The organism is Saliniradius amylolyticus, assembly GCF_003143555.1.
Classification (GTDB): Bacteria; Pseudomonadota; Gammaproteobacteria; order Enterobacterales; family Alteromonadaceae; genus Saliniradius; species Saliniradius amylolyticus.
In genome coordinates this window covers 1,663,949-2,125,321 of sequence record NZ_CP029347.1, presented here as the reverse complement: position 1 = coordinate 2,125,321, position 461,373 = coordinate 1,663,949, and the positions used below count along the sequence as shown (strand labels likewise).

At 52.6% G+C, this 461,373-nt stretch carries 411 protein-coding genes, 4 tRNA genes, 1 other RNA gene and 1 pseudogene (2 of these 417 only partly in view); 258 read left to right on the top strand and 159 right to left on the bottom strand.

Annotated features, from left to right (window positions below):
* A protein-coding gene (locus HMF8227_RS09880) for a flagellar protein MotY (protein WP_109340025.1) crosses the window boundary here: on the top strand, positions 1 to 264 show its end. The gene continues 600 nt to the left of window position 1, outside the view; 264 of the gene's 864 nt are visible here — the last part of the coding sequence; its start codon lies off the left edge, out of view; the stop codon is at positions 262 to 264.
* A 69-nt stretch (positions 265 to 333) separates the two neighbouring features.
* On the opposite strand, the gene dxs is transcribed toward HMF8227_RS09880, so the two are convergent.
* Genes dxs through xseB form a run of 3 tightly spaced genes read right to left on the bottom strand, consistent with a single transcriptional unit; the run spans position 334 to position 3,351 of the window.
* Positions 334 to 2,205: a 1-deoxy-D-xylulose-5-phosphate synthase gene (gene dxs, locus HMF8227_RS09875; RefSeq protein WP_109340024.1), complete on the bottom strand. Its 1,872-nt coding sequence runs from the start codon at positions 2,203 to 2,205 to the stop codon at positions 334 to 336.
* 8 nt (positions 2,206 to 2,213) lie between these two features.
* Positions 2,214 to 3,107, bottom strand: a complete 894-nt coding sequence (gene ispA / locus HMF8227_RS09870; RefSeq protein WP_109340023.1) for a (2E,6E)-farnesyl diphosphate synthase — start codon at positions 3,105 to 3,107, stop codon at positions 2,214 to 2,216.
* A gap of 1 nt (position 3,108) precedes the next feature.
* Entirely contained in the window at positions 3,109 to 3,351 is a 243-nt protein-coding gene (gene xseB / locus HMF8227_RS09865; RefSeq protein ID WP_109340022.1) for an exodeoxyribonuclease VII small subunit, read from the bottom strand.
* A 283-nt stretch (positions 3,352 to 3,634) separates the two neighbouring features.
* On the opposite strand from xseB, the gene pomA reads away from it, so the two are divergent.
* The 3 genes from pomA to thiI all read left to right on the top strand — a co-directional run bounded on the left by pomA (position 3,635) and on the right by thiI (position 6,860).
* Entirely contained in the window at positions 3,635 to 4,396 is a 762-nt protein-coding gene (pomA, locus tag HMF8227_RS09860) for a flagellar motor protein PomA (RefSeq protein ID WP_109340021.1), read from the top strand.
* A 3-nt stretch (positions 4,397 to 4,399) separates the two neighbouring features.
* Complete coding sequence (locus tag HMF8227_RS09855; RefSeq protein ID WP_109340020.1) at positions 4,400 to 5,335, top strand: flagellar motor protein MotB; 936 nt, start codon at positions 4,400 to 4,402, stop codon at positions 5,333 to 5,335.
* Between the two features lie 67 nt (positions 5,336 to 5,402).
* Positions 5,403 to 6,860, top strand: coding sequence for a tRNA uracil 4-sulfurtransferase ThiI (gene thiI, locus HMF8227_RS09850; RefSeq protein ID WP_109340019.1), 1,458 nt, complete (start codon positions 5,403 to 5,405; stop codon positions 6,858 to 6,860).
* On the opposite strand, the gene HMF8227_RS09845 is transcribed toward thiI, so the two are convergent.
* From HMF8227_RS09845 to HMF8227_RS09835, 3 genes are read right to left on the bottom strand one after another with little or no spacing between them, the layout of a single operon-like run.
* Complete coding sequence (locus tag HMF8227_RS09845) at positions 6,853 to 7,734, bottom strand: ketopantoate reductase family protein (RefSeq protein ID WP_109340018.1); 882 nt, start codon at positions 7,732 to 7,734, stop codon at positions 6,853 to 6,855. The genes thiI and HMF8227_RS09845 overlap by 8 nt on opposite strands.
* Positions 7,722 to 8,087, bottom strand: a complete 366-nt coding sequence (locus tag HMF8227_RS15195; protein ID WP_239421256.1) for a VanZ family protein — start codon at positions 8,085 to 8,087, stop codon at positions 7,722 to 7,724. The genes HMF8227_RS09845 and HMF8227_RS15195 overlap by 13 nt, the downstream gene beginning before the upstream one ends.
* An 8-nt stretch (positions 8,088 to 8,095) precedes the next feature.
* A complete protein-coding gene (locus HMF8227_RS09835) occupies positions 8,096 to 8,809 on the bottom strand; it encodes a TIGR01621 family pseudouridine synthase (RefSeq protein WP_109341072.1) in 714 nt (237 codons plus the stop codon).
* 125 nt (positions 8,810 to 8,934) lie between these two features.
* Here HMF8227_RS09835 and HMF8227_RS09830 point away from each other — a divergent pair, with 125 nt between their 5' ends.
* The 6 genes from HMF8227_RS09830 (at position 8,935) to HMF8227_RS09805 (ending at position 17,094) form a co-directional block, all read left to right on the top strand.
* Positions 8,935 to 11,781 carry a M16 family metallopeptidase gene (locus tag HMF8227_RS09830; RefSeq protein ID WP_109340017.1) on the top strand — a complete coding sequence of 949 codons (2,847 nt, stop codon included), beginning with the start codon at positions 8,935 to 8,937 and terminating at the stop codon, positions 11,779 to 11,781.
* Positions 11,782 to 11,906: 125 nt separating this feature from the next.
* Complete coding sequence (gene gshA, locus HMF8227_RS09825) at positions 11,907 to 13,502, top strand: glutamate--cysteine ligase (RefSeq protein ID WP_109340016.1); 1,596 nt, start codon at positions 11,907 to 11,909, stop codon at positions 13,500 to 13,502.
* A gap of 106 nt (positions 13,503 to 13,608) precedes the next feature.
* Entirely contained in the window at positions 13,609 to 14,235 is a 627-nt protein-coding gene (locus HMF8227_RS09820; RefSeq protein ID WP_239421254.1) for a transglycosylase SLT domain-containing protein, read from the top strand.
* Position 14,236: 1 nt separating this feature from the next.
* A complete protein-coding gene (locus tag HMF8227_RS09815; RefSeq protein WP_239421351.1) occupies positions 14,237 to 14,707 on the top strand; it encodes a GNAT family N-acetyltransferase in 471 nt (156 codons plus the stop codon).
* A 47-nt stretch (positions 14,708 to 14,754) separates the two neighbouring features.
* A complete protein-coding gene (locus tag HMF8227_RS09810) occupies positions 14,755 to 15,369 on the top strand; it encodes a YigZ family protein (RefSeq protein ID WP_109340015.1) in 615 nt (204 codons plus the stop codon).
* Between the two features lie 201 nt (positions 15,370 to 15,570).
* Positions 15,571 to 17,094: a serine hydrolase gene (locus HMF8227_RS09805; protein ID WP_162558568.1), complete on the top strand. Its 1,524-nt coding sequence runs from the start codon at positions 15,571 to 15,573 to the stop codon at positions 17,092 to 17,094.
* 100 nt (positions 17,095 to 17,194) lie between these two features.
* On the opposite strand, the gene smrB is transcribed toward HMF8227_RS09805, so the two are convergent.
* Positions 17,195 to 17,752, bottom strand: coding sequence for an endonuclease SmrB (gene smrB, locus HMF8227_RS09800; RefSeq protein WP_109340013.1), 558 nt, complete (start codon positions 17,750 to 17,752; stop codon positions 17,195 to 17,197).
* Positions 17,753 to 17,820: 68 nt separating this feature from the next.
* Here smrB and prmB point away from each other — a divergent pair, with 68 nt between their 5' ends.
* From prmB to HMF8227_RS09755, 9 genes are all read left to right on the top strand, one after another.
* The gene (gene prmB, locus HMF8227_RS09795; RefSeq protein ID WP_109340012.1) at positions 17,821 to 18,744 is read left to right on the top strand and encodes a 50S ribosomal protein L3 N(5)-glutamine methyltransferase; all 924 of its coding nucleotides are present in this window, start codon (positions 17,821 to 17,823) and stop codon (positions 18,742 to 18,744) included.
* A gap of 8 nt (positions 18,745 to 18,752) precedes the next feature.
* Positions 18,753 to 19,853 (top strand): chorismate synthase, encoded by a 1,101-nt coding sequence (gene aroC / locus HMF8227_RS09790; RefSeq protein ID WP_109340011.1) that lies wholly within the window; start codon positions 18,753 to 18,755, stop codon positions 19,851 to 19,853.
* A 9-nt stretch (positions 19,854 to 19,862) separates the two neighbouring features.
* Positions 19,863 to 21,023 (top strand): MFS transporter, encoded by a 1,161-nt coding sequence (locus HMF8227_RS09785; RefSeq protein WP_109340010.1) that lies wholly within the window; start codon positions 19,863 to 19,865, stop codon positions 21,021 to 21,023.
* Between the two features lie 66 nt (positions 21,024 to 21,089).
* Entirely contained in the window at positions 21,090 to 21,632 is a 543-nt protein-coding gene (locus HMF8227_RS09780; RefSeq protein ID WP_204101089.1) for an elongation factor P hydroxylase, read from the top strand.
* On the top strand, positions 21,619 to 22,746 hold the full coding sequence (locus tag HMF8227_RS09775; RefSeq protein WP_109340009.1) for an ATP-NAD kinase family protein: 1,128 nt from the start codon (positions 21,619 to 21,621) through the stop codon (positions 22,744 to 22,746). Before HMF8227_RS09780 ends, HMF8227_RS09775 begins: the two co-directional genes overlap by 14 nt.
* Before the next feature lie 14 nt (positions 22,747 to 22,760).
* Positions 22,761 to 23,045, top strand: a complete 285-nt coding sequence (locus HMF8227_RS09770) for a YfcL family protein (RefSeq protein WP_162558567.1) — start codon at positions 22,761 to 22,763, stop codon at positions 23,043 to 23,045.
* Between the two features lie 75 nt (positions 23,046 to 23,120).
* Positions 23,121 to 23,747: a FlgO family outer membrane protein gene (locus tag HMF8227_RS09765; protein ID WP_109340007.1), complete on the top strand. Its 627-nt coding sequence runs from the start codon at positions 23,121 to 23,123 to the stop codon at positions 23,745 to 23,747.
* Positions 23,748 to 23,750: 3 nt separating this feature from the next.
* Positions 23,751 to 24,542 (top strand): FlgO family outer membrane protein, encoded by a 792-nt coding sequence (locus HMF8227_RS15065; protein WP_239421252.1) that lies wholly within the window; start codon positions 23,751 to 23,753, stop codon positions 24,540 to 24,542.
* A gap of 1 nt (position 24,543) precedes the next feature.
* Positions 24,544 to 25,143: a FlgO family outer membrane protein gene (locus HMF8227_RS09755; protein ID WP_109340006.1), complete on the top strand. Its 600-nt coding sequence runs from the start codon at positions 24,544 to 24,546 to the stop codon at positions 25,141 to 25,143.
* On the opposite strand, the gene mnmC is transcribed toward HMF8227_RS09755, so the two are convergent.
* Positions 25,140 to 27,125, bottom strand: coding sequence for a bifunctional tRNA (5-methylaminomethyl-2-thiouridine)(34)-methyltransferase MnmC2/FAD-dependent 5-carboxymethylaminomethyl-2-thiouridine(34) oxidoreductase MnmC1 (gene mnmC / locus HMF8227_RS09750; RefSeq protein WP_109340005.1), 1,986 nt, complete (start codon positions 27,123 to 27,125; stop codon positions 25,140 to 25,142). The two genes, HMF8227_RS09755 and mnmC, sit on opposite strands and share 4 nt — an antisense overlap.
* Positions 27,126 to 27,297: 172 nt before the next feature.
* Here mnmC and fabB point away from each other — a divergent pair, with 172 nt between their 5' ends.
* From fabB to purF, 11 genes are all read left to right on the top strand, one after another.
* On the top strand, positions 27,298 to 28,512 hold the full coding sequence (gene fabB, locus HMF8227_RS09745; RefSeq protein ID WP_109340004.1) for a beta-ketoacyl-ACP synthase I: 1,215 nt from the start codon (positions 27,298 to 27,300) through the stop codon (positions 28,510 to 28,512).
* A 101-nt stretch (positions 28,513 to 28,613) separates the two neighbouring features.
* On the top strand, positions 28,614 to 29,411 hold the full coding sequence (locus HMF8227_RS09740) for a substrate-binding periplasmic protein (protein WP_109340003.1): 798 nt from the start codon (positions 28,614 to 28,616) through the stop codon (positions 29,409 to 29,411).
* Positions 29,412 to 29,458: 47 nt separating this feature from the next.
* Positions 29,459 to 30,583 (top strand): 4-phosphoerythronate dehydrogenase, encoded by a 1,125-nt coding sequence (locus HMF8227_RS09735; protein ID WP_109340002.1) that lies wholly within the window; start codon positions 29,459 to 29,461, stop codon positions 30,581 to 30,583.
* A gap of 14 nt (positions 30,584 to 30,597) precedes the next feature.
* On the top strand, positions 30,598 to 31,614 hold the full coding sequence (locus tag HMF8227_RS09730; RefSeq protein ID WP_109340001.1) for an aspartate-semialdehyde dehydrogenase: 1,017 nt from the start codon (positions 30,598 to 30,600) through the stop codon (positions 31,612 to 31,614).
* A 256-nt stretch (positions 31,615 to 31,870) separates the two neighbouring features.
* On the top strand, positions 31,871 to 34,960 hold the full coding sequence (locus tag HMF8227_RS09725) for a FimV/HubP family polar landmark protein (protein ID WP_109340000.1): 3,090 nt from the start codon (positions 31,871 to 31,873) through the stop codon (positions 34,958 to 34,960).
* Positions 34,961 to 35,032: 72 nt separating this feature from the next.
* Positions 35,033 to 35,827: a tRNA pseudouridine(38-40) synthase TruA gene (gene truA / locus HMF8227_RS09720; protein WP_109339999.1), complete on the top strand. Its 795-nt coding sequence runs from the start codon at positions 35,033 to 35,035 to the stop codon at positions 35,825 to 35,827.
* Positions 35,828 to 35,962: 135 nt separating this feature from the next.
* Positions 35,963 to 36,808: an acetyl-CoA carboxylase, carboxyltransferase subunit beta gene (gene accD / locus HMF8227_RS09715; protein ID WP_109339998.1), complete on the top strand. Its 846-nt coding sequence runs from the start codon at positions 35,963 to 35,965 to the stop codon at positions 36,806 to 36,808.
* Entirely contained in the window at positions 36,808 to 38,070 is a 1,263-nt protein-coding gene (gene folC, locus HMF8227_RS09710; protein WP_109339997.1) for a bifunctional tetrahydrofolate synthase/dihydrofolate synthase, read from the top strand. Before accD ends, folC begins: the two co-directional genes overlap by 1 nt.
* A gap of 10 nt (positions 38,071 to 38,080) precedes the next feature.
* Positions 38,081 to 38,701: an SPOR domain-containing protein gene (locus tag HMF8227_RS09705; protein ID WP_109339996.1), complete on the top strand. Its 621-nt coding sequence runs from the start codon at positions 38,081 to 38,083 to the stop codon at positions 38,699 to 38,701.
* A gap of 50 nt (positions 38,702 to 38,751) precedes the next feature.
* Positions 38,752 to 39,246 (top strand): CvpA family protein, encoded by a 495-nt coding sequence (locus HMF8227_RS09700; protein ID WP_109339995.1) that lies wholly within the window; start codon positions 38,752 to 38,754, stop codon positions 39,244 to 39,246.
* 9 nt (positions 39,247 to 39,255) lie between these two features.
* Entirely contained in the window at positions 39,256 to 40,767 is a 1,512-nt protein-coding gene (gene purF, locus HMF8227_RS09695) for an amidophosphoribosyltransferase (protein WP_109339994.1), read from the top strand.
* Between the two features lie 51 nt (positions 40,768 to 40,818).
* Here the strand turns inward: purF and HMF8227_RS09690 are convergent, their stop codons facing one another.
* The gene (locus HMF8227_RS09690; protein ID WP_109339993.1) at positions 40,819 to 41,421 is read right to left on the bottom strand and encodes a Yip1 family protein; all 603 of its coding nucleotides are present in this window, start codon (positions 41,419 to 41,421) and stop codon (positions 40,819 to 40,821) included.
* Positions 41,422 to 41,645: 224 nt separating this feature from the next.
* On the opposite strand from HMF8227_RS09690, the gene miaE reads away from it, so the two are divergent.
* Positions 41,646 to 42,410: a tRNA isopentenyl-2-thiomethyl-A-37 hydroxylase MiaE gene (miaE, locus tag HMF8227_RS09685; protein ID WP_109339992.1), complete on the top strand. Its 765-nt coding sequence runs from the start codon at positions 41,646 to 41,648 to the stop codon at positions 42,408 to 42,410.
* A gap of 100 nt (positions 42,411 to 42,510) precedes the next feature.
* On the top strand, positions 42,511 to 44,031 hold the full coding sequence (locus HMF8227_RS09680; RefSeq protein ID WP_109339991.1) for a methyl-accepting chemotaxis protein: 1,521 nt from the start codon (positions 42,511 to 42,513) through the stop codon (positions 44,029 to 44,031).
* Here HMF8227_RS09680 and lpxH read toward each other — a convergent pair.
* Positions 44,015 to 44,755, bottom strand: a complete 741-nt coding sequence (gene lpxH, locus HMF8227_RS09675) for a UDP-2,3-diacylglucosamine diphosphatase (protein WP_109339990.1) — start codon at positions 44,753 to 44,755, stop codon at positions 44,015 to 44,017. The genes HMF8227_RS09680 and lpxH overlap by 17 nt on opposite strands.
* 4 nt (positions 44,756 to 44,759) lie before the next feature.
* On the bottom strand, positions 44,760 to 45,257 hold the full coding sequence (locus HMF8227_RS09670; protein ID WP_109339989.1) for a peptidylprolyl isomerase: 498 nt from the start codon (positions 45,255 to 45,257) through the stop codon (positions 44,760 to 44,762).
* A gap of 142 nt (positions 45,258 to 45,399) precedes the next feature.
* Here HMF8227_RS09670 and cysS point away from each other — a divergent pair, with 142 nt between their 5' ends.
* Positions 45,400 to 46,782, top strand: coding sequence for a cysteine--tRNA ligase (gene cysS, locus HMF8227_RS09665; RefSeq protein ID WP_109339988.1), 1,383 nt, complete (start codon positions 45,400 to 45,402; stop codon positions 46,780 to 46,782).
* Between the two features lie 34 nt (positions 46,783 to 46,816).
* Here the strand turns inward: cysS and HMF8227_RS09660 are convergent, their stop codons facing one another.
* The 7 genes from HMF8227_RS09660 to putP form a co-directional block, all read right to left on the bottom strand.
* Complete coding sequence (locus HMF8227_RS09660; RefSeq protein WP_109339987.1) at positions 46,817 to 48,544, bottom strand: SLC13 family permease; 1,728 nt, start codon at positions 48,542 to 48,544, stop codon at positions 46,817 to 46,819.
* Between the two features lie 9 nt (positions 48,545 to 48,553).
* Positions 48,554 to 49,963 (bottom strand): sulfate adenylyltransferase subunit CysN, encoded by a 1,410-nt coding sequence (gene cysN, locus HMF8227_RS09655; RefSeq protein ID WP_109339986.1) that lies wholly within the window; start codon positions 49,961 to 49,963, stop codon positions 48,554 to 48,556.
* A 3-nt stretch (positions 49,964 to 49,966) separates the two neighbouring features.
* Positions 49,967 to 50,752, bottom strand: a complete 786-nt coding sequence (cysQ, locus tag HMF8227_RS09650; protein ID WP_109339985.1) for a 3'(2'),5'-bisphosphate nucleotidase CysQ — start codon at positions 50,750 to 50,752, stop codon at positions 49,967 to 49,969.
* Positions 50,749 to 51,345: an adenylyl-sulfate kinase gene (gene cysC / locus HMF8227_RS09645; RefSeq protein WP_109339984.1), complete on the bottom strand. Its 597-nt coding sequence runs from the start codon at positions 51,343 to 51,345 to the stop codon at positions 50,749 to 50,751. Before cysC ends, cysQ begins: the two co-directional genes overlap by 4 nt.
* Positions 51,345 to 52,259, bottom strand: coding sequence for a sulfate adenylyltransferase subunit CysD (cysD, locus tag HMF8227_RS09640; protein WP_109339983.1), 915 nt, complete (start codon positions 52,257 to 52,259; stop codon positions 51,345 to 51,347). Before cysD ends, cysC begins: the two co-directional genes overlap by 1 nt.
* A 154-nt stretch (positions 52,260 to 52,413) precedes the next feature.
* Complete coding sequence (locus HMF8227_RS09635) at positions 52,414 to 53,628, bottom strand: EAL and HDOD domain-containing protein (protein ID WP_109339982.1); 1,215 nt, start codon at positions 53,626 to 53,628, stop codon at positions 52,414 to 52,416.
* Between the two features lie 120 nt (positions 53,629 to 53,748).
* Entirely contained in the window at positions 53,749 to 55,215 is a 1,467-nt protein-coding gene (putP, locus tag HMF8227_RS09630) for a sodium/proline symporter PutP (protein WP_204101088.1), read from the bottom strand.
* Between the two features lie 181 nt (positions 55,216 to 55,396).
* On the opposite strand from putP, the gene HMF8227_RS09625 reads away from it, so the two are divergent.
* On the top strand, positions 55,397 to 55,855 hold the full coding sequence (locus tag HMF8227_RS09625) for a GNAT family N-acetyltransferase (RefSeq protein WP_109339980.1): 459 nt from the start codon (positions 55,397 to 55,399) through the stop codon (positions 55,853 to 55,855).
* A 32-nt stretch (positions 55,856 to 55,887) separates the two neighbouring features.
* On the opposite strand, the gene HMF8227_RS09620 is transcribed toward HMF8227_RS09625, so the two are convergent.
* Together HMF8227_RS09620 and HMF8227_RS09615 are read right to left on the bottom strand one after the other, a co-directional pair.
* Positions 55,888 to 56,595: a DUF3379 family protein gene (locus tag HMF8227_RS09620; protein WP_162558566.1), complete on the bottom strand. Its 708-nt coding sequence runs from the start codon at positions 56,593 to 56,595 to the stop codon at positions 55,888 to 55,890.
* On the bottom strand, positions 56,588 to 57,142 hold the full coding sequence (locus HMF8227_RS09615; RefSeq protein WP_109339978.1) for a sigma-70 family RNA polymerase sigma factor: 555 nt from the start codon (positions 57,140 to 57,142) through the stop codon (positions 56,588 to 56,590). The genes HMF8227_RS09620 and HMF8227_RS09615 overlap by 8 nt, the downstream gene beginning before the upstream one ends.
* Positions 57,143 to 57,283: 141 nt before the next feature.
* Between HMF8227_RS09615 and HMF8227_RS09610 the strand changes: the two genes are divergently transcribed.
* Positions 57,284 to 57,514: a DUF2789 domain-containing protein gene (locus tag HMF8227_RS09610; RefSeq protein WP_109341068.1), complete on the top strand. Its 231-nt coding sequence runs from the start codon at positions 57,284 to 57,286 to the stop codon at positions 57,512 to 57,514.
* Positions 57,515 to 57,574: 60 nt separating this feature from the next.
* Here HMF8227_RS09610 and HMF8227_RS09605 read toward each other — a convergent pair whose 3' ends face one another.
* Genes HMF8227_RS09605 through HMF8227_RS09575 form a run of 7 tightly spaced genes read right to left on the bottom strand, consistent with a single transcriptional unit; the run spans position 57,575 to position 66,409 of the window.
* Positions 57,575 to 59,431, bottom strand: coding sequence for a DUF885 domain-containing protein (locus tag HMF8227_RS09605; protein WP_109339977.1), 1,857 nt, complete (start codon positions 59,429 to 59,431; stop codon positions 57,575 to 57,577).
* An 8-nt stretch (positions 59,432 to 59,439) separates the two neighbouring features.
* Positions 59,440 to 61,128 carry a BatD family protein gene (locus tag HMF8227_RS09600; protein WP_109339976.1) on the bottom strand — a complete coding sequence of 563 codons (1,689 nt, stop codon included), beginning with the start codon at positions 61,126 to 61,128 and terminating at the stop codon, positions 59,440 to 59,442.
* Entirely contained in the window at positions 61,128 to 63,035 is a 1,908-nt protein-coding gene (locus HMF8227_RS09595; protein WP_109339975.1) for a vWA domain-containing protein, read from the bottom strand. Before HMF8227_RS09595 ends, HMF8227_RS09600 begins: the two co-directional genes overlap by 1 nt.
* A complete protein-coding gene (locus HMF8227_RS09590; RefSeq protein WP_109339974.1) occupies positions 63,035 to 64,033 on the bottom strand; it encodes a vWA domain-containing protein in 999 nt (332 codons plus the stop codon). The genes HMF8227_RS09595 and HMF8227_RS09590 overlap by 1 nt, the downstream gene beginning before the upstream one ends.
* The gene (locus HMF8227_RS09585) at positions 64,026 to 64,508 is read right to left on the bottom strand and encodes a DUF4381 domain-containing protein (RefSeq protein ID WP_109339973.1); all 483 of its coding nucleotides are present in this window, start codon (positions 64,506 to 64,508) and stop codon (positions 64,026 to 64,028) included. The genes HMF8227_RS09590 and HMF8227_RS09585 overlap by 8 nt, the downstream gene beginning before the upstream one ends.
* Positions 64,508 to 65,443 carry a DUF58 domain-containing protein gene (locus HMF8227_RS09580; protein WP_109339972.1) on the bottom strand — a complete coding sequence of 312 codons (936 nt, stop codon included), beginning with the start codon at positions 65,441 to 65,443 and terminating at the stop codon, positions 64,508 to 64,510. The genes HMF8227_RS09585 and HMF8227_RS09580 overlap by 1 nt, the downstream gene beginning before the upstream one ends.
* A gap of 9 nt (positions 65,444 to 65,452) precedes the next feature.
* Complete coding sequence (locus HMF8227_RS09575) at positions 65,453 to 66,409, bottom strand: AAA family ATPase (RefSeq protein ID WP_109339971.1); 957 nt, start codon at positions 66,407 to 66,409, stop codon at positions 65,453 to 65,455.
* A 133-nt stretch (positions 66,410 to 66,542) separates the two neighbouring features.
* Between HMF8227_RS09575 and HMF8227_RS09570 the strand changes: the two genes are divergently transcribed.
* The gene (locus HMF8227_RS09570; protein WP_109339970.1) at positions 66,543 to 66,860 is read left to right on the top strand and encodes a DUF4156 domain-containing protein; all 318 of its coding nucleotides are present in this window, start codon (positions 66,543 to 66,545) and stop codon (positions 66,858 to 66,860) included.
* A gap of 168 nt (positions 66,861 to 67,028) precedes the next feature.
* On the top strand, positions 67,029 to 68,231 hold the full coding sequence (locus tag HMF8227_RS09565; RefSeq protein WP_109339969.1) for an anhydro-N-acetylmuramic acid kinase: 1,203 nt from the start codon (positions 67,029 to 67,031) through the stop codon (positions 68,229 to 68,231).
* A 15-nt stretch (positions 68,232 to 68,246) separates the two neighbouring features.
* On the opposite strand, the gene HMF8227_RS09560 is transcribed toward HMF8227_RS09565, so the two are convergent.
* The 6 genes from HMF8227_RS09560 to HMF8227_RS09535 all read right to left on the bottom strand — a co-directional run bounded on the left by HMF8227_RS09560 (position 68,247) and on the right by HMF8227_RS09535 (position 77,095).
* Positions 68,247 to 69,455 carry a hypothetical protein gene (locus HMF8227_RS09560; protein ID WP_162558564.1) on the bottom strand — a complete coding sequence of 403 codons (1,209 nt, stop codon included), beginning with the start codon at positions 69,453 to 69,455 and terminating at the stop codon, positions 68,247 to 68,249.
* A gap of 160 nt (positions 69,456 to 69,615) precedes the next feature.
* Positions 69,616 to 71,118, bottom strand: coding sequence for an N-acyl-D-amino-acid deacylase family protein (locus HMF8227_RS09555; RefSeq protein ID WP_109339967.1), 1,503 nt, complete (start codon positions 71,116 to 71,118; stop codon positions 69,616 to 69,618).
* A 120-nt stretch (positions 71,119 to 71,238) separates the two neighbouring features.
* Positions 71,239 to 72,774 (bottom strand): AbgT family transporter, encoded by a 1,536-nt coding sequence (locus HMF8227_RS09550; RefSeq protein ID WP_239421250.1) that lies wholly within the window; start codon positions 72,772 to 72,774, stop codon positions 71,239 to 71,241.
* Between the two features lie 313 nt (positions 72,775 to 73,087).
* Entirely contained in the window at positions 73,088 to 73,762 is a 675-nt protein-coding gene (locus tag HMF8227_RS09545; protein WP_109339965.1) for a substrate-binding periplasmic protein, read from the bottom strand.
* Positions 73,763 to 74,044: 282 nt separating this feature from the next.
* Positions 74,045 to 76,093 carry a S9 family peptidase gene (locus HMF8227_RS09540; protein WP_109339964.1) on the bottom strand — a complete coding sequence of 683 codons (2,049 nt, stop codon included), beginning with the start codon at positions 76,091 to 76,093 and terminating at the stop codon, positions 74,045 to 74,047.
* A gap of 90 nt (positions 76,094 to 76,183) precedes the next feature.
* Positions 76,184 to 77,095 carry a LysR family transcriptional regulator gene (locus tag HMF8227_RS09535; protein ID WP_109339963.1) on the bottom strand — a complete coding sequence of 304 codons (912 nt, stop codon included), beginning with the start codon at positions 77,093 to 77,095 and terminating at the stop codon, positions 76,184 to 76,186.
* A 102-nt stretch (positions 77,096 to 77,197) separates the two neighbouring features.
* Between HMF8227_RS09535 and HMF8227_RS09530 the strand changes: the two genes are divergently transcribed.
* The 8 genes from HMF8227_RS09530 to fadJ all read left to right on the top strand — a co-directional run bounded on the left by HMF8227_RS09530 (position 77,198) and on the right by fadJ (position 86,924).
* The gene (locus HMF8227_RS09530; protein ID WP_109339962.1) at positions 77,198 to 78,424 is read left to right on the top strand and encodes an acyl-CoA dehydrogenase family protein; all 1,227 of its coding nucleotides are present in this window, start codon (positions 77,198 to 77,200) and stop codon (positions 78,422 to 78,424) included.
* On the top strand, positions 78,424 to 79,491 hold the full coding sequence (locus tag HMF8227_RS09525; protein WP_109339961.1) for a phosphotransferase family protein: 1,068 nt from the start codon (positions 78,424 to 78,426) through the stop codon (positions 79,489 to 79,491). Before HMF8227_RS09530 ends, HMF8227_RS09525 begins: the two co-directional genes overlap by 1 nt.
* On the top strand, positions 79,491 to 80,177 hold the full coding sequence (locus tag HMF8227_RS09520; protein WP_109339960.1) for a histidine phosphatase family protein: 687 nt from the start codon (positions 79,491 to 79,493) through the stop codon (positions 80,175 to 80,177). The genes HMF8227_RS09525 and HMF8227_RS09520 overlap by 1 nt, the downstream gene beginning before the upstream one ends.
* A gap of 11 nt (positions 80,178 to 80,188) precedes the next feature.
* Positions 80,189 to 80,941 (top strand): SDR family oxidoreductase, encoded by a 753-nt coding sequence (locus HMF8227_RS09515; protein WP_109339959.1) that lies wholly within the window; start codon positions 80,189 to 80,191, stop codon positions 80,939 to 80,941.
* Between the two features lie 8 nt (positions 80,942 to 80,949).
* Entirely contained in the window at positions 80,950 to 81,753 is an 804-nt protein-coding gene (locus HMF8227_RS09510) for an SDR family oxidoreductase (RefSeq protein ID WP_109339958.1), read from the top strand.
* A gap of 21 nt (positions 81,754 to 81,774) precedes the next feature.
* Positions 81,775 to 83,385, top strand: a complete 1,611-nt coding sequence (locus HMF8227_RS09505; RefSeq protein ID WP_109339957.1) for a GMC family oxidoreductase — start codon at positions 81,775 to 81,777, stop codon at positions 83,383 to 83,385.
* 82 nt (positions 83,386 to 83,467) lie between these two features.
* Entirely contained in the window at positions 83,468 to 84,793 is a 1,326-nt protein-coding gene (gene fadI, locus HMF8227_RS09500) for an acetyl-CoA C-acyltransferase FadI (protein WP_109339956.1), read from the top strand.
* 10 nt (positions 84,794 to 84,803) lie between these two features.
* Positions 84,804 to 86,924: a fatty acid oxidation complex subunit alpha FadJ gene (fadJ, locus tag HMF8227_RS09495; RefSeq protein WP_109339955.1), complete on the top strand. Its 2,121-nt coding sequence runs from the start codon at positions 84,804 to 84,806 to the stop codon at positions 86,922 to 86,924.
* Positions 86,925 to 87,046: 122 nt separating this feature from the next.
* Here fadJ and HMF8227_RS09490 read toward each other — a convergent pair whose 3' ends face one another.
* Positions 87,047 to 87,457, bottom strand: coding sequence for a hypothetical protein (locus tag HMF8227_RS09490; RefSeq protein WP_162558563.1), 411 nt, complete (start codon positions 87,455 to 87,457; stop codon positions 87,047 to 87,049).
* Positions 87,458 to 88,271: 814 nt separating this feature from the next.
* On the opposite strand from HMF8227_RS09490, the gene HMF8227_RS09485 reads away from it, so the two are divergent.
* Both HMF8227_RS09485 and HMF8227_RS09480 read left to right on the top strand, forming a co-directional pair.
* Positions 88,272 to 89,105, top strand: coding sequence for a BRCT domain-containing protein (locus HMF8227_RS09485; protein ID WP_109339953.1), 834 nt, complete (start codon positions 88,272 to 88,274; stop codon positions 89,103 to 89,105).
* 72 nt (positions 89,106 to 89,177) lie between these two features.
* Positions 89,178 to 89,408 (top strand): hypothetical protein, encoded by a 231-nt coding sequence (locus HMF8227_RS09480; RefSeq protein ID WP_239421248.1) that lies wholly within the window; start codon positions 89,178 to 89,180, stop codon positions 89,406 to 89,408.
* Between the two features lie 18 nt (positions 89,409 to 89,426).
* On the opposite strand, the gene HMF8227_RS09475 is transcribed toward HMF8227_RS09480, so the two are convergent.
* Positions 89,427 to 92,192, bottom strand: coding sequence for an insulinase family protein (locus HMF8227_RS09475; protein WP_109339951.1), 2,766 nt, complete (start codon positions 92,190 to 92,192; stop codon positions 89,427 to 89,429).
* Positions 92,193 to 92,305: 113 nt separating this feature from the next.
* Between HMF8227_RS09475 and sixA the strand changes: the two genes are divergently transcribed.
* Positions 92,306 to 92,770: a phosphohistidine phosphatase SixA gene (sixA, locus tag HMF8227_RS09470; RefSeq protein ID WP_109339950.1), complete on the top strand. Its 465-nt coding sequence runs from the start codon at positions 92,306 to 92,308 to the stop codon at positions 92,768 to 92,770.
* 68 nt (positions 92,771 to 92,838) lie between these two features.
* Positions 92,839 to 93,021 carry a hypothetical protein gene (locus tag HMF8227_RS09465; RefSeq protein ID WP_109339949.1) on the top strand — a complete coding sequence of 61 codons (183 nt, stop codon included), beginning with the start codon at positions 92,839 to 92,841 and terminating at the stop codon, positions 93,019 to 93,021.
* A 10-nt stretch (positions 93,022 to 93,031) separates the two neighbouring features.
* Here HMF8227_RS09465 and HMF8227_RS09460 read toward each other — a convergent pair whose 3' ends face one another.
* Together HMF8227_RS09460 and HMF8227_RS09455 are read right to left on the bottom strand one after the other, a co-directional pair.
* Positions 93,032 to 94,336, bottom strand: coding sequence for an HlyC/CorC family transporter (locus tag HMF8227_RS09460; protein WP_109339948.1), 1,305 nt, complete (start codon positions 94,334 to 94,336; stop codon positions 93,032 to 93,034).
* 79 nt (positions 94,337 to 94,415) lie between these two features.
* A complete protein-coding gene (locus HMF8227_RS09455) occupies positions 94,416 to 95,204 on the bottom strand; it encodes a cytochrome C assembly family protein (protein WP_239421246.1) in 789 nt (262 codons plus the stop codon).
* A gap of 147 nt (positions 95,205 to 95,351) precedes the next feature.
* Between HMF8227_RS09455 and ffh the strand changes: the two genes are divergently transcribed.
* Positions 95,352 to 96,749 carry a signal recognition particle protein gene (ffh, locus tag HMF8227_RS09450; RefSeq protein ID WP_109339947.1) on the top strand — a complete coding sequence of 466 codons (1,398 nt, stop codon included), beginning with the start codon at positions 95,352 to 95,354 and terminating at the stop codon, positions 96,747 to 96,749.
* A gap of 88 nt (positions 96,750 to 96,837) precedes the next feature.
* Here ffh and HMF8227_RS09445 read toward each other — a convergent pair whose 3' ends face one another.
* From HMF8227_RS09445 to HMF8227_RS09420, 6 genes are all read right to left on the bottom strand, one after another.
* A complete protein-coding gene (locus HMF8227_RS09445; RefSeq protein WP_109339946.1) occupies positions 96,838 to 97,314 on the bottom strand; it encodes a LabA-like NYN domain-containing protein in 477 nt (158 codons plus the stop codon).
* A complete protein-coding gene (locus tag HMF8227_RS09440; RefSeq protein WP_109339945.1) occupies positions 97,311 to 97,799 on the bottom strand; it encodes a P-loop NTPase family protein in 489 nt (162 codons plus the stop codon). The genes HMF8227_RS09445 and HMF8227_RS09440 overlap by 4 nt, the downstream gene beginning before the upstream one ends.
* A 111-nt stretch (positions 97,800 to 97,910) precedes the next feature.
* Positions 97,911 to 98,447, bottom strand: coding sequence for a DUF924 family protein (locus tag HMF8227_RS09435; RefSeq protein WP_109339944.1), 537 nt, complete (start codon positions 98,445 to 98,447; stop codon positions 97,911 to 97,913).
* 34 nt (positions 98,448 to 98,481) lie between these two features.
* Entirely contained in the window at positions 98,482 to 98,697 is a 216-nt protein-coding gene (locus tag HMF8227_RS09430; protein ID WP_109339943.1) for a type II toxin-antitoxin system antitoxin, read from the bottom strand.
* A gap of 10 nt (positions 98,698 to 98,707) precedes the next feature.
* Positions 98,708 to 98,905: a DUF4177 domain-containing protein gene (locus HMF8227_RS09425; RefSeq protein WP_109339942.1), complete on the bottom strand. Its 198-nt coding sequence runs from the start codon at positions 98,903 to 98,905 to the stop codon at positions 98,708 to 98,710.
* Complete coding sequence (locus tag HMF8227_RS09420) at positions 98,905 to 99,756, bottom strand: SPFH domain-containing protein (RefSeq protein WP_109339941.1); 852 nt, start codon at positions 99,754 to 99,756, stop codon at positions 98,905 to 98,907. The genes HMF8227_RS09425 and HMF8227_RS09420 overlap by 1 nt, the downstream gene beginning before the upstream one ends.
* A 135-nt stretch (positions 99,757 to 99,891) precedes the next feature.
* Here HMF8227_RS09420 and HMF8227_RS09415 point away from each other — a divergent pair, with 135 nt between their 5' ends.
* The gene (locus HMF8227_RS09415; protein WP_109339940.1) at positions 99,892 to 100,803 is read left to right on the top strand and encodes an AEC family transporter; all 912 of its coding nucleotides are present in this window, start codon (positions 99,892 to 99,894) and stop codon (positions 100,801 to 100,803) included.
* Here the strand turns inward: HMF8227_RS09415 and HMF8227_RS09410 are convergent.
* Entirely contained in the window at positions 100,787 to 101,746 is a 960-nt protein-coding gene (locus HMF8227_RS09410) for a D-2-hydroxyacid dehydrogenase (protein WP_109339939.1), read from the bottom strand. The two genes, HMF8227_RS09415 and HMF8227_RS09410, sit on opposite strands and share 17 nt — an antisense overlap.
* Before the next feature lie 210 nt (positions 101,747 to 101,956).
* Between HMF8227_RS09410 and rpsP the strand changes: the two genes are divergently transcribed.
* The 5 genes from rpsP (at position 101,957) to HMF8227_RS09385 (ending at position 105,091) form a co-directional block, all read left to right on the top strand.
* Positions 101,957 to 102,205 carry a 30S ribosomal protein S16 gene (gene rpsP, locus HMF8227_RS09405; RefSeq protein ID WP_109339938.1) on the top strand — a complete coding sequence of 83 codons (249 nt, stop codon included), beginning with the start codon at positions 101,957 to 101,959 and terminating at the stop codon, positions 102,203 to 102,205.
* A gap of 26 nt (positions 102,206 to 102,231) precedes the next feature.
* Positions 102,232 to 102,762: a ribosome maturation factor RimM gene (rimM, locus tag HMF8227_RS09400; RefSeq protein ID WP_109339937.1), complete on the top strand. Its 531-nt coding sequence runs from the start codon at positions 102,232 to 102,234 to the stop codon at positions 102,760 to 102,762.
* Positions 102,762 to 103,520, top strand: coding sequence for a tRNA (guanosine(37)-N1)-methyltransferase TrmD (trmD, locus tag HMF8227_RS09395; protein ID WP_109339936.1), 759 nt, complete (start codon positions 102,762 to 102,764; stop codon positions 103,518 to 103,520). Before rimM ends, trmD begins: the two co-directional genes overlap by 1 nt.
* 20 nt (positions 103,521 to 103,540) lie before the next feature.
* Positions 103,541 to 103,909, top strand: coding sequence for a 50S ribosomal protein L19 (gene rplS, locus HMF8227_RS09390; RefSeq protein WP_109341066.1), 369 nt, complete (start codon positions 103,541 to 103,543; stop codon positions 103,907 to 103,909).
* A gap of 159 nt (positions 103,910 to 104,068) precedes the next feature.
* On the top strand, positions 104,069 to 105,091 hold the full coding sequence (locus HMF8227_RS09385) for a tetratricopeptide repeat protein (RefSeq protein WP_162558562.1): 1,023 nt from the start codon (positions 104,069 to 104,071) through the stop codon (positions 105,089 to 105,091).
* Between the two features lies 1 nt (position 105,092).
* Here the strand turns inward: HMF8227_RS09385 and HMF8227_RS09380 are convergent, their stop codons facing one another.
* On the bottom strand, positions 105,093 to 105,545 hold the full coding sequence (locus HMF8227_RS09380) for a YaiI/YqxD family protein (RefSeq protein ID WP_109339934.1): 453 nt from the start codon (positions 105,543 to 105,545) through the stop codon (positions 105,093 to 105,095).
* Between the two features lie 105 nt (positions 105,546 to 105,650).
* On the opposite strand from HMF8227_RS09380, the gene HMF8227_RS09375 reads away from it, so the two are divergent.
* The 5 genes from HMF8227_RS09375 to HMF8227_RS09355 all read left to right on the top strand — a co-directional run bounded on the left by HMF8227_RS09375 (position 105,651) and on the right by HMF8227_RS09355 (position 110,879).
* On the top strand, positions 105,651 to 106,235 hold the full coding sequence (locus tag HMF8227_RS09375; protein ID WP_109339933.1) for a DNA-J related domain-containing protein: 585 nt from the start codon (positions 105,651 to 105,653) through the stop codon (positions 106,233 to 106,235).
* 230 nt (positions 106,236 to 106,465) lie between these two features.
* Entirely contained in the window at positions 106,466 to 107,557 is a 1,092-nt protein-coding gene (locus HMF8227_RS09370) for a 3-deoxy-7-phosphoheptulonate synthase (protein ID WP_109339932.1), read from the top strand.
* A 3-nt stretch (positions 107,558 to 107,560) separates the two neighbouring features.
* Positions 107,561 to 108,688 carry a bifunctional chorismate mutase/prephenate dehydrogenase gene (gene tyrA / locus HMF8227_RS09365; protein WP_109339931.1) on the top strand — a complete coding sequence of 376 codons (1,128 nt, stop codon included), beginning with the start codon at positions 107,561 to 107,563 and terminating at the stop codon, positions 108,686 to 108,688.
* A gap of 607 nt (positions 108,689 to 109,295) precedes the next feature.
* Positions 109,296 to 110,075 (top strand): hypothetical protein, encoded by a 780-nt coding sequence (locus HMF8227_RS09360; RefSeq protein WP_109339930.1) that lies wholly within the window; start codon positions 109,296 to 109,298, stop codon positions 110,073 to 110,075.
* Between the two features lie 87 nt (positions 110,076 to 110,162).
* Positions 110,163 to 110,879, top strand: coding sequence for a hypothetical protein (locus HMF8227_RS09355; protein ID WP_109339929.1), 717 nt, complete (start codon positions 110,163 to 110,165; stop codon positions 110,877 to 110,879).
* Positions 110,880 to 111,213: 334 nt separating this feature from the next.
* Here the strand turns inward: HMF8227_RS09355 and pheA are convergent, their stop codons facing one another.
* The 4 genes from pheA to yciH all read right to left on the bottom strand — a co-directional run bounded on the left by pheA (position 111,214) and on the right by yciH (position 116,182).
* Positions 111,214 to 112,401: a prephenate dehydratase gene (pheA, locus tag HMF8227_RS09350; RefSeq protein ID WP_109339928.1), complete on the bottom strand. Its 1,188-nt coding sequence runs from the start codon at positions 112,399 to 112,401 to the stop codon at positions 111,214 to 111,216.
* Between the two features lie 206 nt (positions 112,402 to 112,607).
* Positions 112,608 to 114,989, bottom strand: a complete 2,382-nt coding sequence (locus tag HMF8227_RS09345; protein WP_109339927.1) for a penicillin acylase family protein — start codon at positions 114,987 to 114,989, stop codon at positions 112,608 to 112,610.
* Between the two features lie 51 nt (positions 114,990 to 115,040).
* On the bottom strand, positions 115,041 to 115,844 hold the full coding sequence (locus tag HMF8227_RS09340) for a response regulator (protein ID WP_109339926.1): 804 nt from the start codon (positions 115,842 to 115,844) through the stop codon (positions 115,041 to 115,043).
* 17 nt (positions 115,845 to 115,861) lie between these two features.
* Positions 115,862 to 116,182, bottom strand: coding sequence for a stress response translation initiation inhibitor YciH (gene yciH, locus HMF8227_RS09335; RefSeq protein ID WP_109341065.1), 321 nt, complete (start codon positions 116,180 to 116,182; stop codon positions 115,862 to 115,864).
* A 119-nt stretch (positions 116,183 to 116,301) separates the two neighbouring features.
* On the opposite strand from yciH, the gene HMF8227_RS09330 reads away from it, so the two are divergent.
* The 11 genes from HMF8227_RS09330 to HMF8227_RS09280 all read left to right on the top strand — a co-directional run bounded on the left by HMF8227_RS09330 (position 116,302) and on the right by HMF8227_RS09280 (position 129,253).
* Positions 116,302 to 116,745, top strand: coding sequence for a GNAT family N-acetyltransferase (locus HMF8227_RS09330; RefSeq protein ID WP_420820556.1), 444 nt, complete (start codon positions 116,302 to 116,304; stop codon positions 116,743 to 116,745).
* A gap of 117 nt (positions 116,746 to 116,862) precedes the next feature.
* Complete coding sequence (locus tag HMF8227_RS09325; protein WP_109339924.1) at positions 116,863 to 117,879, top strand: Fe(3+) ABC transporter substrate-binding protein; 1,017 nt, start codon at positions 116,863 to 116,865, stop codon at positions 117,877 to 117,879.
* Between the two features lie 10 nt (positions 117,880 to 117,889).
* The gene (locus tag HMF8227_RS09320; protein WP_239421245.1) at positions 117,890 to 119,551 is read left to right on the top strand and encodes an ABC transporter permease; all 1,662 of its coding nucleotides are present in this window, start codon (positions 117,890 to 117,892) and stop codon (positions 119,549 to 119,551) included.
* Positions 119,551 to 120,570: an ABC transporter ATP-binding protein gene (locus HMF8227_RS09315; protein ID WP_109339923.1), complete on the top strand. Its 1,020-nt coding sequence runs from the start codon at positions 119,551 to 119,553 to the stop codon at positions 120,568 to 120,570. The genes HMF8227_RS09320 and HMF8227_RS09315 overlap by 1 nt, the downstream gene beginning before the upstream one ends.
* 143 nt (positions 120,571 to 120,713) lie before the next feature.
* Positions 120,714 to 122,435 carry a DUF4856 domain-containing protein gene (locus tag HMF8227_RS09310; RefSeq protein WP_109339922.1) on the top strand — a complete coding sequence of 574 codons (1,722 nt, stop codon included), beginning with the start codon at positions 120,714 to 120,716 and terminating at the stop codon, positions 122,433 to 122,435.
* A gap of 68 nt (positions 122,436 to 122,503) precedes the next feature.
* Complete coding sequence (locus HMF8227_RS09305; RefSeq protein WP_109339921.1) at positions 122,504 to 123,715, top strand: imelysin family protein; 1,212 nt, start codon at positions 122,504 to 122,506, stop codon at positions 123,713 to 123,715.
* On the top strand, positions 123,715 to 125,928 hold the full coding sequence (locus tag HMF8227_RS09300) for a TonB-dependent receptor family protein (protein ID WP_109339920.1): 2,214 nt from the start codon (positions 123,715 to 123,717) through the stop codon (positions 125,926 to 125,928). Before HMF8227_RS09305 ends, HMF8227_RS09300 begins: the two co-directional genes overlap by 1 nt.
* 11 nt (positions 125,929 to 125,939) lie before the next feature.
* Positions 125,940 to 126,935, top strand: a complete 996-nt coding sequence (locus tag HMF8227_RS09295; protein WP_239421243.1) for a sterol desaturase family protein — start codon at positions 125,940 to 125,942, stop codon at positions 126,933 to 126,935.
* 56 nt (positions 126,936 to 126,991) lie between these two features.
* A complete protein-coding gene (locus HMF8227_RS09290; RefSeq protein WP_109339919.1) occupies positions 126,992 to 127,954 on the top strand; it encodes an NAD(P)/FAD-dependent oxidoreductase in 963 nt (320 codons plus the stop codon).
* Between the two features lie 49 nt (positions 127,955 to 128,003).
* Positions 128,004 to 128,798, top strand: coding sequence for an EAL domain-containing protein (locus tag HMF8227_RS09285; RefSeq protein WP_109341062.1), 795 nt, complete (start codon positions 128,004 to 128,006; stop codon positions 128,796 to 128,798).
* A gap of 2 nt (positions 128,799 to 128,800) precedes the next feature.
* On the top strand, positions 128,801 to 129,253 hold the full coding sequence (locus HMF8227_RS09280) for a tellurite resistance TerB family protein (protein WP_162558560.1): 453 nt from the start codon (positions 128,801 to 128,803) through the stop codon (positions 129,251 to 129,253).
* 42 nt (positions 129,254 to 129,295) lie between these two features.
* Here the strand turns inward: HMF8227_RS09280 and HMF8227_RS09275 are convergent, their stop codons facing one another.
* Together HMF8227_RS09275 and HMF8227_RS09270 are read right to left on the bottom strand one after the other, a co-directional pair.
* Positions 129,296 to 130,585, bottom strand: coding sequence for an MFS transporter (locus HMF8227_RS09275; RefSeq protein WP_109339917.1), 1,290 nt, complete (start codon positions 130,583 to 130,585; stop codon positions 129,296 to 129,298).
* 16 nt (positions 130,586 to 130,601) lie between these two features.
* A complete protein-coding gene (locus HMF8227_RS09270; RefSeq protein ID WP_162558559.1) occupies positions 130,602 to 131,468 on the bottom strand; it encodes a DUF72 domain-containing protein in 867 nt (288 codons plus the stop codon).
* A gap of 216 nt (positions 131,469 to 131,684) precedes the next feature.
* Here HMF8227_RS09270 and aspS point away from each other — a divergent pair, with 216 nt between their 5' ends.
* From aspS to HMF8227_RS09185, 17 genes are all read left to right on the top strand, one after another.
* Positions 131,685 to 133,451: an aspartate--tRNA ligase gene (aspS, locus tag HMF8227_RS09265; protein WP_109339915.1), complete on the top strand. Its 1,767-nt coding sequence runs from the start codon at positions 131,685 to 131,687 to the stop codon at positions 133,449 to 133,451.
* Positions 133,441 to 133,917 (top strand): dihydroneopterin triphosphate diphosphatase, encoded by a 477-nt coding sequence (nudB, locus tag HMF8227_RS09260; RefSeq protein WP_109339914.1) that lies wholly within the window; start codon positions 133,441 to 133,443, stop codon positions 133,915 to 133,917. The genes aspS and nudB overlap by 11 nt, the downstream gene beginning before the upstream one ends.
* Positions 133,901 to 134,650 (top strand): YebC/PmpR family DNA-binding transcriptional regulator, encoded by a 750-nt coding sequence (locus HMF8227_RS09255; protein WP_109339913.1) that lies wholly within the window; start codon positions 133,901 to 133,903, stop codon positions 134,648 to 134,650. Before nudB ends, HMF8227_RS09255 begins: the two co-directional genes overlap by 17 nt.
* 11 nt (positions 134,651 to 134,661) lie before the next feature.
* Positions 134,662 to 135,186 (top strand): crossover junction endodeoxyribonuclease RuvC, encoded by a 525-nt coding sequence (gene ruvC, locus HMF8227_RS09250; protein ID WP_109339912.1) that lies wholly within the window; start codon positions 134,662 to 134,664, stop codon positions 135,184 to 135,186.
* 21 nt (positions 135,187 to 135,207) lie between these two features.
* Complete coding sequence (gene ruvA / locus HMF8227_RS09245; RefSeq protein ID WP_109339911.1) at positions 135,208 to 135,828, top strand: Holliday junction branch migration protein RuvA; 621 nt, start codon at positions 135,208 to 135,210, stop codon at positions 135,826 to 135,828.
* On the top strand, positions 135,828 to 136,835 hold the full coding sequence (ruvB, locus tag HMF8227_RS09240; protein ID WP_109339910.1) for a Holliday junction branch migration DNA helicase RuvB: 1,008 nt from the start codon (positions 135,828 to 135,830) through the stop codon (positions 136,833 to 136,835). Before ruvA ends, ruvB begins: the two co-directional genes overlap by 1 nt.
* An 855-nt stretch (positions 136,836 to 137,690) precedes the next feature.
* Complete coding sequence (gene ybgC, locus HMF8227_RS09235) at positions 137,691 to 138,104, top strand: tol-pal system-associated acyl-CoA thioesterase (RefSeq protein WP_109339909.1); 414 nt, start codon at positions 137,691 to 137,693, stop codon at positions 138,102 to 138,104.
* Positions 138,094 to 138,780, top strand: a complete 687-nt coding sequence (tolQ, locus tag HMF8227_RS09230) for a protein TolQ (protein ID WP_109339908.1) — start codon at positions 138,094 to 138,096, stop codon at positions 138,778 to 138,780. Before ybgC ends, tolQ begins: the two co-directional genes overlap by 11 nt.
* A gap of 3 nt (positions 138,781 to 138,783) precedes the next feature.
* A complete protein-coding gene (tolR, locus tag HMF8227_RS09225; RefSeq protein WP_109339907.1) occupies positions 138,784 to 139,206 on the top strand; it encodes a protein TolR in 423 nt (140 codons plus the stop codon).
* Positions 139,206 to 140,012, top strand: a complete 807-nt coding sequence (gene tolA / locus HMF8227_RS09220) for a cell envelope integrity protein TolA (RefSeq protein ID WP_109339906.1) — start codon at positions 139,206 to 139,208, stop codon at positions 140,010 to 140,012. Before tolR ends, tolA begins: the two co-directional genes overlap by 1 nt.
* On the top strand, positions 140,012 to 141,370 hold the full coding sequence (gene tolB / locus HMF8227_RS09215; protein ID WP_109339905.1) for a Tol-Pal system beta propeller repeat protein TolB: 1,359 nt from the start codon (positions 140,012 to 140,014) through the stop codon (positions 141,368 to 141,370). Before tolA ends, tolB begins: the two co-directional genes overlap by 1 nt.
* A gap of 39 nt (positions 141,371 to 141,409) precedes the next feature.
* Positions 141,410 to 141,949: a peptidoglycan-associated lipoprotein Pal gene (gene pal, locus HMF8227_RS09210; RefSeq protein WP_109339904.1), complete on the top strand. Its 540-nt coding sequence runs from the start codon at positions 141,410 to 141,412 to the stop codon at positions 141,947 to 141,949.
* A gap of 19 nt (positions 141,950 to 141,968) precedes the next feature.
* Complete coding sequence (gene ybgF, locus HMF8227_RS09205; protein ID WP_109339903.1) at positions 141,969 to 142,715, top strand: tol-pal system protein YbgF; 747 nt, start codon at positions 141,969 to 141,971, stop codon at positions 142,713 to 142,715.
* Positions 142,716 to 142,850: 135 nt separating this feature from the next.
* A tRNA-Lys gene (locus HMF8227_RS09200) sits at positions 142,851 to 142,926 on the top strand.
* 35 nt (positions 142,927 to 142,961) lie between these two features.
* Positions 142,962 to 143,037, top strand: a tRNA-Lys gene (locus tag HMF8227_RS09195).
* 614 nt (positions 143,038 to 143,651) lie between these two features.
* Positions 143,652 to 144,701, top strand: coding sequence for a quinolinate synthase NadA (gene nadA, locus HMF8227_RS09190; protein WP_109339902.1), 1,050 nt, complete (start codon positions 143,652 to 143,654; stop codon positions 144,699 to 144,701).
* Positions 144,702 to 144,990: 289 nt separating this feature from the next.
* Positions 144,991 to 145,081 (top strand) — tRNA-Ser (locus HMF8227_RS09185).
* Between the two features lie 309 nt (positions 145,082 to 145,390).
* Here HMF8227_RS09185 and HMF8227_RS09180 read toward each other — a convergent pair.
* From HMF8227_RS09180 to HMF8227_RS09170, 3 genes are all read right to left on the bottom strand, one after another.
* Positions 145,391 to 146,398 (bottom strand): cupin-like domain-containing protein, encoded by a 1,008-nt coding sequence (locus tag HMF8227_RS09180; RefSeq protein WP_109339901.1) that lies wholly within the window; start codon positions 146,396 to 146,398, stop codon positions 145,391 to 145,393.
* Positions 146,399 to 146,621: 223 nt separating this feature from the next.
* Complete coding sequence (locus HMF8227_RS09175; protein WP_109339900.1) at positions 146,622 to 147,101, bottom strand: hypothetical protein; 480 nt, start codon at positions 147,099 to 147,101, stop codon at positions 146,622 to 146,624.
* A 102-nt stretch (positions 147,102 to 147,203) separates the two neighbouring features.
* Positions 147,204 to 148,082 carry a LysR substrate-binding domain-containing protein gene (locus tag HMF8227_RS09170; RefSeq protein WP_109339899.1) on the bottom strand — a complete coding sequence of 293 codons (879 nt, stop codon included), beginning with the start codon at positions 148,080 to 148,082 and terminating at the stop codon, positions 147,204 to 147,206.
* Between the two features lie 236 nt (positions 148,083 to 148,318).
* Between HMF8227_RS09170 and HMF8227_RS09165 the strand changes: the two genes are divergently transcribed.
* The 23 genes from HMF8227_RS09165 (at position 148,319) to HMF8227_RS09055 (ending at position 172,496) form a co-directional block, all read left to right on the top strand.
* Positions 148,319 to 148,660 (top strand): hypothetical protein, encoded by a 342-nt coding sequence (locus HMF8227_RS09165; RefSeq protein WP_109339898.1) that lies wholly within the window; start codon positions 148,319 to 148,321, stop codon positions 148,658 to 148,660.
* Between the two features lie 96 nt (positions 148,661 to 148,756).
* Positions 148,757 to 150,049 carry a TolC family protein gene (locus HMF8227_RS09160; RefSeq protein ID WP_109339897.1) on the top strand — a complete coding sequence of 431 codons (1,293 nt, stop codon included), beginning with the start codon at positions 148,757 to 148,759 and terminating at the stop codon, positions 150,047 to 150,049.
* Positions 150,046 to 151,785, top strand: coding sequence for an efflux RND transporter periplasmic adaptor subunit (locus HMF8227_RS09155; protein ID WP_109339896.1), 1,740 nt, complete (start codon positions 150,046 to 150,048; stop codon positions 151,783 to 151,785). Before HMF8227_RS09160 ends, HMF8227_RS09155 begins: the two co-directional genes overlap by 4 nt.
* The gene (locus tag HMF8227_RS09150; protein ID WP_109339895.1) at positions 151,782 to 154,922 is read left to right on the top strand and encodes an efflux RND transporter permease subunit; all 3,141 of its coding nucleotides are present in this window, start codon (positions 151,782 to 151,784) and stop codon (positions 154,920 to 154,922) included. The genes HMF8227_RS09155 and HMF8227_RS09150 overlap by 4 nt, the downstream gene beginning before the upstream one ends.
* Positions 154,919 to 155,623 (top strand): hypothetical protein, encoded by a 705-nt coding sequence (locus tag HMF8227_RS09145; protein ID WP_109339894.1) that lies wholly within the window; start codon positions 154,919 to 154,921, stop codon positions 155,621 to 155,623. The genes HMF8227_RS09150 and HMF8227_RS09145 overlap by 4 nt, the downstream gene beginning before the upstream one ends.
* Positions 155,620 to 157,446, top strand: a complete 1,827-nt coding sequence (locus tag HMF8227_RS09140; RefSeq protein ID WP_109339893.1) for a PepSY domain-containing protein — start codon at positions 155,620 to 155,622, stop codon at positions 157,444 to 157,446. The genes HMF8227_RS09145 and HMF8227_RS09140 overlap by 4 nt, the downstream gene beginning before the upstream one ends.
* Positions 157,439 to 157,801, top strand: coding sequence for a copper resistance CopC family protein (locus tag HMF8227_RS09135; RefSeq protein WP_162558558.1), 363 nt, complete (start codon positions 157,439 to 157,441; stop codon positions 157,799 to 157,801). Before HMF8227_RS09140 ends, HMF8227_RS09135 begins: the two co-directional genes overlap by 8 nt.
* On the top strand, positions 157,798 to 158,691 hold the full coding sequence (locus HMF8227_RS09130) for a copper resistance D family protein (RefSeq protein WP_109339891.1): 894 nt from the start codon (positions 157,798 to 157,800) through the stop codon (positions 158,689 to 158,691). The genes HMF8227_RS09135 and HMF8227_RS09130 overlap by 4 nt, the downstream gene beginning before the upstream one ends.
* Positions 158,692 to 158,711: 20 nt before the next feature.
* Positions 158,712 to 159,185 carry a YybH family protein gene (locus HMF8227_RS09125; protein ID WP_239421241.1) on the top strand — a complete coding sequence of 158 codons (474 nt, stop codon included), beginning with the start codon at positions 158,712 to 158,714 and terminating at the stop codon, positions 159,183 to 159,185.
* Positions 159,186 to 159,264: 79 nt separating this feature from the next.
* Entirely contained in the window at positions 159,265 to 159,723 is a 459-nt protein-coding gene (locus HMF8227_RS09120) for an ATPase (RefSeq protein ID WP_109339890.1), read from the top strand.
* 45 nt (positions 159,724 to 159,768) lie between these two features.
* The gene (locus tag HMF8227_RS09115) at positions 159,769 to 160,512 is read left to right on the top strand and encodes a MauE/DoxX family redox-associated membrane protein (protein ID WP_109339889.1); all 744 of its coding nucleotides are present in this window, start codon (positions 159,769 to 159,771) and stop codon (positions 160,510 to 160,512) included.
* 162 nt (positions 160,513 to 160,674) lie between these two features.
* On the top strand, positions 160,675 to 162,192 hold the full coding sequence (locus HMF8227_RS09110) for a peptide MFS transporter (RefSeq protein ID WP_420820525.1): 1,518 nt from the start codon (positions 160,675 to 160,677) through the stop codon (positions 162,190 to 162,192).
* Positions 162,193 to 162,300: 108 nt separating this feature from the next.
* Complete coding sequence (locus HMF8227_RS09105; protein ID WP_109339888.1) at positions 162,301 to 164,235, top strand: DNA repair helicase YoaA; 1,935 nt, start codon at positions 162,301 to 162,303, stop codon at positions 164,233 to 164,235.
* Positions 164,232 to 164,918 (top strand): tRNA (adenosine(37)-N6)-threonylcarbamoyltransferase complex dimerization subunit type 1 TsaB, encoded by a 687-nt coding sequence (gene tsaB, locus HMF8227_RS09100; protein ID WP_109339887.1) that lies wholly within the window; start codon positions 164,232 to 164,234, stop codon positions 164,916 to 164,918. The genes HMF8227_RS09105 and tsaB overlap by 4 nt, the downstream gene beginning before the upstream one ends.
* A 76-nt stretch (positions 164,919 to 164,994) precedes the next feature.
* Positions 164,995 to 165,309: a hypothetical protein gene (locus HMF8227_RS09095; protein ID WP_109339886.1), complete on the top strand. Its 315-nt coding sequence runs from the start codon at positions 164,995 to 164,997 to the stop codon at positions 165,307 to 165,309.
* Between the two features lie 78 nt (positions 165,310 to 165,387).
* The gene (locus tag HMF8227_RS09090) at positions 165,388 to 166,065 is read left to right on the top strand and encodes a Slp family lipoprotein (RefSeq protein ID WP_109339885.1); all 678 of its coding nucleotides are present in this window, start codon (positions 165,388 to 165,390) and stop codon (positions 166,063 to 166,065) included.
* 113 nt (positions 166,066 to 166,178) lie between these two features.
* A complete protein-coding gene (locus tag HMF8227_RS09085) occupies positions 166,179 to 167,033 on the top strand; it encodes an alpha/beta fold hydrolase (RefSeq protein ID WP_109339884.1) in 855 nt (284 codons plus the stop codon).
* Positions 167,034 to 167,169: 136 nt separating this feature from the next.
* Entirely contained in the window at positions 167,170 to 168,822 is a 1,653-nt protein-coding gene (fadD, locus tag HMF8227_RS09080; protein ID WP_109341059.1) for a long-chain-fatty-acid--CoA ligase FadD, read from the top strand.
* An 81-nt stretch (positions 168,823 to 168,903) separates the two neighbouring features.
* Positions 168,904 to 170,052, top strand: coding sequence for a ribonuclease D (rnd, locus tag HMF8227_RS09075; protein ID WP_109339883.1), 1,149 nt, complete (start codon positions 168,904 to 168,906; stop codon positions 170,050 to 170,052).
* 34 nt (positions 170,053 to 170,086) lie between these two features.
* Complete coding sequence (locus tag HMF8227_RS09070; RefSeq protein WP_109339882.1) at positions 170,087 to 170,374, top strand: YcgL domain-containing protein; 288 nt, start codon at positions 170,087 to 170,089, stop codon at positions 170,372 to 170,374.
* A complete protein-coding gene (locus tag HMF8227_RS09065; RefSeq protein ID WP_109339881.1) occupies positions 170,371 to 171,360 on the top strand; it encodes a lytic murein transglycosylase in 990 nt (329 codons plus the stop codon). Before HMF8227_RS09070 ends, HMF8227_RS09065 begins: the two co-directional genes overlap by 4 nt.
* Positions 171,344 to 172,012, top strand: a complete 669-nt coding sequence (locus HMF8227_RS09060; protein WP_109339880.1) for a fumarylacetoacetate hydrolase family protein — start codon at positions 171,344 to 171,346, stop codon at positions 172,010 to 172,012. Before HMF8227_RS09065 ends, HMF8227_RS09060 begins: the two co-directional genes overlap by 17 nt.
* Positions 172,005 to 172,496, top strand: a complete 492-nt coding sequence (locus HMF8227_RS09055) for a YcgN family cysteine cluster protein (protein ID WP_109339879.1) — start codon at positions 172,005 to 172,007, stop codon at positions 172,494 to 172,496. Before HMF8227_RS09060 ends, HMF8227_RS09055 begins: the two co-directional genes overlap by 8 nt.
* Here HMF8227_RS09055 and HMF8227_RS09050 read toward each other — a convergent pair.
* The 4 genes from HMF8227_RS09050 to smpB all read right to left on the bottom strand — a co-directional run bounded on the left by HMF8227_RS09050 (position 172,460) and on the right by smpB (position 177,510).
* Entirely contained in the window at positions 172,460 to 173,524 is a 1,065-nt protein-coding gene (locus HMF8227_RS09050) for a sulfite exporter TauE/SafE family protein (protein ID WP_109341058.1), read from the bottom strand. The two genes, HMF8227_RS09055 and HMF8227_RS09050, sit on opposite strands and share 37 nt — an antisense overlap.
* Positions 173,525 to 173,546: 22 nt before the next feature.
* Positions 173,547 to 176,381 (bottom strand): ligand-binding sensor domain-containing diguanylate cyclase, encoded by a 2,835-nt coding sequence (locus HMF8227_RS09045; RefSeq protein ID WP_109339878.1) that lies wholly within the window; start codon positions 176,379 to 176,381, stop codon positions 173,547 to 173,549.
* 211 nt (positions 176,382 to 176,592) lie between these two features.
* Positions 176,593 to 176,952, bottom strand: a transfer-messenger RNA (tmRNA) gene (gene ssrA, locus HMF8227_RS09040).
* Between the two features lie 78 nt (positions 176,953 to 177,030).
* Positions 177,031 to 177,510, bottom strand: a complete 480-nt coding sequence (gene smpB, locus HMF8227_RS09035) for an SsrA-binding protein SmpB (protein ID WP_109339877.1) — start codon at positions 177,508 to 177,510, stop codon at positions 177,031 to 177,033.
* Positions 177,511 to 177,603: 93 nt separating this feature from the next.
* Between smpB and HMF8227_RS09030 the strand changes: the two genes are divergently transcribed.
* Together HMF8227_RS09030 and HMF8227_RS09025 are read left to right on the top strand one after the other, a co-directional pair.
* Positions 177,604 to 178,035 carry a type II toxin-antitoxin system RatA family toxin gene (locus tag HMF8227_RS09030; RefSeq protein ID WP_109339876.1) on the top strand — a complete coding sequence of 144 codons (432 nt, stop codon included), beginning with the start codon at positions 177,604 to 177,606 and terminating at the stop codon, positions 178,033 to 178,035.
* Positions 178,032 to 178,394, top strand: a complete 363-nt coding sequence (locus tag HMF8227_RS09025; RefSeq protein WP_109339875.1) for an RnfH family protein — start codon at positions 178,032 to 178,034, stop codon at positions 178,392 to 178,394. Before HMF8227_RS09030 ends, HMF8227_RS09025 begins: the two co-directional genes overlap by 4 nt.
* 49 nt (positions 178,395 to 178,443) lie before the next feature.
* Here the strand turns inward: HMF8227_RS09025 and HMF8227_RS09020 are convergent, their stop codons facing one another.
* The 3 genes from HMF8227_RS09020 to nadK form a co-directional block, all read right to left on the bottom strand.
* Positions 178,444 to 178,791 carry an outer membrane protein assembly factor BamE gene (locus HMF8227_RS09020; protein ID WP_109341057.1) on the bottom strand — a complete coding sequence of 116 codons (348 nt, stop codon included), beginning with the start codon at positions 178,789 to 178,791 and terminating at the stop codon, positions 178,444 to 178,446.
* Between the two features lie 134 nt (positions 178,792 to 178,925).
* Positions 178,926 to 180,605, bottom strand: coding sequence for a DNA repair protein RecN (gene recN / locus HMF8227_RS09015; RefSeq protein WP_109339874.1), 1,680 nt, complete (start codon positions 180,603 to 180,605; stop codon positions 178,926 to 178,928).
* 58 nt (positions 180,606 to 180,663) lie between these two features.
* The gene (nadK, locus tag HMF8227_RS09010; RefSeq protein WP_109339873.1) at positions 180,664 to 181,545 is read right to left on the bottom strand and encodes an NAD(+) kinase; all 882 of its coding nucleotides are present in this window, start codon (positions 181,543 to 181,545) and stop codon (positions 180,664 to 180,666) included.
* 155 nt (positions 181,546 to 181,700) lie between these two features.
* Here nadK and grpE point away from each other — a divergent pair, with 155 nt between their 5' ends.
* The 8 genes from grpE to greA all read left to right on the top strand — a co-directional run bounded on the left by grpE (position 181,701) and on the right by greA (position 192,533).
* The gene (gene grpE, locus HMF8227_RS09005; RefSeq protein ID WP_109339872.1) at positions 181,701 to 182,348 is read left to right on the top strand and encodes a nucleotide exchange factor GrpE; all 648 of its coding nucleotides are present in this window, start codon (positions 181,701 to 181,703) and stop codon (positions 182,346 to 182,348) included.
* A 117-nt stretch (positions 182,349 to 182,465) separates the two neighbouring features.
* Positions 182,466 to 184,391, top strand: coding sequence for a molecular chaperone DnaK (gene dnaK, locus HMF8227_RS09000; RefSeq protein WP_109339871.1), 1,926 nt, complete (start codon positions 182,466 to 182,468; stop codon positions 184,389 to 184,391).
* Positions 184,392 to 184,511: 120 nt separating this feature from the next.
* Complete coding sequence (dnaJ, locus tag HMF8227_RS08995; protein ID WP_109339870.1) at positions 184,512 to 185,639, top strand: molecular chaperone DnaJ; 1,128 nt, start codon at positions 184,512 to 184,514, stop codon at positions 185,637 to 185,639.
* A 127-nt stretch (positions 185,640 to 185,766) separates the two neighbouring features.
* On the top strand, positions 185,767 to 186,495 hold the full coding sequence (locus HMF8227_RS08990; RefSeq protein WP_162558557.1) for a substrate-binding periplasmic protein: 729 nt from the start codon (positions 185,767 to 185,769) through the stop codon (positions 186,493 to 186,495).
* A 95-nt stretch (positions 186,496 to 186,590) separates the two neighbouring features.
* On the top strand, positions 186,591 to 187,391 hold the full coding sequence (dapB, locus tag HMF8227_RS08985) for a 4-hydroxy-tetrahydrodipicolinate reductase (protein WP_109339868.1): 801 nt from the start codon (positions 186,591 to 186,593) through the stop codon (positions 187,389 to 187,391).
* 293 nt (positions 187,392 to 187,684) lie between these two features.
* Positions 187,685 to 188,818 carry a glutamine-hydrolyzing carbamoyl-phosphate synthase small subunit gene (carA, locus tag HMF8227_RS08980; protein WP_109339867.1) on the top strand — a complete coding sequence of 378 codons (1,134 nt, stop codon included), beginning with the start codon at positions 187,685 to 187,687 and terminating at the stop codon, positions 188,816 to 188,818.
* Between the two features lie 12 nt (positions 188,819 to 188,830).
* Positions 188,831 to 192,052 carry a carbamoyl-phosphate synthase large subunit gene (carB, locus tag HMF8227_RS08975; protein ID WP_109339866.1) on the top strand — a complete coding sequence of 1,074 codons (3,222 nt, stop codon included), beginning with the start codon at positions 188,831 to 188,833 and terminating at the stop codon, positions 192,050 to 192,052.
* A gap of 1 nt (position 192,053) precedes the next feature.
* Complete coding sequence (greA, locus tag HMF8227_RS08970; protein WP_109339865.1) at positions 192,054 to 192,533, top strand: transcription elongation factor GreA; 480 nt, start codon at positions 192,054 to 192,056, stop codon at positions 192,531 to 192,533.
* A gap of 32 nt (positions 192,534 to 192,565) precedes the next feature.
* On the opposite strand, the gene HMF8227_RS08965 is transcribed toward greA, so the two are convergent.
* Both HMF8227_RS08965 and HMF8227_RS08960 read right to left on the bottom strand, forming a co-directional pair.
* Complete coding sequence (locus HMF8227_RS08965) at positions 192,566 to 193,564, bottom strand: GGDEF domain-containing protein (RefSeq protein WP_109339864.1); 999 nt, start codon at positions 193,562 to 193,564, stop codon at positions 192,566 to 192,568.
* Between the two features lie 138 nt (positions 193,565 to 193,702).
* Positions 193,703 to 195,349, bottom strand: a complete 1,647-nt coding sequence (locus tag HMF8227_RS08960; protein ID WP_109339863.1) for an electron transfer flavoprotein-ubiquinone oxidoreductase — start codon at positions 195,347 to 195,349, stop codon at positions 193,703 to 193,705.
* Positions 195,350 to 195,527: 178 nt separating this feature from the next.
* Here HMF8227_RS08960 and HMF8227_RS08955 point away from each other — a divergent pair, with 178 nt between their 5' ends.
* The 3 genes from HMF8227_RS08955 (at position 195,528) to HMF8227_RS08945 (ending at position 198,830) form a co-directional block, all read left to right on the top strand.
* Positions 195,528 to 196,277 (top strand): electron transfer flavoprotein subunit beta/FixA family protein, encoded by a 750-nt coding sequence (locus HMF8227_RS08955; protein ID WP_109339862.1) that lies wholly within the window; start codon positions 195,528 to 195,530, stop codon positions 196,275 to 196,277.
* Positions 196,278 to 197,204, top strand: a complete 927-nt coding sequence (locus tag HMF8227_RS08950) for an electron transfer flavoprotein subunit alpha/FixB family protein (protein WP_109339861.1) — start codon at positions 196,278 to 196,280, stop codon at positions 197,202 to 197,204.
* A 1,068-nt stretch (positions 197,205 to 198,272) separates the two neighbouring features.
* Complete coding sequence (locus tag HMF8227_RS08945) at positions 198,273 to 198,830, top strand: hypothetical protein (RefSeq protein WP_109339860.1); 558 nt, start codon at positions 198,273 to 198,275, stop codon at positions 198,828 to 198,830.
* 300 nt (positions 198,831 to 199,130) lie between these two features.
* On the opposite strand, the gene HMF8227_RS08940 is transcribed toward HMF8227_RS08945, so the two are convergent.
* From HMF8227_RS08940 to HMF8227_RS08930, 3 genes are all read right to left on the bottom strand, one after another.
* On the bottom strand, positions 199,131 to 200,468 hold the full coding sequence (locus HMF8227_RS08940; RefSeq protein ID WP_109339859.1) for a DEAD/DEAH box helicase: 1,338 nt from the start codon (positions 200,466 to 200,468) through the stop codon (positions 199,131 to 199,133).
* Positions 200,469 to 200,692: 224 nt separating this feature from the next.
* Complete coding sequence (locus HMF8227_RS08935) at positions 200,693 to 201,349, bottom strand: 3-oxoacid CoA-transferase subunit B (RefSeq protein WP_109339858.1); 657 nt, start codon at positions 201,347 to 201,349, stop codon at positions 200,693 to 200,695.
* A gap of 12 nt (positions 201,350 to 201,361) precedes the next feature.
* Positions 201,362 to 202,063 carry a CoA transferase subunit A gene (locus HMF8227_RS08930; protein WP_109339857.1) on the bottom strand — a complete coding sequence of 234 codons (702 nt, stop codon included), beginning with the start codon at positions 202,061 to 202,063 and terminating at the stop codon, positions 201,362 to 201,364.
* A 108-nt stretch (positions 202,064 to 202,171) separates the two neighbouring features.
* Here HMF8227_RS08930 and HMF8227_RS08925 point away from each other — a divergent pair, with 108 nt between their 5' ends.
* Positions 202,172 to 203,086 (top strand): LysR family transcriptional regulator, encoded by a 915-nt coding sequence (locus HMF8227_RS08925; RefSeq protein ID WP_109339856.1) that lies wholly within the window; start codon positions 202,172 to 202,174, stop codon positions 203,084 to 203,086.
* Here the strand turns inward: HMF8227_RS08925 and HMF8227_RS08920 are convergent.
* Both HMF8227_RS08920 and HMF8227_RS08915 read right to left on the bottom strand, forming a co-directional pair.
* The gene (locus HMF8227_RS08920; protein ID WP_109339855.1) at positions 203,070 to 203,834 is read right to left on the bottom strand and encodes a hypothetical protein; all 765 of its coding nucleotides are present in this window, start codon (positions 203,832 to 203,834) and stop codon (positions 203,070 to 203,072) included. The genes HMF8227_RS08925 and HMF8227_RS08920 overlap by 17 nt on opposite strands.
* A 45-nt stretch (positions 203,835 to 203,879) precedes the next feature.
* The gene (locus tag HMF8227_RS08915; protein WP_109339854.1) at positions 203,880 to 204,575 is read right to left on the bottom strand and encodes a sensor histidine kinase; all 696 of its coding nucleotides are present in this window, start codon (positions 204,573 to 204,575) and stop codon (positions 203,880 to 203,882) included.
* Between the two features lie 185 nt (positions 204,576 to 204,760).
* On the opposite strand from HMF8227_RS08915, the gene cysB reads away from it, so the two are divergent.
* A complete protein-coding gene (gene cysB / locus HMF8227_RS08910) occupies positions 204,761 to 205,735 on the top strand; it encodes an HTH-type transcriptional regulator CysB (protein ID WP_109339853.1) in 975 nt (324 codons plus the stop codon).
* Between the two features lie 35 nt (positions 205,736 to 205,770).
* Here cysB and HMF8227_RS08905 read toward each other — a convergent pair whose 3' ends face one another.
* The 5 genes from HMF8227_RS08905 to pabB all read right to left on the bottom strand — a co-directional run bounded on the left by HMF8227_RS08905 (position 205,771) and on the right by pabB (position 212,410).
* Entirely contained in the window at positions 205,771 to 206,721 is a 951-nt protein-coding gene (locus HMF8227_RS08905) for a universal stress protein (RefSeq protein WP_109339852.1), read from the bottom strand.
* A gap of 13 nt (positions 206,722 to 206,734) precedes the next feature.
* On the bottom strand, positions 206,735 to 208,411 hold the full coding sequence (locus HMF8227_RS08900; protein ID WP_109339851.1) for a cation:proton antiporter: 1,677 nt from the start codon (positions 208,409 to 208,411) through the stop codon (positions 206,735 to 206,737).
* Positions 208,412 to 208,964: 553 nt separating this feature from the next.
* Positions 208,965 to 210,338, bottom strand: a complete 1,374-nt coding sequence (locus HMF8227_RS08890; protein WP_109339849.1) for an L-serine ammonia-lyase — start codon at positions 210,336 to 210,338, stop codon at positions 208,965 to 208,967.
* Between the two features lie 118 nt (positions 210,339 to 210,456).
* Complete coding sequence (locus HMF8227_RS08885) at positions 210,457 to 211,026, bottom strand: CoA pyrophosphatase (protein ID WP_109339848.1); 570 nt, start codon at positions 211,024 to 211,026, stop codon at positions 210,457 to 210,459.
* Entirely contained in the window at positions 211,019 to 212,410 is a 1,392-nt protein-coding gene (pabB, locus tag HMF8227_RS08880; protein ID WP_239421238.1) for an aminodeoxychorismate synthase component I, read from the bottom strand. The genes HMF8227_RS08885 and pabB overlap by 8 nt, the downstream gene beginning before the upstream one ends.
* A gap of 142 nt (positions 212,411 to 212,552) precedes the next feature.
* Here pabB and HMF8227_RS08875 point away from each other — a divergent pair, with 142 nt between their 5' ends.
* From HMF8227_RS08875 to HMF8227_RS08855, 5 genes are all read left to right on the top strand, one after another.
* Positions 212,553 to 214,082 (top strand): fumarate hydratase, encoded by a 1,530-nt coding sequence (locus HMF8227_RS08875; protein WP_109339847.1) that lies wholly within the window; start codon positions 212,553 to 212,555, stop codon positions 214,080 to 214,082.
* Between the two features lie 98 nt (positions 214,083 to 214,180).
* Positions 214,181 to 215,626, top strand: coding sequence for a DNA recombination protein RmuC (gene rmuC / locus HMF8227_RS08870; protein ID WP_109339846.1), 1,446 nt, complete (start codon positions 214,181 to 214,183; stop codon positions 215,624 to 215,626).
* A gap of 24 nt (positions 215,627 to 215,650) precedes the next feature.
* Complete coding sequence (locus HMF8227_RS08865; RefSeq protein WP_162558556.1) at positions 215,651 to 216,085, top strand: cyclic nucleotide-binding domain-containing protein; 435 nt, start codon at positions 215,651 to 215,653, stop codon at positions 216,083 to 216,085.
* 155 nt (positions 216,086 to 216,240) lie between these two features.
* Complete coding sequence (locus tag HMF8227_RS08860) at positions 216,241 to 216,600, top strand: VOC family protein (RefSeq protein ID WP_109339844.1); 360 nt, start codon at positions 216,241 to 216,243, stop codon at positions 216,598 to 216,600.
* 69 nt (positions 216,601 to 216,669) lie between these two features.
* Positions 216,670 to 218,088: a diguanylate cyclase gene (locus HMF8227_RS08855; RefSeq protein ID WP_204101047.1), complete on the top strand. Its 1,419-nt coding sequence runs from the start codon at positions 216,670 to 216,672 to the stop codon at positions 218,086 to 218,088.
* 46 nt (positions 218,089 to 218,134) lie between these two features.
* Here the strand turns inward: HMF8227_RS08855 and rimO are convergent, their stop codons facing one another.
* The 3 genes from rimO to HMF8227_RS08840 all read right to left on the bottom strand — a co-directional run bounded on the left by rimO (position 218,135) and on the right by HMF8227_RS08840 (position 222,352).
* Positions 218,135 to 219,538 carry a 30S ribosomal protein S12 methylthiotransferase RimO gene (gene rimO, locus HMF8227_RS08850; protein WP_109339842.1) on the bottom strand — a complete coding sequence of 468 codons (1,404 nt, stop codon included), beginning with the start codon at positions 219,536 to 219,538 and terminating at the stop codon, positions 218,135 to 218,137.
* 79 nt (positions 219,539 to 219,617) lie between these two features.
* Positions 219,618 to 220,457 (bottom strand): sulfurtransferase, encoded by an 840-nt coding sequence (locus HMF8227_RS08845; RefSeq protein ID WP_109339841.1) that lies wholly within the window; start codon positions 220,455 to 220,457, stop codon positions 219,618 to 219,620.
* Positions 220,458 to 220,567: 110 nt separating this feature from the next.
* Complete coding sequence (locus HMF8227_RS08840) at positions 220,568 to 222,352, bottom strand: cyanophycinase (RefSeq protein ID WP_109339840.1); 1,785 nt, start codon at positions 222,350 to 222,352, stop codon at positions 220,568 to 220,570.
* Between the two features lie 380 nt (positions 222,353 to 222,732).
* Here HMF8227_RS08840 and HMF8227_RS08835 point away from each other — a divergent pair, with 380 nt between their 5' ends.
* The 3 genes from HMF8227_RS08835 (at position 222,733) to iadA (ending at position 228,615) form a co-directional block, all read left to right on the top strand.
* On the top strand, positions 222,733 to 225,723 hold the full coding sequence (locus HMF8227_RS08835) for a TonB-dependent receptor domain-containing protein (protein ID WP_109339839.1): 2,991 nt from the start codon (positions 222,733 to 222,735) through the stop codon (positions 225,721 to 225,723).
* 196 nt (positions 225,724 to 225,919) lie between these two features.
* Positions 225,920 to 227,428, top strand: a complete 1,509-nt coding sequence (yfcC, locus tag HMF8227_RS08830) for a putative basic amino acid antiporter YfcC (protein ID WP_109339838.1) — start codon at positions 225,920 to 225,922, stop codon at positions 227,426 to 227,428.
* 5 nt (positions 227,429 to 227,433) lie between these two features.
* Positions 227,434 to 228,615, top strand: a complete 1,182-nt coding sequence (iadA, locus tag HMF8227_RS08825) for a beta-aspartyl-peptidase (protein WP_109341055.1) — start codon at positions 227,434 to 227,436, stop codon at positions 228,613 to 228,615.
* Between the two features lie 60 nt (positions 228,616 to 228,675).
* Here iadA and HMF8227_RS08820 read toward each other — a convergent pair whose 3' ends face one another.
* Both HMF8227_RS08820 and cysK read right to left on the bottom strand, forming a co-directional pair.
* A complete protein-coding gene (locus HMF8227_RS08820; RefSeq protein WP_109339837.1) occupies positions 228,676 to 229,134 on the bottom strand; it encodes a hypothetical protein in 459 nt (152 codons plus the stop codon).
* A gap of 93 nt (positions 229,135 to 229,227) precedes the next feature.
* Entirely contained in the window at positions 229,228 to 230,193 is a 966-nt protein-coding gene (gene cysK / locus HMF8227_RS08815; protein WP_109341054.1) for a cysteine synthase A, read from the bottom strand.
* A 143-nt stretch (positions 230,194 to 230,336) separates the two neighbouring features.
* On the opposite strand from cysK, the gene HMF8227_RS08810 reads away from it, so the two are divergent.
* Together HMF8227_RS08810 and HMF8227_RS08805 are read left to right on the top strand one after the other, a co-directional pair.
* Positions 230,337 to 231,173: an AAA family ATPase gene (locus HMF8227_RS08810; protein WP_109339836.1), complete on the top strand. Its 837-nt coding sequence runs from the start codon at positions 230,337 to 230,339 to the stop codon at positions 231,171 to 231,173.
* Positions 231,174 to 232,346, top strand: coding sequence for a vWA domain-containing protein (locus tag HMF8227_RS08805; protein WP_109339835.1), 1,173 nt, complete (start codon positions 231,174 to 231,176; stop codon positions 232,344 to 232,346).
* On the opposite strand, the gene HMF8227_RS08800 is transcribed toward HMF8227_RS08805, so the two are convergent.
* Positions 232,343 to 233,146 (bottom strand): substrate-binding periplasmic protein, encoded by an 804-nt coding sequence (locus HMF8227_RS08800; RefSeq protein WP_109339834.1) that lies wholly within the window; start codon positions 233,144 to 233,146, stop codon positions 232,343 to 232,345. The genes HMF8227_RS08805 and HMF8227_RS08800 overlap by 4 nt on opposite strands.
* 284 nt (positions 233,147 to 233,430) lie before the next feature.
* Between HMF8227_RS08800 and HMF8227_RS08795 the strand changes: the two genes are divergently transcribed.
* The gene (locus tag HMF8227_RS08795) at positions 233,431 to 234,546 is read left to right on the top strand and encodes an RDD family protein (RefSeq protein WP_162558555.1); all 1,116 of its coding nucleotides are present in this window, start codon (positions 233,431 to 233,433) and stop codon (positions 234,544 to 234,546) included.
* Here HMF8227_RS08795 and HMF8227_RS08790 read toward each other — a convergent pair.
* The 6 genes from HMF8227_RS08790 to HMF8227_RS08765 all read right to left on the bottom strand — a co-directional run bounded on the left by HMF8227_RS08790 (position 234,522) and on the right by HMF8227_RS08765 (position 240,608).
* Positions 234,522 to 235,394, bottom strand: coding sequence for a type 2 periplasmic-binding domain-containing protein (locus HMF8227_RS08790; protein ID WP_109339832.1), 873 nt, complete (start codon positions 235,392 to 235,394; stop codon positions 234,522 to 234,524). The two genes, HMF8227_RS08795 and HMF8227_RS08790, sit on opposite strands and share 25 nt — an antisense overlap.
* Positions 235,395 to 235,450: 56 nt before the next feature.
* Positions 235,451 to 236,164 carry an SDR family oxidoreductase gene (locus HMF8227_RS08785; RefSeq protein WP_109339831.1) on the bottom strand — a complete coding sequence of 238 codons (714 nt, stop codon included), beginning with the start codon at positions 236,162 to 236,164 and terminating at the stop codon, positions 235,451 to 235,453.
* Between the two features lie 3 nt (positions 236,165 to 236,167).
* Positions 236,168 to 236,959 (bottom strand): substrate-binding periplasmic protein, encoded by a 792-nt coding sequence (locus tag HMF8227_RS08780; RefSeq protein WP_162558554.1) that lies wholly within the window; start codon positions 236,957 to 236,959, stop codon positions 236,168 to 236,170.
* A complete protein-coding gene (locus tag HMF8227_RS08775; RefSeq protein ID WP_109339829.1) occupies positions 236,949 to 237,386 on the bottom strand; it encodes a nucleoside deaminase in 438 nt (145 codons plus the stop codon). The genes HMF8227_RS08780 and HMF8227_RS08775 overlap by 11 nt, the downstream gene beginning before the upstream one ends.
* 137 nt (positions 237,387 to 237,523) lie before the next feature.
* On the bottom strand, positions 237,524 to 240,139 hold the full coding sequence (ppc, locus tag HMF8227_RS08770; RefSeq protein WP_109339828.1) for a phosphoenolpyruvate carboxylase: 2,616 nt from the start codon (positions 240,137 to 240,139) through the stop codon (positions 237,524 to 237,526).
* A 160-nt stretch (positions 240,140 to 240,299) separates the two neighbouring features.
* Positions 240,300 to 240,608: an isoamylase early set domain-containing protein gene (locus HMF8227_RS08765; RefSeq protein ID WP_109339827.1), complete on the bottom strand. Its 309-nt coding sequence runs from the start codon at positions 240,606 to 240,608 to the stop codon at positions 240,300 to 240,302.
* Between the two features lie 306 nt (positions 240,609 to 240,914).
* Here HMF8227_RS08765 and HMF8227_RS08760 point away from each other — a divergent pair, with 306 nt between their 5' ends.
* The 5 genes from HMF8227_RS08760 (at position 240,915) to HMF8227_RS08740 (ending at position 248,428) form a co-directional block, all read left to right on the top strand.
* Complete coding sequence (locus HMF8227_RS08760) at positions 240,915 to 242,126, top strand: efflux RND transporter periplasmic adaptor subunit (protein WP_109339826.1); 1,212 nt, start codon at positions 240,915 to 240,917, stop codon at positions 242,124 to 242,126.
* Positions 242,123 to 245,281 carry an efflux RND transporter permease subunit gene (locus HMF8227_RS08755; RefSeq protein WP_109339825.1) on the top strand — a complete coding sequence of 1,053 codons (3,159 nt, stop codon included), beginning with the start codon at positions 242,123 to 242,125 and terminating at the stop codon, positions 245,279 to 245,281. Before HMF8227_RS08760 ends, HMF8227_RS08755 begins: the two co-directional genes overlap by 4 nt.
* Before the next feature lie 233 nt (positions 245,282 to 245,514).
* Complete coding sequence (locus tag HMF8227_RS08750) at positions 245,515 to 246,072, top strand: GbsR/MarR family transcriptional regulator (RefSeq protein ID WP_109339824.1); 558 nt, start codon at positions 245,515 to 245,517, stop codon at positions 246,070 to 246,072.
* 8 nt (positions 246,073 to 246,080) lie between these two features.
* Complete coding sequence (locus HMF8227_RS08745) at positions 246,081 to 247,436, top strand: cytochrome ubiquinol oxidase subunit I (protein WP_109341053.1); 1,356 nt, start codon at positions 246,081 to 246,083, stop codon at positions 247,434 to 247,436.
* Positions 247,436 to 248,428 carry a cytochrome d ubiquinol oxidase subunit II gene (locus HMF8227_RS08740; RefSeq protein WP_109339823.1) on the top strand — a complete coding sequence of 331 codons (993 nt, stop codon included), beginning with the start codon at positions 247,436 to 247,438 and terminating at the stop codon, positions 248,426 to 248,428. Before HMF8227_RS08745 ends, HMF8227_RS08740 begins: the two co-directional genes overlap by 1 nt.
* Here the strand turns inward: HMF8227_RS08740 and HMF8227_RS08735 are convergent.
* Positions 248,422 to 249,051 (bottom strand): glutathione S-transferase family protein, encoded by a 630-nt coding sequence (locus HMF8227_RS08735; protein WP_109339822.1) that lies wholly within the window; start codon positions 249,049 to 249,051, stop codon positions 248,422 to 248,424. The two genes, HMF8227_RS08740 and HMF8227_RS08735, sit on opposite strands and share 7 nt — an antisense overlap.
* Positions 249,052 to 249,202: 151 nt before the next feature.
* Here HMF8227_RS08735 and HMF8227_RS08730 point away from each other — a divergent pair, with 151 nt between their 5' ends.
* The 9 genes from HMF8227_RS08730 to HMF8227_RS08695 all read left to right on the top strand — a co-directional run bounded on the left by HMF8227_RS08730 (position 249,203) and on the right by HMF8227_RS08695 (position 256,682).
* Positions 249,203 to 251,362, top strand: coding sequence for a S46 family peptidase (locus tag HMF8227_RS08730; protein ID WP_109339821.1), 2,160 nt, complete (start codon positions 249,203 to 249,205; stop codon positions 251,360 to 251,362).
* Between the two features lie 1,168 nt (positions 251,363 to 252,530).
* The gene (locus tag HMF8227_RS08725; RefSeq protein WP_109339820.1) at positions 252,531 to 252,905 is read left to right on the top strand and encodes a hypothetical protein; all 375 of its coding nucleotides are present in this window, start codon (positions 252,531 to 252,533) and stop codon (positions 252,903 to 252,905) included.
* A 118-nt stretch (positions 252,906 to 253,023) separates the two neighbouring features.
* Positions 253,024 to 253,350, top strand: coding sequence for a hypothetical protein (locus tag HMF8227_RS08720; RefSeq protein WP_109339819.1), 327 nt, complete (start codon positions 253,024 to 253,026; stop codon positions 253,348 to 253,350).
* Between the two features lie 114 nt (positions 253,351 to 253,464).
* Positions 253,465 to 253,719: a hypothetical protein gene (locus HMF8227_RS15060; RefSeq protein WP_162558553.1), complete on the top strand. Its 255-nt coding sequence runs from the start codon at positions 253,465 to 253,467 to the stop codon at positions 253,717 to 253,719.
* A 26-nt stretch (positions 253,720 to 253,745) separates the two neighbouring features.
* On the top strand, positions 253,746 to 253,862 hold the full coding sequence (locus tag HMF8227_RS15310; RefSeq protein ID WP_109339818.1) for a DUF1737 domain-containing protein: 117 nt from the start codon (positions 253,746 to 253,748) through the stop codon (positions 253,860 to 253,862).
* Between the two features lie 157 nt (positions 253,863 to 254,019).
* A complete protein-coding gene (locus tag HMF8227_RS08710) occupies positions 254,020 to 254,265 on the top strand; it encodes a hypothetical protein (protein ID WP_162558552.1) in 246 nt (81 codons plus the stop codon).
* A 175-nt stretch (positions 254,266 to 254,440) separates the two neighbouring features.
* A complete protein-coding gene (locus HMF8227_RS08705; protein ID WP_162558551.1) occupies positions 254,441 to 255,037 on the top strand; it encodes a hypothetical protein in 597 nt (198 codons plus the stop codon).
* Between the two features lie 108 nt (positions 255,038 to 255,145).
* Positions 255,146 to 256,165 (top strand): sodium:calcium antiporter, encoded by a 1,020-nt coding sequence (locus HMF8227_RS08700; RefSeq protein WP_109339815.1) that lies wholly within the window; start codon positions 255,146 to 255,148, stop codon positions 256,163 to 256,165.
* Between the two features lie 88 nt (positions 256,166 to 256,253).
* On the top strand, positions 256,254 to 256,682 hold the full coding sequence (locus HMF8227_RS08695; protein ID WP_109339814.1) for a hypothetical protein: 429 nt from the start codon (positions 256,254 to 256,256) through the stop codon (positions 256,680 to 256,682).
* Positions 256,683 to 256,757: 75 nt separating this feature from the next.
* On the opposite strand, the gene cysZ is transcribed toward HMF8227_RS08695, so the two are convergent.
* Positions 256,758 to 257,501 (bottom strand): sulfate transporter CysZ, encoded by a 744-nt coding sequence (gene cysZ, locus HMF8227_RS08690; protein WP_109339813.1) that lies wholly within the window; start codon positions 257,499 to 257,501, stop codon positions 256,758 to 256,760.
* Positions 257,502 to 257,644: 143 nt separating this feature from the next.
* On the opposite strand from cysZ, the gene smc reads away from it, so the two are divergent.
* From smc to HMF8227_RS08630, 12 genes are all read left to right on the top strand, one after another.
* Positions 257,645 to 261,112: a chromosome segregation protein SMC gene (gene smc, locus HMF8227_RS08685; protein WP_109339812.1), complete on the top strand. Its 3,468-nt coding sequence runs from the start codon at positions 257,645 to 257,647 to the stop codon at positions 261,110 to 261,112.
* A gap of 9 nt (positions 261,113 to 261,121) precedes the next feature.
* Positions 261,122 to 262,435 (top strand): cell division protein ZipA, encoded by a 1,314-nt coding sequence (zipA, locus tag HMF8227_RS08680; RefSeq protein ID WP_109339811.1) that lies wholly within the window; start codon positions 261,122 to 261,124, stop codon positions 262,433 to 262,435.
* A 45-nt stretch (positions 262,436 to 262,480) separates the two neighbouring features.
* A complete protein-coding gene (gene ligA / locus HMF8227_RS08675) occupies positions 262,481 to 264,514 on the top strand; it encodes an NAD-dependent DNA ligase LigA (protein ID WP_109339810.1) in 2,034 nt (677 codons plus the stop codon).
* Positions 264,511 to 264,834, top strand: coding sequence for a DUF3392 domain-containing protein (locus HMF8227_RS08670; RefSeq protein WP_109339809.1), 324 nt, complete (start codon positions 264,511 to 264,513; stop codon positions 264,832 to 264,834). Before ligA ends, HMF8227_RS08670 begins: the two co-directional genes overlap by 4 nt.
* Positions 264,834 to 265,331 (top strand): DUF2919 family protein, encoded by a 498-nt coding sequence (locus tag HMF8227_RS08665; RefSeq protein WP_109339808.1) that lies wholly within the window; start codon positions 264,834 to 264,836, stop codon positions 265,329 to 265,331. The genes HMF8227_RS08670 and HMF8227_RS08665 overlap by 1 nt, the downstream gene beginning before the upstream one ends.
* Positions 265,332 to 266,298: 967 nt before the next feature.
* On the top strand, positions 266,299 to 266,889 hold the full coding sequence (gene betI / locus HMF8227_RS08660; RefSeq protein ID WP_109339807.1) for a transcriptional regulator BetI: 591 nt from the start codon (positions 266,299 to 266,301) through the stop codon (positions 266,887 to 266,889).
* A 2-nt stretch (positions 266,890 to 266,891) separates the two neighbouring features.
* Positions 266,892 to 268,355 (top strand): betaine-aldehyde dehydrogenase, encoded by a 1,464-nt coding sequence (gene betB / locus HMF8227_RS08655; RefSeq protein WP_109339806.1) that lies wholly within the window; start codon positions 266,892 to 266,894, stop codon positions 268,353 to 268,355.
* 8 nt (positions 268,356 to 268,363) lie between these two features.
* Positions 268,364 to 270,049 carry a choline dehydrogenase gene (betA, locus tag HMF8227_RS08650; protein ID WP_109339805.1) on the top strand — a complete coding sequence of 562 codons (1,686 nt, stop codon included), beginning with the start codon at positions 268,364 to 268,366 and terminating at the stop codon, positions 270,047 to 270,049.
* 171 nt (positions 270,050 to 270,220) lie between these two features.
* Entirely contained in the window at positions 270,221 to 271,438 is a 1,218-nt protein-coding gene (locus HMF8227_RS08645; protein WP_109339804.1) for a BCCT family transporter, read from the top strand.
* Between the two features lie 11 nt (positions 271,439 to 271,449).
* Positions 271,450 to 272,139 (top strand): TorF family putative porin, encoded by a 690-nt coding sequence (locus HMF8227_RS08640; RefSeq protein ID WP_109339803.1) that lies wholly within the window; start codon positions 271,450 to 271,452, stop codon positions 272,137 to 272,139.
* Positions 272,140 to 272,355: 216 nt separating this feature from the next.
* Entirely contained in the window at positions 272,356 to 273,360 is a 1,005-nt protein-coding gene (gene ylqF / locus HMF8227_RS08635) for a ribosome biogenesis GTPase YlqF (RefSeq protein ID WP_109339802.1), read from the top strand.
* A 450-nt stretch (positions 273,361 to 273,810) separates the two neighbouring features.
* Entirely contained in the window at positions 273,811 to 274,725 is a 915-nt protein-coding gene (locus tag HMF8227_RS08630; protein WP_109339801.1) for a tetratricopeptide repeat protein, read from the top strand.
* 427 nt (positions 274,726 to 275,152) lie between these two features.
* Here the strand turns inward: HMF8227_RS08630 and rlmE are convergent, their stop codons facing one another.
* Positions 275,153 to 275,773 (bottom strand): 23S rRNA (uridine(2552)-2'-O)-methyltransferase RlmE, encoded by a 621-nt coding sequence (rlmE, locus tag HMF8227_RS08625; protein ID WP_109339800.1) that lies wholly within the window; start codon positions 275,771 to 275,773, stop codon positions 275,153 to 275,155.
* Between the two features lie 93 nt (positions 275,774 to 275,866).
* On the opposite strand from rlmE, the gene HMF8227_RS08620 reads away from it, so the two are divergent.
* Positions 275,867 to 276,610, top strand: coding sequence for a TrmH family RNA methyltransferase (locus HMF8227_RS08620; RefSeq protein ID WP_109339799.1), 744 nt, complete (start codon positions 275,867 to 275,869; stop codon positions 276,608 to 276,610).
* A gap of 13 nt (positions 276,611 to 276,623) precedes the next feature.
* Here HMF8227_RS08620 and HMF8227_RS08615 read toward each other — a convergent pair whose 3' ends face one another.
* From HMF8227_RS08615 to HMF8227_RS08600, 4 genes are all read right to left on the bottom strand, one after another.
* Positions 276,624 to 278,222 carry an ABC-F family ATPase gene (locus tag HMF8227_RS08615; protein WP_109339798.1) on the bottom strand — a complete coding sequence of 533 codons (1,599 nt, stop codon included), beginning with the start codon at positions 278,220 to 278,222 and terminating at the stop codon, positions 276,624 to 276,626.
* A 105-nt stretch (positions 278,223 to 278,327) separates the two neighbouring features.
* A complete protein-coding gene (gene rluF / locus HMF8227_RS08610; RefSeq protein WP_109339797.1) occupies positions 278,328 to 279,065 on the bottom strand; it encodes a 23S rRNA pseudouridine(2604) synthase RluF in 738 nt (245 codons plus the stop codon).
* A gap of 219 nt (positions 279,066 to 279,284) precedes the next feature.
* The gene (locus HMF8227_RS08605) at positions 279,285 to 279,704 is read right to left on the bottom strand and encodes a hypothetical protein (RefSeq protein ID WP_109339796.1); all 420 of its coding nucleotides are present in this window, start codon (positions 279,702 to 279,704) and stop codon (positions 279,285 to 279,287) included.
* On the bottom strand, positions 279,679 to 280,635 hold the full coding sequence (locus HMF8227_RS08600; protein WP_109339795.1) for a LysR family transcriptional regulator: 957 nt from the start codon (positions 280,633 to 280,635) through the stop codon (positions 279,679 to 279,681). Before HMF8227_RS08600 ends, HMF8227_RS08605 begins: the two co-directional genes overlap by 26 nt.
* Positions 280,636 to 280,829: 194 nt before the next feature.
* On the opposite strand from HMF8227_RS08600, the gene ahpC reads away from it, so the two are divergent.
* From ahpC to HMF8227_RS08585, 3 genes are all read left to right on the top strand, one after another.
* Positions 280,830 to 281,399 carry an alkyl hydroperoxide reductase subunit C gene (ahpC, locus tag HMF8227_RS08595; RefSeq protein ID WP_109339794.1) on the top strand — a complete coding sequence of 190 codons (570 nt, stop codon included), beginning with the start codon at positions 280,830 to 280,832 and terminating at the stop codon, positions 281,397 to 281,399.
* 133 nt (positions 281,400 to 281,532) lie between these two features.
* Entirely contained in the window at positions 281,533 to 283,119 is a 1,587-nt protein-coding gene (ahpF, locus tag HMF8227_RS08590; RefSeq protein WP_109339793.1) for an alkyl hydroperoxide reductase subunit F, read from the top strand.
* Positions 283,120 to 283,237: 118 nt separating this feature from the next.
* Positions 283,238 to 283,801 carry a PhnA domain-containing protein gene (locus tag HMF8227_RS08585; protein WP_109339792.1) on the top strand — a complete coding sequence of 188 codons (564 nt, stop codon included), beginning with the start codon at positions 283,238 to 283,240 and terminating at the stop codon, positions 283,799 to 283,801.
* Between the two features lie 68 nt (positions 283,802 to 283,869).
* Here HMF8227_RS08585 and HMF8227_RS08580 read toward each other — a convergent pair whose 3' ends face one another.
* The 4 genes from HMF8227_RS08580 to HMF8227_RS08565 all read right to left on the bottom strand — a co-directional run bounded on the left by HMF8227_RS08580 (position 283,870) and on the right by HMF8227_RS08565 (position 289,794).
* The gene (locus tag HMF8227_RS08580) at positions 283,870 to 284,925 is read right to left on the bottom strand and encodes an HDOD domain-containing protein (RefSeq protein WP_109339791.1); all 1,056 of its coding nucleotides are present in this window, start codon (positions 284,923 to 284,925) and stop codon (positions 283,870 to 283,872) included.
* Between the two features lie 75 nt (positions 284,926 to 285,000).
* Positions 285,001 to 286,578 carry a bifunctional UDP-sugar hydrolase/5'-nucleotidase UshA gene (ushA, locus tag HMF8227_RS08575; RefSeq protein WP_109339790.1) on the bottom strand — a complete coding sequence of 526 codons (1,578 nt, stop codon included), beginning with the start codon at positions 286,576 to 286,578 and terminating at the stop codon, positions 285,001 to 285,003.
* A 54-nt stretch (positions 286,579 to 286,632) separates the two neighbouring features.
* Complete coding sequence (locus HMF8227_RS08570; protein ID WP_109339789.1) at positions 286,633 to 288,213, bottom strand: response regulator; 1,581 nt, start codon at positions 288,211 to 288,213, stop codon at positions 286,633 to 286,635.
* Between the two features lie 24 nt (positions 288,214 to 288,237).
* The gene (locus tag HMF8227_RS08565) at positions 288,238 to 289,794 is read right to left on the bottom strand and encodes an amidohydrolase family protein (protein WP_109339788.1); all 1,557 of its coding nucleotides are present in this window, start codon (positions 289,792 to 289,794) and stop codon (positions 288,238 to 288,240) included.
* Positions 289,795 to 289,949: 155 nt separating this feature from the next.
* Here HMF8227_RS08565 and HMF8227_RS08560 point away from each other — a divergent pair, with 155 nt between their 5' ends.
* Both HMF8227_RS08560 and HMF8227_RS08555 read left to right on the top strand, forming a co-directional pair.
* The gene (locus HMF8227_RS08560; protein ID WP_109339787.1) at positions 289,950 to 290,480 is read left to right on the top strand and encodes an SRPBCC family protein; all 531 of its coding nucleotides are present in this window, start codon (positions 289,950 to 289,952) and stop codon (positions 290,478 to 290,480) included.
* 118 nt (positions 290,481 to 290,598) lie between these two features.
* Positions 290,599 to 291,273 carry a rhomboid family intramembrane serine protease gene (locus HMF8227_RS08555; RefSeq protein ID WP_239421236.1) on the top strand — a complete coding sequence of 225 codons (675 nt, stop codon included), beginning with the start codon at positions 290,599 to 290,601 and terminating at the stop codon, positions 291,271 to 291,273.
* Positions 291,274 to 291,288: 15 nt separating this feature from the next.
* On the opposite strand, the gene HMF8227_RS08550 is transcribed toward HMF8227_RS08555, so the two are convergent.
* Positions 291,289 to 291,843 carry a cytochrome b gene (locus HMF8227_RS08550; RefSeq protein WP_239421234.1) on the bottom strand — a complete coding sequence of 185 codons (555 nt, stop codon included), beginning with the start codon at positions 291,841 to 291,843 and terminating at the stop codon, positions 291,289 to 291,291.
* A gap of 192 nt (positions 291,844 to 292,035) precedes the next feature.
* Here HMF8227_RS08550 and HMF8227_RS08545 point away from each other — a divergent pair, with 192 nt between their 5' ends.
* Positions 292,036 to 292,272 (top strand): hypothetical protein, encoded by a 237-nt coding sequence (locus HMF8227_RS08545; protein WP_109339786.1) that lies wholly within the window; start codon positions 292,036 to 292,038, stop codon positions 292,270 to 292,272.
* Positions 292,273 to 292,365: 93 nt separating this feature from the next.
* Here the strand turns inward: HMF8227_RS08545 and HMF8227_RS08540 are convergent, their stop codons facing one another.
* Positions 292,366 to 294,204, bottom strand: a complete 1,839-nt coding sequence (locus tag HMF8227_RS08540) for a M2 family metallopeptidase (protein ID WP_109339785.1) — start codon at positions 294,202 to 294,204, stop codon at positions 292,366 to 292,368.
* Positions 294,205 to 294,849: 645 nt separating this feature from the next.
* Between HMF8227_RS08540 and psrA the strand changes: the two genes are divergently transcribed.
* From psrA to HMF8227_RS08525, 3 genes are all read left to right on the top strand, one after another.
* The gene (gene psrA, locus HMF8227_RS08535; protein WP_109339784.1) at positions 294,850 to 295,518 is read left to right on the top strand and encodes a TetR family transcriptional repressor PsrA; all 669 of its coding nucleotides are present in this window, start codon (positions 294,850 to 294,852) and stop codon (positions 295,516 to 295,518) included.
* A gap of 12 nt (positions 295,519 to 295,530) precedes the next feature.
* The gene (locus tag HMF8227_RS08530) at positions 295,531 to 297,858 is read left to right on the top strand and encodes an acyl-CoA dehydrogenase (protein ID WP_109339783.1); all 2,328 of its coding nucleotides are present in this window, start codon (positions 295,531 to 295,533) and stop codon (positions 297,856 to 297,858) included.
* Between the two features lie 181 nt (positions 297,859 to 298,039).
* On the top strand, positions 298,040 to 299,050 hold the full coding sequence (locus tag HMF8227_RS08525; protein WP_162558550.1) for a 2-dehydropantoate 2-reductase: 1,011 nt from the start codon (positions 298,040 to 298,042) through the stop codon (positions 299,048 to 299,050).
* Between the two features lie 37 nt (positions 299,051 to 299,087).
* Here HMF8227_RS08525 and gloA read toward each other — a convergent pair whose 3' ends face one another.
* From gloA to HMF8227_RS08510, 3 genes are read right to left on the bottom strand one after another with little or no spacing between them, the layout of a single operon-like run.
* Positions 299,088 to 299,642, bottom strand: coding sequence for a lactoylglutathione lyase (gene gloA, locus HMF8227_RS08520; RefSeq protein WP_109339781.1), 555 nt, complete (start codon positions 299,640 to 299,642; stop codon positions 299,088 to 299,090).
* Between the two features lie 15 nt (positions 299,643 to 299,657).
* On the bottom strand, positions 299,658 to 300,476 hold the full coding sequence (locus tag HMF8227_RS08515) for a type 2 periplasmic-binding domain-containing protein (RefSeq protein WP_109339780.1): 819 nt from the start codon (positions 300,474 to 300,476) through the stop codon (positions 299,658 to 299,660).
* Positions 300,473 to 301,447 (bottom strand): AraC family transcriptional regulator, encoded by a 975-nt coding sequence (locus HMF8227_RS08510; RefSeq protein WP_109339779.1) that lies wholly within the window; start codon positions 301,445 to 301,447, stop codon positions 300,473 to 300,475. The genes HMF8227_RS08515 and HMF8227_RS08510 overlap by 4 nt, the downstream gene beginning before the upstream one ends.
* Before the next feature lie 133 nt (positions 301,448 to 301,580).
* Here HMF8227_RS08510 and HMF8227_RS08505 point away from each other — a divergent pair, with 133 nt between their 5' ends.
* Genes HMF8227_RS08505 through HMF8227_RS08490 form a run of 4 tightly spaced genes read left to right on the top strand, consistent with a single transcriptional unit; the run spans position 301,581 to position 305,479 of the window.
* Entirely contained in the window at positions 301,581 to 302,876 is a 1,296-nt protein-coding gene (locus HMF8227_RS08505) for a flavin-containing monooxygenase (RefSeq protein ID WP_109339778.1), read from the top strand.
* A gap of 1 nt (position 302,877) precedes the next feature.
* A complete protein-coding gene (locus HMF8227_RS08500; RefSeq protein WP_109339777.1) occupies positions 302,878 to 303,771 on the top strand; it encodes a bile acid:sodium symporter family protein in 894 nt (297 codons plus the stop codon).
* On the top strand, positions 303,768 to 304,697 hold the full coding sequence (locus HMF8227_RS08495; protein ID WP_109339776.1) for an SDR family oxidoreductase: 930 nt from the start codon (positions 303,768 to 303,770) through the stop codon (positions 304,695 to 304,697). Before HMF8227_RS08500 ends, HMF8227_RS08495 begins: the two co-directional genes overlap by 4 nt.
* Positions 304,694 to 305,479 carry an SDR family NAD(P)-dependent oxidoreductase gene (locus HMF8227_RS08490; protein ID WP_109339775.1) on the top strand — a complete coding sequence of 262 codons (786 nt, stop codon included), beginning with the start codon at positions 304,694 to 304,696 and terminating at the stop codon, positions 305,477 to 305,479. Before HMF8227_RS08495 ends, HMF8227_RS08490 begins: the two co-directional genes overlap by 4 nt.
* Here HMF8227_RS08490 and HMF8227_RS08485 read toward each other — a convergent pair.
* Entirely contained in the window at positions 305,468 to 306,823 is a 1,356-nt protein-coding gene (locus HMF8227_RS08485; protein WP_109339774.1) for a response regulator, read from the bottom strand. The two genes, HMF8227_RS08490 and HMF8227_RS08485, sit on opposite strands and share 12 nt — an antisense overlap.
* Positions 306,801 to 307,187, bottom strand: a complete 387-nt coding sequence (locus HMF8227_RS08480; RefSeq protein WP_109339773.1) for an Hpt domain-containing protein — start codon at positions 307,185 to 307,187, stop codon at positions 306,801 to 306,803. The genes HMF8227_RS08485 and HMF8227_RS08480 overlap by 23 nt, the downstream gene beginning before the upstream one ends.
* Before the next feature lie 95 nt (positions 307,188 to 307,282).
* Between HMF8227_RS08480 and HMF8227_RS08475 the strand changes: the two genes are divergently transcribed.
* Positions 307,283 to 310,168 carry a PAS domain-containing hybrid sensor histidine kinase/response regulator gene (locus HMF8227_RS08475; protein ID WP_162558549.1) on the top strand — a complete coding sequence of 962 codons (2,886 nt, stop codon included), beginning with the start codon at positions 307,283 to 307,285 and terminating at the stop codon, positions 310,166 to 310,168.
* Complete coding sequence (locus HMF8227_RS08470; RefSeq protein WP_162558548.1) at positions 310,137 to 312,284, top strand: EAL domain-containing response regulator; 2,148 nt, start codon at positions 310,137 to 310,139, stop codon at positions 312,282 to 312,284. Before HMF8227_RS08475 ends, HMF8227_RS08470 begins: the two co-directional genes overlap by 32 nt.
* Before the next feature lie 208 nt (positions 312,285 to 312,492).
* Here the strand turns inward: HMF8227_RS08470 and HMF8227_RS08465 are convergent, their stop codons facing one another.
* Positions 312,493 to 314,706 carry a TonB-dependent receptor gene (locus tag HMF8227_RS08465; RefSeq protein ID WP_109341050.1) on the bottom strand — a complete coding sequence of 738 codons (2,214 nt, stop codon included), beginning with the start codon at positions 314,704 to 314,706 and terminating at the stop codon, positions 312,493 to 312,495.
* A 337-nt stretch (positions 314,707 to 315,043) separates the two neighbouring features.
* On the opposite strand from HMF8227_RS08465, the gene HMF8227_RS08460 reads away from it, so the two are divergent.
* On the top strand, positions 315,044 to 315,253 hold the full coding sequence (locus HMF8227_RS08460; RefSeq protein ID WP_109339770.1) for a DUF2061 domain-containing protein: 210 nt from the start codon (positions 315,044 to 315,046) through the stop codon (positions 315,251 to 315,253).
* Here HMF8227_RS08460 and HMF8227_RS08455 read toward each other — a convergent pair.
* On the bottom strand, positions 315,215 to 318,625 hold the full coding sequence (locus HMF8227_RS08455; protein WP_420820524.1) for a PAS domain-containing hybrid sensor histidine kinase/response regulator: 3,411 nt from the start codon (positions 318,623 to 318,625) through the stop codon (positions 315,215 to 315,217). The two genes, HMF8227_RS08460 and HMF8227_RS08455, sit on opposite strands and share 39 nt — an antisense overlap.
* A gap of 171 nt (positions 318,626 to 318,796) precedes the next feature.
* Between HMF8227_RS08455 and HMF8227_RS08450 the strand changes: the two genes are divergently transcribed.
* The 6 genes from HMF8227_RS08450 to HMF8227_RS08425 all read left to right on the top strand — a co-directional run bounded on the left by HMF8227_RS08450 (position 318,797) and on the right by HMF8227_RS08425 (position 325,590).
* On the top strand, positions 318,797 to 319,063 hold the full coding sequence (locus HMF8227_RS08450; RefSeq protein WP_109339769.1) for a DUF4212 domain-containing protein: 267 nt from the start codon (positions 318,797 to 318,799) through the stop codon (positions 319,061 to 319,063).
* Positions 319,064 to 319,072: 9 nt separating this feature from the next.
* The gene (locus tag HMF8227_RS08445) at positions 319,073 to 320,773 is read left to right on the top strand and encodes a sodium:solute symporter family protein (protein WP_109339768.1); all 1,701 of its coding nucleotides are present in this window, start codon (positions 319,073 to 319,075) and stop codon (positions 320,771 to 320,773) included.
* A 143-nt stretch (positions 320,774 to 320,916) separates the two neighbouring features.
* A complete protein-coding gene (locus tag HMF8227_RS08440) occupies positions 320,917 to 322,743 on the top strand; it encodes a DUF294 nucleotidyltransferase-like domain-containing protein (RefSeq protein WP_109339767.1) in 1,827 nt (608 codons plus the stop codon).
* Positions 322,743 to 323,369 (top strand): 3'-5' exonuclease, encoded by a 627-nt coding sequence (locus HMF8227_RS08435; protein ID WP_109339766.1) that lies wholly within the window; start codon positions 322,743 to 322,745, stop codon positions 323,367 to 323,369. Before HMF8227_RS08440 ends, HMF8227_RS08435 begins: the two co-directional genes overlap by 1 nt.
* A 223-nt stretch (positions 323,370 to 323,592) precedes the next feature.
* On the top strand, positions 323,593 to 324,639 hold the full coding sequence (locus HMF8227_RS08430) for a cysteine synthase A (RefSeq protein WP_109339765.1): 1,047 nt from the start codon (positions 323,593 to 323,595) through the stop codon (positions 324,637 to 324,639).
* Between the two features lie 93 nt (positions 324,640 to 324,732).
* A complete protein-coding gene (locus HMF8227_RS08425; RefSeq protein WP_109339764.1) occupies positions 324,733 to 325,590 on the top strand; it encodes a D-amino acid aminotransferase in 858 nt (285 codons plus the stop codon).
* 73 nt (positions 325,591 to 325,663) lie between these two features.
* Here the strand turns inward: HMF8227_RS08425 and HMF8227_RS08420 are convergent, their stop codons facing one another.
* Together HMF8227_RS08420 and gap are read right to left on the bottom strand one after the other, a co-directional pair.
* The gene (locus tag HMF8227_RS08420; protein ID WP_109339763.1) at positions 325,664 to 326,512 is read right to left on the bottom strand and encodes a D-hexose-6-phosphate mutarotase; all 849 of its coding nucleotides are present in this window, start codon (positions 326,510 to 326,512) and stop codon (positions 325,664 to 325,666) included.
* 94 nt (positions 326,513 to 326,606) lie between these two features.
* Entirely contained in the window at positions 326,607 to 327,614 is a 1,008-nt protein-coding gene (gap, locus tag HMF8227_RS08415) for a type I glyceraldehyde-3-phosphate dehydrogenase (protein ID WP_109339762.1), read from the bottom strand.
* A gap of 234 nt (positions 327,615 to 327,848) precedes the next feature.
* Here gap and malQ point away from each other — a divergent pair, with 234 nt between their 5' ends.
* The 16 genes from malQ to HMF8227_RS08335 all read left to right on the top strand — a co-directional run bounded on the left by malQ (position 327,849) and on the right by HMF8227_RS08335 (position 349,896).
* Positions 327,849 to 330,050: a 4-alpha-glucanotransferase gene (malQ, locus tag HMF8227_RS08410; protein ID WP_109339761.1), complete on the top strand. Its 2,202-nt coding sequence runs from the start codon at positions 327,849 to 327,851 to the stop codon at positions 330,048 to 330,050.
* A 53-nt stretch (positions 330,051 to 330,103) separates the two neighbouring features.
* A complete protein-coding gene (glgB, locus tag HMF8227_RS08405) occupies positions 330,104 to 332,293 on the top strand; it encodes a 1,4-alpha-glucan branching protein GlgB (RefSeq protein ID WP_109339760.1) in 2,190 nt (729 codons plus the stop codon).
* Complete coding sequence (gene glgX / locus HMF8227_RS08400; RefSeq protein WP_109339759.1) at positions 332,286 to 334,340, top strand: glycogen debranching protein GlgX; 2,055 nt, start codon at positions 332,286 to 332,288, stop codon at positions 334,338 to 334,340. Before glgB ends, glgX begins: the two co-directional genes overlap by 8 nt.
* Positions 334,341 to 334,448: 108 nt before the next feature.
* Complete coding sequence (gene gndA, locus HMF8227_RS08395; protein ID WP_109341048.1) at positions 334,449 to 335,981, top strand: NADP-dependent phosphogluconate dehydrogenase; 1,533 nt, start codon at positions 334,449 to 334,451, stop codon at positions 335,979 to 335,981.
* 76 nt (positions 335,982 to 336,057) lie between these two features.
* Positions 336,058 to 336,453, top strand: coding sequence for a peptide-methionine (R)-S-oxide reductase MsrB (msrB, locus tag HMF8227_RS08390; RefSeq protein WP_109341047.1), 396 nt, complete (start codon positions 336,058 to 336,060; stop codon positions 336,451 to 336,453).
* Between the two features lie 279 nt (positions 336,454 to 336,732).
* On the top strand, positions 336,733 to 338,193 hold the full coding sequence (locus HMF8227_RS08385) for a glyceraldehyde-3-phosphate dehydrogenase (protein WP_109339758.1): 1,461 nt from the start codon (positions 336,733 to 336,735) through the stop codon (positions 338,191 to 338,193).
* A gap of 119 nt (positions 338,194 to 338,312) precedes the next feature.
* Positions 338,313 to 341,267 (top strand): hypothetical protein, encoded by a 2,955-nt coding sequence (locus HMF8227_RS08380; RefSeq protein ID WP_109339757.1) that lies wholly within the window; start codon positions 338,313 to 338,315, stop codon positions 341,265 to 341,267.
* A gap of 22 nt (positions 341,268 to 341,289) precedes the next feature.
* Positions 341,290 to 342,015 carry a cysteine hydrolase family protein gene (locus HMF8227_RS08375; protein ID WP_109339756.1) on the top strand — a complete coding sequence of 242 codons (726 nt, stop codon included), beginning with the start codon at positions 341,290 to 341,292 and terminating at the stop codon, positions 342,013 to 342,015.
* A 21-nt stretch (positions 342,016 to 342,036) separates the two neighbouring features.
* A complete protein-coding gene (locus HMF8227_RS08370) occupies positions 342,037 to 342,549 on the top strand; it encodes a redoxin domain-containing protein (protein ID WP_109339755.1) in 513 nt (170 codons plus the stop codon).
* A 95-nt stretch (positions 342,550 to 342,644) separates the two neighbouring features.
* On the top strand, positions 342,645 to 343,772 hold the full coding sequence (locus tag HMF8227_RS08365; RefSeq protein WP_109339754.1) for a M14 family metallopeptidase: 1,128 nt from the start codon (positions 342,645 to 342,647) through the stop codon (positions 343,770 to 343,772).
* A 71-nt stretch (positions 343,773 to 343,843) separates the two neighbouring features.
* Complete coding sequence (locus HMF8227_RS08360) at positions 343,844 to 345,520, top strand: alanine/glycine:cation symporter family protein (protein ID WP_109339753.1); 1,677 nt, start codon at positions 343,844 to 343,846, stop codon at positions 345,518 to 345,520.
* A gap of 86 nt (positions 345,521 to 345,606) precedes the next feature.
* Positions 345,607 to 345,936, top strand: a complete 330-nt coding sequence (locus HMF8227_RS08355; RefSeq protein ID WP_109339752.1) for a zinc ribbon domain-containing protein — start codon at positions 345,607 to 345,609, stop codon at positions 345,934 to 345,936.
* Positions 345,936 to 346,241 carry a YeaC family protein gene (locus HMF8227_RS08350; RefSeq protein ID WP_109339751.1) on the top strand — a complete coding sequence of 102 codons (306 nt, stop codon included), beginning with the start codon at positions 345,936 to 345,938 and terminating at the stop codon, positions 346,239 to 346,241. Before HMF8227_RS08355 ends, HMF8227_RS08350 begins: the two co-directional genes overlap by 1 nt.
* A gap of 109 nt (positions 346,242 to 346,350) precedes the next feature.
* Entirely contained in the window at positions 346,351 to 347,874 is a 1,524-nt protein-coding gene (locus HMF8227_RS08345) for a carbon-nitrogen hydrolase family protein (protein ID WP_109339750.1), read from the top strand.
* Between the two features lie 70 nt (positions 347,875 to 347,944).
* Positions 347,945 to 348,793 (top strand): 23S rRNA pseudouridine(2605) synthase RluB, encoded by an 849-nt coding sequence (rluB, locus tag HMF8227_RS08340; protein WP_109339749.1) that lies wholly within the window; start codon positions 347,945 to 347,947, stop codon positions 348,791 to 348,793.
* Positions 348,794 to 348,972: 179 nt separating this feature from the next.
* Positions 348,973 to 349,896 carry a DMT family transporter gene (locus tag HMF8227_RS08335; RefSeq protein WP_109339748.1) on the top strand — a complete coding sequence of 308 codons (924 nt, stop codon included), beginning with the start codon at positions 348,973 to 348,975 and terminating at the stop codon, positions 349,894 to 349,896.
* Here the strand turns inward: HMF8227_RS08335 and HMF8227_RS08330 are convergent.
* From HMF8227_RS08330 to HMF8227_RS08310, 5 genes are all read right to left on the bottom strand, one after another.
* Positions 349,893 to 350,471, bottom strand: a complete 579-nt coding sequence (locus tag HMF8227_RS08330) for a PqiC family protein (RefSeq protein WP_109339747.1) — start codon at positions 350,469 to 350,471, stop codon at positions 349,893 to 349,895. The two genes, HMF8227_RS08335 and HMF8227_RS08330, sit on opposite strands and share 4 nt — an antisense overlap.
* Positions 350,468 to 352,126: an intermembrane transport protein PqiB gene (pqiB, locus tag HMF8227_RS08325; RefSeq protein WP_109339746.1), complete on the bottom strand. Its 1,659-nt coding sequence runs from the start codon at positions 352,124 to 352,126 to the stop codon at positions 350,468 to 350,470. The genes HMF8227_RS08330 and pqiB overlap by 4 nt, the downstream gene beginning before the upstream one ends.
* On the bottom strand, positions 352,110 to 353,267 hold the full coding sequence (locus HMF8227_RS08320) for a paraquat-inducible protein A (protein WP_109339745.1): 1,158 nt from the start codon (positions 353,265 to 353,267) through the stop codon (positions 352,110 to 352,112). Before HMF8227_RS08320 ends, pqiB begins: the two co-directional genes overlap by 17 nt.
* Before the next feature lie 114 nt (positions 353,268 to 353,381).
* Positions 353,382 to 354,818 (bottom strand): pyruvate kinase, encoded by a 1,437-nt coding sequence (gene pyk / locus HMF8227_RS08315; protein WP_109339744.1) that lies wholly within the window; start codon positions 354,816 to 354,818, stop codon positions 353,382 to 353,384.
* Between the two features lie 168 nt (positions 354,819 to 354,986).
* Positions 354,987 to 355,832: a MurR/RpiR family transcriptional regulator gene (locus tag HMF8227_RS08310; RefSeq protein WP_109339743.1), complete on the bottom strand. Its 846-nt coding sequence runs from the start codon at positions 355,830 to 355,832 to the stop codon at positions 354,987 to 354,989.
* Positions 355,833 to 356,080: 248 nt separating this feature from the next.
* Here HMF8227_RS08310 and zwf point away from each other — a divergent pair, with 248 nt between their 5' ends.
* From zwf to HMF8227_RS08285, 5 genes are read left to right on the top strand one after another with little or no spacing between them, the layout of a single operon-like run.
* The gene (gene zwf, locus HMF8227_RS08305; RefSeq protein WP_109339742.1) at positions 356,081 to 357,574 is read left to right on the top strand and encodes a glucose-6-phosphate dehydrogenase; all 1,494 of its coding nucleotides are present in this window, start codon (positions 356,081 to 356,083) and stop codon (positions 357,572 to 357,574) included.
* A gap of 10 nt (positions 357,575 to 357,584) precedes the next feature.
* Positions 357,585 to 358,271 carry a 6-phosphogluconolactonase gene (gene pgl / locus HMF8227_RS08300; protein ID WP_109339741.1) on the top strand — a complete coding sequence of 229 codons (687 nt, stop codon included), beginning with the start codon at positions 357,585 to 357,587 and terminating at the stop codon, positions 358,269 to 358,271.
* 12 nt (positions 358,272 to 358,283) lie between these two features.
* Entirely contained in the window at positions 358,284 to 360,113 is a 1,830-nt protein-coding gene (edd, locus tag HMF8227_RS08295; protein WP_109339740.1) for a phosphogluconate dehydratase, read from the top strand.
* On the top strand, positions 360,110 to 361,069 hold the full coding sequence (locus HMF8227_RS08290; RefSeq protein ID WP_109339739.1) for a glucokinase: 960 nt from the start codon (positions 360,110 to 360,112) through the stop codon (positions 361,067 to 361,069). Before edd ends, HMF8227_RS08290 begins: the two co-directional genes overlap by 4 nt.
* Positions 361,066 to 361,722, top strand: a complete 657-nt coding sequence (locus HMF8227_RS08285; protein WP_109339738.1) for a bifunctional 4-hydroxy-2-oxoglutarate aldolase/2-dehydro-3-deoxy-phosphogluconate aldolase — start codon at positions 361,066 to 361,068, stop codon at positions 361,720 to 361,722. Before HMF8227_RS08290 ends, HMF8227_RS08285 begins: the two co-directional genes overlap by 4 nt.
* A 68-nt stretch (positions 361,723 to 361,790) precedes the next feature.
* Here HMF8227_RS08285 and fur read toward each other — a convergent pair whose 3' ends face one another.
* Entirely contained in the window at positions 361,791 to 362,219 is a 429-nt protein-coding gene (gene fur / locus HMF8227_RS08280) for a ferric iron uptake transcriptional regulator (RefSeq protein ID WP_109339737.1), read from the bottom strand.
* A gap of 186 nt (positions 362,220 to 362,405) precedes the next feature.
* Here fur and HMF8227_RS08275 point away from each other — a divergent pair, with 186 nt between their 5' ends.
* From HMF8227_RS08275 to HMF8227_RS15295, 4 genes are all read left to right on the top strand, one after another.
* The gene (locus tag HMF8227_RS08275) at positions 362,406 to 364,430 is read left to right on the top strand and encodes a methyl-accepting chemotaxis protein (protein WP_109339736.1); all 2,025 of its coding nucleotides are present in this window, start codon (positions 362,406 to 362,408) and stop codon (positions 364,428 to 364,430) included.
* 38 nt (positions 364,431 to 364,468) lie between these two features.
* Positions 364,469 to 364,654 carry a hypothetical protein gene (locus tag HMF8227_RS08270; protein WP_109339735.1) on the top strand — a complete coding sequence of 62 codons (186 nt, stop codon included), beginning with the start codon at positions 364,469 to 364,471 and terminating at the stop codon, positions 364,652 to 364,654.
* A 1,347-nt stretch (positions 364,655 to 366,001) separates the two neighbouring features.
* Positions 366,002 to 367,720, top strand: coding sequence for an AIPR family protein (locus HMF8227_RS08265; protein ID WP_109339734.1), 1,719 nt, complete (start codon positions 366,002 to 366,004; stop codon positions 367,718 to 367,720).
* 152 nt (positions 367,721 to 367,872) lie between these two features.
* Positions 367,873 to 368,121, top strand: coding sequence for a DUF6693 family protein (locus HMF8227_RS15295; protein ID WP_338056564.1), 249 nt, complete (start codon positions 367,873 to 367,875; stop codon positions 368,119 to 368,121).
* A gap of 95 nt (positions 368,122 to 368,216) precedes the next feature.
* Here HMF8227_RS15295 and fldA read toward each other — a convergent pair whose 3' ends face one another.
* From fldA to HMF8227_RS08245, 3 genes are all read right to left on the bottom strand, one after another.
* A complete protein-coding gene (gene fldA, locus HMF8227_RS08255; RefSeq protein WP_109339733.1) occupies positions 368,217 to 368,741 on the bottom strand; it encodes a flavodoxin FldA in 525 nt (174 codons plus the stop codon).
* A gap of 21 nt (positions 368,742 to 368,762) precedes the next feature.
* Complete coding sequence (locus HMF8227_RS08250; RefSeq protein ID WP_109339732.1) at positions 368,763 to 368,984, bottom strand: DUF2788 domain-containing protein; 222 nt, start codon at positions 368,982 to 368,984, stop codon at positions 368,763 to 368,765.
* A gap of 113 nt (positions 368,985 to 369,097) precedes the next feature.
* On the bottom strand, positions 369,098 to 369,859 hold the full coding sequence (locus HMF8227_RS08245; protein ID WP_109339731.1) for an alpha/beta fold hydrolase: 762 nt from the start codon (positions 369,857 to 369,859) through the stop codon (positions 369,098 to 369,100).
* Between the two features lie 129 nt (positions 369,860 to 369,988).
* Between HMF8227_RS08245 and HMF8227_RS08240 the strand changes: the two genes are divergently transcribed.
* From HMF8227_RS08240 to astE, 5 genes are all read left to right on the top strand, one after another.
* On the top strand, positions 369,989 to 370,540 hold the full coding sequence (locus HMF8227_RS08240; protein ID WP_109339730.1) for a replication initiation regulator SeqA: 552 nt from the start codon (positions 369,989 to 369,991) through the stop codon (positions 370,538 to 370,540).
* Positions 370,541 to 370,552: 12 nt separating this feature from the next.
* Positions 370,553 to 372,202, top strand: coding sequence for a phosphoglucomutase (alpha-D-glucose-1,6-bisphosphate-dependent) (gene pgm / locus HMF8227_RS08235; protein ID WP_109339729.1), 1,650 nt, complete (start codon positions 370,553 to 370,555; stop codon positions 372,200 to 372,202).
* Between the two features lie 213 nt (positions 372,203 to 372,415).
* On the top strand, positions 372,416 to 374,902 hold the full coding sequence (locus HMF8227_RS08230; protein ID WP_109339728.1) for a glycogen/starch/alpha-glucan phosphorylase: 2,487 nt from the start codon (positions 372,416 to 372,418) through the stop codon (positions 374,900 to 374,902).
* 149 nt (positions 374,903 to 375,051) lie between these two features.
* On the top strand, positions 375,052 to 376,365 hold the full coding sequence (locus HMF8227_RS08225; RefSeq protein WP_109339727.1) for a putative bifunctional diguanylate cyclase/phosphodiesterase: 1,314 nt from the start codon (positions 375,052 to 375,054) through the stop codon (positions 376,363 to 376,365).
* 54 nt (positions 376,366 to 376,419) lie between these two features.
* The gene (gene astE, locus HMF8227_RS08220) at positions 376,420 to 377,457 is read left to right on the top strand and encodes a succinylglutamate desuccinylase (protein WP_109339726.1); all 1,038 of its coding nucleotides are present in this window, start codon (positions 376,420 to 376,422) and stop codon (positions 377,455 to 377,457) included.
* Here the strand turns inward: astE and HMF8227_RS08215 are convergent.
* A complete protein-coding gene (locus tag HMF8227_RS08215) occupies positions 377,432 to 378,226 on the bottom strand; it encodes a substrate-binding periplasmic protein (RefSeq protein WP_109339725.1) in 795 nt (264 codons plus the stop codon). The genes astE and HMF8227_RS08215 overlap by 26 nt on opposite strands.
* Before the next feature lie 43 nt (positions 378,227 to 378,269).
* On the opposite strand from HMF8227_RS08215, the gene HMF8227_RS08210 reads away from it, so the two are divergent.
* On the top strand, positions 378,270 to 378,689 hold the full coding sequence (locus HMF8227_RS08210) for an HIT domain-containing protein (RefSeq protein ID WP_109339724.1): 420 nt from the start codon (positions 378,270 to 378,272) through the stop codon (positions 378,687 to 378,689).
* A 304-nt stretch (positions 378,690 to 378,993) separates the two neighbouring features.
* Positions 378,994 to 379,281: pseudogene (locus HMF8227_RS08205) on the top strand (heavy metal-binding domain-containing protein); the annotation flags it as partial.
* Here HMF8227_RS08205 and HMF8227_RS08200 read toward each other — a convergent pair.
* The 5 genes from HMF8227_RS08200 to HMF8227_RS08180 form a co-directional block, all read right to left on the bottom strand.
* Positions 379,266 to 379,439 carry a DUF2897 family protein gene (locus HMF8227_RS08200; RefSeq protein WP_109339723.1) on the bottom strand — a complete coding sequence of 58 codons (174 nt, stop codon included), beginning with the start codon at positions 379,437 to 379,439 and terminating at the stop codon, positions 379,266 to 379,268. The pseudogene HMF8227_RS08205 and the gene HMF8227_RS08200 sit on opposite strands and share 16 nt — an antisense overlap.
* 22 nt (positions 379,440 to 379,461) lie before the next feature.
* Positions 379,462 to 380,592: a succinyl-diaminopimelate desuccinylase gene (gene dapE / locus HMF8227_RS08195; RefSeq protein WP_109339722.1), complete on the bottom strand. Its 1,131-nt coding sequence runs from the start codon at positions 380,590 to 380,592 to the stop codon at positions 379,462 to 379,464.
* A complete protein-coding gene (locus HMF8227_RS08190; RefSeq protein WP_109339721.1) occupies positions 380,582 to 380,932 on the bottom strand; it encodes an ArsC family reductase in 351 nt (116 codons plus the stop codon). Before HMF8227_RS08190 ends, dapE begins: the two co-directional genes overlap by 11 nt.
* Before the next feature lie 357 nt (positions 380,933 to 381,289).
* Complete coding sequence (locus tag HMF8227_RS08185) at positions 381,290 to 381,787, bottom strand: PTS glucose transporter subunit IIA (protein ID WP_109339720.1); 498 nt, start codon at positions 381,785 to 381,787, stop codon at positions 381,290 to 381,292.
* Positions 381,787 to 382,170: an ACT domain-containing protein gene (locus HMF8227_RS08180; RefSeq protein ID WP_109339719.1), complete on the bottom strand. Its 384-nt coding sequence runs from the start codon at positions 382,168 to 382,170 to the stop codon at positions 381,787 to 381,789. The genes HMF8227_RS08185 and HMF8227_RS08180 overlap by 1 nt, the downstream gene beginning before the upstream one ends.
* A 406-nt stretch (positions 382,171 to 382,576) precedes the next feature.
* On the opposite strand from HMF8227_RS08180, the gene HMF8227_RS08175 reads away from it, so the two are divergent.
* The gene (locus HMF8227_RS08175; protein ID WP_109339718.1) at positions 382,577 to 383,653 is read left to right on the top strand and encodes a patatin-like phospholipase domain-containing protein; all 1,077 of its coding nucleotides are present in this window, start codon (positions 382,577 to 382,579) and stop codon (positions 383,651 to 383,653) included.
* Here HMF8227_RS08175 and HMF8227_RS08170 read toward each other — a convergent pair.
* Positions 383,640 to 384,530: a cation diffusion facilitator family transporter gene (locus HMF8227_RS08170; protein WP_109339717.1), complete on the bottom strand. Its 891-nt coding sequence runs from the start codon at positions 384,528 to 384,530 to the stop codon at positions 383,640 to 383,642. The two genes, HMF8227_RS08175 and HMF8227_RS08170, sit on opposite strands and share 14 nt — an antisense overlap.
* A gap of 72 nt (positions 384,531 to 384,602) precedes the next feature.
* On the opposite strand from HMF8227_RS08170, the gene HMF8227_RS08165 reads away from it, so the two are divergent.
* Positions 384,603 to 384,893: a hypothetical protein gene (locus tag HMF8227_RS08165; RefSeq protein ID WP_109339716.1), complete on the top strand. Its 291-nt coding sequence runs from the start codon at positions 384,603 to 384,605 to the stop codon at positions 384,891 to 384,893.
* On the opposite strand, the gene HMF8227_RS08160 is transcribed toward HMF8227_RS08165, so the two are convergent.
* Positions 384,885 to 386,048: a response regulator gene (locus HMF8227_RS08160; protein WP_109339715.1), complete on the bottom strand. Its 1,164-nt coding sequence runs from the start codon at positions 386,046 to 386,048 to the stop codon at positions 384,885 to 384,887. The genes HMF8227_RS08165 and HMF8227_RS08160 overlap by 9 nt on opposite strands.
* 5 nt (positions 386,049 to 386,053) lie before the next feature.
* Positions 386,054 to 389,890, bottom strand: a complete 3,837-nt coding sequence (locus HMF8227_RS08155; RefSeq protein ID WP_109339714.1) for a PAS domain S-box protein — start codon at positions 389,888 to 389,890, stop codon at positions 386,054 to 386,056.
* 210 nt (positions 389,891 to 390,100) lie between these two features.
* Here HMF8227_RS08155 and HMF8227_RS08150 point away from each other — a divergent pair, with 210 nt between their 5' ends.
* Genes HMF8227_RS08150 through HMF8227_RS08105 form a run of 10 tightly spaced genes read left to right on the top strand, consistent with a single transcriptional unit; the run spans position 390,101 to position 400,560 of the window.
* Positions 390,101 to 391,279, top strand: coding sequence for a methyl-accepting chemotaxis protein (locus HMF8227_RS08150; RefSeq protein WP_109339713.1), 1,179 nt, complete (start codon positions 390,101 to 390,103; stop codon positions 391,277 to 391,279).
* Positions 391,280 to 391,292: 13 nt separating this feature from the next.
* Entirely contained in the window at positions 391,293 to 391,583 is a 291-nt protein-coding gene (locus HMF8227_RS08145) for an STAS domain-containing protein (protein WP_109339712.1), read from the top strand.
* Complete coding sequence (locus HMF8227_RS08140) at positions 391,567 to 393,252, top strand: ATP-binding SpoIIE family protein phosphatase (protein WP_109339711.1); 1,686 nt, start codon at positions 391,567 to 391,569, stop codon at positions 393,250 to 393,252. Before HMF8227_RS08145 ends, HMF8227_RS08140 begins: the two co-directional genes overlap by 17 nt.
* Complete coding sequence (locus HMF8227_RS08135) at positions 393,245 to 393,610, top strand: response regulator (protein WP_109339710.1); 366 nt, start codon at positions 393,245 to 393,247, stop codon at positions 393,608 to 393,610. Before HMF8227_RS08140 ends, HMF8227_RS08135 begins: the two co-directional genes overlap by 8 nt.
* A gap of 25 nt (positions 393,611 to 393,635) precedes the next feature.
* Positions 393,636 to 395,540: a chemotaxis protein CheA gene (locus HMF8227_RS08130; RefSeq protein WP_109339709.1), complete on the top strand. Its 1,905-nt coding sequence runs from the start codon at positions 393,636 to 393,638 to the stop codon at positions 395,538 to 395,540.
* Positions 395,537 to 396,034, top strand: a complete 498-nt coding sequence (locus HMF8227_RS08125) for a chemotaxis protein CheW (protein WP_109339708.1) — start codon at positions 395,537 to 395,539, stop codon at positions 396,032 to 396,034. Before HMF8227_RS08130 ends, HMF8227_RS08125 begins: the two co-directional genes overlap by 4 nt.
* 56 nt (positions 396,035 to 396,090) lie before the next feature.
* On the top strand, positions 396,091 to 398,064 hold the full coding sequence (locus tag HMF8227_RS15255; RefSeq protein ID WP_109339707.1) for a methyl-accepting chemotaxis protein: 1,974 nt from the start codon (positions 396,091 to 396,093) through the stop codon (positions 398,062 to 398,064).
* A 3-nt stretch (positions 398,065 to 398,067) separates the two neighbouring features.
* On the top strand, positions 398,068 to 398,898 hold the full coding sequence (locus tag HMF8227_RS08115; RefSeq protein WP_109339706.1) for a CheR family methyltransferase: 831 nt from the start codon (positions 398,068 to 398,070) through the stop codon (positions 398,896 to 398,898).
* Complete coding sequence (cheD, locus tag HMF8227_RS08110; protein WP_109339705.1) at positions 398,895 to 399,506, top strand: chemoreceptor glutamine deamidase CheD; 612 nt, start codon at positions 398,895 to 398,897, stop codon at positions 399,504 to 399,506. Before HMF8227_RS08115 ends, cheD begins: the two co-directional genes overlap by 4 nt.
* Before the next feature lie 7 nt (positions 399,507 to 399,513).
* Entirely contained in the window at positions 399,514 to 400,560 is a 1,047-nt protein-coding gene (locus HMF8227_RS08105; protein WP_109339704.1) for a protein-glutamate methylesterase/protein-glutamine glutaminase, read from the top strand.
* 653 nt (positions 400,561 to 401,213) lie between these two features.
* Here the strand turns inward: HMF8227_RS08105 and HMF8227_RS08100 are convergent.
* Positions 401,214 to 401,290 (bottom strand) — tRNA-Val (locus tag HMF8227_RS08100).
* 142 nt (positions 401,291 to 401,432) lie between these two features.
* On the bottom strand, positions 401,433 to 401,657 hold the full coding sequence (locus HMF8227_RS08095; RefSeq protein WP_109339703.1) for a tellurium resistance protein TerC: 225 nt from the start codon (positions 401,655 to 401,657) through the stop codon (positions 401,433 to 401,435).
* A 145-nt stretch (positions 401,658 to 401,802) separates the two neighbouring features.
* Here HMF8227_RS08095 and ydiJ point away from each other — a divergent pair, with 145 nt between their 5' ends.
* Both ydiJ and HMF8227_RS08085 read left to right on the top strand, forming a co-directional pair.
* Positions 401,803 to 404,847: a D-2-hydroxyglutarate dehydrogenase YdiJ gene (ydiJ, locus tag HMF8227_RS08090; RefSeq protein WP_109339702.1), complete on the top strand. Its 3,045-nt coding sequence runs from the start codon at positions 401,803 to 401,805 to the stop codon at positions 404,845 to 404,847.
* Positions 404,825 to 405,241 (top strand): DUF4826 family protein, encoded by a 417-nt coding sequence (locus HMF8227_RS08085; RefSeq protein WP_109339701.1) that lies wholly within the window; start codon positions 404,825 to 404,827, stop codon positions 405,239 to 405,241. The genes ydiJ and HMF8227_RS08085 overlap by 23 nt, the downstream gene beginning before the upstream one ends.
* On the opposite strand, the gene HMF8227_RS08080 is transcribed toward HMF8227_RS08085, so the two are convergent.
* The 6 genes from HMF8227_RS08080 to HMF8227_RS08055 all read right to left on the bottom strand — a co-directional run bounded on the left by HMF8227_RS08080 (position 405,199) and on the right by HMF8227_RS08055 (position 410,872).
* Positions 405,199 to 406,434: an adenylate/guanylate cyclase domain-containing protein gene (locus HMF8227_RS08080; RefSeq protein WP_109339700.1), complete on the bottom strand. Its 1,236-nt coding sequence runs from the start codon at positions 406,432 to 406,434 to the stop codon at positions 405,199 to 405,201. The two genes, HMF8227_RS08085 and HMF8227_RS08080, sit on opposite strands and share 43 nt — an antisense overlap.
* A 74-nt stretch (positions 406,435 to 406,508) precedes the next feature.
* Entirely contained in the window at positions 406,509 to 407,882 is a 1,374-nt protein-coding gene (gene purB / locus HMF8227_RS08075) for an adenylosuccinate lyase (RefSeq protein WP_109339699.1), read from the bottom strand.
* 10 nt (positions 407,883 to 407,892) lie between these two features.
* On the bottom strand, positions 407,893 to 408,531 hold the full coding sequence (hflD, locus tag HMF8227_RS08070) for a high frequency lysogenization protein HflD (RefSeq protein ID WP_109339698.1): 639 nt from the start codon (positions 408,529 to 408,531) through the stop codon (positions 407,893 to 407,895).
* Complete coding sequence (mnmA, locus tag HMF8227_RS08065) at positions 408,524 to 409,633, bottom strand: tRNA 2-thiouridine(34) synthase MnmA (RefSeq protein WP_109339697.1); 1,110 nt, start codon at positions 409,631 to 409,633, stop codon at positions 408,524 to 408,526. Before mnmA ends, hflD begins: the two co-directional genes overlap by 8 nt.
* A 102-nt stretch (positions 409,634 to 409,735) precedes the next feature.
* Positions 409,736 to 410,206: an NUDIX hydrolase gene (locus HMF8227_RS08060; protein ID WP_109339696.1), complete on the bottom strand. Its 471-nt coding sequence runs from the start codon at positions 410,204 to 410,206 to the stop codon at positions 409,736 to 409,738.
* Between the two features lie 24 nt (positions 410,207 to 410,230).
* Entirely contained in the window at positions 410,231 to 410,872 is a 642-nt protein-coding gene (locus HMF8227_RS08055; RefSeq protein WP_109339695.1) for a pseudouridine synthase, read from the bottom strand.
* 152 nt (positions 410,873 to 411,024) lie between these two features.
* Between HMF8227_RS08055 and HMF8227_RS08050 the strand changes: the two genes are divergently transcribed.
* Positions 411,025 to 413,247, top strand: coding sequence for an NADP-dependent isocitrate dehydrogenase (locus HMF8227_RS08050; RefSeq protein WP_109341045.1), 2,223 nt, complete (start codon positions 411,025 to 411,027; stop codon positions 413,245 to 413,247).
* A 100-nt stretch (positions 413,248 to 413,347) separates the two neighbouring features.
* Here HMF8227_RS08050 and cspD read toward each other — a convergent pair whose 3' ends face one another.
* Positions 413,348 to 413,566, bottom strand: coding sequence for a cold shock domain-containing protein CspD (gene cspD, locus HMF8227_RS08045; RefSeq protein WP_109339694.1), 219 nt, complete (start codon positions 413,564 to 413,566; stop codon positions 413,348 to 413,350).
* Between the two features lie 194 nt (positions 413,567 to 413,760).
* Between cspD and clpS the strand changes: the two genes are divergently transcribed.
* Both clpS and clpA read left to right on the top strand, forming a co-directional pair.
* Complete coding sequence (gene clpS, locus HMF8227_RS08040; protein ID WP_109339693.1) at positions 413,761 to 414,078, top strand: ATP-dependent Clp protease adapter ClpS; 318 nt, start codon at positions 413,761 to 413,763, stop codon at positions 414,076 to 414,078.
* A gap of 33 nt (positions 414,079 to 414,111) precedes the next feature.
* Positions 414,112 to 416,379 carry an ATP-dependent Clp protease ATP-binding subunit ClpA gene (clpA, locus tag HMF8227_RS08035; RefSeq protein ID WP_109339692.1) on the top strand — a complete coding sequence of 756 codons (2,268 nt, stop codon included), beginning with the start codon at positions 414,112 to 414,114 and terminating at the stop codon, positions 416,377 to 416,379.
* Positions 416,380 to 416,461: 82 nt separating this feature from the next.
* Here clpA and infA read toward each other — a convergent pair whose 3' ends face one another.
* The 4 genes from infA to trxB all read right to left on the bottom strand — a co-directional run bounded on the left by infA (position 416,462) and on the right by trxB (position 419,152).
* Positions 416,462 to 416,680 (bottom strand): translation initiation factor IF-1, encoded by a 219-nt coding sequence (infA, locus tag HMF8227_RS08030; protein ID WP_109339691.1) that lies wholly within the window; start codon positions 416,678 to 416,680, stop codon positions 416,462 to 416,464.
* A 79-nt stretch (positions 416,681 to 416,759) separates the two neighbouring features.
* Positions 416,760 to 417,452 carry an arginyltransferase gene (locus HMF8227_RS08025; protein ID WP_109339690.1) on the bottom strand — a complete coding sequence of 231 codons (693 nt, stop codon included), beginning with the start codon at positions 417,450 to 417,452 and terminating at the stop codon, positions 416,760 to 416,762.
* Positions 417,424 to 418,155: a leucyl/phenylalanyl-tRNA--protein transferase gene (aat, locus tag HMF8227_RS08020; protein WP_109339689.1), complete on the bottom strand. Its 732-nt coding sequence runs from the start codon at positions 418,153 to 418,155 to the stop codon at positions 417,424 to 417,426. Before aat ends, HMF8227_RS08025 begins: the two co-directional genes overlap by 29 nt.
* A gap of 40 nt (positions 418,156 to 418,195) precedes the next feature.
* Positions 418,196 to 419,152: a thioredoxin-disulfide reductase gene (gene trxB, locus HMF8227_RS08015; protein ID WP_109339688.1), complete on the bottom strand. Its 957-nt coding sequence runs from the start codon at positions 419,150 to 419,152 to the stop codon at positions 418,196 to 418,198.
* Between the two features lie 322 nt (positions 419,153 to 419,474).
* Between trxB and yfbV the strand changes: the two genes are divergently transcribed.
* From yfbV to HMF8227_RS07995, 4 genes are all read left to right on the top strand, one after another.
* The gene (yfbV, locus tag HMF8227_RS08010) at positions 419,475 to 419,918 is read left to right on the top strand and encodes a terminus macrodomain insulation protein YfbV (protein WP_275425502.1); all 444 of its coding nucleotides are present in this window, start codon (positions 419,475 to 419,477) and stop codon (positions 419,916 to 419,918) included.
* A 77-nt stretch (positions 419,919 to 419,995) separates the two neighbouring features.
* Positions 419,996 to 422,029: an alpha/beta hydrolase family protein gene (locus tag HMF8227_RS08005; RefSeq protein WP_109339687.1), complete on the top strand. Its 2,034-nt coding sequence runs from the start codon at positions 419,996 to 419,998 to the stop codon at positions 422,027 to 422,029.
* Positions 422,030 to 422,035: 6 nt separating this feature from the next.
* Positions 422,036 to 423,082: a CNNM domain-containing protein gene (locus HMF8227_RS08000; RefSeq protein WP_109339686.1), complete on the top strand. Its 1,047-nt coding sequence runs from the start codon at positions 422,036 to 422,038 to the stop codon at positions 423,080 to 423,082.
* Between the two features lie 165 nt (positions 423,083 to 423,247).
* Positions 423,248 to 423,496 (top strand): hypothetical protein, encoded by a 249-nt coding sequence (locus tag HMF8227_RS07995; RefSeq protein WP_109339685.1) that lies wholly within the window; start codon positions 423,248 to 423,250, stop codon positions 423,494 to 423,496.
* 82 nt (positions 423,497 to 423,578) lie between these two features.
* On the opposite strand, the gene HMF8227_RS07990 is transcribed toward HMF8227_RS07995, so the two are convergent.
* On the bottom strand, positions 423,579 to 424,490 hold the full coding sequence (locus HMF8227_RS07990; RefSeq protein ID WP_109339684.1) for a LysR family transcriptional regulator: 912 nt from the start codon (positions 424,488 to 424,490) through the stop codon (positions 423,579 to 423,581).
* Between the two features lie 106 nt (positions 424,491 to 424,596).
* On the opposite strand from HMF8227_RS07990, the gene HMF8227_RS15055 reads away from it, so the two are divergent.
* Positions 424,597 to 424,764 (top strand): hypothetical protein, encoded by a 168-nt coding sequence (locus tag HMF8227_RS15055; protein ID WP_162558547.1) that lies wholly within the window; start codon positions 424,597 to 424,599, stop codon positions 424,762 to 424,764.
* A gap of 4 nt (positions 424,765 to 424,768) precedes the next feature.
* On the opposite strand, the gene HMF8227_RS07985 is transcribed toward HMF8227_RS15055, so the two are convergent.
* Complete coding sequence (locus HMF8227_RS07985) at positions 424,769 to 425,563, bottom strand: acyl-CoA thioesterase (protein ID WP_109339683.1); 795 nt, start codon at positions 425,561 to 425,563, stop codon at positions 424,769 to 424,771.
* Positions 425,564 to 425,639: 76 nt separating this feature from the next.
* Positions 425,640 to 427,283 (bottom strand): response regulator, encoded by a 1,644-nt coding sequence (locus tag HMF8227_RS07980; protein ID WP_109339682.1) that lies wholly within the window; start codon positions 427,281 to 427,283, stop codon positions 425,640 to 425,642.
* A 234-nt stretch (positions 427,284 to 427,517) separates the two neighbouring features.
* Between HMF8227_RS07980 and HMF8227_RS07975 the strand changes: the two genes are divergently transcribed.
* The 6 genes from HMF8227_RS07975 to gmhB are packed head-to-tail and all read left to right on the top strand — an operon-like array spanning position 427,518 to position 433,509.
* On the top strand, positions 427,518 to 429,008 hold the full coding sequence (locus tag HMF8227_RS07975) for a CoA-acylating methylmalonate-semialdehyde dehydrogenase (RefSeq protein ID WP_109339681.1): 1,491 nt from the start codon (positions 427,518 to 427,520) through the stop codon (positions 429,006 to 429,008).
* Between the two features lie 12 nt (positions 429,009 to 429,020).
* On the top strand, positions 429,021 to 430,178 hold the full coding sequence (locus HMF8227_RS07970; protein WP_109339680.1) for an acyl-CoA dehydrogenase family protein: 1,158 nt from the start codon (positions 429,021 to 429,023) through the stop codon (positions 430,176 to 430,178).
* Between the two features lie 8 nt (positions 430,179 to 430,186).
* Positions 430,187 to 431,317 (top strand): enoyl-CoA hydratase/isomerase family protein, encoded by a 1,131-nt coding sequence (locus HMF8227_RS07965; protein ID WP_109339679.1) that lies wholly within the window; start codon positions 430,187 to 430,189, stop codon positions 431,315 to 431,317.
* A 3-nt stretch (positions 431,318 to 431,320) separates the two neighbouring features.
* The gene (mmsB, locus tag HMF8227_RS07960) at positions 431,321 to 432,214 is read left to right on the top strand and encodes a 3-hydroxyisobutyrate dehydrogenase (protein ID WP_109339678.1); all 894 of its coding nucleotides are present in this window, start codon (positions 431,321 to 431,323) and stop codon (positions 432,212 to 432,214) included.
* Complete coding sequence (locus tag HMF8227_RS07955; RefSeq protein WP_109339677.1) at positions 432,214 to 432,975, top strand: SDR family oxidoreductase; 762 nt, start codon at positions 432,214 to 432,216, stop codon at positions 432,973 to 432,975. Before mmsB ends, HMF8227_RS07955 begins: the two co-directional genes overlap by 1 nt.
* Positions 432,976 to 433,509: a D-glycero-beta-D-manno-heptose 1,7-bisphosphate 7-phosphatase gene (gmhB, locus tag HMF8227_RS07950; protein WP_109339676.1), complete on the top strand. Its 534-nt coding sequence runs from the start codon at positions 432,976 to 432,978 to the stop codon at positions 433,507 to 433,509. It begins immediately after the preceding gene.
* Between the two features lie 20 nt (positions 433,510 to 433,529).
* On the opposite strand, the gene HMF8227_RS07945 is transcribed toward gmhB, so the two are convergent.
* Together HMF8227_RS07945 and HMF8227_RS07940 are read right to left on the bottom strand one after the other, a co-directional pair.
* Entirely contained in the window at positions 433,530 to 435,059 is a 1,530-nt protein-coding gene (locus HMF8227_RS07945) for a DUF3413 domain-containing protein (RefSeq protein ID WP_109339675.1), read from the bottom strand.
* Between the two features lie 6 nt (positions 435,060 to 435,065).
* The gene (locus HMF8227_RS07940; protein WP_109339674.1) at positions 435,066 to 435,305 is read right to left on the bottom strand and encodes a YejL family protein; all 240 of its coding nucleotides are present in this window, start codon (positions 435,303 to 435,305) and stop codon (positions 435,066 to 435,068) included.
* A 95-nt stretch (positions 435,306 to 435,400) separates the two neighbouring features.
* Here HMF8227_RS07940 and yejK point away from each other — a divergent pair, with 95 nt between their 5' ends.
* Together yejK and HMF8227_RS07930 are read left to right on the top strand one after the other, a co-directional pair.
* On the top strand, positions 435,401 to 436,408 hold the full coding sequence (gene yejK, locus HMF8227_RS07935; RefSeq protein WP_109339673.1) for a nucleoid-associated protein YejK: 1,008 nt from the start codon (positions 435,401 to 435,403) through the stop codon (positions 436,406 to 436,408).
* Positions 436,409 to 436,620: 212 nt separating this feature from the next.
* Entirely contained in the window at positions 436,621 to 437,502 is an 882-nt protein-coding gene (locus HMF8227_RS07930; protein WP_109339672.1) for a 6-carboxytetrahydropterin synthase, read from the top strand.
* 117 nt (positions 437,503 to 437,619) lie between these two features.
* Here HMF8227_RS07930 and HMF8227_RS07925 read toward each other — a convergent pair whose 3' ends face one another.
* Together HMF8227_RS07925 and HMF8227_RS07920 are read right to left on the bottom strand one after the other, a co-directional pair.
* Complete coding sequence (locus tag HMF8227_RS07925) at positions 437,620 to 438,045, bottom strand: hypothetical protein (RefSeq protein ID WP_109339671.1); 426 nt, start codon at positions 438,043 to 438,045, stop codon at positions 437,620 to 437,622.
* Between the two features lie 219 nt (positions 438,046 to 438,264).
* Positions 438,265 to 440,064 (bottom strand): M61 family metallopeptidase, encoded by a 1,800-nt coding sequence (locus HMF8227_RS07920; RefSeq protein ID WP_109339670.1) that lies wholly within the window; start codon positions 440,062 to 440,064, stop codon positions 438,265 to 438,267.
* Positions 440,065 to 440,139: 75 nt separating this feature from the next.
* Between HMF8227_RS07920 and HMF8227_RS07915 the strand changes: the two genes are divergently transcribed.
* The 4 genes from HMF8227_RS07915 to HMF8227_RS07900 all read left to right on the top strand — a co-directional run bounded on the left by HMF8227_RS07915 (position 440,140) and on the right by HMF8227_RS07900 (position 443,320).
* Complete coding sequence (locus HMF8227_RS07915) at positions 440,140 to 440,829, top strand: PilZ domain-containing protein (protein WP_109339669.1); 690 nt, start codon at positions 440,140 to 440,142, stop codon at positions 440,827 to 440,829.
* 30 nt (positions 440,830 to 440,859) lie between these two features.
* A complete protein-coding gene (locus HMF8227_RS07910) occupies positions 440,860 to 441,321 on the top strand; it encodes an Mpo1 family 2-hydroxy fatty acid dioxygenase (protein ID WP_109339668.1) in 462 nt (153 codons plus the stop codon).
* A 111-nt stretch (positions 441,322 to 441,432) separates the two neighbouring features.
* Positions 441,433 to 442,512 (top strand): sensor histidine kinase, encoded by a 1,080-nt coding sequence (locus HMF8227_RS07905; protein WP_109339667.1) that lies wholly within the window; start codon positions 441,433 to 441,435, stop codon positions 442,510 to 442,512.
* Positions 442,502 to 443,320: a LytR/AlgR family response regulator transcription factor gene (locus HMF8227_RS07900; protein ID WP_109339666.1), complete on the top strand. Its 819-nt coding sequence runs from the start codon at positions 442,502 to 442,504 to the stop codon at positions 443,318 to 443,320. Before HMF8227_RS07905 ends, HMF8227_RS07900 begins: the two co-directional genes overlap by 11 nt.
* A 5-nt stretch (positions 443,321 to 443,325) precedes the next feature.
* Here HMF8227_RS07900 and HMF8227_RS07895 read toward each other — a convergent pair whose 3' ends face one another.
* On the bottom strand, positions 443,326 to 444,333 hold the full coding sequence (locus tag HMF8227_RS07895; RefSeq protein WP_109339665.1) for a 6-phosphofructokinase: 1,008 nt from the start codon (positions 444,331 to 444,333) through the stop codon (positions 443,326 to 443,328).
* Positions 444,334 to 444,411: 78 nt separating this feature from the next.
* Here HMF8227_RS07895 and HMF8227_RS07890 point away from each other — a divergent pair, with 78 nt between their 5' ends.
* The 3 genes from HMF8227_RS07890 to HMF8227_RS07880 all read left to right on the top strand — a co-directional run bounded on the left by HMF8227_RS07890 (position 444,412) and on the right by HMF8227_RS07880 (position 447,536).
* Positions 444,412 to 445,269: a DUF6279 family lipoprotein gene (locus tag HMF8227_RS07890; RefSeq protein ID WP_109339664.1), complete on the top strand. Its 858-nt coding sequence runs from the start codon at positions 444,412 to 444,414 to the stop codon at positions 445,267 to 445,269.
* A 4-nt stretch (positions 445,270 to 445,273) separates the two neighbouring features.
* Complete coding sequence (gene lhgO / locus HMF8227_RS07885; RefSeq protein ID WP_109339663.1) at positions 445,274 to 446,485, top strand: L-2-hydroxyglutarate oxidase; 1,212 nt, start codon at positions 445,274 to 445,276, stop codon at positions 446,483 to 446,485.
* A 91-nt stretch (positions 446,486 to 446,576) separates the two neighbouring features.
* The gene (locus tag HMF8227_RS07880) at positions 446,577 to 447,536 is read left to right on the top strand and encodes a glutathione S-transferase family protein (RefSeq protein ID WP_109339662.1); all 960 of its coding nucleotides are present in this window, start codon (positions 446,577 to 446,579) and stop codon (positions 447,534 to 447,536) included.
* Here HMF8227_RS07880 and HMF8227_RS07875 read toward each other — a convergent pair.
* Positions 447,533 to 449,194 carry a response regulator gene (locus tag HMF8227_RS07875; protein ID WP_109339661.1) on the bottom strand — a complete coding sequence of 554 codons (1,662 nt, stop codon included), beginning with the start codon at positions 449,192 to 449,194 and terminating at the stop codon, positions 447,533 to 447,535. The two genes, HMF8227_RS07880 and HMF8227_RS07875, sit on opposite strands and share 4 nt — an antisense overlap.
* A gap of 148 nt (positions 449,195 to 449,342) precedes the next feature.
* Between HMF8227_RS07875 and HMF8227_RS07870 the strand changes: the two genes are divergently transcribed.
* Positions 449,343 to 449,831: a VC2046/SO_2500 family protein gene (locus HMF8227_RS07870; RefSeq protein ID WP_109339660.1), complete on the top strand. Its 489-nt coding sequence runs from the start codon at positions 449,343 to 449,345 to the stop codon at positions 449,829 to 449,831.
* A 17-nt stretch (positions 449,832 to 449,848) separates the two neighbouring features.
* Here HMF8227_RS07870 and HMF8227_RS07865 read toward each other — a convergent pair whose 3' ends face one another.
* The 5 genes from HMF8227_RS07865 to HMF8227_RS07845 all read right to left on the bottom strand — a co-directional run bounded on the left by HMF8227_RS07865 (position 449,849) and on the right by HMF8227_RS07845 (position 454,028).
* Positions 449,849 to 450,319 carry a YchJ family protein gene (locus HMF8227_RS07865; RefSeq protein ID WP_162558546.1) on the bottom strand — a complete coding sequence of 157 codons (471 nt, stop codon included), beginning with the start codon at positions 450,317 to 450,319 and terminating at the stop codon, positions 449,849 to 449,851.
* 28 nt (positions 450,320 to 450,347) lie between these two features.
* Positions 450,348 to 450,725, bottom strand: a complete 378-nt coding sequence (locus HMF8227_RS07860; RefSeq protein WP_109339658.1) for a hypothetical protein — start codon at positions 450,723 to 450,725, stop codon at positions 450,348 to 450,350.
* A 185-nt stretch (positions 450,726 to 450,910) separates the two neighbouring features.
* Entirely contained in the window at positions 450,911 to 452,209 is a 1,299-nt protein-coding gene (locus HMF8227_RS07855; protein WP_109339657.1) for an anti-phage deoxyguanosine triphosphatase, read from the bottom strand.
* Between the two features lie 2 nt (positions 452,210 to 452,211).
* A complete protein-coding gene (gene yfbR / locus HMF8227_RS07850; protein WP_109339656.1) occupies positions 452,212 to 452,808 on the bottom strand; it encodes a 5'-deoxynucleotidase in 597 nt (198 codons plus the stop codon).
* A 2-nt stretch (positions 452,809 to 452,810) separates the two neighbouring features.
* Entirely contained in the window at positions 452,811 to 454,028 is a 1,218-nt protein-coding gene (locus HMF8227_RS07845) for a pyridoxal phosphate-dependent aminotransferase (protein ID WP_109341043.1), read from the bottom strand.
* A 166-nt stretch (positions 454,029 to 454,194) separates the two neighbouring features.
* Between HMF8227_RS07845 and HMF8227_RS07840 the strand changes: the two genes are divergently transcribed.
* Positions 454,195 to 454,695, top strand: a complete 501-nt coding sequence (locus tag HMF8227_RS07840) for a lecithin retinol acyltransferase family protein (RefSeq protein WP_109339655.1) — start codon at positions 454,195 to 454,197, stop codon at positions 454,693 to 454,695.
* On the opposite strand, the gene HMF8227_RS07835 is transcribed toward HMF8227_RS07840, so the two are convergent.
* The 7 genes from HMF8227_RS07835 to ubiG form a co-directional block, all read right to left on the bottom strand.
* Positions 454,692 to 455,708 (bottom strand): GGDEF domain-containing protein, encoded by a 1,017-nt coding sequence (locus HMF8227_RS07835; protein WP_338056561.1) that lies wholly within the window; start codon positions 455,706 to 455,708, stop codon positions 454,692 to 454,694. The genes HMF8227_RS07840 and HMF8227_RS07835 overlap by 4 nt on opposite strands.
* Before the next feature lie 144 nt (positions 455,709 to 455,852).
* Positions 455,853 to 456,182: a hypothetical protein gene (locus HMF8227_RS07830; RefSeq protein WP_109339653.1), complete on the bottom strand. Its 330-nt coding sequence runs from the start codon at positions 456,180 to 456,182 to the stop codon at positions 455,853 to 455,855.
* Positions 456,183 to 456,312: 130 nt separating this feature from the next.
* Positions 456,313 to 456,585: a class I ribonucleotide reductase maintenance protein YfaE gene (gene yfaE, locus HMF8227_RS07825; protein ID WP_109339652.1), complete on the bottom strand. Its 273-nt coding sequence runs from the start codon at positions 456,583 to 456,585 to the stop codon at positions 456,313 to 456,315.
* A gap of 5 nt (positions 456,586 to 456,590) precedes the next feature.
* Entirely contained in the window at positions 456,591 to 457,721 is a 1,131-nt protein-coding gene (nrdB, locus tag HMF8227_RS07820; protein WP_109339651.1) for a class Ia ribonucleoside-diphosphate reductase subunit beta, read from the bottom strand.
* Between the two features lie 59 nt (positions 457,722 to 457,780).
* Positions 457,781 to 460,105, bottom strand: coding sequence for a class 1a ribonucleoside-diphosphate reductase subunit alpha (gene nrdA / locus HMF8227_RS07815; RefSeq protein ID WP_109339650.1), 2,325 nt, complete (start codon positions 460,103 to 460,105; stop codon positions 457,781 to 457,783).
* 383 nt (positions 460,106 to 460,488) lie between these two features.
* Positions 460,489 to 461,163: an HAD family hydrolase gene (locus tag HMF8227_RS07810; RefSeq protein WP_109339649.1), complete on the bottom strand. Its 675-nt coding sequence runs from the start codon at positions 461,161 to 461,163 to the stop codon at positions 460,489 to 460,491.
* Positions 461,164 to 461,166: 3 nt separating this feature from the next.
* A protein-coding gene (ubiG, locus tag HMF8227_RS07805) for a bifunctional 2-polyprenyl-6-hydroxyphenol methylase/3-demethylubiquinol 3-O-methyltransferase UbiG (RefSeq protein ID WP_109339648.1) crosses the window boundary here: on the bottom strand, positions 461,167 to 461,373 show its 3' end. 507 nt of this gene lie beyond the right edge of the window; only the last 207 of its 714 coding nucleotides appear in the window; the start codon falls outside the window, past its right edge; the stop codon is at positions 461,167 to 461,169.

Below are 461,373 nucleotides of genomic sequence, written 5' to 3'. Positions count from 1 at the left end.
ATCGCCCAGTACCTGAGAGAAGATCCCGGCATTGAATTGGTGCTCGTGGATGCTTACACCGACAGTTGGGGAGGCAGTTGGCATAACCGTGAGCTGTCAAAGCAGCGTGCCCAGCGTGTGAAACGCTTCTTTGAGGAAAACGGTATCGACAGTGATCGCATCGAGACAACGGCCCATGGCGAGCGGCGTCATATCGCCGATAATGCACGGGAAGTAACCCGGGCCAAAAACCGTCGGGTTGTGATTCGGATGGCAAAGTCCTGATAACCCGCTGGCTGTGACTTAAACAAACGCCCTCATCAGTAGTGAGGGCGTTTGTTTAGGAGCAATAGGTTAACGGGCGTATTCGTTAAAGGCCTGAACTTGAGCCTGAATACCTGGTGCATCCAGTTTGAGTTCGGCGTACATTTCTTGTTGAGAACCCTGCATAATAAACTCATCAGGAATCCCCAGTCGCAGCACCCGGCAGGCGAGTTGTTTATCCATTACGGTTTCTGCTACCGCACTGCCGGCGCCGCCCATGATGACGCCATCTTCCAGGGTCACCAGTAGCTCGTGCTCCTCAGCCAACTTCGCGATCAGATCGTTATCCAGGGGCTTAACAAACTTCATGTCAGCCAGTGTGGCATCCATCTTTTCAGCCGCTTCTTTTGCGCCGGGTAGCAGGGTGCCGAAATTTAAAATGGCCACGTTTTTCCCCTGACGCAGGATTTCGCCTTTGCCAATCGGTAGAGCCTGCATCTTGGCTTCAATGACGGCACCGCAACCCTGGCCCCGAGGGTATCGCACTGCGGCAGGCTGGTTGAGTTTGTGGCCGGTGTAAAGCATTTGTCGGCATTGGTTTTCGTCGGAAGGCGTCATTATCACCATATTGGGAATGCAGCGCAGATAGGCCAGATCATAAGCCCCCTGGTGTGTCGGTCCGTCAGCGCCTACGATACCGGCCCGGTCGATGGCAAACAGCACGGGCAGATTTTGTAAGGCCACATCGTGGATCAGCTGATCGTAGGCCCGTTGTAAAAAGGTGGAATAGATGGCCACAATGGCGTTTAAACCATCCTTAGCCATTCCCGCGGCCAAGGTCACCGAATGCTGCTCGGCAATGGCGACGTCCGAATACTGCTTGGGGTACTCTTGCGAAAAACGCACCATTCCTGAGCCTTCACGCATGGCGGGTGTAATGGCCATCAATTTTGGGTCATCGGCGGCCATATCGCACAGCCAGTCGCCAAACACCGCTGAGAAGCTCGGTCCTGCGCTTTTAGTCTTGGGGAGTTGGCTGTCGGCCGGGTTGAATTTGGGCACCGCGTGCCATTTGATGGGATCTTTTTCCGCCATCTCATAGCCTTTGCCTTTACGGGTGACCACATGCAGTATTTGCGGGCCTTTGAGGCTGCGCATGTTGCGCAGTGTATCTACCAGGCCATTGACGTCATGACCGTCGATGGGGCCGATGTAGTTAAAACCCAGCTCTTCGAAGATGGTGCCGGGCACGACCATGCCTTTAAGGTGTTCTTCGGCGCGACTGGCAAACTCTTTGATGGGCGGCATACTGCTAAGCAACTTCTTGCCACCGTCACGAATGCTGTTGAAAAAATTCCCAGTCAGCAGGCGTGCCAGGTGGCTGTTGAGTGCGCCCACGTTTTCGGAGATAGACATCTCATTATCATTGAGCACCACCACCATATCTTTGCCGATATCTCCCGCATGGTTCATCGCTTCGAAGGCCATGCCAGCGGTCATGGCACCATCGCCGATTACCGATACAACCTTGCGGTTTTTGCCTTCTTTTTCTGCCGCCATGGCCATACCCAGGGCGGCGGATATGGAAGTCGAAGAATGGCCCACGGCAAAGGTGTCGTAGGGGCTTTCTGGCGGCCAGGGGAACGGGTGTAAGCCGCCTTTTTGGCGAATTGTCGTCATGCGTTCACGACGGTCAGTCAGGATCTTATGGGGGTAAGCCTGGTGGCCCACATCCCAGATAAGGCGATCGAAAGGGGTTTGATACACGTAATGCAGGGCCACGGTCAGTTCAACAGTGCCGAGCCCTGAGGCGAAGTGTCCACTACTCTGGCTGACACTGGCCAGCAGATATTGCCGCAGTTCATTGGCTAATTGCCGGAGTTTATCTTTCGGTAATTCGCGCAGCTGCTCCGGGGTATTTGCCAGTGCCAACACCGGGTAGTGTTCAAGGTCCAGGGTCATGGGGGTATCTAGTAATCTCGGTTAATAATAAAGTCACTAAAGGACTGTAGTAATTCGGTATTGTAAGGTAAAGCGCCGAGCGCTTGTACTGCTTGCTGATGCAATTGCTGGCACAGATTCTTGGCACCTTGCAGACCGAGCAGGGAAGGGTAGGTACTCTTATTGCCCTGATCATCAGAGCCTTGGGGTTTGCCCAGTATCTGAGTGTCGGCGGTGATGTCCAGAATATCGTCCTGCACCTGAAACGCCAAACCAATGTTACGACCAAATTCATTCAGTGACGCTTGTTGCTGTTCTGGCAACTCCGCCAATTGTGCGGGCATTATCAAGGCGGCCCGAATGAGGGCGCCGGTTTTGGCCAGATGCAATTGTTCCAGCTGCTCCAGGGTAACGGGCGTATTCGTGGCGGCCAGATCCTGAGCCTGTCCGCCACACATCCCCTGGTAGCCAGCGGCGCCGGTCAGGGTCTGCAATAGGGGCAGGCGTGCTGATTCAACCGAGACGCTCAGGGGTTCGTGGCAAAGCAGCTCAAAGGCTAATGTCTGTAAGGCATCACCGGCTAATATGGCAGTGGCTTCGTCGAAACGAACATGGCAAGTGGGCTGACCGCGACGTAAATCGTCGTCGTCCATGGCAGGCAGGTCGTCATGGATCAATGAGTAAGCATGAATGCACTCCAGAGCCATAGCGGGTGGATCTAAGTCTGCCTGTGTCAGGCCCAGCATATCACCTGTGGCATAAACCAGTGCTGGGCGAACGCGTTTACCGCCGAGCAACAGAGCGTGTTGCATGGCTTGCTTCAATCGGGGAGCGGTATCGGGCAGAGCGTCGAGACGCTCGGTCAACAGACCATTGATGCGCTGCTGATAATCTGCAAGAGCGATTTGCCAACTCACGGCCATCTTACTGTTCCGGCTCAAAGTCGACCAGGTTTTCTTGTCCCTGCTCGGCGAGCAGCATTTTCACTTTCTGCTCAGCCTGTTGCAGCTTTTGTTGGCCCTGCTGGGTCAATGCGATGCCGCGTTCGAAGCGCTGCAACGCCTCTTCTAATGGGAGTTCGCCTGCTTCCATCTGTTCGACAATGGTTTCCAGCTCTTGCATGGCTTGCTCAAAGGATAAGGTTTCAGATGGCTTGCTATTACTCATAAGATAAGATTACGACATCGAGGTTTAGAGAGGCCTGCATCGGCAGGCGGGACGCATTACTGGCGAACCTTACCCGAGGGTTATTAAGGGGTCAATGGCCTTTTTCTTTACCAAAGCTTTAGAATATTCTTAAGGTGTCGATAAATTGGTGAAGCAAGTCAATCAGTTAGCCGGTCTATGCCGAATGTTACTATTGATGCAAATTGGGGATTCCCTATCACTGCGGCTCTAGTATCATAAAGGCATAGTAGTCAGACCCAACCTGGGTGAAGTGGAGGATAGTGTGGATTTAGCAACCCTGATAGGCATGTTAGGTGCGATCGGTTTTATCGTGATGGCGATGATCCTAAACGGCAGTATTGAGATGTACCTGAACATCCCCTCCGTGCTGATCGTATTCGGCGGTACCCTGTTTGTGGCACTTAGCTCCTATACACTGGGCCAGTTTTTCAATACTGGCAAGGTTGTGGTCAAGGCATTTATGTTCAAGCTACAGCAGCCTGAAGAATTGATCATGAAGATCGTCGAAATGGCCGACGCGGCTCGTAAAGGTGGTTTCCTGGCGCTCGAAGAGGCTGAAATAGAAAACGACTTTATGCAAAAGGGCGTGGACATGCTGGTGGACGGGCATGATGTGGATGTGGTGCGGGCAACACTGTATAAAGATATTTCTCTGACCAGCGAACGACATGAGTTTGGTGCCTCGGTGTTTAAATCCATCGGTGAAGTGGCCCCGGCAATGGGGATGATTGGTACGCTGATAGGTCTTGTGGCTATGCTGTCGAACATGGACGACCCCAAATCCATCGGTCCGGCAATGGCCGTAGCGCTGCTGACCACCCTCTATGGTGCCTTTTTTGCCAATGTTATTGCCTTGCCATTAGCCAGTAAGCTGGAAAACCGCGCCGAACAGGAAAAGTTAAACCAGACCTTAATTTTGGATGGCATCGTCGGCATTGCCGATGGTCAGAACCCCAGGGTCATCGAAGGCCTGTTGAAAAACTACCTGGCGGCTGGCAAACGCATCGAAGAAGCAGAAGAGTAATTTATGTCCGATCCGCAAGAGAAGGAATGTCCCAAATGCCCCCCTCCCGGCTTGCCGGCGTGGATGGCAACCTTTGCCGATCTGATGTCGCTGTTGATGTGTTTCTTTGTGTTGTTGCTGGCGTTTTCAGAGATGGATGTGCTCAAGTTTAAGCAGATTGCCGGCTCCATGAAGTTTGCTTTCGGGGTACAAAACAAAATCGAAGTAAAAGACATTCCCAAGGGCACCAGTGTGATTGCTCAGGAGTTTCAGCCTGGCCGGCCAGAGCCCACTCCCATTGAGAATATTCAACAGGTCACCATGGAAGTGACGGAGCAGTCGCTGCGTTTTCAGGCCGGGGATGAAGATTCATCGGGAGGTCGTCAGAAACAGCGCGGTGAACAGCGGGGCGGGCAGTCGCAGCAAACGGCCAGTCAGCGAGCCTCGGCGTCTACTTCTGGTGCACAGCAACAGATGAACGAACAATTGAAGAAAGTGGCTCAGCAGCTGGAAGAGCAGATTGTGGATGGTGCAATTGAAGTGGAATCGCTGGGACAACAACTGGTGATCCGCATTCGCGAAAATGGCGCTTTCTCCGCCGGTTCAGCCTTCTTGCAACCGCAGTTTATTCCTGTGGTTCGCAAAATTGGGGGCTTGCTGGCCGATGTGCCGGGGCGCCTTGAAGTGTCCGGCCACAGCGACAATCAAAACATCTCTAATGAGCTCTATCGCTCCAACTGGGATCTGTCTGCTCAGCGGGCGGTGGCGGTAGCTGAAGAGCTGGCCCGCTCGGAGGGCTTCGACGAATCGCGCATGGAAGTGGTCGGCATGGCCGATAATAAACCTTTGGCGCCCAATGACACTCCTGAAGGCCGCAGCAGAAACCGTCGGGTAGAGATTGCTATCAGTCAGGGTGAACCCATGGAGTCAGAGCCAGTGTCGGTGCTGGAGCGACAGTAATGGTGCTTTAGGCGGGCGTTTGGCTCTGCTATACTCCGCCGCTTCTTTGGCAACCCCCTCCGGCACTATGAAACTGATCATCAAGCTGCATCCCGAGATCACCATTAAGAGTGACGATGTCCGTCGTCGTTTTACTCGTTTGCTCGAATCCAATGTACGTAATGTATTTAAGCCCTATGAGTTTAAGGTAGCGGTGCACAACCGTTGGGATAAGCTCGAGTTGGTGGCGGCGGCAGATACCCCTGAGCAACAGCAGCAGGTCCGAGCGCAGCTAAAGTGCATTCCGGGCATTGAGCAGTGCCTGCTGGTCAAGGAAAGCGACTACCAGGATCTGGATGATATCTATCAGCAGGTGAAACAGGTTTGGGGCGATAAGCTGGCTGGAAAGACCTTTGCCGTGCGCGCCAAGCGCCGTGGCAAGCACGAGTTTTCTTCTATGGAAGTCGCCCGCTATGTGGGGGGCGGTCTCAACCAGAACTGTAATACCGCTGGTGTTAAACTCAAAAATCCCGATGTCACTATCGAGCTGGAAGTGAACAAGGACAAGCTGCTGATCATCCACGAACGTTTTAAGTGTCTGGGTGGTATGCCCTTGCCGACGCAAGAGGATGTGGTGTCGCTGATCTCCGGCGGTTTCGACTCCAGTGTGGCGAGTTTCCAGATGATCCGTCGTGGGGCCCGTACCCATTTTTGTTTTTTCAATCTGGGCGGCCGCGAGCATGAAATTGGCGTTAAGCAGGTATGTAAGTACCTGTGGCAGCGTTACTCAGCCTCTCATCGGGTGAAGTTTATCGGCGTGGACTTTGAGCCCGTGGTGGCCGAGATCCTGGAAAAAGTCGACAACGGCCTGATGGGGGTGGTGCTTAAGCGTATGATGATGCGTGCCGCTGCACTGGTCGCCGACAAGCTGGCCACATCCACTATCGTCACCGGCGAGTGTATGGGGCAGGTGTCCAGTCAGACCCTGGCGAATTTGGATGTGATCAATAAAGCCACTGATAAACTGGTGCTGCGCCCGCTTATCGCCATGGATAAATCGGAAATTATCCGTCAGGCGCGGGAGATTGGCGTGGAAGACCTGGCTGCAGGAATCCCCGAATATTGTGGTGTTATTTCCAAGAAGCCAACGGTGAAAGCAATACTGGAGCGGGTAGAGGAAGAGGAAGCCAAACTATCAGCGGATCTGATCGAGCGAGTGGTCTATGCCGCCGATATGCAGGATATCCGGCGTATCGTTAAGGAAGCCGAGCATCAGGTAAGTAGCGCCGAAACCAGCAGCACCCTGCCTGAAGCGGCAGTAGTGGTGGATATTCGAAGCCAGGATGAGGTGGACGATAAACCGCTGAGCCTGGATGGTATAGCAATCGAGCACATTCCATTTTTCAAGCTGGCCACTCAGTTTGCCGAGCTGCCTCAGGACAGGGAGTATTATCTGTACTGTGATCGCGGGGTGATGAGCCAGATGCAGGCACTGCTGCTTAAAGAGCAGGGCTATAGCAATGTAAGGGTTTACCGGCCTAAGTAGCGGCTTGCTGGGCGTGGATAGCCTCAAGCACTGCCTGGTGCTCTGGGGTGGCAATGCCCAGCCTTTGCCCTTCCTGGCACAGGTAACCATTGATGTAGTCAATCTCCGTGGGCCGCTGCTGCATCAGATCCTGATACATGGATGAGTAATTATCCGAAGTTTGCTCGATCACCTCGGCCACCGCCCTTTCGAGGTCTTCATGTCCGCGAATGCCAAGTCCCTGCATTAACGCTCGGGCTTCATCGATCAGTGTTTGAATCTGAGCCTGATATTGGGGCTGACTTAGCTGACCATTGCGTACTTGGTGCAGGGCCGTCAGGGGATTGATCACACTATTGACGACTAATTTACGCCACAGGGCTTCACTGAGATCCTGATGCCAGTATACCGGACTTAATAACTCCTCCAGCACCGCATGCACCTTTTGCTCGCGGGACTGATTGACTTCGCTGACCCAGCTAAGATGAGTGTCGCCCTGAGCCGTCTGGGTTACTCTATGCTGCTGTTTATAAGCTGCTAGTCGAGTGATTCCCTGAATAAAAGAACATTCTGGCGCAAGGTGCCGGGCCTTCTCCAGAACACCCAGGCCATTGTGCAGTAAGACCAGAGTCTGAGTGCTGAGATATGGACTAACTTGCTCCAGCATCGACTGGACCTGATAGGCTTTCAGTGGCAATAGCAGTAATTCATCGCCCCGCAAGCTGGCGGGGTTTTGTTGAGCCGAGGGTAAGCGCAGGCAGGCGGCGTCCAAAGGTTGGAATTCGATGGACTGCTTTTGTCTGCGGGGTAAGACCCGATAATCCAGGCCATGCAGCTCGCAGCGGTAGGCCAGTACGGAGCCAATGGCTCCTTGCCCCGCAATCAGGACCCGCATAGCTTGCGACGCTTGATAAAGTAAACACTAAAAATCATCCCGTAACCTAAGGCAATACCCAGGCTATCGGCTAATAGGTCGCCCCAACTGGCACTGCGGTAGGGGAGGCTATACTGGCTCAGTTCCGACAGTACGGCGATGGAAAACAGTAGACCCACGAGCCACTGATCTTTGAGGCGCAAGCTGAGCTTCATGAGTACACAAAGACCCATAAAGTAAAGTCCGTGATGAAGCTTGTCATTACCACCCCTGACCGGCAGGTTGTCTGCTGGAGCCCAGAGAAGGGCGAACAGCAGTACCAGAGCTGCGATCAGCAATGCAAAAAAACCTTGATGTCGAATATAGCGGCGCACGGGCATAGTCAGTTGTTTTTAGATGTGGAAGTGACAGCGCCTATTTTGGGCCAGTGTTGTTGCCAGGGCAAGCGGTAACCGAGTGAATCAAGCTGCTGATTGAGTAAGTCAAAGTGTTCACCCGTCCTGGCTGGTTGGTAAAACTCATAGTCATGCTGTTGATAACGAAATCTCAGCGCATAGGCGTGCAGATAAGTACGATCGGCTTTGTGGCCACCGTATAAGTCATCGCCCAGGATTGGGCTGGACAGGCTTTTCATTGCGACCCTGAGTTGGTGGGTTTTGCCGGTGTGTGGCTTAAGCAAAAAGGCGCGCACACCGGGAGCCAGGCTTTGACTGAAAAACTGGGTAACCGCCGGAGCCTGACGTGACGCGGTCAACTTCCATTGGCCACGGCGAGCCTTTTCCATATCACCGATAATTCGCCCCTGCTTTTTATGTGGTTTCTGAGCGCTTAAGGCCAGGTAATACTTTTCGATTTGACGCTCGGCAAAAAGCTGGGCCAGTTCGGCGGCGGCCTCAGAATGCCGGGCAACTAGTAATAAACCCGAGGTCACCTTATCCAGCCGGTGCACCAAAAACCAGTCCGATTCGCCGGTTAACTCCGCCAATTCACAGACTAGCCCTGGGTTGCCATGCTGGCGGTGCATACCTAAGCCAGCAGGCTTGTTCAGCACAACAAAGTCCGGATGCTGAAAGATAAGATCGTTTTGACTGAGCACGGCCAAACAGGATGGTTAGCTGAAAACACCATTATGCCTTATCTGCTGGAATGACGGTATCCCCTTGCGTCGGAACGGGTTTTCTGGCTTATTAAAGCTACAGAATTTGTTTATTAAGGATCGATATGAAGTCTCGTTATCTTATCTTGATGGCGGCAATGGGGGCATGCTTGCTGGCCGGATGCTCACAATGGAACGAGGACACGGATTTACCGGCTGGCATGACGCTGGTCAAGCAGCATACCCCAGAGAATAAGGTGGGTATCGCCTACAATGAATACCAACTGGAAAACGGCCTGACAGTGGTTTTACACGAGGATCATTCCGATCCCTTAGTGCATGTGGATGTGACCTATCATGTGGGTTCAGCCCGGGAAGAGCCGGGCCGTTCGGGCTTTGCGCACTTCTTTGAACACATGATGTTCCAAGGCTCGCAGAATGTCGAGGACGAGCAGCACTTTGAGCTTATCACCGAGGCCGGCGGGTCGATGAATGGCACCACCAACAGCGATCGCACCAATTATTATCAGACGGTGCCCGCCAATCAGTTGGAAAAGGTCCTTTGGTTGGAAGCGGATCGCATGGGCTATTTGCTGGATGCGGTTACCCAGAAAAAGTTTGAGGTGCAACGGGAAACGGTCAAAAATGAGCGGGGCCAGCGTTATGACAATCGCCCTTATGGCTTGCGCTCGGAGACTGTCGCCGAGGCGCTGTATCCTCAAGGACACCCTTATTCCTGGCCGACCATTGGTTACACCGAGGACCTGGACCGGGTCAACGTGAACGACCTAAAACGCTTCTTCCTGCGTTGGTATGGTCCCAATAATGCGGTGCTTACCATCGGCGGCGATATTGACCGGGCTCAGACGTTAGCCTGGGTCGAAAAATACTTTGGCCCCATTGCCAAGGGGCCAGCGGTCGACCCCGCCCCCAAAGAGCCGGTGCAGTTGGAGCAGGACCGTTATGTCACTTTAGAAGACAATGTCCACCTGCCGCTGTTACAAATTACTTTGCCCACGGTACACCACCGCCACCCGGATGAGGCGCCTTTGGATGTACTGGCGGATATTCTCGGTGGCGGCAAGACTTCGCTGTTTTACAAGAACCTTGTGAAAACAGGCCTGACGGTGCAAGCAGCGGTGGGCCATCCCTGCCGGGAACTGGCCTGCGAGTTTCAGTTATTTGCCCTGGCTAACCCTCAGGCCTCGAAAAACCTGACCCAACTGCAGGAGGTGGTTTCAAAGACCCTGAGTGAGTTCGAACAACGCGGGGTGAACGCCGACGATCTGGCCCGAACCAAGGCCAGTATTAAGTCATCCACTATCTATGGCTTGCAGAGCGTTGCCGGCAAGGTGTCGGAGCTGGCGGCGAATAAAACCTTTGACGGGGAAGCCGATCTGGTGAAATACGATGTGGAGCGCTATGAAGCGGTAACCGCTGAGGATGTGATGCGTGTCTACCAGAAGTACGTTAAAGACCAGCCAGCGGTGGTGTTAAGCATTGTGCCCGAGGGGCAGACTCAACTGGCAGTGGCAGAGTCCAACTACACGCCGCCTGAACGTCCGAAAACTGAGCCAACTAAAACAGCGGGAGTTAACTGGCAGGCCCCTAATGATGACTTCGACCGCAGTCAAATTCCCAAGATCGGGCCTGCGCCGACCATCTCAGTGCCAGAGTACTGGAAGCAGAAAATGGACAACGGCCTGCAGATCAGTGGTCATTACAGCGATGAGACGCCCACTATTTTATTAAGCCTGACTATGGAAGGGGGACCTTTACTGGAGTCCCGCGAGCAAGCGGGACTGGCATCGCTCACCGCGCGGATGATGGAAGAGGGCACGCAAGACTCGTCGGCTGAAACCATTGCCAATCAGCTGGCGAAGCTTGGCAGCAGCATTCACTTTAGTGCCAGTGGTCGTTATACCCAGGTTGAGGTGTCGGCACTGACCGAAAACTTAACACCGACGCTGAATATCTTGGAGGAGATGCTGTTTGAGCCTGCGTTTAACGAGCAGGATCTGGCACGCATCAAGCAGCAACGGATGCAGTCAATGCACCAGATGATCAAAGAGCCGACAGAGTTGGCCAGTCGCGGACAATCCCTGCTGCTGTACGGCAAGGATAACCGGATCTCGCTGCCAGACACCGGCACCCTGGACAGCCTGGCGAGCCTGACAGTTGAAGACGTGCGCCGCTTCTACAAGCAATATTACAGTCCGGCTAAGGCTCAGCTGGTGGCAGTGGGGAATCTGTCTCAGCAGGAATTGTTAAGCCACATCGACTTTTTAAGCCAGTGGCAGGGGGATGATTATGCACTCCCCGCCTATCAGCCTTTTCCGCCGCTGGATACCGATAAAGTCTTTGTGATCAACAAGCCTCAGGCGGCTCAGTCGCTGATTCGTTTGTTCAAGCCTGCGCCGCCCTATGACGCTACCGGCACTCAGTTTCAGTTGAAGCTGATGAACTTTCCTCTTGGGGGCATGTTTAACAGCCGTTTAAATCTGAAACTGCGTGAGGATAAAGGCTGGACCTATGGGGCCTCCAGTCGCTTCAGTGGCGGCAAAACGCTGGGACAATTTGTGGCCGGGGCCAATATTAAGCAGGCCCATACCACCGAGGCCATCGAGGTGTTTTTCGATGAAATCGGGCAATACCAGCAACACGGCATGAGCGACGAAGAGTTGGAAATGATGCGTCGGTCCTATCTGCAAAGTCAGGCCCTGGACTATGAGACCCCGTCACAGAAGGCAGGTTTTTTGCGGAAGTTACAGAGCTATGGGCTGGATCGCAGTGTGGTGAAAAAGCAAAACCAGTTGATCAAAACGCTGCCACGCCGTGCCTTGAACGAGTTGGCCCGAGAGCACCTTAAGCCGGAGTCACTGGCGCTGCTGGTGGTGGGCGATAAGGCAAAACTGGAAGCGCAACTGGCCGAGCTGGAAAGGGAAATCCAGCTGATCACCGTACCATTGTAACGATCGGTTATCGCCTTATTGGGAAACGGCCCCTGATTAATTCCTTAGTCAGGGGCCTTGCATCCCTTGAAATTCTATTTATGCTCCCCACTCATGGGGTTTGCTTTATCTAACCGGGATCGATTTTGTCAGCGAATACATTACCCTTTTCCGAGCGCCTGGCGGCGTTGCAACAACCGCAGGTTATTCAGGCGTTAGCGGGTATCCAGCACGGTATTGAGCGTGAGGCGTTAAGGATAAACCCTGATGGCACATTGGCACAGACGCCCCATGGCAAGGCTCTGGGTTCAGCCTTGTGTCACCCCTCTATTACCACCGACTTCTCCGAAGCGTTGCTGGAATTTATCACCGATCCCCATGAAGAGCCGCGCCGGGTTCTGGCCCAGCTTGGCGATATTCAGCGCTTTGTGCAGGATAACATTGGCGAAGAGCGACTGTGGCCAGTGAGTATGCCCTGTTACATCGACAGCGAAGAAAACATCCCCATCGCCAATTTTGGCAAATCCAATGCGGCACGTATGAAAAGCCTGTATCGGGTAGGGTTAAAAAATCGCTACGGCAGTATGATGCAGGCCATCGCCGGGGTGCATTATAACTTTTCCCTGCCTCCGGCTTTCTGGCAAGCCTTTCAGGCGCAGGTGCAGGAAGGTCAGGGCGATCAGGACAGTATTTCAGCCGGATACTTCCAACTGATCCGCAATTATCGCCAACTGTGCTGGTTGATCCCTTATTTGTATGGCGCGTCACCAGCCATGTGCGGATCATTTTTGGATGAACAGAGCAAGGCTGAGTTTTCCCGCTTTGGCAAAGGTTCTTATTATCTGCCCTATGCGACGTCACTGAGAATGAGCGACCTGGGTTATACCAACAATGCTCAGTCAGGGCTGAATATTTGCTATAACTCGCTGGAAGCCTATATCGCGTCTTTGCGCGATGCCATTCGCACCCCCTCAAATGACTATGCTCGCTTCTCGGGGAAAAAGGACGGCGAGTACCAGCAACTCAACAGCAATGTGCTGCAAATCGAAAACGAGCTGTATTCGCCCATCCGACCTAAGCAGCCGACTCAGTCGCTGGAAAAACCCACCGACGCTCTGGAGCGCCGTGGCGTCAGTTACATCGAAGTGCGAGCATTGGATGTAAACCCCTTCACCGCCCTCGGCGTGAGCCTGGAACAGTTCCACTTCCTGGATGTGTTTTTGCTCTACTGTGCCGTGCGCGCCAACCCCGGAATGACGCCTGAGCAATATCAGGAAACCGAAGACAATATGAAGGTGGTAGTGAAAGAAGGGCGCCGCCCCGGTGTGCAGTTAACCCGGAATGGGCAGCGGCAGGCGTTAACGTCATGGGCCGAACAGCTATTTAATGACCTTGCAGAAGTGGCTAAGGTGCTGGACAGGGTACATGGCGGTGACGACTACTCGCGTGCCGTGCACTTTGAAAAACAAAAGATTCATAATCCCGATCTCACCCCCTCGGCACGTATGCTCCATGAGATGCGCCATCACGCAGGTGGAACGGGGCAGTATGCGCTCAACCTGGCTGAGAATTACCGTCAACATATTGCCCGGCAGCCTTATCACTACTATCAGCCGACGGATCTGGTTTCTCTGGCACAGCGGTCGCTTCAAGAGCAACAGGCTCAGGAAGACGCTGATTCAATGGACTTCGATGCCTTCTTGCAGGATTATTTTAAGGTGCCGGATAAAAGCTGTGCCTGAATGACGCATAAAAAAAAAGCCCGGTCAGGGACCGGGCGAGTAGTGTTGTTCAGGGAAACACATCAAACACAGTAATTATGAGTGTCTAATTGGGAAGAAGTTCAGGGTGATTGTAAAAAAGATTCGATTAATTTTACTGTCAGTAACGATAGTAACCCTGGGAGGCTGTGCCACGGCCCCTCCCGAAAATGCCAGCAACCTCTGTGAAATCTTTTTTGAAAAACGTGACTGGTACGATGCCGCCGCTGATATGAACGAGAAGTGGGGGGTGCCCATTCATGTACCCATGGCCATGATGTACCAGGAAAGCTCGTTCCGCTCCGATGCACTGCCTCCAAGAGATTACGTCTTCTTTGGCCTTATCCCTTGGGGAAGAGTCAGCTCGGCCTATGGTTACTCTCAAGCCAAGACTCCCACTTGGGAGGATTACAAGCGCGAGACAGGCAACGGCTGGGCCTCGCGCACCGATTTTGATGACGCCATCGACTTTATGGGCTGGTTTATCACCAAAACCCATCAGATTAACGGCGTATCTAAGTGGGATGCTCACGGCCAGTACCTGAACTACCATGAAGGCTGGGGCGGCTATCAGCGTAAAACCTATAATCGTAAACGCTGGCTGAAAAACGTCGCCTGGAAGGTCAAACAACGTTCACTGCGTTATGCGACTCAGTTAAAAGGCTGCCAGGAAGAATTGGACAGCAGCTGGTTATGGCGGCTGCTGTTTGGCTGATATGTCTTCCTTAATGCTGTTCCCAGCCACTCCTGAGCACTTGATTACCATGATGCCGTGGTTCAAAACCGAGGCCGAGTTGAAGCAATGGGCGGGGCCCAGGTTTCGTTACCCCTTTGATCACCGTTCGTTTATTGAAGACACTAAGCTGGATAGGCTCAACTCACAGGCACTGATGCAAGGTGATGCTTTAGTAGGCTTTGGGCAGTTTTACGAACGGGCAGGGCGTTGTCACCTGGGGCGTTTAGTGATTAACCCTGATTGCCGCGGGCAGGGGCATATCCATACGCTGGTGGAGCTGATGATTCAAAAGGCACAATCTGCCTTATCCTTGCCGGATGTGTCTTTGTTTGTGTTGCCTGACAACACAACCGCTATCCGGGCCTACCAGAAACAAGGCTTTAGGTTTGCCGATTACCCCGGAAATGACCCGGTAGAGGGGATGGTGTATATGGTCAAAACCGCTGCTTGAGCCTGTCCTCTGTGGCATAATGCTGGCGCTATTCATACCGAGGTTTTATGTCGACTAAGTCTTACCGTATCCCCGCCGCCGAACAGCTCTATGAGCTGGAAATTAAACGCAGCAAGCATATTGCCTATGCGACTCGAGCCAGTAGTAAAGATGAGGCGGAAGCCTACATCCGGGAAATACGCGAGCAGCATCCTCAGGCCAATCATGTGTGCTGGGCCTATATCGCCGGAGCGCCCGGTACCACGGTCACCTCAATGAGTGATGATGGCGAGCCGAGCGGCACAGCTGGTATGCCCATGCTCAAGGTCTTGCAGTATTCGGGTCTGGGCGAGATTGTGGTGGCGGTAGTGCGTTACTTTGGCGGCATCAAGCTGGGGACCGGAGGTCTGCAGCGGGCTTACTCCGACTCGGTGACCGGTGTGCTGGCTCTTTTACCGACCCGGGAGTTTGTTTCTCGCACTGAACTTAGCCTGACTTACGACTACGCCCAGGACGGCGCCATCAGCCAACTACTGCAAAGCTTTAACATCGACAATCTGGAAAGCGACTATGGTGAACAAATCACCGTCACGCTGGCAGTGGCAGATGATCAGATGGAAAGTTTAAAGGCCCAGTTGACCAACATTTGCTCCGGACAGATCCGCATAGACAAAAGTAAGTAACCCTCTATTCCTGCTTCCTGAGAGTCAAGTATATATTCTCACAGTTTATTTTTTATGTAATAAAATATTTACAAAAATGTTAACAAGGGAATATTTTATTGCTATGGTCTTTGCGGGTGGCAAAAACCAGACGGTTTCATAGGAATGCATTGTAGCTTTAAGGACGCCGCCTATAACAATAACCAAAGAGAGGGCATTCCTATGAAGAATAAATACTTACTGGCCTGTGGCATCCTTGCTTCGGGCTTTTTCCACCAGGCAGCATTGGCCGACTTCCAGCAGGGATTGCAAGATACCCTGACCACGGCTTTCAATAACACCAGTGACATTCCCGGCGTTGCTGTGGCGGTTGCGACTCCTGATCAGGGTGTTGTTTTTACTGGCGTTGGTATTGGAAATACCGAGACCGGAGAGGTCGTTAATATTAACCAGCGTTTTCGTTTAGCCAGTGTCAGTAAGGCTTACACCGGGGCGTTGATCATGAAGTTGCAGGAAGCCGGCTATCTCAACGTCGATGACAAGTTGAGCGATCATCTTTACATTTCGGGATTGCCCAATGCCGATACCATCACGCTAAGGCAATTGTTGGATCATTCCGCTGGGGTTTACGACCATATCAATGGTAGTAATGACTTCTGGAGTATCGCGCTTGACCCCTATAAAGTTTGGACGTCGTCGGAGATCGTTCAGTATCCGATCGATTATGGCTCCACGCATCAACCGGGTACCGCTTATAGCTATTCCAATACCGGTACGTATATTCTGGGAATGGTCATTGAGACGGTGACGGGCCTTACCCTTGCGGATGCATTTGATCAGTGGTTAATTCAGCCCTTGTCTTTGACCGATACCTTCCTGGACGACTGGAGTACTCCTTCCAACACGATCACTGACTTAGCCGCTAACAGTCGGGCTTATGAGTTTCATAAAACAGGAATTGGCGCTGCTGGAGCGGTGGTAGCAACACCCTCTGATGCTGCCGTTCTTGCCCGAGAGGTATACGGTGCCCGTTATATCAGTGCGGCATCGGTCACTGAAATGACCACCCCCTCCGCCAATAACAGCAGTTATGGACTGTCTACACGCTTATGGCCTGCTTCTACCCATCGGTATCAGCACGTGGGACATACTGGCAGTCTGTCGGGTTATAACGCCGTAGTGAAATACATTCCGGAGTTTGATGTTAGCATCATGGTGTCGGCGAATGGCTACGCCAAGAAAAGTTCCAATTGGTACTCATTGGTCAATGATGTGCTTTACTACGTTGGCGACTGGTATGCGAACAATACGGCACCCACTTGCCCGGCGCCTGCGGTCGACGAAGTGACCATTGATAATGATGGGGCTATGGTTAACGGCAGTTGGGTAACCAACACCAAAGGCTCAAAACATTACGGCAATAGCTACCTGTCAGATAACGACAGTCAAAAGGGCAGTCTTGATGTGGCTTATGCATTTACTGGCCTGGCTGAAGGTGTCTGGGAAGTGCTGGAGTACCACCCGGAAGCGAAACATGGCAGTACCAGTAGCCCGGTAATGATTAATACCAGCGGTGCATCCTATGCGGCCAGCATCAATCATGCTGGCAACGGCAGTCAGTGGAATTCACTGGGCGAGTATACCGTGGACAGTGCGGGACAATTAGATGTGACTCTGAGTAACACGAATACCTCGGGAGAAGTTCTTGCCGATGCCATCAGAGTGCGCTTTAAAGACTGCTTGTAGTGTTGAGCCTTTAGTGTTAGGCCTGAAAATTGGCGCTAATGCCTGAAGCGTGAAACTGTGGCCTTCCTATTTTGGAAGGCCAATATTCCAGAAAAATCCGTTACTTTCTCATTCCCTCCGGTACCTCAATCAACACTAACAACGCGCCCTTACCGCCCCATTCCAGTGGGGCTTCGTGAAAGGCCTGGACTTTAGGGTGTTGCACCAGCCAGTTGGGTACGGCACTTTTTAAGATATTGCCGCCGATGCCGTGGACGATGCAGACACAGTGCACATGTTGTTTTTCGGCGCTGTGGATCAGCGCGGCGATCTCTTCCTTGGCGGTGTCACGCTTCATGCCATGAAGATCCAGAATCAACTCGGGGGCATAGTCACCACGGCGTAGGCATTTTAACTGGTAGCTCTGGTCTTTATCGCGGCTGTATTTCACCGGCTGGTTAGGGTCAAACCAGGCCTGGAAACCGTCGGAAAACTCAAAGCTGGCCGCCACCTGTTTGCGCTCGGCATTGGCGCGCCGTTCGGTATGTTTTATTCCAGTTTGGTGCTTGCCTGACGGGCGTTGAGGCGGTATTTTGTCTTGCTCTAACGGCCGGGTTCCGCCAATGGCGCTGCGAAATAGCGCAATTTCGTCGTCATTCAATTTGTGTTTTTTCGACATAACAAGGCGGCGGTGGTGAAAAGGCCGCTATCATAACAAATTTCTTTCTGTGCAGGTAAATCAGCGCCATGACGACATCCCCAATTATTGAGCCCGCCGTTAACGAACTTTCCACCCTGCTGGATATGCTGCGCTGGACGGTCAGTCGTTTTAACAGCGAAGAGGTATACTTCGGACATGGTACCGATAATGCTTGGGATGAGGCACGCTCGCTGGTCACTCAGGCGGTGCATTTACCCTTTGATATTGATGATCGCCTGCTGGATGCGCGCCTGACTGCTGCTGAGCGCCAGACCATCGCCGAGTTGGTGCAGGCCCGTATCGAACAGCGAGTGCCGCTGGCGTATTTGACCAATCAGGCCTGGTTCTGTGGCCTGCCGTTTTATGTGGACGAGCGGGTACTGGTGCCCCGTTCGCCTTTTGCCGAACTGATTCAAAACCGCTTCGCGCCCTTTGTAAACAGTGAGCCCGAGCACATTCTGGATATGTGTACCGGCAGCGGCTGTATCGCCATTGCCCTGGCGTATGAGTACCCTGAGGCTCAGGTGGATGCGGTGGATATCAGCCCGGACGCGCTGGCGGTGGCGGAGATCAACATCGAGCAGCATGGTCTGAACGATCGGGTATTCCCCATCTACTCCGACGGTTTCAGCGGTGTGGGTGGGCAAAAGTACGATCTGATTGTCGCCAACCCCCCTTATGTGGATGCCGAGGATATGGCCGACCTGCCCGATGAATTTCGCCATGAGCCGGAGCTGGGACTGGCCTCCGGCGAGGATGGGTTGGAGCTTACCGATGAATTGCTCGCCAGGGCGCCCGAGCATCTGACCGATGAGGGCTGGCTGCTGGTGGAAATCGGCAATTCCATGGTGCACTTTGAGCAGCGCTATCCAGGCCTGGAAGTGATCTGGGTAGAACTGGAGCACGGTGGTCACGGTATTTTTGCCATCTCGCGTCAGGCGCTGGTGGCTTATCAGGAACAACAGGATTAATTGCAATTATGGCCGGAAATAGCTTTGGAAAATTATTTACTCTGACCACCTTTGGTGAAAGCCACGGTATTGCTATAGGCGGGGTGGTAGATGGGTGCCCGCCGGGGCTGGAAATCAGCGTCGAGGACTTACAGGTGGATCTGGACCGGCGCAAGCCGGGCACCAGTCGTTACACCACCGCCCGTCGTGAGGCCGACGAGGTGAAAATCCTCTCCGGTGTGTTTGAGGGTAAAACCACTGGCACCTCCATTGGGCTCCTGATCGAAAACACCGATCAGCGCTCCAAGGATTACTCCAAGATCAAAGACATCTTCCGTCCCGGCCATGCCGATTACACCTATCAGCAAAAATATGGCTTGCGCGATTATCGTGGTGGTGGACGCTCCAGCGCGCGGGAAACCGCCATTCGGGTGGCGGCCGGGGCCATTGCCAAGAAATATTTAAAGGATCACCTGGGCGTTGAGATTAGAGGTTTTCTGTCGCAGTTGGGACCGGTAAAAGCCGAGCCCAAGGACCTGAGCATCGTCAACGACAACCCATTCTTCTGCCCGGACCCGGATAAGCTCGATGAATTAGACGCCTATATGCGCGACCTTAAAAAAGAGGGGGATTCTGTCGGTGCCAAGGTGTCTGTAGTGGCGACGGGCATCCCGGTCGGCCTGGGCGAGCCGGTATTCGACCGCCTGGATGCCGATATCGCCCATGCCATGATGGGCATTAATGCCGTTAAGGGCGTGGAAGTGGGTGATGGCTTCGATGTAGTGACCCAAAAAGGCTCCGAGCACAGAGATAGCCTGACGCCCGAGGGTTTTAGCTCCAATCGCAGCGGCGGAGTGTTAGGGGGGATCTCCTCAGGGCAGGATATTAAGGTGAGCTTGGCGTTAAAGCCCACCTCCAGTATCAGTGTGCCCGGTGAGACGGTGGATATTGACGGCAATAGCGCCGAGATCGTCACCAAGGGCCGTCACGATCCCTGTGTCGGCATTCGCGCCGTGCCCATTGCCGAGGCCATGCTCGCTCTGGTGCTGATGGACCACTTCCTGCGCCATCGCGGGCAGAATGCGGATGTGGCGTCGACTACGCCGGTTATCCCTGCTCAGAAAAATTAATCCACTCTGATGCGATTTTCCTTTACCGCTGGCCAACCGTGGCTGGCGGTTTCTTATTTTTTGTATTTTGGCACCCTTGGCGTTTTGGTGCCCTATCTGTCGCTGTTTTTAGATGGCCGGGGCATGAGCTCGGAAACCATCGGCTCGCTTTTAGCCATCATCACCCTAGCCCGTATTGCGGGACCCTATTTGTGGGCCAATCTGGCCGATCGCAGCGGTAAGGTATTAACGATTCTGCAGTTGGGCTCGCTGGTGGCTTGCCTGAGTTTTATTGTGATCCTGTTTCTCTACGGCTTCTGGCCGCTGGCGCTGGGCTTTTCGGCGGCACTGTTGTTTTGGAGCGCCATTATGCCGCAGCTGGAAGTGATCACTCTGAACGCGGTGGACGGCGACTCCGGTGGCTATACCCGTATCCGGTTGTGGGGCAGTATCGGTTTCATCTTGTTGACCATATTATCGGGTCTGTTGGTGGACCTGTTTGGCACCGAGGCCATTATGGTCAGTTGTGTGCTAATTATGGCGGCGCTGTTTGCCAGCAGTTTGAAGCTCACCGAGCCGTCGGCACCCGAGCACCATGAGGTCAAAGGCAGTTTGTGGCAAAAGCTAAAACAGCCGCTGTTTATCGGTTTTATCGCCGTGGCCTGTTTGCAGCAAATTGGCCTTGCGCCCTACAACGCTTTTTTTACCCTGTATATGAAAGACATCGGCTATAACGGCACCCAAACCGGGCTGTTACTTTCGGTAGGTGTGCTAGCCGAGATCGGCATCTTCATTATCGCCGGGCGGGTTATCGGCCGTTTGGGCATTAAACGGGTCATGCAACTGAGCCTGGCCCTAACCGTGCTGCGTTGGTATGTGCTGGCCTATCATGCCAGCGTGCCCGAGTTGTTGATCCCCAGTCAGCTGATTCATGCGGCCAGCTTCGGCCTGACTCATGCCTGCGCCATTCGTTTTATTCACCAGTACTTTGGTCGTCAGTTTCAAAGTCGTGGTCAGGCCCTTTACGTGAGCCTGGCCACAGGCCTGGGGGCGGCGCTGGGCAACTATGGCGCGGGCAGCCTATGGCAGCAGGGCACCGGGGCCAGTTTGACCTTCGAGGTGGCTATGGCGGTGGTGTTGCTGGCGTTTGTGATCATGAGTCTGCTGCCCCGTCGGCGTCTGGATGCTTGAGTGGCTCCGGCGCGCTGGTTACAATGCGCGCTCTTTCGCTTAGAGGGTGTCATCAGCGCTTTGGCAATTCAGCATCGTTATCAGGATTTAATCCGTATTTTTGAACAGACCTTTTTCGCCGAGTATCAGACTCGTCTGGTAAAAGGTGACGATGAGCCTGTCTATCTGCCGGCGGATAAGCACATCCCTTATCATCGCATTATTTTTGCCCATGGCTACTATGCTAGTGCCTTACATGAGATTGCGCACTGGTGTGTGGCGGGTGCCGAGCGCCGAAAGCTCGAGGACTATGGCTATTGGTATTGTCCCGATGGCCGTAACGCCGAGCAGCAAGCCGAGTTTGAGAAGGTGGAAGTGAAGCCCCAGGCCATCGAATGGGCCTTTAGCGCGGCAGCGCAAAAGCCGTTTCGGGTGAGCACCGATAATCTCAATGGTGCGGAGCCCGATAGAGAAGCTTTTACTGAAGCAGTGCGTAAGCAGGCACTCACGTATCTGGAGAAAGGGTTTCCAAACCGTGTGGCGCAATTTATTCAGGCGCTAAGAGAGTTTTACCAAACACCGCCGCTGACCTCGGCGACGTTTTCGGAAAAGGAGCCTGCCTGTGTTTAAGCTGGGCCTGATTATTAACCCCTATGCCGGTATCGGCGGTGCCCTGGCGCTAAAAGGCAGCGATGGGGCAGCAGTTCGGCAAAAGGCACTGGCCATGGGCGCCGAGCAGAAAGCCCCGAAACGGGCGGCCGAAGCACTGGAATTGTTAGCCCCGCTTAAAGATCGCATCGGCATTGTGACCGCCGCTGGCGATATGGGCCAGCGTATTGCCGAGCAACTTGGCTTTGAGACTGAGGTGATCTACCAGCCGCCCGAGCAGACCGAAGCAAAGGACAGCCAAAAGCTGGCCGAGCTTTTGATGGAGCAGCACGTGGATTTGATTCTCTTTGCCGGTGGCGATGGCACCGCACGCAATATCTGTGATGTGGTGGGCGAGACGCTGCCGGTATTAGGCATTCCGGCGGGCTGTAAGATCCACTCCGGCGTTTACACGGTAACGCCCAAGGCGGCCGGTAAGGTGGTGGAAAAGCTGGTCAAAGGCGAACTGCTCAGCCTTCGTGAAGCAGATGTGATGGACATCGACGAAGAGCAATTCCGCCAAGGGCAGGTCCGGGCCCGGCGTTTTGGTGAGATGCGCGTTCCGGCCGAGCTTCAATATGTGCAAGCGGTGAAAATGGGCGGTCGTGAGTCCGATGAGCTGGTGTTAGCCGATATTGCCGCCCATGTAATCGAGTCAATGAACGATGAGCTTTATATTATGGGTTCGGGCTCGACGGTGGCTTCCATCATGGAAGAACTTGGGCTGGATAACACCCTGCTGGGTGTAGATCTGGTACACAATGAAGAGCTTATCGGCCAGGATATGACGGCCGAAGCATTGTTAAGCGCCGTTAAAGGGAAAGCCGCCAAGCTAGTGATTACCCTGATTGGCGGTCAGGGCCATCTGTTTGGTCGCGGTAATCAGCAGCTCAGTCCCGAGGTCATCCGTGCTGTGGGGCGGGATCATATCTTGGTGGTTGCGACTAAGACCAAGCTTCAGGCATTGGATGGGCGGCCTCTGATTGCCGATACCGGCGACGCCGAGTTGGATAAGGCGCTATCCGGCCCCATCACGGTGATCACCGGCTTTCACGATCAAGTCATTTATCCGGTGGCCTCACCGGGCAGTGAGTAAACAGGAGTATGCCAATGTCGCAGCAGCGGTTTGAACGCTTTATCGAGCATGTGGAAGCCGAGTACGAGCATACGCTGGAGCAGGGCAGCGAACAGGAACTGTTTGTGGCCAGTTACCTCAATGGCCATTTCGATCTTAAGGTGGCCGAAGCCCTGAACGCCCAGGATTACAGCCTGGATAATCTCAATCAGGCCATGCAGTCGTCGCTGGATGCGGCTTTTGCCGAAAAGGAGTTGGAAGACAGAGATGCTCAGCAGGTGGCCGAGCGCTGGCAACGACTGACTCAATTCGATAATTAACCTGGCATAAAACCTGCTTTAGATTAGGCCAGTAATGGCAATGTCGGTGTTTTGACACCGTGATAAAGGGGTTTTATGCGTATTCTTGTTCTGCTTGGTGTGGTGCTCACCTCCCTAGCAGGGTGTGCCTTGCAGGCACCCCCACAGTCTGGTGGTACGCCGGACTATCAACGGCCCATTCCCGTCGCCCGGGAACTGGGTGAGATCGAACTACACACCTTTTATCTGGCCGATGAGCTCTTTGGCCTGATGGAACAGCGCTTCGATAATCTCGGCAATGGCCGTTTCGCCGTTGCCACCTTCGTGCCAGTGGCTCCCATGCAGTACCAGCAAAACGAACAACATCCTTTGAACCTCTTAGGCCATCAGCTGGAACAAGGCCTGATGACCGAAGCGAGCCGTCGGGGCTACATTACTCATGATTTTAAAGTGATGGACGATATTATTATTGAGCCCAGAGCGGATCGAGTGATGTCCCGGAAAGTGAGTGAGCTTGCTCAGGGCCATGCCATCGATTTTTATATCTCTGGCACCCTGACCGAGCAGGAAAACGGCGCCATGGTTAACGCCCGGGTGATCTCGGTTAAAGATAAGTCGGTGGTGGCTGCCGCCACTAAGTTTTTCCCCGCAGAGTTGTTCTGGCAACAGGAAAGGGTGACCACCCGAAACGGAATGCTCTATATCAAACCTGCATCGGAGTAAGTCATGATGAATTTGCGCGCTTTTATGGTTGCTGTATTGGTGACGCCGGTAGTCACAGGCTGCGTCGTTCACCCAGACGATCAGTCTCATAAAACGACGGTAGATATCCGCTCTCAGGCACCTAAGGTCGAGAGTAAGCCCCCTATAACCAATGTGGGTGGCTACTATGGTGCTTCGCCGAAAAGCAAGTCTCAACCTCTTAACCATTATTATCGTCAAAATCAGCCGCAGGTGGATGCCTTCGGTGCCGTACAGGCTTTCGGACAGGGGGCGGTGTATGCCGACAGCGACCGCGCCTACTATGGCAAAGAATTAACTAAACATGTGGGCGACTATGTGCGCAACCTGACCCAGGATCTGATCGGCAATATGGAGTATGTGTCTGACAAGACGCCGGTGGGCGTGACTCACTTTGCCTTATTAGACAGCGACCTGCAGAAGACCAATCTGTTAGGCTTCCAGCTGGCCGAATCCTTTATGCACGAGCTGCACAAGTTCCGCATTCCTGTACTGGATTATAAGTCCACCGACTACATCCGGGTAACGGAGCAAGGCGACTTTATTCTCAGCCGTGACTTTCTGGAGCTGGAAGAGAGCGCCCCGCTGGAGTATATCCTTACCGGCACCCTGACCCGCCATCAGGGGGGCTATCTGGTGAATGCCCGTATCCTAGGCTTGGAATCTAAGGCCGTGGTGGCCAGTGCTCAGAAGCTGATCCCTTACTATGTGGTGGAAGCCATCCTGCCCAGTAATGAAGAAACAGTGGATGGAGTGAAACTGGTGGAAGGAGACTAGTATGCGAGCCATGTTACTAATGCCGCTGCTATTGAGCTTGATGGCGTGTAACACGACCAGGCCCTTCTTCTATGCTGTTGTGGAGCCAGAACCGGTGGCCGCACCACAGCCCGAGTACCGGGCCCCCAGCAATAGTTATCGGGCTCATTACACTCACAAAGCGTTGGACGATTACGCCAACCAGATTGCCATGGAGTTGATGAGAAACCTTGGCTCCTTATCCAAGGGGGAGACATTGGCCGTGGCGTCTTTTGTGGAACTGGACAACAGCCTTAATACTACAAGTGTTCTGGGCAATCAGGTGGCCGAAAAGCTGATCGCTCAGATGCAAAGCTATGGCATTACACTGGTGGATTATAAGGCCACCGGGGATATCACGGTGACCGCTCAGGGGGACCTGGTATTTTCCCGTCAGTTAGAAGATCTCGCGTCTAAGCAGCATATCGACTATGTTTTGGCTGGAACCCTGAGCCGGCACCACCGCGGGGTCGACGTAAGCTCACGGATTATCTCAATGCAGGATCGTTCTGTGGTGTCAAGCGCCAGTAATTTTATTCCCGGTTTTGTAGTGGCCAGCCTCCGGCCGAAGTTAGCGCATTAACCCCGTATAAGCTCGCGAATTAAAAAGCGGTTGGGACTTAACGCGGCCAACTGATCTCGCGTCAGTGGCAAGGCCTTGCCGCCGATCTGGCAAGCCAGTGCCTCAGCGGCCAGCGGTGCCGTGCATAAGGCGCGCGATCCAAAACCGGTCAGCACATAGAGCCCCGCGTGTTGTTCTGGCTCTGTGTACCGCTGCGCTTTTGGAAAACGGTGTAGTGTCTGATACTGTTCACGCTGAGCCTGATAATCGGGCACTCTTCCCACCAGAGGCAGGTGATCCGGGGTAGACAGCCTCACCGAGGCTCTTGCTTGTCCATCGCTGCCAATCTGTTGCGCCCAGTCACAGTCCTTTAACGCCTGTGCTTGCTGAGATAGGTTACTCTCGGTTTCAGAGATTCTCGCCTCGGTATTAACGTCACCTTTAATGTAAGTGGAGCCCAAGGCATGACGATTGTTCAGAGCCGGGGTGAGATAGCCCTTATGGCAGAGTACCGTCTTGAGGTTGTTTAACTGGCCCTGGCTTGGCACTGATTCTACCTGACCGCGTACGGGCCTTAGCGGCAGATCGGCCAGTGCGTCAAGTTGCGCACCCTCGGCACCGGAAGCCAGCACTAAAATCTCGGTGTCATACTCAAGGCCGTTACTAAACTCAAGACGCCAGCCTTTGTCCTGTGGCTCGAGTGATGCCAGTTCATGTTCTGAATACAGCTGGCAGTACTCGCCGCAGGCGTCAAACAGAGCCCTGACCAGTTGAGCCGGATTAATCCAACCGCCGTATTTAAAAAAGATCCCTGAGTAGGGTAGAGGCAGACCCGCCAGCTCTTCGGCTCGCTCGGCACTGACTCCTTTTAACAGCGTTTCCGGCCAGATCCCCTTAGACAACAGGTTCTGCAAACGGGCATCGCTGTTCGCGTTAAAGCCAAGTTGAAGCACGCCGCAAAACTGGTGTTCAAAGGTATGACCGTGATCAAGTAATTGAGCATAGCGGCGGCGTGCAAATTCAAAGCCTTGTGCCATCAACAAGCTGGCGGTGTTGGCCTGGGCATGGAGTTGAGGGTAAAAACCGCCCTGGGTATTGCCCGACGCACCATCGGCGATGCCCTTAGTGAATACTCTTACCCGATAGCCTTGCTGAACCAGACTATAAGCCAGGTTGGCGCCGGCCAAGCCTGCACCGATAATACAGACTTCACGCCCGGTTGCAGCCTGTGGGCAAAACCAGGGCTGAGGATGAGGTGTGGTGACTTGAACGGTGAGCGTCCCGGCCAGCATCTCTCGCTTTCGGCCGAAGCCTGGTACTTTTTTTACATCAAAGCCCGCCTCCTGCAACCCGCGCCGCACAAAACCCGCGGCGGTAAAGGTGGCAAAGGTGCTGTTGTCTTTACCCAGTCGTGCCATATGGGAAAAGAGCTCGTCGGTCCACATATCGGGATTTTTGCTCGGGGCAAAGCCGTCTAAGAACCAGGCGTCCACTAATCCTTGCTTCGGGCATTCCATCTGGGGAAGGAGTTGATGCAGATCGCCCAGCCAGAGGTCCAGAACCACCTCATAGTTGTTACAGAAGAAGTGCAGGCGGTGGCAGCCATAGGTGGCAGAAGGATAATTGGCTTGTAAGCGCCGACTGTAATCGGCCAGTTCAGGCCATCGGGCAAGTGCGGTGGCCAGATCCTGAGCGCTTATTGGGTGTTTTTCGGTGCTGATAAATCTGAGTCGGGTTAGTGGTGAATCGGGCTGCTGACGACGGAATTGCCCGAAGGCTTGCCAACTGGCCAGAAAGTTCAGCCCCGTGCCGAATCCCGTTTCGGCAATGCAAAATTCATCAAGTTGGTACTGACACCAGCGCTGAGAAAGTCCATTATTATGGATGAACACAAACCGGCTCTCCTCCAGGCCATTGGCATTGGAGAAGTACACATCGTCATAGCTCTCTGCCACTGGGGTACCCTGTTCATTAAAGTGCAGGCGAGCGGTTTCCAGTGACATAGTTAGGATCCTGTTAGACAGTGACGGGCAGAAGGCAGCTATTTTACGTAAGCCGGATATAAAACCAATAGCTTCCTGTGTTGTCGGACAGGAAAGAGCAGACCAGTTAGCGCGTCAAAATCATTACCATGTACGGCGTAAACATTAACCAAGAGCGATTAAGGTAAGCAACATGAGAAGAGCAGTGATTACCGGGCTGGGTCTGGTATCCAGTATTGGTAACAATAAGCAAGAAGTGCTTGAGTCTCTGAAATCGGGAGCCAGCGGTATTCGATTCTCCCAGCAGTTTGCAGATATGAATCTGCGTAGCCAGGTCTGGGGCGATATCAAACTGGACGTGAAAGAACATATTGATCGTAAGGCGTTGCGTTTTATGGGCGAGGCGGCCGCCTATGCCTATATCGCCATGCAGCAGGCCATCGAAGATGCCGGATTGCCGGAAGAATTAGTCTCCAATGACCGTACCGGCTTGGTAGCAGGGTCCGGTGGAGCGTCGTCCAAGAATCAGGTAGAGGCAGCCGATATTCTTCGCAACAAAGGCGTGAAGCGCGTCGGCCCTTATATGGTGCCTCGCACGATGAGTAGCACGGTTTCGGCCTGCTTAGCTACGCCCTTTAAAATTCGTGGCATGAACTATTCTATCGCCTCGGCCTGTGCCACCAGTGCCCACTGTATCGGCCACGCCGTGGAACAGATCCAACTCAATAAGCAGGACGTTGTATTTGCCGGAGGCGGTGAAGAAGTGGACTGGACTCTGGCAATGGAGTTTGACGCCATGGGCGCGCTCTCCACCAAGCGGAATGAGACGCCGGACAAGGCTTCGCGCACCTATGACGCTGACCGTGACGGTTTCGTGATCTCCGGTGGCGGTGGCATGGTCGTGGTTGAAGAACTGGAACATGCGTTGGCACGTGGCGCGACCATCTATGCTGAAGTCACCGGTTATGGCTCGACCTCAGATGGTTTTGACATGGTTGCCCCAAGCGGCGAAGGCGCAGTGCGCTGTATGCAGCAGGCTTTGGCAACTGTCGACGGTGATATCGATTATTTGAATACCCACGGCACTTCTACGCCGGTGGGGGATGTTAAAGAGTTGGCCGCGATCCAGGAAGTATTTGGCGGTAAATCTCCGGCCATCAGCGCTACTAAGGCAATGACCGGCCATGCCTTGGGGGCAGCCGGTGTGCACGAAGCGATTTATTCGTTGCTGATGATGCAGGAAGGCTTTATCGCACCTTCGGTGAATATCGACAATCTGGACGAAAAGGCTGAGGGACTGGACATTGTTACTCAGGCGCGTGAGCAGGCAGTGAATCGCGTTATGTCCAACAGCTTCGGCTTTGGTGGTACCAATGCCACTTTGGTGATGGAGAAGTACCAAGGCTAACCTCCGACTAAAGGCGTAGAAGCAAGCGAAAGCCCGTGCTTTAAGTACGGGCTTTTTACCGTTAAAATCTCCTATGAATCCATACTTGATCAAGAGGCGTTGTGACACGGCTTATTCTGCTAGGGTTATTCATTTTGACCAGCGTTGGTCACGCTGAGCCCTGGCGTATTACCACCGAGCCTTTTCCGCCGTACTTTGCCCCTAACCTTAAAAATCAGGGCTGGTTGTCCGAGGTTACCCTGACTGCGCTAAAAGAGCAGGGCATAGAGGCACAGATCGAGTTCGTTCAGTGGAGCCGGGCCATGAAGTTGGCCCAGAGCGGGCAAAGAACCGCCGTTCTGGGAGCTTATTACAAGCAGAGCCGCGCCAGCCAATTCCTCTACAGTGTACCCGTTGCAGAGTCACACACAGGACTGATACAGCGCCGTAACGGCAAGCTTAGCTTTAACGGTGAGCTGACCAGCTTAAAGCCCTATGTGATCAGCAAAGGGGAAAATTACGCCGTCAGCGAGGCCTTCGATAATGCGCCCTTTTTGAGCATTACCCGCACGCGGGATCTGCCCACCAGTTTGTATATGCTGCTGCGCGGTCGGGTGGAGTTAGTGGCGGGGACCCATGAGGTGGCAAAATACTGGCTCAGCCATGATGACCGTTTAACTGAGCTTGGCGGTTTGAAGAAGGTGGAATTTATTAAACCCGAATTGGCGACCCATCGTCTCTATTTGATTTTCCCGATCGTGGATGCTGAGTCAGAGCAGCGCCGAAAAACCTTTGCCATCGGTATGAAAAAACTGGCCAACAGCGATGAACTGACGGATATCCTCAGTCGCCATGGTTTTTCCTTAAGCGAGCAGCAGCAATATAAGCAGCGAATTTTAGATTCGGCTTTTTCGCCCTAGGCAGGCACAATAGCCGCAGTGATCTTTACGGACTATCCATCTTACTTATGAAATTGCTTTATGAGCAGTCGGTGCTGGAAGCTCCGACGTTTTTTGCCCAACTGGGCGATTGTCAGCCGTTTAAGTCTGGCACTCTGCAACCACATCATCTTAAAGACGTAGACGCTCTGTTGGTGCGCTCCACTACTGCCGTTACCCCCGAGCTATTGTCCCAGGCTGACAAGCTTCAGTTTGTGGGCACAGCGACGGCAGGGACGAATCATGTCGATAAAACTTATCTGGCTGAGAATGATATCCGATTTGTCTCTGCAGCAGGCTGTAACGCCGAAGCGGTGGCAGAGTACGTCATCAGTGTGTTGGTGATAATGGCTCTGAAGAATGGCTGGCAGCTCACAGATAAAAAGGTGGGGGTTCTTGGAGCCGGCCATGTGGGGACGGCGCTCAGCCGTAAGCTGGATGCTTTGGGGGTAGCGTACCGGCTGTGCGACCCTCCGCTGGAGCAAGCTGGCGACGCCCGCGTGTTTCATCCGCTGGATGCATTGATGGAGTGTGACGTTATCAGTCTGCATGTGCCCTTGGTGGAAGAAGGGCCGTACTCCACTCGAAACCTGTTCGGTGCTGAGCGTTTGGCAAACTTGAACCGCTCTCAGCTTTTGATCAATGCCTGTCGCGGAGAAGTGGTGGATAACCAGGCTCTGCTTGAGCTCTTTAAACAGGGCTGGGACGGCAATGTGGTTTTAGATGTGTGGGATAAAGAGCCCGATATCGAGCTGGGTTTACTGCCTTATGTGAAGCTGGCCACTGCTCACATCGCCGGACATACTCTGGAGGGTAAGGTCAGGGGCACAGCCATGTTATACCAGGCCCTTTGCCAACATCTGGGTGTTGAGGAGACGCTGACATTGTCCGGGATACTGCCTGAACCTGATTTGCCGACGCTCGACATACGCCAGGCTAAGACACTGGAGCAGGCACTTCAGGCGGCGGTGTTACCGGTGTACGATGCACGCGCGGACGATAGACAGTTTCGCGACCGGGTAACTGGCCCTGAGGCGTTTAATTATATCCGGCGGCACTATGCTATAAGAAGAGAATTTGCCGCGGCGCAACTTTGTACTGGAAATTCGCCCTTTTCAGAGGCAATCTACCGACTCGGATTTAATCAAGCCTAAGGAGTAAGTTATCCATGTCCCGTGCCTTTGATGTAGCTGTGCTGGGCGCTACCGGTCTGGTAGGTCAGCATATGATTGAAATTTTGGAAGAGCGTCAATTTCCCATTAACAAGCTCTATCCTCTAGCCAGCGCTCGCTCTGCGGGTGGTAAGGTGACCTTCAAAGGCGAAGAGATTACCGTACAGGACGCGGATAAATTTGACTGGAGTCAGGTTCAACTGGGCTTTTTCTCCGCGGGTGGCAGTGTTTCAGAAAAGTTTGCGCCTATCGCGGCAGAGGCAGGCTGTGTGGTGATCGATAATACCTCACAGTTCCGTTACGACCCGGATGTTCCATTGGTGGTTCCAGAAGTGAATCCTGAGGCGTTGGCGGAGTTTCGCAATCGTAATATTATTGCCAACCCGAACTGCTCTACCATTCAGATGCTGGTCGCATTGAAGCCGATTCACGATGCGCTGCATATCAGCCGGATTAACGTGGCCACCTACCAGTCGGTTTCCGGTTCAGGAAAGTCGGCGATGGAAGAGCTGGCCAAGCAGACTGCGGACTTGCTCAGTGGCCGGGAGGCCAAGGTGGAAGCTTATGATCGGCAGATTGCCTTCAACGCGATACCTCACATCGATGTATTCCAGGATAATGACTACACCAAGGAAGAGATGAAGATGCACTGGGAAACCCAGAAAATCTTCGCCGATGATGCCATTTTGGTAAATGCTACGGCCGTTCGGGTACCGGTGTTTTACGGTCATGGCGAGGCGGTGCACCTGGAAACCCATCAACCGGTGGATATTGAGCAGGTCAAATCGCTACTGCGCCAGGCTCCGGGTGTTGTGTTAATGGAAAATCGGGAAGACTTTCCGACTCAGGTCGGTGATGCCAGTGGTAAAGACGAGGTATTTGTTGGCCGGGTGCGTGCGGACTATACCCATCCTCATGGACTCAATTTATGGGTGGTATCGGATAATGTGCGCAAAGGTGCCGCCACTAACAGTGTCCAGATTGCCGAAGTCCTTATTCGCGACTACCTGTAAGCTTTCCTCCAGGCCCGAGTTTTCGGGCCTGTCTGTGTTCCTTTCTCGATTACCTCGTATAGAGGTCGCCTGTGTGTTGAAGATGAATCAGCGTTTATGCCCGTCCGTATGGGCTTGTAATCATTCAGCAAGACTATACGGATTGGTATTATCTGGTTTATAGTTCCGATATGGAACATAACTTGCTGAAATCTCAGTTAACGTCAAATAAAATACGCCAGAGTAAAGGCGATTCAGGGGCAGCAAAGGAAACCGTATGAGCAAGCGACATTGGTGGCAATGGTTGATAGTAGTGTGCTGGGTACCACTTGCTGCCAGCGCCGCTGAGTTTCAGTCCGTGCCCATCAAGGGGCCGAAAAATACGACACGTCAATTTTCTGGCGTGGTCTATGGCCCGATAGACTCTTCCGATACCTTGTGGCAAATCGCCCGGCGCTACCGTCAGAACCAAGAGCTGAGCATCTATCAGGTCATGTTGGGCATATACCAGCTTAACCCCAAAGCCTTTGATCGCGATAATCTCAACCTGCTGGTTAACGGTTCCATGCTTAAGCTACCCAGTGAGGAGTATATTGCCCGTATCGATCCTGAGCGGGCCAAGCAGAGGGCCGAGCAGGACGAACGCCAATGGCAGCAAATGCAGCCCAGGCAATCTTCTGCCGCTGATAAGAATATAAAGCCGCCACAGGAGTCGGCCAGCACTCAGGAACTCAAGGCGACCCGCCTGGCTCTGGAGGAGCGGCTGGAGCGCCTGGATCGTGAATCCAGACGGCAATTTGAGGCACTCAGGGAGCAACTGGGCAGCTCCATCGATAGTGTCAGTTCCCTATTAAATGAAAACCAACAAATTTATCAGCGACTGGATAAGGTCAATGCCGAGATCGAAGATCTGCGCTCACGAGTGGGTGAAGAGGGTGAGATCCAGCAGCAGATGCAGCAACTACTGGCGTTGCAGAATGAGATGCTGGCTATGTCTCGCGCCGCCGAACAAGAAAAGAAGGCCTCGACGGACTGGTTGTCTCATCCTGCCGTATTGATCAGTGCCGGCATCTTGCCGGCTATTCTGTTGCTGGGAGGGCTGTTTTATTTATTAAAACGGCGTACTCGACAAGATCATTCTCAAGAAGAAACTGAGTCGGAAGCGTCCGCTCCTAAATCAGCGCCGGAGCCCACAAAAGAGAGTGCACCTGCCGATGACTCGGCTATGGATAATCTGTCCGATGCCTTAAGCGAAGAGTTAGGTGATGAGTCCGGAGACGACTTGGACGATGAGTTATTCGGCGACGATCTGATGGACGATGTTCTCACCGAGCAGGATGATGACACCGATCTGGACGATTTGTCCGAAGAAATGCTGGTGCCGGAAGATAAACCCGAAGAAGAACCGGGTGATGATGATGGATTCCTGGATCAGGATGAGCTGGACAACCTGTTTGAAGACGACGAAGAGCAAGACGGGGAGTCCTTCGATTTGTCTGAGCCGGTAGAAACTGAATCTGAACCAGAGCAAGAGCCAGAGACGGAAGCCGCCCCGGAGCCAGAGAAGAAAAACGAAGAACCCCTGCCTGATGCCGAGCCCGATATCCAGTCACAGCAACCAGAAGCTGAGCCTGATGATGGCAGTCTGGATGTGTCTAAGTTAAGTCCGGAAGATAACCTCACCGATGAACTGATGGACAAGCTGGAAGATCGCATCAGTTCTCAAAATGAGGAAATCGATCAGCTGACGGATGAATTAGCTTCCGAGTTGGAAGAGGCTGACAACGCTCAGGAAGAACTGGCCGATGAATTACTGACCGATGTGGACCAGGATGACGGTGATGAGTTGCTGGTGGACGAAGACGAACAGACAGCACCAGATGAACCGGCAACTGAAGATATCGATGACATCCTCAGTGAACATGGAGCCTCTGAAAATACGGCTCAGGAATCAGAGCCTGACGCTGGACAATCGGACATATCGGATGAATCGGGCGATGAGTCAATGGCCGAGGAGGCCGCGCCGGAAAAAGACAGCGAACAACAAAAAGCTGAGCCAGACGCTGAAGTACAAGAGTCTGACGAGAGTGATGAGCAGCCTTCAGACAGCCCAGAACGTTCCGAACAGGATGATCTTGCCGATGAACTGCTTGCTGAGATGGACATGTCGTCAGAGGACAGTGACCAGCAAGACGCCGATACGATTGAGGATGCCGAGTTTAATGAGACAGGGACGGCCAGTGAGGCTGAAGATGCGCCGCAAGAAGCCGAGCCGAGGTCGGAGCAGGATGAGTTAGCCGATGAACTTTTATCCGATTTGGAGCAAGAGGTCGCTCAGCAGGAAGATAGCGAAACCCTTCAGGATGAACTCAGTGACGAACTGTTAGCCGAGTTAAGCGAAGAAGAAGAACAGGCCTCGGCCGAGCAGGATCAACTGAGCGACGAATTGCTTGAAGAGCTGGAACAGGATCTCGAGCAGCAGACGGAAGACGACTCAGAAGCGGTGTCTGAGGAGACTCCGACTGAGGATGGGGACGCCACCGAGCCTGACTCAGGCCGGACTGACGAATCGGAGCAGGCTGATGAGGATGGTACGGCCACCGAAGAATCATCCGGACAACCAGAAAATGAAACAGCCTCAACCGAACAGTCTGATGATGAAGATATCATCAGCGATGAAGAACTGGATGCCGCGCTCGAGGAAATGGACCTGACCTTTGGTGACAGTGCCGAGCGAGCCTCTGATGAGGATGACTCAGATCAGGCTGAGCCTGACCCTCTGGATGAGGCGTTGCAGGATTTGGACGAAGAGCCGACGGAGTCGGGCGAGGAAGCGACGACAGATTCCGATGAGGAGCGTCAGTTACGGGAGGAACTCGAGGAGCTACCGGATCTAGGCGATTGGTTGGGTGAAGATGATGAGGACAAGTCTGAATCGGGAGAATCAGAACAAATAGTGACGGAAACGCCGGATTCTCAAGATGATGATCTGGATATTGAAGCCTTACTCAGTGAGTCCGATGATACGCCGGTGGCAGAAGAAGATGGGGCACAGGAGAGCGAGGACTTTCTGGATATTGATGCCTTGATGGATGAAAGCCTCGATGCCGAAGCCGAAGAAGGTGAAGAAAAGCCCCTGGATATTGACGTGGATCTGGATGCGTATACCGATGCTCAAGATAATGATGAGCTGGTGGATGTGGACGAAGACAGCGGCATGGGAGCTAAGATGGATCTGGCGAGGGCGTATCTGGAAATGGACGATAAAGAGTCCGCCATTGAACTGCTCGAGCAGGTTGCTGAAAAAGGCAGCGAGGGTCAAAAGCAAGAAGCGCAGGCTTTAATCAGCGAATTACAAAGTGAGTGATTGGCGACAGAGTGAGCCATATGCGCCTTTTAAATTCGCTATAATGGCGCAAACTTGGATTTGAGAGTCCCCATGCGTATTGCCCTTGGTATCGAATATGACGGTTCGGCTTATTATGGCTGGCAACGCCAGCAGGAAGTGAACAGTGTCCAGCAGGAGCTGGAAGCTGCACTCAGCAGAATTGCCGATGAACCTATCCAACTTCAATGTGCCGGTCGGACTGACGCCGGCGTCCATGCCACCGGTCAGGTGGTTCACTTCGATGTTACCCGACCTCGCCAGATGCGAGCCTGGACTTTGGGTATGAATGCTAACCTGCCTAAAGACATTGCGGTGAAGTGGGCTCAGGAAGTGCCAGAGCGGTTTCACGCCCGATTCGAAGCCACAGCCCGTCGTTACCGCTACATTATTTATAACAAACCTTTGCGTGGCGGCATTCTGGGTCAGGGAGTGACGCACTATTATAGCCCACTGAATGTCGATCATATGCAGCAGGCCGCTGAGTGCCTGATCGGCGAGCATGACTTCAGCTCGTTCCGGGCCGCTATCTGTCAATCCAGGTCACCCTGGCGTAATGTTACTCATCTGAGGCTAAAACGCTTTGGTGATTTTGTAGTGCTGGATATTCAGGCCAATGCCTTTGTTCATCACATGGTACGTAATATCACCGGTTCGCTGTTGGAGATTGGCAGTGGTCGACGGCCTGTGGAATGGTTACAGCAGGTATTGGAAGCGCGGGATCGAACTCAGGCCGGACCCACTGGAAAGCCTAATGGTTTGTATTTGGTTAAGGTCAGTTATCCGGCCGATTATGGTTTACCCCAGCCGCCTATGGGACCATTGTTCTTGCCGGACGATGACTTCTAAGACCAGTTTTTTTTACGCGAAACAAGCATTTTATGCTTTAATGACGCACAATTTACCGACAGTGATTTCACTGGGCTGACACGGTTATACCCATGTGTGTAAACGAGCCCGAAAAACCGAGTTTAAAGGAATTCCATGAGCTGGATAGAGAAAATATTGCCTCGTACCCAATCCTCCTCGAAAAGTAATGTCCCTGAGGGCGTGTGGTCGAAATGTACCTCTTGTCAGGCGGTGCTTTATCGGCAGGAACTGGAGCGTCAGTTAGAGGTATGCCCTAAGTGCGATCATCATATGCGTATCACCGCCCGTGCGCGCCTGAATAGCTTTTTGGACCAAGGTGAGCGGGAAGAGCTGGGTAAGGAGCTTGAGCCACAGGATGTACTCAAGTTTAAAGATTCCAAAAAATATAAGGATCGGATTGCGGCAGCACAAAAGTCCACCGGTGAGAAAGACGCCTTGGTGGCCATGCGCGGCAAGCTCAAAGGTATGCCAGTGGTAGCGGTGTCGTTTGAATTTGCTTTTATGGGCGGCTCTATGGCCTCGGTAGTAGGTGCCCGCTTTGTGAAAGCCGTTGAGGCTAGTATCGAGCACAATACTCCTTTGGTTTGTTTTTCCACCAGTGGTGGTGCCCGCATGCAGGAAGCTCTGCTGTCGTTGATGCAGATGGCCAAGACCAGTGCGGCTCTTGCCAAAATGAGTGAAAAAGGCCTGCCTTATATCTCTGTGCTAACCGATCCCACCATGGGTGGGGTTTCGGCCAGCCTGGCCATGTTAGGCGATATTAATGTGGCGGAACCTAAGGCTCTCATCGGCTTCGCGGGCCCTCGTGTAATCGAACAAACTGTGCGGGAGAAGCTGCCCGAAGGTTTCCAGCGCAGTGAGTTTTTGCTGGAAAAGGGCGCCATTGATATGATCGTGGATCGTCGCGAAATGCGTGATAAATTGTACAGTGTGTTAAGTAAGTTACATCATCAGCATTAATGACTGACTCACAGCATCCCCCGCTACCAGCCACCCTTGATGGGTGGCTGAGTTATTTGGAATCCATTCACCCTCAGTCCATCGACATGGGACTGGAGCGAGTGCAGCAGGTTTATCAGCGTCTGGCCTTAGACTGGTCCGGCACTCAGGTGGTGACGGTTGCCGGCACGAATGGCAAAGGCAGTACCTGTGCCCTGATTGAACAAGGCTCGATGCAGGCGGGTAAAACCTGCGCTGTATACAGTTCTCCCCACTTGGTGGATTATCGCGAACGGGTCCGGGTCAACGGGGCCTGGCTTAGCGAGGCTCGTCATTGTGCGGCTTTCACCAAGGTTGAGCAGGCGCGAGGCGATATCAGTCTGACGTACTTCGAGTTCGGTACTCTGGCCGCTTTGCAGCTGATTGCAGAGTCTGATGCAGAGTTGGCCATACTGGAGGTGGGCTTAGGCGGACGTCTGGATGCAGTGAATGTCGTGACGCCGGATCTGGCGATAATTACCAGTATCGATGTGGATCATAGTGCCTTTCTGGGCGATACCCGGGAACAGATTGCTGTTGAAAAGGCAGGCATTGTGCGTCCCGAAGCCCGGGTGCTGATTGGGGAACCTAACCCTCCTGTGACTCTGGTCAGCGCCATGGCTGAGCGCAGCGCCAGGGTTCTCTGGTTAGGAAAGGACTTTGGTTATCAAGACGTTGAGTCTGGCTTTAAGGGCTGGCTGGGTCAGCGGCCCCTGACGACTGATATCACCCCTAAGTTGCATCCCGCTAATGTGGCTACGGGGTTGATGGCCTTGCAGCAACTGGCTTTACTGGAAAACTTGGAGTTAACGGCGCTGCTGAAACAGATACAGCTTACCGGTCGCTGCCAGATTGTGGCTGACAAGCCGTGTGTGATGGTGGACGTGGCGCATAATCCTCAGGCTGTGGCGTATCTGTGCCAGCGTATCGGTCAGATGAATTATGATCGACTGCATTTGGTGGTAGGGATGCTGAAGGATAAGGCCGTGGTCGAAAGTCTGGAGCCATTTTTCGGATTGACTGCAAACTGGTATCTGGCCTCGCTACCACCACCGCGAGGGCTAACGGCGCAGGACTTAAATTCCCTGCTGCCAGACACGCAAACTATGTTAACATTCGACGCCGTTGAGACTGCTCTGGATGCGGCGTTGCAGCAAGCCGGTGAGCAGGATCTTATCCTGGTATTTGGCTCTTTCCTGACGGTGGGAGCGGTCTTAAATCGTTACCAACCAATGTCGGGTTAATGGAGGTTATGTGTCCTCAGCGTTTCAGAATCGTTTAGTGGGTACGGTCATTCTCGTGGCCTTGGCCGTGATCTTTTTACCGGATATTCTGGACGGGAAAAAAGCCGCCCATAAGGACAGTTTTGTTGCGGTACCGGAGCAACCTGAGTCGCGCCCGGTAGCCGAAACTCAGCCTTTCCCGGTGGAAGCGGTTAAACAACGCGCCAACCGTAAGGTTGAGATCGTCAATGAAACAGCGGTCGACGACCCCGCCCCCCAGACGCAAGAACAGCCAATAGTTGAAACCACACAAAGCGCTTCACAAAGCAGCCCGCTCTCCTCCGAAACCCAACAGCCAGTCAATGACTACCCAGTGGCTGAGGCCGGTGAGCCAGAAAATGAAGCGGTTAGCGCAGGGTGGGTGGTTCAACTGGGTAGCTTTCGCCACAATAAGAATGTGCAGGAGCTCAAGACGACCCTGAAGAAGGCCGGTTATCGGGTCTTTACTCGTCAGGTCACGACCAGTGCCGGTGAGCTGACCAAGGTGTTTGTCGGTCCCGAACTCAAGCGCGAGCCATTAGAGCAAGCGTTGCCTCATTTGAATCAATTAACGTCACTCAAAGGTAAGATCACCACTTTTAAAGTGGACTAATAGCCAGCTTTTGTTAAAATTCGCGCGGCTATTTTTCTACCTGCGGCGGCATGAACTGGATCGACTTTGTAATTCTGGCAATTATCCTGCTGTCTACTCTGATTAGCCTGGTAAGGGGCTTTGTCAAAGAGGCAGTGTCGCTGGCAGTCTGGTTTGCCGCATTTTTTGTCGCCAGTCAATTTTATCAGGACTTGGCCCGCTTTCTGACTAATTTCTCCGATGAGTTGCTGCGCAACGGCGTGGCCATCGCCATATTATTTGTTACCACCCTGATCCTGGGGGCCCTGTTGAACTATCTGATCGCTCAGATGGTCCACTATACCGGGTTATCCGGTACTGATCGTGCATTAGGGGTGGTATTTGGATTGATTCGCGGCGCTTTGGTGGTCAGCGCTCTGTTGTTCTTTATGGACGCCTTTACCGGCTTTCCGAACGCTCAGTGGTGGCGGGAGTCGGTGCTGATCCCCGAGTTTCGAATTGTTATCGAGTGGTTCTTTGAATATTTACAGAACCATTCGTCGTTTTTAAACCCTGCTCAAAAATAGGTAATCTGCATGTGTGGTATCCTTGGAATCGTTGGTAAAAGCCCGGTCAATCAAGCCTTGTACGACGGCCTGACGGTGTTACAACACCGTGGTCAGGACGCTGCTGGTATTGTGACTGTGGAAGACAGTATGTTCCACCTGCGTAAAGCCAACGGTCTGGTACGGGACGTATTCCATAGCCGTCATATGCAGCGTCTGACCGGCAACTTTGGTATTGGCCATGCGCGATATCCCACTGCGGGCTCGTCAAGTTCGGCGGAAGCCCAGCCCTTCTACGTCAATTCACCGTTTGGCATCGCCTTTGCCCATAACGGTAACCTGACAAATGCCCATGAACTGGCCGATGAGGTGTTCCGCATTGCACGCCGGCATATTAATACGACTTCAGACTCTGAGCTGTTGTTGAATATCTTTGCCCACGAGTTGCAGTCTTCCCCAGGTCTGACGCTGACGCCGGATGATGTGTTTAACGCCGTACAGAAGGTGCACAGTAAGATCCGAGGTGCCTATGCGGTGGTATCGGCCATTATTGGTCACGGAATGGTGGCGTTTCGAGACCCTCACGGTATTCGCCCTCTGGCGCTGGGCAAGCGTCAGACTGAGCAAGGGGATGAATACATGGTGGCTTCGGAGAGCGTTGCTATGGATGTAGTGGGCTTTGAGTTTATCCGCGATGTGGCGCCCGGTGAGGCCATCTATGTGACCGAAGACGGTCAGTTGCACACCAAACAGTGCGCGCAGCCTGCTGAACATACCCCCTGTATCTTTGAGTTTGTGTATTTTGCACGCCCGGATACTTTTATCGATGACATGTCGGTGTATGCCTCGCGAGTAAATATGGGCCGCAAGCTGGGTCAGAAGATTGCGCGCGAGTGGGCCGATCTGGATATCGACGTGGTGATCCCGATTCCGGAAACCTCCTGTGATATTGCTTTGCAGATTGCCCAGGAGTTGGATTTGCCTTACCGCCAGGGGTTTGTGAAGAACCGCTATATAGGTCGGACTTTTATAATGCCCGGACAGACCATGCGCAAAAAGTCGGTCCGCCGGAAGTTGAACGCTATTTCGGCCGAATTCAAAGGCAAGAACGTACTCCTGGTGGATGACTCTGTCGTGCGGGGGACGACGTCCGAGCAGATTATTGAGATGGCCAGGGAATCAGGCGCCAACAAGGTTTACTTTGCTTCTGCCGCTCCGGAAATCCGTTTCCCTAATGTGTATGGTATTGATATGCCATCGGCTAATGAGCTGATTGCCCATGGCCGAGACCTGGATGAAATTTGCCAGTTGATTGGCGCTGATGGTTTGGTGTTCCAAGACCTGACCGATCTGGTGGAAGCGGTTCGTCTGGAAAACCCATCCATCAAACGCTTTGAAACGTCGGTCTTTGACGGTGAGTACATTACCGGTGATGTGGATCAGGAGTATCTGAATCACATAGACCGCTTGCGGAATGACGGGGCTAAGTCTCAGAGCCGAGTGGAGCACAGTAACCTGGAAATCCACAATATGGATAACTAAAAAAAGCCGCTCGATGAGCGGCTTTTTTTGAGCTCTACTTTGGGAGCCAGTCTAAGCACTCACATACTGTGGTCCCAGACCGTAACTCCAGAGGATCACCGTCGCGGCCATTAGTACCACCAACAGTACCAGGCCGCAGGTGACAACCGAGCTGGAGTAGATGAAGCCTTTCTCCTCGGGGATGTGCATTAAAATAGGTACACCGGAATATAGCAGGTACACCGAGTAACTTAATCCAGCCAGTCCAACAAGCATCATAAACCAGAGCTCAGGGTAGAAGGCGGCAAACCCGACCATGAATAATGGCGTTGCTGTGTATACCGCTAGTTCAAAGGATTGGGTGAAAGTGGGTTTGGCATCAAAGGTACCAGCCATCCATTGAATGAGGTAGGCAAGAGCAAAGACTCCGGCAACCAGAGCGACATACATGGCTCCGCCCATCACCATAGCGCTGTCTGTGGTCAGCCGGATAGGGTCGCCCACGCCGATACTCCAGCCAATATGGGCCGCGGAATAATAGCCCATCAGGGTGGGGATTAGCGCCATGATCAACACATGTACCAGGCTGTAACCGATACCCTCATGACGTTTGTCGATGGTGTGCCACTCTTCTTTAGGGTGAGCGTAAAGGCCCCATAAGTGATTTAAGATCATAGCTACCTCAGCGGTTGTTGTAGAATGTTAAAATTTAACAACTTATTAACCTTTAGTTTCTGTCAGAATGGGGACAGGGTCAACCTGTTTCAATCTTATGCGTGGAAAAAGTTCTGATTACCGGCCATAGAGACCTTCAACAACCCAGTAAGCCTAAAAGCTGCGCTGGCTAGGCTAGCCGAATGTTATTACAATACGTCCTTTTTCTGAGCTAGAGGAACCCGGTGAAAGCATTACTGGCGCCTATCAACGCGTTTTTGCACTGCAAGACTCCTGATAACTGGCTTGAGCACGCCTCCAGGCCCGAAAACTTACCGGTGTTGCTCATCGACCATGCCAATTGTGAGCTGAAGGCCGCGCAAACGGCGGTATGGTTGATGCGTCGTTATGCTGCAGGTCATGAGGCGGGGCAGCAACTGATGCAGTGGCTGAAGCCCTATGAAGATTATGTTTACCGTCAGGCTCGCAGTGACAGTGTGTTTGATACGCCGGCACCGGCCAAAAAGAACATGCAGCGAGAAGAGAGTCCGCTGGCCGATGCCATTATCGATAAGATGATGTTATTGGTGAAGGAGGAGTTACATCACTTCCAGCAGGTGGTTGAGATCATGCAGCAGCGCGGCATTCGGTATCGTAATCTTCCGGCGGCCCGCTATGCACGAGGATTGATGAAGGAAGTTCGTACTCACGAGCCCGCCGCGTTAGTCGACAGGCTCATTTGTGGCGCCTATATTGAAGCTCGCTCCTGCGAGCGCTTTGCGCGTCTGGCACCCTTGGTGGATAGGCAGCTTGAGCAGTTTTACATCTCTTTATTGCGCTCCGAAGCGCGCCATTTTGAAGATTATTTAAGCCTTGCCCAGCAGGCCAGCAAAGAGCCTATTGAAGAGCGTGTCAGACGCTTCGGGCAACTTGAAGCGAGTCTGATCGAGCAGCCCGACGAGGATTTTAAGTTTCACAGTGGTATCCCTCTGACGTCAATGTCTGAATGACTGTCATTATTTCTTGCCAGTTAATTCGGGCTCTCCTAGTATTGTAGAAACGGCCTCTGCTTTTGCCGTACCCCCAATATTGACTGTGGAACAATCACTTATGCGCAAGAACCTGCCCGTCACCCGTGTGGAACACCAACTGGGGGATGGAGAATATATCGTTTCCAAAACCGACTTAACCGGCCGTATTACCTATATCAATCGCCCGTTTAAGGAGATCAGTGGCTTTTCCGACGATGAATTGATGGGCGAGCAGCACAACATAGTGCGTCACCCGGACATGCCCAGAGAAGCGTTTTTGGATCTTTGGCGAACCCTGAAAGGCGGAGAGGCCTGGCAAGGCATGGTGAAAAACCGTTGTAAAAACGGCGACTATTATTGGGTTGAAGCCAGTGCCAATCCTATCTGGAAGCAGGGCAAGGCGGTAGGCTATATGTCATTGCGTGCCGCGCCCTCTGAGTCTCAGAAGCAAGCTGCTGAGAGTCTGTATAAGGCATTCAGGGAAGGCCGGGTGAAGGGCAAAACCATATGGAAGGGCCAGGTGGTGTCTACGGGTCTGCTGGGTAAACTGAAACGACTTGTTCCTGGCCAGATTCGTTCATGGCTTGCCATTACTAGTGGCGTTTCCATCGTATTGATGTTGTGTCTGGCGATCATTGCCTATCAGCACAGCGGTGAGGTATTGCTGCCTGCATTGATAGCTTTGATGGGGGTAACGACCATTGGTGTAGGCTATTGGGTAGTCAGTCAAAAGTTACTGGCCCCATTGAAAGAGGCTTTATTAGCCTGTCAAACCATAGCGTCTGGCAACCTTGAACGTAATCTGGATACCGACCGTCGCGATGAAGTGGGTAAGTTATTTCATGCCATTAACACCATGGCGGCGAATTTGGACAGCATAGTGACTGATGTGCGCAGTGCCTCTGAGGATCTGGCCAGTGCGTCTGATAATGTGCTGACTACGTCGGATAACCTGTCCCACGACGCCAGTTCTCAGGCTGCTAGTGTGGAACAAACCAGCGCCTCCATTGAGCAGATGACCGTGTCCATTCAGCAAAATGCGGATAATGCGCGGCGAACTGATGAGATCTCCCGAAAGGCGGCAGCCCAAGCCGAGTCGGGTGGTGAAAAAGTATTACGAACCGTTGAGGCCATGAAAGCCATCGCCGAAAAGGTCGCCATGATCGATGAAATTGCTTATCAGACCAACTTGTTGGCCTTGAATGCGTCCATCGAAGCGGGTCGTGCCGGCGAGCAGGGCAAAGGCTTCGCGGTGGTGGCCGACGAAGTCCGTGAATTAGCCGAGCGCTGCCGGGTGGCCACCACCGAGATTGGCGATGTGGCAAAAAGCAGTGTCGGTCTTGCCGAGGATGCGGGGGAGCTGTTTAAAGATATGTTGCCGACCATCAATGAAACCTCATCGTTGGTACAGGAAATCGCTGCAGCCTGCGCCGAACAGGCTGAGGGCGCGGAGCAGGTCGCTAAGGCGATGGAGCAGATTACGCAAGGTACTCAGAATAGTGCGACCGCTGCCAATGAACTGATGGATACCTCTAAGAATATGTCGGTTCAGACATCCATGCTGAACCAGTTAATGGGCTTTTTTAGCACTCGGAAGTAGTGGCCAGGGGCCTTTGGGTCAGCGTCAGGGAGTCGGGTTTAGCCACCAGGATACTGCCTTGTTCATACCAGTCGCCGAGTACAATGCGTTCAGCGGGACGGCCGTCTATTTCGAACTGGTGAACGGCGGGACGATGGGTATGGCCGTGAATCAGGCGTTTGACCCCTGTTTGACCCATCACTTTCACCACTTCGTCAGGTGTCACATCCATAATCTCTTCTGGTTTGATGGCATTGCCCTCGGCACTTTGACGTCGAGCCTTTTGCGCCACCCGGCGGCGATACCACAAGGGCATGGCTAACATCAAACGGGGCCACCACCAGCCACGAGCTTTACGACGAAAACGCATGTATTCGGTATCCCGTGTACACAGGCTGTCGCCATGCATGATCAGGGTTGGTTCGCCGTACAGGTCGATCACCTGATGCTCGGGCAGTAGCTGAACGCCGCTTTGGCGGGCGAAGCGCTGGCCGATCAAAAAGTCGCGGTTGCCATGAATAAAGTAACAGGGCACACCAGCCTGTGTCAGCTCGGTAAATGCCTGGATGATCTGGCGGTTAAAGGGGCTATCCTCATCATCGCCGATCCAAGCTTCAAACAGGTCGCCTAATACGTAAAGCGCCTCGCAAAGAGGCGCTTCTTCACTCATAAAGCGTAGAAAGGCCCCTGTGATATCGGGGCGCTCGGCACTCAGGTGTAGATCGGCAATAAAAAAGGAATGCAAAGGGTTACTCGTCGATCGTGACCGAGCGAATGATCACCTCTTCGTTAGGCACATTCTGATGGAAACCGAAGTTGCCGGTCTCAACGTCTTTAATCTTATCGGCCACGGCCATACCATCGCTGACCTTAGCAAACACACAGTAGCCCCAGCCGCTTTCCGTCTCATTACGGAAGTTAAGAAAGTCATTGTCGGCCAGATTAATAAAAAACTGGCTGCTGGCTGAGTGCGGATCATTGGTGCGCGCCATAGCGACAGTCCCGCGCTCGTTGGCCACGCCATTGTTGGCTTCGTTTGCAATGGGCTCACGAACCTCTTTTTGCTCCATGCCGCTGGCAAATCCGCCGCCCTGAATCATAAAGCCAGGGATTACGCGATGGAACAGCGTACCGTCATAGAAACCGTCTTTGGCATATTGAATAAAATTAGCCACGGTTGTTGGAGCTTCTTCGCTCAGCATAGTCAGGGCGATGTCGCCGTAGTTGGTGTGTAAGGTAACCTGCATTCTTTGTTCCTGTTCTATAGAGATGGGGATATTTTATCCTAAACCTCACTCCGTGAAAAAGCGTAAATCACGGGTGCAGCGTCGGGCGGCTTATTATAAAATTCGTCCTTCTTGTAACCCATTGCCTTAAACAGGAATTCTTATGCTGCAGATCTACAACACACTGACCCGTTCTAAACAGGAATTTAAGCCGCTGGTACCGGGCAAGGTGGGTCTGTATGTCTGTGGCATTACGGTGTACGACCTCTGCCATATGGGGCACGCCCGCACCTATCTGAGTTTTGATATGATGGTGCGTTATCTGCGTTTTCGCGGCTATGAGGTCAACTATGTGCGCAATATTACCGATGTGGATGACAAGATTATCCAGCGAGCTAAGCAGAATGACGAGTCCTGCGCTGATTTGACTGAACGCACCATTGGCATGATGCACGAGGATTTTGATGCCTTAGGTCTGTTACCAGCCAATCTGGAGCCCCGTGCCACCGAGCATATGGGCGAGATCATTGACCTGATCCAGCGTTTGATGGACAAGGGCCACGCCTACCAGGCCGAATCCGGCGATGTGTTGTTTGATGTCAGCACTTTTGATGCTTACGGTAAGCTCAGCAAACAGGACCTTGAACAGTTGCAGGCAGGCGCTCGGGTCGATGTGGATACCACCAAGACTGATCCGCTGGACTTCGTACTCTGGAAGCTCGCTAAAACCGGCGAACCAAGCTGGTCATCACCCTGGGGCGAAGGCCGCCCTGGTTGGCATATCGAGTGCTCCGCCATGAACAGTAAACACCTTGGCACTCACTTCGATATTCACGGCGGCGGCTCGGATCTGACTTTTCCCCACCACGAAAACGAACTGGCTCAGTCCTGCTGTGCCTACGACACGCCCTATGTGAACTACTGGGTACATAGTGGCATGGTGCAGGTCAATGAAGAGAAGATGTCTAAATCGCTGGGGAATTTCTTCACTCTGCGTGAAGTACTGCATGATTATGACGCCGAGACACTGAGATACTTCCTGTTATCGGCCCACTATCGCAGCCAGCTAAACTATACCGAAGAGAACCTGAAGCAGTCGCGAGCCGCCCTGGAACGGCTGTATACGGCCTTACGGGACGTAACGCCAACGGAAGAAATGGTTGAGGTGGGTGATTATCAGCAACGCTTTATGGCAGCCATGGATGATGATTTTAATACCCCAGAGGCCTACTCAGTGCTGTTTGAGCTGGCGCGGGATATTAATCGCGCTAAAGGGGATGCCGACAAGGCTGGACAATTAGCGGCTTTGCTACGTCATCTCGGAGGTGTGCTGGGACTATTGCAACAAGACCCCAGTCGTTATCTACAAAGCAGTACCGATAGCGACGATGATGAGGTGGCGGTGATCGAATCTCTGATCGCGAAGCGTGCCCAGGCCAGAGCTGACAAAGACTGGGCTGCTGCAGACGAAGCCCGTGATGCGCTGACGGAGATGGGCATTGTGCTGGAAGATGGGCCGCAGGGCACTATCTGGCGCCGCCAGTAAGGTTTCTTGGGACGGCCTGTTCAACAGGCTGTCCCTAAAGTTCAAACCAATACTTCAGTAAGCCTAGTAACACGGTCGAGTATAAAGCCGAGATGGGCAGGCCGTATTTAACAAAATCCAGGTAGCGATATCGCCCGGCGCTGAACACCAGTAAGTTGGTCTGATAGCCGTAGGGTGAAATAAAGCTGGCACTCGCGGCAAAAGCGATCGCCAGCGCAAAGGGCATCACCGGGTAGTCCATGGTCTGAATCAGATTCCACGCGAAAGGGAACATCAGTGCGGCAGCGGCATTATTGGTGACCATCTCGGTCAATAACAGAGTCACCAAATACACCATCACTAAGGCCAGGAACGGGGAGCCGCCGTTAACCAGCGGCATCAGCAAACTGGTAACCTGACTCAACAGGCCGGATTGTTCCAATGCTGTGGCTAGCCCCAGAGCTCCTACGATGACCATGATCAGGTTGACTGGGAGTTGACGGCGTATCTCATTACCAGATAGGACCCCAACCAGTGTTAACAACGCCAGTAACACCAGTAACCCGGTGGTCAGCGGAATCAGGCCTATGGCTCCCAGCGCAATGGCGGCCAGGAAACCTCCTACCGTGAGCCGGTCTTTGTTCTTGCTGAGTTTCTGCTGGATCTGATGTTCGCTGACAAAAAAGAAGTTGCGAGTCAGGTTGTCACGGCCCTGGAAATCTGCGCCGGTGGCGAGCAGCAGGTTATCACCGGCTTGTAACGGAATTTCGCCCAGCTTACCGGAGACGGCCTCGCCTTCTCGGCGGATGGCCACCACAGCGGCGTCAAATACAGCCCGGAAGTTGGCCTGTTTCAAGGTCTTATTGATCAACCAGGAGCGGTTTGAAATCACCACCTCGGTGAGGTTTTCTTTTAGCAGTCCATTGGTCTGCGCAAAAATACTCAGTCCCGGAATGTGAGACAGGGTATCCATGCGTTTTACATTACCGGTAAAGATGAGTTTGTCGTGGGCTTCCAGCACCAGGTCCGGGTGTACCGGGCTAATCAGGTGCCCTTCGCGAACCACCTCTACCAAAAACAGCTCCGGGAGATTTCTGAGGTGATTGTCTTCGATGGACTGCCCCACCAGAGGCGAATCCGCGTCTACCTCGGCTTCGATCAAGTACTGTTTATAGTCATCCTTGGGCTGCTCTAGTTTGGGCAGCATTGGGGATAGTACATACATTAGGCCGCCACAGAGCAACCCAGCGGTGAGACCAAACAGAGTAAAGTCCCAGAACTCAAAACCTGGGTGGCCGTTTTCAATCAGGAAGCTGTCCACAATCAGGTTTGTGGATGTGCCTACTAAGGTCACGGTGCCCCCCAAAATGGCGGCATAAGATAACGGGATCAATAACCGGGACGGCAAGTGACGTTGATTTTGCTTTACCGGTCCGGTCAGGCTGGCAACAATGGCTGTGTTGTTCAAAAGCGCTGATGAGGTAAAGGTTACAGCGAATAACCGCCAGAAGCTTTGAGCATAACTTTTATTGATCAGCTTATGACCAATACTTTTGATCAGTGCCGTTTTATCGATGGCCTGGCTGATAAGAAGCAACAATACGAGTGTAATCAGACCTTTATTGCTCAGACCATGAGTGAGTTGTCCGAGGGACAGCTGGCCACTGGCGATCAGAGCCAGCGATGACATGGCAAAGATAAAGGCGGGGCGCCGGTTGGATAATACCAGCGCCCCGATGGTCAGGATAAAAATCCCTGCTACCAGCCATTGATTGACGTCCATGAAGGTTCCCTACAGCTTGCTGATATCCTGCGCTTGCCAATGGGGGAAGTGCTTACGGATCAAGGCATTGAGTTCCAGTTCGAACTCAGAGAACTGACTCTGCTGCGCCTTTTCTTCCGTTTGCTCGATGACCATGCCAGCACCGACTGTATTATTGGTCAGCCGATCCACCACAATGAAGGCACCGGTTTGACGATTGCGCTGGTAGGGGTCACAAGCCACCGGTTGGGTCAGCTTGATATTGGCGACGGCAATCTCATTCAGGTGCAGGTGAGTGGCCTCCTTGGCGTTTAGGTTATTGACATCAATTTGGTGGTCAATTTCCTGCACGCTGCCGGTCACTGCCTTGGTGGCAAACTTAAACTCATACTGGCTATGTGGCACCAGCGCTTCCTCGTCCATCCAAACCAGGTGGGCCTTATAGTTCGCTCCCAGCATCGGTAAGTTATCGCTTTTCACGATCATATCGCCGCGGGAAATATCGATCTCATCTTTCAGAGTCAGGGTTACGGCCAGCGGCGGGTAGGCATGATCGAGGTCGCCGTCGAAGGTAACGATGCGATCCACGGTTGATTCTTTGCCGGATGGCAGGGCGGTGACCCTGTCGCCGGGACGGATTTCGCCGGACACAATTGTGCCGCAGAAACCACGGAAGTTCAGATCGGGGCGATTGACATACTGTACCGGGAAGCGGAAATCATCGCGGTTTTCGGTTTTCTCCACCGTGATGGTTTCTAAGATTTCCATCAGGGGTTTGCCATCATACCAGGGCGAGTGCTCGCTGGGCTTCACCACATTGTCGCCGTTTAAAGCCGAGATGGGTACAAACTGAATGTCAGGGATATTCAGCTGCTCGGCAAACTCCAGATAGTCGGCCTTAATTTTATCAAACACATCCTGGTCAAAGTCCATCAGATCCATCTTATTGACTGCCACAATGACATGTCTGATACCCAGCAGGGAGGCCAGGAAGGAGTGACGCTTAGTCTGGGTCTTGACGCCACCGCGAGCGTCCACCATAACGATCGCCAGCTCACAGGTGGAGGCACCGGTCACCATGTTACGGGTGTATTGCTCATGCCCGGGAGTGTCGGCGATGATAAATTTACGCTTATCGGTGGAGAAATAGCGGTACGCCACATCGATGGTGATGCCTTGCTCACGCTCGGATTGCAGGCCATCAACCAGCAGAGCCAGATCTACCTGGTCGCCGGTGGTCCCGACTTTCTTGCTGTCTTTCGTAATGGCCGCCAGCTGATCTTCATAGATCATCTGAGAGTCGTGCAGCAAGCGCCCAATCAGGGTACTCTTGCCGTCATCCACACTGCCGCACGTCAGAAAACGCAGCAGGTCCTTGTGCTCATGTTGTTCCAGATAACCAAGGATGTCTTTTTCGAGTAATTCGCTTTGCTCAATCATGCTTTAAACGCTCACTAGGAAATAGGGGTTTAATACGGAATCGGTTTGGTTATAACGCAGCGGCGTCGATTGCTCACTCAGGGGCTTATCCATATCCAGTTCAGACACATAGCCGCCAGCGGCCAGCACCACGGCGTGGGCGGCACCGGTGTCCCACTCACTGGTGGGACCGACTCGGGGATACAGATGAGCCTGGCCTTCTGCGACCAGACACAGCTTCAGCGAGCTGCCCATGGCGACCAACTCAGTGTCACCGTCCAGCTGCTCTAAAATACGCTGGATCTCCGGACTTTGGTGAGAGCGACTGCCAACCACCTTCCAGGGCTCACCACTTTGGTGTGGCTTAGGCTGCAGTGGCGTTTTATTGTCGCCATCCAGCTTGTAGGCTTCTTGTCCGACAATCCCCACATAAGTACTGCTCAACGCGGGCGCATACACCACCCCAAGCTCGGGGTTGCCGTTCTCAATGAGAGCGATGTTGACCGTAAACTCACCGTTTTTCTTGATGAATTCCTTGGTGCCATCCAAAGGGTCGACCAACCAGTAGCGCTGCCATTGACGGCGCTCGTCCCAGTCGATATCGGCGGACTCCTCGGACAGAATAGGAATATCAGACAGGGCGTTAAGTCCTTCGACAATGACCTTATGAGCAGCCAGATCGGCCTCCGTGAGTGGACTTTCGTCCTGTTTCTCATAAATGGCGAAGTCTTTTTGGTAAATGGCCATAATGGCATTGCCGGCTCGCTGGGCGATGGCAACCACTTTGTCGGTCAGAGCTTGATCGATCATGTCAGTCGCCCCTGTTGTTGTAGTGCCTCGATCAAACGGTCGGCGGCCTGTTCGGCGGTTTCTTGCTCATGTTTGAGGTGTACCTCGGGCGCCTTGGGGGCTTCGTAATCAGAGCCGATACCGGTAAAGTCTTTGATGTCCCCGGCGCGGGCTTTTTTATACAGCCCTTTGGGATCGCGCTGCTCGCAGACTTCCAACGGTGTATCCACAAAAACTTCAGCAAATTCGCCGTCGTCTACCAGCTTACGGCAGAAGTTGCGATCGTCTCTGAATGGGGAAATAAACGCGGTGATCACGATAAGCCCCGCGTCCACCATCAACTTGCAGACCTCGCTGATGCGGCGAATATTTTCAACCCGGTCTTTATCACTAAAACCCAGATCCCCACAGAGGCCGTGGCGAATATTATCGCCATCCAGCAGGTAGGTGTGCTTGCCCATCGCCTCAAGTTTCTGCTCCAGAATATTAGCGATAGTGGACTTCCCTGAGCCGCTCAGGCCGGTAAGCCAGATGACCTGAGGCTTTTGGTCTTTGGCTTGAGCACGCACGGCTTTGTCGACTTTGTGTTGGTGCCAGACGATATTCTCGGCCATTAGAAATACCCTTCCATTTTCTTTTTCTCCATGGAGCCGGCGCTGTCATGATCGATGACCCGGCCCTGACGCTCAGAGGTTTTAGTGAGTAGCATTTCCTGAATCACTTCGGGCAGGGTGTCGGCTTTCGAGCGCACCGCACCGGTCAGGGGATAACAGCCCAGAGTTCTGAAACGTACCCATTCTTCTTTCGGGGTTTCACCGTCTTTCAGCGGCATACGATCATCGTCCACCATGATCAGTGTCCCATCACGTTCAACAACAGGACGAGGCTTGGCCAGGTACAGTGAGGGAATCTCAATATTTTCTCGGTAGATATACTGCCAGATATCCAGCTCGGTCCAGTTGGATAAAGGAAATACCCGGATGCTTTCACCCTTATTCACTCGTGAGTTATAGATATTCCACAACTCGGGGCGTTGATTTTTTGGATCCCAGCGGTGATTGGCGTCACGGAATGAGTAGACGCGTTCTTTAGCACGGGACTTTTCTTCATCCCGACGCGCTCCGCCGAAGGCGGCATCAAACTGATATTTATCTAAGGCTTTTTTCAGGGCCTGGGTCTTCATCACGTCAGTATGTACGGCACTGCCGTGGGTAAAGGGGCCAATGCCTTTCTCCAGGCCTTCCTTGTTCTTGTATACCAGTAAATCGAATTGGTATTGCTTGGCCATGCGATCGCGAAATTCGATCATTTCGCGGAATTTCCAGTCGGTATCCACGTGCAGTAAAGGGAAAGGAATACGCCCAGGTGCAAAGGCCTTACGAGCCAGGTGCAGAAGCACCGAGGAATCTTTACCAACGGAGTACAACATCACCGGATTGTCGAATTCGGCGGCCACTTCACGGAAAATATGAATGCTTTCCGCTTCCAGTTGTTTTAAATGGGTAATGCGGTCTTGTGAGATGTCCATGAATTTACTCTGGTTGCAAATGAAGAAATAGTCAGCGATACGCTATGGTGCTGAATCTACCATTTTTCTAGCTATAAGCCTATGCATTAACGCTATATGTAAGACGCAATATTTAGTACTTTGCCATGATCGCCCGTGGAGAAGAGGTGGAGTATCACGACAAAAACTGCTCGCGTTCGCCAGCCCAGCTGACTGCATTTAAATAAAGCTCCTCAACAGTGTCGTGGGGCAGGTTAAGATGCTGGCAGTTTTGTTTGATTTCTGACCAGTGGCCGGTTTCAAACAGCTTACAGAGGTTGAGGGTGAGTCCGAGCGGTCCCTTTTGCTCGGCAATAGCGAGTTTAAGCTCCGCAGACAGCGGCAAGCTGTCAAGCAAGTTAGGCAGGGGGGTGTCTAACATGGCGTGCATCAGTGACAACATACCCGCCAGGAAAGCGGACGCAGAGGGCTGACCGGTCTGCCTGGCGACTAATTCGCAAAAATGGGCGCGGGTGAGCGCCAGCAGAGTTAAGGCCGCGGGCTTATGGTCCTTAAACTGAGCGGCAAAGAGTACGCCGACAAAACGGCGGACCTCGTCCAGCCCCAGGATTACCAAGGCCTGTTTAATGCTGTCGATTTCGGCACGGCGTTTAAAAATAGGGGACTGGGCATAACGCAGCAATTTAAAGGTCAGGTTAACATCCGTCTCAAACAGTTTTCCGGCGTGCTCCAGATCCACATCGTCGTCGGCCAGTTCCACCATCAGTTGCGCCAGAGTCTGCTGGCCGGGATCCAGGTTGGCACTTTCCAGTACTTCCGGTTTACTGAAGAAATAACCTTGAAAGTATTTGAAGCCAAGGTCGCGGGCAAATTCGTACTGCTCGTGAGTTTCCACTTTTTCCGCCAGTAACTCGATATGAGGGTAGGGTTGAATCGCCTGGATAATCTGCCGAATTTCATCTTCTGAGGTGAGAGAGTAATCGATCTTGATAATATCCGTATAGGGATAGAAATGCTTCCAGACCGGTTTGTGCTCGTAGTCATCCAGCGCAATGCGGTAACCTTTTTCCTTGAGTTCCACTACGGCATTAAGCAGTTGCCGGTTGGGCTTGACGGTTTCCAGTACTTCAACCACCAACTGTTCCTTCGGCATCAGTAAGGGGTAGCGCTCGAGTAAGGACTTCTGTGGAAAGTTGATAAAGGCCAGCTTGCCCTGGGCCAGGGTATCGAACCCCAGGTTAAACTGCAGGCCGGCCAACATCTGAGAGGTGGCCACATCCTCACTGATATCGGGGAAGACATTATCCATACTGTCACGAAATAACAGCTCATAGGCATAGAGTTGTTGTTCGTTATCTAATATAGGCTGACGGGCGGCAAAAAATGCCATAGCGTCTCCACGTTGGCAGATTTCCTGTTACTGTATTGTTGCACAAACAAAAGAAAACCCGGAAGTTTTGTTCCGGGTTTTCTGAGTTATCGACTGGAAATACTGTGCTGGAGCCGTGCTCTAGGCACTCCGCATATAGTCTTCCACTTTTTTGTGGGTTTGCTGCATCTCTTCGCTTGGCTCACGAGTGAGCTTGCTGACAATAATGCAGGCCAGTGTGCAGAGGATAAACCCGGGGATAATTTCATAAACAATGGCACTCAAACGTTCGCCGCCGATAGTCACCGGGGCGTAAATCCAGAACAGTACAGTTGCCGCGCCGACCAGCATACCTGCCAGGGCGCCATTGCGATTGATGCGCTTCCAGAACAGGCTCAGGATAATGACCGGGCCAAAGGCAGCACCAAATCCAGCCCAGGCATTGCTTACCAGGTTAAGAATCGAGTTTTGTGGATCCCAGGCCAGGATGATGGCGACAACGGATACCACCAGCACCGAAATACGCCCGACCAACACCAACTCTTTCTGATCGGCTTCCTTACGCAGGAAGGCCTTGTAGAAATCTTCGGTCAGCGAGCTTGAGGTCACCAGCAGCTGAGAAGAAATGGTACTCATGATGGCAGCCAGAATAGCCGCCAACAGGAAGCCCCCGATCAACGGATGGAACAGGAACTGAGAGAAAACGATGAAGATGGTTTCGGCGTCGTCCAGTTGCATCTTGGTCTCATCCACATAAGCAATGCCCACAAAGCCAGTGGCCAGGGCACCAATGATGGATACAACCATCCACGACATACCGATGTTACGTGCGGCGGGCACGGCTTTCACCGAGCGAATGGCCATAAAGCGCACGATGATATGTGGCTGGCCGAAGTAACCCAAGCCCCAGGCTAACAGAGAGATAACACCCAGCGTGCCTAAGGTTTCTCCGGTACTTGAATTGGTAAATAGCTCCAGATTGTTCGGATCCAGGCGAGCCACATGATCACTAACGGCGTTAACACCACCGAGCTCATTAAAGGCTACGATAGGCACTAAAATCAGTGACACAAACATGATGCAACCCTGCACAAAGTCTGTCATAGACACTGCCAGGAAGCCGCCGAACAGTGTGTACGCACACACTACAGCCGCCGTCACAATCAGGCCAGTGCTGTAGTCCATACCGAAGGAGCTGTCGAACAGCTTACCACCGGCTACCAGGCTGGCTGAGGTATACAGGGTGAAGAAGATAATGATCACCACTGACGAGAAGATGCGCAGATAACGTTCTTTATCGTCAAAGCGGTTGGCGAAATAATCGGGAATGGTAATGGAGTCATTAGCCAGTTCGGTGTAAACCCGCAGGCGCGGCGCAACGATCAGATAATTGGCCAGTGCACCGAAGACCAGACCCACGGCGATCCACATTTGAGACATACCCGCCAGATACATGGCTCCGGGCAAACCCATGAGCATCCAGCCGCTCATGTCGGAAGCACCCGCGGATAAAGCAGTGATGCCGGGTCCTAAACGACGGCCGCCGAGCATATAGCCGGAGACATCATCGGTGGAGGTTTTATAGGCGTATAAGCCAATGCCCAGCATGGCAATAAAATACAAAGCAATTGAAATCAGCGTATAAATATTCGGTTCCACAGAAAACTCCTGATTTAGTTTTATTGGCCGACAAATTAAATCGAAAACCTAAAAGTTAGAAAATTCAGCCAATTAGATTATTATGCTAACAACTTGCTAACCTTTTCTCTACCTAAGTCTTGTGACGTCAATGAAACTGACATTTAAATGGCGCTCCTACAAGGAGTTAACCCTGATGGAGCTGGAATCATTATTGCGGTTGCGCCAACAGGTTTTTATGTTGGAGCAGCAAAGTCTGTATGAAGATATCGATGGTCTGGATCAGCGCAGTTGGCACCTGTTGCTCATAGCTGACGCCAGGCTGGCAGGGTACGCCCGCCTGCGAGCCGATGAACAAAAGCGATGCTACAAATTTGAACGACTGGTGTTGTTGCCCGATTATCGTGGTCAGGGAATCGGACAGCAACTGGTCACAGAATTGCTAAGCAAAGCGGCCCAACTGGGCGACTATCAGCGCTTTGAACTCAGTGCTCAGACGCCTTTACAGTCTTTCTATGGGCGATTTGGCTGGCGAACAGTGGGCGATGCGTATGACGACGGTGGAGTAGAGCATATCGATATGGTGCTTAACCGCTCACAGAGTAAGTGAGCGGTCAGTCTTATCACTACGAAGGCTTTCTATCAGGTTCTGAAACTTAGCGATTGACGAACTTTTTGCTCCACTTCTTCCACTGCTTTGGGGTGTTCTCCGACCACCAAGACTTCAGCGGTACTGAAGGCCAGGGTACGTCCCTGGAACTGGTTATCTGCAAAGCGTGCCGGTGCCTGATGGGCTTCGCTATGGGGCACAATAAATACGGTGACACGCTCGCCCTCTGCCGCAGGCAGAATCAGATGCAGGCTGGTCAGGCCTTCAAAGGTACAGAAGTTGGCAAAGGTCAACTGACCGATGGCCTCGCTGAACTGGCCGCCAAAGCTGGCCAGTTTGGCGTTTACCTGTGCGGGGGATACGCGCTCATTGATGTCCAGAGCTTGAGTCTCATGGCGAACATGGGCTAAGGCATGGTCACCGAGATTGGAAGAAACCCGGTTCTGCCACTGGGTTACTGTTACTCCCAGAAAAAATGCCACGGAAGCGGCGACGGCAATATGCCAGCGATGACGCCTCTGACTTTGACGATCAACCTGCATACTCTGACGCCAGATTAGACGTTCAGACAAGCCTTCGGGAACATCCACCTCCAGAGCTCTATCAACTTTATTATCCAGAGATTTCACCTCTTGCCAGAACTGCTGGCGTTTGGGGTCTTCTGACGCCGCTTTTATGAGTGCAGGATCCTGACTGTGAGGATCGGCATAAATGGTGCGGCGAAACTCAAGTTCATCCATTTTGAAATCCTCGTTTGGGTTGCTCGGCATCCAGTTTCTCTTTTAGCTGGTTCCTGGCCCGGAATAAGCGGGTCATCACGGTGTTCTTATTCAAACCCAACTGCTGGGCAATCTCATCGCCACTGTACCCCATGAGTACCTGTAGCATTAAGGGTTCACGATACTCGGGGGCGAGTTGAGTGATGTGAAATCGCAGTTGTTGGGTCTCTAGATTCGTTTCGTGACTGGTGTCATCGGGCAGAGGCACGGTTGCCATATCGACAGTTTCCAACTGCTTGCGCTCGAAACGGCGGGCGTTTTCGCGCCTGAGTATGGTAATCAACCAGGACTTAGCGGCCTTTTCATCCTTCAGCGAGTCCAGAGACTTCCAGGCTCGCAAAAAGGTTTCCTGTACCACATCCTCGGCAATGGTCTTATCGCCAATAAGCCAGTACGCATAGCGAAAAATATCGCTGTGCATGGCGCGCACCAGGGTTTCGTAGCGTTGCTGTTTTTTCATCATGTCGTTAGGGACCGATGAAACAGAGGATTTCTTTCTAAAAATCATAAAAAGCGGACTTTGAGTCGTGCTACTCCCAGTGTACCTCTATTTGAGGCAAGGTGTTATGCGGATTGACATTAGTCGAGTTTGTGACGCTGCGAGGGTGGTCTATGCTAGAGGAAAGTGCGCGACTCAGAAGAGGCCAATGTGGATACATCAAAGCACAATATTAAGACTCTGTTTGCTCAACTGGGGCTGGATGATTCGGACACCGGCATCAACCGGTTTTTGGAACAGCACCGGTTGGCAGAAAAAGACTCATTTCTCGACGCCAGCTTCTGGAATGAAGCGCAAAAGTCGTTTTTACATGAGGCCATAGATGATGACTCTGACTGGGCAGAGGTGGTTGATGAACTGGACGCGCGGCTGCGTCACTAGGATATTCAGGTTGCTCGTCATGTTAAAAAGCCGGGTCGCCCCGGCTTTTTAATGGTGGGTTTAAGCGTTTTGCACCGATTTAACCCAGTTTTGGATCTTACGTTCCAGAATATTGAGTGGGACCGGCCCGTCTTTGAGGATCTCATCGTGGAAGCCACGAATATCGAAGTCCTCACCCAATTGCTCCTTAGCCCAGGCGCGTAACTCCATAATCTTAAGCTTGCCGATCATATAGGCCGTCGCCTGACCCGGCATGGCGATATAGCGCTCAATGGCTTTGACCGCGTCGTTCTTCGGGTTGGGCGTGTTTTCGATCAGGTAATCGATGGCCTTCTCCCGGCTCCACTTCTTGTCATGAATCCCCGTATCCACCACCAGGCGGCAGGCACGCCAAAGCTCCATGGCTAAGCGACCAAAATCGGAGTAAGGGTCCTGATAGAAGCCCATGTCTTTGGCCAACTCTTCGGTGTACAAGCCCCAACCCTCGGTATAGGCGGTGAAGGATACGTACTTCTGAAACTCCGGAATACCTTCAAGCTCCTGTGCAATGGCTCGTTGCATATGGTGGCCCGGGATACCTTCATGATAGGCCAACGCCTCCATCTGGTAGGTTGGCATATTCTGCATATCATACAGGTTGGCGTAGTAAGTGCCGGGACGTGAGCCGTCCTTTGACGGACTCTGATAGAACGCTTTACCGGCGGATTTCTCGCGGAATTTTTCCACCCGTTTAACGATCATATCCGCCTTTGGTGTCAGGCCGAAGTAGTCGGGAATCTTTTCTTCCATAGTATCGATCAGTGCCTTGGCGTCCTTCATGTAGGCCGCACGACCCTCATCGGTGTTGTCGTAATAGAACTGGTCGCTGGTGCGCATAAACTTAAAGAAGTCCTGCAGGCTGCCTTCAAACCCCACCTCTTCTTTAATGGCGTTCATGGCATTGTGGATGCGCTTCACATTGTCCAGACCTAACTGATGGACCTCGTCGGCAGTTAAGTCGGTGGTGGTGAACCAGGCCAGACGATTCTTGTAGAAAGCCTCACCGCGGGGGTGGCGCCAGACTCCGTCGCCTTCCGGGGTCAGGGTTTGTTGGTGCGCCAATGCCTCAATGAGTTTCTCGTAGGCCGGCTGGACTTTTTCAAGCAGGGCTGTTCTGGCTTCGCCTAATAAACGCTCCTTGGTGGCCTCATCCACCTCCAGGGCGTCGACTTTACGGGTGAAGTCCTGCCAGATGGTTGAGTTTTCTTCATCATCGTTAAAGGGCTGACCACTGATGACATTTTCGGACGCTTTGATCATCTGATCGTAGGACCAGTCCGGTGGGAATACCCCCTTTTCCTCGCGAATCTTAAGCTGGTCGATAACCTGGCCAAAGAGTTTCTCTACGCCATTTAAGCGTGAGATATAAGCTTCAGCATCGGACAATTCACTGACTCCGTGAATATTAATCAGGAAGCTGGGGACTGTGGTATGCCAGGCGCGGAATTGATCCATGACGTACTGGTGATGACGGAAAACATCATTAGCCAGTTTACGTTCGATATCCACCTTAAAGATGTCGTAAGAGAGCTTCTCTTGCTCACCCAATCTGGACTTGTCGAACTGCTCAAGCTTCTGCAGTCGTGAGCGCAGGATTTCGGCGTATTCGTCGGATGATTGTTCGGAGATGTCATCCCACTTGCCGTAGTCGGTTTTGATGCCCAGGTAACTTCTGAACAGGGGCGAGCGCTGTAAGTCTTCTTCGAACGCGGCATCGAAGAAGGCACGCAGGCGTTCATTTTCTGTTTGTGTCTGACCCGCTTTAGCGGTGGCCTGTTGCTGAGCTTCATTGCTGCTTTGAGCTTGTTGATCGGCCGGACTACAGGCCGTAACAGCCAGCGCAATAGCACTGACGGAAAATAGCTGTCTGAGGTGCATCTTGTCTCCTATTGTATTTGTTGTAATGAGGGTAAGGATGTCGTCGATGATGCCTGACCGTTGGCCTGCCGACGATGTTTTTGCAGCAGGTCTTTCAGCCCGGCACCATCGAAAGCCTCAGTATTACGCCCATAAGCCGCCGCGACAAGTTGATTCACCGCAGCATAAAGCGCCGGGTCGTTTATGGCTTCAAGTTTATCGTTTAAGCTGCCAGAGCGGCCGGTGTGGTGGCTCAGCCAATGCCCCAACGTCTCCAGGCTGTCTTTGGCGTTTTGTTGCTTTAGCGAACTTTGCAGGCGTTTCCAGGTTGTGGCCTCCAGGGCATCGAAGCTGCTGTCCTGGCCTTTTGGTGCAGGCTCACGGCTGGCGTGCCGCCACCACAGTGTCAGAGTGAGCAGCCAGAGTACCGCGAGGACCACACTGGTATAAAACCACAGGTCGCTGGTAACACTTGAGACCGGAGGCCTGGGTGTTGCCGGTTGTTGTGTGGCCTGATTGTCAGTGGACTGTTGAGGCAGGGGCGCATTGCCGCTTTGCTTAGCTGGCGCAACCTCAATGGTTTTCTCTGGCAGGGTGGCGTATTCAGTCTGGCCGGTCACCACATTAAACCAGGGAACGCTTACTTCAGGCAGTGTAATGGTTCCGGCGCGGGTTGGCACAATGGCCACCGAATCGGTACGTTGAGCCACTAATCTGTCGTCTTTTTCGACAGTGGTGCTGCTATTGGCGTCTGGGTAGGTTTTTACGTCCTGTGGGTAGTCGGCGGTGATTTTCGGCAGCTGCTCCTCCACGGCGCCAAATGCGGTCAGGGTCAGAGTCCGTGTGATAGGTTCACCCACCGTATATTTCCCATCAGCAGGCTGCCACTCCTGACGCAATTCCACAAAGTCGCTGGGTAGCCATTGTCCCTGAAAGTCGTCAGGTTGCGGGAGCACCTGAATGTCGACGGGCTCACCGATTCGGGTGACGGCTTCGGTGGTGTTGAAGCCGGCAAACGACCGGTGACTGCCTTTAACGACTTCGCCCTCAAATACGGGGGCCTTTATAGTAAAACTGCCGCTGGCCTGAGGAATAATGGCAAAGTTACGCTCAATAATTCGATAACGTCGTCCGTTGACGATCTCGTTGGTCTCGCTGTCTTCACCAATCTGGCGAATGTCGGCGTTTTCAAGCTCTGGCGCGCTCAGGCTGCCACGTTGCAGATCGGCGGCCAGATGCAGACGCACCTTATAATGGACTTGCTGCTGGAGATAGACCTGTTTGAGATCCACCTCGGTGGTCAGAAATACATCCCGGCCCTGAGCCGCAGGCGCTTCGGAGCGGGGCAGTACCATAAGTTCAATGGGCTGGGTACGCTTGCCTTCGATGTCAAACGCCGGAATACGGTATTGACCGGGCTCGCGGGCAATGATTCGGGTACTCCAGCGCGTCGTCTGGCTCAGGCTACCGTTAACTATGGACGTTTGCTTGCTGGTGGAAACCTTGCCGACGACAAAGTCTTTTAGCAACGGCGATGGATCAAAAGCGTCGCTGTCCACCGAGTCATCCACGATAACTTCCAACGTAATACCTTCATCGAGCATGGCGGGATTTTTATCCACCCGGGCTACGACTTCGGTGACATCCGCCTGCACGGAAGAGGCCATTAGCCATAGCCCTGTTAAGATGACCGATAAGAAATGTTGTTTATGTACCATCACCAATTCTCTTGCTCCGAGGTGGGAATGCGCTGTCGGCGCCGTTTTTGGTATTCAAGCTGCATCTTGCGTTTCAGCAGGTAAGCCGGATCGTCGGGTACCCGGCGCATCAATTTCTGCAGGCGCTGCTGTTGCTCTTTTTGCTCGTCGGTGAGTTCACCCTGAGCGGCCATAGACTGTGAGGTATCAGTCTCTGAGTCCTGTTCGTGTCCTTGAGTCTGCTGTTGCCGGGCCTGTTGATCTGAGTCGGCGTCGTTATCCTGTTGTTGAGATTCAGCCTCGTTTTGCCCCTTTTTCTGACTGGGTTGTGATTGAGACTGACTCTCTTGTTCGCCTTGTTGCTGCTGTGTCGAATTCTGTTGGGACTGTGAATCCTGGTTTTGAGAATCTTGTTGTTGTGACGGATCGCCCTGGTCTGATGCTTTATCTTGTTGGCCGTTTTGATCCTGATTGTTCGGGCTTTTTGAATTTTGCTGATTTTGTTGGTTCTGATCCTGTTGTTGCTGGGACTGTTGCTGTTTCTTTAGTTCTTCCAAAGCTTTTTTGTTGGCAGCGGCGTCGTCCAGATCAGGTTTTTTCTCCAGGGCCTTATCATAGGCTTCAATGGCTTTATCCAACTGGCCCATGTGAGCCAGGGCATTGCCTCGGTTATACCAGCCTTGTGCCGAGTCGGACTGGGAGAAGGCGTCTAATGCCTGTTCATAATCACCATTTTTATAATGGGCGCTGCCTTGCCAGAGTGGGTCGCTAAACTGCTTTGCTGCGCTGTCGTAGTCGCCCTGATTAAACAACTGCTGGCCTTGTTGGTCGGGACGCTGCCACAGATCGTCCCACCAGTTCGCCTGAGCCTGGGGGGCGGTGAATAGACTGCTGAATAACACCAGAGGCAGGGCCATCACCAAGCCACGGCGAAAGGCATAGGCTGCCAGGGGTAGCAGCAGCAACGCCAGCCAGGGGCCAGCCTCACGCCATTGATCACCAAACTGATCCTGCTTGGCGTTATCTGCTTTGGTTTCGCGATTCACCAGATTCTGGCTGGTCAGATAGTGAATGTCGCTGTCGTCGGCCTGGATGGGGGCATACCTGCCGCCGCTGCGTTGGGCCAATGGTTTCAGCAGGCTTTCTCTGAGTTTCGGAATCACGATGGAGCCGCTGTTGTCTTTTAGCAGCTCTCCCGATGTCAGTTTGATCGGGGCCCCATCGGCGGTGCCTACTGCCAGAATGGACAGCCGGTAGGGGAGGTCGCTAATCAGATCGTTAACCGGGGCCGATTGCACCATGTTGATGCCATCGGTGATCCAGAATATCTCTCCTTCCTGATAGCCAGCATTTTTCAATAGCTCGGCGGCTTGTTTGAGACCCGTAATAGGTTCACTGCCCGGCACCGGCATAATCTCGGGTTGCAGCGCCGGAATAAGGGCGGTGAGGGTCTGACCGTCATTACTCAAAGGTGCAATAGTAAAGGCATCGCCCGCGTAGGCGACCAGGCCGATGTCGCCCTCGGGCATGGCATCGATAAGATCCATGGCTTTAAAGCGGGCGCGAGTGAGTCTGTCCGGTGCAATGTCAGTGGCGCGCATGGACATCGACAGATCCATCACCACCACCTTGCCGCTATGCAGTTGGTATACAGGCTGGGGCAGCTTCTCCCAGGTCGGGCCGGCTAGCGCCACTGTGGCTAATACCCAGCCTAGAGCTAATAAGGCAAAGGGCGGTCGGCTGCCTGGCTGGCTCTTGCCCTGAATCAGGTGTTGATACAGATGCCCGGCCAGCACTTGTTGCCACCCTGATTGGTGACGGTGCACGCGTTTTAAGGCCCAAATCAGCATCAGTAAGGGAATCAGCGCCAGCAACCATAGTGGCCGCAGAAAATGAAACTCGGTAAAAAAGGCGTTCAGCGCTTCCATCAGGAAGACCTCCAGCGGGCCAACAGCCAACGCAACAGGGGCATGACTACCATCATTAGGGTTAACAATAGGGCAGCCGATAACGGCCAGTAAAACAGCGCCGACTGAGGGCGCATCTGGCGGTTGTCGCGCTCTACCGGCTCTAACTGATCGAGACGCTGGTAGATCTGCTCCAGCTCCTGTGTATCTCGGGCACGGAAATATTGCCCCCCGGTGCTTCTGGCCAGATCGGTGAGCATACGTTCATCCAACTCTTGTGAAGGATTGATCCTGCGGGTGCCGAAAAAGCTTTGCACCAACATCTCGTCGGCACCCACACCGATGGTGTAAATGGTAACACCGGCGTCCATGGCCAGTTGTTTGGCCTGCGCCGGGGTGATATTACCGGCAGTATTCTGGCCGTCAGTAAGCAGAATGAGGACCCGGTTAGACTCTTCGCGCTGCTCAAAACGCTTTACCGCCAGGCCAATGGCATCACCGATAGCGGTACGGTCACCCACCAGCCCAATCACAGACTCTTTCAGCAGCTGTTGGACCGTGTCCCTGTCGTGCGTCAGAGGCGCTTGTGTATAAGCGGTATCGGCAAACAGAATCAGTCCCAGGCGGTCTCCCACCCGGCGTTCGATAAAATCAGCCAGTACGTATTTGATCATGGTCAGGCGGTTGACCTCCTGACCGTTGATGCGCATATCCTCCGCCTCCATACTGCCCGACAGATCCACCGCCACCATAAGATCCCGGCCCTCGGCGGGAATGTTGACCGGCTCGCCCAACCATTGTGGCCTTGCCGCGGCGGCCAGCAGACACAGCCAGATAAGCAGGGCGATAGTCAACCGCAGCCAGTTTCGGCCTTTGGCTTGCTCGCCGGCCTGTAAACCTGTTTCTAACGCTGGGACTCTAAGGGCCGCCTGTTGACCCTGCTTTAGCGGCGGCAATAAACGAGCGAGTATGGGCATAGGCGCCAGTAGCCAAACCCACCACCAGGCAAACTCAAACATAGTCACCTCCTTTGGGTGGCAGGGCCTGTTTGAGCCAAAGCTCAGCCCAGCGTCGATAAGGTTCTGGGCTGAGCGGGTCGGTTTGTGGCTGATACAGCTGGGTCTGAAGCCTGGCGTAATCTTCTAAAAAAGCCTCACGCTGTTTGTCAGCCAAACCCTGGCAGAGGAATTCGCGCCACTGCCCGGAATGCAGGCTTGCCACATCGTTAAGTGGGAAGTACGCCATGGCAGCCCGTTTCAACAGTGAGTTGAGCTCGCGTGGCCACTGGTCTCCCTGCCAGTCGATCTGGGCTAATAAGGCTTTGGCTTGGCGCTGGGCCTGACGGCGTCGTCGCCAGCGTCTGATAGCAAGCACGGCGAATGTCAGCAGGGCGAACGCTAGTAGTGCCAATAACCACCAACCGGGCGCTGGGGGCCAGAAGCTTACCGGCTCTGGCAGATGGATGTCTCTAAGCTCTGGCATGGAGGCTTGCATCAGCGCCGTCCTCCCAGTTGACGGGCCAGCGGTTCGGCGCAGGAGATGGGCATGATCTGGCTGCGGCACTGGCGCAGGGTCTGTTTGATCGCATTCTGACGAGCCTGATAACGGTGGGCGTATTCTTGCTCGGTGCGTTTTTCACCCAGCATAATGGATTGGGTGCGCTGGCCGTCTGTAAGTGCCACCTGTTGCGGCACCATCACTCTTGGTAAATGATGCTCCAGAGGATCACTGACCATATAGGCTGTCAGTTCACAATGGCGGCTGATGCGTGACAGGTGCTGTTTGGCAACTTCATCCAGGCCACGGAAATCACTGATAATAAAAACTAAACTACCGGGGCGAGCGATGCGGCGCAAACGGGCGCAGGCTTCGGCGAAGCTGGTTTGCTGAGGCACGTCACTGTCAGGGCGGTGCATAGCCAGCAGGCCGTGGATCAGGCCTAGTACGGCTTTCTTGGTGGTTTTAGGTTTTAGCTCTTTGTAATCGTCCTGGTTTACGATGAGGCCACCGATGCGATCGCCGCGTTTTTTGGCGGCCCAGGCAATAAGCGCCGTCAAATGAGCGGCTTGTACCGACTTATACATAAACTGGGTGCCAAAGTGCATGCTGGCGGACAGGTCGGTGAGTACGAATACTGGCCGCTCTTTTTCTTCCCGATACAGCTTGGTGTGGGTCTTGCCTGTGCGTGCCGTGACTCGCCAGTCGATGGCGCGAATGTCGTCGCCAGGTTGATAATGGCGGGCCTCGTCAAACTCCATGCCCCGACCTTTGGTTTTGGCCAGATAAGCGCCAGCGAGCTTAGCCTGGATCGCCTTTTGCGGCGTTAGATCCAAAAGCGGTGTTTGGCTCCGATAGGCCACCAGCTCACGGCTGTTCAGATGAACGCCGTCGGTGCAGTGTTGTTCCAGCCAGTGTTGAATCTGCTGCAAAGCCAGCTCCTACGGTACCGCCACCAGTTCTAAAATTCGGTCCAGCACCTGGTTGGGCGTCAAACCCTCTGCCTCGGCGTCGTAACTCAATAAGATGCGGTGACGCAGCACATTGTGGAATACGGCCTGAATATCATCTGGGCCAACGAAATCCCGCCCTTGCAGCCAGGCATGAGCGCGAGCACAGCGATCCAGCGCAATGGTGGCTCGGGGACTGGCGCCAAACTCGATCCAGCCATCCAAACTGTCATCCAGGGCTTTAGGCTGTCGGGTGGCCATGATCAGCTGCACCAGATACTGCTCCAGACTCTCATCCAGGTGGATTTTCAGTAATTCATTGCGGGCCTTGAAAATGTCCTGCTGGCTCAGTTGAGGGGGCTCAACCGGGTTTTGGTGTAAGGCTTCGTTGCGGGTTAAGCGCAGAATCTCCAGCTCGGTGTCGGCCCCCGGGTAATCGAGCTCCAGATGCATCAGGAAGCGATCCAACTGGGCCTCTGGCAGAGGGTAGGTGCCTTCCTGTTCGATAGGGTTCTGGGTGGCCATAACCAGGAATAGCTCTGGTAAAGGATAGGTTTTGTTGCCAACGGTGATTTGGCGCTCGGCCATGGCTTCTAACAAGGCCGACTGAACTTTTGCCGGGGCACGGTTGATCTCATCGGCCAGGACCAGATTATAAAACAACGGACCGGGCTGAAATACAAAACTGCCGTCTTCGGGCCGGTAAATATCGGTGCCGGTCAGATCGGCGGGTAGCAAATCAGGGGTAAACTGAACCCGGTGAAACTCGCCCTCAATACCTTGTGACAGTGCGTTGACCGCGCGGGTTTTAGCCAGTCCAGGCGGGCCTTCCACCAGCAGGTGGCCGTCGGCCAGCAGGGCGATCAGAATGTTGCGGGTCAGCTTGGATTGACCCAATACCTGTGAATCAAGGTAGGCCTGAAGTTGTTTAAATGCGTCTGCTGCCATGGGAAGTCCTGATTATGTTGCGAATGCTTTCAGCTTTATAGTGACAGGCTATCCTATATAGGGTTCCCTGTTTTAAAAACAATGTTACAAAACGCACAATTGCTTAATTTCTCAACAATTTAATGGAGACACCATGAATCAATGTCGACCGTTCGCCCTTGTTGCTCTGATTTTGGGCGGTCTGACTGCCTGCAGTACCATTCACCCCGAGCCCGGCAGTGATCGGGTCGTGGAAATCAGTAAACAGAAAGCCAAAAGCTGCCAGCGTCTGGGACTGGCCAACACCAGCACTGTGGACAAAGTCGCGTTTTATGAACGTGACCAGGAGGCCGTGATGCTGGATCTGGTCACCCTGGCCAAAAATGAGGCGGTGAAAATGGGCGGCAATGCCATCGTGATGGAAGGCCAGCCCCAGTTCGGTAACGCCAGCTTTGTGGTATTTAAGTGTTGATTACGGACGTTGTATGTTGGCCAGAGGCGGCGACTCGCCTCTGGGTCTTTGTGAAATTTATATATTTTTAGTTTTTTTGGAATTTTTTATTTATTCGTTTTTTCAGTAGTATGTTCTCATCATTGACGATGTGGTAACCACCGCGATCCAGCCTGATGAGGAGACACAATGAACACCGAGCTGTTACGCCTGTATCAGTCGGCACAAGCCGAAAGCCGTCTGGTCATTGGCCTGATGAGTGGAACCTCTCTGGATGGGCTGGATGTGGCGCTCTGCCGCATTCGTGGTGCGGGCACAGAAACTGAAGTCGACGTGCTGGAGTTCACCACCTGCGATTATGACCAAACTTATCGACAGGCGGTGCGTGAGGTGTTTTCGTTGCGCGAGGTGGACTTACAACAGGTGACTTTGCTTAATGCCGCCATCGGCCGCCTGCATGGTGAAATGGTCAGGGATTGCCTGGCACGCTGGGGTTATGGGCCTGAGCAGGTGGATCTGATCGCCAGTCACGGCCAGACCATCTACCACTGCCCGCGCTCGCTGCATGGCTTGGCCGACCAGCCCAACGCGACCTTACAGATCGGCGATGGCGATCATATCGCTTGTACTACAGGCATCATCACGCTCAGTGATTTCCGTCAGCGTCATATCGCCGCTGGCGGCGAAGGTGCGCCTTTGGCCGTATACGGCGATTATCTGATGTTCCATCAGCCGGGGGAGAACCGCATTCTGCTGAATATGGGCGGTATCGCCAACTTTACGTTTCTGGCTGCCGATGGTGACCCGGCTAAGGTGTTCAGCACCGATGTAGGTCCGGGCAATACCCTGATGGATGCCTATGTGCAGCGCCATTTTGCCCCCATGACCTACGACAAAGACAGTCAGCTGGCCCTGGCCGGTAAGGTGAATCCTACGCTGCTGACTGAACTGAAAGAGAATGAGTTTTTCAGCCAGCCAGTGCCAAAGACGACCGGACCCGAGCTGTTTAATCTGGATTATCTGGCCCGGGCTCAGCAGCGCTCAGGTACGGAAAACATAAGTCATCAGGATGTACTGGCGACGCTGAACCGCTTTTCCGCCGACACCATCGTCGCGGCGATTAAAGACAGCGGCGCTCTGGATGGACCCTGCCGACTGCTCGCCAGTGGTGGCGGCTGGCATAACACATTGCTGATGGACAGCATCCGCGAGCAGTTGCCCGACGTGGCGGTGGACTCCACGGCCAGCGTCGGTGTCGATCCGGACGCCAAGGAGGCGGTGCTATTTGCTGTACTGGCCAACGAATGTATCGCCGGCGGCCAATCGGGCTTTGGTAATCCGGCCCGCGGCATTCCGGATACCAGTATGGGGAAAATCAGCTTTCCTAGGTGAGCCTTTAATTTGTCACTACTGAACGGTGATAGCCGCGAAACTATTGCGATTCATAAAGTGAAAGCCTTGTTCGCCTTGGTACATACAGATAAATGTGTACAAGCCGTCCTCTAAGGATACAGTGATAGAATCATTGTCATAAGGGGAAACTACATCAGTCTCAACTTTAAACCATTTGAAACTCGGTGTTCTGTCGATGGGCTCGCCTGCTTGGACTTTTTTGGCCCAATAGCGGTAGTCATCAATAAAATCCTGCTTGGTCTTACCGCTCTTCATTCGTCGTACAGTCAGTTTGTGCGTCTCGTTAGTCTGGTTGTCCAGAACAAATTTGTATCGACCTGGTTCAAGTTTGTCGGGCAGGCCGAAATTAGCGTCGTCCATGTGGAGATGCAAGATTTCCACTCTCTCATTTTGGGACTGAGAGCTTTTGACTGGAATACTGAATTTGTGGCGCATGCCCCAACGACCATACTCATGAGAGAGCCAGGCGTAATCCCCGGGGGACAGGTCCAGCGTTAAGTAACTGGTCTGCCCTTTGGGTAATTGTTCAACACCGCCGAGGAATATCGCAGGGGTGGGATCGGCAATAGTGTCCATGAAAGTCATCGCTGACTCCAGGGTGGACTGTTCGGTTATTTTTACCAAATGACCGTCCATCAGGCTGCTGCCTTTGTGGTGAAAGGCAATGGTCTGTTTGCCTTGAATAAAGGCTTTGTCAGGTGTCATCGCGTATTCATCGAGAACGACGCGATTATCGGCTTTCGGCTCAGGAGCATTGGAAGGCGTATCCGTTACCTCGAAGTACTCCAGCATGCCCAGCTTGATATGCATTTGCCCATCTTTGGTTTTTATTGCGCAAAACGCTGCATAATGACCGGGATCCAGTTTTACGGTGGTTTGACTTTGCTTTCCGGAGGAATGCATACCCGGTCCACCTAGTTCGATCACATCTTCAAAACCTGGCATGTCGAGGTTTTCGATACCTTCTTTAAACGCCTCTAGTGAAACGGTATCTGTCTTTTTCAGTAGTAGGGCGTAATGGGTTTTCTGGCCGATGTTTTTGAGATCGAAGGTGACCCAGCCTGACTTGATTTTTTTGGGCATTTTGAAGCCAAAATCGTAGGTTTGCATATTAACCACGTAGGGCTTCGGAGCGGGCGCTCCATGGCTTGAAAAGGCCATTATTATGCTAAATAGAGTGAGTACGACATAGATGCGTTTCATGCTGTCTTCCTGACGATTACTATTGTCGACCCCTGACTATAGACGTGTTTAATTATTAATCAATTTCTTGGTCTGAGCGTAATGTACACAATGCCACTGAAACGCAATACATGATGGACCATATCGACTTTTCTGGTACTCAGTGCTGCTAATCGAAATGCTAAGGTCTCAACCATTGGCCTGCACGTACATCAGTCTGCCGCTGTTGCTGCCAGGCGAGCTGGCCATTGATCCAGACGTAATCAAAGCCTTGTGCCAGAGAATGGGGCTGACTGTAGCTGGCGGTGGCTTTAACCTTGTCGGGCGCAAATAATAACAGGTCGGCGTTTTGGCCTACGGCGATTCTGCCTCTGTCGGTAATGCCTAATATCTTAGCGGGTAGGCCGGTGGCTTTGTGCACCGCTTGTGGCAGGGTTAAAAGTTTTTTCTTTATCACATAATCCTGTATCAGCCTGGCAAAACTGCCATAGCCTCTTGGGTGATGCATGGTGGGACTGCCGTCAGAGCTGAGCGCCACCTGGGGCCCTTGAATTAAGGTCTCCTGCAACTCGGCGTCCATAATAAAATAGGCCGCGCTGGCGCCCTCCGGGCCAATATCCTCGATAAGCAGTTGTTCAAAGGGTTTGCCCGCTTGCAGGGCCGCCTCTGCCAGTGTCATCCCCTGATAAGGACCGCTGCCGAATAAGGTGGCCTGTGGCCCATTGCGCTTAGCCACGCGCTGGCGCAGATAGCTGGCCAGTTGCTCTTTCTGTGTTTCGGACAAGGCCTCAAGTTGCTGCTGGGTCTTGGCCCATTTCGGAAACACAATGGCAATGCCGGTATAGCTCGCAGTATAAGGGTATACATCGGCGGTGATTTGAACGCCTTTGTGACGCCAGCTTTCGATATGCGCCAGTATCTCCTTACCGCGTTCGGCGCCCTTACCGTAGACCGACTTTAAATGAGAAATATGCACTTTGGCAGCTTGCCCCTGGTGGGCCAATTCGTCGATGGAGGACAGTAGTTTACCGTCGTTTTCATCACGCATATGGCTGCTGATCAGCCGGTCGTGCTGTCTCACCACCCTTGCCAAGGTAAGCAGCTCGTTCTTGGAGGCGTAAAGGCCTGGCACATATTCCAGTCCCGTGGACAGGCCAAAGGTGTCTGCCAGGGCCTTATCCAGGGTTTGTTGCATCTTTAGAATTTGCGCTTGGCTAGCCGGAGTGGCGTCGTTAAGCCCAACGCTTCGGCGCAAGGAGCCGTGGCCAACGAACAGGGCGATATTGACGGCTGAACCTTGCGCTTGCCACTGCTGATGCCAGTCTTGGAAACCCTCCGTCACCGGGCTATAGCCATCCTGGCCCAGGCTGATGGTGGTCACGCCCATGGCGAGGAAGTTGGTGAAAGCGCCCTGTTTGACAGCAGAGCCGTGGGAGTGCAGGTCGATAAAGCCTGGCGTTAACACCCGCCCGTCGGCATTGACGGTGTTTGTTGCCGTCACCTTCTCGTCTGCGGAACCAATAAAGGCAATGCGCTTTTTCTTAATGCCCACGTCTGCCGTGTAGGCGGGCTTGCCGGAGCCATCGATGATTGTCGCTCCCTTTATCAGCCAGTCATAAGTGGTAGCGTGACTGAGTGGGGAAAATAACAGCGCAAAAACGAATAAGGATAGGACTTTAGTCATTATTTCTGTGTTCATTACGTGGCGTGAATAAAGAGCATACCACCGAGTCAGGGAATCGGCGAAGGGAAGGTAAACGAGGCAAAAAAAGCCGACCCCGGGGTCGGCTTATTGTCAGTCTGACTAACCCTGTGCCGGGTAGGTATAACTGGACTGCAAGCCTAGCGGGATATCCAGGCCCCAATAGAGCAGCAAAAAGGCGGTCCAGATGGTCAGGATAGCGATGGAGTAGGGCAGCATCATGGACAGCACAGTGCCGATGCCGGTGTTTTTCACATAACGCTGGCAGAACACCACCACCAGAGGGAAGTAAGGCATCAGCGGCGTGATGATATTGGAGCTTGAATCCCCCAGACGATAAGCGGCCTGAGTTAAGTCCGGCGAGATATTGAGCTGCATCAGCATGGGCACAAAGATGGGACCAAGCAAGGCCCACTTGGCCGAGGCCGAACCCACAAACAGGTTTACAAAGGCAGTTAGGAACACCATACCGACGATGGTGACCATGCTGGGCAATTCGAGGGACTTTAAGAACTGACCGCCTTCAATGGCCATTAGCGCACCCAGGTTAGACTTGCCAAAGGCATCGATAAACAGGGCGCAGAAAAACACCATTACGATGTAATAGGCCATGCTTTCCATGGACTTGCTCATGGCGGCGATGGCGTCGCGGCTGCTTTCAAAGGTGCCGGACAGAAAACCGTAAACCAGGCCCGGGATCACAAACAGCAGGAAAATCAGCGGCACGATGGACTGCATAATGGGTGCGCCAAAGCTACTCAGGGAGCCGTCGGCGTCGCGCATGGGCGAGTCGGCGGGCAGTAGAATCGCCACCAGGGCGATAATGCCGATAACCATACTCAGGGTTGCCCAGCGCAGTGCACGGCGCTGTTGGTTGTTTAACTCATCGAAGCGCGGAATCTCGTCCGGGTCACCGTCTACCTCGGCTTTTTGCAATCGCGGCTCCACCACCTTATCGGTCAGATACCAGCCCAGCAAGATGATCACAATCGACGAGGCAGAGGTGAAAAACCAGTTGTTCAGCGGGTTGATCTGAATGCTGGGGTCGACGATCTGAGCGGCGCTCTGGGTAAAGCTTTGCAGCAAAGGATCGATGCCAGAGGGCACAAAGTTGGCACCAAAGCCACCGCTGACCCCGGCGAAGGCCGCCGCAATACCCGCCAGCGGGTGTCGGCCCATGGCATAGAAGATTACCCCGGCGATGGGGATCACCAGCACATAACCGGCATCCGTGGCGGTGTGGCTGACAATCGCCACCAGAATGATGGAGGGCGTTAATAAGGCCTTGGGGGTGGAGTCCAGCATGCGCTTGAGGCCGGCGCTGATAAAGCCAGAATGTTCGGCCACGCCGACACCCAGCATCGCGACCAGCACCACACCCAAAGGCGGAAAGCTGGTGAAAATGGTTACCATGCGCGACAGAAAGTCGGCCAGACTGGCGCCGGTGAGCAGGTTATTAACCTCCACCGGGGCATTGGTTCTGGGGTCGATGGCGCTGAAACTCACATGAGACAGCAGCGCTGACATTACCCAGACGATGATCAAACTGATAAGAAAGATAACGGCGGGGTCAGGCAGTTTATTGCCCACTCGTTCCACCTTATCCAAAAAACGGGTCGCTAGACTATCGGTGCTCACAGGAGTCTCCTGAATAATAATTATTATTTAGATCCCACTCTAAAGCGTTTTTCCGCTAAGTTGAACGGCAAATTACACTCAAACCAGCGACTTTGTGTAAGTAGTATTAGCGAAACTGTAAACTGTACGAGGCGCTAGCTCAAAAGGCATTCCTGTGAGGTTGAGTAAGCAAGCCGTTGTCTGTTTGTGGGGGGAGTGCAAGGAGATGGTAGTTTATCTCTCTGTTATTTATTACGCTGACGGCTGCCTCCATCTTTCAGTAAGGCCGGGGTGAGCAGGGCCACCCCCCAGCCATAAGAGTGCCCTAATAATATCATTTTATTAAACTGTTCAGCAGTTCCAGGCGGGCTTTGTTGTCGTCTCGGGCGGCAAAGGAAACCACCAAGGGTTTGGTTTCAATAGCTCGCTCGGCCGCTTTGATATTATCCACCCCAGATTGGTCAGCGTAATACATCATCACCTTCGGGTCGGTAATGGCCGCGTCCATTCGCCCCGCGGATAACTTTTTAAGAAGGCTCTGCTCGTTGGGAGACAAATCTACGTTCTGCGGATGCTTTTTAGCCGCCTGCTCAATGGCGTCGGGATAGACATAAGTTTTAATGAGCCCGACTTTGTAGCTTGAAAATAAATCCATCATACTGGCAGAAGACACATCGTTTCCTTGACGATACAGCACACTAACGGAAGAATTCTGAACCCCTTTCGAGCCCATAAAGCCCTTGCCAACTTCTTCCGGCCAGGCAGGGAAATAGCCAACGTAATCAGGGTTGGCTGCATACTCTTGTGCTCGTTTCCACGGATAAAACTCCACCTCAAGGTTTATGCCTTTTTGTTTTAAGACTGAGCGCAGCTCTTCAACGGCGGTGCCTTGTCCGGGTAAGTCTTTTCCTGAGTAAGGGGGCCACTCCAAGGACGTAATTTTCCATGTCTCAGCGTTTAGTGAATAAGGCGCGAGAGTTAGAATCAATAGCAGTAAAAAATGTTTCATCGTGGACCTCAGTTGATCGTCGGTTGTGTGAGCGGATATAGCGTCTTTCGACAGTGTTCAGTATAGATGACGAAAACAGGTGAGTGATGTTAATTGGCTACTTCGAGCTACAGTCTGATTGGTAAGCGTATTCGGTAATCGCAAAGCACGATTCTGACCTTTCCGTATCATGAGCAAATTGCGAAATTTCGGTGCGGTTGCTGGACGAAAAAGAGCGCTTGAGCCGATATTCAGGCATAAAAAAAGGAGGTCATTGAGACCTCCTTATGGTTGTGTATCGAACTACTCAGTTTCGTTCTTATTTTCCAGCTTGGCTTTATGGTCCAGCTCATGGTCCGGCATAGTGTCGTTGCCTTCCATCAGGTAGTTGTCCATCCAGCGCATCAGGCGCTTGCTGTAATCGTACTGGGCCGCCACTTTACGGTTCCCGTGGCCTTCACCCGGGTAGTACACCAAACGCACGTCTTTGCCCTGTACCTTCATGTAGCGATACAGCTCCATGGACTGAGCAGGATGCACACGAGGGTCTTCCTTGCCATGCATGATAAGCAGAGGCGTCTCAGACTGGCCAGCCCAGTAAATGGGGCTGCGCTTCAGATACCACTCCCATTTTTCCCAGGGGTAGGAGCGGGCGTGAACCAAGTGCATCTCATCGGAAATATCAGTGGTACCAAACTTAGATAGCTGATTGGCGATGCCCACAAACATGACACTGGCGGCAAAATGCTCGGTCAGCTTAGTGGCGCCCCAGGCCGAGGCGTAGCCGCCATAGGAACCGCCGGTGATGCCCACACGGTCATTGTCCACCAGACCCATTTCAACCAGAGCGTTTTTGAAATCCACCAGGTCGTTGAATTCGGCGCCGGCGTAGTCGTTCTGACCGAGTTTGGAGAACTCCACGCCTTTGCCGGTTGAGCCGCGATAGTTGGGGTAGAACACCGCATAGCCACGGCTAGCAGCGAACTGGCCCGGGTCTGAGTAGCTGGTCACCCAGCCGTTAGCATCACGGCTCTCTGGGCCACCATGCACGGCCATAATCAGCGGGTAGCGCTCGTCTTCGTCATAGTCGGCGGGATACACCAACACGCCAGAGATCTCCAGACCGTCGCGGGCTTTAACAGTCAGGGTTTCCTGTTTGGCGAGGGTTTTATCCGCCAGCCAGGGGTTGGAGTTGGTTAACCGCTTGGCGGCATCCCCTTCCAGAACAAAGGCTTCGGTGGGATGCTTCGGAGTATGCCCACGCAGTGCCAGGGTATTGTCATCAGCAACACTTAAGTGACTGGCAATCACCTGACCTTGGTTGAGTTGAACGCTGATGTCGCTGCTGCCTGGTTTCAGGCTGCCAATCATCGACTCGGTGTCCACGTCGGCGATAAAGTTCAGGTTGTTGCCCTTGGCAGACCACTCGATATCGCTCACATGGCCCATAAAGTTAGGCAGCCAGTTGGTGATGTCACCGTCGTCGGCTTCGGCCAGATAGACACGGCCGGTGGCAGGGTCGTGTTTGTCCTGTGCGCCTAAGATGGCAATGTACTCATCGTCGGCGGAAAACTCCGCATCGCCCAGTTTGCCCTCGGTTTTCAGGGTGTATTCGATATCCTGATCTTCCACATCCAACAGGTGCCAGCGGGACTCGGTGTAGGTATCGTCGATCAGTGGGGTAGGTTGCGTTTTAACCAACAGCGACTCACCAGAGTGGGACCACTCGATGTCGGTGACATGAGCGTTGATCTCAACCGCCTCAGGCTCTAATGGCTTGTCGGTGATTTTGAGGTTGGTCAGCATAAGCTGGCGATTTTGCAGGCCTTCTTCGTACACCTCGGCCTTAAAGCCCAGCTCTTGCAATTCTTTTTCGGATTTATCCCTGGCTGGGTCCGCCAGCAGTGCCAGCTGGTTGTCAGGACCTATTTCGTAACGGCTGATATCGCGATCCTTGAGGCTTAGCACCTTTTGTTCCTGACCGCCATTCACCGCAATGCGATACAGGCTGTTGTGTTCGTCGTCGCCACGCTTACTCAGAAAATAGATAAACTGACTGTCCGCCGACCACTGCAACTGGCTGACGCCCTCATTATCGGTGATGTAGGGGCGCTCGTTGCCAGCGCGATCCACCAGGTACAGGTGCACATAATCGCTGCCGTCTTTGTCTTCAAACAGCTCCCGCGGCACCACTTTGGCATAGGCAATATGGCTGCCTGACGGGCTGATCTCACTTTGTCCCACCACGTTCAGACGATGTACGTCCTCCAGGGTGAACTTATGATCGTCCGCTAATGCCGGTGCCGACAGGCTCAGCCCGGCAAGGGCGCTTAGTATCAGTTTTGTTTTCATTAGGGTTCCCTGTTGTCGTTAGGTTTTTTTATTCTGGTGAATGTTAGCCGCAGATCAGGATAAGGTTCAACGGCTGTTGGCGTTAAGCCATCAGACCAGTGTTCGAATCTGCTTACGCAGCCAGGACAGGGCTGGATTACTGTCGCTGTTTTTATGCCAGTACAGATGAATCTCCAGAGGGGGCGTCGATATTGGCAAAGGCAGTTGCCTGAGCCGCCCATCGTCCAAAAGCCGGGCGATGGACTGGGGCAAAGTGACCAGAAAGTCGGTACTGGCGGCGATAGCCAGCGCCGTGACATAGCTTTGGCACTGACAGGCAATACGCCGCTCCAGCCCCTGTTGCTGAAAGCTAATGTCCTCCACCGCCGGGCCCTGACTGCGGTGAGACACACTGATATGGCTCGCCTGACGATAAGCCTCAGATGTCAGAGACTGGCCCGCCAGTAGTGGATGGTCTCGTCGCAGCGCCACACAGAAGTTATCGTTCATCAATGGCTGGTGCAAAATGGGCGCGGTTACCGGCAAGGCAACGTCGATTGCCAGATCGATGGTACCGGTAGACAGCTCCTTATCCATGCGCCGACGCCGAAATCCCACACTGGTGAGGCCCATACCCGGTGCCCTGTGGCTTAATTGCGTGATAAGAGGGGGGAGCAGCTGCTTTTCCAGTGCTTCATGAATACCGATACGAAACTGATGCTGAGCGGTGTCAGGGTCAAACGCCTCCCGCAACTGCAGGATATGTTTTAGCTGGGCTAAGTTCTCCAGCAGTGCCGGAGCCAGCGATTCACAAAGCATCGTTGGCTGCATGCGTTGGCTCTGGCGCACAAATAACGGGTCATCTAAGTGCTCGCGCAGACGCTTGACGGCGTGGCTGACTGCCGAGGGTGTCAGATGCAACCGATGAGCGGCGCGCGTCATATTGCGCTCAATATAGAGGGCTTCAAAAATCTTCAGTAAATTGAGATCCAGCTGCTGAAAATCGGTCAGTGATTTCTTCATCTACTTTGAATGTTATTCATAGTTTCAGTTAAATATATTTCACTTTGTTCATCGGTTGAAGGGGCGTAGGCTGAACAAAAGGGTCAATACGGGAATCGAATGATGGACTTTCAACTGTCTGAGCGCAGCCAGGCGTATCTTGAGCGCATTAAAACCTTTATGGCTGAGAAAGTACTGCCGGTGGAAGCCGACATACTGACCCATAACCATCAGCAAAACCACGGTGACTGGACTCGGTGGCGGTCTCATCCGGCGATTGAAAAGTTAAAACAGCAGGCTCAGGCAGAGGGTTTATGGAATCTGTTTTTGCCGGATGCCGAACTCGGTCAGGGACTGACAACACTGGAGTACGCTCCCTTGGCCGAAGAAATGGGCCGCTCTCTGATCGCCAGTGAAATCTTTAACTGCAACGCGCCGGATACCGGCAACATGGAGGTGCTGTATCACTTCGGCAGCAATACGCAGCAGGAAAAATGGCTCAAACCCCTGCTGGCCGGTGAGATCCGCAGCGTGTTTTGTATGACCGAGCCGGATGTGGCGTCCTCTGATGCGACCAATATGCAGGCCACCATCGAAGACGAAGGCAACGAGCTGGTTTTAAACGGCAAGAAATGGTGGTCCACCGGGCTAGGCCATCCCAACGCCAGGGTGGCAATCTTTATGGGCTTATCGAATCCCGAGGCGGACAAACATCAGCGCCACTCAATGGTGTTGGTGGAACTGGACCGGCCCGGTGTGGAGATACAGCGAATGCTAAGCGCGTACCATGAGTATGACGCGCCTTTGGGCCATGGGGAGGTGCATTTTAATAACGTCAGGGTGCCCAAGGGGAATTTAGTCATGGGGCTGGGCAAGGGCTTTGCCATCGCTCAGGGGCGCTTGGGGCCGGGGCGGATCCATCACTGCATGCGTGCGCTGGGCGCCGCCGAACGTGCCCTGGAACTGGGCATAAAACGCGCCAGTCACCGAGTGGCCTTCGGCAAGCCCCTGATTGAGTTAGGTGGCAACCGCGAGCGGGTGGCCGAGGTGCGTATGGCCATCGATCAGGCGCGGCTTCTGACCTTCAACGCGGCATGGAAGATCGATAACTTAGGTGTGAAACACGCCATGACCGAAATTTCCGCGATTAAGGTGATAGGCCCCAGAGTCATGGAGCAGGCCACTGACTTTGCCATTCAGCTGCACGGCGGCGCCGGCATGAGCAGCGATACACCGCTGGCCAGCATGATGGCAGGCGCCCGGGCTTTGCGACTGGCCGACGGGCCCGATGAGGTGCATCAGGGCATGGTTGCGCGCCTGGAGCTGGGCAAATATAAGGAGCGGCGCTAATGACACAGAAAGTAATCGATACCCCCTCTAAGGTCAGGCAGGGTGAAGAGCTGAATCTTGAATCCCTGGTGCCCTGGTTAGACGCCAATATTGACGGGCTCAGCGGCCAGCCTGAGGTTAAGCAATACAGCGGGGGGGCATCGAACTGGACCTATTGTCTGAGCTACCCCGAAAAAGATGTGATCTTGCGCCGTGCCCCGGCGGGGACTAAGGCCAAGGGCGCCCACGATATGGGCCGCGAATACCGTCTGCAAAAGGCGTTAAAGCCAGTATACGACTATGTGCCCGAGATGCTGGGGCATTGCGAGGATGAGTCGGTCATCGGCAGCGAGTTTTATGTGATGCAGCGCTGTGTGGGGGTGATTCCGCGCCGAAATCTGCCACGAGACCTTAATCTGGATAAGCGCCAGATACGAACACTCTGCACCAATGTGCTGGATGCCATGATCGAACTGCATCAGGTGGATTATCAGGCCGCCGATTTGTCTCACATCGCCAAGGGCGAGGGCTATACCCAGCGTCAGATCCATGGCTGGAACAAGCGTTATATGAATGCCAAGACCTGGAATGTCTCAGGGGCCCAATATGTGCGCGACTGGCTGGTGGATAATGTGCCGGATAAGGAACACATCTGTCTGACCCATAACGACTTTCGTTTTGATAATGTGGTACTAAATCCGGATGAGCCCACTCAGGTGGATGCCATCCTGGACTGGGAGTTGGCCACCCTTGGCGACCCCCTGATGGATCTCGGTAATACGCTGGCCTATTGGGTGGAGGCTGACGATGATTTTCTGGCCCAGTCCACCCGCCGTCAGCCGACCCATCTGCCCGGCATGTTAACCCGCCGACAGGTGGTGGATTACTACCTGGATAAGACCAATGCTGAGGTGGAGGATTTTACTTTCTATGAGGTGTACGGCCTGTTTCGGTTAGCTGCCATCGCCCAGCAAATTTATTACCGCTATCACCATAAGCAGACCCGCAACCCGGCCTTTAAGCACTTCTGGCTGTTTGTGAACTATTTAATCTGGCGTTGCCACCGCCGGATTAAGCGGGGCCGCTGATGTTGAAGATCTATCTGGTGCGCCACGGCCAGGCCAGTTTCGATAAAGACGATTATGATGCCTTGTCCGGTATCGGGCAGACTCAGGCCCGCCGTCTTGGGGCGTTTTTGGCCGCTCAGGGGATTCACTTTGACGGGGTCATTTGTGGTGCCATGCTGCGCCATCGCCAGACGCTGGACAATATTCAGCAAGGTATGGGGGCACCGTTACCGGAGGTGCAGGAAGATGCCCGTTGGAACGAGTACGACCATCATAATATTCTCGCCGCGTTGGACCCGGACTTTGCCAATGCTCAGACCATGCGCCGCAAACTGAAAGGGCTTGAGAATCCACAGCAGGCATTTAAAGAGACCTTTGTGCAGGCGGTCAATCGCTGGGTGGAGGGACACGATGATGACAACTATCTGGAGTCCTGGCCCCAGTTTCAGACCCGAGTGGCGAATGCACTCGAACGTGCCTGTGAGCACGCCGGTAAACGGCTTCTGGTGGTGACATCCGGTGGACCGATTTCGGTGTTGGCGCAGTCGCTTTTGGGGATGCAGCCGAAGGGCTTTTTGCAGCTAAACTGGATTTTGGCCAATGCGGGCGTGTCGCGCTTGTTGAAAGGCCGAAATGGTCTCAGGCTGTCCACGTTGAACGATTACTCTGCCTTTGACGGCGAAGAAAACCTGATCACCTACAAGTAACAGGACGAATTATGACAACAAGAAACAACATCCTGATCACTGGCGCCAGCTCAGGTTTAGGCTGGGGCATGGCGCTGGAATACGCCAAACAGGGGAAAAACCTGGCTTTGTGTGCGCGGCGCACCGAGCGGCTGGAAGAACTCAAGCAGGAAGTCGCGGCGATCAACCCCGATGTCACGGTGAGTCTGAAGGCGTTGGATGTGAATGATCACGATCAGGTGTTTGAGGTGTTTAAAGCGTTCAAGACCGAATTCGGGACGTTGGATCGCATCATCATTAATGCCGGTATGGGCAAAGGGGCTTCTATCGGTACCGGCTATTTCGAGGCCAATAAGCAAACCGCCATGACCAACTTTGTGGCGGCCCTGGCGCAGGCTGAAGCGGCCATGGAAATCTTCCGCGAACAGAATCACGGCCATCTGGTAGCCATGTCTTCATTTAGTGCGGTGCGCGGTTTCCGCCGGGCTCTGAATGTGTATGCGGCGACCAAGGCGGGCCTGAGCAATATGATGGAGGGCATCCGTGTGGATGTACTCAATAAGCCCATTGTGGTGTCTACCATTCATCCGGGTTTTATCCGCAGTGAAATCAACGAAAAGGTCGAAAAGGTGCCCTTTATCGTCGACCGGGAAACGGGCTGTCGTGCGTTGGTAAAGGCCATCGATAAGGAAAAGGCCAATTGCTTTGTGCCCACCTGGCCCTGGGCCTTTATGGCGCCACTGATGAAAATCATGCCGCTCAGTGTGGTCAGGAAGTTCAGCTAGGAGGCACCATGAGTCAGTCAAAACGGGTGGTTATTACTGGCGGTGGCTCGGGACTGGGCCAGGCACTGGCGCAGCAGTGGAGTCAGGCCGGGGCCAGAGTGTGTATTACCGACAGAAATGAAGCGGATGTCAAAAGCGTCGCCCGGCAACTGGAACAGCAAGGCGGTAACGTTCTCGCCCTTAAAGCGGATGTGACCTCCGAAGCGGACTGGGAGAGCGTTGTCGCCGCGGTCACCGAGGCCTGGGGCGGCGTTGATATTCTGATCAATAATGCCGGGGTCGCCACTGCCGGGGCACTGGAAGCCGAATCTATCGAGCAGTGGCAGTGGATTCTGGATATCAATCTGCTGGGCATTGTGCGGGGGTGCCATGCCTTTGGGCCACTTTTTCGCCAGCAAGGTTCAGGTCAGGTGATTAACATCGCCTCTCAGGCCGGTGTCACTCCTATTCCTCAGATGGGCAGTTACAATGCGACAAAGGCAGCGGTGGTCGCCTTTTCCGAGACCTTGCGCTTAGAATGGATTCCGGCCGGACTGGACGTGTCTGTGGTCTGCCCGTCGTTTTTTAAAACCAACCTGGATAAAAACATGCGCACTCAGCAGCCGGAACTGAAGACCCGGGTGGCAAGGCTGTTTGCCAAAGCCAGCATGACCGCCGACGACGTGGCGCAGGTGATTATTGAGCGAGCCGCAAAAGGGCAATTTATGATTCTGCCGCACCGGGAAGGGCGGGTTGCCTGGTATCTAAAACGTTTTTTGCCGCAGGGGCGCTATCTTCGTATGATGGAAAAACGTCTCTATCGTCACCGGTAACCTGAGTTAAGGAAAGTTCTGTTGAGCCAGTCATCCTTTGAATACGATTATATTATTGTCGGGGCTGGCTCGGCCGGTTCGGTATTGGCATCACGGCTGTCTGAAAACCCGGATTGTCAGGTAGCGCTTCTGGAAGCCGGAGGGCCGGGACGACACCCGTTTATCCATATCCCTTTCGGTCTGGCGGGGCTGGCCAAAGTTCCGTCGGTGAACTGGCACTATGAGACCGCGCCACAATCTGAATTAAATAACCGGCGCTTATTCTGGCCCAGAGGTAAAACACTGGGAGGCTCCTCGTCGATTAATGCCATGTGCTATATCCGGGGGGCGCAGCAGGACTTCGATCATTGGGCAGAAAACGGCGCCGAAGGCTGGGACTGGCACTCGGTCGAGCCGGTTTTTAAGCGGTTGGAAGGCGTGACCGAGCCCGGCGATGATGACTTGGGGCGGGACGGTCCCTTAAGCATCAGCCCGCTGCGTTATGTGGAGCCGGTTACCGAGGCGTTTGTTCGGGCCGGTCAACAGGCAGGACTGCCTTATCGGCAGCGGTTTAACGGACGAGAGCGACACGGGGTGGGGACCTATCAGGTCACCCAACGACATGGCCGGCGCTGCTCGGCCGCTAAAGCCTATCTGTCGCCGGTTCAGTCACGCGCTAACTTACACATTCTGACTCACACGCCCGTGCACCGGGTTTGTTTTGAAAACCAGACCGCGGTGGGTGTACATGCGGTGCATCAGCGCCAGTTAACGGAATTCCGTGCCCGCCGAAACGTCATTCTGTGCGGCGGTGCCATTAACTCGCCCCAATTGCTGATGCTGTCTGGCATTGGGCCGGCCGCTCACTTAAAGGAGCTGGGAATCCCCGTTGTGGCGGATCGGCCCGGTGTGGGCGAGAACCTGCAGGACCACCTGGATGTGATTCTGCGCCAGCGCCTGCCTCACAAGGCCGGTTATGGTATCGGGCTGGCTTCAGTACCGGACTGGCTCGCCTCTGCCTGGCAATACTTAAGTTCAGGAAAGGGGATGTTGTCGAGCAACATTGCCGAGGGAGCGGGCTTTGCCAGTAGCGCTCTGGCTAAACCGGGCATGCCGGACCTGCAGTTCCATTTTCTGCCCGCGCAGTTGCATGACCATGGACGACAGCTTAAGGCCGGTTATGGCACCAGCTTGCATGTGTGTAACCTGTATCCACGCAGTCGTGGCCGCATCCGGTTAAATACGACCAACCCCATTCATGCGCCCCACATCGACCCGCAATACCTGACGGCTGAAGAGGACTGGGCTGTGACCCTGGATGGCGTTAAGCTGGCCCGGGAGATTCTGTCACAGCCTGCATTAACTGGCCTTGGAGCTGACGAGGTAGGCCCGGGTCCGGATTGTCAGACCGATGCCCAGTGGCGAGAGTATATTCGCGAATCGGCAGAAACCATCTATCATCCAGTGGGAAGCTGTCGCATGGGCAGTGACAGATCCGCAGACAGTGTGACTGATACGTCACTGGATGTGATTGGGGTTGATGGCCTGAAAGTGGTGGATGCGTCGGTGATGCCCAGTCTTATCGGCGGTAATACCAACGCGACAACCCTGATGATGGCCGAAAAAATCGCGGCAGCAATGACTGCCGAATGAGCTAAATCCCCCGAATCATTGCATTTGCGGCTACAAAAGTTACAATCCCGTTAAACAGGTCAGACCACTAAAAGGACAGTCCATGTCTAAGACATCAACCAACGCGGGTCAGTCGGTGACGACCCGAAATGGCGAGCGTATCGCCATTGTCGCGGGCCTCAGAACGCCCTTTGCCAAATTTGCCACTTACTTCCACGGCGTACCGGCGGTGGATCTGGGTAAGATGGTGGTCAACGAAATGCTGGTGCGTAACGAGCTGGACCCCAAGCTGGTGGACCAGCTAGTGTACGGCCAGGTGGTGCAGATGCCCGAAGCGCCCAATATTGCGAGGGAAATTGTGCTGGGTACCGGCATGAATGTGCACACCGATGCCTACAGCGTCTCCCGCGCCTGCGCCACCAGTTTCCAGTCTACGGTCAATATCGCCGAAGCCATGATGGCTGGTAATATTTCCGTGGGCGTGGCTGGCGGTGCCGACTCGGCCTCTGTATCCCCCATTGGTGTCTCCAAGAAATTGGCCCGCTCGTTGGTGGACCTGCAAAAGACCAAGACTTTGGGTCAGAAGTGGAATGTGCTGAAAAAGCTCGGCCTGAAGGACCTACTGCCGGTGCCTCCGGCGGTGGCCGAATATTCCACCGGCCTGTCCATGGGCCAAACGGCCGAACAGATGGCTAAGACTCACGGCATCAAACGTGAGGATCAGGACGAGCTGGCTCACCGCTCTCACACCAATGCGGCCAAGAGCTGGGAAGAGGGCAAGCTCAAAGACGAGGTGATGACCGCTTACGCCGAACCTTACAAAGGTGCGCTGGAGCAGGACAACAACGTGCGTTTCGATTCCAGGCTGGAAAGCTACGCCAAGCTGCGTCCGGTGTTTGATAAAAAGCACGGCAGTGTGACGGCGGCCAACGCCACGCCGCTGACCGATGGTGCCTCGGCGGTACTGATGATGACCGAAAGCCGCGCCAAAGAACTGGGCTACAAGCCGCTGGGCTACATTCGCAGTTATGCGTTTTCCGCCATCGATGTGTGGGAAGACATGCTGATGGGCCCGTCCTACGCCACGCCTATTGCGCTGGAGCGGGCCGGCATGAGCTTGAGTGACCTGACCCTTATCGAAATGCACGAGGCCTTCGCTGCCCAGACGCTGGCGAACGTGAAGATGTTTGCCAGCGACAAGTTCGCCAAGGAAAAACTGGGCCGGGATAAAGCCACCGGCGAGATCGATATGGATAAATTTAATGTGATGGGAAGCTCCATTGCTTACGGCCATCCCTTTGCCGCCACCGGCACCCGAATGATCACCCAGATGCTCAACGAGCTAAACCGCCGTGGTGGTGGCACCGGCCTTTGTACCGCCTGCGCCGCGGGTGGCCTGGGCGCTGCCATGATCTTAGAAACCGAATAAGGAGCACACCATGACCGACGCTAAGTCTGCTTTTACCCTGACGCGCCGTGATGACGGCATCGCTGTGCTCACTATGGATGTGCCCGGCGAGAGCATGAATACCCTTAAAGGCGAGTTTGCCGACGACATCGCTCAGATCCTGGATGAGGTGGAATCCGATTCTTCCATCAAAGGCCTGGTGCTGATCTCTGGCAAGGATAATTCCTTTGTGGCCGGGGCCGATGTGTCCATGCTGGATAAATGCCAGTCGGCCGACGAAGCCGAAGCACTGGCCGCCGGCGGCCAGGCGATTTTCCAGCGCATGGAGAATATGAAGATCACCACCGTTGCCGCCATCAATGGCCCGGCGCTGGGCGGTGGTCTGGAACTGGCGCTGGCCTGCCATTACCGGGTCTGTACCGATTCAGACAAAACCGCCATGGGCCTGCCGGAAGTCCAGCTCGGCCTGCTGCCCGGCTCCGGCGGTACGCAGCGTTTACCAAAGCTTATCGGCATTCAGAAGGCCATGACCCTGATGCTGACCGGCAAGCAGGTTCGCCCCAAACAGGCCAAGAAATACGGCCTGGTGGATGATGTGGTACCCAAATCCATCCTGATGGATGTGGCGGTAAAACTGGCGAATCAACGCAAGCCCAACCGCAGTGGTCCTAAACTGAATCTGACGGGCAAGTTGCTGGAGCGCACGCCAGTGGGCCGCAACATTATGTTCAGTCAGGCCCGCAAGCAAACCAATAAGAAAACCCGGGGCAATTACCCGGCGCCGGATCGCATTATCGACTGCATCGAAGCGGGCGTATCCGGCAAAAAGGGCTATCAGACCGAGGCCCATCACTTCGGCCAGTTGGTGATGACACCTGAGTCCAAACAGCTGCGTAATATCTTCTTCGCCACCACCGAAATGAAAAAGGAAAAAGGCGTTGAAGGCGTGGATGCCGGTGAACTCAAAAAGGCGGGTGTGTTAGGCGGCGGCCTGATGGGCGGCGGTATCGCCTTTGTCACCGCCACTAAGGCGGGCCTGCCGGTGCGCATCAAAGACATTCGCAGCGAAGGCATCGCCAACGCCAAGAATTACGCCTACGACCTGCTGATGAAGAAGGTCAAACGCCGCTTTATGCGCAAGACCGAGATGCAAAAGCAGATGTCGCTGATTACCGGCACCACCGATTATTCCGGCTTTCACGATGCCGATATGGTGATTGAGGCGGTGTTTGAAGACCTGGATCTGAAGCAAAACATGGTCGCCGATGTGGAGAAGCATTGCCACAAGGACACCATTTTTGCCACAAACACTTCGTCGATCCCCATTAACCAGATTGCCGCCAAGGCTGAGCGTCCGGAAAATGTGGTGGGTCTGCATTACTTCTCTCCGGTGGAGAAGATGCCGCTGGCCGAGGTTATTCCCCATAAGGGCACCAGCGACAAAACCATCTCTACCACCGTGGACATGGCCCGCAAGCAGGGCAAGACGCCGATTGTGGTCAAAGACGGTGCCGGTTTCTACGTCAACCGTATCCTGGCGCCCTATATGAACGAGGCGGCCAATATTCTGCTGGGCGGCGAGCCGGTCAAACAGATCGACGACGCGCTGCTGAACTTCGGCTTCCCGGTAGGCCCCATCAAGCTGCTGGACGAGGTGGGCATCGACATCGGTGCCAAGATCTCGCCCATCCTGCAGGCTGAGCTGGGCGATCGCTTCCAGGCGCCCGATGCCTTTGAAAAGCTTTTGAATGACGACCGTAAGGGCAAGAAAAACAAGAAAGGCTTTTACGACTACAACGGCAAGAAGCCGGGCAAAGAGGTGGACGAGTCGGTGTATTCGCTGCTTGGCGTGTCACCGTCGCAAAAACTCAGCCACGATCAGATATCCGAGCGCTGCGTACTGCTGATGCTGAACGAAGCCGCGCTGTGTCTGGCAGAAGATGTGATTCGAAGCCCCCGAGACGGCGACATCGGCGCCATCTTTGGCATTGGCTTCCCGCCGTTCCTAGGCGGCCCATTCCATTACATGGACAGCTTAGGCATCAAACAGGTCGTGGCTCGACTAGAGCACTACGCCGGCTTGTATGGCGATAAGTTTAGCCCCGCGCCAATCTTAAAAGAAATGGCGGAAAAGGGTAAGACGTTTTATTAATCGCTAAGCGCGGTTAGCAAGCATGCAAAAGGGGCCGTTTGGCCCCTTTTTTGTGTTTTTAACGCCCGCAGCACGGGCAAATTTGGAGCGCAGCGGCAAATTTGTCCCTGTGCCTGCGCTTGTTAAATGCCGACAATCGCCAGAACCAAGTAAATGCTAGTGGCGCAAATGGCGACCCCGAGAGTGACGTAAGAGGCATGTATGAGCCAGTACCGTTTCGACTTGTACCTTTCATTCTCTTCCCAACGCTGATCCTCTTCGGGCTTCTCTAGCTCCTTTGCTAACGCGAAGAATCGCTTAGCATCTATGCGCAACTCATACAGGCATAGGCCGACAGTAGTAACGAAAGCCAACAATGCGAGAACAAGCAACCACTGTTCAGGCGCAGACAGAGCTCGCTCACCGCCAGCCGTCAAGGCAAGAAAGAACACGCCTGTAGCACCAGATGAAACCGACAAAATGTATGAGCGAAGCCGATTCCCGGCATCCTTTGCCAGTTCATGGTACTTGAAGATCTCGTCACGATTACTCATAGGCATTTAACAGTTATTAGCGTGCACGCGCACTAAATACGGGATGGTTGTAGCTGATTTGAGGATAGGGCATCGGTTAACTCCTTTTAAAACAATCCTTTAACGGCCTTTTGGTAGGTTGCCATGTGCCAGAAGACATGTAGAAAGTGAGCACAGTGTAACCGAGTGCTCGCTAAAAACACACCCACGTAAAAAATGTCATTAATATCAGACTGATACAAGAGTGACTATGGAGAAAACGAGCGCCTTTCTTGTTGTTGAGGTTCGATTTCGAGCTAGTTCTATTATACCTGTATAGGCGTGCAGTTATGAGACTTCGGCTTTCCCTGCTGGATATGACTCGCCTTCCGTGGCGAGCCAGTTCCTTTTGTCAGCTCACAAAAGGAACGAAAAGGACCTAGAGGCCCGTGTACACCCTAAGCGTGACGGTCATGCTTGTAAAAAGTCGGTCGCTCACACTCACTCCCTGTTCGTCTTCGCTTAATCCTCATCCATGATGATTAACCCACTTTTTCCGGCGCCTGCCCGCCACAGGGTGTTTTAACGGGCCAGGGGAGTAAAACCGACAGTCACATCTTAACCAATCAACGCTTTAGGTGCTGAAAGTGGTGAATATTGGTTGGATTTACTCCTCGTCCTGAACAGGATTGTGACCTGAGTTAAAAGAAAACAGCTGGATCCCGCATCGGTGTGCGGGATGACGGCTATTTAGAATAACGGATAATGATTCCCGGACAACGCCATCCCGCTGTATTCAGCACGGCGCTTATGCGATCATACGCGCCATTAACCGCATTCTGATAAAGGTTGTACCGTGAGCAACACGCAATTCCAGCAACTCCGTGGCCTGGCCAAGGGCATTCTGGCTTCGGGCGAACCCACCGCCGCCGAGTTTAACTATTTAAAGCGCTATTTCGGCGCGCGCCCTGAGCTGGCCGGAGTAGATGAGCTTGCCGCGCTGGCGGCGTTACTGGAGCGCACTAGCGAGCCCGATAGTGAGGCCCTCGGCGAGCTGATGGGCTTGCTGATTCCGCTGCAGACGCTGGAAACGGATAACCGTCAGATTCAGGGGGAGTCGCCGGTTCTGTATTTCCCTTTTAGCCGGTTTGCGGTCATTGGCACCCTGACCAAAACCAGCCGCGACGCGCTGGAAGAACACTTAGACGATCAGGCGGCGCAGTTGACTGACACCGTCACCCCCTACACCGATTATGTGATTCTGGCCGATAAGCCGCGCACCGCGGAAAAAGACAAGGTGAAGCAGCTGCGCGAGCAGGGATATCCACTGGCGATCGTCGAGGAAACCGAGCTGTGTCAGGCCTTATCGGTGTTTGAAGGGGAGTTTGATGATTCTGCCGAGGCCATAGTGCAGTGGATTGTGTCGCTGGCTGAGGATATGACTGCGCGGTTACCCGAAGACTGGGCGCTGGCGCAGCAGGACGATAGGCTCTCTTTCGGGGTCTACGCCCGTCAGGGCAATGGCGAATTAAAGCAACCGGCCAGCATTGCACTGACGTACGGTCCAGAAGGCAAGGCAGGGGATTTCACCGTGAGCAGCCCTTTTGTACCTGAGCCCCTCAGGTATCAGCAATACCCGTTTGCCATGGCCCGCTTTTATAAGGAAGCGTTCCGTTTAATCGAAGGTTAACCCTTTGATATATATTGTTTTTAACAAATAATAACAGCCTGTTAACGGACTTGTTCAAGCCCTGGTTATATAATGCGCACTCTATTTGCACCGGAGAAGTATTGCATGTTGTTAGCCGTTGTTGTTCTGTTGGCCTCATCAGTTTACTACTATGTTGAAGCAGTAAAAAACGGACTCAGAGCTAAGCGCTGGGCGGCCGCCGGTGCTGTATTCGGGCCTATGTTGCTGCCCATGTTTACCATGCAGCGCCATGTGGCCTTGCGTAAGGTGCAGGGGTATCACTCCGCGTTCTGGCGCCCGTAAACTGGGCGTCCTGCCTGTTTAGGGGATCCGCTGGGTCCGCTGTTTAAACAACTCCATATTGTCAATTTTCTGCCCGGGCAATTCCGGCTCCGGGTAACCCGGATTCTGACTGTATAAGATGGTACTGCCAAAGCCACAGTCACTGAGCATGGATGCAGCGTAATCCGCCAGGGCGTCTCGGGTCAGTCCTTCGATGGCCTGACATAGCCGCTGTGCAAAGTTAAACGCCAGATCGCCGTTACCGATGGCCAGCCAGTAGCGCTGTACCCGCATGGACAGGCTGGCGTCCTTGGCTCTTAGCTGACGACAGATGCCATCGCAGATCCCTTTTAATTCTTCATCCTGTAGCGCCTTAATGAACTCTGGCGCTTGCTGTAAAAAGCCTTCCACCTCGCTCGCCAGTGTGACCAGATCCGCCGAAGGCGACTGCACATAAAAGCCGAATCCGGGATGTTGGTTGAAGGGCATATAGCTGGTGCCCACCAGATAACCGAGTTGTTTTTCGGTGCGTAGCTGATTGAAAAAGGGCACCGACAGAATCTGTTCCAGGGTAATGCTTAACGCCACGTCCAGGATGTGGTTGCCGGGCGCCTGAATATAGTGCAGCAGCGCGGTGTCGGTCTGCTGGCAAGGCACGGCCATTAGATATTGATGGGGCGCTCTTAAATCGGTGATTTCTCTGGATAGGGGGCTATTCAGCGTCAAATGGGAATGCCACTGGGCATAGAGTTGCTGGCAGAAGATATGTGCCTGATCTGACGACCAGTCGCCATAGGCCAGCACTTCCAGGTGCAGGCTGTCCAGCAATTGCTGACGTTGTTCCAGGAAGTCCGAATAATTGGCCGTTTCAAACACCTCCAGCATATCCATGGGTGAGTATGCGTTGGGTTGCAGCAAAGCCGATAAGCGGGTAAACAGCCGGTTGATGGGCTTATTTAACAAGCTGTTATGCATGGCACGGCCCTGACGCTGACGAGCCTGTTCAAAACGAACCGGATCAAAGGTGGTATGTCCGGTCGCCTCCAGCAGTTGTAAGGCCAGCGTCATCTGGCGGTCGGCCATGCCGCTGGTGTGCAGAGAAAACCCGCCTTGCTGGGCATAGGCATGGAAGTGACAGCCGCCGATCTGAGCCTGATAGAAGGCCTCAGTTAGCTGCTCCTGCAGCATCAGTGTCCAGATGCGCTTATAGCATTGGGTCTCAATACCGCCGGTAGTGGCAAGGCTGTCGAAAGACAGATACATCTCGCCTTTGGGCTGGCGGAACTGATCGTCCTGTCCGAACCAGAACCGATAGCCTGACTGGGACTGAAACAGACTGGGCTGGCTCAGGGCCGGATCGGGCTCCAGGGTATGGGTGCGTACCTGCAGATAGGGGTTGGGCTCTGGCAGCGCCATGGCCTCGTTCGGTTCGGCTTGTGACAGGCGGTCAAGCAATTCGTTAGCCAATGGTTCTATCTGGTAGCGGGTGTTATACCAGCGGGTGGTCTGATTGGTACTCACCTCTGGCATAATCATCTTCAGGCGCATATTCTCTGGGGTCAGTCTGTCCAGCAGTTCGTGGATACGATCCGAATGATAGTGATTCATCACATAGTCGCCATCCAGCCAGTGTTGCTCAGGATAGTGCTGCATCTGCATGGCAAGCTGAGTGGCGTAATCAATGCCCTTGGGGTTATCGTGAAAGTTAAACGCCATCTGCTGGTATTGCTGACGCTCAGCAAAGCGCCATTCGGTAATGCCATCTTGTTTGATCAGCTTGAGATAACCGAAGATCGCATCCAGCACCGCTTGCCAGTGCTCAGCGCCCTGATCGGTGAGCTGCAGGTTGATATTAAAGTCGCGGAAGTTGGTGCCCTCAATGCCGCCACCGGCGCTTAAATTCGTTACCCAGCCCTGGTGTTTCAAATAGCTCAGCAGACTGCCCTTGCCTTCATCGCCCAGCAGGTGAGCGGGAATCGCCAATGGTTTTTCTTCGAACCAGTGGTCGGTATTGGGCAGGGCAAAAGTCAGTAGCATACGCCGGGCTTCCCTATGGGGCTTGATATTCAGCCGCACGCCTAACTGCTCTGGTAAATACAGCGGAGGATAGTCCGGGCTTTGGGGCGCGCTTTGGTTATTCATGGTGCCAAAGTGACGTTCAACCAAAGCGGCGGCCTCGGGAAATGGCCGGTCACACAGTACACAGAGGGTCATGTTGGCCGGGATAAAGTAGCGCCCGTGGTGTTCGCTCATGAGCTGTCGCAGCTCGTCCAGGCTGAGTTGAGTCAGGGTTTCCCGGTTGCCCACCGAGAACTTATGAAACGGGTGAGCTGGATTACAGGTTTCCTTATGCACCTGATACAAACAGCGCAGATCGTCTTCCCGGCGAAGCTGGTACTCGGCCTCAATGGATTGGATCTCTTTTTCCAATAATGATTTATCCAGCAGTGGGACGCTGAGCATGGTGGCAAACTGAGCCATGGCCGGGTCCAGTGCGTCGGCGGCTACATCAAAATGAAAGCTGGAGGATTCAGTGCCGGTCCAGGCGTTGGCGTGTCCGCCGTGGGTGCCAACAAAGTCGGCCAAGTGGTTGGGCGTGGGGGAGCCGTCACTGCCCAGAAAGATCATATGCTCTAACAGGTGCCCCAGTCCCTGACAGTTTTCAGGGTCCTGAAACTGGCCCATGCCAATATTGATCGCGACCGCCGATTTTCTGGCCTGGGGATCGCGCACCAGCAACACGCGCAATCCGTTGTTCAGATGCGCAGATTGGTACTGACAACGGTCATATTGGCTAATGATCAAGCGGCTTACACTCCTTGGTCTTGTTTAACGAATATCAAATAGGATAAGTTTAGGAAAAGCAAGCCAAGTGTAGTTAAGTTCACCGTGATTGGTGCAACCAATAGGCCATCCTGATGGATATTTATATTATGCGCCACGGGGAAGCAGAGCAACGTTTTGGGGAAGATGCCTCCCGTCGCCTGACCACCCGGGGATTCGATGAAGCCGCTCTTGCCGGACAGTGGTTAAAACAACATCCCGGCAATGTGGATCTGGCGCTGGTCAGCCCTTTTACCCGGGCTCAGCAGAGCTTTGAGGCGGTGTCGGCGATTTGTCCGGTGGTCGAGAGCCAAACCTGTGCCGACATAACCCCAGCGGGGAGTCCGGCCTATTTCCACGATTATTTGCACGCCTTAGTGACCACCGAAACTCAGCTCAAGTCATTGCTGTTGGTCAGTCACATGCCGTTTGTCAGCTTGTTAGTGGATGAACTGTGTGAGCGGCCGCTGTCGCTTTTGTTCGCCACCGCGGGCGTGGTGCATTTGCGCTATGATGCTCAAACGGAAACGGCCTCAATGGTTAGTCAGTATTTGCCGTAAAAATTCCAAAAATTCCCTTCAGCTTTTGGGGCCGTGTCCGATACAAGGGCAGGAAGGGGAGATTACCAATGGCAACGAAAAGCTTACCGGCTGCTTTGCAGCAGGCGCTGGAGTATCATGTTGAGCAGTCCGACATCATGCACGATGAGGAGCTTGACGGGATCATGCAGCGTTTAAATAAACTGAATGAAAGCGTGGAGCGCGCCCGGGCACTGATTCACAAGCGTCGGGCCGAACGGGGCGAGAGCTAGTCGCTATAGTCTAGTGCGACTCGCCCTCTGTATTATTCAAACTGGTATCTTGTCGATACAAATGTGGCCAGACCTTGACCGTCTTCACCATATTCTCATTGAGCTCCATTATCTCCATTGGATAGCCCGCAATACGGCAACACAGGGCCGATGAGGGAATGGCCTCGAAGTGCTCCAGAATCAAGCCATTTAAGGTCTTAGGGCCTTCGGTGGGAAAGTTCCAGTTCATGTCCCGGTTCAGATCCCGAATGTTGCTGCTGCCATCCACCAATACACCATTATCGTTTTCGACGCTGACATCCTTGTTATGCAGCGGCAGGATGGAGGTGGTAAAGTCGCCGACAATCTCTTCCAGAATATCTTCCAGAGTAACTAAGCCCTGAATATCACCGTATTCATCCACTACCAGGCCAATGCGCTCCTTGGCGGACTGAAAGTTGAATAACAGCGTGTGTAAGGGCGTTGACTCAGGGGTGAAGTAAATATCCCGCACACCACGGATCAGTGAGGCTTTACAGAAGTCGTCTTTGGCCAGTAGCTTCAGTGCGTCACGCACGTGAATAAAGCCTACTGCATCATCAATGGTATCCCGATACAACAGGACCCGGGTGTGTTGAGAGTGAATCAGCTGCTTTTGGATGTCCTTCCAATCGTCGTTGACGTCGATGGCGACGATCTCGTTGCGTGGGATCATGATGTCCTCGGCGGTGACCTTTTCCAGATCCAAAATGCCCACCAACATATCCTGGTGCTTTTTAGGGATCATGGCCCCGGCTTCATGCACCACAGTACGCAACTCCTCCTGACTCAGGCTGTGACCATCACCGTCTTTGGGGTTGATGCGAAACAATGCCAACATGCCATTGGTGATGCCGTTGACCAAAAACACCAACGGGTAGAGCACAGTCAGCAGAGGCAGCAGGATAAAGGAGCTGGGAAAAGAAATCTTCTCCGGGTACAGGGCCGCCAAAGTTTTTGGCGTTACCTCGGCGAATATCAGGATGATCAGGGTGAGCGCAAAGGTGGCGATAGCGATACCGATATCGCCGAACAGGCGTATACCGATGACCGTGGCGATGGCCGAGGCAGCAATGTTCACCAGATTGTTGCCGATAAGGATTAGACCAATGAGCCGATCCGGCCGCTTAAGCAGACGATGGACCCGGCGGGCACCGCTGTGGCCCCGATTAACCATGTGCTTGAGGCGGTAGCGGTTGATGGACATCATGCCGGTTTCCGAGCTGGAAAAGTAGGCCGACATTAAAATTAGAACACCCAACAGAATCAGTAAGGTGGAGGTGGATATCTCGTCCAAGTAGTTGTCCTTATCTCGTCAATCAGAAGCGGTTATGCAGAAAACACAGTGGGTCAGTCTGCCAAAATCATCGAAGCTGTCAAAGCAAAAACTCTCTGACAAAGCGGCTGCCAAAATAGGCTAAGGTCAGCAGCAATGCACCCGCGATGGTAGCAATGGAGACCGGCTTACCGCGCCAGCCGAATTGGTAGTGACCGGCCAGAGTAATGCAGAAAATTAGCCAGGCAACGATGGACAGCACCGTTTTATGGGACTGACCCTGAGCAAACATGTCTTCCAGGAAGACAAAGCCGGAAATCAGTGAAAGTGTGAGTAATACAGTGCCTAAGGATAATAGCTTAAACAAAATACTCTCGACCGCCATCAGCGGCGGCAACGACGAAGTCGCCATAGACAGGTTCTTATGCTTAAGTTGATGATTGATGTAAGCCAGTTGCAGGGCGTAGAGCATGGAGATCACCAACGCACCATAGGCAAACAGCCCCAACAAAATATGCACCAGCAAGCCCGGCGCCATTTCAATGTGCATCATATAATGGCCGGGGACCACGCTGTTAACCAGCACTACGATGGCTGTGAAGCCGTAAACTACCGGGAGCAGCAACAGGTTGGCGACAGAGAAGGAGGCAATGGTCATGGCCACGGAGATCATCCACGCTACCAGAGCGGTGACATTCATCAGACTCATGTTTTGCCCTGACACGGCAAAGATCTGCTCGCGGAGGATCAGCAGGTGCAGTAACACGGCCACAATTCCCAAGGTCAGGCTGACGCCTTGTTTGGACTGTTGATGGTGAAGCATTTGTCTACCGATCATGCCGGCAGCCGCCAGATAAAGTAATGCAGCCACTAGCCCAAGCCAGAACACTGGAAAACCTCCTCCTCAAGCACTGAAATTGTTATTAAAAACAGGTCGCCAGTATAGCGACAAGCATCGACTATCACCAGTGCGGGTTCTGCTAGTTAGCGGGATCAGTTATAATCGCGCCAGTTCATCGGCAGTAATAAGCGAATTATGTTTGAGAATTTAACCGAGCGTTTGGGCGCCACCCTGAAAAACATCAGTGGCAAGGGGCGTCTGACCGAAGACAATATCAAAGACACCCTGCGCGAAGTGCGTATGGCGCTGCTAGAAGCGGACGTTGCGTTGCCGGTGGTGCGTGACTTTATCAAGCGCGTCAAAGAAAAGGCCATCGGTACCGAGGTTAGTAAGAGCCTGAACCCCGGGCAGGTGTTTATCAAGATCGTGCAAGGTGAGCTGGAAGCCACCATGGGCGAAGCCAATGAGAAGCTGGATTTGGCCGTTCAACCGCCAGCGGTGGTGATGATGGCGGGCCTGCAGGGTGCCGGTAAAACCACCAGTGTGGGTAAGTTGGCCCGATTCTTAAAAGAGCGAGAGAAGAAAAAGGTGCTGGTGGTCAGTGCCGACGTCTATCGCCCGGCGGCCATCGACCAGCTCGAAACCCTGGCCGGGGAAGTCGAGGTGGACTTCTTCCCGTCCAGCACCGACCAGAAGCCGGAAGACATCGCCAACAATGCGATTGCCCACGCCAAGAAGCATTTCCATGATGTGGTTTTAGTGGATACCGCCGGTCGTCTGCATGTGGACGAGACCATGATGGACGAGATTAAGGCGCTGCATAAGGCGGTGAGTCCGGTGGAAACCCTGTTTGTGGTGGACGCCATGACTGGTCAGGACGCCGCTAACACTGCCCAGGCCTTTAATGAGGCGCTGGAGCTGACCGGTGTGATCCTGACCAAGGCCGACGGTGACGCCCGTGGCGGCGCGGCGCTGTCGGTGCGTCAGATCACCGGCAAGCCGATTAAGTTCATGGGTATGGGTGAAAAATCCGATGCGTTGGAGCCGTTCCATCCGGATCGGGTGGCGTCTCGCATCTTAGGCATGGGCGATGTGCTGAGCCTGATTGAGGATGTGGAGCGCAAGGTCGATAAGGACAAGGCCCAGAAGCTGGCCGCCAAGGTCAAGAAGGGCAAAGGCTTCGACCTTCAGGACTTTAAAGAGCAGCTCGAGCAGATGCGTAATATGGGCGGCATGATGTCGCTTATCGATAAGATGCCAGGTATGGGTGGGATGTCCGAGCAGATCAAGGATAAGGCTAACGACAAGTCCTTTACCCAAATGGAAGCCATCATCAACTCCATGACTCCGAGGGAGCGTGAACGCCCGGAAGTGATCAAAGGTTCCCGTAAGCGCCGCATCGCCGCCGGTTCCGGCACTCAGATTCAGGATGTGAATCGTCTTCTGAAGCAGTTTACCCAGATGCAGAAAATGATGAAGAAGATGAAAGGCGGCGGTATGAACAAGATGATGAAGAAAATGAAAGGCATGATGCCCCCCGGCGGTGGTCCAGGCGGGCCAGGTGGCCCGGGTGGTATGTTCCCGCCGCGCTAAATCACTTTTTGTGTCGTCCTAAAATAGGTTGACAGTCTTTAGGCCAGTTCCATCAGCTGGCCTTTTTATTATTTACCACTCTAATGGTTTAGAGCAGCAGCTTGCCTTCAATAGGAATAAACTGGCTGGCCGCCGTAATCAGCCCATTGGCGGTCAGTGGCTCAGCGCCGTAAACTTCCACTCGCTTGCCCTTATCAACCCGCAGCTTATCCACCAGCATGGCAAAGTCACCATCGCCAGACACCAGAATCACGGTATCCACCTGATCGGCGTATTCCAAGGCATCGATAGTAATGCCCACATCCCAGTCGCCCTTAGCGCTACCATCACGGCGCTGGATAAAGGGTTTAAGTTTAACCTCAAAGCCGATGGCCCGAAGAATATTCTGAAACTCCCGCTGTTTTTGATCGCCCCGGTCTACCGCATAGGCAAAGGCCTTTACTACCTCGCGGTCAGCGGTGGCCTGCTGCCAGAACTGGTTGTAGTCAAAATTACGTTTAAAGCTGTGGCGCGTGGTGTAATACACATTCTGCACATCCACCAGAATTAATACTTTCTCACTCATACCGGATCCTGATTGCTTGTCAGCATGGTCTTCTTACCCTGAAAGCAATCATAAAGTTGCTGGTGGGCGGTTTGGGAGAAGGTGTCCTGGCGCTCGGTGTATTGAGCGATCCAGTCGATGAGCATCGGCAGGTTGGCATCCTGCGCCTCCTGGGATTCATACTTGTGCGGCTCCCAAGCGCGGCGTTTGGCATTGGCAATGCAGTCAGCGACAGGCAGATTGAGAAAGATCATCTCACTGGCGTGGGACGAACACAGCGCTAATAAATCGCTGTAGCAGCCCTCAATAACCCACTGGTCATGAGTTTGGATAAAGGCGTCGATCTCTGCCCGCGATTCGGCGATGGGCTTTCGCTGTGGTGGCGTCGTTGGTTGCCAGGCAATGGTATCGAGGTCCAGATGCGCGAGACCGAGTTGGTCACTCAATTGGCTTGCGAGGGTGGATTTTCCCGAGCCTGAATTGCCGAAGATTAGAATGTTGTGCAATGTCGTATTCCATTAGTGTCAGGCCGACTTTTAAGGCGAGTGTATCAGTCTAAGCTGTCGACGTTCTATAACAGTATCAGCGCAGGCTCTCGTTAAGTGCTGCAATCAGGTTTAGAAGCCAGAGCCTGGTTGTAGTAAAAACGCCTTTTCTTCCGGGGTGGATGTGCGACCCAGAGTGTCATTGCGGTGGGGGTAACGGCCGAAGCGGTCGATAATTTGCTTATGTTTAATCTCAAAGTCCAGATTGTCTTTAATGCCTAGTTGAGTAAATAGCTCCAGGGCCTGTTCATGAATGACAGCCGATTCGCTGTGCATAAAGGGCATATACATAAAACTGCGTTGAGTCGGGCTCAATTCGATATCCTGTCCCTTGTTAATGGCTGACTGAGCGAGAGCCAGCGCCAGAGCGTCGTAATCAAATGCTGCCTTAGTGTCCCTGAACATATTGCGGGAAAACTGATCGAGCACAATGATCTCCGCCAGACTCCCGGAAGCCGTCTTACGCCATCGCCACAACTCGCACTGTGCTGCCTGACTATGCAGCTTTGAGAAACGACGACGGAGAAGGGCATCGAAGGAGTCATCCTTTTTGAACCATTGAGAAGGCTCGATTTCATTAAACCAAAACTCAATCACCTGCTGGTACACATTGCCCCCTTAATTAAACTGGTATTAGATTGCGTTAGCGATCATGACTGTCGGGCTGGGTATCATCCCCAGGCACCACCTCGGTAACCACTTTTTGCACCAGCTTAATGCGACCCTGCTTCACCAACGCCTCCCTGAGTACATACTCGATCTGGGCATTCACGCTGCGCAGCTCATCGTCGGCCCACCGCTGCATGGCGGCCAGTACATCGGCGTTGATTCTTAGGGGGTAGGCTTTCTTCTTGCTCAAGGGGCGACCTTTATGACTTAGGACGTTTCAGGACCACCTGCACATAATGTGCTGAGGTGGGCCTGGCGGGAAACTGACAGGTCACCAGTTCCCAACCTTGCCGACCCATATCGCTCAGGTAGTTTTGCAGGTTCTCACTGTCACAATAAGTAGTAATAAAGCCTTTTATTTTGACTTTGATTTCGGCGGTTTTATATTCCCAGTTCATTAGTAAAGACTCCCTGCGTTAACCACTGGCTGGGTGTGCTTATCGCCGCATAGCACCACTAAGAGGTTACTGACCATATTGGCCTTGCGCTCTTCGTCCAGCTCCACCACCCCCTGAGCTTTGAGCTGCTCAAGGGCCATTTCTACCATGCCGACAGCACCCTCAACAATGCGGGTACGGGCAGCAACGATAGCAGAGGCTTGCTGGCGCTGTAGCATGGCACTAGCGATTTCCGGCGCGTAGGCCAAATGGCTGATGCGCGACTCGTGCACGGTCACGCCCGCCTTATCCAGGCGCTCCTGGATCTCTTCTTTTAAGCGTTCGGAGATCGTTTGCGGATGGCTGCGCAGCGCCAGACCGTCTTCTTCCTGAGGGTCATAGGGGTAGGAGCTGGCCATATTACGCAGTGCCGATTCACTCTGGATACTGACAAAGCTCTCGTAATCGTCCACCTCAAAGACCGCTTCGGCGCTGTCGCTCACCGACCAGACTACGATAGTGGCGATCTCGATAGGGTTGCCCTGATTGTCGTTAACCTTGATCCGCCCGCTTTCAAAGTTGCGAATGCGTAAAGAAATGGTACGGCGCATAAAAAATGGAATGGTCCAGCGCAGCCCGGTGGCTCTGACCGAGCCCACGTAGGCACCGAACAGAGTCAGTACCTTGGCCTGATTGGGCTGCACCATAAAAAAACCGCCCAGACAGATAAGCGACAGTATCAACAGAATGAGATGCACGACCACTGCCGGACTCCCTTGGTAATTAAGGCCACTAACAGAGTAGGGGATCAGAACCAGTAAAATCAGCAAGGCCAGGTAGCCGTTTAAAGAAAATCCGCGCTTTTCTTGCATGGGTAGCTCCGTTGTTATCATTTGATATCAATTTGATATCAAATCTAGTTCTTACAGCTGAGTCTGTCAATGTCGGTATCTAAATTATGTTACTGTCCAAGCAGTGTGAAACGAGGGGTATAAGGAAGCTCGACGTTGGAAAATTTTGTTTTAATCTTGTTGTATCTGGCCATTGGTCTGGTTATGCAGCGCAGCAGTTCCATTCCTGCGCAAACAGGGTTGGTACTGAATCAATACGTGCTTTATGTCGCGCTACCGGCATTGGTAATGCTCAACGTGCCTAAACTGACCTTTTCGGTTGAGCTTTTGTTGCCGGCGCTTGTACCCTGGGGATTACTGGTGATAACGGCAGGGCTGGTATGGGCGGTATCCCGGGCGTGTCATTGGGATAAGGCCACCACGGCGGCGTTACTGGTTGTGTTGCCTTTGGGCAATACCTCTTTTCTGGGTTTTCCCATGGTGCAGGCGTTCTTTGGCGATACGGGGTTAACCTATGCCATTATCTATGATCAGGCTGGATCGTTTTTAATTCTTGCCAGCTATGCCATGGTCATGGCGGCGTTGTTTAACCCCGATGTTGCAGCTCCCTCGCCTCGTGGTATTGCTAAGAAGATCCTACTGTTTCCGGCTTTCCTCGCCTTGCTGTTGGCTCTGATGCTAAGAGGTTGGACTTACCCGCCACTAATGACGAGCTTCTTAGACAGTCTGGCGCAAACATTGGTGCCAACCATTATGATCGCGGTGGGCTTTCAGTTTCAGCTAAAACTGGATAACAAACAGGGACGTCCTCTGCTGTTTGCATTGATCACCAAGCTGCTTGTGGTTCCGGCTATTGCGTTAGCCGTTGTATGGCCGTTGGACGTATCGCCACTGCTGGCGCAGGTCACGGTATTTGAAGCGGCTATGCCGGTGATGGTGACCGCCGGAGCGGTGGCCATTGGTGCCAATCTGGCCCCCCGGTTTGTGGCGACCCTGGTAGGGGGCAGTATTTTATTAAGTCTGGCCACACTGCCGCTGTGGTATTGGGGGCTTAGCTATCTGTACTGACCTTATTATGAGGCTGTCCCGCCACAAAGTGCCTGATATTGTCAGCGACTGTATTCACCAGTCTTTGGACGGCCGCTTCTGTGGCCCAGGCGATATGGGGGGTAACAATCAAATTGGGCTCTTGCGTGTTTAACAATGGATGACTGGCCTGCGGCGGCTCCTGACTGAGTACATCGATAATAGCACCGCCGATGCGCTTGTGCTTTAAAGCCTGCGCGAGGGCGTATTCATCCACTACCGGGCCGCGTGCGGTGTTGATTAAAATGGCGTCCGGCTTCATCAGACTCAGGGCGTCGGTATCGATCAGCTTGTCGGTTTGAGGCGTTAACGGGCAATGCAGGCTGAGTACATCGGCCTGACGCAGTACGTCCTTAAAAGGTATCCTGCCGGGACGACAGGCGGCACTGTTTTTACGCTCGGCAATCAGCACCTGCATTCCAAAAGCCTCGGCCAGTTTGGCCACCGACTGTCCCAAGGTACCGAAGCCGATGATGCCCATGGTTTTGCCAGCCAGTTCGTCAATAGGGAAGTTCAGGCAGCTAAATACCGGACTTTGGGGCCAAAGGCCATTTTGCATGGCATCGCGATAGGCAAAGGTTTGGTGCTTGAGAGCTAACAGCTGAGCAAACACATACTGGCTTACGGCGGGACCGGCATAGTCGGGGACATTGCAGACGGTGATGCCCCGTTTCGAGGAAGCGTCGAGATCAATATTATTGGTGCCTGTGGCTGCCACTACAATCAGTTTTAGCTTGGGACACTGCTTGATAATAGTTTCATCCAGCAGCACCTTATTAGTAATCACAATCTCGGCCTCCTGGCAGCGCTCAGACGTCTGTTCAGGGGGGGTGACCTGGTGGCGAACCAGCGAATCACAGGCCGCCTCCATGGGACCTAAGTCGGCCCAGCCTAGCGTTTTGGCATCCAGCAACACAGCGTGCATAGCGTCTCCCAAGGGTAAAAGCATGAGACGGTCAGATTAGCACTGAAGCACCGGCCCTCACAATCTGCCAAAAGCCCTTGGAACTCCTTTATTTAAGCGGCGAAACGCCTTGCAATCTGCGGCTAAATCCGTAGAATACCGCGACCCTTCAACCTGAGGGTGGTTGGGTGTGTAAGTGTATGTCAACGCTTAACGAACTTTGAGGCATTTATGGTTACTATTCGTTTACAGCGTAGTGGCGCGAAAAAGCGTCCATTTTACAAGGTCGTAGTGGCAGATAGCCGCCGCGCCCGTGACGGTCGCTTTATTGAGCGCATCGGTTTCTTTAACCCTTATGCACAGGGCCAGGAAGAGCGTCTTCGCTTGGATCTGGACCGTGTTGAGCACTGGGTCGGCCACGGCGCCAGCCTGTCTCAGCGCGTTGAGCGTTTGGTTAAAGACGCTAAAGCTGCGGCTTAATTTAGTTGTAGAGATACAGGTATAGGATGAGTTCTGCATCGGAAACTATCGTGGTCGGCAAAGTCGGAGCACCTTATGGCGTGAAAGGCTGGGTCAAGATCATCGCCTATACCGACGAAATGAACGGTATTTTTGACTATTCCCCCTGGCTGGTTGGCTCGGGTGAGAAGAGTCAGGAATACCAAATCGAGCAATGGCGTAAGCACAACAAAGGTATTGTGGCCAAGCTTGAGGGCGTGGATGGCAGAGACGCAGCCGACCGGCTGAAGAATCTGGACATTCGCATTCGTCCCGAGCAGCTTCCTGAACTGGAAGATGGCGCATTTTACTGGCGTGAGCTGGTCGGTATGCGGGTGATTAACCAAAACGGTTATGACCTCGGTAAAGTACAGGACCTGTTTGAAACCGGCTCCAACGATGTACTCGTTGTGAAAGCCAACATCAATGATGCCTTTGGTCGCAAAGAGCGGATGATTCCTTATCTGGAAGAGCAAGTGGTTGTTCAGGTGGATAAGGACAACAACACCATCAAGGTAGACTGGGAGCCGGATTTTTAATGACCCGCAAATTTTGTGTGGTCAGCTTGTTTCCGGAGTTATTCCAGGGCGTGACCGAGTCCGGGGTGTTTGGACGCGCGGTAAAAAACGGCCTTGTTGAGGTAGAGTGCTTTAATCCAAGAGACTTTACCCACGACAAGCACCGTACCGTAGACGACCGGCCTTACGGCGGCGGTCCCGGCATGTTGATGATGGTGCAACCGCTTACCGATGCAATACACGCTGCCAAACAGGTGGCGGGTGAACAATCTAAGGTGATCTACTTATCACCTCAGGGAAAAAAGTTGGATCAGCACGGCGTACAGCAGCTGTCGGAGAAGGGTAACCTGATTCTGGTAGCGGGTCGCTACGAAGGCATTGATGAGCGTGTCATCAAGGCCGAGGTGGACGAAGAATGGTCCATCGGCGATTACGTGTTAAGTGGCGGCGAATTGCCTGCCATGGTGCTGATGGACGCGGTGGCAAGGTTCATCCCAGGCGTGCTGGGACACGAACAATCCGCCGAGCAGGACTCCTTCAACGAAGGACTGCTGGACTGTCCCCACTACACGCGCCCGGAAGTCTTAAACGACGAACGGGTTCCCGAGGTGTTATTAAGTGGCAATCACGAAAAAATCAGGCAGTGGCGGTTAAAACAGTCGCTGGGAAGAACCTGGCAACGACGCCCTGAAATGTTAGAACACCTGGCTCTGACTGAGGAGCAGCAGCGCCTGCTGGAGGAATTCCAACAGGAGCTGATGCAGCACGATGACAGTTAATTCCAGGACGAGAGGTTATGATGAGCAAAGTCAATCAAGATATCATCAAGCAAATTGAACAAGAGCAAATGAAAAAAGACGTGCCCGAATTCGGCCCAGGTGACACCCTGCTGGTTCGTGTACGTGTAAAGGAAGGGGATAAAGAACGCCTTCAGCCGTTTGAAGGTGTGGTTATCGCTAAACGTAACCGTGGCCTGCATTCCGCTTTCACGCTGCGTAAAGTTTCCAGCGGTGAAGGCCTGGAGCGTGTATTCCAGACGCACAGTCCTGTTGTTGCTGAGATTCAGGTGAAGCGTCGTGGTGACGTTCGTCGTTCGAAGCTGTACTACCTGCGTGAGCGCTCAGGTAAGTCTGCACGTATCAAAGAAAAGCTTAATACCAAGGCTTAATCCGAACACATCCTGCGTTGACATACTTACACTCGAGAGCCCGCTTTATGCGGGCTTTTTTGTATAGCAAGGAGCCAGGCTTCGCTAAAGGATTCCTCTGTTAACATGCCTCGGCGGAAGGCCAACCCCTGATATTACCAGCCTGAATGTAAGAATAGGGTGGCCACCCTCGCGACTTGTCCGTTTTGCTATTCAGTAGCTAACTTATCAGATATGATGCCTTATAAGCATAATAATGATGGTGTTGACACTGCAATAATGGGACGTTTCGGATTACTCGCGTGGCTTCTGAGCACGTGTTACCTGACAATGACAATAACGATGGCGCTTGCTGAGAACGAGCCATCCGTAGACAGTGTCTGTCAGTCCGCTCCCAAGGCCTGCTTGAAACAGGTGTCTGTGCTACTAAAAAGTACGCCGGAGAGCAGTCGACGTTGGCTGACGTTAAAGCAATATCAGCTGGAATCGTTATTTTTATTAGAAAAGTTCCCACGTCTGAAGCGGGAAAGCTTGGCATTGCTGGAGCGCGAACCCTTGCCACCTGTGTTGGAGGTCAGGGCGGAAATTTACCTGGCCAAATCGTTAATCATCCTCAGTGAGAAAAAATCTGGCGAAGCACATCTACATAGCGCGATAGAAAAACTCAACCATCTCAATGAGGTGGTCCCGAACCCTTTACGACTGGTTGATGTTGCCAACTTATACCTGTACCTGAATGAGTACGGAAAAGCGCTTCAGTTCCTTGAGCGTCTGAAAGAGCAGTACCATCAAAACCGTGACCCAGTATTTAATATGGAGCTGTATGGCAATCTTAGCCATGCCTGTCGCAATTTAGGAAAAATGGAGTGTTTCATTGAGTACAGTGAAGAAACGCTCAAATGGGGGATGATTGAAGGTAACGAGCAGCAAATTGGTGTCGCCTATAAAAACTTAGGAAGAGCGTACAAGCAGGTGGGGCGGTTTAACGAGGCAAAACAAGCATTCAAGTCAGGTATCGAGCATGCCATTACCAGTGGCGATCGTCGCTTAGAGCATAAACTGTATTTGTTTATGGCAGAGGCACAAAAGCAATCTGGCGACCATACCAAGAGCCTCGACTACCTGAGTAAAGTTCAGCAAGAATTACTGATGCCGGGCCATCAAAATCGTTACGTTCAGTTAAAAGGTGAGTTAGTACGCTAAATCAGCGTTTTTGTGCCAGCCAGCGGTCCAGGCCATTGGCAAAGGCCTGTTTGTCCTTCTGGCCCAGAGGTGGCGGGCCACCACCTTGAATGCCACTACTGCGCATGGTGTCCATAAAGTCACGCATATTCAGTCGTGACTTGATATTGGCCGAATCCAGCATTTCTCCCCGGGGCGTAATCACCGCCACACCCTTAGTAATTAACTCGTCAGCCAGCGGCAGATCGGCAGTGACGGTCAGATCACCGGGTTGTGCCCGTCTAACCAGTTCATGGTCGGCCATATCGAAGCCACTACTGACCACCAATGCGCGAATCAATGGCGATGGGGGCACGCGCATGGCGTGATTGGCGATCAGTGTCAGTGGTGTCTGGGTGCGTTGGGCGGCTTTAAACAGGATCTCTTTGACCATCACCGGACAGGCATCGGCATCGACCCAAATTTGTTGTGACATGTTCTTTTCCTTTTGTCCTGACATTCGCACGGTTGGGGAATCGTTTGTTCTGCTGTCAGGCTATGGCACACTGATGGCATCGGAGTGTAGCACAGAGACTCGACAATGAGCGCAATACAGATGCCGGAATTTGCCGGTGTACTTTATGCCATCCTCAAGCGCCACCCTGAGGGGATAAAAGAATACGATCTGATTAACCTGTTAAAGCAGCCAGAACAGGGGGTGTTTGAACCTGAACTGGACTTTGGCGACCCGCTGGTGCTGTTTCAAACCCACTTCATTCTGTTCCATCAGCTTTATATGCTGCGCGACCAGCTGCTGGCCGAACAAAGCGGCGATCTCAGTATCCATACTACTCATATTGCTTTAAAGGAGTACCAGCCCGGACAGGCCGGGATCACCGAAACCGACCGTCTGCGGGCTTACTATCTGGACCTGTCCGAACTGGAAAAAACCGGTGTGAACGATGTGGAGCAGTTATTAAATGGCTTTTGGCAGAACATGGATGCCTGCCTGAGTGATGAAGAGCGCCTGACAGCGCTCTCGGAGCTCGGACTGGACGCCGATGCCAGCGAGCAATCTATAAAAAGGCAGTACCGTAAACTGATGCATCAATATCATCCCGACAAGCACGGCGGCAGCCTGTCTAAGAGCCAGTCTCTGACGGCTGCTTATCGTAAGTTGATCTGAATAACCACATTTAGTTATTGCCCCTCCTGATATAAAGTGATAAAAAGTCAATTAAGTTACAGAAAAGCATAAATCAATGATTGTAAATAAGGGTTTACACCCGCTGTTTAAGACCGCTCGATATTATTGATTCCTCCCTTTAGGGCCTTCTCTTATAGGCCCTGGGCCGGAACCGGCCCGCCTGTGCTTAATTCTTTTTCTCTCAAAACAAAACACAAATAGGTAATACCATGCAAAAAGACACCGTTTCCAACGTTCATGTCTCTTCGGAACAGGTCTTAGTGACTCCGGACGAACTGGCTCGCGAGATGCCCATTTCTGACAAGGCTCGCAGTGCCATCGAACAAAGCCGTAAAACCATCGCCGATATTATTCATCGTCGCGATCATCGTATGCTGGTGGTTTGTGGCCCCTGTTCCATTCACGATGTCGAAGCGGCCAAAGAATACGCTCTTAAGCTCAAGCAGTTGCATGAAGAAACCAAAGATACCCTGTATGTGGTGATGCGGGTCTACTTCGAAAAACCGCGTACCACCGTGGGCTGGAAGGGCCTTATCAATGACCCTCACCTGGACGGTACCTTCGATATTGAACACGGACTGCGTAAGGCGCGGGAGCTGCTGATCTGGTTGTCGGAGCTGGAGTTGCCGGTGGCAACCGAGGCCTTAGACCCCATCAGCCCGCAGTACCTGGGCGATCTCTTTAGCTGGTCGGCCATTGGTGCGCGTACCTCAGAGTCACAGACTCACCGTGAGATGGCCAGTGGCCTGTCCATGCCAGTGGGCTTTAAAAACGGCACCGACGGCAGCCTGGATATTGCCATCAATGCTCTTAAGTCGGCGGCTTCGTCGCATAACTTTATGGGCATTAACAAGGAAGGCCAGGTCAGCATTATTCAGACTCAGGGTAATCCGGATGGCCATATCATCCTGCGCGGTGGCAAACAGCCAAACTACGATTCAGTGTGTGTATCGGACTGTGAGCAAGAGCTGCACGATGCCGGTATGAATGCGTCTCTGGTGGTGGACTGCAGCCACGCTAACTCTAACAAGGACTATCGTCGCCAGCCTCTGGTGGCCGATAATGTGGTTAATCAGATCCTGGAGGGCAACCAGTCCATCATTGGTGTGATGCTGGAAAGCCACCTTAATGCCGGTAATCAGAAAGGCGATGGTAAAACCCTGTCTGAGCTGGACTATGGCGTTTCTATTACCGATGGTTGTATCGACTGGAGTACCACCGAGAAGCTGCTGCGCGATACGCGCGATAAGCTGATCACCGTATTGCCCATGCGACTGGATAAACTACAACAGGCCGGATAACCCATGAGCGAGCCCACCAATCCCTTAGCCTCCTTAAGAGCGAAGATCGACCAGTTGGACAGTGAACTGGTCGAGCTGCTGGCCAAACGCCTGGACGTGACCCGTCAGGTGGGGGAGTACAAGAGCCAAACCGGTATGCCCATTTACATGCCGGAGCGGGAGGCGGAACTGATTGAAAAGCGCCGCCAGGAGGCCGAGCAGCATGGCCTTTCCGGGCAGTTGATCGAGGACTTGCTGCGCCGCATTATGCGCGAGTCTTATCAGACTCAGAATGTGCGCTATCGCTGCGCCAAACCAGAACTGAGTAAGGTAGTGGTCGTGGGCGGCAAGGGCGCACTGGGCCGGGTGTTTGTGGATATGTTCGAGCGCTCCGAATATCGAGTGGAAACGCTGGAGGCAGACGACTGGCCGCAGGCTGAGTCGATTCTGGCCGATGCGGGGTTGGTCATCATGGCGGTGCCCATCACCCAGACCGAGGCCATTATCCGCAAGCTGCCCAAACTGCCTGAAGACTGTGTGCTGGCGGATATCACCAGTATTAAATCCGGTCCGCTGAAAGCCATGATGGAAGTACACTCAGGTCCGGTGGTGGGCTTACACCCCATGTTCGGCCCGGATGTGCCCAGCCTGGTTAAGCAAGTGGTGGTGGTTTGTGAAGGTCGTCAGCCGGAGAACTATCAGTGGCTGATTGAGCAGATGCGCAGCTGGGGCGCGCTGCTGAATTTCTCCGATGCCAAGGCCCATGACGATGCCATGAGCTTTATTCAGGTGATGCGCCACTTTGGCACCTTTGTGTATGGCGCTCATCTGGCCGGAGAAGACCCTAACCTGGAGCAGCTGATTCAGTTTAGCTCGCCCATCTACCGGCTCGAGCTGACCATGGTAGGGCGCTTGTTTGCCCAGTCCCCGCGCCTGTACGCTGACATTATCTTCGACAACGAGCAGTCGGTAGGCCTGCTGAAACGCTTTCGGGAGCGTTTCGACAAGGCTCTTTCGGTGCTGGAATCGGGAGATAAGGACAGCTTTATCGGCGAGTTTAACCGCATCGGCGACTGGTTCGGCGACTTTGCCCAAACCAGCCTGACCGAAAGTAAGAAGCTGCTACAAAAAGCCGAGGATGCCAGGAGTTAACCCGGCTTTGAGCTTGTCCTCTTAAGCAGTAGTCGCTGTTTAAGAGGATAAGAATCAGCATAAAACCTAGCCATCAGATATTCACCTTGGTGGTTTGATACCTGTTCAACCGCCACTATGGATTCCGGCTTTTACAGGAATGACGGGGTAAAGCGACAATCTGTTCTATTAGGAAAGTACATAACAATCATTCTGTCATGCCGCACCCGATGCGGCATCCAGTCTGTTTGACCTTCAGTGCTAGCATTGTCCTCCATGCTCTATAAGTCACACCAAACCCAAACCATCGTCGCCCTGAATTTAGTTCTGGGCCCAACTATATTGTCATCCCGAACTTGTTTCGGGATCTAGCTCCTGCTTTTGAGGTGGATTCCACCTTTGGCCTCCCTGCCGGATATGCGGGTTGTGTTTCTCGGTAATATACACAGAGGAGACTCGGTTTGTGCAATCATTGGATAAAAGATGACCTATAGCGCAATGGGTTAACTTGTTGTTAGTATGGGATAAACGGAGAAAACACGGACGTTCCCATGCACAGCCTGCCTCACGGATACCCGGAATTCTCAGTAATACACCGTTATGCTCTCAAAGTAGATCAGGAAACTTAATGTTAAAAGAACTAAGTACGTCATTAAAGGCACAGCTGTATGAAAGAGTAAGTAGCCCGATTTTGGGTAGTATTTTAGTTTTCTGGTTAATATTTAACTGGGAAGCGGTGTTCTATTTTCTCTTGTCAGACTCAGCAATAGAGGATAAATTGGCATATATCCAGAGTAACTTCAGAAATTTTGACCGTAATGTGGTTTACCCTCTATTGTACAGTGCGCTGTTCTGCTTGCTGTACCCCATTGTTTCCTACATTCCGTTCTATATATGGGAGTGGACCTCCTCTCATAAGTTGAGGTCTAAGAGCAAGCTTTCTCTATCAGAGCCTTTATCTATTGAAAACTCAATTGCCATCAGAAAGGAGTTGATCAATAAAGAAGAAAAAATAAGAAAGATAATATCTGATAACAATAACGAAAAAGATGAATTAGAGAGCGTAATAGATAAGCTTTCCAGAGATAATGAAAGACTGTACAAAGTTATATCAAAATTTGAATCCATTCGCCCAGCTGAATACGTTGAACTATCAGATGATCAAGAAACAGTTTTGACGTATTTTTCAAAATTGGAAGACAATCATCAATACATACCGAGCGATATCATTGGGGACAATGACGTATCATTAGATTTTGCTGTTAAAACTCTTGATCAGCTGGAGAAAAAAGGGCTTCTTAAAAAATCAGGAGAAACCTTTGGAATTGAAGAAGGATATGAGATCACAAATGCTGGAAGAAAGTATCTAGCTGATAAGGTGATTTCAGAGCATGAAAATAAAACATAGCAAATGCGAGTTGTCGGACAGATACTCCTCTGCGCTCCGTATCAGCCGGGACTGCTAGCGTTATCAAATTGATTTGGGCAGAGTTGCATGAAGAAGTGGCTTACAGAAAACAAGATATATTTTGAAACGGCCGCGGCGTCGTTATTGGGGATCATGGCCGTCTTGGTCTCAATATCGCAGGTGTTACTGTCTTGGAAACAAACCGAGCTGGCAGAGGCCCAGCTGAATGTCGCTGAGCAATCTATAAGCCCGAGCATCCATGCATTCGTAGTTCAAGTTAGAAATCCGGAAACGGGACGTTTCTTTGAGGAAGAGCTCAGAGTCTATAACCTGGGAGAACCAGCATTAGCAGCGGATATATCCGACGCGGTGTGGTTGCGCGCCAAGCTATACCCGGAGGATACCAGCAAGAACATTATCGAGGTAGAGTTACCTTTGCGCGGCTATTTCTCCGCTACAGAAGTCACTCAGAATGCCGAAGGCCTGATGTTTACATTGAAAGGCCATAAGAACAGTAAAAAACTAACAGATTTCACGAATACGTTCGAGCAGTATGCTGAAAAACACGGTTTTTACGCAGAATTAAGTTTAAGTAGATTTTTTGAAATCGCCTACCGAGATAGCTTGGGTCAAGCGCACACAGACTACTATTCTGTCGTGCCGTTGCGAGGTGCCCGTCAAGTTATCGAAGATATTGGAAAGGCTAAGCTTTCTGGCTATCGGAATAGCTTTGGAAGTGATAATTCAATTGACATTGCCAATGTTACTAAAGAAGAGTTATTGAATAAAATTTTAAACTTCTAGGTTTTCTCGCTGATCATATATCTAACAAATGGCTGTTGTCGGATATACCTACGCTCCGTCACGCCGCAAAGCTAAGTATTATACGACTAAGTGAAAGCATCGAAAGTAACTTGGCGCTAAAGCCTCGCGAATTGCTTTCAATGAATTAATTGGGTAATTTGTATAACAACCAAATATCGGGAAAAAACACGCGGGCTGCTTCGCTTTATAGCCCGCGCGCTTGGGCCACCACACTGGGGCGTTACTAAAGCCCTCTACTGACTGCTAGCTCCCAGCCAGAAAAGAAAAAGCCCTGACTTTCAGGGCTTCTCTATTCATTCCAGAATCGCCACTCTTACTCACTCAGTGCATTAGCCGCGGCCACTTTGGTGGGGCTGACTTCTTCGGTGGGGTAGCAGCCCAGCACCTTCAGGTAGCGGGTCATGCCTTTGAGTTGGTCCAGCGCCATTTGCATGGGTCCGTCCTGCAGGTTGCCTTCCACGTCGATGTAGAACATCTCCTCCCAGGGGTTGCCGTGAATGGGGCGGGATTCGAGCTTGGTCATATTGATGTCGTTGTCTTTGAGAACCACAAGGGCCTCCACCAGGGCGCCCGGCTTTTGTACCGTGGACATCACTAAGGTGGTCTTGGCCGGAATTTGCAGCGGTACCTCTACCGGTTTTCGGGCCACCACAATAAAGCGGCTGTGATTTTCTTTCTGGTTAGCCAGGTTGGATTCGATGGCGGTCAGTCCATAGAGTTCACCACCGGCGGCGCTGCCAATGGCGGCGACGGTGGGGTCATTCAACTCGCTGACCTTCAGCATGGCCGCCGACGTGCTGTCCATGGGTTTCACATCCACATTGCCAAGCTCGGCCAGAAAATGGCTGCACTGGGCAAATACCTGCGGGTGCGCGTAAAGGGTGCGGATTTGCTTGGTGTCGGTGTCACAGCCGACCAGCAGTGCGTGGCGCACCGGATGGGTCAGCTCGCCGACGATGGACAAACTGGTGTGCTGCAGCTGGTCGTAGACTTCGTTAATACTGCCCGATGAGGTGTTTTCGATGGGCAGCACCGCGTAGTCGGCTTCGTTGGACTCCACCTTGTCGATGATCTCGTTAAAGCTCTTACAGCCAATTTCCAAAAGTTCGCCGGGGCGGCGGCTGAAGTATTTCTGCGTAGCCAGATAGCTGTAGGAGCCCTTATCGCCTAAGAAGGCCACCCGGTTTAGAGGCCTGTCGCTGTCGGGGTTGGCACGCTGGGCCAGCAGCATCTGCTGGTTTAATACCGAGTCTTCGATAATCACATGAAACAGGCTGGTGACGTACTGAGGCGTCAGGCCCAGTTTCTGACCGTCTTTAATCAGCTTAATCAGGAGCTTTTCTTCTCTGGCGGTATCCCGCACCGGCAGGTGGGCTTTAATCTTAGTTTCGGCGACATCGTTGGTCAGCTGCTGGCGGCGGGCCAGCAGGGCGAGCAGGTCGGCATCCAGAGCGCTGATTTGTTGGCGCAGGCCGTCCAGTTGTTGGGTGTAATCTGTCATACATCGGGTTCCGTGGTTAATCTAGGTAAAGTCGTTTTCTGTCGCCGTTATTATTGATTTTGTTATCCGGGCTTTTTTCCTGGCCCTTAAATGCGAAAACCTCCCGGTGGGAGGTTTTGCTAATGCCTTGGCACGTCGCGTCCTCCCGTCAATGCGAGATAAAAAACGCGCCAAAGAATACCGTTATCCGTTTCATAGCTGTCAATCTATTGTGCCGCCGCGTCCTTGTCAATAGCCGGTGTCAGCGTGAGGTGGTATTCACTGGCTTCGGGTAACAAGGGCGTGGGCCGCCCATTCACCCAGTCATCGTGGCCGCTGGCAAAATAGGGGCTTAAAGGATGGCTGCTCTGACTGGAAGGCATCTGCAGTATGCCGCTGTCCTCATGGCCCGGGGCCACCACCAGACGCTGCGAGGCGCCGAAGTCATCCCGCGATACATTGGGCATAAAGCTGTCACCGGCCAGTTTGTCATCAGGCATATCGGTCAGCCAGCCCAGACCCGGGATAAAGGGGCTTAGCGGGTGCTTGATGGCAACGGCGTTAAACCGGCCCCAGTCCAGCGTTTGCCAGTTGCCGTATTGGTTATCGAGATCGGCCAGCGCCTGCTCCCAGCTTTGTTGTAGTAGCTCAGGCCAGCTGTCGTAGTCCTTTGGTAATAAATGCGGGGGCTGCTCACTGACCATGGCCCACAGGGCTGACTCCATCTGGTTGCGCACGGCACGAAAGTGAAAGGCGCTATCATGCTGCTCGGCGAGACTGTTTAACTGGCTGAAAACGGCGTTGCGGGTAAAGATGCGGAACTGGCGCACCAGCAGGTAGCCCAAATCGTTTTTCGAGGCATAACCGGACCAGTTTTCAATGGCTCTGTGTGCTGTAGGATAATCGACCAGCCAGCCTTGCTGTAACAGCAGCTCACGCCAGGGGCTTAAAAATAGGGCTTCTGAGTCCATCTGAATGGCAAAGAGATCCTGTTCGGTGAAACTGTCCTGCTCAAACAGGCGCTGCTGGATCTGCTGGGCGCGAGCGCCCAGGGCATAGCCGCCATCGCCGATCTTGTCATACGCTTTACCACCGACGACTCGCGCGTTGGCGGTCCAGAGGCGCTGCTGCTCGGGGTTGATAACTCGCGGGTAGCTCTCAGCGCTTCGATAGCCTTGCCAGCCGCTGCCGGGCTGACTCCAGTCACTGATAAACTGGCCGTCTTCGATATTGCGAATGGGCATGGCTCCGGCGATGCTCCAGCCGATATTGCCCTGGCTGTCTGCCAGCATGATGTTCTGCGCCGGGATACCGCTTCGGTTGGCGGTCTCCATGGCCTGATAGAGGTCTGTGGCCGTTTCCATATTCAGCAGATTCAGGTTGGCGCCCTGGGCGTCATGGGCTACCCAGCGGTAAGCCAGAAGGTTCCCCTCGCTGTCTTCGCCAATCACCGGGCCCCAGCGGGTTTCACGCACGGTCAGGGAGTCTGAATCCTGCCCCTTAATGGCAATAGATTCGTCGTACTCGCTAAAGCGCTCATAACCGTCTTGGGTTAGGTAACGCTCGCCGCTGTCATCCAACTTTAAGCGGATCAGATCATTCCAGTCGCCGTAGCTGTTGGTAAAGCCCCAGGCCACCTTACCGTTGGAACCCACCACCATCAGCGGGGTACCGGGCAGGGTCACACCGGTGAGTTGGTGAGCCTGTCCGTTCTGCTGCCAGTTAAACTGAGCGCGATACCAGATATTGGGCACTCGCAGACCCAGATGCATGTCGTCAGCGAGCATGCCCGATTTATAAGGGGTTAAGGCGCCGCTCACCGCCCAGTTGTTGCTGCCGGTTATGGCATCGCCACTGCTTTTATCGTTCACTGCCTGCCGCGGCGCTTCGGCGAGGTTTGGCCATCCGGTTTGTGGAATGGGATTAGCCGAACGTTTGCTGCCATCGATGGGCGCGTCCCAGCGGCTGCCGGGCGGCTGCAAGAAAGCATAGAGCTCGGGCGGTAGGATCTCGTTAAGCGCGGTCAGTGACCGCTCACGACGGCCATCGTGGTATTGCAAATCCAGGTACATGCTGTAGAGCACCAGCAGTGTATCGGTCGCTTGCCAGGGCTTTGGGGAGGCCTGTAACAGCCAGTACTCGAAGGGTTTGGTATCAAGCGCATTCAGGCCTTGGTTAACGCCCTCGCTGTAAGCCTTTACCAGCGCATGGTGAGCCTCGGGCAGGTCGGTTAGCCGCCGCTCGGCACGGGAGCGGAAACGATGCAGGCGGATCTCTCTGTCCCGTTCCAGGGCGGCTTCACCAAACAAAGCTGAGAGTTCACCGGCGGAATTACGCCGCATGAGGTCCATCTGAAAGAACCGCTCCTGACCGTGCACAAAGCCCAAAGCCCGGGCCAGATCCAGACGGTTGGCGGCAGTGAGGCTGGCCATGCCGCGACCATCTCTTTGGAGACTGACCGGCTGACTGAGACCATCCATCGCGACTTGACCGTCCAGTTGCGGCAGGCTGGCTCTGAGCAGACTATATACGGCAACAGCGGTGAGCAGTATAAGACCCAACAAGCCCCACAACAGGGCTTTGATGCGTCGGCGTGATTGAATTAACACGGATGAATCCCTTTGTTAGCCGGACAGGCGGCCAGCGCCGCCCCGACAGGGTTACTGGTTTAATAGTGTATGCAGAATACGGCGCACCTCGGCAGCCTCGAAGGGTTTGTCACAGAGTGCGTTGACGCCGGTCTGCTGGATGTTGTTCATCTGCATGCTGTTGTTGGCTTCACTGGTGACCATGATAATGGGGATATGAGCGGTGTTGGGGTTAAAACGGATAAACTCGCTCAGCTCGCGACCGTCCATCTCCGGCATATTAAAATCGGTAACCACTAAGTCATAGGTATTGTCTTTGAGCAGAGTCAGGGCATTGGCACCGTTCTCGGCTTCGTCGATTTTAGCCAGTCCCATGCCTTCCAATACGCGGCGAATATGCTTACGAGCCGTCATACTGTCGTCTACTAGCAGCACGCGTACCTCGGCGATATCGAACAGCTCCAGGTCCAACTCTTCGGCGTTGAGTAAATCCAATGTGGCATCAATGGCCCGGTGCAAATGCACGGGTTCAAAGGGTTTGGGCAGAATTGCCACGACACCCGCCTGTTTAAATTCTTCCAGCTTGGCCGGGCGGAACTCGCTGGACACCAGCATAAAGGGGATGCTCTCGGTTTCCGGATTGGACTTGATGCTATTGAGCAAATCCATGCCCGTGCCGTCTTCAAAATACATGGCGCTGACCACCAGATCGGCGCCATGCAGACTGATTTGTTTTTTGGCTTCCTCGACATTCCCCACGGGAACAACATTACCGATATCAGCTTTGTGCAGCATATTGGTAATAATCTTGCGCTGCGTATCTGAGGGTTCCAGTAGCAGAATATTCAGATCAGTTCGGGAAATATGATGCGTCATAAATAATCCTTTGAGTATTAGCCACCGGCCAGCTTGACCTGATAGCCTTTCTTTTCCAGTGCGGCCTTGATGTTATTCCGGTTATCACCCTGGATCTCGATCACACCGTCTTTTACGGTACCACCGGTGCCGCATTGTTTTTTGAGTTCTTTGCACAATTTCTTTATTTGTTCGTCAGGGTCGAGCAGACCGTCGACGATGGTCACGCCCTTGCCCTTTCGGCCTTTGGTTTCCCGACGCAAACGCACGATACCGTCGCCGCTTTTGGGCTGGCTCTTGGGTTCTTCCGGCTTGATCCGGCCCATATCGGTTGAATAAACCAGATTATTGTCGCTCATGATATAAACCTGATTACGCTGAAAAAGGCCATAGTAAACAATAGCACGCGTTTTTAACACTCTAGCTTTAGGATAGAATCACGGGCTTTCATACTCTTTGCGTAGGATCAACAATGAGCATTCAAATTCGACCGGCTACCCTGGACGATGTCTCGGCTTTGGTGGACTTTAACCAACTGATGGCCCGGGAAACCGAGGGCAAGACCCTGAACCCGGATACCCTAAGCGCTGGTGTACGCCAACTTGTAGACACGCCTGCTTTTGGTTTTTACTTAGTGGCCGAGCAAGACGATCAGATTGTTGGCAGCCTGATGGTCACCTATGAATGGAGCGACTGGCGCAATGGCCTGTTCTGGTGGATCCAGAGTGTTTATGTCAAACCGGAGAACCGCCGTCAGGGCATTTATTCAGGCTTGTACCATGAAGTTCAGCGCCTGGGTGAGCAGGCGGGTAACGTGTGTGGCTATCGCTTGTATGTCGAAAAAGAGAACACACAGGCACAGGCCACTTACGAACATTTGGGCATGGTGGAAAGCCATTACCTGATGTACGAAAGCCAATAGACTGTATTGATCTGACACAACTGAGGCGACATTAATTTTATTGAGAATTATTATCAACTGGACTATGATGCCCGCCATTAGTAGCCCATTTGATGTCGCCTTTGGAGGTGGTTGTTGATGATAAAGTCCCGCGTTTTAGCCTTTGCCTTATCGGCACTTACGGTGTTGCCCTCAGTGGCGGCCGAACAGGTCAATGTCTATTCGGCTCGTAAGGAGGCACTGATCAAGCCGGTATTGGAGCGTTTTACCGAGCAAACCGGCGTTGAGGTGAATTTGATCACCGGTAAGGCAGATACTCTGATCTCCCGTATCGCCGCAGAAGGTTCGCTGACACCAGCGGATGTGCTGATCACCACCGATGTGGGGCGCTTGTACCGGGCCAAGGAACAGAATTTGCTGCAAAGCGTTGATTCCGAGGTCCTGAAACAGCATATTCCGGCGCGTCTGCGCGGCGAGGACAACCAGTGGTTTGCCCTGACCAAACGAGCACGCACCATCATGTACGCTAAGGACAGAGTAGACCCGGCTGAGCTTTCGACCATGGAAGCGCTCACCGATGACAAGTGGCAGGGACGTATCTGCATTCGCTCGTCCAGCAATATCTACAACCAGTCTATGGTGGCGGCCATGATCGAGCAAAAAGGCGAGGCCGAGACCTTAGCCTGGGCTAAGGGACTGGTGAAAAACTTTGCCCGCCCACCCAAAGGCGGGGATCGAGACCAGATTCGCGCCGTTGCCGCCGGCCAGTGTGATATTGCCATCGCCAATACCTATTATCTTGCCGGTATGCATGTCAGCGACGATCCAGCCCAGGTCGAAGCGGCACAGAAAGTTGCGGTATTCTGGCCAAATCAGGATGAGCGCGGGGTACATGTGAACATTTCTGGCGCGGCGGTGACCCGCCACAGCAACAATGCCGACAACGCTCAAAAACTGCTGGAATTTTTGATTACGCCAGAAAGTCAGCAATGGTACGCGAGGCACAATCAGGAATACCCGGTTCGCGCGGGCGTCGAGCAAAGCGAGGTGCTTAAGCAGTTTGGTGACTTTAAAGCGGAGTCAATTCCACTGGAAGTGGTGGGTAAGCTGAACGGTGAGGCACTCACTCTGATGGACAAAGCAGGCTGGAAGTAAGCCATATTCAGTGACTGACCGAATCTTTTCGTTTAAAAATGCGCTAACCGATGGTTGGCGCATCGCCGTTTGGGTGCCAGCCTTTGTGCTGGCACTGCCCGTTCTGGTGGTGCTAAGCAGTGTGGCGGACCCTCAGTGGCAGCTGTGGCAGCACCTGACCGACACGGTGTTATCCAGTTATGTGGTTAACAGCCTGCTTCTGGCTCTGGGAGTGGGGCTTGGCACCATGACCATCGGTACAGGCCTGGCTTGGTTATGTCACCATTTTGAATTCCCGGGGCGGCGTCAGTTTGAGTGGTTATTGCTGCTGCCGATGGCGATGCCTGCCTACATTATCGCTTACAGCTACACCGGGTTCCTGGACTTTGCCGGACCAGTACAAAGCCTGCTTCGAAGTCTGTTTGACTGGCAATACGGCGACTATTACTTTCCAGAGATTCGCTCTTTGGGCGGCGCTATTGTAATGCTGACACTGGTGCTTTACCCCTATGTGTTTATGCTGGCTCGCAATGGCTTTCGTGAGCAGAGCTTAAGCCTGTACGAGGTCAGTCAGGCTTTGGGCATGGGGCCGGTAGCCACCTTTTTTAAGGTGGCGGTGCCGATGGCGCGGCCTGCCATTTTAACCGGCGTGGCGCTGGCGATGATGGAGGCGTTCGCCGACTATGGCACGGTGCAGTACTTTGGGGTCAGTACCTTTACCACCGGCATCTTCCGCACCTGGTTTGGTATGGGGAATAGCGTGGGCGCAGCACAATTAGCTGCCTTATTGACTGGCTTTGTGTTTATTCTGTTGATTCTGGAAAAGTACTCACGCCGCAAGATCCGTTATTACTATCAAGGGCATAAGCAGATTACCGCACGTCGCCAGAGGGTGCGCGGCGCTTGGGCCGGTTTCTTGTTTGCGTGCTGTGCGCTACCACTGACCCTGGGGTTTATACTGCCAGTGTTGATGCTATCGCACTGGGTGTTTTATACCGGCTTTGAGCAGTTTGATAGCGAGTTTATCGGATTGATGGGGAACAGTTTCCTGTTAGCCGGGGTCACCGCGATGGTCGTGTTGCTGCTGGCCCTGCTGTTTAGTTATGGCAAACGGCTCAGACCTAACAGCCGCATTCGCTGGCCTATCAATACTGCCTCGCTGGGCTATGCGGTACCGGGAACGGTGATCGCGGTAGGCTGCTTGTTGCCGCTCAGCTGGCTGGATCACCGTATACACGGACTGATGGCGTCCTGGTTTGGTATTCAAACCGGACTGATTTTTTCTGGCACCCTGTTTGCGCTGGTACTGGCCTACAGTATACGGTTTCTGGCGGTGTCGTTGCATCAGATCGACACTGGCCTGGAGCGTATTCGCCCGTCGATGGATCAGGCCGGTCGCAGTCTGGGCCTTTCTCCCATCGGCATTTTAAAGCGCATTCACCTGCCCATATTGCGTCCCAGTGTACTGGCGGCCTTATTGCTGGTGTTTGTGGATGTACTGAAAGAACTGCCCGCCACCTTGATTCTAAGACCCTTTAACTTTGATACGCTGGCGGTTAAGGCCTATGAACTGGCGTCCGATGAACGCCTGGCCGACGCCGCTCTGCCATCGTTGGCCATACTGGTAGTGGGCGTTTTACCGGTTATCTGGTTGTCACGCGCCATCGAAGCGACCCGAAAAGGATACCAATAATGTTGTTAGTGAACGGCATCGCTGTTGCTTATGATGCCAAGAAAGTCGTAGACGACGTCAGCTTTCGGCTGCATGCCGGGGAGATTGGCTGTTTGCTGGGGCCCTCGGGCTGTGGCAAAACCTCGGTATTAAGAGCCATCGCCGGTTTTGAGCCGGTGGCTCAGGGCAGTATTGAACTGGAAGGCCGGGTGGTGAGCGGCGTCAACGAACATATGGCTCCGGAAAAACGCCATGTGGGTATGGTATTTCAGGACTTTGCTCTGTTCCCTCATCTGACTGTGGCGGAAAACATCGGTTTTGGTTTAGGCCAGTGGTCTGCCGACAAGCGCCAGGCACGCGTTCGAGAGCTTCTGGAACTGGTGGAACTCACCGATTTTGCCGGTCGTTACAGCTATTCATTGTCCGGCGGTCAGCAGCAGCGAGTGGCACTGGCCCGCGCGCTGGCACCGAAGCCGGATGTGCTGCTGCTGGATGAGCCGTTTTCCAGTCTGGACACGGAATTGCGTGAAGGGTTGGCTCGTCAGGTGCGTCGTATTCTTCGCCACGAGGGCATTACCGCGTTACTGGTAACCCATGATCAGGCTGAAGCGTTTGCCTTGGCTGACCATATTGCGGTTATGGCTCAGGGCAGGGTGCACCAGTGGGATAATGCCCCTAACTTGTATCATCGTCCCGCCACCCGTTTTGTGGCCGAGTTTATCGGCCGGGGTGTGTTACTGCCGGCCAAGCGAAAGAGCGAGATCTGGCATTGTGAGCTGGGCGACTTTCAACCACTGACAACCGTGCAGGCCGATACTGGTTCGTGTCTGGTGCGGCCCGAGTCCGTTCAAATACAGCCAGAGGGGGTTCTCGCGGAAGTATTGGAATCGGCTTATTTGGGTACCCATCACTTGTTACAGGTGCGACTGCCCAGTGAGCATTCAATCTGGGTGGCGACGACAGGTTCAGAACACTATCAGCCCGGGCAGCACATAAGTTTGGTGCTGAGAGAGTCTTATTTGCCATTGGTCACCGACTAAAAAAGCGGCGCTAAACACTGCCGAATTGATCCACCCCAATAAATCCGAAATATTCCTGTAAATAATATTGATTCTCAATTGCCGATGTTTATAATCGAGAATTGTTTTCATTTGCACATTCATTTCAAAGAAACGGGAATTCTATGCTTACAACAAGAAAAACGGCTTTGGCGGCGATTGTTGCTTCTTTAATGCTGTCCGCCTGCGGCGGCTCTTCCAGTAATGACAATAACGATAACTCTGGCGGTGACAATGGTGGCAGCGGTAATGCTGCCCCTACGGCTATCAGCCTCGACGCTAACAGCGTTGAAGAGAATATCGCCGGTGCTGAAATCGGTACACTGACTGTCACCGACGAAGACGACGACAGCCACACCTTTAGCGTCGACGATGAGCGTTTCGTTGTGACCGGCAACACCCTGATGCTGGCAGAAGGCCAGGCGTTAAACTTTGAGAAAGCAGCGACTGTCACTCTGAATGTCACCGCCACCGACAGCGGCGATGAGAGTGTAACTGAAGAATTCAGTATCGATGTGACCGATGTGCTGGATACCTACAGCTTTACCAGCGCCTTTACTGAAGAATCCAGCGTCTCTTACTCTGGTCAGATAGCACGCTATGTGTTGCTGACGGACATCAAAACATTGATGGATACCGAGTTTGGCGCGGTAGAAGACTTTAATAACGCCGGTTATGTAGACCGTCAGGATGCACTGGATGCTCTGCTTCAGTACTTTGATAACTTCGGCGACCAGTATGATGCTATCTGGGGTGCGACCAATATTCGAATTTCCACTGATCCCGCTAAGGATCAGCAAACCCTGCTAGAGGTATCAGGCTCAAACAAAAACCTGGTCGGTAAGCTTGCGGGCAACGACGCCACTGGCCAGCATAAAGATTGGAGTACCGAGTTTGTGGGTTGGGGCGCGGCTGGTAGTACTGACCCGGAAAGTCTGGTTCGTAGCTGGTTTAATGAGTTGGCCGACAATGCCGAAAGCCAGTTGGCGGGTAATCAGCGTTTGGATCCCTTTGGTGATGTCATCAACAAGGTTCACCTGACGGATGATGGTCTTAATCTGAGCCAACTGATCCACAAGTTTCTGCTAATGGGCGTTGCTTATTCCCAGTCTGTGGATGACTATCTGGATGACGACACGGAAGGCAAAGGCCTGATGACCGACAATACCAGCCAGGATGATGGTGCTGCCTTTACCACATTGGAGCATCAGTTTGATGAAGGTTATGGCTATTTTGGTGCGGCCCGTGACTTTCTGGATTACAGCGATGAGATGATCGCCAGCCCCGGTTATATGGATACCGATGAAAGCGGCAGCATCGATCTGGAATCTGAGTTTAACTTTACCTTTGCCGGTTATGCCGCCAAGCGTGACCTGGGCTCTCAAGAGGGTGTTAAGACCGACTTCACGCAGTCCATCTTCGATGCCTTCCTGCAAGGCCGTAAGATCATTAACGACAACGCCGGTCAGGCTCTGACTACTGCACAGATGGATGATCTGAAAGTGCAGCGAGACATTATTGTTTCGGAGTGGGAAAAAGTTGTGGCGGCAAATGTGATTCACTATGCCAACTCTACGTTGTCTGACTATGAGAACATCAATACCGAGGACTTTGATTATGGTGCCTTGGCGACTCATTGGTCAGAGCTGAAAGCCTTTGCACTGGGCTTGCAGTTTAATCGCTTCAAGGCCATTTCCGATGAAGATTTTGCCAGCCTACATCAGTTGATCGGCGATAAGCCTGTTTTGACTGGCGATATGGACGCCTATCTGGCTGACATCGAAGCGGCACGCGATCTTGTTGGCACGGCCTACGGCTTCGCCGATGCGAATGTGCAGAACTGGTAATTCCGTTCATTAAAATAGAGTCAGGCCCGCCGATGCGGGCCTTTTGTGTTTCTAATTAAAGGTGCATTATGAGGTTACATCCCCTTGTTTTTGCCTGCGCTTCTGCGCTGATTGCCACAGGTTGCGGCGAGTCAAGTAGCCAGAGTCAGGGTGAGGATTTCGGCTCACCGTCGCAGCCGGTGCAAACGGATTTTGATCAGAACCAACTGCTGGAAAGCGTGGTGGATCAGGTGATCCTGCCCACCTATCAGCAGTTTCAGGCCGACTTAATCCATCAACAGGACAGTGTGGCGGCATATTGTCAGGCACTCAGTAGCAGTGGCGATACGGACACGACCCTTGACCAGGCCCGTGAGGACTGGCGTACGGTGATGAGCGACTGGCAGCAGGCCGAATTAATGCAGATTGGCCCGCTCACGGATAACAGCTCTACGTTGCGAAACCGCATCTACTCCTGGCCGAACACCAGCGCCTGCTCGGTGGATCAGGAAGTGATGCTGTCCCGGGAAGAAGGCTATGACATTAGCCTGCGAACCAACAGTCGCAGGGGGCTGGATGCATTGGAATACCTGCTGTTTAACGAAGATCTGAATCATCAGTGCACTATTGCCGGTACCGAGCCGGACGGCTGGCTCGACCTGACCGATGATCAAAAACGTCAGGCCCGCTGTGACTTCGCTGAAATCGTCGTCAGCGACTTAAAGAACAGCGCCGATGAGCTTGTCGAGCAATGGCAGGGCGAGAGCGGCTATGGTTTTCGTCTGAAAAACGCCGGTCTGCCGGACAGTATCTACGCTACTGCCCATGAGGCCGTGAATGAAGTGTCCGATGCGTTGTTTTATATCACCGAAACCACCAAGGATGCCAAGTTGGCGACACCTTTGGGCCTGTTTGCCAACGACTGCGGCGCCGAGCCTTGTGCCGACAACGTCGAGTCGCAGTACGCCAATCACTCGATAGAGAATATTCACGCCAATCTGACCGGCTTGTTACATATGCTGCAAGGCGGGATGGATGCGGAGTCTGGCATCGGCTTCGATGATTATCTTAACGATGTGGGTGATAGCGAGACCGCCGAGCGACTGCTGGGGGATCTGCAAATGGCCATCAATAATACAGAGGGTTTTGACGCCTCTCTGGCCGAAGCACTTCAGAACAACCCGGACAGTGTCGAAGCCTTGCACGGTGAGGTGAAAAAGGTCACCGACACCATGAAGTCCGACTTTATCAATAGTCTGGCCCTGGAGCTGCCGGAAACCAGTGCGGGGGATAACGACTGATGAAAAAAACATTACTAATGCGTCCTCTGAGCCTGTCTGTACTGGCGGCACTGACCTTACCGGCGTTGGCCGAAGGTGATGAAACCAGCAACATTGAGCGGGTTAGTGTGATCGGCACCGAGCAGCAACTGTCGGCCACTGCAGGCTCGGTCACGCGCCTGGACGAGCAGGCACTGGCGAAGTTTGAGTATGACGATATCGGTCGCATTCTGGCTCAGGTGCCTGGGGTAAATATCCGCAGTGAGGACGGTTATGGTCTGCGGCCGAATATCGGCTTTCGCGGTGTAACGCCGGAACGCAGTAAGAAAATCAATATTATGGAAGATGGGGTGCTGATAGGCCCGGCGCCTTACTCGGCTCCGGCAGCGTATTATTTTCCCATGACCAGCCGTATGACGGCGGTGGAAGTCACCAAAGGGCCGGGTACCATTCAGTATGGCCCCAATACTGTGGCCGGTACTCTGAATCTGGTCACCCGTCCGGTGCCACTAAGTGGCGAAGGCATGGTGGATTTGAGTCTGGGCGGTGATGGCTACGCCAAGGCCCATGCGTATTACGGCGATACTCAGGGCGATTTTGGTTATCTGCTGGAAGGCTTGAGGGTTCAGACCGATGGTTTTAAAGAGCTGGATGGCGGTGGCGATACCGGTTTTGAGAAAAACGACCTGATGTTTAAGGCCAACTGGGATCTGTCCAGTCAGTCGGTTGATCAGTTGCTGGAAGTAAAAGCCAGTTATGCCGACGAGGTGTCAGATGAAACCTATCTGGGCCTGACCGACGGCGACTTTGCCGTCAATCCCTTAAGACGCTACGCCGCTACCCAGCTGGCCGAGATGGACTGGCAGCACAGCCAGCTGCAACTGACACACCATCTGAGCTGGCAGAGTTTGGATGTCACCACCCGTGCTTATCGCCATGACTTTGAGCGCAGCTGGGAGAAGCTCAATCGCTTTACCAGTTCCCAGGGCGGCAATGTACCAAGCCTGCTTTCCGTGCTCACTGACCCAGAGCAATATTGGGACTATTACCAGGTGCTGACCGGCGAGAGAGATGCCAGCATTCAGCAGATTCTGGTGCTGGGCGATAACGCCCGGGAGTACTATTCTCAGGGCGTGCAGATGGATGGTGCCATGCCAGTGACTCTGGCCGGTGTGACCCACAACCTGGAAGCCGGCGTGCGTTTCCATCAGGATGAAATTCAGCGCAACCATACTGAGCAGAACTTCCTGATGACCGACGGTCAGATGGTCGCCACCGGTGAAAGCGTGCGTGCCACCACCACTAACCTGGAAACGACTCGTGCCTGGTCGGTGTATATTCAGGACCGGATTGAGCTTGGAGACTGGGCCTTTACACTGGGCACTCGCGGTGAAGATATCGACGGTTACTATCGCAATCGCAATCGCAAGCCGAATGCCGGCGATGACTGGCAGCGTAAGGAGCATCGCATCTGGTTGCCCTCCGCCAGCGCCTTGTATCGGGTGGATGAACAGCAGTCGGTCTTCGCCGGGGTACACAAAGGCTTTGTGCCTACCAGTCCGCTGCAGGATAAGCGCATCGAACCGGAGAAGAGTCTCAACTATGAGTTGGGCTGGCGCTACCGTAACGGCGCCTCCCAGGCCGAAGTGGTGGGCTTTTTTAATGACGTGGATAACCTGAAAGAAAGCTGCTCCTTCTCGACGGCCGCCAGCTGTGCCAGCGATGGTGATCTGGATCAGGACTTTAATGCCGGGGCGGTCGAGGTGTACGGACTGGAAGCCAGCATCAACAGCTATATGCGTGTAACCGGTGAGCTGACATTGCCCTGGTCGGTGGTTTATACCCATACCCAGTCAGAGTTTAAACAGGGCCTGGATTCGGACTTCGATCTTTGGGGTGAGGTCGACCCCGGTGATGAGGTGCCCTATTTGCCTGATAATGTGCTGACTCTGACGGTAGGCGTTGCGGCCAGTGACTGGCGGGTGACGCTGCTGGTGAATCACACCGGCGAAATGCGCGAAGCGGCCGGGCAGGGTGTGGTACTTTCCGGTAAAGTGGTGCCAAGCCATACGCTGGTGGATCTGTCGGCCAGCTATGATGTCAGCGCCAACGGCCAGCTGTATCTGAAGCTCGATAACCTGCTGGATGAGGTGGAAATTGGCAGTCGCCGTCCTTACGGTGCGCGTCCCACTAAGCCTCAGCAGGCGTTTGTGGGTTATAAGTATCACTTCTGAGGAGAAGGCGAGTGTGGGAATGGTTTCAGCAAGGTATAACCGGGCTCTCTGAGCTGCCCGGTTATCTGCTGGATGCCAATAAACGCATCTACGGGCTGTATCTGCTCGGTGCGCTGCTATTGGCCATTCCCGCCTTTTATCTCAAGTATGGTCAGTTTCGTTGGCGAGACTTTGGCCGATATCTGTTTAATCCTAAAATATGGTGGCATCAGTCGGCCAAGCTGGACTATGGCTTGTTTTTGCTTAACAAGCCGTTGAAAGCTCTGATGTTTGCGCCCTTTATTGTCACCATGGTGCCCATTGCCATGGGGTTGTCTGGGGCGCTGGAGTCGCTGTTCGGTGTTATTCCACCACTGAGCCAAAACGAAGCGGTGGTGATTGCCAGCTTCACGCTACTGCTGTTTCTGCTGGATGACTTCACTCGATTCTTATTGCATTACCTGCTGCATAAGGTGCCATTTTTATGGGACTACCATAAGGTGCATCACTCGGCGCGGGTACTAACGCCCATGACCATCTACCGCTCCCACCCGCTGGAAAGCTACCTCTATGCCTGTCGGATGGGCCTGGCACAAGGTGTGGCCGTCGGGCTGGGGTATTACTTGTTTGGTCCTGCGCTGTCCATGTTCGATGTACTGGGGGCTAACGTATTTGTGTTTGCCTTTAACGCACTGGGGTCCAACTTACGCCACTCCCATGTGTGGCTGCCCTTTGGTGATCGCATTGAAAAATGGTGGATAAGCCCGGCGCAGCACCAGGTTCATCACAGTGACAACCCGGCGCACTTCGATCGCAATCTGGGGTCGGCATTAGCCGTCTGGGATCGTCTGTTCGGTACGCTTATCAAGTCGTCTGAGGTGAAACGGGTGCGCTTTGGCGTGGGGCGTGGCGATCCCGGTCATCAGACAATGAAGCAGTTGTATTTGAAACCCTTCACAGACAACTGGCAACGCATCAAACCGCGTTTATCTAAAAAAGCCCCTGTAGCAACATCTCAGATGGATTGATCTTTGCGGCCAGCCCTTCGTAATTATCTCATCGTTGTTAACCCTCATAGAGAATAATGAAAATAGCTGTAGTTGGAGCTGGGTTCACAGGCAGCCTGGTGGCTGACTTTCTAAAGGATGCGGGCCATCAGGTAACGGTGTTCGAAAAATCCCGGGGGCGAGGCGGTCGGTTAACCCACAAACGAACGGATTGGGGTAACTTTGATATTGGGGCCTGTGAGATCCGAGCCACAGACCCACGTTTTTGTCAGTTTCTGCAACGTCTGATGCCACAGCAGCTCGTGGCGCGTTGGCAAGCCAAAGGCTTTATTTATGATGGCCAACTAGTCCCCGAATCTGCCGAACCCTGTCGGTTCGTCTTTACTCCTGGCATGAACAGTCTGTGCCGTCACTACCTGAAGCGTGTCGAACTCTGTCTCTCGGTACGTATTAAGCACATGCAAAGAACCCAATCGGGCTGGATGCTGTGGGATGAACAGGAAGGAAAATACGGTGGCTTTGATTGGGTGGTATTAACCGCCCCGTGGCCACAGACTCAGCCAATTTTGGCCGAACACCTAGGGGGGCCAGCCGTGGATGAGTTGGACTGGTTACCTTGTTGGAGCGTTGCAGTGCAACCGCAGCGACGGTTGAACACCGAAGCAGATATTATCTATCCAAAACAAGGGCCGGTTCAGTTGATGCTTAATGACAGTGCCAAGCCACGACGAGACAGAGAGGAGTCTGTCTGGGTTATCCAGTTGACTCACGAGGCGTCGGCACAGCTGCATCGGTCAGATCAGGATGAAGTGTTGTCCACTGCGGTTAACGAGCTACAGCAAGTTACAGGCGAAGCTGTGAATGTGGTGCACCATTACAAACATTTTTGGCGTTACGCTAGACTCAGTCATGAAGCTGAAGGGCCGGGAATGATTTTTAAGCCAGAGCAGTCTGTCGCCGCGCTAGGAGATTGGAGTGCCGGAGGTTCCACGCAGGCCGCGTTTCGAGCGGTCGAGCAATTTAAGCGATTCTGGTCTTAGGATCTGCTTATGAACGATGAACAAACCCCAGAAAAATACGGGAGATCTTATGGCAGCTGTTGAGAGAGTCACGCCGGAGAAGTTAGCACCACAGGAGCCGTCCGGTGGACTTTGCTCTAACTGCTCCTGTGAAGACGCACTGGACTTTGAAATCGCCATGGCCTTTCAGCCTATTGTGGATGTGGAAAGACGGGAGATTTTTTCCCATGAAGCCTTGGTGCGGGGAATTAACGGTGAAGGTGCGGGCGAAGTCTTTTCCAAAGTGAATCAGGATAACCTGTACAGCTTCGATCAGGCCTGTCGTGTGACGGCGATTCGGGAAGCCAGCAAACTGGATAAAGATGCCAGAATCAGTATCAACTTCCTGCCCAATGCCGTATATGAGCCAGAAGCCTGTCTGAAGCAGACCTTACGCGCTGCCCGAGAGTCTGGATATCCGAGAGACAATATTACCTTTGAAGTGACCGAGCATGAGAAGGTTAACAGCACTAAGATTGTTGAAATCTTCAAAACATACCAGCAACGAGGTTTCCTGACTGCCATTGATGATTTTGGCGAAGGCTACGCGGGGTTGAACCTTTTGGCTCAGTTTCAACCAGATATTCTGAAGCTGGACATGCTGTTGACCCGGGACATCCACAAGGATAAGGTCAAGCAGGCCATATTACGTGGTATCAAGATGACCGCCGATGCCTTAGACATCATGGTAGTGGCAGAGGGGGTGGAAACCAAAGAAGAGTATTTCTTTTTAAAATTTAATGGGGTTCGCTATATGCAGGGCTACTATCTGTGTAAACCTCAATTTATGCGTATGGCAGCCCCTGAAGATATTAACTGGGAGTAGCTTTGATTAAATCGTTGAAGAATTGGGTAGAGCAGCTGAAGCAGGAAGACAGTAGTGATCAAGGTCGTATCAAGACCGATATTGCTACGGCGGTGCTCTACATGGAGGTGATTCGCGCTGACAGTGAGCTGGCCGAAGACGAAACCCAGATGATGCATCAGCTGTTGGTGAAACAGTTTAATCTCTCCGATAAGCAGGCTGAACAGTTGCTGCACCGCTCTGGCGAGCATACCGATAGTGCCAACGACATGATGACCTTTACCCGGGTCCTGAACGACAGCTGTGACGCTGAGCAAAAACAGACCGTGATGGTAAACCTCTGGAAGCTCGCTCTGGCAGACGGGCAGTTGGACAAGCATGAGGAACATACCATCCGCCGTATCGCGGACTTACTCTACGTGCCCCACAGTAAGTTTATCCAATCCAAGTTGAATGCCCGAGAGCAGTCTGAGTAGAAGAGGCGCAAAGGAATCACTTTTGCGCCTTTTCTTGGTAGATTATTCACTGACCTCCGGCAGGCGGTAGGTCCAGATGCTGCCAACCAGCCCCATCAAGCCTAAGAAAGCCAGGGCAGCATGGGTGGAGAGGGCAGCAAAGCCCGCCGAGATCAGACCTACTACCAACAACAGTAGCCCGATAACGCTGTTGCTGACCGACACATAATCCGTGCGCTTAACACCATCGGCCATATCCACAATATAGGTTTGGCGGCCAATGCGCACGCCCGCGTGGGCAATACTTAAAAGCAGGTAAAGCCCGGCATAAAGGTAAATATTGCTGCTTATCTGACTTAAATCCACTGCCAATACTGCTAAGGCGGCGAGGGCGGCAAACAGACCCCCCTTAAACATCACCTTGCGGCTGGAGTCATCGGCCAGCCAGCCCCAGATGGTGGCCGATAGGCTGGTGCCTAAACTGCTGGCGATCAAGAAGGCCGCGAAGGTATGCGGCGAGGCGCTCTGATTCTGGGCCAGCAACAGCACAAAAGGTGCGGACAGGGCTGAACCCATCAGCAGCGCCCGGGCGATGACAAAGGCGCGAAAATGCGCGTCGGTTTTGAGCAGTGTGAGATTCTTCAGCGCGTCTTTAAGTGCATTATTGCCGCCCTGGGTCTCGCCTTGCTCTTCCTCAACCAGAGAAAATACCACCGCGGCAAACAACCATAATACGGCGGCTAATGCCAACAATAGGGTATAGAAGGCCAAAGTAGGGTCTTCATCGCCGCTAAAAAAGGCCAGGCCAATCACGACGGTTAACGCACCGGAGACACTGGACGCTAAGCCCGACAGTCGTCCGCGTCGCCCTTTGGGAATGGTTTTGCCTTGCACGTCTTTAATGGATACCGAGCACATACCGCGGGCCAGGCTGAATAACACCAGCAGGCCCAAAACGGCAAAACCGGCTTGATTGCCGGAGAGTGTCCATAGGCTCACCGCCATTAGCGCCACACACATGCCCTGAATCACGGAGCCTATCACCCAAAACCCTTTGCGTTTGGGGTGGCGGCGCACCCAGGCGCCAATCGCCAGCTGGGGCACCAGTGAACCGGACTCACGTATGGGGACCAGCAGTGAAATAATCCCGGGCGCAGCCCCCGCGCTGCCCAGAAGCCAGCTTAAGACGATTTTGGGCGATGCCAGAAGATCCCCCAGCTTGGTCATGATAAGGCTTGCGCAGATCAATAAGAAGTTACCCGGTACCCGCTGGCAGGCCTTGTCATCGAGATCCTTGCAGGTGCGGCCTTCGTGCTCAGCGTCAACGATCTGGTATAGCTTCTCTATCTTCATTGGCACTCCTTAAGCGTTAAAATAATCCGCCTTGTTCTACTCGGTCTGGGATATCCACCTGAAAACCGGGCGCTTGGCTCTGGTTAGCCCAGTCCCTGGCAAAGTGTTTGGCCAGCCAGGGCGCATAAGCGTTATCCGGCATATGGAAAAACATAAATGGCTGTTTTCCCGCCCTCTGCCACTGTTCAAGCTTAGTCTGCCAGCGTCGATACCACTGGGGGTTCGACGCCAACGACGGGTGGCCTACATAGCGTACCACAGGCTTATCAGCGGTGGTCACCACGTGTACCGGCACTTTAGGTTTCTTATGTTGAACCTCTTTAAGAAGTTCATTGTTGGCCCGCGCAGCAAACAGACCCTGAGTATCCATAATAATGCGATTGACCCGGTGAGAAGTCAGTAATTCATTCAACTGGCGGGCGTAGCTGACATTCTGGAAGAATTCCGGATGACGCACTTCAACGCCATAGTCAAACTCTCTTGGTAGAGCACTCAGGAAGCGATTAAGCCGGGGCAGCTGTGCAGGCGAAAATCGGGCTGGAAGCTGCAGCATCAGCAGCCCGATTTGTTCTTCCAGCAGGCCCATGCGGGTCAGAAATACATTCAGCTCGTCACTGTGCTCATCCAGATCCTGCCCATGGCTGACTTGTTGGGGAAACTTAAAACAGAAACGAAACCCGGCAGACACCGCCTGCTGCCAGCGGCGCAGCGACGACTCATCCGGCAGATGATAGAAGCTGGTGTTGCCTTCAATGCTGTTAAACACCCGGCTGTACTGCCGCAAGCTGGTTTCGCCGCTACTGCCACTGGAAAGCCAATGGCCTCGCCACTGATCGTGGTGCCACATAGGACAGCCAAAGCCGATGGAACGGTTGTCAGACAAAGGCGCATTCCCAGTTACCCATAGATTGGCTGTGAATTCTAGCAGGCCGAAAGGCGAGATAAAATCCAGCCATAGCCCCGTTCAGAAAACCCAAACAATCGGCATTTTGCCTTTTCGGTTGATCGCACAATTGTTTATACTAGGCGGCTTTATTTGACAGTATTAGCGGCGACGTTCATGGTCGCCCACAACGATAAGCAGTATAGGTAATCACAGATGCGCACAGACTATTGCGGCAATATCAGTAAAGACCACGTGGGTCAGGAAGTGACTCTTTGTGGCTGGGTCAATCGGCGTCGGGATCTTGGCGGCCTGATTTTTATCGACCTGCGTGACCGGGAAGGCATGGTGCAGGTGGTGTATGATCCAGACCTGCCTGATGTGCTGGAAATCGCCAATACCCTCAGAGCTGAATTCTGTGTGCAGGTGACCGGCAAGGTTAATGCCCGTCCAGAAAGTCAGATCAACGCCGATATGAAAACCGGCGAGATCGAGATTCTGGGGACAGACCTGAAAATCCTGAGTAAGGCCGCGCCCTTGCCACTGGATTCAAATCAGGAAAACTCCGAAGAGCAGCGCCTTAAGTATCGCTACATCGACTTGCGCCGCCCCGTGATGTCCGAACGCCTGCAGTTTCGCGCCAAGGTGACCAGCGCCGTGCGCCGTTACCTGGACGACAACGGCTTTTTGGATATCGAAACGCCCATTCTGACTAAGGCCACCCCTGAGGGCGCGCGGGATTACCTGGTACCCAGTCGCACGCACAAAGGGGAGTTCTTCGCCTTGCCACAGTCGCCCCAGCTGTTTAAGCAGCTGCTGATGATGTCGGGGTTGGATCGCTACTATCAGATCACCAAGTGCTTCCGCGATGAAGACTTGCGAGCCGATCGTCAGCCCGAGTTTACTCAGATCGATTTGGAAACCTCGTTCCTGGATGCCGATGGTGTGATGGCTATTACCGAGGACATGATCCGCACCGTATTTAAAAGCTTGCTGAATGTGGAGCTGGGCGATTTCCCGAGAATGAGCTATGCCGAAGCCATGCAGCGTTATGGCAGCGATAAGCCGGACTTGCGTAATCCGCTGGAGCTGGTGGATGTGGCCGATATCCTCAAAGACGTGGACTTTAAAGTATTCGCCGGACCGGCCAATGATCCTAAGGGACGCATTGCTGCGATTCGTGTGCCGGGCGGCGCCAGTCTGTCGCGCAAGCAGATAGACGAATACACCAAGTTTGTCGGCATCTATGGGGCCAAAGGTCTGGCCTGGGTTAAGGTGAATGACAAGGCGGCGGGACTGGATGGCTTACAATCGCCGATTCTGAAATTCCTGCCCGAAGCGGAGGTCAATGGGCTACTGGATCGCACTGGCGCCGAAACCGGCGATATCCTGCTGTTTGGTGCTGACAACTACACCGTAGTCACCGAAGCGATGGGTGCACTGCGTCTGAAACTGGGCGAGGACCTGGAGCTGTTGGAAGGCGACTGGAAGCCGCTTTGGGTCGTGGACTTCCCCATGTTCGAGGAAATCGACGGTCAGCTACATGCACTGCACCATCCCTTTACTGCGGCGCGGGATATTACCGCCGAACAACTGGAAGCAGACCCGCTCAATGCCTTGTCCAACGCCTATGATATGGTCTTGAATGGCTGTGAACTGGGTGGCGGCTCGGTGCGTATTCATGAGCCGGAAATGCAATCGGCGGTGTTCCGCATTCTGGGGATCTCGGATGAAGAAGCGCGGGTTAAATTCGGCTTCCTGCTGGATGCGCTGAAATACGGTCCACCTCCGCATGCGGGCCTGGCGTTTGGTTTGGATCGCATGGTGATGTTGATGACTGGGGCCGACTCTATTCGCGATGTCATGGCGTTCCCCAAAACCACAACGGCGGCCTGTCCGCTGACCGACGCCCCCGGCGAAGCCAATCCTGAGCAATTAAAAGAGCTGGCCATCGAGATCATCAAAAAGGCCAATGACGCTTAAACGGCCCGAATCCGTGCTGGTGGTCATTTATGACCGCCAGTATCGGGTGCTGTTGTTGAGGCGTTTGGATGACCCTGAATTCTGGCAGTCGGTAACCGGCAGCTTAGAAAGCGAAGAAACCCCATGGCAAACCGCCTACCGAGAAGTGTTGGAAGAAACTGGCATTGATATAGAGGCACTGGGGCATCGGCTGGAGGATCACCAACAGAAAAATCAGTATCCCATTCGCCCCGAGTGGCGTTATCGCTATCCCGAAGGTGTCTCCGAGAACACCGAGTATGTGTATAGCCTACAGGTAGATTCCGGGCAGCCCATCACCTTGTCCGAGCACAGTGAGTTTCGTTGGTTGAGTATTAATGAGGCGGCAGAGATGGCCTGGTCTCCCAGTAATGCAGAGGCCATTTTGTCACTGACGCAACGCCGGCATTCATTCCTTAAAGGAGGTCATGATGGCAGGGCACAGTAAATGGTCCAATATCAAACACCGTAAGGCGGCGCAGGACGCTAAGCGTGGTAAAATTTTTACCAAGCTCATCCGCGAACTGGTCAGCGCGACTCGGGAGGGTGGACCGGATGCCGATGCGAACCCCCGCCTTCGTGCTGCTATCGATAAGGCACTGTCCAATAACATGAAGCGCGATACCATCGATAACGCCATTGACCGAGGTGCCGGCAACAGCGATGGCGATGAGTTGGAGACGGTCGTTTATGAAGGTTACAGTGCCGGTGGCGCGGCAGTGATGGTGGAAGCGATGACCGATAATCGCAATCGCACCGTGATGGAGGTGCGCACTGCTTTTAATAAATGCGGTGGCAATCTGGGCACCGAGGGGTCGGTTTCTTTCATGTTTGCCAAGCGAGGGGTGATTTCCTATGGTCCAGAGGTATCCGAAGAAACGCTGATGGAAGTGGGCATCGAAGCCGGTGGCGAGGATATGCATACCTACGAGGATGGCAGCAAAGAGATATACACGGCCCCGGAGCACTTTGGTCTGGTGAAAGATGCTCTGGATAAGGCGGGTCTGGAAGCCAGTTATGCTCAGGTGACCCAGGTGCCCGATAATAAAACCGAACTGAGTAACGCCGATGCCGCAAAGTTACTCAAATTGATAGACACGCTGGAGGAGCTGGATGACAGCCAGGACGTGTATACCAATGCGTCTATCACCGATAAGCAGTATGATGCATTACAACAGTAGGAAGAGTCGACTTGGCCATTATTCTGGGCATTGATCCTGGTTCGCGTATTACCGGTTACGGAGTATTGCGTCAGCAAGGCAGCAAGTTTGAGTATCTGGGCAGTGGCTGTATCCGTCTTGGAGAAGGCGAGTTAGCGGGCCGTTTGCAGAAGATCCACGATGGGGTCAGTGAGCTTATCAGTCAGTTCCAGCCCGACACCTTTGCCATCGAACAAGTATTTATGGCCAAAAATCCGTCATCGGCGCTGGTATTGGGGCATGCTCGTGGTGCGGCCATCGTGGCGGCCACCAATCAGGCTTTGCCGGTGTATGAGTATTCGGCGCGTCAAATCAAGCAGGCAGTAGTGGGTAAGGGCAGTGCCGGTAAAGAGCAGGTGCAGCATATGGTGAGCTACCTGCTGAAGTTGCCTGCGTCCCCGCAAGCCGACGCTGCCGATGCTCTGGCGGTGGCCTTGTGCCACGGCCATACCCAACAGAGTTTGATTAAACTGTCCGGACAGGCCAGTAAGACCGTGCGCGGTCGCCTGCGACAATAACAATAACGAGGTAAACTCATAGTGATAGGACGTATTCGCGGCACCCTGATCGAGAAACTCCCCCCCGAGGTGTTAGTGGAAGCTGGTGGAGTGGGGTATGAGATTCAACTGCCTATGAGCAGCTTTTATCAGTTGCCGGAAGCCGGTCAGGAGACCATTATTTACACCCATTTTGTGGTGCGTGAAGACGCCCAGTTATTATTCGGTTTTGCCAGCAAAGGCGAGCGTGCGGTGTTTCGTGAACTGATCAAAGCCAATGGTGTTGGACCCAAGCTGGGGCTGACCATCTTGTCCGGTATGTCTGCCGAGCAGTTTATGCATTGTGTGCAAAACTCGGACGTGAACGCGCTGGTAAAACTGCCTGGTGTAGGCAAGAAAACGGCCGAGCGTTTGGTGGTGGAACTTAAAGACCGATTAGAGAAGCTGCATACCTCTGGCGGCGCGGTGGACTTACCGGTAATGGATAGCACGGGCGTGGAGAATACCTTTGTTACCACCGACGATCCCAGAGATGAGGCCATCAGCGCCTTGGTGGCTCTGGGCTATAAACCGGCTCAGGCCGACAAGGCGATTAAAAAGATTGCCAAAGAGGGACAGTCCAGCGAAGATCTGATCCGTGAAGCATTAAGAGCGATGGTGTAATGATAGAAGCGGATCGACTGGTACAGGCAGCGGAAACGGGTGAAGATGAGGTAGTGGATCGCGCGATCCGGCCTAAGTTGCTCAGCGATTATACCGGGCAGGACCATGTGCGTGAGCAGATGGAAATCTTTATCCAGGCGGCGCGCAATCGCCGTGATGCACTGGATCATCTGCTGATCTTCGGTCCTCCGGGACTGGGTAAAACCACATTAGCCAATATCGTCGCCAACGAGATGGATGTGAACATCAAGACCACCTCCGGGCCGGTGCTGGAAAAGGCCGGCGATCTGGCGGCATTACTGACCAACCTCGAAGAGGGCGATGTGCTCTTTATCGATGAAATCCACCGCATGAGCCCCATGGTGGAAGAGATCCTTTACCCTGCCATGGAAGATTACCAACTGGATATTATGATCGGTGAAGGGCCAGCGGCTCGCTCCATTAAACTGGATTTACCGCCTTTTACCCTGATTGGCGCAACCACTCGTGCCGGTTCCTTGACCTCGCCATTGAGAGATCGTTTCGGCATTGTACAGCGACTGGAGTTTTATCAGGTGAAGGATTTGACGCGCATTGTGCAGCGTTCGGCGTCGTACCTGAATCTGAATATGGATGAACCCGGAGCCGTGGAAGTGGCGAAGCGTTCACGGGGCACGCCTCGTATCGCCAACCGTCTGTTAAGGCGGGTTCGGGACTATGCCGAGATTAAGGCCGATGGCCATATCAGTGCTGAAGTGGCTGCTAAAGCCCTGGATATGCTGGATGTGGATAACGAAGGTTTCGATACCATGGATCGCAAGTTGCTCCATGCGATTATTGATAAGTTTACCGGTGGTCCGGTCGGGCTGGATAATCTGGCGGCCGCCATTGGTGAAGAAAAAGACACCATCGAAGATGTGATTGAACCTTTCTTGATTCAGCAGGGGTTTTTACAGCGCACCCCACGGGGACGCATGGCGACCCAAAGAGCTTTCTTACATCTGGGGCTGAATTATAACGGCGATTAGTTGGCTGGCTCTTCCGGCCGGACGCTGAGGAAAAAAACACGAGATAGCACAAGGAATAGCTGGGTAAAGAATCGGCGTTGTTCTGACTCTGGCTGATGTTCGCTACTCTTACATATTCATTCATCCTCAGTCTATCCAACGAATTGCTCCCTGGCATCGTAATTTATCGCTTTAAAGAATCATTGGCTGCGAGCTCTCGCCAATGGCAGGCGCGGTTCGCCCTCGGCCTCGCGTTCATCCCACTCGGAGAGATGTTAAATCCCCCTCGTGCGCAGTGCGCACCATGATTCACCCCTGGGCATCGCCGCTCCTACGCATCCATGCGTCCGCGGCATACCGTTCATCGTGAACATAAAAAAAAGCCCGCCTAAAAGGCGGGCAAAGCAACAAGTGTTGAAGGAAAAGAAAACTCTTCCAGGGAACATGTCAACAGGAGATATGACACACTGCATCTGGCTAATGAAGAGGATGACTTCAATGCGCTAGCTCAGAATACGGAGCGTATTTTAGGGAAGATGGCCTCATAGGACAATTGAGTTTTTTTACTATTTATCATTAGTAAAACTAATGTGTAAATAGAATGTGTCTGCTGGATATTTCATCGTTTTTCAATCTTTGTTCTCTATAAACCTTTCTGTGTAAGGGGTTATAGGTTTTGGTTGAATATTAAGCGCAATACAAAAAGTATGGCAATTTTTCTTTGGAATGGAATTTCATCAGGCTGAATACTTATGCAGTCTTTGGTTCTTTATAAATATACCTATAAGGTTGAATAGGTCTTGGGTTTAGGCGTTAAAAACCGGTATTATTAGGGTCGCGACGACGTTTTATGCTGGCTTAAAATAAGGAAAGGTATTGCAAATAACAACTCAACATGAGCATCCTATCCGCGTCTATTACGAAGATACGGATGCAGGCGGCATTGTTTATTATGCCAATTATCTCAAGTTTATTGAGCGGGCCCGAACCGAGTGGTTAAGGTCACTGGGCATAGAACAAGATGTACTATTGGAACAATCCATCGCCTTTGTCGTCAAAGGGGTGACTATAGATTATCGCCAGCCTGCACGGTTTAACGAGAGCTTGAGAGTTCTAAGTCAGGTAGTAGAATTAAAGCGCGCCAGCATCCTGTTCGTGCAACAGGTAATAAACGACCATGATAATGTGCTGGTTAATGCGCAGGTTAAGGTGGCTTGTGTGGATCTTGAAACCATGCGTCCCAAGGCCATCCCACAGTTTGTTTTAGGGGAATTGTCCGGTGTCAGGTGAAATGTCATTTTTTGGCCTCTTTATGCAGGCCAGTTTTCTGGTGCAGCTGGTTATGCTGCTGTTGTTGGGCATCTCTGTGGTGTCCTGGACGCTGATTTTTCAGCGTTCCAAAGTCTTAGGCTCGGCGCGCAATGAAATGCGTAAGTTTGAGGATAAGTTTTGGTCTGGAGGCGATCTCAATCGCCTCTATCAGGAGCTGGCGGCGCGCAATAACCTTGCTGGCGCAGGTAGTATTTTTGTGGCTGGCTTTAAAGAGTTTATGCGCTTGCGCCAGAGTGCATCGGCATCGCCACAGGCAGTAATGGATGGGGCTTATCGTGCCATGCGCGTATCTCTGAGCCGTGAAGTGGATAACCTGGAAAAGAGCCTGCCCTTTTTGGCTACGGCTGGTTCTATCAGTCCCTATATCGGTCTGTTTGGTACGGTGTGGGGAATAATGAACGCCTTTATTGCCTTGGGTGAGGTGAAACAAGCGACTCTGGCAATGGTGGCCCCCGGCATTGCGGAAGCCTTGATCGCTACAGCCATGGGCTTGTTCGCGGCCATTCCCTCGGTGATAGCTTATAACCGTTTTAGCCATCAGGTGGAGAAGATTGAAAACGGCTATCTGAACTTTATGGAAGAGTTCTCGGCTATTCTGCATCGTCAGTCTCACAGTTCCTCCAACGCCGGGTAAGCCATGTACGAACGTAAGCGGCGTCGTCCGGTATCCGAAATTAACGTGGTGCCCTATATCGATGTGATGTTGGTGCTGTTGATCATCTTTATGGTTACGGCACCTTTGATCTCACAAGGGGTGAAAGTGGACCTGCCCAAGGCAGAGGCGAATCCGCTGGATGAGGACTCCAAACCACCGTTAGTGGCGTCGGTGGATGCGGATGGTAACTACTACATTTCCATTGGTGATCAGCCGGACGAGCCTATCAATGGTGAAGACCTGGCCACTCGGGTGGCAGCTCACCTGCAAAATGAGCCTGACACGCCAGTGGTGGTCAAAGGCGATGGCGCGGTGGCATATAACCAGGTGATCCAACTGATGGTGCTATTACAGAATGCCGGGGTACCCTCGGTAGGACTGATGACCGATTCGCCGGAGTCTTGATGAAGCTGTTTCGGTCAGCCCTGACCAAATCCGTATTACTGCATGCGCTGATATTGGTGATGCTGCTGTTTAGCGTCGATTTTCATACGCCTAAACCTCAGACTCAGGCTACACCTCAGGTGCAAGTAATTGAAGCCGTGGCCATCAGTGAGCAGGCGGTTCAAAAACGAATCGACAAGATCAAAGAGGCCAAGGCCGCGCAACAACGTGCCGAGCAACAACGCATCGCCGAGCAGCGCCGTAAGAAGCGTGAAGCTGAGGCCAGACGTTTAAAGGCCAAGCGTGAAGCAGAAGAAAAGGCGCGGCGTTTAAAAGAGCAGAGACTGGCGGAAAAGCGTAAGGCAGAGGCTGAAGCCAGACGAAAGCGAGAGGAAGAAGAGCGCCGTCGGCAGGAAGAGGCCGAGCGTAAAAGACGAGAACAAGAGGCGGCGGAACGCCGCGAGCGGGAAAGGGCCGAGCAGGAGCGACGTTTACAGGAACAGCTAGCTGCAGAGCAAGCCGCGCGGGCCCGGCGCAACAGTCAGCAGGTGCAGTCGGAACTGCAGAAGTACCGAGCTTTGATTCAGCATACGATTCAGCGGCATTTGATTGTGGATCAGTCAATGAAAGGCAAATCCTGCCGTTTGAATATTCGCTTGGCTTCCAATGGTCTGGTGACTCAGGTTAAGGTATTAGGTGGTGACCCCATCGTATGTCGAGCGGCACAGAACGCAGTGTATAAAAATGATACCCTGCCGGTATCCGATGACCCGGATGTCTATGCGCAGCTTAAAGATATTAATTTAACGGTAGAACCCAACTTGTGATGAAACGACAATTAAGTGCATTTGTAATCTTGTTTCTGGCGTTTTTCAGCTCCAAGGCTCTCGCCACACTGGAAATAGTCATTACCGAGGGCGTCGATAGCGCTCGTCCTGTCGCCGTCGTACCTTTCGAGTGGAAAGGGGCGGGGCCGATGCCGCAAAGAATCTCCGAGGTGATTGCCGCCGATTTAAGACGTAGTGGTAAATTTAACCCCATCCCTGCCGGGAAAATGCCGCAAATGGTTAGCCGGGATGCGGATATGGATTACGCCGCCTGGGCGGCGACGGGTGTGGAAGCCGTATTGGTTGGCAGTGTCGAGCCCAGAACGGTAGATACTTATGCAGTGAGCTTTGAGCTGGTTGATGTGGTGCGCGGGCAGATCACCGGAGGTTCGGCCCAGGTACTCAAAGACGGTCAGCTTGTGGACAGTCAGGATCATGTCCTGGCAAGTCGCCAGCATATTATTAATGGCGGTGAGTTTCGCCGTCACGCTCATCGCATCGCCGACGTGGTATATGAAAAACTTACGGGTGAACGAGGCGCTTTCCTGACTCGCCTGGCTTATGTGGTGGTGCGGGATCGCAATCGCTTTGATTTCCCCTACCAATTAGTGGTGTCGGATTATGACGGCGCCAACGAGGTGGTACTGCTGCGCTCCAAAGAACCGTTGATGTCACCGACCTGGTCGCCAGACGGGACGAAGCTGGCTTATGTCAGTTTTGAGAATCGTCGCTCGCAGATTTTCATGCAGGATATCTACACCATGGAACGTACCCGTCTGACTAACTTCCCAGGCATTAACGGGGCACCTCAATTCTCGCCCGATGGCAGACAGTTGGCGATGGTGTTGTCCAAAGACGGTAACCCGGAAGTCTATGTGATGGACCTGGCCAGTCGCCAGCTTCGTCGTATTACTCGTAACCGGACCATCGATACCGAGCCAAGCTGGTCACCGGACGGCAAAAATCTGGTATTTACCTCAGAGCGGGGTGGTAAAGCACAGCTTTATCGCGTAAATTTATCCTCGGGCAAGGTCCGTAGATTAACATTTGATGGGGATATGAACCTTGGGGGCACAGTGACGCCCAATGGTGAAGAGCTGGTCATGGTGAATCGCACCAATGGCAACTACCACATCGCCAGACAGAATCTGGAAGACAATGTGATGCAGGTGTTAACTCAAACCTATTTGGATGAGTCACCGAGTATTGCACCGAACGGTAGTATGATCATTTACAGCACTTTGCACGGGAATACTCAGGTATTGTCGCTGGTATCGCTGGATGGACGCTTTAAGGCTCGGCTGCCGGCCTCAGACGGGCGGGTAAAATCGCCGAGTTGGTCGCCATTTTTAGACTGAATTTAAGTAACCTATTTTACAACAATAAGGAACACCAGAATGCAATTAAACAAAGTATTCAAAGGTATGGTTATTGCGCTGCCTGTCGTAACACTGATGGCTTGTTCTTCAAGCAGCCAGGTTGAAGACCAGGCTTCAACCAACCAGACTCAAGCTTCTCAGGAAGCCGATCAAGGCTCCAATGTTCAGACTCAGCCCATGGAGAAGATGAAGTCTCCTGAAGAAATCAAGCGTGAGAAGCTGGAAGCTCTGAAAAATGAGCAGGTGGTTCACTTTGAATTTGACCGCTCTACTATCCAGCCTGACTACTACAGTATTCTGAATAAACACGCCGAATTCCTGGTTAACAACCCGGAAGAAACAGTCACTATTGAAGGCCACTGTGACCAACGTGGTACCCCTGAGTACAACATTGCTTTGGGTGAGCGTCGTGCAAAGTCTATTTCGACCTATCTGCAAAATGCCGGTGTGTCTGCCTCTCAAATCTCCATCGTATCTTACGGTGAAGAGAAACCGGTTAATACTGCTCAGACGCAAGCCGCCTTTGCCGAGAACCGTCGCGGTGTTCTGGTCTACTAATCAGTAAGAGAGCATTACCATGTTGAAACGCAGTTTAATGACTGTCAGTTTCATGTTGTCAGGAGCCGCCGTTTGTGCGGCTCCTGCGCCTGTAACTGATGTTAATAGCCAGCCACTGGAAGAAAGAGTGGCGACGCTGGAAAGGATTGTTAACTCCCGTACTGGCACCCAGCAGCGAATGCAGCAGCGCTTGGATGAGTTGCAAAACGAAGTCAATGAACTGCGTGGAAGCGTAGAAGTGCACAGCCATAAGCTGGAGCAAATCCTGGAACGTCAGCGTGAGCTCTATCTGGAAATCGACAAGCGCATCCAGGAAGTAACGCAGCGTCAACAGGAACCCTCTCAGCCATTGGTCTCTGAGCCAACAGCATCCAGTACGGCAGCACCTCAGAGTGAGGATCAAGCCTATGACCATGCGGTGAACCTGATTCTGAAAGAAAAGCGTTATGACGATGCCATTCCGGAGTTTAAAGCGTTTCTTAGTAACTACCCGGATTCAGAGTACGCCCCAAATGCCCATTACTGGTTGGGACAGTTGTTGTTTAATCAGCAGCAATGGAGTGAGTCTGAGAACCACTTCGAGCGGGTGGTAAATGGTTTTCCTGAATCCAGTAAGCGGGCGGATTCTATGTTGAAGCTGGCGATGATTGCTCAGAATCAATCGAACCTGGCTAAAGCCAGGCAGTTATTTGAGCAGGTCAGTTCGGAGTATCCGGACTCATCGGCTGCCAACCTTGCCAAGAGTCGTCTGCAGAGTCTTAAATAGGGTGAATTATTGGAATTTGCCTAGTTTTAGAGCAAACAGTCAGAAAACTGTCATTTAATGACAATTAGCGGTTGCGCAAGGCGCATATTTCAGTAATATATGCGCCCGTCGCTTGGGGCGGCAAACAACGGAAAAGGGTCGTTAGCTCAGTTGGTAGAGCAGTTGACTTTTAATCAATTGGTCGCTGGTTCGAATCCAGCACGACCCACCATTTTCCAAAGTTTCCCAGTGTGACTATCCCTCAGTGGGTCGTTAGCTCAGTTGGTAGAGCAGTTGACTTTTAATCAATTGGTCGCTGGTTCGAATCCAGCACGACCCACCACTTTTTCCTTAAGCTTTACTCCTTAATCAGCGATTTATTTAACAGAGATTGTCATCGTTCTGGATGAGAACCAGCGAAGCGGTTCGACTAAAACGCCGGGAGCGTTTTAGAACGTCGAAGCTTAGCGACGACGGCCCGAAAGGGCAAAGTACAGGAAGTACTTTGTAATCCAGCACGACCCACCACTCTTTCCTTAAGCTTTAATCCTTAATCAGCGATTTATTTAACAGAGATTGTCATCGTTCTGGATGAGAACCAGTGAAGCGGTTCGACTAAAACGCCGGGAGCGTTTTAGAACGTCGAAGCTTAGCGACGACGGCCCGAAAGGGCAAAGTACAGGAAGTACTTTGTAATCCAGCACGACCCACCACTCTTTCCTTAAGCTTTAATCCTTAATCAGCGATTTATTTAACAGAGATTGTCATCGTTCTGGATGAGAACCAGCGAAGCGGTTCGACTAAAACGCCGTTAAACGAATGAAGTATCACGCTCAGCTGACGTCAATTCCCGGGAACCTCTTGAAATCCGCTACTGCCAAATAGACATAGTAACTATGTCATTTTTTACGGTTGCGGTATAATTCGCGGCCATTTTATCCAGTGAGTGGTTCAACGATGCAAGCACAGACCATTGATAATCTTGATTTCACCTTCCCGCCTAAGCCTCGGCCGCTGAGCGAGGAGGAAAAGGCGGACTATAAGGCTCGTATCAAAGAGCTACTCAAGGCTCGTAATGCCACGTTAGTAGCGCATTACTATACCGACCCAGAAATCCAGGCTTTGGCTGAGGAAACTAACGGCTGTGTGGCTGACTCTCTGGAGATGGCGCGCTTTGGTCGTGATGTGGAGGCTGACACCCTAATAGTGGCTGGTGTCCGCTTTATGGGGGAAACAGCTAAGATTCTAAGCCCGAATAAAACGGTATTGATGCCGACTCTGGAAGCCACCTGTTCACTGGATATTGGCTGCCCTGCGGATGAGTTCAGTGAGTTTTGCGACCAACACCCTGATCGCACCGTGGTGGTTTATGCCAATACCTCTGCCGCCGTTAAGGCTCGCGCCGACTGGGTAGTGACATCCAGTATTGCGCTTGAAATTGTTGAACACCTGGACAGTCAGGGTAAGAAGATTCTGTGGGGGCCGGATCGCCATCTGGGTAACTACATTCAGAAACAAACCGGCGCCGATATGCTGATGTGGCAGGGCGCTTGTATCGTGCATGACGAGTTTAAGGCCAAGGCGCTCGGGCAGCTAAAACAGATGAATCCGGACGCAGCGGTACTGGTACATCCTGAATCTCCTTCAACCGTGGTGGACATGGCCGATGCGGTAGGTTCTACCTCGCAATTGATTAAAGCGGCACAGACCATGGACAACAAACGCTTTATTGTCGCCACCGACAAAGGCATCTTCTATAAGATGCAGCAGTTAGCCCCAGAGAAAGAATTTATCGAAGCGCCTACGGGGGGTAACGGAGCTACCTGCCGAAGTTGTGCCCATTGCCCCTGGATGGCGATGAACGGGTTGCAGGCCATTGAACAATCATTGGTGGACAATAGCGGTCACGAGATCTTCGTAGATGATGAGCTCAGAGATAAAGCGCTGGTGTCTCTCAACCGTATGTTGGATTTTTCAGCGAAGTTGAAGCAAGAGGCCAGCGCCTGAGCAGAATGGTGCTGGTAGCAAATATTGCTATTTTGCTTACTTTCCCTGCAATCAGGCTCGAAAGGCTAATTTCTTCTTGATAAACATAGGCGTTTTCCCTACACTACGCCGCGCTTATCAGGGTGTTTGATGCCTTGAAACACAATTTGGTGAGGTGGCTGAGTGGGTAAAGACCGCAGTCATCTCGGGGCAACTTAACGTTGCGCCGAAGCGGGCTGAACGCGAGGTCGTGGATGACCGAGCTGGGAGCCTGTGTCAGGGAAGCCAAAAGATTCCTGAAACAACAAATGGTGAGGTGGCTGAGTGGTCGAAAGCGCACGCCTGGAAAGTGTGTATACGTTTGTAGCGTATCGAGGGTTCGAATCCCTCCCTCACCGCCATATTTAAACAAAAACGCCTCGGCAATTGCCGGGGCGTTTTTGTTTAAATCCGGTGATGGGTGGACTTGGTTCGAAGCCTGGTTCGACCAAAACGCCGGGAGCGTTTTGGAACGTCGGAGCCTTGGCGACGACGGCCCGAAAGGGCAAAGTCCAGGATGTACTTTGTAATCCCGCCCTGCCTTTTATTTATCTGCTTTGTCTCTCGGCATCCGCAGGAGCGTTGTTGTTTAAACGTGGTGGTGGGTGGACTCTATGTATCGTTTTCGGTACTTTAATGGCACGTCAGAATACTAAGAGTGAGTCACAGCATCACAAACGTGACTTCAAATAGGCGAATACTTGTTTTCTCTGCTCGGGCGATAACCGAGTGATAATATCTCTTAAATCGTCCGGTAAGTGCTCTTTAGGGTTACCACTAGTGTGGAAGACAAAGTAATCAAAAAGGTGCTTCCAGGCTTCCCGGGTGGCTGTGTCCAACTCGGATATACTCAGCATGCTGTGCATTAAGCTGGTATTTGGAGAGACGTTATTATCGCTAAGTCCACCCCACCAGTAATTGATTAAAATATTGAGTGAGTCCATTGATTCGACGCCGTGCCACCAGGGTGTGGGTATGTAAATGACATCCCCGGGCTCAAGCACAGCTTCTTGCGATGCCGCCATGGCCTTTTGGAATCTGGGGTAGCGTTCCAGGTCTGGGTCTCTGATATCTACCAGGCTTGTGGGTACTCCACCGGGGGAGTTCAGCATCGGGCCCACATAAAGATTTGCAACCTGCTCAGGCGGGTAAAGCGTAAACCTGCGTCTTCCGGCAACGACCGCCGCAAAGTTAAAGTTGATATCGAAGTGAGGCGCTACTAATGCCTCGTTGCCCAGCCACATAGTTGGCGGTACATGACTGTCTAATAGGGGCATGGAGTGATCGTCAGTGAAGCCAGGCAGAACCTTGTTCACGGCGGCCGCCTGCACGGAAATTGCCGGGGACTGAGGTTTATTGCGTTGAGACAGCAGGAAATCTAAGGTCGATGATAAGCGGGTCTGACGACGCTCAAAGTTAACACCATTAAAACCGTCATCGTAGGAAAATCCACCGGCAATGTGAGGCGAACCAATGATGGTATAGACGGGCGATCCATCATCCAATGACTTGATAAAGTCAGTGACTTCCTGGGGGCCTTTTTTGCCTGCTTCAACGACTGGCCAGTCAGATACGAGCCCGCGCATCACGGCGGGTTGGTTCAGAGGTTGTATTTCATCTTCAAACCGGGACAAGGTGACATTGTGCCACTCCCTGACCTGACTCTGCGAGGGGTTCATATCGGGTCCTTCAGACAGGTTGTCTCATTAAGCAATGATTGTTGCTAGCGAATCAATCTGGCTTTATGGGCTTCATCATATATCGCTGCAACAGCGGTGATAAGGTACATGGAGTCACCCATGAGTTCAACGGCTTGGGGCGGGGGAGTGGTTCTATTCTATCTCGGTGACTATTTATATAGCCGCAGGGGAGGCGCCCCTTACTGCAGGGGCGCTGTGTGTTTTAGTCACTAAGCTGCATCTGGTTTTTTGCCGTCTGCAAGTTGGCTTCTACGTAACTGTTGGGCGACATTATAGATGCCTCATACAGGTCTGAGATAGCTGCGGTGTGTTTCGACAACTTCAGACGTGCCATTGCACGATTACTTAATGCAAACGATGTGAGTTCTTTTCGGGTATGAGCGGGAACATCCATCTCATTCGAGAACGTAAGCGCTTTACTGCAAAGCGTTTCAGCTTCTTCATAGCGACTAAGGCGAATGTTAGCGACACAGCGGTTGACCTCACTAACAAATAGCGCATTGGGACTGTCGACCTTGCCAGATTTTGACTCCAGCGCCTTTTGGTAGTGCCCCGACTCGATGAAGTTCGCTAAGTCGCCATCATCAATGATCATCAGTTTATAAGCATCGGTGATAGCCCAGGTGCTCGTGCTCATCATACCAACAGTCAGTAGCAGTGTTTTTAGGGTTAACGGTTTCATCGGTGTTCTCCTTTGTTGACATCAGCCTCGCTGACACCCTTACTCTATTGCGACCCTGTTAAAGCGACAAACGATAAAAATCACAGCGACGGTTGAGATAAATTAACTCATGTGTGAAAAAGTCTTAACTATCCACTCGGCAAAGCTTTTTAAAGCAGAGTTGGCTACTGTGGCCTCGTGTTGAACCAGATAGTATTTGTCCCGCGTTGGTAGCTGCTGAGAAAACATCATGTGCAACCCACCATCATCTAACCAGGACTGACTGATGGGCAAAGGGATTAATGCGATACCCATCCCTTGCTGTGCGGCACGGGCAACACCAAACATACTGTCAATTTGCAGGATCTGTGAAGGGGCGAAATCATCGATGCCCACCTTTTCTGCCCATTGGTGCCAAGCCCAGGGCCGTGCCCGGTGGAGGATGAGTGGGACCTGATTCAAACATTGATAATTATCACGTTGCCAGGTTTTTAAAAGTTCGCGATTGGCTACCGGCAGGTAAGACAGTGCGAATAAGGCACGAGCGATTCCTTCCGTGGGTTGATGCTGAGAAAGAACGACTGACAAGTCTGTATGGCTGGCGTTTTCACTTCGGGTTCTAACCGTGTTGACCTGTAAGTTGATTTCCGGGTGAGCCTGCGTCCACTGGCTCAGCTTGGGCATTAACAACTCACTGGCAAAGAATTCGGGTAACGCAATACTGATCTGTTGGTTTTGTTGCTGCTGACTGAATTGATTAATCATGTTGGACAGATCTTCGATCAATGGGGCGACCGCCTCATAAAAATTCTTTCCCGCCGGGGTCAGGGCAATAGAGCGTGTCTGGCGGTGGAACAGACTCAGCCCCAGCTGCATTTCAAGTTGTTTAATTTGGTGGCTGACCGCAGACGGGGTCAGATAGAGTTGCTCAGCGGCTTTCTTGAAGCTCAAGGTGCGCGCCGCTACACAGAAGGAGCGTAATCCGCGAATGGGCGTGTGCATAGTCAAATCCGTTCCCTGTTAAACGCAGCACTTTTGCAAATGCCAGGCCACCTTTTATCTGCACGGTTTTATTGGGACTGAGGCGCTACCTGAGGCATGACCATCTCACTACAATGGCGCAAGTGCGCCGAAATGGTGCGTGAACGGCTTAATATGAATCATTGACTCCGGTTCTGACTTTACTTCTGACGAAAAAACCATTAGTTTTTCTGTGTTTTCTTTGCTTGGGAAGATTTATGACGCGGCAATTTTCGACACTGCTATTGATGCTGGCTTTGATTTGCCAGTCTTTGGCCTTTGTCGCTATGGCCTGCGAAGAGGAGCATGTTATTGCTTCGGGTGATTCCCAAATGAGCGTGATGCATCATGATATGGGTACGGATAGTACCAGTACACAGCATCCCTGCTGTAATGACGATGAGCAGTGCCCTCAGGAACTGTGTGGTAGCCACTCTGGTGTTATGACTTATCAATGGCGAGCTGTACCTCTCTCAGCATCGACCCGTATTGAAGCAGGCATCACCGAACCCCCGTTGAGTCCTGCCCGCTCTTTGTTCCGCCCACCGATTTTCGCCTGATATAGGGATAGTGCGTCCATTTTTTGCCCGGGCGTATCTTAAGAGTCAGTAAATAACCGACTGGCAAACATCACATTCTTTATCAGGTGAGTCACTATGATTCGGATACATTGGTTATGCGCCACAGCAATGATGGTCTGTGCAATGCCGCTGCATGGCGCGCCATTAACATTAGCGCAGGCAATCGAGCAAGCCCAGGCACAAGACCTGTGGCTTAAGCGCAGTCGTCACCAACAGAGCGCTCTCAGGGCGCGCAGCATGGCTGCAGGAGAGCTGCCCGATCCCGTGGCAACGATGGGGTTAAAAAATATTCCAACCGATACTTTTGCGTTGGATCAGGAGCCAATGACCCAGGTGAGTGTCGGGCTAATGCAGATGTTTCCGCGAGGCAACAGCCGAGCTCTTAAGCAGCAAAAACTTGCAGACAAAGCCAGTGAGCACCCCTTTATGCGTGCTGAGCGTAAGGCCAGTGTTGCGCTTAAGGTTTCCCAGCTTTGGCTCACGGCCTACCAAGCTCAGCAAACCATTCAGTTGATTGAGACTGACCAAAGTTTGTTTCAGCAATTGGTAGATGTGGCCAGCGCCGGTTATGCCAGCACAGCTGGTAAAATGCGACAACAGGATGTTATCCGCGCCCAGTTGGAGCTGGTGCAGTTGGAAGACAGGCTGACGGTCCAGCGCCAATCTTACGAAACCGCGGTTGCTGCGTTATCTGAGTGGCTCAATACCGACCCCGTAGAGATAACACAAGCCTTGCCTGTAATGAGTGTGAGTCAACCAGCGATTCTTACGCAGACTCAACAAAATTGGCCTCAATGGGTGAGTGGTCATCCATCGGCATTGCGCTTGCAGGTGTCCCAGCAGGTGGCGCAAACGGATGTGGCGATCGCCGAGCAGTCCTATGAACCTCAATGGTCGGTTAATGCCAGTTATGGCCACCGTCAGGATGCGCCCAACGGCATGGAGCGGGCTGATTTTTTCTCGGTGGGGGTGTCGGTGGACTTGCCCCTGTTTACCGAGCGGCGTCAGGATCAACAGATGTCGGCTGCGGTAGCGGAGTCGGAAGCAATAAAAACCGAATACCGCTTGCAAATACAATCGCTGGTGGCGGCAGCAAAAAAAGAGAAGCAGACGCTGAAGCGTCTACAACAGCGTCGGGCGTTGTATAAATCCCAGTTGCTGACTCAGATGCATGATCAGGCGGAGGCTGCGCTGACCGCTTACACCAATGACGATGGTGATTTTGCCGAAGTGGTGCGGGCTCGGATTGCTGAACTGAATGCGCGAATCACTGCCTTGAGCATCGATGTCGAGATTCAAAAAGCCATTTCAAGACTGAATTATTATCTGACCGATGCCCGGGATGCATCGGCAGGAGGTAGACTGTGAAAGACTCATCAAAAACATTACTCACACTATTGATTGGGCTGAGTGTCGGTGCGGTTGCTGGCAGCGTTTTCTGGCCGTCGTCATCGGACTCGGGGAAAGGGAGTCAGGGGGGCGAGAAAGAGCCCTTGTATTGGGTGGCTCCCATGGACTCGAACTACCGTCGTGATGAGCCCGGTAAATCCCCAATGGGAATGGACTTGGTACCCGTGTATGAGGAAGACAGCAGCGCCGATAAACATGGGCCGGGCACGGTCACCATTGAGCCTCATGTGCAAAATAATCTGGGTGTGAGAACCGGCACCGTTAAACGCGGAATCATCGACAACACCATTAAAACCGTGGGCTACGTGCAATACGATGAAGACCGGCTGGTGCATCTTCATCCGCGAGTCGAAGGCTGGATAGAGACGTTATACGTCAAGGCCGCGGGGGATCCGGTCGAGCAAGGTCAGCCCGTGTATACCCTGTATTCGCCGCAACTGGTTAATGCCCAGGAAGAGCTTCTGATCGCCTTGAAGCGAGGCAACCAGGCCTTGATTGGGGCGGCAAGAGAGCGGTTAAGTGCATTGCAGATGTCCGCTCCTTTTATTGATCGACTGGAACAGTCTCGTCAGGTGCAACATTCCATCACCTTCTACGCCCCGCAGTCTGGTGTGGTTGATGGGCTTAACATTCGTGAGGGTTTTTATGTTAAACCCGGCACCACGCTGATGAGTATCGGTCAGTTAGACTCGGTTTGGGTCGAGGCCGAAGTGTTTGAGCGTGACGCAGGCAGCATTCAACCTGGCCTGCCTGTAACCATGACGCTGGACTACCTGCCGGGGCGAGAATGGCAAGGCTCGGTGGATTACGTCTACCCGAGTCTCAATGCGACGACTCGCACACTACGGGTCCGACTGAAGTTTGAGAATCCGGATAATACCCTGAGGCCCAATATGTTTGCGCAGGTGAGTATTCAGACCGCCGTAACGGAGCCCGAATTGCTGGTGCCCAAAGAAGCCGTGATCCGCACCGGTAAGCAGGAACGAGTGGTGCTGGCCCTCGGTGACGGGGCCTTTAAATCCATTGCGGTAACACTGGGGCGTGTGGGTGATGACGCTGTGGAAGTGCTGGAAGGCTTAAATGAAGGCGATACCGTGGTGACCTCAGCGCAGTTTTTGATTGACTCTGAATCCAGTAAAAACTCCGACTTTACCCGTATGTCACCTCAATCCGAGCCAGATTCTGTGTGGGTGGAAGGTGAAGTCAACTCGGTGGACATTCAGAGCCGCACTGCCAATCTGGACCATGGCCCTGCAGACGCATGGGACTGGCCTGCCATGACCATGGATTTTGCCGTCGGTGACAGCGTGGATATCAATGCCTTGAGTCAGGCCAAGACCCTCCACTTTGAAGTGACCAAGACCGACTCGGGGGATTATGTGATGACGGCCATTCACGTAATGTCCGAGAAGTCCGCCTCGCAGGATGTCGCGTCCGCCACAGTGGATGGCACCATTAATACCATAGACGCCGAAACGCGTGTGCTGAATATCAGCCGTGGGCCGATTGAAAAGTGGAGCCGACCTGCCACCACCATGGACTTTGTCGCCGCTGAATCGATCGACCTCTCTGCTTTCAGTGTGGGCCAGGAGGTTACTTTCACCTTTGAGATACGCGATGAATTTGTGATTGTGTCGATGTCTGCCAAGGGTGGGGAACATGCGCACCACGATATGACTGAGGAGGATGTATGATTCAGGCGGTCATTCGATGGTCGGTACATAACCGCTTTTTTGTTCTGCTCATGACGCTGATCCTCGTCGGCGGTGGTTTGTATGCGGTTAAAAATACGCCGGTCGATGCCATTCCCGATTTGTCCGATGTGCAGGTGATCATTAAAACCTCCTATCCGGGACAGGCGCCACAAGTGGTGCAGGATCAGGTTACCTACCCGCTGACCACGGCCATGTTGTCGGTGCCCGGGGCGCAAACTGTGCGCGGCTTTTCGTTTTTCGGTGACTCCTATGTCTACGTGATATTTGATGATGACACTGATCTGTATTGGGCTCGCAGCCGGGTGCTGGAATACCTGAGTCAGGTGGCACCATCGTTGCCCGATACGGCCAAACCGCAGTTGGGGCCCGATGCCACCGGGGTGGGTTGGGTGTACCTGTATGCGCTGGTGGATCGCACGGGTCAGCATGACCTCAGCGAGCTGCGAAGCATTCAGGACTGGTTTTTGAAGTATGAGTTGCAAACGGTCTCCGGGGTATCAGAAGTGGCACCGGTCGGCGGTATGGTCAAGCAGTACCAGGTGCAGGTCGACCCGGATAAGCTGCGCGCCTACAACCTGCCACTGAGTCACATTCAACAGGCACTCAAGCGCGGTAATCAGGAAACCGGGGCGTCTGTGGTAGAGATGGCCGAGGCTGAATATATGGTCACGGCGTCTGGTTATATTCAAGGCATTGACGATATTGAGCAGATCCCACTGGGGATGAACGACCAGGGCACACCGCTCACCATTGGTGATGTGGCACGGGTGAATCTGGGGCCGCAAATGCGCCGCGGCATCGCCGAGCTGAATGGCGAGGGTGAGACGGTCGGCGGTGTGGTGGTGATGCGTTTTGGTGAAAATGCCCAGAAAACCATTGATGGGGTCAAAGACAAACTCGAGCAATTACAACAAGGGCTGCCTGAAGGTGTAGAAGTTGTCACCGTCTATGACCGCTCCGGTCTGATTGATGATGCCGTCAATCATTTGTGGCAGAAGCTTGCGGAGGAATTTGCCATTGTGGCCCTGGTGTGTGTCGCGTTTTTATTTCATGTGCGTTCGTCATTGGTGGCTATCATCAGCCTGCCAGTGGGGATTCTGGCGGCCTTTATCGTCATGTACCTGCAAGGTATTAACGCCAATATCATGTCGCTCGGCGGCATCGCCATTGCTATTGGAGCCATGATCGATGGCGCCATTGTAATGATCGAGAATTTGCACAAACATATGGAGAAAACACCACTGACGGCCGACAACCGCTGGCAGGTGGTGGCTCGTTCGGCGTCTGAAGTCGGTCCGGCGCTGTTTTTCTCGCTATTGATCATCACTGTGTCTTTCTTGCCGGTATTTACACTGGAGGCGCAGGAAGGACGGATGTTTGCGCCGCTGGCTTATACCAAAACTTACGCTATGGCCGCTGCAGCCGCTTTGGCGGTGACACTGGTGCCTGTGTTGATGGGCTATTTTGTGCGAGGCAAAGTACTGCCTGAGCAAAAAAACCCATTAAACAAAGGATTGACGGCGCTGTACCGGCCGGTGCTGAAGCTGGCGCTGGGTTATCCGAAAACGACTGTGCTGCTGGCGGTGCTGGTGACCCTAATCGGATTCTGGCCGGTGAATAAGATTGGTAGTGAGTTTATGCCGCCGCTGGATGAAGGGGACTTGATGTATATGCCAACGACCTATCCGGGCATTTCCATTGGTAAGGCCAGAGAACTGTTGCAACAAACCGATAAGTTGATCAAAACCGTCCCTGAGGTGGAGACGGTGTTTGGCAAGGTAGGGCGGGCCGAAACGGCCACCGACCCCGCACCACTGACCATGATCGAAACCTTTATCCAGCTTAAGCCCCGCAGCCAGTGGCGTGAGGGGATGACGACGGAGAAACTCAAACAGGAGCTGGATAACCTGGTCAAATTTCCCGGGCTCACTAACGCCTGGGTAATGCCGATTAAAACGCGCATCGATATGCTGGCTACGGGCATTAAAACGCCGGTGGGCATTAAGGTAGCCGGACCTGACCTGGGGGTGATTCAGGAGTTAGGGCAGCAGCTTGAAACCGTTATCAGTGATATCCCGGGCACCGCCTCAGTGTATTCGGAACGCGTGGCCGGTGGCCGTTACCTGCGAGTGGATATCGATCGCCAGCGGGCCGCCCGCCATGGCCTGAATATCGCTGATGTTCAGCAAGTGGTGGCCACCGCCATTGGCGGCATGAATGTCACCCAGAGTGTCGAAGGACAGGAGCGTTATCCTGTGAACCTGCGTTACCCACAGGACTATCGGGATTCACCGGAAAAGCTGGCGAGACTGCCTATTGTCACCCCGCAGGGTCACCGCATTGCGCTTGCCGATGTGGCAGAGGTTTATGTGGATGATGGACCGCCGGGAATCAAGAGTGAAAATGCCCGTATTAACGGCTGGGTGTATGTTGATATTGCCGATGTGGATGTGGGCTCCTATGTGACTCGTGCGCAGCAGGTGGTATCGGAGAAGCTGACATTGCCACCCGGGTATTCGATCAATTGGTCGGGACAGTATGAATACATGCAGCGGGCCAAGGAAAAACTGACCTATGTGGTACCACTGACCCTGGCGATCATTGTGGTGCTGCTGTATCTGAACTTCCGTCGTTTTGCCGAGGTTGCCATCGTCTTAGGCACATTGCCCTTGGCGATGGTGGGCAGTATCTGGCTGATGTACCTGATGGGCTTCAATTACTCGGTGGCCGTAGGGGTCGGCTTTATCGCGCTGGCCGGGGTGGCCGTGGAAGTGGGCGTTATTATGCTGGTGTATCTGAATCAGGCCTACGATGCCATGCTTGAGCGCTGCACTGAACAGAACAGGACGCCCAACCAGGCGGATCTTAAACACGCGGTCATGACCGGTGCAGGGCTGCGTATACGACCGGTGATGATGACGTCTATCTCGATCATTATCGGCCTGTTGCCGGTGCTGCTTGGCTCAGGCACAGGGTCGGAAATCATGAGCCGCATTGCGGCCCCTATGGTGGGAGGTATGGCCAGTGCTATGGTGCTGACCTTGTTGGTGTTCCCGGCGATTTATTATCTGCTGCGTCTGCCAACTGTTGTCAGTAAACCGGAGAGCGCATCGTGATCCGGTTGGCACGTCGCTGGCATAGGCGCCTGATGATCATCGTCGGTGCGCAGTTTCTAATCTGGGCAATGACCGGACTGTATATGGTGAGTATGGATATTCACTTTATTCATGGCGAAGCCCTGACGGACAAACCCAAAGCGCAGCTCGAGCCGGCTGAGGCGAAGTATTCGATCAACGAACTGCTGACACGATTTGATGACGCCCGTGATGTTACCCTGGTTCATCGGTTTGGCCAGCCCCATTATCAGTTTGTCCGCACTTCAAGCGAGCGCAGGCAGTGGTTGGTGAATGGCGTTACCGGCGAGGTGGCCATGCCGATTGACCGGGCACAGGCAAAAGCTATCGCCAGGGATGCACTCGTCCGTGCTCTGCCGATTGAGTCGCTGACGTTGCATTCCGAGAAAGGGCCAATGGAATTGTCATCAAGACACTTACCGGCCTGGCAGGTACGTTTTGATGCCTTTGATGCGCCTACGTTATACATCAGTCAGGATACGGGTGAGGTAGTGACCCGACGCCACGCTTTCTGGCGCTTATTTGACTGGATGTGGCGGTTTCACATTATGGACTACGACGATGGCGCCAATGTGGCGAACGGCTTTTTGATGGTGATGGCATTACTGGGTGTGCTATCGGCATTGGCAGGGGCGGTATTAACCGTCTATCGTGTGTTTCGGGCACAGGGGCAGGCCTTATGAACTGGATCAAACCCCTGCATAAGTGGCTGTCTTTGCTGGTGGGCGTGCAGCTGCTGATCTGGCTGGGAACGGGGCTGTATTTTAACCTGGCCGATCATCAGGCGGCTAGCGGTAATGCATTAAGACAGTCTGTGGATACAGAAACCGTACGGCCGGTGCTCTCATTAGTGCCTGTCTCGCAGTTACCTGTAAACCGGGTTGAGCAGATAAAGCTGCATTGGATTCACAGCCAGCCTTATTATCAGGCGATTCATCAAAGTCAGCCCCATGCCAGGCAGCGACAACAATCCAGTTTGTACAGTGCGACCACTGGTCTCAGGGTGAGCTTGTCCGATCGGCAGTTGACCGACATTGCGCTGGCCTCGTACACAGGAACGGCAGAGATGGAGCAGGCGCGCCGACTCACTCCGCCGGTTGATGATCTTCCCGGTAACCAGAATCCGGTGTGGCAAGTCATCATGGACGATGACGCGGGTACGGCCATTTACGTCAATCCGGCAAATGGGCGGGTGATCAAGCATATGAATGACGACAGTCGTCTGTGGGACTTTATGCTGATGCTGCATTTTATGGATTACACCGACACCGGGGGATTTAACCATTCGCTGATCATCATTGTGGCGCTCAGTACGTTATTACTGGCGGTAAGCGGTGTGATTTGGCTGGTGGAGCGCTTACGTAATCTGGGTTTCACGTTTCCATGGCAGCGAGAAAGCCGCTCCCTGACTGTACTTGGTCCGGGTGGCAGCTTGCTTAACACCGGGCCCTTTAATGATGCAGACACCCTCCACGATGGTTTGGCCGGTCAACATATCGCATTGCCGTCATCGTGTGGTGGAGGAGGCAGTTGTGGCCTTTGCCGAGTGGGCCTGTCGTCTGAAGTGGGAGTGACAGCAGCAGAGCGTGCGCTGCTTTCTGATGAGGATATTGAGTCTGGAACTCGGCTTGCTTGTCAGCACAAGTGCCGGGAGGTCGATGGCGTTGAGATTGACCGGATATCATCAGGGGCAGAGCATACAATGACCCTGGTTGATACAGAATTTGTGACGCCGTTTATCAAGCGCCTGAGCTTCTATCTGAATGAAGAACCCTGTCTGTCGCTTGCCCCTGGTGCACACATGCCGTTTTTTATCCCCGAAGGCATGCATAACAGCTACCCTGATGATATTCCGGAAAAGTTTGCCAGGTACTGGCAAGACCAAAATGGGCAAGTGGTAAAAAGAGCGGCTGCGGTGCGCCACTACTCCATCGCAAATTACGATCCCCAGCGTCACCGTTTGACCTTCTTTGTTCGTTGGCAGCAGCCTTCGGGCGTTGGCTCCGGTTATCTTGGCAGTCTTCGTCCTGGCGATGAAGTCAAAGTGTCTGAGCCGGTCAGTGAGTTTTTAATGCCTGAGGGCTCACGCAAGAAGAAGGTGTTTGTGGGCGGCGGCTCGGGCATATCGCCTTTGTACGCCATGATCATGTCACTGGCTAGCCAGTCAGCGCCACCCCCGGCGGTGTTCTTCTATGGCGCACGTTCTGAGTTGGACTTGGCCTGTAAAGCCGAATTACAAACGTTGTCTGACTCATCCGGCTGGTTTGACTATCGGCCCGTGCTTTCCCGAGCAAGTGAACACTGGCGTGGAGAGACAGGCTATGTTCAGGGACCACTGGAGCGTTATCTGCAAGAGCACGGTGCTATGGATACGGAGTTTTACTTGTGCGGACCTGAGGCCATGATGATTGAGGTCCGTGAGCTGTTACTAAAGTTTGGGGTGGCGAACGAGGCGGTTCTCCAAGATGATTTTTCTGTCAATAAGAGGAGTGAGGTTCATGAATAGGGCATTCAGCGCGTTGCTGGTCTTAGCCTGTCTGACACTGGGGTTTCCTGTTCAGGCGCACACCAAACTGAGCGCCATTGTGCCTGGTGACGAAGAGGTATTACATCAGCCACCGGAGGCGTTGCGCCTGACCTACAGTGGTACGGTTTTCCCCCTTAAGGTCACGCTGACAAACGCATCAGGTGAGGAGATTGACTTCGACTTCCAGCCAAGCGCCAACGCCAGCAGCCAGTTTAACTGGTCTCTGCCCCCGCTGGATGCCGGGCGTTACCGGGTTGCCTGGCAGGTTATGGGACAGGACGGGCATAAGATGTCAGGCGAAAGCCATTTTGAACTCAAGCCGGCCGGACAATGAACCAGGCCAGTTTTTGGTGGCCTGCTGCCGCCGTACTCTGCCAGTGGTTGTTTTACCTCAGTCTGGTGGCGTGCGTTGGTGGGGCGCTCAGCGGCCATCTTTTAGTGAAATGGTCACCGAGGCAGAGCCTGTATCAGCGCCGCTGTCGGCATTATGTATTAACCGCTGTGGCTATCGGACTCTTGGCCGTGGTAAGTGGTTTTTTTATTCAGGTCGGACTGATGGCTGGTGAGGGCATCGTAGGGATGACTAATCCGATGATGCGTCAGATTGTCTGGTCGTCGAACGTTGGCGAGGCCAGCCTTCTCAGGGGGATGGGGCTTCTGGCGCTGCTGGTGGCTTTTGTGGGGCCACTGGTTACCAGAATTTGGTGGCTGAGAACCGGCATTTGGCTGGTGGGCGTTGTCGCGCTGTCCTACAGCTTAACCCTCCTCGGCCACCTGGTGAATGCGCCGCTCTGGTTAAAGGGGGCGCTGCTGTCACACTTTTTAGTCGCGGCGTGGTGGCTCGGCTCATTAATCCCGCTGATGATGGCATGTCGTACACGACCATTGAATGAGCTTAAGCGTCAAATGGTGCGGTTCGGGCAGTACGCCAGTGGCTTCATGTTTATTCTGGTGGCCGCCGGAGCGGTGATGGCATGGTCGCTTCTGGACTTGCCTCAAGCCTTATGGCGTACGTCTTATGGTCTGACACTGACGGTAAAGCTCATGCTTTTGATGGCCATGCTGATGCTTGCCGCACGTCATAAGTGGCATTTAGTACCGGCGCTATCGGACGAGGCGGACAGTGAGAGACTGAGGCGTTCCATTTTCCTGGAAACCCTATTGGCTGCGCTGCTCTTGCTGGCCACGGCCGTACTGACGACCGTGGTGGGTCCCAATTCTTAATCACACAAGGAACCAACACAATGAATCTGAACATCATGATTGTCTTTTTATCGTTAGCACTGGCGCCACTGAGCGTCTTGGCCCATGTTGAATCCAATGGTAGCCATCAGGAAATGTCCACGTCGGGGCTTGAAACGCCTGCCGGACAAGTTGTTCTGGCCTTTCATCAAGCCCTGGAGACGGGTGATCAGGAAAGCGCCAGGGCAACACTTGCCGACGATGTATTGATTTTTGAGGGGGGTGGTGTGGAGCGCAGTGCTGATGAATATGCCAGCCATCACATGCTATCGGATATGCGTTATATGCAGGCAGTGGATACAAGTACTCTTGAGCACCACGTGACGGTGAATGGACAAACCGCGTTATCGGTTTCTCGCAGTCATACCAAGGGTGTGTATAAGGGCAAGGCGCGTGACTATGAGGGAATGGAAACCATCGTGCTTGAAAAACGGCAAGGTCGCTGGCAGATCGTACACATACATTGGTCGCACTGAATCCACCCAGCAGGGGCAATAATGCATTCTGGTGTGAATGCGCTAGTGTTTACTTAGAGTTCATCAATGGAGGCATTCGATGCAAGTAGAGAACCTGCGGGACATTCTGCATTGGACAGAAGTCTATCACCGCCGTTTGTCTGACTATTTACAAGAGTGCGCGGACAAGCAGTCCAGCGAGCGGGTAAAGCTGCTGCTGGAATATCTCAGCGAGCATGAGGGGCATTTGTCCGAGTTGTTTGAAGCTTTTGAAGCGCAGTCAGAGCTTAAGACGTTGAATACCTGGTGCTATGAGTACTTGGATAAGAACCCGATTCAGCTGGCCGGGGAAGAAGATATCCCGCTTAACGAGGCCTCGACTCAGGAGGTGATGAGAACCATCGCCGCACAGCATGATCAAGTAACCGGACTGTATCGTTATTTGTTGGCTCGGGCCAACATCCCCAGCAATATTGAACTGCTGGAACGGTTACTGGCGCTTGAGGAACATGAGGTCATGAGGATGATGCATGGGGCGAATCGGTGGGAGGACTCATAGAGTAGGCGTGACTGCCTGCCCATTGGTTGTTTTTATGGAGGAGTGATGAGCCAGCAAGCAACGCTATACAGAATGCAAACTGATGAGCATATCTGTCCCTTTGGCTTACGAGCCAAAGACTTATTGGAGCGCAAGGGTTATGAGGTGGACGATCATCCTCTGTCTTCCCGCGAAGAAACCGATGCCTTCAAACAAAAACACGATGTTGAGACTACACCCCAGGCCTTTATTGATGGCAAGCGTATCGGCGGCTATGACGAACTCAGGGACTATTTCGGCATGGGGGAAGCGGGCCAGTCGGGCACTACCTACACGCCGGTGGTGGCAATTTTCTCGGTGGCGTTCCTGGTGGCTCTCGCCATCCAGTGGTACGCCAGCGAAAGCGTACTTAGCCTGTCTTCTCTGTTAACCTTTATTGGTGTGGCGATGACCCTGCTGGCCCTCCAGAAATTGCAGGATGTGCACAGCTTTACCAATAGTTTTATTACCTATGATCTGCTGGCCATGCGCCAGTTACGCTACGCCACCCTCTATCCTTTTCTGGAGGCTTATGCCGGTATTGGAATGATAGCCGGGCTCAATGCCTACCTTGTGGCGCCTGTGTCATTATTTATCGGCCTGGTAGGCGGCGTGTCTGTGTTCAAAGCCGTTTACATCGACAAGCGAGAACTCAAATGTGCCTGTGTCGGCGGTGACAGCAATGTGCCGCTGGGCTTTGTCTCGTTCACCGAAAATGTCTTTATGGTGCTCGGCGGCGTGCTGATGCTGACGATCCACCTGGCCTTTTGATTAGGGCTTACCCCAAGGCCGCTTATTCTGTAGAATCCCAGCAGTTTTGCTCGGACCTAAGGTTGACTTACGAGGCGCTTTTGGTCATTTTGAGCAACCTGCTTAGCAAGCAATAACAATAAAAGCAGCATTTTAAAATAACTCTGTTGGGGTATTGGTTAAATGACAAACGAAACGAGTAATGTGGCCACCAAGAAGGATACCGGTTTTTTTGGTCATCCTTCGGGGCTGAGCACACTGTTTTTTACTGAGATGTGGGAGCGCATGAGTTACTACGGCATGCGCGCGTTGCTGGTGCTCTTTATGACCGCCAGTCTGCAGGAAGAAGGGTTAGGCTTCACTGTTGCCTCCGCTGCCGCTATCTACGGCTTGTATACCGGTGCGGTATACTTCTTAGGTTTACCCGGTGGCTGGTTTGCTGACCGCCTGATGGGCGGGCAAAGAACCGTCTGGTACGGCGGCGTCATCATCATGATGGGGCACATCGTACTGGCGATTCCCAGCCACAGCACCTTCTTTATCGGCTTGATCCTGGTGGCCTTGGGCACCGGGCTATTAAAGCCCAATATCAGTGCCATGGTGGGACAACTGTACAGCTCGGAAGATGAGCGTCGTGACAGTGGCTACGCCATTTACTACATGGGTATCAATATCGGCTCGCTGATCGGTTACGGCGTGTGCGGTTACTTCATGGAAAATGTAGGCTGGCACTGGGCCTTTGGCGCTGCCGCCGTGGGGATGGCCATCGGCTTGATTCAATACAAGCTAACACTTGGTAACCTTGAAAACATCAATGACAAGCCTGCGAACCCTTTCAGCCCCGCGGGTATGAAAAAGGCTTGGGCCGGGATTATCGCCATCTTGTCGTTAGTAGTGCTGACTGTGGTATTGACCTATACCGGCGTGGTGGTCATTAACCCCGTAGCAGTAGCCCAATATGTGGCGGTGGCCTTCACGCTGATCTTCTTCTTGTATTACGGTTACATCTACTTTATGGGTGAGCTGGATGATGGCGAACGCAAACGCATGTGGGCCTTGTTTGCCGTCTGTGTGGCTTCGGCCTGTTTCTGGTCCGGCTTTGAACAGGCCGGTTCATCATTGAACCTGTTTGCCCGTGATTACACAGACAGAATGATAGGCTCGTTCGAGATCCCAACGGCCTGGTTCCAGTCGGCCAACTCGATTTTTATTATCCTGCTGTCGCCTTTCTTCGCGGCGCTCTGGATTAATCTGGCCAAGCGCATGATTACGCCCTCGTACAGTGTAAAGTGTGCCCTGGGTCTGATTATCATGGCCACCGGCTTTCTGGTGATGTTTATGGCCTCTCATTACGCAGCGGAAGGACTAAAGGTAGCGCCTTACTGGCTGATTACCACCTACTTCCTGCATACAGTGGGTGAGCTTTGCTTAAGCCCAGTGGCGTTGAGTGCAGTGAGTAAGTTAGCGCCACAGCGCTTTGCCGGCCAAATGATGGGCGTGTTTGTACTGACGTATTCCATCGGTAACATCATTTCTGGCCTGCTTGCCGGTAACTTTGATCCGGAAAAAGTGCAGCAAATGCCGTATCTCTACTTGCAGATTGCCTTGTTTGGCATTGGTGTGGGGATTGTGCTGGTACTGCTGAGCTTTAAGACCAAAACCTGGGAAAGGGCGGGCCTTAAAAAGGCACCTACCGAATAAACACTCAGTGATGATGGTAAAACCCCGGCCTCGATGCCGGGGTTTTTGCTTTTAGGCCTGCAATAGGAGAGTGTTTTTGGCATAATCTCGCCGCTTACAGGAGAGGTTATGACGTCAGTAAAACAAACATTCGCCCCAGACGGTGCCCTGGCCAAGGCCATTGATGGTTTCTCGCCTCGTCAGGCCCAGCTGGATATGGCGCTGGCGATTGAAGCCTCAATAAAACAAAAGCAAGCTCTGGTGGTCGAGGCGGGCACCGGCACCGGTAAGACCTTTGCTTATTTGATTCCGGCGCTGCTCAGCAATAAGAAAGCCATTATCTCCACCGGTACCAAAAACCTGCAGGAACAGCTGTTTCATCGCGATCTACCGATCATCAAAAAAGCCTTGGGCAGTAACAAGCGCACCGTGTTGCTCAAGGGACGCTCTAATTATCTGTGCCTGCATCGGCTGCGTCAGCACAGCGGTAACTCGACCCTGGTGGATAAAAACGTATTGGGTCAGTTGACTCAGGTACGCCAATGGGCCAGTAGCACCAAAAGCGGCGACATGGGCGAGCTAAAGAGTCTGCCTGAGGACGCGCGGGTGCTTCCCTTGGTAACCTCAACAGTGGATAACTGTCTGGGTAAAGATTGTCCCGACTACGAAGACTGCTACTTGGTAAAAGCCCGTCGTCAGGCGCTGGATGCCGAGGTGGTGGTGGTCAATCATCATTTGTTTTTTGCCGACATGGCCCTTAAAAATACCGGCTTTGGTGAGCTGATCCCGGAGTCGGATCTGGTGGTATTCGATGAAGCACATCAGATTCCCGATATTGCCACCGAATACTTTGGGGAAAACCTCTCCAGCCGTCAGCTAAGAGAACTCTGTGAAGAAGTCGAGCTGATTTATCGAACTGCACTAAAAGACGCTGGTCAGCTATCTAAGGCGGCCGATAAGCTTAAAATGCAGCTTGCCGATTTACGCCTGCTCTATCCGGATACACCCCAAAAAGGCAATTGGGTGGAGTCGTTAGCCGAGGAAACCATCAGAGCTCAGGTCGAGCGAATCAGCGACAGCCTGGAGTTTCTGTACGAGGTGATTAAAACTCACCTGGGCCGGGATAAAGATCTGGATAATTGCTTTGAGCGCTGCTCACAGGCCCGGACCTTGTTGGATAAACTCTGCGATGTTCAGAAAAAAGGCGTCAGTCTCTGGTACGAGACCACGCCGCGCCATATTGTGTTGCATCTCACGCCCTTGTCCATCGCCAAGCGTTTTGCTGAGTTTATGGCTGAACCACCGCGCAGCTGGGTGTTCACCTCGGCCACCTTGATGGTCGACGACGGCTTTGAGCACTTTACCCGGCAGATGGGTATCGATGAGCCCCAAACACTGGCCCTGGACAGCCCCTTTGATTACGACAGTCAGGCTATGTTGTGTGTGCCGCGCTTTTTGCCTGAACCCAGTGACTGGGCAATGCGGGAACACCTGGTTAATATCGCCCAACGGCTGATTGAGGCCAGTGGCGGACGTTGCTTCTTGCTGTTTACCAGTCACGCCATGCTCAATGACATCGCCAAGGTGCTCCCGGATAAAATCGACAACCCGGTCTTAGTCCAGGGCAGCATGAGCAAACGGGCCTTACTGGACGAATACTTAAGCTCAAAGAATGGGGTATTATTGGGTACCGGTGCGTTTTGGGAGGGTGTGGATGTGCGTGGTCAGGATCTAACCTGTGTACTCATCGACAAGCTGCCGTTTGCGTCACCGGACGACCCCTTGTTGCAAGCCCGTATTGAGGATTGTCGTAAATCCGGTGCTAACCCTTTTGCCCGGTTGCAGATACCCCGGGCAGTGATTACGTTAAAACAGGGGGCCGGGCGCCTGATCCGCGACAACAGTGATAAAGGCGTGCTGGTGATCTGCGATAACCGTCTGGTGACCCGGGATTACGGCAAAACTTTTCTTGGGAGCTTGCCCCCCATGCGTCGTACCCGCACGTTGGATGACGCCGTACAATTTCTGGAACAGATAACCCAAGAGGATTCCCAGACATCATGAATATTCTGGTTATTGATACCGCTACCGAGGCGTGCTCCGTCGCCTTGCGCTATAACGGTCGCATCATCAGCCGTTTTGAGGTGTGTCCACAACAGCACAGTCAAAAATTGTTGCCCATGGTACAAGGGGTATTAGAGGAGGCCGACATTACGTTGAAGCAACTTGATGGCTTGGCCTTTGGTCGGGGTCCCGGCAGCTTTACCGGGGTGCGTATTGCCACCGGTATGATTCAAGGCCTGGCATTGGGGGCCGAATTGCCGGTAGTGGGAGTTTCCACTCTGGCCGCCATGGCGCAACAAGCGATGGATGAAAATGGAAGTCAGCATGTTGCCACGGCTATTGATGCCCGTATGGGCGAGGTTTACCTGGGTTTTTTTGAGTATCGTAATGGCCTGGCCGAGCCGGTAATTGAAGAGCAGGTTGTGCCACCGCAGGCGGCACTGGATATTTTGGCGCAGCAGCAGGCTGCTGTTGGAGTTGGGACCGGATGGCAAGCTTATCCGGAGCTGGGGGCAGAATCGGAGATTATCGTTGAGTCAGATATTATCCTTCCTGACGCCAGAGCAATGCTGGCCCTGGCCCATGCAGCCTTCGAGGCTGGCGAACAAACGAATGCAGATCAGGTACAACCGGTATATTTACGTGATAAAGTGACCTGGAAGAAATTACCGGGCCGAGAGTAAACCGGAACGAATATTGCAGATATTTCTTTTGAACACTCGTTTTGCAACGTTAAGGAATAGAGGGTAGTCGCGACTCGTGGATATTCAGCGTTCAGTCTCTGCCACACATCAAGGGTTGGCGGTTAATGGAGCCAACCAGAAAAAGCCTTCGGCCTCGCCGGTCAGAGAGGTTGCGCCTGCGGCTGAGCAGGAACAGCCTAAGCGCGCCGAAAAGGTGCGTCAGGGTAACGCTGAGCTGCAGTTCCAGGCGGATCGTTTTCGTCACCAGTCGGCGTTTTATGACCAGCCCCCCCGCAGAGGCCAGCAGGCCATCGACGCTTATCAGACTCTGGCGCGCGAGGAAAAACGCGCCGAAATTCAGAGTATGATGGGCGTTGATACGTTCGCTTAATCATCAATTCAGCCTTGATTCAGGCGACATAGCCGATACTCTGATTACTGTAAGTAGTAAACCAAAAAGGAAGGCATTATGTATCGCCTATTGAGTATTCTTGCATTGTTGACGCTGGCAGGATGTGCGTCTGTCCCGGAATCCATTAAAGTCTCTGAAAACCAGCCGCTGGTGGATTACAGTCAGGCCACTTCAGCCGCGAAATCCCATCAGGATGCAACGGCTCGTTGGGGGGGCGTGATAGCGGCTATAGATAACCTGGAACAGCAAACCCGTTTGGAAGTGGTGCATTACCCGTTGTCGTCAACAGGCCGCCCTCAGGAAGATGAACAGAGTGTGGGGCGTTTTCGGGTGTATGTGGATGGTTTTCTCGATCCCATGGTGTTTAAAACGGGTAAAGCCGTCACCGTTGTGGGACAGATAACCGGGATTGAAGACGGGCAGGTGGGTGAACATAAATACCGTTTTCCAACGCTTGTAAGTAACAGTTACTATTTGTGGAAGCCGAAACGTGAGGTGGAAACGACCACATTTAGTATTTGGGGAGGCTACGGCTGGCACGGTTGGCACATGTGGCCTTATTACACGCGTTCCCGGGTGGTTGTACATAAAAGATCTGGCGGCGGAGAGGATTCAAAGTCTGATACGCCCGAACAACCCAAGCAAGTCTCACCCAGAGTCCGTCCTAATCGTCCCGAAGGACAGCAAATGCGCCCTATCAATACCGAACGGAGAGCGAATACAGAGAGACATTAACGGCGACGTTCATCGGTCTTAAGCCTGGGGCAAGTTATTGCCGCAGGCGGCAGTTTAGTGATACAAAGCGGCACATTGTTGCCGCTTTGTTGGTTTATTGACGGATTGATTTAATGCAAGACATTTCACTGACGACTTCTCATCACAAGATCGCCGGACTGCGCCTCGGAAAATCCGAGGCCTCGATAAAGGTACTGGCCTTGCACGGCTGGCTGGACAATGCCGCAAGCTTTCTGCCGCTTTCAGAGTATCTTGAGGATATTGAGTTGGTCGCGATAGATTTGCCTGGTCATGGGCTATCAGAGCATCGCAGCGCGGATGCGAATTACCATTTAGTCGACTGGGTGCAAGATGTGTATGCCGTACTTGAAGCTCTTGACTGGAGCCAGTGCCATATTCTGGGCCATTCACTCGGGGGGATTATAGGATCATTGTTCAGTGCCAGCTTTCCGGAGCGGGTGCAGAGTCTGATGACCATTGAAGCCTTTGGCAGTCTGACTAAGGATGTGGAAACGAGCGCCGAACAAATCAGGGAGTCGGTGTTGAGCCGTATTGCCATTGACCGCAAGCCCGCCCGTCATCCCAAAGATCGCCAGCAGGCTGTTGCGGCGCGGGCTCAGGCTGGAGATCTGGCAAGGAGCAGTGCCGAGCTGCTGGTTGACCGCAACCTGCAGGAGACCGATGGAGAGTTCAGATGGCGGTCCGATCGCCGTTTGCGCACGATTTCCTCGTTAAGAATGACCGAACCCCAGGCCGAGGCATTTCTGAGCTCAATTCAATGCCCGGTAGTATGTATCACAGGCACGCGAGGTTTTGAGAAGGTGAAGCGTAACCTTGAGCGCCGCCGAATGTTGTTAACAAGCCTGCAACATGAGGAATGTGAAGGTGGTCACCATTTACATATGGATAACCCAAGCGCTGTCGCCGCCGTACTTAAATGCTTTCTAACGCAAAATTCGGGCCGCTAACTGGTACAACCATTTAACTTTAGGTCGCGTTTAGCTACTATTAGTCAACAAAATGGGTCGAAGTGACAAGAATCCCAATATGGATAAGTCAACTGCACCTGAACACAATAATGATAAGATGCCGTCAGGAGGCTCCGTGGAAAAAATCTGGCTCCAGCATTACCCAGACTCTGTCCCTGCTGAAATAGATGCTGATCACTACGCATCACTGGTTGATATTTTTGAGCAATCCGTCAAACGCTACGCGAAAGATACCGCCTTTATTAATATGGGCCGGGAAATGTCCTTTTCCGAGTTGGATCGCCACACTCGCAATTTTGCCGCTTACCTGCAGGGGCTTGGACTGAAAAAAGGTGACCCGGTTGCCATTATGATGCCCAATCTGCTGCAGAACCCGATTGCTATTTTCGGCGTATTGCGCGCCGGACTGACGGTTGTGAACGTGAACCCCCTCTATACCGCCCGCGAACTAAAACATCAGCTCAATGACTCGGGTGCTAAAGCCATTGTGATCGTGGAGAACTTCGCTCATACACTGGCGGAAGTAGTGGACGACACGCCGGTTGAGAAGGTCCTGCTGACCCAACTGGGTGACATGCTTCCGGTACCCAAGCGCTGGCTTGTGAATGCGGTGGTAAAACACGTTAAGAAGATGGTACCAGCCTTTGAGCTGAAAAATACCGAGAACTTTACCGATGCCCTAAACCGGGGCAGTAACCTGGATTATCAGCGCCCTGAGGTGAGTGGTGAGGATATTGCTTTTTTACAATATACCGGCGGAACCACGGGACTGTCCAAAGGCGCCATGCTGACTCACCGCAATATAGTGGCGAATCTGGAGCAGGTCTCGGTGATTCTCGAATCTGTGCTGGAGCCGGAAAAAGAGTTGGTGGTAACAGCACTGCCGCTTTATCACATCTTTGCACTGGTCGCGAACTGCATGACCTTTGTGAAGTATGGCTGTGCCAACCTTCTGATTACTAACCCGAGAGATATGCCGGGTTTTGTTAAGGAGCTGGATAAATACCCGTTTAGCGTGATTACCGGGGTCAACACGCTGTTCAATGGCCTGTTAAATACGCCGGGATTTAAAGAGTTGGACTTTAGTAACCTGAAGGTGTCGCTGGCTGGTGGGATGGCAATGCAGCGTCCAGTGGCAGAACGCTGGCAGGAGGTAACCGGCTGTACCATGATAGAAGGCTACGGGCTGACCGAGGCATCGCCGGTGATTACCGTGAATATGCCGACCAACAAGACCTTTACCGGTTCCATTGGCTTGCCGATTCCCTCTACCGACGTGAAGTTGTTGGATGAGGACGGTAACGAAGTCCCCATGGGCAAGCCCGGTGAGCTTTATGCGAAAGGTCCGCAGGTGATGAAGGGCTACCTTAACCGCGAAGATGCCACCGCAGAAGTGCTGAAAGACGGCTGGCTGGCGACTGGTGACATTGCCGAAGTAGACGAAGATGGTCAGTTCTATATTGTGGACCGTAAAAAAGACATGATTCTGGTGTCTGGTTTTAACGTGTTCCCTAATGAGATAGAAGAAGTGGCCGCGATGATGGAACCGGTGGTAGAAGTGGCTGCTGTAGGTATCCCCAATGAATCCAGCGGTGAAGTGGTGAAGCTGTTTATTGTGGCGAAAGATGACAGCCTGACTGAGAAGACAGTGATTGAACATTGTCGTAAACACCTGACAGGCTATAAGGTACCTAAGGCTGTGGAGTTCAGGTCAGAGTTGCCAAAAACCAATGTGGGTAAGATACTACGACGAGAATTACGGGATTGAAGAAGCAGGTTATCTGACCTGTTCGCCAATCAAAACCGGCTGCCTTGGCCGGTTTTCTTTTTTGGGTAGACAAAAATAACCATGATGATTACACAACAGACTGCACTGGAAGCATACTGCCGGCGCGCCGCTCAGCAAAAGGCCATCGCCGTGGACACCGAGTTTGTGCGTACCCGCACCCTTTATCCGTGTTTAGGCTTGGTGCAACTCAATGACGGGCATGAGATTGCCCTGGTGGATCCTCTTGCGCTGGAGGACTTGTCACCATTGGCCGAATTAATGGCAAACCCTAACGTTATTAAGGTGATGCACTCGTGTTCTGAGGATATGGAAACGTTCTGGAAGGCGCTGGGCGTATTACCCGCTCCGGTGTTTGACACCCAGTTTGCTGCGGGCCTGCTCAATATGGGCCACGCGCTGGGTTATGCCAAGTTAGTGGAACAACAGTTGGGGGTGGAGTTGGATAAGGGGGAGTCACGTACCGACTGGCTCGCCCGCCCACTGACCGAGCAGCAACTGGCCTATGCGGCAAATGATGTGCTTTACCTTATGCAAGTGTTTCCTGAGCTTTATCAGGCCATTGGCGAGCAAGAAAGGTTGGACTGGGTTTACCAGGAGTCGGCGCTGACGGGGTTGAAGCGTCAGACGGAACTGCCGGCCGAGTTTGCCTATCTGAATATTAAGAACAATTGGCAGCTCAAGGGCGCAGCGTTGGCGTGCTTAAAGAGTTTGGCCCAGTGGCGCGTTAAGCGAGCCAGAGCCAAAGATAAAGCGCTGAACTTTGTTACCCGTGAGGCCAATTTAGTGGCCATGGCGAAGCAACAGCCTACCAGTAAGACAGCGCTCAGTAATATTCAGGGGATTTCAGCTAATGAGGTGCGTCGCTTTGGCGATGAGTGGGTTCGGTTGATTCGTGAAGCGCAGGGGCTACCACCGGAGCACAGACCCGCGCCGTTGAAACGCCTGGTGGACTATCCGGACTATAAGAAAACGGTACAGGCCCTAAAGCTGCACTGTCAGTCGGTGGCAGAACGTGAGCAGATACCGGTTGAGTTAATTGGTTCGAAAAAACAGCTCAATCAGTTGCTGAAATGGCTGTGGTTTGATCTCGAGGAATGTAAAATACAAGACCAGAAGCCTGATGTACTAACGGGCTGGCGGGCCGAACTACTCAAAGAGGGCTTTGAAACCGTCTTGGGACGTTCCCTCGCACGTGTTATGCCTTCATAATTTGCTCTGAAAGAGTAACAGGAGAATTCGGCCGATGTTGTGTGCCATCTATAAGAGTCCGCGAAAAGACGAAACCTACTTGTTTGTTCCTGGCCGTGAACGGTTTGAAGAAGTGCCCGAGGCACTGATGGAATCCTTCGGCCAGCCTGAGTTGGTCATGGTGCTGAATATTACCGCTGACAGTCGCTTAGCGATCAGCGAGCCGGGCAAGGTACTAGAAAAGATCGACCAGCAGGGATATTACCTACAGTTGCCCCCACCGAAAGAAAATCTGTTAGACACCTTTCGTAGCGAAAACCAAGAACAGGAGCCGTCACAATGAGAGTTTTACTCACCGCGATGCTATCGGTTCTGAGCTTAGCCGCAGTCGCCAAGCCCAGCTTCGATGAGTACGTTAGCGCCTTGAAAAAAGAAGCCATAGAGAAGGGGTATGAGAGCTCATTTGTCGAGCAAGCCTTCGAAGGCATTGAGTACCACAAGCGCGCGGTCAGCTCTGATAAGAACCAGCCTGAGTTCAAGTTGACTTTGGATCGCTATCTGAATACGCGGGTACCGGACTGGAAGGTTCAACAAGCCATTGAACATTATCAGGAGAACAAAGCCCTGCTGAGTGAGGTCGGTCAGCATTTTGGCGTGCAGCCTCGTTTTATTGTGGCGCTCTGGGGCAATGAGAGTAATTTTGGACGCATTACCGGTAGCTACCCGGTAATTTCGGCCCTGGCGACCCTGGCCTATGACGGCCGTCGCGAAACGCTGTTCAAGCGCCAACTGTTTGCAGCCTTACAGATCCTGGATGAGGGGCATATCACCAAGGCGGACTTTGAGGGATCATGGGCCGGAGCGATGGGCCAGAGCCAGTTTATGCCCACCTCCTTTTTAGCCTATGCCTACGACTTTGATGAGGATGGCAAGAAGGATATCTGGAACAATAAGGCCGATGTGTTTGCCTCTATCGCCAATTATCTGAAGTCCGTCGGCTGGGATAGCACTCAGACCTGGGGACGGCAGGTAACGATTCCAGAGGGCTTTGATTTATCTCTGGCGGGGCTGAAAAAGAGCAAGATGCGCAGCCTGACCGAATGGCAGGAACTGGGTGTACGTCGCTATGATGGCTCCGATCTGCCCACCCGGGATATGCAGGCCAGTTTGATTATGCCAGACGATGAAAACGGTCGTATTTATCTGGTTTATAATAACTTCCACACACTGATGAATTGGAACCGTTCCACCTATTTTGGCTCAGCAGTGGGCTATTTGTCCGATCGTATCAAACTTGGCCTGCAAGACATCGATGCGCCAGCACCATAACTGGCAGGGCCAGGGGTTAGATCTCCCGGTGGGAAAGGCGGTTTGCGTGGGGCGCAATTACCTGGATCACATTCGGGAGCTCAGTAACGAGGTACCGGAAGAGGCGCTGTTGTTTATCAAGCCGGCCTCTTCGCTGTGCGATATGCACAAGCCTTTCGCTATCCCTGTTAATCTAGGGGCCTGCCATAACGAGCTGGAAGTGGCGGTGTTGATCGAGAAACCATTGCGTCGGGCCAAACCGGAAGCGGTAGAAGCCGCTGTATGGGGCTACGGATTGGCCTTGGATCTGACTTTACGGGATGTACAGAGCGGCCTTAAAGCTAAAGGACACCCCTGGGAGAGGGCCAAGGCCTTCGACGGCAGTTGCCCGGTTAGTGGATTTGTTCCAAAGGCGGATATCGACAATCCGCAACAACTCGCTTTTAACCTGCACGTAAACGGTGATTTGCGCCAGCAGGGCAATACGGCCATGATGATGCGCTCTATAGAGGAATTGCTGGCCGAGATCAGCCGCAGCTTTACTCTGCAGCCTGGGGACATTGTACTCACAGGCACGCCTAAGGGCGTTGGCCCCTTAACGCCCGGTGACACGCTAACTGCGAGCCTTGCCGAACAATACAGCCTGACAACAAAGGTTAAAGCCGATGACTGAGCGTTTTTGGGAAACCAAGTCCCTATCTGAAATGAATCAACAGGAATGGGAAGCCATTTGCGATGGTTGTGCCAAGTGCTGTTTGCATAAGTTTATCGATGATGAGGTTGATGAGCGCCATCCTACCGAGGTGATCCATGAGGGCGAGCAGGTTCATTATTCCAGCATTGCTTGTTATCTGTTAGATGATAAGCGCTGTCAATGTACCCAATACGATAAGCGTACCGAACTGGTGCCGGATTGTGTGAAGCTCACAAAGGACAACCTCAAAGACATATTCTTTATGCCACCCAGTTGCAGTTACCGCCGGCTGTACGAAGGTCGGGGGTTGCCCTCCTGGCATCCACTACTTAACGATGGGAAAAAATCGGCCATGCATAAGGCGGGTATGTCAGTGCGTGGCAAGACCGTCTCTGAAAGTACCATCGACATGGACGACTTTGAAGATTATATCGTGGTCTGGCCGCTAGGGGATGAGGACTGAGTCGATTCGGGCTGAGTCTCTGGCGGGGCTTGCATCTTCGTTGGCTGGTCACCTGCCAGCTTTGCGCCCCACCGGTGCAATAGTTCAAATACCAGCAGCAATATTCCTACTAAGCTTACAGCGACAGATACACCTAGATTTCCCAGCAAAGCGTATTCATTATGCAGCGTCCAGAGGAACTGACCGATGCATAATAACGCGACGATTAATAAGGTTGGCTTGCGTCCTATTCTGGCCACAATGAAGACCCCCAAAGGCGCGCCTAAAGCGACGACCGGCGCCGCAGCCAGCCAGTTCCCCCAGACGCCCGGTGCAAACCCTGTGGTCAGGCTCTTTATGCCAACGGCCAGTACCGAGCAAAATGCCATAATAATGACCGAGGTGGGGATGGCGATTTTTAGATCGGCACGAAACAGCAATACCAGCGCAGAATATAGCGCCATATCGATGCCAACGCCGGTGGTGGCGACCATTGTGGCACCGGCGGTCAGGCCCAGCGCAATGCCCAGACGAAAGTCCCAACGCTCGTCGAATTCCAGCATGCCAGAGTGGGAGGCTATTTCATTGAGACGGGTCAGGTGCAACAGGCCAAAACCGGCCCAGATCACTGCAAACAGAAGCTTTATCCATAGTTCTGGAATGACCGGAGCCAGCCAGAATAGCCCAACTGGAACGCCTACTAAGGCGCCCAACATGGCTCCGGCCAAAATCCCCTGAGCTAATGGCTGTTTGCGTGCCAGAATAAACAGACTGGCGCTGGTCATGCCGATGGCCTGAATAGCAAAACTAAAATCCCGGCCCATGGAGGCTGGATGATCAAACAACAGCACTAATATAGGGAAGCCAACAGTGCCGCCCCCCATAGGGGTCGAGCCGGCTGCATAACTGCCCAAGGCCATGGCGATGGCCATGGGCCAATGTTGAAAGGCCTCTTGCCAAAAGCCCTGCTCAGTGACAAGCCATAGCCAGACCAGATAGAACAGCACTAAGGGCAATAACCAGATGAACAAGAGTGGCTTGAATCGCAAAGGGACTCCGGTAAAACAGGGCTTAAGGCTGATAAAAACAGACACCTTCACCACTTCGCTTGCAGCGGTACATCGCTCGATCCGCTTGTTTTAGTAACTCTTCCTGAGCGATGGGGGCGTGCCCATCGAAGATGCTGACGCCAATACTACCATCAAAGTTAATTTTTGCGCCATCGATAGATAACTGGGTGTCAAAGCTTTCTCTTATACGGGCAATGGCTTTAGTAGCCTGGCTCTGTCCTTTTATGTTGGGCAAAAGGACCACAAACTCGTCACCGGACAGACGTGCGGCAAAGTCATTGTCTCTGATTCTCTGACTCAGTTGCTCAGCAATATGTTGCAGTACTTTGTCACCGGCGGCGTGGCCCAGAGTATCATTGATCTGTTTGAACTCGTTCAGATCGATAAAGATCAGCGCCATCGTGCTTCCATTTTCTTTCGCCTGCTCCATCAATTCTTTAATCTTCCGGTTGAAATACTGCCGGTTGGGTAACCCGGTCAGGTCATCATAATTGGCGAGGCGTGACAGTCTTTTGACCTGGCGCTTCTTACGCCAGTACCAAAAGACTAACGCTAAAAGCACCAGGATTGCCAAGCTTAACTTGGCAGCGTTGGTCTGCCACCATGGAGCAATAACATGAAGCGACAGGTTGTAGTTTGGGGCGCGGAATTGCCCGGTAATATCTGACGCTTTGACTTGCAGTGTGTATTCTCCGTAGGGGAGCTGGCTAAGACTTAACTGGCCCTGGGGTAACGAGCTCCACTGTTTTCTGGATGGCAGAAGTCGGTACTGATACTGGATTTGTCGAGGCGCAATAAACTCCAGAGCCGTAAAATGGAACGCGTAGTATTGATGCTCCGGCTGCAGAGTGAGTGCGTTGGGGGAGTCGTTAGACACAAAAGTCTTGTCCATGATTTGCCACTCCGTCAGCTTCAGTGGTGGTGGAACATGAGCGGGCTGGAGCAGTGTATCAGCAGGAATGATGGCCAATCCTTGATTGCCACCCACGATCACTGAGTCCCCGGTATTGTAAATAGCGTTAAGGTTGAACTCCATATTCAGGCCTGCGAGCTGAACAGGGGCTCTGGCAAGCTCGCCACTTTCCGGATTCAGTATGTTGATATGAACCTGGTCAAATACGACTAATGACGAATTCAGCTTAGTGAAAGACTTAACCTGAGTCAGCGAGAGGCCATTGAGAGACTGCCAGTGATTATGTTTTTGCCATTGTTCTCCTGTCCAACGGAATTCATACAGTCCCGAATAATCCGTACTCACCCATAGCTGGGTCTTATCAAGATACAAAGAGGTGACGTTTGGCTGAACGTCGCTGTCGGATAGCGGAATCAGGGTGGATGTGCGGGAATCGGGTGCCAGAGCGTAGAGTCCGTTTCTCGTTGCAGCCAAAAAATGCTTCTCGAATGCAATGATCTGATTGATGTAATCTGGCACTGCATGATGCCAATAATCCGTATACTTTTGACTGGCCGTATCGAAGACTCGGTAACTTCCATCATAAAGCCCTATATGGAGCAGGTGCTCGTCGCGAACTATTGAGTAAGCGGGGGTCGAGTCTTTATCTGACGTCCATATAATACTATTAACGCCATCAACCTGCCTGAATACGGCTAAACCGTCGTTGGTGGCAAGGTACACCTGATCATCGACGATCTCCAAATCCCAAATAGGTGTTTTTCCTATAACGTCAAGCTTATGGGTGTGAAGTGTCTTGGTCTTAAGGTCGAACTGGTTTATTCCATCTTCTGTACCTATCCAGAGAGTGTCGTCGTCCCTTGCAAACGACCAGACGTGTTTGTTTGTCAGGCCATGGTATTCGTTAATGCTGTAGAGTTGTCGACTGATTAAGTCTGTAACAGCCAGTCCATTTGTCGTTCCTACCCACAATAATCCCTGTTTGTCGAACAGTAATTGACTGACATTGGAATAGGGTAGTGTGTGTTGCATATGAGGGTGATGATTGAAGTGCAAGAGCTGCCCGGTATTTGGGTTAAGCTCGGCAATACCATCATAAAAATAACCTAACCAAATACGCTGGTTATAGACGCCCAGAGACCAAATACTGTTGGAAGAAAGCCCATCACTTCTTAAGTACTGACGGGACAGGGCATTAGTACTTATATCAAACGCCAACAGACCATCACCATCCGTCGCCAGCCAGAGGGTATTGTCGATCAACTGCCCGTCAAACAGCCGGGCCTCGCGAACATCGAAATTGCTGTCGCCAATGAGATCAATATGCTGGAGCCCGTCTTGATTCAGCGCAAAGAGGCCAGATTTACTGCCAATCCAGATAGCCTCAGAATTGGACTCAAAAAACTTGATGCTGTGGCCCTCTAGCCAGGTACCCTCGACGTCACCATTACCGGAGAGTCTGAAAACGCCGTTCTCGGTACCGACGATAATCTTGCCGGACTGGGCCTGATGCAACGCAAGTATAGTATTTGAACGCTTACTATCCCCCAGCTCGATGGGCTTGAAGATGCTGTTTGTCTCATCAAACAGGACCAATCCTCTGGAGGTGCCAATCCATAAACGCTTGTTACTATCTTCCAGTAGGCTTGTGACGTCATTGCTGGGTAACGCATCTGAGTGGGACTGATGCTGATAGAGTTTAAAGTTAGTGCCATCGAAGCGGGCCAGTCCGCCTTTGGTGCCTACCCACACAAACCCATTCTGCCGTTGGAGCAGGGTATTAATATAGGCGGAAGGTAAACCATCCTGTGTACTGATACGCCGAAACTGTAACTGTTCTTCAGGGAGCGTCCGTTCCATACCCCAAGTCACATTGCTCAGAAGCCCAAGCAATGTTAACAAACTGAAAAAGACTCGTAACATAGCGGTTTCACCTAAAGGCAATACTCCAAGCCTACTGCAGAGCCCGACGAGTCTCAAACATTACTCGCTATATGACATGTTTTTTTGAGAGGCCTGGTCTGAAAACAGACCGTCAGGCCTTTTCAGCGAAAGACCGGAAAGCGGTGATTGAGGATTTAGCGTGGATAGCCTAATAAAGAAAAGCCCAGCGTCATAGCTGGGCTTATTGATTTGGTGGAGCTGGGGAGAGTCGAACTCCCGTCCAGAAAACGTCAACCGTCGGTACTACATGCTTAGTTTGTCTTTTCGTTAACTGTGTTTGCTCCGACAAACAGGATCGTACACAGCGAGTCTGATACTATTTCGCGGTTCAACCTCAGACAAGTTTCCCTCGCTAGCCTGCAATTCTGACTCCCCGTACCTCAGCATGCAGGCGATGCGTGAGTGGGGAGGCTCTAAAGCAGGTTATTAAGCTGCTAGAGCGTAGTTTTCGTCGTTTGCGACTATTTAAATGCGGTTTTTTAAAGAGGCCTACCGCACCTCTGCATGCACCTCGGGCATCCTGAATCCTGTCGAATCCAAAATCAGCCCCAAGATTCTTACTACTATACCCTAGTTGGGGGTTCCGTTCAGTCTTTTCAAGTCCAAGCGGTGAATTTTAACCCAAGAGTTAGACATTATGCTTCATGATTCGTTCTTTCTGACGCTGCCAGTCTCTGTTTTTGATGGTATCGCGCTTGTCATGGGCCTGTTTGCCCTTTGCCAGGTGAATTTCTACCTTTACCCAACACTTTTTCCAGTACATAGCGGTGGCAACGATGGAATAGCCTTGCCGTTCACGTGCGCCGATCAGCCGACTGATTTCGCGCTTCTTTAACAGCAACTTACGAGTACGCCCTGGATCGCAGAGCACATGGGTGGATGCGTGCTGGGTAGGCTGTATTTGAGCATTGATGAGATAGGCTTCGCCATCTTTGATATGCACATAGGTGTCGGCGATATTCACCTTTCCGGCACGAATCCCCTTGACTTCCCAGCCTTGCAGTTCGATACCGGCCTCAAATTTATCCTCGAGGAAAAACTCGTGTTTGGCCTTCTTATTGAGCGCAATGGTGCTGCTTTGATTGGATTTGGTGTTCTTCTTTTTCATGGGGGCGTATTATACTGCAACAATTTTTTTTGTCTGCGGCAGGCGGTAAAATTCTTTTTGTCGTTGTATATTTGCCGGTTCCAAGGAGTTTTAATGGCAACAGTGAACCGAAGCGCGCTGGTCAATTACAGCGCTGAATCCATGTTCGATCTGGTTAATGACGTTCAATCCTACCCCAAGTTTTTGCCCGGCTGTGCCGATGCCAGGGTATTGGAAGCGGATACTGAGCGCATGAAAGCCTCGGTTAAGGTGAGTAAGGCCGGAGTCAGTCAGTGGTTTACTACTGAGAACCACCTCAAGCGGGGTGAATTTATTGAGATGACTTTAGTGGAAGGCCCCTTTTCTCATTTGACCGGTGGCTGGCGGTTTACGCCACTTTCTGAGCAGGCCTGTAAGATCGAATTGCATCTGGAGTTTGCTTTTGCCAGCCGACTGGCCGAAATGGCTTTTGGCAAAGCATTTAACAGTATTGCCTCTAACATGGTAGATGCCTTTACCAAACGTGCGAGAGAGATGTACTCATGACCGACAACCAAATCCGTCTTGAGGTGGTGTATGCCTTGCCTGACAAACAGACTTTGTTAGAAGTGGTGGTGGAGCAGGGCGCAACGGTAGAGCAGGCCATCAAGGCATCAGGGATATTACAGCGACACCCTGAGATCAACCTGGACAAGAACAAGGTGGGGATCTGGTACAAGGGCTGCAAGCTATCCGACCAACCCAAAGAGGGCGATCGTATTGCCATTTACCGTCCGCTGATCGCCGATCCTAAAGAAGTTCGCCGCCGCCGGGCGGAAAAAGCCAAGCAAGAAGGCCGAGCCAACAAAGTTACCGGCGGCCGGGCTAGTGTGAATAGGGCGGGCGACAAAGAGTCGTCTGAATAGTAAAAAGGCCAGCGATGCTGGCCTTTTCTGCATAGCGTTATGTCAGTCTCTAGTCTAAGGGAGTGTCGAATTCTTCGGGCGTGTCGAAATCGCCTCGCATACTGACCAGGCGGTCGTTATCAAACTCCAGCACTAATTCTTTGTCGAAGTGCTCATCACTCATACCGCGCTTCATTTGGTAGACATAATACCAGGTATCCGGATTAAAGGGGTCATTCACCACTGGGTGACCCAATACATACACCACCTGCTCTTTGGTCATATCGATGCGAAGTCGATCCACATCTTGTTGCGCCAGGTAGTTACCTTGAGGCACGTCGATACGATAAATCCAGCTTGAACAGGCTTGCAAACTAAGCAAAACCAATACGGAAATAAGGAGTCTAGTTACTTTCATGATGCTCTGGTTCTGTTGAGGAAGCCGCATGCTAACTCAGTTCAGGGCTAGCTGTCTACGTTATTCCGGTTGCTGCCAGGGTAATGAAAAGCCCCGGCTAAACGCGCTGGGACCTCCACGCTAATGTCACCCTGTTAGTCTGTCTGACCAGATAAAAGTTCGCGCGCGTTGGCTAAGGCGACATCGGTAAGCTTGTCGCCTGCCAGGAGGCGAGCAAGCTCTTCAACCCGTTGTTCTTGTTCCAGTGACATCATATGAGTCTGGGTGGTGTCTTTATCCGTAAACTTGGTTACCAGCATCTGCTGATGAGCACAGGCCGCTACCTGCGGGAGGTGAGTCACACAGAGCACCTGAGTGGACTTTCCGAGTCGACGCATTAGTTGTCCAACAACAGAAGCGGTGGGGCCGCTGATGCCGGTATCCACTTCGTCAAAGATCATGGTGGGGATACTTTGATTGGCACTGGCAATAACCTGTAACGCCAGCCCAACACGGGACAATTCGCCTCCGGAGGCTACCTTTTCCAATACGTCGGCGGGCTGACCGGCGTTTGTGGCGATCATAAAACGGATATGATCCTGGCCTTGGGCACTTTCCGGTAAGGTAGTGTCAAAGTGCACCTCGATTGTAAAACAGGCGTGGCTCATGTTCATCTGACGGATCTGCGTTTCTACTGCCTTACCCAGTTTCTCTGCGGCCTTCTGACGAGACTCACTCAGCGCCCTGGTTGCAGTTTGATAAATCTGGCGTTGCTCATTAATAGCCTGTTCAAGGGCATCCAGGTCATCGTCCTGCTGTTGTAACGACTCAAACTCGGCCAGCAGTTCCTGGTGATGCTCATAAAGCTGTTCCGGCATCACCTGATGCTTGCGGGCGAGTTCGATGGCAATGGAGTAACGCTGTTCCACCTGCTGCATGCGCATGGGATCGATCTCAAGTTGATCGATGTAGCTACGTAACTGTTGGGAGGCTTCGTCCACCTGAATACTGGCTTCGCTGAGCATATCGACCACAGGTTGCAAGCTGGCATCGTGCTCCTGCAATTCAGTTAGGCGTTCAACGCTTTGCTGCAATACCGCCAATGCGTTGAATTCATCGGATTCGTACAGCTGATGAAAACTAAGCTGAGACTGCTCCAGAAGACACTGACTGTGACTCAAACGCTTATGTTCGGTTTCGAGTTCGGGAAACTCCTGTTCCCCGATAGCAAATTCATTCAGCTCCAATACCTGGTAGTCCAGCAACTGCCGACGGGCTTCGCGCTGTTCTTTGGACTCTAAAAGGGCCTGATAACGGCGCTTGGCTTCCATTAATGCGCGGTAATGACTGGCGACTTGTTGCTGCAGGTTCTCGTGGCCTGCATATTCATCCAGCAGCTGCCGTTGTTGCTCGGCTTTAAGTAGCAGATGGTGGGCGTGTTGACCATGGATGTTGATCAGGTGTTTGCCCAGGCTCTTCAACTGTTGCAGCGGCACAGGCGCGCCGTTAATGTAAGCTTTGGAACGGCCCTCGGCGGAAATCGTTCGGCGAATGATGCAATTGGGCTCGTCTTCGTCATCCAGTTCCTGCTGTTGCAGCCAGTCGGCTGCGGCGGGTAGGTGAGCCAGATTGAATGTGGCGCAGATTTCGGCCTTCCTGGCTCCCTGACGCACCATGCCAGCCTCGGCTCTGGCCCCTAAGCACAGGCTCAGCGCGTCGATGGCGATAGACTTACCAGCACCAGTTTCACCGGTGATGGCAGTCATGCCGTCACTCAGATCAATATCCAATTCCTGAACAATGGCGAAATGGCGCACCGTCAAATGAACTAACATCTCAACCCCTGTTTAAGTATCCAGTTAACTGTAACTATATACAGTGTTTTGGTGATGTCTAGTACAGTTTGCTGCCCCAGCCTAACTTTGTTCTTAATACATTGAAATAACTGTAATTTTTGGGGTGGATTAAACGTAGGGTATAGGGGTTGCGGCGGATTTTAATATCGTCGCCAGGCATTACACTCAGTACTACATGGCTGTCACAACTGACTTGCAGGGCCTCGGTATTGTTGGGTGAGACCTTTAGCCTCACGCAACTGTCAGCATCCACGACGATGGGGCGGCTGCTCAGGGTGTGGGGGAACATGGGCACCAGAGACAGGGCGTTCAGATTCGGTGTTAAAATAGGCCCACCGCCAGACAGGGAATAGGCAGTCGAGCCTGTGGGGGTGGCTATTATCAAACCGTCGGAGCGTTGACTGAACACAAAGTCATCGTCAATGTAGACTTCGAACTCCATCATGTGAGCGACCTGGGCATGGTGCAGTACGGCTTCGTTGATGGCGGCGTTATTGCTCTTTAACTGATCATGGCGAAAGACTTCCACTTCCAACAAGAATCGCTGCTCGGTTTGGTAGTCGCCGCTGAAAATATAATCCAGCTGAGTTTCCACATCATCGGGATTGATGTCGGTCAGAAAGCCCAGGTTGCCCCGGTTAACGCCGACCACGGCAACATCGAAACGCGATAACACCCGGGCCGCGCCGAGCATATTGCCATCGCCACCCACAACGATAGCCAGGTCGGCAGCCTTGCCGATGGCGACGATATCCATCACTGGCCAATCCTGACAGTCGATCTCATCGGCGATGCGATCTTCAATGAGTATCTGGCAGCCTTGCTTTTTTAAATAGGCGCAGATAATGCCCAGGCTTTCATTGGCTCCGGCGTGGTTGGGCTTACCGATCAGTCCAACGGTGTTAAATGTCTCTGCCATAAGGGTATTTTGCAGGCATCAAGATGATAGTGGTTGGTCTAAGTGTGTCATTGTTCTGGGCATTTCACAATTTCCCTGAATTTTTTCTTGAATCGTGAGAAACCATCCCCACATCAGGGGCAATCTGACGAAACCCTTTTAATGGAGAGGCAATAATGAGTAATGAGCCGCAGAAACCAGAGCAGCCGGTAACGCCGGAGGACGTCGAGGCACATGCCGAGGCCGCTGCTGAAAATACGGGTGGTGAAGAACAGCCCACGCCGGAGGAGGCAATAGCGGATACTGAGGTTAGCCCTGAGGAAGCGCGCATCGCTGAATTAGAGCAGCAGGTCGCCGAAGCAGAAAACAGGCTTCAAGAACAAAAAGATTCTGTACTGCGAGCCAAGGCCGACATGGAAAACGCTCGTCGCCGGGCCCAGGCCGATGCGGAAAAGGCCAAGAAGTTTGCGCTTGAGAAGTTTGCCGGTGAGCTGCTGGACGTGCTGGACAATCTTGAGCGTGCTCTTCAGGTGGCAGACCCCGACAATGACACCATCAAACCCGTGGTGGAAGGTGTGGAACTGACCTACAAGTCGTTCTACAGCACCATGGAAAAATTCGGTGTCAGCGCTATCGACCCACAGGGTGACCCCTTTAATCCCGACAAGCATCAGGCCATGTCCATGCAGGAGAGCGCAGAGGTAGAGCCGAACACGGTGATTGCCGTGATGCAAAAAGGGTATGAATTGAATGGCCGTCTATTACGCCCGGCCATGGTAATGGTATCGCGCGCGCCAGAGAGCGGCGTTGACACCAAAGCCTGAAGAATCGGCGAATATCAATAAAAAGTTTGGGGATTTTTCTCGCTCAGTGTTGAAAAACCGGATAGCGCCCCTATTAACAAGGCAAATGCTTAAACGACGAATTTTGGAGATGCACTAATGGGTAAGATCATTGGTATCGACTTAGGTACAACCAATTCATGCTTGGCCGTATTGGACGGTGACAAGCCTCGTGTTATTGAAAATGCAGAAGGGGATCGTACGACTCCGTCTATCATCGCTTACACCAAAGACGGTGAGACACTGGTGGGTCAGCCTGCCAAACGTCAGGCGGTGACGAACCCGGAAAACACTCTGTTTGCGATCAAGCGCCTGATCGGCCGTCGCTTCGAAGACAAAGAAGTCCAGCGCGACATCGATATTATGCCCTTCGGTATCATCAAGGCCGACAATGGTGATGCATGGGTAGAAGCGGGTGGCAAGAAGATGGCGCCACCGCAGGTATCTGCCGAAGTATTGAAGAAGATGAAGAAGACCGCCGAGGACTACCTGGGCGAAGAAGTGACCGAGGCGGTCATTACCGTGCCGGCTTACTTTAACGACTCTCAGCGTCAGGCGACTAAAGACGCAGGCCGTATCGCGGGTCTGGAAGTTAAGCGTATCATCAACGAGCCTACCGCAGCAGCGCTGGCTTATGGCATGGACAAGAAGAAAGGCGACAATGTTATCGCCGTGTATGACTTAGGTGGTGGTACCTTCGATATTTCCATCATCGAAATCGATGAAGTAGAAGGCGAGCACACCTTCGAAGTACTGGCCACGAATGGTGATACTCACTTAGGTGGTGAAGACTTCGACAACCGCTTGATCAATTACCTGGCGGAAACCTTTGAAAAAGACGAAGGCATCAACCTGCGTAAAGATCCGCTGGCCATGCAGCGTCTGAAAGAAGCGGCAGAGAAAGCCAAAATCGAACTGTCAGCGGCGCAGCAAACTGAGGTGAACCTGCCTTATGTGACTGCCGATGCCAGTGGTCCCAAGCACTTGTCTATCAAGGTCACCCGCGCCAAGCTGGAGTCTTTGGTGGAAGAGCTGGTGAAAAACTCACTGGAGCCAGTGAAAAAAGCATTGGCCGACGCTGACCTGTCAGTGAATGACGTTCACGACGTGATTCTGGTGGGTGGTCAGACGCGTATGCCGATGGTGCAAAAGTACGTAACCGACTTCTTCGGCAAAGAGCCGCGTAAAGACGTGAACCCTGACGAAGCCGTGGCTGTGGGCGCTGCCATCCAAGGTGGTGTTCTGGGCGGTGATGTCAAAGACGTACTGCTGCTGGACGTAACGCCACTGTCTCTGGGTATCGAAACTATGGGCGGCGTGATGACTCCGCTGATTGAGAAGAACACTACGATTCCGACTAAGAAGTCTCAGACCTTCTCGACGGCGGAAGACAACCAGTCCGCAGTGACCGTGCACGTATTGCAAGGTGAGCGTAAGCAAGCTCAGGGTAACAAGTCCCTGGGGCAGTTTAATCTGGAAGGCATTCGACCGGCGCCTCGCGGTGTACCGCAAATCGAAGTAGCCTTCGATATCGACGCCGACGGTATTCTGCACGTGTCGGCCACCGATAAGGACACCGGCAAAGAGCAGAAGATCACCATTAAGGCATCGTCTGGCCTGAGCGAGGACGAAGTCGAGCAAATGGTACGCGACGCGGAAGCCAATGCCGAAGAAGACAAGAAGTTCGAGGAGTTGGTACAAACTCGTAACCAAGCTGATGGTCTGGTGCACAGCACCCGTAAGCAGCTGGAAGAAGTGGGCGACGATCTGCCTGCCGACGACAAGTCCAGCATCGAATCGGCCTTGTCTGAGCTGGAAGAAGCGCTCAAAGGCGACGATAAAGACGCCATTGATGCCAAGACTCAGGAATTGGTGCAGGTATCTTCCAAGCTGATGGAAGCGGCACAAGCCAAAGCGCAAGCCGGCGGTGAAGCGCCAGAGGGCGAACAGGCGGCTTCAGGTCAGTCCGACGATGACGTGGTTGACGCGGAATTTGAAGAAGTCAAAGACGACGATAAGAAGTAAGGCTTGTCGGTCTAAAGCAGCTTACTATCAAGAGCTGTAACACGTCGGGCGCTTAGGGGGCTACCTCAAGCGCCCGCGTTTGTTCCGGTAGTAGGATGAATAAGCGGAGTAAAAACCGGTATGTCGAAACAAGATTATTATGAAGTTCTGGGCGTTTCCCGGGATGCGTCGGAGCGAGAAATAAAGAAGGCCTATAAACGTCTGGCGATGAAATATCACCCGGATCGTACCAAGGGTGACAAAGAGCTGGAGGTAAAGTTTAAGGAGATCCAGGAAGCTTACGAGATCCTGGCCGACTCCCAAAAACGCGCTGCCTATGATCAATACGGCCACGCCGGCGTAGATCCGAATCGTGGCGGTGGGGCCGGTCATGCAGACTTTGGAGACATCTTCGGCGATGTGTTTGGCGATATTTTCGGTGGCGGTGGTCGTCGTCGGTCCCAGGCTCGCCAGGGTGCGGATTTGCGTTATAACCTGGAGATGTCGCTGGAAGATGCCGTTCGCGGCAAGCACGTAGAAATCGAAGTGCCGGCCCTGCATGAGTGTGAGGAGTGTCATGGCTCAGGGGCTAAGAAGGGCACCAGTCCTAAGACCTGTCCTACCTGTCACGGCCAGGGCCAGGTGCAGATGCGCCAGGGCTTTTTTGCGGTTCAGCAAACCTGTCCAACCTGTTCCGGGCGCGGAAAAATCATCTCCGATCCTTGTCGCAAGTGTCACGGCCAGGGCCGGGTTGAGCGCAGTAAGACGTTGTCGGTCAAGATCCCGGCTGGCGTGGACACGGGCGACCGCATTCGCTTAAGTGGCGAAGGCGAAGCCGGAGAGCTCGGCGGTCCGGCGGGCGATCTCTATGTGCAGGTCCATGTAAGGCCGCACCCCATCTTTAAGCGTGACGGTAATAACCTGTCCTGTGATGTGCCTATCAGTTTCACTACCGCTGCTTTAGGCGGAGAGGTGGAAGTGCCGACTCTGGATGGCAAGGTAAAACTGAAGGTTTCGCCAGAAACCCAGACTGGGCGTCAGTTCCGCCTTCGTGGGAAGGGCGTTAAGTCGGTTCGTAGCGGCGTCCAGGGCGATCTGATGTGCAAGGTGGTGGTGGAAACCCCGGTAAACCTTAATCAGCGCCAAAAGGATCTGCTCAAGGAACTTGATGACTCAATGGGCACCGGCGATGAAGCGGCTAAGTATCGCCCTAAGGAAAAAGGGTTCTTCGATGGAGTGAAACGCTTCTTCGATGATCTTACCAGTTAAGTAAGCGATTGATTGAAAAACGCCCCGTTTTACCGGGGCGTTTTTGTGTCTGTATATCAGGCCTATGTTTGTTGATTCTTGTTATAAAACAGGTCAAAGTAGAGTCATTACTGTTGTGGGGGACTTCATGACTGGCTTTCGTCAGTGGCTATTGGGACTCGGATTAGCCTTAGTGTGTCAGGCGCTCAGCGCTGAATCTCAGCCGACATTGAAAATTGGTTTGCATTACTCAGCTCCCTGGGCTTATGCAACGGAAGAAGGCAAGTTGACCGGAATCGAATACCGGATAGTGCAGCAGGCTCTTACCGATGCTGGCTACCGCGTCGACATTGAAGTCTATACTCACAAGCGTCTGGTTAAAAAGTTTCGGGATAAGGATCTGGATTTTGCCAGCCCTATGGCCTTTGATATCGAGGGAGCCACATATACCGAGCGATACCTACCGTTTCACGATGTTGCCGCCACTCATCCTGATTACCATGTACATGTTAATGAGCTGAAAGATCTCTTTGGTAAGAAAATTGTTGCCTATCAAGGGGCAACGGATGTGTTAGGCCAAGCGTTCACCGCGGTGACTGACAGTGCCTATTACATGGAGATGGCTGATCGTAAGCGTCAGATCGACTTATTGTTCAACAATCGGGTGGAAGTGGTTGTCGGAGAGCGTTATGTGTTGGAGTACTATGCCAACAAGTATCACGGTAAGGATAAGCTGGTCATTAACGATATCTTCCCGCAGGTTTCTTACCCCGGTGCCGCATGGGACCCTGCAGTAGCCGAAGCGTTCAATCGGAGCATGGATAAACTCCGTCAAAGCGGCGAACTACAGCGAATTTTTCGTCAACCCCTGCCGTAATGGCCGTCTCATCTAGCTTAGAGCAAAGGGCTACTGATTTGTTGGCCCCATTCAGGCACAATATCAGCAAATAGTGGTGAGAGATTTCTAACAGTATGATTAATTTAGGTATTTTTGGTGCAAATGGGCGCATGGGGCGAGTCCTGATCGAAGCTATTGACGAGCAGACTTCGACCGAGCTAACGCTGGCGGCGGTACGTAGTGGCTCTGACTGGACTGGTATGGATGTGGGAGAGTTGGCCGGCATTGGTCAGCGTGGCCTGACGGTGACTGACCAATGGGATAGCGCGGCAGACAATGTCGATGTGATGATCGACTTCACGCTGCCCGAAGCTCTGGAACAAAACCTGGCCTGGTGCGTTCAACATCAAAAACCGGTGGTTATCGGTACGACCGGGTTGAATGAGCAACAAAAGCAAGCGCTGGAAGCGGCCGCAAAGCAGGTGCCAGTGGTCTTTGCCGCCAATATGAGCGTCGGGGTGAACTTACTCTTAAACCTGCTTAAACAGACAGCCCGGGTCATGGGCGAAACAGCGGATATTGAGATTTGGGAAGCCCATCATCGTTATAAGAAAGACGCACCTTCCGGTACTGCGGTTGCGATGGGGGAAGCCATTGCCGATGAGTTAGGTCGGGATCTTAAAGACTGCGCCGTTTATGGCCGAGAGGGGCATACCGGCGAGAGACCGCAAAAGGAAATCGGTTTTGCCACTATTCGTGGTGGCGATATTGTCGGTGAGCACACGGCTTTGTTTGCTGAGCTCGGCGAACGCATTGAGCTGACCCACAAGGCCAGCAGCCGACTGACCTTCGCTAAAGGAGCCGTGCGGGCAGCACGTTGGTTAAGTGATAAGCCCAGTGGGCTTTACAGTATGCAGGATGTACTCGGGCTGTAACTTGAAAAACCAGGTGTCTTCACCTAAACGTTAGGTTTTAGCGCTTTTAACTCGAATAAGCGACTAAAGGCGTATTTTATAATAACAAGTGATTCAGGATAGACGTATTTAAGTCATTAATATATACTGTCAAGAATTTGCCAAATTTCGACCGGCTGCCGCTAAATCGGGAGCTGCAGAGTCCGCAAAGACAAGTAAACGGGATGTAAATCACTTATTTACTCCCGTTTTTTTTGGGTTGCCCATATACGTTGTCAGCCAGAGTAACGCAGCGTATCAAATAGGAGGTTAACTTGAGTAAATCCGCCCTTTTGGTTCTTGAAGACGGTTCGGTATTTAAAGGTACAGCCATCGGCGCCGATGGTGTCGCGGTAGGAGAAGTGGTCTTTAATACAGCTATGACCGGCTATCAGGAAATTCTGACCGATCCTTCTTACGCCGAACAAATTGTCACACTCACTTATCCCCATATCGGTAACACCGGTACCAATGATGAAGACGAAGAATCCAGTCAGGTATGGGCCAAAGGCTTAGTTATCCGGGATTTACCTCTAATCGCCAGTAACTTCCGTAACCAGCAGTCGCTGTCGGACTATCTGAAACAACGTAATATTCTCGGCATTGCCGATATCGACACCCGTCGCCTGACCCGCATTCTGCGCACCACGGGCGCACAGGGCGGCTGCATTATGGCGGGGGACGATATCAGCGAGGCAGAGGCATTGGATAAAGCCAAAGACTTCCCGGGTCTCAAGGGCATGGACCTGGCTAAAGAAGTCAGTGTTAAGGCGTCCCATCACTGGCGAAGCGGCAGCTGGGTGCTGGGTGAAGGCCACTCGGAGAAACAGGATTCTGAGCTGCCTTACCATGTGGTCGCTTACGACTTTGGTGCCAAGAGCAATATTCTGCGTATGCTGGTGGATCGCGGCTGCCGCCTGACGGTGGTACCGGCACAAACCCCGGCGGACGAAGTGCTGGCGCTGAATCCGGATGGCGTATTCCTGTCCAATGGCCCGGGCGACCCTGAACCTTGTACCTATGCGATCGATGCCATTAAAACGCTACTGGAAAAAGACTTACCCATTTTCGGCATCTGTCTGGGACACCAACTGCTGGCTATTGCCAGTGGCGCTAAGAGTGAGAAGATGAAGTTCGGTCACCATGGTGCCAACCACCCGGTGAAAGACATTCCCAATGATCGCGTGATGATCACCAGTCAGAACCATGGCTTTGCTGTTGACGAAGACAGCATGCCGGACAATCTGGAAGTGACTCATATCTCATTGTTCGACCAGTCCATTCAGGGCATTCACCGCAAAGACAAGCCTGCGTTTGGTTTTCAGGGACACCCAGAAGCCAGTCCAGGGCCCCATGATGCGGCGCCCCTGTTTGACCACTTTATTGACCTAATTAAAGCGCGCAAGTAATCGAGGATAAGCATGCCAAAACGTACTGATATAAAAAGCATTCTGATTCTTGGTGCCGGGCCGATCGTGATCGGCCAGGCCTGTGAATTCGACTACTCTGGCGCGCAGGCGTGTAAAGCGTTGCGCGAGGAAGGCTACCGGGTGATTCTGGTGAACTCTAACCCGGCGACCATTATGACCGACCCGGAGATGGCCGATGCCACTTACATCGAGCCCATCCATTGGGAAGTGGTTAAACGTATAATCGAAAAAGAACAGCCAGACGCCATTCTTCCTACCATGGGCGGCCAGACTGCATTGAACTGTGCTCTGGAGCTACAAAACCATGGGGTACTGGATGAGCTGGGCGTTGAGATGATCGGTGCTACCGCTGATGCCATCGACAAAGCTGAGAACCGGGACCGGTTCGACAAGGCCATGCGCAACATTGGCCTGGAGTGCCCCAGAGCTGAAATTGCGACGAGCATGGAGCAGGCCCACGATGTGCTGAGCCGGATTGGCTTCCCCTGTATCATTCGCCCCTCGTTTACCATGGGCGGTACCGGCGGCGGGATTGCCTATAACGTGGAAGAGTTCAACGAAATCTGCCACCGTGGTCTGGATTTATCCCCCACCAACGAGCTGTTGATCGACGAGTCCCTGATCGGCTGGAAAGAATATGAAATGGAAGTGGTGCGGGACAAAAACGATAACTGCATTATCGTCTGTACCATTGAGAACTTCGACCCCATGGGTATCCATACCGGCGACTCCATCACCGTTGCGCCATCGCAGACACTGACCGACAAAGAATTCCAGGTCATGCGCGATGCGGCAATGGCGGTGCTACGTGAAATCGGCGTCGAAACTGGCGGCTCTAACGTGCAGTTCGGCTTGAACCCGGATAACGGGCGCATGGTGATCATCGAGATGAATCCTCGGGTGTCTCGTTCTTCGGCTCTCGCTTCCAAGGCTACGGGCTTCCCTATCGCCAAGGTCGCGGCCAAATTGGCCGTGGGTTATACCCTGGATGAGTTGTCTAATGAGATCACTGGCGGTCAGACTCCGGCCTCGTTCGAACCGTCCATTGACTATGTGGTCACCAAGATCCCTCGCTTTAACTTCGAGAAATTTGCCGGAGCCAATGACCGTCTGCATACCCAGATGAAGTCGGTGGGTGAGGTGATGGCCATCGGTCGTAACCAGCAGGAATCCTTACAAAAAGCCATGCGTGGCCTGGAGCAGGGCAGTAATGGCTTCGACCCAATGGTGGACCCGAAAGATCCGGACGCCAAATCCAAGATTGTGCGCGAGTTGCGTGAGCCCGGCGCCGAGCGCCTTTGGTATATCGGCGATGCTTTCCGCATCGGCATGACTGTCGATGAGGTGTTTAAGCTGACCAACATCGACAGCTGGTATCTGGTGCAGATCGAAGATCTGATCAAGCTGGAAGAAACGGTGCGTCAGGCCGGCCTTAAAGGCATTGATGAGACCATGATGCGTCAGCTTAAGCGCAAAGGCTTCTCTGATGCCCGCCTGGCCGAACTGACCGGCGTGTCAGAGGGCGACATTCGTCAAACCCGCACCAAGATGAATATTGTACCGGTGTACAAGCGCGTGGATACCTGCGCGGCCGAGTTTGCCACCAGTACCGCCTATATGTACTCCAGCTACGACGAGGAATGTGAGGCGAACCCCAGTGACCGCGATAAGATCATGGTCTTGGGCGGCGGGCCTAACCGCATCGGTCAGGGCATCGAGTTTGATTACTGCTGTGTGCACGCCTCACTGGCGATGCGTGAAGACGGTTACGAGACTATTATGGTTAACTGTAACCCGGAAACGGTTTCTACTGACTATGACACCTCAGACCGCCTGTATTTTGAGCCGGTAACGCTGGAAGATGTGCTGGAAATCGTGCGTGTCGAACAGCCTAAAGGGGTCATCGTGCAGTTTGGCGGTCAGACGCCGCTGAAGCTGGCTCGCGCTCTTGAAGCCGCCGGTGTGCCGATTATCGGTACCGAGCCCGATGCTATCGACCGCGCCGAAGACCGCGAGCGCTTCCAGCAGATGGTGCATAAGCTGAACCTGAAACAGCCTGCCAATGCGACTGTGACGAACATCGATCAGGCCCTGGAAGAAGCCAAGCGTATCGGCTTCCCGCTGGTGGTGCGTCCATCTTATGTATTGGGTGGCCGGGCAATGGAAATCGTCTATGACATCAAAGATCTGAAACGCTACCTGAACGAAGCGGTGAAAGTCTCCAACGACTCGCCTGTACTGCTGGATCGGTTCCTGGATGACGCGATAGAGGTGGATCTGGATGCGGTGTCCGATGGCGAGAATGTGGTTATTGGCGGCATTATGGAGCATATCGAACAAGCCGGGGTACACTCGGGAGATTCGGCCTGCTCATTGCCTCCGCATTCACTGTCCAAAGAGATTCAGGATGTGATGCGTCAACAGGTGATCGACATGGCTCGTGAGCTGGGCGTAGTGGGACTGATGAATACCCAGTTTGCGGTCAAGGACGGCGAGGTTTATCTGATTGAGGTTAACCCCCGTGCAGCACGCACCATCCCCTTTGTGTCTAAGGCAACCGGTGTGCCTCTGGCTAAGATCGCTGCCCGCTGTATGGCAGGCCAAAGTTTGCCAGAGCAGGGCATTACTCAGGAAGTGATTCCCCCGTATTACTCGGTTAAAGAAGTGGTGATTCCTTTTGCGAAGTTCCAGGGGGTGGATCCACTCTTAGGGCCAGAAATGCGCAGTACCGGTGAAGTGATGGGCGTGGGTGAGAGCTTCGAGGAAGCCTACGCTAAGGCCAATCTGGGCGCAGGAACGCCTTTGCCGAAGAAGGGCAAGGCACTGTTGTCAGTGCGGGGTACCGACAAGGAGCGCGTGATTGAGTTGGCTAAGTTAATGATCACAAGCGGCTTCACTCTCGAAGCCACCAAGGGTACCGCCGATGTGTTGAATGAGGCTGGCGTAGACTGCGGCGTGGTCAATAAGCTGGCCGAAGGTCGTCCCAATATTGTGGATGCGATCAAAAACGGCGAATACAGCTATATTGTCAATACCACCGAAGGACGCCAGGCCATTAATGACTCTGTGTACATTCGTCGCGAAGCGTTGTTGAATAAGGTGATTTATACCACCACCTTAAACGCAGCTTTTGCCACTATGAATGCACAGGAAGCCGATGACAGAGCTAAAGCAAATTCGGTACAGGACTTACATAAACGGGTAGTGAGTTAAGATGCAACAACAAATACCAATGACTGCAAAGGGCGCGGCCATGCTGCGCGAAGAGCTCAATGAGCTGAAATCCGTGAAGCGGCCTCAGATTATCGAGGCGATTTCCGAGGCCCGTGAACATGGTGACCTCAAGGAAAACGCCGAGTATCACGCGGCCCGTGAACAGCAGGCGTTCTGCGAAGGACGGATACAGGACATCGAAGCTAAATTGTCTAACTCGCAGATCATCGATGTCACGAAGATCCCGAATAACGGCAAGGTGATTTTCGGTGCTACGGTGACCTTGCTGGATCTGGATGATGATAAGGAAATCAAATATCAGATCGTGGGGGATGATGAGGCCGATATTAAGAGTAACCTGATATCGGTGAATTCTCCTATTGCCAGGGGGCTTATCGGTAAAGAGCTGGACGATGTGGTATCGATTAAGACACCATCCGGTGTGGTGGAATATGAGATTACCGAAGTCGAGTATATTTAGTCTGAGTCAGTGAAGGACTCATTAAAGCGGCGCTATTCAGCGCCGTTTTTTGTTTCAGAGCTATAAACACTAACCTGATTCTTACCGGAATGTTTTGCCTTATAGAGAGCCTTATCGGCGTAGTCGATAAACTCGTTCATATCCCAGCCAGGTTGATACTGGGCGACACCCAGGCTGCAACTGGTCTGCAGCGCCTCACGAGATTCTAAAGGAATGGATATCGTCGCCATCTTGTATCGGATGCGCTCGGCCAGGCGTGCAGCATTATCAGCATCGCAGTGCGGAACGACGGCCAAAAACTCCTCACCACCGTAACGCCCGACGCGATCGGTTTTGCGAATGAATTGCTGAACGCCCTTGGCGGCGGTTTGCAATAGCTTATCGCCCACCAGGTGGCCATGCTCATCATTGACCCGTTTAAAGTCGTCCATGTCGATCATAATGATGCTCAAGGCCACATCGTAACGCTCGGCACGTTCCATCTCACTTTCCAGCGTCGCCACAATAGTGCGGCGGTTGACCAGATTGGTTAAGGGATCGGTGCTGGCCAGCTTCTCCAGTTGCAAAGTACGCTGTTTGACCTGACGCTCCAGTGAGGCGTTTAAGTTGATCAGCTCCTGATGAGCAGCGTCGAGCTGGTGGTTTTTTTCTCTCAGGGTCTTATTACTGGGAATCGCCAGGGCCTTTGGAATCAGGCGCCAAATCATGATAGCGGTAGCCACTGACACAAGGCCGGTTAAGCTCTTGGCGATGCCTTCGAGAAAGTAGTAGCCGTGCCAGACGTTTACCAGCGACAGCAGATGGGTGACGCCGCAGAGGAAGATAAACGCGGCGAACATTAAAAAGATACTGTCGAATTCCAGATCGTCGCGTTTTCTGACAAGAATAATCAGTGCTATCGGAATGGTGAAGTAGGCCAGGGTGGTGAGCAGGTCGCCGCCAACATGCATCAGCAAGAGATCGCCGCGCCACAGCAGACAATGTCCATGAGGCATTAAGCTCCCATCAAGAAGCCGTCCGATGATCTCCATAAGATATCCTGTCTAGCTAAACTGTTTTTCAGTGTAGTTTAAGCGATCGGATATCGCGTAAATTTAATAGTAATATTCGATACTTAGGTATGTCTGAAGAGAAACTCGCGCTGACGAGCGACGCCAGCGCGGGAGAGTTTACATATTAGGATAATTTGGCCCGCCAGCGCCCTCAGGCACCACCCAGTTGATGTTCTGGCTGGGATCCTTGATATCACAGGTCTTACAATGCACGCAATTTTGCGCGTTGATCTGAAATTGTTTCTCGCCATTATCGTCTTCTACTACCTCATACACGCCGGCAGGGCAGTAGCGCTGGGCTGGTTCGGCGTACTTCGGCAGGTTGACCTGAATCGGAATGCTGCTGTCTTTCAGTTGCAAATGACAGGGCTGATCCTCTTCGTGATTGGTGTTCGACAAGAATACCGACGAGGGCTTATCGAAACTCAGTTTGCCGTCCGGCTTGGGGTAATCAATCTTCTCTGCCTGCTCCACTGTCTGCATGGCAGCGTAATCAGGTTGAGTATCATGGAAGTTGACCGGTAGTTTGCCGCCAAACCAGTTCTGGTCGATGGTATTAAACGCGCCTCCCCAGAACTGCCCCAGCTTATGCATGGCCGGACCAAAGTTACGGCAGGAGTACAGTTCGTTATAAAGCCAGGATTGCTCGAACTGTTCGGTGAACTGCGTCAGTTCGGTTTGCTCTTTGCCGTCCTTTAGAGCCTCAAACACCGACTCTGCGGCGAGCATACCGGATTTCATGGCCGTATGATTACCTTTGATTTTTGCCACATTCAGGGTGCCAGCCTCACAGCCCACCAAGAGGCCGCCAGGGAAGGTCATCCTGGGCAGCGAATGATAGCCGCCCTTGGCAATGGCCCGGGCCCCATAAGACACTCGCTTGCCGCCATCCAGGTACTGCTTAAACACCGGGTGGTGCTTCATGCGCTGAAATTCATCGAAGGGGCTCAGGTAAGGGTTGGCATAATTAAGATCCACGATCAGACCCACCAACACCTGGCCGTTTTCGGCGTGGTACAGGTAACCACCACCGGTGGCGTCATCCAGCGGCCAGCCCGCGCTGTGTACCACCAAACCTGGCTGGTGCTTGTCCGGATCCACATCCCAGATTTCCTTAAAGCCGATGCCGTAGTGCTGCGGATCGCTGTCGTTATCCAACTGATAATGGGCGATCAGATCTTTGCCCAGGTGGCCCCGGGCGCCTTCGGCAAAAATGGTGTACTTGGCTTTTAGCTCCATGCCCGGCATAAAGCTGTCTTTTTCGTCACCGGAGGCGCTGACACCCATATCACCGGTTACCACACCCACGACCTGATCGTCTTCGTTATACAGCACTTCGGCAGCGGCAAAGCCGGGGAAGATCTCAACGCCTAGCTGTTCGGCCTGTTCGGCCAGCCAGCGACAGACATTACCCATGCTGACGATGTAATTGCCCTGATTATGCAACGTCTTTGGCACGGCAAAGCCAGGCAGTTTGCTGGCCTTGTTGTCGTCTTTGAGCAGGTAGATGTGATCTTCGGTGACCGGGGTATTCAGTGGTGCGCCGCGTTTCTCCCAGTCAGGAAAGAGTTCATTTAACGACTTAGGGTCCAGTACCGCGCCGGACAGGATATGGGCACCCACCTCGGAGCCTTTTTCGACCACACAGATCATCAGTTCCTGATCATTGTCTTTGGCCAGTTGGCCCAATCGACAGGCGGTAGCCAGTCCGGCCGGACCGGCCCCGACGATGACTACATCAAACTCCATGGATTCTCTTTCCACACTGCCCCCTTAGCTGTATGCAAACAGTTACAAACTTGGTCTATATACTTTAAAAGTATGTAAATAAAAACGGTGGCACAAGGGTAGATTGGGTTGACGTTTACGTCAACAGAAAGTAACTTTAGCTCAAAATTCGCCTGTAAAGGCGGCACAAAAAACACTGAAAGGTGGTAATAACATGAAGATACTGGTCCCTATCAAGCGCGTGATCGACTACAACGTCAAGGTCCGCGTTAAATCCGACAACACCGGGGTGGATCTGGCCAACACCAAGATGGCCATGAACCCTTTTTGTGAAATTGCCGTGGAAGAGGCGGTACGCCTGAAAGAAGCGGGCAAGGCCGACGAGGTGGTGGTGGTTTCCATCGGTGATAAAGCCTGTCAGGAACAGCTACGCACCGCGCTGGCACTGGGTGCCGATCGCGCCATCCAGATTGAGCAGGAAGACGCACTGGACTCCCTTAACGTTGCCAAGCTGCTGCAAAAACTGGTTGAGAAAGAGCAGCCAGAGCTGGTGATCCTGGGAAAACAGTCCATCGACTCGGATAACAACCAAACCGGTCAGATGCTTGCCGCGCTATTAGATTGGCCGCAGGGCACCTTTGCCTCCAAGGTCGAACTGGGCGAGGGCAGTGTGCAGGTGACCCGTGAAGTAGACGGCGGCCTGCAAACGGTGGAGCTGGATATGCCCGCCATTGTCACCACTGACCTGCGCTTAAACGAGCCTCGCTACGCCTCGTTGCCCAACATTATGAAAGCCAAGCGTAAGCCGCTGGAGACCTTAAGCGCCGAAGAGCTGGGAGTTGAGCTGAAAAACACCGTGCAGACACTTAAAGTCACGCCGCCGCCAGAGCGTCAGGGCGGTATCAAGGTGGAAAGCGTGGATGAGCTGTTGGATAAACTGAAAAACGAAGCGAAGGTGATTTAAATGGCGGTATTAGTTTATGCAGAACACGACGGTCAGGCGTTAAAACCCGAGACCGGCAAGCTGGTCAGTGCCGCCAGACAAATGGGCGATGAGCTGCACCTGTTAGTGGCTGGGGATAACTGCCAGGCCATGGCCGAAGCGGCGGCAAAATATGAGGGTGTGGCTAAGGTGCTCGTCGCCGAGCACGCCAACTACGCCCATCAACTGGCCGAGCCGGTAGCCGCCCTGGTGCAGGAGCTGGGTAAAGACTACAGCCATATTGTGGCGGCGGCTTCCACCACGGGCAAAAACTTTATGCCCCGTGCGGCGGCGCTGCTGGATGTGAATATGATCTCCGACATCATCGCCGTGGACAGCGACGATACCTTTGTGCGGCCCATCTACGCCGGCAACGCCATCGCTACGGTGCAGTCTTCGGACGCCATCAAGGTGATTACCGTGCGCGCCAGTGCCTTTGAAGATACAGCCGAAGGCGGCGGTGCCGAGGTGCAGGCGCTGGATCTGGCAAAAGATTACGCCAAGTCCCGTTTCGCGGGCGAGCAGTTAACCGAGTCCGAGCGTCCCGAACTGACTGCCGCCAAGGTGGTGATTTCCGGTGGCCGTGGCATGCAAAACGGCGACAATTTCAAGCTGCTGGAAGGAATTGCCGATAAGCTCGGTGCCGGCATCGGCGCTTCACGTGCCGCCGTGGATGCGGGCTTTGTGCCCAATGATATGCAGGTGGGTCAGACCGGTAAGATTGTCGCCCCCGATTTGTATATCGCGGTGGGCATTTCCGGCGCCATCCAACATCTGGCGGGCATGAAAGACTCCAAGGTGATCGTGGCCATCAACAAGGATGAAGAAGCGCCTATCTTCCAGGTGGCCGATTACGGCCTGGTGGGAGATTTGTTTGAGGTGTTGCCCGAGCTGGAAAGCAAACTGTAATCAGGGCTTTCTGGTTTCTTAATTAACCAAACCCGGCCTTGAGCCGGGTTTGTTGTTTTTGGCTACTCCATCGCCAAATCGCATTTGGTGACCCATGACTCGATCAGGGGGCCATTGCCGATATTACTTGTGGAGCCTAAGTGAGCTGCCACCCCAAAACTGGTTCGGGGCCCAGTTCTTTTGCGAGTACCCTGCATACCCCCTCGTCGCCCCGGCGAAGGCTGGGGCCTAGTCCTTTTAGTTTTTACTGAGTAGCCAAGATACTGAATTTGAGGTGGATTCCACCTTTGGCCTCCCTGCCCAATACGACACGCCATTCCCTGGCGTGCCGCCCCTTTTAGAAAGACCCAAAAGGGGCGAAAAGGTCTTAGGTCGCTCCTGACTTTCCGGGAACCTTGCCGAACCAAGGCTCTTACAGCATCGAACCGGCTCAAGGTAGCATCCTGCAAAGCTATCGCCTCGCGAAATCGTCCAGGATTTCGCGTTCGATTGAGCCTTGGCACGGTAAGGGAAAGTCAAAGCGACAGGGATTAAACCTAACCACCAGAGCCACCCTGAGCCTGTCTCAGGGTCTCCAAAATAATCACGAAAACCAAGGTCTTGCACCAACCGGCCCGTTAAAACACCCTGTGGCGGGCAGGCGCCGGAAAAAGTGGGTTAAATTTCAGGGGTGAAAACCGTTTAAAAATCGCGGGAGCGCGCAGCGATTTTAGGTTTGAACGCGAAGGCAAGGGATGCCGAAGCTGGACTTGGGCAGAGGCATGGATAGCCGATGACCAAGAAAATCGAGCGTAGACGAACAGGGAGTGAGTGTGAGCGACCGACTTCTTACTTTCTCCAAAGGCAGACGTTCTAACCTCTTGAATCACTGAGCATATGCGATTAGCTTATGTTTATACACAGACCCGACTAAACCCGGTTCTCGCTTTCCCCAAAGCCAATCCAAACGCTGGCAGGGACCGGATGGACTCAGGATATTAAAAAATAAGGAGATTTTATGCTGATAGCCCCTTCAAGTCCTCTGCGGTTTAACCAGAATTTAATATAAAAAGCTGTTAGACAACAACTATGGACATCAACCGACTCGCTACAGCATATTTTCAGTACTTATTGAATAAAGCGGATGAAGAACGGAAAATCAATCGAGAGATTGAGGAGAGTGTTTATTATAAATTACTTTCAGCGGTGGTACCGGCAAAGGATTTGAAAACGGTTTTTGATCGATATAGGCAAAAAAGTGATTCTTTTTCTGATACCGATTGGCACACGTTGAATTCAAAAATTATACAAAGTGGTATTGTTGTAAATGACAAGTGCGTACTCTTTCATGGTGGAGCCAAACAAATCAAGCACGAAATCAAGCCAGTATCATTTTCGACTCATCCGGGATATGCCTTTTGGCACGCCAAAAAACATCATAATCATCAGCCAAATGGCAAGCAGATATTCATTTACATATTAAGGCTAGAGTCGAACGCAAAACTGAGAGCTTGTGTCGATTTTAATGATTCTGATTATGGCCATGAAAACGAAGTGCTTTCTCAAGCTGGCATAAAAATCGAAGAAAGACAAAGAAAAGAGGCATTTGAAAATGTATTCATGATTGAGGGGGTTGTTCATGCCTAACAATTCAATCGAGCAAGGCGCTCCCGCTGGTCGTGCAGGACTCGCGCTTCGCGCTCGCCTCTCATTAAAGCGTTATCGCATTAACGATAGTTGGCTATAAGAAAAACAACCGTGACCTTATGTTACTCGGTGCGGTTGCCGTCACATTTTGCTTTGTCGGCTTAGAGTTTATTGTTAGTTTTGCTGAGGGCCTGGAAGGGGTCTAAATGCTTGGGTTCAACTTGTTTAGAGGGGGGCTATCAACACTGGATGATAGCCATTTGTCAGCCACCATCTGGAGGCTGGCGGTAACCGAAATAGTTACTCTTCCTCGGGTTTCGGCCTTGGCTTTTTCTTAATCAGCAGCGGCTTATCGCCCACATCCTCACCGGCGAAGGTGTTGATGCGTTTGACCGGTTTCTTTTGTTTTGTCTTGCCGTTATTACCCTGAGCGCCTTTCTGTGAGGCTTTGGCCCATTTGCCGGTGCGCTTATTGGGTTTCGCCTTAAAGCCGCTGAATTTGGCGGCCAGGCCGTCTAGCTCGGTAAATTCCGGCTGTTGGTGAATAAAGTCGCGAATGGCGACAAAGCTATTCCAGTCTTTGGGGCCAACAAAGGAGTAGGCGCTGCCCTGATTACCGGCACGGCCGGTACGGCCGACGCGGTGGACGTATTCCTCGGCTTGTTTTGGCAGGTCGAAGTTGACCACTAAAGACACTTTGAGCAGATCTAGGCCGCGCGAGGCCACATCGGTGGTCACCAGAATTTTAAAGTGGCCGCGGCTGAACTCACTCATAATGTGGCTGCGCTGCGCCTGGGTTTGCTCACCGGACAGGCCCATGCTCTTGTAACCTTGCTCGCTCACTAACTTGGCGAGGCGGTCGGTATCTTCACGGGTGGCGGTAAAGATGATCGCCTGCTGAAAGTGTTGCTGTTTTAGCAGAGCGTTCAGCAAGGCCTCTTTATGCTCGATATGATCGGCAAAGATAAACTTCTGCTCGATGTCTTTATGCTCTTCACCGGCTGCACCCAAAGAAATGCGCTGGGGCGCGTTGAGCATCTCACGGGTCAGCTCGTGCAGTTCAGCGTTATCCAGGGTGGCTGAATACATCAGGGTCTGGCGCTTGCGGTGGTCAGCGGCGGCGTCGATGGCCTTGAGCTGCTCACTAAAGCCTAAATCCAGCATGCGGTCGGCTTCGTCCAGAATCAATAGCTCCAGCCCGTTTAAGAACAGGCTGCGGTCTTTGAGGTGATCGGCGATGCGCCCGGCCGTGCCCACCACAAATTGAGGGTCCTTGCGCAGGGCTTTAACCTGATCGTTAAAGTTTTCGCCGCCCAGTACCAGTGCGCTTTTCAGGCCGATACCGTCGGTCAGGCTCTTAAGCTGGGAAAACACCTGTTTAGCCAGTTCGCGGGTGGGGGCCAGAATCAGCACTCTGGGGTCTTTCTTGCTCAGCGCCTTGGTTCTTAGCACCCGTTGAATGGCCGGAATCAGGTAGGCCAGTGTCTTACCGGAGCCGGTCTTGGAAGAGACGATAAGATCCTTATGTTGCAGCGCCGGGGCAATGCCTTTGGCTTGGATCTCGGTGGCTTCTTCGAAGCCTTTACGCTCCAGAGTTTGGGTCAGGCGATGATCGAGGGGCAGTTCAGAAAAGTGCAAGAAAGGTGTCCGTTACGCGAAAGTTAGGCCAATTATACGCGCGAAGGGCGCTGGGGTAAAAGTGATTCGCCGGGGGAGTGGTAATGATGGGAATGTATCGGGCGAAAGCATTGTCGATAAGCAGACCTTGTGAGACAGGACGTCGAAGAAGAGCGTCCATGGACGGATTCACAGCGTGTCTGTGTTCGGCAATGCTTCCTCCCAACTATAGAAGTAAAAGGGGGTTAAATACGCATCTCCGGAATATCGCCGTTAACCACCAGTTCGCCTTCGGTCTTTTCGCGGATTTCATCCACGGATACACCCGGTGCGCGCTCTACCAGATGGAAGGCGCCTTCTTTGACTTCCAGCATCGCCAGATCGGTGATGATGTGGGTGATACAGTTAACCCCGGTCAGCGGCAGCTTACATTCTTTAAGCAGCTTTGAGTTACCGTGTTTGTCGGCGTGAGTCATGGTGACGATGATGTTCTTGGCACCGGCCACCAAATCCATCGCGCCGCCCATGCCTTTTACCAGCTTGCCGGGGATCATCCAGGAGGCGATGTTACCGTTGCAGTCCACCTCGAAAGCACCCAGTACGGTGAAATCCACATGGCCGCCGCGGATCATGGCAAAGCTTTCCGCCGAGCTGAAAATCGACGCGCCTACGGAGGCGGTCACGGTTTCTTTACCGGCGTTGATCATATCGGCGTCCACTTCATCTTCGGTGGGGTAGCGGCCCATGCCGAGTAGGCCGTTTTCCGATTGCAGCATTACCGCAACGCCATCGGGGACATAGTTGGCGGCCAGGGTCGGAATGCCGATGCCCAGGTTCACATAGCTGCCGTCTTTAAATTCTTGCGCCACTCGCATGGCAATCTGTTCACGGGTTAGTGCCATTGTTGTTCTCCTTTATGCGTCGCGGGTGACTTTGCGTTCGATGCGTTTTTCAAACTGGCCCTGGATCACGCGATCCACATAGATGCCCGGCGTTTGAATTTCAGTGGGAGCCAACTCGCCCGGCTGGACGATTTCTTCGGCTTCCACCACGGTGATCTTACCGGCGGTGGCGGCCATGGGATTGAAGTTCTGCGCCGTATGGCGGTAGATGCAGTTGCCCATGGTGTCGGCTTTCCAGGCACGGACGATGGCGAAATCGCCGGTCACCGACTCTTCCAGGATGTGGGGGCGGCCGTTAAACTCGCGCACTTCCTTACCTTCGCCTACGGGTGTGCCGTAGCCGGTGGCGGTATAAAAAGCTGGAATGCCTGCGCCGCCAGCGCGCATCTTCTCGGCCAGTGTGCCCTGAGGCGTCAGTTCCACTTCCAATTCGCCGTCTAATAGCTGCTTTTCAAACAGGGCGTTTTCGCCCACGTAAGAGGCCACCATCTTCTTGATCTGATGCTTTTCCAGCAGCAGGCCCAGGCCAAAGCCGTCCACACCACAGTTATTGGAGACCACGGTCAGACCCTTGGTGCCCATTTTTTGGATCTGAGCGATCAGCCCTTCGGGAATGCCGCACAGCCCAAAGCCACCGGCGATGATGGTCATATCGTCTTTCAGACCGGCCATGGCCTCGTCATAGCTGGCAACAACCTTATTAAATCCTGACATGGGATTGCTCCTATTATTATTGTCAGACAGGGTAAGTGTTGAACAAGTATTGGATAATGTGTATTTTTTGTAAAATTGATTTAATTTAGCTTTTAATAAAAATAATTTATGTCTGCAATCTCCCATCGGCAACTGCAGGTGTTTGTGCAACTGGCACAAAGTGGCTCCTTTGCCGAGGCCGCCGAGCGCTTGCACCTGTCCCAACCGGCATTATCCATTGCCTTGGGTAAGTTTGAACAGCATATTGGCGGACGGCTGTTCAGTCGCACCAAAAGATCCGTGAGTCTGACGCCCGAGGGGCAGGCGTTTTTACCAGTGGCGCGGCGATTGCTGCATGACTGGGAGGAAGCCTTCAGTGACCTGCACAACCTGTTCGCCATGCAGCGGGGTAAGCTGACGATTGCCGCTATGCCGTCGTTTGCCAATAGTTTGTTGCCCGGCGTACTGTCGGCCTTCCACCGGCGTTGGCCGCAGATAAATTTAACGGTACAGGATGTGGTGATGGAACGGGTCATCGAGTCGGTGCAGAAGGGGCGGGCAGAACTGGGGGTCAGCTTTGAATCGGAGCGCGCCGAGGGGATGGAGTTTACCCCCCTATTTGATGACGAATTTTTGATGATTATGCCCAGGGCCCACTCTTTGTGTGCAAAAGACCGGCTTGGCTGGGAAGTCCTAGCCGAACATCATTATATTGCGATGAACCGGGGCTCAGCGCTTAGGAGCTGGTGTGATCGGGCCTTGGCAAATGTCGGTGTGCAGAGCTCGCCGGTGGCGGAAGCCAGTCAGCTCTCCACGGTGGGGGAGCTGGTGTCTGCGGGTCTGGGAGTGGCAGTGGTCCCGGCGTTGTGTAAGCGGGAGATGACCCGCCGAGGCCTGGAGTGCCGCCCAATGGAGAAGGGGTCCGGGGTACGGCGAGTCGGGGTGTTTCGGCGTAGCCGAGCCAGTATTTCGATACCGGCTCAGGCCTGTATGGAACTACTGAGCGCCTATGACTGGCAGGCTCAGCTTACCACTTCTTCTTAGGGGCAAATAATTCGTCCAGCTCGTCTTTATTTTCTTCTCGTTGTCTGGCGCGGTCGGCGGCGTTGGCATCCCGCAGGCTGGAGTTAATATCTTCCAATAAATCGGTGATCTCCTGATGCCGTGCCTGGGTGTATTCGTTGGCAACGGCCTGTGCGTTTAGGGCAACCAGCGCTTTCTCAAAATATTGACGAGCCGAACCGAGCATATTGCCACTTAACGCGGCTTTACCGCGACGCAGCAGGGTGTCCACATTTACTCGCAGTTGCATGCGGTCCAGGCGTTTGTCCTCTTCGCTAAACACATGCGGGTCGACTTTGCCTTTGCTGTTCTCGGCGCGAAGCATGGTGCGAATCTTCTTAATGCCCTGAATCAGCGTGATGACCTGTTTATCGTTTTCCGGAATCGTGAAATTAGTTTCCGCTGGTGGCGGTTCGTCCTCGTTAATCGACGATACGCGCTCTTCGGCATCCTTGATACGGTTCTTGATGTCCATGGCTTTGGGGTTAACGTCCTGCATGGATTTAAGGGCATTCAACACCCGGTTGTGCAACACCTTAAGTAATTTATTGGACACCGGGATATAAGCCGCAGCGGCCAGCGCATCTTCAGTTTCATCGATGACGAGCTTTAACTTCTGACTTTGCGCCCGTCGTTCGGCTTCCACCTGTTCTTTGTGTTGCTGGATTGCGTTGATAACGACGGCCACGATGATAAGCGCGACAATCAGTCCAATAATTATGGCAAACATAAGCTGGTCACTTTTTAAGTCTCTACATTATATAGCGGCGCTGCCCTAGGGCAGCTTTAATAAAAATCGGCTGCCGCCCAGGCTGCCGCCGTTTTCCATTTGAATACTGCCTCGCACGCCATTGTTTTGATGGGCGGAGGCGATCATCCGGGCAAAAAACAAGCCCAGACCGGTTCGGCCACTGCTGATATCAAAGTGCTGCATATCGGCGGTGCCCGCTTTTAACATTTGTTCCGGGTAGCCATCGCCGTCATCTTCCAACAGAAAGCACAGCTGATCGTCCTCGACGTAAGTGGTCAGCTTTATCTGTTTGCGGCAATAGCGCATGGCGTTAACCAGAATATCATTGAGTAGCACGATAACCAGATCCGCATCCATAAACCAGGTCAATTCCGGATCTTGCTGCTCCACCTCCAGACTGAGCCCGCGGTTGTGCATGTAACCTTCATGAGTGGCGATGATATCGTCCACTACATCTTCCAGAACGTGTTCATCAATATTCAGTGGCAGGCGCTGTTTCTCGGCGCGGTACAGTGATAACAACTGCATTAGGCCGGTATTGACCCGGGATGCTTCGTAGTGCAGTCGAGCCAGGTTTTCATTGGCTTCAGGCGCGTCTTTGGGGACCAGTTCGTTCAGGCTCTCGATGGACTGCAAGAGCAGACACAAGGAGTTTTTCATGTCGTGGACCCCAGCGGCAAGTACCGACGAGAAGTCTATTTGGTCCGAACTGTCATGCATAGCGACGCTAACTTATTAACTATCATATGGTTTTATATCAATAGTGGCCTTTATTCGCCACATTTTTCCTGTCATTATCCAAACTGACAACAGGATTTCCTAAAATTATATGGAATGACTGTGTTTGTCAGTATATTTAAATATTATAATGGGAATCACCACATAACCGAGAGTCAGACCTCAGGATGAAATTACAACAACTGCGTTACATTGTCGAAGTGCTCAACAATAACCTGAATGTGTCCGCCACGGCGGAGAACCTGTTCACCTCCCAGCCAGGGATCAGTAAACAGGTGCGCATGCTGGAAGACGAGTTGGGGATTCAGATCTTTGGTCGCAGCGGTAAGCATCTGACTCATGTGACCGAGGCCGGGCAGGAAGTGATCAATATCTCTCGAGAGATCCTGGCTAAGGTAGAGAGCATTAAAGCGGTGGCGCGCGAGCACACATTGCCGGATCAAGGAAAACTGAATATCGCCACAACTCATACTCAGGCCCGCTATGCGCTGCCCGATGTGATAAAAGGCTTTATGAGCAAATATCCCAGAGTGTCCCTGCATATGCACCAGGGGACGCCCTCACAGATCAGTGACCTGGCCGCTAAGGGCGAAGCCGACTTCGCCATTGCCACTGAGGCTCTGCATCTTTATAACGACCTGGTAATGTTGCCCTGCTACCACTGGAATCGCAGTATTATCGTTAATCGGGACCATCCCCTGGCTAAGAAGACTTCCATCACCATTGATGATATCGCCAAAGAGCCGCTGGTGACTTACGTGTTTGGCTTTACCGGCCGTTCAGAGCTGGATGAGGCCTTTAAAAAGGCCGGTTACGAGCCGAAAATTGTGTTTACCGCGACTGATGCCGATGTGATTAAAACTTATGTGCGTCTGGGTGTTGGTATTGGGGTGATCGCGTCAATGGCGGTGAATGAGGATCTGGACGAGGATTTGGTGAAAATCGATGCCAGTCATCTGTTTAAGTACAGCACTACCAAGATAGGCTTCCGCAAAGGGTCTTTCCTGCGTAATTACATGTATGAGTTTATCGAGCGCTTTGCCCCGCACCTGACCAAGGATGTGGTGGAAAAAGCCATGATGCAGAAGTCCAATGAGGACATCGAGAAGATGTTTAAGGATCTCACTCTGCCAGTGAAATAAGGGCCAGTCCGATTATTGCAGTGAGCCCGGCTAATTTAGCCGGGCTCTTTTGTTTCTGGTCCGGTCTGTTCAGGAGCCTGAGGTTTGATAACCAATATAGAGCAGGGGGTGCGTTGCAGTAAGGTCTCTGCCGTATTGCCGATCAGCAGCCCCTCCACGCCCTTGCGGTTGAGGCTGGCAATAATCATCAGGTCGATATGTAACTCGGTAACCATGCCGGTAAGGGTGCTGACGGGCGAACCATGCCTGAGGTGGGTGTGCACCTCTGCCGCTGAAGCTTCGTCGGTGTCGTCCAGAAGAGTCTGCATCCGCGATTCCAGCTTACGCTCCAGACGTTGATTGATTTGCTCAAAGTCCGCTTCATCGATACCGCCTCGGATCTGTAGGTAGCCCTCGTTTTCCAGCGCCCAGGCACAACCAAGATGAAATTGCGCATTTAACTGGTCCGCAAGTGTCATACCTGTGTCAATCAGACGTCTGGCCAAGGCATCGGTTTGTGGCGTTTCGGCCTGCAGATCAACGGCCGACAATAAGCGCTTGGGCATCCTGGCGTCCTTGTGGATGGCCCAGACCGGCAGCGGACAGCGCCGGATCAGTTGCATGGCGGTGGTGCCAAACAGGTATCCTTGCAAGGAGTGCTCAACGGTAGCGCTGATGGCGATTAAATCGATGGCCTGTTGCCTTGCACACAGACTGGCCTGCTCTGAAGTATTCCCCCACAGCACCTGAATTGCGACCTCAATGCCAGCGTCTTCGAAGTGACCCGCCAGTGCCGATAGTTGCGTCCTGGCGTTGTGCTCTGCCTGTTCCTGCATCAGCGCATCCAGGCCTTCTGACAAACCAAACAAAGAGGTGCTGGGTGTCAGTACCGTCAGCAGGGTGACCTTAGCGTCAAGCTTGCCGGCGAAACGTTTGACCATCGCCACGGCATTGTCCTGATTGCTCTCAGGGGTGGATACAAACAGAATGTGTTTAAATCGAATCATGGCTATTCTCCTGTCAATCCTTTCTATTAGGTTGTTTGAGCCAGTTGGCAATATGTTCAGCGCCCACGCTGAATGGCATCACCACTTCATCGGCACCTTCGGCCCATAGTTTGTCTTTTTCTGTTGAGTGATAACTGGTGACCGCGATTTTGCCGCTGTATTGGTGATGCTTCAGGGCCTGGATCAGGGCAATTCTGGGATCATTATGGCCTAACTGATGGGCGCTGCCGGGGAGAGTCGAGATAATCCAGCGCGCGCCGAGAACCGGCAAATAGTCCAGGAGTGCCGGGTCGGTGGCATCGCCATAAAAGGCATCCACCTGTCTGTTTCGCCAGCGCTGGATGATATCCGGATTGAAGTCCACCACCGCGATGGTCAGTCCGGTATTAAGCAGCGACTCGGCAAGCTCTGAACCGAAGCGGCCTAAGCCGTAAACGACCACGTCGTAGTGGCGGTTATAGTGCACTGGGTCGGCCTCGTAGGCTTCTTCCCGAAATGGATGCTGGCGTTCGAAGGGTTTTAGCAGAGCCGCGAGCTTGTCGTACAGGGAGTGAGAATAAGTGATCATATACACCGACAAGGCGATGGTTATCAGCCCGACTAAGGTGACTAAGCCGAGCGTAGATTGGTTGAGATGGCCCAGGCTGATGCCCATGGCAACGAAAATCAGGGAGAATTCGCTGATTTGAGCCACGGTGAGTCCCGCCAGGAATCCCGTCCGTCGACGAAAGCCCATATAGCCCATGATGATCACCACAATTAACGGATTACCGACAAGTACAAACAGTGACAGGACCAATGCGGCTCCCATCTGTTCGCCCAGCAGGCTTAAGTCCAGTTGGGTGCCCAGCGCCATAAAGAAAAACAGTAACAGGAAATCCCTTAATGAAGAGAGCCTGGAAATGATGGACTCCCGGTAAGGCGTGGATGCCAGAGCAATGCCGGCCAGCAAACCACCCAGCTCTTTACTGAGTCCCAAAGTATCGCCTAAGGACGCCAGTAAGGCCGCCAGGCCGATGCTGAACACCAGTAACAGTTCAGGCACCTTGGCGACCTGATGCAAAATGGGCTTGGCCAGATAACGGCTGAACAGCAACACGGCCAACACCAAACCGATACCGCTGACAGCCACCCTTAGTAACGGATGGAGGTCTTCTGTGGCGCTTTGCCCCATGGCTGACAGGCTGATCATGGCAAACACCACCACCAGATCCTGCACAATCAGGAATCCGATGGCGATTTGCCCGTGCAGGGAATCCACCTCTTTCTTGTCCGACAGCAGCTTGACGATGATGATGGTGCTGGAAAAGGTCAGTGCTACGGCCACATAAGCGGAGGTGACCCAGTCCATCCCCAGCGCCAGACAAATTGCCATGCCAATAACCGAGGTGAAAATAACCTGACCCAGACCAGTGGCTAGCGATACCGTTCCCAGGGTTTTAAACAGTTTGATGTCGAGCTTGAGTCCCACCAAAAATAGCAATACGGCAATGGCCAGTTCGGCCAGTAGCTGGATACTTTGCTGGTTTTGCACCACGTCGAACACACCGGGACCAGCCAGAATACCCACGGCGATAAAGCCGACGATCATTGGCTGTCGCAATAGCAGGCAAACGAGGCCGATAAGCGCGGCCATAACCAGAAGGGTGGTGAGTTCATAGAAAGGATGACTGTGAATGAGCTCAAGCATGGGGCAGATTCCCTGACAACCAGCTCAAACTATATGCAAGATCAGGAAAAACCGCCAAACAGTAAAAAACGAATGATTTGCTTTAGAACAAAAGACTTAACTTGATAAGGAAAGTTGACAGAAAGCAGCAGGTTAGACCGAACCTCCGTGTTCGGTAAAGAAACGGCTTTAACATTCGATAATGTTAACGGCCAAGCCTCCACGAGCCGTTGACTGTTTTTAGGCGCTCCGCGTCCGGCTGTGCGCCTTTCTCCGGCAACCTGTTGCGGGCGTAAAAACGTGGTTTTGCTGCTTAACAGGTCGTCGCCTGACCGTCCGTGGTCAGGGAAAGAAACGGCTTTACTCACAGATAAAACCGAAACCCGAGGAGGTGTTTAGCATTCAATGATGTTGACCGCCAGACCACCTCTCGCCGTTGATTGTTTTCTGGCGATGCGCATCCTGCTTATCGCCATGTTCATGGGTTTTCAGCCAGCGCAAAAGTGTGATTTTGCTTGGCTTCAATCCCATGGCCGAACCTCCATGTTCGGTAAAGAAGCGGCTCGAGGTTGGGTTAACATTCGATAATGTTAACCGCTAAACCACCTCTCGCCGTTTCTTTATACTTAGACTTCATATCGTTGCCGGTGTCCCACATGGTCTTGATGACCTTATCCAGTGAGACTTTGTGTTCGCCGGACCCGCGCAGAGCAAGTCTTGACGCATTAATAGCTTTGATGGCGCCCATGGCATTGCGCTCTATGCAAGGCACCTGCACCAGACCACCTACGGGGTCGCAGGTCAGGCCCAGATTATGCTCCATGCCGATTTCGGCGGCGTTTTCCACCGCTAGTACACTACCGCCGAGTATTTCGGTCAGGGCTCCGGCAGCCATGGAGCAGGCCACGCCCACTTCTCCCTGACAGCCTACCTCGGCGCCGGAAATGGAAGCGTTTTTCTTGTACAGTATACCGATGGCGGCAGCGGTGAGCAGATAACGACAAGCGGTATCGTCGTCCACCGGGCGCACGAAGTTGTGGTAATAGCACAGTACAGCCGGAATGATGCCTGCCGCACCATTGGTGGGCGCGGTCACTACCCGGCTACCGGCGGCATTTTCTTCGTTAACCGCCAGCGCGTAGAGGTTAACCCAGTCCATAGCGGCCATAGCATCGCCATTTTTCTCGTTTTGCAGGCGGCGGAATAGATCCGGCGCGCGCCGGCGGACCTTGAGCCCGCCAGGCAAAATACCTTCGGTGTTACAACCCTTGTTGATGCACGCGTGCATCACTTGCCAGATCTCAGCCAGTTTTTGGCGCACCTCAGATTCGGGCTGGAAGACTTGCTCGTTTTTGAGCATCAGTGAACTGACGCGCATGCCGTTATCTTTACAGTGACCGACCAGTTCAGCAGCGGTTTCAAAGGGAAATGGCACGGGCTTTTCGGCGTGTTTCAAAGCCGTGACCTTCTCATCCTCAAAGTCTTCTTCTTTAATGATAAAGCCGCCGCCGATGGAGTAGTAGGTCTGGCTGAAAAGCAGCTCGTCTCCCGCATAAGCATGGAGAATCAAGCCATTGGCGTGCAATTTCAGGGTCTTACGGCGGTGAAATACGATGGCGCCCTGTCGTGGAAAGCGAATCGATTTCTCACCACCCAACGACAACGTCTGGCTGTCTTCTACCTCTTCAAGCATGGCATCCACCTGATCCACATCCACGGTTTCCGGATCATGACCTAACAGGCCAAGGATCACTGCCTTACCGGTGCCGTGTCCTTTACCGGTTTGGCCGAGTGAACCACACAACTCCGCCTTCACCTTATCGGTGCGCTGGAATAGTTCCTGAGCTTTAAGATCCTGAATAAACGCCTTGGCGGCACGCATGGGACCAACCGTATGGGAACTGGACGGGCCAATGCCGATGCTGAACATGTCGAATACGCTGATCATAGTTTTTTTAGTGTAGAGTACTTTTGGCGCGCTACTATGCGTGATTGCACTTGTTCAGACAAGTCGGATAACTTTTTGCAGCCGGAAGAGCGTGCAACTGTAAAGTTTTCTTTTCAGGTTAGTCGGCGAGGTGGTGAGCCAGGTTGCGGATAAAAGCGGCGGTGGCGCCCCAGATGGCGGTGTTCTTCCAAGGAATAAAGTAGACGGTGTGCCGGTCACTGCCTCGCTCAATCCAATGGGGATGATGATTAGTGAGATCCATAACGTACTCCAGCGGGACTTCGAAGATGCTCTCGACTTCATTGGGATCTTTTTCCAACTCAAAGGGTGGTTTGACCAGCCCTACGAAGGGGACTACCTGATAACCGCTGATGGTCCGGTAAGGCGGTAGCTGGCCTAACACTCGCACTTTGCTTGGACTGAGGCCAATTTCTTCTTCGGTTTCTCTTAAGGAGGTGTGTTGCAGGTTGCGATCGGTCGCTTCGAAGCGTCCGCCGGGAAAGCTGATCTGACTGGCATGATGCTTTAGATGTGCCGCCCGCCGCGTCAAAATGATGCTCAGCCGTGGACGCTCAACAATGGGAATAAGCACGGCAGCGGGACGACCGGGCTTCGGCAGAGGAAAATCTCTCTCCCGATGAACCGGCTGCTTATGATAAAACCGCTGCAGAAAAGTCTGCTTATTCAACGCCAGCCTCCCCGCTTAGGACCGGTAGGATCTTATTCACCTTATGATAAGTTTCTGCGTATTCTTCGTCGGGCTGAGAGTCCAGTACAATACCACCACCGGCCCAGCAGTGAATCTTGCCCTGCTCACATAGCAGGGTTCGGATGCAAATACTGGTGTCCATACGCCCGCACAGAGAATAATAGCCAATGCTGCCACAGTAGATATTGCGTCGGTGAGGTTCAAGCTCGTCGATGATCTCCATAGCCCGAATCTTGGGTGCGCCGGTAATAGAGCCGCCGGGAAAGGCCCCTCGCAATAAATCCAGCGGGCAGGCATTGTCTTCCAACTGCCCCTCAATGGTGGAAACCAGGTGATGCACCGCCGGAAAACTTTCGATGGCAAACAATTCTGGCACACTCACTGAGCCCGGCTGGCACTGTTTGCTGATATCGTTACGTAGCAAATCCACAATCATCAGGTTCTCGGCGCGATCCTTTGGTGCCTGGCTCAGTTCATTGGCACTGGCTAAATCCTGCGCCATATCGGTAAAGCGCGGACGGGTGCCTTTAATGGGCTTGGTTTGCACCTTGCCACTGGAGTGAACCGATAGAAAACGCTCTGGTGAAATACTGGCAATGCTGGCGTTCTCCAGACGAATAAATGCCGAGAACGGCGCTTGGTTAGCTTGTCGGAGCTTCAGGTAGGCCTGCCATTCATCGCCTCGATAAGCGCTGGTAAAGCGCTGAGCCAGGTTGACCTGATAGCAGTCACCGCTGAGCAGATAGTCGTGAATGCGGTTAAGCTTTTTCTTGTACTCGGCCTCAGTCATATTAGACTGCCAAGGCTGAGTAAGGCTGAACGGTGTGTTTTGTTCGGCTGTTTGGTTAGCCAACGTGGTCAAATGACCCGGGTCGGGGGCGTCATAACTCTCGTGACGAATCAGGTACCAGCATCCGGCCCGCTTGTCTTTCAGCACGGCCCAGCTATACAAACCCACCGCCATATCCGGAGTTTGATAGTCGTCTTTTGACTGACAGGGTAACTGTTCAAACCGTCGTCCCAGATCGTAGCCCCAAAAACCTACTGCGCCGCCGATAAAGGGTAAGTCCCCGAAGGACGCCTGTTGGCCCAGCAATTTTTGTTGCCAGTCCTTAAGCAGGGTTAAAGGGTCTGCCTCACTGGTACAGTGTCCGTCAGGATGCTCAATGTGGGTATGGTCACCCCGGGTTATGAGAGTGGCAATGGGCTGGGCAACCATAATATCGAAGTCAGCATTGCTGTGCTCGGCGCCGGAGGCATCCAGCAACATGGCCCAGGCACTTGCCTGATAATGAGCAAAGAGCTCGGTCATGTCCTTACTCGGGGCAATGTCCAATTCGGTCAGGGTGATGGGTTGGCTCATGAGATCATCGCTGGTTATTGGGGAATGACTTTAATCCGCACTCAATGTCGGGGTATCATACTGCAACTTTAAAAAGACCACAGTGCCTGGCGCATTAACCGCCCGGTTATTGTACAGCACGATTCACATTTTCGGGGTAATTATGACCGTTATTCGTCAGCAGGACTTTATCGACAGCATCGAAGATGCATTGCAGTTTATCTCCTATTACCACCCTCTGGATTATGTTAAGGCAGTCGAAGAAGCCTATAACAAGGAGCAAAGCCAGGCCGCCAAAGACGCCATGGCGCAGATTCTGATTAATTCCCGGATGTCGGCCGAAGGCCATCGCCCTCTGTGTCAGGATACGGGCATTGTTACCTGCTTTGTCAAAATTGGCATGCAGGTGCAGTGGGATAAAACCGATATGACGGTCCAGCAGATGGTCGATGAAGGCACACGCCGCGCCTATACCAACGCCGACAACCCACTGCGGGCGTCTATCGTTGAGGATCCGGCTGGTGCGCGTAAGAATACGAAAGACAATACCCCGGCGGTGGTGCACCTGGATATGGTGCCGGGCGATAAGATTGAGGTCATGATCGCGGCGAAAGGCGGCGGCTCGGAAAACAAATCCAAGATGGCCATGCTCAACCCCAGCGATGACATCGCAGAATGGGTGGTGAAAACCTTGCCGACTATGGGGGCGGGGTGGTGTCCACCGGGTATGTTGGGGATTGGCATTGGCGGTACGGCTGAAAAAGCCGGTGTATTAGCCAAAGAAAGCCTGATGGATCCGGTGGATATTCAGGAGTTGATGGAACGCGGCCCACAGACGACAGAAGAAAAGTTGCGCCTGGACATCTTTGAAAAGGTGAACAAGCTAGGCATCGGCGCTCAGGGTCTGGGCGGTCTGACTACGGTCGTCGATGTGAAAATAAAGTCTCTGCCTACGCACGCGGCGTCTAAGCCGGTAGTGATGATCCCCAACTGCGCCGCTACCCGCCACGCGCACTTCACCTTGGATGGCTCGGGCGCGGCGGATTTACAACCGCCCAAGTTGGAAGACTGGCCGGAAGTGACCTGGGAAGTGGGCGAAAACACCCGTCGGGTGAACCTGGATGAGGTTACCAAAGAGGACATTCAGGATTGGAAAGTGGGCGAAACCGTACTGCTGTCCGGGAAGATGCTCACTGGCCGGGATGCAGCCCATAAACGCATACAGAGTATGCTGCAAAGTGGTGAAGGCTTGCCGGAAGGCGTCGATCTTACCAACCGCTTTATTTATTACGTGGGACCGGTGGATGCCGTGGGCGACGAAGTGGTCGGCCCGGCCGGCCCTACGACCGCTACGCGTATGGATAAATTCACCGATATGATGCTGGAGCAAACCGGTCTTATTGGCATGATTGGTAAAGCCGAGCGTGGCCCTGCGACCGTGGATAGTATTGCTAAACACAAGTCGGTCTATCTGATGGCGGTGGGTGGTGCGGCCTATCTGGTCTCTAAAGCCATTAAGAAGTCTCGTGTGGTGGCCTTTGAAGATCTGGGGATGGAAGCCATCTACGAGTTCGAGGTGGAAGATATGCCGGTCACTGTTGCGGTGGACAGCACAGGAGCCAATGCTCATGAAACGGGTCCGGCTATCTGGAAGGCAAAAATCGAAGATCTGGAAAAGAGCCTCGAAAACTAAGCCGGTGGCTCTGTCCGTATTGCTGTAATCTGACGGGGCGTCCAACGGGCGCCCCGTTGTCGTTGAATGCTGAGCACGATTTAAGGAACCCTTAAAAGATGACTTTGGATCTAACCCAACTGGAGTGGATTGTACTGGCTGCAGCTTCGGTCCTGACCGGGCTTGGCGGTTTGTTGTATGGCAAGCGCCAATTGCAGTCGCAACTCGATGAAGCGGTGCAGCAATGTCAGCAGCAGCAGTTACAGCTGGAACAGACACAGCAGCAACTCGAGAATCAAACCGAGAAGCTCGAGCAGCAGCGACAAACTGAACTGCAGTTACACGCCCAGTTGGGCGAGGCCAAACAAGACGCCAAGCGTGTAGCGGAGCTCAAGCAAGACGCCCATGAATGGCAGCAGAAGTGGCAACAGACCAGTCAACAGCTCGGTGAACTGCGAACCCAGTATGAATCGCAGGCCGCTCGCTTCGAAGAGGCTCAGCAGAGTCAGGAAGAAAAGCTTAAGGTGTTACAGGACAGCGAGGCGCGCTTGAAGGAACAGTTCGAGAATCTGGCGAACCGCATTTTTGAGCAGAAGACAGAGAAGTTCAGTGAAAGCTCCAAAGAACGATTGAGTGCCTTGCTCAACCCGCTTAAAGAACAAATCGACGGCTTCAAGAAACAGGTTAACGACCAGTACGTAAAAGAGGGGCAGGAGCGTGCGTCTCTGAAAACCGAAATCCTGAGCCTGAAGGAGCTCAATCGTCAAATTACCGAAGACGCTGCCAATCTCACCCGGGCGCTAAAAGGCGACAATAAGCAGCAGGGTAACTGGGGTGAGGTGGTACTGGAAAAAATCCTCAGCGAATCCGGTTTACGCGAAGGGCATGAATACGAAACGCAGGGACACTATCGGGACGATGACGGTAAGGCCTTCAAGCCCGACGTGTTGGTGCACCTGCCCAATGAAAAACAGGTCATCATCGACTCTAAGGTGTCTCTGTCGGCCTATGAACGCTATTTTAACAGCGACCAGGATACTGACCGGGTCAGTGCGCTTAAAGAGCATGTGGATTCCCTGCGCACTCATATTAAGCAACTGGGCCGCAAGGATTACCAGAATCTGAAAGGCGTTAAGACGCTGGATTACATTTTGATGTTTGTGCCGGTGGAGCCCGCGTTCTTGCTTGCCATTGATGAGGCCCCGGATCTCATCAAACTGGCACTGGATAACAACATCATGCTGGTCAGTCCGACAAACTTGCTGGTGGCGCTGCGTACTATTAATAATATCTGGCAGTATGAATACCAGAATCAGAACGCTCAGGACATCGCCGCTAAGGCGGCTAAGCTGTACGACAAATTTGTCGGCTTTACCCAGGATTTGGAGGGAGTAGGAACCAGCCTACAAACGGTGAATAAGCGTTACGAACAAGCCATGAATAAGCTTAGTAGTGGCCGGGGAAATCTTGTCAGGCAGGTGGAGAGCTTCAAGCAGATGGGGATCCAGCCCAGTAAGAAGTTGAGTTCGCAACTGACGTCTGATGCCAGCGTTGAAGAGGACTAACTTATGCTTAGTCAGGTGAGGATCATGGAAATACTGGCACGGCTGCCGCTGTTTCGCGGGCTGACCAGTGACGAGCGTCACTATATCCTTAGCATGCCTAAGCACTTTGTCAGTTTCAGACCGAAGAAGCGTCTGATTGTGGAGGGCTCCCATGAGCCTTTTTTCTATGTATTGCTCTCGGGTGAGGCTCAGGTTTTCCAGCACCAACAATTTGTTGGCACCGTGACCGGCGGTGAGTTTATCGGTGAGATGGGGTTTATCTGCAACGAACCGCGCAGTGCAACCGTGATTGCCACTGAGACCGTGGTAGCACTAAAGCTCGATAAGGAAAGCTTCCGGATGCTGCCGGCGCGGATTCGAGAACTGATTAAAGACCAGATCATTGCTGGCTTGGTGAATCGGATTAATGTGCAAAATAAAGTGAATTTATCCCTGCGAGAGCAGCTACAGAGGCAGTGAGCCTTCGCTTGTCACCAGAATAGACTACACTCAGAGACAATAGCGACGTATGATTTAAGCTATATTGGCGACGGTCGATACATCTTATCCGGATGATGAGTTCACGCCTTAAGCCCGCTATTCAATTGTGAGACGCCACATTCAGGAATTCAACAATGGCTGATTGTATTTCTAAACAGATTAATTATATCGAATGGCCCGCCAAGGACTTGTCAGCGACGAAGACCTTTTTTCAGGAGGTATTCGATTGGCATTTTACTGATTATGGTGATCAATACACTGCCTTTAGCGGTGATACGGTAAACGGTGGCTTCTTCCATGCTGATAAGACGTCACGGCCGGAGCAGGGAGCGGCTCTGGTTGTGCTTTATAGTTCACAACTTGAAGTAACCCAGCACGAGGTGGAGCGAGGCGGAGGGCAAATCACCCAGCCTATTTTCGAGTTTCCCGGTGGTCGTCGCTTTCATTTTACTGAACCCAGCGGTAATGAGCTGGCGGTTTGGTCCGATAAATAGTTACAAGTCCTGATTTTAGTTAGCAGAGGTAGCGTAATGGGGAGATTTCGCAGAGCCATAACCGCTGTCATGCTCTGTCTATTAATGATGTCCGGTGCTCATGCGCCGGCCGCTCAAACGTCTTCCCTGGAAACACTTCCCCAGACACTGAATTACTGCATCGATCCGGATTGGATGCCTTATGAGGCCATTATTGATGGTGAGCATCAGGGCATGTCAGCCGATTACCGGAAATTGTTGTTTAAAGGCTTGCCTGAAACCCGTTTGTTGTCGACCTCCAGTTGGAGTGACACGCTAAAGCGTGCCAAGCAGGGACACTGTCATATTGTATTGATGCTCAATAAGACCGACGCCCGCAGCCAGTACCTTGAGTTCAGTGATGTCTATCTTCGGGCCGCGAATGTGTTGGTTTCGCGGTTTGAACTGCCGGTGATCGGCAGTCTCTCGGCGGCGAAAAACTATCGAGTTGGTGCGGTGGAGGGATATCGCATCAGTGAATACATCCAGACTCACTACCCGGAGATTGATTTTGTGCCTGTGGCCAGTGAAGACGAGGGGCTTCGTCAAGTCGAGCATGGTGAGCTTGATGTGTATGTCGGCTCCATGTATCTGGTGAATAATCGCATCCAGAAACAAGGTCTGACCAATCTGAGAATTGTCGGTTGGACTCGCTTCGACGATGCTCTCAGAGTCGGGGTGGTACCAGAGTACAGTTATTTATTGTCGCGCATTAACCAGAATATTCAACAGCTTACCGAACAGCATCATATTGATATCTACCAGCGTTGGAATCATATAAAACCGTATAACAAAACCGATCACGATCTGGTTTGGCAGATTAGCCTGCCGCTGGTGTTGTTGATTTTTTTCCTGGCCTACCGCTACCGTTTGTTAGGTCAGTATAATGAACGTCTATCGGCTACCAATGCCGAGCTACAAGCGCTCAGAGCAAAGCTGGAAGATCGTAATAAGGAACTGTCCTACCTGTCGGTGCACGACCCTCTGACCGGCTTGTATAACCGCACACAGGTTATTGTGGCTGCTAGTGAGCAGGTCAAACTGAAAAGCCGGGATGTGAACGACTGCAGCATCGTATTGCTGGATATTGATGATTTTAAACAGCTGAATGATCAGTTTGGTCACAATACCGGTGATAAGGTGCTCAAGGAACTCAGCGAGCTTTTAGAAGAACAGGCCCGTGAAGTAGATGTGGTGGGCCGCTGGGGAGGGGAGGAATTTATCCTGCTGTGCCCGGGTACCAATATCAGCAACGCCCGTTTTGTCGCCTTTCGTTTGAAACAGGAAATTAATAATTTCACATTTAGCGCCGTGCCGGACCTGACGTGTAGCTTTGGGGTCAGTGAGTTGCATAAAGGTGAGAGTTTCGATGCGTGGTTAGAGCGTGCCGATCAGGCACTCTATAAAGCCAAGGCGCAGGGGAAGAACTGTGTTTGTCTGGCCGAGGATGATGCCGACCGCCTAAGTTAATGGGCGAGCGTTTTGTGCTCGCCTTTTTATGCAGTGAGCAGGTGAACTAGTCCAGTCGTACACCCCAAAGATCGTATTCATCAGAGTGCTCGATGCGCACCCGGACCTTGTCGCCTGGTTGTAATTCGGTATCGCCATTGAGGTAGACCATGCCATCGATTTCAGGAGCGTCGGCGTAGGTGCGGCCGATAGCGCCTTCCTCATCCACCTCATCTATCAGTACGTCCATTTCGGTGCCAATACGTAGCTCCAGACGTTTGGCGCTGATCTGCTGCTGCTTTTGCATAAAGCGGGCATAGCGTTCTTCCTTGACCGCTTCGGAAACCGCATCCGGCAGCTCGTTGGCTTTGGCACCCTCAACATCCGAGTATTTAAAGCAGCCCACCCGATCCAATTGCGCTTCATCCAGAAAGTCCAACAACTCCTGGAAGTCTTCTTCCGTTTCACCGGGAAAGCCGACGATAAAGGTAGACCGGATCACCAGCTCAGGGCAGATTTCACGCCACTTCTTGATGCGTTCCAGCGTTTTGGCTGTGGCGGCAGGGCGCTTCATTAGCTTAAGAACCTTTTGGCTGGCGTGCTGAAGCGGGATGTCCAGATAAGGCAGGATCTTGCCTGCGGCCATCAGTGGAATCACCTTATCTACCGATGGGTAAGGGTAAACATAATGCAGTCGTACCCAGATCCCCATCTCGCCGAGTTTTTCACACAGGGCGACCATATCGGTTTTAACCGGCATGCCATTCCAGAATCCGGTACGGCCTTTCACATCCACACCGTAGGCGCTGGTATCCTGCGAAATAACCAGCAGCTCATTGACCCCTGCTTCTTTAAGGCGTTTGGCCTCGTCCAACACTTCACCGATAGGGCGGCTGACCAGATCGCCCCGCATGGAGGGGATAATGCAGAAGGTACAACGGTGATTGCACCCTTCAGAAATCTTCAAATAGGCAAAATGACGAGGGGTCAGTTTAACTCCGTGATCCGGTACCAGCTGGGTAAAAGGGTTATGCTCGGGTTTGGGTAATACCTCATGGACCTGCTCCACCACGGTTTCGTAGGCATGAGGACCGGTAATAGCCAGCACGTTGGGATGGACCTCACGGATTTCGTCTTCTTTAACCCCCAGACAGCCGGTGACAATCACCTTACCATTTTCTGCCAGAGCTTCACCGATGGTATCCAGAGATTCCTGTACGGCGGCATCGATAAAGCCACAGGTATTGACGATCACCAGATCGGAATCCTGATAGGTGTTGACTACATCGTAGCCTTCGGTGCGCAGTTGAGTCAGAATCCGCTCCGAATCCACAAGGTTTTTGGGGCAGCCTAAGGAAATAAAACCAATCCGGTTACCACCACCTAAGTTCACCGATTCACCTTGTTTCAGGGTTTTTACCGGGATTTCGGAAGTGGTGGTATTGTTGGGAGTAAAGGTTTTTACAGTCATGCTCGGCTACCGGCTCAAAATTTGGGCGGCGATTATACCCGAGTCTGGGCAGTGATTATAGAGCGCGAGTGGGCTGTTGCTAGCTCTCTATCGGTAAGCGCTCATCCGCTCCCCATTCAGACCAGGAACCGTCGTAGACACGGATATCGGTAAACTCAAGCTCGTAGGCCGCTAAAGCAAGAATACAGGCGGTCACACCAGAACCGCAGCTGGTGATCAACGGACGCTGATGGCTCAGCTTTAGGCGGTAGAAGGTGCGCTTGAGCTGGTGTGGGCTCAGTAAGTAACCGTCTTGCAATAATTCCGTATAGGGCAGGTTGATAGCACCGGGAATATGGCCGCTTCTTAGCCCTTCTCTCGGTTCGGGCTGACGGCCATAGAAACGATCGGCGCTTCGCGCATCAATAACCTGAACGGTTTGGTTCTCGACAGCATCAGAAAGAGTATGCTTGTCGATAAGCCATTGTGGCCGAACGTTGACTGTCACCTGTGAGGGAATCAGAGTGCTATCATAGCCTGCCTGAGTAGGGAGTCCTGCTTTTAGCCAGGCACCCAGGCCACCATTTAACACATAGACCTTATCAAAGCCCATCAGTTTGAACAGCCACCAGGCCCGGGGGGCCGCGAATAACCCCTGATTGTCATAGATAACGATCAGAGAGTCTTTGGTCACGCCCAGCGAACTTAAGTAATCCTGCATGGTGGCTTCGTCAGGTACCGTATGAGGTAGTGCGCTGTCCGTATCGACGGCGACACGCTCCATATCAAAGCGTTGGCTGGTGGGGATCACCCGTTCTGCCAAAGCATGGTGTTTGCCGGGCAGCGGCTCGGTCATGCTGGCATCCAATAGTACCAGGCCCGGATAGGCCAGGCGCTCGGATAGCCAGTGGGTGTTAATCAGGGCCTGATTGTCTCTCATAGAAAATCTCGCAAAAAACACACAAGGCAAAGGCAGCGGCTGAATGTACTCTACCGAAAAGTAGAGTGGGGGAGCAATGGCTCCTTTGCAGAAGCCATTGGATGGATTGGTTAATTTTCCATGCCGAAGGAGAGGTTGATGTAGCTGCAACGGGCCAGCTCATCATCTTCGAGGCGGAAATAACGGGTGTCTTCGCTGGGCGCTGCAACAAAGGCGATGCCATCTTGCGACCAGCGTATCGGTTCTTTACTGCCACAGTGCCCGAAAAGCTGCTGCCGCCACTGCCCGTCTTCAACAGGTGGGGTAGTGGCTTTGATTTGCTGTAGGGGCTCGCCTTTTAAGCTAAAGCTGAGCGCCTGCTCCTGATGGTCATAACTCAAGGTGTCACCGTGGTTCAGGTAGTGGCTCATGGCCACCAATTGCCGCTTGTTGTTCTGCAGTTTGTAGATGCCGCTTTGAGTGTCCACCATCCATACACCACCCTGACCAATCACGGCCATCGGTGTTTGTTGGGCGGTTTGATTACCCACCACAAGCGCGGTGGCCTCGTCCACACCAAAGGCGAAGCGGGTGCCGGTGAAGGCGGCTAGCAGAGCCAGGCGTGCTTCACGGTCACGCTCGGAAAAATGCGTATCCAGAGTGCCCAGATTGAACAGGCCTGAGCCACCGTCGGCTTCATAGGTAAGATCCGACGCCAACAGACCGCTGTCACAAGGCGTTTCTGGCTGGCAGCGCTGGCTGGGTGGATAAACCGCAAAGGCGCCGCGCTCGAAGGCGGTGTCCGAGTCACCATTAGAGATCATCGGCAGAGGACGTTGGTTAAACTGTCCGCCGGGCTGAATGGCCGTGCCGGCACTGGTGCCGCCTACCACCAATTGACCCTCGGCAAAGCGCTGCTTTATCAGCTTCAGTTCCGGGCTGTCACTGCCGTCACTGCGACGTAAGGCTTTGCGGGTCAGGCTCTGGTCACCGCCATTAAAGAAAACTCCCTGAATTTGTTCGAGTTGTTTCCACATCAATTCCGGTTTGCTGCACATTTCCAGTTGCAGTGCGGTGCGATCAGGATAGATCGCTTCCCGGTTAAAACTGCCATTGTCGGCACGGATCTCGGTGAGCCGGCCGCAGCCATCAAACCCCTTGTCCTGCCATTCTCTGGCTTGCTGATAGCTTTGATCCAGAGGCAGCCAGATGACCTCGGCGCCCGCCTGTTCAAAGGCTGACTGGTAAAAGTCCGCGGACTCAAAAGGGTCTCTGGAGGAGGCGGTAATCACAGCGATTTTAGGTTTGGACTGGCTGCTGTCATCAACTCTGGCTGCCGCCATAGCCACAAACTGTTCGTAAATGTACTTGGCGTAGCGGTTCTTGTTTTGACTCAGATCGACCTGCTCCTGGCGGCGTTCGCCAGAGGGAAGGTGATCTGGGGCTTCAAGATGGTCCAATACGGTGTAGTACAGCTCATCGGACATTGAGTTGTAAAAGGCGCTACCATCGAAACCGCCAGCATCGGCATTGGAAAAGGCGCGTTTTAACTCATCCCTTGTCAGATGCTCATTCTGGTATTCTGCATAAATACCCATAAACAGGTTTTTGACTTTTTCTCGTTTGTCACCGGTAAGGGATGAAAAGGCCTGACTTGTGAGTATGGCATCGATGTTTTTTTCATCGATCAGGTAATGACTCTGTTGTCGGGTCGTGTCATCAAAATCGGCGTCGAGACAGTTGCCAGAAGCCAGGCTTGAGCAGGTTGATAAACCTCCGCCCACTAACATCAACTGGTAATTACCTGCCTGAAAGTCAGCATTTTTTCTGATTTTGTTGTCAATTTCGCTACCGTTCGCGACAAAGGTAGCACCAAGTCCAAGACTCAAAAAGGTACTCAGTAACAAAGGTTTCATAGGGGGCTGCTTCTCCAGAGGAATGTTAACTTTTTATTGACAAGTTTTTACGCTATCGGTATCTATAAGAGTATGTCAATTTAACATTGACGGGTCGAAGCTGACCCAGATTGAATAACTATTTCAACGCGACAGAGCGAAGAAACAACGTTAAATTATGCTGAAAAAAGCGGTCAACCTGACCAACTACTACTACCAAAACTTCTATTTGTCTGAGTGGTTCGACGAATAGAACACCTCCCCACAAACTAGGCTGGACTTAGCTCCCGTCCGGCAACCTCTGCTTATAACTTTTTAATTAGGTGTTGGGTCATTGCGCCCAGACCGTCGTGCGTCGGCACGTGAAAACAACAAATAAAGACCACAACAAGGTGATGACTATGAAACTCAATAAACTGCACTATGCCGTGAGTTTAGGTTTGGGAATGGCTTTTTCCGGCCAGGCTCTGGCTCAACAGGCACAGCAAGAAACGCAAACTGCTGAAGAATCTGTAGAAAAAATCCAGGTAACCGGTTCCCATATTAAGGGTGTTGACCTGGAGGGCTCTCAACCTCTGACGGTTCTGGATGCCGATGATATTGCGCGTTCTGGCGCCAATACCATTTCTGAGTTGATGAATACCATTTCACAAACTCGTGGTGGACAAGGTTCTTTTACGACCGCACAAAGTGGTGCGACGTCTAATTCAACGCCTCCGGGGCAGGCGGCTGCCTCTCTGCGTGGTATGGGACCGGCCTCAACACTGACTCTGATAAACGGCCGTCGTGTGGCCGCGAGCTCCTTTGCGTCAGGGACTGAAAACTTTGTGGATATCAACAGTATTCCTCTGGCCGCGATCGATCGCGTTGAAGTCCTTGCTACCGGTGCATCTGCTACCTATGGTGCCGATGCCGTAGCCGGGGTTATCAACTACATTCTTAAGGATGATTATATTGGTGCAGAGTTTAACGCCAGCTACGAAAACAGCACAGCCAGCTCCGATGAGGGCAAAACCAATATCAACCTGGTATGGGGTGGTGAAGTCGCCGGTGGCAACCTGACCGTTTTTGCGGATTTGTATGACCGTAATGCTTTCCACGCTAAAGATCGTGCGTTCACGCGGGATCCGGTACTGGAGTCCAATTACTCGTATCTGCCTAAAGAAGTGCCAAATATTTACTACGAGTCCGCTCGTGATTTCTATGAAATTCCGGCGCCTGAATGTAAGCGCGATTATATCCAGACTGAGTATGGCGAAACTATCTGCCCTTACTACAGCAATGAAGACGATTGGCTGGAATCCCCATTAGAGAGCCAGTCTGCCGGCTTTATCTACAATACGATGGTGGGCGATCTTGAGTGGAATACGGACTTTTTCTACAGCCGGACCAAGTCTACCTCGATCTCAACACCTGCGGCTCCTTTGCAAACTCTGAATTATACCTGGGAAGCAGTGTTTAGCTCTCCAAACCAGATCTATGACGGTGATGGTCCCTATGTGCCTGAGTCTGCATTAGACATCTATTCAGATGAAGTGCGTAACGGGCTGCTGGATAATATGTGGATCGATCAGTTCCTGACCCCCGCAGGCCAAGAGCTTTGGGGCTTCCGCTTTGACAGCCGCTTCCCAACGCCTCGGACGGTTGAAGTTGAAACCGATGCGTTCCGTTTAGTGTCTGAACTGAGTGGGTTTATCGGTAACTGGGAGTGGGACTCTGCGGTTACGATTTCTCGCTCTGAATCAGAGCAAGTGGCATCTGAGGGTATCTATAACCGTCTTAAATACCATTCGGCATTGGCCGGAGAGCTGTGCAGTGACGGGACTATCGCCGCCTATGATGACTCGACAGATACCCTAAGCTGCGGTGCAGGCAGTCTGGCAGGCATGTATAACCCGTTCCTGGTGGGTGACTCAGCCAATGATGCCATCCTGGCTTTGGCTCAGGAACGGCCCACTCGGGACGGTGAAAGCACGGTCTACGGCTGGGACTTTAAGATTGCCGGTGATCTGATGGAGTTCAATAACGACTACATCCGTTCAGCGTTTGGTCTTGAGTACCGTCAGGAAGAGATCTCCGATGTGCCGTCGGAAAATGCACGGGCCCAGTTTGAAAATGACTACCGGGTTGGTGTATTCGGGTTTGGCTCCAGCTTGTCCGAAGCGGACCGCAAGCAGTGGGGGGCCTTTGCGGAGCTATACGTGCCTCTGGCCGAAAACCTGGAAGCGCAACTGGCGGGACGTTTCGACGACTACGATGATTTCGGTAGTACTTTCAATCCGAAAGTGGCGCTGAGCTATCGTCCTATTGATGACTTGATCATGCGTGCGTCTTGGGCGACGTCTTTCCGTGCGCCATCTCTGACTCAGGCTGGTGTAAAGCTGCGCACCACGACGTCCACTTTTGACTGTGGTGCGAACCAGGACGTGGCTGACTTGTATTGTGAAGGAGATGGTACCGAAGTTAGTGTTAATACCTTGGAGTTGGGTAACCCAAATCTGGAGGCCGAAGAGTCTGACTCGGTAAGCCTGGGCTTTGGTTACAGCCCCACCGACAACACTACCATCACGGTCGATTACTGGGCCTTTGAGCACGAAAAGCTGGTTGATACCAATATGACCGGTGTTCTGGCTCGTGCCATCGACGATGCCTCTCTGCGCCATTGTGGTCTGGTGCCAAATGGTCAAATCGGTATTGCCTATAATCCTGCGTATTGTAATGACCCTGCGCTGACAGATGCGCAAGGCCGTACCATCGAGGAAGAGGGTGCGAACCTGTACGAAATCCTGGAAGCCTCTAATGCCGCCGGTTTGGCCCGTGGTGATTACCTGGACTTCAACCGCGATCATATCCTGTTGCTGGAAAATACCGGTACTCAGGAAGTCAGCGGTATCGACTATCGTTTCGACCATCGCTTCGAGCTGCAAGGTGGTGACTTGTCTCTGTCTCTGGAAGGCACACACTATCTGGAGTTTGACCGAAACAAGCCAGGCTCCGATGAAATCGAAGAGCTGGCAGGTACCTGGACTTATCCAGAAGATATCGCCAGTGCCAGTGTGTTCTGGGATGCCGAGGATTGGTTTGCTGGTCTGACAGCTTACTACACCGGTTCTTACGAGGATGACATTGACGGTCTGCGTGGCCGCAACCTTGACGAGCTAGAAGAGTTGGGCGCACTGGATGCAAACGGTGAGCGTGAAGTCAGCTCCTGGACTACGGTGCAGTTGTCAACAGGGTACAAGTTCGAGAAAGCGAACCTTAACCTGACCATTAACAACCTGTTTGACCGTGAGCCACCTCTGGCTTATGGCTCGTCCAGAGGCTTCGATTCATATAACGCCAATGCCTATGGTACGACCTATCGGGTGTCCTTTACTTACTTCTTTGAGTAATAGGGTACTCGTTTGCGAGTCCGGGAGGGGGTGACCTCTCCCATTGCCTAAAACACACAACAACATTCCAACTTAGGCAAGACAGCCAGGGACGATAAATTGCTCAGGGACGAGCTGTTTTGATTTTCTACACAGCAGCGAGCGTTTGCCGTTACACTGGCATGCTCGTTTTACTGTGCTTATTCAGGTGTTGTCTATGCAACAAGAACAAACTTCAACCAATGCGGCAGCAAACAAGCTGGCCAGTAAGATGCCGGATGCCTTTGTCATCCTGTTTTTTGTGGTCGTCATTGCCACTGTCTTAACCCACATTGTGCCTGCAGGCTTTTTCGAAGTGGAGCAGGTGACCACGGTGGTGGACGGCAAGGAGCAAAGCCGCACGGTGATCCAGCCCGACAGTTACACCCTGGCAGAAAAGGGACACTCGGGTGCAAGCCTGTTTGCCAGTGGTGGGGGACAGGGCTTTTTTAATTATGCTTTCGAAGGCATGGTTTCCGGCACGAAATGGGGCGCCGCCATTGGCGTGGTGGCCTTTATTCTAGTGGTCGGTGGTGCCTTTGGCATTATCATGCAATCGGGGGCGGTCAATAACGGTATCCTGGCGTTGATACGCCGGACTCAGACGGCCGATAAGCTGATATTACCCATCATGTTCCTGCTGTTTTCGTTAGGCGGAGCGGTATTCGGTATGGGTGAAGAGGCCATCGCCTTTTGTATCGTGCTGACGCCTCTGGTGATCGCGCTGGGCTATGATGCCATTACCTCGGTGCTGATTACCTATATCGCGACTCAGATTGGCTTTGCCACCTCCTGGATGAACCCCTTCAGTGTACAGATTGCTCAGGGGATCGCCGATGTGCCACCCATGTCCGGCAGCGGGTATCGAATGGCGGTGTGGGCGGTGTTTACGCTGGCCGGACTGGTGTTTACCTTACGTTATGCCAGTCGCATTAAGGCCAATCCAGAGTCCAGTCCCAGCTATGATACTGACGCCTACTTCCGCAAGCAGCAGGACAGCGGTGTTGAGGCCCGTTTCGGAAAAACGGACATCAGCATTCTTTTGACCCTACTGGCCGGGATTATTTGGGTTATCTGGGGCGTAACAGTCCATCAGTACTATATCCCTGAAATTGCCAGTCAGTTCTTCGCTATTGGTGTGGTGGTGGCGGCCATCAGCAAATTCGCGGGTCGTATGTCACTGAATGACGCGTCGGCGGCTTTTCAGCAAGGCGCTAAAGACCTGCTACCGGCCGCGCTGATTGTCGGCATGGCGAAGGGGATTGTGCTGATTTTAGGTGGGGATGATCCCACCAGTCCGTCGGTACTCAATACGCTACTGCATTATGCCGGCAGCGCCATGGCTGGTGTTCCTGAAACTGGCTCGGCGGTATTTATGCTGGCCTTTCAGTCCATCTTCAACTTTTTTATCGCCTCCGGCTCCGGGCAGGCGGCCTTGACCATGCCTCTGATGGCACCGTTGTCTGATCTGGTTGGGGTGAGTCGACAAATTGCGGTACTGGCCTTCCAGCTGGGTGACGGCCTGACCAATATTATTATTCCTACCTCGGCCTCGCTGATTGGCTGTCTGGGGGTAGCCAGAGTTGACTGGGCAGTATGGGCGCGCTTCGCCTGGAAGTTTGTACTTTTAATGATGGGATTGGCGGTAGGCGCCGTCATCCTGGCAGTAATGGTGAATTATCAATAATGACAATGATTAAATTAATTAAAAACGCGGACGTCTATGGACCTCAAGCTCTGGGCAAGCAGGATGTATTGCTCTGCGATAATAAAATCGCGGCTATTGGCCAGAATATTGATATCAGTGCGCAGGTGGATAGCCACTCTGCGGTGGAAGTTATTGAGGCCGAGGGTAAAATTCTGTTGCCGGGTCTGGTGGATTCATTAGTGCATATCACCGGTGGTGGCGGGGAAGGCGGTTTTGCCACCCGTACGCCGGAGATGCAACTTACCGATGCCACAAAGGGCGGGGTGACGACGGTCATTGGCGCCTTAGGCACCGATGCCACCACTCGCACCTTGCCTGACCTTCTGGCCAAGGCCAGGGGGCTGGAAGAAGAAGGGCTCTCTACCTATTGCTACACGGGCTCTTATCAATTGCCCGCCAGAACCATCACCGCTAATGTGAATGATGATATTGTTCTGATCGACAAGTTTATCGGTGTGGGTGAGGTGGCCATTGCTGACCATCGCTCATCGCAGCCGACCATGCAGGATATTGCCCACGTGGCCTCTGAGGCCCGGGTTGGGGGTATGCTCTCGGGTAAGGCGGGCATCGTCAGCATTCATGTGGGTGACAGTCAGTATCAGCTGTCTCTGCTCAAAGAGGTTGCCACTCAGACCGATATTCCTGCTCAGCAGTTCTATCCGACTCACATGAACCGCAATCAGAGCCTGCTGGATGCCGGGGTGGAATGGACCCAAATGGGCGGCTATATCGACTTTACTGCCAGCACCAATGAGCAGTTTATCGAAGAGGGAGAAATTCCTGCTGCCGGTGCGGTTGCCTATGGGTTGAAACAAGGCGTGCCGGCCGCTCAGATGACCATGAGTTCCGATGGCAACGCCAGCCTTCCTGTGTTTGACGAGAAGGGGCAATTAGTCGGTCTGGAAGTCGGTCAGGTAAGCAGCTTATACGCCGCTTTCACCGAGGCAGTACTCAAATATAAGGTCAGCATCTGCGATGCCATCAGCACGGTTACCCGCTCTCCGGCGGATATCCTGCGTCTGTCCCATAAAGGACGGATTCAGGTCGGTGCCGATGCGGATCTGATACTGGCCGAGGCCGATAGTTTGAAGATTGACTCGGTGTGGGCTAAGGGACGCAGGATGGTAGAGCAAGGCCAATGTGTTGTAAAAGGCACCTTTGAATAGGTGCTCTCCCTGAAAAAAGCCCGGCACCAGGCCGGGCTTTTTTATATCTTAACTGGGCAGTTATCGACCGCCATAGCTCTCGGAATACACATCTTTAACCAACCATTGTCCACCTTCGCGGATAAGGTCGACGGTGCGTAAGTCCTGAATTTTTTTGCCGTGAGAGTTGCCAACAAAAAAGATGGTTACCGTGGATTCTTTGGAGTACTCGGAACGCACCCGGCGGTTGCCCGCATCAACGCGCATTTCCACATCGCTAAACACCAAATTGACCACATGACGCTGTGCGTTGCGGTTGGTGTGGTAGGACCGCAGCAGCGTTTTCATCTTGGGTGTCGATAGCGCGAGCACCGGATCCAGGCTGTCGCTGTTGTACAGATAATTAAAAAACTCAAGCGCCGTGTACTCGGGAGAGCCTTCGGTAACGCCTGGATACTTACGTTCAGGTTGTCCGTTGTCCAGACAGCCGGTGATAAAAATGGTCACGATAATCGATGCGACAAGGGCAAGATTTCGCACGTTGTTTGCTCCTACCTGTTTTCACAAACTTAAGTCTGCTCGGTTGGGGAGAAAAAGTAAAGGGAGCCGAGTGGCTCCCTTTTATGGTGAGGGTTATTGTTGCAGTTCGCTCTCGGCGAAGATGCCTTCAAACAGCGGGCTGGAGAGGTAACGCTCTGCGGAGCTTGGCAGAATTACCACGATATTTTTGTCCTTGTATTCCGGGCTTTCGGCCAGTCGCTTGGCGGCCACCACGGCAGCACCTGATGAAATACCGGCCAGGATGCCTTCTTGCTTCATCAGTTCATGGGCCATGGCCATCGAGTCGTCATTGGATACCTGTTCAACGCGATCCACTATCTCCAAATCCAGATTTCCGGGAATAAAGCCCGCGCCAATGCCTTGAATCTTGTGAGGACCGGGTGTGAGCTCTTCACCATTTTTGGCTTGGGTAATGACCGGAGAATCAGTAGGCTCAACGGCTACCGAGAGCACGTCTTTGCCCTTGGTCTTTTTCAGATAGCGGCTGACGCCGGTGATGGTACCACCAGTGCCCACGCCAGCCACAAATACGTCAATATTACCGTCGGTGGCTTCCCAAATCTCAGGCCCCGTGGTTTTTTCGTGAATCTCGGGGTTAGCCGGGTTATCAAACTGCTGTAGCAGTACGTATTTATCTGGATCTGAATCGCGAATTTCCTGTGCTTTCGCTACGGCACCCTTCATGCCTTTGGGGCCTTCGGTTAACACCAGGTTGGCACCCAAAGCTTTAAGCAGTTTACGGCGCTCCAGGCTCATGGAGCTGGGCATGGTCAGAGTCAGTTTGTAGCCGCGAGAGGCAGCCACAAAGGCCAGTGCTATACCGGTATTGCCGCTGGTGGGCTCGATGATTTCTTTGTCTTTGGTCAGCACGCCGCGCTTCTCGGCATCCCAAATCATGTTGGCGCCGATACGGCATTTTACGCTGAAGCTCGGATTACGGGCTTCGATCTTGGCGTATACATTGCCACCGGTCACTCGGTTGAGCTTAACAAGCGGAGTCTTGCCGATGGACTCGGAGTTGTCTTTGTAAAAATCCATAAACTGATCCTTGCGGTTACTGACCAGCAATTAATTGATATGCTTGGCCTTAAAATTTAGTACACCAACAAGATTAAGTCGGAACAGCAAAATTCAAACTGCTTTTTCGCTATATCATATGAGACATTAGATTGAGGAGTATCATGGCGTTTACAGGCACCAGTGATTATATCGCCAGCGACGAGTTACGACTGGCAGTTAACGCCGCCGTCACTCTGGGGCGGCCACTATTGATTAAAGGTGAGCCGGGCACGGGGAAAACCATGTTGGCCGAGGCTCTGGCGGAGAGCCTGGATACCCGGTTGATTCAGTGGCATATCAAATCCACCACTAAGGCTCAGCAAGGTTTGTACGAATACGATGCCGTATCCCGCTTAAGAGACTCGCAACTGGGCGATCCCAGAGTGGAGGACATTGGCAACTACATCGTGAAAGGTAAGCTGTGGGAAGCCTTTGAAGCTGGAGAACGACCGGTGCTGCTCATTGATGAAATCGACAAGGCCGATATCGAGTTTCCCAACGACCTGCTGCAAGAGTTGGATAAGATGGAATTTTACGTCTACGAAACTCAGCAAACGGTGAAGGCCAAACAGCGCCCGGTGGTGGTGATCACCTCCAACAATGAAAAAGAGTTACCTGACGCCTTTTTGCGCCGCTGTTTTTTCCACTACATCCAGTTTCCAGAGAAGGACGAGATGACTCGCATCGTGGATGTACACTTCGAGGGGCTCAAGCAGCAACTGCTGGCCGAGGCGCTGGATTGTTTCTTCGAGATCCGCGATATGCCGGGGCTAAAGAAAAAGCCCTCGACGTCCGAGCTGATCGACTGGCTGAAGCTGCTGGTGGCAGAGGACATTGAGCCTGAAGTGCTGCAGAGCAAGGACCAGGGACGCAGCATTCCGCCGCTTTATGGTGCCCTACTCAAAAATGAGCAGGACATCCAGCTGTTTGAAAAACTGGCTTTTATGGCAAGGCGCTAAATGCTGGTTTCGTTTTTCTTTAAGGTTCGAGAATACAAGGTTCCGGCCACCATCCGTGAGCTTTTGGATTTGCTGGCGGCGCTGAAAAGCCATGTGGTGTTTGCCGATATCGAGCAGTTTTACTACCTGGCCCGACTAACGCTGGTGAAGGACGAACGGCACTATGATCGTTTCGACCGGGCCTTTGCCGATTATTTCGAAGGCGTCCAGTCGCTGGATCTGTTCGGCGACGACATTCCCGATGACTGGTTGCGCAAGGAGTTTGAGCGGCGCTTCACCGAGGAAGAGAAACGTCAGATTCAGGCCCTTGGCGGGCTGGATAAGTTGATGGAGACCCTTAAGCAGCGGCTGGAAGAACAGAAGGAGCGCCACCAGGGCGGCAATAAGTGGATAGGCACCGGTGGTACCTCGCCCTTTGGGGCCTATGGCTATAACCCGGAAGGGGTACGCATCGGTCAGGATGGCAATCGCAACTTCTCGGCGGCCAAGGTCTGGGATAAACGCACGTTTAAAAACCTGGCCGGGGATGCCGAACTCGGCACCCGTAATATCAAGATGGTACTGCGTAAGCTGCGCCAGTTCGCCCGCACCGGCGCGGCCGATGAGCTGGATATGGATGCTACCATTCGTGGCACAGCCCGTCAGGGCGGTATGCTGGACCTGCACATGGTGCCAGAGCGACATAACGCCGTAAAACTGCTGGTGCTGTTCGATGTGGGCGGCTCCATGGATGCCCATGTGCAACAGTGCGAGGAGTTGTTCTCCGCCGCGCGCAGTGAGTTTAAGTATCTGGAATACTTCTACTTTCATAACTGTGTTTACGAAGGCGTGTGGCAGGACAACCGCCGTCGCCACAATGAGACTATCCCAGTATGGGACTTACTGCACAAATACGGCAGCGACTATAAGTTGATCTTTGTGGGCGATGCCACCATGGGGCCTTATGAGATCACCTATCCCGGTGGCAGCGTTGAGCATTGGAACGAAGAGCCCGGTGCGGTCTGGCTAGAGCGGCTACGGGACCATTTCCCCAACAATATCTGGCTGTGCCCTCAGCATCAGGATTACTGGCGCTACTATCCTTCCATTCAGCTCATTAAAGAGATTATGGAAGGTCAGCTATTTCCGATGACGTTAGACGGTATCCAGCAGGGGATTAAGTCATTAAGTTAAAGGTGCTTTGGGATTGCCGCCTGCGTGAGACCGTAGTGCCTGTTTAACTGGTTTAGTTTTCCAGTTTTCTTAAGCTCGTCGAAGGCACGTTCGAACCGCTGCTGAAAGGCTTCGGTTGGCCTGATTTTCGAGAAACCAAAGTAACCATGATTGGTCGTCAGATGGTGGGGTAAAGCGGTTATCTCAGCTTCAAGGCCAAGTTGTTCAATGAGCGCGGTTGCGTGCCTCGGGTGGCATAAGAATACGTCAATGCGGCCTTTGGCGAGGCGAATAAAATTGGCACGAACGGAGTTCACGGTGTAAGTGGATAAATGCATCTTATACCGATTGAATGCCTGGCCATAGTTCCAGCCACGGCTGAGACCGATTAGATGGCCTTCCAGAACGGGTAGCTCGCCATTCCAATCCAAGGGGTAATCTTTGCGCACGTAAAGCAGAATAGGATCACTATAAAAAGGAAACTGACTAAACCGCATGTATTGCTCACGCTGGTCAGAATAATAGGGACCAATCATCAGATCCGCCTTGCCTAAACGCATTTCTCTGAGTGCTCTTTCAAGTGGCATCAGCTGGATACTCGTTTTATAACCGAGTTGCTGTGCAATCTGCCTGACAATTTCAACTCCCAAGCCTGACGGATGACCACGGGAATCGATTACCGATATTCTCGGGAAGGGGGCGCCCACGACAAATAAGGTATTGGCGTGGGTGGGTTGGCTGGTTATGCCAGCTGAAACGAGAATGATGAAGAATAGGCAAATGCTGATTTTAACAAAGCGACAGGCGCTTCCCGGTTGCATCAATGAGCTCCCTCATGGTTTGAACTGGCTAAGAATCAGCTCTGACAGGATCCACCCATTGAAACTCTGTCAGAGTACAAAGCTGGCTATTACAACCTCCAGGGTTCGTTATTATAAATCACATTACGAAACCTATTCTAATTGAGCGGGTATTCCCTTACATTTATCCCTTTCTGTCTTATTAACTGACGGTGCCTTTGAGGCATTTTAGAGTAAGATATTAGTCTGTTTTCAGCGAACAAGAAATTCGGCGAATGAGCTCCACACTAAGGAATAAACCGGCTGTGCATGATGCAAGAAACATTGATGATAAGTGCATTGTTACCCCTTATGCATTTGGTGTCTCAGATGAGATTCTGGGAACACCTCTGGCCTCACCATTAAAACGAGCCTTAGCCATTAGCATTGATATGCTGTTGGTCGGGTTACTGACTCACGTTAACAGCATCGTGTTAGCGGCGGTGACCGCTGCGGTCCTCGTGAGAGTCGGGGGCAAGCTGCGTCGTCGGCATCGTTTTCCGTTGCTCAGGAAGTTACTGGTGGGCATGGCGGGGGTCTTGTTGTTTGTTGCGATACTGGGGGTGATTGAATCCTACAAGCAGGAGCTCCAACTTCCCACCGATGCACAAAACCTCACGAACTCTAGCGAACAGATTCAGCAAGCGGGGCTGACCCTGGCAACCATGGTAAAAGCAACGCAGACCCAGGCGAGCATTCAAAGTGGTAGCTGTCAGCCTCCGTTGATCTGCTGGCAGACGTTTGTTGATCAGGTAATGGATGTTAAGGCAGTCGCCTCTGTGCCTGAGGAACAGCAAGCTGCGGTCAAGGACGCCATTCTGGAGGCCACCAAACAGACTCTTGAGCCACAGAAGCGGCAACAGCTGTCCGTTTATATCGACCAGGCGTTTGCGGAGTCTAAAGGGGCAAATAGCAGCAGCCAGTCAAAGGCTGGCGCAAGTGACTCTGTTCCGTCAGGCTTCAGCTTGCAAGAGCCGGTTATTATCTCGCCGTTTAAATCTGAGTCACCCGCGCAATCGCAATCCAACAGTTTGATAGCATGGTTTAAAGGCATTCTTTCGGACCTGGGACTGGGCTTTGGTTGGGCCGCGCTTTACTTCACCGTATTTGGTGCCTGGTGGAATGGCCAGTCTCCCGGTAAAAAACTGATGGGGATCCGGATTGTGAAACTGGACGCCAGTCCCATGAATTTGTGGGAAAGCTTCGGACGCTACGGTGGTTACGGTGCCGGATTGGCAACCGGGCTATTAGGCTTTTTGCAATTATTCTGGGACTCGAATCGTCAGGCCATTCAGGACAAAATCGCCGAGACCTTGGTTATCGACCTCCGAAAGAGTCATAGCGACATGAAATCCGCTTATAAACGGAAAGCTTCTGGCTGAAACCAGTACCTGGAGTCCTGGTAGGCAGTATCTGTAGGCAGGGTTGGGTTGTCGATAGAAAACAGGTGCTGTGGCGGGTTGGCATTAAGTGGGAATGCGGCTCGGGTAAGTGGGTGGCGCTTCATTAACGCCAGTAGCTGACCATTATCGATCAATGCCTCCAGGCCGCTCTCAATCCAGTTGGCCAGCTGTGGGTCGTCCTTTGCCGTAAAGAAATATACCGCAAAAGGGTAGTGCAACATGATGCCTTCGTAGTTGGTTAATTCTGGGTATTGGTCGCTGCGAAGGGCCAATTCCTGCTGATGGTCATGATACCCTCGGGGGAAATAGTCACAGCGGCCCAGTTGTACCATTTTAAACAGGCTTTCATAGATTGGCGTGGTGGTAACGGGCAGACCGGCTCTGACCAGGATAGTGGTGTCCGGCCAGTCATTGCCCTGACAGGCAACCTTCTGACTCAAATCCTTCAGGCTGTCGATTTGTTCAAAGTGACTCACCGAGTCCTGGCGGATAATAAACTTACGAAAACCGATCAATCCCCGGGTGGTGGGAATTCGAATGGCACGCAATTGTTGCTCTTTGTAGCGATCGGTCCCCATCCAGAATACATCGATCAATGTACCCTGAGCCAGCTCTTTCTCGGCCCGGGACTCCACCATACTGCCTCGGGACTCAATCCGGGGAACGCTGCGGCCACCGCTGGCGGCCGTTAATGCCATCTTTAATAAACGGGTATGGTAGCCATGGGACTGATCCAGGTCTGAACGGGGCTCAGGCACATAGAGTACATCCATGCTGGCAGCCTGTGTGGCAGACACTGTAAACACACCCACGAGTAAAACCATCATGGCAGAACGCCCAAGACTTTTGATATTTAGGACTATCCCTGGTCTCATGGTCAGTGCTAAAAACCCCACAAGCCGATATTGTCGATCTTAAGCCGTCGAGGCTGTTGAAGCAGATAGACGGCCATCTCAGCCAAATCTTCATTTTGAATCAATCCCGGGTCAACCGCTTCATCCGCTTGTCGCTGTGATTGAATCAGCGCCGGGTTTAGGGAGTGCACATGAATGCCGTACTGACGAACCTCTTCCTGCAGGGCCTTGCCTAATCCAACCATGGCGAACTTAGAAGCGCAGTAGACGCCCGCGTTGGCGTAGCCATTAAGTGCTGCCTGGGAGGCGATATTCAGCACATAGCCCTCGCGGTTCTCTATCATGGCAGGTACAAAGGCCTTGCACATCAGGTAGCACCCTTTGACATTGGTGTCCATTACCTCATCCCAGTCTGACTCCGGCGTATCCACGATCAGCGTTTCCTTTCCAAAACCGCTGTTGTTGATCAGTACGTGTATCGTTCCAAACTGCTTCAACACCTGCTGTTTAAAGTTCTCGACTTGTGAGGCGTCACTGACATCGCAAACCTGGCCGAAAATATTGTTATTGCCGAAACGGCCGCCAAGTTCCGTGAGCGTTTGATCGATGGTGCTGGCGGTGCGCCCACAGATAGCAACCTTCATACCTTGTTCGAGTAGTGCCTCGGTGAGACTGCGTCCCAGTCCTTTGCCGCCGCCGCTAATCACGGCAACCTTATTAGTCAGAGGGTAATGATCCCGCATGAATTACCTCGATGTTGAGTTGTGAGTGGTTGAGGTGAACTCGTCCAGTTCATATTGCTGCAAAAGGCGGGCTAATTGTCCGTTTTGCTTGAGCTTTTGCAACATTTGGTTAAAAGCCGTCAGTGGGATCGGTCCTTTTTCACGCAGTAGGGCACCGTGTTGATAGCTTTGATCGTAATGTTCCGAGTAATAGAGTTCGTCGCGGTATTCAGGGTGCTTGCGGAGATAGTAAAGGAAATAGGCTTTATCCACGATCCCAATATCGGCTTTCTCCTGAACGATTAACTCGATCACTTTTTGCTGATTCTTGACCAAGTGAATCGAGAACGTCTGGGTCAGGTAGTCCACATCGGAATTAAAGTCGGCGAAACCATAATGATAGCCAAGCACACCGAGTAAACGTTTATCGGTTATATCGTTAAAGTAGTCTTGATTGCGCCTGGTTTTGAGTTGGGTGATCATGATTTCGCCCCCGCTCACAAAGCGCTGAGATTCCAGCAGCGGGTAATTTTGCCATCCCCACAGAACTTGTTCGAAGAAGATAACGTCAAACTCGCCGCTGGCAAAGTCTTTATAGCGCCGCCGTGCCGTAGTGGGCGTCAGGACAAAGTGGTAACGGGTCTGGACTTCATTTAACAGCTTGACCAGTGCCACCGTCGGGCCTTCAAAGCCCTGATTGGTCTCAACAGCATAGGGGGGGTAATCGTATACCCCAACCTTGATCGTTGTTTCCGCCGCGGCTGCCGATATTATCCACAAACCTGCTAAGAGCAGGACCCCCAGTCTATTCGCCAATATCTTCATTCCAAAGCTCAGGATGCTGGCGAATAAAATCCTGCATCAGTTGCACGCAAGTTGGGTCCTGAACGACCTCTAACTCAACACCGCGTGAACGGAGCAGGGTTTCCTCGCCCATAAAGGTTTGGTTTTCGCCGATGATAACTTTAGGAATTCCATACAACAGAATAGCCCCGCTGCACATGGCGCAGGGGGAAAGAGTGGTGTATAGGACCGACTCCTTATAAACCCGGGCCGGATGGCGTCCGGCGTTTTCCAGCGCGTCCATCTCACCATGTAAGATACTGCTGCCTTGCTGGACCCGGCGGTTATGACCCGCGCCAATAATATTGCCCTGATGCACCAGCACCGAGCCGATGGGAATGCCGCCTTCGTTGAGTCCCTTCTGAGCTTGTTCGATAGCGGCAGCCAGAAATGCATCCATAAACGCGCCTCTTTCAACTCAGTCGTGATTTCAGTCTATGTCAGGCGAGTTTTAAAGGGAAGTGGCGAACATTGATTTCGCGGAAACTCAATGAGCTGGAGCACAGCCCTCCCGACAAGGCGGGAGGGCTTTACAGGTTAGCCGGTATTTCGCATACCAATGGCGATACCGGCAATAGTGACCATCATGGCCTTTTGCTGGATGGGATCATCCTGCTTGGCCTTGCGGATCCGGTCCAGCAACTCTATCTGAAGCAGGTGCAGCGGCTCCAGATAATCGGCCCGAATTTGCATGGACTGCTTACCCTGAGGATCCTGCTCCATTACGCTGGTTTGTTTCATCAGTTCTAACAGCAGACTCTGGCTATGAGCCAACTCGTCACGCAGGCGTTGCCCAAAGTGTTGTAACTCTTCGGGTACCAGACGCTTATCGTACTGTTCGGCGATATTAGGGTCGGCCTTGGCAAACACCATATCCAACATGGACAGGCGGGTTTGGAAAAAAGGCCAGTCGTTGAGCATTTCTTCCAGGGTTGCTTTATTGCCCTGATCGATGGCGACCTGAACCGCCTTCATAACACCCAGCCACGACGGAAGCACCATACGGTTTTGCGCCCAGGCGAAGATCCATGGAATGGCCCTCAGGCTTTCCACTCCGCCGTCAGGCTTACGCTTGGACGGGCGGCTGCCTAGGGGCAGTTTGCCCAATTCGCTTTCTGGAGTTGCTACTCTGAAATAAGGCACAAACTCGGGGTCATCACGCACCACGCCGCGGTAGTTATCCCGTCCATCGGCAGCCATGCTAGTGATCAGCTCACGCCAATGTTCCTTTGGTGCGGGTGGTGGCAACAACATGCCCTCTAAGATAGCGCTGGCATAGAGTTTAAAACTGCGCTTGGCCAGCGCAGGCATGCCAAATTTATAGCGAATCGTTTCACCCTGTTCGGTGACCCGGAAGCCGCCTTTCAGCGAGCCGGGAGGCTGAGACAGGATGGCTGCGTGCGCAGGCAGACCGCCGCGACCAATGGTGCCGCCGCGGCCGTGGAATAAGGTTAACTCCACATTATGCTCGTCGGTCAGGGCCACCAGTTTTTCCTGGGCCTGATACTGCGCCCAACCTGCGGCCAGGGCACCCGCGTCCTTGGCGGAATCGGAATAACCGATCATCACATACTGTTTGCCATTGACATAACCCCGGTACCAGTCGTTATCCAGCAGCTTGCCAATTACCTCCGGAGCGTTATTGAGATCTTCCAGGGTTTCAAACAGCGGTGAAATCGGCATCGGCCAGTCGATGCCTGCTTCCTGCAACAATAGCTGTACGCACATCACATCTGAGGGCAGGCTGGCCATGGAAATAATGTAAATGCCCAAAGCGTCTTCGCTGGTTTGGGCCAAGACCCGGCAAGTCTCAAGCACTTCACGTACGTTGTCCGAGGGTTGCCAGTTGCGGGGAAACAGCGGACGTTTGGATGTCAGTTCCCGCATCAGGAACGACTGCTTGTCCTCCTCGCTCCAGCTCAGATAATCGCCCAGTCCCAGGTAGCGGGTTACTTCGCTGAGAACCTCGCTGTGACGTTCCGAGTGTTGGCGTACATCCAGCTTTAAAAGGTGGATACCAAAACTGTGAGCCCGACGAATGGTATCCAGCAGTTCACTGTTAGCCACCACTTCCAGCCCCGTATCCATCAGCGATCGATAACACAGCATCAAGGGGTCCAGTAACTCCGACTGATGCTGAATCCAGTGCTTCGGATTGACCGGCTCGCCGGCCAACCAGGCGTCGATGCCTTCAAAAGTCGTTTGCAGCTTATCTCTTAGCTGGCCTAAGAGCTTGCGGTAAGGCTCACCGGCGTTACCGACCTCGGCCATTAAGTCTTCAGAACCATGGCTCATGGACAGCTCTACCTGCAATTGACTGATGTCCTTATGGAACAACCGCGCGGCACGCTGGCGGGCAAGCAGCAGCACGCGCTCGGTGATGTCAGCCGTGACAAAAGGGTTACCATCGCGGTCGCCGCCCATCCAGGAGGAGAACCGAATTGGGGCTGAATCGATGGGCAGGCTACGGCCATACTGTTGTTGCAGGTTATCGTCCAGATCCCGCAGGAAGTCCGGCACCGCATCCCACAGCGAGTTTTCGATCACAGAAAAGCCCCATTTGGCTTCGTCTACGGGCGTTGGTCGTTCCGAGCGAATCTCCTCGGTATGCCAGGCTTGTGTGATTAGAGCCGCAATGCGAGTGCTGAGTTTGAGACGTTCCTTTTCATCCAGCGCATCATGGTGTAAGTGTTTCAGACAGTCGGCCAGTTCACTGTATTTGTGAATGAGCGTGCGGCGGGTCACCTCCGTTGGATGGGCGGTGAGCACCAAATCCATCTGTAGCTGGCTTAGAGCCTGATCGAAGTCGGTGTCATTAAAACTGGCTTGATTGAGCTTATCGGCCAGACTCTCCAATGGATCACTGCTGTGCTGGGAACTGTTAAACTCCTGTTCAGCAATGTTGGCCAGATTCAAAAACTGAGCAAAGGCCCGGCCAACCGTGAGCAGGGACTGATCGTCCAGGCTCTGAAATAGATCCTGTAACTGACCCGCTGCGTCTTTATCCCCCTGATGGGCTTTGCGGCCATTGATACGGACTTGTTCGATGCGTTCCAACCAGTCTTCGCCCAGCTGGGCCTTAATGGTTTCGCCCAGTATGCTGCCCATTTCTCTGACAGTATCCATTAACTGATGGTCGATCGTTTGGCTCATCGCTGCCTCCGGTTTTTGATTTTGTAATTTTATTACAATAAAGCCTTGGCGCTAAAAAGTGAACACCGGACTGGCTTTCGGAGCCTGAAGGCGGTGTAAAGCGCGACAAAAACGCCTGCCAGGGGCAGGCGTCAGGACTGTTTGATAGAGTATAGAGGGTCTAAACCCGGATGACTGAGTTATCGTCGTAAGAAACGGGAGATGGACGGTAGGCATCCGCATGCCAGTCGTTCTCCCATTGGCTGTCGTCCAGTAAATAACGGAACTGATACTCTTTATCTTTGGGGAGTTCTAAAGTGGTGGTGAAGTCGCCGCTTTTCAAGCGCTTCATGGGACTGGACTGATAATCCCACTGATTAAAGTCTCCCAGCAGGCGCACCTGTCGGGCCTGACCAGCCTCGTCTTTTTTCAGGCGAAAGGTCACCTTGCACACTGGTTTGGTTTTCAGGTATTGCTTCTTAACGCTCATGACTCAGGGTTCCTTCTGTAATAAAATTACAAAATAGTTATAGCACGTCCGTCTAAAAAAGCAGCGATCAATTTCGCATAAAAAACAAACTTTCTGATCTTAGTAAACAATTTGTTACCGGTCGGAAAATGTGTCGTCAGGGGTAACAAATACTCCGGCGCTGTCATACCGAGTGCCCCGGGCAGCGGCTTTCTTAAGCCAAATTCTTTCTGACATAAAATTTAACATTTGCTGACATCTTTTCGGGTTTGGATCGGGTTACAATAACGTCAGTTTACGATGAGCCAAGTTCATAAGGATTCAGTGATGAACCGCACTATAAAGAAAGTACTGTTACCCATTGGCATTTTAGGCATTGCCGTGGTGATTGCCGGAGTCATGATGGCCAGCCGTCAGCCGCCGGAGAAGGAACAAAAAGAAACCAAACCCTTCCTGGTGGATGCCGAACCAGTGAGCAAAACCGATATTCACTTTATGGTGGACTCGCAGGGAACCGTAAAACCCAAGGTTCAGACGGTCCTCAGTGCTCAGGTAGGTGGAAAAGTGGAGGCCATCGCTGACGAGTTTATTGAAGGCGGTATGTTTAAAAAGGGTGATGTGCTGGTGCAGCTTGAACAGGCCGATTACATCACCGAACTCAAAAGTGCCGAGGCCGAGCTGGCTCGCGCCAGTGCTGCGCTTGAAGAAGAGCAGGCCAGAGGTAAGGTGGCCGAAGAGGAATGGCGCTCGGTGGACTCCAGCACGCCGCCGGAGCTGGGCCTGCGCAAGCCTCAGCTAGCTAAGGAAAAAGCCAATGTCAGCGCCGCAGAAGCCATGGTGGAGCGGGCGCGTCGTAATCTGGAACGCACCGTTATTCGCGCGCCATACGATGGCTTGGTCAAAGCAAAGAATGTGGATATTGGTCAATATGTGAATCCCGGCAGTCAGCTAGGGATGATCTATGGCACTCAGGTGGCCGAGGTGCGTCTGCCGCTCAGTGACAGCGACCTGGCTTACTTAGAGCTGCCGCAGAATGAGGGCGAGGCAAAGGTGACGTTAAGCGCTAATGTAGCCGGACGCTCCGTTAACTGGGAAGCGAAACTGGTTCGTAGTGAGGGTGTGGTGGATCCGGACAGCCGGGTGATTTATGCCATCGCCGAAGTGCAGGACCCCTATCAGCGTGACCAGTCACAAGCCAGTGCTCCGTTGAAGTTTGGCCGTTTTGTGCAGGCGACTATTGAGGGCAATCAAGCCGAAGACATAGTGGTACTGCCACGCAATGTGTTGCGGCTGGATGGCACCGTACTGGTGGTCGGCGACGATCGCCAGTTAGACATCCGTGAAGTGACGGTGCAGCGTGCCGATGAGCGCTATGTTTATGTCAGCGGTGGCCTGCAAAGTGGTGATCTGGTTACCAGCACCGCTATACCTAATCCATATGAAGGCATGGTGGTTCGTTTGCCCGATGATAAGTCACCCAGTGGGGATCTGGATGAAGAGAGCGCCACAGAACTGGCCAGCGCAGGAGAAAACCCATGAGTATGATTGACACTCATAAAGGCCTGATTGCCTGGTTTGCGCGCAATTCGGTCGCGGCTAACCTGTTGATGCTGGTGATCATCATCGGCGGAATCATGGCAGCCTTCACCATTAAAAAGCAGATCTTCCCTACCTTTGATCGGAATGTGGTTAATGTGCGAGTTCCCTATCTGGGGGCTGCGCCGCAGGAAGTGGAAGAAGGCGTACTGATTAAGATTGAAGAAGCCATCAAGGACATTGAAGGCATTAAGAAGGTGACCTCCACTGCCAATGAGGGCATGGGCACGGTCACCATTGAAGTCCAGGATGGTTATGATACTCAGGTATTGTTGGATGAAGTCAAAGTCCAGGTGGATGCCATTCCCAGCTTTCCGGAGAACACCGAAAAACCGGTGATCTACCGACTTAAGAATACTGAAACCGTGCTCTGGGTTGCGCTCTACGGCGAAGCGACCGAACGCCAGTTAAAGGAGGCGGCCAAGTCACTGCGTGATGAGATTGCCAATCTTCCGGGCATCAGCTCGGTAGAAGTGGTGGGCGATCGCAATTATGAAATGGCCATCGAGATCTCTGAAGCACGCATGCAGGAATACGGCCTCACGTTTCAGGAGGTGGTGCAGGCGGTGCGTCAGTCGTCTATCGACTTGCCCGGCGGCTCCATTCGCTCTGATGACGGAGATATCCTGCTGCGGGCCAAGGGGCAGGCCTACCGGGGTAACGAATTTGCCAATCTGGTTCTCATTACCCGCCCCGACGGGACTCGCTTAAAGCTGGGCGATATCGCAACGATTCGTGATGGCTTTGTGGAAGACCAAAACTTTGCTCAGTTTGATGGTAAGGAGACGGTCAATGTGCGGGTACGTAGCGTGGGCGATCAAAACTCGCTGGAGATCTCGAAGACGGTTAACGGCTACCTGAACAAGAAGCGCGATGAGTTGCCCAACAATATCCAGGCCGATGTCTGGGGCGATGGCTCCTTTTATCTGGCAGACCGCCTGAATATGATGTTGTCCAACATGGGTATGGGCGCGCTCTTGGTGTTTCTGGTGCTGTCGCTGTTTTTAAAGATTCGTCTGGCGTTCTGGGTCATTGTGGGTCTGCCGGTCTGTTTCTTAGGCACTCTGCTACTGATGCCCACCGAAATGCTGGGGCTATCGATCAATATGATCAGCCTGTTCGGCTTTATTCTGGTGCTGGGGATTGTGGTGGACGATGCCATCATTATGGGGGAGTCCGCCTACTCAGAAATAGATCGTAAGGGTCACAGTGCTGACAGCGTGATAACTGGGGTCAAGCGAGTCGCTATGCCTGCCACCTTCGGGGTGCTTACCACTGTCGCGGCCTTTACACCCATGCTGATGGTGCCTGGGGACTTTGGCATTATCTGGCAGACCATCGGCTGGGTGGTGATTCTTTGTCTGATGTTCTCACTGGTGGAGTCCAAGCTGATTCTGCCAGCCCACTTAGTGCATATGAAATCCGAGCCCTACGACCCGGCCAAAGCCAACCGCTTGCAGAAGTTTCGCGATATCTTCGCCGAAGGCATCAAGGTATTTGTGCAAAATAAGTACAAGCCCTTTGTTGAGCGGGCCATCCGTAATCGCTATACCACGTTGGCGACGTTTGTGGCGGCGCTGATATTAACCATCGGTTTGTTCGGTGGTGGCATGGTGCGCTTTGTGTTCTTCCCGGATATTCCCAGCGATTTTATGCAGGGCTCTATTGAGTTGCAGCCCGGCTCGTCCATCAGTCAGCGAAATCAGGCTATCGACAGGATGCTTGAAGCACTGTATGACATGGATGACAGAGTTAAGCAGGAAACTGGCGAAAGCGTCGTAAAGCATGCCATGGCCTTTGACCAGGGCAACAACGCTGGCGTGGTGTTTGTGGAATTGTCCAAGGGGGAAACCCGCGAAATTACCGCCTTCGAGATTCAGGATCGCTGGCGTGAAGCCATGCCAGAGATCCCGGGTTTGAAAACCCTGGATATTGGTTCTGGCGGCATGGGGCCGGGGGGGAGTGACATTGTTCTGCAGTTCTCCGGCACCGACCTGACCAAACTGCGTGAAGCCACCGATGAAGTCAAAAACTATCTGAGTAGCTTCGATGGCGTGGTGGACATTAACGATAACTTCAGCGGTGGCAGCGATGAAGTACGCCTGAAAATTAAGCCCCAGGCTGAAGCGCTGGGCCTGAATCTGGCCTCGCTTGCGCAGCAGGTGCGCTATGGTTTCTATGGTGCCGAAGCACAGCGTATTCAGCGCGGCGACGAAGAAGTTAAAGTGATGGTGCGCTATCCCCAGAATGAACGGACCTCCATCGGCCATCTTGAGAATATGCGTGTGCGTACTCCTTCCGGGGAAGAGGTGCCGTTCTCGGAAGTGGCTGATATCGAGCTGGGTGAGGGCTACGGCTCCATTATTCGCATCAATGGTGTGCGTTCGATTACGGTCTCGGCCAAGGTGGACAAAGCGCGGGTAGAGCCAGACAAGGTGGTCGGGGAAGTTCGCGAGAGCTTTATTCCCGAATTGCTGGAGCGTTACCCGAGCGTGTCTTTTGGCCTGGAAGGCGCATCCAAGGAACAGGGTGAAGCTCTGGCCAGTCTGGCACAGGGCGCACTGTTTGCCTTGTTTGCCATCTATGCCTTGATGGCTATTCCGTTGAAGTCCTATGCTCAGCCGCTGATCATCATGTCGGTGATCCCCTTTGGTATTGTCGGTGCTATTGTCGGACACTTGATGCTAGGCCATGCGGTGAGCGTGTTGTCGCTATGTGGCATTATTGCCTTGTCCGGTGTGGTGGTGAACGACAGCCTGATTATGGTGGATTTTGTGAACCGTGCCCGACGCGAAGGACATCACTTGTTCGATGCTGCCGTGCAGGCGGGAACCCAACGTTTCCGAGCCATTGTGTTGACCTCTCTGACCACCTTTATGGGCTTGATGCCGATTGTTTTTGAGCGCAGTTTGCAGGCGCAGATTGTGATCCCAATGGCCATCTCTCTGGCGTTCGGCATTCTGTTTGCGACCGTCATCACTCTGATTCTGGTGCCTTGTCTGTACCTGATTCTCAATGATGTTCGCCGACTGTTTGGTGGCGGTGAGAGAGTGTTGACCGATGCTCAGGCCACCGAACTCAGTTCAGCGAAGGGATAACTTAAAACCCGGACAAACAAAAAATATAAGCAAGCCCCAAATTTACAGACCCTGTGCGGCGATGCCGCCGCGCAGGTGCCCCAACGAAAGGGGGGAGTCTGTGAATGGGGGCTTTTTTTGTACCTATTCCCCCTTTTTCTATCGTTCTTTTTTCATTGTGTCCTGCCTAAAACTTGATCTGGTTCAATTTATATTTTAAATTTTCAGTAATTTCTGAAAGTACGGTAATTATTATGAAGTTGACGCCGCAGGTAGAAGATTGCGTGGTTCATTTTGGTGAGATGGGTAGCCGCTGGGGGTTCAATCGTACTGTGGGCCAGATGCTGGCCTTGATTGTTTTTACCGAGCACGCGCTGAATGCCGATCAGATCGCCGAAGCCTTAGGTGTATCCCGGGGCAACGTCAGTATGGCTACCAAGGAGTTGCAGAGTTGGCAGCTCATCCGTACTCAGCGTAAGCCGGGGGACCGCAAGGATTACTACGTGCCGAATGGCTCGTTGTGGCAGCTGGCGCAGCGGGTAATGGCCGAGCGGAAAAAGCGTGAGGTGGACCCAACTCTGTCTATGTTGCGCGGCGCACTGATGGATGCGGATCAAAATGACACCTCAGAACATGCTCAGCAGCGTCTGCAGGAGATGCACGACCTGTTGGAGCTATTCTGTCACTGGTTTGATGATATGCAAACCATGCGTCCGGAACACCTGCAGTCGCTAATGAAGCTGGGCACCGGAGTGGGTAAGCTGTTGCAGTTTTCCGATCGCATTCGGCCAGGTCGGGAGGATGCCTCATGAATGACATACTGGCCGACACCCTGATGCTGTCGCGCATTCAGTTTGCCGCGAACATTAGCTTCCATATCCTGTTTCCCACCATTACTATCGCGCTGGCCTGGCTACTGGCTTACTTTAAGCTGCGTCATGATTTGTCCGGCCATCCCGTGTGGATGCGCATCTACCGTTTTTGGGTCAAGGTGTTTGCACTGACTTTTGCCCTGGGGGTGGTCAGCGGCATCACCATGAGCTTCCAGTTTGGGACTAACTGGCCCGGGTTTATGGAAAAGGTCGGCAATGTGGCCGGACCGCTGCTGGGCTACGAGGTGCTGACCGCCTTTTTTATGGAAGCGACCTTTCTGGGCGTCATGTTGTTTGGCCGTCACCGGGTGCCGAACTGGCTGCATACTCTGGCGACCTTCCTCGTGGCCATCGGCACGACATTATCGGCCTTCTGGATTTTGTCACTGAACAGCTGGATGCACACACCCGACGGCTTTGAAATGATTGACGGTGTGGTGCACCCCACTGACTGGTGGGCCATTATCTTTAATCCTTCCATGCCATATCGACTAGCGCATATGCTGCTGGCTTCGGCGCTCACTGCCTGTTTTTTCATGGCTGGAATCTCGGCTTATCGCCTACTCAAAGGCGATACCAAGCAGGCACCTAAGACGGCGCTGCGCACCAGTATGCTGATTGCGGCATTACTGGTGCCTGTGCAGGTGTGGGTGGGCGACCTGCACGGCCTGAATACCCTGGAGCATCAGCCACAAAAGATTGCCGCGGTTGAAGGCGTCTGGCATACGCAGCAGGGCGCGCCGCTGGTGTTGTTAGGCTGGCCCGATGAATATGCCAAGACGACCCATTGGGCGGTGCAGGTGCCCGGACTGGCAAGCCTCATCCTGACGCATGACTGGCAAGGTGAGCTGCAAGGTCTGGATAGCTTTGAACACCATCCGCCGGTGAAGCCTCTTTTTTTGGGTTTTCGCCTGATGGTAGGTATTGGCCTGGCGATGCTGGTAGTCAGCTGGCTTAGCAGTGTCTGGCTTTATCGGCGAGACCGGCTGCCAAATTGGTTATTGCGAGTTTTGGTAGTGATGACCATCTCCGGCTGGGGGGCCACGCTGGCGGGTTGGTATGTCACCGAAGTTGGTCGTCAGCCCTGGCTGGTGACTGGCGTATTGAAAACCGCCGATGCCGTTACGGCAGTGCCAACGGCACATGTGGGGATCTCTCTGACGATCTATTTAACGGTGTACGCGCTGTTGTTGGTGGCCTATGTGCACACCCTGTTTTATATGGCGCGTAAGTCGGTAGAAGTCGCGGAATTTGACGACAGCGAATTAAACAGTCCGGCGTATGCCGGGGTTAAGGAGGCCTGATGCAAGACTATCTACCGGAAATATTCTTAGGCCTTCTGGGGCTGGCGACGCTGATTTACGCCATTTTGGATGGTTATGATCTGGGCGTGGGTATTTTACTGCCCATGAGCGAAGAGCCCTGGCGGGATACCATGGTTGCTTCCATTGGACCGTTCTGGGATGCCAATGAAACCTGGTTGGTACTGGCGGTGGGCATCATGCTGATAGCCTTTCCTCAGGCTCATTCTCTGGTGCTGACCGAGCTTTATCTGCCCACAGCCCTACTGCTGGTGGGCCTAATCCTGCGAGGCGTAGCTTTTGACTTTCGCGCCAAAGCCGTCACGGCCTTGAGGCGGCGTTGGGACTGGGCCTTTAAAGCCGGCTCGTTACTGGCGTCATTATCTCAGGGCTACATGCTTGGCCGTTATGTGCTGGGTTTTGAACCTGGTTTGGCGGCGCACAGTTTTGCCCTGTTAAGTGCCGTTTGCGTAAGCGCCGCCTATGCCTATATTGGTGGCGCCTGGCTGGTGATGAAAACCGAGGGCGAACTGCAGAAACGGGCTGCGTTCTGGACACGCCGGGCCGGTTGGTTAGCCATCCTGGGCCTGGTGGCCATTTCTGTGGTTAATCCCCTGGTCAGTCCCATGGTGGCCGAGCGCTGGTTGACGCTGCCTGCAATGATCTTACTGGTGCCCATTCCGCTCATGTGTCTGGCATTGGTCTTTTTGGTGGATCGTTACCTGCGACAGGTGCCGACACAGGACGATGTGGGTTATTGGTTCCCCTTTGCCGGGGTGGCAGGCTTGTTTGTACTGAGTTTTTTTGGCCTTGCCTACAGCTTTTTCCCCTATGTGGTGCCGGGACAGTTAACTGCCGCAGAGGCAGCCAGTGCCGACAGTGCACTGGCCTTTATCGGTGTTGGCGTAGCGATTGTGCTGCCCTGCATTCTGGCCTACACGGTGTTCGTGTATCGCATCTTTAACGGTAAGGCCAGCGAACTGCGTTATCACTGATTATGTTGCCTGGCTTCGTTCAGCCACTGACGAATGGGCGAAAGCGATCGGATGCGCTGAAAATACTGCTGTAGCTCAGCGCTGCCCGGTTCAATATCATAAATATGAAACCGCAGTACAATGGGCGCAAACATGGCATCGGCAATGCTAAATTCACCAAATAAAAAGGGACCGCCGTAGTTTTGCAGACAATTCTGCATCAGGTCCTGCAGGCGCTGTATTTCGGCTTCCAGTTTTGGCGAGGCCGGGTAATCGGCCAGATGCAATCGGCAGTCGAACGGCAGGGTGGTGCGCACCAAAATAAACTCGGCGTGCATCTCGTTGCTGATCGAGCGGGCGTGAGCGCGTCGCCCACGATCGTCTGGCCAGCCTCTTATGCCGGGAAAAACCTCGGCTAAATATTCCATAATTGCCAGCGAATCCCATACCACTGTATCGCCGTGTTTGAGCACCGGCAATTTGCCCGATGGGGAGTGTTGCTTTAACTTTTTTGCAGTGCGGCCTTGTTCAGTCGACAGAACCTGCTCGTCGAAATCAATGTCGTTCATTTTCATTAATAGCCAGGGCCGCAGTGACCAGGACGCGGTGGCCTTATTGCCGATAGTCAGTGTGAGTGTTGCCATAACTGCTCCGTTGGACGCATGTCATTGTTGCTCATCATGCCGGTGAAAGTGAGTAATATTTTGTTACTTTTAAGCATCCCGCTTTCTAATGAATTTAGTATGCTATTTGATTGCGATCTGTACGCAAAATTCTAACGACAGGAACATAATAATGAAAAAATTCACTTCAGCCTTGCTGTTGATGCTGAGCTTCACCGCCAGCGCCGACGAGGGCATGTGGCAGCCGCATCAGTTGCCGGAGCTGGAATCTATCCTCAAGCAAAAGGGACTGGAGATAGACCCCAAAAACATCTCCAAGCTCACCGAGTTTCCCATGAATGCGGTGATCAGCCTTGGCGGCTGCACCGCTTCTTTTGTTAGCCCCAAGGGCCTGGTGGTGACCAATCACCACTGCGCCTATGGCAGCATTCAGTATAACTCCACCCCTGAAAACAATTATCTGGAAAACGGCTTCCTGGCCGGAGCGTTACAGCAGGAGCTACCCGCTGCGCCGGGCTCACGTATGTATGTGACCGAAGAAGTGACCGATGTTACCGCCAGTATCAAGGAAGATCTGGACGAGGATCTCAGCGGACAACAGCGCTATCAGCTTATCGATCAGCGCAGCAAGTCGCTGGTGTCTGAATGTGAACAGGACGAAGGCTATCGCTGTGAGGTCTACAGCTTCCACGGCGGGCTGGAGTATTACCTGATCAAGGCGCTGGAGATCCGCGATGTGCGACTGGTGTATGCACCCAGCATGTCGGTAGGTAAATACGGCGGCGATATCGACAACTGGATGTGGCCGCGCCAGACCGGGGATTTTTCCTTCTATCGCGCCTATGTGGGCCCGGATGGTCAACCGGCCGATTATAGCGAAGATAACAAGCCGTTCACGCCGCCGAGCTTTTTAAAAGTGTCTGCCAAGGGAGTAGAGCGGGGTGACTTTGTGATGGTGGCCGGTTACCCGGGGCGCACTAATCGCTATCGTACCGCCGATGAAGTGGAAGCCGCCTTTACCTATTCTTATCCGACGGCTAAGCAATACCGTGAGGAAATGATCGATGTGATCAAAACCACGGCCCCTGAAGGCAGTGATGCGCGGATAAAGTACGAGAGCACCATTGCCGGTTTGGCCAACTACGCCAAAAACTATGGCAGCATGATCCAAAGCTACGAGCGCAGCGGCTTTCAGCAGCAAAAGCAGGCCTTTGAAAATGGTCTGATGGACTGGCTGAACCAAAGCGAGGCGCGTCTGGCCCATTTCGGTGGCGCCATCGACGAGCTGCAAGCCTTAATCGAAGCCGAGCAGGCACATCAGCAGCGTGATCTGGCCATGGGGTATATCAACCGCACAGCCTTGCTGCCAACGGCCCAGCGCCTTTATCGTCTGGCCCACGAGCGCCAAAAGCCGGATATGGAGCGCGAGAGTGGCTACCAACAGCGGGACATGAAACGCTTCGAGCAGAGTATGACCCGTCTGTCGCGTCGTTTCGATGCCGAAGTAGATAAGGCCGTATTGCTGCACTTTATTAAAAACTATCAGCAACTGCCCGAGTCTCAGCACATCGCCGAGTTTGACGCCTTCTTCGGCCTGGGTGATGGCTTCGACGAGGCCAAACTACGCGATAAGCTTAACGCCATGTACGCCAACACCGAACTGGATGAGGAAGACGCGCGTCTGAAGTGGATGAACGCCTCGGTAGAGGCGTTTAAAAACAGCGACGACCCCTTTATCCAATACGCGGTCACCATGTACGACAAGGCGATGACCATGGAAGCCGAAGAAAAGGAACGCAGTGGTCAGTTTCAGGCGCTGCGTCCGGCTTACATGGAGGCGGTTATCGCCTACATGGAAAGCCTGGGCAAACCTGTGTACGCCGATGCTAACAGCACCTTGCGCGTGACCTATGGCAACGTGAAAGGCTATTCGCCTAAAGATGGTGTGTATATGACACCGTTCACCTCGCTACGCGGACTGCTGCAGAAGGAAACCGGCGAGGAGCCATTTAACTCGCCCGATAAGCTGCTGAAGCTGGCCGACAAGGAATTCCACGGCGGCTATGAACTGGAAAGCCTGGACTCGGTGCCGGTGAACTTCCTAAGCACCGTGGACACCACCGGCGGTAACTCCGGCTCGGCCACCATGAACGGTAAGGCGGAGCTGGTGGGCCTGTTGTTTGACGGTGTGTACGAGAGCATTATCGGCGACTGGCACTTTGACGATAATCTGAATCGTTCCATCCACGTGGACAGCCGCTATATGCTCTACATCATGGAGCATGTGGACGAAGCGGATAACCTGCTCGAAGAGATGGTGATCGTCGAGTAAGGTCCTGTGAGCTTTGCCATCGCAAAGCTCAATAAAGTAAGACCACACACCGCCATCCGGCGGTGTGTTTGTTTTTGGGGTTAAATGAACGTCGCCCCGAATGTGGCTTAGTGCTTCGACAATACTGTCACCCCGGCGAAGGCCGGGGTCCAGTCCTTTGAGTTTTCGGAGTATCCCGAATCCTGCTTTTGAGGTGGATTTCACCTCTGGCCTCCATGCCGGATACGACACGCCCTCCTTGGCGCGCCGCCCTGTTTGTCAGCTCACAAACAGGGGAAAAGACCGAGGTGGCCCGTGGACACCCTAAAGGTGCTGGTCAGGCTTGCAAAAAGCGGGTCGCTCACACTCACTCCCTGTTCGTCTTCGCTCAAATCTCTCCCTGATATTTGCCCCACTTTTTCCGGCGCCTGCCCGCCACAGGGTGTTTTAACGGGCCAAAAGCAAAACCGAAAGTTACGTCTCAATCATGAAGCTAATGAGGTGTTGAAAGTAATGACTGGTAGTTGGGTTGACTCCCTGGTCGCTTTGACTTTCCCTTGACGAAACAAGGCTCAATCGAACGCGAAATCCTGGACGATTTCGCGAGGCGATAGCCTCGCAGGATGCTATCTTTAGCCGGTTCGATGCGGTCAGATCCTTGATTCGGCAAGGTTCCCGGAAAGTCAGCAGCGACTAAAGACCTTTTCGCCCCTTTTTACTCGTATCGTCCTGATACTCGCCCTAAAGGGCTGTCGTCGCTTCGCTCCAACGTTCAACGCTTTTCCCGAAAGCGTTGTGGTCTGTCTAAAAGGGGCGGGCTCGCCCGGACGGCGAGTCATACCCAGCAGGGAAAACCCGAGTCATATAGCTCACCGCTTATACAGGTATAATAGAGTTTGCATCGAAACCGGTGCCACGCCGCTATTAAAACGCTCGCTTTCTCCAAAGCCATCCTTTTATCTGGCTGATACTAAAAGGTTTTTTGACAAGCTTGTGTTTTTAGCGAGCGCTCGGTTAGACTGTGCTCACTTTCTACATAAATTCTGGTGCATGGCAACCTGCCAACTAGCCATTAAAGGATTGTTTTAAAAGGAGTTATTCAATGCACCTTCTCCAAATAAGCTCCCAGCTCTCTGTATTTATCGCGCGTGCACACTAATAACTGTTATGTGCTCATGGAGGGGTGTAGTTGATATCTATTTTTATTACTGCAATTTTGGTTGGCTTTGTCTTTTTGGAATTAGGTTACCTAATAATAAAGCGCTTTAAGATTAGTGGTTTAATCTTCTTCGCTATTTTTGTATTTATAAGTCTATATTACTATGCTTATTTTTTTGAGGCTTCTGACTACGGAAGAGAAAATAGAGCATCAATGCTGTTGGTGGTTAATGCAATTGTTTATTCAGTACCTTTAGTAATAATGTTCAGCATAATTGTCTTTAGTAAGAAAAAGCCTGATAACATTCAACATATAATAGCTGCGATATCATCAATGTTACTGGGGTTATTGTTTCCTGTTTTTGCATTGCTAACTGCTTGTAGTGTAGGCGCAGATTGCCTTTAAAAGCACATAACAAGCTGTTCAAGCGGGACAAATTACAGTTGGCTGGTTCCGCTCCGCTTCACATTTTAGCCAACTACAATTTGCCCCTTAACAGGGCGTTATATTTCATGGAGGAAACTTGGGTACATTAAATTTTTTCTATAAGAACCCCATCACCTGGGGATTGCTTTTAGCCTTACTTCAAGTATGGGTAGCGATAGTTATTGAGCCAAATTCAGAAAGACTGGAAAGAGAACTAGCTCCATTCGAAGAACTCAAAATTGAAATTCAGCACAACAGTAAACTTGTTGATTTGGTGGAATCACAGCAAGCGAAGTTTGAATACAAAAATGAAGTAATCATAGCGCTTTCCGCATTTCAAAAAACCATGGGTGGTTTTGCCGCAGCAATGCTAGCCGTGTTTTTGTATCTCTCATTCCGACGCTACCAAAGAGACAATCTATGAAACATAACAAAACAAATCAACCGGACACATCCGCGTTGGCTGTTTTAAAGTTTAGCCAACTCGTCTGTGTCGGTTATTTGAAGCGTTAGAGTACTAATCATATAGGGATACAAAATGACTAATTCTTTATCTATGCCAGGTATAAGTTCAAAGTACAAAGGAGCAGATGGACAACCTGCGAGTTTCCTATCAGGACTTTGGCATGGACTTTTACTGCCCATCTTTTTCCTTGTTAGCCTTTTTAACGATAAGGTTAGTATTTATGAGACCAATAATAATGGTAACTGGTACCACTTTGGCCTTGTAGTTGGTATATATGGTTTTGCTGGTAATACAATTAATATAACTTTTGGCACCGCCTTACTCTAACAAGGCCGTTAAACAATGGCTGGCAGTTGCATGGCAGTCCGACTCTCACCTTTAATGGGCAGACGCCAATCGCTGGGCAGGCGTTGGTCAAGGACGTCGAGGGGGAAGCGTTTAGTCAGGATATAAACCTGCGTACCTACTGAGTCTCGACAGTAAGGCCCTTGAGGGAAGTATCAATGTCTATGGATAACGACAGCGCGATGAAATCTGGATTATTGAACTCGGGTTTGCTGATTCTGGCCGCCATGCTTAGCGGCGTGTCGTTGTCCATAGTGACGTTTGATACGGGTTAAACTCCTGTTGCTGATCTACTCTCTGGCTTCTTACGTGGTGCTGATTGTTCTGCGAAACAAGCTGGCGTCGAGCATCTATCTGGTGGCGGCCGGTATTATGTTGGCTTTGGATGGCTACACCCTCTATTCCATGCATTTTCGTCAGGGCGGCGGCAGTACTGCAGCCTTGGTGCTTTTCTACCTACCCACTGTCAAACTATTATTGGTGTTACCTTTGGCGTTCGTGGTTTCCAAAGTGCGCAAAGTCAACTGATCGTTTATCGGGTGAGTTGTAAGCCAACTGACACATGCCGGTGGCTTTTAATTGAATCGGGATAGCATTGCCATATTGGTTCGACGGGCAGAACTAAGGTATAAGTTCTGAATAGTCGCTCGCCGGTCACGGGGCCAGCGTGAAATGGGTGAATAGAACTGTTTGGGGGAATCGAGTGGATAGCAAAAGCTACATGTTAGGACGTCAGCTTAGTACATCGGATAGCAAGCGCTTTGAGTCTAACCGGGAACAGGTGGCTAACGAGTTGCGCGGCTGTCAGGAGCGTACCTTGCAGACATTGGTCCCAACCATCATCGCAGTAGGACTTATCGCCATAGCCGACCGTGAGAACTTTGCCTTAATCACCCTGGTCTCGTCGTTTGCCGTCTTGTTCTGTTCGGGGCTTTATCTGGCCAGCCTGGCGTATAAGATTTTCCGTAATGGCGCGTACTTAACAGCTTTGGATGAGCTTGATCCCGAAAGCGCTGTCCATTCATGGGGGGCGGCCTTGTCACGCTTTCATGAATTGTCACAACCGCCTCGCATTATTGGTTATGAAACAACCACAGTGGCGCTTATTTATGCGGTGTTCTCGGGGGCATTCTTTCTCATGTTTTATGAAATCCATCTGTTGCTGGCATCCGCGCTGGCATTGGTTTTGTTTGCGGTGGCATTGCGACTGTTTCTGATCCCCCGAAACGGTGCCAGTTACCTTAATGACTGGCGACAGGTTTTAAAGGATATAGAGCTGGCAGACGACACTAACGCTTAAAGGTGGACTATTTGCATCGTTAGTACGCCTGACAATCCCCCTTCCGCTCACTTCGCGGCTATCCGTTCTCTGATATACACTTGGCGATAAAGAGCAAGGGAGAGGGCGGTGTTTTCATCCTTGGTATACAGCATTGCGGCGTTTAGCGCGGCGGCCCTGGTGATCGTGGTGGCAGGCAGTCTGCTGGCGAAATGGGCCGATACCCTGGCCGACAGAACGGGATTGGGCGAGGCGCTGTTTGGGGTGTTATTGCTCGCCGGCATTACCTCTTTGCCCGATTTCGCGGCGACCCTGAGTGCGGCCATGGATGCACGACCCGATCTCGCTATGAGTAATGTGATGGGTAGCATGGCGGTGAATCTGGTGTTTTTGGGGATTGCCGATATCGTTTACCGTCGCGCCAATCTGGAACACGCTGCCGCCTCCGATGTGAACCTGCTACTGGCCGCCTTGTTGATCGTACTTCTGACCTTGCCCATCTTAGCGATTGTGACACCAATGCCAGCGCAGTGGGTGGTGCATCCGGTGACTCCGGTTATTGTCGGAGCCTATCTGTTTGGTCTTCGCCTGGTCCACCATAGCCGCGAGAAGCCCATGTGGTTTCCACGAATGACACATCAAACCGTTGCCGACAAACCGGAAAAACGTCCTCGTGGACAAACCATGACGGTCTGGATCGGGTTTATCACTATGGCGCTGATAACCGGTGTGGCAGGCTGGGTGTTGATGGAAGCGGCCAAACACATCGCCGATCAGGGCGGAGTGTCCGATACGCTGGTGGGGGGCATATTGACCGCCATAGCGACCTCGACTCCGGAACTGGTCACCACCATTGCGGCCATACGTCTGGGCGCGCTGACACTGGCGGTCAGTAATATCTTTGGTACCAATTGCTTCAATATGCTGGTCATTGCTGCGGCGGATATTGGCTATAGCGGGGGAGCTATTTATCACGATATGGCGTCGGTTCAGATGACCTGGGGATTGGTGAGTATTCTGATGACGGCCATCTTGTTACTGGGTATGTTACGGCGCGAAACCTATGGCATTGGCCGAATCGGCTTTGAAAGTGCGTCAGTTTTGCTGGTTTACATAGGCACGCTCGGCGTGATGATCACAGCCAGTTGATGGTAGCCGACAAGCGAAACATGCTAGCGTAGTATAAAGCATTACCCATACTGAAGGTCTGGGAGCGATAACAGTTTAAGGAGAAACGATGGGCAAAGGCTATTATCTTGTTTTACTACTGTGTTTTCTCACGGCCAATGGTGATCTCATAAAGGCAACCATTTTTCCCCACTTAAGAAGTTACCTGCCTTTTACCTTTTGGGAATATATGGGCAATCTTTTGTTTAACCTTGTGCCATTGGTGATTCCACTGCTGTTTCTGGGCCTGTATCACATGGTGCATAACAAACAGGCAAAAATCGGTGCATGGGCCAGTTTGGTTGGCAGTTATCTGGCTTATATCTACCTTGTATTTGAGCTCTGGGCGCCAATAGCGGAGGGCGCGAGGATGAGCTCGACATTTGCAATCGGTGTCGTGTTCTCGCTCATCTATGCAAATTTGGCAGGGTTGGGATCGGGTCTTGTGGGGATTATGGCAGTGGTGGCATTTTCCAAATCACTGCGGGCTGGGAGTTAGCCGGGTATGTTGCCCTTCCAGTGGCCAAATAGCGAGGACCCTGTCATAGCAGGGCCCCCGGTATGGTGTTATGACTCAGAGGGTATCTTTACGAATCTCATCCACCCACATGGCAGTGGCACCGCAGACCGCCACCGGCATCACCAGGAAGTTGACGATGGGAATCATGGAAAACAGCGCAACGGTGGCACCAAAGCCGATGGATTTACCCTTGCGGCGGCTGAGCTGGTTGCGCATCTCGCGAAAGGTCACCTTGTGGTTATCGAACGGATAGTCCAGATACTGAATGGCCATCATCCACGCCGTAAAGATAAACCAGATGATTTGGCCCACCACCGGCAGTAAAAACCACAGGATCAGAAAGCCAATAGCGCGGGGAATGTAGTACACGAGCTTAGTCCACTCGCGTCCCACAGTGCGCGGCACATCTTTCATCAGGCCCACTAGCCCTTCGTCGTTCAGAGTGCGGCCGCTAAGTTTTTTTTCCACCTTCTCGGCCAACATGCCGTTAAAGGGCGCGGCAATAAAGTTGGCGATGGTGGTAAACAGGTAGGAGAAAGTCACCAGTATCATCAGTACTGCCAGCGGCCAGAGAATGTAGATCAGCGCATCGCGCAACCAGCTTAAAAAGCCGGGAATAAAGCCCAGTACCCAGTTAATGGCCGGGTCAATTTGCTGGAACAGATAATAAAAGGCCACCGAAAACAGCAGCAGGTTGACCATCAACGGGATAAACACAAATCGCTTGAGACCCTTGGTGAAGATCAAGTCAAAGCCTTGCATAAAGTAGGCGGGGCCGCTCTTGGGCTGTGTCTGCATAGTGCTGAGTCCTTGTTGTTGCTTTTATTCAGAGAGTACCTAAGCATGGGGGCAGATACCACAGGTTCAATTGTTACAGATCGTGACTTTTGGTAGAGTCAGGTGACTTACAGCGAACAATAATAATAGCGCTAACTCCATCCATGCGGCTGAAACGAATCAAGCTGGCCGGGTTCAAGTCTTTTGTGGACCCTACAGCCATCCCCTTTCCGGACGACATGACCGCCATTGTCGGTCCGAACGGCTGTGGAAAGTCCAATGTGATCGATGCGGTGCGCTGGGTATTAGGAGAAAGCTCGGCCAAAAACCTGCGCGGCGATGCCATGACCGATGTGATTTTTAACGGATCTTCGGCGCGTAAGCCGGTCTCGCAGTGCAGTGTGGAGCTGGTGTTTGACAACTCCTCCGGCCGCATCCAGGGCGAATACGCCAGCTATAACGAGCTGTCGGTCAAGCGGGTGGTGACCCGCGATGCCCAGTCAAATTATTACCTGAACAGCAGTAAATGCCGCCGCCGGGATGTAACCGACCTCTTCTTGGGCACGGGCCTGGGTCCGCGCAGCTACGCCATTATCGAACAGGGCATGATCTCGCGCCTGATTGAGTCCAAGCCTCAGGAGCTTCGGGTGTTTATCGAAGAGGCGGCGGGCATCTCCAAATACAAGGAGCGCCGACGGGAGACGGAAAATCGCATCAGGCACACCCGCGAGAATCTGGAGCGACTGGAAGATGTACTCACCGAGTTGGATCAGCAGTTGCAAAAACTTCAGCGACAGGCCGCTGCGGCTAAGCGCTATAAGGCCCTTAAAGCCGATGAGCGTAAATACAAAACCGAACTGGCGGCGCTGCGCTGGCTGAAATACAACAAGCTGATGGACGAGCTGGACCAGCGCATGGCCAGGCAGGATACCGACATCGAACAGTTTATCGCTCAGCAGCGCGGTGACGAGCGCGGCATCATCGAGCATCAGCAGCGCCAGGACGATCTCAAACAACGACTGGATACGCTGCAAAATCAGATGTTTAAGCTGGGTAACGAGATTACCCGTATCGAGCAGACTCAGCTCCACAGCCGTCAGCGCAAGCAGCAAATAGAGCAGGAACTGTCCCGTCTGGCGGGCGAGTTGGAACAGCATCAGAGCGCCTTAGGCGAACAGCAGGAACAGCTGGAGCAATGCCAGTGGCAGCTCGAAGAGGTCGGTCCGGAAGCGGAGCTGCTTAACGAGCAGACCGAGGATGTGGCCGAGCGGTTGGCCTCGTTAGAGCAGCAGATGGCGGAGAAAAACGCCGGTTGGCGAGCACAGGAACAGGCGTTTTACCAACAGCAACAACAGCTCAGCGGCAAACAGCAGCAGATCCAGTCCCAGCAGACACTTATCAGCCGTGCCCGCCAGCGTGCCGAGGAATTACAGCAGCAACTCGGTGAACTGGATGGCGGTGAACTTGAGCAGCAATTAACACGTCTGCAAGCACAGCATAGAGAGGCTGAACAGCAGCATCAAAAAGGTCAGGAAGAGGTCAACCAGGCCCTAGAACACGCCGAGCAGGCCAAGGCTAAGCTACAGCAGGCCCATCAACAGTGGCAGGACTGCCGTGAGCAGCGTCAGCAGAGCAAGGCACGTCTGACCTCATTAAAGACGTTACAGGAATCGGCCGCCGAGCAGGGCGATGCCATCAATGACTGGCTTGAGAGTCAGGACGAGCCCGTTAAACAGGCCTGGCAGATGATCAGTGCCGAACCGGGCTGGGAAAAAGCTCTGGAAACGGCACTGTCTCAGTGGCTGGCCACTCCCGTGATCACACAGGGACAGAGCCCCGATATCGCCGGTAGCCGCTGGCTCTTTGCCGAAGGCTTTACCCGGAATAAGCCTGGCGGGACGTTGGCAGCGAAGGTGTTAAGCGAGCAGGTACCGGGTTGGCTGACCCAGATCCACTGTGCCGAGTCGGGCGAGCAGGCGAAACAACTTTTAAGCGAATTACCAGCGGGGCAAAGTGTCATTACCGCCCAAGGCTTGTGGCAGGGGCCGGACTGGCAGGTTCAGGGCGTGGCCGAGCAGAATGCCGGTATGCTCGACCGGGCCAGCGAGATTCGTCAGTTGCAGGGCGAACTGGCGAATTTAGAAGCTCGGGAAACACAATTGGACGAGCAGGTGCAGCACGCCCAACACAGCCTGGAGCAGGCCGAAGAGGCGCTGGCCGAAAAACGTCACGACCATCGCCAACAGGAATTACAGGCTGCGTCCCTTAAACAGCAGACCGAGCACGTGCAGCAACAGTATCAAAGTCTGCAAGACACCCACACTCGTTTGGAGCAGCAATACCAGCGTCAGCTTGATGAGATTGAGCAGGACCAGGAGCAGGTCTCTCAATTGGCAGAGCAAGTGGAAGAGCTGAGTTTACAACTGGAAGAGCAGCAATCCACTCAGCAGAGTGTAGAAAATGAACGTGAGCAACTGCAAAGCCAGCTAATTCAGCTCAGGGAACAACACAACAGCCTGCGCTCGCAGGCCCATGACAAGGCCATGCAGCGCCAGCAGCTGCAAAACCAGTATCAAAACGCCGAGCAGGGCATTCACCGGCATAAAGAACAACTGACTCAGGTGCAGGAGCGCCAGCAAGCGCTGCGCGAAGAGCTGATGGAGCTGGAAATGCCCATTGGCGAGCAGGGGGAAGAGTTGCAATTGTTGTTGGAGCAGCAGGGCGAACTGGAACAGCAAAAAGGCCAGCTCAATGAATCCCTGGCCGAGGTGGAACAGTGGTTGACCGACGCCCAGAAAGACCAACAAGGCGTACAGGATAAGATCGCGCAAATGAAAGAGCAGCGACAGAGCCTGCAGCTGGAATACGAAGGCCACCGGGTACGGGCCAATTCGGTTTTGGAGCAACTTCAGGAAATGGATCAGGCGTTAAAGCCGGTGCTGGAAAACCTTGACCCCGAGGCGGAAGAAGACGTCTGGCAACAGGCGCTGGATAAGACCACCGCGGCGGTCTCCCGCCTGGGCGCGGTAAACCTGGCCGCTGTGGAAGAATATGAGTCTCAGGCAGAGCGTAAGGCGCATCTGGATACTCAGCAGCAGGATCTGAACGAGGCGCTGGAAACTCTGGAGTCGGCCATTCGTAAGATCGACCGGGAAACCCGAGCCCGCTTTAAGGAGACCTTCGAGCAGGTCAATGAAGACCTGAAAATGCTGTTCCCCAAGGTGTTCGGCGGCGGTGCGGCCTATCTGGACCTCACCGATGATGACTTGTTAGAAACCGGTGTTACCATCATGGCGAGACCACCGGGCAAGAAAAATAGCACTATTCACCTTCTCAGTGGTGGAGAAAAAGCCCTGACCGCTTTATCATTGGTGTTTGCAATTTTCCGACTCAATCCAGCGCCGTTTTGCTTGCTGGATGAAGTGGATGCACCGCTGGATGACGCCAACGTGGGGCGCTTTTGTAAGCTGGTCTCCGAGATGTCCAAGAGTGTGCAATTTATTTATATCACCCATAACAAGATTGCGATGGAGATGGCGACTCATCTTACTGGCGTCACCATGGCCGAGCCCGGTGTGTCTCGGATGGTGTCAGTGGATGTGGATGAAGCCGTGGCCCTCGCCGAATTATAATAAGTGACGATGGAAGAACTACGTCTGACATTTTTAGTTTTCGGGGCGCTGGCAATAGCCGGGATTTTGGCCCATGGCTTATGGACGGTGCGAAAGCAGCGTCGTAAAGACGACAAGCCTGGCGGCCAAATTGAGCACAAGCAGAGCGAGCAGCAAGAAGAGAACAGCGACTCGGATTTCCAATCGTCGTCTTATGAGCAAGAACTGGACGAACTGGGGCTGGGGCCGGTGCGGGTGGTCAGCCGTGAAGCGCGTCAGGAGCCGGAATTCAAACCGGTTGAAGAACCATCGGAGTCCGATGCAGTCCACAATGACGAGCCGGATATGCCGGAACCTCCGGCCTTTATGCTTAAAGACACGCCAAAAACACAAAGCCGTGAATCCGCGCCGGACGCAAGTGAATCTCAGCAACAGGAGACGGTATCAGAGTCTCGGTCAGCACCAGAGGTGTCGGATAAGACGGAGCACCAGACGCCCACGACTGACAAACCAGAAATTACAGAGCAAGACACCGGACCTAAGTTCGAGTCGGGCGACCAGTTTGAAGCGCCAGAGCAACACAAGCCCGCCGCGGCAGTGAAGCCGGAGCGTAAAGAGCCCACATTCGGAGATCTGCCCACATCGGTAGCCGAGCCAGAGCCTAAATTTGAGGCGCAACAGCCTGAGTCTGAGCCGGAGACTGTCGCCAGTGAGCCTGAGCCCGAGCAAAAGAAAGCCCCCAGCCTGGCTGAGCGTGCGCGTCAGGGGTTCAGTCGCTCTGCCTCCAAAAATCGTAAGCGTCGCACGCCCAAGGTCAAAGAAGACCAGATCACTATGGACTTCGATGACCAGCCCAAAGAGGAGCCCAAGGTCGCTGAGTCCAAGCCTGCTGAGGATGTGCCGCCCGAAGAGCAGGAAGTACTGGTGCTGAATGTAAAAACTCCCGATGGTAAGCCCATTACCGGTGATGCTTTATTACCGGCGCTTTTGACTCTGGGTTTTAAGTTTGGTGATCAGGATATCTTCCACCGCCATGTAAACAGCAATGGCAAGGGACCGGTGTTGTTCAGCCTGGCCAATATGTTTAAGCCGGGCGTGTTTGATATCGATAACATGGAGCATTTCACTACGCAGGGCGTATCGCTGTTTATGATCCTGCCCATCGATGGTGACCCTCATCAGGTGTTTAATATGATGCACAATGCGGCTCGCAAACTGGCCGATGAGTTTGGGGCTCAGGTGCTGGATGGGCGACGCAGCGCCCTGACCAAGCAGAGTGTGCAGCAATATGTGGAGAAAATCCGCGAATTTGAACGTCGCCGTATGATCCGTCGTAATCGTTAACGCTTTTCCGGGCGGCGCCCGCCGCCTTTGTCTATTGGTAGCCCTATGTCAGATAACGTCAAGCAACGCATTGATTCTCTAAAGCAAACCCTGAACGACTACAACTATCAGTATTATGTGCTGGATGACCCCAGCGTGCCGGACGCCGAATACGACCGGTTAATGGAAGAGCTGAAACAGCTCGAGGCCGGGCATCCGGAATTAAAAACCGCCGACTCACCGACCCAGAAGGTAGGGGCCGCACCCTTATCGGAATTTGACGAAGTGGCCCACGAAGTGCCCATGCTGTCATTGGATAATGCCTTCGATGAGGACAGCTTTAAGGCCTTTCGTAAGCGCATCAGCGACCGGTTAAAGCAGGACGACAACCTTAAGTTCTGCTGCGAGCCTAAACTGGATGGTCTGGCAGTCAGTTTGCTCTATGAAAATGGCGTGCTGGTGCGCGGCGCCACGCGCGGCGACGGTCGCACCGGCGAGAACATTACCGAAAACGTCAAAACCATTAAAAACATCCCGCTCAAGCTGCGTGGTGATGATCTGCCAGTCCGGGTGGAAGTGCGCGGCGAGGTCTTTATGACCCACAGGGGCTTCGAAAGGCTCAACGACAATCAGCGCAAGGCGGGCAACAAGGTATTTGCTAACCCCAGAAACGCCGCCGCCGGTAGCCTTAGGCAACTGGACTCGCGCATTACCGCTAAACGGCCTTTGATGTTTTACGCTTATTCCATGGGGTTAGTGGAAGGCGGGCAAGTTGAGTTGGCCGCGGGCCAGTTTGAGCGTTTGCAGCAGCTCAAGAGCTGGGGCCTGCCGCTGTGTCCGGAAACCGATACCGCCAAGGATATGGCCGAGTGTAAGGCCTACTACGAACAGTTACTGGAACGCCGTGAACGGCTCGATTATGACATCGACGGTATCGTCTATAAGGTCAACGATATTGAGACTCAGGAAGCCCTGGGTTTTGTGGCTCGTGCGCCGCGCTGGGCCATTGCCTGGAAATTCCCGGCTCAGGAGGAGATCACCGAGCTTGTGGATGTGGAGTTTCAGGTGGGCCGCACCGGTGCCATTACTCCGGTAGCGCGACTGAAACCCGTATCTGTCGGTGGGGTGACCGTGTCTAACGCCACTTTGCACAACCAGGATGAGATCAAGCGTCTTGGGATCTGCATCGGCGATACTATCAGCATTCGTCGGGCCGGAGATGTGATCCCTCAGGTGGTGTCGGTGTTTAAGGACAAGCGACCTGATAATGCCCGCGAGATAGTGTTTCCCCAGCAGTGCCCCATTTGTGACTCGCGCATCGAAAAGCTCGAAGCCGAGGCGGTCGCACGTTGTACCGGCGGCCTATACTGCCGTGCTCAGCGTAAGGAAGCCTTAAAGCACTTTGCCTCTCGTAAAGCACTGGATATCGATGGTCTGGGCGATAAGATCATCGAGCAATTGGTGGAGAAAGACTGGGTCCATTCACCGGATGAGCTGTTCGGTCTGGATGTGACCCAACTGTCCAGTCTTGAGCGTATGGGCGATAAATCCGCCGCCAATCTGGTCAAGGCGCTGGATAAGGCCAAACACACCAGCTTGCCGCGCTTTTTGTATTCGCTGGGAATTCGCGAGGTGGGGGAGGCCACGGCGCAGAATCTGGCGCTGCATTTTCAAACTCTGGAGGCCATTCGTCAGGCCAGCGCCGAAGCCCTGCAGGAGGTCAATGATGTAGGCGAGGTAGTGGCGCTGCACATCGTGAATTTCTTCGCCGAGGCCCACAACCGTGAGGTCGTCGACAAGCTGCTCGCGGCAGGCCTTCAGTGGCCTGAGATCGAGGCGCCGTCAGAGGGCGAACAGCCGCTTGAGGGACAGACCTTTGTACTCACCGGCACCTTGTCGACCTTAGGCCGTAATGATGCCAAGGCGATATTACAGACATTGGGGGCTAAGGTCTCCGGCAGTGTGTCGGCCAAGACCCACTGTTTGGTGGCCGGTGAAAAGGCCGGCTCCAAGTTGACCAAGGCCAATGAGCTGGGCGTTAAGGTGATGAGTGAAGACGAGATGCTGGCGCTGTTTGAACAGCACGGAGTGGCACCATGAGCGAGGCGTTTCTGACACTGACCGGCTGGCTCAGCCCCTATTACAGCGAGATTGCGATGACTTTTATCGCCACTTTACTGGTGGTGTATGGCGATGTCGTTAACAAACACATTAAGCGTATGCTGACGCCTTATCCTTTTGTATTTCGCACTCTGGTGTTTGTGCTGGTGTGCGCCTTTGGTTATGGGGCCTTTATCCTGTTTGCCACGCCCTTTATCAAGCAAGGCATTCTATTGCTGCCCTCGGTCTGGCGGGGTGGAGTGATTGTTGCCGTCTTTTTGCTTATGGGTTACCTGGCCGAACAGCGCCGTTATATCTGATGACTCAGAAATCAACAGGCCCGGCTCCCCGTATTATTCTGCCGCTCGAGCGTTATGACGATGAGGGGCGTATAAGGCCGCCTCGCTGGCTGTGGTGGACTCTGGTGTTTTTAAACCGGGGCTATCTGCTGTTGGTGGCCTCAGTGTCCTACATCAAGGATCAATCTCTGATCCTGTCGCTGTTTTATCCCGACAACCGGGACTTTTACCTAAGCCTGATGGTGGGCTTACCGGCGCTGTTGGCCGCCGTGATCGCCGGATACCGGCGTTGGCTGTGGCAGAAGCAGTGGCTGGGGTTGTTTGCCTTTATTCGTCCGTTGGTACTGATTAGCCTGTTTTTGGATATCAGTTTGCAACTGGCGATGGCCGCCGGGGAGCAGTTCCGCTTTTCCTGGACGGTGGCCATTTTCCTACTGCTCGATGGTCTGCTGCTTACCTACTGGGCTCGTAGCCGCAGCCTCAAGCTGACGCTGGCCGACTGGCGCCGCCGGGATTAACTCTCCTCTGTACTACTGTTGTGCTGGTAAAGTGTCAGCCTTATTAGCCCAACCTTTGTGCTTCTTGTACAGTCCTATAGCTCAAATTTAGGGTAGGCTTTCCCTGCTTGAATATGATTCGCCTTCCTTGGCGAGCCAGCCGGTTTTGTCAACTCACAAAACCGGCGAAAAGGACCTAGTGGCCCGTGGACACCCTAAACATGACGGTCAGGCTAGGAAAAAGTCGGTCGCTCACACTCACTCCCTGTTCGTCTTCGCTTAAATCTCATCCTTGATATTTAACCCACTTTTTCCGGCGCCTGCCCGCCACAGGGTGTTTTAACGGGCCGTGGGTGCAAAACCGAAAATTATATGTCAGTCATGTGGCTCAAGAGGTGTTGAAGGGGATGAGTAAAGGTTGGTTTTAGTCCTTGTCGCTTTGACTTTCCCCTGCCGTGCCAAGGCTCAATCTAACGCGAAGCCCTGGATGATTTCGTGAGGCGATAGCCTTGTAGAATACTTGTTCGATGTAGTCAGAGCCTTGAGTCGGTAAGATTCCTGTAAAGTCAGGAGCGACTATAGACCTTTTCGCCCCTTTTAGGTCTTTCTAAAAGGGGTCGGTGCGCCAGGGACTGGCCTACCGCATTCGGCAAGTTGGAAATGGACCCCTGATCGAGTCTCGGTGACGATGATATTGGCTGGGGGGATCAGGGGAGAGATGGAGATCCTTAGAGCACTAGCTATGTGAAACCACCGTGCTTGAGTTTACTCCTGCCCAAAAAATCCATTTAACACTAACTATTTATCGCTCCATTACTGTCTGAGGTTTTGTAGTTATATCAGTACGATGGCCGGTTTTACGGGCTTTCAGAGTTTACATAGAGGAGCGTAGCGTTACAGATTTATTTTGAACTCTGCTTGAAAGGATCCGGGGATCTCGTTAATATTTATTTTAATTGAACGGTCAATTAACAAAAACTGGGGTCTTATGCCAAAAGTGGGAATGGAGCCAGTCAGGCGCAAACAATTGATTTTAGCTACCTTAGAGTCGGTAGCGGAGGTGGGGTTGCAGCACACCACCATCAATACCATCAGCAAAAAGGCTGGGTTGTCTTCCGGCATTATCAGCCACTACTTTGGAGGCAAGAAGGAGCTGATCCTGGCCACCGTACGTTATCTGTTGACCGAGCTGCATAACAATCTGGTTAAGCACATCGCCGATGAACCGGTGGACGCCAAGACCCGCCTGTATCGTATCGTGGAGACAAACTTTGCCTCGGTACAGCGTGAAGACCGGGCCACCAAAACCTGGCTGAGCTTCTGGGCCGAATCCATGCACGACCCGGCCCTGCATCGTTTGCAGCGGGTTAACAGCAAGCGGCTGGAAAGCAATTTGAAGTACGCCTTTAAGCAGATGATGAGCCGTGACAATGCGCAACAAGCGGCATCGACGACAGCCGCCATTATCGACGGTTTCTGGCTGAGGGCGGCCTTACTGGGGGGCGATGAGTTGTTTGATCAAGCCGAAAGGCGCACTAAGACCCATATCGATACCTTGATTCAGGCTTACGGAGTTTAAACATGAGTTTACCGCGTTATCAGAATTTCATTCACGGCAAGGCTTTAGCCAATCAAACTGGCGAGGTCTTCGATGTGGTTAACCCGGCGACCGGGCAGGTAATCTACCAGGTTGAAAAGGCCGACGATTTTATTCGGGAGCAGGCGTTAAAAAGCGCCAAAGAAGGCTTTGGTGTTTGGTCCCTGATGTCCGCGACCGAACGCCGCCGTATTCTGGATAAAGCCGTGGCCCTGTTGCATGAGCGCAACGACGAGTTGGCTATGGTCGAGGTAAAGGACACCGGCAAGCCGATTCAGGAAGCTGAGGTAGTGGACGTGCAAACTGGCGCCGAGGTGCTGGAATACTATGCGGGCCTGGCCCCGACCATTACTGGAACCCAGCAGTCTCTCGGTGAAGATTTTTTCTATACCCGCCGTGAACCTCTGGGCGTGTGTGCCGGAATCGGTGCCTGGAATTATCCACTCCAGATCGCCTGTTGGAAATCTGCCCCTGCGCTGGCAACGGGGAATAGCATGATCTTTAAGCCGTCTGAAGAAACGCCCCTGGGCGCCTTAAAACTGGCCGAGATTTTTATCGAGGCAGGCGTGCCAGCGGGTGTTTTTAATGTGGTTCAGGGCGACGGTGAGGTCGGCCAGTGGCTGACCCAGGCTGAGGGCATTGAGAAAGTGTCCTTCACCGGCGAGGTTGGCACCGGCAAGAAGGTGATGGCCAGTGCTGCCAGCACACTGAAAGACGTTACCATGGAACTGGGAGGCAAGTCGCCGCTGATCATCTGTGAAGACGCCGATCTGGACCAGGCGGTCAGCGCCGCTATGCTGGGCAATTTCTACACCCAGGGTGAAATCTGCACCAATGGTACCCGGGTATTTGTACATGAATCCATTTTGCCGAGGTTCCTCGAGCGCTTGGTAGAACGCACCCAAAATAATGTGATAGCCGGCGATCCCGCCGACCCTGTTACAAACCTGGGAGCGCTGATCTCTCAAAACCATCAGAAAGTCGTTCTGGATTATATCGCTGAGGGTGTTGCCGAGGGGGCGACCCTACTGACTGGCGGTAAGGCCCTAAAACCAGTGGGCTGCGAGGGAGGCTATTTTGTTGAGCCGACTATTTTCACTCAGTGCACCGACGAGATGACCATCGTCCGCGAAGAGATCTTCGGCCCAGTGATGTCGGTACTGAGCTTCTCCGACGAGGCCGAGGTCATCGCCCGTGCCAACAATACTCATTATGGCCTAGCCGCGGGCGTCTTCAGCCGTGATATTCGCCGTGCTCACCGCATCGTCCATCAGTTGGAAGCGGGGATCTGCTGGATCAACAGCTACGGCGAATCACCAGCACCGATGCCGGTTGGCGGTTATAAGCAATCTGGCGTGGGCCGTGAAAATGGTCTGGAAACGCTGAACCACTATACCCAGACCAAGTCGGTCTACGTGGGAATGCAGGACATTGAAAGCCCGTTTTAGGAGGTGAGATGAATTTAGCCAAAGATTACGACTATATTATCATCGGCGCCGGCTCGGCGGGTTGTGTACTGGCCAACCGATTGACCGAAGACGGTCAGCACCGGGTATTGCTGCTGGAAACCGGCGGTAGTGACAAAAGTCTTTTTATTCAGATGCCGACGGCTTTGTCCATCCCAATGAATACCAAAAAGTACGCCTGGCAGTTTCATAGCGAGCCCGAGCCTTATTTGGATGATCGTCAGATGCATTGCCCGCGGGGTAAAGTATTGGGCGGCTCTTCGTCCATCAACGGTATGGTCTATGTGCGCGGTCATGCCCGGGACTTTGATGAATGGGCCGAGCAGGGGGCTGAGCAATGGGATTATCAGCACTGCCTGCCTTACTTTAAAAAAGCCGAGTCCTGGTATCTGGGGGGCGATGACTATCGTGGCGATCAAGGCCCTCTTGGCACCAATAACGGTAATGAGATGCAAAACCCTTTGTATCAGGCCTTTATTGACGCGGGTGTCGAGGCCGGGTACCTGAAAACCGATGACTATAACGGCGAGCAGCAGGAAGGCTTCGGCCCCATGCATATGACCGTTCAGGGCGGCAAGCGCTGCTCGGCAGCCCGGGCTTATCTGGACCCGGCGCGACAACGTGACAACCTGACCATTGTGACCCACGCGTTGGCCCATAAAGTGATGCTCGACGGCAAGGTGGCGACCGGTGTGGAATTTGAGCACAAAGGCAAGCGCCAGCGTATCACGGCCAATCAAGAGGTGATCTTAAGTGCCGGTTCTGTCGGCTCACCTCACTTACTGCAACTGTCCGGTATTGGTGATCCAGAGGTGTTGGCCGAGGCGGGTATTGAGGTGAAACATGAGCTGCCTGGTGTGGGTAAGAACCTGCAGGACCATCTGGAGTTTTATTTTCAGTTTAAATGCAAACAGCCCATTACCTTAAACGGTAAGCTGGACTGGTTTAGTAAGGGACTGATCGGCAGTCGCTGGCTGCTTAAAAAGGACGGTCTGGGGGCCACCAATCATTTTGAGTCCTGTGGCTTTATCCGCTCTAACGAGCAGGTGGAATGGCCGGATCTGCAATATCATTTCCTGCCTGCCGCCATTCGCTATGACGGTAAGAGTGCCTTCGACGGCCACGGCTTTCAGGTGCATATCGGTCATAACAAGCCCAAAAGCCGCGGTTTTGTGCATGTACAGTCCGCCGATCCGAAGCAGGCTCCCAGGATTCAGTTTAATTACCTTGAAGAACAGGAAGATATTGAGGGCTTTCGGGCCTGTGTGCGTCTGACCCGGGAAATCATCAACCAGCCGGCGATGGATGCCTATCGCGGCGAAGAAATTCAGCCCGGTGAACAGGTAAAGACTGATGAACAAATCGATGCTTTCGTACGTCAGGCCGTAGAAAGTGCCTATCACCCATCCTGCTCCTGCAAGATGGGCGAAGATGCTATGGCGGTAGTAGACAGCCAAACCCGGGTTCACGGTATTGATAATCTCAGAGTGGTGGACTCATCCATTTTCCCCACTATTCCCAATGGCAATCTGAATGGCCCCACCATTATGGTGGCTGAACGCGCCGCCGATATGATTCGCGGCAAGCCTCTGGCCAGCACGGCCGGAGTCACCGTCAAACAGCCCGAGGCCGGGCGACAGCGCACTGGCCTGGTGGAGCGGGCACTGCCTGACTGAATCTGACTCAGCGATTTTTCACCGGCTGAGTCTCTTTTTTCGATAACGCATTTTTTGCCGGCACTCTGTGCCTGTAGTGGTTTCGTGCGTCCTGAAGAAAGCAAGGGGCTTGGCTTAACAACCAGGAGCAAAAATGAATTTTGAATCCATACTAATAAGCGGAGGTACGCAATGAATCTGTGGCTCAACGCCGGTATTATTTTTACGGCGGTATCCATACTCTTTATTCTGGTGAAGTGGGGCAACCTGCGCATGATTGGTGAGATGCCAGTGCGCACCTTTACCTTTATCGCCATCCTGTTCACATCTGGGTTGGACGTGGGGCTGATTATGTTCCCGCTCACCGAGTTTGCCGGTTACGCCGATACCACGGCGAACCCCGAATACGCCTTTACCAACCCCCTGGCCATTGAGTTTGGCTACTGGAGTTTTCTGATCTGGGGCTTTTACTTTCTCACCTGTTTTTATTTTTGCGTGATCGAGCCCAAGGTAAAGTTTTTCGAGCTTAAGCCGGTGAAGTTCATCAACAATCTGGTGATCATAGGTACCTGCGCTTTCACGGCTTTCCTGTTGCTTAAAAATTTGCCGTGGTATATGCCGGGAGTCGGAGATGGAGAGTCCATAGTTCCGACCTTCTATCTGATTGTGTTTGCCGCGATTGCGTTGGCAACCTACTCGAGTACTGACATTAAATATGTGCGTATTCTGAGTCTGGGTTCCACCTGGCTGTTTATCGCCCTGATTGCCTGGTTCTGGCTGGATGCCTATATATTCGGTGGCTCTAATGTGGCTAAGTACGCCTCAACACTGGGATTAGTGGGCGGTTATTTCTCCAATATCCACGAATTCATTCTGCCACTGAATGACTACCACGCCTTTTATCTGTTCTGGTGGTTCGCCTGGTCCATCATGATCGGCCAGTTCACGGCCCGCTTTGTCGGTGGACTGAAAACCTGGCAGGTGTTGGCTGCGATGCTGATATTCCCGTCTATCCCTATCGCTATCTGGTTCAGCGTGCTTTACCACTACCATGAAGCCGGCCTGGATACCTCGGGCATCAAAACCTTTGGCATGATATTCGTGGGCATTGTGTTCGTTATTAACTCACTGGACTCTCTGATCCGTTTGTATACGGACAATTTGAACCTGACCGTTAAGCGCTTTGGCACGTTCAAGTACTGGCTGGTCAACTTCGGTGTACTGGCATCGCTGACTCTGCTGTTCAAACTGGACTTCCTGCGCATCCAGTGGGTTGGGGCACTCGTTATCGGTATCTACTTTGCCTGCATGGGCTACATTCTGGTCACCAAATATCGTGCTGTCCGTGCCATCGACAGTTCACCGAAAGAAAACACCCTCGACTTTGAAAAAATTGAAACCATTCATTAAGGAGTAAAATAATGAAAAAACTGACCCTGATTTCTGCACTCGTTATTGCCAGCACACCGGCTGTGGCGGACTGGTCTTCGACGGTGAATCTGACCTCGGATTATACCTTCAACGGCGTGAGCCAAACTCAAAATGACCCTGCATTGCAGGTAAGCCTGGATTATGCCGGTGAAGAGGGCTTTTATGCCGGGGCCTGGACTTCCAATGTGGATTTTGGCGAGTTTGCCGATCTTGAGTTTGATGTTTACGCCGGTCAATATCGTCAGTTAACCGATGAACTGGGCGTGGACTACGGTATTGCCTATTACAGCTACCACGGCTCCAGTGACTCCAGCGACGGTAACTACCCGGAAGTGTACTCAAAGTTTAATTATGCCAGTGCCTTGGGGACTTCCGAGATGAACCTGTGGTACAGCTGGGACTACTTCGGCACCGATGCCGGTCACTCGATTATCGAGCTGGCCCATACCTTCAGCCTGGCTGACGGTCATGACCTGCGTCTGAGCTGGGATGAGTCAGCTTCTCAGGATAAGGCCGACTACCAGTGGGGGACACATAGCTCTTACCGTCACTGGCGCGCCGCCTATATGACCAGCTACAAGGGCTTTAACTTCTCACTGGCTTACGAAGACACCACCCTGGACTGGGATACGGCCGATGAGCGTGTGGTGGCCTCCGTCTCTCGCACCTTTAGCTTCTAAGCGATAGGGTATGGATAAGGCTGGCCATGGGGTCAGCCTTTACTCCCAAGGCTCATCATTCCCACCGACGACGACCCCAATGTCTAACCCGGTTAATCCTTCCTTATGTAAAAGTGTTTAGCGACCTTAGAAGTGAGATCGCGGGCCAGATCAACAATTAAACCAACTGAAAAATGCGTTAGAATAGCGGTCATTGCGTTATTGAGGAAAGCGGATTTGGCCTTACAGTGGTTCCCGGGGCATATGCACAAAGCCCTGAAAGAAATAAAAGAGTCGTTATCTCAGGTGGACATTCTGATTGAGGTACTGGACGCGCGTATTCCGTATTCCAGTGAAAACCCCGAAATCGCTAAGATCCGCGGCGATAAGCCCTGTTTGAAAATCCTTAATAAGTACGATCTGGCCGACCCTGACATCACTGCACAGTGGCAAGCACACTTAGAAAGCGAGCGGGGCGTGAGCACCATCACCACCTCCAGCGACAAACCGGGCGAGAGCCGAAAGATTCTGGATATGGTGCGTCAGATATGCGCCGAAAGAGACGCCTCGGTGAAAGCCATCAACGCCATGATCACCGGCATTCCCAATGTGGGCAAATCCACCCTGATCAATATTCTGGCCCAGCGCACCATTGCCAAAACCGGCAACGAGCCAGCGGTGACCAAGAGCCAGCAACGCATTCGGCTGGATAACGGCATTGCCCTGCACGACACGCCGGGGGTGCTGTGGCCAAAACTGGAAAACCCTAACTCCATCTATCGCCTGGCCGCCTCAGGCGCGGTCAAAAACACTGCCATGGAATACGATGATGTGGGCTTTTACGCCGCCGATTATCTGATCAAGGCCTACCCCGAGGTGATGCAATCCCACTACAAGCTGGAAGAGCTGCCGGACACGGAAATTGAGTTTCTGGAAGCCGCCGCCAGAAAGCGCGGCGCCATTATGCGCGGCGGGCGGGTCAATCTGCATAAGATCTGTGAAGTGCTGCTCAATGAATTGCAGTCGGGCAAGCTAGGCCGCATCAGCCTGGAAACGCCTGAGATGCTAGTCGAAGAAAAGCGTGAAATGGAAGCGGCGGCGAAGAAAAAAGCCGAAGCCAAGGCTAAACGCAAGCAACGATTTAAAGACGGCTCTCAAACGCCAGACAAGCGCGACCGCAAAGAAACGCGCACCGAAAAACGCCAGGAACAAAGCCGCCGGATGAAAAAGAATCGTCGTTAAGTGCTTTCAATAATACACGAACGTGACGCAATCTGACCATTAGTCGACTTGTTGCAAAATGCAAGACCTGACCCCGAGGCCTGATGAAGAAGAGCCGTCGTTAAGTAGGCCAGCCATAAGGTGATAGGGCGGTGACGAGCACAAAACTGGGCTAATCTGACGGTTCAGTTCTGTGCCAGAAGCGGACGGTCGTGATTGAAAGCCTGAATGACGGCTTAGTACGTATTGCAGCCGTTAGGTTTAAGAAGTGCTGATATGCTTCAGGAGCGTCGCGTTTGCCTGATTTCTAGATTAGTTATTCATGAAAGGTAGCTTTCTTTAATCTGAATTGAGTGCCAAACCCTAAGGGGGAGCATATATCTATAGAGATATGACAGTAAAAACAATAAAATAAGGAAAACGATATCCTGACTCTTTTGCCAGAGCGAAAAATGTAGAAAGGAATTATTCATGTATGGATTATGGTGTCTTTTTTTTCTTATAGTGGTCGCAGGTCTTTTAGGAGGCTTTATTTTTACACTAAGCACGCCCGGATCTCATAAGTTTCGCGTGCCTTTTTCAGAGAACGATATTGAGTCAGGGTTTATGGGTCATATTGTCATTGGGATTGGCGGAGCGTTTGTCGCATTAGCAGCATCTGTTCCCGTATTTGATTTGCAACTAGGTATTTTTGATCAAGTATGGAGCCCAGAAAACAAACCGAAGAATCTTATTCCGGTTGTACTGTATGTGTTGGCAATAGGAATAGTCGGAGGGTTTTCTGGGCTCAGAATTATTTCCGGTGTGAGTGATGCGATGCTTAAAAAGTTGCAGGCAGAAATAGAGTCGAATAGGCAATATACGGAGGAAGAAATAAAGAGAGTTAGAAGGTCTGTCGCAAAAAATTATGAGCAAGACCGTGAGCTCAGGGAAGAGCTAAACGAGGCAAAATCCCACACTCTTTTACTCGAAGGCAACTTTCTGGTGTTCAGTGGGAAACCAGACGAAGGCATTGAGAAAATCAAGGAATATTTAGAGCACCACCCTGATAATGCTAAAGCTATTAGCTGGTTGGGAATGGGCTATAAAAGGGTGGAAGAGCTTGAGAAAGCAATAGAGTGTGCAAGAAAGTCGATTGAACTTAAACCTGAAAATTGGGTCTACCACTATAACCTTGCATGCTATCAATCCCTTCTGGAGCACCAGTTTGACAGTGTGAGAGAGTCATTGCAGAAAGCATTTGAAGTAGCCATAGACAAAGACGACAAGGAAGAAATAATTGACTCCTTGACTACTGATGATGATTTTGAGAGTATTCGCGACCTTCCAGAGTTCCAAACCTTCAAGGAAGCGTTGGAAGGTGCGCTCTCTGTTCAATCGAGTTAATGTATTGACACAGATTAGTGAAACATTCTATCTTTAAGAAAAGGTCAATGGGAGCTAGCTATGTTTAGTGATAAAAATCCGGGAATGGACAAGAATCCAGGGATGTAGATGCTTTTGACTGAAGCCGCTTTATTAGCGGCTTTTTTGTGCGAGATTCACTTAGTAACGTGTACTAGCTCAGACCTGATCTGAGAGTTACCTCTTCTGCTCATGCTAGCTTCAAGATTTTGCTCCTTTAGGAAAGAGCGCAAGTCTGACGAGTTATACTGAATTCCCTGATCGGAATGAACGAGCACCTTCGTGCACTGCATCAGTTCAGGTGAGCGTGCCAGCGGCTGAAACAGGTCAGTCTGATAGCCATCGGCATCCACGGTCTCGAGGAGTTGGGGAAACTGGCCGACAGGACGACGACCAGCAGTTTTTTGCGTTAGCCTTTAAAGCCTTTGCCCACCAAATAGACTTCGCGGGAGCGGGGGCGGGAGGCGTCGGGTTTGCGGACCAGCACTTTGTTAAAGGACTGGCGCACGTCTTTGACATATTCTTCATAGCCCACGCCCTGAAACACTTTGGCGCAGAAGCTGCCTCCGGGTTTTAATACGTTGCGGGCCATATCCAGCGCCAGCTCGACCAGATACATGGCGGCGTACTGGTCGGTGTTTTTCACGCCGCTTAAATTGGGGGCCATATCCGAAATAACGGTGTCGACCTGTCGGCCTTCCAGTGCGTTGACGATCTCGTCATACACGGCTTCCTCGGTAAAGTCGCCCTGAATAAAGGTGACGCCCATAATGCCGTCCATCGGCAGGATATCTGAGGCTACAACCTTTCCTTTGTCGCCCACCACAGGGGCCACGATTTGCGACCAGCCGCCCGGTGCCGAGCCTAAGTCCACCACCACACTGCCGGGTCCGTAGAGTTTGTCTTTGTCGTTGATTTCGATGAGCTTGTAACTGGCTCGTGAGCGATAACCGTCCACTTGCGCTTTTTTCACATAAGGGTCGTTAACGTGCTCGTCCAGCCATTTCTTACTGGTTTTTGATCGTGCCATGGTGTGAGCCTGCTCTGGTATCGCTAAAACGGCGGGTATTGTAAACTTGCCCGCGTAAATTGCAAAAACACTACTCTCAGCAGGTCCGCTAATATGAAACTGGATGATGTGAAAAAACTGCATCAGAAAAAATACCGCGCCAAATTTGGTCATTATCTGGTGGAAGGCGAACACCTGATTATTGAATTACAAAGCGCGATGACTTCGCCCGCCGGGGCCAGCGGCATTACCTTATATGTAACGGCAGGGCGGGAAAGCTGGGCGCGCGAACTGAACGCGGGCTTTCACATTGTGGTGGTCAGCGATAAGCAGATGGCGCAGTTAAGCGATACCAAGTCACCACAGGGTGTGGTGGCCTGTGTGCCATTGCCGAACTTATCCGCTGACCCGGCTCAAGAAGGGCCAACAAGCCGGTGCATTTTTCTGCATGAAGTACAGGACCCGGGCAATTTGGGCACCATCATTCGTACGCTGGCGTGGTTTGGTGATTTTCGCTTACTGCTGAGCCCCAACAGTGTGGACCCCTTTAACGCCAAGGTGGTGCGCGCCAGTATGGGGGCGATTTTTCATCTGCCCATCGAATTGGATGTCACCCTGGATACAGTTTCACAGCGCTTTGAACGGGTGGCGTATCTGGATTTGCAGGGTGAGAACATCAACACGCCCGCATTTGCGGATTATGGCTGCTATCTGTTTGGCAATGAGGCGCGGGGCGTGCCCCTTGAGCGTTTAACCGGCTCACAGGCGCAGGCCTTTACCATCCCCGGTACAGGCAGCATCGACTCACTCAATCTGGCAAGTTCGGTGGGCATCTGCGCCTATCAGCTTTCGCTGTAGCGCCGATACCGCACTAAGCGGTGATCGGTGCGCTGCTCTCGACAAATTCGTCGTAAGTACCGTCGAAGTAATTCAGCTTCTGATCGGCGATCTCAATCACTTGCGTGGCAAGCGACGCAATAAATTCATGATCGTGACTGACAAAAATCAGCGTGCCGTCAAAATTCAGCAGCGCCTGATTGAGGGCTTCAATGGACTCCATATCCAGGTGGTTGGTGGGTTCGTCCATCACCAGCACATTGATGTCTTGCAGCATGAGCTTGCCAAACAGCAGGCGGTTTTTCTCACCCCCTGAGCAGACTCTGACTTTCTTATTGAAGTCGTCAGAGCTAAACAGCAACCGGCCCAGCATGGCTTTGACCTGAAGATCGTCGTGTTTGGGGCCGCGCCATAAGGACATCCATTCAAATAGGGTCCAGTCACCGTCAAAGTCGCGGCTGCTGTCCTGGGGCAGATAGCCAATGGTGGCATTTTCGGCCCATTTGATGCGGCCTTCGTTGGCGGTCAGGTCGTCGACCAGACACTTGAGCAAGGTGGTTTTGCCTGCGCCATTTTCACCAATAATGGCAAGCCGCGAGCCTGCTTCCAGCAGCAGGTTAGCGTCACTGAACAGCGGGACTTCCGGGTAGCCGTGGCCCAGGTTTTCCAGGGTGACGGCCAGCCGGTGCAGCTTTTTATGTTGTTTAAACTGAATAAACGGGCGGCGTCGGCTCGAGGCTTTGACTTCCGCCAGTTCAATTTTCTCTAACCGTCTCGCGCGAGAGGTGGCCTGCTTGGCTTTTGATGCGTTGGCCGAGAAGCGTGCGACGAAGGCTTGCAGGTCTTCGATTTCGGCCGACTTCTTGGCGTTCTCATGGTGCAATTGTTCCTGAATCTGGGCGGCCGCTTCCACAAAGGCATCATAGTTGCCGGGGAAGATGCGCAGGTCCTGATAATCAATGTCCGCCATGTGGGTGCACACGGAGTTCAGAAAGTGTCGATCGTGCGAGATGATCAACATGGTGGACTTTCGTTTGTTCAACTCTTCGGCCAACCAATGAATGGTGTAGATATCGAGGTTGTTGGTGGGCTCGTCGAGCAGCAACACATCGGGCTCGGCAAACAGCGCCTGTGCCAGGAGCACGCGCACCTTGCGACCGGGGGCGACTTCTTTCATCAGGCCAAAATGGTATTTCTCTTCAATACCCGCCGCCGTGAGAATATCGCCCGCGCGGGCTTCTGCGGTGTAGCCGTCCATTTCGGCAAATTGCACTTCCAAGTCGGCCACGCGCATGCCTTCTTCTTCGCTCATGTCCGTTTTGGCGTAAATGGCGTCTCGTTCCTGCTTGATGTCCCACAAGGCCATATCACCCATGATGACGGCATCCACCACCGACATTTCCTCGTAGGCGAATTGATCCTGATTGAGGATGCCTAATTTGGTGCCCGGTGCCAGCGACACATTGCCTGCGGTAGGCGTCTGGCGACCACTGAGAATACGCATAAAGGTGGACTTGCCACAGCCATTGGCGCCGATCAGGCCATAGCGGTTACCGTGGCCGAATTTGGCGGAAATGTTTTCAAATAGCGGTTTGGAACCAAACTGCATGGTAATGTTAGCGGCGCTTATCAAAGGGAAACTCTCAGTGCTGGTTAGGGGTTAGAGGCAGCTTGGCGCTGAAGGCCGCGCAGTATAACAGACTTCACCGGCAAGCTCTGCCTTAGAAAAACGGCGCGGTCAGGCCGTTTTCTTAGAGTGCTTTACCGCGCTTTTCAGTTGTTGCAGTTCTTGTTCGGTGAGGTTGCGCCATTGTCCCGGCCGCAGTTTACCGAGCTTGATGTGCATAATGCGGGTGCGTTTTAACTTGGTGACGTCGTAGCCTAAAAACTCACACATGCGGCGAATCTGGCGATTCAGCCCCTGAGTGAGAATAATGCTGAACTGAAAACGGCCTCGCGCACTGACTTTGCAGGGTTTGGTCACGGTGCCCAGGATGGGCACGCCCTTGGCCATTTTATTCAAAAAGCGTTCACTGATGGGCTGATTGACCGTCACGATGTATTCCTTGTCGTGGGCATTTTCGGCGCGCAGCACTTTGTTGACGATGTCGCCGTCACTGGTCAGTAAAATCAAACCCTCTGAGGGTTTATCCAGTCGGCCAATGGGGAAGATACGCTCTTTGTGGCCAATGGCGTCGATGATATTGCCTTTCACATGTCGCTCGGTGGTGCAGGTAATGCCGATGGGTTTGTGATAGGCGATGTAAATGCGATCCGACTTATCGTCCGCCACCGCCCCCACGACTTTTCCATCCAGTTTTACTTTGTCGCCCGGCTCGACTTTAGTGCCCAGCTCGGGCAGCTTGCCATTGATGGTGACGCGCTTTTGCTCAATGAGTTTATCGGCTTCGCGGCGTGAACAAACGCCTGTATCGCTGAGGTACTTGTTTAATCGCTTAGGCTGTTCTGTGGTCATAATTTCGGTTTGCGAGCGGGCAGCCGTTAACGGCTTGTGTGATTAGCGCTAGTGTACAGAATATTTTTTCTCTTCCAAGTGACTATGCAGAAGGTCAGAACGACGGGAAATGAGATCCTGGCGATAAAAGTCAGAGCAACGGGCCCGCTATAAACGCCAGGCACAAAACAGCGGCTCTGTAACAAAGCCGCTGTTTTGATGATGAGTCGTAAAACAGTATCAGTGCGTCGGCGTGGCTTTATTCACCGCCAGTTCGTAGTATTTTTGCACACTGATCTGGTTGTCGTTGACCAGGCGCTGATAGCAGGTGGCGGCGAAGGCGTAGGTTTTGCCGGCGTATTCGAGCATGATGGTGGGCGCGTCCGGGTTAGTGTCGTCATATACCCAGTGGCCACCGATGTGCTTACGAAACACTTCGCCCACATAGGCGCCATAGATATTGCACAGGGTAAAGACAGCCTGTTCTTCCAGCGCCTCACTTTTGTAGCGCTCCAGCCACCGTAATAAAACTTCATCCACCTGATTGATGCTGTCCTGGCTAAAGTCCAGCTCGATGCCGAATTCTTCGCGGGTTGTGGTAACGGCATTATGGGCGCTGTCGACCATCAAGGATTCAAGTTCTTCGCGGGTCATCTCCATGGGAGGCCTCATTATTTTGTTGTTCAATCTGTTCGTTTAGGGGCGTAATCTGACGATGACTCAATATCAGGTCCGATAAATGCCGACTTCCAGGTCCCAGAGTATCAGGCCGGGGATGGATCATAAACATGTTCGTGATTCTGAAGCTGGACCCCTGGATATCCAGGGGCACCAGCTGACCGGACTCGATATGAGATTCCACTGTATGATAGGGCAGCCAGCAAAAGCCCATATTTTGCATCACTAACTCGATGGCGGTCTGGAAGTGACTCACCGTCCAACGCAGCTCCGACTTGAGCCAGCCTTGCTTTTCATTTGGCGTTTGGGAAGTGTCTTTGATGACCAGTTGCAGGTGTTGCAGTAATTCACTGGCTTCGATGGGGCCGTCGAGTTGTGCCAAAGGGTGGTCGGGACTGCTAACAGCCACAAAGCTGACCTCGGCGATAGGCTCGCCCAAATAGCCTTTGGGTACGCTACCGCCGATCACGATATCGGCCCAGCCCTGCGTCACGGCTTCCTCGGTGCCAGTGAGTACCGTATCGATCAGTTTCAGGCGGCTGCCGCGAGACTCGGGCAAAAAATCCTTTAACACCGGGTAAAAGTGCGACTTAGGATAGGCCAAGTCCAGCGCAACGGTTATTTCTGGCTCCCAGTCCTGGTTAATGTTGTCTGCCAACGACTCCAGTTCCTGTACGTTCTGGGTCAGATGACGTGAGCGGCGCAGCATGACTTCGCCCGCTTCGGTCAAAAAAGCCTTGCGCCCACGGACCTCTAATAATTGCACCCCCAATTGATTTTGCAGCTTCGCAACCGCGTGGTTGAGGGACGACTGGCTTTTATTCAGGGCAGCAGCGGCATGGGCGTAGCCGCCGTTATCGACTACGGCTTGTAAGATACGCCACTGTTCGAGAGTGGTTTTAGGCCGGTACATTGAAAGCATTCACATTTTTCGATGATTAACCGCATATTAGGGCGGAAAACCTTCGAAGACAAGTAGGCCCAATGGGGATGGCCAATTGCGAATTACGATTACCAGGATTCAGTTAATCAATTATAAAGATTACCGTGCAATCACTATGATGCTTCCTGTCTCCCAACGACAATGAACGACTAAGAGGAAGCAAAATGACACAGTCTATTATCAATACAAAGATTCAACCATTTAACGCCACCGTTTATCACAATGGCGATTTCCGTGATATTTCTGAGCAGGACTTACTGGGCAAGTGGTCCATTGTGATGTTCTATCCAGCCGACTTCACCTTTGTCTGTCCGACAGAACTGGGTGACCTGGCAGATCATTATGAGCAGCTTCAGAAAATGGGGGTAGAAGTTTACTCGGTATCCACCGATACCCACTTCACGCACAAAGCCTGGCACGATACGTCAGAGACGATTCAGAAGATTCAGTTCCCCATGATCGGCGATCCCACAGGCCGTATTTCCCGCAACTTCGGGGTGTATATCGAAGACGACGGTCTGGCCCTGCGCGGCACTTTCGTCATCAACCCTGAGGGCGAAATCAAGGTGGCTGAAATCCATGATCTGGGCATTGGCCGCAGTGCTTCTGAACTGGTACGTAAGGTTCAGGCCGCTCAGTATGTGGCAGAGCACGACGGGGAGGTCTGCCCAGCCAAATGGCAGCCTGGCGAAGAGACGCTGTCGCCGTCGCTGGATCTGGTCGGCAAGATCTAATCACACCCGTTCTGTTACTTCACGGGCGGCGGCTCAGTCGTCGCCCGATACTCAACCTGTGAAACCAATCAACATAAACCAATGATCGACCATTGCGATCACTGCTTTATGTTGACTGGTAGGAGTGAAAATCATGTTAGACGCCAAGATAAAGCAACAACTGGATAGCTATTTACAAAACCTACAGAGACCCATTGAGTTGCGCCTTGCCCTGGACAACAGTGAGAAATCAGCCGAGCTACAGGGGCTGGCTCGCGATATTGATGCCCTGTCAGACAAGGTGTCGATAACAGACATCAGTAACGGCAGTGAGCGTAAACCGCAGATGCAGGTCGTGAACCCAGAGCTTGGCTCCAACATCGCCTTTGCCGGACTGCCCATGGGTCATGAATTCACTTCGTTGGTGCTGTCACTGTTGCATTCGGGAGGGCACCCGATTAAACAGGATGAAGCGCTTCTGGCGCAGATTCGGGATTTATCCGGGCCCTTGCACTTTGAAACGTATGTGTCTTTGAGCTGCCAGACCTGCCCGGGTGTGGTTCAGGCTTTAAATGTTATGGCAGCGGTGAATCCTAACATCACTCATACGATGATCGATGGCAGCCTGTTTCAGGACGAGGTGAATGAGCGCAATGTAATGGCGGTGCCGTCAGTGTTTGTTAATGGTGAACCCTTCTCTCAGGGCGCCATCAGCTTAGAGAATATCCTTAAGAAGGTGGACTCAGGCGCGGCGCAGCGCGAGGCAGAGGTTCTGTCTGAAAAGGGCCCTTATGACATGCTGGTAGTGGGGGCAGGTCCGGCCGGTGCATCGGCCGCTATTTATAGCGCCCGTAAAGGCATACGCACGGGTATCGTTGCCGAGCGCATGGGGGGACAGGTGGCCGACACGGTGGGCATCGAAAACTTTATTTCGGTGAAAGCCACCGAAGGTCCGAAATTGGTAGCAGGGCTGGAAACCCATGTGCGTGACTATGATGTGGATGTAATGACCAGTCAGAGAGTGACATCTCTCAAGCGCAACAAACTGGTGGAAATCGAGCTGGATAACGGTGCGGTGTTGAAAAGTCGTAGTGTGATCCTGTCCACGGGGGCGCGCTGGCGTCAACTCGGCGTGCCCGGCGAAGAGCAGTACAGAGGCAGTGGTGTGGCTTACTGCCCTCACTGTGACGGCCCGTTATTCAAGGGAAAGAAAGTAGCGGTGATCGGCGGCGGTAACTCCGGTATTGAGGCAGCTATCGACCTGGCCAATATTGTTGAGCATGTCACCGTACTGGAGTTTGACGCCAGTCTGCGAGCCGATGAAGTCTTACAGAAGAAAGCCCGTTCTATGGACAATATCGACATCATCCTTAATGCCCAAACTACCGAAATTACCGGTGACGGCAAACGAGTGAACGGTTTGACCTACAAGGAGCGCACCAGCGACACGTTAAAGACCATAGAGCTGGCCGGCGTGTTTGTGCAGATTGGTCTGGTACCTAATACTGAGTTTTTACAAGGCTCAGAAGTGGAATTGACCGGTCGGGGTGAAATTATTATCCAGTCAAACGGGTCGACGACCATGCCTGGTGTGTTTGCTGCCGGTGATGCGACCACTGAGCCTTTCAAGCAGATCATCATCGCCATGGGCGGTGGAGCAACGGCAGCATTAGGGGCGTTTGATTACCTGATGCGTGAGTCGGTCAGTGACGATGAATCGGCGGACTCCAGAGCCGCATAAAATCTCGACACTTCCTTTATACGGATTGGTATTCTTGCCCCGCTATGCGGGGCTTTTTTATGCCTATTCAGAATGGCGTTTGGTATCATACCCTTTTTATTATTAAGGATACTGTCAGATGTCGTTTGAATCTGCGCTGGCTGAGCGGGCCGATCATCAATGTGAACTATGTGGTGCCAATGAGAATTTGGCGGCCCTGGGGGTGGAACCCTATGAACAAGCCGGGCTGGATAACCATATCTACGCCTGTGAGACGTGCCGGGAACAAACACAAGCCGGTGCCGAGCTGGACGTCAATCACTGGCGTTGCCTGAACGACAGTATGTGGAGTACGGTACCCGCCGTGCAGGTGATGGCCTGGAGAATGTTAAAGCGTCTGTCCGGTGAAGTCTGGGCGCAGGATCTTTTGGATATGCTGTATTTGGATCCGGAACTGGAAAAATGGGCACAGGCGGGCGATGACAGCGACCGTGAACCAACGCTGGATAGCAATGGCGTGTCCCTGCAAACCGGGGATAACGTGGTGATTATTAAAGACTTGGATGTGAAGGGGGCTGGGTTTACGGCCAAACGAGGCACGGCCGTCAGAGGCATCAGTCTGACCGATAACCCCGAGCATATCGAAGGTCGGGTCAATGGACAGCGGATTGTACTGCTGGCTAAGTATCTGAAAAAGTCTTAAGACTCTGAGCGACCAGCATTACGGTATGTCTCTTAAAGATATAAGTGAGTTCGGCGCCAGGCGCCGTCTCACGAATAGGGCTTAGGGACGGTTTGTTGTGATATCCACTCGCTGAGCTTTTCTGAGGAGATATGTCGAAGGCGGCAAATGTCTTCGGCGTCTTCTTCGGTCAGCAGATCCTGTTCCATTGCCATTAATATCTCGGCATACAGGTTAGCCTCCAGCAACAGCCTGGCTTCTTCCGCCACCTGTTCAGGCTCCACCTGAGCGGTAATCGCGTCACAGACAATGGGCGGCAGTTGCCAGTTATTGACAATCTTGGCTGAAAGACGCAGCGAGTGGCGGGTCAGAGCCGAGCGAAATAGCTGTGAGGACGGTGACGCATCCGGATGGGCCTGTCGCAGGTACTCCACCAGGATCTTAAATACCGCAATCTTACCCACATCATGTACCAGGCCGGTGAAGTAAGCCGTGTCTGGGTCGACCCCATGCATGGGGGCCAGCCATTCGGCGATTTGAGCCGTTTGGCTGGAGTGCTGCCAGATCTTCTGGCCAAAGCGTTTGACATAAATTCGGGGCACGTCGGTCAGCGATTTAATCAAGGCCGTGGCCACCAGTTTCTTGATGGTGTTGCCACCTAAGCTGGAAATCGCCTGCTGCAATGAGGTGATGTCGTTTCCAATGGGGTTGTGAGCCGGAGAGTTGGCCATTTTCACGACATTGGCTGCAAGCTGCGGGTCATTGGCCAGAATATCGGCCAGACCTGCGGCGGAATAGTCGGGACTGTTCAGTTCCCGCTCGATCTCTTCGAGCATGGCCGGACATTTAAGCACCTCATTGGCGATACGCTCTACATCGTCTAAAGCTTGTTCGACCTGTTGTAAGATGGCTTGCTCGTCTTCGGACACTTTGCCTTGACTGCCAGCAACGCCAAGCATTGCGTCATAAAACAATGACTCAACCTGAACACTGCCGCCGAATCTGGCACTGGGGGTATTTAAAGGAATGTCCGCTGACTCGCTGGCAACCTTCGTCCTGTTGTTGCCGTCACCTGCAGGAGCAATGGTGGAGGAGGATTGAGAATGTTGTTTTCCGTTAAACAGAGCTTTTAGGCGTTCCAGCATAGGGTCGACTTATGGTGTTTTGGGTCTGTAGATGTTGCGCCATGATAACCATTCGGTTTCAGGATAAGAAGTGCTTTATTCATTTAGTCTCAGATGATTTTTTAACGGGCTGTTTCGTCGAATATAGTTTGCCAGTATCTGAGCGTCCACCAAGCCGGTATCCACAAAACCTGGGTGTTGGTCGACACGAGGATAACCGTCACCGCCACTGGCATTAAAGCTGTTCAAAGCCAGCCGGTATTGCTGCTCGTCCAGGATGGGGCTGTCGCCTATCAGGAGGGTTTGAACACCACGCTGGCTTTTGAGCCACTTGAGTTCAGACCACTGGGGATAACCGCCGGCATTGGCGCCAATTGCATTAACAGAGCGAATATAGTCTCGCAGCTCCCTGCCACTCAGATCCACGTAGGTGAGGGTGTTTCCAAAAGGATGGACTTTTAGCACATCCTTGTAGGTCACCGGGCCTGCCGGCAATGAAGCACGGATCCCGCCACCACTGATCACTGCCAGATCGGCATTGACAGCGTGTTGTTGGGCTTGAGTAATTAGGCGGCCTAACGCTGCCGGGCGTTGCCGGACCAATTGTCGATCGCCACTAAAGTGCGTTTCACTAAAGCCAAGTACCTGATTTAATTGAGCCTGACCTTGACGCTGGAAGGGCTCCAGTAACTCAAGAATCTCGGGCGCTTCCGGGTATTGTCGGGCGGCTCCCGTTAGATTGACCGGCAGCAATTGGTAATTTTCCAGTGCCCACCTGTCACCCTGATAGCGAAAGTCGGCCCGACCTACATATTTACCCCATTCATAAGCCTGCATGATCCAGATACCGTTTTGTCTGTCGGGCTGACAGGGCATGTCTGGCTCATAGGGGAAACGATAACGGTTAGGCTGTTTCATGCACACCGGGTTCTGACTGTGACCACCGATGATGGCATTCAGCGAGCCTCGTGGCAGGCCTCGGGCCAGTGTCACATCGCCGGGAGCGTTACCGCCATGCTGGCCATCGGAAAAATGGCCCATGTGGGTCAGTGCCAACAGCATATCAGGGGCGTGTTGGGTGTTAATACGTTGAATTAAATCCGGCGTGACATCTAAAGGTGAGACAAATTGTAGCGCCTGAGTATAGTCGGGGTTACCGATTTTGGCGGTATCCGTTGTAGTAAGCCCAATGATCGCTATGCGCAGGCCGCGTTTTTCAACCAGAGTATAGGGAGTGAACAGTGGCTTCCCTGTGTCGGCCACTATAGTGTTGGCGGATAAAAACGGAAATTCGGCCCACTGTTGCTGTTGTTGTAATACGGCAATGGGATTATCGAACTCGTGGTTGCCCAGAGCCATGGCGTCGTAGCCTAATGCCTTCATTCCCAAAAAGTCGGGTTTGGCGTCTTGCATATCCGACTCCGGAACGCCGGTGTTGATATCGCCCCCTGATAATAACAAGGTCACACCGCCTTGAGACGCTACGTCCCGGCGGATGGACTCGATCAGGCTATAGCGGGCAGCCATGCCGTATTCACCCTCGTCGTTGCGCCAGAACCGGCCATGGTGGTCATTGGTATGCAGCACGGTGACCCGGGTGACGGAAGGGGTGTGCGACAGGCTGGTGCAGGCCTGCAAGACCAGACAGATGACCAAAGCAAAAAGGTGACGCATGCTGTTATGCTCGTTCAATGAAAATAACCAGTATAGTGATATTGGATGAAACTCTTATTGCAGCAGTTTAGCCAGTCGCTGTTGTTCGGCCTCGCTCAGGGGCAGTTGTTTCAGATGGTTAATCAGGGTGTCCTGTTGAACCTCCCAAAACTGGGCCAAATCCAGCTGTTGCATCAGTGTGAGCAGGTTCAACAAAAAACCAGGCACCCTGGGACAAAGCTGGTGGGCGCGGGCGAACAGGGCGAGCGCGCGGTAAGGGCGCTTATCCTGACGAAAAGTCAGCCCCCATCGGTTGTATTCCATAGCTTGTTGCTGATGATTCTTATGCAACATGGTAAAGAGCTGCCTGTGTAACAGTCCGGCGGCGATCCGCTCGGGTGAGGTTTGCATTCGGGCGATAAACTGCTCAGCTTCAAACAGCATTTGGCTGGCATTGTCAGACCTGTCCAGATGGATATAAATAAAAGCGAGCGTGGTACATTCAAACACACTGCTGATCTTGGGCAGGTGTTCGAGTTCATTAAAATCTAATTCCTGGCCGGATTCGCCCTTATTCCGATAGAGCGTAACGGCCAGTATGGCTAAATCCAGCAGACGTTCAAACCGTTGGAATACCCGACCAACCGAATGCCATTTTACTTCGTCTTTAAACTGGTGGAGCCGCTTCAGCGCTTCCTGAGGAGAGTCGGTACTGCGGCTCTCCAGTAAAGTCAGGCACAGGGACCAACATAACAAGGTATTCAGGTAATAATCGTCCTGTTCCATGGCGTTCAGCCTCTCATCCAGGTAGGTCATAGCCTCGGCATAGCTGCTGTTTAGATAGAGGAGGTAGGCTTTAAGAACGATTTGACTGGGAGATAACTCCGAGTCCCTGATCTGAGCCAGGACGTCCAGCATCTCGCCGTACTGAGCCTGGCGGCTAAGCAGGCGGAGTCGATAAAACAACTGCTTGTGCCTGAGCAGACCGTTGCCGGCCAGTTCATCGAGCAGCTCCAACAAGGTCGTTTGCTCACCCTGTTGATAGGCAATATTGAGCTGTAATTCGTAGCTCAGTTCCTGAGTCTCCAGTTCACTGGCATACTCCCAGGCAAGGTTTCCATGACCAGCACGCAATAAAACAGTGGCCTGGACACTCATGACCACGTCTCTTAAGGGTTGCTTGAGTTCCTCGCTTCTAATTGAGGTAAGTTTATCCACCAGCGTCTGACTGGGCGCGTGCAGCGCGGCTTTGATGATAGGGCCGGTTTTTTCCAGCAGTCGCCGTGTATTGTTAACAAGCTCAGTTAATTGCCCGTTCGAAATGGGTTTTTGGTAAATAGGGACGGGGCAAAGTCGCTGAGGCAGATCGGCTGACACTCTCTGGGGATAATTCGTAATAAAAGCAAACTGGGTCCACTCGGGAACCAAACGGTTGTGGCTGCAATAACGAGCTAATTCGGTGCCCTTAAAGGTGCCACCCAGATCATAACCCAGTAGCACCAAATCTGGCGCCTGCTCGAGATCGGACAGAAATTGCTCGCAGTCTTTATACCGCTTAACCGAGGATTGTCCGAGACCTTGCAGCATGTCCGCAAGCAGAGCCCGGCTCCCCTGATTATCCTCAATAATACTGATGTTTAGCAGGTTATCCTTCACTAAGATTTTATCTTCCTTTGCTGTTTATTTCTGTTCCTGGCGGGCCTTCTGAACCATTTGTCTGACATCCTCTAACAAGGCCCTGGCGTCGTAGATGATGCCATCTTTTACGGTATATTTGACTCCACCTACCCGGGTGGGTTCGTTATCGTCATTTAAACGGAAATGACCGGTACCATAGAGAACCTTGAAGTTAGCGACCGGGTTGTGCTCAGTGATCACCAGATCAGCCTTCTTGCCAATCGCGACAGAGCCAATGCTATCGTCCATCCCCAGTGCTTCGGCACCATTTAAGGTGGCGGCCTGAATCACTTCCAGCGGATGGAAGCCCGCTTCCTGCAACAACTCCAATTCACGAACGTAGCCAAAGCCGTAGATCTTGTAAATATAGCCCGAGTCGGAGCCGGTGGTGACCCGGCCGCCGTGGTTTTTAAAGTCATTGAGAAAGGTCATCCAGCGCCTAAAGTTTTGCTTCCAGGCGACTTCGTCAGCCGTGGTCCAGTCAAACCAGTAGCTCCCGTGGGCATAGCGACTGGGTTGGAAAAACTCCCACAGGGTGGGAAGGGTATAGTCTTTATGCCAGATGGCCTGACGCTCGCGCATCAGATCACGACTGGCTTCGTAAATGGTCAGGGTGGGGTCAATGGTAAAGTCCAGTGCGATCAGTTCATCGCGCACCGATTGCCACTTTTCCGAACCCGGTTTAGCCGCTTGTTTCCAGAGTCTACCGGCCTCGGCGAAACGGTGCTGCTCGTTGTTGTAATTATAATGGCTTGGATAGTCCTGGATGACCTTGTCTTCAAACAAAGCCTCTGGGAGCCCATACCAGTGCTCCATGCTTGTCAGGCCCAGGCGCGCCGAATCCAGAGCATTCATGCTCATCACGTTGAGCTGCGCATGGTGCATCATGGTGCCCAGGCCCTGTTGTCGCGCTTCATCCAGGGCCGCCTCCATCACCTTGGGAGACGCTCCGAAAAACTTAATACCTTTAGCCCCGCGCGCCTTGGCCTGTTGAACCCAATTTCTGGCTTGATCTGCGGTATAGATGGGCGTGTCCCGACCCATACCAAAGCCCAGGTAGGGAACAATGCGCGGGGCGACAATGCGATTATCCTTGCTGCGATGGACATGGTCTAACACCCAGTCCAGACCGCTAAAACTGCCGGGTTCACGTACGGTAGTAATGCCATGGGCCAGCCATAGCTTAAAGACATACTCGGCGGGAATGTCATCGGCGGAGCCGCCAATATGACCATGCATATCCACGAAGCCGGGCAACACATAGTGTCCCTCTAAATTCAGTTCTTTATCACCGTCATTCGCTTTGGGGCGCTTGGCGTCTTTGATCGGGACACCAGGGTGGCCGACGCTGACAATATTGGTAATACGGTCATCTTCGATCACGATATCCAGTGGGCCGCGAGGCGGCGCGCCTTCGCCATTGATCAGGATAACCCCTCTCAGGATAAGGCGCTCGTGGGGTCCCTGCCCCTCATCGGAGCGGGCTGGGGCCTTAGCGCCAGGGGCGGCGTGAAGCGTCATCGTGATGCATAGAGCGAAAACGAACAATACTGTGCGCATAATCAATTCCCGTGAGTCGGAGTATCGGCTGTAAGTTACTGTATTCGACAGGCTTTGCAAACCAAAGCCGGTTAGGGATGCCGATTTTTCGTTTTTTGGTTTGTTAATGGTATGTTATAAATCCGACAGGCGGTTTGGCAAAAAGGATTGAGAAAATGGCTGCATTGAAAAAACTGTTGATTGGCGTGGCAATCATTCTGGTGGTGTTTTTTGGAGCGGGCTTTTTGCTGCCCGGTGACTTTAAGGTTGAGCGTCAGGTTATCATCGAAGCGCCTGCCGATGAGATTTATCCAATGGTCGTGGACTTGCGTCAATGGCAGCGATGGGGAGTTTGGTTTAAGCGGGATCCTGATATGAAGATCAGTTACTCCGGGTCCGAGCAGGGGGTCGGCATGATCAGCCGCTGGAAGAGCGAAACCGAGGGCAATGGTGAGATGGAAGTGATCGCAGCCGAGCCCAATAAGCGTTTGGTGTATAAGCTGCGCTTTCCGGAGCTGGATATGGGCAGCACCGGGGAGGTGGTATTACGACCTACGGATCAGGGAACCCGCGTGACCTGGATGGATTACGGTAATGTCGGTGTTAATCCTGTAAACCGTTATTTTGCACTGATGATGGACTCACTCGTAGGGCCGGATTTTGAAAGCGGCCTGCAAAATCTGAAAAAACTGGCCGAAAATACCTAACCCTAAACCGGCATGTCTTCAGGGAAAGGCCGGGTTTCGGATTTCCCTTGAAGACACGCACTTGTGTTTTATTCCTTTTATCCCAATGTCTCGGTGAGTATGGTTATCCGGAGTCATTGTGAATCGAGCCTATGCCCAACCCCGCCGTTTTCGTCCGGCCATCTTGGCGACGACGGCCTTTGTGATCCTGCTGTGGTGGATTAAGTTATTTGAGATCTTCTGGCCCATGGATCTGGGTTTTATGGGCGTTCATGTCGGAGATCTTACCGGCCTCTGGGGCATCTTGCTGGCACCCTTGTTACACGGCTCGTTAGAGCACTTGTATAGCAATACTTTGCCGCTGCTGGTGCTAGGGAGCTTGTTGTTGTATGGATATCCTCGCTCCTGGCCGTGGGCGCTGGGGATGATCTGGCTATTGTCGGGCGCAGGGGTCTGGCTGTTCGCCCGGGAAGCGACTCATTTGGGGGCCAGCGGTCTGACCCATGGTATTTTTTTCTATCTATTGGTGATCAGCATCATTCGTCGCGACAAGCGCTCCATTGGTTTAATGATGGTGGGGTTTTTCCTGTATGGCTCCATGCTGATGACCATTTTCCCACGGGCCCCTGAGGTCTCTTTCGAGTATCACTTTTTTGGCGCGGTCGCGGGGGTATTGGCGGCGGTGTTACTGTTTCGCCGCGATCCTAAGCCCGCGCGTAAACGTTATGACTGGGAGCAATCAGACGAACAGGAGGACCCTGTCATCGGAGAGTTATGGCAGGACGGGGGCGATGACGATAGTCAACGCCACTAGCCCCCCGTGTTCCTGTTAAGATCGTTGTCGGGCCTTAACCCAGGGCAGCATTCGACTCAGTGTATTGTCCCTTAACACATAATGATGAAACAGGGCGGCGATGGCGTGCAGACCAATCACGTAGTAAAAGGCTTCGCCCACGGTTTCGTGAACTTCCTTAATGTCCTTGGCCAGGGCCTCATTTTCACCCATGAGAATGGGTAACTCCAGACCATAAAAGGGCACAGCACTGCCAAAGCCGTTGAGCATCAGCCATCCAGCCATGGGCATTGCTAACATAAACAGGTATAGAGCGACATGAATCACTCTGGCTGCGGCATACTGCAATTTAGGTGGTGCAGGCTCAATCGGCGGTGTCGGTAGCACGAGTATGGCGATAATGCGAAATATCACCAAAAACAGCACGCTCACTCCCAGCATAAAGTGCAGACTCATCAGTAACTGTCTGGGCTCGCTGTCTTTGGGGAAGGCTTCATGGGCTAGAACACAGGTGTATACTGCAATCAGCAGCGCTACCATCACCCAGTGAAACAGAATATTCAATCGTGAATAATGTTGATGTGTGGACACTTTGCTTCTCCCTTGAATCAGTGGCCGCTACAGTTTACTCCAATCCCTGTTGCAAAAAAGTGTCAGCAGCGTCGGGTTTGATCTGAAACACCATTCCATTACTCGACTTGTGTTCTCGATCTCGATGGGCAGTGAAGTTCACCATCGGCTTAGGGCGTCTATACTTATAGTTGAACCATTGAGGAGGTTTTTATGTGTAGCACGCCCAAATCCAATATGGCAGCCAGAAAACCCAAGACCCAAGTTAAAGGTTTTATGCAGGAGATGGATGCGGAGCAGCGCGCCGGTTTTGCCGAGAAAGCTAATCAGGCGGAGGAGCGCCGCCAACAGCGACTGGCCCGTCAGCGCCGACAACGAGAACGGGAACGGTTGAAAGAGCAGGAAAATCACGATGGCTTTTGGGGCACCATCTGGCAGTGGTTACATTAAACGTCGACAAATTCAAACTAAAAAACCCTGAGCCTGGCTCAGGGTTTTTTAGCGTGGTCTAAAACGCGTCCTTGCTCTGACCAGGGAAGGGGTTTACCAGCCGCACTGGCGGCCCTGGTTTTGCTCATCCAGCCAATCTTTTAACGGAGCAAAGTACTCGGCAATTGTGGAGGCGTCCATCTGGCGGCTGCCAGTCATGGTTTCCAGCGCATCCTGCCAGGGTTTGCTCATGCCCATTTCCAGCATGTCGTTGAGTGCTTTTCCGGCCTTTTCACTGCCATAGATAGAGCAGCGGTGAATCGGACCCTGATCACCGGCGATTTCACACAGTGCCTTGTGGAACTGGAACTGCAGAATGTGCGCCAGGAAGTAGCGTGTGTAAGGAGTATTGCCGGGCACATGGTACTTGGCACCAGGGTCAAAGGCATCGGCATCACGCTCCACCGGAGCTTGAACGCCCTGGTACTTCTCGCGCAGCTCCCACCAGGCCTGGTTGTATTGCTCTGGGCTTACTTCACCGGAGAACACTTTCCAGCGCCACTGATCGACCATCAGACCAAAGGGTAAGAAGGCGATTTTATCCAACGCTACCTGCAATAACATGCCGATGTCGTTGGAAGCGTCGGGAATGTCATCGATAAGACCAATCTGTTTCAGGTACTTCGGCGTGATCGACAATGCGATAGTATCGCCGATGGCTTCGTGAAAGCCGTCGTTAGCAGAGCCACGATACAGCAGCGGCTGCTGATTGTAGGCACGCTGGTAGTAGTTGTGGCCCAGTTCGTGGTGAATCACATTAAACTCTTCACCGGTTTTTTTAATGCACATCTTGATGCGCAGATCGTCTTTGTCATCCAGGTTCCAGGCCGAGGCGTGGCAGATAACATCCCGGTCGCGGGGTTTACTAAACTGCGAGCGCTCCCAGAAGGTCTCCGGTAACGGCTCAAAACCCAGAGATGAGAAGAAGCTCTCGGCTTGTTTGACCATCTTGATTTCGTCATAGCCTTGTTCTTCTAATGCCTGCGTCACATCAGCTACCTGCATTTCCTGCTCAGGCTTTACCAGTTCATAGATATTGCCCCAGGTCTGGGCCCACATATTACCTAACAGGTGCGCTGGGATGGGCTCATCCTGAGGCACTACATCGGTACCATAATGTTCACCGAGCTCGGCGCGCACATGGCAATGCAGTGCTTCGTAGAGAGGTTTAACCTGATTCCAGTTGCGATCCAACTCGGCGGCAAAGTCATCGGCGGGCATATCATACTTGCCTCGCCACAAGTCGCTGGTATCGGCAAAGCCCAGATCCATGGCTCCTTCATTAGCCAAAGTGACCATTTCTTCGTACAGAGGCTTCATCGGTGGTGCTACTTCCCGCCAGCCTTGCCAGATGTCCAGCAACTTTTCATGATCGCGCACGCTGGCCATTTGGCTGGTCATTTCTCCCAGGCTCCAGCACACATCTTCAGACGGGCAATACTTTCCTTTACCGTACATGCCATCCAGTTCCGAACTGATTTTTGACAGGCGTTCGGATTTAGCTGGATCGGCGGGTGGGGCCAGGACAAAGGAATTTTTCAGCAGGTTCAGTTGACGACGAGTACCGGCGTCCACTTCAACGTCGTTAAATTTGGCTGCTGCTTTGGCCAACTCGGAAGTACGCACCGACAGCTTTTCGCTTAAATAGGCAGAAACGGCAGCCGTGTCTCGATTAATATAGGTGGCATAGGCCCAGGCAGCCTGAGCGGCCGGGAGCTGTAGCTTTTCCAGCTCGGTTTGAGCGTCTTTAAGAAACTGTTTGGCGTCGGCTGACGTTAATGCTTTGGTTTTTGCCTGAGTATCCTGAGTGGCGGCGGACTCCTGCTGACAACCGCTGATGCCCAATACCGCTCCCACCATCAGGGCGGGCAAGGTGAGTTTTTGTTTTAACATAGGTTTCCCTTATCGCGTTTATTGTTATGTGAATACCAATCCGTATAAAGGTTTAACCTCTCAGAGCGGGTCAGAAGGTCTTAGATCAAGGCGGTGCTTTGCAGGCATAGTGGTGCTATGTCAAAAAGCGCCAACACAGAGATAAGGTCTTCTGGCCGCTCCCTGTGGGCAAGGCTAAAAGGCCCTCTGACTGTGTTAGGCCCCCTCGATTTAGCCCCACTAAACCTTCGGTGACCTGCCTTGTCAGAGCACCTTTTAGCTCTTGCTGAGTGATTAAACCTTTATACGGATTGGTATAACCTTTCGGCCTGGTCGCTAGATGCTTTCCCGGTTGAGTATATCAGGGCGAGCAGGAATTGGCAGTTGTGGCGGCTCAAGGCGATGAACAAAAAAAAGCCCGTTTCCAAACGAGGTTGAAACCGGGCCCAGGGAGAGGGAAATATCATGCTACTAAGTAAATGGACTGCGATTTTGAACATTGGTTTCCATTACAACAGATAATTTTGCCTCTCTCAGGCTGAAGTCCTTGTACTGTCGCGCTTGCAGGCTGCTCTGACCAGTTTTTAACTGAACGCACTTTTTCGCTTGCATTTTTTCCGTCTTAAACATAAATTTAAAACTGTTGTTTGAATCGGTTGTTTGATAATGAGTTCGGATACCAAATCTCAAATTCTAAACGCGGCGGAAGTGTTGTTTTCAGAGCATGGCTTTGGTGATACCTCGTTGCGAGCAATTACCAGTCACGCAGGAGTGAACCTGGCCTCGGTGAACTATCATTTTGGCTCTAAAAAGCAGCTTATCCAGGCAGTGCTGCAACGCTACCTGGCTAAGGCCATGCCGGCTATTCAGCAGCAGCTGGATGATCTGTTGCATCGTCAGTCGAAGCCAAGTGTTGAGTCGGTTTTTGCCAGCTTGGTGCAGCCGCTGCTATCGCTGAATCAGGTACGTCCGGGGGGAACGGCCATCTTTGTGCGTTTGTTGGGGCGTGGCTATTCCGAGTCTCAGGGGCATCTGCGTAAGTTTATCACGCACCATTACGGCGATTCTTTAAAAACCCTGGTACATGCGGTGCATCTGGCGGTACCTGAATTGTCGCCGGCGCAAATTTTCTGGCGGTTGCATTTTGCTTTTGGCACCTTCGTTTTCACCATGGCGTCCAGCAAGGCGCTCGGTGATATTGCCGAGGCAGACTACCATCAGCGGGTACGAGTGGAAGATATTATCCAACTGCTGGTGCCTTACATTTCTTCTGGTGTTGGCGCGCCCCAAATGGCGGCCGCCAACACCGAATCATCTGTACTTGATATTGCTTAAGGGGCAATGACTATGACCACGTTAATTATTCTGTTAATCGCATTGGGCATCGTGTTGGGGGTGGCGGATATCCGTCGTAACCTAATCTCTAAGCCTGTGTTTCAGATCTTCAAAAAGATACTGCCACCGATGTCCTCCACCGAAAGGGAGGCAATGGAGGCCGGTTCTGTTTGGTGGGAAGGCGACCTGTTCAAGGGGAACCCGGACTGGCAAAAGCTGCATAATTACCCCAAGGCGGAACTCAGCCAGGAAGAGCAGGACTTTATGGATAACCAGGTGGAAACCCTGTTGTCGATGCTGGACGACTATAAGATCGTTCACGAGCACAAGGATCTGCCCAAAGAGGTGTGGGAGTACCTGCGCAAAGAGGGCTTCTTTGCCATGATTATTCCCAAGGCATACGGTGGTCGCGAATTTTCTGCCATTGCTAACTCTACCATCGTATCGCGCATTTCTACCCGCTCACTGAGTGCTGCGGTAACGGTAATGGTGCCAAACTCTCTGGGCCCGGGTGAATTGTTGAATCACTATGGAACTCAGGAACAAAAAGACTACTGGTTACCGCGTTTGGCGGACGGTACCGACATTCCCTGTTTTGCCCTAACGGGACCAGACGCGGGCTCTGATGCCGGAGCGATACCCGATACGGGCGTGGTTTGTAAAGGTATGCATGAGGGGGAAGAAGTACTGGGGCTGCGCCTCAACTTCGAAAAGCGCTACATCACCCTGGCCCCCGTTGCCACTGTGTTGGGACTGGCATTTAAGATGTATGACCCCGATGGTCTGCTCGGTGACAAACAGGATCTGGGTATTACCTGTGCGTTAATTCCGACCGACCATGAGGGCGTTGAGACCGGTGAGCGTCACTACCCGGTGAATATGGCCTTTATGAACGGCACCACTCGCGGTAAAGATGTGTTTATTCCGCTGGATTGGATCATCGGTGGCCCGGACTATGCGGGGCGCGGCTGGCGTATGCTGGTGGAATGTCTGTCGGCGGGGCGGGGTATCTCGTTGCCGGCGCTGGCTACCGCTAATGCTCACCTTTGCAGCCGTACTACTGGGGCCTACGCAGCGGTGCGTAAACAATTTGGCTTATCCATTGGTAAGTTCGAGGGTATCGAAGAAGCCATGGGACGTATCGGTGGTTCTACCTATACGCTGGAAGCGATGCGCAAAATGACGGCAGGAGCGATTGACTCGGGTGAAAGCCCGTCGGTGGTGACTGCTATCGCCAAGTATCACATGACCGAGATGTCTCGTGAGATCATCAACGACGCCATGGATATTCACGCCGGTAAAGGTGTGCAAATGGGACCGAAGAATTACCTGGGGCATCAGTATTTTGGTACACCCGTGGCTATCACCGTGGAAGGGGCCAACATTCTGACTCGTAACCTGATGATCTTCGGTCAGGGGGCAACCCGTTGTCACCCTTACGTATTCAGCGAGATGGAAGCGGCGGCGAACCCGGACTTTGAGCAGGGCTTGAAGGATTTTGATGGATTACTCATCAAGCATGTAAGCTATGCGGCGGGGAACTTCTTTAACGCCTTGTTCCACGGCCTTACCGGTGGCCACTTCAAAGCCTCGGCGATGTCGGGTGAAACGGCGGATTACTACAAACAGTTATCTCGCATGTCCAAAGGCTTGGCGTTATGCTCTGACTTCTCCATGCTGATGCTGGGGGGCGACCTTAAGCGTAAGGAAATGATTTCGGCACGCCTTGGAGACGTACTCAGTCAGTTGTATATCGCCTCTGCAGTGCTGCGCCGTTACGAAGAAGACGGTCGTCAGGCAGCGGACTTACCTTTCGTTCATTACTCGGTGCAACGCTGCCTGTATAAGATTGGTGTGGCCTTCGATGGTTTCTTCCAGAACTTCCCCAATCGTTTTGTGGCGGTGGTAATGAAACGTACCGTATTCCCTTGGGGTATTGGTTATGAGATGCCGGCCGATGCCATCACTCAGAAGGTCAGCCGTCAGTTGATGGAGCCGGGTGTGATGCGCGATCGCTTAACTCACCTTTGTCATATCGGTGAAGAAGCAGACGATCCTGTAGCCATTGTCGAGAATGCGTTTATCGCCATGCACGAAAACGCACCGATTGAGAAGAAGATCCTCAAGGCTCAGAAGGACAAGCAGATTGCCCGCAAGCTGCCTTTCGAGGACATGGTTAATGCGGCGCTTGAGAAGTCTGTCATCACTGAGTCTGAAGCCGAGCAGCTGCGCCGGGCGGAGCAACTGCGTCAGGTGGCGGTGGCAGTGGATAACTACGCACCGGGTGAGATTGAAAAGCTGGGGCTGCAAGCTACCAAGAAGCGCAGTAAGGCTGCTTAAGACTCACGTTTGATGCCAGTAAGAACGCCGGTAGCTCCGGCGTTTTTTTATTGTTCATCAAAACCCCATGCGGCTAATATCTTGTTCTGATGAGAGGAATGAGAATGGCATTGGGAAGACAGATAAGAAGCAGAGCCACACTACGGTGTATACTCAGATGGTCAACAATGGAGCCTTTTGCATGACGCAACGCCATTTAGTCGCAGGCGCTGGATTGATTGGTGGGTATATTGGTGGCGCGCTACAAGCTGCGGGAGCTCATGTCCGGTTTTTGGGGCGTCCTGAGAAAGTCGGTTTATGGCATGATGGCCTGACATTGAGCGATTATCAGGGCCATAAAGCCAGGTTAGAGCCTCAGTGTGTCACTTTGGATGAGATGGAGCCGGTGGATATCATCTGGGTGACGGTAAAGTGTCACGCCGTCGACAGCATGGCCCGGCAATTGGCCTCGGCGTTAAAGTCCACCACCTGTATCTATTGTTGTCAAAATGGTTTGGGAGCGGAACAATCGGTCCGTTCTTTGTATCCCGATATTAAAGTGCTCAGAGCTATGGTGCCTTTTAACGTGGTCGGTCAGAGCCAGGCTCACCTGCATCGGGGGTCGCAAGGCGAACTGACTCTGGAAATGGATGGCAGTGGTATCAGTCAGTCTGTGTTTAAGCGTTTCCAGTCTCCTTTGTTGCCCATTAGCCTGACAGAAGACATAGACGTTACGTTGGCTGCAAAGCTGCAGCTCAATTTAAGTAATGCGGTCAATGCGTTGGTGGACCTTCCGGTAAAAGCCATGTTGCAGCAAAGGGGCTATCGTTGTGTGATTGCCGATCTGATGGAGGAATGGCTGCGGGTAGTAAAAGCCAGCGGCAGGCCATTACCCAAACTTACGACACTACCTGCAACCTGGTTGCCTGCCTTGCTGCGAACACCGGACTGGCTGTTTAGCCGTTTAGCACAGTCAATGTTAGCCATGGATGACTCGGTGCGCACGTCTATGTGGTGGGACATTCATAACGGCAAGCAAACCGAGGTGGATTATTTAAACGGCGCAGTCGTGGAGCAGGGACGACGCTTGGGCATAGCCACACCCTTAAATCAGGCCATCGTGAAGCTGATTCATCAGTTGGAAAAAGGGGAAATCCGCGCTGGCTGGCAGGCCAGCCAGCTGTCGAAGGTGTTGAGAATGCCTGAGGGCTGATACCGAATCACCCCACAGGTCCACCATTCACTGAGCTTTAACCGGTATGCTGTTCAAGCATCCCGGCCATTTCGCCGGCGGTAAAAATCTCAATCCAGTAACCATCGGGATCCTTAATAAAGGCGATGCCTTTCATCTTGCCATCGGCGGGTTTTTTCTGGAATTCAACGCCAAGTTTTTCGAATCGTTCGCAGGCATCGTCGATATCCGGGACGTGAAAACCAATGTGACCAAAGCCCTTAGGTTCTGAATTACCGCTGTGATAGCTGACTGAGTCATCATCTTCATCTCCCCAGTTATGGGTGAGCTCCAACATGGCTGGCCGACCAAAGGTTTGCTCAATGCGCTCGGCCTTGTCGCGTGAAATTCCTTCGGCTTCACTCGGGTCCAGCATCGCCAGAAAGTACAACGAAAATTGCATGTCGGGAAAGTCCAGACGCTTCACCAGTGTCATGCCCATCACCCGGGTATAAAAATCCAGTGTACGCTTGGGATCTTTGATACGTAACATGGTTTGATTAAACACGAATCCGTGAGTGGACGGATCGCGCTCTTCATTTAGGCCTTCGGCCTGGTCAAAGTGTCGACTCATTGGAACTCCTGATCGTTATGGGTGAGTGATGCTGACGGGTACAATGCCTTGTTCAGCCATGTCATTGTAGTGGTATTGGCGGTGGAACCATTTTTCAACATCCATTTGCTCGATGGCTTCTTCCATCAGGGCCTGAAGCTGTTGACCAGACGCAGTCTTGCTAACGGCCAGACTGGCATGCAGTGTGACCAGGTTGCGATAATAGATACCTCGCAAATCCAATTTCTGGATCATACTGACCGTAGGGGCGCGGGCGAAAATAAACGCTGGAATGCGGCCTATACCCATCATTTCCACCAGGTTATCGATATTGCCGGCGGCAAAAAATTGCTTTGGACTCAGTCCCAGCAGCTCGGCCAGAAAGTCCTCATTGCCTCGCGGAGTGCCGATATGATTGAGCTTGCTGAAGACTTCTGGCTCTAAATAATCGCGCTGGATGGAATAGATATCCAAAGGCGCAGCAATGGACCAATGGATTTCTTCCGCGTACTCATAGAAGTCCTGAGTTTCTTTTTGATAAGGAGTATGGCCGATCATATCGAGCCGTCCTTCCTTAAGTTCTTTTTTGGCACGGTTGTAGGGCATGATCATTATTTTAAAATGATGCTCTGGTAGTCGTTGCTCGATGGATTGAAGGAAACGCACCGTCATGCCTTGTCTGTCTGCGGTGATCAGAGGCGGAAAAGGCTCTAAGCCTATCCTGAAGGTCGCACTGTGGCCCGGGATAGAAAACAGTGCGGCCAGCAGGTACAGGCACAGGTACCACGGCGCTTTATTTTTGTTTCGGCATGGGGATACCCGGGCTGGGCGGTAATGTGCTGTGGAGCTGTTCATTGCTCCTCCCGCTGCCGATACTGACTAAGGTTCATCCCCATCCAACGCTTGAAGGCTTTAGCAAAAGCGCTCTCATCGGCGTAGCCGAAATAATCAGCCAGATGACTCTGGCTGATTCTCTGGTCGTTCACCAGTAACTCCTGTAATCGCTGTTTCTTGACCTCTTCGGTGAGGCTCTTGAAGCTAAACCCATAGGGCTTGAGTTTACGGTTAAGGTGTCGTTCGCTCATGGCCAACGCTTCGGCTACCTGACTGCGTCCCAGCCAGGGCTGTTGTTGGAGGATGGTACGTACCTTATCGGCGATCGTTTCTGGCTGCAGCCGCCTTAGCTGTAGCTCGGCCAGCTTCACCATATGTTGTTGCAATTCGGGACTATTGTGGCGACGTTGTTGCCACCATTCAGTATCGCTGAACACCAGGTAGTTACTTGGCTGACTGAACTTTAGCCGGGCTGTTTTAAAGAGCTTGCGATAAGGGCGGTACTCATCCGGCTCCGGCCACTCCATGCCCACCTCTAAAGGCGCCAGTTCGGTTTCGGTAACATGGCGGACCCCATTAAGCACCGATGCCAGTATGGCCTGCAAACGCAGTTGTCGGGCGGTGCTAAACTGGGCCTGATAGCCGAGTCGCCAGCCTTGCTCGGTGCGCTCTTTATAAAATCGACCGCCTTCGCCTACTAAGCGGGAATAACTGACTAGCATATCGGCGGCTTGCGATAAGCGGGTGCAGCTCAGCACCAGAAACCCCAGCATGTCATAGTGATCCGGCTGCAGGCGGCTGCCGATGTCAAAACCTGTAGTGGCTTTGCAATGGGGCTCGATGGCTTGCCAGAGGCGATCCTGAACTGACATGGGGAGTCGCTGCTCTGCAGGATATTGTTGGATCTCCTGACACAATGCGTCTGGCACTGTGATGCCCGAAGGAGCCAATACCGCTACAATGGCCTTACTGAAGCTTGGAGTAACTGTCATAGTTTGCACTGCAATGGCTATTGAGCCCAGTATGTCATAATGTCCCGAATTAACCAAACTCGGTCCCGACGGAGTCTGGGGTTTTGTTACGGAAAGGTTAACATGGCGTTGGTATTATCTTCAGGAGTCATGCATGAAACCTTATGTCGTAATAGGCGCGGGGCCCATGGGATTGTGCACCGTTCGGCGTCTGGCTGAGCTGGACATTCCCGTCGTTGGGTTGGAAGCTCATCGGGATGTGGGGGGGTTATGGGACATCGACAGTCCGACCAGTACCATGTATGACTCGGCGCACCTGATTTCCTCCAAGCGAATGACGGAGTTTGCCGACTTTCCCATGAAGGCGGAGGTTGCTGCCTATCCTCGTCACGATGAGATGCGGGAGTATTTTCGCGATTATGCCCGACACTTTGATCTTTATAAACATTATCGGTTTGGATGTTGGGTAGAGGCGATTGAGCCTGACGGTGATGACTGGCAGGTGGTGTACCAGCAAGGCGAAGAGTCCAAAACGCTGGCCGCATCGGGCGTGTTAATTGCCAACGGCACCCTGCACCACCCAAAGCGGGTTGAATTTCCAGGCCAGTTTGACGGTGAGCGCCTGCATAGCTGCGATTACCGGGATCCGGCCTTGTTTGAGGGCAAGCGAGTGCTGATCGTCGGCTGTGGCAATAGTGGCTGTGATATCGCCGTAGATGCTGTGCACCGGGCGCACTCGGTGGATATGGTGGTACGCAGGGGGTATTACTTTCTGCCTAAGTTTGTCGCCGGTAAGCCCACAGATACGTTGGGGGGAAAGCTACGTTTACCTAATCGGGTTAAGCAATGGGTCGACGGTACGTTAGTGCGCCTGATCTCCGGTAAGCCGAGTGATTTCGGGTTGCCAGACCCCGATTACAAGATGTACGAGTCCCATCCGGTAGTAAACAGCCTTTTTTTGCACCATATTGGGCATGGGGATATTCAGCCTCGCCCGGGGATCGAACGGCTGACCGCCACTGGCGCCGAGTTTAAAGACGGCTCCAACGGTCAATACGATCTAATCCTGGAAGCCACCGGCTATAAACTGCACTATCCCTTTATTGATGCTGACCATTTAAACTGGCAAGGAGACGCGCCCGCTCTGTACCTGAATGCTTTTACGCCTAAGCACGACAATTTGTTTGTGATGGGCATGGTGGAAGCCGCCGGGTTAGGCTGGCAGGGGCGAGATGACCAGGCCCAGGTGGTGGCACGCTTTATACAGATGCGTCATCAGCAGCCAGAGCTTGCCGGGCAATTTATGACCAAGGTGAAACAATGCAGTAATACGCGCATTGATGGTGGCCTGGACTATCTGCCACTTGAGCGGATGGCGTACTATGTGCATAAACAGGACTACCTCAAGGCATTGTCTGAGGCTTACCAGTTTTTAGGTGTGGCAAGCTGATATGTCTCAGTCCAGTTTGTTGATTCTAAACGCCATTTTAGCGCTAATGATGTTCGGTATCGCCCTGAGTCTTAAGGCTGAGGACTTTAAACGGGTGGTGTTAAAGCCTAAGGCACCGCTGACCGGGATTCTGGCGCAGTTTCTGATTTTGCCGCTGATGACCTGGGCCTTAACCATGGTAATTCCCATGCCGACACAGGTTGCCTTGGGGCTGATTTTAGTGGGTAGCTGCCCGGGCGGTAGCTTTTCCAATATCATGACGTATCTGGCGCGAGGAAATACCGCCATGTCCGTGAGCATGACCGGCATTGCCAGCCTGGCGGCAGTAGGCATGACGCCTTTTAACTTTGCACTGTACGCCAGTTTAAACCCAGCCACTGCTGAACTGTTAAAACAGATCGCTGTGCCTCCTCAGGATATCCTGATGGTGGTGGTGTTTGTGTTGGCAATCCCCTTGTCATTAGGACTGTTGGCTGGCCGCTGGTTGCCAGTTTTTGCCCAGCGCAGTGAAGGCGCATTTCGCTTTATTTCTCTGTTTACCCTGCTGTTGTTTGTGTTGATTGCCTTGGCCAGAAACTGGTCCGAGTTTGTCGCCGGCGCCAGCATCTTTTTGCTCGTCGTGGTGTTTCACAATGCCTTGGCGCTGATGGTTGGGTGGGTAACGGCTCGTGGGATGAAACTTAACAATGCAGATACCCGGGCAGTAACTTTGGAGGTGGGGCTGCAAAATTCCGGTCTTGGTCTGGGGATCATCTTTACCTTTTTCGGCAGCCTGACCGAGATGGCTATCATCGCCGCTGCCTGGGGGATCTGGCATCTGGTGAGCGGCCTGTCGCTTGCCTGGTTCTGGCATCGCCGGGACCGGCAAGAGCAAGCTCAGGAGGCGAAGGCATGAGCCGTATCTTAATTACTGGTAGCCAAGGCTATCTGGGCAAGCAGGTGGTGTCGGCTCTGGCAGGGAAGCATCAGGTGTTTGGTATCGATATCATCGACGCTGAGCCACCGCATTATCATTATCGGCGGATGGATATTCGCAGCCAAGAGCTCGTTGGTTTTATGGGAGAGGCAGGCATTGAACAGGTTGTGCACCTGGCAAGCATTGTCACCCCTTCACAAGACAGAGCGCGGGATTATGATATCGAGGTTAACGGCACCCGCAACTTACTGGATGCTTGCGTGACCAATGGCGTGAATCACTTGACGGTGACCAGCAGTGGGGCAGCCTACGGTTATCATGCCGACAGTCCGGACTGGTTGACGGAAATCGATCCGGTCAGAGGGAATTATCATTTTTCGTACAGTTACCACAAACGTAAGGTTGAGGAGATGCTGGCCGACTTTCGCCAGAGCGTGCCCCAGTTGCATCAGCTGATTCTGCGCCCGGGCACCATCCTGGGTAAAGAGACGGATAACCTTATCACTCGCTTGTTTAAGAAATCGACTTTGTTGGCGGTTCAGGGCTCGGACTCGCCCTTTGTGTTTATTTTGGATAAGGATGTGGCCGATATTGTGGTTACCGGCGTGGATGAGCGCAAAACCGGGATTTATAATCTGGCCGGAGACGGCGCTTTAAGCATGGATGAGATCGCTGCGATATTGAATAAGCCGGTGCGGACTCTGCCTGCCTGGCTATTAAAAGTGGCCCTTTGGGTGGGGCAGCGGCTGCACCTGACGCCCTATGGGCCAGAGCAGCTGGACTTTCTGCGTTATCGGCCGGTGTTAAGCAACCGTGCCTTAAAAGAGCAGTTTGGGTTTACGCCCAGTATGAATTCCAGGCAGGTGTTTGAATACTATGCGCATCATCAGGGGATGTTGCCATGAAATCCCAACCTTATGCTGTTGTCACGGGCGCTGCATCCGGATTGGGTTTGGCTTTGGCTCGCAGGTTAGCCTTTGATTACCGTTTGATTCTGGTGGACAGAAATGAAGTCGCTCTGGAGGAGCAATGGGGCCATTGGGATGGTCATTATACTCTGGTCGCTGATTTAACCGACAGGGTGGCCATCGATCACCTGATTGAACATATTCGTTCGTTGACCGGTGAAGTGGCATTGCTGGTGAATAATGCCGGTATTACCCATCGCTCGCTGAGTTATCAGACAGACTCCCGTGTGCTTGAGGCGGTGATGGCGGTGGATTATCTGGCACCGGTATTACTGGCGCAGGGGTTGCTGACGGCTTTGGAGAACGCCAGGGGAAAGGTGGTGAATATCGGCTCTATGGCGGGTTGGATGCCGGTGGCCGGGCGCGCCGGTTACTGCGCCGCTAAGTCGGCCTTGCATCAGTATTTTGAGACCTTTCGTGCCGAAGTGGCACATAAAGATGTCTCGGTACTGATGGTGTACCCGAGCTTTTTGGATACGCCCATTGAGACTAACGCCCTGGATGGTAAGGGCGGTAAAGCAAGCCACGCGCGCTCAATGGTGGGTAAAATGCGAACCGGTGACTGGATGGCCGAGAAAATTGAAAAGGCGATAAAAAACAACAAGCAGCGGTTATTCCCCGATCATTTTACCGCCTTCGCCGCCATATTGTACCGACTCTGGCCCAGTTTGTATCTGCGCCTGATGACGCGGAAGTTTGCCAGCGAACTAGCAGGCTAGCGAGATTTGGTGTTGTTGGCAGAGAAAGCGCACGGCGTCCTTGGTTAAGGGTTTCAAAATATACTCATTGGCGCCTGCCTGCATGGCTCGTGTTACCAACGAGCGGTGTTTCTTGCTGGTTAGAATGGACACTGGAGTGTCGCTGTTAATGCATTGCATGTGTCCCAGCTGATCAACCACCAACAAGCCATCAGTATCGGGTAAGTAGATATCCATCAGTATCAGACTATAACTGCGCTCTTTTAGCAGACTTATGGCACGCCGCCCCAGGCTGGTCCAGTCGACGCTGAATCCCATAGACTCCAGCAGTTTCTGGCTTACCATGGCGCTCATGGTGTCATCTTCCACCAATAGCACACGTTGTTTACCACTCGAGGCGGGCGCAAGCTGGGTCGTACTGTCGTCGTTGTCTGATTTATTCTGAAGTGTGGTTATCTGCTTTGGTTTCCGAGCCTCCCGCTTTTCAGAACCGTTGTTCATAGCGTCTGAGGTGCTTTCTTGTGAGTCCGCCTTGGACGAATCATTGTCAACGTCGTCAGTTTTGTCTGTTGCCACTTCTTTGTCTTTAGAGGAGGTTGCTGGTTTTTGTGAGGTCCGACGCGAGGGCTCGTGATCCGAATTCTTGACAAAGGGGCGCATCAGTAATGTCAGCAAATTCAGAATGGAGGAGTGCAGCACCAGCATTGCAGGCAATGGCAGTTGCTTAAACCGGCTGATAACCAGGTTAATCTCAGATAAGGATTCGGATAAAGAAGACTGTTGCCTGAGCTTTTGCTGACAATCGATTAATAATCGGTTGAGCTGTTGTAACTGGTCTCGGTGATGACGATAAAAACGGTATTTACGTTCGATCCCATGGACGATCTCATCGTCTTCCTGGTTGACGGCCACACAAGCCTGTTCAATAAATCGGTCGTTGTCAGGGTAAGCATAGATACCCAGTTCGTGTAACAGGTGATAGACCACCTCAACCGGACGCAATACCTCATAGGTTGGACGGGTGATCAGGTAGTCATTGATGATGCCCTGCATGAAGAGTTCATGGGCTTGTCTTTCCTGCTGTCGTGAACAGCATAAGACCAGAGCATGGTCCACCAGTTGCTGATCATCGCAGTGGGCCAGGCTACGGAAATACAGCGACAGCGATTGTTCAATTTCCTCATTGGATACCAAGAGCACCTTGGGCCTGTCGCATGTCAGATGCTTGAGTATGTCAGCGTCAGAGTTGGTGACTTCGAATATCAGCTTACTCTGACTCAGGGTATTAATGAGCAGTTTGTCATCGTCGGTGTTGTTGGTATGAAGTAACACCTGGACGTCATTAACCTCGTGCCTTCTTTGCATTCTGATATTCCTTTAATAGGTTATGAATGGCCTTCATCAATCGATGATGGGCCGATTGAAACTCCTCCAGCCATTGATTGAGCTGTTGTTCATCAATACCGGCAGATCTAAAGAGCTTTTCGCCGGCCAGGCATTTCTGGTGAAGGTCCTCTGCACCTATATAGATAGTATTGGTTTTTAGGTTATGCACTATGGCGTCAACTTGTTGCCAGTCGCCGCCTCGTCCGTGGTTTATCACCATCTCACCCCGTTCTTCTAAGGTTGTCCGAAACTCTTCAATGAAGAAGATAAACTCGTCAGAACTTAGGTCGCCAGTGTAGTAGCTGAGTTGCTGAATATCGATGGTTGGCACCGGGTTCGTCATGGTTTCCTATTTAACACTTTAAAAACTACACTGGAGTATAGAGTCCTCAGAGGTTTTTATCAGTATCTGCTTATCGCTTGCTAAGGGGCATGGACGTGAAAGAACAGCTGGTCGATCAGTTTGACGTTTTGATGGATGCCATCCCAAATGAAGTGGCGTTGCTTGACAGCGATGGTCGTATCATCGCGCTTAACCAGGCATGGCAGCAATTCGCGGATGAAAATCAGTTGACCCTGGCTGAAGCGGGGCTTGGAGCAAATTACCTCGATATTTGCTGTCAGGCTTCCGAGCCTCATCAACGAATGGCTCATGAAGCGTTTAAGGGCGTGTCCGAGGTACTTACGGGACAGCGCAAGAGCTTTGAGATGAATTATCCCTGTCAAAGCCAGACGGCTCATCTCTGGTTTAAGATGCGAGTAACCCCAGTTCCCGGTCATGCAGGTTTTGCGTTAATGGAGCACTGGGATGTGACCCCGTCGGCGGCCAGGCGCACGCTGTTGGAACTTGATCGTCAGCTTATGAAGCTTGGGGGACGGGACGAGCCAGAACTCCAGGTTGCACGAGTGATCATTGAACGGTTGCAGGCTTTTTATATGGGCTGCAGGGCGTTAATGCTGATATCCGATAACTCTGCTTCAGGGCATCGTATTCTGAGCGGTGACGATTTTCCGGGAACACTGAGCGAATCACTACTCCCATTGGCACAGACCTTTATGACATCAGTGCTGTCGGGTGCCAGACCTTATATTGAAGACTGCCGGTCAGAGGTGCAACACTCTGCTCTGGCAGAGCTGTTATTGGCACACGGGTATGAGAGTGTGTGGTCGGCTCCGGTCAGAATACATCAAGACGAGCAGGCGGTGGTGTTATTGCTGCACTGTCGGGCTCAGCGACCTTCCAAAACTGACAGAATGGTTATCAATAAGCTTTCTCGGGCAGCGGGCCAGACACTTCGGCGGCTGAGTTATGAGCAGCGACTACGCCGATACCAGAGGGAATTTCACGAGGTTTATCGGCATGCTCCTGTGGGTATAGCACTGGCGGAAGCCGATGGTCGTTTGTGCTCAATGAATCCTGCCTGGCTCAAAATGATTGGGCTGGACGAATCGCTGATGTACCAGAATACGATTTTTGACTGGGTAAAGGAAAGTGATCATTTCAGGCTCAAGCAGTCATGGAAACGGCTGCTTAAGCGGGATCAAACCAGTGCTCGGTTGGAACTGCGCTTTGATACCGGGCACCGCGAGCCTTTTTGGGTGCGACTGAATGCATCGGTACTGAGTGAGGATAACGGTGCGTCTGCCCAGTTGGTATTGGTTTGTGAGTATGTGCACCAATACAAGCGCCTGCAAGAGCAGTTGGGTCAGGCGGAACAGCGGTTTCGCTATGTGGCTCAGGCTACCGCTGATGCTATCTGGGACTGGGATATTGAGGCCGACGAATGTTGGTGGAGTCCAGGTTTCTATGACATGTTTGGCCTTAGCCCCAGCCATGCGCCGGTGGACAAGAACTTCTGGCGCCAGAACATCCACCCTGATGAACAAGCCTCGCTATTCGCCGAACTGAAAGAATTTCTGGCCGGTGATGCTATTGAGTGGCGTCAATCCTATCGGTTTCGCAGGCAGGATGGCAGTTATGCCCGGGTAAAGGATAAAGGGTATGTGTTGAGGAACGATAAGGGCCAGGCGGTTCGTATGGTAGGGGGGATATCGGATGTCACCAAGGAATATGAGCTGGAGGAAAAACTGCGACAGTCTTATCGAATGGAAGCTGTAGGGCAACTCACAGGTGGCGTAGCCCACGATTTCAATAACCTGCTGACGGTAATTATTGGTAACAGTGAGTTGCTGCAGGAAGAGGTGGAAAACTCAGATGCCCCGCTGGAGAGAGAAACGATACTGGAAACTCTTGAGCTGGTTTTGTCTGCCGGACGCAGTGGTGCCGACTTGACTCAACGCCTATTAGCCTTCGCCAGAAAACAATCTCTGGAACCCGAGGTATTGGATGTTCTGGAATTATTAACCGACATGGATCCGATTTTACGTCGCACCCTCGGTGACAGGGTCGAGTTTAACTGGGATTTGCATGACAGCCTGTGGCACGTTGAAGTTGATCCCTCTCAGTTGCAAAACGCCATATTGAACTTGTGTCTCAATGCGGTAGATGCAATGCCCGGTGGTGGTCGTTTAACCATTGAAGCCAGCAATATCGCAGTCAGTGAAGGCTGCAGTGTGGATGGTGAAATGGCGCCGGGAGAATATGTATTACTGTCGGTGTCGGATACGGGCCATGGTATGGATGATCAGCAGCAGCAACGGATATTCGAACCTTTTTATACCAGTAAACCTAAGGGGGAAGGTTCCGGTCTGGGCTTGAGTATGGTGTTTGGTTTTGTGAAACAAAGTCAGGGCTATATTTCTTTATCGTCAGCCGTGGGAGAAGGTGCTCGTTTTCAGCTGTACTTACCGAAATACGAGGGGCAGGCGGCGCCGACCAGACTGCGGCCCGACCATGACCCGGAAGTCAGCGGAAGGCTGCGGTCAGTGGCGAATATCCTAGTCGTGGAGGACGATACCATGGTACGTCAGTACGTGGCACAGGTATTAGTCAGGGCTGGCTTTAACGTCAAAACGGCCAGTTGTCCGAGTCAGGCGCTGGCGATATTTGAGCGTCAGCCAGCTAAGTTTCACCTGCTGATTACCGATGTGATGATGCCCGAAGTGACGGGCTTTGAACTGGCTGAGCGGATACAGGCTGAATCGCCTCGCTTGCCGGTTTTGTTCATTTCCGGCTATAACGATTCCACCTCTGTAAGCCAGCAGCCGGACAGAGTGCTGCTGTGTAAGCCATTCAAGAAAGAGACGTTGCTGAAGAAGGTACAGAGCATGCTGTCAACGTCGTCATACATTCATGGAAATTTGCCTGCTTCGGCAGCAAACAGGAGGGGGTATGTCACTGATGAGCCTGACTGGAAAGATTAAAGGGCGCTTGGTGGTATTGGATGACGATCACCTGGCAGGGAAAACCATAGAGAGAACCGCACGCTTTGCAGGCATGGAGGCCCGTCATTGTGAGACCGCTAAGGACTTTTTCTCCGCTCTGGATGACTGGCAGCCGGATGTGGTGGTGGTGGACCTTATTATGCCAGACATGGACGGTATGGAAGTATTAATGGTTTTGGCACAGCAAGAGACCTGTCCGGCTATTATTTTGTCCAGCGGAGTGGATACGCGAGTGTTAGAAGCGGCTAAGCGATCAGCCGCAGAGCACGGTTTGCCGGTTAGAGGAGTTTTGCATAAGCCTTTTTCTCCAGCGCAACTAAAAGAGATGCTTCGGGCGCCATTGAAGCCGGTTCCCTCTGAGCATCCGGAGCAACCGGCGCGTCCGGCCGTGGCCCCAGATGAACAGGTATTTCAATTATCAGCTCAAAGCCTGTTGGATGCTTTAGAACAAGGACAGCTATGTTACTACTACCAGCCCAAAGTGGATGCCTTGACTCATGAATTAATAGGCTTCGAAGCCCTGGCACGTTGGTCTCACCCAGCGCTAGGTATGATCCAGCCCGATGCATTTATTCCCGTTGCAGAGCAAGAAGGCCTGGTCAGTCAGATGACTTTGCGCTTGTTTGAACACGGTGTTGCCTGGTTTTCTGACTTCTTGGGCAGCCTGAAAAACCTTAAGGAGAATGGCCGCTATGTCGGTGTGACGCAGAATCTGACCCTGTCGATTAATATATCCGTCGAGTCCCTGGCAGACGCGGATATGTTTGACCGCTTGCAAGAGCTGTGTGAGCAATTTGCCGTTCCCACCAGTCAGATCTTATTTGAGTTGACTGAGAGTTGCGCGATACCGGACAAGGGGGACCCCTTGCAACTACTGACCCGTCTCAGGATGAAAGGGTTTCAACTGGCCATTGATGATTTCGGCACAGGGTACTCTTCTATGCAGCAGTTGGTGCGCCTGCCTTATAGTGAGCTAAAAATTGATAAGTCCTTCGTACAGGATATCACCACAAATCCGGAATCCCGGGCGATAGTGCGTTCGATGACAGACTTAGCCCATAACCTGGGGTTAAATCTCGTCGCCGAAGGGGTAGAGGATGAGGATTCAAGCGCTTTTTTACACAACATCGGTTGTGATGTATTGCAAGGATACCTGATTGCTCGCCCCATGCCGGGTGATGGGGTGATGGATTGGTTTCATCGTCAGCTCAAGCAGGTAGAGCAGCGTCGCCATGATTACGTCAGGGCACTGGGGTTGTTGGATAAACAACGGGATATGCGATGGGAGCGAGTTCTGTATCTGGGACAGCGGTTATTTGAGGCCGAATCGGTCGAGTTTTGCATTCTGAACACGAACAAAGCTGAAGTGGTGGTCAGCTTGGGACAAAGCCTGGTACCTCAAAACGTCCACGATTCTATCGTCCGCCGCGTGATTACCACAGGAACCAATATGGAGCTTTCTGTTGGTCAGGAAGTGGACTCGGGTTTGGGGAGTCAGCATTTTGGTATGGTGGTGGGGTTACCTATAGGCCTGGAAGCGGGAATGGTCGTCGGGGCTCTGCTGTTGTGGCGGCCCGAGTTAGAATCCCTGACAGCGATGCAACGCAAAATGCTGGGTCTGCTGGGACGCAGACTGGAGTCGGCGCTGAGTGAGTACGGCCAGGAAGAGCCTGAGAGGAACACGCTACCTTCCTGGGAAGCCTTTTATCCGCAGGCGGAGCAAACCCTGGGTTTGCTAGAGCTAGGGGGAATGGACGCTACTTTAATGATTATCCGAGTGAGTACTGGCGAAGACACGTCTGACGATGACTGTCAGCAAAAAGTATGTCAATGGTTGCTGACCCATGCTCGCCGCTCGGATTTAGCGGGGCAGGTGAGTCGGGGAGAGTTTGTTCTGTTGGCTTTGGGGAGCATGGCGGTCAGTAATATTGCGCGGCGGCTGTATCAGTCACTGGACTCATCCGGATGCGAGTGTCTTTTGCAGTGTGGCAGTGCGGTCAGTCATGCCGCTCAGCCCCAGACATTAAAAGCGTTGATAGCCGAGGCCAGAACTGATCTCGACGACCACGCCGAGCAATGCAGAGTAGGTCGGTAACGTCAATTGCGACCAAGGGGCTTCTTCTCAGGAACACTGCGTATTGGAAACTGGCCTGGTTTTTAAGTGTGAATCAACAGACAGCGCGTTTTAAAAGACCTCTGTTGCTTATGCGAACCTATGCAGGCTGTGTTGATTTGCAGGATGAAGAACACTGCCAGCCGGACTTGGCTATCTGAAATAACCGTATCCGGCTGGCAGGACTGGTTTAATAGAAGTTCATGCGGAACTCGACGCCGACAACCCGTGGCTCGTTCACAAACAGAGTATTGTTGTTAAAGTCGATAGCGCCTTTTACGTTGTCCTCGTCCGTAATATTGCGCCCGAACAGAGAAACCTTATAGTCATGACGGAAGTTTTCGTAGCCGACACGCAGGCCGCCTTCGAAGTTACCAGAGGTACTGAACTCCACTGCGTCATAGATAAACAGGTTGGTATCACCCTGCCAGGCCCAGTCGGTCAGAACAAAAAGTTCACCGCTGTCGACCTCATGAGTATAACGGGCGGTAAAGTTAAATACCTGCTCGGGTGCCTGAGGGAAGGGGTTGCCGTTCACGAGGGCATTACCGCTGTCAGCAATGGGGTCGAGCACGGTACACATGCCAGAACCGCAGGGGGCTATTTCTAAGCCGCGATCCTGCAGTTCTGTATCGGTAAAGCTGTAGCCTGCGGTCAACGAGAGGTTATCCATTGCCAGGAATTCCACATCCACTTCAAAGCCCTGCCCCACGCCCTTATCGGCATTGATCAGCTGGTTACCCTGAGTCTGACCACCGATGGCAGAAAGCTGGATGTCGTCGATCTCATAGTAAAACAGTGCGGCGTTCAGGCGCAGGCGACGATCCATCAGGTCCGATTTAATGCCAATTTCAAAGGAGTCAATGGTTTCGGCGTCGGCCACAGAGGCGGCTTTTTCAAAGGCCACATCCCGGCCCTGAATGGTTTGCGCCCGAAAGCCCTGGGCGATACGGGAAAACAGATTGGCGTTGTCGCTTAGCTCGTAATTCGCGGCCAGCTCCCAGCTCACCTGACCGTCATCCACGTTGATGTCTTCATAGTCCTGAATGGCAGCGGCGCCGATGCTCAGTGCAAAACTATCCACATTTTGCTCGCCGACGCGGAAAGACTTCTCATCGTGGGTGTAGCGAATGCCGCCGGTCACTTCCAAACGCTCATTCAGCTGATAAGACGACTGCCCAAACACCGCCCAGGTTTCGTTGTCGTGATAAACAGTGGTGGTGCCAAAAAAGCCATCTACCGTGGTTACACCAAAGGAGGAATCGAAGAAAAACGCGCCCACCTGCCAGTCCAGCTGCTGATTGCCCAGGCTGGCGATACGCACTTCCTGAGTAAACTGGCGCAGATCGTTAAGCTGATCTTCGGTAACGGCAGGAAAGCTGCTGGCACCTAGTCCCATGCCCGCGTTACCGCCGTCGATATCACCCTTACTGCGGCCATCGGCGGTTTCATAGGCGCTGATGGCGGTCAGGCTGACGGTGTCAAAGAACTTTTCCAGTCTCAGCTGGGCACCGTGGTTTTCGTATTCCTGAGGGTTATTGTCGCCCTGATCGTAATACACGGTATCGCGGTCGTAATTCTCGTTCAGATCCGTACTGCCCGAGTCAACGATATTGGCGCGGAACAGGGTAGAGGTGCCTTCTAGGTCTCGAGTATGCATGCTCAGCAGGGCGTTAAAGTCACCAGTATCGTATAAAAACTGCAAGCGGCCGGCGTTTTCATGGTATCCACCCAGGGCATCTTGCTCGCCGGTAAGGCCGTTATCCACCCAGTCTTCGCGGTTTTGGGACAGACCAGAAAGACGAAAGGACAACTCATCGGTAATGCTGTTACCGACGGCACCTTCCAGGTTAAAGGTGCCATAGCTGCCCACAGCCGTCTCGACAAAGGCATCGAAGCCATCGCGAGGCTTACGGGTGTCGAACTTAATAATGCCGGCGGTAGTGTTACGGCCAAACAGGGTGCCCTGAGGGCCACGGATAACCTCCACTCGCTCGACATCAAACAGCGGGAAGCTTTTTAAAATAACGTTTTCCTTGACCACTTCATCCATCACGATGGACACCGGCTGAGAGGCTGCCAGGTCAAAGTCGGTATTGCCTAAACCGCGAATGTAAAAGCGTGGCGCGATACGTCCGTTGGAAGACTCGGCGTAGAGGCCGGGGACCCGGTTGGCCAGTGCCAGCACATCGTCACCGGCAGAGAACATGTTTTCAAATTTTTCACCACTCAGGGTGGCGATAGAAATGGGCACTTCCTGAATGCTTTGGGTGCGCTTCTGCGCGGTCACCGTAATCTGTTCCAGTTCAATCTTGGTCTCGTCTTCACTTTGCGCAGAGACGGCTGAGGCAAAAAGCACGGCTTGTATGCTTAATGCCAGTGAGGCTTTGTTCAATGTTTTCATTTGCTGTACCAGTTGATGTGCCTGAAATGTGTGCATCCCGGTCACCAGTTGGAAGAGAGCGAGTCTTCGGCTGACCGGTCTTTTTAAGTTGGATATTTTAGCAGCAGAACAACAAAAAAATAATGCTTTACTGCGGAAAAGTGGCTGTAAATGCCGTGATTGTTCAAGAAAAAGTGAACTCTGTTAGCGAGAGTGAATGACTGTAAATGACCTGTTGTGATCATGAGGAAGCCTTTAATCGTTTCAGTGCTTTAGGGTGATTGATTTTAATCATTTTTAAAAATCATCGCGGATGCGCCAAACTTGGCCTGTGAAATGGGATTAATGGGAGATCTTGATGTTCAAGACAATCAGTTTTGCTCTGGTACACTTTAGTGTGGCCTTCACTATTACCTACTTACTGACCGGTAGCGTGATGGCTGGCGGTTTGGTGGCGTTAATTGAACCGACTGTCAATACGTTCGCTTTTTACCTGCATGAGAAGTGTTGGCAACACTTTTCTCACCGCTCAGTCCGCTCGTCGTTGGTGACTCAACCAAGCCCGTAAAGCACCCGCTTTAATGGGTTTTCCTAAAAAGCCGACGCCCTGTTCCCGGGCGCGCTTACGCAAGTCTTCCTCTCTGGCCGCGGTGACCAGTAAAGCCGGAATGTCAGCCTGCCACCGCTGACGCAGTGTTGCTATCAGGCTCAGACCATCTTCAGTCGGGTTGTTTAACTGATAATCCATGATCAATACATCGGGCGCCGAATAACTATCGGCGTAGGACAGGGCGTCCTCCGAACGGGTAAAGCCCTGACCATGGCAATGCCACTTATCCAGGAGAGCTTTCAGGGCATCCAGATTGGTGGGGTTATCATCCACAAAGAGCACCCTGAGACCGTTCAGGTCGCCACTGCTGGTAATCGGAGCTGCGTCACTTGGTTGGTGTTGCCCAGAGGCTGCAGGCACCAGAACGTTAAAACAACTGCCAGAGCCAAGCTCGGAATTCAGTGTGACAGGGTGGCCGAGTTGATCGCTCATCTTCTGGACCACGCTCAAGCCCAGGCCAACGCCGCGGATCTGCCCCCGGTGGGCACGATAAAAATCATCAAAAACCTGTCGCTGTTCGCTGGGGGCGATACCCAAGCCGTTGTCCCAAACCTGAATCAGCCACTGCTCGCCACGTCGCCTTGCGCCCACCAGTACCCGTCCATTCGGACTGTACTTAATGGCGTTGGAAATCAGGTTTTGCAGAATGCGTCTTAAGTAGGTGGCATCGCTTTTAACGACAGCAGGAGTGGAGCGGACCGTCAGCCGCACGCCATTGTGGTCTGCCATCGGATGATAAGCCGCTTCCAGTTGGTTTAATAAGGGACCTAGAGCAACCTCAGACAGACTGGGTTGAAGAGCGCCTTGCTCCAGTTTAGCAATTTCCAGCAAGGTGGAAATTAACTGTTCACTGGTTTGCAGAGCATCGCCGAGCTTGCCCAGTGAGCTCTGATTGGCCGGGCTTAATTGATTATCATCCACCGCTGATAAATACAGTTTGGCGGCGTTTAAGGGCTGCAGAATATCGTGGCTTGCCAAAGCCAGGAAGCGGCTCTTGGATTCATTGGCCTGTTCGGCCTGCAAGCGGGCCCGCTCCAGCTCGGCATTGATGGCGGATATCTCCTGAGTCCGGTCACGAATACGTGCTTCAAGATCGATATTGGCGTCCTCCAACGCCTTCTGTAGCTCGACATGACGGGTGATGTCGCTAAAACTGGTGACAAAACCACCTTGAGGCAGAGGGTTGCCGTTGATCTCAATAACCCGACCGTCACGACGCTGGCGAACGAAACGCTGCGGGCTGCCTTGACGCAGGTAATTGAGCCTTTTTTGTACGTGCTGTTGCACGTCGCCGGGGCCACATTCGCCGCGTTCGGCGTTAAAACGGATTAGGGTTTCGATGGGTTGGCCGACCTCTACCATGTCGCTGGGATAGTCAAATAGATCCAGGTAGGCCTTATTCCAGGCCACCAGTCTGAGCTCTTTGTCGATCACACTGATTCCCTGAGACAGGTTTTCCAGCGAATTAAACAGGATAGCCTGGTGGTTTTGCAGTGCCTGAGTGGTGTCTTCAAAAACATTGAAGACCTGTTCTACATCCATACGCTGGCCGCTAAGCAGCACCGCAACAAGAGTGCGTGCTGAGCTGCTGCCGAGCACACTGGTCAGGGCTCGTTCACAGTATTGAATGAGATCGTCATCCGGGGCACTGTCCGCAGTGAGAGTCACGCCTTGTTGTCGTTGGTAATGGCGTATCAGGCTGTCGGTGCGGGGCTTGCCTAAAAAGGTTTCCAATAACTGCTTTAAATCCTCGAAGCGGGTTTGACTGTATATGGGCAAACGACCAGCCTGGGCGGGCTTTTCAAAGGGAGTGACAAAGGCGCTGGCCTGAACCCGGTCCAGCAGGCGTTGACCGGCACTAAAGGAAAACAGTACATATGCACAGGTGCTGGCCAGCAGACTAATGACGGTACCCTCGGCAATCACCTGTCCGGTTGGATTTTGGCCCAGCGCTACCAGAGGCCAGCCAATAAACAGGCCCCACGCGGCCAGTCCTACGGCAAGTCCTGCCAAGACACCGCTGGCATGAGCCCGCTTCCAGTACAGACCACCCAAAATAAAGGGCACGACCTGAATCACCAGAGAAAAGGCTAACAGGCCCATGCTGGCCAAGGCGGTCTGGTTACCCCAGATGCTGTAATAGGCGTAAGACATCAACAAAATAATGATGATGACCGCCCGGCGCAGGGGCAAAAGGGCACGGGAATACTTATGCGGTGTGAGCCAGCGCTTGGGATTATTGCGCATGAGTAATGGCAGAATCACATCATTGGTCAGCATGGTGCTCAGTGCCAGGCTGGAGACGATGATCATGGCACCGGCTGCAGAGATACCGCCGGTAAAGACCATTAGACTTAATAAATAAGAGCCTTGGCTGCCGGCCAGTTGCATCAGATAGGTATCCGGATCGACGCTGCCACCGAAGGTAAGCTCACCGGCAATGGCAATGGGAATTATGGCGAAGATGGTCAGCAGCAAATAGAGCGGAAATAACCAGCGAGCCATATTCAGGTGTGTCGGATTATGGTTGTCCACGACCATGACCTGAAACTGACGTGGCAGACAGAGGATGACGGCCCCGGCCATGAGCGTCTGGACGACAAACTCGAACGTCGAACCTTGCCAGTGCAGCCAGTTTTGCTGGATGCGCTCCATTTGTTGTGGCTCCCATTGAGGTTCGGTAAGCAGCTGTGCGGCAAATACAGCGGCGACGCAAAGGCCGAATAGCTTGACCAGAGATTCGGAGCCGATCGCCAGCATCAGGCCTGAACGGTACTGGGTTAACTCGTTATGACGGGTACCGAAAAACACCGCAAACACAGCCATGATAGCGGTGGTGATCAAAGCTTTCAGATAGCCTTGATCACCACTTTCCAGTCCTGCCAATACACTGAAGCTGGTATCCACAGCCTTTAGTTGTAAGGCAATGTAGGGCAGGGTGGCAAACGTCATCAGTAAGGTGACGAGAACGGCGATATCGCGGCGTTTGCCGTACCGGGAAGACAGGAAATCGGCAATGGAGGTGATATTCTGGCGCTTACTGACCGCGACCATTTTACGCAGCACCGGAAAACCGAACACGAACAGCAGTATGGGGCCAAGCAAAATTGGCAGAAACTGCCATTGCTCCTTGGCCGCCGAGCCCACAGCGCCATAGTACGTCCAGGATGTACAGTAAATACCAAGACCCAAGGCATAGATAGCCGGATGACGGGACAGGCGGTGGGCCAGGGACTGACGATGATCGCCCCAGCGGGCCAGCAAAAACAGCGCACCCATGTATAACAGGGCCGCCAGAATCCAGAACAGGGTCATGGTGGATTGGTTCATTAATGTACTTTCCCTACCTTAGTCAGGTCTGGCTGCAATGGCTTATAGACCATGGTCTAAGGTACTGATACTACTTGCTTAACCGCAGTTCGACCATAGTCGCATACCCAGAATGGGCTTTCCTGATAAATTTGTTATGTAAATGTAAATACCCTATTAACGGAGGCGTCTATGTCGTTCGAAAATCAAGAGCGAGCTTCGGCCTACTGGCGCGAAAATATCGCGCTGGTGCTGAAGCTCTTGGCGATTTGGTTTGTGGTGTCTTTTGGCTTTGGCATTCTGCTGGCCGAGCCCCTCAATGAAATCCGCTTTTTTGGCTTTAAGCTGGGCTTCTGGTTTGCCCAGCAAGGTTCTATCTTCGTGTTTGTGGTGCTGGTGTTCGTGTACGCCAAGCTGATGGCCAAACTCGATGCAAAATACAACGTAACCGAAGACTAGGAGCCGACGATGGATATTCAAACCTTAACTTTTATTATTGTCGGCGCTTCTTTTCTGTTGTACGCCGGTATTGCGGTCTGGTCTCGCGCCGGATCCACCAATGAGTTTTATGTGGCTGGCGGCGGTGTGCATCCGGTGGCTAACGGCATGGCAACGGCAGCAGACTGGATGTCGGCAGCCTCCTTTATCTCTATGGCGGGCCTGATTTCCTTTATGGGCTATGATGGCGGTGTCTACTTAATGGGGTGGACCGGGGGTTATGTCCTGCTGGCTTTGTGCATGGCGCCCTACCTGAGAAAGTTTGGCAAGTTTACGGTGCCGGATTTTATCGGTGATCGTTATTACTCTCAGTTGGCCCGAACCGTGGCGGTGGCCTGTGCCATTTTCGTCTGTTTTACCTATGTGGCCGGGCAGATGCGTGGCGTTGGCGTGGTATTCAGTCGCTTCCTGGAAGTGGAAATCGCCACTGGGGTTATGATTGGCATGGCAGTGGTGTTCTTCTATACCGTTTTAGGCGGCATGAAAGGCATTACCTATACTCAGGTGGCGCAGTACTGTGTGCTGATGTTTGCCTATCTGGTGCCCGCTATTTTCATCTCCTTGATGATTACCGGCAACGTTTTCCCTCAGCTTGGTTTTGGTGACACCATCGCCGGTACCGACACCTACATGTTGGATAAACTTGACGGACTGTCTAAGGAGTTGGGCTTTAATGCCTACACCGAAGGGACCAAGAGCACCGTGGATGTCTTCTTCATTACTGCGGCTTTGATGGTTGGTACCGCAGGCCTTCCCCATGTGATCATTCGGTTTTTTACGGTGCCTAAGGTGCGCGATGCCCGCCGTTCGGCTGGTTGGACATTACTGTTTATCGCTATTGTTTATACTACGGCGCCTGCGGTGGCCTCATTTGCCCGGGTGAATATGATCGACACCATCAACGGCGAAGAGATGCAGGGCACCCAGTATTCTGAGGCACCGAGCTGGATTAAAAACTGGGAACAGACCGGTTTGATTCAGTGGGAGGATAAGAATAACGATGGCCGCATGTTCTATTCGGGCGATGAGCGCAACGAGATGGAGATCGATCGGGATATAATGGTGCTGGCTAATCCTGAGATTGCCGATCTGCCTAATTGGGTTATTGCCTTAGTGGCCGCCGGTGGCGTGGCAGCGGCCTTATCCACAACAGCGGGGTTGTTATTGGTGATATCCACCTCGGTGTCTCATGATTTGCTTAAGCGCAATCTGATGCCGAATATTTCTGATAAGAAGGAGCTGTTTTTCGCCCGCCTGGCAGCTGGGGTGGCGATAGTGATCGCCGGTTACTTCGGAGTGTATCCGCCCGGCTTCGTGGCTCAGGTGGTGGCCTTTGCCTTTGGCCTGGCGGCGTCGTCCTTCTTCCCGACCATCCTGATGGGGATTTTCTCCAAAACCATGAACCGGGAAGGGGCGGTTGCTGGCATGATTGCGGGGATCACTTTCACCGCGGCCTACATCATTTACTTTAAGTTTGTGAACCCGGCGGCCAATACCCCGGAAAACTGGTGGTTCGGTATTTCACCTGAAGGCATTGGTACTCTGGGAATGGCGCTGAACTTTGCGGTGGCCCTGACCGTAAAACGCTTTACCAAACCGGTTCCTGAGGACGTTCAGGAGATGGTGGAGTCGATTCGTTTTCCCAAAGGTTCCGGAAATGCAACCCACTAAACTCTGAGCTGGATCAATGCGAGCCACCGGTAAAGGAATAGACTGGTGGCTAACATGATTTCGAACAGCCACCTGCTTCTGTAACAGAATCAGGTGGCTTTTACTGCTCTCTTATCTCGATATCAAGCTCAGTGGGAATAACCATGACCGAATCCATTCAACGCTTTTTGGCCCAGTGTACCCCATTCGACCGACTGGACGAGGCCCAACGTCATTTGGCTGAGCGGGCCATGACCTTAAGTTATGTCAGCGAAGCAAATGTGACTGAGATTATGCCCGCGGATACCCCTCAGCTCTATGTAGTGAAAAAAGGCCTGTTCGATCTAGTGGATGCTGAGCAACGTTTGCTGGAGAGACTGGAGCCGGGAGATTTGTTCGGTTTTCCTGCTTTGTTGACTCATCGTCCTATCACCAATCGTCTGCGAGTATTGCAAGATGGTCTGCTGCTGGTCATGAGGCAATCGGACTTTGACTCGCTGTGCGCCAAGAATAAAGCATTTGCTGACTACTTTCGTCAGGCGCTGAATCAGCGACTCTTGCTGGAATCACGTCAGGATTTGGTGGCTGACTGGAGTCAGAAGCGGGTCAGTGATCTACTGGATCGTGACTTGGTTAAGGTAGAACCGGGGTTGCCGGTGGCAGAAGCCGCGGCGCTGATGCGTGAGCATAAGGTGTCGTCGCTGTTGGTGGTAGAACAGCAGCAATTGATTGGTATGTTAACCGATCGAGATTTGCGCAACCGGGTGGTGGCAGAACGTGTGGAACTGGACCGGCCGGTGAGCGATTTTATGTCATCGCCGGTGGTGAGTGTGGGCAGTCATCAGCTGTTGTTTGATGCGATGCAGACGATGACTGCGCATAACGTACACCATCTGGCCGTGACGAAGGGCGTTAAGCCCGTTGGTGTGATTACCGTTACCGATCTTATCCGTCAACAAAGCAGTGAGCCTTTGTACCTGGTCAGTCAGATTCGCAAGGCCGACTCGGTATCAAGTTTAAGAGCAATCGCTCAACAAGTGCCTGACCACTTATTGCAGTTCGCCAGTCGCATTGTGGATGTACATCGGGTGGGTGACATGCTGGCCAGTTTTACCGATGCGTTTAATAAGCGCCTGATCGAGCTTTACATGGAACAGCACGGTCAACCACCTTGTGCTTATGTCTGGTTATGTTTTGGATCCCAGGCACGACAAGACCAGTCGCTGAGCTCGGATCAGGATAATGCTCTGCTTCTGGACAACAGCGCCAACGAAGTGGACAAAGCCTGGTTTACCGGTATGGCCGAGTTTGTCTGTCAGGGGCTGGCTGAATGTGGTCTTAAATTGTGTAATGGCAATATTATGGCGTCTAATCCCGAACTTCGCCTCACATTGGATCAGTGGCTGGCAAGATTCAAGCGCTGGATTAATGAGCCGGACAAAGACGCTCTGATGAGAACGAATATTTTTTTCGATCGCAGAGCGCTGTGCGGCGAAGGCCGATTGTTTGAACAGCTAAACCGACAGGTCGCGACGATGGCGTCAGACAATGCCATTTTCCTGGCTAATTTGGCGGCCAATACGGCGTCTGAGGCGGTGCCTATTGGGCTGTTTAATCGTTTCCGTACCCACGAACTGGCCGATCACCGGGATGTGATCGATATAAAAAAACAAGGCGTGGCGATTCTCAATAATATCGTACGTCTTTATAGTCTCGCCCATGAAATCAGCGATTGCGCAACGCCTGAGCGCATTCAGCGCCTTATTGAGCAGGGGCACGTCAATCCTGGTGACGGTAAAAACTGGCTGGCCTGTTGGCGGTTTTTGGTGCAGCTGCGGCTGGAACATCAGTTAACCTATGGCCGTAAGGATAACCTGATTGAGCCCAGTCAACTGGATTCGCTACAACGACGCCAGCTTAAAACCGCCTTTAAGCTGGTTAAGGAAGCTCAGGAGGGGGTTGCCTTACACTTTTCACGAGGAGCCTTCTGATGAGCTGGTTAGATGGTCTGGTTAAGTGGCTTCAACGCCCGACAAGCTTAAATGACTGGCGAAACCGGCACTATCTGGCGGTAGATTTAGAACTGACCGGATTGTCTCCTGATAGCGATAAAATCCTATCCATTGGGTGGGTGGCCTATGACTCTTGCGGTATTGACCTGTCTACGGCCAGGGAAGTGATTATAGAAGGTGAATTTGAGTTGGGTCAGAGTCCTGCAATCCACGGTTTAACGCAGTCTGATCTGGTCGCAGGGGTACAGCTGTGCGATGCCTTGAATTCGTTGTTGTCGGCTGTGTCAGAGAGGGCTGACACTGTCCTGGTGTTTCATCACGCAGCGTTGGACTGGGCCTTTTTGCACCAGGCCCTGGAGAGTTGTCAGTTACCATCAGGGCAGTGGGATATCGTCGATACCATGGTGACCGAGAAGTGGCTTCTGACAAGACAGGGGCGTGAGTCTCAGAGTGTCAGCCTGGATGCGTGCCGAAAGCGCTACGGCCTGGATGAACACCCGGCCCATTCGGCAATGGAGGATGCCCTGGCCACCGCCGAATTGATGCTACATCAGTGTCACCGGTTCGCCAATGGACCTTATCGGTATGTCCCGTCATCGGGGTAGTCTGGTTCGATCATAGTGCTATGAATGTCAGGGCTTTTTCGGAAAGGTTTTAGAGGCAAGCTGAGTGATAAGTCATACGTATGGAAGCAATGTTAGCGAGTCAGAGTAGCACTTGTTTTCTGCTGATAAGGCGAGCGTGACTACATGCAGGTAAAACTCGCAATACTTGCATTTTGCACTCAGCGACTAACAATCAAGAAAGGATTCTATCGCGGAGACAGTCATGCGAGTGGTGCAACATCAGGCTGAGATGATCGGCAACACGGATCTATTGCGGGTTCGTTCCTTATCAGAGTTAACCGGCTGTAATATCTATTTGAAGTGCGAGTTCCAAAACCCTGGTGGTTCGGTTAAGGACAGGGCCGCGTTGCAGATGGTCAAAGATGCCATCGAGCGTGAGGAACTCAAACCCGGCATGACCATTGTCGAGGGCACGGCGGGCAATACAGGCATTGGTCTGGCACTGGTGGCGAAGGCTTTCGGCATGCAGATGCTGGCGGTGATGCCCAATGATCAAGCTAAGGAAAAAGAGCGCATGATCGAGCTTTACGGTGGGAAGTTGATGACCGTGGATCCGTGTCCCTTTAGCAACCAGAACCACTTTTACCACCGCGCCCGTAAGCTGGCCGAGCAACATAAGGACCATTGGTGGGCGAATCAGTTTGAGAATACCGCCAATACCAAAGCCCACTACCTGCATACCGGGCCCGAGATCTGGCAACAGTTAGAAGGCAACCTGGATATTCTGGTCAGTGTGGCAGGTACCGGCGGTACCATTGCCGGTAATTCTCAATATCTGAAAGAGCAGGATGAAAGCGTACAGGTCTGGTTGGTGGATCCCGATGGTTCGGGCCTGTATCAGTATATGAAAAGCGGAGAGTTTAAGAGTCATGGTGGCTCCATTACCGAAGGCATAGGCATTATGCGGCTGGTGGACAACTTTCGTCAGGCAAAGGTGGACAAGGCGGTTAATCTGCCAGATAAGGATATTGTGGCATTGTCACGTTATGTGCGTAACAAAGACGGAATCGTGCTTGGTAGTAGCTCAGCGTTGAATGTAGCCGGTGCCTTATGCGCGGCGCTGCAATCCGGGCCGGGCAACAATATTGTTACCTTTGCCTGTGATCTGGGCGAGCGTTCCGCCTCGAAACTCTACAATACCAGCTATTTACAACAGCGTGGCCTACTCGACTTTGATAAGGATATCAAACACTTAATAGAACGCTATCAAAGTCAGGCTATGACCGATCAAATTGTCAGTAAATTTTAATCCTAATGGCATCCACACCAGAGGGGTTTTCAGGTATGATGCGCGGCTGTTTTGAGCGAGCGAATATTAGCAGCAGGCTTGGAGTGACGCCCTATGAGCACAGTGTATCTGAATGGCGAGTTTATGCCGATGACGGAGGCGAAAATTTCGCCCATGGACCGTGGCTTTTTGTTTGGTGATGGCATTTACGAAGTCGTGCCCTCGTATAGCGGCAAATTGGTGGGTTTTGAGCCTCATATCCGGCGGATGCAGGACGGCCTGACGGCGCTGGAAATCGAACAGCCGTTAACATTGGAGCAGTGGCGTACACTGACCGAGACCTTGCTGGAGAAAAATGGCGGCGGTGATCTGGGCGTATACATGCATGTTAGTCGCGGCGCGGATATTAAACGTGCTCATGGTTATCCGGCCAGTGTTAAACCTACGGTATTTGCCTTTACCTTTGAGATACCCTCAGAGCCAGTGGCAGACTTAGACAAGGTGAAAACCTATAAGGCGGTCACCGAACAGGACTTACGCTGGCAGCGTTGTAATATTAAGTCCACCGCGCTTTTGGGCAATGTGATGCATTATCAGGCCAGCCAGCGCAGCGGGGCAGGCGAGACTATCCTGTTCAATCGCCATAATGAGCTGACCGAGGCTGCATCCTGCAATGTGTTTGTGGTGAAGAACGGCGTGATTGCGACTCCTCCTCTAGATCATCAGATTCTGCCGGGGATTACCCGTCATATTTTGTTGGATGTTTTGCGTCAGGACGGTTCTTTACCTGTAGAAGAGCGCACGATCGACATGGATGAAGTAAAAAATGCCGATGAAATCTGGCTTACCAGCTCCAGTAAGGAGATTGCCCCGGTGGTTGAACTGGACGGTAAGCCGGTAGGCAATGGCAAGGTCGGTTCGGTCTGGCTGGCTGCCCAGCGGCTGTTTAGTGAGTGTAAATATAACTACTAAACGCTCTGTCTAAGAAGATCGTTGACGTAACGGCCCGCTGACGCGGGCTTTGTTATATCAGTCCGTACAGGCTTTATGTTATCTGTTGCTGTAGCTGATGACTCTGTTTGGGGGCCAATGTATAGCCCTGAGTGACAGCCGCTTCGATACACACAAAGCATTGATAGCCGTTATCCGGCATGTCGCTCATTTGCTGACTTTTATTGGACCAGGGGTTCCAGACAACAATGCTGTCGTGGCCCGATTGCAGCAACTGCATAGGGTGAGCAGGACTTTGGAGGCGGACGCGTTCAGGCATTGTCAGATGCACCCGGTCCATCTCACCACTAATCCGGTAAGGATGGGGAGTTGGCTTAATCCGACCACTGTCCAACTTGTCCTTATAGTCGCCGCTGAGTCCCTCAATCACACACTGAGTCACATCTTCTGCCGCCAGGTAGCTATGCAAAGCCGCGCCATAAGACAAGGGATTATCGCCAATATTAGTGGTGGTCAGGGTTACTGTGAGTGACCGACCCACTCTTACCTCCAGTTCCAGCTCAGCCTGACCGTCAAACCCTTCGTTTAAGGTGGTATGTGGGGCCAGCCGCAAGGTGGTTTGCTCATCGGCTTCGTCGATGCTCAAAAGCTGCCAGTTTTGATTGCGTACATAGCCGTGGGCTGGCAGTTCAGGCTGACTAGGATGATCGCCAAACCAGGGCCAGCAAATGGGAATGCCACCACGGATGGCTTTACTTCCATCCAGCACGGCCTTATCGCTGAGCCACAGCCGTTCTTGTTCGTCGTGTTTGGGCATAAAACCCAGCACATGACCACCGAACAGGCTCATTCGGGCTATGGCATGGGCGTTTTCAATTTTAAGAATATCAACGCCGGTGTCCGAGGACTCCAAATGCACATCTTGGCTGTGTTCTAATGACATGACGTTTCCTTTTGCCTAAATCAATCGTTCGCGACAGACAAAAAAGGCGGTATCGCACCGCCTTTATAATTACGCACTGTCTGGCCTGTGCTGCTTATAGACTAAGCCAGTACTGGGCATTGTCCAGCATACGATTGCTAAAGCCCCATTCGTTATCATACCAGGACATCACTTTTACCAGATTGCCCTGAACCTTGGTTTGAGTCTTGTCAAACACCGATGAGGCCGGGTTATGGTTAAAGTCCACGGATACCAGAGGCTGATCATTAATTTGCAGCACTTCGCTCATGGGGGACTGATTGGCCGCTTCTTCGATAATCTGGTTGACTTCGTCTACGCTGGTATCGCGACTGGCGATAAAGCTTAAGTCTACCAAAGATACGTTCAGCGTAGGCACTCGCACGGCCATACCATCAAACTTACCAGCCAGTTCGGGGATCACCAGTCCTACCGCTTTAGCTGCGCCGGTGCTGGCCGGAATCATTGAGTGAGCGGCGGCACGGGCACGCCGCACATCGGTGTGATACACATCGCTCAGGCGCTGGTCGTTGGTGTAGGCATGGATGGTGGTCATCAGGCCTTTGTCGATGCCCAGCTTGTCATTCAAAGGTTTAGCGATGGGGGACAGGCAGTTGGTGGTACATGAGGCGTTGGAGATGACGGTCATGTCCTTGGTCAGTACCTCATGATTCACACCGTAGACCACGGTGGCATCCACTTCCTTGCCAGGCGCCGAGATAATGACTTTCTTAGCACCAGCCTTGATGTGCTTCTCGGCGTCGGCTTTCTTGGTGAATAAACCGGTACACTCAAAGACCACATCGATGTTCAGCTTGCCCCAGGGCAGGTCGGCGGGGTTGCGCTCGGAAAAAGTCAGGATTTTATCGTCGTTGACATAGATGGCTTCATCGTCGTGGTCCACCTTAGCATTGAAGGTACCATGGGCAGTATCGTACTTGGTCAGGTGAGCATTGATGGCTGCATCGCCCAGGTCATTGATGGCCACAATCTTCAAGTCATAGTGTTTTTCTGCTTCATAAAGAGCACGCAGGACGTTACGGCCGATACGTCCAAAACCGTTGATAGCTACGTTAATCGCCATGATAAAAGTCCTCATTCTTGGTTAAATGAAAATAAATTACAAAAATTATGGATCAAACCGCGCTTAAAGACAAATTAGTCGACAAGTTTTGTTGTTAAATTACATTTTTGTTGCATACGTTTGCAATGGATAAAGCCGTGCATTTGGCTTTGGTATCTACTATGTTACGGCCTTAATTAAACATAGCTGAACCTTCCCAAAGGTGTTCGCAGACAACGCACAAAGGATGAATCAATGACAGCGCCATTTGTCGAAAAGCTGAGTGAATTACGCGGTATTGAATCCGGCTTTATTGATGCCTGGGGTGAACCGGCCGAGGTGACCGATGAAACCAAGGCCAAATTGTTAAAGGCCATGGGTTACCCGGTGGATGATGAAACTGCCTTACAGCAGAAGGTAGAGCAGGAAAGCCGGCAAAACTGGATGCGACCTTTGGACCCGGTTCAGGTTAATCGGTCCGGTGAGTCATTGATGGTGGCGTTGCGCTTGCCTATCGAGCTGGTGAACGATGATTTTACGCTGGCGTTGACAACAGAGCAGGGTAGCACAATGACCCAGACCTTTGTGCCTGCCGATGGGGAGTTAATCAACGCCACTCATATTGATGAGGTAGAGTTTCAGGAATATATTCTTGAGTTAGACGCGGAGCCTGGATTGGGCTACCACGAATTGAAGCTCAAAGCCGAAGACGGTGATGAGATTGCTTCCATGCGACTGATTATCGCGCCCAGGCAGTGCTTTAAGCAGCCTGAGATTGAGCAGGGTCAGAAAGTCTGGGGCTTGAGCGTGCAGCTTTATTGCTTGCGCAGTGAACGTAACTGGGGCATCGGCGATTTTACCGATCTGAAGAAACTGATCGCCGAATCGGCCCAGCGTGGCGCGCATTTTATCGGTTTGAATCCCATTCATGCCTTGTATCCGGCTAACCCCGACTCCTGTAGTCCTTATGGGCCCTCGTCCCGTCGCTGGCTGAACTTTGTGTATATCGATCCGGCTGCTATTGAAGGTTATGACAGCGATGAAGTGCAGCAATTAGTGAAGTCTGCGGATTTTCAGCAGCGTCTGGAACACGCCCGCTCGGTGGAATATGTGGACTATGAAGCGGTTGTAAGTCTGAAGCTGGAGGTGTTAAACCGGCTTTATGCTTATTATGCCAGTCAGTTCCTCAAAGGCCGTAGCAAGCAAAACCGTGCCTTTAAAGCCTTTGTGGATGAGGGGGGGGAGAGCCTGGATATGCTGGCGACCTTCGATGCCCTGCAAGAGAAACTTAAGGCTGAAGGCAAGGACTTCTGGGGCTGGCCGGTTTTTCCCAAAGAGTATAAAGAATATCATCAGCCGGCGGTGCAAAAATTCCGTAAGGCGAATCAGGACCGGATCCAGTTTTACCTGTTCCTGCAATGGCAGGCGGCACTGCAGCTGCAACAGGCCCACGAGACTGCTGAACATCACGATATGGCCATCGGGATTTATCGCGATCTGGCCGTGGGTGTGAGCGAGGGAAGTGCGGAAATTTGGGGTAATAAAGCGCTCTACGCGGTGGATGCCAGCGTTGGCGCGCCGCCAGATATCTTGGGGCCTTTAGGACAAAACTGGGGCCTTCCGCCAATGGACCCGGTACAGCTGTATAATCAGCAGTATCAACCCATTATCGATCTGTTCTCCTCCAATATGGCCTCCTGTGGTGCCCTGCGCATCGACCATGTGATGGCGCTACTGCGCCTGTGGTGGGTTGCTAAGGGCGATAGTGCCAAACAGGGCGGTTATGTGTCTTATCCGGTGGACGATCTGCTGGGTATTTTGGCGCTGGAAAGTCAGCGTCACCAGACGCTGGTGATCGGTGAGGATCTTGGCACGGTGCCAGAGGAAATCCGCGCTAAGCTGCAGGATAATGGTATTCACTCCTATCGGGTATTCTTTTTCGAGCAGGCCGAGGACGGCGGTTTCTTCTCGCCCAGCCATTATCCCGAGCAGTCCATGTCTACGCTGACCACTCATGACATGCCCACCCTCATAGGCTTCTGGCACTGCCTGGATCTGGAATTAGGTAAGCAGCTGAACATGTATCCTTCCGACGAAGTATTGGCGTCGTTGTATCAGGATCGCCATGAGAATAAGCAACGAATCCTGGATACGCTGCACGGTCATGGCTCCATTTCTGATAATGTAGGACACCATGTGGATCATGTGGGGATGAGTCAGGAGTTGAACTATGGCATGCAAAAGCATATGGCCACCGGCTCCAGCGCCCTGCTAAGCTTACAGCTGGAAGATTGGTTGCAGATGGACAAACCGGTCAATATTCCCGGTACCAGCGATGAGTATCCCAACTGGCGGCGTAAGCTGAGCCGGAACCTGGAAGACATCTTTACCGATTCTGACATTAATCAACTGGCAGAGGCGTTGACTCAGGCTCGTCAACAGGCCAGCCAGCAATAATAACAATCAGATAGCCCGGTCAGCTCAGGGCTGTTGCTTTATAAGGTGGTAATATGCAGATAGAGCAATTGCGGCAGGCGACATGCGCCCATCCATTCAGTGGCCTGGGGCCAAGATGTAATGAAATGGGGGCCAGGATCACGGTATGGATACCGGGCGCCACAGCCGTGGAAGCCATTGAGCTGGAGACCGGGCAATCGTTAGGACAGTTGCAGCAGGAAGGTGATACGGCCTTATTCAGCGGGGGCTTCGGTGATCGGCAGCAACTGCCATTGTACAAGCTGGCGGTCACTACCGAAGACGGCCAGTTTGAACGCATCGACCCTTATCAGTTTACCGAGCAGGCCTATCATGCGGTGCACTATGTGGATCACGCACCGGAAAACATCTACAACCAGCTTGGTGCCCAGTATCTGCAGTTGGATGTGGGCTTGCCTGAGCCTATTAGCGGCACCCGTTTCGCGGTGTATGCGCCTAACGCTTCGGCGGTGTCCATCATTGGTGATTTTAACTGGTGGGACGGTTCGGCTCACCCCATGGAAAAAACCGACTTAGGTTACTGGGTGTTGTTTGTGCCGGGCATCGAACCCGGTACCAAGTATAAATATCAAATCAAAGATCGCTTTGGCCACGCATTGCCCCATAAGGCGGACCCGGTTGGTTTTTACGCTGAACAGTATCCTTCTCATGCGTCTATGGTCTACGACCACAGCCAGTATCAGTGGCAGGATCAGGATTGGCTGAATACTCAAACCAGGCAGGATAAATACCACCGGCCCATGAGCATCTATGAGGTGCATTTAGGGTCATGGCGGCGCCCGGGGGATAACCCTGACGGCTATTTGAGTTATCGGGAGCTGGTGGACCAGCTTATCCCCTACGTTAAAGAGATGGGCTATACCCACATTGAGACGCTACCGGTATCCGAGTACCCGTTTGACGGCTCCTGGGGTTATCAACCAGTGGGACTGTTTGCGCCTACCAGTCGTTTTGGTAATCCCGATGACTTTAAATATTTTGTGGACCAGTGCCACCAAAATGGCATCGGCGTCATTATTGACTGGGTACCGGCTCACTTCCCAGAGGATGGCCATGGCCTTGCCCGCTTCGATGGCACGCATGTATACGAATATGAGGACCCGCGCAAAGGCTGGCACCCGGACTGGAACTCGTGCATCTACGACTTTGGAAAAGACACGGTTCGTCAGTTCCTGGTAGCCAACGCTCTGTACTGGTTCGACAAATTCCATGTGGATGGTCTCAGGGTGGATGCGGTGGCCTCCATGCTGTATCTGGATTACTCCCGGGAGGAGGGCGAATGGATTCCCAACGTGGATGGTGGCAATCAGAACTATGAAGCCATCAGTTTCCTGAAGTGGGTAAACGAAGAGGTCTATGGCAAGTACCCCTATGCCATGACTATTGCTGAAGAGTCCACTTCCTTTCCCAAGGTATCGCGGCCTGTGTTTGAAGGTGGCCTGGGCTTTGGCTTTAAGTGGAACATGGGCTGGATGCATGATTCGCTGCACTATATCGCCAAAGACCCGGCTTATCGTCGCTACCACCATAATGAGGTCACTTTCTCAATGGTGTATGCTTTCGATGAGAATTTTGTGCTGCCTCTGTCTCATGATGAAGTTGTACATGGTAAGGGATCTATCTTGCGCAAGATGCCCGGTGATGAATGGCAGCAGGCAGCCAATCAGCGCTGTTATGCGGGGTTTATGTATGGCCACCCCGGCAAGAAGCTGAACTTCATGGGCAACGAACTCGGACAGTCAGCCGAGTGGAATCACGACGCTCAGTTACAATGGCATTTACTGGAGTTTGATAAGCATCAGGGCATTCAGCGATTGTATCGGGACCTTAACCATCTGTATCGAGAGTATCCGGCGCTACATGAAGGGGATCACGAGCCTCAGGGCTTCGAGTGGATCGATCATCAAAATGCCGAGCAGAGCGTGGTCAGCTTCGTGCGAAAATCCCGTAATGCTAAACAACACCTGTACGTGGTGAGCAACTTTACGCCAGTGCCTTATGACGACTTCCGCCTGGGGGTGCTGGGTAATGGCCGCTATCGAATCGTGTTGGATACCGACGCCGAGGAGTACTGGGGCAGCGGCTATGCCGCCAATACATCCGTTCGTTTTGACGATGAGGGATGGCATCATAAACCCCATTCGGTTCACCTGAATCTGCCACCGCTGGCAACGGTATTTATCCTCTGTGAGTCCGATGACTAAGTCAGAGCTGGCCGTTACCGGCGGCCGTCCCGGGCCACTGGGGGCTCAGCTGACTCAGGACGGTTGTAATTTTGCCGTCCATGCGCCATTGGCTGATGGGGTGCGCCTGTGCCTATATCATCCGGATACCGAAGAATTACTGCAGGTGCTGGATCTGCCGCAGAAATCTGGCAAAGTCTGGCATGGGCATGTGGCTGGAGTCGGACCGGGGATGCTCTATGGCTACCGGACTCTGGGCCGGTTTGAAGCCGATAAAGGGCTATTGTTCGATGCCGAAAAGCTGCTTATCGACCCCTATGCGGTGCGTCTGAACCGACCTATCAACTGGGACCGGCGTCAGTATCAGCAAGACTCCGCTTTTATGATACCCAAGGCGGTGGTGACCGAGCCTGTTGCCGATTACGATGCCAGTGCCAAACCCCTTCAAGGGGACGATCAGAGAATTATTTACGAGGCCCATGTTAAGGGCCTGAGCCAACAGCATCCCGAGGTCCCGGAGACGCTAAGAGGCACCTATCTGGGCGCTTGTCATCCGGCGGTACTGAAACACCTGACCAGTCTGGGCGTTACCGCCATACAGTTCTTACCTATCGCCGCTTTTATGCCAGAGCCCTATATTACCGACAAGGGCCTGACCAATTACTGGGGCTATAATACGGTGAATTTTTTTGCGCCCGATGCCCGCTATGCCCAGCGTGACCCGCTCGCTGAATGTCGCAAAATGGTTCAGACTTTTCACGATCACGGTATCGAGGTGATTCTGGATGTGGTGTTCAATCATACCGCCGAGGGGGGAACCGAGGGGCCGGTCCTGTCTTTGAAGGGGTTTGATAACCGAGGCTGCTATCTGTTTGAACGGGATGAAATGGGCGATTGGGACTATCGGCGATACCGTAATAACTCGGGCTGCGGTAACAGCGTCAATATGGCTACCCCGTTTATGCTGAGGCTGGTGATGGACGCGCTCAGGTTCTGGGTACAGAAGATTGGTGTGGACGGCTTTCGCTTCGACCTGGCGGCCAGTTTAGGACGAGATCCGGAAGAGTTTACTCCTCAGGCCGGTTTTTTCAGAGCATTAAGGCAGGATCCCGTGTTGTCTGAGGCTGTGCTGATTGCAGAGCCCTGGGATATTGGCGTAGGTGGGTATCGTTTGGGGCAGTTTCCGTCCCACTGGCATGAGGTTAACGATAAGTACCGGGATACGGTAAGAGCCTTCTGGCGCGGCGATAAGGGATTGACGGCTGAGTTTGCCACACGTCTGTTAGGCTCGCGGGATGTATTTCACAAGGGCCACCGCAGCATTCACAGCTCGGTGAATAATATTACCTATCATGATGGCTTTACCCTTCAGGATCTGGTCAGCTACACCGAGCGGCATAATCAGGCCAATGGCGAGCAAAACCGTGACGGCCATGGGCACAACTTGTCCGCTAACTACGGTCATGAGGGAGAGACTCGCGATGTGGAGATTCTGGAGCTGCGTGAACGGCAGAAGCGTAATCTGTTTGCGACCCTGATTTTCTCTCAGGGCACGCCGCATATCCTAGGGGGAGATGAGCTCAGCCGCACCCAGAAAGGGAATAATAATGCGTATTGTCAGGACAATGACATCAGCTGGTTTGACTGGCAGTTAAACCAACGTAAACAGGATTTTCTGTCGTTTTGCCAGCGGGTCATTCAACTGAGACGCCGCAGTCGGCTGCTCAGTCACCTGAACCTGCACGATGATCCCTATTCCAATCAGTACAATGTGGCAAAGATAGGTTGGTATCGGCCTGATGGGGCACGCAAGGTGGTGGATGACTGGCACGATGTTAATAATCAGGCTTTTGCCGTGGCGCTGAGGGGTGAGGCCAGTTACAACGAGCACTGGCTGCTTTTGATCAACGCCAGCGAACATGATGTGGACTTTCAATTGCCGGACACCGACGGTGGCTGGAATCTGATGCTGGATACGCGCTATGCCCAGCCGGCCCATATGCCCGATCAAATCACTCAAGAAACGTTTAATCTGTCTTACCGCAGTTTGTGCCTGTTTAAAGGCTGATGACTACCGGTAAGTTACAAGCCGAGCCAGAGCGTGTATAATCGCCGCCAATTTTCTCCCGGGGCAGTCGCCCAAGGGCAAAATGGCATCAACAAACAGGACAAACAGATGACGCGAGATTCCCAGCGCTGCGACATTGGTTTTATTGGCTTAGGGGTAATGGGTAAAAACCTGACCCTGAATCTGGCCGACCACGGCTATCGTATTGCTTGCTTTGATTTGGACCAGTCGAAAGTCGACGCCATTCAGGAGCAAGACGCCAAAGAGCGCGGTGACGCGCCGCCTCGGGTGGTGGGTTGCCGCTCCTACACCGAACTGCTGGGTAAACTTGAAGCGCCCCATCTGATCATTTTGTCGGTCCCTGCCGGGGAGCCGGTAGACCATGTGTGTAACCATCTGATCGACGCCGGCATCGGTGCCGACGATATCGTGGTGGATACTGGCAACAGCCTGTGGACGGACTCCGTTGAGCGAGAACAGCGCTACAAAGGCAAGTTTATTTTCTTTTCTACTGCGGTCTCAGGCGGTGAGGTAGGGGCCCGGTTCGGCGCTTCCCTGATGCCTTCCGGCGACCCTTATGCCTGGACTCGTATCGAGCCGGTATTGCATGCCATTGCTGCCAAGGTGGACCCGAAGACCGGTAAACCGCTGGAGTCGTTCGAGCCCGGCAAGCCAGTAACCGAAGGCGAACCTTGCGCCACGTACATCGGCCCTGTGGGCGCGGGTCACTATGTGAAGATGGTGCACAACGGCATCGAATACGCCGATATGCAGCTTATTTGTGAGGCTTATCATGTGATGCGTTCGGGCCTGGGGATGACGCCGGTGGAAGTGGCCAGGATCTTCCGTCAGTGGGATAAAGGAGTACTGAACTCCTACCTGATGGGCATCAGTGCAGAGGTGCTGGAGAAGGTGGACGATGAGACCGGTCAGCCGCTGGTGGATGTGATCATGGACAAAGCCGGGCAAAAAGGCACCGGACTTTGGACTGCGGTGAGCGCGCTGCAGGTGGGCAGTCCCGCCCAGACTATCGCTCAGGCGGTGTTTGCGCGCAGTATTTCGAGCCTGAAGGACGAACGGGTGAGAGCCAAGGCGATGCTGCCAGGTATGGAGACTCCCAAGGTGGATGACAAGCAGCGTGATAAGGCCATCCAGGCACTGCATGATGCGCTTTATTGCTCTAAGATCTGCGTCTACGCGCAGGGCTTCCAGTTAATGGAACTGGCGTCTCAGGAACATGGCTGGGAATTGGATTTTGCCGAGATCGCCAAGATCTGGCGTGCCGGTTGTATCATTCGTGCGGTGTTCCTGCAGTCTATTACCCAGGCCTATGAGCAGAATGACGAGTTGGCCAATTTGCTGCTGGACCCCTTCTTTGCCAGTCAGATTCAGGAGTTCCAGGGCAACTGGCGTCGCGCTGTCGCTGATGCCACCTTGATGGGGATCCCGTGTTCGGCCATGTCTTCAGCTCTGAATTACTATGACTCTTACCGCTGTGATGTGCTGCCAGCCAGCCTGTTGCAAGGCCAGCGGGACTACTTCGGGGCTCATACTTTTGAGCGGGTGGATAAGCCGGAAGGCCGTAAATTCCATATTGAATGGAGTCAGCCCGGCCAGCCACAGGTCGCCATTAAGCGCTAGTAGGACATTAAAATTGGAAAAAGGCTGACCTTTGTGTCAGCCTTTTTTGTATCGGTTCGACAACTTCAACCTTCTTATGACCAAAACAGAGCAGCAATGGCGTGACCAACTTACCGACGAAGAGTATCGGGTCTGCCGACAGAAGGGCACTGAGGCGCCGTTTTCTGGTGACCTGTTAGATAACGAGGCCACCGGGCATTATATCTGCACCTGTTGTGGCGCTCGTCTGTTTGAATCGGACACTAAGTTCGATGCGGGCTGTGGCTGGCCGTCATTTTTTGAGGAGTCGCCCGAGGGCAATGTGGCCTATCAGGAGGATCGCAGCCATGGCATGATACGCACTGAGATTTTGTGTCAGCAGTGTGATGCCCATTTAGGCCATGTCTTTCCCGATGGACCGCCGCCGACAGGTAAGCGCTATTGCGTGAACTCGGTATCGATGAAATTTATCCCCACAGGTAATGAAAGTTAATTTCACTTTTACCTGCCTGTGTCAGTAACTAGTGGCATGTTATTGACGATGTGCAGCAAAAAGGCCTGTATTGAACGCTGCCCTGAATCTAAACCGGTAAAAAATTACCGATAAAACCCTTCTTATTCTGCTTTATTAGTAAATTCTGAAAATTTATACCAATTTGTTGTTAGCAGTGGCTTTCTTTAGAATAGCGCCCGCCTGATGCTGGGTCATAACACCATTAACCCGCTTGGCTCAGGCGCTGTTCCCTACCATTATGAAAGTGAAGGCTAGTGCATGAATCATCAACATGAACAAGAGCTGTTAAACAGTTGGCAAGAACGTCAGGAATACGCCGAGCAGATGCAGCCGCTGCTGGGCAAGTTACACCGTGATAAATCGGTGGAAGTGACGCTTTATGGCCGCCCCTTATTAGGCGCCAACACCATCGATATTATCAAGGCCCACCGCACTGTGCGTCTGCACACCGGCAATAAACTGCGTTTGCGGGAGAGCTGGCCTTTGCTGGAGGCACTCAGCGAGATGAACCTGAAGCCGGCACAGGTGGATCTGGGCAAGCTGGCCTATCACTACCATTATGGTGATAAGGCGCAGGGTCGGGACATAACCACTTACCTGCAACAAGAGCTGGCCGACATTATCGGCGATGACACTGAGAATAAGCCGCAGGACGTCGTTTTGTATGGTTTTGGTCGTATTGGCCGGCTGTTGGCTCGGTTGCTGATCGAGCGCCATGGCAAAAATAATAAACTGCGCTTAAAAGCCATTGTGGTAAGAGGTGGCCGTGAAGGCGATCTGGAGAAACGCGCCAGCCTGCTGCGCCGCGATTCAGTGCATGGTCCCTTTAACGGCAGTATTACCGTGGATCACGAGCGCAAGGCCATCAAGGCTAATGGCGCCTACATTCAGGTGATCTACGCCAACAGTCCCGACGAGGTTGACTATACCCAATATGGCATCGATGACGCTATTGTGGTGGATAATACCGGCATGTGGCGTGATGAAGAGGGGCTGGGCCTGCACCTTAAGTCAAAGGGTGCTAAGAAGGTGCTGCTCACTGCGCCGGGCAAAGGCGATATAAAAAATATCGTGCATGGCGTAAACCATGGCGATATCAGTGCCGATGATGCCATCCTGTCGGCGGCAAGTTGCACCACCAATGCTATTACTCCGGTATTGAAAGCACTGGATGAGCACTACGGCATCACCAATGGTCACGTGGAAACGGTGCATTCTTTTACGAATGACCAGAACCTGATCGATAACTATCACAAGGCCGATCGTCGTGGACGGGCTGCGCCTCTGAACATGGTGATCACCGAAACCGGTGCCGCAAAGGCGGTCGCCAAGGCTTATCCGAAGCTGTCGGGCAAACTGACCGGTAACGCCATTCGCGTGCCCACGCCGAACGTGTCTTTGGCGATTCTGAATCTGAATCTGGCTAAGTCCACCGACAAAGACGGCATCAACGAATTTTTGCGTAACACAGCGCTGTTTTCGGAGCTGCAAAACCAGATCGACTTCACGGCTTCTACCGAGTTGGTGTCTACCGACTTAGTCGGCTCCCGTTATGCCTCGGTGGTGGATTCACAGGCGACGATCGTGTCTGAGGATCGCGCGACGCTCTATGTGTGGTATGACAATGAGTTTGGTTACAGCTGCCAGGTGATGCGCATCGTTCAGGATATGGCCGGTCAGCAGATCCCGACTTTGCCGGTATGGGGCCTGGAAAGTTAAGTCTGACAGAGCATCAGCAAAAGCCGCGGCCAGATAGGGCGCGGCTTTTTTATATCCGGTTGTCTATTCGACGGGCTCTCGACTAAGGTTTAGTTAAAGCCATTGAACCGGGAGTCATTATGCTGGTGTTCGGCAGTACTCAGGAAACCCTGCCTATTACCGTGGAACTGGATCCCACCTCAGGCCTTCCACTGCTCGAAGAAAGACACGCAATCCTACAGTATATATTGGCCTATCTGGCTGTGCCGTATTCCATCGCGGATTACGGCTGCGGCAAGAAGGTCAGCCTGCTCATCGAGCAGCTATTACAGTTGAATATCCCCGCCTATGCCCTCGGGCGGGCGTTAATCATGGAGCCAGACTTATCCCCTGAAGCTTTGAAAACGCATCACTGGCAGCGCCGCAAAAGTGCTTTGTCGGTGGACAATCCGCTGGCCGACAAGTTGGACTTACAGGACCCAAGATTGCAAAGCCTGCTACAGGAGCACTGTCCTCAGGTGGAATTCAAAGGCGAGGCAGTGCAGGTGGGCGACTACAGCTTAACGCCTCAATCCCGTCAATCTTTTGAGCATTGTCGGTCTCATGTAATGGCGGTGATCAGCTTCTGGGATCGGCAGCAAAGGCGGGTGACCCATCAGGCACTGGATCCCAGCCTGAAAAAGGACGATGTGTTTCCCCTGGAGGACAGCCGTGAGCTTCTGCATTGCCCGGACGCACTATTATTCGATGCGCCACTGCTTGGACGCTTTCGTCTGAGTTTTGACTTTCTGACCCCGGGACAAGTCAGACGGGTGGAGTCCTGGCTTGAGGATGACGAAACACTCAGCGAACTGAGCGATGAGCGTCACAACGAGTTGGTGCGCCACCTCACCGGTGCCGAAAAAGACAGCCTGGGTGATCCGGTAACCTGGAGCTATGCGAACAATGCGCGTTTGCCGGGCGATGACAGCGAAGAAGACCATAAGTATTGGCAGATACAGTGTCAGCGCACCGGTGACGGTGAACCTCTGCGGGGGTTAAGACAGAAGCTGTTTCACGAACGTGAGGCGCGCGGAAATAGAGCCTCTGAATACTGCGCCCAGCTTCGAGACAGTCTGACCAAGCTCAGTCTCAAACGAGTCATTGAGCAAGACGCCCTGTGGTCCGTTCGCCACTTACAGCCTTTGGCCGATGTGGCCACACAACTGGTTTATTTTGCCAGCCTGACCCGGCTGGCCAAGCTCTTAAGCCAGGGTAAGCCGCTCTACCAGTGTTTGACCGATAACGATCAGCTTCAGGCATTGCGTGGCTTAGGGGTCAGAGTTCGGCGTCGTATTGATCGGTTGGCAGAGGCCTCGCGCGCAGAGGACGAGCGCATCGACGCCAGAGCGCTCAACCAGGGCTTTACCCGCGCCAGCCTGGAAACCATTCGGCAAATGAACCAGGCCGGGCTGACGGTGTTTGTGGATAAGGTAGGCAATTTGCACGGCTTGTTATTATCGGACAAGGATCGGGATGGGTTGACCCGTGGACAGCTTAGCATCAGGGACCTGACTCAAGATGCCATCGCTCACGGCTCGCACATCGACACGGTCAACGATGCCGGTAAGTTCGATGGGCGCTTAGGCGTGCTGTCGGGTCTGGATACGCTGCACACCTTACACGACCTGAAACGCTATTTCTCGGTGGATAAGGCCTTTGTTGGCCAGCGGCGAGCGTTGGTGACCGCCTATATAGGTGAGGAGATGACGTTTACCGGCAATCAGGTGTCCATGCCCGGCAGCGCCGCCATCGCGGGACGGGCTACGCCCGAACAGGTTCACGGCATGACAAATGCCCAGGGACACGTGTTTAAAGAAAAGCTCGTTGGCATGCTTACCGATCTCAAGCAGGAACAACAACAAGACAGCATCCAGCTGTTTAACGACCTCAATGCCTGTGATGACAGCGACCTGCTAAAAGCCTGCAGTGAACCGCAGGACTTTTATACTCCGAATACCTACGAGCGACACATCGAGCAAGGGCCGATACTGGATCGGGCGGGTGTGCCCACCGCACTGGTTGCGACCATTATGGGAATTCATCAGGAGGACTTCCTGATCGAAGGCGAAAAGGCTGAAATGGCCGCATTGTTACTGGACCATCAGTTTCGGCGCATCACCGAACATGAAAAGGCCAGCGATGCCCGCATTACTGTCGGTATCATAGAGGGCCAGGGCGAGGATAAGTGCAGCGAGAATATTTATCCGGCGCTACGCTGGACCCTCGACGGCGAGATGAATCATGCTGGCGCCACACCGACGCTGGATCGAAAGGACCCCGGTATTGCCGCCGGGCGCCTGGCGCGTTACTTTCTAAACTGGTTTAACGAATCAGATTTAAGCGCCGAGGCTAAGCAAAAGCTCAGGCCTGCTATCGCTAACATCCGGCTCACTCCCGGCACTAATCGTAATGTTATCCCTGGCTCTGTAAGCTTTACCACGGCGCTTGTCAGTGACCACGAGCATCCGAGAAAGTGGGTGACAAGAGCGGCTCGTGAGGATCTGACCCAGACTCTGGAAGGCTATGTGATAGGGACTCTGGGCCGGCGGGTGGAGACCGGCGGAGAAGGCATACGACTATGCCGGGTAGAACCGGTCAGTTACTGCAACAGCTATCACCGGGTACGCCTGACATTGGATTTACGCTGCGCCAGTGAATCGGAAAATCGCCATTGTCTGGATGAGGTCACAGCGGCGGTGCAGCAGATTGAACAGGAGACCGGTGTCACTATTGAGCGTCATGTGCAGCAGCAATTACCGCCTTTTGGATTGGCACGCTCCGGCCAGGTGTTATTAATGGAGCGCAGTTATGGCGGTAGCCACAACCCTCAGGAAACCGAGATGCTGGCGGACATCTTACGCGGGTCGGTGTTACAGCTGGATGCCACCTGCCATTTTTTAGCGCAGCAACGCGGAGACAGCATCAGTCTGTTTGATTATGTGGATGAGATTATGCCGGAGCAATGGCAGTCTCATTTGTCCCGGTACACCAGCGGCGCCCTGCACGATACCTGTAATATCGCCGCCCGGGCACAGCATTCTGATACGATTTAACGCCGTTGATCTTCGAGAGATTATGAGTAAAACAGAGTCGCAAAAGCCAGATTCATCAATCCAGGACTTCGAACCCACTCCCGTGATGCGCAAGGAAGGGTCGGTTGAGCTGGAGGATAACCGCCCCAGCAAGTCGGCACTATTGTGCATCGACTTGCAGTACCTGGGAGCTAAGGAAGGCTATGGCATTTTTGAGGAACACGCAGACTCGGGGGTTTCCGAACAGGCCATTGAGTATTATCTCGACCGGGTGTGGCATGAGGTCGTACCGAACGTGGCCAAGTTGCAAAAGCGCTTTCGTGAGCAGGAATTAGAGGTAATCCACGCTCGTATCCAGAGTTTGACGGCGGATGGACGGGATCGCAGTGCTGAACACAAACGGCTGGGGCTGCATGCTGCGCCGGGGTCAAAGCTGGCTGAGTTTTTACCTGATGTGGCCCCGGAAGACAACGAAATCGTATTTAACAAAACTGCCAGCGGCTTGTTTGCCAGCACCAATATCCATTACGTACTGGGTAATCTTGGGGTGACGGATCTCTACATTGTCGGCGTTTATACCAATGAATGCGTCAGCAGCGCCGTGCGCAGCGCCGCCGATCTGGGCTACCGGGTGACGCTCATCAGTGACGGTACCGCCGCCATTACCCCATCCTTACAAAAATCCACCATATTGACGGTGAAGGAGCGATACGCCAAAGTACGCCAAACCCAAGAGGTGTTGGAGGCCTTAGATAATCTGGACTCCTGACCACTGCAGGAGAACCCGTTCATGTCCACTTCCGTTCACCGAGCACACCGGTTTAAAAATCTGCTGCAATGGACAGTGACGATTATACTGATTCTGGGCGTTTATCTTTGGCAAACCCGGGACTTACTAGACTCCGGCGAGGCAATCGAACAGCATCAATTGCCCACCCTAGGCGGCGGAACCGCTACCTTGCTTGCCGACAACAAGCCCAGCTTAATATATTTTTTTGTCCCCTGGTGTCAGATATGTTCACTGAGTATCGGTAATCTCGAACAGTTCGATGCCGATGAGATTGCCGTCAAGGCGGTGGCACTGGATTATGCTTCTGTAGAGGCGGTGCAGGACTTTGTCGATGAGCATAAGGTTCGGGCAGAAGTGTTATTGGGCCATCAAGCGTTAAAACAGGCCTTTCGCCTGCGCGGCTATCCGACCTATTATATTGTCGATAGCCAGGGCGAAATCCAGGCCAGCGATATGGGGTACAGTTCATCTGTTGGAATGGCAGTACGCCATTGGTTGGCCACAGGCAGGTAAGTGTATCCGTCAGGCGGGTTAGCTTCTGTAATCACAAATATGCTAAATTAACCGCCGATTTGTAATCCCCCTTGCACCTAACGAGAACACAGATAATGAGAATAAGCTGCAATTTTGACAGTGGTAATATCGAGGTGGTTAAGGCCTCGGCGCCCGATGATATTCAACTGACCATCCGGAAGGACAATCAGTCCGAGTTTTATCAGTGGTTTCATTTTCGCCTGGAATCACAGCCCCTGGTGAACCATAAGCTTAAGATTATGGATCTGGCTAAATCGGCTTACCCTGAAGGTTGGAAGGGCTATCAGGCCGTTGCCTCCTATGACCGTAACGAGTGGTTTCGGGTGGATACCGAGTTTGATGGCGACACGCTGACCATCGACTTTACCCCGGAATTTGGCACCGTTTACTTTGCCTATTTCGCCCCTTACTCCTACGAGCGCCATCTGGATTTATTGGCCTGGGCGCAGACGGTTAACGACGATTGCCGCTTGAGCCATTTGGGCGAAACATTAGACGGCCGCGATATCTCCTTGCTTACCATTGGTGAGCCTGACGAAGGCAAAAAGGCTATCTGGGTTACCGCGCGTCAGCATCCGGGCGAAACCATGGCCGAGTGGCTGATTGAGGGATTGTTGGAGCGCTTATTGGATGTCGACGACGGTGTGTCTCGCACCTTACTGGATGAGGCGGTATTCTATGTGGTGCCGAATATGAATCCGGACGGCTCGGTGCGTGGCCATTTGCGTACCAATGCCAAGGGCGTGAACCTGAATCGTGAGTGGGCCGAGCCCTCCAGGGAAAACAGCCCGGAAGTGTACTACGTGATGCAAAAGATGGCTGAAACCGGCGTGGATATGTTCCTGGATGTACACGGCGATGAAGCCCTGCCATACAACTTTGTCGCCGGTAGCGAAGGTCTTCCCGGTTATAACGACAAGCTCGCGGGGCTGGAGCAGCGTTTTAAAGACGCCCTCATTGCCACGACGCCTGAGTTTCAGGATACCTACGGCTATCCCAAGGATAAGCCCGGCGACGCCAACCTGACCGTGGGCTCTAATGGGGTAGGTCATAAGTTTGGTTGTTTGGCCTATACCCTGGAGATGCCGTTTAAAGACAATAATGATCTGCCCGACGTGGTTTATGGCTGGTCACCGGAGCGCAGCCGTAAGCTGGGTGAAGATGTGCTTGTCGCTATTCGTGCGGTTTTGCCACAACTGTAAACAATAACGCCGCCTTCGGGCGGCGCTTTTATAACCATAAACAACAACGATAAATAAAAAAGGGGAATGTGTTGGAAGCCTTTAGTGATTTTCTCAAACTGCTGGATGGACTGCTCGGCGGCTCGGTCTGGTTCCCGTATATACTCTTGGGCGTAGGCCTGTTTTTCACTCTGTATCTGGGCTTTCCTCAGGTACGTTATTTCAAACATGCCTGGTTGGTTGTAACCGGCAAGCTGGACCGCAAAGGAGCGCCCGGTGATACCTCCCACTTTCAGGCTTTGGCAACCGCGTTGTCCGGCACCGTCGGTACCGGCAACATCGGTGGTGTGGCTTTTGCCATCTATTTGGGCGGCCCCGCAGCGTTGTTCTGGATGTGGGCCACGGCCTTTTTGGGTATGACCACCAAGTTTGTGGAAGTGACTCTGTCTCACAAATATCGCATTAAAACCGAAGACGGCACCATGGCCGGAGGCCCCATGTTCTACATGGACCGGCGCTTGAACATGAAGTGGCTGGCAGGGGCTTTTGCCATTGCCACTGTGGTCAGTTCGTTCGGCACCGGTAACCTGCCGCAGAGCAATAACATTGCTATCGGTATCGAATCGACTTTTGGCTTGAGTCCGGCCATTACCGGTGGTGTTCTGGCGGTGTTACTGGCGCTGGTGATCCTGGGTGGTATTCACCGTATTGCTAAAGTCACCTCCAGTATCGTACCGGTAATGTCGGTGATCTACGTGGTGGGTGCGCTGGCGGTGATTTTCTACAATCTGGAAAACATAGGCCCGGCCTTTGGAAGCATCTTCTCGCAGATCTTTACCGGCTCCGCAGCCACCGGTGGTTTCCTGGGAGCGACCATCGCTTATGCCTTTAACCGTGGTGTGAACCGGGGGCTGTTTTCTAACGAAGCCGGTCAGGGTTCGGCTCCTATTGCGCACGCCTCGGCCCGTGCCGATGAGCCGGTGTCTGAAGGTATGGTATCCATTCTGGAGCCCTTTATCGATACCATCCTCATCTGTACCCTCACTGGCTTGGTGATCCTGTCCTCCGGTGTGTGGACCGAGAAACACCTGAATGATTTCGATAAGACCGAAACCAGCATTATTGCCGGTCAGTACTCGGACAAAGACGACGAGGACAAGAACAACCTGTTCTTATACCTGAACGAGGAAAAAGGCCACAATATCGAGATGTACAACGGGACTATCGAAGTGGTCTCCGGCAAAGCGCAGAGTCAGGGCTTCACTATTTTGCATGCTCGCTCGGTCGCCGAAGACGTGCGCTTCCTGTTGTCCGAGGAAGAGGATCTGTATACCGGTAGCCTGGTGATCCAGAACGGTAAGATCCAGAAAGAAAACATCATTCTGCGCGGTAAGTCGCTGATTCACTCGGCGGAGCTGACCACCGAAGCCTTTACCCGGGGTTACTTCGGTGATTACGGTCAGTACATCGTTTCCATCGGCTTGCTGCTGTTTGCGTTTTCGACCGCCATTGCCTGGTCCTACTATGGTGACCGAGCCATTACCTATCTCATTGGTCCTCGGGGTGTGATGCCTTATCGGGTGTTCTATGTTGCAGGCTTTTTCTGGGCTTCGTTCTCTGATACTGCTCTGATCTGGGACATTGCGGCCATCGCCATCGTGTTGATGACCTTGCCTAACTTGTTCGGCATCATGTTACTGCGTAAAGAAATGAAGCAGACGGTCAAGGACTACTGGAGTGACTACGAGAGTAAGCGCTCGGGCTCATGATGGGTTGATGTCTTAATCGAGAAGCGCGGTAAAATCCGCGCTTTTTTGTTATTATGGCCGGGTAATGCAGTAATTAAGAGGTCATTATGGCGTTAATGAATTGCCCATCCTGTAGCAAGAAAGTCTCGGATAAGGCAGAGGCCTGCCAGCACTGCGGCTTTGCCATTGGCTCGGCGACGAGCGACGATTTGCACCGCAAGGCGTCTTTACGTCGCTACAAGCAGCAACAATCGATTCAGACCCAGTCCATGCTCGCCATGCTGCTGTTTATCGGCGGTTTCGGTTTTATGTATTGGGGCGGAGCGACACCTGAGGATATGCAGTATAAGGCGTCTGTTGGTGCGCTGGTGATCGGTTTTATCTGGTATATCGTTAACCGAATCCGGTTGATCTTCGTGAAGAAAGCGGACGACTGATGAACATCGAACAAATGCTAAAAGCCATGACGCCTGAGGTATATCAGCGTCTGAGTCAGGCAGTGGAAACCGGTAAGTGGCCAGACGGCTCATTGCTTACCGATGAGCAGAGAGAAACCTGTATGCAGGCGGTGATGGTCTATCAGGCCAGAGTTCTGGAGTCCGATGAACATATGACTGTGGGTAAGGACGGCAATATTGTGCATAAGAGCCGCCAGCAGTTTAAACAAGAGCTTAATCAGACGACGGGGGAAGAGCCGGACAATGAACAGGATATTATTCGTGTTCGGCAGTCGGACTTTTAAGCCCATAAAGTGAGTGGGTGTCTTGATGGTATGAAAGGGCAATGCTGGGCATTGCCTTTTTTTTCATGTATACAGCCACTATGAGTGATGTAAAACAGGATGGTCTTTGATGTCGATAGAAAAAGCCCGCTTAGCAATCTGTAATCTGACCTTACAGCAATACCCGCAAATTAAGTCCCTGATGGACGAAGCGTACCCCAATTTGGGCGGTGCGTGGCCCAAGCATACCATCGAGCGGTTGATCAAAGACTTCCCCGAAGGCCAGATTGGCATCGTCGATGAAGATAAGCTGGTGGGCATTGCGCTGAGTGTACAGGTGGACTACAGCCGCTTTTCCAACCCCCATACGTACGAAGACATTGTCGATAGTAACGACAATGTGCAAAGCGATCCGGATGGCGATGCGCTCTATGGTTTGGATGTGGTGATTGCCACCAGTCATCGTGGTATGCGTCTGGGGCGCAGGTTGTACGACGCCCGTAAGGAGCTGTGTCGCCAGTATAATTTCAAGGCCATTCTGGCTGGCGGGCGCATCCCTAACTATCACAACCATATGGATGAGATGAGTCCGGCGGAGTACATCCTGAGCGTGGGTAAGAAGGAGATTTACGACCCCATCTTAAGCTTTCAGCTGTCCAATGACTTTCAGGTTAAGCGACTGCTGAGAAAGTATCTTCCGGAGGATCAGCAGTCGGTGGGCTTTGCCACTCTGCTGGAGTGGAACAATATCTTCTATGAGCCGGAAGAGACGGTGCTGCAAACCCGCAAATCAATCGTGCGGGTTGGGGCGGTACAATGGCAGATGCGCACCGTGGAGTCGGTCGACGAGCTGTTAAAGCAAGTTGAATACTTTGTCGATACAGTCTCCGATTATCAGAGCGATTTCATTGTTTTTCCCGAGTTCTTTAATGCGCCCCTGATGGGTCTGACAGACCAGACTTCCCAGACTGAGGCAATTCGTTTTCTGGCTGGTTATACGGAATTCTTCCGAGACGAAATGTCGCGCCTGGCTATCGAATATAACGCTAATATCATCACAGGTTCCATGCCGTTAAGCGAAGATGGCAACATTTATAATGTGACTTATCTCTGTCATCGCAGCGGTAAAGTGGACATGCAACGCAAGATCCACATCACGCCGCATGAGCGTCTGGACTGGGTGATTCAGGGCGGCGACAAAGTGTCGGTATTTGACACCGATGCCGGTAAGGTGGGCATCCTGATTTGTTACGATGTGGAGTTTCCCGAGCTGCCCAGGATCATGGCCGAGCAGGGCATGGATATTCTGTTTGTGCCTTTCTGGACCGACACCAAAAACAGCTATTTGCGAGTGCGTCACTGTGCGCAGGCGCGGGCAATCGAAAACGAATGCTATGTGGTGATCGCCGGCAGCGTGGGGAATTTGCCTAAGGTGGAGAGTCTGGACGTGCAGTACAGTCAGTCGGCGGTGTTATCGCCTTCTGATTTCCCGTTCCCGCACGATGCAATCTTAAACGAGGCCACGCCCAATACCGAGATGCTGCTGTTTTCGGACTTGGATATGGACAAACTGAAAATCCTGCACAACGAAGGCTCGGTAAGAAACCTTAAAGACAGGCGTAAGGATCTGTACCATATAAAGTTGAATAAATAGGCCATAGTGATGGTGTGAAACCACCGAGCCCCGTAGAATAGTAGGGCTTTTAACAGTTAATGGGATCATAGTGAGCGAAAAGTTACAGAAAGTGCTAGCCAATCAGGGTATTGGCTCCCGTCGGGAGATGGAACGCTGGATCGAGCAGGGCCGTATTTCCGTCAATGGTCAGGTGGCGACGCTGGGCTGCCGGGTTGAAGAGGATGATGAGATCCGCGTGGATGGTCGGCGCATCGAGCGTAGCAAAGAGAAATCCATCTGCCGGGTATTGATGTACAACAAACCCGAAGGCGAAGTGTGTACCCGTAAAGATCCCGAGGGTCGGCCGACGGTCTTTGAGCGCCTGCCACGCATCAGCCAGGGCCGCTGGATGTCCATCGGTCGTCTGGATATCAATACCTCTGGCTTACTGCTGTTTACTACCGACGGTGAGTTGGCAAATCGACTGATGCACCCGTCACATGAGGTTGAGCGCCAGTACGCGGTGCGTATCTTTGGTAAGGTAGAAGACGCGGTAATCAACCGACTCAAACGTGGTGTGCTACTGGAAGACGGCGAGGCCCGTTTTGGCGAGATTCGCCGCCATGTTCAGGACGAGGAAAGCATCAACCAGTGGTTCGATGTGACCTTGTATGAAGGCCGCCACCGGGAAGTCCGACGCCTCTGGGAGTCACAGGACCTCACCGTCAGTCGCCTGATCCGTACCCATTATGGCGGTATCGGGCTGGCCAAGCGCCTGCCTCAGGGCGGTTTTATCGAGCTTGGTTTAAAAGACGTCAATCATCTGCGTAAACAGGTGCAGCTGCCGCCGGAAAAAGAGACCCTGTTAAAGCCCGATCAGCAGCAGCTGGATCATGTACGTATTTCCCGTATGCGCCGCGCGGCCCGTAAACACCAGCTCAAGCGCAAGAAAGACTAACGCAGTGCGATGGCGTGTCACTGAGTTTATAGCCCTGATACCAACGAGGGGTATTCGGGGGCTGCGCTTCCAGACAAAGACACGTCGTTAACCCAATCTGTTGGGGTTTCTGTGCGGCCTGCACAGGGTCTGCTTTGTGGAAGCCTGGCCCCACTGTCCAAAAACTGGTGAGAAACGTCATGCAAACCACTCCGGTCAGACATTGGTACGGCTTCGGCTTATCGCTTTTAACAGCGGCACTTTGGGGCATGTTGCCGGTATTTTTGAAGCTGACACTGGAAGTTATGGATGCCGTTACCGTGGTCTGGTATCGCTTTACCGTTTCGGCGCTGTTTGTGTTGGCCTTGCTAATACGGCGTAACGCCTTGCCACCACTTCGCGGTATCTCCCGCTCCAGTAATGGCTTATTACTGCTGGCGGCGTTGGGCCTGATTGGTAACTACATTCTCTATCTCCATGGTGTCGACCTGCTGGAGCCGGAAACCGCTCAGGTGCTGATTCAGCTCGCTCCGTTTCTGCTGATGTGCGGTGGTATTATCCTCTACAAGGAGCGCTTTAACTGGCTGGAGAGTCTGGGGGCTGTTGTGCTCTTGGCGGGGCTGCTACTGTTTTTTAACGACCGTCTGGCGCTGCTACTGACCTCGATGAGTGAATACACGCTGGGGGTACTAAGCATCATTGCCGCCGCTATCACCTGGGCGGTGTACGCCTTATCGCAGAAGCAATTGTTAAAGAGTCTGACCGCCCGGCAGCTGACCGCGGTGTTTTACAGCTGCGGCGGTCTTTTCCTGCTGCCCTTTGCCGTGCCAATGCTGATTCTAGAGATGGATGTGCTACAACTCAGTGCGCTGGCCTTCGCCTGCGCCAATACCATTGTCGGCTACGGTGCCTTCACCCAGGCTATGCATGTCTGGCACGCCTCCAAGGTCAGTGCGGTCATCGCGCTGGCACCGTTGTTCACCTTTATCAGTATGGAACTGGCTGTTGTTATCTGGCCGAGCCGTTTTACGCCCAGTGAGCTGGATATCTGGGCCTACATTGGTGCAGGCATGGTGATGGTGGGCTCCATGGCAGCAGCCCTGGGCCGGGGAAAAGCCAATTAATCTTGTGGTTGAACCACCTTGGCCATGGCTTCGGCAAGCTTAGTCAGGGCGCTATGCATTTGCTGTACCGCGTGGGCGTAACCGGCGTCGTTAAGTGGTAACTGGTGGTTAAAACTGTGGGCCTGAGTCTGACCATCCGGGCCGGTAAACCAATAACGAGCTTTCAGATTGACATGACCGTCGGCACTGGGCAGCAGGTGCTCTATTTCCACCTGTAAACGGCTTGGTACCTGAGGGGCTCGTGGGTCACTGGTTGTGAGAACGGCGGTGTTATCCATGGTGTGGTTAAGATGTTGTACCAACACCTGTTCAATGCTGCTGGCCAGATTCTGCGCCCACACATGCTGGCGGGCGAAGTGCAACTGATGCGGCCCGGTTTGCATGACGAGAAACGACTGACGCAGATAATCGGCCAGCTGTGGCCGGCTTAATACTATCAGTGCCTCAGCGTCGGTTTTCCCAGCCCCGTCCATTGATGCAGAGGCCTGACTCAGACTGTAATAATTCACCGACTGGGGCGCGCTGGTACAGGCCATCAGTAAACCGGCCATAAAGACGAGAGACAGGGACTTCATGATTGCGGCTCCTTGGCTTGGGGCTCAGGGTCGTCTTCCTCCGCCCCGGTAAAGATTAAGCTGTTTGGCGTATGGTTTAACTGCATGATCAGCGGCTTTAAATCTCGCATCATACGGTTGAGCGACTCCAGTGTCCGGTTCAGACCATCATAGGTCTGAGAGTCGGCCCCGTAATCTCTGAGCAGCTGATTCAACTGGCTGAGGGTGCGATTCAGGTTGGCCGTCAGTTGCCGGGTGTCCAGATCCTCGGAGAGTTGTGAGAAATCCGCGCTGGCCTGACGGAAAGTCTTGGCGGTTTGTGTAAATTCGGTGACCATCTGTTGCGTATCGGTAGCCAGTTTGTTCATCTCAATGGCGTTAAACTTGTCCAGAATGGCCGACACTTTCTGGGTAATTTGTGTGAACTCGTCGGAAATCGCTGGGATCACCAGGTAATCGTCAAAGCGTTCAACGGAGCCCTGTGTGCTTTGTGGATAGAACTGCAGCTCCACGAACTGAGCGCCGGTGAGCAGATTGCCGGTTTGCAGGGAGGCTTTCAGACCTTGTTTGATCCACTTGCGGGTCTGAACTTTTACGTGGTCCAGACCCTCGGCGTTATCGGGCAGACCCACCCGACCCGGCTGAATGCTGAACAGCACTGGAATGCGGTAGTCTTCATTGAGGATATTACCAAGCTCGGCGCCGGACATATCAATGCTTTTGACCTTGCCCACGGGCAAGCCGCGATATTCCACTGGTGCCCCCACATTCAAACCGCGTACGGTGTCGGAAATCAGCATGACAAAGTGGGCCTCTTCTTTATAACGGGCTTCCGAGGCTTTTTCATAGTCCGGATAGATATCGAAATAGGCCCGCTCGGTCACGCGCTCGCCCTTGGGCATATTATCCGGTACACCAAAGGCAATGCCATTGGTCAGCAGGGTTTCCACATTGCCGGTGTGCACCGAGATGCCATCAGACTTTAACTCCAGACGAACCCCACTCACATTCCAGAACCGGGTATTGTGCGTTACCAACTGGTGATAGGGGGCTTCGATAAAGGCGTTGTAATACACCACCCGCTCTTCGATGTTAAAGAAGATATCTTCCACTTTTCCCACCGTCAGCCCCTTATAGGTGATGGGATCGCCGCGTCCATAGGCAAATTCATCGTCGCTGTTCAGGGTTACAAATAAACCGGGCGTCCCCTGGGGAGTGACTGGCGGTTCCTCCAGGCCGGTAAAACGGGTTTTCGTTTTGTTGGACTGGCCCGGGGAAAGCTCAATATAGGGCCCTGACAAAAGTGTCGTGAGGCCGGACACCTCACTGATGCTGACCCGGGGAGACACCACCCAGAACTGACTGTCAGCGTTGAGCAGGTGCTCAGCTTCTTTATTCATGCGTGCACTCACCAGCACACCGTCGTTGCTTTTCTTCAGACGGATCTGGGTCACTTCACCCACATCCACATTGCGGGCTTTGATCTTGGTCTTACCGGCTTCCAGGCCCTCGGCGGACTCAAACTCGATCTGAATCTCCGGCCCCTGGTTGGCCCATTGGTAGTAGACCATCCAGCCACCTATAATCAATGCCACTAGAGGCACCAACCAGATGGCGGAAAGCGAGCGGGCGGCCTTGATATCCGCCTGTTGTGAGTGGTTAGTGTTGTCGGTCATATTCCAGATTCTGACTGTGCCAAATGAGCCTGCTGTCGAAAGTAATTGCCGCTAACATGGTTAACACTACCACGCCGCAAAAGGCAATGGCAGCCGGGCCGGGATAAACGCTCATGGCATTACCGAGCTGAATCAGACTCACCAGTATGGCAACCACAAACACATCCACCATCGACCAGCGTCCGATAAACTCGGTGATTTGATAGGCAACCTGGCGTTCCCTGGGGCGCTGCTGGTGGCCTTTTTGCACACTGTAATTCAGCCAGCCTAACACCAACAGTTTCGCCACAGGTACAAAGACGCTGGCCACAAAAATAATAATGGCGATAGGGTAGGAGCCGGATTTCCAGAGCGTGATGACGCCCCCTAAAATGGTGCTGGGTTCATCCTCGCCCAGCACCCGGGTATACATGATGGGCAGCAGGTTACTGGGGATATACAGCAGTGTGGCGGTAAGCAGCAGCGCCCAGGTGCGCTGAATGCTTTCACTGGCCTGTCTGGCAGTGAGCGGCGAGCGTTCATGATGCTGGAGCTGACGCTCCTGCAACACCGCCATCTTGAGCTGAGCCGGGTCGAGAAATTTCAGGGTCAGGATAAAACACAGGGTAAAGGCGATGTAGGCGTAAAAGGACATTCCCAGTCCAATATCAGCCATGGAGGCGATTTTTATCAGACTCACCAGTGCGCCCACCAAAAAGATCTCGGCCATGCCCCAGGGCAGCAGCGCCAGGGTCAGCGTCATTACAAAGCGTGCCTGCGGGGCAAGAATCCCCGCTTTTAAGGGCAGCAACACATACAGCAGACCCAGCAGTATACTCAGTGGAATGGCGAAGATGGCGACCACCTGAATAATGGCGAGAAACCAGTAATCATTGTCCACCAGAGTGGCCAGTCCCTGAATAATGGTAATGTGTTCGGACTGCCCGCGGGCGCTGAAGGACAGAAACTCAAACGGTACCGCCAATATCAGGAAGATCAGGGCAGCCATGGCACACGCCAGAACACGGTCGAAGGCGCGGTGTCGGTAGGTGGTTAGATGAGCGCCACAGCGGGGGCAATGGGCCTTATGACCATGGGGGAGATCCGGAATGTCGACCCTGAGGGCACAATGGGGGCAGGCCAGGCTATCGGGACTAGACACAGGGGCTGGGCCCTCCGAATTCGGCTTAATGGTTTAACACTATCATAAACACAAAATAATAACGCCGCCATAAAAGGCGGCGTTGCAGAAGCGTCCCGGATCAAGAACGAATGCCTAGGGCACCGTAACGATCTTGCAGCCGTTGGTGGCGCCTTCCGTTTCCATCTCGTCACCATAGGTCATAATAAACTGGTCACCCGATTGCACCAGATTATGTGCCTTCAGTGTGGTGATCACATCCTGCTTCAACTGACCGGCTTCGCTTTTGGTGGAGTCAAAGTAGACCGGACGAACGCCGCGGTACAGGGCCATCACGTTGAGCGAGCTGTCATGACGGGACAGGCCATAGATGGGCAGTGAGCTGGTAATACGGGACATCAAACGAGCCGTGTTGCCGCTCTCCGTCAGGGCAACAATGGCCTTGATAGACAACAGGTGATTGGCCGCATAGACCGCCGACAGCGCCGTGGTTTCCGACACAGTAGAGAAGGTCTCATCAACCCGGTGCTTGGAAATTTTCACACTGGGGTGTTTCTCGGCGCCTTCGCAGACCCGCGACATCGCTGCCACGGTTTCGGTGGGAAATTGCCCAGCTGCGGTTTCTGCAGACAGCATCACGGCGTCGGTGCCATCCAGTACCGCGTTAGCCACGTCCATGACCTCGGCGCGGGTGGGCATGGGGCTGTCGATCATTGACTCCATCATCTGGGTAGCCGTGATGACAACCTTATTCAGCTGACGGCTACGGGAAATCAGTTTCTTCTGCACGCCCACCAGTTCGGCATCGCCAATTTCCACACCCAGATCGCCCCGGGCGACCATCACCGCGTCGGAGGCTTCAATAATGTCGTCCAGAGCCTCATCAGTGGCAACGGCCTCTGCGCGCTCCACTTTAGATACGATTTTGGCCTGACAGCCTGCCTCCTCGGCCAGCCTGCGGGCATAGCGAAGATCCTCGCCGCTGCGAGGGAAAGACACCGCTAAATAATCCACTTTCATCCGGGCTGCAGTTTTGATGTCTTCTTTATCTTTATCGGTCAGAGCCTCGGCCGACAGACCACCGCCTAAGCGGTTGATGCCCTTATTATTGGACAGCTTACCGCCCACGGTAACGGTGGTTTTTACTTTATTGCCATCAATAGCAGTGACTTTGAGCTGAATGCGGCCGTCATCGAGCAGCAGAATGTCATCCTGTTTCACATCCTGAGGCAGGGCCTTATAGTCGATGCCGACATGTTGCTGGTTACCGGCATCGGCGTCCAGATCCGCATCCAGAGTGAACTTGTCGCCAATGGCTAACTGGATGGGGCCTTCGGCAAAGCGGGCGATACGTATCTTAGGACCTTGCAGGTCTCCCAGAATCCCCACGTAGATATTCAGCTTGCTGGCAATATCGCGCACGATTTTGGCGCGATTGATGTGATCCTCGGCACTGCCGTGTGAAAAGTTCATGCGCACCACATTGGCGCCAGCTTCTAAAATGGCCTGAATCGATTCGGGGGTATTGGTGGAAGGGCCTAATGTAGCCAGTATCTTAGTTCTTCTAAGCATGGATTCTGTCGCTCTCTTTATCTCAGACCCAAATGGTCTGTGGAATGAAAAGACGCCGTCATTGGTGACGGTTTGTAATTTTATTACAAAATACTAGCTAAAAATGACGCCGGTGTGAAATTATTTAACGAATTTGACCGCTGGCCCGATGAGAACCAGCGGCCATGTTCACCGTTTGTCGTAGCGAGAGTCGCGCAGCGAATCTTTGACTCGTTTCAGGTTTTCACGGAAGCGGTTGCCCCGGCGCAGAGTAAAGCCGGTGGCAAGCACGTCGATCAGTGTCAGCTGAGCGATGCGCGAGGCCATGGGCATGTACATGTCCGTGTCTTCCGGTACATCCAGCGATAATACCAGGGTACATTCTTTCGCCAGCGGACTGTCTTTGGAGGTGATGCCGATCACCGTCGCGTTATTGCTGCGGGCGATCTGCGCGACGTCTACCAAGTTTTTTGTCCGCCCTGTGTGTGAGATTAACACCACCACATCCTCTTCGGTGCAGTTCATGCAACTCATGCGTTGCATCAGCACATCGTCGAAGTAGACCACCGGCACATTGAAACGAAAAAACTTATTCAGTGCATCGTGCGCCACCGAGGCTGATGCCCCCAGCCCGAAGAAAGAAATTTTCTGGGCCTGGGTTAATAAATCCACCGCCCGGTTGACGGTATTCGCATCCAGCGACTGACGGGCCACTTCCAACGAGGCCATAGTCGATTCGAAGATCTTCTTGGTGTACTCCTCCGGGCCGTCGTCTTCTTCCACATGGCGGTTTACGAAAGGCGTGCCGTTTGCCAGACTTTGTGCCAGATGAAGTTTGAAATCGGGGAAACCCTTGGTGTCGAGGCGTCGACAGAAGCGGTTGACCGTCGGTTCGCTGACATCAGACATCTTCGCCAGTGTCGCAATACTGGAGTGGATGGCGGCCTGTGGATTGGCCATAATCACCTCAGCCACTTTTCGCTCAGACTTGCTGAACGCCCCCTGGCTTTGACTGATTTTTTCAAGAATGTTCATACGCTGCGTCGATCTTCATTATAATTGTCGTACTATTTTTGTAATTTTTCGTCAGTTTGGCTAGCTTTTTTCGTCCTTTGGGCGGGATTCGGTGTGACTGATCAGCAAGAAGCTCAAACTACAAGTTGTAATTTTACTACATTTTCGGCTAGTATAACCTTATATTAACAAGCTAGACCGCGCATATTTGGTAAAATTACTGCGATTTGGGTAATTTTTAATCATTTAAACGATTCAGGTTATTGCAAATGGTGTTGGAAAGTACAGTTAAACCCTGCGACTTCGTCCTCTTTGGTACTAAAGGGGATCTGGCGCGTCGAAAATTATTGCCGTCATTGTATCAGCTGGAGAAGACCGGTCTGATTCACCAGGACACCAGGATCATTGGTGTGGCGCGCAATGAAATGAGCCTGGACGAGTACGTCGCTCTGGTAAAAGAAAATATCGAAAAGTTCAGTGGCGAGGCACTTTGTCAGGATACCTGGCAGCAGTTCTCGGCTAAGCTGGATTACGTCAAGGTAGATATGAAAGACACCGCCAGCTACGGCGCTTTCAAAGAACATGTGGATGCAAGCCGCACCATGGTCTGCTATCTGGCCACGCCTCCGGCCATCTATGGCGATATCTGTAAAGGTCTTTACCAGGCCGACATCATCGATGCCAGCATGCGAGTGGTACTGGAAAAGCCCATCGGTCATGACTTCGCCAGTTCACAGGTAATCAACGATCAGGTGGCGGAGTATTTTAACGAGAATCAGATCTACCGCATTGATCACTACCTGGGTAAAGAAACGGTACTGAACCTGATCGCGCTGCGTTTTGCCAACTCGCTGTTTGCCACCAACTGGGATCATAATTGTATCGACCATGTGCAGATCAGTGTGGCCGAGTCGGTGGGTATCGAAGGTCGTTGGGGCTATTTCGACGAGGCCGGCCAGATGCGCGACATGGTGCAAAACCACCTGTTGCAGATTTTGTCGCTGATTGCCATGGAGCCGCCCACTGATCTGAATGCCGACAGCATTCGCGATGAAAAACTGAAAGTCTTAAAGGCCTTAAGACCCATCAACAGTCACAATATTGCCGACAAGACCGTGCGCGGCCAGTATACCTCCGGCTTTGTGAAGGGTGAGGAAGTGCCGGGTTATCTGGAAGAGCCAGATGCCAACCAAAAAAGTGGTACCGAAACCTTTGTGGCCATGAAAGTGGAACTGGATAACTGGCGCTGGGCAGGCGTGCCTTTTTACCTGCGCACGGGCAAGCGTATGCCCACCAAGAGCAGCGAAATTGTTATCGTGTTTAAGCCGCAGCCGCACAACCTGTTTAAGGAAAGCTTTAAAGAGCTGCCCCCTAACAAGCTGACCATTCGCCTGCAACCCGACGAAGGGGTTGAAGTTACGGTTATGAACAAGGTGCCCGGGCTGACCGGCTCCAGCGCCATGGATCTGCAAAAAACCAAGCTGAACCTGAGCTTCTCCGAGACCTTTCAGGATGAGCGCATCGCCGATGCCTACGAGAAGCTGCTATTGGAAGTGATGATGGGCAATCAGGCGTTGTTTGTGCGCCGCGACGAGGTGGAACAGGCCTGGTCCTGGGTGGACAGCATCATCGAAGCGTGGGAGTCCTCCAACGAACCGCCGGAACCTTATCAGGCCGGCACCTGGGGACCGGTGGCTTCCATCGCACTGATGGCCAGAGACGAGCGCAACTGGGTGGAAAGCTCAGTCAAGAAAAAGAAGTAAGGAGCAGAGCGTGAAACAATCTATTTATGAATCTGCCGAACAATTAAATCAACAGTTTGCCAGCCGCATTGCCGGGCTGTTAGAGCAGGGCATTGCCGAGACGGGCCGGGCCAGTCTGGTGGTATCCGGAGGGCGCACACCTCAGGGCATGTTTAAACAGCTCTCTGAGATGGATATCGACTGGTCTAAGGTGGTCATCACCCTGGCCGATGAGCGCTGGGTGCCCCTGAGTGACGATGCCAGTAACGAAAAAATGGTTCGCGAGCATTTGTTGGTGAACAAAGCCAGCCAGGCCAGCTTTGTGGGCCTGAAAAACAGCGCCGAGCAAGCCACCGATGGTGTGGCTCAGTGCAACCAGGCTTTTGACTCGATCCCCACCCCCTTTGATGTGCTGATTCTGGGCATGGGTGAGGACGGACATACGGCTTCGTTGTTCCCATGCTCCGAGCAATTATCCCAAGGGTTGGACCTGAGTAACCAATCCCATTATATCGCCGTACAGCCCACCACAGCTCCAAACTGGCGTATGTCACTGACCTTGCGCGCCTTGCTGGACAGCAAGAATACCTTCGTGCATTTGGTGGGTGACAGTAAACGTCAGGTATTCGAGCAAGCTCTGGCGGGTGACGATGAAACTGAAATGCCGATTCGCGCGGTGCTCAAGCAGTCCGACGTCGAATTGGTCTGGGCCCCATAAGGAGGCAAATCGATGAATCCCATTATTCAGGAAGTAACCGAACGTATTATTGAGCGCAGTAAGGACAGCCGCGCCGCGTACCTGAAAAAAATTGACGCCGCCCGTCGTGACGGCCCGTTGCGGGGCGAATTGTCCTGCGGCAACCTGGCCCATGGCTTCGCTGCCTGCGGTAAGGCCGACAAGGACTCCCTGCGCAGCATGACCAAGGCCAACGTGGCCATCGTGTCGGCGTATAATGATATGTTGTCGGCGCACCAGCCTTACGAGACCTTCCCGCAGCTGATTAAAGAAGCGGTGCATGAGGTGGGCAGTGTGGCTCAGTTTGCCGGTGGTGTACCGGCCATGTGTGACGGTGTGACTCAGGGCCGTCCGGGCATGGACCTAAGCCTGATGAGCCGGGATGTGATCGCCCAGGCTACGGCTGTGGCCTTGTCCCACAATATGTTCGACAGCGCCCTGATGCTGGGAATTTGCGATAAGATCGTGCCCGGCTTGCTGCTTGGCTCGCTGAGCTTCGGCCATCTGCCGACCGTATTCGTACCGGCCGGTCCGATGCCTTCAGGCATACCCAATAAAGAGAAGGCCCGCGTACGTCAGGCGTATGCCGAAGGCAAGGCGACCCGCGAAGAGTTGCTGGACGCCGAGTCTAAGTCTTATCACAGTGCGGGCACCTGTACTTTCTACGGTACGGCCAACTCCAATCAGTTGATTGTAGAGACCATGGGTCTGCATCTGCCGGGCTCGTCTTTTGTGAACCCAGGCACCGAACTGCGTGACGCTCTGACCAAGGCTGCCGCCGTTCAGGCCACCCGCCTGACCGATCTGGGCACCGAATACATGCCTATTGGCCATATCGTCGATGAGAAGGCGATGGTCAATGGTCTGGTGGCACTGCTGGCCACCGGTGGCTCTACCAATCACACCATGCATATGATTGCCGTGGCGAAGGCCGCAGGCATCCAGGTGACCTGGGACGATTTCTCCGACATCTCCGATGCGGTGCCGCTGTTAACGCGCATCTATCCCAACGGTTCGGCGGACATCAACCATTTCACTGCCGCAGGCGGTATGGCCATGCTGTTTAAAGAACTGCTGGGCGCCGGGCTGCTGCACAATGACGTTAATACCATTTGTGGCCGTGGGCTGGAACAATACACCAAAGAACCCAAACTGAAAGACGGTGAACTGGTATGGGTTGATGGTCCTAAAGAGTCTATGGACCCGTCTGTGCTGGCCACAGTCAAAGAACCCTTCAGCAGTCATGGCGGCTTGTCGGTACTGGATGGCAACCTGGGCCGCGGCGTAATTAAAACTTCCGCCTTGCGTGAAGGGCGCAGCATTATCAAGGCCCCGGCGGTAGTGTTTGAAGACCAGTTTGAACTGCAGTCGGCCTTTAAGGCCGGTGAGCTGGATAAAGACTGTGTGGTAGTGGTGCGCTTCCAGGGCCCCAAAGCCATTGGTATGCCAGAGCTGCACAGCCTGACTCCGCCGCTGGGCGTGTTGCAGGATCGCGGCTATAAGGTGGCACTGGTCACCGACGGGCGTATGTCCGGTGCCTCCGGTAAGGTGCCCGCGGCCATTCATGTGACCCCCGAAGCTTATGCCGGTGGCGATCTGGCCAAGGTACAAAATGGCGACATCATCGAGCTGAACGCCGAAACCGGCGTGCTGCAGGTGCATGTGGATGACGCCGAGTGGGCCAAGCGCAGCAAGAAAACCGCCGATATAGACCGTCACCTGGAAGGCATGGGTCGGGAGCTGTTTGCCGGTATGCGCAACAACCTGACCGGTGCCGAAGAAGGTGCCTGCTCATTATTCCGCACACAGGAACAGCGCAAATGAGTCTGCAGTTTGTCGCCGATGTGGGCGGTACCAACATCCGTCTGGCCCAGGTGGTCGACGGTGAGCTGGCCCATATCAAGAAATACCTTTGCAATGACTTCGCCACCATTGGCGAGGCCATTCAGGCCTATTTTGGTGAGTTTCCTGGCCAGACGTTCAGGGCGGGCTGTATCGCCATCGCCTGTCCGGTGGATCAGGATCTCATCAAGATGACCAATCACCACTGGCAGTTTTCCAAGAGCCAGTTGCGTGAAGAGCTGGGGCTTGAGGCTTTGCCGGTGATCAATGATTACACCGCTATTGCCATGTCGCTGCCCAAGTTGACCGAAGAACACAAAGCCAAGATCGGTGGCGGAGAGGTGGTACCCGATGCCCCGATTGCCGTTTTTGGCCCTGGTACCGGTCTGGGCGTCGGCCACCTGTTAAAGACTGACAGCGGCTGGCTGTGTGCCGACGGAGAAGGTGGGCACGTGGATTTTGCGCCCAATGACGAACAGGAGCTGGTGATCTGGCGTTTCCTGCGCGACAAGTACGGTCATGCTTCTGCCGAGGAAGTGTTGTCCGGTCGCGGCATTGTGCAAATCTATCAGGCGCTGGCCGAACACCGCGGCGACTTTGCCGATCTGACTGATCCGGCCGACATCACCGAACGAGCGGTTCAGAATCGCTGCCCCCTATGTGTGGCGACGCTGGAGCAGTTTTGTAAGGTCATGGGCAGTTTCGGGGGCAACCTGGCCCTGAATCTGGGCACCCATGGTGGTGTCTACATCGCCGGGGGCATCGCGCCGCGCTTTGTGGAGTTCGTAAAAAACAGCGAATTCCGCCAGCGTTTTGAAGCCAAGGGCCGCTTCGCCAACTACGTAAGCGCCATTCCCACTTTTATTATTACCGAGCCGGAGCACGGCCTTATCGGCACCGCCGCCTATCTGGAGCAGCATACAGGGGTTAAGCAATGACAAAAGATTGGATCATTTCATCAGAAGAAGTAATCAACGCCGGCCCTGTGGTGCCCGTGTTGGTGATCAAGGACGTGGCCCACGCTGTGCCATTAGCCAAAGCGCTGCTGGCTGGGGGCATCAAGGTGCTGGAAGTGACACTGCGCACTGACGCGGCGCTGGAAGCCATTCGAGCCATCGCCGACAACGTGCCCGAAGCCATCGTTGGCGCCGGTACGGTGACCAACACCGAACAGCTGGAGCAAGTGGCGGCCGCCGGAGCTCAGTTTGCCATCAGCCCCGGGCTGACCAGCGAATTACTGGATGCCGGTAACCGCTCCAATATCGCCCTGATCCCGGGGATTTCCTCGATTTCAGAGCTGATGAAAGGCCGCGATCTGGGTTATACCCAGTTTAAATTCTTCCCGGCTGAGGCCTCGGGGGGCATCAAGGCGCTGAAATCCATCGGCGGTCCTTTCCCGGATGTGAAATTTTGCCCCACCGGCGGCATCTCGCCCAATAACTACCTGGATTATCTGGCGTTACCTAATGTCAGCTGTGTGGGTGGTTCCTGGCTGGCTCCTGATGAGGCGCTGGAAGCGGGGGACTGGGACAAGATCACCGACATCGCCCGTCAGGCAGTTGCCGGTGCGAACAGTCTGGACAAAGCCTAGTGACTCACACTCAGGCATAAAAAAACCGCCAAAATGGCGGTTTTTTTGTACTTGTACAACCGGCGCCGCTATTCGGCGTCGTTCTCCTCACAGCTGGGCTGGCAGTAGCCGTACAAGTACAGGCTGTGGTGGGTCAGTTTCATATTGTTGGACTTGGCCACTTCTTCCTGGCGCTGTTCGATGATGTCGTCCTCAAACTCGATGACCTTGCCGCATTTCAGGCAGACCAGGTGGTCGTGGTGTTCTTTATGACCGATTTCAAACACCGACTTACCGCCTTCAAAGTGATGGCGATCCAACAGGCCGGCATCGTCGAACTGGTTTAATACCCGGTAAACGGTGGCCAGACCGATTTCCTCACCCTGTTCGAGCAGAATCTTGTAGACATCCTCGGCGCTGATATGCTGGTTCTGGGGATCCTGCAGGATCTCCAGAATCTTGATGCGCGGCAGAGTCACTTTGAGTCCGGCTTTTTTGAGTTCCTGATTCTGTTCCATAAGGCTTTAAGCTACTAACGTCTGGATAGCTTTGCATTATAGAGGACTTAGGCACGAAAAAAACCCATGAGCAGCGATGTTGTTAATTTATTGGTCAAACTGGTAGTAAATGATCAAGAATAAGCAGGGTTTGGCCGATAACAGGCTAGTTAAGGGAAAATAGAAATAACAAACAGGTTAAAAACCATGCAGTTAACAGTGGTTCAGAAGATGATAGCGGGCTTTGTGCTGTTTGGCGTATTGCTGCTGATTACCAATGTGTTGTCTTATCTCGGTTTGTCGCAGATACGCGCCTCCGCAGAGAGCGTTATCGAGCAGAAAATGCCGGTGCAGTCACAAATGCAGCAAGTGCAGACCCGCATCCTGTCGGCCGGTCAGGTATCGCTGCAGGGATTTTACAGCCCCAACCTTGAACAACTGACTCTAAGTCAGCAAGCCTTCAGTGACATGGCCGCCATCCTGCGTGAAGAGCTGACTCAGCTGCAGGCGCTGAATGCCAGCGGTCAGGATAAGCAGCAGCAACAGCAGGCCATCAAAGCGGCTAAGAGCTACCTGGACAGCGCCGAGAGTATGTATGCCCAGCGCAAGCAATACTTAACACTGCAACAGACATTACGGGAACAGTTTCAGACCCTGGATTTTGCCGGTGCCGATACCGGTGCCTATTTGTTGGATATCAGTTACCTGAGAGGGGCCGAAGAGGAACCGCTGCGTTCGGTGGCGGGTGTCGGCGGCAAGGTAGACACCCTGATCCTGACGCTGACCCAGGCCACCGAAGATTATATTAAGGCCACCGACAGCGATGACTCACAAAGCATTCGCCAGAACGTGGAAATGGCCATGGGCGATGTGGACAACAACGTCAACTATATGAATACCATCGCCCGGGGTGTGGATACCGACGGTCTGCTGGAGGCCTTCAACGAGGAGTATCAAAAGTTTGTCGAGCTCTATACCGGCAGTGGCGGGCTGTTCGATACCCAGCAGGCCAAATTGCAGGCCAAGCAGCAGATGGACTCGGCCATGGCCTCGGCACAGCAGTCGCTGTCCGAAGCGCAAACACGGCTAAGTGAGCTGTTCGATAAGGTTAATGCCGAAACCCGACAGGGACAGACCGCCATTTTGGATGAAGTGCAAAGTAACATCATCAAGGGCGTGGCGATCATGCTGATTGCCATTGGCCTGGTGGCGGTAATTGGCACGCTGTTAGCGCGCAGTATTTCTAAGCCGTTAAATCAGGTGCGAAATTCACTGGCGATTATCCGCCGGGGCGATTTGACCCATAAGGCTGAAACCAGCAGCGAGGATGAATTTGCCTCACTGGCCCGGGATGTGAATGCGGTGTCAGACAGCCTGCACGAGGTGGTGTCTCAAATCATCGGTCAGGAAGTGAAGCTGGAACGGGCCGTGGACACATCCCGTCAGCTTGCCGATGAAACCCTCAATCACGTCGCCGAGCAGACCGACCAACTGCGCGATACCGCGCACAATACCGAGCAGGTGCGGGAAGCCAGCCAGACCAACCTGGAGCAAATCCAACACAGCAGCGAGCGGTTGGCCGACAGTAAAGGTAAGATGACCAAGGCCAGCGATATGGTCAGCCGTGGACAGCAGCAGATCCGTGCTCAGGCGGAGCAGGCCAGCCAGTCGGCCAGCGTTATCCACCGGCTGGAGGAAAACACCGCCAATATCAGCGGTATTCTGGATGTGATCCGCAATATTGCCGACCAGACCAATCTGCTGGCGTTAAATGCCGCCATTGAGGCGGCCCGAGCCGGTGAGCAGGGCCGGGGTTTTGCGGTGGTGGCCGACGAGGTGCGTACCCTGGCCAGCCGCACGCAGGAGTCCACGCAGGAAATCAATGACATGATCACCAGCTTACAGAGCGATGCCCAGCAGGCGGTGCAGGCCATTACCGACGGCCAGACTCAGGCCGATGAAAGCGTGGCGCTGATCGAATCGGTGAATCAGGAGATCCTCACCGTGCAGGAGGTGATCAGCGAACTGGCCGACATCAACCAGCAGGTGGTGGATAAAACCGGTTATCAGGACCAGTTGCTGCAAAGCGTGGCCGACAGCATCAACCGTATTGTGGAGCTGGCCGAACAAAGCGCCCAGTCCACCCAGGAATCCAACCAGTCGATTCAGGATATCACCGGCCTGATGGCCGAGCTGCATCAGGTGGTAAAACGTTTTAAACTCAAAGGGTAGGGCCGCAGGCCCAGTGAATTCTAAGGGAGTAGCAATCAATGGGATTGATTGAGTTTTTAGTGAACGTTTTCGCCCAGTTTCCGGGAAAAGCCTTGTTGGAGTCGATGGCACGGTCTAAGACTTTGACCATCATGGTGGTCGTTGGCGTGATTTTATTTTTAGGTGGCTTTGCCGCACTGATACACGCTATTGATACTGCCAACCAATCGGTGGTGTCGCCCTGAATTCATTTCAGGGCCTTGTGATACCATCACCCTGAGTCTTTAACAGACTTAATGAAATCGTCACCCCAGACTGGTTTCGGGGTCTAGCTCTTTTGGTTTTTATTCAGAAGCCAGAATCCTGCTGCTAAGGCGGAGGATTGTAGCACTGGCCTCCATGCCGGATATGACGTGCCTTCCTTGGCACGCCAGCCGGTTTTGTCAGCTCACAAAACCGGCGAAAAAGACCTAGAGGCCCGTGGACACCCTAAACGTGTCGGTCGGGCTTGCAAAAAGTCGGTCGCTCACACTCACTCCCTGTTCGTCTTCGCTCAAATCTCTCCCTGATATTTGACCCACTTTTTCCGGCACCTGTCCGCCACAGGGTGTTTTAACGGGCCAAGGGGGCAAAACCGAAAGTTACGTCTTAACCATGAAGCTTTTGAGATGTTGAAGGTATTTAATGTTGGTAGGTGCTGCTCCTCGTCGCTTTGACTTTCCCTTGGCGCATCAAGGCTCAATCGAACGCGAAATCCTGGATGATTTCGCGAGGAGATAGCCTTGCAGGACGCTACCTAGAGCCGGTTCGATGTGTTCAGAGCCTTGATGTGGCAAGGTTCCCGGAAAGTCAGTAGCGACCAAGACCTTTTTGCCCCTTTTAGGTCTTTCTAAAAGGGGCTGGCTCGCCCGGACGGCGAGTCATATCCAGCAGGGAAAGCTTAAGTTAGTGTTTTATTGTGACATTGGTGGGATGCTCTGATACTTTCTACGTGCAAAATGCAAGACTTGACCCCGTCACCTTTTGTCTCATGGCTGAAACATAACTTTCGGTTTTGCACCCTTGGCCCGCCACGCTTAGGGTGTCCACGGGCCACTAGGTCTTTTTCGCGATTTTACTCGTATCGTCCTGATACTCGCCCTTCGGGCCGTCGTCGTTAAGCTCCGACGTTCAACGCTTTTCCCGAAAGCGTTGTGTGAGCTGACAAAAGTGGCTGGCTCGCCCGGAAGGCGAGTCATATCCAGCAGGGAAAGCTGATACTAATGTCTGTTGGCGATCTAACTGCGGACAATTTCTCACTTTCTCCATGAGGTCACTATCTAAACTCTTGAATCATGGTGAGTTTACCTTTAGGTTATGTATTCACACAGACCCGACTAAACCCGGTTCTTGCTCTCCCCAAGGCCAATCTGAGCGCTGGCAGTAATGGGATGGACCCAAGGTACTAAAAAATAAGGAGATTTTATGAATTTGCAATATTCGGCCCCTTAAAGCCTCCTCGGTTTGAGCAGAGCTCTACATCTGCTTCCAATGTGTCAATTCAAACTGATTTTTAATGTTATTATTTATGGAATGTTAAGGAAACTCGAACAATGCATAGAATTATCAAGACTCACTTGAGAAAGTTTTTGTCTGAAAAAGGAATAGAAGAAGCTGATGTATCAAAACAATTCGAATACTTTGTGAATTACTGCGTAATCAGTAGGTTTTTTTCAGGTAAGTTTGATGTCTATGATGTTACTACAAGCGATGAAGATGCAGGTATTGATGGTGTTGCTGTAATTGCTGATGGCGAGTTAATAACTACTGTTGATGAAATTGAGTCGTTGTTCGCAAGTCATAAGCGTAGTGTTGAAATTGAGTTTGTGTACATTCAGGCTAAGACATCTGATAAATTTGAAAAGAAAGAAATTACAAGTTTTGGGGATGGTGTTTATGATTTCTCCGATCAAGAGCCAGAATATCCTCATGATGATATTTTAACTGAGTCGAAAAAAATATTTGAGTTGATTATTGAGAATGTGGATAAGGTGAAAAATGGGAAGCCGAACGCAACTACTTATTACGTTTCCACTGGTGTTTGGAAAGATGAAAGAGAACTTGTCGCTGCATTAAAAACAACTCAGCGAAAAGTTGAAAGCACTGGGTATTACAATGAGGTTTCTAGTTTAAAGATTGATAGAGATGAACTTATAAAGATTTGGAGTTCAATTCATCAGCCGGTAGAGGCAGTTGTGAAGGTTAAGGGATATGTTCCTTATAATGAAATGCCGGATGTGGAAGAGTCATATATCGCTATAATTCCAGCTAAAAATTATATTGATTCTCTTCTTGTTGCAGAAGATGGGAAGATGAGGGGTGGAATATTTGATGAAAATGTTCGTGCTTATTTGGGTGAGAGTAATGATGTTAATAAGAAAATAAAATCCACTCTCGAAGATGATAGTATCAAAGAGTATTTTGCGCTTCTTAATAATGGAATAACTATAGTTTCACCAGACATTAGAGTTCAAAGTGACTCTATAAGTCTATCAAATTATCAAATTGTAAATGGCTGTCAGAGTAGTCACGTGCTTTTTAGGAATAGGGAGCTTTTGAATGATAGCACTATGATTACTGCAAAAGTTATTGAAGTTGAAAATCCTGAAATTGTAAATAAGATTGTTGAGGCAACTAATAATCAGAGTCATGTGTCAAACGAGAAGTTTTTATCACTTAAAGCCAAATCTAAAACTGTTGAAAGTTATTTTAATAGTTGGAACGAAGACTCTATCGAAGACTCAAAAGTATATTTTGAACGTCGTGACAATCAATACGCAGGAAGAGGGATTAATGATACTAAAATATTTGATATAAGAACTGTTGCTCGTGCATTTGCAGCAATGTTCCTAGAGATTCCTCACACGGCTGCAAGTTACCCAACACAAATATTTGAGCAGTCTGGTGACTTATTATTTGAAGATAGTCAGCATGAGGTGGCTTACTACACGGCAACGCTGGCTTTATATAAGTTCAATCGCTTATTTAATAGTAAAAAATTACCCGGAAACTTCGGTAAATATCGTTGGCATACATTAATGCTTTTAAAGTACATCATTAATGGTAAGAGAAATTCGCCGAAAGTTGGTTCAAAGAAGATTGAAAGTTATTGCAATAAAATTATAGAAGAGCTAAATAAGCCGAGAGATGAGTATCTCGTTCATTTTGAAAGGTGTAAAGAGATCATTGAGCAAGGTGGGTGGGCTTCAAAAGATAGGCTTAAGCGTTCATTACACACTGTCGAGCTTAAAGAAATCTTAAAAAAGAAGTAAAGGGAATAAACAAGTGTACCCATCATACCAACAGGTAACGTAGAGCTTGCTAAAGTGTTAGATAACAAACATGCAAGGAAAAACAATGAGAATTCAGGCGGATGTGGGAACGATTGATATTTTAGGTATATTTAATACTTTGGTTTGTTTTAATGTTTATAACACTCGGTATTGCGGCTTTCTTTTTTCCGTATTCATTTTCTAACTTTATACTCAATCGTTCACAGTTGGTTGATGAGAGTGGAAACTCAAGGCAAATGGTCTGTCACACCGATATGTTTGGCAATTTAGGTCATGTTATTCTTTGGATTATCATCTCAATAATCACATTCGGATTGGGGTATGCCTTCTACTTTTACAAGGTATGGAATTACTCTCTGAATAATACAACTGTTGGCTAACATGCTGTTATACAGTTGTTCGGTGTTGAATTGATAGCAAAACGGGAGCCGATGGCTCCCGTTTTGCTATTCACTATCCAATTGTTGAATTGGCTTTACTCCAATTCCGACAAGCACATCTCTTCGTGGATTTGCTTACACCAGGCTTTGACCCGTTCTTCGGTCAGTTCGGGCTGGCGGTCTTCGTCGATGCCCAGGCCCACGAAGTGGTCGTCGTCGACCAGGCCGCGGCTGGCTTCGAATTCGTAGCTGTCGGTGGGCCAGTGGCCGATGATGATGGCGCCCTTGGCTTCGACGATATCGCGCACCATGCCCATGGCGTCGAGGAAGTATTCGGCGTAGTCTTCCTGGTCGCCGCAGCCGAAGATGGCCACCAGCTTATCGGTAAAGTCGATCTCTTCCAGCTCGGGGAAGAAGTCATCCCAGTCGCACTGCGCTTCGCCGTAATACCAGGTGGGGATGCCGAACAGCAGCAGATCAAACTCGGCAATATCCTCTTTGCTGCTCTTGGCGATGTCATGCACCTCGATCAGGTTTTTGCCCAGCTCTTTCTGGATCATCTTTGCGACATGTTCCGTATTACCGGTGTCGCTTCCGAAAAACAGTCCCACACTTGCCATAGATTGTCTTACCTCAAGAATTTAGCCAACGCCAGTGGATTGCCAGAACAGTTGAATAATGCCCTTGGCGATAAACCCGGCGGCCCCTAAAAATAGCACCAGATAGGCCACAAACCGGCCTGCCATGGGCACCTGATTCTTTTTCAGCACATCGTGTACAGCGACGCCCATAAGTATAAATAGGACAGCCAGGGTCAGATTTAAACCCACCGCTTCGATCTGTTCGTAATACTCGCCTAACATTCGATGCCTGCCTAGTGAAAACGGCGCGCACTATAGCACAGCGCCGGATGCGATTCTATTGAGCTAACGCAAATGATTGTTGTTTAGCCGCTGTTTTTGCTGCATGGCGGGGGTCAGTCGCCGTCGAGAAAATCCTGCACAATTTTATTAAAGGCGGCTGGTTTTTCGGCATGCAGCCAGTGGCCGGTCCCTTGCAGGATTTTACCCCTGGCGGCATGAAAATGATCACCGATGGTGCCTTGATGATCCGCGGTGATGTAGTCCGAGTCACCACCTTTAATAAACAGCGTGGGGCCGTCGAAGGTGCGTTGCGTTTCGGGCCAGCCGGTGATGGCTTTGTAATCGCGCTCCAGCAAGGGCAGGTTAAACTTCCACTGCCAGCCGTGGTCGGTTTTGCTCAGGCTCTTTAACAGAAACTGGCGCACCCCGGGCTCACGGATATACTCGGCCATTTGCTTGTCGGCCTGAGTGCGGCTTTTCAGGCCGTCCAGCTCCACGGCATTTAAACCGTCGAAGACCGTGTCATGGCGAGCGGAGTAGGCCACCGGGGCAATATCGGCCACCAATAGCTTGTCCACTCGCTCGGGGTGGTGCAGGGCAAGCTGCATCGCTACTTTACCGCCCATGGAGTGGCCCAATACCGAGCACTGCCGGATATTCAGGCTGTCCAGCAGTTCTATAACCTGCTGCACGTAATGGGCGTAGCTGAAGCGTTCGCTGCGGGGCGAATCGCCATGATCGGGCAGATCCAAAGACAGCACATCGAAGCTGTCCTCTAGGGCGCGTTTGATGCTGTTGAGGTTTTCCAGGCTGCCAAACAGGCCGTGCAGTAAAACCAGGGTCGGGCCGTTGCCGGCGCGTTGATAATTAAGCATGGCAAAGAAAGGTCGGAGACTGATGATCGCGGTTATACCACAGAAATACCGCTTACGGCGAGACTGTAACCTTGACGTCAGCTAAGTATAATACGCGCCAGATTGATCCAGCCGGAACCACGAAATACCATGAAAACTATTGAAATCGATGACGATCTGTACCGTTACATCGCTGCCCAGACCGAGCACATCGGCGAGAGTGCCTCACAAATTCTAAGACGTTTACTGTTGGGCGATGAGAAGCCCCACACACCGACAGCCTCTCCTAAGGCCACACCGGCGCCCGCCCCGGTAGCGGTTGGCTCTGGTGAGCAAGATATCTTTGCCGCCATCAGCCAGTCAGGCGTGGATACGCAGAGCAGCCGGGTGGAGCGTTTTTTGGGCATCCTGTCGCAGCTGGCTAAGGCGCACGGCGAGGGCTTTAGCCGGGTGCTGGAGTTAAAGGGCCGCAACCGGGTGTACTTTGCCCGCTCCAAGGCGGAGCTGTTATCCAGTGGCAGCAGCACCAATCCGAAATCGGTGCCGGAAACGGAATTCTGGGTGGTCACCAACAACAATACCCGTAAAAAAGCCCAGATGGTGATTGAAGTTGCGCGACTTCTGGATTACAACCAGCAAGACGCTCAGCGCCTGGCGCTGATTTTAGCCCCGGAGTTGAAAGACACCTTAACCAGCGAATAAACAGGAGAGCCCATGGCCCTGCATCCGCAAGCGGGTAAGACGCCCACCGACGACCAGTTAACCAATATTCCGCGCCTCGTGGCGGAGTATTACAGCAAAACGCCGGACACCGATAACCCTGAGCAGCTGGTGAGCTTTGGCACCTCGGGACACCGCGGCAGCTCGGTTCTGGCCAGTTTTACCGATGCCCATATTGCCGCCATCTGTCAGGCGCTGGCCGAATATCGCCAGCAGCACGGCATTGAAGGGCCACTGTTTGTGGGCATGGACACCCATGCGCTGTCCGAGGCGGCCTTTATCACCGCCATTGAGGTGCTGTCGGCCAATGGTGTGGCGCTTGTGATCGAAAAAGACCGCGGCTATACACCCACGCCGGTGATCAGTCACGCTATCCTGACCCATAATCGCGAGCAGGCCCTAAAGGCCGATGGCATTGTGATTACCCCATCGCACAATCCGCCACAGGATGGCGGCTTTAAATACAATCCGCCTCATGGCGGCCCGGCGGATAAGCAGGTCACCGATCAGATCCAGAACCGCGCCAACGAATTGCTGCGAGCGGAGCTAAAAGGCGTTCAGCGCCAGCCCTTTGCTACAGCGATGGATAGTGGCCGAGTAAGCGAAAAAGACTTTGCCGAGGATTATGTGGCCGACCTTGCCAATGTGGTGGATATGCAGGTCATTGCCAAATCGGGTCTTAAACTGGCGGTGGACCCGCTGGGCGGCGCCGGGCTGGCTTACTGGAAGCGCATTGCCGAGCATTACCAACTGGATCTGACCATCGTCAATCAGTCGGTGGACCCCAGCTTTCGCTTTATGACCTGTGATAAGGACGGCAAGATCCGCATGGACTGCTCTTCGCCTTATGCCATGGCGGGCCTGATTGAGCTGCGTAAAGACTTCGACCTGGCTTTCGGCAACGACCCGGACGCCGATCGCCACGGCATTGTCAGCCGCGAGTCTGGCCTGTTAAACCCCAATCACTATCTGGCGGTGGTGATCGACTATCTCTACCAGCACCGCCCCGAGTGGCGCAGCGATCTGGCCATCGGTAAGACGCTGGTGTCGTCGAGCATGATCGACCGGGTGGCCGAAAAATTACAGCGGCCCCTGCAGGAAATGCCGGTGGGCTTTAAGTGGTTTGTTCAGCATATGCAAAGCGGCGCCATGGGCTTTGCCGGTGAGGAAAGCGCCGGCGGCATCTTCCTGCGCCGTAATGGAGAGGCATGGGCCACCGATAAGGATGGCATTATCCTGTGCCTGCTGGCGGCGGAAATGCTGGCGGTAACCGGTAAGGACCCAGGCCAGCATTACCAGCGCTTGACCAAAGAGCACGGCGAGCCGGCCTATCAGCGTATTGATGTGGCGGCCAGCGGGGCGCAAAAACAGTGTCTGGCGGCCATGACCGCCGAGGTGGTGACCTCCAAAGAGCTGGCCGGTGAACCCATTACCCGGGTATTAACCAAAGCGCCGGGCAATGATGCGGCGCTGGGCGGGGTGAAGGTGTGTACCGAGAATGGCTGGTTTGCAGCCAGGCCCTCAGGCACCGAGGCGGTGTATAAGATCTACGCCGAGAGTTTTAAGGGCCAGACTCATCTGGAGCAGTTGTTAACCGAAGCCCAGCAATTGGTGGCCAACGTGTTCGCCGAGGCGAATGTTTAACTGTTGTTGATGCGTCGTTAATTTTTTGTAAAAAAATAACGAGTTTGGCGTTGAATACGTATTCAACGCCATTTTTTTAACAATATAGTCACATCCTGGCGTTCCTTTCGACGGTGGATCCATTAAACTTAGTGGCATCTGTAATTTAATTACAAACTCCGATGCTGATCCTGGACTAAGCTTGAAACCATCAGCATCCGAACAGGAGCCACTATGACCCACTCAAACAACAATGCAGTGAAGGACCAAGCACTGCAGAAACTCAGCAAGGACGACATTAAAGACGCCATCGTGCGCCATTTGCACCGCACTCTGGGCACCGATGAAAACAAAGCCAACGATCATGCCTGGTGGAAGGCGGCCTGTTCGGCGGTGCAGGAGCAGGTGTTTGAGCGTCTGCGTAAGACTCAGAAGAGTCACTACCTGAACGACACCCGCGCGGTGCATTATTTCTCAGCCGAGTTTTTGATGGGCCGGTTGATGTCCAACAACCTGCATAACCTGGGGCTGTTTGAAAAAACCGAACAGGCGCTGATGGAGCTTGGCATCAACCTGACCGATGTGATGGAGCAGGAGCCGGATATGGCGCTGGGCAACGGCGGTCTGGGCCGGTTGGCGGCTTGCTTTATCGACTCGCTGGCGACACTGGACTATCCGGCCATCGGTTACGGCCTGCACTATGAGCACGGCCTGTTCCGTCAGGAAATTCAGGAAGGCGCCCAGATTGAGCGCCCGGACAGCTGGCGCGACTACGGCAACCCGTGGGAGATTTGCCGTCCCGAGTCGATTCAGGAAATTCCGTTGTACGGCTATGTGGAAACCAAATACGGCGAGCAGGGCGCGATTCAAAAAGAATGGCACCCGGGCTCCATTGTTAAGGGCGTGCCATGGGATATTCCGGTGGTGGGCTATGGCGGTAATACGGTCAACGTATTGCGCCTGTGGGAAAGCCAGGCGTCGGACTACTTTAACTGGGACGTGTTTAACGCCGGTGGTTATGTGGACGCCCAGCGCGAAAATGTGCAGGCGGAAACCATCTCCAAGGTCCTTTACCCCAATGACGAAACCGAAGCGGGTAAAGAACTGCGACTGATCCAACAATACTTCTTCTGCGCCTGCTCGCTGAAAGACATTATCCGCCGTTACAAGCGGGCCCACGGCGACGACTGGAGCCGCTTTGCCGAGCAGGTGGTGATCCAGCTTAACGATACCCACCCGGCTATTGCCATCCCCGAGCTGATGCGCATCCTGGTAGACCGGGCCGAAATGGACTGGGACAAGGCCTGGGAAATCTGTACCAACACCTTTGCTTACACCAACCATACCCTGTTGCCAGAGGCGCTGGAGAAATGGCCGGCCCGAATGCTGGAGCATGTGCTGCCGCGTCACCTGGAGATCATCTACGAGATCAACCACCGCTTTATGCGGCTGGTCGATCAGCACTGGCCGGGCGACGATGCCATGAAGCGCAAGCTGTCTGTGATCGAAGAGGGCGGTGAGAAGATGGTACGCATGGGCCATTTGTCGGTGATCAGCTCTTTTGCGGTCAATGGTGTGGCGGCGATTCACTCCAAGCTGGTGAAACAAAATCTGTTCCCCGAGTTCGACCAGATGTGGCCAGGTAAGCTGACCAATGTGACCAACGGCATTACGCCCCGTCGCTGGCTGAAAGCCTGTAATCCGAAGCTGTCGGGCCTGATCGACGACAAGATTGGTAGTGACTGGCCGCTGCAACTGGACAAGCTGAGTGCGCTGGATAAGTTCGCCGACGATGCCAAGTTCCAGAAGCAGTTTATGCAGATAAAGCATGAGAACAAAGTGGCGCTGGCCGAGGAAGTGAAGGCGCTGACCGGCGTAGAGCTGGATCCAAAGATGATCTTCGATATTCAGATCAAACGTCTGCACGAGTATAAGCGTCAGCACCTGAATCTGCTGCACATCATGGCGTTGTATCGCCGCTTGCTGGAAAACCCCGATTACGACATGCATCCGCGGGCCTTTATCTTTGGTGCTAAAGCAGCGCCGGGGTATAAGCTGGCCAAGGACATTATCCTGGCTATCAATAAGGTGGCCGAGCGCATCAATAACGATCCGCGGGTTAACCATAAGCTGAAGGTGGTGTTTCTGCCCAACTACCGGGTCTCTCTGGCCGAGAAGATGATTCCGGCGGCGGATGTCTCCGAGCAGATCTCTACCGCCGGTAAGGAAGCTTCCGGTACCGGCAACATGAAGCTGGCCTTAAACGGTGCGCTGACCGTAGGCACCTTAGATGGCGCCAATATCGAGATTGCTGAGGAAGTGGGCGAGGACAATGTGTTTATCTTCGGCCTGACCGTAGAAGAAGTGGAAGCGCTGCGCACCAAGGGCTATAACCCCAAAGATTTCTACTACAACAACGCAGAAATCAAGGCGGTGCTGGACTGGCTGGAGACCGACTACTTTACGCCGGGTAAACCCGGGCAGCTGGTGTCCATTAAACACAGCCTGCTGGAAGGCGGCGACCCCTTCCTGGTACTGGCGGACTTTGAGGCATACTCAGAGGCCCACAAGCAGGTGGATAAGGCGTATCGTGACAGCAAAGGCTGGGCGCGCAAAGCCATATTGAATACCGCCTACATGGGCAAGTTTACCTCGGACCGTTCGATTCAGGATTATGTCAGTAAGATCTGGAAGCTGACCCCCTGCGACGTGGAAAAATAGGTCGGGGTTACAGCCGTAGAGGCGAAAAATTCCCCTTTCTGTCAGGGGACACCGCTAAAAAGCCCAAAATTACTGGTTTTGGGCTTTTTTTTGCCCGCCACCACAGTTATTATCAAATTGATAATAACCATAACAAGCGCTGTCTCTGAGTGAATTTCATTTATCGATCATTGTCGACCATCCCCAACCGCTATGCGTTTTTAGATCGCATTGATAAGTTGGTGGCGGAGAATGAGCAGGTATCCTTGCTGCTGATCGATGTAGTGCGTTTTTCCGATGTCAGCTCCAGCTATGGTTATGAGGTGGGGGACGCCATTCTGGCTCAGGTGGCCTTTCGGATTAAAAACCTGTTTGGTGAGAAAGCCTTAATAGGGCGAATAAGTGGCGATATCTTCGGGCTGGTCTTGCCCGGGACCCACTCAGACCTGCAACTGCAAAAATTCTACGCCCATCTCACCGACCACTTCAAAACCCCCATCACCTTTAACGAACAAGCCTTTGTGGCCGACTTTAATGTGGGTGCGGTGGCCAATAATCAGGGCAACCGTGACATCACTAAGCTGTTTTCCGGTGCCGAGTCGGCGCTGAAACAGGCCAAGGCCGATAAGTACAAAAACTTCCATGTGGTGCGCATCCACGAACAGCCTAATTCTGGTCGGGCACTGGCGCTCAAAGCGGATCTTAAACGTGCCATTAATAACGATGAGTTGGAGTTGTACTTTCAGCCTAAGGTGCGGCTGTCGGATTTGACCATCACAGGGGCGGAGTGTTTGCTGCGCTGGAACCACCCATTGGACGGCGTTATCGTGCCCGGCGTGTTTATCGAGGCGGCCGAGTCCTACAACATGATGAACGAGTTGGGCTACTGGGTGCTGGAAGCGGGCTTCCGTAGCGCCTTCGAGTTTGAAATGGCACGCCAGCAGGTTCAGGTGTCGATTAATATCTCTCCCACCCAGCTATACGACTCGCGCTTGCTGAGTAAAATTAACGACCTGGCCACCTATTACGGGATCGAGCTGAGCAATATTGAGCTGGAACTCACCGAGGATGTGGCCCTGTCCAGTTCATTGATGGTGAAAAAGCAGCTGTCACAGCTCAAAGCCACCGGCATGACCATTGCTGTGGATGACTTTGGTAAAGGCTATTCCAATCTGGGTTATATCCGCGACATTGCTCTGGATACCATCAAGATTGATAAGAGCTTTGTCATGGGGCTGGATACTAATCCGGTCAATAAAGCCATCATCGAAGCCACCCAGGTGATTGCCAACGCCAAGAATTGCAGTGTCATCGCCGAGGGCATTGAGACGATGGAACATCTGCATGTGCTCAGAGAAATGGGCGTGCAGACCGGGCAGGGATTTTTGTTCTCAAAAGCTGTTACAATAGCGGACTTTCTGGAACTGACTCAGTCGGACTTAATTGTCGGTGACTCGCTAGCTTACCGTAATCGTGTAGGTTAGTACTTTCTGGGTCAGTTATAACACCCATAACTGAGTAACCCTACAAAGCACAACATGAACCAATTACAACAACGTCTGACCGAACAAGGCGACTTTCTGCATCTCAGTCGCACCCAACCCGAACTGCTTGATACTCCGATTGATCTTACCCTCGCCAATGGCACCGGGGTTAGGGTGACCGCGCCGGGGATCATTCAGTTTTCAGCCGCTAAGCATCAGGGAAAAGATATTGTGCTGTCCTGTGGCGTGCACGGTAACGAAACCGCTCCCATCGAGATTTGTGATGATCTGGTCAGGGCGCTTCTGACTGGTGAACTTGAGACCTGCCAGCGGGTGCTGGTGTTATTCGGTAATTTACCCGCCATGGACATTGGTGAGCGCTTCGTGGAGGAAAACATGAATCGCCTGTTCAGCGGCGCGCATTCTGACACGCCGGGACTGGTCAATGACGAACGTCGCCGCGCTAAGCAGCTGGAGCAATCCATCGCCGACTTTTACGCACAGGGCAATGAGCAGGGGCAGAACTATCGCTGCCACTACGATCTGCATACCGCGATTCGAGCCTCCAAGAACGAGAAGTTTGCCGTTTATCCCTATCGTCATGGCAAGCCGTGGAAGACCGAACAGTTACAGTTTTTACTGGCGTGCGGAGTGAATACCATTTTGCTGTCCAATGGTCCTACGACCACCTTTAGCTATTACTCATCCAATGAGTTTGATGCCGATGCCTTTACCGTCGAACTGGGTAAGGTGCGCCCCTTTGGGCAGAATGATATGACCCGCTTCGAGAAGGCCCGTCAGACCCTCACGGCGCTGGTGAGTCAGGCGGAACTGTCGTTCCCGGCCTATAACCCGGATGACTTCCATATCTATGAAGTCAATCAGGTGATCAACCGCACGAAAGAGGATTTTCGCCTGAATTTTGCCGACGATACACCAAATTTCACCGATTATCCTAAGGGTACGGTGCTGGCGGAAGAGCCGGGTGCCACCTATGTGGCCGAGCAGGATGGTGAGGCTATCGTATTCCCCAATGCCAAGGTGGCACTCGGGCAGCGAGCGCTGCTTACCGTGGTGCCGACGACCATTTAAATGGCTGGCGACGATTAAGATCGGCCAGCGCCTGACGCACCCTTTGGATAACCTCCGGGTGCGTGTTGGGGTGAGCGGCCAGATAGGTGGTGGTAAAGAGGGCTTCTAAGGGAAATGCATAGGTCACCGCTTCGGGGGGTAAACCAAACTCCTCGCGCAGAGCGTGCATCGCATTGGGGTCATCCACCACCAGATCCACCTTACCATTGAGCAGCAACCGCCAGGATGCCTGAATATCCGCGGTAACCATTAACTGTTTATCCAGTCCCAGTTCGCTCAGGTATTGATAGGCAATGTCTTCGCGCTGCACAGCAATGCTGAAGCGCTGAAGATCGGCTAGGGCGTTAATTCCTACGGGTCGTTGGCTCAGGTGTACGAGGCCCAACTGGTAGGTGCCGATTTCACCCAACCAGACAAAATCTGACTGGCGCTGCGGGGTCTTGGCAATACCGTAAATCAGCGTGTTGGGATGAGTTTTGGCTCTGTTCAGCGCCCGAGCCCAGGGATAAATATAAAACTGGCTTTCTATTCCCGCGTCTTGAAGTACCTGACGTACCCGGCGGGTAAAAACGCCGTCGACTTCATTACTGACGATGGTCTGAGCGGGCGGCGACAGTTCGGTAACGACGGTAACAGCAGGTAAAATGAGTCCTGAAGCCGCTAAGGGGAAGCTGAAAAACGGCGCGAGCAGGATAAATCCAGCGCGTCTGTATGGGAATACTGCCAGCGCGTTGCGCATGGACTGCCAGGTTAGCTCCCAGAAGTTCAAGATCTTACCTACACTGAACGCGAATTAATTTTGGAAGAATAGAATGTTTCAATTGCATCCACAACTCAGTCGGGACTGTTTTGCGGTCACTTCTATGCCGTTAAGCGATTTGTTATTGATGAATGATGCTCAGTTCCCCTGGTTGATTCTGGTACCCCGAGTGGAAGAGGCTCGGGAGATTATCGACCTTAGCTTTTCTGAGCAGCAAACCCTGTGGCGGGAATCCGCCTGGGTCAGCGAGATCCTAAGAGATGACTTTAAGGCCCATAAACTAAACGTGGCGGCGCTGGGGAACCATGTGCCTCAGCTGCACCTGCATCATATAGCCCGACAGACAACGGATGCGGCCTGGCCTGATCCGGTATGGGGCAGGGTGCAACCGCTGGCCTATACTAAGGCGCAGGCACAGCAACGGGTTGATTTTGTGGCGCAGGCCATTAACGAGAAGATAAGGAGTTTATAGGATGATAGTCACCACCACTCATACACTGGATATAATACCAATCCGTATAGATCTTTAACCTCTCAGAGCGGGTCAAAAGGCCTTAGGTCAAGGCGGTGCTTCGCAGGCATAGTGGTGCTATGTCAAGAAGTGCCAACACAGAGATAGGGCCTTCTGGCCGCTCCCCGTGGGCAAGGCTAAAACGCACTCTGACTGTGTTAGGCCACCTCGATTTAGACCCACTAAACCATCGATGACCTGCCTTGCCAGAGCACATTTTAGCTCTTGCTGAGTGATTAAAGATCTATACGGATTGGTATAGACGGTCGAGGAATACTTCGGCGTGGTCGTTGGCGAGGCGGTGATGGGCGCCAATCTGTTTAACGATCTGTTCGCTTCCATTCGCGATATTGTTGGTGGACGCTCCGGGGCTTATGAAAATGAGCTCACCCGGGCGCGCAAAATCGCTTTCACCGAATTAGAGAACGAGGCCAGGATGCTGGGCGCCAACGCGGTAATCGGCATCGACATCGATTACGAGGTGGTGGGCGGCAAGGGCAGCATGCTGATGGTCAGCATCTGCGGGACCGCCGTGCGCTATCGAGAGTCCTGATCTTTCGCTGCCGTCTCGTCCTTGTGAGATCCTTTTGTGGATTCAAAAGGGTCTTTTTTGGGCGTCATCTTAAATTTAGCGGTGTATTTCAGCAGCATCAGGTTGCTGACGATAAAGCCGATCACCAGCAGGGTGATCCAAAGCCAGTGTAGCTCCATAGTAGGCTCCTTGTGCTGCTGGCTAGGTCAGCAGCTTCTCCAGAATAGATTCATAAGCCTTTGCCAGCAGGCGCAGATCCTCAATCCGTACATGCTCATTGATTTTATGGATGCTGGCATTGACCGGACCAAGCTCTACCACCTGAGCACCGGTAGGGGCGATAAAGCGACCGTCTGAAGTGCCGCCAGCGGTGGATAGCTCGGTGTCGTAGCCACAGGTTTCAGTGATGGCTGCCCTAGTAGCACTGACCAGCTCACCCTCGGCGGTTAAAAACGGCTGACCGTTTAATAGCCAATCCAGATCATAGTTCAGTTGATGCGTATCCAGAATGCCCATCACGCGCTGCTTTAATTGCTCGGCGGTGACCTCGGTAGAAAAACGGAAGTTAAACTGTACTTCCAACTCACCCGGGATCACGTTGCCCGCTCCGGTGCCACCGTTAATATTAGAAATCTGGAAACTGGTGGGCGGGAAGAATTCATTGCCTTCGTCCCAATGGGTTCGGGCTAACTCATCCAGAGCAGCGGCGCTGGTGTGTACCGGATTTTCGGCCAGGTGAGGGTAGGCTACATGGCCCTGAACGCCTTTGACGGTTAAAAAGCCGGTCAGTGAGCCGCGTCGGCCATTTTTCACCACATCACCCAGCTTATCGGTACTGGACGGCTCTCCCACCAGACACCAGTCCATCTTTTCGTTTCTGGCTTCTAAGGTATCGACCACGCGCGTGGTGCCGTTGATAAAGGGGCCTTCTTCATCGCTGGTAATTAAAAAAGCGATGGAGCCTTTGTGATCCGGGTGTTTTTGCACAAAGTTATGGGTGGCTACCAACATGGCAGCCAGGCTGCCTTTCATATCTGCTGCACCACGCCCATACAGCAGGCCGTCTTTTTCGGTGGCCTTAAACGGAGGGCTAATCCACTTCTCCAATGGTCCCGGGGGCACCACATCGGTATGACCGGCAAAGCAAAACACCGGCCCCTGGTGGCCTTTACGGGCCCACATGTTTAACGTGTCTTCAAAGGGCAGCGTCTCAATGTTAAAGCCCAGCGGCTTCAAAAATTCCGCCATCATCGGCTGACAGCCAGCGTCATCGGGCGTCACGGAATCGCGATTGATCAGCGCCTTGGCGAGCGCCAGTACGTCATTTTGCATTGAACACCTCGGCGTAATCGTCGGCCTTAAAACCCAGATAATGCTGGCCGTCGTGGGCCAGCAGGGGACGCTTGATCATGGCCGGGTATTCGGCCAAAAGCTCAATGGCGCTGGCTTCATCCAGGTTGGCTTTTTGCTCGTCACTTAACTGGCGGTAGGTCGTGCCGCGCTTATTGAGTACTTGCTGCCAGCCCAGCTCCTGAACGCGCTGATTCAGCCAGTCTTTATCCAGGCCATCCTGACGGTAGTCGTGAAACTGATAGGGAATTTGGTGTTGCTCCAGCCATTTGCGGGCTTTTTTGATGGTGTCGCAATTTTTAATGCCGTAAAGGGTGGTCATAGTCTCGTTCAGGTTGATGAGTTATCGGATGTGAGCAAGCTTAAACAAGCCCGGAGTAAAGATAAAGACGAGGGTTATACCGATCTGATTGGGGCGTGTTGATCCTTCGAATATGAATTTTGTTCAACTCCAAAGGCTTTTGAGCGCGGCGCAGGGTTGCAGGCCTAGTGGGGCTCAGTCAAAACCCTGCAACAAAGTGCAAGAGCCTTTGGGTTGAGCCCCGTGGGGCAGTGCTTGTCGGGCTCTATTACTGCGTTATTGCCAGACTTATTTGGAGTCACCAAACTACATTGGCTCTGCCTTGTACTCGACCCCGGCAAACTGCTGAAAAAACAATATGCGAAGGATTAACACGCCCTAGAGATATAGAGTCATGCAGGGGTCCTGACCGGCAAAAACCTGACCAGGGTGTACGGTGATGGCTTGGAGCTTCCGCCATTGTGGACACAGTAGCAGGCAATAGGGCCACTCGGCCTGAGTTTTTAATTGCCGAAGATTGAATTCCATCAGTCGCTGTCCCTGACTGAAACGTTCACCGGGTTTGAGTAGCGGGCTGAAACCGCAGCGGTGCCAACTGTGGCTGTACAGGCCAAGGTGTAGGATCAGTTCCAGGCCTTGCTGGCTTTTCAGTCTTAATTGTTCATGGCCGTTGGAAAGTGCCAAAACCTGTCCGTCAAAGGGAGCCTGTAAATAGTCACAGGTCGGAGTAATGGCGCAGCCATGGCCCAGACATCCGCTGTTGATAAGGGCGTTGTCCAGGTCGACCGAGGCTTGATTGTGACCACTGACCGGGCTGGTAAGCGTCAGCGACAGGCGACAGTGTTCCGGGGCTTTAGGCTGAAACAGCGGGAGCATCAGTCCATGACCTTGTAACCGGCCTGCTGTAAAGCTTGTTGAGCGGCGTCCAGATCCTGTTGTTTAACCAAAAAGTAATCGGTCTCGAAGGTGGAGACCACAAAGATGCTAACTTTTGCCTGTGCCAATACATTACCGATTTGAGCCATGATGCCTACCATCGACAGTTCCAGCGGGCCCAGCACTTCCAGAGCGCGCCAGTCTGGATCGCTCTCTTCGGCTTCGATATATACCGGTTCGGGCACCACCAATGACAGTTCGTCATAGGTCTTGCCGATAAAGAAGATAGGACTGCTTAGCACCGAAGGAGGAATCGCACTCTGAGTATGCAAGCTGTAGATGGTGAAGGTTTCCGGCAAGATGGCCAGTGTTTGCTTGGTCATGGCGTTCCCCCATTTTCCCGTAATCGACCAATTCATTTTGCGAGAGCCATAATGACGATGCAAGGCATTTATTTTTAGTTATCCACTATATCTGTGGATAACCTTGTTGATCTCTCTTTATAACAGTCATAACGCCATGAAAATAAAGCAATTAGTTATCCCGTTTGGTTTTTAATCAATGCCGGTTTTATCCCCAGACAGGGCTGAGTTTTTGATCAAAATGGCAGAAAAACAAGATTTGTTCACATCTACAGGCACGTGACTTACTTTATATTGTTTCTTTGGTTGGCAAGTACCGGTATTAGGTCTTCTTTTGCACTTATGGTTTTGCTAATTAATTGTAATGGAATGACGTTTTGACTCTATCTGCTTATAATCGGCCTCAAATACGTGTATGAGTCGGAATATGGCACTTTTGGATATTTATGCCGGTAGGACTGCCTATCGAGCCCTAGCCGAACAAGGACTGAAGTCGGAGTTGTTTGACTTTATGTTGGGGGCTTCTGGCGGGCCAAAATGGTTTGTTCTGGCAGGCTTGGATCGGGTGATCTTTCCGTCGTTTTTTGCTGGCCGATCTCGTCCCTTGCACGCACTGGGGTCGTCGGCGGGGGCGTTTCGCTTCGCCTGCTTTGCGCAAAGCGATCCGCTGGCGGCTATTAACCGTCTGGCGGAACATTATTCTCATACCGTATACAGCGACAGGCCGGACGCGGCGGAGATCAGTGCCAAGGGACGCCAGTTACTGACTCATGTATTGGGCCAAACCGGGGTTGAGGAGATCATTCAGAACCCGGTTATCAAAGCTCATTTTATCGTTGCCCGAAGCCGCGGTCTGACTCGCTTTGAACGCAAGGAGGCCCAGCTACTGGGGCTTTTGGGCGCGGCATCTGGTAATGCCCTGGGACGACGACAGCTGCGGCATTTCTTTGAGCGTTTTGTTTTTAGTGCCGATACCGAGCTGATGCTTGGCGATCCCTCCGGTATAACAAGCCAGTTTGTACCTTTACGTTCGGATAATCTTCAACAGGCACTGATGGCCTCAGGTTCAATTCCCTTGGTACTGGAGGGTGTTAAAGACATCGCCGGTGCTCCCCCAGGCATGTATCGTGACGGTGGTATTATTGATTATCATTTTGACCTGACATTGCAGAGCACCACACAGCAGCAGGGGTTGGTGCTTTACCCGCATTTTTGGCCTAAGCCTGCACCTGGCTGGTTTGATAAGCGCGGGCGTCGTCAGCCTCACAAGGCCAGTTACGATAACGTGGTGATGCTGGTGCCATCGGCAGAATTTATTGGCTCATTACCCTACGGTAAGATCCCTGACCGTAAGGATTTCGAAACCATGCCGCCCGAACAGCGCATTCCCTATTGGCAGGAAGTTATCAGGCGTTCCGATGAATTGGGTCAGGCCTTTGTCGAGCTCACTCACCGACAAGATCTGACGTCGGTTATGCGGCCGATTGAGTTTACCCGGAACTAGTCTGGTCGCGACACACTTCGTCAGGGTACTCCAGCTCGATGGTGGTGTGGGCCAGCTCAAACTCTGACAGAGCCCCGGATAGGGCCGTTTTGAGCCGGTGTCGGTGATCGGCGGACAGATTTTCCGATACCACCACATGAGCGGTAAGCACATGGCGCTCGCCATCCAGTGACCAAAAGTGCATGTGATGCACGTCTTCAACGCCTTGTTGCTCCAGCATGGCCTGACGCATCTGCTGGTATTGAGCTGGGTTGGGTGACGCCTGGATGAACAGTTTGATGGTGGTATAGAGGTTTTTGCCCACATTCAAAAGGATAAACAGGGTAAAGGCGATGGACAGGATGGGGTCCAGAATTGGCCAGTCGACAAACAACAACACGATGGCGACCACTAATACGGCAACCCAGCCGAGCACATCCTCCAGCAGGTGCCAGTTTAATACGCGTTCGTTGAGGGTATTGCCATGACTAAGTTTATAGGCCGCATAACCATTGGCCGCAATGCCCATTAGCGCCAGCACAACCATGCCTTCAGCGACTGGCATCTGAGGGTCCCACAACCGGGGAATGGCATGGCTTATCACCCACACCGAACCAACCAGTAACACCAGGGCGTTTACCAAAGCCGCCACCAATGACAGGCGACGAAAACCATAGGTAAAGTTCTGGTTGGGGTGTTTATGGCTCAGCTTCTCCATGCCCCAGGCCATGCCTAACGCTAAAGAGTCGCCTAAATCATGCACGGCGTCGGCCAGAATGGCGGTACTGTTGGTCAGCAATCCGCCGACAAATTCGATCAGGGTAAAGGCCAGATTCAGGAAAAATGCCAGCCCGATACGCTGAGTTGAGTGACCATGATGATGGTGATGGTGCGCCATAGACCTCATCCATTGCTCTGGATAGACTGTCAGTGTATGAAAAAGGTCGTCGCTAAGTCTACAGGTGATTCAATGAATGAGCGTTCAACCGTGTGTGCTCTGTGTGGCCGTGCTACCTGGCTGACTTTTCATCACTTAATTCCGAAAAAAGTCCACCGTCGCAAACGTTTCAGGAAGTCCTGCAGTCAGCAGCAACTTAATGCTGGGATCTGGGTGTGCCGACCCTGTCACAGCGCCATCCATCGTTTTATTGATGAGATGAGTCTGGCCAAGAATTACGCCAGTTTAGAGGCACTTAAGACGCATCCCATGTTAGTCCGGCACTGCCAGTGGCAGAGTAAACAGCGCCGCGAGCTAAAATAGAATATCGTCGTCGAGCGCTGGCACCGCAGGCTCCACCGCAGGGGTGGGGGCATCTTGCTGCTCGGTGACTTTATCAATGGTCTGCAGTATGTCATCCAGAGCATGACGGATCTGCATCAGGGTCTTCTCTTCACTGGCGTTTTCGGTCAGCGCCTTTTCCACCAGGTCACTGAGGTATTGCTCCTGCTCTTCACTCAGATCCAGTACATGAAAGCTCAGACCGATGCTCTGGCGAATGGCGTTAAGCGTATCCTCGCGGTTTTGCTTGGCGGCATTCACCAGGCTGCGGGTTTCGGTAAGCGTTCTGGCCAGCATGGTCTGAACCTCTAGTACAGAATGATGGTAATTGAGAAACTGAATGCGAGATGCGATGGATTCGATCAGTGATGCCAGGGCGTCGATCCAAATTTCCGAGTCCTGACTGCGCGCAAAATTCAGCACCAGTATGGAGGCCACTTCGTGATTAAAGGCCGTCCGTTGACCGTAGGTGAATACGCGTTTTTTGTTGGCCAGAGCATGAATGACTTGCTCTTCCAGGGGAGAGCAACTGCCTTTTTCGGTATGCACGGCAAGCTGTTGTTGGTCGTTCAGACGTAATCCGATAATGGCTTTCAGGTCTACCTGCTTGAAGAACCGTTGCAGTGATGTGGCCATTTGCTCCAGTGTCATGCAATGGTTTAGCTCCTTGACCAGTTGCATACATTGCCCAAATTTTGCCGCCTGAGTCAGGGCGGTGACCAGGACTTCGTTACTGCTACTTAACTGATCTTCATATTCGTCCAGTCGTTCATGATACTTTTGTAAACTCGCCAGCTTTTGCTTAAGCGCCTGCATCGAAAAAGGCTTTTTAAGAAAGTCGCTGGCGCCACAGTCAAGCGCCTTGAGCAGGGTTTCTTCGGCCGCCGAGCCGGAGTAAATAATGGTCGAACGAGGGAAGTTGTCACGTTCATGGTGTGTTTGAATCCATTGTGACCCACTGGCGTTACCGAGGTTTTCATCCACCAGCGCAAAGTCAAAGTGCTGCTGGTCAATTAAATCGGTGGCCTGCATAACCGAATCGGCAATGGTGATGTCATAGTCGTCAGACAGTGTTTTGGTAATAAGTTGATGAAAAGCGTGTTCATCCTCCACAAGCAGCAAGCGTAGTTTTTCCATTGTGATTATGCTCCTTTGTTTTCCAAAGTGTTTCTTATGGCTTCAAGTAGTGTGCGAGCGCTGAAGGGTTTGTGGATCAATTGCGTGTAGCTTTGATCGTTATTACGTCGCTCTGATTCATCGTAGTAGCCGCTGATCAACAGTACTGGTAATTTAAAACGATGCTTTACCTGACTGGCCAGTTCAAAACCTGACTGATGCTTCATGACCACGTCTGAGATCACCAGATCCACCGGTTGATGCTCCAGCACTTCTAAGGCCTGTTCGGCTGAATTCGCTGACAGCAATTGATAACCGTAGTGTTTGAGTGTGGTGGTCAGTACATCTGCCAGAGCAACCTCGTCATCCACGATTAGTAGGGTTTCATTCCCGTAGTAGGGTGGATTCATGACACTGTCCTCCTCCTTTTGAGTGTGCTCGTTTGCATCAATGGCCGGGAAGTACAAGCTGAACCGGGCGCCTTTATTGGGCTCGGAATCCACCTCAATAAATCCCGAGGCTCGATCGACGAATCCGTATACCTGGCTAAGCCCCAGCCCTGTGCCTTTTTCCTCATCTTTAGTCGAGAAAAAGGGTTCAAACAGTCGTTGTTTGACCTCTTCGGTCATGCCAATCCCTTCGTCTTCCACTTGCATGACCACCCATTGCCGTTTGACCACATCTTCTTCAGACTTGCTGGCTCCCTGATAATCATAGGTGCGAATGCTCAGTCTGCCCTGACCGTCCATGGCGTGTTTGGCGTTGATGCAAAGATTAAGCAGGGCGTCCTCAAACTCGCTCACATCCACGGAAACTTGTGGAAGATTGGGAGTAAGCGAAAAGTCTATTTCAATGGTTGGGGTGAGCGAGCGTTGTAACATTTCCCGCTGTTCTTCCAGTGTGTTGTTGATATTAATGGGCTTGGGCTCGGCGGCCCGCTTTCGGGTGAACTTTAACAAGCGGGAGGTGAGCCGTTCCCCGCGGTGACTGGCCTTGAGAATCTCGGCAGCGTATTGACGTAAGGCGTCATCATCCAGACTCATATCCAGCAGTTCGGCGTACCCTGAGACAATGCCGAGAAGATTGTTAAAGTCATGGGCAACACCACCGGTGAGTCGCCCTAATGCATCCATCTTCATCGAATGTTTGAGCTGTTGGTCTTTTTGCTTCTCTTGAGTAATGTCGGTGCAGCTACCGATGAAGTGTGGCTCTCCATCGTTGTTGGAGCCCGGCAATTTATTCACCGACAGTCGCATGGGAAACTCGGTCCCATCGGACTTAACACCCATGACTTCGCGGCTGGTACCGATGAGCTTGGTAATACCGGTGCGCATGTGTTCTGCCAGGTAATGGTCATGGTGCCGACGAATGTTGGCAGGCATCAGAATTTTAACGTTCTGACCTAATATATCCTGTTCTGAATAACCGAACAGGGTTTCGGCAGAGTGATTGAAGCTGGTGATCAGCCCGTGGTTATCGATGGTGATGATGGCATCCACCATGGAGTTGAGCATCTGTCGCTGTTCGAGTTCTTTTTGTTGAATTTTAAACAATAATCGGCGCTCGGCAGTGACGTCTTTAATAACCGAAATGACGCTTTCCACCTCACCCAGATCATTCAAAATAACGGTATTTTCCCACTCACAGAGGACCTCGCGACCATCCTGGCTAACGTTGGTATGGGTGCATTTATTATTGGTGCGGTTGACCACCACGTAATTGAGAATGGCGCTGTCATAAGCCCAGCGAATAGGAGCGATGATCAACGTATTGAGCGGATGCCCGATAGCCTCATCGGCAGAGTATCCAAACAGCTTTTCTGCAGAGTGATTCCAATTTAACACCGTAAATTCCGAATTCCACTCTATGACCGCCAGAGGCGTGTTTTCGATATGACTGGAGAGTTTGGAGGACAGACGATGCAGGTGCCGTTGTAGACGTTCGCGACTTAACTCGGCGCTCACGCGGCTGCAGAATAATTCCAGAGTGCTCTTAAGCCAATGGGGATCTTCAGGCTCCGACTCGTAAGATAATGTCATCACACCAATAGCCTGACCCTCGGCATCAAGCAAAGGCATTGCCTGGTAATAGTGTAAGTTCAGTAGATGATATATCTGATTGTTCGGGAACTCACTTTGCAGGTCGACACTATAATATCCTTGCTGTTGGAGGGTTGCCTGGCAAGGCGAGTTGTCGGTGTAATAACAAAATAAGGGATGCTCTTGGCCTTTATGGTTGGCTGCGATCACCATCATCTGATGAGGGCGTTTTATGGTTTCCCCGATAAATACAAAGTCAGCCTTGGTCAGGCGCTGTAGCTGTTTTACCAGGCTGTTAAAGAAGCTGTCTCCAGACCTGGCAGAACTGTCAGTGGCCAGTGCCTGTAAGGTGTTCTCTAGCTGGCGCTCTGCGGTCACATCGGACGCGATGCCGCCGGTGTAGCGCACATTACCTTGAGAGTCTTTGAGTGGAAACTCCTGATACAGAAAAGTTCTTGGTGTACGAGTCAAATGCTCAATTTCACGGGTGACAGGCAGTCCGCTATCGAGTACTTCTTGTTCCAGTGCCTGCAACTGTTCCAGAACGGCGCCCTCAAAAAGCTGCTGAGGGCGCTGGCCGATAATATGCTCCTGGGAGCGCCCGATAAATTCGGCAAAGGCATTGTTCGCCATTAGATATACCGAACGCCGGTCTTTTAAATAGACTAATGCCGGGGTATGACTATACATGGCGTTCAGAAGGTATTTTTGCTGCTGAGATTCGTAGCGCATCTGTTCAAGCGCAGACTCATCACTGATGATTAGAACGGCGCGCCGTTGTCCTTTACCGCCTCGGCTGAGACACGATAAGGTTAACGAGACCAGATGGGTATGGCCCGGGCCGGTTTTCAACTGACAGTCGGAAAAGCTGATGATATCGCCGCGGTTTGGCAGTAATTCGACCGCAGGGCGGCTGAGCAGGGAATGTCCCTGACGATCCTGAATGCCCATTAGAGATTCTACCTTTTTTCCCTGAAGCTGACTGGGTTCGCACTCCAGAAGTTGCAAGGCGGCGCTGTTGGCTTCTATCACCTCTTTATTGTGATCAAATATGAGCGCTGCATCCGGTATGCTTTGCAACAGAGCGGTAAATTCGCTTTGGGCGACAAACCGCACAGCGTCGTCGGGCTTATAACTTCCTGCATTATCAGGGGCAAGAACGGAGGGAGGAATAGAGGCATCAGGCTGTCTGGAAAAGTTGAGGTAGTGTGTGCCCGCTCCCTTCAATGGCGTGAACCTTTTGGTATATACGAGCCAAAATAAGTACCCCAGTAAGGCATTGATGATTAACACAGCTGGGAATATCTCGTTATTCAGCAATGTCTCCTGAGGTTCTTCTGGCAGGGGGACCAACAGGTATGAGGGAGCTTCGGAAGCCAGTCGCGCAGGTTGAGGGACGACCGGAAGCAGTGCAAGCCAGCGTTCCTGAGGGTGTATGATTTTTAAACTCCCCATGCCTGCGTGGAAGTTGCTGGATTTTAATGAGCGCTCTATTTCATCAGCGGATGGCAGACTAAGACTTTGAAAGTCTGGCTGATTGGGAATGAATGCGAGCTCTGAGTTCAGCAGTACCACCGGCATTTGAGGCCGAAGAGTTTTTATTTGCTCCCTCAGCCAAGTGGGATTGATGGTGTCGTCGTTCTGCCTGGCGGTGATACTCAGAATCTGCTGTTTAAGTTGAGTCAGTTCCGTGCGATACGGTTTGAGGAGATCATCATCGTCTGATAGCAGCATTAATATGAGGGCGTCCGCGACCAAGACGAATGCCCCCAGCAGAACAACCCAACGTCCCGTTGTTTTTCTTAACCCGGCCTGCCTTGTCATCTTTGACCTCCTTGGCTACACGAATTCGTACCCTGTCAGGCAATCGAATAGTTCGTGTAATAACTACGGCAATCGTTACAGAATAGTTTAATTATTAATCAATAAAACTTGATCTAACGTCATGACCAACTAGTAGTAGGTTAGTAAGAAAATCAAATCATGCCCCAAAATGTTTGGGCCTTACTTTTTGAAATGTAAAAGGATTTGTACGTGCTGCAGCTTTTTGCAAGACCACAATGGAGCCTGTTGTCGCTCGCTACCGTCATCTCGCTCGGTTTGATACTGACCGGCTTCGTACTGGTGGGGTGGGCCGTTATGGCTTTCGGCGCATGGCTCGCGGTAAAGTTTTCAGACACCCATAAAACCAACGATGAAGCCAAGGCCCGTTCTGACGGGGTGGATGAGGACTCCGGGGCGGCTGTGGGAGACGCCTCATTGTTGTTTAGCAGCATTGGTACGTCTTTGGATGAATGTAACGACGCATTAGAGCGAATACGTAGTACTCAAAGTGATGCGACGACGACGCTGACGCAGGCCTTTTCAGAATTACAGCAACAAATGGACAGTGAGCGGGAGTGGATAAAGCGCCTCACTTACACGAGCGAAGTCCAACATGGTAATGGTGACGAGTCGCCCGTGACACAAAGCCAGTATATGCACCAGTTTGCCAAAAGCACCGAGCATACCCTGGACCAGTTTATCAACACGACGGTCAATATGTCCGCCTCTTCCATGGACTTGCTCCAAAAGGTGAATCAGATCGATGAAGCCATGCCCGAGATCATGAAGGCTTTAAAAGACGTCGACGATATCGCTTCGCAAACGAACCTTCTGGCCCTGAATGCAGCCATCGAGGCGGCCCGTGCAGGAGAAGCAGGACGCGGCTTTGCAGTGGTTGCCGATGAAGTGCGAGCACTGTCCAATCGCTCGGCGGGATTCAGTCAGTCGATTCAACAGCAGTTGACTCAGATTCGTGATCAGATTGCCGAACTCACCCAGGCCATGGGTAAGGTTGCGGCTCAGGACGTGAGTTATGTAATGGACGCGAAAAAAGAAATCAACCAGGCACTGGACATGATTGTGGATAAAACCCAGGAAGACGAACAAACCATTGAAAAACTGGATGTGATAGCACAACAACTGGAAAGTTCGCTGAACCGGGTCATACGTGGCCTGCAGTTTGATGACATCAATGGACAACAGTTGGTGTTTGTGCAGCAGTCTTTGGTCGAAGTGGCTGAGTTGCTGGACTGTCACCAGCGTGATTCTGTCGACTCTTTAATCGAGAAGGCCCGGCGACGTGCCGATGAAGTGACCGAGCGGCTAACAGCCCAGCGCAATCCAGTATCTTCGTCCGACATGAACAGTGGCGATGTCGAACTGTTTTAACAAGGAGCTATGGATGAACGAAGATGTATCACGTATTCGACTGCCGGAAAGGTTTGACTTCGACCATCACAAGATATTCAGTCAGGCATATAAGGCCGCGCTCAACAAGCCTGGCTGCGCCAGCATTATACTGGATTTCAGTGATGTGGATTACCTGGACAGTTCCGCACTCGGTCTGATGGTCCTGTTGCACCGTGAGGCCAATTCTCAGGGCGTTTCACTGGCTATTGAGGGCGCATCGGGCGTTGCCCGGGACATTTTGAATATGGCGAATATGCAAAAGTTGTATGACTTCAGACAGTGAACAACTCACGCTGCCCCGATGCCTCTTGGTGCTCACGGATTCTCCGTCGAATGGGTTACTTTATGAAGATTTCTTCAGCTACAAAGGGTGTCTGGTTGACTGCATCGACTCTCAAGCTCTGCAAGGAAAGCGCATCAGCAAGAGCTACGAGTTTGTACTTGTGGATATGGAGTTGCCAGCCGATGAGCTGACGGAGCTACTAAAAAGGACCGCGGCGGCCTTGCCAGACCTTCCCCTCCTGGTGGTCAATACTGACGCGGACTTTCGGTGCATTGAGCAGTGCTTCCGGGTGGGAGTGAATGATTATGTTGTTAAGCCCGTTAATCTGGAACTGCTCTCGTTTAAGGTGAGCCAGCTCTATGGTGCAGAACAGCTGATTAAAGACGCGCGGCACCAGCAACATGCACTGCGTCATCTGGTTTACCAGCACCAGTTTAACCAAGAGATTGCACACAATGTGTATGAAAATATGCTGGCTCGATTCTCTACGCCGCTCCCATATTGTGACGTCGTGAAGGTCGCCGCTGACGAGTTTTGTGGAGACATATTTCTCACCGGAAAAGCGCCAAATGGGAATGTGTATTTGCTACTGGCCGATGCGACCGGTCACGGTTTGGCGGCCGCCATTCAAATATTGCCATTAGCGAATATTTTTCATGCGATGGTCGCGAAGGGGTGTGAGTTATCGCTGATGGCCGTTGAGCTTAATCAACGTCTTCATGACAGTGGACTGGGGGATCGCTTTGTGGCCTGTTGTCTGGTGGAGCTGAGCCAGAATGCCAGGGAGCTGAGGGTATGGAATGGCGGCATGCCTGATGTCCTTTTATTTGATGAACCAGGCAAGATAGTACATCGGTTTTCTTCACAACATATGGCATTGGGAGTGTTAGACAGAAAGTTGTTCAGTGTCGCCACAGAGAGAATGCCTATAGACGCAGGAACCCGTTTAGTGATGTTCAGTGATGGGGTTACTGAGCAGCGTAATCAGCACGGTGACTGGTTTGGCGAGCAGCGACTGCTAAATCTATTGGCAGAAACTGGTTCTTCACTGGAACAGCGTCTCATTGGGGCGCTTAATGAGTTTCTGGGGAACACTGATTATAAGGATGATATTACTGTTGCGGAAACGGATCTGACCCAGCTTCACAAATCTGTAGAAAACACCGAGCACTATAAGCAAATACCGCAGGGGTGTGTGGAAAGCAAGATTAGAGTGAGCGGCAGAATGCTCGGGGAAGCTGGCTTGCTGAACACCTTTAGCCAGCTATTAAAAAACATTTATCTACCGGAAGAAGTGCGCCACCGTGCCTACACGGTGTTCACCGAACTGTACAACAATGCACTGGATCACGGGATCTTACGCTTACCCTCTGAATTGAAAGATGATTTTGACGGGTTTGTTGACTACCTTGAACAGCGGGATAAGCGCAAACAGGCGTTATCGGAGAATGACTGGATCGAAATCACCATCCTTGTCAACAGCGCCCGTCAGTTGCTTCGACTGAGCATTAAAGATGATGGTGATGGGTATTCAAGCGAGGGGGATGGCAACGAAAGCGAGGCTTTTGGACGGGGCCTGATGTTAGTAAAACAATTATGTCACGCGGTTGAGGTGACGCCGCCCGGGAACGAAACAACAGTAACAGTGAAATGGGAAGACAATGAGTAAATCATTATTGATAGTGGACGATTCACCTTCAGTTCGGCAGATGGTTGAGGCAACACTTAAAAGTGCTAATTACAAAGTCAAGGCGGCTAAAGATGGTCAGGAGGGGCTGAACCTGGCGAAGTCAGAACAGTTTGACTTTGTCCTGACCGACCAGAATATGCCTAACATGGATGGCCTGACACTGATTAAGTCATTACGAGGACTCCCCGCCTATACCAGAACACCCATAATAGTGCTCACCACGGAAGCCAGCGATGAGATGAAAACTCAGGGTCGAGCTGCTGGCGCCACAGGCTGGATGGTAAAGCCGTTTGATCCCAGTAAGTTACTGGCAGTAGTGGCCAAGGTGCTGAATTAAACGTGCGGGATAATGGAGGGCCAGGATGTCCATCGATTTAAACCAGTTTAATGAAGTGTTTTTCGAGGAAAGCAGAGAACACCTGGAGCAGATGGAACAGCTGCTCATGGAGTTGGATCTGGTGGAGCCCGACAAGGAAGACTTAAACAGTATCTTCCGTGCTGCACACTCCATAAAAGGGGGCAGCGGTATATTCGGATTCACGGCTCTCACCGATGTTACTCATGTGATGGAGAACCTGCTCGACCGGGCTCGTAAAGGCGAATTCGAGCTACAGCACAGTGACGTGGATATCCTGCTATCTACCGTAGACCAATTGGGCAACTTGTTAGACTGCTATCAGCAGCAACAGGAGCCTGACTGGGAGGTGGTGACCCACGCAAAGTCCCAGCTTGAGCAACTATTAAGTCAAACCACGCCTGACCAAAGTACCACTGAGAAAACAGAAGACGACGGTTTTGGCTTCTTCGAACCCTTGCCCGAGTCCTCTGCGACTGACTCAAGTCAGGAGGAGGATTTTGGCTTCTTTGATGATGCGCCTGGCACACCAGAGACAACTTCAGAACAATCGTTAGAGAATAACCTAAAGGAGGGCGTCGATTACGGGATTTTTGAAAAGGAGCCTGTCGAAGGTCAGGACTATGGGTTGTTTCAGCCTCAAGAGCCAGGTTCAAAGCCTCAAGCTAATTTGGGCCGCCAACGTCAAAGCCCGGATCTGAAGCCCCAAAAATCCAAAGACAGCGGCTCTATACGTGTCGATATTCAGAAGATAGACAACCTCGTCAACCTGGTGGGGGAGCTGGTCATTACCCAGTCTATGCTCAATCTCATCGGTAAGGATGTGCCCGAGTCCATGGCCGATCGCACCCAGTCCGCGCTAACAGAACTTGAGCGCAATACCCGTGAAATCCAGGAAGCCGTGATGAGCGTGAGAATGCTGCCCATGTCCTTTGTGTTCAGTCGTTTTCCCCGCTTGGTTAGGGACTTAACGTCAAAAATGGGTAAAAAGGTCGAACTGCACCTGGAAGGGCAGCAAACGGAAATCGATAAGGGGCTGATTGAAAAAGTAGTGGATCCTCTGACTCACTTAGTTCGCAATAGTCTCGACCATGGCATTGAGACGCCGGAGCAGCGGCTGGCCATGGACAAGCCAGAACAGGGTAATCTCACATTAAAGGCGCAGCAGACCGGCGGCAACATCGTGCTTAGTATCATTGACGATGGGGCCGGCCTGAATCGCGATAAGATTCTGGCGAAGGCGCAGGAAAGTGGCCTTTCCATTCCTGATTCTCCCTCGGACGACCAGGTTTGGTCGCTCATTTTCGAGCCCGGATTTTCAACGGCGGAAACCGTTACCGACGTATCTGGTCGGGGTGTGGGGATGGATGTGGTCCGGCGTAATATTGAATCGTTAAATGGCCGGGTGGAAGTAAGCTCTCGTAAGGGGCGGGGAAGCCAGTTTGATATTCATTTACCACTGACCTTAGCCATTCTTGATGGGATGTGCGTCGCGGTTGGTGAACAAACCTTTGTGGTGCCGCTGACCAATATCGTCGAATCGATGCAACCGTCTGATGACCAGCTAAGAACCCTCAATAAAGAACACCTGCTGTGGAGCCGGGAAGTCTATTGGCCGCTTATCGATGTGCGCAGTTCGCTGCTGGATAAACGTCAGTCTGACTGCTTGCCGGTGACTGAGTCCATTGTGGTGCTGGTGGAGTCCGCCAATAAACGCTTTGGCTTGATTGTGGACGAACTGCAAGGTCAGCAGCAAGTGGTGATCAAGAGTCTTGAAAAGCATTATCGCCGTGTAGCCGGTATTGCCGGCGCGACCATCATGGGCGATGGCAGTGTTGCGCTGATACTGGATGTGGAGTCTTTGGCAAGTGGCGTAAGTCGCACTGAGCAATTTGTGGAGGAGACACTATGACTCAGCTGGCAGAACTGGCCGCCAATGGCGGGCAGCAAAAAGAGTTTCTGACCTTTGTATTGGGGGAGGAGCATTATGGATTGGACATTATGGCGGTGAAGGAAATTCGAGGCTATGAGCCGGTGACGTCTATTGCCAAGGCTCCACCGTTTATCAAGGGGGTATTAAATCTGCGCGGTGAGGTGGTGCCTATCGTGGATTTAAGACTGAAGTTTGACCTGGGAGAGGCTACGTATACCGAATTTACCATCGTTATTATGGTTACCGTTGCTGATCGCATTGTGGGCATTGTTGTCGATGCGGTGTCGGACGTGGTCAAACTGGAAGACGAAGACATTCGCCCGGCGCCGGAGTTTGGGGTTGCCTTTGATAGTCGGTATTTAGACGGTCTGGCGCCGCTGGACGACAAAATGGTGATTCTGGTGGACATTGAGGCTCTGATTACCAGTGACGAACTGGGCATTGTGGATAAAGTCAGAGCGACGGAAGTTTAATCACGGCCGCATCTGAAGGTTATAGCGACACATCGAAATTGGTGAGGAGGAAGCAAATGGGTGTGCTACAGGATATTTTTGGCAGTAAGGAAGTAACGAAACAACTGGACCAGGCGAATGCGATGCGCTCAGCGCTGGATGTGTGCCAGGCCAATGTGATGATCGCGGACAATAATATGGTTATCACATACATCAATCAGTCGCTCAAAGATATGTTGACTAAGAATGAGTCGGTATTGAGGCAGCACATTCCCTCTTTTTCCGTTGATACGCTGATCGGTCGGTGTGTGGATGATTTTCACAAGCAGCCGGCTCATCAGCGAGGGTTGATTAATAACCTGACCGATACCTATCAAACGCAGCTCAAGATTGGTGAGTTGAACTTCTCTTTGACGGCCAACCCCATGTTCGACAGTAACCATCAGCGCATTGGCACGGTGGTAGAGTGGGAAGATCAGACCAAAGAGATGGCCTCAAGAGAGCGCGAACGTCGAACGGCAAGAGAGAGCCGTCGAATCAGGCAGGCTCTGGACAATGTTCAAACCGGTACACTCATCGCCGATGATGACAATCAGGTCGTCTATGTTAATTCGGCCACGGAGAGAATGTTAAAACGTAATGAGGCGGAGCTCATCAAACGGGAATCAGGCTTTTCGGCCGATAAGCTTAAAGGGATGAGTCTGGCGAGCTTAATAGGAGCGATGGGAGTCAGTGATGCTGTGCAGCTCTCATCGGATCAGACTCAGGAATTAGACGTCAGGCTGGGCCGTCGCACTTTAGCGCTGACGGTAAATTCTATCATGAATGACGACAATGAACGCATTGGTATGGTGCTGGAGATCGAAGATCGCACCACCGAAGTCAATGCTGAGAAGGAGATCGGTAAGGTAGTTAAAGCGGCGGCAGCGGGGGACTTTTCTCAGCGTGTGGATGAGGAAGATAAAGACGGTTTCGAGCTCATGCTGGCAAAGAACCTGAATGAGCTCACAGATACCGCCGAGAAAGGGCTGGATGATGTGGCCCGGGTGATGCTGGCCGTTTCTGAAGGGGACCTGACGCAACACATTGATAAGGAGTATCAGGGACAGTTTGATAAGCTGAAACAGTATTGCAATCGCACCGTGGACAATCTTACTGAGATGATTGGTGAAATCCGCAGCAGTGCCGACACCATAACTACGGCCGCTACAGAGATTGCCCAAGGCAATACGGATTTATCCAGCCGTACCGAGCAACAGGCATCGAGTCTGGAAGAAACGGCTTCCAGCATGGAGGAACTCACGGGCACGGTGCAGCAAAATGCCGACAATTCTAAGCAGGCCAATTCCCTGTCCACTCAATCTACCAAAGTCGCCGAAGACGGAGGGAAACTGATCCAGGAAGTGGTGACCACCATGGCCGCTATTAATGAATCAGCGCGCAAAATTTCGGACATCATCGGTGTAATCGATGGTATTGCATTCCAGACCAACATCCTGGCATTGAACGCCGCCGTTGAGGCAGCGCGAGCAGGGGATCAGGGGCGCGGGTTTGCCGTAGTGGCATCGGAAGTGCGGAGTCTGGCCCAGCGTTCTGCCGACGCAGCCAAAGACATCAAAGGTCTTATCAATGACTCGGTTGAGAAAATTGAGAACGGGAATAATTTGGTTAACCAGTCCGGTGAGACAATGAAAGAAGTGGTGGACTCCATTCAACGGGTCAGCGACCTTATGTCTGAAATTGCTGCTGCGTCGGTACAGCAGTCTTCGGGAATTGAGGAAGTAACCAAAGCGGTTACCCAGATGGACGAGATGACCCAGCAAAATGCGGCCTTGGTCGAGCAGTCTGCCGCGTCGGCAGAGTCTCTGCAAGGCCAGGCTGAACAAATGACCCGTCGGGTGATGACCTTTAAACTGGATAACCAACCTGCCGCGGTGGCTCCGGTGCCAGTGGCTGCTCCGGCTAAAACCAATGGCAGTGGTCAGCCGCAGCTGCAAGGACGGGCTCACATTCCGACAACACCGAGCGAGGATGAGTGGGAAGAGTTTTAACCTATGAGCGCAGGAAGAGAGTTTGAGTACCGCTCACAGGATTTTAATAGCGTCAGGCAAACGCTCTACACGTTAACCGGGATCCGGTTGGCGGACTCAAAAGACTCAATGGTCTATAGCCGCTTGAGTCGAAGGCTTCGCCTGTTGAAACTGCGTCGTTTTGAGGACTATCTGGATTACCTGGAGCAGGACCAGTCCGAAGCGGAGCATTTTATCAACGCTCTGACCACTAATCTGACCTCGTTTTTCAGGGAGCCTCATCATTTTGAGGTGTTGGCTCAGTATTTACGGCATTACCCAGGGACAAAGCGCATCTGGTGTGTAGCTGCCAGTACGGGGGAAGAGCCATACTCCATTGCCATGACCGTCGCCCAGACGTTTGGGCGGTTCGACGTGCCTATTGAGATCATCGCCTCGGATATTGATAGTGGGGTTTTAAATGCTGCACAAGCCGGTATTTACAACCTGGATCGTATTGGCAATTTATCCGACACGCTGAAAAAGCAATTTTTCCACAAGGGAACAGGAGCTAACGCGGGTAAAGTCAGGGTCGTGCCTGAATTACGCAAGATGGTAGAGTTTCAGCGCATCAACTTGCTGGACGCCCAGTGGCCGATTCAAGGGCAAATGGACATTATATTTTGCCGTAATGTAATGATTTACTTCGACCGTTCGACACAGCTTAGGGTTCTGCAGAAGCTGGTGTTGCTACTCAAAGATACCGGCATCTATGTTGCCGGCCACTCGGAAAACTTTAGCGGTGCCAAGGACGTCGTCAAGTCGATGGGGAATACGGTGTACTATCCAAGCCGAGCAGGGAGGGCCCCCTTATGAGCGCGGAATTTCAGGACCCGCACCTTGCGCCAACGCGTTATTATGATCGTCACTTCAGTATGTCTGCGGTTAAAATTCTGCCCGGGGAGTTTTACGTTACCCACGATCCGCAAACTCTGATTGTTACCGTGTTGGGTTCTTGTGTGTCTGTGTGTCTGAGAGATCCTGTATTGGGGGTGGCCGGTATGAACCATTTTCTATTGCCGGAAACCAACGACACTGACAGTATAATATCTGCCTCTGCCCGCTACGGCAGCTACGCGATGGAGCTGCTGATTAATCATCTTTTAAAGCTCGGCGCCAAACGAGACCGGCTGGAAGCTAAGGTCTTTGGTGGCGGTAATGTGCTAAGGGGGGTGACGGTGACTAACGTGGGGCAACGTAATGTGGATTTCACGCTGGACTTTTTGGGTAACGAGCAGATTCCCATTGTGGCCAGCGACTTATTGCAGCAGTACCCCCGAAAGGTCTACTTTTTCCCTAAAGACGGTAAGGTGCTGGTGAAAAAGATTAAGTCGTTGCACAATGCCACTATTATTGAGCGCGAAAGCGAATATCGGTTGAACATTCGCAAGGCCCCTCAGGGTGGTGAGGTGGACTTATTTTAGGAGCCCTATGAGTATCAATGTGTTGGTGGTGGATGATTCGGCTCTGATTCGCCGAATCTTGAGTGAGATCATCAATCAAACCCCGGACCTGAACCTGGTAGGAACGGCACCTGATGCTTATGTTGCCAGGGATATGGTCAGGGCTCTGAGTCCCGATGTGATCACACTGGATGTGGAGATGCCAAAGGTCGATGGACTGACGTTTCTGGACAAGCTGATGAAGGCTAAGCCAACGCCGGTATTAATGGTTTCAACCCTCACCGAAGAGGGCGCCGAAGTGACTCTCAAAGCCTTGGAGTTAGGGGCGGTGGATTTTATCGCCAAGCCTAAAATTGGGGTTGTTGCCGGTATGGAAGCCTATCGTGAACTCATTGTCAGTAAAATACGCGCCGTGGCTCAGGCCCATGTCAGTGCGAGAGCGTACATACCCACTCAGGCGAAAGCGCTGGTTAAGTTCAGTACCACCGAGAAGCTGATCGGTATTGGCGCGTCGACCGGAGGCACTGAAGCCATCCATGCGGTGCTGAGTATGATGCCTGCTGACTCTCCGGCTGTGGTGATCACGCAGCATATGCCTGCAGGCTTTACCCACTCCTTTGCTGAGCGACTGAACCTGAACTCGGCCATGGCCGTCTCTGAAGCCCGACACGGCGAGCGCTTATTACCCGGCCACGCCTATATTGCGCCGGGTGGCATTCATATGGTGGTGAAGCGTAGCGGCGCCAATTACCAAATCGAGTTAGAGGACTCCGAGCGTATGAGCAGTCATAAGCCCTCAGTCGATAAGCTGTTTTTCTCACTGGCGGACGCAGCCGGTGCGAATACCGCCGCTGTCATTCTAACCGGCATGGGCCGGGATGGGGCCGCAGGGCTCAGGGCCATACGTGAAGCAGGCGGGCGCACTGCCGCTCAGGATGAGAAAAGCTCGCTGATTTATGGTATGCCCAAAGAAGCCTGGCTAAACAAAGGGGCCGAACTGCAGTTATCGCTGGAAAATGTGCCAGCCTGGCTGGCGACCACGGTCTCCCAGATGGGCCGCTCGGTCCGAATATAAAAGGCGCTTGATTAGAAGGTTTTTTGACCCCTTAGACATGGTTACAGAGCACTGTGTTGCTGTCACCAACCTGACTCGAAACCAAAGGAAATTAATGTAAGGGAAATGATGCGCCGGAATTGATTCGTACTGGCGACCATTGGACCGGGCCATAAGAGAGTGGTGGTGCTGGCACCAATCTGATTCGAAACCAAAGGGAATTAATGTAAGAGAAATGATGCGCCGGAATTGATTCGTACTGGCCGACCATTGGACCGGGTCATAAGAGAGCGGTGGTGTTGGCACCAATCTGATTCGAAACCAAAGGAAATTAATTTAAGAGAAATGGTGCGCCGGAATTGATTCGTACTGGCCGACCATTGGACCGGGTCATAAGAGAGCGGTGGTGCTGGCACCAACCTGACTCGAAACCAGGGAAATTAATTTAAGGGAAATGATGCGCCGGAATTGATTCGTACTGGCGACCATTGGACCGGGCCATAAGAGAGTGGTGGTGCTGGCACCAATCTGATTCGAAACCAAAGTGAATTAATGTAAGAGAAATGATGCGCCGGAATTGATTCGTACTGGCCGACCATTGGACTGGGTCATAAGAGAGCGGTGGTGTTGGCACCAATCTGATTCGAAACCAAAGTGAATTAATGTAAGAGAAATGGTGCGTTCGAGTAGATTCGAACTACCGACCCCCACCATGTCAAGGTGGTGCTCTAACCAACTGAGCTACGAACGCACTGAATATTGCTAGCGACTTCGACACCGGAAGCGTCCAAATCGGCGCGTATCATATCGACACTGCCCGACCCGTGCAAGCCGTTTTTAAAGTCACGGTTATCGATTGTCGATTTTATCGACATATTCACGGGACTCTGGACTTAGCGGGCTCGCAGCTTACGTTTCAGCAGGGCGGAATCCAGCCTTCGGGCGCTGCGACTCATGGCTTTTTGCCCCATTTTCAAAAAGCGCCTGGCCGGTGACCATTCCGATGCCAGCAGAAAAAGCCCGATGACTTGTAACAGAATAGTACCCGGGATAAAGAAAAATACCGTCCCCAAGATGAACAGGACTGCGCCCAAGCCGAGTTTAAAGGTTCGTTTCATAATATCTCCTGCAACCTGATACCTTTTGTTATAAATCATTTCAGCCTGTCTTATTGTGTAAAAGTGTTACAGAGCATGTCCGCCAGGCTGGGAAGGCCACGGGCAGCCTTGTATACTAGGCGAAAATTTTCAGAACAGTTTGCCCATGTTACCGCGAATCCACAGTGACGCCGCTTTACAGCAGCACTTTAAAGATTACCTTACCCAGCTCGCTGAGCAGGGGTTTCAGGGTGATATCGAAACCGGGTACTCCAATCGCCTGGCAGTGGCGACGGATAACTCGGTCTATCAGCGTCTGCCGCAGGCGGTGATTCATCCTAAAGATGTTAAGGATCTCTGCCTTATCGGTCGGCTTGGCAAGGTTTATCCCAAGGTCAGCTTTTCGGCCCGGGGCGGTGGCACCGGTACCAATGGTCAATCGTTGACCAGTGGTATCGTGGTTGATCTATCCCGGCACATGAACAAAATCCTGGAGTTTAATCAGCAGGAAGGCTGGGTAAGAGTGCAAGCCGGTGTGGTAAAAGACCAGTTGAATGCCTTCTTAAAGCCATACGGCTACTTTTTTGCACCTGACTTGTCCACCAGTAACCGCGCCACAATTGGCGGGATGATCAATACCGATGCCTCGGGACAAGGGTCTCTGGTGTACGGCAAAACCAGCGATCATGTACTGGCGCTGCGTTCGGTATTGGCCGATGGCCGAGTTCTGGACACTCAGCCTATGGCTACAGAGACGGTGGAAACCCAGGGTGAACAACTCCCGGAGCGGTCCATTTATCAGCAGGTGCTGACCAGCTGTCGGGATAAGCGTGAGCAGATCCTGGCCAAGTTCCCACGCATGAATCGTTTTCTTACCGGCTATGACCTGGAGCATGTGTTTAATGACGATCTGAGTCAGTTTGACTTAAGTCGGGTGATCACGGGCTCGGAAGGGTCGCTGGCTTTTGTGGCCGAAGCGAAGCTCAACGTAACGCCCATCGCGCGCTGCAAAGCCCTGGCGAATGTTAAATACGATTCGTTCGAGTCTGCGCTGCGTCATGCGCCACAGATGGTTGAGGCCAGAGCCACCTCGGTGGAGACGGTGGACTCTAAAGTTTTGAATCTGGCTCGCGAAGACATCATCTGGCATGAGGTCAGTGACCTGATTCAGGATGTTCCCGGCAAGGAGCTGCAAGGCCTGAATATGGTGGAATATAACGCCAGCGAACAGGCCGATATGGATGACAAAATCACCGAGCTGAAACAGCGACTGGATGCTGATATCAAACAGCAGAAAAACGGTGTTATCGGCTATCAGATAACCTATGAGAGCGCCGAAATCGGTAAGATTTACGCCATGCGTAAGAAAGCCGTTGGCCTGTTAGGCAAAACCAAGGGTCGCCAGAAACCGCTTGCCTTTGCTGAGGATACGGCGGTGCCGCCGGAGAATCTGGCTGACTTTATTATGGAATTTCGCGCTTTGCTGGACAGCAAGGGGCTGAATTACGGCATGTTTGGTCACGTGGATGCTGGAGTCTTGCACGTTCGCCCGGCGCTGGACCTGTGCGATCCTGAGCAGGAAGCGCTGATGCACAGCATTTCCGACGAAGTGGTGGCGCTGGTCGCCAAATACGGTGGACTGATGTGGGGTGAGCACGGCAAGGGGTATCGCAGCGAATATGGGCCGGAGTTTTTCGGTGAGGAACTGTTTACCGAGCTGCGTAAGATCAAGGCCGTCTTTGATCCCCATAACCAGATGAACCCAGGGAAGATCTGTACTCCTTATGGCAGTGAGGCCGAATTGGTGAAGGTCAGTGATACCAAGCGGGCGCACTTTGATAAGCAAATTCCCATTGCGGTCAGAGACAGCTACCGACCTGCCATGGACTGCAACGGCAATGGCCTGTGCTTTAACTATGATGCTGCTTCGCCCATGTGCCCTTCATTTAAAATCACCGGTGACCGAAGACATAGTCCCAAAGGCCGGGCAGGCATGGTGCGAGAGTGGCTGAGACTGCTCAGTGGGCAGAACCTGGACCCGGATGCGCTGGAGAAGCAGGCCATGCCCTCCTGGTGGCAACGCTGGCGCAATAGCCGCGCGTCGGCCAATGACGCCGATTTTTCTCATGAGGTGAGGGAGGTCATGGATGGTTGTCTGGCCTGTAAGGCCTGTGCCAGCCAGTGTCCGGTAAACGTGGATGTTCCCTCGTTTCGGGCGCGTTTTTTGAATCTGTATTACCAGCGCTATGCCAGGCCGCTAAAGGACTATATGGTGGCCAATATTGAGAAAATGGCCCCCAGACTAGCGAAGATGCCGCGATTGGTTAATACCTTTACCCAGCTACCGCCGAGTCGCTGGCTGCTCAAAAAAGTGTTGGGTTATGTAGATACGCCGGTGTTATCGACGCCCACATTGGCCGATCATACCCGTAACCTGCCTGAATTCGATCTGGCGCAGTTACAGCAGCTACCGGATGAACAGCGACAGAAGCATGTACTGATCGTGCAGGACCCTTTTACCAGCTTTTACGAGGCTCAACTGGTGGCCGATTTCGCCAGCCTGGTTGAGCGACTGGGTTATCAGCCGGTGGTCTTACCTTTTGTGCCTAATGGTAAACCTCAGCACGTGAAAGGTTTCTTACGTCAGTTTGCCGATACCGCCAAGACGGCGGCGGAGTTCCTAAACCAGGTACATCACTTAAAGATACCCATGATCGGCATGGATGCCTCCTTGGTACTCTGTTACCGCGATGAATACCAGCAGGTACTAGGTGAGCAGCGCGGTGATTTTCAGGTACTATTGGCGCATGAATGGCTTCAAGGCGTTGAATTGCCAGAGCTGAGCGTTAAGGACAAAGAGTTTGCGCTCTTTGCTCACTGTACGGAAAAAACGGCGTTGCCCGCCAGCGAAAAGCAATGGCAGCAGGTCTTCTCGAAGCTGGGGGCTCAGTTAACCCCGATATCTGTGGGCTGTTGTGGTATGGCTGGTACCTATGGCCATGAGGCCAGTCACCTCGATCAGTCCCGGGGATTGTTTGAGTTAGGTTGGCAACCTAAGCTTGCCGACTGTAACCCCGATCAGGTATTGGCTACCGGTTACTCGTGCCGCAGTCAGGTACAGCGGTTTGCCAGCTTTAAGCCTAAGCACCCCATTCAAGCATTATTACAACTACTACAGGAAGCAAAAGATGACAGAACAAACCCAGCCTAAGACCCAGGAAGAAATCAGTCAGTGGGTTCGTGAACAGTTTCAAAATGCCAATAAATTTTTGGCTGAGCAGGGTATTTTAGTGGATTCGGTGGTGGCGGAAGAAAGCCGCTATCTGCCACCTTTGGTGGCGGTATGGAAGCTCAAAGATAACAAGAAACAGGGGTACTGGGTCATTGGTGGCGATCTGCCTGCGGATGTGGTTACCGAGTCGGCCGCCGAAGATGCTCGTGCCGCCATCAAGCACTTTTCCCTGAACTGGCAGATGAAGGCGTCAAACCTTCGAGGCATGGAGTCGCCCACCGAAGAACAGGAGCGTTTTGCCCAGATACTGGAAACCAAGGCAGAAAACCTCTATGCGCTGGCGAGCCGCGAGGAGTTTTGGTCTAACCAATAAACCCGTTGTCGGCCCATGCCCTTTACGTGGATCTGACCCTTGTCGATAAAGCTGAACTGGTCTTTGCACAGCCTATAGGTGGCTTCAGATACCTGAATCTGCTGACTGACACCCTGGCTTTCCATGCGGGAAGCCAGGTTCACGTTATCTCCCCAAATATCGTAGCTGAATCTGTATTTACCAATGATTCCGGCCACTAATTCGCCACTATTAATGCCGATACGCAGACCGTTTGCCAGCCCATAACGGTGAGTGATGTCGTTATAGGTGTCCAGCATGGCGATGGCACAGCGGCAGCAGCGTTGTGCATGATCATCATTCGGCACCGGCACACCTGAAACGGCCATATACTCATCGCCATTCGTCTTGATTTTCTCCAGCCCGTGTTGTTCTAACAGGTGATCGAAAGCGCTGTAGATAGTGTTTAGATAATCGACTAATTCCGTCGGTGCGCGGGTCTTGCTGATTTCACTGAAGCCTTCGATATCGGTGAACAGTACGGTTGCGTTATCAAAATAGTCGGCCACTGGCTGGCGAGATGTCTGCAAACGCCTGGCAATGGGTTTGGGCAGGATACTCAATAACAGACTTTCCGAACGTTGCTGCTCAAAGGCCAGTCTCTGCCAACTTTTGTGGTGATCCTGGTGGATCAGATAGGCGGCTAACAGCGCTGCCAGCGCAAAGCTGATGCGGTTCAACCCGGCGACCGTTTGCTGGTAATCAATGGATGTCTGAGCGCTGAATACTGTTGACGGGCTAAGTTCAACAGCGGCATAGCTTGCGGTGAGAAGTAGCAGTGCTAAGGCGATTTCCAGCCGTTGCTGGCCAGAAAACAGAAACGGGCACAAAAACAGACCCATTAACAAAAAATCGTGACTGTGGCTCAATCGCCCCAGGTGGCCGCTGGTCTGCAGTATATAAGTGATAAATAGCAGGATCAGTGCCCAACGTCCGTAAAAGGGCCTGAGGTAGTGATTGAGTAGCGGGATAGCAGTACAAAGCGAGGCGTACAATACGATCAGCACTGCCTGTCTATGGCCGCCTTCAGACCAAAAATGCAGGCAAAGGCCCAATTGTAATACGAGCAAGATAGCGAAGAGGAGGGCTATGATATTGCTTAGCCGAATATGACTGGCGTTGCTGGAATGATTCGGTTTGACGCCAGCGTTAAGCCACAGGCTGAATCGCGCCATGGTAATCTGTCCCTGATTGCGACCCCGGAGTCTGAGTATAGATCAGACAATCCGGGGAGCAATGGAACAGTGAATCAGGCAAGCAGTTGTTCAGTTAACTGAATAGCGCGGCCAATATAGTTGGCCGGAGTCAGTTGTTTTAATTCATCCTTAGCTGCTTCTGGCAGCTCCAGGCTGTCGATAAACTCTTGCATGCCCTTTTGGTCAACCCGTTTACCACGAGTCAGCTCTTTGAGTTTCTCGTAGGGCTTCTCGATGCCATAGCGGCGCATCACGGTCTGAATCGGCTCGGCCAGCAGTTCCCAGTTACTGTTCAGCTCATCCAACAGGCTCTGCTCGTTCACTTCTAACTTGCTGATGCCTTTGAGGCTCGCCTGATAGGCGATCAGGGAGTAGCCCATGCCCACACCCAGATTTCGCAATACCGTTGAGTCTGTCAGATCGCGCTGCCAGCGTGAGATAGGCAGCTTGGCCGCCAGATGATCGAAGATAGCATTGGCGATACCCAGATTACCCTCGGAGTTCTCAAAGTCGATGGGGTTAACCTTGTGTGGCATAGTCGAAGAACCGATTTCACCCGCCACGGTCTTCTGTTTAAAGTGGCCCAGAGCGATATAGCCCCAGATATCGCGGTCAAAGTCGATCAGGATGGTATTAAAACGAGCCACCGCATCGAATAGCTCAGCAATATAGTCATGCGGTTCTATCTGAGTGGTGTAGGGATTCCAGCTGATGCCCAGCGAGGTCACAAACTGTTCGGAAATAGCAGGCCAGTCCAGTTCAGGATACGCCGACAGGTGCGCATTGTAATTGCCTACCGCACCATTGAGCTTGCCCAACAGTTCTACCGCGGCGATCTGATCGCGCTGACGCTGCAGGCGGACCATCACATTGGCCATTTCCTTGCCCATGGTGGTGGGGGAGGCAGGTTGCCCATGAGTGCGGGCCATCATCGGTACGGCCTTAAACTGCTCGGCCAGCTTACGGATGGCGGCAATAATCTTATCACAGTAGGGCAGGATGACCTGCTCACGAGCTTCTTTGAGCATCAGACCATGAGACAGGTTGTTAATGTCTTCTGAGGTGCAGGCGAAGTGAATAAACTCAGTGACGTTGTTGAGCTCGTCGTTATTGGCAACTTGTTCTTTTAAGAAATACTCGACCGCTTTGACATCGTGGTTGGTGGTGGCTTCGATGTTTTTAATGCGTTCGGCATCGGCTTCGCTGAAGTTGTCCACGATAGCGTTCAGACGTTCATTGGCAGCTTGGCTAAACGCCGGCACTTCGCCGATTTGGTGAATGCTGGCCAACATCTGTAACCAACGTACTTCCACCTGAACGCGGTATTTAATCAGGCCATATTCGCTGAAAACGGGCCGCAGTTCGATGGTCTTATTGCCGTATCGGCCATCAACCGGACACAGAGCGGTTAATGCACTTAGTTCCATGGGAGGACTCCTAATCTATGGATCTTGGGATCTGGTTAAGCGCCTGAGCAGCACAGGCATGTATTTTACGTCGGTGAAACAGGATTTGGCGGCGTTTGCCACCCAGCTGCCGCCACAATACCGCGGCACGAATCCCGGCCAACAGTGACGCTCGGATTCGATTCTGAATGTTGGGCTTTTTCAGTAAAGGCTGGGAGCCGCCAACCTGGATCTTTGGACCAGCGGGGCTGATGACATCGGAATACACACTGGCAAAATTAGCCAGATAGGTTTCATCGAGCAACTCGTAAAGCGTCTGTTGGCGTTTAAGCTGCTCAATGCGCTGGCCCAGCGCCTGCATCACTTTGGACTGACGACTGAGCTTGCGTTCCAGGCTCAGCAGGCTGGCAACATACTTGGTCAGCTCGGCATCCTTACCGGCCTGACGGTCACTGAGCTGGTTTTCCAGTACCTTCAGCCCTAAATGCAAGCCTCTGATACCGCCGAACACCGACTCGGTATCGCTGGGGTCGGTCTCTATAATACTCTTCATGCTGCCTGTCAGGGCCGCTTCATCGGCGTCCCCTTTGCGGGCAAACGCCTGAGTCAGGGCGGCTGCCTGACAGACGCCCGCCAATGCCAGGCATTGGTCTCGATTATATTCAGTCATGATTACGCAGATATTGTTCGATAATGCCGCCACCCAGACAAACGTCGTCCTGATAGAACACCGCCGATTGACCCGGAGTAACGGCCTTTTGTGGTTGGTCGAAATGGACGTGCACACAGCCACTGTCCTGAGGGACGACTCGACACGGGATGTCGTGCTGACGGTAGCGGGTTTTTACCACACAGCGAATTTCGTCCGTGGGGCCTTTGCGATCCACCCAGTCTAACTGGTTGGCGATCAGGCCATCGGAATAGAGCAGGGGATGGTCGCTGCCCTGAGCGGCAATCAACACGTTACGTTCGGTGTCTTTTGCCACGACATACCAGGGATCATCGCCATAGTCTTGCAGTCCACCGATGTGCAGGCCTTTACGTTGACCCAGTGTGTGGTACATCAGGCCGTCATGGCGACCAATCACTTCCCCTTCCGGCGTTTCAATGTTGCCTGGCTGGGCAGGCAGGTATTGGCTTAAGAAGTCCTTAAACTTGCGCTCGCCAATAAAACAGATGCCGGTGCTGTCTTTCTTATCGTGAGTGATCAGACCCTGCTGTTCGGCAATGGCACGAACTTCGGGTTTTTCCAGTTCACCAAGTGGGAATAATGTTTGGGCTACCTGGTGTTCACTAATGCCATAGAGGAAATAGCTCTGATCTTTGTTGTCGTCTAAACCTCGCAACAATTGCCACTGACCATCCTGAGAACGTCGGCGAACATAGTGCCCCGTGGCGATATAGTCGGCACCCAGATCTTCAACCGCAAACTCTAAGAAGGCCTTAAACTTGATTTCCTTGTTGCACATGATATCCGGGTTGGGAGTGCGGCCAGCCTTATATTCGGCCAGAAAATATTCAAACACATTATCCCAGTACTCGGCGGCAAAATTGATGGTGCGCAGCTTAATACCGAGCTTATCAGCCACAGCCTGAGCGTCTTTCAAGTCTTCGGCGGCGGCGCAGTATTCATCGTTATCGTCTTCTTCCCAGTTTTTCATAAACAGGCCTTCGACGTCATAACCCTGCTGTTGAAGCAAGTAAGCCGAGACCGAGGAGTCGACGCCGCCGGACATGCCGACAATGACTTTGATCGCACTGTTGTCTGCCATAGGGGAAGTGTAGTACCACTGTATGCTGTAAAAAAGGAGCGCGAATTTTAGCAGAGTCTGGCCAATTTTGGCATAGGGTATTTTTTGCCTGACAATTGTCGCCTACAACGACGGTTCAGTAGCGGGGAGAAAACGATGGAGAATGGATAGCGGGTATTCGTGACCCTTCAGATAATCGACAATACTGCTAAGTACTAGTGGGCTGCGTAATTTTCTCTCTTCATCCAGTTCACGAATTTGTTCTAAGCTCAGCCAGTGGCACCGAATGATGCTGGGATCTCTGGGGGCCGTGCCCACGGGCTCGTCCAAAGCCAGGGAGAAGTTAAACCGCAAGTAAGAGCGATCTTCCCGAGGCACATCAAACAGGTAAATGCCGGTTAACGCCTGAGGTGACAAGTCGAGCCCGGTTTCTTCCCATAACTCCCGTTTGGCGCCATCCACCACGTCTTCGTCTGTTTTTAAGTGGCCTGCCGGTTGGTTAAACACCACCTTGCCCTGAATCTTTTCTTCCACGAGTAAGAAACGCCGCTGTGCTTCCACAACGGTGGCAACAGTAATATGAGGCCTGACCATGGAGACGTCCTGTTAAAAAATCCATTACTTCAATAACAAATAGTCGCCGTTGTCGATACCGTCAATGGTCCACTGACCAATTCGATAGCGCACCAGACGCAGGGTGGGATGCCCAATGGCGGCCGTCATTCGCCGTACCTGCCGATTGCGACCTTCTGTAAGAGTGATGCTCAGCCAGGTGGTCGGCACGGTCTTTCGGTAACGCACAGGCGGCTGGCGAGGCCAGAGCTCGGGCTCGGCCATGATCTCGACCTTGGCCGGTTTGGTCAGGCCATCTTTAAGCTCAACGCCTTTTCTGAGTCGCTCCAGATCTGCTTCATCTGGCGCGCCTTCCACCTGCACCCAATAAGTCTTGGAGGTTTTATGTTTAGGGTTGGCGAGCTTGTGCTGCAGTTTTCCGTCGTTGGTCAGCACCAGCAGGCCTTCGCTGTCTTTGTCCAAACGTCCGGCGGCGTAAATCCCTTCAATGGGAATAAAGTCCTTCAGCGTTCGCCGGCCCTGACCGTCGGTGAACTGGGTTAAAACGTCGAAGGGTTTGTTAAACAGCACAATCTTCTTAGGCTGATGTGAGGCCCCGTGTGAATTGCGCTTTGCTGACCGGTACGGTCTGTGGGGGCCTGAGGATTTATTGGATCGTCGGTGTGGGGCAGGCAAAACCAACTCCATCTGTCGTTATTACAGTTAATGGGATGATAGTAACAAAGTCGTGTGCTTTGTAATATGGCGCCGGTATTGGTATGTTTGCAGACTTGATAATTGCCCCAGGCATCCCAAACTTTTATGCATTCGTATTTGCCTTAACCAAACTAGGGAATTCCATGAGTTCAAAAATTATCTATACCAAGACCGATGAGGCGCCTGCACTGGCGACCTATTCTTTTCTACCTGTGGTGGAAGCATTCAGCAAGAGTGCTGGCGTAGACGTCGAAAGTCGTGATATTTCACTGGCGGGCCGTATTCTGGCGGTATTCCCCGACTATTTGACCGACGAGCAGCGTACCTCTGACGATCTGGGCTACTTGGGCGAGCTGGCGAAGACGCCGGAAGCGAACATCATCAAGCTACCCAACATCAGTGCATCTATTCCTCAGTTGCAGGCTGCCATCAAAGAATTGCAGCAAAAAGGCTATAAGCTGCCGGATTATCCTTTCGATCCAAAGACCGACGAAGAAAAAGATATTCAGACACGCTATGACTCGGTAAAAGGCAGTGCGGTCAATCCTGTGCTGCGTGAAGGTAATTCCGACCGTCGCGCTCCAGCCTCGGTGAAGCAATACGCTAAAAACAACCCTCATTCTATGGGTAAATGGGAAGAGGACTCCAAGTCTCATGTATCGCACATGACCGACGGTGACTTTTTCGGCAGTGAGCTGTCCACCACGATGGAAAGCGATGACAGCCTGAAGATCGTTCTGAAGACTCAGGATGGCGACACTAAAGTCCTGAAAGACAGCGTTAAGGTTCTGGCTGGTGAGGTGGTGGACGCTACTAAGATGAGCGCCGCTCAGTTACAGGATTTCCTGCGCCAGGAAATCGAGGACGCCAAACAAAAAGGCGTGCTGTTCTCCGTGCATTTAAAAGCCACTATGATGAAGGTCTCAGACCCCATTATCTTCGGTCATGCGGTCAAAGCGTTTTACAAAGAGGTGCTTGAGAAGTACGCCGACGAGCTGAAAGCCATGGACTTTAACCCCAACAACGGCATTGGCGACCTGTACGCTAAGCTGGACAATTTGCCGCAAGACAAACAGCAAGCCATCAAGGCTGATATCGATGCGCTGTACAACGAGCGCCCGGATATGGCGATGGTGGATTCGGATCGCGGCATCACCAACCTACATGTTCCCAGCGATGTGATCATCGATGCGTCCATGCCGGCGGCCATTCGTACCTCAGGCCGTATGTGGAACAAAGACAATGATGTGCAGGATACTAAGTTTGTGATTCCTGATCGCTGTTACGCCGGTATCTATCAGCAAACCATTGAATTCTGCAAACAGAATGGCGCGTTCGATCCCGCTACCATGGGCACCGTGCCTAACGTGGGACTGATGGCCCAGAAAGCCGAAGAATATGGCTCTCATGATAAAACCTTCGAAATCCCCGCCGCGGGTCAGGTACAGGTGCTGAACAGCGCTGGTGACGTGATCTTTACCCACGATGTGGAGCAGGGCGATATCTGGCGTATGTGCCAGGTTAAAGACGTTGCTATACGTGACTGGGTGAAGCTGGCGGTGAATCGCTCACGCTTAAGCGGCATGCCGGCTGTATTCTGGCTGAATGAGCAGCGTGCTCACGACGCCGAGTTGGTTAAGAAGGTCAATACCTATCTGCAGGAGCACGACACCGACGGCTTGGATATCCGCATCATGGCCCCGGAAGCCGCCATGCAGCATACACTGGAAAGAGTTAAGGCCGGTAAGGACACCATCTCGGTGACTGGTAACGTCTTGCGTGACTACCTCACCGATCTGTTCCCGATTCTGGAGTTGGGTACCTCAGCCAAGATGCTGTCAATCGTGCCCCTGATGAACGGTGGTGGATTGTTCGAAACTGGCGCTGGTGGCTCTGCGCCTAAACATGTGCAGCAGTTCTTAAAAGAGAATCACCTGCGCTGGGATTCACTGGGTGAGTTTTTGGCACTGGCGGCCTCTTTCGAGCATATGGCCAATGTGTATGACAACAAAAAGGCTCAGGTACTGGCCGATACACTGGATAAAGCGACCTCCAGCTTCCTGGAAAACAACAAATCACCATCGCGTAAAGTGAACGAGTTGGATAACCGGGGCAGTCACTTCTACCTGACGCTTTACTGGGCGCAGGAGTTGGCGAATCAGGACCAGGACGCCGAGCTGAAAGAGCGCTTCACGCCGGTGGCGGAGTTCTTAACCGAGAACGAAGCTAAGATCGTCGATGAGTTGAATGGTGTTCAGGGTCGCAGTATGGATATCGGCGGCTACTATAAGCCAGAAGATGACAAAGGCTTTGACGCCATGCGCCCCAGCGAGACCTTTAACAAAGGATTGGCGATGATCGCCTAAGCGTTGTTGCGCATCTCCTCAGCCGATGATGGCTGAGGAGACTAACAGACATAAAAAAAGCAGATGAATTTTCATCTGCTTTTTTGTTTGGGTCTGGTGTTTAACGCTGAGGCTCACCGTTGATTTCGATGTTTTCGGCGTGCAGGCCCTTGGGACCTTCTTGCACCTCATAACTGACTTCTTGACCGGCTTTCAGGGAGCGATATCCGTCCATCTGAATCGTAGAATAGTGTGCAAAAATGTCTTCACCGCCTTCCTCAGGCACGATAAAGCCGAACCCCTTCGCGTTGTTAAACCATTTAACTTTGCCAACTGCCATTGTTACTTCCTCTCACTGACATCTTGAAGTGTCTATCCATGGCCCCCACTTAACAGAGAGACACGGGTTTTGTGATCACAAAACCAACAAGAAATGTAGATATTTTGAGCGGATCTTGTCAAGGCGATTTTGACATTTAATTACGCGGCCAAAGATCACATAATAGGACAGAAGATAGCAGCTATTATTAAAGTATGAGCAGAGACAGCAGTACCATAGGCCATGAAAAATTATTGGAATCGACCAAGAAAAAGGTTGAACCACCGCCTATGTATAAGGTCATTTTGAATAATGATGACTACACCCCAATGGACTTTGTGGTGGAAGTTTTGATGCGGTTTTTCAGTCTGACAGCGGAAAAAGCCAATCAGTTGATGTTAACCGTCCACTACGATGGCAAGGCCGTGTGCGGTATCTATACTTCGGAAGTGGCCGAAACAAAAGTGATGCAGGTGAATCAATACGCCAGAAAGCATCAACACCCGTTGCTGTGCTCTATGGAGCCGGCATGATAAAGACGTTCACAGCAGTAGTAAGGGGCGTGTATGTTGAATAAAGATCTTGAACATTCCTTAAATCAGGCGTTTGTATTTGCCCGTGAACACCGCCATGAGTTTATGACGGTGGAACACCTGCTGCTTGCGCTATTGGATAATGCCGCAGCTCATGAAGCGCTGCAGGCCTGTGGTGCCAATATTGAAGCCATGCGCACCGAGCTGACTGATTTTGTCAAAGACACGACGCCTCTGATCATGGATGGCCCGGAATCGGATCGCGAAACTCAGCCAACTCTTGGCTTCCAGAGGGTGTTACAGCGTGCGGTGTTCCATGTGCAGTCATCCGGGAAAGATGAGGTGACCGGCGCTAATGTGCTGGTGGCGATTTTCAGTGAACAGGAATCACAAGCCGTTTATATTCTGAAAAAATCCGATGTGACCCGTCTGGATGTGGTGAATTTTATCTCCCACGGCGTGAGCAAGTCGGACGACGAAGGTCTCAATCCATCGGAAGCAGAAGAAGAGGTGGAAGTGGAAGAAGGCGCGTCGGTATTAAGCAAGTTCTCCACTAATCTCAACGTGGCAGTAAAAGAGGGCCGTATCGACCCTCTTATCGGTCGCGATCAGGAAGTGGAGCGCACCGTGCAGGTGTTGTGCCGCCGTCGCAAGAACAACCCGCTGCTGGTCGGTGAAGCCGGGGTGGGTAAGACGGCTATTGCTGAAGGTCTGGCCTATCGGATCGTCCATGAGGATGTGCCCGAGGTGATTGCCGAAGCCACCGTTTATTCGTTGGATCTGGGCGGTCTGCTGGCCGGAACCAAATACCGGGGCGATTTTGAAAAACGCCTTAAGGCCATCCTCAAGGAGTTGTCTGAGGATGACCATGCCATCCTGTTTATCGATGAAATTCACACCATTATCGGCGCTGGCGCCGCTTCGGGCGGAGTGATGGATGCGTCTAACTTGCTGAAGCCCAAGCTCAGCAGTGGTGAGCTGCGCTGTATCGGCTCCACGACATTCCAGGAGTATCAGGGCATCTTCGAAAAAGATCGCGCCCTGGCGCGACGCTTCCAGAAGATTGATGTGGTAGAGCCGAGTGTGGACGATACCACTAAGATACTGATGGGGCTGAAGTCCCGTTATGAAGATCACCATGGTGTGCGTTACACCCAGAAAGCAATTCGTGCGGCGGCGCAGTTGTCGGCCAAGTACATCAGCGAGCGCCACCTGCCGGATAAGGCCATCGATGTGATTGATGAAGCTGGCGCTAGTCAGCGACTGGTTGCGCCCTCAAAGCGTAAGAAAACCATCAATGTGGGCGAGATCGAACATATCATCGCCAAAATGGCGCGGATTCCGGAAAAATCCGTTTCGGCATCGGACAAGGAATCCCTTAAGAATCTGGATCGTAACCTCAAGATGGTGGTGTTCGGTCAGGATAAGGCCATTGATACGCTAACCAACGCCATTCGCTTGTCGCGCTCTGGCCTTGGCAATGAAAACAAGCCCATCGGGAGCTTCCTGTTTGCCGGTCCGACCGGGGTCGGTAAAACTGAGGTCACCCAGCAACTGGCTAAGACCATGGGTGTAGAGCTGGCGCGCTTCGATATGTCCGAGTATATGGAGCGTCATGCGGTTAGCCGCCTGATCGGCGCGCCTCCCGGCTATGTGGGCTTCGATCAGGGGGGCTTACTTACCGACGCAGTGATTAAAAACCCTTACACGGTGGTGCTGCTCGATGAGATCGAAAAAGCCCATTCCGACATCTACAACATTCTGTTGCAGGTGATGGACCACGGCACCCTGACCGACAACAATGGTCGCAAGGTGGATTTTCGTAACGTGGTGCTGGTGATGACCACCAACGCCGGGGTACAGGAAACGGTGCGTAAATCCATTGGCTTTAAGCAGCAGGATCACAGCCACGATGCCCTGGCCGAGATCAATCGCATCTTTACGCCAGAGTTCCGCAACCGTCTGGATGCTATTGTCTGGTTTAATCACCTGGATACTGAGGTGATTTTGCAGGTGGTAGATAAGTTCATTGTTGAGCTACAGGCGCAGCTGGATGCTAAGGGCGTGTCACTGGAAGTGACCGCTGATGCCAGAGCCTGGTTGGCCGATAAGGGGTATGACAAAGCCATGGGGGCCAGACCGATGGCGCGTTTGATTCAGGATAAGGTCAAAAAAGAGCTGGCCAATGAACTGTTGTTTGGCAGGCTGACCGACGGCGGCAACGTCCGCATCGATCTTGGAGAAGACGATGAACTGAGTTTTGATTACGAGCGTGAGAGTGACCCAGAGGCTCAGGCCTGAGTTATCCTCAGGTAGTCAGACATAAACAAAAAGCCCAAGCCGCAGGGCGGCTTGGGCTTTTTTCTGAATCTCAGAAAATCAATTAACGAGAACGGTAAACGATACGACCCTTGCTCAGATCATAGGGGGTCAGTTCAACGGTGACCTTATCGCCGGTCAGGATACGGATATAGTTTTTGCGCATTTTTCCGGAAATATGCGCGGTGACAACGTGACCGTTCTCTAATTCAACACGAAACATAGTATTTGGAAGCGTATCCAGCACCACGCCTTCCATTTCAATACAATCTTCTTTCGCCATGGACAAAAATTACCTTTGTTAGTCTGGAAAATGCCGCGCAGATCTTGCCCAAGTTAGGGCCAAGTGTAAAGCTCCGGACCTATTTTTTTGTAAATTCATGCCATTGATTGTCAATTCTGCGCTGATAGGGCAAAAATTGAGTTTTGTAATTCATCTTGTTGCACTCATCCACCTGATAGCCCAGATACAGCCATTGGACATCTTCTTGCTGACAATATTCAATCTGACGCAGTATCGCCAGAATACCCAAGGAACGCTGCTGACAGTCAGGATCGTAAAAGGTGTAAATGGCCGAAAGGGCATCGGCTAAGGGATCGGTGATGGCCACGGCCACCAGCTGTTTGTCCAGCCAAAGCTCCAGATAAAGACTGCGACCCCAACTTGGGGCGGTCATGCCCCGAAACTGTTCCTCAGAGGGAGGAAACATGGCGCCATCGGCGTGTTTTTGTCGGATATAGCGCTCATACAGCGGATAATAGTTGTCCTGCACCGAGTCGCTGACCGCCAGGCTAATGTCCTGATTGCGCTTCAGGATCCGTTTCTGGCTGCGTGAGGGGTTAAAGCGCGCCGTGGGAATGCGGATGGACTGACAGGCGTTGCAGTTCTCGCAAAGCGGCCTGTACAGGTTCTCGCCGCCGCGACGAAATCCCGCTTCAATCAGTAAATCATAACTGTGCTGCAGTCCGGGAGTATCCGGCGCTAATACCGCCAGGCGTTCTTGCCTGCCGGGCAAATAGCTACAGTCAAAGTTTTGTGTGAGCAGAAAGTTCATGGATCTTCAGCTCCTGAGGCTGCCAGCAGTGTGACGGAACAGACTGGACGACAGCCTCTCTGAGACGGACCAAGAATGCCTGCCTTGGCATTTCCGTAACGCCCAAAGAGGCCAAATGATCATTCTGTAACTGACAGTCGATAAAAGCAAATCCGGCTTGTTTAAGGTGTTGGACCAGCGCCAGCATGGCAAGTTTCGAGGTGTTGCTGCGATGATGAAACATCGACTCGCCGCAAAACACCCGGCCAACGGCCACACCGTAGAGGCCACCAACTAGTTCGGGGCCGTCCCATATTTCTACCGAGTGACTGTGACCGGCCTTATGAAGCTCAATATAGGCTTGAATCATCTGTTCGGTAATCCAGGTGCCACTGTCATTGCGGGGCACGCTGGCGCATTGGCGAATCACCTGTTTAAAATCTCGGTTTAGGGTTACTGAATAACGTCCGGAGCGGGCAAGCTTGCGCAGGCTCTTGGAGGCGTAGAAGTTATCCAGTTCCAGTATGCCCCTGGGGTCCGGTGACCACCACAGGATGGGCTCACCTTCACTGAACCAGGGAAAGATCCCATGTTGGTAGGCCAGCACGAGTCTGGCAACGCTAAGGTCGCCGCCGTAAGCTAACAGTCCATTAGGATCGTTTAGTGCCAACGAGGGGTGAGGGAACTGCACCTCGTTGCTGAGTCGGTAAAGTTGAATGGTCATGATCAGTGTCGGCACCCGAAGGTGCCGACATTAGCAGAGACTAAGACTCCAGAGCGTCAAGATACTTTTCGGCATCCAGCGCTGCCATGCAGCCGGTACCGGCGGACGTAATGGCCTGACGGTAGACGTGATCACACACATCACCAGCAGCAAAAACACCAGGCACACTGGTGGCAGTGGCGTTGCCTTCCAGACCACTCTTGATCTGGATGTAGCCGTTTTCCATGTCTAACTGGCCTTGGAAAATATCCGTGTTAGGTTTGTGGCCGATGGCGATAAACAGGCCCATGATATCCAATTCTTCCGTGGCGTCAGAGCCAGAGTCTTTAATGCGAATTTTGTTGACGCCCATTTCATCGCCCAAGACCTCGTCTAGGGTGCGGTTTAAGTGCAGCACCACGTTACCGTTTTTGGCCTTATCCATCAGGCGGTCGGTGAGGATCTTCTCGCTGCGGAAGGTTTCACGCCGATGGATAACATGGACTTCAGAAGCGATGTTAGACAGATACAGTGCCTCTTCCACGGCCGTATTGCCACCGCCCACTACCGCAACTTTCTGATTGCGGTAGAAAAAACCGTCACAGGTCGCACAGGCCGATACCCCTTTGCCCATAAAGGCTTGTTCGCTTTCCAGGCCCAGGTATTTGGCTGAGGCGCCAGTGCCAATAATCAGCGCGTCGCAGGTGTAAGTACCGCTGTCGCCCTTCAAGGTGAAAGGGCGCTTGGACAGATCGGTTTCGTTGATGTGATCGAAGACGATTTCGGTATCGAATTTTTCGGCATGCTTTTGCATCCGGACCATCAGATCCGGTCCGGTCAGGCCTTCGGGGTCGCCCGGCCAGTTTTCTACGTCGGTGGTGGTGGTCAACTGACCGCCTTGCTGAATACCCGTAATGAGAACAGGTTTAAGATTCGCACGAGCCGCGTAGACGGCGGCGGAATAGCCTGCCGGTCCTGAGCCTAAGATAATCAAGGGGCAATGTCTTGCTTCTGCCATAACAACTCCAAATCAAATAAATTATTGCGGCAAGGATACCATTGTTTGCACCCATCGAGCGATGCCGCTTTAGTCTCAATCGTGTTAAGTAATGAGAACAGTGTAGGGTTACGAGTTGGGGAAGATATAGGATTAAAAATCCAAAAACCAAGATCTCCAAGGTGACAGAGTTAAAAATTTCGTTGTTTAGGCAGCACTTATTGAAAAGCGTCAGTTTTGGCATGGGCGAAATGATCGCGATAGGCTAGGATAACGTTAATAAAGTCAGGTTTATTGACGTGCCGCCGATATAAAGTCACGTACCTCAAAAAGGTAGGAAGTTGTGCAGTCTTTCTTTAAAACACTGAGTCTGGGCCAGCAATATATGAAGCTTTGGCCGATGCGTAAAGAGCTCTATGCGCTGTTTCCCGAGTGTCGGGTGATCTCAGCGACGCGCTTTGGTGTTCAGTGGATGCCGCCGGTAGCGATTCTCAGTGCCACCTTGTTACTCAATCACTTTGGTAGTGCTCATATTCCTCAAACCCTGACTATGGTGCTGTTGATCCTTGGTTTACCTCTGCAGGGGCTTTGGTGGCTTGGTCAGCGGGCCGACAGCCAGCTACCGCCGCAGTTAGTTAACTGGTATCAGGAAATTTACCAGAAGTTACGTGAACACGGCTGTCAGATGAGCGGCTACAAAGGCAAACCTCGATACTGGGAACTGGCAGGCTTACTGAAGCGCGCCTTCTCTGAACTGGATCAGGCATTTACGCGAGAGTGTCTGTAATTTTGCACAGGCCTTGAACCCTCAGGCCTTTGTCCCTAGTCTTGAGGTCAGTCGTCCAACCTCAAGGAAATATAACCATGTTTCGTAAGACCTTAAGCGCCGCTGTGCTGCTGTCCGTTGGCCTTTCGGCTCAGGCCAGTGAAGAGTCTGTGTTAGAGTCTGAGGATGTGTTTGAGCTCGAATATGCCTCTGATCTGACCATCGCCGACAATGGTGATACGGTGTATTTTGTGCGTCACTTCATGGATATCCAGTCGGACCGTAAGCTGGGCAACGTGTGGCAAGTGGGCAACAACGGCCAGCTACTGCCTCTTACCGATGGCTATCACAATGTTTATGGATTGAGTTTATCGCCGGACAATAATCGCCTGGCCTATGTGTCTACCGAATCCGGCAAGCCGCAAATTCATATGCTGTGGTTAGATTCCGGCAAGCAGGCTCGTATGACCAACCTGAGCTCGGCACCGTCGAACCTGACCTGGTCACCGGATGGTAATCAGCTTGCTTTCCAGATGTTTGTTAAACAGCCTGAGCCCGCGCCCGTATCCTTGCCGGGTAAGCCGGAGGGTGCAGATTGGGCCGAGCCCGCTCAGTTTATCGATAAGGTCTATTACCGTTTCGACGGCGGTGGTTATACCAAAGACGGTTTCCGCCAAATATTTGTGCTCGATGCCGATGGCGGTACCCCCCGGCAAATCACCGACACCGACTACGACCATCAGGGCGTTATGAGCTGGGGTGCGGATGGCAAGGCGCTGTATTTCTCGGCTAACGAGCAACCCGCCGATGCCATGGACCCTCTGGACAGCGAGGTGTTCCGCCTGAATGTCACATCCGGCGAAGCCACTATGCTCACCGACCGAAAAGGTCCGGACGGCAGTCCCCGGGTCTCTCCCGATGGTGAGAAACTGGCTTACATCGGCTATGACGATAAGGGGACCAACTACGAAAATGCCCGGGTTTATATCAGCGATCTGAATGGCGACAACCGCCGGGTACTGACCGGCGATCTTGACCGTAGCATTGAGCAGGCGGTTTGGGATAGCACCGGTGAAGGCCTGTATCTGAAATACGACGACCAGGGCAAGACCAAGGTGGTTTATCAGCCTCTGGAGGGAGAACGCAAGCTGATTACCGATAAGCTCGGTGGCCAGTCCTACGGCCGGCCCTATACCGGTGCCGAATTCGCCGTGGCCGATGACGGTACATTAGCTTTTACCTATTCAAACCCTCAGCGTCCGGCTGATGTGGCTGTGGTAGAGCAGGGCGAGACTCGGGTGCTGACATCTCTCAACGATGACGCCCTTGGTCATAAGTCTCTGGCTAAGATCGAGGAAATCTGGTTTAAATCCAGTGCTGATGGCCGGGACATTCAGGGCTGGATCGCCTATCCGCCTGGGTTCGATAAAGACAAAAACTACCCGCTCCTGCTGGAGATCCACGGCGGGCCGGTGGCTAATTATGGTCCTCATTTTTCCAGTGAGGTTCAGCTGTTTGCCGCTGCAGGTTATGTGGTGCTCTATGTGAATCCCAGAGGCAGTGACAGCTACGGCAAGGAGTTTGCCCAGACCATTCACCATAATTACCCCAGTGCGGACTATGACGATCTCATGTCTGGTGTGGATGCGGTAATCGACAAAGGTTTTATCGATAAAGACCAGCTCTATGTCACCGGTGGTTCCGGCGGCGGTGTGTTGACTGCCTGGATTGTCGGACATACTGATCGTTTCCGCGCCGCGGTGGTGGCAAAGCCGGTGATCAACTGGTATAGCTTTGTGCTCACGGCCGATTTTTATCCGTTCTTCTATAAGTATTGGTTTGCCGATAAACCCTGGGAGAACCCCGAGCACTACATGAAACGCTCGCCCATCAGTTATGTGGGCAATGTCACTACGCCCACTATGTTGCTGACCGGTGATGCGGATTATCGAACGCCTATATCGGAAACCGAGCAGTATTATCAGGCCCTGAAGCTGGAAGGGGTGGACACGGCCATGGTGCGCATTCCTGGTGCCAGCCACGGTATCTATCAGCGTCCCAGTCAGTTAATGGCCAAGGTGGAATACATCCTGTGGTGGTTTGACAAACACAATGGCAAGGAGCAGGACTAAGCGCCCATGCTGTTACTGACGTTGTATGTGTTCATCGCCCTCGGCTTCTCGTTTTTATGTTCGGTGGCCGAGGCGGTGATTTTAAGTGTGTCGTCGGCCTACATCTCGGTGATGGAGAATGACGGTAAGAACTCCGGCGTCTTATTGCGCCAGCATACGCAGGACATTAACCGTCCTTTATCGGCCATTTTAACCCTGAACACCTTTGCCCATACCTTCGGGGCAGCAGGGGCTGGGGCTCAGGCAGCTATCGTGTTCGGCGATGCCTACCTAGGGGTGGCGTCGGCTGTGCTGACGCTGGCAATCCTCATTTTCTCCGAGATCATTCCCAAGACTTTGGGGGCCACCTATTGGCGGCAACTGGCCCCGGCAACGGCGCATTTTCTGCGTTATCTGATTGTGCTGATGTACCCCTTCGTCAAGATGTCACAGTGGCTGACCCGGCATTTTGCCGGCGACAGCCCCCTGCAGGGCCTCAACCGGGACGAGCTGATTGCCATGGCTGAGGTATCGCAGCAGGAAGGGCAACTGGCGATGGAAGAAGGCAGGATTATGCAAAACCTGCTGACCCTGCATGAGCTTAAGATCCGCGACGTAATGACCCACCGTACCGTGGTGTTTTCGGTGCCTGAGACCATGACCGTGGAAGGTTTTTTCTATAAGCATCAGGACATCGGCTTTTCGCGGATCCCGGTATTTGAGGATGATCCCGAGCATATCAACGGCTTTGTGCTCAAATCTGACTTGCTGATGGCCAAGGCAAGAGGCAATGATGATCGCAAGGTGGGCGAATATCGCAAAGACATGGTTACCATGCTCAGTTCCATGCCACTGGTTCGCACCTTCGATTACTTCCTGAACCACCGCGCTCATATGCTGTTGGTTGTCGACGAATACGGCGGCCTGGAAGGCATTCTGACGCTGGAAGACCTGATGGAAGCCTTACTGGGCATGGAAATTGTCGATGAGAAAGATAAGACCATCAGTATGCGTCGTCTGGCCCGAATGCTGGCCCGAAAGCGGCAAAAGGATATGATTCGCAAGGATGATTAAGCCAGCCTGCCGGTAGCGGCAGACTGGTCCTTCTAATAGCACTGTGGGTTAACTTGTTGTTGCTATGAGATAAATGGAGAAGACACCGACGTTCCAATGTATGAATTGCTAGGGGGATACCCAGAATTCTAAGTAAGACGCTGTTAGGTGCTAAAGGGGAGTCAAATGGAATTATCAAACTTTTTACCGTTCATAATGTTACTGGTGTTTCTTGCTGTGTCATTGCGGATATGGAAAACGGAAACTAACAATCAAACAACGTTAATGATTTGTACGGGGTGGGCTGCTATTGCTGTCCTCAGCTTGACCGGTAGTGTTATTCTTTTTGCAACTGGAAGTGTTGTCGTGCCGATCATCTTACTTTTCTTATCTCCCGTTGCCGCCTATGTGGCGAAACGGTTTAAAAATGTATAACGCAACTAACTAGCACCTGTTTCCGGACATTTACTCGCTGGCCTTCAACCAAAACGCTCGCAGATGCCGTAATGGTGAAATGTTACTCCTTTCCACCCCGGCCCAGGTGCTTTTCCAGGTGATCCAGGCAGGCCTGGATACCGGCGCCCTTGTAACGCCGTTCAGGATATACCAGGTACATGGGTACGGGTTGCGGCATATAGTCGGGTAGTGCCGTTTCCAGCTCGCCATTTTCGATGTATTTCTGTAGTGCATATCTGGGCATAAAGGCGAGTCCCTTGTGTTGGCGCAGGGCATGTAACAAGGCTCTGTCGTCGCTGATGCTTAAACGGCCATCTACAGACACCTCAATCAACTCCGATCCTTTGTAAAATCGCCAGCGCTTGAATCTGGCGCTGGCACCATTGGTCAGGCACTGATGTTTGCCCTGACTTCGGGCCAGCTCCTGAGGATGTTTGGGGCGGCCTGCCTTATCCAGATAGGTCTTAGACGCGGCCAGCACGATCTCAAGAGGCTTCAAGGGGCGGAAGTAGAGATTGGAGTCTTTCAACTGACCACATCTTATGGCGATATCGACGCCATCTTTGACCATGTCCACAATCTCGTTACTCAGTTGCAGATCCACCGATAATTTCGGGTAGCGCTCCAGTAGTGACGGCAATAAGGGCGCAACTCGGGTCGCGCCGAAGTTATCCGAGGCGCTGATGGTGACTTTACCTTCAGGCTCTGTCTTAAGCGACGCCAGGTGCTCCTGGGCCAGCTCGGCCTCACGGACAATGCATGCGCAGTGTTGATAGAACTGTTCTCCCTCGCTGGTTAAGGATAACGAGCGTGTGGTACGGGTTAGAAGGCGGATACTCAGGTGCTTTTCCAGTCTGCCGACGGCTTTGCTGACCGCGCCTTTCGATAGCTGCAAATCGTCGCTGGCAGCGGTAAAGCTGCCCATCTCGATCACTCGGGCAAAGATGGCCATATCGGATAGGTGTTGGAACATTGCTATTATGCCTTTTTAGGAAACAGTGACTTTCCTCTGTCTGGGTTAATTACTCTATTGGGATACAATAAACTGGCTTTCCACTCAATAGCAAGGGGAAAGCATCATGACTCAATCAACCAGCCTTGTGCAGGCTTTAGTGAAAATACTGGGCGGGCTTGTAGCGATGGACGGCTATTTACCGATTTACGCAGGCTCTATCCAAAAACGAAAGGTAGACGATGAAGTCAGGCAGGGCAACACCGGGTCGGGTGCTGCCGGTGCCTGTTGTTAAGGTATTAATCAAACACCGCGATGATCTGGCGGCTCAGGGCCACGAGTTCACCTTTGTCATCCCAGATGTTGGCTTCGCTGTGGGCATAGCCATCACCAGCCTGGCGTGTCTCCACTTGATAGGCAAACCACTCCTTAGGGTCAACGGGAGAGTGGGGATGAATAAAGTCCAGATTCCAGCTCATTGTACTGGCGGGCGCCGGCCAGCGTAGCTTCTGCAAGATGGCCGGTGGCCAGGCGTCAGCAAGGGCAATCAGGTGGGCGTCGGTCACTTCCCGGGGCGGTTTTTTAAAGCGCATCCAGCCTCGGTAGTTGGCGTTTTTCTTACCAGTAAATGGGATACCACCTTCTTCAATAGCCAACTGCATATGTTGGAAAAACTTGGGCGTGACCTTGGGGATCTGGGGTAAAAAATTGGCCTTCCTGGGCTTTTCCATCTGGTGGGTTGTTTGGTTTTCCACCTTTACCTTAGAGTCGCGCGCTACACCAAAGCAGGCTTGGCTGACTACGGAAACTTTGCCATCCTGAATGGCTCTGGCAGTAGCCTGGGAGGCATTTTTGCCTTCTCTGAGTACTTCTACTTCAATCGTAAAGGGCTGTTCGGTTAATAAAGGGCCGACAAAGTTAGTGGTCAGCGAACGCAGTACCCGGTCTTTTGCGACGCGTTGTTTCATAGCCTGGTAAAGCAGGCCAGCAGACAAGCCGCCAAACACGGTGCGTCCCTGAGCCCACGATTTGGGAACAGTTACGCTGAGATCCTGATCGTCGTTAACTTGTGCCAGTAACTCATCAATGTGCATCAATACCACCTCCTAATGGATTTTGGCACAAGGTTATCTGGTCCGATGAGTAAAGTAAATGCCGCCGTTAAAAGTCCTATTCTTCAGGTGTTTCGGTCTGTTCAAGTAGGCCATACTGTTTGATTTTACTCTGGATTTCCTGCATCCGCTTGGCGTTAGCACTGGAAAGCTTCTTGGTTTTTAACTCGTCGAACAGTTCGGCTATCCTGGCTTCTTTATGCTCGGCTTGCTTGGCCTGCACCATACAGTGCAGCAGGTTGAGGCTGAATGCCGGCTCGTCGGGAAAAAGAATATAAGCCTGGTAGAACAGGTCGATAGCTTCTTTGAACTGGTCCTGGGTATAGTATTCCAGCGCTTTTTTGTTAAAGGCGATGGCCCGGGTTTTCTTGTCGCCCAGGCGTCGTTCATTTTTCAGCGCCATAAGTCCCGAGACGGTTTTTTCATTCTCGTCGGGCAGGGAGGCCAGACGTTTTTCCAGGTCGTTGAGCAGCTCTGAGGCAGTGGAATCATCGCCGATGCCATGCCAGGCGGCCACAGCATCGGACAGCGTGGTCAAGTCGGCGTTGTCCAGATCCAGCATGCCTTCCTGTTGCAGTAACTCCCGGGCTTTTTGTACATCATCTTCTACTACTGCTGCCAGGGCCTGCATGTAGTCTCGCTGAACATCCAGATCCGGGTTTTGACCTTTACGGCCCACACTGCCGATCAGAAAACGAGCGGTTTGCAAACGCTCCTTGCGGATCGTGGGTTCAGGGTTATCTTCGGCTTCAGCCAGGTATATGCGGGCCAGATCCAAAGACAACTCGTTAAAATGTTCGCGGATTTCCCGGTTGGAGTTGCGTTTTCTCTCGACAAGATCGATGGCTTCATCCGGCTCTTCCAGTGCCATGAACAGCTGGGCCTTGAGGCGAGTGGCGGACATGGACATTTCGCCTTCTTTTAGCCGGTTGATGTACTCCAGTGCCGTCTCATAATCTTTCTTTTCGATATTGATACGGGTCAGCCATTCCGATGCCTTATCGCTGGTGAGGTTGGTTTTGAGCAGATCCTTGAGCATGGCCTCGCTTTCTTCGATCTCACCGGCCAGGTGAGTGCTTTGGATTAGTCCCCATTTGGCCCAGATGATCTGGTCTGAGCGCTCTAACACTGAGCGGTAAAGCTCTGAAGCCTGCTTGAAACGCTTGAGCTTTAACAGCAACCGGGCACGCAGCTTGATAAGGGGCATCCGATATTTGGCCTTACAGGTCTCGCTGTTGATCATTTGATCCAGCGCTTCCAGTGCGCCTTCGTTGTCGTTCTTATCCATCAGCCTGAGAACAGGCTTTTGTACCTGATGCATCTCGATACAGTTGTTTAACGACTTTTCCAGATTTCGGATGGTATAAGGCTTTAGCACCAGAGCCTCGGGATGCACGTCGAAGATCTGTCCGACGATCATGGGCATGCGATCGGAAGTAACAAACACCAGGCTGGTAGAAGGTTTAAGCAGATTTTGTTTCTGCAGATCATTGATCACCTCAACGCCGTTTTTATTGGAGCCGAGATGAAAATCCATCAGCAGTATATCGTAATGTTGGCGCTTTAATGCGCTTCTGAGTTCGCGGCCGTGAGTAAAGCAGCCAATATCCTGAAACTGCATATCCATCAGGTGGTTACGTAGGTTGATTCGGGCCATGCCATTATCTTCCACGATTGCCACTTTTAATTTACTGCGCTCCAATGTCACTCCTCAAAATCCACTTAAGGCCGCCGTCGATAGGACCTAGTGTAATGTATTTCTAATCGAATCGCTTGCCCGAATACAGGGGTTATACTTCAACACTCAGGTGTACACAGAGGTTGTCAGTTTATGCTTGCGCCTGCTGGCACCTTACGTTAACGTCAAGGTTAATTATCTGATAATCTTAATAACAAGCAATTAACAGTCTGACCCTACAACAGAGCGAGTCACGCGATGAAACCGATCCCATTAATCATTAACGGCCAGATGGTGCCGTCTCAATCCGAGCAAACCATACCGGTTACCAATCCTGCAAACGGCGAAGTCATCGCCCAGGTGCCTTGTGCCACCGACGACGAAATGAACCAGGCCATCGCTGCGGCCAAGGCGGCTTTTGAGGAATGGCGAAATGTCCCCGTGCCCCAGCGGGCCCGGCTGATGATGCGCTATCAGGCGCTGTTAAAAGAGCATCACGACGAACTGGCTGAGCTTATTAGTAAAGAAGCCGGTAAAACCTTCGATGATGCCAAAGGCGATGTCTGGCGCGGTATCGAAGTGGTGGAGCAGGCCATGAATGTGCCATCCAGCATGATGGGTGAAACGGTGGAAAACGTCGCCCGTGGTATCGATACCTACAGTATGACCCAGCCTTTGGGTGTCTGTGCCGGCATTACCCCGTTTAACTTTCCGGCCATGATTCCGCTGTGGATGTTCCCGCTGGCCATTGCCTGTGGCAACAGTTTTATCCTCAAACCCTCAGAGCAGGACCCGCTCACGCCCATGCGTCTGGCGGAGCTGTTTAAAGAGGCGGGTGCCCCCGATGGCCTTTTGAATGTGGTGCACGGTAGCGCCCATCAGGTGGACCATATTCTGAACCACGAGGACATTCAGGCGGTGTCATTTGTCGGCTCAGTGCCAGTGGGCCAACACATTTACAAGACGGCCACCGATAATATGAAGCGTGCCCAGTGTTTTGCCGGGGCAAAGAACCACTCGGTGATCATGCCTGATGCCAATAAAGACCAGGTGCTAAACAACCTGGTGGGCTCGTCTGTGGGCGCTGCCGGCCAGCGCTGTATGGCCATTTCTGTGGCCGTCTTCGTGGGTGAGTCTCAGGAGTGGATCGACGAACTGGCCGACAAGATAGGTCAGGTTAAGCCCGGTCTCTGGGATGATAAGGACGCCGGTTTTGGTCCGCTGATCAGTGATAAGGCCAAGCAACGGGTATTAAAGCTCATCCAGTCCGGTAAGGAGCAGGGCGCCACCTGCCTGGTGGATGGCTCTGAATTCAGTCTGCCCGGTTATGAAAAGGGTAACTGGGTGGGCCCCACCGTGTTTAAAGATGTGAAAACCGACATGGACATTTACCGTGAAGAGATTTTCGGACCGGTATTGTGCTGCGTGGCGGTGGATACACTGGAAGAGGCCATTGAGCTGGTTAACGGTAATCCCTATGGCAACGGCACCAGCATCTTTACCGCCAGTGGCGCAGCGGCCCGTAAGTACCAGCATGAGATCGATGTGGGTCAGGTGGGTATAAATGTGCCGATTCCGGTGCCGCTGCCGTTCTTCTCCTTCACAGGCTGGAAGAACTCGTTCTTCGGCGATTTGCATGCCTATGGCAAGCAGGCGGTGCGCTTTTATACCGAAACCAAGACCATTACCAGCCGCTGGTTTGAAGATGATATTCCCAGCGGCCCTAATATGACCATTTCGCTGCATTAAGAGAGGTTTCCAGTGAACTTTGAGTTAACCGATGATCAAAAAGCCTTTGCTGACGCCGCCAAGCAGTTTGCCATGCAAGAATTGGCGCCCAATGCGGCTAAGTGGGATAAGGAACACTACTTCCCGAAAGAAGTGATCCAACAAGCCGGTGAGCTGGGATTTTGCGGCCTGTACTCACCCGAGGAAGTGGGCGGTTTGGGCCTGCCTCGGTTGGATTCTTCTATTATCTTTGAACAGCTGGCCATGGGGTGTACTGCCACGGCGGCCATGATGACCATCCACAATATGGCAACCTGGATGCTGTCCACCTGGGGCACCGACGTGGTTAAAAACGAGTGGTGCGAGCCACTGGTCAGCGGCCAGAAACTGGCATCTTACTGCCTGACAGAGCCCGGCTCGGGCTCTGATGCGGCGGCACTCAAAACCACCGCTAAGTCTGATGGCGATGAATACGTATTAAACGGTTCCAAAATGTTTATTTCCGGTGCCGGTGAAACTGATGTCATGGTGGTGATGGTGCGTACCGGTGAGGAAGGTCCTAAGGGCATTTCTGCGGTCGTGGTGCCCGCGGACGCGAAAGGCATTGTCTATGGCAAGGCCGAGGAAAAGATGGGGTGGAATGCCCAGCCCACGCGTCTGGTGACCTTCGAAGACGTACGTATTCCTAAGCAAAACCTGCTCGGTGAGGAAGGCGAAGGCTTTAAATTCGCCATGATGGGCCTGGATGGCGGGCGTATCAACATCGCCACCTGCTCGGTGGGCACGGCTCAGGCCGCACTGGAAACGGCACGCGATTATATGCACGAGCGCAGCCAGTTCGGTAAACCCCTTGCCGCGTTCCAGGCGCTGCAGTTTAAGATTGCCGATATGACCACCGAATTAGTGGCCGCCCGGCAAATGGTGCGCCTGGCCGCCTCTAAACTGGATAATCAGGATCCCGAACGCAGCGCTTATTGTGCCATGGCCAAGCGCTTCGCCACCGATGTGGGCTTTAAGGTGTGTGATGACGCGCTGCAATTGCATGGCGGCTACGGCTATATTCAGGAGTATCCGCTGGAGCGTCATGTCAGGGATGTGCGGGTGCATCAGATTCTGGAAGGCACCAATGAAATCATGCGTCTGATCATCGGCCGTCGCGTATTGGCCGAGGGCGCCGGTGACCTGCTATAGGAGGACTTGTGACGGAACTGGTAACACAGCAAACATTAGAGACGAAAGATGGCCGTTTAATCGGTCATCTGACGTTAAATAAGCCCAAGGCATTAAATGCCCTCAATCTGGAGATGATTCAAGGGCTGCATCAGGCTCTGAGCCAGTGGCAGGATGACGATCGTATTGTGGCAGTAGTCCTGGATGGCGAGGGCGATAAAGCCTTTTGCGCTGGTGGCGATGTGGTGGCCATGCATAATGCTATGCGTGATAACCCCGATAAGACGCCCGAGGCTGTCGAGGACTTTTTCACCAATGAGTATCAGGTGGATTATCAGATCCACACGTATCCTAAACCCATCCTGTTGTGGGGCAATGGCATCGTGATGGGGGGTGGTCTGGGGCTGATGAGCGGTGCCAGTCATCGCGTGGTGACCGAAACATCGCGTATTGCGATGCCGGAGATCACCATTGGCTTGTACCCCGACGTTGGTGCCAGCTATTTCCTTAATAAGATGCCTGCCGGATGCGGTCTGTTCCTGGGCCTGACCGGGGCAAATATCAACGCCGCCGATGCGCTGCATGTGAGGCTAGCCGATCATTTTATTGCCCATGAGCATAAGCAGTCACTGCTTGAACAGATGCAGACTCTTGAGTGGCAGAACGATCACGATGCCAATCACCGGCTACTCACCGACATCTGCGGCAACTATGCGACCCAGTCAGAACCGCATTTGCCCAAGTCACAAATCGACGCCCATCAGTCACTGATCGATGAGGTTGCCAACAGCGGCAGCGCCAAACAGGCCGCCGAAACGATACTTGCGGCAGACAGTGAGGGCGACAAATGGCTGAGTAAGGCGCAGGCATCGCTAAAAAGCGGTTCGCCGACCACGGCGCGGATCGTCTATCGTCAGATGCAGGAAGGCAAAGACAAGTCTCTGGCCGACTGTTTTCGCATGGAGCTGGGCATTTCCTGTCAGTGTGGGCAGTCGGGCGAGTTTCAGGAAGGAGTGCGGGCTTTGTTGATCGATAAAGACAACCGGCCCCAGTGGCAGTTTACCAGCATAGAGGCGGTGACCGATGAGGTGGTTGATGCCCATTTTGTATCGCGCTGGTCAGAAAACAATCACCCTCTGGCCAATCTGGGTAAGGAGTGAACGATGAATATCGCATTTATTGGTTTAGGCAATATGGGTGGCCCTATGGCCACCAATTTGTTGAAGGCCGGCTTTAAAGTTACCGTGTTTGACCTGGTTCAGGCCCAGTGCGATGAACTGGCCGGACAAGGCGCGAAGGTGGCTGAGTCGGCGCCGGCGGCTGCCAAGGGAGCCGATGTGGTCGTGTCCATGTTGCCCGCAGGACAGCATGTGCGTGCCCTTTACACGGGTGACCAGGGAATAGGGCCGTCAATGGGCGAGGGAACCCTGGTGATTGATTCCAGTACCATCGACGAGGCCACGGCCCGGGAAGTGGCTGAGGCGCTGGCCGATTACGAGGTGGATTTCGTGGACGCACCGGTCTCCGGAGGCGTTGCCGGTGCCCAGGCGGGCACGCTGACCTTTATTGTCGGGGGCAGTGATAGCCAGTTTGCGCGCGCCAAACCAGTGCTGGAAGCCATGGGTAAGAATATTTTCCATGCCGGTGATCACGGCGCCGGTCAGGTGGCTAAAATCTGCAACAATATGTTACTGGCCGTGCTGATGGCGGGAACCTCAGAAGCGTTACAACTGGGTATCTCCAAGGGACTGGATCCTAAGGTGCTTTCCGAGATCATCGCTCAATCCAGTGGTGGTAACTGGACGCTGGATAAGTACAATCCCTGTCCGGGTGTGATGGAGTCGGTTCCCTCAAGTAACAATTACGATGGCGGCTTTCTGGTGGATCTAATGTGCAAAGACTTGGGTCTGGCGCTGGACAGCGCGGTGGACAGTAAGAGCTCCACTCCCATGGGCGCACTGGCGCGCAGTCTGTATGCCATGCACAGCCAGCAAGGCTGGGGCCGAAAAGATTTTTCCTCTATTTTTCAGATGTTTAATCACTCTAAGGAGCAGTAATGGACATTCAAAATAAAGTGATTGCGGTAACCGGTGCCGCTCAGGGGCTGGGACAGGCCATGGCACTGTCACTGGCCAAGGCCGGAGCAAAGCTGGCACTGCTGGATCTAAAAGAGGATGCTCTGAAAGAGACTCAGACACAGATCGAGGCGGATGGCGGCCAGGCGATGAGTTTCGCGGTCAATGTGACCGATGAGCAACAGGTGGAAGACACCTTTGCTGCCATTGCCGAGCAGTTTGGCCAGCTTAATGGTTTGATTAACTCAGCCGGTATTATGCGTGACGGCATGCTACTGAAGGTCAAAGACGGCCAGGTGGTGGATAAGATGTCTAAGGACCAGTTCCAGTCGGTATTGGATGTCAATCTGACCGGCTCCTTCCTGTGTGGCCGTGAGGCGGCCAGTCAGATGATCAACACCGGTAGCGAGGGGGTGATCATTAATATTTCCTCGGTCTCCCGTGCCGGTAATATGGGCCAGAGCAACTATTCGGCGTCCAAGGCGGCCGTTGCTGCCATGACGGTTACCTGGGGTAAGGAACTGGCGCGCTTTGGGATTCGCTCAGGCTGTATCGCGCCAGGTCTTGTGGAAACCGCCATGGCCGCCCAGATGCGCCCGGAAATGCGTGAGAAGTTTTTAAGTACAGTGCCACTGCGTCGGTTAGCGGACCCTCAGGAAGTGGCTGATGCGGCCGCGTTTATCTTTAACAACGACTACTTTACCGGTCGGGTGCTGGAGCTGGACGGAGGCACACGCGTTTAGATGAAGGCGTTATTGCTGGACAGGGACGGGATAATCAATGTCGACCACGGCTATGTCTCCCGTTCCGAAGACTTTGAATTCGTCCCCGGTATTTTTGATTTATGCCGCGCTTACGCCAAGCGCGGCTTTTTAGTGGTAGTGGTGACCAATCAGTCGGGCATCGGCCGCGGTTATTACGATGAAGCCGCATTCTGGCAATTAACCGACTGGATGAAGGCGCAGTTTCGCGAACAGGGCGTTGAGATCGCCGGGGTGTATTTTTGTCCCCATCACCCACAGAAGGCGCAAGGGGCCTATTTACAACACTGCGAATGCCGTAAACCCGCACCGGGAATGCTGTTACAGGCAGCCAGAGAGTTAAACTTAGAGCTGCGCCAGTCAGTGATGGTCGGTGACAAACCCTCGGATATGGAAGCGGCGGCGAAGGCCGGTGTTGGCACGGGGTATCTAGTAGGAGCGGACGAATTGCCGACAATGCACCCGGCTGACAGTCTCGTGGCAGAATCGCTGGCCGGGGTGCCCCGACCAGCATAAGGCTCGACGATAATCCGGTGCTAGCGGGTAAAGCGGCTTAAATGCTTAATTGCCTGACTGAGGCGGCTGACATTCAGATCCTGATTAGTCGATTGCTCTTTACCCAGCGGAAAAATCAGATGATTCCCCTTGCTGTCCACCTCGACCCGACTTTGATTATCCAACAGCACCAGGGTGTTGCCATGATTACTAATCAGCCACTGACGCTCAGGGCTTATCAGGCTTTGCCCGGTACTGAACAGATTTTTATCCGCGCCGCACTCAAGCACATCCATAACGGTGGGTAACAAATCCTCATGACTGCTGACCTGCTGGCTGAACCCCGGGATATTGGTATACAGAGGCGCTCCTTTGCCGGGTGCGGTGCTGGTGATGATCACCTGGCTGTTGCTCAGAAGCGTTGAGTTTAATAAGGAGGACAGCTCCACATCATCCACAAAGCCGATGGCCAGCATGGCCTCGTCACTGTTAACGGCGCGTTCAAAGGTATTCCAGTCCCGGCGAAAATTATCGACGCCATCGGGCAAGTCACCGTCACTGTATATGCGGGTCGGCAGACCTAAGTTGTGCGTGATATCGAAAGGCACCGGATGCCGCTCGGCAATGGCTTGCTGGTAGAGAGCCGGCAGGCCGTACAGCACCGAAAAGCGGCTGTCTGAGCGCGAGCTGGCAATATCAAAATGGTCGGTCTGCGGCGTCAGCCCTTCCAGTGTATCCAGCAGTGGCAGGAACTGGCTTTGTTCCCGCACCAGTACGACGACTCTGGCCTTGGTGTTGACCGCACAATACACCGGTCTTAACGGATAATTGACCTGCTGAAAGCTGGTGTCTAACTGCAGCTCCTTACGGCGCTGGTAGCTTTGCAGATCCAGCAAGCCGTATTTTGACATCAGGGTCTTGGCGGTGGCTGGGTAAGACAGCGGGAACATATCATCTTGCTGCAGGATAGGGTCGTAAAGTTTGGCATCGGCCCAGATGTGCCCCCCGTGGCTGATCACAAAACAGGCCACAAAAAAACTTACTACCGGCAGGCTGATACGCTGTTTTTGCAGTCGCTCGATACGCTTATAGATGGCATTGGCCACCATCAGCTGGAACAAAAACCAGACCACAAACAACAACACCAGAAAGCCCCACTGCTGCCAGCTGAGGGAAGCCAGCGCTCCTTGTGTTTCGCTGCGGATAATATCGGCCGAGCTCAGGCTCAGATGTATACCGTGCTTGTTGTACAGCAAAGCATCGAACGCCAGTAACGCCAGCCCCAGAGCGGCGAACACCGAACCAGTGGCCCTCACCAGACGTGCATTGGGAAGCAAGTAGCAAAACGGCAATACCAGAATGATAAAGCCGATAAAGGTCAAAAAGGCGATATGGCTGAACCAGTTGGACAGCAGATAGACAACGCCTAAGGCGGTATCCGGTGCCCGGGAGTTAAACACATACACCGAAGCGATGACGATGGCGATCAGGATATTAGCCAGGGCAAACCAATGGCCCCAACTGACCAGTCGGGCTACGCGTTGCCTTCTCGGGGTTTCTCCAAGTATCATAGCGGCTTATTCCGTTGGCTGGGCCTTGCTATCGGACTGAATGCTTTTTAGCAGCGTTTGAGTGAACTGCTCCGCCAGTGGCTGGCGCTGAGCATCAGAGATCTGGTGGTTGAAAATCTGGGTGACCAGATTGCCGAGCACCATCAAAGACAGATCACGTCCGGCCTGATGTTGTTCCAGTACGCCGATAATGTCCTGGGTCAGGGCGTCAAATTGGCTGTCTGAGTATTTCGAAGTCTGGGGCATGGTGGCTCCGGATAACGGTTAATGGGCCAATAATATCAATAGATTGCGGGTTTCACCACGGCAAAGCCCCGCCAAATGACAGATGTTGGAGAATTATGAGCGCAATTATCAATCACTTTGTGGTTCACCGCCTGCAAAGTGACGAACAGCAGACCTTAGCACTAAAGCCTCGCCATGAGCTGTTATCGGTGACACCACAAATTGAATCTCTGGCCCAGCAGATCCATGCCACCTATACTGCCAAGCCCGGAAAAGGCGTAGGCGGTCTGGGGGATGCCGAGCATCCTAAATTTGCTGAGTTGTTGGATGAGTGGATCAGCGAGCAGCGTGATTTTTTAAGCTTCAGCATCGAGGCGGGCGAACTGTTTCGCAATACTCTGCTGGATTTTGACACCATTGAAACCGGCTTTGTGATCTTCAGCCATTATCAGTACCTGGCCACCGATTATCTGACGATTGCGCTGCTGAACACCAAACAGCATGTGGAAGTGAATCAGGAGCTGGAGCTGACCTACAGCGATCATCTGGATCTGAGCAAGATGCAGTTAGCGGCACGCATCGATCTGACCGACTACCGGGTAGCTAAGGAGAACCAGCGTTACGTCAGCTTTATCAAGGGGCGGGCCGGACGCAAGGTGGCGGACTTCTTCCTGGCCTTTTTAGGTTGTGAGGAAGAGGTGGACACCAAGCAGCAGAATAAGCAGCTGGTCGCCTCGGTGGACGAATACCTGTCTGTGGAACAACTGGCGCCGGAAGAAAAACAGCAAAGCCGTCAGCAGGTGGCCGAGTATTACAAGGAGAAGCTGGAAGCAGGAGAGGATATCGCGGTTAAGGATCTGTCCGAACGTCTGGCAAGGCCGGACAGCGAGCGGGATTTTTACAGCTTTGTGCAGCAGGATGAGCAGCCGGTGGAAGAAAGTTTTCAGGCCGATCGCAGTGTGCTTAAAGGCCTGGCTAAATTCAGCGGCCAGGGCAAAGGCGTCAGCATCAGCTTTGACCGCAGCCTGCTGGGTAACCGAGTTACCTATGACGCGGCCACCGATACCCTGATCATCAAAGAGATTCCGCCTAACTTAAAAGATCAGCTAAGCCGGGAAGGGTAAAGCCGGACTTTAACCCCGACAGCAACCAAGGACACCCTACGCAGACACGCCGTGAATACCTCCCTGTAGGCTCCTCTTCGGCGTCCTGCCTCACAGGGTCTGCTTAATGGTGTCCTTGGTTGTTCAGAGTCAGGCGCATCCAGCACAATTTTATGCCCTCTGCCGTCGGCTCCATGTATAATACGCCTTAGAAATTAAAGATAGCGAGCAACATGCAATTATTTGTTAACGATTTGACGGTGATGGACTTTTCTTATCTTTGCCCCGAGCGGGGCATGGTGGGAGAAAGTTGGATCGTCGACGTTATTCTGGACGGCGCCTTAAACGACGAATCCATGGTGTTGGATTTTGGTAAGGTGAAAAAGCAGCTGAAACGGCTGATCGACGATTATGTGGATCACAAGCTGTTGGTGCCGGCCGAACATTCCTATACCGAGATTCGTCACCACCCGCAGACCGAGCAGGTGACGGTGGACTTTCATCGCCCCGAGGGCCGCTCCATCCATTTGTATTGTCCGCCAGAGGCCTACGCCTTTGTGTACGCTGAAGAAGTGACCATGGACTCGGTGCGCGACTATTTGCGCGATATTATCGCCACCCATCTGCCGGATAATGTTGAAGGCTTAACGCTGGAGCTGCGCACCGAAGAGCTGCGCACGCCTTATTATCACTATACTCATGGCCTGAAAAAGCACGACGGCAATTGCCAGCGTATCGCCCATGGTCACCGCTCCAAGGTGGATGTATGGCGCGATGAGCATCATGCGCCGGATTTACAGTGCTACTGGGCCGAGCGCTGGCAGGATATTTATATCGGCACCCGGGAAGATCTGGTAAAACCCGGTGAGCTGCACCTGTCGCCCAAGGCCTGTCAGTTGGATCTGGACGAGCACTATGGTTTTGCCTACGAAGCCTCACAGGGCTTGTTTGAGCTGGTGATCCCGATGCGGGAAACCGAGATTGTGGAGACCGACTCTACAGTGGAGTGTCTGGCCCAGTTTATGGCCGATGAGCACAAACGCCTAAACCCCGAATCCACCTACCAGGTGATGGCCTACGAAGGCGTGGGTAAAGGTGCGATTGCCAGCGCCTGAGCGGGATAAAGCTTAACGCTCGCCTAAAAGGCGGAAAATGCTTGGCTAAAATTAGCGAAGAATGAGCGCAAGCCAAGCGTTTTGCGTCCATTGTTTAAGGCACTTGTTATGCGGCTTTCAGCCAAATAGGCTTTGATAGATACTTGTAACCATAGCCCGAGCTTTTTCATTAAATGATGGTATTGCTATTATGATAGCCGTTGCTACTAGCCACCATATAATTTTCCCAGCAAAGGCACTAATGATGCCATTTTTGCAGATTTCCAAAAATGTAGGCTTACCGAAATCACTAATAGGGGTTTTCATAAATTTATATATTTCCAATCCACTGGAAGTAACTTTTAAGGATTCATAGTTCCCATTTTGGTCCCCGATAATGCGGTCGCCTGTTATATATCCAGCTTCAAGAAGACATAGAATAGCCCAGAACGTTTTATCTTTCTTCCAATCATCCGTTCCACGCCTAATTTGCATGACTCGAAACTCTTTCGTTGAAGTAATTTCACCAGATTTAATTTTTTCAAATAATTCAATTTCTAACATCAATTATTCACCGATATCGAGTGCTGCATAACAGCTTATTAGTATGACCTTGCAAGTTGTCTACCTTATAGAGGTAGAGGTGAGCATATGTAACCGATGTACAAAAAGCTGAAAAAACTCCTATAAATCAGACCCTAATGAAATGCCGCGTGCGGGGCAAGGAATTAATAAATGTAACCCTTTGAAAAAACAGGCCGGTGGACCCAGCCTGTTATCTTACTACTCCTCAATAACCTGCTGCCAGAGGTTCGCCAGTGCCGGGTCTTTGGCCTCCAGTGCAATGGCGTTGGGCGGGGTTTGGCTGAGTACCAGGTTCATCTGTTTCAGTACATTGTCTCTGAACAGGTGCACGGGGATGCTGGCATCCTGTGGCTGGTGGTCCAGCACCAAAGCCAGGTTGTCGGTGCTGACGGCCATGGTATCCACGGCTATGATCACATCTTCGGCATTGATGCCCGCCAGCGCTGCCGGTGAGCCTTCGGCCACCGTAGTCACCTCCAGCCCCTTGGCATGAGGCTTAAAGGTAAAGCCCGGATGGCAGCGGCGCTGCTCGTCGATGGTGGTGGGACTGGTCAGGCTGGCGCGCAGTTTTTGCAGTTTAACGCCGACTTTGCCTAACAGCGCCGTAAGGTCCAAACGCTCTGCCTGGTAAAGCAGTTCTGTCAGCTCTTTAGCGAGCTTATCGCCAGCCAGCGAACGTACCATATCGATGAAGTCCTGCGGCGCGGTGCCTACGCCTTTTTGACCGAACTCGCGCCACAGACCGCGCATCATGTCATCCATGCTGATAGTGCCTTGCGACTCCAGCCGTAAACTGAGATCCAGCCACAGGGCAATCATGGCGCCCTTAGTGTAGTAGCTGACGATATTGTCCGGCGCGTCCTCGGCCTGTTTATAAAACTTGGTCCAGGCGTAAAAGCTTGATTGGGTCACACTCTGCTTGGTTTCGCCCTGGCCGCGGAACACCCGGGTCAGTGTCTTGCTGAGCAGCTTCAGATAGTCTTCAAAGCCGATAATGCCCGCGCGATAGAGGCTGAAATCGTCGTAGTAGGAGGTGAAGCCCTCATACGCCCATAGCTGCTCGGTATGACTTTCCTGATCCAATTGATAGGGGATAAATTCCTTGGGCTTGATGCGGCACACATTCCAGGCGTGGAAGTATTCGTGGGCGATCAGGCTCAGCAGAGTCTGGTAATTGTCAGAGGTTTCCTCCGGCTTATTGGGGTTAGGAAAATCGAAAGTGGAGCACAGCAGGGCGGTGGAGTTTTTATGCTCCAGCCCGCCAAAGCTTTGTGGCAGGATATTGGTTAAAAACCAGTACTCGTCAAAAGGGGCTTGGGGCGCTTGCTTGCCACTGAACAGGCGAATGTGATGCTCACACAATTTGGTCACGTCTTTGGCGAGCCGGTCTTTATCGGCGTAGTGGCGGCCACTTAAGATCATATGATGTGGCACACCGAATACGCTAAATTCGATGGCATCAAAATCACTGATTTCCATCGGGCAGTCGATGAGATGGGCATAATTGTCGGCCTGATAGTCACCAAAATCGTATTTATCGGTGCCCGGTAGCCGGGGCAGTCCGGTGGCGACTTTCCAGCCAGCTCCTGCGCTCTGACCATCCACTGTGACTCGGTGAGGCTGGTCTTCGAAGCCTTCAACCTGCAAAAATAGTGAGGTGCCATTAAAAAACGCCCGCTCGTTGTCCAGATAGGCGGTACGGACCGAAGTATCGAAGGCGTACACCTGATACTCCAGCGTAAAAGCCTGCCCTGAACTCATCACTTGCCAGCGCTGTTTGTCCAGAGCGATCACATCCAGGGCCTCGCCGGCGTCATCGTTTGCGTTGAGCTGGACAATATTTTTAGCAAAGTCGCGGATCATATAGGAACCGGGGATCCAGGCAGGGAGCGAGAGAATCATTTTGGTGCCCGAATGTGCGGGCACTGATAGCTGTACGTTATAGCAATGGTGATTCTTATCGTCGAAACGAATCTGGTAATGAAGGCTGTGTGACATAAACTAAGCTAATCAATGACTTTGATAGTATATTAACAAAACCACAGCCGGATACGGAAAAAACACAGGTTGGTTATGGCAAACCAAATCCATCGAGAACAACTGGATGAAGAGCAGAGCAGAAAGCTCAGAGCTTTGAGAACCGGAGTAAGGGTGGAATTGCAGGTCAATTCGCCGGTGAATACTCACAGGGTCAGGGCCGATTTTGTTGGTCTGGATGAGCCACGTTGTTTAATTGTCAGAGTCACGGACCCGGCCCGTTGGCATAATATGCGTGACGCCTTTTATACCGATAACGAAGTAATTTTCCGCTCGTTGATTGAGGACGAAGCTGGAGAGATCATCGCCTTTGAAAGCACTATAAAGCTTGTTTTAACCAAGCCCTCGCGACTGATCTTTATCGATTATCCGGACCAGTTAGAATCCCGTAACCTGCGTTCTGACCAGCGCTACCGGGTGCACTCCTCGGTGACGTTATCCGATGGTAGTAAGCCCTTCGGAGAGGGGAGCTTGAGGGATCTGTCTCGCCACGGATGTCAGGTCACTCTGGGGCGGGATTCCGGTTTAGGGAAGGAGATGATGGACAAGAAGGTGAGCCTGCGGCTAAAGGGAACGGCTGAGAAAGCGGTTGAGATCCAGGGCCAGGTGGTCAATTATAAAGCCGATGATACCCTGAGTTACTTCGGTATTCGCTTTGACGAAAAAAACGAAAACAATCAGCGCGCCATTCAGGCACTTTTGGCTGACACTCTAATAACAATATAGCCACCCTGACTCACAGGGCCTGGAGGAAGTATGAGACGAATTGATAAGTTGCTGGCCGAGTACGGCGACAGCCACACCAACAAAACTAACGTGATGATTCACTTTGTGGCGGTGCCGTCCATTTACTTTGTGACCCTGGGGTTAGTCTGGTCTATTCCCGCGCCCCAATGGTTGGCTCAATTTGGGGCCAACTGGGCCCATGTGGTGCTGATTCCGGTGTTATTTTATTACTTTCGCCTATCCGGCCCCATCGGCGCGGCCATGACATTGCTATCGGCAATCTCCTGGGTTGCGATTGAGCTACTGGTTTATTTTAACATCAGCGTGTGGCAGTTCTGTCTGGCGCTGTTTGTGATAATGTGGATTCTGCAGTTTGTGGGCCATAAGATCGAGGGTAAGAAGCCATCGTTCTTTAAAGACCTTCAGTTTTTGTTGGTGGGGCCAGCCTGGTGGTGGTGCCATTTTCTGAAGCGTTTGAACATTTCTTATTAGGCTCCGACAACGGATGCGTTGAGTAGCGCTTGGTTGCGACCAGGCGCGCCAAATCAGGCTGGATTGTCTTATAATCCACATCGTTATGTCTAATTATCCAAATCGTGTATTTTGAATTTCTGGCAACGACTCTTTGAAAGCACCGAACGCCAGTTCTGGGTCTGTCATACGGCAGGCTGGCTTGGCTTTGGACTGATCTACTATTTCGGCTCCTTCTTGCATGACATGCGCAGTGTCTGGCTGTTTGTGATCATGCTCAACGTCTATACCGGCTGGTTGATTACCATTCCACTGCGATACGTGTATCGTCGGGTCTGGCGGCTTGAGCCCTGGCGTATGGTGTTGGTGGCACTGCTGGCGGCCTATATCGCTGCGGTGATCTGGGCGGTGCTGCGTAACATCAATTATTGGGAGATCTACAAGCACGGTTATCGTCCTGACGAGTGGGTGTATTATTTTAGCAATATTGTGCACTCCTTTACGGTGATCCTGTGTTGGAGTGGCCTGTATTTTGGCATCAAATATTACCGCCTGCTGCAGCAGGAAAAGCAAAACGCTCTGAAAGCCACCACTATGGCGCACCAGGCGCATTTAAAGATGCTGCGTTATCAGCTCAATCCTCATTTTCTATTTAACACTCTCAATGCCATATCTACTCTGGTGCTGGTGGGCGAAACCAAGACCGCCAATGGCATGGTGTCGCGTCTGAGTGATTTTCTGCGTTATTCGCTGGATAAAGATCCGATCAAAAAAGTGCCGCTGGATCAAGAGATCCAGGCTTTGGATCTGTATCTGGCCATTGAGAAAGTGCGCTTTGAAGATCGTCTGACCGTACAATGGGATATTGCTGACAAGACCCGGCAGGCGTTGGTGCCCAGCCTGATTCTTCAGCCTTTGATTGAAAATGCGATTAAATACGCCATCGCTAAAACCGAGCAGGGCGGCATGATCAGCATTAGCAGTAAGCAGTTCGGGCAGGATTTATTGATCGAGGTTGCGGACAACGGCCCTGGCGCCGATATTCAAAATGGCATGTTGCGACGCAATCACGGGGTAGGTTTGCCGAATATCCGCGAGCGATTGCAGTCACTGTATGATAATAATTTTTCTTTTACCGTCTCTCATAACGAACCTTCCGGGGTGCGTGTGAGCATTCGTATTCCTTTCCAGGTGGACCAAGATGGCAAATAGCATTAAGACGTTGATTGTGGACGATGAGCCTCTGGCCCGACGGGGGCTGGCAGTCAGGCTGAGCGACTTTGATGACATTGAGCTGGTGGCGGAGTGTCAGAATGGTCATCAGGCGATTGAAGCGATTCATAAATATCGTCCGGATCTGATGTTTTTAGATATTCAGATGCCGGGACTCAATGGGTTTCAGGTACTGCAGTCACTACAATCCGTTCAGGGCAAGCTGCCACTGGTGGTGTTTGTCACCGCCTACGACTCCTACGCCATTAAGGCATTTGAGGTGCACGCGCTGGATTATCTGCTAAAGCCCATCGAAGAAGGGCGGTTGCAGGCCGCGGTCGATAAGGTGCGTCAGCGGATGAGCGAACTGGGTGAGAGTCATCATACTCAGCGCCTAGCCGAGTTAGTAGCGGAGATGACGGGCGATGATTGCGAAGCTATTCTGCATCGGCTGGCGGAAGGTGAACCACTTAATCCGTACCCTGAGATCCTCGCCATTAAGGATGGCAGTGAGACGACCCGGGTGCCGGTCAAGCAGGTGCAATGGGTTGATGCTGCCGGCGACTACATGTGTGTGCATACCACCGATGGCACCCATATTATGCGAAAGACCATGAAAGAGTTGGAGCAGGAGTTGGACCCACGTACCTTTGTACGGGTCCATCGCTCGGCTATTGTGAATATCCGCTACGTGTCAAAACTGGTGAGTCATGTCAGTGGCGAATACCATCTGGTGCTTAGCAATGGCACGGAATTAAAAGTTTCCCGCAGCCATCGCGATCGCGTAAAGAGCCTGATTGGTCGTTAAGCCAGCTAAGCCTCGGTAGACAGCAGATCAAACATCTCAGTTTGAATGCGCACCAGATAGGGATCCAATGGCTTTCGTTGACTCCAGGTTTGTGCCAGGGGCACTTCGCAAACTTTGGCATTTTGTTCGCCCAGCATAATGCCACTTTTACCTGCCAATGCGGCCTCGACGGCATAGGCTCCCAGCTTGGAAGCTAACATACGATCCAGACTCACCGGTGAGCCGCCTCGCTGAACATGGCCCAGAATAACCGGGCGGCACTCAATGCCGGTGCGCCGGTTGAGATCTTCGGCCAGTGCATTGGCGCCGCCCGGCCAAAGATTCTCTGACACGATAACGATATAACTGCATTTACCACGAATTTTCTGCGCCTTTTGGATATGGCGGGTGAGGGCGTCAATGTCGATTTGTTCCTGTTCGCACAGTTCGGGTAACAGCACCTGTTCGGCGCCAGAGCCTACTGCGGCACTTAGGCCAATAAAGCCGGCATGACGGCCCATCACTTCAATCAGAAAAATCCGTTCAAAGGCATCGGCGGTGTCCCGTACCCGATCAATATTCTCCAGTGCAGTATCAATAGCCGTGTAGTAGCCGATAGTGGCGTCGGTTCCAAAAACGTCATTGTCGATGGTCCCCGGCAGGCCGATAACCTGACCGTCCCAGAAATGGCTTAAGTGTTCCGCACCACGGAAGGAACCATCGCCACCAATCACGATTAAGGCATCCACCCCAGCCTGCTGAAGATTGTCGGCCGCCTGCTGCGCCCCCGCTTCGGTCTTGAAGGGTTCGCAGCGGGCGCTTTTTAACAGGGTGCCTCCGCGTTGAATGATGTTATACACATCGCCTGGTGTTAGAGGCTGGTACTCTTGTTCCATCAGGCCGATATAGCCGTGCTGGTAACCTAATACGTTGAGGTTGTAATGGTGGCCGGCCAGCACCACGGCCCGAATAGCGGCGTTCATACCGGGGGCGTCCCCGCCCGAGGTGAGCACGGCGATGGTTTTAATGCCCATAGCAACTCCTGGAGTAAACAAAATGAAGCTTTGCTTCGTTTAGGTTACATTAACGGGGTTAACAAGGGAAAACAGACGATGACATTCAAGCGATTATTTGTGGCGGCGGCGATGGTTCTGACCCTCGCTGGTTGTTCAACCACTTTTGTCTATAACAACCTGGATTGGTTGGTGCACTGGTATCTTGACGACTATGTGGATCTGGACCGGCAGCAGAAGCGTGAATTTGACCAGAAGATGAGTCAATGGTTGGACTGGCACCAACAGCAGGAGTTGCCTCAGTACCGGGCTCAGTTAAAGCAGCTGCGTGAGCAGCTAAACCAGGGTGCAATGACCGAACCACAGTGGCTGGAGCATTTTGAGCAGGCCAGGGGGCATTGGGAGCGACTAAGAGATACCCTGGTGCCCGACTTGGTGCCTCTGGCCAGAACATTATCCGATAAACAGATAGCGTCAATTTTTAAAGAATTAGAGGGCAATGATCGCGAACGTCGGGAAGAACGGGCGGAACAGCTGGAAGGACTCAATCAGCAGGAAATCTTTGAAGTTCGTTACCAGGAAGTGGTTGAGGATTTAGAGCGTTGGGTCGGTGAGTTGCATGATGCTCAGATTGAACCGGTAAAAGTTTATCAGAGCCGTTATCGCTCCACCTTTGAACCCTGGATGGCTTACCGCCAGCGCTGGCGTGATGCGGTAAAAAAACTATTAATAGAACACCGTTCAGAGCCAGACTTTAAGCGTCGCTTTGTAGAGGTGATGACTCGGGTCGAGCAATTTCAGGGCGATGAACTGCCTCGGCTAAGAGAGGTCAATCGTCAACACTATGCCCATCTTCTGGCTCAGTTGCTGCCAGGTCTCGATGACAAACAACGCAGCCATCTGAACCGGGAGTTATCTGAGCTGATTGGCGATATCAACAGCATGCATGAGGAATAAGCGGGTGAAGCGGTCTTATGACCTGACTATTATCGGCGGCGGTATCATAGGTACGGCTCTGGCCTGGCGTCTGAGTCAGCGTTACCCCCGAAAACGTGTAGTATTGTTGGAGAAAGAATCTGAGGTGGCGCTGCATCAGACCGGGCGTAACTCCGGTGTTATTCATGCCGGAGTCTATTATCCGCCTGACAGCTTAAAGGCACGGTATTGTCGTCAGGGGCTGAAGGAAGTTATCGCGTTTTGTCGTCAGCAACAGATTCCTTACGCTCAGCCCGGTAAATTGATCGTCGCCACCAGCGAGCAAGAAGTTCAGCGCCTTGAAAAGCTGTGGTTTCGTTGTCAGGACAATGGCTTGCAGCCGCAGTGGGTGGACGCCTATGAACTTCACCGAATGGAAGCGAACATTAGCGGAAAAGCCGCGATAAGAGTCAAAGATACCGGTATTGTGGATTACGCCCGTGTCGCCCGGCGAATGCTGGAACTGGCGCAGAAAAACGGTGTTGAGGTCCGTTTTTCCGCTCAGGTGCAGGGACTGGATGAAGGAAGCCAGGGTGTCACTGTAAAAACGAATGAAGAGGTCATCCAGACGGAACGGCTGGTGAATTGTGCCGGACTGATGACCGACCGCCTGGCGCGTATGATGGGGCTCGAACCGGATTTTCAGATAATTCCTTTTCGCGGAGAATACTTTCGGTTGCCGAAGCGTCTGAACCAGATCTGTCGGCACCTGATCTATCCGGTGCCGGATCCCTCACTGCCTTTCCTTGGGGTACATCTGACCCGAATGATCGACGGTTCGGTCACGGTGGGGCCTAATGCGGTATTGGCCGCCGGACGAGAAGCTTACCAGTGGCGGCGATTTAGCGGCACGGATTGCATGCAAATGGCCACGTTTGGAGGCTTTTGGCGTTTGATGGGGCGTTACTGGCAAAGTGGTCTTGAAGAGATGAAAAACTCGCTTTGGACATCAGGCTATTTACAACAAGTCCGTAAATACTGCCCGCAAATTCAACGGCGGGACTTGCAACCATACCCCAGCGGTATCCGGGCTCAGGCAGTCAATGCTAAAGGCGAGATGCTGCATGATTTTCACTTTTTGCAGACGGAGCGCAGCCTGCATGTTGGTAACGCGCCGTCACCGGCAGCCACCTCGTCCATTCCTATTGCCGATGCACTGATCCAAAAGCTTGTTGGTGACGGGGAGCAACATTTCTAATATATCGAAAATAAAGACCATGATATTGCAGTTTTGTTCTGTTTAGTAATGGACTTTAATTGAGGGAGTTAGTCATCACGAGGAGGTCCCCATGGGATTATTAGTTGAAGGGCGGTGGCAGGATAAGTGGTACGATACCGATAAGAACGGCGGCAAGTTTAAGCGCCAGGAGTCACAGTTTCGCCATACTGTCAGTGATAACGGTCCCTTCAGGCCGGAGTCAGACCGTTACCATTTGTTCTTGTCTTTGGCGTGTCCCTGGGCTCACCGAGCGTTGATTTTGAGAAAGCTGAAAGGTCTGGAAGCACATATCGATATCTCCATTGTTTCCCCCGACATGCTGGAGAACGGCTGGGAATTCAGTGATTACCCGGGGAGCACTGGCGATAAGCTTTATGGTTTGGATTACATGCATCAGCTGTATACCAAAGCCAAACCCGATTACACAGGACGAGTGACGGTACCCGTGCTTTGGGATAAAGCGAGGCAAACCATCGTTAACAATGAATCGTCCGAGATCGTGCGTATTTTTAATTCCGACTTCAATACTCTCACGGATAACAAGCTGGATTTTTACCCTGCCGAGCTGCAACCAGCCATCGACAAGGTCAACGATTGGGTGTATCACCGCATCAATAATGGCGTTTACAAAACCGGCTTCGCCACGACTCAGGAGGCTTATGAAGAGGCCTTTGGAGAATTATTTGAAGGGTTGGATTATGTGGAGCAGATACTGGCTGAGCAACGCTATCTGGTGAAGGGACAGCTAACAGAAGCCGACTGGCGGCTTTTTACCACCCTGGTGCGCTTCGATCCTGTGTATGTGGGCCACTTTAAATGCAACCGACAGCGGATCGCCGATTATCCAAATCTGTCCAACTACTTGAGAGAGTTGTATCAGCATCCCGGTATTGCAGAAACCGTCAATCTGGATCAGATCAAACGGCATTATTACTACAGCCACACGATGATCAATCCAACTCAAGTCATTCCTAAGGGGCCGGAGTTAGATTGGCAGCGTCCGCATAACCGGGCCGACAAGCCCATTTAACGTCGGCGTCGAATGTAGTCTTGCAGTGGGCCTTTGATACTGTCGAACTTGAGTTTGTATTGCTCGGTGAGCGGAACACTTTCCAGGGTGCGGAATAACTGACGACAGCGAGTGATCATCTGAGGCTCTGGTTTCTCCATCATTTCGAACAGCTTCATCATGCACTGCAACAGGTTGATGGTCACGCCGGTGTTCATAGGGGCGAGCTCCAGCGCCTTGGTAAAGCTTTCGTATGCGGCCTGGTATTGACCGCCTGCGTAGAAGGCGCGACCTTCCTTGCTAAATTTATTGTAGCTGGCCTGCGCCTGGGCTTGCTGGCGCTCGGTGCGGGTGACCAGAAACTGGGTACTGGGATCCTCTGTCAGTTCAGAGTCCTTTATCTGGGCCATTAACCAGTTGCCATGCTCGTATTCACCCAGAGAATAGGCCAGAGTCATCGACTCAGGAGCCAGGTGAATAGGGTAATCATCAAAACGGGTGTCAATGTCTTTCTGAGTTCGAGTGAGTGTCAGCTTGGCGTCCAGCAGTCTTCCATCGAGGACATTGATGCGAGCACCGATTAACTCCTCGAAAATCTCAAAGTCGAAGGCTTCCCGGGTGCGAGTTAACAACTCGTCGCGGCGGTTACGCTCAATGGCTACCATGGCTTCTTGCTGAAGCTTGTTGCGCTGGTTCTTATCATCGGCGTGCTCGGCCTCATCCAGTATACTGCGCACATAATTACACAGGTGGATGACGCTGCGGTGCACAGAGCGCTTGGTCTGACTTAAGATGGCCTGACAGCATTCTTTAGCCAGAGTCCAGTCACCAGCAGCCCGGGCAATTTCGCAGCCCAGAAACTGGCGTTTTAATGACAGCGGTGAGGTGTCGATGGCTTTACGAATATGCTCGATGGCTTGCTCAAAGTCTTCTCTGTTGGAATAGCATTGAGCCAGAATATCCAGTCCGTCGGCGGCAAAAAGACGTTTATTCAGAATGCCGCTGGCTGCATAAATGGCGTCGTTGAGTTTGCCTTGGTTCATATAAGTACGGGCCAGGGCCACGCTCACCCAGGGCAGCGGGGTCGCCTGGCTCTTTTCCAGTGACTTGAGGATAGACAGGGCCTGCTCATTTTGATTCAGTAACCACAGTAGTTCCACCAGCAACATCAGGCAGTATTGCTTGTACTTTTGATTATGCTGAATAAATTCACGGCACAAATCGGCGGCAGCCTGATAATTTTTTTCTGAAATCTGCTTATAGATAGGCAGCAGCGTCTGACGCTTCTGATAGGCTTTACTCAGACGGCTGTTTATCTGTGCCTGAGAAAAAGGCTTGATAATAAAGTCATCGGGGCGTTTTTCCATACTGCCCAGCACCACAGGCCGCTCGCTGTCGGCACTGACCATGATAAACAGGGTGCTGGGACTGATCAGCTTTCGTTCTCTGAGTTCCTCCAACAACTGAAAGCCGTTTTTCTTATCACTGCCCAAATGCAGATCGGCGATCACAATATCGAATTTTTCTTTGCGACAGGAAGAGACCGCCGTTTCACCATTGTTGGCGATCACCACGTTGGTGGCACCCAGGTTGTTCATGACTCCCCGCAGCATAATCAGGAAGGGACGTTGATCGTCCACGATCAGAATACGCTTGTTGTGGTAAGACAATGCCGCCATGCAGAGAGCCTATCTCCTTTAAACCAATTCGTTAATACTTCCCGACCAACGCATCATCTTTCAAAGCGGCAATGAAAGCAAGTCACCGATTTTGTTAAAGGTTTTAAACGCTCATACGATAAACAGGTAGGTGTGTTGGAGAAACGTCATGATTCCGATTATTGACAGTGATATTGAGTTTAGCGGCCAGTTAGGGCAAACCCTGCAACAGGGGCATGGCAGCGAATTCAATTTGATGCTGTCTATGTTGATGGAAGATTGGTTACACCGGCCAAGGATAGAGCCGAGTAGCGACACTCCCGCATCTGACTCTGTACTGGCAGAGTTATCAGTAGCCCCTCAGGCTGCGCTGAAAGCCGAACCAATACACTGGTCCATGGAGGAGAAAACGGGTGAACTGGTCCGCCAGAGCCAGTTAAGCTCGGCCAGGCTATGGTCGGCCATGCACCCTTGCCCGATGTCGCTGCACAATGATCCTAAGCATATCGATGATGAGGTGATGGGCAATATGTCCTACCCGGCTCAACAGCGGCTGAAAGGTCAGGTCGATTCTTCCGAGGTATCTCAGGATGCCACAGGCTTGTATGAGATATTGCAGGATCTCAAGCCTCATTCCGGACTGTCTCAGGCGGCCTAACAGGGTTCGGGTCAGTATTACCGTGCGTGGCAGCGTTTGTATTTAAGGCCGCTACCGCAAAAACAACTCTGGTTGCGTGGCCATTTGACAGGTCCGGAATCCGGGGCAATAACACCATCCCTATAGCGCCACTCACCGTGCTCTACCACAAAGTTGGAGGTTTCCCGTAATTGGCAGAGCTGACCTTGCTCCCGGTAGTACGCGCAAAACTGCACTTGTTCAGGATGGTTTTGTGAGGCCGAAGTGGTGGCCTCAATGCGCAGAGCCAGCCATTGACTGCTCGCAGCCGCTTCTTCCAGTGCCTCGGCGCTCAGGCCCGCTCTTTGGTCTGCACTGTAGGTCTTTAAAATATAATCATAATTCTGGCTGGCATAGGCGCTGTATCGGGAGCGCATCAATGCCTCGGCCGAAGGTGGAGAACACTGCCCCAGAATCAAAGGCTCGCAACAATCAGCGAAGCTTAGCCCAGAGCCGCAATAACACTGCATAATCAATCCGCATGGGTAACAAAGCGCCTTACCATGGACCATAAACCAGGGTGTTGTCCAGATCCGGGCGGCGCAAATTCACCAGTGTAACCTGATATTGTGCCGCTAAGGATTCCAGGCGTTCATAGTCCAGCCACTGCTTAGGTAAATCGTCGGTCAGAATCAGTCGGCATTGGCCGGCAGTGATGATCTTTTCCAGCCACTGTTGAGCATCTTCGGCTTCGGGACGACGAAGGTGCAGGCAATCGGGCTGTGCCAACTTAAGAGTATCCGATAATACAAAGGTCCAGCGTCTGTCGGTTGTGCCTTGTTGGTAAAGCTGAACCAGCCTGCCACCGTCGGTCAGCGATGCTGTTGTTAGCGTGGGAAGCTGTGGGTAGTCAGAATTCAGTTTTACAATTGCCATTATCGTTACCTGTTTGTTTATACAGTATATGGAATACATTAGTACTGTATAAATAAACATGCAAGTGTTTTTTGTGGATTATTTGGGCTGCGAGGATAGCTGTAAAGTGAGGTGCAATCAGAAAGCACAGGCATCTACCCACCGCAGCCGTCGGCAGCAGTGTGAGTTAAAGCAGCACAGTGGGGTTAAATCAGCGTATGTCGTCCGGAAGGCGGCAAATACAGTGAACGATAGAGACTGGAGGCATACTCGTCGGTCATGCCGGAAATATAATCGGCAATAACCCGGTGAGGATTTTGCCCTTCTTTATGGGCTTTTATCCACCGTTGACGGGTGTTGGCAGGTAATAGTTTTTCCGGCTCATCGGTGAGCGCGTCGAACAGTGCCATGACCAGTTGCTGGCCGCGGTATTCTGCGACACGGACAGGCTGAGCACAGATCACCTGTTCAAACACAAAGTGTTTAAATGCCCCCAGAGCTTCGGCATAGGCGTGGGGCAGGGCGGCATTATGACGCAGCAGCGGGCTTTCGAATGCTTCATCGGTGAGGGTGATCTCGGTATGAGTGATAAAGGCGTTTACCAGTGCGCCAATGGCGTTTTTGCGATCATAGTGATTGGGGCTGAAAAGCTGCTCACTTAAATCGGGCAGAAACGCGTTCAGGCTTTTGTCACCAATGTGTTCGATGGGCCCGATCACCGCCTGTTCGAAATCTTGCTTAAGCACGATACCCATCACAATGGCGTCTTCTAAATCGTGGATGCTGTAGGCGATATCGTCGGCCAGCTCCATGATTGAGCAATCAAAGGACTTATAACGGGTTCGTCGGTGGACGTCATCAGGCTGGGTTTGGGTAAATCGGGCTCTGTCGGCATCGCTGAATGGGGTCAGTAACCAATCAAAGACATCGGCGTCATCCTCAAACAGGCCTTTGGGCGGCGAAGCTTCAGATAGCCGTTTGGGAACGGGGCCGGAATTCTCGAGTTGCGACAACAGGGCCGGGTATTTAACCAGCCCCAGCAGAGTGCGGCGGCACAAGTTCATTCCGGCGTCCGGGCTGTAGGGTTCGAGCTTGCTGACAATACGGAAGGTCTGGCCGTTACCCTCAAAGCCACCATAAGCGCGCATCTTGTGATGCAAAGCCGTCTCGCCGCCGTGACCGAAAGGTGGGTGGCCAATGTCATGGGCCAGGCACAGGGCTTCGATGAGATCGTCGCTGAGCGCTAATGTCTGGGTAAGTTCTGGGTATTTGCGCTTCAACAGTTCACCGATGCCATGACCGATTTGGGCTGCCTCCAACGAGTGAGTGAGTCGGGTACGGTGAAAGTCGCTCACCCCGACGCCCAGTACCTGGGTTTTGGCCTGCAGACGCCGAAAAGCGGCAGAGTGCAAGATTCTGGCTTTATCACGATGAAAGGGCGAGCGTAAATCACCGCTTCGAGCGGTTTGTTGGTGACGTCGTTCAAGCCAGGGAGAAGCGGTCATGGTCACTCCTGCGTGATTTCATCCAGACTCAGGGAGAAACTGGGTACATAAACTTGCATAAAATAGTCGACTTCTGGCGACTGGTAGTCCTTGAGGATTTGATCCAGACGTTTCTTAGCCAGCTCAAATTCATGATTACCCGCCGATAGTTCTTCCAGGGTTTTTAAGTAGGCGCAGAGCACATCGGCCGCTTTAACCAAGAAGCGTTCTTGATCGCTGTGATGACTGTTATCGATAAGCCCGGCATAATGATCGCGAAAATCATCCGGGGTCATTTCAATCAGTTTCTGCTCGGCGATGTGTTCGATTTTTTTATATTCTTTCTGAATCGCCGGGTTAAAGTATTTAACCGGGGTAGGCAGATCGCCGGTGAGCACTTCAGACACATCGTGAAACAGCGCCAGGGTAGCGATGCGGTATGGGTCCACATTGCCGCCGAAATGTTTGTTTTTGATCAGCGCCAGGCCATGGGCCACCATGGCCACTTGTAAGCTGTGTTCCTGCACATTTTCCTTGCTGACATTACGCATCAACGGCCAGCGGCTGATCAGCTTCATGCGCGAGAGGTGAGCGAAAAAGTGGCTCTGTGACTGACTCATGGCTAGCTCTGCCGGTAATGGCTGAAGAAGTGTTGAATTTTCTTCATGGCGCTCTGTAACTCTTCGGCATGGGGTAAGAACACCACACGAAAATAACAGCCCTGTTTGAGGTTAAAGGCATTGCCATGGACCAGCAGTACCTTTTCCTGTCGCAGCAGATCCAGCACCATTTGCTCATCGTCCTTGATGCCAAATGCTTTCGCGTCAACCTTGGCAAAACAATACATGGCGCCTTTGGGTTTCACCACTGATAATCCGGGGGTCTGATCCAGCATGCGCCAGGCGATATCCCGCTGCAAACGCAGGCGACCATCGGCTTTAACCAGATCATCAATGCTCTGATAGCCGCCCAGTGCCGTTTGAATGGCGTGCTGGCAGGGCACATTGGCGCTCAGGCGCATGGAGGCCAGCATATCCAGTCCGGCAATGTAATCCCGGCCACGGGCTTTGTCACCGCTGATCATCATCCAGCCGACCCGAAAACCGGCCACCCGATAGTTCTTCGACAGGCCCGACAAAGTTACCAGAAAGACATCATCGGCCAGTGAAGCGGTACTGATGTGTTTGGCCTCATCGTAGAGGATTTTATCGTAGATCTCATCGCTGAAGATGATGAGATCATGCTGGCGCGCCAGTTCAATGATCTCCAACAGCAGCTCTTTGGAGTATACCGCGCCGGTGGGGTTGTTCGGGTTAATTAGCACAATTGCGCGGGTATTGGTGGTGATCTTGGCTTTAATATCGTCGATATCCGGGAACCAACCCGACTGCTCGTCACACACATAATGCACCGGCGTGCCCGAGGACAGGCTGACTGCACCGGTCCACAGCGGATAATCAGGACTGGGGATCAGCACCTCATCGCCGCTATTCAATAAGGCTTGCATGGCCATCACAATGAGTTCACTGACGCCGTTACCGATATAAACATCGTCAATATCGATGTTCTGGATGCCTTTTTGCTGGTAATACTGCATTACCGCCACTCTGGCTGAATAGATGCCCTTGGCATCGCCATAGCCCTGCGCGGTAGGCAGATTGTGGATCACGTCTTTTAAAATGTCGTCCGGCGCATCAAAGCCAAACGGGGCAGGATTGCCGATATTGAGTTTGAGTACCTTGGCGCCCTCGTCCTCCAGACGGCGTGCCTCGGTAAGAACCGGCCCTCGGATGTCGTAGCACACATCCTGTAGCTTGTCGGACTTTTTAATGCTTTTCATGAAGTAACTGGCTGAATCATACATTTCTACAGGCCTATACACTAACCTATGCCTGTCTGTGGGGAAAGTCAGCGGGGCTCACAATGTGTTACAAATGATCACGATTTTTGGCAGTATTTTCAGGCACACTGGGTTTTGTCTGACTTAGACTGATTTACGAGAGCTTATGCCGTTACCTCTGATTTGGGCAGGCGTGGGGCTGGGTGCCTGCGTTGCCGGTTATCATCTGTCCAGACCCGCCAAAACGAAAGCCGGTCTGGCGCTGAAGCCGCGGGATATCCCCGACGGTGCCGTGGTGTACTGTGGTATTTATGGGATGTTTGAGCACTCGGGGATCTGGGTGGAAGGCTCTGTGATTGAACGTCACGGCTGTGGATTGATTAAGGCAGTGGCGCCCCGACGGTTTATCGACAAGCGTAGTGGTTCCACCATTCGTGTGGCCTGCGATAGCCAAGGCAACCCGTTAGCCTGCGAGCAGATCGCCGCTCAAGCGGTGCAGCGTATTTTTGAATACGATGACTATCATTTGCTGGCCCGTAATTGCCATCACTTTGTCAGCCAATGTCTGGGCCATCCAGACAAGGTCATTCTGTTTGGTGAGCTGACCACCGTGCTGCATGACTACTTTGACAGCGAGGTCCGCTGGCGCGAGATCGTGCTGGACTAACCAGGTATTGGCATTACCCGGTTCCGGCCCAGGCGCTTGGCCTCATACAGTTGTTTATCGGCCTGTTCTAATAAATCGCTGCGGCGCATCCCTTTTTGGTATTCGGCCACGCCAAACGAGGCGGTAATACCACTTAAGGTGCGGTTAGCCCGCCTATCTACTACGGTGATCTTTTCCAGCGACTTGCGGATGAGTTCGGCCTGACGAGTAGCCTGTTTCAGACTGCTGTGAGTCATTAAAACGGCAAACTCCTCGCCGCCAAAGCGATAGGGTACGGCATTATCTCGGCACTTTTGTTTCAGCTGTTTAGCAATCGCCTTTAGCACCCGATCACCCATTTGGTGGCCGTAATTATCGTTAACCTCTTTGAAATGGTCGGCATCGATCATAATAAGGCACACGCCGTCTTCTACCTTCATATTATCGAGTTCTTCATCGAGATAGCGACGGTTATAGAGGTCGGTCAGAGCATCATAGAAGGCATCGTGCTGTGTTTCTTCTAGCTTACTGCGTAACTCGGCGATCTCTTTCTCCGCACTGATAAGCGCAGCGCTAAAGTCTAGGGTGGAACGGCGAATCTGTTGGGTTTCCGTGACCATGGTACGCACCAGTTGCATGACCTCATCCATGGACCAGCCCTCTTTCTCCACTTTATCCAGATCGTCCATACAGGAGTCCATGCACTGTTTGAACTCATGAGTATTGTTCTTGGTGTCTGTCAGGGATTGGGACAACTCGATCAACATGGCTTCCAGTGACTGACGCAGCTGCCAGCTACTGACCTCCTGCTCGTCGGCAAAGTGCTTACGGTATAGCTCTTTGGCGTGCACCTTTGACATAGGTCGGCCCGCCTCGGTCATGGCGTCCAACTCGCGGTTTAATTCCGGCTTTTGGTTGGCTGTGTAGGTATACCAGAGCGCGTAGTTCGTTGGTATGGCCGGGATTTTGTGTTTCAGCAACAGAGGAATGGTCTGTTTGAGTACCTGAAAGGATTTATCCAGCTCGTCGCTCACGATGGGTCGTCCAGTGTCTTACTTTACTGACAGCTTACCAGTTAACGGGAAAAGCGACTAGCACCCGGGTACAGATAGCCAAAGCCACTGGCAACCGGCAACCCAGCCAACGAAAATATCGTTGGCAGCGGCAAAGCGATCATCTTAGGCCCCATTTACCCAGTGAGGATGAGACCGTAATTCATTCTGTTCTGACGATGGTGGTTGCTTATGACGGGCTTTGATGGCCTTATTGGCCGCCCGGGCCTTACTTAGACAGGAGGTACGTTGGATGCCTTCAGGATAGTCGTAGCAATCTTTGATTTTTTTATTCTGTATCTGGTGAAGTATGGCTCGGTCAATGCCTTCACCGATAACTTGCAAGGCTGGATCGTCAGCACCAATACTGTGATCGAGTATACCGCCCAACACGGTACAGCCGCTGCAATATAAGACGGTGGATAAAACAAAAAGCAGTTTAAGTCGAGGTGTCATGGCAGCTCCTTTGCGATCAGGCTAAAACCTAGAGACAGGGATTTATACCCTGAGTTCCATATTGTTTCATGGGATAGATGACAGCATGGTTTCAAAGGCCAGCGTAGGGTTCAAGCAAAAGGCTGGATGCCTAAACCTGTTTGAGCTTAATGGCACTCTTGGGCACACAGCAACACGGCAGGATTTCGTCATCGTCGATAAAAGCGAGCGGGTCGGTGGTGTAATCCACTTCACCGTCGACAAGCTTAGTACGGCAGGCGCCGCAAAAGCCTTCCCGACAGTGAAAGTGGACTTCCAGGTCGTTGGACTCCATGGCTTCGAGTACCGTTTTGTCCTTAGGGCACTCGAAGGCCGGTTGTTCATTCACCTGAATCATAAACACGTCATCCTTACTGTGACTCATGGGCTTTAGAGATCGAAGTCTCCAAAGTCATCGCTGCTGACTTCGCTGTCGATCTGACCCACCAGATAGGAGCTGATTTCCGCTTCCTGAGGCGCTACCTGCACATTATCTGAGTTCAGGTAGTTGTTCATCCAGGGCAGGGGGTTGGATTTGATATCAAAGGGAGCCTCGAAGCCGATGGCCATCATGCGCTGATTGGCAATAAACTCGACGTACTGGCAGAGGATGTCCTTGTTCAGGCCGATCATGGAGCCGTACTGGAACAGATACTCGGCCCATTGCTTTTCCTGCTCGACGGCAGTCATGAAGATCTGCCGGGCTTCCTCTTTACACTCCTCGGCGACTTCGGCCATTTCCGGGTCGTCTTTGCCCTTGGCCCAAAGGTTGAGGATATGCTGGGTTGAGGTGAGGTGCAGGTTCTCATCCCGTGCGATCAGCTTAATCAGCTTGGAATTGCCTTCCATCAGTTTGCGTTCGGCAAAGGCGAAGGTACAGGCAAAGGAGACATAGAAGCGAATGGCTTCCAAGGCATTAACCGAGTTCATGCACAGGTAGAGCTTTTTCTTAAGCTCGCGCTGATTGATGACATGAGTCTCGCCGTCGACGGTGTGGGTGCCTTCACCTTGTGTTTGCCAAAGTTGGGTGGCGAAGATGAGATCGTCGTAGTAACGGGAGATATCGGTGGCACGACGTTTAATCTCATCATTTTGCACGATGTCTTCAAACACCGAGCTGGGATCGTCAAACAGATTGCGCAGAATATGGGTGTAGGAGCGCGAGTGGATGGTCTCGAAGAAGGACCAGGTCTCAATCCAGGTTTCCAGCTCTGGCAGCGACACGATGGGCAGCAGGGCGATATTAGGACTGCGACCCTGTACCGAGTCCAGCAGCGTCTGGTATTTCAGATTGGACACGAAGATGTGTTTTTCTTGCTCGGACAGCTTCTGGAAGTCCATACGATCGCGGCTGACGTCCACTTCTTCAGGACGCCAGAAGAAGCTTATCTGCTTTTCGATCAGCTTCTCGAAGATGCTGTGTTTTTGTTGATCATAACGGGCCACATTGACCGGGTTGCCGAAAAACATCGGCTCGGCAAGAGGATCAATGGAGTGCTGATTAAAGGTGGTATATTTCATAGGTTTTTTAATACTCGAAATGCAACACAATAAGGGGCGGCTTATCGCCGCCCCGAATATTAGATTTTGCAGGCACCGCCGGCGCAGTCGTCATCTTCTTCGACCACGACTTCGGCTTCTTTTTCCTTGGGTGCCTGGCTACCGGCAATCAGGTCATTCTGGTCGTCTTTCGCACCGTCACGAGTGTTGTGGTAGTAAGCGGTCTTCACCCCAAGCTTGTAGGCGGTCAGCATGTCTTTAAGCAACAGCTTCATGGGCACCTTGCCACCGTCGTATTTGCTGGGGTCATAATTAGTGTTAGCGGAGATGGTCTGGTCCACAAACTTCTGCATGATGCCCACCAGTTGCAGATAGCCATCGTTGGAGGGGATGTCCCACAACAGCTCATAGGCGTCTTTGAGATTTTCGTAATCTGGAACCACCTGTTTCAGCACACCATCCTTACTGCTCTTCACACTAATGTGGCCGCGAGGTGGCTCGATGCCATTGGTGGCGTTAGAAATCTGTGATGAGGTTTCCGACGGCATCAGAGCTGACAAGGTAGAGTTACGCAGACCGTGTTCAACAATGTCTTTGCGCAGACCTTCCCAGTCCAGATGCAGCGGCTCATTACAGACCGAATCCAAATCCTTTTTGTAAGTATCTACAGGTAGGATGCCTTGTGAGTAGGTGGTCTCATCAAATTTCGGGCATTTGCCTTTCTCTTTCGCCAGATTGTTTGAGGCTTTGAGAAGGTAATACTGCATCGCCTCAAACGTCTTGTGTACCAGGCCGTTGGCGCTGCCATCGGAGTATTTCACGCCGTGCTTAGCCAGGTAATAGGCAAAGTTAATTACGCCAATCCCCAGGGTGCGGCGACCCATGGTGGCATTATAGGCAGCAGGGACCGGGTAGTCCTGGTAATCCAGCAGACTATCCAGAGCGCGGACCGCCAGATCGGCCATTTCTTCAAAATCATCCAAGCTTTCGATCTTGCCCAGATTGAAGGCCGACAGAGTGCAAAGGGCAATCTCGCCGTTTTCGTCGTTCACGTGCTCCAGCGGTTTAGTGGGCAGGGCAATTTCCAGACACAGGTTGCTCTGGCGTACCGGAGCCACCTTGGCATCGAAAGGACTGTGTGTATTGCAGTGATCCACATTCTGCAGATAAATGCGGCCGGTACTGGCTCGCTCCTGCATAAACAGGCTGAATAGCTCAATGGCGCGAATGGTCTTCTTGCGAATGCTGGGATCATTTTCGTACTGAACATAGAGCTGTTCAAATTTGTCCTGATCCTGGAAGAAGGCATCATACAGCCCAGGTACGTCCGAGGGGCTGAATAAAGTGATGTCTTGATCCTTGATCAGACGCTGATACATCAGCTTATTAAACTGTACGCCGTAGTCCAGGTGCCGTACCCGGTTTTCCTCCACGCCGCGGTTGTTTTTCAGCACCATCAGCGACTCCACTTCCAGGTGCCATAGCGGATAGAACAGGGTAGCAGCGCCACCGCGCACACCGCCCTGAGAGCAACTTTTAACCGCGGTTTGGAAGTACTTGTAAAACGGGATACAGCCGGTATGGAAAGCCTCGCCGCCGCGAATGGGGCTACCCAGAGCGCGGATACGACCGGCGTTAACGCCAATGCCAGCACGTTGACTGACGTATTTAACAATGGCGCTGGCAGTCGCGTTAATGGAATCCAGGCTATCACCGGTTTCGATCAAGACACAGGAACTGAATTGCCGCGTTGGTGTGCGCACACCCGACATAATAGGCGTGGGCAGGGAAATCTTGAACTGGGATACCGCATCATAGAAACGCTTGATGTAGCTCAGTCGGGTATCCTTGGGATAGTTGGCGAACAGGCACGCGGCGACCAACATATACAGAAACTGTGCACTCTCGTAGATATCACCGGTGACCCGGTTTTGTACCAAATACTTGCCTTCCAGCTGTTTAACGGCGGCATAGCTGAAGTTCATATCACGCCAGTGATCGATGTATTCACCAAGCTGATCCAACTCATCTTTACTGTAGTCCTGCAACAGATGGGGATCATACTTACCCAGCTCCACCATTTTCACTACCTGCTCGTACAGCTTAGGCGGTTCAAACTGCCCATATGCTTTTTTACGCAGGTGGAAGATGGCTAGTCGTGCAGCCAGATACTGATAGTCAGGCGCATCCTTGGAAATTAAATCCGCGGCTGATTTGATCAGAGTTTCGTGAATGTCGGCAGTCTTGATACCGTCATAAAACTGAATATGGGCTTTTATCTCCACCTGAGAGACAGACACATTGTTCAGGCCTTTGGCTGCCCAGGTGATGACTTTATGAATTTTGTCCAGATCCAGTGGCTCGGTTTCGCCGCAGCGCTTGGTAACGAGAATGTTGTTGTTCATGCTAGTCGCCGTTTATTGTTATTAGCTTGCTCCGTCTGGGAAACGGAACAAAAAATCAAAGTGAGAACAGCTCGTTGCCGCAATCAACCGGAGCAAGATGAAACGATTGAAGTCCCTGGCAACTGGTGACACAAGATAGTGAGGTTTTAGGGAATGTGCAACCCAATATATGGTGTTTAAATGGTCAGTCAGACACAAGATGTATTTGAGTTAGTATCGACTCACGCAGCAATCTCGGTGTTATCGCCAGTGTGTAAAATGCAAGGCTTTTTTAGGGAGGAATTTCTCTATAAATTTTTTGATTCTAAAAATACGCTAGTTATTATAATACGATATATAGTGGTTGCTTCATTATTATGTCACAAGATGTGGGTATTTTTTCGTCAGGGAACCAACCACGCCAACAATGCCTCTGGGTGCGTAATCCGGTAATCCGCCGGCCACTGTTGGGGATTCTCATTAGGGTGGATATAACCGTACTCAGCCAAAATGGCGATCATGCCCGCCCCGAGAGCAGCATCAATATCCCGTCGGGCATCACCGATATACCAGCAATGGCGGGACACCACCTCCAACTTCTCGGCTGCATAGGTTAACGGTAATGGGTCTGGCTTACGCCTTGGCAGGCTATCACCGCAAAGAATGATGTCGGCGGCAGACAAAACCGGAAAATGCTTTAGCAGCTTTTCGGTGAGCGTCTGGGGTTTATTGGTAACAATTCCCCAGGGTATGCCTTGTTGAGTCAATGTACTGATCACGGCTTCTATACCGTCATATAAACGCGTATGACGGCAGATGGCGGTGGCATACAAATCCAAAAACTGTTGCCGCAGACTTGCTTGCCCCAGGTCGGGCAGGTGCTCTCCAAAGCCCAGTGTCAGCATCCCTTTAGCACCGTGGGAGGCGATCAACCGATAATCCTCAGCCTTGGCTGGTGGACGCTGATACGCTTTTAGCAACTGGTTTAGGGCCGTGCCCATATCATCGGCGGTATCCAATAAGGTGCCGTCTAAGTCAAACAATAGCGCCTGTGGCCTGGCTGGAAACGAGTCTGTCATTAATCAGGCCCGGCAGTGCAGCAGGTAGTTCACATCCACATTGCTGTCCGACAGGTAGTACTGGCCGGTTAACGGATTCATATGCAAGCCCTCCATTTTTTGTGCCTGCAACGGAGTACTGTCCAGCCAGTGTAATAGTTCAGAAGGCTTGATAAATTTGCCGTGTTCATGCGTTCCCTTAGGCACTAATCCCAGCACATACTCGGCACC

Coding starts and splice junctions, on each gene's coding strand:
- dxs (WP_109340024.1), bottom strand. CDS start 2,205: ATGACCCTGGACCTTGAACACTACCCGGTGTTGGCACTGGCAAATACC.
- ispA (WP_109340023.1), bottom strand. CDS start 3,107: ATGGCCGTGAGTTGGCAAATCGCTCTTGCAGATTATCAGCAGCGCATC.
- xseB (WP_109340022.1), bottom strand. CDS start 3,351: ATGAGTAATAGCAAGCCATCTGAAACCTTATCCTTTGAGCAAGCCATG.
- HMF8227_RS09855 (WP_109340020.1), top strand. CDS start 4,400: ATGTCCGATCCGCAAGAGAAGGAATGTCCCAAATGCCCCCCTCCCGGC.
- thiI (WP_109340019.1), top strand. CDS start 5,403: ATGAAACTGATCATCAAGCTGCATCCCGAGATCACCATTAAGAGTGAC.
- HMF8227_RS09845 (WP_109340018.1), bottom strand. CDS start 7,734: ATGCGGGTCCTGATTGCGGGGCAAGGAGCCATTGGCTCCGTACTGGCC.
- HMF8227_RS09830 (WP_109340017.1), top strand. CDS start 8,935: ATGAAGTCTCGTTATCTTATCTTGATGGCGGCAATGGGGGCATGCTTG.
- HMF8227_RS09815 (WP_239421351.1), top strand. CDS start 14,237: ATGTCTTCCTTAATGCTGTTCCCAGCCACTCCTGAGCACTTGATTACC.
- HMF8227_RS09810 (WP_109340015.1), top strand. CDS start 14,755: ATGTCGACTAAGTCTTACCGTATCCCCGCCGCCGAACAGCTCTATGAG.
- HMF8227_RS09805 (WP_162558568.1), top strand. CDS start 15,571: ATGAAGAATAAATACTTACTGGCCTGTGGCATCCTTGCTTCGGGCTTT.
- smrB (WP_109340013.1), bottom strand. CDS start 17,752: ATGTCGAAAAAACACAAATTGAATGACGACGAAATTGCGCTATTTCGC.
- prmB (WP_109340012.1), top strand. CDS start 17,821: ATGACGACATCCCCAATTATTGAGCCCGCCGTTAACGAACTTTCCACC.
- aroC (WP_109340011.1), top strand. CDS start 18,753: ATGGCCGGAAATAGCTTTGGAAAATTATTTACTCTGACCACCTTTGGT.
- HMF8227_RS09785 (WP_109340010.1), top strand. CDS start 19,863: ATGCGATTTTCCTTTACCGCTGGCCAACCGTGGCTGGCGGTTTCTTAT.
- HMF8227_RS09770 (WP_162558567.1), top strand. CDS start 22,761: ATGTCGCAGCAGCGGTTTGAACGCTTTATCGAGCATGTGGAAGCCGAG.
- HMF8227_RS09765 (WP_109340007.1), top strand. CDS start 23,121: ATGCGTATTCTTGTTCTGCTTGGTGTGGTGCTCACCTCCCTAGCAGGG.
- HMF8227_RS15065 (WP_239421252.1), top strand. CDS start 23,751: ATGATGAATTTGCGCGCTTTTATGGTTGCTGTATTGGTGACGCCGGTA.
- HMF8227_RS09755 (WP_109340006.1), top strand. CDS start 24,544: ATGCGAGCCATGTTACTAATGCCGCTGCTATTGAGCTTGATGGCGTGT.
- mnmC (WP_109340005.1), bottom strand. CDS start 27,125: ATGTCACTGGAAACCGCTCGCCTGCACTTTAATGAACAGGGTACCCCA.
- fabB (WP_109340004.1), top strand. CDS start 27,298: ATGAGAAGAGCAGTGATTACCGGGCTGGGTCTGGTATCCAGTATTGGT.
- HMF8227_RS09735 (WP_109340002.1), top strand. CDS start 29,459: ATGAAATTGCTTTATGAGCAGTCGGTGCTGGAAGCTCCGACGTTTTTT.
- HMF8227_RS09730 (WP_109340001.1), top strand. CDS start 30,598: ATGTCCCGTGCCTTTGATGTAGCTGTGCTGGGCGCTACCGGTCTGGTA.
- HMF8227_RS09725 (WP_109340000.1), top strand. CDS start 31,871: ATGAGCAAGCGACATTGGTGGCAATGGTTGATAGTAGTGTGCTGGGTA.
- truA (WP_109339999.1), top strand. CDS start 35,033: ATGCGTATTGCCCTTGGTATCGAATATGACGGTTCGGCTTATTATGGC.
- accD (WP_109339998.1), top strand. CDS start 35,963: ATGAGCTGGATAGAGAAAATATTGCCTCGTACCCAATCCTCCTCGAAA.
- folC (WP_109339997.1), top strand. CDS start 36,808: ATGACTGACTCACAGCATCCCCCGCTACCAGCCACCCTTGATGGGTGG.
- HMF8227_RS09700 (WP_109339995.1), top strand. CDS start 38,752: ATGAACTGGATCGACTTTGTAATTCTGGCAATTATCCTGCTGTCTACT.
- purF (WP_109339994.1), top strand. CDS start 39,256: ATGTGTGGTATCCTTGGAATCGTTGGTAAAAGCCCGGTCAATCAAGCC.
- HMF8227_RS09690 (WP_109339993.1), bottom strand. CDS start 41,421: ATGATCTTAAATCACTTATGGGGCCTTTACGCTCACCCTAAAGAAGAG.
- HMF8227_RS09680 (WP_109339991.1), top strand. CDS start 42,511: ATGCGCAAGAACCTGCCCGTCACCCGTGTGGAACACCAACTGGGGGAT.
- HMF8227_RS09670 (WP_109339989.1), bottom strand. CDS start 45,257: ATGCAGGTTACCTTACACACCAACTACGGCGACATCGCCCTGACTATG.
- cysS (WP_109339988.1), top strand. CDS start 45,400: ATGCTGCAGATCTACAACACACTGACCCGTTCTAAACAGGAATTTAAG.
- HMF8227_RS09660 (WP_109339987.1), bottom strand. CDS start 48,544: ATGGACGTCAATCAATGGCTGGTAGCAGGGATTTTTATCCTGACCATC.
- cysN (WP_109339986.1), bottom strand. CDS start 49,963: ATGATTGAGCAAAGCGAATTACTCGAAAAAGACATCCTTGGTTATCTG.
- cysQ (WP_109339985.1), bottom strand. CDS start 50,752: ATGATCGATCAAGCTCTGACCGACAAAGTGGTTGCCATCGCCCAGCGA.
- cysC (WP_109339984.1), bottom strand. CDS start 51,345: ATGGCCGAGAATATCGTCTGGCACCAACACAAAGTCGACAAAGCCGTG.
- cysD (WP_109339983.1), bottom strand. CDS start 52,259: ATGGACATCTCACAAGACCGCATTACCCATTTAAAACAACTGGAAGCG.
- HMF8227_RS09635 (WP_109339982.1), bottom strand. CDS start 53,628: ATGGCATTTTTTGCCGCCCGTCAGCCTATATTAGATAACGAACAACAA.
- putP (WP_204101088.1), bottom strand. CDS start 55,215: ATGCTGGGCATTGGCTTATACGCCTATAAAACCTCCACCGATGATGTC.
- HMF8227_RS09625 (WP_109339980.1), top strand. CDS start 55,397: ATGAAACTGACATTTAAATGGCGCTCCTACAAGGAGTTAACCCTGATG.
- HMF8227_RS09620 (WP_162558566.1), bottom strand. CDS start 56,595: ATGGATGAACTTGAGTTTCGCCGCACCATTTATGCCGATCCTCACAGT.
- HMF8227_RS09615 (WP_109339978.1), bottom strand. CDS start 57,142: ATGATTTTTAGAAAGAAATCCTCTGTTTCATCGGTCCCTAACGACATG.
- HMF8227_RS09605 (WP_109339977.1), bottom strand. CDS start 59,431: ATGCACCTCAGACAGCTATTTTCCGTCAGTGCTATTGCGCTGGCTGTT.
- HMF8227_RS09600 (WP_109339976.1), bottom strand. CDS start 61,128: ATGGTACATAAACAACATTTCTTATCGGTCATCTTAACAGGGCTATGG.
- HMF8227_RS09595 (WP_109339975.1), bottom strand. CDS start 63,035: ATGGAAGCGCTGAACGCCTTTTTTACCGAGTTTCATTTTCTGCGGCCA.
- HMF8227_RS09590 (WP_109339974.1), bottom strand. CDS start 64,033: ATGTTTGAGTTTGCCTGGTGGTGGGTTTGGCTACTGGCGCCTATGCCC.
- HMF8227_RS09585 (WP_109339973.1), bottom strand. CDS start 64,508: ATGCAAGCCTCCATGCCAGAGCTTAGAGACATCCATCTGCCAGAGCCG.
- HMF8227_RS09575 (WP_109339971.1), bottom strand. CDS start 66,409: ATGGCAGCAGACGCATTTAAACAACTTCAGGCCTACCTTGATTCACAG.
- HMF8227_RS09570 (WP_109339970.1), top strand. CDS start 66,543: ATGAATCAATGTCGACCGTTCGCCCTTGTTGCTCTGATTTTGGGCGGT.
- HMF8227_RS09565 (WP_109339969.1), top strand. CDS start 67,029: ATGAACACCGAGCTGTTACGCCTGTATCAGTCGGCACAAGCCGAAAGC.
- HMF8227_RS09560 (WP_162558564.1), bottom strand. CDS start 69,455: ATGAAACGCATCTATGTCGTACTCACTCTATTTAGCATAATAATGGCC.
- HMF8227_RS09555 (WP_109339967.1), bottom strand. CDS start 71,118: ATGACTAAAGTCCTATCCTTATTCGTTTTTGCGCTGTTATTTTCCCCA.
- HMF8227_RS09545 (WP_109339965.1), bottom strand. CDS start 73,762: ATGAAACATTTTTTACTGCTATTGATTCTAACTCTCGCGCCTTATTCA.
- HMF8227_RS09540 (WP_109339964.1), bottom strand. CDS start 76,093: ATGAAAACAAAACTGATACTAAGCGCCCTTGCCGGGCTGAGCCTGTCG.
- HMF8227_RS09535 (WP_109339963.1), bottom strand. CDS start 77,095: ATGAAGAAATCACTGACCGATTTTCAGCAGCTGGATCTCAATTTACTG.
- HMF8227_RS09530 (WP_109339962.1), top strand. CDS start 77,198: ATGGACTTTCAACTGTCTGAGCGCAGCCAGGCGTATCTTGAGCGCATT.
- HMF8227_RS09525 (WP_109339961.1), top strand. CDS start 78,424: ATGACACAGAAAGTAATCGATACCCCCTCTAAGGTCAGGCAGGGTGAA.
- HMF8227_RS09520 (WP_109339960.1), top strand. CDS start 79,491: ATGTTGAAGATCTATCTGGTGCGCCACGGCCAGGCCAGTTTCGATAAA.
- HMF8227_RS09515 (WP_109339959.1), top strand. CDS start 80,189: ATGACAACAAGAAACAACATCCTGATCACTGGCGCCAGCTCAGGTTTA.
- HMF8227_RS09510 (WP_109339958.1), top strand. CDS start 80,950: ATGAGTCAGTCAAAACGGGTGGTTATTACTGGCGGTGGCTCGGGACTG.
- fadI (WP_109339956.1), top strand. CDS start 83,468: ATGTCTAAGACATCAACCAACGCGGGTCAGTCGGTGACGACCCGAAAT.
- fadJ (WP_109339955.1), top strand. CDS start 84,804: ATGACCGACGCTAAGTCTGCTTTTACCCTGACGCGCCGTGATGACGGC.
- HMF8227_RS09490 (WP_162558563.1), bottom strand. CDS start 87,457: ATGAGTAATCGTGACGAGATCTTCAAGTACCATGAACTGGCAAAGGAT.
- HMF8227_RS09480 (WP_239421248.1), top strand. CDS start 89,178: ATGCGCACTCTATTTGCACCGGAGAAGTATTGCATGTTGTTAGCCGTT.
- sixA (WP_109339950.1), top strand. CDS start 92,306: ATGGATATTTATATTATGCGCCACGGGGAAGCAGAGCAACGTTTTGGG.
- HMF8227_RS09465 (WP_109339949.1), top strand. CDS start 92,839: ATGGCAACGAAAAGCTTACCGGCTGCTTTGCAGCAGGCGCTGGAGTAT.
- ffh (WP_109339947.1), top strand. CDS start 95,352: ATGTTTGAGAATTTAACCGAGCGTTTGGGCGCCACCCTGAAAAACATC.
- HMF8227_RS09445 (WP_109339946.1), bottom strand. CDS start 97,314: ATGAGTGAGAAAGTATTAATTCTGGTGGATGTGCAGAATGTGTATTAC.
- HMF8227_RS09425 (WP_109339942.1), bottom strand. CDS start 98,905: ATGAACTGGGAATATAAAACCGCCGAAATCAAAGTCAAAATAAAAGGC.
- HMF8227_RS09420 (WP_109339941.1), bottom strand. CDS start 99,756: ATGCAAGAAAAGCGCGGATTTTCTTTAAACGGCTACCTGGCCTTGCTG.
- HMF8227_RS09410 (WP_109339939.1), bottom strand. CDS start 101,746: ATGCACGCTGTGTTGCTGGATGCCAAAACGCTAGGCTGGGCCGACTTA.
- rpsP (WP_109339938.1), top strand. CDS start 101,957: ATGGTTACTATTCGTTTACAGCGTAGTGGCGCGAAAAAGCGTCCATTT.
- rimM (WP_109339937.1), top strand. CDS start 102,232: ATGAGTTCTGCATCGGAAACTATCGTGGTCGGCAAAGTCGGAGCACCT.
- trmD (WP_109339936.1), top strand. CDS start 102,762: ATGACCCGCAAATTTTGTGTGGTCAGCTTGTTTCCGGAGTTATTCCAG.
- rplS (WP_109341066.1), top strand. CDS start 103,541: ATGAGCAAAGTCAATCAAGATATCATCAAGCAAATTGAACAAGAGCAA.
- HMF8227_RS09380 (WP_109339934.1), bottom strand. CDS start 105,545: ATGTCACAACAAATTTGGGTCGATGCCGATGCCTGTCCGGTGATGGTC.
- HMF8227_RS09375 (WP_109339933.1), top strand. CDS start 105,651: ATGAGCGCAATACAGATGCCGGAATTTGCCGGTGTACTTTATGCCATC.
- HMF8227_RS09370 (WP_109339932.1), top strand. CDS start 106,466: ATGCAAAAAGACACCGTTTCCAACGTTCATGTCTCTTCGGAACAGGTC.
- tyrA (WP_109339931.1), top strand. CDS start 107,561: ATGAGCGAGCCCACCAATCCCTTAGCCTCCTTAAGAGCGAAGATCGAC.
- HMF8227_RS09360 (WP_109339930.1), top strand. CDS start 109,296: ATGTTAAAAGAACTAAGTACGTCATTAAAGGCACAGCTGTATGAAAGA.
- HMF8227_RS09355 (WP_109339929.1), top strand. CDS start 110,163: ATGAAGAAGTGGCTTACAGAAAACAAGATATATTTTGAAACGGCCGCG.
- pheA (WP_109339928.1), bottom strand. CDS start 112,401: ATGACAGATTACACCCAACAACTGGACGGCCTGCGCCAACAAATCAGC.
- HMF8227_RS09340 (WP_109339926.1), bottom strand. CDS start 115,844: ATGACGCATCATATTTCCCGAACTGATCTGAATATTCTGCTACTGGAA.
- yciH (WP_109341065.1), bottom strand. CDS start 116,182: ATGAGCGACAATAATCTGGTTTATTCAACCGATATGGGCCGGATCAAG.
- HMF8227_RS09325 (WP_109339924.1), top strand. CDS start 116,863: ATGATAAAGTCCCGCGTTTTAGCCTTTGCCTTATCGGCACTTACGGTG.
- HMF8227_RS09315 (WP_109339923.1), top strand. CDS start 119,551: ATGTTGTTAGTGAACGGCATCGCTGTTGCTTATGATGCCAAGAAAGTC.
- HMF8227_RS09310 (WP_109339922.1), top strand. CDS start 120,714: ATGCTTACAACAAGAAAAACGGCTTTGGCGGCGATTGTTGCTTCTTTA.
- HMF8227_RS09305 (WP_109339921.1), top strand. CDS start 122,504: ATGAGGTTACATCCCCTTGTTTTTGCCTGCGCTTCTGCGCTGATTGCC.
- HMF8227_RS09300 (WP_109339920.1), top strand. CDS start 123,715: ATGAAAAAAACATTACTAATGCGTCCTCTGAGCCTGTCTGTACTGGCG.
- HMF8227_RS09290 (WP_109339919.1), top strand. CDS start 126,992: ATGAAAATAGCTGTAGTTGGAGCTGGGTTCACAGGCAGCCTGGTGGCT.
- HMF8227_RS09285 (WP_109341062.1), top strand. CDS start 128,004: ATGGCAGCTGTTGAGAGAGTCACGCCGGAGAAGTTAGCACCACAGGAG.
- HMF8227_RS09275 (WP_109339917.1), bottom strand. CDS start 130,585: ATGAAGATAGAGAAGCTATACCAGATCGTTGACGCTGAGCACGAAGGC.
- aspS (WP_109339915.1), top strand. CDS start 131,685: ATGCGCACAGACTATTGCGGCAATATCAGTAAAGACCACGTGGGTCAG.
- nudB (WP_109339914.1), top strand. CDS start 133,441: ATGACGCTTAAACGGCCCGAATCCGTGCTGGTGGTCATTTATGACCGC.
- HMF8227_RS09255 (WP_109339913.1), top strand. CDS start 133,901: ATGGCAGGGCACAGTAAATGGTCCAATATCAAACACCGTAAGGCGGCG.
- ruvB (WP_109339910.1), top strand. CDS start 135,828: ATGATAGAAGCGGATCGACTGGTACAGGCAGCGGAAACGGGTGAAGAT.
- tolR (WP_109339907.1), top strand. CDS start 138,784: ATGTACGAACGTAAGCGGCGTCGTCCGGTATCCGAAATTAACGTGGTG.
- tolA (WP_109339906.1), top strand. CDS start 139,206: ATGAAGCTGTTTCGGTCAGCCCTGACCAAATCCGTATTACTGCATGCG.
- tolB (WP_109339905.1), top strand. CDS start 140,012: ATGAAACGACAATTAAGTGCATTTGTAATCTTGTTTCTGGCGTTTTTC.
- pal (WP_109339904.1), top strand. CDS start 141,410: ATGCAATTAAACAAAGTATTCAAAGGTATGGTTATTGCGCTGCCTGTC.
- ybgF (WP_109339903.1), top strand. CDS start 141,969: ATGTTGAAACGCAGTTTAATGACTGTCAGTTTCATGTTGTCAGGAGCC.
- nadA (WP_109339902.1), top strand. CDS start 143,652: ATGCAAGCACAGACCATTGATAATCTTGATTTCACCTTCCCGCCTAAG.
- HMF8227_RS09180 (WP_109339901.1), bottom strand. CDS start 146,398: ATGAACCCCTCGCAGAGTCAGGTCAGGGAGTGGCACAATGTCACCTTG.
- HMF8227_RS09175 (WP_109339900.1), bottom strand. CDS start 147,101: ATGAAACCGTTAACCCTAAAAACACTGCTACTGACTGTTGGTATGATG.
- HMF8227_RS09170 (WP_109339899.1), bottom strand. CDS start 148,082: ATGCACACGCCCATTCGCGGATTACGCTCCTTCTGTGTAGCGGCGCGC.
- HMF8227_RS09165 (WP_109339898.1), top strand. CDS start 148,319: ATGACGCGGCAATTTTCGACACTGCTATTGATGCTGGCTTTGATTTGC.
- HMF8227_RS09160 (WP_109339897.1), top strand. CDS start 148,757: ATGATTCGGATACATTGGTTATGCGCCACAGCAATGATGGTCTGTGCA.
- HMF8227_RS09150 (WP_109339895.1), top strand. CDS start 151,782: ATGATTCAGGCGGTCATTCGATGGTCGGTACATAACCGCTTTTTTGTT.
- HMF8227_RS09140 (WP_109339893.1), top strand. CDS start 155,620: ATGAACTGGATCAAACCCCTGCATAAGTGGCTGTCTTTGCTGGTGGGC.
- HMF8227_RS09135 (WP_162558558.1), top strand. CDS start 157,439: ATGAATAGGGCATTCAGCGCGTTGCTGGTCTTAGCCTGTCTGACACTG.
- HMF8227_RS09130 (WP_109339891.1), top strand. CDS start 157,798: ATGAACCAGGCCAGTTTTTGGTGGCCTGCTGCCGCCGTACTCTGCCAG.
- HMF8227_RS09125 (WP_239421241.1), top strand. CDS start 158,712: ATGAATCTGAACATCATGATTGTCTTTTTATCGTTAGCACTGGCGCCA.
- HMF8227_RS09120 (WP_109339890.1), top strand. CDS start 159,265: ATGCAAGTAGAGAACCTGCGGGACATTCTGCATTGGACAGAAGTCTAT.
- HMF8227_RS09115 (WP_109339889.1), top strand. CDS start 159,769: ATGAGCCAGCAAGCAACGCTATACAGAATGCAAACTGATGAGCATATC.
- HMF8227_RS09110 (WP_420820525.1), top strand. CDS start 160,675: ATGACAAACGAAACGAGTAATGTGGCCACCAAGAAGGATACCGGTTTT.
- HMF8227_RS09105 (WP_109339888.1), top strand. CDS start 162,301: ATGACGTCAGTAAAACAAACATTCGCCCCAGACGGTGCCCTGGCCAAG.
- tsaB (WP_109339887.1), top strand. CDS start 164,232: ATGAATATTCTGGTTATTGATACCGCTACCGAGGCGTGCTCCGTCGCC.
- HMF8227_RS09090 (WP_109339885.1), top strand. CDS start 165,388: ATGTATCGCCTATTGAGTATTCTTGCATTGTTGACGCTGGCAGGATGT.
- HMF8227_RS09085 (WP_109339884.1), top strand. CDS start 166,179: ATGCAAGACATTTCACTGACGACTTCTCATCACAAGATCGCCGGACTG.
- rnd (WP_109339883.1), top strand. CDS start 168,904: ATGATGATTACACAACAGACTGCACTGGAAGCATACTGCCGGCGCGCC.
- HMF8227_RS09070 (WP_109339882.1), top strand. CDS start 170,087: ATGTTGTGTGCCATCTATAAGAGTCCGCGAAAAGACGAAACCTACTTG.
- HMF8227_RS09065 (WP_109339881.1), top strand. CDS start 170,371: ATGAGAGTTTTACTCACCGCGATGCTATCGGTTCTGAGCTTAGCCGCA.
- HMF8227_RS09060 (WP_109339880.1), top strand. CDS start 171,344: ATGCGCCAGCACCATAACTGGCAGGGCCAGGGGTTAGATCTCCCGGTG.
- HMF8227_RS09055 (WP_109339879.1), top strand. CDS start 172,005: ATGACTGAGCGTTTTTGGGAAACCAAGTCCCTATCTGAAATGAATCAA.
- HMF8227_RS09045 (WP_109339878.1), bottom strand. CDS start 176,381: ATGTTACGAGTCTTTTTCAGTTTGTTAACATTGCTTGGGCTTCTGAGC.
- smpB (WP_109339877.1), bottom strand. CDS start 177,510: ATGAAAAAGAAGAACACCAAATCCAATCAAAGCAGCACCATTGCGCTC.
- HMF8227_RS09030 (WP_109339876.1), top strand. CDS start 177,604: ATGGCAACAGTGAACCGAAGCGCGCTGGTCAATTACAGCGCTGAATCC.
- HMF8227_RS09025 (WP_109339875.1), top strand. CDS start 178,032: ATGACCGACAACCAAATCCGTCTTGAGGTGGTGTATGCCTTGCCTGAC.
- HMF8227_RS09020 (WP_109341057.1), bottom strand. CDS start 178,791: ATGAAAGTAACTAGACTCCTTATTTCCGTATTGGTTTTGCTTAGTTTG.
- recN (WP_109339874.1), bottom strand. CDS start 180,605: ATGTTAGTTCATTTGACGGTGCGCCATTTCGCCATTGTTCAGGAATTG.
- nadK (WP_109339873.1), bottom strand. CDS start 181,545: ATGGCAGAGACATTTAACACCGTTGGACTGATCGGTAAGCCCAACCAC.
- grpE (WP_109339872.1), top strand. CDS start 181,701: ATGAGTAATGAGCCGCAGAAACCAGAGCAGCCGGTAACGCCGGAGGAC.
- dnaK (WP_109339871.1), top strand. CDS start 182,466: ATGGGTAAGATCATTGGTATCGACTTAGGTACAACCAATTCATGCTTG.
- dnaJ (WP_109339870.1), top strand. CDS start 184,512: ATGTCGAAACAAGATTATTATGAAGTTCTGGGCGTTTCCCGGGATGCG.
- HMF8227_RS08990 (WP_162558557.1), top strand. CDS start 185,767: ATGACTGGCTTTCGTCAGTGGCTATTGGGACTCGGATTAGCCTTAGTG.
- dapB (WP_109339868.1), top strand. CDS start 186,591: ATGATTAATTTAGGTATTTTTGGTGCAAATGGGCGCATGGGGCGAGTC.
- carB (WP_109339866.1), top strand. CDS start 188,831: ATGCCAAAACGTACTGATATAAAAAGCATTCTGATTCTTGGTGCCGGG.
- greA (WP_109339865.1), top strand. CDS start 192,054: ATGCAACAACAAATACCAATGACTGCAAAGGGCGCGGCCATGCTGCGC.
- HMF8227_RS08965 (WP_109339864.1), bottom strand. CDS start 193,564: ATGGAGATCATCGGACGGCTTCTTGATGGGAGCTTAATGCCTCATGGA.
- HMF8227_RS08955 (WP_109339862.1), top strand. CDS start 195,528: ATGAAGATACTGGTCCCTATCAAGCGCGTGATCGACTACAACGTCAAG.
- HMF8227_RS08950 (WP_109339861.1), top strand. CDS start 196,278: ATGGCGGTATTAGTTTATGCAGAACACGACGGTCAGGCGTTAAAACCC.
- HMF8227_RS08945 (WP_109339860.1), top strand. CDS start 198,273: ATGGACATCAACCGACTCGCTACAGCATATTTTCAGTACTTATTGAAT.
- HMF8227_RS08935 (WP_109339858.1), bottom strand. CDS start 201,349: ATGGCACTAACCCGTGAACAGATTGCCATGCGAGTGGCGCAAGAATTT.
- HMF8227_RS08930 (WP_109339857.1), bottom strand. CDS start 202,063: ATGTCAGGATTTAATAAGGTTGTTGCCAGCTATGACGAGGCCATGGCC.
- HMF8227_RS08925 (WP_109339856.1), top strand. CDS start 202,172: ATGTCTGCAATCTCCCATCGGCAACTGCAGGTGTTTGTGCAACTGGCA.
- HMF8227_RS08920 (WP_109339855.1), bottom strand. CDS start 203,834: ATGTTTGCCATAATTATTGGACTGATTGTCGCGCTTATCATCGTGGCC.
- HMF8227_RS08915 (WP_109339854.1), bottom strand. CDS start 204,575: ATGCATGACAGTTCGGACCAAATAGACTTCTCGTCGGTACTTGCCGCT.
- cysB (WP_109339853.1), top strand. CDS start 204,761: ATGAAATTACAACAACTGCGTTACATTGTCGAAGTGCTCAACAATAAC.
- HMF8227_RS08905 (WP_109339852.1), bottom strand. CDS start 206,721: ATGATTCGATTTAAACACATTCTGTTTGTATCCACCCCTGAGAGCAAT.
- HMF8227_RS08900 (WP_109339851.1), bottom strand. CDS start 208,411: ATGCTTGAGCTCATTCACAGTCATCCTTTCTATGAACTCACCACCCTT.
- HMF8227_RS08890 (WP_109339849.1), bottom strand. CDS start 210,338: ATGATCAGCGTATTCGACATGTTCAGCATCGGCATTGGCCCGTCCAGT.
- pabB (WP_239421238.1), bottom strand. CDS start 212,410: ATGAGCCAACCCATCACCCTGACCGAATTGGACATTGCCCCGAGTAAG.
- HMF8227_RS08875 (WP_109339847.1), top strand. CDS start 212,553: ATGACCGTTATTCGTCAGCAGGACTTTATCGACAGCATCGAAGATGCA.
- rmuC (WP_109339846.1), top strand. CDS start 214,181: ATGACTTTGGATCTAACCCAACTGGAGTGGATTGTACTGGCTGCAGCT.
- HMF8227_RS08865 (WP_162558556.1), top strand. CDS start 215,651: ATGGAAATACTGGCACGGCTGCCGCTGTTTCGCGGGCTGACCAGTGAC.
- HMF8227_RS08860 (WP_109339844.1), top strand. CDS start 216,241: ATGGCTGATTGTATTTCTAAACAGATTAATTATATCGAATGGCCCGCC.
- HMF8227_RS08855 (WP_204101047.1), top strand. CDS start 216,670: ATGCTCTGTCTATTAATGATGTCCGGTGCTCATGCGCCGGCCGCTCAA.
- rimO (WP_109339842.1), bottom strand. CDS start 219,538: ATGACTGTAAAAACCTTTACTCCCAACAATACCACCACTTCCGAAATC.
- HMF8227_RS08845 (WP_109339841.1), bottom strand. CDS start 220,457: ATGAGAGACAATCAGGCCCTGATTAACACCCACTGGCTATCCGAGCGC.
- HMF8227_RS08840 (WP_109339840.1), bottom strand. CDS start 222,352: ATGAAACCTTTGTTACTGAGTACCTTTTTGAGTCTTGGACTTGGTGCT.
- HMF8227_RS08835 (WP_109339839.1), top strand. CDS start 222,733: ATGAAACTCAATAAACTGCACTATGCCGTGAGTTTAGGTTTGGGAATG.
- yfcC (WP_109339838.1), top strand. CDS start 225,920: ATGCAACAAGAACAAACTTCAACCAATGCGGCAGCAAACAAGCTGGCC.
- iadA (WP_109341055.1), top strand. CDS start 227,434: ATGATTAAATTAATTAAAAACGCGGACGTCTATGGACCTCAAGCTCTG.
- cysK (WP_109341054.1), bottom strand. CDS start 230,193: ATGGATTTTTACAAAGACAACTCCGAGTCCATCGGCAAGACTCCGCTT.
- HMF8227_RS08810 (WP_109339836.1), top strand. CDS start 230,337: ATGGCGTTTACAGGCACCAGTGATTATATCGCCAGCGACGAGTTACGA.
- HMF8227_RS08805 (WP_109339835.1), top strand. CDS start 231,174: ATGCTGGTTTCGTTTTTCTTTAAGGTTCGAGAATACAAGGTTCCGGCC.
- HMF8227_RS08800 (WP_109339834.1), bottom strand. CDS start 233,146: ATGCAACCGGGAAGCGCCTGTCGCTTTGTTAAAATCAGCATTTGCCTA.
- HMF8227_RS08790 (WP_109339832.1), bottom strand. CDS start 235,394: ATGATGGTTTTACTCGTGGGTGTGTTTACAGTGTCTGCCACACAGGCT.
- HMF8227_RS08785 (WP_109339831.1), bottom strand. CDS start 236,164: ATGCGGGATCATTACCCTCTGACTAATAAGGTTGCCGTGATTAGCGGC.
- HMF8227_RS08775 (WP_109339829.1), bottom strand. CDS start 237,386: ATGGATGCATTTCTGGCTGCCGCTATCGAACAAGCTCAGAAGGGACTC.
- ppc (WP_109339828.1), bottom strand. CDS start 240,139: ATGAGCCAAACGATCGACCATCAGTTAATGGATACTGTCAGAGAAATG.
- HMF8227_RS08765 (WP_109339827.1), bottom strand. CDS start 240,608: ATGAGCGTTAAGAAGCAATACCTGAAAACCAAACCAGTGTGCAAGGTG.
- HMF8227_RS08760 (WP_109339826.1), top strand. CDS start 240,915: ATGAACCGCACTATAAAGAAAGTACTGTTACCCATTGGCATTTTAGGC.
- HMF8227_RS08755 (WP_109339825.1), top strand. CDS start 242,123: ATGAGTATGATTGACACTCATAAAGGCCTGATTGCCTGGTTTGCGCGC.
- HMF8227_RS08750 (WP_109339824.1), top strand. CDS start 245,515: ATGAAGTTGACGCCGCAGGTAGAAGATTGCGTGGTTCATTTTGGTGAG.
- HMF8227_RS08740 (WP_109339823.1), top strand. CDS start 247,436: ATGCAAGACTATCTACCGGAAATATTCTTAGGCCTTCTGGGGCTGGCG.
- HMF8227_RS08735 (WP_109339822.1), bottom strand. CDS start 249,051: ATGGCAACACTCACACTGACTATCGGCAATAAGGCCACCGCGTCCTGG.
- HMF8227_RS08730 (WP_109339821.1), top strand. CDS start 249,203: ATGAAAAAATTCACTTCAGCCTTGCTGTTGATGCTGAGCTTCACCGCC.
- HMF8227_RS15060 (WP_162558553.1), top strand. CDS start 253,465: ATGACTAATTCTTTATCTATGCCAGGTATAAGTTCAAAGTACAAAGGA.
- HMF8227_RS08695 (WP_109339814.1), top strand. CDS start 256,254: ATGGGCAAAGGCTATTATCTTGTTTTACTACTGTGTTTTCTCACGGCC.
- cysZ (WP_109339813.1), bottom strand. CDS start 257,501: ATGCAGACACAGCCCAAGAGCGGCCCCGCCTACTTTATGCAAGGCTTT.
- smc (WP_109339812.1), top strand. CDS start 257,645: ATGCGGCTGAAACGAATCAAGCTGGCCGGGTTCAAGTCTTTTGTGGAC.
- zipA (WP_109339811.1), top strand. CDS start 261,122: ATGGAAGAACTACGTCTGACATTTTTAGTTTTCGGGGCGCTGGCAATA.
- ligA (WP_109339810.1), top strand. CDS start 262,481: ATGTCAGATAACGTCAAGCAACGCATTGATTCTCTAAAGCAAACCCTG.
- HMF8227_RS08670 (WP_109339809.1), top strand. CDS start 264,511: ATGAGCGAGGCGTTTCTGACACTGACCGGCTGGCTCAGCCCCTATTAC.
- HMF8227_RS08665 (WP_109339808.1), top strand. CDS start 264,834: ATGACTCAGAAATCAACAGGCCCGGCTCCCCGTATTATTCTGCCGCTC.
- betI (WP_109339807.1), top strand. CDS start 266,299: ATGCCAAAAGTGGGAATGGAGCCAGTCAGGCGCAAACAATTGATTTTA.
- betB (WP_109339806.1), top strand. CDS start 266,892: ATGAGTTTACCGCGTTATCAGAATTTCATTCACGGCAAGGCTTTAGCC.
- betA (WP_109339805.1), top strand. CDS start 268,364: ATGAATTTAGCCAAAGATTACGACTATATTATCATCGGCGCCGGCTCG.
- HMF8227_RS08645 (WP_109339804.1), top strand. CDS start 270,221: ATGAATCTGTGGCTCAACGCCGGTATTATTTTTACGGCGGTATCCATA.
- HMF8227_RS08640 (WP_109339803.1), top strand. CDS start 271,450: ATGAAAAAACTGACCCTGATTTCTGCACTCGTTATTGCCAGCACACCG.
- HMF8227_RS08630 (WP_109339801.1), top strand. CDS start 273,811: ATGTATGGATTATGGTGTCTTTTTTTTCTTATAGTGGTCGCAGGTCTT.
- rlmE (WP_109339800.1), bottom strand. CDS start 275,773: ATGGCACGATCAAAAACCAGTAAGAAATGGCTGGACGAGCACGTTAAC.
- HMF8227_RS08620 (WP_109339799.1), top strand. CDS start 275,867: ATGAAACTGGATGATGTGAAAAAACTGCATCAGAAAAAATACCGCGCC.
- rluF (WP_109339797.1), bottom strand. CDS start 279,065: ATGACCACAGAACAGCCTAAGCGATTAAACAAGTACCTCAGCGATACA.
- HMF8227_RS08605 (WP_109339796.1), bottom strand. CDS start 279,704: ATGGAGATGACCCGCGAAGAACTTGAATCCTTGATGGTCGACAGCGCC.
- HMF8227_RS08600 (WP_109339795.1), bottom strand. CDS start 280,635: ATGTACCGGCCTAAAACCACTCTCGAACAGTGGCGTATCTTACAAGCC.
- ahpC (WP_109339794.1), top strand. CDS start 280,830: ATGACACAGTCTATTATCAATACAAAGATTCAACCATTTAACGCCACC.
- ahpF (WP_109339793.1), top strand. CDS start 281,533: ATGTTAGACGCCAAGATAAAGCAACAACTGGATAGCTATTTACAAAAC.
- HMF8227_RS08585 (WP_109339792.1), top strand. CDS start 283,238: ATGTCGTTTGAATCTGCGCTGGCTGAGCGGGCCGATCATCAATGTGAA.
- HMF8227_RS08580 (WP_109339791.1), bottom strand. CDS start 284,925: ATGCTGGAACGCCTAAAAGCTCTGTTTAACGGAAAACAACATTCTCAA.
- ushA (WP_109339790.1), bottom strand. CDS start 286,578: ATGCGTCACCTTTTTGCTTTGGTCATCTGTCTGGTCTTGCAGGCCTGC.
- HMF8227_RS08565 (WP_109339788.1), bottom strand. CDS start 289,794: ATGCGCACAGTATTGTTCGTTTTCGCTCTATGCATCACGATGACGCTT.
- HMF8227_RS08560 (WP_109339787.1), top strand. CDS start 289,950: ATGGCTGCATTGAAAAAACTGTTGATTGGCGTGGCAATCATTCTGGTG.
- HMF8227_RS08545 (WP_109339786.1), top strand. CDS start 292,036: ATGTGTAGCACGCCCAAATCCAATATGGCAGCCAGAAAACCCAAGACC.
- HMF8227_RS08540 (WP_109339785.1), bottom strand. CDS start 294,204: ATGTTAAAACAAAAACTCACCTTGCCCGCCCTGATGGTGGGAGCGGTA.
- psrA (WP_109339784.1), top strand. CDS start 294,850: ATGAGTTCGGATACCAAATCTCAAATTCTAAACGCGGCGGAAGTGTTG.
- HMF8227_RS08530 (WP_109339783.1), top strand. CDS start 295,531: ATGACCACGTTAATTATTCTGTTAATCGCATTGGGCATCGTGTTGGGG.
- HMF8227_RS08525 (WP_162558550.1), top strand. CDS start 298,040: ATGACGCAACGCCATTTAGTCGCAGGCGCTGGATTGATTGGTGGGTAT.
- gloA (WP_109339781.1), bottom strand. CDS start 299,642: ATGAGTCGACACTTTGACCAGGCCGAAGGCCTAAATGAAGAGCGCGAT.
- HMF8227_RS08515 (WP_109339780.1), bottom strand. CDS start 300,476: ATGAACAGCTCCACAGCACATTACCGCCCAGCCCGGGTATCCCCATGC.
- HMF8227_RS08510 (WP_109339779.1), bottom strand. CDS start 301,447: ATGACAGTTACTCCAAGCTTCAGTAAGGCCATTGTAGCGGTATTGGCT.
- HMF8227_RS08505 (WP_109339778.1), top strand. CDS start 301,581: ATGAAACCTTATGTCGTAATAGGCGCGGGGCCCATGGGATTGTGCACC.
- HMF8227_RS08500 (WP_109339777.1), top strand. CDS start 302,878: ATGTCTCAGTCCAGTTTGTTGATTCTAAACGCCATTTTAGCGCTAATG.
- HMF8227_RS08495 (WP_109339776.1), top strand. CDS start 303,768: ATGAGCCGTATCTTAATTACTGGTAGCCAAGGCTATCTGGGCAAGCAG.
- HMF8227_RS08490 (WP_109339775.1), top strand. CDS start 304,694: ATGAAATCCCAACCTTATGCTGTTGTCACGGGCGCTGCATCCGGATTG.
- HMF8227_RS08485 (WP_109339774.1), bottom strand. CDS start 306,823: ATGCAAAGAAGGCACGAGGTTAATGACGTCCAGGTGTTACTTCATACC.
- HMF8227_RS08480 (WP_109339773.1), bottom strand. CDS start 307,187: ATGACGAACCCGGTGCCAACCATCGATATTCAGCAACTCAGCTACTAC.
- HMF8227_RS08470 (WP_162558548.1), top strand. CDS start 310,137: ATGTCACTGATGAGCCTGACTGGAAAGATTAAAGGGCGCTTGGTGGTA.
- HMF8227_RS08465 (WP_109341050.1), bottom strand. CDS start 314,706: ATGAAAACATTGAACAAAGCCTCACTGGCATTAAGCATACAAGCCGTG.
- HMF8227_RS08460 (WP_109339770.1), top strand. CDS start 315,044: ATGTTCAAGACAATCAGTTTTGCTCTGGTACACTTTAGTGTGGCCTTC.
- HMF8227_RS08455 (WP_420820524.1), bottom strand. CDS start 318,625: ATGAACCAATCCACCATGACCCTGTTCTGGATTCTGGCGGCCCTGTTA.
- HMF8227_RS08450 (WP_109339769.1), top strand. CDS start 318,797: ATGTCGTTCGAAAATCAAGAGCGAGCTTCGGCCTACTGGCGCGAAAAT.
- HMF8227_RS08445 (WP_109339768.1), top strand. CDS start 319,073: ATGGATATTCAAACCTTAACTTTTATTATTGTCGGCGCTTCTTTTCTG.
- HMF8227_RS08440 (WP_109339767.1), top strand. CDS start 320,917: ATGACCGAATCCATTCAACGCTTTTTGGCCCAGTGTACCCCATTCGAC.
- HMF8227_RS08435 (WP_109339766.1), top strand. CDS start 322,743: ATGAGCTGGTTAGATGGTCTGGTTAAGTGGCTTCAACGCCCGACAAGC.
- HMF8227_RS08430 (WP_109339765.1), top strand. CDS start 323,593: ATGCGAGTGGTGCAACATCAGGCTGAGATGATCGGCAACACGGATCTA.
- HMF8227_RS08425 (WP_109339764.1), top strand. CDS start 324,733: ATGAGCACAGTGTATCTGAATGGCGAGTTTATGCCGATGACGGAGGCG.
- HMF8227_RS08420 (WP_109339763.1), bottom strand. CDS start 326,512: ATGTCATTAGAACACAGCCAAGATGTGCATTTGGAGTCCTCGGACACC.
- gap (WP_109339762.1), bottom strand. CDS start 327,614: ATGGCGATTAACGTAGCTATCAACGGTTTTGGACGTATCGGCCGTAAC.
- malQ (WP_109339761.1), top strand. CDS start 327,849: ATGACAGCGCCATTTGTCGAAAAGCTGAGTGAATTACGCGGTATTGAA.
- glgB (WP_109339760.1), top strand. CDS start 330,104: ATGCAGATAGAGCAATTGCGGCAGGCGACATGCGCCCATCCATTCAGT.
- glgX (WP_109339759.1), top strand. CDS start 332,286: ATGACTAAGTCAGAGCTGGCCGTTACCGGCGGCCGTCCCGGGCCACTG.
- gndA (WP_109341048.1), top strand. CDS start 334,449: ATGACGCGAGATTCCCAGCGCTGCGACATTGGTTTTATTGGCTTAGGG.
- msrB (WP_109341047.1), top strand. CDS start 336,058: ATGACCAAAACAGAGCAGCAATGGCGTGACCAACTTACCGACGAAGAG.
- HMF8227_RS08385 (WP_109339758.1), top strand. CDS start 336,733: ATGAATCATCAACATGAACAAGAGCTGTTAAACAGTTGGCAAGAACGT.
- HMF8227_RS08380 (WP_109339757.1), top strand. CDS start 338,313: ATGCTGGTGTTCGGCAGTACTCAGGAAACCCTGCCTATTACCGTGGAA.
- HMF8227_RS08375 (WP_109339756.1), top strand. CDS start 341,290: ATGAGTAAAACAGAGTCGCAAAAGCCAGATTCATCAATCCAGGACTTC.
- HMF8227_RS08370 (WP_109339755.1), top strand. CDS start 342,037: ATGTCCACTTCCGTTCACCGAGCACACCGGTTTAAAAATCTGCTGCAA.
- HMF8227_RS08365 (WP_109339754.1), top strand. CDS start 342,645: ATGAGAATAAGCTGCAATTTTGACAGTGGTAATATCGAGGTGGTTAAG.
- HMF8227_RS08355 (WP_109339752.1), top strand. CDS start 345,607: ATGGCGTTAATGAATTGCCCATCCTGTAGCAAGAAAGTCTCGGATAAG.
- HMF8227_RS08350 (WP_109339751.1), top strand. CDS start 345,936: ATGAACATCGAACAAATGCTAAAAGCCATGACGCCTGAGGTATATCAG.
- HMF8227_RS08345 (WP_109339750.1), top strand. CDS start 346,351: ATGTCGATAGAAAAAGCCCGCTTAGCAATCTGTAATCTGACCTTACAG.
- HMF8227_RS08335 (WP_109339748.1), top strand. CDS start 348,973: ATGCAAACCACTCCGGTCAGACATTGGTACGGCTTCGGCTTATCGCTT.
- HMF8227_RS08330 (WP_109339747.1), bottom strand. CDS start 350,471: ATGAAGTCCCTGTCTCTCGTCTTTATGGCCGGTTTACTGATGGCCTGT.
- pqiB (WP_109339746.1), bottom strand. CDS start 352,126: ATGACCGACAACACTAACCACTCACAACAGGCGGATATCAAGGCCGCC.
- pyk (WP_109339744.1), bottom strand. CDS start 354,818: ATGCTTAGAAGAACTAAGATACTGGCTACATTAGGCCCTTCCACCAAT.
- HMF8227_RS08310 (WP_109339743.1), bottom strand. CDS start 355,832: ATGAACATTCTTGAAAAAATCAGTCAAAGCCAGGGGGCGTTCAGCAAG.
- zwf (WP_109339742.1), top strand. CDS start 356,081: ATGGTGTTGGAAAGTACAGTTAAACCCTGCGACTTCGTCCTCTTTGGT.
- edd (WP_109339740.1), top strand. CDS start 358,284: ATGAATCCCATTATTCAGGAAGTAACCGAACGTATTATTGAGCGCAGT.
- HMF8227_RS08290 (WP_109339739.1), top strand. CDS start 360,110: ATGAGTCTGCAGTTTGTCGCCGATGTGGGCGGTACCAACATCCGTCTG.
- HMF8227_RS08285 (WP_109339738.1), top strand. CDS start 361,066: ATGACAAAAGATTGGATCATTTCATCAGAAGAAGTAATCAACGCCGGC.
- fur (WP_109339737.1), bottom strand. CDS start 362,219: ATGGAACAGAATCAGGAACTCAAAAAAGCCGGACTCAAAGTGACTCTG.
- HMF8227_RS08275 (WP_109339736.1), top strand. CDS start 362,406: ATGCAGTTAACAGTGGTTCAGAAGATGATAGCGGGCTTTGTGCTGTTT.
- HMF8227_RS08270 (WP_109339735.1), top strand. CDS start 364,469: ATGGGATTGATTGAGTTTTTAGTGAACGTTTTCGCCCAGTTTCCGGGA.
- HMF8227_RS08265 (WP_109339734.1), top strand. CDS start 366,002: ATGCATAGAATTATCAAGACTCACTTGAGAAAGTTTTTGTCTGAAAAA.
- HMF8227_RS15295 (WP_338056564.1), top strand. CDS start 367,873: ATGTTTATAACACTCGGTATTGCGGCTTTCTTTTTTCCGTATTCATTT.
- fldA (WP_109339733.1), bottom strand. CDS start 368,741: ATGGCAAGTGTGGGACTGTTTTTCGGAAGCGACACCGGTAATACGGAA.
- HMF8227_RS08250 (WP_109339732.1), bottom strand. CDS start 368,984: ATGTTAGGCGAGTATTACGAACAGATCGAAGCGGTGGGTTTAAATCTG.
- HMF8227_RS08245 (WP_109339731.1), bottom strand. CDS start 369,859: ATGCTTAATTATCAACGCGCCGGCAACGGCCCGACCCTGGTTTTACTG.
- HMF8227_RS08240 (WP_109339730.1), top strand. CDS start 369,989: ATGAAAACTATTGAAATCGATGACGATCTGTACCGTTACATCGCTGCC.
- pgm (WP_109339729.1), top strand. CDS start 370,553: ATGGCCCTGCATCCGCAAGCGGGTAAGACGCCCACCGACGACCAGTTA.
- HMF8227_RS08230 (WP_109339728.1), top strand. CDS start 372,416: ATGACCCACTCAAACAACAATGCAGTGAAGGACCAAGCACTGCAGAAA.
- astE (WP_109339726.1), top strand. CDS start 376,420: ATGAACCAATTACAACAACGTCTGACCGAACAAGGCGACTTTCTGCAT.
- HMF8227_RS08210 (WP_109339724.1), top strand. CDS start 378,270: ATGTTTCAATTGCATCCACAACTCAGTCGGGACTGTTTTGCGGTCACT.
- HMF8227_RS08200 (WP_109339723.1), bottom strand. CDS start 379,439: ATGGAGCTACACTGGCTTTGGATCACCCTGCTGGTGATCGGCTTTATC.
- dapE (WP_109339722.1), bottom strand. CDS start 380,592: ATGCAAAATGACGTACTGGCGCTCGCCAAGGCGCTGATCAATCGCGAT.
- HMF8227_RS08190 (WP_109339721.1), bottom strand. CDS start 380,932: ATGACCACCCTTTACGGCATTAAAAATTGCGACACCATCAAAAAAGCC.
- HMF8227_RS08185 (WP_109339720.1), bottom strand. CDS start 381,787: ATGCTCCCGCTGTTTCAGCCTAAAGCCCCGGAACACTGTCGCCTGTCG.
- HMF8227_RS08180 (WP_109339719.1), bottom strand. CDS start 382,170: ATGACCAAGCAAACACTGGCCATCTTGCCGGAAACCTTCACCATCTAC.
- HMF8227_RS08175 (WP_109339718.1), top strand. CDS start 382,577: ATGGCACTTTTGGATATTTATGCCGGTAGGACTGCCTATCGAGCCCTA.
- HMF8227_RS08170 (WP_109339717.1), bottom strand. CDS start 384,530: ATGGCGCACCATCACCATCATCATGGTCACTCAACTCAGCGTATCGGG.
- HMF8227_RS08165 (WP_109339716.1), top strand. CDS start 384,603: ATGAATGAGCGTTCAACCGTGTGTGCTCTGTGTGGCCGTGCTACCTGG.
- HMF8227_RS08160 (WP_109339715.1), bottom strand. CDS start 386,048: ATGGAAAAACTACGCTTGCTGCTTGTGGAGGATGAACACGCTTTTCAT.
- HMF8227_RS08155 (WP_109339714.1), bottom strand. CDS start 389,890: ATGACAAGGCAGGCCGGGTTAAGAAAAACAACGGGACGTTGGGTTGTT.
- HMF8227_RS08145 (WP_109339712.1), top strand. CDS start 391,293: ATGAACGAAGATGTATCACGTATTCGACTGCCGGAAAGGTTTGACTTC.
- HMF8227_RS08140 (WP_109339711.1), top strand. CDS start 391,567: ATGACTTCAGACAGTGAACAACTCACGCTGCCCCGATGCCTCTTGGTG.
- HMF8227_RS08135 (WP_109339710.1), top strand. CDS start 393,245: ATGAGTAAATCATTATTGATAGTGGACGATTCACCTTCAGTTCGGCAG.
- HMF8227_RS08130 (WP_109339709.1), top strand. CDS start 393,636: ATGTCCATCGATTTAAACCAGTTTAATGAAGTGTTTTTCGAGGAAAGC.
- HMF8227_RS08125 (WP_109339708.1), top strand. CDS start 395,537: ATGACTCAGCTGGCAGAACTGGCCGCCAATGGCGGGCAGCAAAAAGAG.
- HMF8227_RS15255 (WP_109339707.1), top strand. CDS start 396,091: ATGGGTGTGCTACAGGATATTTTTGGCAGTAAGGAAGTAACGAAACAA.
- HMF8227_RS08115 (WP_109339706.1), top strand. CDS start 398,068: ATGAGCGCAGGAAGAGAGTTTGAGTACCGCTCACAGGATTTTAATAGC.
- cheD (WP_109339705.1), top strand. CDS start 398,895: ATGAGCGCGGAATTTCAGGACCCGCACCTTGCGCCAACGCGTTATTAT.
- HMF8227_RS08105 (WP_109339704.1), top strand. CDS start 399,514: ATGAGTATCAATGTGTTGGTGGTGGATGATTCGGCTCTGATTCGCCGA.
- HMF8227_RS08095 (WP_109339703.1), bottom strand. CDS start 401,657: ATGAAACGAACCTTTAAACTCGGCTTGGGCGCAGTCCTGTTCATCTTG.
- ydiJ (WP_109339702.1), top strand. CDS start 401,803: ATGTTACCGCGAATCCACAGTGACGCCGCTTTACAGCAGCACTTTAAA.
- HMF8227_RS08085 (WP_109339701.1), top strand. CDS start 404,825: ATGACAGAACAAACCCAGCCTAAGACCCAGGAAGAAATCAGTCAGTGG.
- HMF8227_RS08080 (WP_109339700.1), bottom strand. CDS start 406,434: ATGGCGCGATTCAGCCTGTGGCTTAACGCTGGCGTCAAACCGAATCAT.
- purB (WP_109339699.1), bottom strand. CDS start 407,882: ATGGAACTAAGTGCATTAACCGCTCTGTGTCCGGTTGATGGCCGATAC.
- hflD (WP_109339698.1), bottom strand. CDS start 408,531: ATGACTGAATATAATCGAGACCAATGCCTGGCATTGGCGGGCGTCTGT.
- mnmA (WP_109339697.1), bottom strand. CDS start 409,633: ATGGCAGACAACAGTGCGATCAAAGTCATTGTCGGCATGTCCGGCGGC.
- HMF8227_RS08060 (WP_109339696.1), bottom strand. CDS start 410,206: ATGGTCAGGCCTCATATTACTGTTGCCACCGTTGTGGAAGCACAGCGG.
- HMF8227_RS08055 (WP_109339695.1), bottom strand. CDS start 410,872: ATGGAGTTGGTTTTGCCTGCCCCACACCGACGATCCAATAAATCCTCA.
- HMF8227_RS08050 (WP_109341045.1), top strand. CDS start 411,025: ATGAGTTCAAAAATTATCTATACCAAGACCGATGAGGCGCCTGCACTG.
- cspD (WP_109339694.1), bottom strand. CDS start 413,566: ATGGCAGTTGGCAAAGTTAAATGGTTTAACAACGCGAAGGGGTTCGGC.
- clpS (WP_109339693.1), top strand. CDS start 413,761: ATGAGCAGAGACAGCAGTACCATAGGCCATGAAAAATTATTGGAATCG.
- clpA (WP_109339692.1), top strand. CDS start 414,112: ATGTTGAATAAAGATCTTGAACATTCCTTAAATCAGGCGTTTGTATTT.
- infA (WP_109339691.1), bottom strand. CDS start 416,680: ATGGCGAAAGAAGATTGTATTGAAATGGAAGGCGTGGTGCTGGATACG.
- HMF8227_RS08025 (WP_109339690.1), bottom strand. CDS start 417,452: ATGAACTTTCTGCTCACACAAAACTTTGACTGTAGCTATTTGCCCGGC.
- aat (WP_109339689.1), bottom strand. CDS start 418,155: ATGACCATTCAACTTTACCGACTCAGCAACGAGGTGCAGTTCCCTCAC.
- trxB (WP_109339688.1), bottom strand. CDS start 419,152: ATGGCAGAAGCAAGACATTGCCCCTTGATTATCTTAGGCTCAGGACCG.
- HMF8227_RS08005 (WP_109339687.1), top strand. CDS start 419,996: ATGTTTCGTAAGACCTTAAGCGCCGCTGTGCTGCTGTCCGTTGGCCTT.
- HMF8227_RS08000 (WP_109339686.1), top strand. CDS start 422,036: ATGCTGTTACTGACGTTGTATGTGTTCATCGCCCTCGGCTTCTCGTTT.
- HMF8227_RS07995 (WP_109339685.1), top strand. CDS start 423,248: ATGGAATTATCAAACTTTTTACCGTTCATAATGTTACTGGTGTTTCTT.
- HMF8227_RS07990 (WP_109339684.1), bottom strand. CDS start 424,490: ATGTTCCAACACCTATCCGATATGGCCATCTTTGCCCGAGTGATCGAG.
- HMF8227_RS15055 (WP_162558547.1), top strand. CDS start 424,597: ATGACTCAATCAACCAGCCTTGTGCAGGCTTTAGTGAAAATACTGGGC.
- HMF8227_RS07985 (WP_109339683.1), bottom strand. CDS start 425,563: ATGCACATTGATGAGTTACTGGCACAAGTTAACGACGATCAGGATCTC.
- HMF8227_RS07975 (WP_109339681.1), top strand. CDS start 427,518: ATGAAACCGATCCCATTAATCATTAACGGCCAGATGGTGCCGTCTCAA.
- mmsB (WP_109339678.1), top strand. CDS start 431,321: ATGAATATCGCATTTATTGGTTTAGGCAATATGGGTGGCCCTATGGCC.
- HMF8227_RS07955 (WP_109339677.1), top strand. CDS start 432,214: ATGGACATTCAAAATAAAGTGATTGCGGTAACCGGTGCCGCTCAGGGG.
- gmhB (WP_109339676.1), top strand. CDS start 432,976: ATGAAGGCGTTATTGCTGGACAGGGACGGGATAATCAATGTCGACCAC.
- HMF8227_RS07945 (WP_109339675.1), bottom strand. CDS start 435,059: ATGATACTTGGAGAAACCCCGAGAAGGCAACGCGTAGCCCGACTGGTC.
- HMF8227_RS07940 (WP_109339674.1), bottom strand. CDS start 435,305: ATGCCCCAGACTTCGAAATACTCAGACAGCCAATTTGACGCCCTGACC.
- yejK (WP_109339673.1), top strand. CDS start 435,401: ATGAGCGCAATTATCAATCACTTTGTGGTTCACCGCCTGCAAAGTGAC.
- HMF8227_RS07930 (WP_109339672.1), top strand. CDS start 436,621: ATGCAATTATTTGTTAACGATTTGACGGTGATGGACTTTTCTTATCTT.
- HMF8227_RS07925 (WP_109339671.1), bottom strand. CDS start 438,045: ATGTTAGAAATTGAATTATTTGAAAAAATTAAATCTGGTGAAATTACT.
- HMF8227_RS07920 (WP_109339670.1), bottom strand. CDS start 440,064: ATGTCACACAGCCTTCATTACCAGATTCGTTTCGACGATAAGAATCAC.
- HMF8227_RS07915 (WP_109339669.1), top strand. CDS start 440,140: ATGGCAAACCAAATCCATCGAGAACAACTGGATGAAGAGCAGAGCAGA.
- HMF8227_RS07910 (WP_109339668.1), top strand. CDS start 440,860: ATGAGACGAATTGATAAGTTGCTGGCCGAGTACGGCGACAGCCACACC.
- HMF8227_RS07900 (WP_109339666.1), top strand. CDS start 442,502: ATGGCAAATAGCATTAAGACGTTGATTGTGGACGATGAGCCTCTGGCC.
- HMF8227_RS07895 (WP_109339665.1), bottom strand. CDS start 444,333: ATGGGCATTAAAACCATCGCCGTGCTCACCTCGGGCGGGGACGCCCCC.
- HMF8227_RS07890 (WP_109339664.1), top strand. CDS start 444,412: ATGACATTCAAGCGATTATTTGTGGCGGCGGCGATGGTTCTGACCCTC.
- HMF8227_RS07880 (WP_109339662.1), top strand. CDS start 446,577: ATGGGATTATTAGTTGAAGGGCGGTGGCAGGATAAGTGGTACGATACC.
- HMF8227_RS07875 (WP_109339661.1), bottom strand. CDS start 449,194: ATGGCGGCATTGTCTTACCACAACAAGCGTATTCTGATCGTGGACGAT.
- HMF8227_RS07870 (WP_109339660.1), top strand. CDS start 449,343: ATGATTCCGATTATTGACAGTGATATTGAGTTTAGCGGCCAGTTAGGG.
- HMF8227_RS07865 (WP_162558546.1), bottom strand. CDS start 450,319: ATGCAGTGTTATTGCGGCTCTGGGCTAAGCTTCGCTGATTGTTGCGAG.
- HMF8227_RS07860 (WP_109339658.1), bottom strand. CDS start 450,725: ATGGCAATTGTAAAACTGAATTCTGACTACCCACAGCTTCCCACGCTA.
- HMF8227_RS07855 (WP_109339657.1), bottom strand. CDS start 452,209: ATGACCGCTTCTCCCTGGCTTGAACGACGTCACCAACAAACCGCTCGA.
- yfbR (WP_109339656.1), bottom strand. CDS start 452,808: ATGAGTCAGTCACAGAGCCACTTTTTCGCTCACCTCTCGCGCATGAAG.
- HMF8227_RS07845 (WP_109341043.1), bottom strand. CDS start 454,028: ATGAAAAGCATTAAAAAGTCCGACAAGCTACAGGATGTGTGCTACGAC.
- HMF8227_RS07840 (WP_109339655.1), top strand. CDS start 454,195: ATGCCGTTACCTCTGATTTGGGCAGGCGTGGGGCTGGGTGCCTGCGTT.
- HMF8227_RS07830 (WP_109339653.1), bottom strand. CDS start 456,182: ATGACACCTCGACTTAAACTGCTTTTTGTTTTATCCACCGTCTTATAT.
- yfaE (WP_109339652.1), bottom strand. CDS start 456,585: ATGAGTCACAGTAAGGATGACGTGTTTATGATTCAGGTGAATGAACAA.
- nrdB (WP_109339651.1), bottom strand. CDS start 457,721: ATGAAATATACCACCTTTAATCAGCACTCCATTGATCCTCTTGCCGAG.
- nrdA (WP_109339650.1), bottom strand. CDS start 460,105: ATGAACAACAACATTCTCGTTACCAAGCGCTGCGGCGAAACCGAGCCA.
- HMF8227_RS07810 (WP_109339649.1), bottom strand. CDS start 461,163: ATGACAGACTCGTTTCCAGCCAGGCCACAGGCGCTATTGTTTGACTTA.